Annotated in this window: 310 protein-coding genes, 2 pseudogenes, 1 CRISPR repeat array and 3 riboswitches; of the genes and pseudogenes, 167 read left to right on the forward strand and 145 right to left on the reverse strand. The window is 73.6% G+C overall.

What is annotated here, in order from left to right:
- Positions 1-24: 24 nt before the first annotated feature.
- The 3 genes from ACIRQY_RS01875 to ACIRQY_RS01885 all read right to left on the reverse strand — a co-directional run bounded on the left by ACIRQY_RS01875 (position 25) and on the right by ACIRQY_RS01885 (position 3,501).
- Positions 25-441: a hypothetical protein gene (locus ACIRQY_RS01875; protein ID WP_403921653.1), complete on the reverse strand. Its 417-nt coding sequence runs from the start codon at positions 439-441 to the stop codon at positions 25-27.
- Between the two features lie 296 nt (positions 442-737).
- A complete protein-coding gene (locus ACIRQY_RS01880) occupies positions 738-2,750 on the reverse strand; it encodes a sensor histidine kinase (RefSeq protein WP_403921654.1) in 2,013 nt (670 codons plus the stop codon).
- A gap of 28 nt (positions 2,751-2,778) precedes the next feature.
- Complete coding sequence (locus ACIRQY_RS01885) at positions 2,779-3,501, reverse strand: response regulator transcription factor (protein ID WP_351790907.1); 723 nt, start codon at positions 3,499-3,501, stop codon at positions 2,779-2,781.
- Between the two features lie 577 nt (positions 3,502-4,078).
- Between ACIRQY_RS01885 and ACIRQY_RS01890 the strand changes: the two genes are divergently transcribed.
- From ACIRQY_RS01890 to ACIRQY_RS01905, 4 genes are all read left to right on the forward strand, one after another.
- Positions 4,079-10,240: a DNRLRE domain-containing protein gene (locus tag ACIRQY_RS01890; protein WP_403921656.1), complete on the forward strand. Its 6,162-nt coding sequence runs from the start codon at positions 4,079-4,081 to the stop codon at positions 10,238-10,240.
- Positions 10,241-11,073: 833 nt separating this feature from the next.
- The gene (locus tag ACIRQY_RS01895; protein ID WP_403921658.1) at positions 11,074-11,277 is read left to right on the forward strand and encodes a hypothetical protein; all 204 of its coding nucleotides are present in this window, start codon (positions 11,074-11,076) and stop codon (positions 11,275-11,277) included.
- 394 nt (positions 11,278-11,671) lie between these two features.
- Positions 11,672-12,523: an NAD(P)H-binding protein gene (locus tag ACIRQY_RS01900; RefSeq protein WP_403921660.1), complete on the forward strand. Its 852-nt coding sequence runs from the start codon at positions 11,672-11,674 to the stop codon at positions 12,521-12,523.
- 904 nt (positions 12,524-13,427) lie between these two features.
- Positions 13,428-16,778, forward strand: a complete 3,351-nt coding sequence (locus ACIRQY_RS01905; protein ID WP_403921662.1) for a S8 family peptidase — start codon at positions 13,428-13,430, stop codon at positions 16,776-16,778.
- Between the two features lie 134 nt (positions 16,779-16,912).
- On the opposite strand, the gene ACIRQY_RS01910 is transcribed toward ACIRQY_RS01905, so the two are convergent.
- The 3 genes from ACIRQY_RS01910 to ACIRQY_RS01920 all read right to left on the reverse strand — a co-directional run bounded on the left by ACIRQY_RS01910 (position 16,913) and on the right by ACIRQY_RS01920 (position 20,826).
- Positions 16,913-17,788, reverse strand: a complete 876-nt coding sequence (locus tag ACIRQY_RS01910) for an alpha/beta fold hydrolase (RefSeq protein WP_403921664.1) — start codon at positions 17,786-17,788, stop codon at positions 16,913-16,915.
- Positions 17,785-18,609: a class I SAM-dependent methyltransferase gene (locus ACIRQY_RS01915; protein ID WP_403921666.1), complete on the reverse strand. Its 825-nt coding sequence runs from the start codon at positions 18,607-18,609 to the stop codon at positions 17,785-17,787. The genes ACIRQY_RS01910 and ACIRQY_RS01915 overlap by 4 nt, the downstream gene beginning before the upstream one ends.
- Before the next feature lie 216 nt (positions 18,610-18,825).
- Entirely contained in the window at positions 18,826-20,826 is a 2,001-nt protein-coding gene (locus tag ACIRQY_RS01920) for an alkyl/aryl-sulfatase (RefSeq protein WP_403921668.1), read from the reverse strand.
- A 515-nt stretch (positions 20,827-21,341) separates the two neighbouring features.
- On the opposite strand from ACIRQY_RS01920, the gene ACIRQY_RS01925 reads away from it, so the two are divergent.
- The 5 genes from ACIRQY_RS01925 to ACIRQY_RS01945 all read left to right on the forward strand — a co-directional run bounded on the left by ACIRQY_RS01925 (position 21,342) and on the right by ACIRQY_RS01945 (position 27,498).
- Positions 21,342-22,841: a lamin tail domain-containing protein gene (locus ACIRQY_RS01925; protein ID WP_403921669.1), complete on the forward strand. Its 1,500-nt coding sequence runs from the start codon at positions 21,342-21,344 to the stop codon at positions 22,839-22,841.
- A gap of 524 nt (positions 22,842-23,365) precedes the next feature.
- On the forward strand, positions 23,366-24,904 hold the full coding sequence (locus ACIRQY_RS01930; protein WP_403921671.1) for an alpha/beta hydrolase: 1,539 nt from the start codon (positions 23,366-23,368) through the stop codon (positions 24,902-24,904).
- 190 nt (positions 24,905-25,094) lie between these two features.
- Positions 25,095-25,631, forward strand: a complete 537-nt coding sequence (locus ACIRQY_RS01935) for a hypothetical protein (RefSeq protein WP_403921672.1) — start codon at positions 25,095-25,097, stop codon at positions 25,629-25,631.
- A gap of 20 nt (positions 25,632-25,651) precedes the next feature.
- Positions 25,652-26,833 carry a sensor histidine kinase gene (locus ACIRQY_RS01940; protein ID WP_403921674.1) on the forward strand — a complete coding sequence of 394 codons (1,182 nt, stop codon included), beginning with the start codon at positions 25,652-25,654 and terminating at the stop codon, positions 26,831-26,833.
- On the forward strand, positions 26,830-27,498 hold the full coding sequence (locus ACIRQY_RS01945) for a response regulator (protein WP_403921675.1): 669 nt from the start codon (positions 26,830-26,832) through the stop codon (positions 27,496-27,498). Before ACIRQY_RS01940 ends, ACIRQY_RS01945 begins: the two co-directional genes overlap by 4 nt.
- A gap of 345 nt (positions 27,499-27,843) precedes the next feature.
- On the opposite strand, the gene ACIRQY_RS01950 is transcribed toward ACIRQY_RS01945, so the two are convergent.
- From ACIRQY_RS01950 to ACIRQY_RS01965, 4 genes are all read right to left on the reverse strand, one after another.
- Complete coding sequence (locus tag ACIRQY_RS01950) at positions 27,844-29,124, reverse strand: cytochrome P450 (RefSeq protein ID WP_403921677.1); 1,281 nt, start codon at positions 29,122-29,124, stop codon at positions 27,844-27,846.
- A gap of 550 nt (positions 29,125-29,674) precedes the next feature.
- Positions 29,675-35,677, reverse strand: a complete 6,003-nt coding sequence (locus ACIRQY_RS01955) for an amino acid adenylation domain-containing protein (RefSeq protein ID WP_403921678.1) — start codon at positions 35,675-35,677, stop codon at positions 29,675-29,677.
- Positions 35,678-36,087: 410 nt separating this feature from the next.
- Entirely contained in the window at positions 36,088-39,207 is a 3,120-nt protein-coding gene (locus tag ACIRQY_RS01960) for an amino acid adenylation domain-containing protein (protein ID WP_403921680.1), read from the reverse strand.
- A 398-nt stretch (positions 39,208-39,605) separates the two neighbouring features.
- Complete coding sequence (locus ACIRQY_RS01965) at positions 39,606-42,815, reverse strand: AMP-binding protein (RefSeq protein ID WP_403921682.1); 3,210 nt, start codon at positions 42,813-42,815, stop codon at positions 39,606-39,608.
- A gap of 682 nt (positions 42,816-43,497) precedes the next feature.
- On the opposite strand from ACIRQY_RS01965, the gene ACIRQY_RS01970 reads away from it, so the two are divergent.
- A complete protein-coding gene (locus tag ACIRQY_RS01970; protein ID WP_403921684.1) occupies positions 43,498-44,565 on the forward strand; it encodes a polysaccharide deacetylase family protein in 1,068 nt (355 codons plus the stop codon).
- Between the two features lie 347 nt (positions 44,566-44,912).
- Complete coding sequence (corA, locus tag ACIRQY_RS01975) at positions 44,913-45,995, forward strand: magnesium/cobalt transporter CorA (RefSeq protein ID WP_403922274.1); 1,083 nt, start codon at positions 44,913-44,915, stop codon at positions 45,993-45,995.
- Between the two features lie 46 nt (positions 45,996-46,041).
- On the opposite strand, the gene ACIRQY_RS01980 is transcribed toward corA, so the two are convergent.
- Positions 46,042-47,229 (reverse strand): Clp protease N-terminal domain-containing protein, encoded by a 1,188-nt coding sequence (locus ACIRQY_RS01980; RefSeq protein WP_403921685.1) that lies wholly within the window; start codon positions 47,227-47,229, stop codon positions 46,042-46,044.
- Positions 47,230-47,576: 347 nt separating this feature from the next.
- Between ACIRQY_RS01980 and ACIRQY_RS01985 the strand changes: the two genes are divergently transcribed.
- The 3 genes from ACIRQY_RS01985 to ACIRQY_RS01995 all read left to right on the forward strand — a co-directional run bounded on the left by ACIRQY_RS01985 (position 47,577) and on the right by ACIRQY_RS01995 (position 50,396).
- Positions 47,577-48,191 (forward strand): hypothetical protein, encoded by a 615-nt coding sequence (locus ACIRQY_RS01985; RefSeq protein ID WP_403921687.1) that lies wholly within the window; start codon positions 47,577-47,579, stop codon positions 48,189-48,191.
- Between the two features lie 782 nt (positions 48,192-48,973).
- Positions 48,974-49,372 (forward strand): hypothetical protein, encoded by a 399-nt coding sequence (locus tag ACIRQY_RS01990; RefSeq protein WP_403921688.1) that lies wholly within the window; start codon positions 48,974-48,976, stop codon positions 49,370-49,372.
- Between the two features lie 430 nt (positions 49,373-49,802).
- Positions 49,803-50,396, forward strand: coding sequence for a hypothetical protein (locus tag ACIRQY_RS01995; RefSeq protein ID WP_403921690.1), 594 nt, complete (start codon positions 49,803-49,805; stop codon positions 50,394-50,396).
- A 251-nt stretch (positions 50,397-50,647) separates the two neighbouring features.
- On the opposite strand, the gene ACIRQY_RS02000 is transcribed toward ACIRQY_RS01995, so the two are convergent.
- Both ACIRQY_RS02000 and ACIRQY_RS02005 read right to left on the reverse strand, forming a co-directional pair.
- The gene (locus tag ACIRQY_RS02000) at positions 50,648-50,884 is read right to left on the reverse strand and encodes a hypothetical protein (RefSeq protein WP_403921692.1); all 237 of its coding nucleotides are present in this window, start codon (positions 50,882-50,884) and stop codon (positions 50,648-50,650) included.
- A complete protein-coding gene (locus tag ACIRQY_RS02005; RefSeq protein WP_403921694.1) occupies positions 50,884-51,051 on the reverse strand; it encodes a hypothetical protein in 168 nt (55 codons plus the stop codon). Before ACIRQY_RS02005 ends, ACIRQY_RS02000 begins: the two co-directional genes overlap by 1 nt.
- 254 nt (positions 51,052-51,305) lie before the next feature.
- On the opposite strand from ACIRQY_RS02005, the gene ACIRQY_RS02010 reads away from it, so the two are divergent.
- A complete protein-coding gene (locus ACIRQY_RS02010; RefSeq protein ID WP_403921696.1) occupies positions 51,306-51,839 on the forward strand; it encodes a hypothetical protein in 534 nt (177 codons plus the stop codon).
- Positions 51,836-52,207: a DUF721 domain-containing protein gene (locus ACIRQY_RS02015; RefSeq protein ID WP_403921697.1), complete on the forward strand. Its 372-nt coding sequence runs from the start codon at positions 51,836-51,838 to the stop codon at positions 52,205-52,207. Before ACIRQY_RS02010 ends, ACIRQY_RS02015 begins: the two co-directional genes overlap by 4 nt.
- Before the next feature lie 404 nt (positions 52,208-52,611).
- Here ACIRQY_RS02015 and ACIRQY_RS02020 read toward each other — a convergent pair whose 3' ends face one another.
- Positions 52,612-53,157 (reverse strand): ferredoxin, encoded by a 546-nt coding sequence (locus tag ACIRQY_RS02020; protein ID WP_403921699.1) that lies wholly within the window; start codon positions 53,155-53,157, stop codon positions 52,612-52,614.
- A gap of 762 nt (positions 53,158-53,919) precedes the next feature.
- Positions 53,920-54,726: a hypothetical protein gene (locus tag ACIRQY_RS02025; protein WP_403921701.1), complete on the reverse strand. Its 807-nt coding sequence runs from the start codon at positions 54,724-54,726 to the stop codon at positions 53,920-53,922.
- A gap of 301 nt (positions 54,727-55,027) precedes the next feature.
- Here ACIRQY_RS02025 and ACIRQY_RS02030 point away from each other — a divergent pair, with 301 nt between their 5' ends.
- The 4 genes from ACIRQY_RS02030 to ACIRQY_RS02045 all read left to right on the forward strand — a co-directional run bounded on the left by ACIRQY_RS02030 (position 55,028) and on the right by ACIRQY_RS02045 (position 59,202).
- Positions 55,028-56,341, forward strand: a complete 1,314-nt coding sequence (locus tag ACIRQY_RS02030; RefSeq protein ID WP_403921703.1) for a DUF6348 family protein — start codon at positions 55,028-55,030, stop codon at positions 56,339-56,341.
- An 812-nt stretch (positions 56,342-57,153) separates the two neighbouring features.
- Positions 57,154-58,008: a recombinase zinc beta ribbon domain-containing protein gene (locus tag ACIRQY_RS02035; RefSeq protein WP_403921704.1), complete on the forward strand. Its 855-nt coding sequence runs from the start codon at positions 57,154-57,156 to the stop codon at positions 58,006-58,008.
- Positions 58,005-58,487 (forward strand): transposase, encoded by a 483-nt coding sequence (locus ACIRQY_RS02040; protein WP_403921706.1) that lies wholly within the window; start codon positions 58,005-58,007, stop codon positions 58,485-58,487. Before ACIRQY_RS02035 ends, ACIRQY_RS02040 begins: the two co-directional genes overlap by 4 nt.
- 148 nt (positions 58,488-58,635) lie before the next feature.
- Entirely contained in the window at positions 58,636-59,202 is a 567-nt protein-coding gene (locus ACIRQY_RS02045) for a hypothetical protein (RefSeq protein ID WP_403921708.1), read from the forward strand.
- 28 nt (positions 59,203-59,230) lie between these two features.
- On the opposite strand, the gene ACIRQY_RS02050 is transcribed toward ACIRQY_RS02045, so the two are convergent.
- Positions 59,231-60,022: a polysaccharide deacetylase family protein gene (locus tag ACIRQY_RS02050; RefSeq protein WP_403921710.1), complete on the reverse strand. Its 792-nt coding sequence runs from the start codon at positions 60,020-60,022 to the stop codon at positions 59,231-59,233.
- A gap of 560 nt (positions 60,023-60,582) precedes the next feature.
- Between ACIRQY_RS02050 and ACIRQY_RS02055 the strand changes: the two genes are divergently transcribed.
- Together ACIRQY_RS02055 and ACIRQY_RS02060 are read left to right on the forward strand one after the other, a co-directional pair.
- Positions 60,583-61,221, forward strand: coding sequence for a hypothetical protein (locus ACIRQY_RS02055; RefSeq protein ID WP_403921712.1), 639 nt, complete (start codon positions 60,583-60,585; stop codon positions 61,219-61,221).
- Positions 61,218-61,934 (forward strand): YkgJ family cysteine cluster protein, encoded by a 717-nt coding sequence (locus ACIRQY_RS02060; protein WP_403921714.1) that lies wholly within the window; start codon positions 61,218-61,220, stop codon positions 61,932-61,934. Before ACIRQY_RS02055 ends, ACIRQY_RS02060 begins: the two co-directional genes overlap by 4 nt.
- 56 nt (positions 61,935-61,990) lie before the next feature.
- Here the strand turns inward: ACIRQY_RS02060 and ACIRQY_RS02065 are convergent, their stop codons facing one another.
- Positions 61,991-65,305, reverse strand: a complete 3,315-nt coding sequence (locus ACIRQY_RS02065; protein ID WP_403921716.1) for a right-handed parallel beta-helix repeat-containing protein — start codon at positions 65,303-65,305, stop codon at positions 61,991-61,993.
- Between the two features lie 302 nt (positions 65,306-65,607).
- Between ACIRQY_RS02065 and ACIRQY_RS02070 the strand changes: the two genes are divergently transcribed.
- Positions 65,608-66,822 (forward strand): S8 family serine peptidase, encoded by a 1,215-nt coding sequence (locus tag ACIRQY_RS02070; protein ID WP_403921718.1) that lies wholly within the window; start codon positions 65,608-65,610, stop codon positions 66,820-66,822.
- Positions 66,823-67,202: 380 nt separating this feature from the next.
- Here the strand turns inward: ACIRQY_RS02070 and eccCa are convergent, their stop codons facing one another.
- A complete protein-coding gene (eccCa, locus tag ACIRQY_RS02075) occupies positions 67,203-71,171 on the reverse strand; it encodes a type VII secretion protein EccCa (RefSeq protein WP_403922276.1) in 3,969 nt (1,322 codons plus the stop codon).
- Between the two features lie 311 nt (positions 71,172-71,482).
- Here eccCa and eccD point away from each other — a divergent pair, with 311 nt between their 5' ends.
- The 13 genes from eccD (at position 71,483) to ACIRQY_RS02140 (ending at position 115,387) form a co-directional block, all read left to right on the forward strand.
- Positions 71,483-72,883, forward strand: a complete 1,401-nt coding sequence (eccD, locus tag ACIRQY_RS02080) for a type VII secretion integral membrane protein EccD (RefSeq protein ID WP_403921720.1) — start codon at positions 71,483-71,485, stop codon at positions 72,881-72,883.
- A 24-nt stretch (positions 72,884-72,907) separates the two neighbouring features.
- Entirely contained in the window at positions 72,908-74,371 is a 1,464-nt protein-coding gene (eccB, locus tag ACIRQY_RS02085) for a type VII secretion protein EccB (RefSeq protein WP_403921722.1), read from the forward strand.
- 271 nt (positions 74,372-74,642) lie between these two features.
- On the forward strand, positions 74,643-74,993 hold the full coding sequence (locus tag ACIRQY_RS02090; RefSeq protein WP_351792374.1) for a hypothetical protein: 351 nt from the start codon (positions 74,643-74,645) through the stop codon (positions 74,991-74,993).
- Between the two features lie 82 nt (positions 74,994-75,075).
- The gene (locus ACIRQY_RS02095; RefSeq protein WP_366440704.1) at positions 75,076-75,399 is read left to right on the forward strand and encodes a WXG100 family type VII secretion target; all 324 of its coding nucleotides are present in this window, start codon (positions 75,076-75,078) and stop codon (positions 75,397-75,399) included.
- 100 nt (positions 75,400-75,499) lie between these two features.
- Positions 75,500-75,994, forward strand: coding sequence for a type VII secretion system-associated protein (locus ACIRQY_RS02100; RefSeq protein WP_351792368.1), 495 nt, complete (start codon positions 75,500-75,502; stop codon positions 75,992-75,994).
- A 203-nt stretch (positions 75,995-76,197) separates the two neighbouring features.
- Positions 76,198-79,584, forward strand: a complete 3,387-nt coding sequence (locus tag ACIRQY_RS02105; RefSeq protein WP_403921725.1) for an AAWKG family protein — start codon at positions 76,198-76,200, stop codon at positions 79,582-79,584.
- A gap of 144 nt (positions 79,585-79,728) precedes the next feature.
- Positions 79,729-80,175, forward strand: a complete 447-nt coding sequence (locus tag ACIRQY_RS02110) for a YbaB/EbfC family nucleoid-associated protein (RefSeq protein WP_403921727.1) — start codon at positions 79,729-79,731, stop codon at positions 80,173-80,175.
- A 17-nt stretch (positions 80,176-80,192) separates the two neighbouring features.
- Positions 80,193-80,558: a hypothetical protein gene (locus ACIRQY_RS02115; RefSeq protein ID WP_403921729.1), complete on the forward strand. Its 366-nt coding sequence runs from the start codon at positions 80,193-80,195 to the stop codon at positions 80,556-80,558.
- Positions 80,559-107,375: a lonely Cys domain-containing protein gene (locus ACIRQY_RS02120; RefSeq protein WP_403921731.1), complete on the forward strand. Its 26,817-nt coding sequence runs from the start codon at positions 80,559-80,561 to the stop codon at positions 107,373-107,375.
- A 525-nt stretch (positions 107,376-107,900) separates the two neighbouring features.
- The gene (locus ACIRQY_RS02125; protein WP_403921733.1) at positions 107,901-108,716 is read left to right on the forward strand and encodes a type VII secretion system-associated protein; all 816 of its coding nucleotides are present in this window, start codon (positions 107,901-107,903) and stop codon (positions 108,714-108,716) included.
- A 3,387-nt stretch (positions 108,717-112,103) separates the two neighbouring features.
- On the forward strand, positions 112,104-112,940 hold the full coding sequence (locus ACIRQY_RS02130; protein WP_403921735.1) for a hypothetical protein: 837 nt from the start codon (positions 112,104-112,106) through the stop codon (positions 112,938-112,940).
- 31 nt (positions 112,941-112,971) lie between these two features.
- Entirely contained in the window at positions 112,972-114,306 is a 1,335-nt protein-coding gene (locus tag ACIRQY_RS02135) for an RICIN domain-containing protein (RefSeq protein WP_403921737.1), read from the forward strand.
- A 178-nt stretch (positions 114,307-114,484) separates the two neighbouring features.
- Positions 114,485-115,387 (forward strand): hypothetical protein, encoded by a 903-nt coding sequence (locus ACIRQY_RS02140; protein WP_403921739.1) that lies wholly within the window; start codon positions 114,485-114,487, stop codon positions 115,385-115,387.
- Between the two features lie 852 nt (positions 115,388-116,239).
- Positions 116,240-116,512: direct repeats of the CRISPR family, unit length 29 nt; unit sequence CGGAACACCCCCGCTTGCGCGGGGACCAC.
- 119 nt (positions 116,513-116,631) lie between these two features.
- Here ACIRQY_RS02140 and ACIRQY_RS02145 read toward each other — a convergent pair.
- From ACIRQY_RS02145 to ACIRQY_RS02165, 5 genes are all read right to left on the reverse strand, one after another.
- On the reverse strand, positions 116,632-118,641 hold the full coding sequence (locus ACIRQY_RS02145; protein ID WP_403921741.1) for an ATP-binding protein: 2,010 nt from the start codon (positions 118,639-118,641) through the stop codon (positions 116,632-116,634).
- 64 nt (positions 118,642-118,705) lie between these two features.
- Positions 118,706-119,281 (reverse strand): hypothetical protein, encoded by a 576-nt coding sequence (locus tag ACIRQY_RS02150; RefSeq protein WP_403921743.1) that lies wholly within the window; start codon positions 119,279-119,281, stop codon positions 118,706-118,708.
- Complete coding sequence (locus ACIRQY_RS02155; protein WP_403921745.1) at positions 119,278-120,462, reverse strand: DUF6286 domain-containing protein; 1,185 nt, start codon at positions 120,460-120,462, stop codon at positions 119,278-119,280. Before ACIRQY_RS02155 ends, ACIRQY_RS02150 begins: the two co-directional genes overlap by 4 nt.
- Positions 120,459-120,644, reverse strand: a complete 186-nt coding sequence (locus ACIRQY_RS02160) for a hypothetical protein (protein ID WP_403921747.1) — start codon at positions 120,642-120,644, stop codon at positions 120,459-120,461. The genes ACIRQY_RS02155 and ACIRQY_RS02160 overlap by 4 nt, the downstream gene beginning before the upstream one ends.
- A gap of 96 nt (positions 120,645-120,740) precedes the next feature.
- A complete protein-coding gene (locus ACIRQY_RS02165; protein ID WP_351792334.1) occupies positions 120,741-121,223 on the reverse strand; it encodes an Asp23/Gls24 family envelope stress response protein in 483 nt (160 codons plus the stop codon).
- Positions 121,224-121,631: 408 nt separating this feature from the next.
- On the opposite strand from ACIRQY_RS02165, the gene ACIRQY_RS02170 reads away from it, so the two are divergent.
- Genes ACIRQY_RS02170 through ACIRQY_RS02185 form a run of 4 tightly spaced genes read left to right on the forward strand, consistent with a single transcriptional unit; the run spans position 121,632 to position 123,569 of the window.
- Positions 121,632-122,327: an RNA polymerase sigma factor gene (locus ACIRQY_RS02170; protein WP_403921749.1), complete on the forward strand. Its 696-nt coding sequence runs from the start codon at positions 121,632-121,634 to the stop codon at positions 122,325-122,327.
- Positions 122,324-123,037: an Asp23/Gls24 family envelope stress response protein gene (locus ACIRQY_RS02175; protein WP_403921751.1), complete on the forward strand. Its 714-nt coding sequence runs from the start codon at positions 122,324-122,326 to the stop codon at positions 123,035-123,037. Before ACIRQY_RS02170 ends, ACIRQY_RS02175 begins: the two co-directional genes overlap by 4 nt.
- The gene (locus ACIRQY_RS02180) at positions 123,034-123,237 is read left to right on the forward strand and encodes a hypothetical protein (RefSeq protein ID WP_403921753.1); all 204 of its coding nucleotides are present in this window, start codon (positions 123,034-123,036) and stop codon (positions 123,235-123,237) included. The genes ACIRQY_RS02175 and ACIRQY_RS02180 overlap by 4 nt, the downstream gene beginning before the upstream one ends.
- Positions 123,234-123,569 (forward strand): hypothetical protein, encoded by a 336-nt coding sequence (locus ACIRQY_RS02185; RefSeq protein ID WP_403921755.1) that lies wholly within the window; start codon positions 123,234-123,236, stop codon positions 123,567-123,569. The genes ACIRQY_RS02180 and ACIRQY_RS02185 overlap by 4 nt, the downstream gene beginning before the upstream one ends.
- A 149-nt stretch (positions 123,570-123,718) precedes the next feature.
- On the opposite strand, the gene ACIRQY_RS02190 is transcribed toward ACIRQY_RS02185, so the two are convergent.
- From ACIRQY_RS02190 to sigK, 3 genes are all read right to left on the reverse strand, one after another.
- Positions 123,719-124,399: a helix-turn-helix domain-containing protein gene (locus tag ACIRQY_RS02190; RefSeq protein ID WP_403921757.1), complete on the reverse strand. Its 681-nt coding sequence runs from the start codon at positions 124,397-124,399 to the stop codon at positions 123,719-123,721.
- 376 nt (positions 124,400-124,775) lie between these two features.
- The gene (locus ACIRQY_RS02195) at positions 124,776-125,528 is read right to left on the reverse strand and encodes an anti-sigma factor domain-containing protein (protein ID WP_403921758.1); all 753 of its coding nucleotides are present in this window, start codon (positions 125,526-125,528) and stop codon (positions 124,776-124,778) included.
- Positions 125,525-126,121: an ECF RNA polymerase sigma factor SigK gene (gene sigK / locus ACIRQY_RS02200; protein ID WP_403921760.1), complete on the reverse strand. Its 597-nt coding sequence runs from the start codon at positions 126,119-126,121 to the stop codon at positions 125,525-125,527. Before sigK ends, ACIRQY_RS02195 begins: the two co-directional genes overlap by 4 nt.
- Positions 126,122-126,732: 611 nt before the next feature.
- On the opposite strand from sigK, the gene ACIRQY_RS02205 reads away from it, so the two are divergent.
- The 5 genes from ACIRQY_RS02205 to ACIRQY_RS02225 all read left to right on the forward strand — a co-directional run bounded on the left by ACIRQY_RS02205 (position 126,733) and on the right by ACIRQY_RS02225 (position 131,916).
- Positions 126,733-127,353: an RNA polymerase sigma factor gene (locus tag ACIRQY_RS02205; RefSeq protein ID WP_403921761.1), complete on the forward strand. Its 621-nt coding sequence runs from the start codon at positions 126,733-126,735 to the stop codon at positions 127,351-127,353.
- Between the two features lie 166 nt (positions 127,354-127,519).
- Positions 127,520-128,776: an NAD(P)/FAD-dependent oxidoreductase gene (locus ACIRQY_RS02210; RefSeq protein WP_403921763.1), complete on the forward strand. Its 1,257-nt coding sequence runs from the start codon at positions 127,520-127,522 to the stop codon at positions 128,774-128,776.
- Entirely contained in the window at positions 128,773-129,558 is a 786-nt protein-coding gene (locus tag ACIRQY_RS02215) for a DUF1365 domain-containing protein (protein WP_403921765.1), read from the forward strand. Before ACIRQY_RS02210 ends, ACIRQY_RS02215 begins: the two co-directional genes overlap by 4 nt.
- Positions 129,555-130,973 (forward strand): class I SAM-dependent methyltransferase, encoded by a 1,419-nt coding sequence (locus ACIRQY_RS02220; protein ID WP_403921767.1) that lies wholly within the window; start codon positions 129,555-129,557, stop codon positions 130,971-130,973. Before ACIRQY_RS02215 ends, ACIRQY_RS02220 begins: the two co-directional genes overlap by 4 nt.
- A gap of 136 nt (positions 130,974-131,109) precedes the next feature.
- Positions 131,110-131,916, forward strand: coding sequence for a DUF1295 domain-containing protein (locus ACIRQY_RS02225; RefSeq protein WP_403921769.1), 807 nt, complete (start codon positions 131,110-131,112; stop codon positions 131,914-131,916).
- A 95-nt stretch (positions 131,917-132,011) separates the two neighbouring features.
- Here the strand turns inward: ACIRQY_RS02225 and ACIRQY_RS02230 are convergent, their stop codons facing one another.
- Positions 132,012-132,452, reverse strand: coding sequence for an SRPBCC family protein (locus ACIRQY_RS02230; RefSeq protein ID WP_403921771.1), 441 nt, complete (start codon positions 132,450-132,452; stop codon positions 132,012-132,014).
- 228 nt (positions 132,453-132,680) lie between these two features.
- The gene (locus ACIRQY_RS02235; protein WP_403922303.1) at positions 132,681-133,661 is read right to left on the reverse strand and encodes a hypothetical protein; all 981 of its coding nucleotides are present in this window, start codon (positions 133,659-133,661) and stop codon (positions 132,681-132,683) included.
- Between ACIRQY_RS02235 and ACIRQY_RS02240 the strand changes: the two genes are divergently transcribed.
- The 4 genes from ACIRQY_RS02240 to ACIRQY_RS02255 all read left to right on the forward strand — a co-directional run bounded on the left by ACIRQY_RS02240 (position 133,597) and on the right by ACIRQY_RS02255 (position 140,001).
- Positions 133,597-135,150: an MFS transporter gene (locus ACIRQY_RS02240; protein ID WP_403921773.1), complete on the forward strand. Its 1,554-nt coding sequence runs from the start codon at positions 133,597-133,599 to the stop codon at positions 135,148-135,150. The two genes, ACIRQY_RS02235 and ACIRQY_RS02240, sit on opposite strands and share 65 nt — an antisense overlap.
- A 322-nt stretch (positions 135,151-135,472) precedes the next feature.
- Positions 135,473-135,850 (forward strand): hypothetical protein, encoded by a 378-nt coding sequence (locus ACIRQY_RS02245; RefSeq protein WP_403921775.1) that lies wholly within the window; start codon positions 135,473-135,475, stop codon positions 135,848-135,850.
- A 36-nt stretch (positions 135,851-135,886) separates the two neighbouring features.
- On the forward strand, positions 135,887-136,297 hold the full coding sequence (locus ACIRQY_RS02250) for a hypothetical protein (RefSeq protein ID WP_403921777.1): 411 nt from the start codon (positions 135,887-135,889) through the stop codon (positions 136,295-136,297).
- A 479-nt stretch (positions 136,298-136,776) separates the two neighbouring features.
- Positions 136,777-140,001, forward strand: a complete 3,225-nt coding sequence (locus ACIRQY_RS02255; RefSeq protein ID WP_403921779.1) for a SpaA isopeptide-forming pilin-related protein — start codon at positions 136,777-136,779, stop codon at positions 139,999-140,001.
- A 305-nt stretch (positions 140,002-140,306) separates the two neighbouring features.
- On the opposite strand, the gene ACIRQY_RS02260 is transcribed toward ACIRQY_RS02255, so the two are convergent.
- Entirely contained in the window at positions 140,307-142,031 is a 1,725-nt protein-coding gene (locus ACIRQY_RS02260; protein ID WP_403922278.1) for an ABC transporter ATP-binding protein, read from the reverse strand.
- Between the two features lie 404 nt (positions 142,032-142,435).
- Between ACIRQY_RS02260 and ACIRQY_RS02265 the strand changes: the two genes are divergently transcribed.
- Genes ACIRQY_RS02265 through ACIRQY_RS02275 form a run of 3 tightly spaced genes read left to right on the forward strand, consistent with a single transcriptional unit; the run spans position 142,436 to position 146,075 of the window.
- Positions 142,436-142,933, forward strand: coding sequence for a hypothetical protein (locus tag ACIRQY_RS02265; protein WP_403921781.1), 498 nt, complete (start codon positions 142,436-142,438; stop codon positions 142,931-142,933).
- The gene (locus tag ACIRQY_RS02270; protein ID WP_403921783.1) at positions 142,930-145,224 is read left to right on the forward strand and encodes a GMC oxidoreductase; all 2,295 of its coding nucleotides are present in this window, start codon (positions 142,930-142,932) and stop codon (positions 145,222-145,224) included. Before ACIRQY_RS02265 ends, ACIRQY_RS02270 begins: the two co-directional genes overlap by 4 nt.
- Positions 145,221-146,075 (forward strand): hypothetical protein, encoded by an 855-nt coding sequence (locus ACIRQY_RS02275; RefSeq protein WP_403921785.1) that lies wholly within the window; start codon positions 145,221-145,223, stop codon positions 146,073-146,075. The genes ACIRQY_RS02270 and ACIRQY_RS02275 overlap by 4 nt, the downstream gene beginning before the upstream one ends.
- Here ACIRQY_RS02275 and ACIRQY_RS02280 read toward each other — a convergent pair.
- The gene (locus ACIRQY_RS02280; protein WP_403921787.1) at positions 146,060-146,683 is read right to left on the reverse strand and encodes a TetR/AcrR family transcriptional regulator; all 624 of its coding nucleotides are present in this window, start codon (positions 146,681-146,683) and stop codon (positions 146,060-146,062) included. The two genes, ACIRQY_RS02275 and ACIRQY_RS02280, sit on opposite strands and share 16 nt — an antisense overlap.
- A gap of 148 nt (positions 146,684-146,831) precedes the next feature.
- Here ACIRQY_RS02280 and ACIRQY_RS02285 point away from each other — a divergent pair, with 148 nt between their 5' ends.
- Positions 146,832-147,257 (forward strand): hypothetical protein, encoded by a 426-nt coding sequence (locus tag ACIRQY_RS02285; RefSeq protein ID WP_403921789.1) that lies wholly within the window; start codon positions 146,832-146,834, stop codon positions 147,255-147,257.
- Between the two features lie 72 nt (positions 147,258-147,329).
- Here the strand turns inward: ACIRQY_RS02285 and ACIRQY_RS02290 are convergent, their stop codons facing one another.
- Positions 147,330-148,394: a PucR family transcriptional regulator gene (locus ACIRQY_RS02290; protein ID WP_403921791.1), complete on the reverse strand. Its 1,065-nt coding sequence runs from the start codon at positions 148,392-148,394 to the stop codon at positions 147,330-147,332.
- Positions 148,395-148,752: 358 nt separating this feature from the next.
- Here ACIRQY_RS02290 and ACIRQY_RS02295 point away from each other — a divergent pair, with 358 nt between their 5' ends.
- The 5 genes from ACIRQY_RS02295 (at position 148,753) to gdhA (ending at position 159,762) form a co-directional block, all read left to right on the forward strand.
- Complete coding sequence (locus tag ACIRQY_RS02295; protein ID WP_403921793.1) at positions 148,753-150,879, forward strand: flotillin family protein; 2,127 nt, start codon at positions 148,753-148,755, stop codon at positions 150,877-150,879.
- A gap of 94 nt (positions 150,880-150,973) precedes the next feature.
- On the forward strand, positions 150,974-155,824 hold the full coding sequence (locus tag ACIRQY_RS02300; protein WP_403921795.1) for a DNA repair ATPase: 4,851 nt from the start codon (positions 150,974-150,976) through the stop codon (positions 155,822-155,824).
- A gap of 45 nt (positions 155,825-155,869) precedes the next feature.
- Complete coding sequence (locus ACIRQY_RS02305; RefSeq protein WP_403921797.1) at positions 155,870-156,661, forward strand: VOC family protein; 792 nt, start codon at positions 155,870-155,872, stop codon at positions 156,659-156,661.
- Positions 156,662-157,024: 363 nt separating this feature from the next.
- Positions 157,025-158,173 (forward strand): NADAR domain-containing protein, encoded by a 1,149-nt coding sequence (locus tag ACIRQY_RS02310; protein WP_403921799.1) that lies wholly within the window; start codon positions 157,025-157,027, stop codon positions 158,171-158,173.
- Between the two features lie 242 nt (positions 158,174-158,415).
- Positions 158,416-159,762, forward strand: coding sequence for an NADP-specific glutamate dehydrogenase (gdhA, locus tag ACIRQY_RS02315; RefSeq protein WP_403921801.1), 1,347 nt, complete (start codon positions 158,416-158,418; stop codon positions 159,760-159,762).
- Between the two features lie 97 nt (positions 159,763-159,859).
- Here gdhA and ACIRQY_RS02320 read toward each other — a convergent pair whose 3' ends face one another.
- The 5 genes from ACIRQY_RS02320 to ACIRQY_RS02340 all read right to left on the reverse strand — a co-directional run bounded on the left by ACIRQY_RS02320 (position 159,860) and on the right by ACIRQY_RS02340 (position 164,485).
- Positions 159,860-161,065, reverse strand: coding sequence for a cytochrome P450 (locus ACIRQY_RS02320; RefSeq protein WP_403921803.1), 1,206 nt, complete (start codon positions 161,063-161,065; stop codon positions 159,860-159,862).
- A gap of 174 nt (positions 161,066-161,239) precedes the next feature.
- Complete coding sequence (locus ACIRQY_RS02325) at positions 161,240-162,328, reverse strand: NAD(P)-dependent alcohol dehydrogenase (protein WP_403922280.1); 1,089 nt, start codon at positions 162,326-162,328, stop codon at positions 161,240-161,242.
- A gap of 17 nt (positions 162,329-162,345) precedes the next feature.
- Positions 162,346-162,954, reverse strand: a complete 609-nt coding sequence (locus ACIRQY_RS02330) for an EF-hand domain-containing protein (RefSeq protein WP_403921805.1) — start codon at positions 162,952-162,954, stop codon at positions 162,346-162,348.
- Positions 162,938-163,720 (reverse strand): HAD family hydrolase, encoded by a 783-nt coding sequence (locus tag ACIRQY_RS02335; protein ID WP_403921807.1) that lies wholly within the window; start codon positions 163,718-163,720, stop codon positions 162,938-162,940. Before ACIRQY_RS02335 ends, ACIRQY_RS02330 begins: the two co-directional genes overlap by 17 nt.
- A gap of 195 nt (positions 163,721-163,915) precedes the next feature.
- A complete protein-coding gene (locus tag ACIRQY_RS02340; protein WP_403921809.1) occupies positions 163,916-164,485 on the reverse strand; it encodes an EF-hand domain-containing protein in 570 nt (189 codons plus the stop codon).
- A 668-nt stretch (positions 164,486-165,153) separates the two neighbouring features.
- On the opposite strand from ACIRQY_RS02340, the gene ACIRQY_RS02345 reads away from it, so the two are divergent.
- On the forward strand, positions 165,154-166,227 hold the full coding sequence (locus tag ACIRQY_RS02345; protein WP_351794956.1) for a nitric oxide synthase oxygenase: 1,074 nt from the start codon (positions 165,154-165,156) through the stop codon (positions 166,225-166,227).
- A 65-nt stretch (positions 166,228-166,292) separates the two neighbouring features.
- On the opposite strand, the gene ACIRQY_RS02350 is transcribed toward ACIRQY_RS02345, so the two are convergent.
- A complete protein-coding gene (locus ACIRQY_RS02350; RefSeq protein ID WP_403921810.1) occupies positions 166,293-167,207 on the reverse strand; it encodes an NAD(P)-dependent oxidoreductase in 915 nt (304 codons plus the stop codon).
- A 65-nt stretch (positions 167,208-167,272) separates the two neighbouring features.
- On the opposite strand from ACIRQY_RS02350, the gene ACIRQY_RS02355 reads away from it, so the two are divergent.
- Positions 167,273-167,623, forward strand: a complete 351-nt coding sequence (locus tag ACIRQY_RS02355) for a winged helix-turn-helix transcriptional regulator (protein ID WP_403921812.1) — start codon at positions 167,273-167,275, stop codon at positions 167,621-167,623.
- 143 nt (positions 167,624-167,766) lie between these two features.
- Here ACIRQY_RS02355 and meaB read toward each other — a convergent pair whose 3' ends face one another.
- From meaB to ACIRQY_RS02370, 3 genes are read right to left on the reverse strand one after another with little or no spacing between them, the layout of a single operon-like run.
- The gene (gene meaB / locus ACIRQY_RS02360) at positions 167,767-168,759 is read right to left on the reverse strand and encodes a methylmalonyl Co-A mutase-associated GTPase MeaB (RefSeq protein WP_403921814.1); all 993 of its coding nucleotides are present in this window, start codon (positions 168,757-168,759) and stop codon (positions 167,767-167,769) included.
- Complete coding sequence (gene scpA / locus ACIRQY_RS02365; protein WP_403921816.1) at positions 168,756-170,930, reverse strand: methylmalonyl-CoA mutase; 2,175 nt, start codon at positions 170,928-170,930, stop codon at positions 168,756-168,758. Before scpA ends, meaB begins: the two co-directional genes overlap by 4 nt.
- The gene (locus ACIRQY_RS02370; RefSeq protein ID WP_403921818.1) at positions 170,927-172,741 is read right to left on the reverse strand and encodes a methylmalonyl-CoA mutase family protein; all 1,815 of its coding nucleotides are present in this window, start codon (positions 172,739-172,741) and stop codon (positions 170,927-170,929) included. The genes scpA and ACIRQY_RS02370 overlap by 4 nt, the downstream gene beginning before the upstream one ends.
- A gap of 175 nt (positions 172,742-172,916) precedes the next feature.
- Between ACIRQY_RS02370 and ACIRQY_RS02375 the strand changes: the two genes are divergently transcribed.
- From ACIRQY_RS02375 to ACIRQY_RS02390, 4 genes are all read left to right on the forward strand, one after another.
- A complete protein-coding gene (locus ACIRQY_RS02375; protein ID WP_351794923.1) occupies positions 172,917-173,192 on the forward strand; it encodes a hypothetical protein in 276 nt (91 codons plus the stop codon).
- Between the two features lie 104 nt (positions 173,193-173,296).
- A complete protein-coding gene (locus tag ACIRQY_RS02380) occupies positions 173,297-174,001 on the forward strand; it encodes a DUF2470 domain-containing protein (protein ID WP_403921820.1) in 705 nt (234 codons plus the stop codon).
- Positions 174,002-174,124: 123 nt separating this feature from the next.
- Complete coding sequence (locus tag ACIRQY_RS02385) at positions 174,125-176,410, forward strand: MMPL family transporter (protein ID WP_403921822.1); 2,286 nt, start codon at positions 174,125-174,127, stop codon at positions 176,408-176,410.
- Between the two features lie 156 nt (positions 176,411-176,566).
- On the forward strand, positions 176,567-177,955 hold the full coding sequence (locus ACIRQY_RS02390; RefSeq protein WP_403921824.1) for a rhodanese-like domain-containing protein: 1,389 nt from the start codon (positions 176,567-176,569) through the stop codon (positions 177,953-177,955).
- A 307-nt stretch (positions 177,956-178,262) separates the two neighbouring features.
- On the opposite strand, the gene ACIRQY_RS02395 is transcribed toward ACIRQY_RS02390, so the two are convergent.
- Complete coding sequence (locus ACIRQY_RS02395; RefSeq protein ID WP_403921826.1) at positions 178,263-179,189, reverse strand: TIGR03564 family F420-dependent LLM class oxidoreductase; 927 nt, start codon at positions 179,187-179,189, stop codon at positions 178,263-178,265.
- Positions 179,190-179,323: 134 nt separating this feature from the next.
- On the opposite strand from ACIRQY_RS02395, the gene ACIRQY_RS02400 reads away from it, so the two are divergent.
- On the forward strand, positions 179,324-179,566 hold the full coding sequence (locus ACIRQY_RS02400) for a hypothetical protein (protein WP_403921828.1): 243 nt from the start codon (positions 179,324-179,326) through the stop codon (positions 179,564-179,566).
- 55 nt (positions 179,567-179,621) lie between these two features.
- On the opposite strand, the gene ACIRQY_RS02405 is transcribed toward ACIRQY_RS02400, so the two are convergent.
- On the reverse strand, positions 179,622-180,686 hold the full coding sequence (locus ACIRQY_RS02405) for a glycerophosphodiester phosphodiesterase (RefSeq protein WP_403921830.1): 1,065 nt from the start codon (positions 180,684-180,686) through the stop codon (positions 179,622-179,624).
- 322 nt (positions 180,687-181,008) lie between these two features.
- Between ACIRQY_RS02405 and ACIRQY_RS02410 the strand changes: the two genes are divergently transcribed.
- Positions 181,009-181,818: an IclR family transcriptional regulator gene (locus tag ACIRQY_RS02410; RefSeq protein WP_403921832.1), complete on the forward strand. Its 810-nt coding sequence runs from the start codon at positions 181,009-181,011 to the stop codon at positions 181,816-181,818.
- A 179-nt stretch (positions 181,819-181,997) separates the two neighbouring features.
- A complete protein-coding gene (locus tag ACIRQY_RS02415; protein WP_351784750.1) occupies positions 181,998-182,468 on the forward strand; it encodes a hypothetical protein in 471 nt (156 codons plus the stop codon).
- 81 nt (positions 182,469-182,549) lie between these two features.
- On the opposite strand, the gene ACIRQY_RS02420 is transcribed toward ACIRQY_RS02415, so the two are convergent.
- From ACIRQY_RS02420 to ACIRQY_RS02435, 4 genes are all read right to left on the reverse strand, one after another.
- Complete coding sequence (locus tag ACIRQY_RS02420) at positions 182,550-183,992, reverse strand: GH1 family beta-glucosidase (RefSeq protein ID WP_403921835.1); 1,443 nt, start codon at positions 183,990-183,992, stop codon at positions 182,550-182,552.
- 61 nt (positions 183,993-184,053) lie between these two features.
- The gene (locus tag ACIRQY_RS02425) at positions 184,054-184,983 is read right to left on the reverse strand and encodes a carbohydrate ABC transporter permease (RefSeq protein ID WP_403921837.1); all 930 of its coding nucleotides are present in this window, start codon (positions 184,981-184,983) and stop codon (positions 184,054-184,056) included.
- A 4-nt stretch (positions 184,984-184,987) separates the two neighbouring features.
- Positions 184,988-185,992, reverse strand: a complete 1,005-nt coding sequence (locus tag ACIRQY_RS02430; protein ID WP_403921839.1) for a carbohydrate ABC transporter permease — start codon at positions 185,990-185,992, stop codon at positions 184,988-184,990.
- Between the two features lie 101 nt (positions 185,993-186,093).
- A complete protein-coding gene (locus ACIRQY_RS02435; protein ID WP_403921841.1) occupies positions 186,094-187,425 on the reverse strand; it encodes an ABC transporter substrate-binding protein in 1,332 nt (443 codons plus the stop codon).
- Between the two features lie 392 nt (positions 187,426-187,817).
- On the opposite strand from ACIRQY_RS02435, the gene ACIRQY_RS02440 reads away from it, so the two are divergent.
- Positions 187,818-188,840, forward strand: coding sequence for a LacI family DNA-binding transcriptional regulator (locus tag ACIRQY_RS02440; RefSeq protein WP_403921843.1), 1,023 nt, complete (start codon positions 187,818-187,820; stop codon positions 188,838-188,840).
- A gap of 62 nt (positions 188,841-188,902) precedes the next feature.
- Here the strand turns inward: ACIRQY_RS02440 and ACIRQY_RS02445 are convergent, their stop codons facing one another.
- Positions 188,903-190,648, reverse strand: a complete 1,746-nt coding sequence (locus ACIRQY_RS02445; RefSeq protein ID WP_403921845.1) for a glycoside hydrolase family 6 protein — start codon at positions 190,646-190,648, stop codon at positions 188,903-188,905.
- Between the two features lie 16 nt (positions 190,649-190,664).
- On the reverse strand, positions 190,665-192,146 hold the full coding sequence (locus tag ACIRQY_RS02450) for a cellulase family glycosylhydrolase (RefSeq protein ID WP_403921847.1): 1,482 nt from the start codon (positions 192,144-192,146) through the stop codon (positions 190,665-190,667).
- A gap of 699 nt (positions 192,147-192,845) precedes the next feature.
- Between ACIRQY_RS02450 and ACIRQY_RS02455 the strand changes: the two genes are divergently transcribed.
- Together ACIRQY_RS02455 and ACIRQY_RS02460 are read left to right on the forward strand one after the other, a co-directional pair.
- Positions 192,846-193,304, forward strand: coding sequence for a pyridoxamine 5'-phosphate oxidase (locus tag ACIRQY_RS02455; protein ID WP_403921849.1), 459 nt, complete (start codon positions 192,846-192,848; stop codon positions 193,302-193,304).
- Positions 193,305-193,811: 507 nt separating this feature from the next.
- Positions 193,812-194,966 (forward strand): Cmx/CmrA family chloramphenicol efflux MFS transporter, encoded by a 1,155-nt coding sequence (locus tag ACIRQY_RS02460; RefSeq protein WP_403921851.1) that lies wholly within the window; start codon positions 193,812-193,814, stop codon positions 194,964-194,966.
- A gap of 209 nt (positions 194,967-195,175) precedes the next feature.
- Here ACIRQY_RS02460 and ACIRQY_RS02465 read toward each other — a convergent pair whose 3' ends face one another.
- From ACIRQY_RS02465 to xylA, 4 genes are all read right to left on the reverse strand, one after another.
- Positions 195,176-195,814, reverse strand: coding sequence for a lactate utilization protein C (locus ACIRQY_RS02465; RefSeq protein ID WP_403921853.1), 639 nt, complete (start codon positions 195,812-195,814; stop codon positions 195,176-195,178).
- Positions 195,811-197,250: a lactate utilization protein B gene (locus tag ACIRQY_RS02470; protein ID WP_403921855.1), complete on the reverse strand. Its 1,440-nt coding sequence runs from the start codon at positions 197,248-197,250 to the stop codon at positions 195,811-195,813. Before ACIRQY_RS02470 ends, ACIRQY_RS02465 begins: the two co-directional genes overlap by 4 nt.
- Positions 197,247-197,963 (reverse strand): (Fe-S)-binding protein, encoded by a 717-nt coding sequence (locus ACIRQY_RS02475; RefSeq protein WP_403921857.1) that lies wholly within the window; start codon positions 197,961-197,963, stop codon positions 197,247-197,249. Before ACIRQY_RS02475 ends, ACIRQY_RS02470 begins: the two co-directional genes overlap by 4 nt.
- Positions 197,964-198,124: 161 nt before the next feature.
- Positions 198,125-199,321: a xylose isomerase gene (xylA, locus tag ACIRQY_RS02480; RefSeq protein WP_403921859.1), complete on the reverse strand. Its 1,197-nt coding sequence runs from the start codon at positions 199,319-199,321 to the stop codon at positions 198,125-198,127.
- A 328-nt stretch (positions 199,322-199,649) separates the two neighbouring features.
- Between xylA and xylB the strand changes: the two genes are divergently transcribed.
- The gene (gene xylB / locus ACIRQY_RS02485) at positions 199,650-201,128 is read left to right on the forward strand and encodes a xylulokinase (RefSeq protein ID WP_403922282.1); all 1,479 of its coding nucleotides are present in this window, start codon (positions 199,650-199,652) and stop codon (positions 201,126-201,128) included.
- A 367-nt stretch (positions 201,129-201,495) separates the two neighbouring features.
- On the forward strand, positions 201,496-202,707 hold the full coding sequence (locus tag ACIRQY_RS02490; RefSeq protein ID WP_403921861.1) for an ROK family protein: 1,212 nt from the start codon (positions 201,496-201,498) through the stop codon (positions 202,705-202,707).
- A gap of 114 nt (positions 202,708-202,821) precedes the next feature.
- Here the strand turns inward: ACIRQY_RS02490 and ACIRQY_RS02495 are convergent, their stop codons facing one another.
- Together ACIRQY_RS02495 and ACIRQY_RS02500 are read right to left on the reverse strand one after the other, a co-directional pair.
- Positions 202,822-203,766: a M23 family metallopeptidase gene (locus ACIRQY_RS02495; RefSeq protein ID WP_403921863.1), complete on the reverse strand. Its 945-nt coding sequence runs from the start codon at positions 203,764-203,766 to the stop codon at positions 202,822-202,824.
- Between the two features lie 5 nt (positions 203,767-203,771).
- Positions 203,772-204,992: an SPFH domain-containing protein gene (locus ACIRQY_RS02500; protein ID WP_403921865.1), complete on the reverse strand. Its 1,221-nt coding sequence runs from the start codon at positions 204,990-204,992 to the stop codon at positions 203,772-203,774.
- Between the two features lie 176 nt (positions 204,993-205,168).
- Here ACIRQY_RS02500 and ACIRQY_RS02505 point away from each other — a divergent pair, with 176 nt between their 5' ends.
- Entirely contained in the window at positions 205,169-206,605 is a 1,437-nt protein-coding gene (locus ACIRQY_RS02505) for a WGR domain-containing protein (protein ID WP_403921867.1), read from the forward strand.
- A complete protein-coding gene (locus tag ACIRQY_RS02510) occupies positions 206,602-207,081 on the forward strand; it encodes a hypothetical protein (RefSeq protein ID WP_403921869.1) in 480 nt (159 codons plus the stop codon). Before ACIRQY_RS02505 ends, ACIRQY_RS02510 begins: the two co-directional genes overlap by 4 nt.
- 50 nt (positions 207,082-207,131) lie before the next feature.
- On the opposite strand, the gene ACIRQY_RS02515 is transcribed toward ACIRQY_RS02510, so the two are convergent.
- The 3 genes from ACIRQY_RS02515 to ACIRQY_RS02525 all read right to left on the reverse strand — a co-directional run bounded on the left by ACIRQY_RS02515 (position 207,132) and on the right by ACIRQY_RS02525 (position 209,053).
- Complete coding sequence (locus ACIRQY_RS02515; RefSeq protein WP_351784712.1) at positions 207,132-207,554, reverse strand: DUF350 domain-containing protein; 423 nt, start codon at positions 207,552-207,554, stop codon at positions 207,132-207,134.
- Positions 207,555-207,767: 213 nt separating this feature from the next.
- Positions 207,768-208,370, reverse strand: coding sequence for an HdeD family acid-resistance protein (locus ACIRQY_RS02520; protein ID WP_403921871.1), 603 nt, complete (start codon positions 208,368-208,370; stop codon positions 207,768-207,770).
- A gap of 68 nt (positions 208,371-208,438) precedes the next feature.
- Complete coding sequence (locus tag ACIRQY_RS02525; RefSeq protein WP_403921873.1) at positions 208,439-209,053, reverse strand: hypothetical protein; 615 nt, start codon at positions 209,051-209,053, stop codon at positions 208,439-208,441.
- Between the two features lie 197 nt (positions 209,054-209,250).
- On the opposite strand from ACIRQY_RS02525, the gene ACIRQY_RS02530 reads away from it, so the two are divergent.
- Both ACIRQY_RS02530 and opcA read left to right on the forward strand, forming a co-directional pair.
- Positions 209,251-209,802: a DoxX family membrane protein gene (locus ACIRQY_RS02530; protein WP_351784706.1), complete on the forward strand. Its 552-nt coding sequence runs from the start codon at positions 209,251-209,253 to the stop codon at positions 209,800-209,802.
- 91 nt (positions 209,803-209,893) lie between these two features.
- Positions 209,894-210,805 (forward strand): glucose-6-phosphate dehydrogenase assembly protein OpcA, encoded by a 912-nt coding sequence (gene opcA, locus ACIRQY_RS02535; protein ID WP_403921875.1) that lies wholly within the window; start codon positions 209,894-209,896, stop codon positions 210,803-210,805.
- 220 nt (positions 210,806-211,025) lie between these two features.
- Here opcA and ACIRQY_RS02540 read toward each other — a convergent pair whose 3' ends face one another.
- A complete protein-coding gene (locus tag ACIRQY_RS02540) occupies positions 211,026-212,123 on the reverse strand; it encodes a cytochrome P450 (protein WP_403921877.1) in 1,098 nt (365 codons plus the stop codon).
- 378 nt (positions 212,124-212,501) lie between these two features.
- Here ACIRQY_RS02540 and ACIRQY_RS02545 point away from each other — a divergent pair, with 378 nt between their 5' ends.
- The 3 genes from ACIRQY_RS02545 to ACIRQY_RS02555 all read left to right on the forward strand — a co-directional run bounded on the left by ACIRQY_RS02545 (position 212,502) and on the right by ACIRQY_RS02555 (position 215,382).
- A complete protein-coding gene (locus ACIRQY_RS02545; RefSeq protein ID WP_403921879.1) occupies positions 212,502-213,692 on the forward strand; it encodes a cytochrome P450 in 1,191 nt (396 codons plus the stop codon).
- Between the two features lie 319 nt (positions 213,693-214,011).
- Positions 214,012-214,293 carry a hypothetical protein gene (locus ACIRQY_RS02550; protein WP_351784698.1) on the forward strand — a complete coding sequence of 94 codons (282 nt, stop codon included), beginning with the start codon at positions 214,012-214,014 and terminating at the stop codon, positions 214,291-214,293.
- A 498-nt stretch (positions 214,294-214,791) separates the two neighbouring features.
- Positions 214,792-215,382, forward strand: a complete 591-nt coding sequence (locus ACIRQY_RS02555) for a lytic polysaccharide monooxygenase auxiliary activity family 9 protein (protein ID WP_351784696.1) — start codon at positions 214,792-214,794, stop codon at positions 215,380-215,382.
- A gap of 229 nt (positions 215,383-215,611) precedes the next feature.
- On the opposite strand, the gene ACIRQY_RS02560 is transcribed toward ACIRQY_RS02555, so the two are convergent.
- The gene (locus ACIRQY_RS02560) at positions 215,612-215,962 is read right to left on the reverse strand and encodes a hypothetical protein (protein ID WP_403921882.1); all 351 of its coding nucleotides are present in this window, start codon (positions 215,960-215,962) and stop codon (positions 215,612-215,614) included.
- Between the two features lie 273 nt (positions 215,963-216,235).
- On the opposite strand from ACIRQY_RS02560, the gene panD reads away from it, so the two are divergent.
- From panD to ACIRQY_RS02575, 3 genes and pseudogenes are all read left to right on the forward strand, one after another.
- A complete protein-coding gene (gene panD, locus ACIRQY_RS02565) occupies positions 216,236-216,658 on the forward strand; it encodes an aspartate 1-decarboxylase (protein WP_351784692.1) in 423 nt (140 codons plus the stop codon).
- Positions 216,659-216,680: 22 nt separating this feature from the next.
- Positions 216,681-217,034: pseudogene (locus ACIRQY_RS02570) on the forward strand (GNAT family N-acetyltransferase); the annotation flags it as partial.
- 644 nt (positions 217,035-217,678) lie between these two features.
- On the forward strand, positions 217,679-219,070 hold the full coding sequence (locus tag ACIRQY_RS02575) for a transglycosylase family protein (protein ID WP_403921884.1): 1,392 nt from the start codon (positions 217,679-217,681) through the stop codon (positions 219,068-219,070).
- Here the strand turns inward: ACIRQY_RS02575 and ACIRQY_RS02580 are convergent.
- Positions 218,951-220,051 carry a DMT family transporter gene (locus ACIRQY_RS02580; RefSeq protein ID WP_403921886.1) on the reverse strand — a complete coding sequence of 367 codons (1,101 nt, stop codon included), beginning with the start codon at positions 220,049-220,051 and terminating at the stop codon, positions 218,951-218,953. The genes ACIRQY_RS02575 and ACIRQY_RS02580 overlap by 120 nt on opposite strands.
- A 293-nt stretch (positions 220,052-220,344) precedes the next feature.
- On the opposite strand from ACIRQY_RS02580, the gene ACIRQY_RS02585 reads away from it, so the two are divergent.
- From ACIRQY_RS02585 to ACIRQY_RS02595, 3 genes are all read left to right on the forward strand, one after another.
- A complete protein-coding gene (locus ACIRQY_RS02585; RefSeq protein ID WP_403921888.1) occupies positions 220,345-221,058 on the forward strand; it encodes a (2Fe-2S)-binding protein in 714 nt (237 codons plus the stop codon).
- 58 nt (positions 221,059-221,116) lie between these two features.
- The gene (locus tag ACIRQY_RS02590) at positions 221,117-222,601 is read left to right on the forward strand and encodes an SDR family NAD(P)-dependent oxidoreductase (RefSeq protein ID WP_403921890.1); all 1,485 of its coding nucleotides are present in this window, start codon (positions 221,117-221,119) and stop codon (positions 222,599-222,601) included.
- Positions 222,602-222,890: 289 nt separating this feature from the next.
- Complete coding sequence (locus ACIRQY_RS02595; protein ID WP_351784680.1) at positions 222,891-223,061, forward strand: hypothetical protein; 171 nt, start codon at positions 222,891-222,893, stop codon at positions 223,059-223,061.
- 11 nt (positions 223,062-223,072) lie between these two features.
- On the opposite strand, the gene ACIRQY_RS02600 is transcribed toward ACIRQY_RS02595, so the two are convergent.
- Both ACIRQY_RS02600 and ACIRQY_RS02605 read right to left on the reverse strand, forming a co-directional pair.
- Positions 223,073-224,518: a lipase maturation factor family protein gene (locus ACIRQY_RS02600; protein ID WP_403921892.1), complete on the reverse strand. Its 1,446-nt coding sequence runs from the start codon at positions 224,516-224,518 to the stop codon at positions 223,073-223,075.
- A 22-nt stretch (positions 224,519-224,540) separates the two neighbouring features.
- Positions 224,541-225,083 (reverse strand): DUF1990 domain-containing protein, encoded by a 543-nt coding sequence (locus ACIRQY_RS02605; RefSeq protein ID WP_351784676.1) that lies wholly within the window; start codon positions 225,081-225,083, stop codon positions 224,541-224,543.
- Between the two features lie 587 nt (positions 225,084-225,670).
- Here ACIRQY_RS02605 and ACIRQY_RS02610 point away from each other — a divergent pair.
- The 8 genes from ACIRQY_RS02610 to ACIRQY_RS02645 all read left to right on the forward strand — a co-directional run bounded on the left by ACIRQY_RS02610 (position 225,671) and on the right by ACIRQY_RS02645 (position 234,795).
- On the forward strand, positions 225,671-226,852 hold the full coding sequence (locus tag ACIRQY_RS02610) for a DUF6777 domain-containing protein (protein ID WP_403921894.1): 1,182 nt from the start codon (positions 225,671-225,673) through the stop codon (positions 226,850-226,852).
- A 187-nt stretch (positions 226,853-227,039) separates the two neighbouring features.
- Positions 227,040-229,037 (forward strand): SpoIIE family protein phosphatase, encoded by a 1,998-nt coding sequence (locus ACIRQY_RS02615; protein ID WP_403922284.1) that lies wholly within the window; start codon positions 227,040-227,042, stop codon positions 229,035-229,037.
- Between the two features lie 316 nt (positions 229,038-229,353).
- Complete coding sequence (locus ACIRQY_RS02620; RefSeq protein WP_351784672.1) at positions 229,354-230,226, forward strand: DNA-formamidopyrimidine glycosylase family protein; 873 nt, start codon at positions 229,354-229,356, stop codon at positions 230,224-230,226.
- A 111-nt stretch (positions 230,227-230,337) separates the two neighbouring features.
- Complete coding sequence (locus ACIRQY_RS02625; protein ID WP_351784670.1) at positions 230,338-231,087, forward strand: LytTR family DNA-binding domain-containing protein; 750 nt, start codon at positions 230,338-230,340, stop codon at positions 231,085-231,087.
- Positions 231,088-231,199: 112 nt separating this feature from the next.
- On the forward strand, positions 231,200-231,586 hold the full coding sequence (locus ACIRQY_RS02630; RefSeq protein WP_351784668.1) for a hypothetical protein: 387 nt from the start codon (positions 231,200-231,202) through the stop codon (positions 231,584-231,586).
- Positions 231,587-231,614: 28 nt separating this feature from the next.
- Positions 231,615-231,833, forward strand: coding sequence for a hypothetical protein (locus tag ACIRQY_RS02635; RefSeq protein ID WP_403921897.1), 219 nt, complete (start codon positions 231,615-231,617; stop codon positions 231,831-231,833).
- Positions 231,830-233,590, forward strand: a complete 1,761-nt coding sequence (locus ACIRQY_RS02640) for a cation acetate symporter (RefSeq protein WP_403921898.1) — start codon at positions 231,830-231,832, stop codon at positions 233,588-233,590. The genes ACIRQY_RS02635 and ACIRQY_RS02640 overlap by 4 nt, the downstream gene beginning before the upstream one ends.
- A complete protein-coding gene (locus tag ACIRQY_RS02645; protein ID WP_403921900.1) occupies positions 233,587-234,795 on the forward strand; it encodes a histidine kinase in 1,209 nt (402 codons plus the stop codon). Before ACIRQY_RS02640 ends, ACIRQY_RS02645 begins: the two co-directional genes overlap by 4 nt.
- 27 nt (positions 234,796-234,822) lie before the next feature.
- Here ACIRQY_RS02645 and ACIRQY_RS02650 read toward each other — a convergent pair whose 3' ends face one another.
- Together ACIRQY_RS02650 and ACIRQY_RS02655 are read right to left on the reverse strand one after the other, a co-directional pair.
- Entirely contained in the window at positions 234,823-235,329 is a 507-nt protein-coding gene (locus ACIRQY_RS02650) for a hypothetical protein (RefSeq protein ID WP_351784660.1), read from the reverse strand.
- Positions 235,330-235,422: 93 nt separating this feature from the next.
- Positions 235,423-236,070: a sigma-70 family RNA polymerase sigma factor gene (locus ACIRQY_RS02655; RefSeq protein WP_351784658.1), complete on the reverse strand. Its 648-nt coding sequence runs from the start codon at positions 236,068-236,070 to the stop codon at positions 235,423-235,425.
- Positions 236,071-236,552: 482 nt separating this feature from the next.
- Here ACIRQY_RS02655 and ACIRQY_RS02660 point away from each other — a divergent pair, with 482 nt between their 5' ends.
- Positions 236,553-237,767, forward strand: coding sequence for a CapA family protein (locus ACIRQY_RS02660; RefSeq protein WP_403921903.1), 1,215 nt, complete (start codon positions 236,553-236,555; stop codon positions 237,765-237,767).
- Positions 237,768-238,109: 342 nt separating this feature from the next.
- Here the strand turns inward: ACIRQY_RS02660 and ACIRQY_RS02665 are convergent, their stop codons facing one another.
- Positions 238,110-238,571, reverse strand: coding sequence for a universal stress protein (locus ACIRQY_RS02665; protein WP_351784654.1), 462 nt, complete (start codon positions 238,569-238,571; stop codon positions 238,110-238,112).
- A 105-nt stretch (positions 238,572-238,676) separates the two neighbouring features.
- On the opposite strand from ACIRQY_RS02665, the gene ACIRQY_RS02670 reads away from it, so the two are divergent.
- On the forward strand, positions 238,677-239,522 hold the full coding sequence (locus tag ACIRQY_RS02670; RefSeq protein ID WP_403921905.1) for a polysaccharide deacetylase family protein: 846 nt from the start codon (positions 238,677-238,679) through the stop codon (positions 239,520-239,522).
- Positions 239,523-239,627: 105 nt separating this feature from the next.
- Here ACIRQY_RS02670 and ACIRQY_RS02675 read toward each other — a convergent pair whose 3' ends face one another.
- Positions 239,628-240,287 (reverse strand): class F sortase, encoded by a 660-nt coding sequence (locus ACIRQY_RS02675; protein WP_351784650.1) that lies wholly within the window; start codon positions 240,285-240,287, stop codon positions 239,628-239,630.
- 389 nt (positions 240,288-240,676) lie between these two features.
- Between ACIRQY_RS02675 and ACIRQY_RS02680 the strand changes: the two genes are divergently transcribed.
- Positions 240,677-241,162 (forward strand): hypothetical protein, encoded by a 486-nt coding sequence (locus ACIRQY_RS02680; protein ID WP_403921908.1) that lies wholly within the window; start codon positions 240,677-240,679, stop codon positions 241,160-241,162.
- Between the two features lie 102 nt (positions 241,163-241,264).
- On the opposite strand, the gene ACIRQY_RS02685 is transcribed toward ACIRQY_RS02680, so the two are convergent.
- Both ACIRQY_RS02685 and ACIRQY_RS02690 read right to left on the reverse strand, forming a co-directional pair.
- Entirely contained in the window at positions 241,265-241,822 is a 558-nt protein-coding gene (locus ACIRQY_RS02685) for a hypothetical protein (protein WP_351784646.1), read from the reverse strand.
- Between the two features lie 168 nt (positions 241,823-241,990).
- Positions 241,991-242,755, reverse strand: coding sequence for a hypothetical protein (locus ACIRQY_RS02690; RefSeq protein ID WP_351784644.1), 765 nt, complete (start codon positions 242,753-242,755; stop codon positions 241,991-241,993).
- A 60-nt stretch (positions 242,756-242,815) separates the two neighbouring features.
- On the opposite strand from ACIRQY_RS02690, the gene ACIRQY_RS02695 reads away from it, so the two are divergent.
- From ACIRQY_RS02695 to ACIRQY_RS02705, 3 genes are all read left to right on the forward strand, one after another.
- Positions 242,816-242,965, forward strand: coding sequence for a hypothetical protein (locus ACIRQY_RS02695; RefSeq protein WP_403921910.1), 150 nt, complete (start codon positions 242,816-242,818; stop codon positions 242,963-242,965).
- A gap of 1,042 nt (positions 242,966-244,007) precedes the next feature.
- Complete coding sequence (locus ACIRQY_RS02700; RefSeq protein WP_403921912.1) at positions 244,008-244,820, forward strand: SAM-dependent methyltransferase; 813 nt, start codon at positions 244,008-244,010, stop codon at positions 244,818-244,820.
- Positions 244,817-246,979 (forward strand): EAL domain-containing protein, encoded by a 2,163-nt coding sequence (locus ACIRQY_RS02705; protein ID WP_351784638.1) that lies wholly within the window; start codon positions 244,817-244,819, stop codon positions 246,977-246,979. The genes ACIRQY_RS02700 and ACIRQY_RS02705 overlap by 4 nt, the downstream gene beginning before the upstream one ends.
- Positions 246,980-247,156: 177 nt before the next feature.
- Here ACIRQY_RS02705 and ACIRQY_RS02710 read toward each other — a convergent pair whose 3' ends face one another.
- On the reverse strand, positions 247,157-248,074 hold the full coding sequence (locus ACIRQY_RS02710) for a LysR substrate-binding domain-containing protein (protein ID WP_351784636.1): 918 nt from the start codon (positions 248,072-248,074) through the stop codon (positions 247,157-247,159).
- A gap of 96 nt (positions 248,075-248,170) precedes the next feature.
- Between ACIRQY_RS02710 and ACIRQY_RS02715 the strand changes: the two genes are divergently transcribed.
- The 5 genes from ACIRQY_RS02715 to ACIRQY_RS02735 all read left to right on the forward strand — a co-directional run bounded on the left by ACIRQY_RS02715 (position 248,171) and on the right by ACIRQY_RS02735 (position 253,138).
- Entirely contained in the window at positions 248,171-248,896 is a 726-nt protein-coding gene (locus tag ACIRQY_RS02715) for a succinate dehydrogenase (protein ID WP_351784634.1), read from the forward strand.
- Between the two features lie 2 nt (positions 248,897-248,898).
- Positions 248,899-250,851: a fumarate reductase/succinate dehydrogenase flavoprotein subunit gene (locus tag ACIRQY_RS02720; protein ID WP_403921915.1), complete on the forward strand. Its 1,953-nt coding sequence runs from the start codon at positions 248,899-248,901 to the stop codon at positions 250,849-250,851.
- Entirely contained in the window at positions 250,848-251,597 is a 750-nt protein-coding gene (locus ACIRQY_RS02725; protein ID WP_403921917.1) for a succinate dehydrogenase/fumarate reductase iron-sulfur subunit, read from the forward strand. Before ACIRQY_RS02720 ends, ACIRQY_RS02725 begins: the two co-directional genes overlap by 4 nt.
- A gap of 301 nt (positions 251,598-251,898) precedes the next feature.
- A complete protein-coding gene (locus tag ACIRQY_RS02730) occupies positions 251,899-252,288 on the forward strand; it encodes a tyrosinase cofactor (RefSeq protein ID WP_403921919.1) in 390 nt (129 codons plus the stop codon).
- Positions 252,289-252,310: 22 nt separating this feature from the next.
- Entirely contained in the window at positions 252,311-253,138 is an 828-nt protein-coding gene (locus ACIRQY_RS02735; protein ID WP_351784626.1) for a tyrosinase family protein, read from the forward strand.
- Between the two features lie 38 nt (positions 253,139-253,176).
- Here ACIRQY_RS02735 and ACIRQY_RS02740 read toward each other — a convergent pair whose 3' ends face one another.
- A complete protein-coding gene (locus ACIRQY_RS02740) occupies positions 253,177-255,663 on the reverse strand; it encodes an ATP-binding cassette domain-containing protein (protein WP_403921921.1) in 2,487 nt (828 codons plus the stop codon).
- Between the two features lie 105 nt (positions 255,664-255,768).
- Positions 255,769-256,791: an MsnO8 family LLM class oxidoreductase gene (locus ACIRQY_RS02745; RefSeq protein WP_403921923.1), complete on the reverse strand. Its 1,023-nt coding sequence runs from the start codon at positions 256,789-256,791 to the stop codon at positions 255,769-255,771.
- A 249-nt stretch (positions 256,792-257,040) separates the two neighbouring features.
- On the opposite strand from ACIRQY_RS02745, the gene ACIRQY_RS02750 reads away from it, so the two are divergent.
- Complete coding sequence (locus ACIRQY_RS02750; protein ID WP_403921925.1) at positions 257,041-257,529, forward strand: hypothetical protein; 489 nt, start codon at positions 257,041-257,043, stop codon at positions 257,527-257,529.
- Positions 257,530-257,767: 238 nt separating this feature from the next.
- Here the strand turns inward: ACIRQY_RS02750 and ACIRQY_RS02755 are convergent, their stop codons facing one another.
- Positions 257,768-257,983, reverse strand: a complete 216-nt coding sequence (locus tag ACIRQY_RS02755; RefSeq protein WP_351784617.1) for a dodecin — start codon at positions 257,981-257,983, stop codon at positions 257,768-257,770.
- 308 nt (positions 257,984-258,291) lie between these two features.
- On the opposite strand from ACIRQY_RS02755, the gene ACIRQY_RS02760 reads away from it, so the two are divergent.
- The 3 genes from ACIRQY_RS02760 to ACIRQY_RS02770 all read left to right on the forward strand — a co-directional run bounded on the left by ACIRQY_RS02760 (position 258,292) and on the right by ACIRQY_RS02770 (position 261,504).
- The gene (locus ACIRQY_RS02760; protein ID WP_351784615.1) at positions 258,292-259,542 is read left to right on the forward strand and encodes an extracellular solute-binding protein; all 1,251 of its coding nucleotides are present in this window, start codon (positions 258,292-258,294) and stop codon (positions 259,540-259,542) included.
- Between the two features lie 139 nt (positions 259,543-259,681).
- Complete coding sequence (locus tag ACIRQY_RS02765) at positions 259,682-260,608, forward strand: GNAT family N-acetyltransferase (RefSeq protein ID WP_403921927.1); 927 nt, start codon at positions 259,682-259,684, stop codon at positions 260,606-260,608.
- A complete protein-coding gene (locus ACIRQY_RS02770; RefSeq protein ID WP_403921929.1) occupies positions 260,605-261,504 on the forward strand; it encodes a lysophospholipid acyltransferase family protein in 900 nt (299 codons plus the stop codon). Before ACIRQY_RS02765 ends, ACIRQY_RS02770 begins: the two co-directional genes overlap by 4 nt.
- On the opposite strand, the gene egtD is transcribed toward ACIRQY_RS02770, so the two are convergent.
- Genes egtD through egtA form a run of 4 tightly spaced genes read right to left on the reverse strand, consistent with a single transcriptional unit; the run spans position 261,399 to position 265,703 of the window.
- Complete coding sequence (gene egtD / locus ACIRQY_RS02775; RefSeq protein ID WP_403921931.1) at positions 261,399-262,364, reverse strand: L-histidine N(alpha)-methyltransferase; 966 nt, start codon at positions 262,362-262,364, stop codon at positions 261,399-261,401. The two genes, ACIRQY_RS02770 and egtD, sit on opposite strands and share 106 nt — an antisense overlap.
- A complete protein-coding gene (gene egtC, locus ACIRQY_RS02780; protein ID WP_403921933.1) occupies positions 262,361-263,113 on the reverse strand; it encodes an ergothioneine biosynthesis protein EgtC in 753 nt (250 codons plus the stop codon). The genes egtD and egtC overlap by 4 nt, the downstream gene beginning before the upstream one ends.
- A complete protein-coding gene (gene egtB / locus ACIRQY_RS02785) occupies positions 263,113-264,447 on the reverse strand; it encodes an ergothioneine biosynthesis protein EgtB (protein ID WP_403921935.1) in 1,335 nt (444 codons plus the stop codon). Before egtB ends, egtC begins: the two co-directional genes overlap by 1 nt.
- Positions 264,444-265,703 carry an ergothioneine biosynthesis glutamate--cysteine ligase EgtA gene (gene egtA, locus ACIRQY_RS02790; protein ID WP_403921937.1) on the reverse strand — a complete coding sequence of 420 codons (1,260 nt, stop codon included), beginning with the start codon at positions 265,701-265,703 and terminating at the stop codon, positions 264,444-264,446. Before egtA ends, egtB begins: the two co-directional genes overlap by 4 nt.
- Before the next feature lie 453 nt (positions 265,704-266,156).
- Here egtA and ACIRQY_RS02795 point away from each other — a divergent pair, with 453 nt between their 5' ends.
- Both ACIRQY_RS02795 and ACIRQY_RS02800 read left to right on the forward strand, forming a co-directional pair.
- Positions 266,157-266,987: a TIGR02452 family protein gene (locus tag ACIRQY_RS02795; protein ID WP_403921939.1), complete on the forward strand. Its 831-nt coding sequence runs from the start codon at positions 266,157-266,159 to the stop codon at positions 266,985-266,987.
- Between the two features lie 77 nt (positions 266,988-267,064).
- Complete coding sequence (locus tag ACIRQY_RS02800) at positions 267,065-267,235, forward strand: hypothetical protein (protein WP_351784599.1); 171 nt, start codon at positions 267,065-267,067, stop codon at positions 267,233-267,235.
- Positions 267,236-267,450: 215 nt separating this feature from the next.
- Here ACIRQY_RS02800 and ACIRQY_RS02805 read toward each other — a convergent pair whose 3' ends face one another.
- The 4 genes from ACIRQY_RS02805 to ACIRQY_RS02820 all read right to left on the reverse strand — a co-directional run bounded on the left by ACIRQY_RS02805 (position 267,451) and on the right by ACIRQY_RS02820 (position 271,215).
- On the reverse strand, positions 267,451-268,863 hold the full coding sequence (locus ACIRQY_RS02805; RefSeq protein ID WP_403921941.1) for an SPFH domain-containing protein: 1,413 nt from the start codon (positions 268,861-268,863) through the stop codon (positions 267,451-267,453).
- Positions 268,864-268,947: 84 nt separating this feature from the next.
- Positions 268,948-269,178, reverse strand: a complete 231-nt coding sequence (locus tag ACIRQY_RS02810; protein WP_351784595.1) for a hypothetical protein — start codon at positions 269,176-269,178, stop codon at positions 268,948-268,950.
- A 14-nt stretch (positions 269,179-269,192) separates the two neighbouring features.
- Positions 269,193-269,888, reverse strand: a complete 696-nt coding sequence (locus ACIRQY_RS02815; protein WP_403921943.1) for an alpha/beta fold hydrolase — start codon at positions 269,886-269,888, stop codon at positions 269,193-269,195.
- A 40-nt stretch (positions 269,889-269,928) separates the two neighbouring features.
- Complete coding sequence (locus ACIRQY_RS02820) at positions 269,929-271,215, reverse strand: MFS transporter (protein ID WP_403921945.1); 1,287 nt, start codon at positions 271,213-271,215, stop codon at positions 269,929-269,931.
- A gap of 158 nt (positions 271,216-271,373) precedes the next feature.
- Here ACIRQY_RS02820 and ACIRQY_RS02825 point away from each other — a divergent pair, with 158 nt between their 5' ends.
- The 3 genes from ACIRQY_RS02825 to ACIRQY_RS02835 all read left to right on the forward strand — a co-directional run bounded on the left by ACIRQY_RS02825 (position 271,374) and on the right by ACIRQY_RS02835 (position 274,299).
- The gene (locus tag ACIRQY_RS02825) at positions 271,374-272,408 is read left to right on the forward strand and encodes a LacI family DNA-binding transcriptional regulator (RefSeq protein WP_351784589.1); all 1,035 of its coding nucleotides are present in this window, start codon (positions 271,374-271,376) and stop codon (positions 272,406-272,408) included.
- 17 nt (positions 272,409-272,425) lie between these two features.
- Positions 272,426-272,695: a hypothetical protein gene (locus tag ACIRQY_RS02830; RefSeq protein WP_351784587.1), complete on the forward strand. Its 270-nt coding sequence runs from the start codon at positions 272,426-272,428 to the stop codon at positions 272,693-272,695.
- Positions 272,696-273,111: 416 nt separating this feature from the next.
- On the forward strand, positions 273,112-274,299 hold the full coding sequence (locus ACIRQY_RS02835; RefSeq protein ID WP_351784585.1) for a thiolase family protein: 1,188 nt from the start codon (positions 273,112-273,114) through the stop codon (positions 274,297-274,299).
- 194 nt (positions 274,300-274,493) lie between these two features.
- On the opposite strand, the gene trxA is transcribed toward ACIRQY_RS02835, so the two are convergent.
- Positions 274,494-274,859 (reverse strand): thioredoxin, encoded by a 366-nt coding sequence (trxA, locus tag ACIRQY_RS02840; RefSeq protein WP_351784583.1) that lies wholly within the window; start codon positions 274,857-274,859, stop codon positions 274,494-274,496.
- 113 nt (positions 274,860-274,972) lie between these two features.
- Between trxA and ACIRQY_RS02845 the strand changes: the two genes are divergently transcribed.
- The gene (locus ACIRQY_RS02845) at positions 274,973-276,418 is read left to right on the forward strand and encodes a dihydrolipoyl dehydrogenase family protein (protein ID WP_403921948.1); all 1,446 of its coding nucleotides are present in this window, start codon (positions 274,973-274,975) and stop codon (positions 276,416-276,418) included.
- 244 nt (positions 276,419-276,662) lie between these two features.
- On the opposite strand, the gene ACIRQY_RS02850 is transcribed toward ACIRQY_RS02845, so the two are convergent.
- From ACIRQY_RS02850 to ACIRQY_RS02860, 3 genes are all read right to left on the reverse strand, one after another.
- On the reverse strand, positions 276,663-277,580 hold the full coding sequence (locus tag ACIRQY_RS02850; protein WP_403921950.1) for an NADP-dependent oxidoreductase: 918 nt from the start codon (positions 277,578-277,580) through the stop codon (positions 276,663-276,665).
- Between the two features lie 181 nt (positions 277,581-277,761).
- Positions 277,762-278,226, reverse strand: coding sequence for an SRPBCC family protein (locus tag ACIRQY_RS02855; protein WP_403921952.1), 465 nt, complete (start codon positions 278,224-278,226; stop codon positions 277,762-277,764).
- Positions 278,227-278,486: 260 nt separating this feature from the next.
- Entirely contained in the window at positions 278,487-279,575 is a 1,089-nt protein-coding gene (locus ACIRQY_RS02860; protein ID WP_403922286.1) for an LLM class flavin-dependent oxidoreductase, read from the reverse strand.
- A 227-nt stretch (positions 279,576-279,802) separates the two neighbouring features.
- Here ACIRQY_RS02860 and ACIRQY_RS02865 point away from each other — a divergent pair, with 227 nt between their 5' ends.
- Entirely contained in the window at positions 279,803-280,174 is a 372-nt protein-coding gene (locus ACIRQY_RS02865; RefSeq protein ID WP_403921954.1) for a DoxX family protein, read from the forward strand.
- An 81-nt stretch (positions 280,175-280,255) separates the two neighbouring features.
- Here ACIRQY_RS02865 and ACIRQY_RS02870 read toward each other — a convergent pair whose 3' ends face one another.
- Positions 280,256-280,723, reverse strand: a complete 468-nt coding sequence (locus ACIRQY_RS02870) for a MarR family winged helix-turn-helix transcriptional regulator (protein ID WP_403921956.1) — start codon at positions 280,721-280,723, stop codon at positions 280,256-280,258.
- Between the two features lie 586 nt (positions 280,724-281,309).
- Here ACIRQY_RS02870 and ACIRQY_RS02875 point away from each other — a divergent pair.
- On the forward strand, positions 281,310-282,830 hold the full coding sequence (locus ACIRQY_RS02875; RefSeq protein WP_403921957.1) for an alpha/beta hydrolase: 1,521 nt from the start codon (positions 281,310-281,312) through the stop codon (positions 282,828-282,830).
- A gap of 197 nt (positions 282,831-283,027) precedes the next feature.
- Here the strand turns inward: ACIRQY_RS02875 and ACIRQY_RS02880 are convergent, their stop codons facing one another.
- Positions 283,028-283,738, reverse strand: a complete 711-nt coding sequence (locus tag ACIRQY_RS02880) for an NADPH-dependent F420 reductase (RefSeq protein ID WP_403921959.1) — start codon at positions 283,736-283,738, stop codon at positions 283,028-283,030.
- Positions 283,739-283,921: 183 nt separating this feature from the next.
- Here ACIRQY_RS02880 and ACIRQY_RS02885 point away from each other — a divergent pair, with 183 nt between their 5' ends.
- Entirely contained in the window at positions 283,922-284,512 is a 591-nt protein-coding gene (locus ACIRQY_RS02885) for a TetR family transcriptional regulator (protein WP_403921961.1), read from the forward strand.
- Positions 284,513-284,688: 176 nt separating this feature from the next.
- Here ACIRQY_RS02885 and ACIRQY_RS02890 read toward each other — a convergent pair whose 3' ends face one another.
- From ACIRQY_RS02890 to ACIRQY_RS02900, 3 genes are all read right to left on the reverse strand, one after another.
- Entirely contained in the window at positions 284,689-285,588 is a 900-nt protein-coding gene (locus tag ACIRQY_RS02890; RefSeq protein WP_403921963.1) for a F510_1955 family glycosylhydrolase, read from the reverse strand.
- 129 nt (positions 285,589-285,717) lie between these two features.
- On the reverse strand, positions 285,718-286,380 hold the full coding sequence (locus ACIRQY_RS02895) for a DUF305 domain-containing protein (RefSeq protein WP_403921965.1): 663 nt from the start codon (positions 286,378-286,380) through the stop codon (positions 285,718-285,720).
- An 88-nt stretch (positions 286,381-286,468) separates the two neighbouring features.
- On the reverse strand, positions 286,469-286,996 hold the full coding sequence (locus ACIRQY_RS02900) for a hypothetical protein (RefSeq protein ID WP_403921967.1): 528 nt from the start codon (positions 286,994-286,996) through the stop codon (positions 286,469-286,471).
- 572 nt (positions 286,997-287,568) lie between these two features.
- On the opposite strand from ACIRQY_RS02900, the gene ACIRQY_RS02905 reads away from it, so the two are divergent.
- Positions 287,569-288,300, forward strand: coding sequence for a hypothetical protein (locus ACIRQY_RS02905; RefSeq protein ID WP_403921968.1), 732 nt, complete (start codon positions 287,569-287,571; stop codon positions 288,298-288,300).
- Positions 288,301-288,680: 380 nt separating this feature from the next.
- On the opposite strand, the gene ACIRQY_RS02910 is transcribed toward ACIRQY_RS02905, so the two are convergent.
- Positions 288,681-289,028, reverse strand: coding sequence for a tetratricopeptide repeat protein (locus tag ACIRQY_RS02910; protein WP_351784555.1), 348 nt, complete (start codon positions 289,026-289,028; stop codon positions 288,681-288,683).
- 101 nt (positions 289,029-289,129) lie between these two features.
- Between ACIRQY_RS02910 and ACIRQY_RS02915 the strand changes: the two genes are divergently transcribed.
- The 3 genes from ACIRQY_RS02915 to ACIRQY_RS02925 all read left to right on the forward strand — a co-directional run bounded on the left by ACIRQY_RS02915 (position 289,130) and on the right by ACIRQY_RS02925 (position 292,051).
- A complete protein-coding gene (locus tag ACIRQY_RS02915) occupies positions 289,130-290,095 on the forward strand; it encodes a pirin family protein (RefSeq protein ID WP_403921970.1) in 966 nt (321 codons plus the stop codon).
- Positions 290,096-290,653: 558 nt separating this feature from the next.
- A complete protein-coding gene (locus ACIRQY_RS02920) occupies positions 290,654-291,157 on the forward strand; it encodes a hypothetical protein (RefSeq protein ID WP_351784551.1) in 504 nt (167 codons plus the stop codon).
- Between the two features lie 492 nt (positions 291,158-291,649).
- A complete protein-coding gene (locus tag ACIRQY_RS02925; protein ID WP_403921972.1) occupies positions 291,650-292,051 on the forward strand; it encodes a hypothetical protein in 402 nt (133 codons plus the stop codon).
- Positions 292,052-292,346: 295 nt separating this feature from the next.
- Here ACIRQY_RS02925 and ACIRQY_RS02930 read toward each other — a convergent pair whose 3' ends face one another.
- The 3 genes from ACIRQY_RS02930 to ACIRQY_RS02940 all read right to left on the reverse strand — a co-directional run bounded on the left by ACIRQY_RS02930 (position 292,347) and on the right by ACIRQY_RS02940 (position 294,387).
- The gene (locus ACIRQY_RS02930; protein ID WP_351784547.1) at positions 292,347-292,811 is read right to left on the reverse strand and encodes an NADAR family protein; all 465 of its coding nucleotides are present in this window, start codon (positions 292,809-292,811) and stop codon (positions 292,347-292,349) included.
- 376 nt (positions 292,812-293,187) lie between these two features.
- The gene (locus tag ACIRQY_RS02935; protein ID WP_403921974.1) at positions 293,188-293,760 is read right to left on the reverse strand and encodes a dihydrofolate reductase family protein; all 573 of its coding nucleotides are present in this window, start codon (positions 293,758-293,760) and stop codon (positions 293,188-293,190) included.
- Between the two features lie 456 nt (positions 293,761-294,216).
- Positions 294,217-294,387: a hypothetical protein gene (locus ACIRQY_RS02940; protein WP_403921975.1), complete on the reverse strand. Its 171-nt coding sequence runs from the start codon at positions 294,385-294,387 to the stop codon at positions 294,217-294,219.
- A gap of 550 nt (positions 294,388-294,937) precedes the next feature.
- On the opposite strand from ACIRQY_RS02940, the gene ACIRQY_RS02945 reads away from it, so the two are divergent.
- Positions 294,938-295,774, forward strand: a complete 837-nt coding sequence (locus ACIRQY_RS02945) for an ABC transporter permease (protein ID WP_403921977.1) — start codon at positions 294,938-294,940, stop codon at positions 295,772-295,774.
- Between the two features lie 31 nt (positions 295,775-295,805).
- Here ACIRQY_RS02945 and ACIRQY_RS02950 read toward each other — a convergent pair whose 3' ends face one another.
- From ACIRQY_RS02950 to ACIRQY_RS02975, 6 genes are all read right to left on the reverse strand, one after another.
- Positions 295,806-296,537: a YoaK family protein gene (locus ACIRQY_RS02950; protein WP_351784539.1), complete on the reverse strand. Its 732-nt coding sequence runs from the start codon at positions 296,535-296,537 to the stop codon at positions 295,806-295,808.
- Positions 296,538-296,755: 218 nt separating this feature from the next.
- Entirely contained in the window at positions 296,756-297,577 is an 822-nt protein-coding gene (locus ACIRQY_RS02955) for an ECF transporter S component (RefSeq protein ID WP_351784537.1), read from the reverse strand.
- Positions 297,574-299,229, reverse strand: coding sequence for an ABC transporter ATP-binding protein (locus tag ACIRQY_RS02960; protein ID WP_403921979.1), 1,656 nt, complete (start codon positions 299,227-299,229; stop codon positions 297,574-297,576). The genes ACIRQY_RS02955 and ACIRQY_RS02960 overlap by 4 nt, the downstream gene beginning before the upstream one ends.
- Complete coding sequence (locus tag ACIRQY_RS02965; RefSeq protein ID WP_403921981.1) at positions 299,226-300,410, reverse strand: energy-coupling factor transporter transmembrane component T; 1,185 nt, start codon at positions 300,408-300,410, stop codon at positions 299,226-299,228. Before ACIRQY_RS02965 ends, ACIRQY_RS02960 begins: the two co-directional genes overlap by 4 nt.
- A gap of 3 nt (positions 300,411-300,413) precedes the next feature.
- On the reverse strand, positions 300,414-301,364 hold the full coding sequence (locus tag ACIRQY_RS02970) for a hypothetical protein (protein WP_403921983.1): 951 nt from the start codon (positions 301,362-301,364) through the stop codon (positions 300,414-300,416).
- A complete protein-coding gene (locus tag ACIRQY_RS02975; protein WP_403921985.1) occupies positions 301,361-304,222 on the reverse strand; it encodes a prenyltransferase/squalene oxidase repeat-containing protein in 2,862 nt (953 codons plus the stop codon). The genes ACIRQY_RS02970 and ACIRQY_RS02975 overlap by 4 nt, the downstream gene beginning before the upstream one ends.
- A gap of 133 nt (positions 304,223-304,355) precedes the next feature.
- Positions 304,356-304,426: riboswitch (cobalamin riboswitch) on the reverse strand.
- A gap of 160 nt (positions 304,427-304,586) precedes the next feature.
- A riboswitch (cobalamin riboswitch) is annotated at positions 304,587-304,665 on the forward strand.
- Positions 304,666-304,805: 140 nt separating this feature from the next.
- Between ACIRQY_RS02975 and ACIRQY_RS02980 the strand changes: the two genes are divergently transcribed.
- Positions 304,806-306,218: a hypothetical protein gene (locus ACIRQY_RS02980; RefSeq protein WP_351784527.1), complete on the forward strand. Its 1,413-nt coding sequence runs from the start codon at positions 304,806-304,808 to the stop codon at positions 306,216-306,218.
- Positions 306,219-306,336: 118 nt separating this feature from the next.
- Here ACIRQY_RS02980 and ACIRQY_RS02985 read toward each other — a convergent pair whose 3' ends face one another.
- The 7 genes from ACIRQY_RS02985 to ACIRQY_RS03015 all read right to left on the reverse strand — a co-directional run bounded on the left by ACIRQY_RS02985 (position 306,337) and on the right by ACIRQY_RS03015 (position 318,381).
- A complete protein-coding gene (locus ACIRQY_RS02985; protein ID WP_403921987.1) occupies positions 306,337-306,825 on the reverse strand; it encodes a DUF4430 domain-containing protein in 489 nt (162 codons plus the stop codon).
- Positions 306,826-306,973: 148 nt separating this feature from the next.
- Positions 306,974-307,046, reverse strand: a riboswitch (cobalamin riboswitch).
- Between the two features lie 171 nt (positions 307,047-307,217).
- Positions 307,218-308,156, reverse strand: coding sequence for a hypothetical protein (locus ACIRQY_RS02990; protein WP_403921989.1), 939 nt, complete (start codon positions 308,154-308,156; stop codon positions 307,218-307,220).
- 166 nt (positions 308,157-308,322) lie between these two features.
- Positions 308,323-312,588, reverse strand: coding sequence for a glycosyl hydrolase family 18 protein (locus tag ACIRQY_RS02995; protein ID WP_403921991.1), 4,266 nt, complete (start codon positions 312,586-312,588; stop codon positions 308,323-308,325).
- 198 nt (positions 312,589-312,786) lie between these two features.
- Complete coding sequence (locus ACIRQY_RS03000) at positions 312,787-314,097, reverse strand: MFS transporter (RefSeq protein ID WP_403921993.1); 1,311 nt, start codon at positions 314,095-314,097, stop codon at positions 312,787-312,789.
- Positions 314,094-315,851, reverse strand: coding sequence for a condensation domain-containing protein (locus ACIRQY_RS03005; protein ID WP_403921995.1), 1,758 nt, complete (start codon positions 315,849-315,851; stop codon positions 314,094-314,096). The genes ACIRQY_RS03000 and ACIRQY_RS03005 overlap by 4 nt, the downstream gene beginning before the upstream one ends.
- Entirely contained in the window at positions 315,848-317,233 is a 1,386-nt protein-coding gene (locus ACIRQY_RS03010; protein WP_403921997.1) for a DUF6271 family protein, read from the reverse strand. The genes ACIRQY_RS03005 and ACIRQY_RS03010 overlap by 4 nt, the downstream gene beginning before the upstream one ends.
- Positions 317,215-318,381 carry a phytanoyl-CoA dioxygenase family protein gene (locus ACIRQY_RS03015; protein WP_351784516.1) on the reverse strand — a complete coding sequence of 389 codons (1,167 nt, stop codon included), beginning with the start codon at positions 318,379-318,381 and terminating at the stop codon, positions 317,215-317,217. Before ACIRQY_RS03015 ends, ACIRQY_RS03010 begins: the two co-directional genes overlap by 19 nt.
- Before the next feature lie 480 nt (positions 318,382-318,861).
- Between ACIRQY_RS03015 and ACIRQY_RS03020 the strand changes: the two genes are divergently transcribed.
- The 9 genes and pseudogenes from ACIRQY_RS03020 (at position 318,862) to ACIRQY_RS03060 (ending at position 328,739) form a co-directional block, all read left to right on the forward strand.
- Positions 318,862-319,719 (forward strand): hypothetical protein, encoded by an 858-nt coding sequence (locus tag ACIRQY_RS03020; protein WP_351784515.1) that lies wholly within the window; start codon positions 318,862-318,864, stop codon positions 319,717-319,719.
- A 99-nt stretch (positions 319,720-319,818) separates the two neighbouring features.
- Complete coding sequence (locus tag ACIRQY_RS03025) at positions 319,819-320,052, forward strand: acyl carrier protein (protein ID WP_351784513.1); 234 nt, start codon at positions 319,819-319,821, stop codon at positions 320,050-320,052.
- Positions 320,053-320,302: 250 nt separating this feature from the next.
- Positions 320,303-320,836, forward strand: a pseudogene (locus tag ACIRQY_RS03030) (4'-phosphopantetheinyl transferase family protein); the annotation flags it as partial.
- A 958-nt stretch (positions 320,837-321,794) separates the two neighbouring features.
- Positions 321,795-322,892, forward strand: a complete 1,098-nt coding sequence (locus ACIRQY_RS03035; RefSeq protein ID WP_403922000.1) for an AI-2E family transporter — start codon at positions 321,795-321,797, stop codon at positions 322,890-322,892.
- 145 nt (positions 322,893-323,037) lie between these two features.
- Positions 323,038-324,687 (forward strand): glycosyl hydrolase family 8, encoded by a 1,650-nt coding sequence (locus ACIRQY_RS03040; RefSeq protein WP_403922001.1) that lies wholly within the window; start codon positions 323,038-323,040, stop codon positions 324,685-324,687.
- Between the two features lie 342 nt (positions 324,688-325,029).
- A complete protein-coding gene (locus ACIRQY_RS03045) occupies positions 325,030-325,602 on the forward strand; it encodes a GNAT family N-acetyltransferase (protein ID WP_403922003.1) in 573 nt (190 codons plus the stop codon).
- Complete coding sequence (locus tag ACIRQY_RS03050; protein ID WP_403922005.1) at positions 325,599-326,273, forward strand: 4'-phosphopantetheinyl transferase; 675 nt, start codon at positions 325,599-325,601, stop codon at positions 326,271-326,273. Before ACIRQY_RS03045 ends, ACIRQY_RS03050 begins: the two co-directional genes overlap by 4 nt.
- A 268-nt stretch (positions 326,274-326,541) precedes the next feature.
- On the forward strand, positions 326,542-327,300 hold the full coding sequence (locus ACIRQY_RS03055) for a response regulator transcription factor (RefSeq protein ID WP_403922006.1): 759 nt from the start codon (positions 326,542-326,544) through the stop codon (positions 327,298-327,300).
- Complete coding sequence (locus tag ACIRQY_RS03060; protein WP_351784503.1) at positions 327,297-328,739, forward strand: HAMP domain-containing sensor histidine kinase; 1,443 nt, start codon at positions 327,297-327,299, stop codon at positions 328,737-328,739. Before ACIRQY_RS03055 ends, ACIRQY_RS03060 begins: the two co-directional genes overlap by 4 nt.
- Here ACIRQY_RS03060 and ACIRQY_RS03065 read toward each other — a convergent pair.
- Both ACIRQY_RS03065 and ACIRQY_RS03070 read right to left on the reverse strand, forming a co-directional pair.
- Positions 328,702-329,217 (reverse strand): SgcJ/EcaC family oxidoreductase, encoded by a 516-nt coding sequence (locus ACIRQY_RS03065; protein ID WP_351784501.1) that lies wholly within the window; start codon positions 329,215-329,217, stop codon positions 328,702-328,704. The two genes, ACIRQY_RS03060 and ACIRQY_RS03065, sit on opposite strands and share 38 nt — an antisense overlap.
- Before the next feature lie 164 nt (positions 329,218-329,381).
- The gene (locus ACIRQY_RS03070; RefSeq protein ID WP_403922009.1) at positions 329,382-330,635 is read right to left on the reverse strand and encodes an MFS transporter; all 1,254 of its coding nucleotides are present in this window, start codon (positions 330,633-330,635) and stop codon (positions 329,382-329,384) included.
- A gap of 243 nt (positions 330,636-330,878) precedes the next feature.
- On the opposite strand from ACIRQY_RS03070, the gene ACIRQY_RS03075 reads away from it, so the two are divergent.
- Entirely contained in the window at positions 330,879-331,418 is a 540-nt protein-coding gene (locus ACIRQY_RS03075) for a CGNR zinc finger domain-containing protein (protein ID WP_403922288.1), read from the forward strand.
- Positions 331,419-331,534: 116 nt separating this feature from the next.
- Here the strand turns inward: ACIRQY_RS03075 and ACIRQY_RS03080 are convergent, their stop codons facing one another.
- A complete protein-coding gene (locus ACIRQY_RS03080) occupies positions 331,535-331,993 on the reverse strand; it encodes a cyclic nucleotide-binding domain-containing protein (protein WP_351784497.1) in 459 nt (152 codons plus the stop codon).
- A 152-nt stretch (positions 331,994-332,145) separates the two neighbouring features.
- Between ACIRQY_RS03080 and ACIRQY_RS03085 the strand changes: the two genes are divergently transcribed.
- From ACIRQY_RS03085 to ACIRQY_RS03100, 4 genes are all read left to right on the forward strand, one after another.
- Entirely contained in the window at positions 332,146-332,841 is a 696-nt protein-coding gene (locus ACIRQY_RS03085; RefSeq protein WP_403922011.1) for an alpha/beta hydrolase, read from the forward strand.
- 147 nt (positions 332,842-332,988) lie between these two features.
- On the forward strand, positions 332,989-333,618 hold the full coding sequence (locus tag ACIRQY_RS03090) for a fasciclin domain-containing protein (RefSeq protein WP_403922012.1): 630 nt from the start codon (positions 332,989-332,991) through the stop codon (positions 333,616-333,618).
- 324 nt (positions 333,619-333,942) lie between these two features.
- Positions 333,943-335,754, forward strand: a complete 1,812-nt coding sequence (locus ACIRQY_RS03095; protein WP_403922014.1) for an SDR family oxidoreductase — start codon at positions 333,943-333,945, stop codon at positions 335,752-335,754.
- 169 nt (positions 335,755-335,923) lie between these two features.
- Positions 335,924-337,297, forward strand: coding sequence for a cryptochrome/photolyase family protein (locus ACIRQY_RS03100; RefSeq protein WP_403922016.1), 1,374 nt, complete (start codon positions 335,924-335,926; stop codon positions 337,295-337,297).
- Positions 337,298-337,413: 116 nt separating this feature from the next.
- Here the strand turns inward: ACIRQY_RS03100 and ACIRQY_RS03105 are convergent, their stop codons facing one another.
- On the reverse strand, positions 337,414-338,424 hold the full coding sequence (locus tag ACIRQY_RS03105) for a MerR family transcriptional regulator (RefSeq protein WP_403922017.1): 1,011 nt from the start codon (positions 338,422-338,424) through the stop codon (positions 337,414-337,416).
- Between the two features lie 409 nt (positions 338,425-338,833).
- Here ACIRQY_RS03105 and ACIRQY_RS03110 point away from each other — a divergent pair, with 409 nt between their 5' ends.
- The 10 genes from ACIRQY_RS03110 (at position 338,834) to ACIRQY_RS03155 (ending at position 349,510) form a co-directional block, all read left to right on the forward strand.
- Positions 338,834-341,236 carry an ATP-binding protein gene (locus ACIRQY_RS03110; protein ID WP_403922019.1) on the forward strand — a complete coding sequence of 801 codons (2,403 nt, stop codon included), beginning with the start codon at positions 338,834-338,836 and terminating at the stop codon, positions 341,234-341,236.
- Positions 341,237-341,456: 220 nt separating this feature from the next.
- Positions 341,457-342,287: an ammonia-dependent NAD(+) synthetase gene (gene nadE / locus ACIRQY_RS03115; RefSeq protein ID WP_403922021.1), complete on the forward strand. Its 831-nt coding sequence runs from the start codon at positions 341,457-341,459 to the stop codon at positions 342,285-342,287.
- A gap of 59 nt (positions 342,288-342,346) precedes the next feature.
- On the forward strand, positions 342,347-342,733 hold the full coding sequence (locus ACIRQY_RS03120) for a VOC family protein (RefSeq protein WP_403922023.1): 387 nt from the start codon (positions 342,347-342,349) through the stop codon (positions 342,731-342,733).
- 244 nt (positions 342,734-342,977) lie between these two features.
- On the forward strand, positions 342,978-343,688 hold the full coding sequence (locus ACIRQY_RS03125) for an ABC transporter permease (protein ID WP_403922024.1): 711 nt from the start codon (positions 342,978-342,980) through the stop codon (positions 343,686-343,688).
- Positions 343,685-344,359, forward strand: coding sequence for an ABC transporter permease (locus tag ACIRQY_RS03130; protein WP_403922026.1), 675 nt, complete (start codon positions 343,685-343,687; stop codon positions 344,357-344,359). The genes ACIRQY_RS03125 and ACIRQY_RS03130 overlap by 4 nt, the downstream gene beginning before the upstream one ends.
- On the forward strand, positions 344,356-345,372 hold the full coding sequence (locus ACIRQY_RS03135; RefSeq protein WP_403922028.1) for an ABC transporter substrate-binding protein: 1,017 nt from the start codon (positions 344,356-344,358) through the stop codon (positions 345,370-345,372). The genes ACIRQY_RS03130 and ACIRQY_RS03135 overlap by 4 nt, the downstream gene beginning before the upstream one ends.
- 147 nt (positions 345,373-345,519) lie before the next feature.
- The gene (locus tag ACIRQY_RS03140; protein WP_403922030.1) at positions 345,520-346,632 is read left to right on the forward strand and encodes a glycoside hydrolase family 5 protein; all 1,113 of its coding nucleotides are present in this window, start codon (positions 345,520-345,522) and stop codon (positions 346,630-346,632) included.
- A 254-nt stretch (positions 346,633-346,886) separates the two neighbouring features.
- Positions 346,887-348,194, forward strand: a complete 1,308-nt coding sequence (locus ACIRQY_RS03145; RefSeq protein WP_403922032.1) for an alpha/beta fold hydrolase — start codon at positions 346,887-346,889, stop codon at positions 348,192-348,194.
- Between the two features lie 348 nt (positions 348,195-348,542).
- Complete coding sequence (locus ACIRQY_RS03150) at positions 348,543-348,743, forward strand: hypothetical protein (protein ID WP_403922034.1); 201 nt, start codon at positions 348,543-348,545, stop codon at positions 348,741-348,743.
- Positions 348,740-349,510 (forward strand): PIG-L deacetylase family protein, encoded by a 771-nt coding sequence (locus ACIRQY_RS03155; protein ID WP_403922036.1) that lies wholly within the window; start codon positions 348,740-348,742, stop codon positions 349,508-349,510. The genes ACIRQY_RS03150 and ACIRQY_RS03155 overlap by 4 nt, the downstream gene beginning before the upstream one ends.
- 48 nt (positions 349,511-349,558) lie before the next feature.
- Here ACIRQY_RS03155 and ACIRQY_RS03160 read toward each other — a convergent pair whose 3' ends face one another.
- Positions 349,559-350,338: a VOC family protein gene (locus ACIRQY_RS03160; protein WP_403922038.1), complete on the reverse strand. Its 780-nt coding sequence runs from the start codon at positions 350,336-350,338 to the stop codon at positions 349,559-349,561.
- A 213-nt stretch (positions 350,339-350,551) separates the two neighbouring features.
- Entirely contained in the window at positions 350,552-351,529 is a 978-nt protein-coding gene (locus ACIRQY_RS03165) for an NAD(P)/FAD-dependent oxidoreductase (protein ID WP_403922040.1), read from the reverse strand.
- A gap of 67 nt (positions 351,530-351,596) precedes the next feature.
- Between ACIRQY_RS03165 and ACIRQY_RS03170 the strand changes: the two genes are divergently transcribed.
- The 4 genes from ACIRQY_RS03170 (at position 351,597) to ACIRQY_RS03185 (ending at position 355,760) form a co-directional block, all read left to right on the forward strand.
- The gene (locus ACIRQY_RS03170; RefSeq protein WP_351784459.1) at positions 351,597-352,184 is read left to right on the forward strand and encodes an XRE family transcriptional regulator; all 588 of its coding nucleotides are present in this window, start codon (positions 351,597-351,599) and stop codon (positions 352,182-352,184) included.
- Positions 352,185-352,513: 329 nt separating this feature from the next.
- Positions 352,514-353,482, forward strand: a complete 969-nt coding sequence (locus tag ACIRQY_RS03175) for an NADPH:quinone oxidoreductase family protein (RefSeq protein ID WP_403922042.1) — start codon at positions 352,514-352,516, stop codon at positions 353,480-353,482.
- On the forward strand, positions 353,479-354,660 hold the full coding sequence (locus ACIRQY_RS03180) for an acyl-CoA dehydrogenase family protein (protein ID WP_403922044.1): 1,182 nt from the start codon (positions 353,479-353,481) through the stop codon (positions 354,658-354,660). Before ACIRQY_RS03175 ends, ACIRQY_RS03180 begins: the two co-directional genes overlap by 4 nt.
- Positions 354,657-355,760, forward strand: a complete 1,104-nt coding sequence (locus ACIRQY_RS03185; protein ID WP_403922046.1) for an acyl-CoA dehydrogenase family protein — start codon at positions 354,657-354,659, stop codon at positions 355,758-355,760. Before ACIRQY_RS03180 ends, ACIRQY_RS03185 begins: the two co-directional genes overlap by 4 nt.
- A gap of 160 nt (positions 355,761-355,920) precedes the next feature.
- Here the strand turns inward: ACIRQY_RS03185 and ACIRQY_RS03190 are convergent, their stop codons facing one another.
- Entirely contained in the window at positions 355,921-357,396 is a 1,476-nt protein-coding gene (locus tag ACIRQY_RS03190; protein ID WP_403922048.1) for an amidase family protein, read from the reverse strand.
- A gap of 313 nt (positions 357,397-357,709) precedes the next feature.
- On the opposite strand from ACIRQY_RS03190, the gene ACIRQY_RS03195 reads away from it, so the two are divergent.
- The 8 genes from ACIRQY_RS03195 (at position 357,710) to ACIRQY_RS03230 (ending at position 365,658) form a co-directional block, all read left to right on the forward strand.
- Positions 357,710-359,323 (forward strand): ABC transporter substrate-binding protein, encoded by a 1,614-nt coding sequence (locus ACIRQY_RS03195; RefSeq protein ID WP_403922050.1) that lies wholly within the window; start codon positions 357,710-357,712, stop codon positions 359,321-359,323.
- Positions 359,320-360,312 carry an ABC transporter permease gene (locus ACIRQY_RS03200; protein ID WP_403922052.1) on the forward strand — a complete coding sequence of 331 codons (993 nt, stop codon included), beginning with the start codon at positions 359,320-359,322 and terminating at the stop codon, positions 360,310-360,312. Before ACIRQY_RS03195 ends, ACIRQY_RS03200 begins: the two co-directional genes overlap by 4 nt.
- Entirely contained in the window at positions 360,305-361,141 is an 837-nt protein-coding gene (locus ACIRQY_RS03205; RefSeq protein ID WP_403922054.1) for an ABC transporter permease, read from the forward strand. The genes ACIRQY_RS03200 and ACIRQY_RS03205 overlap by 8 nt, the downstream gene beginning before the upstream one ends.
- Positions 361,138-362,259, forward strand: coding sequence for an ABC transporter ATP-binding protein (locus ACIRQY_RS03210; protein ID WP_403922056.1), 1,122 nt, complete (start codon positions 361,138-361,140; stop codon positions 362,257-362,259). Before ACIRQY_RS03205 ends, ACIRQY_RS03210 begins: the two co-directional genes overlap by 4 nt.
- Positions 362,252-362,923, forward strand: a complete 672-nt coding sequence (locus ACIRQY_RS03215; protein WP_366440910.1) for an ATP-binding cassette domain-containing protein — start codon at positions 362,252-362,254, stop codon at positions 362,921-362,923. The genes ACIRQY_RS03210 and ACIRQY_RS03215 overlap by 8 nt, the downstream gene beginning before the upstream one ends.
- A 30-nt stretch (positions 362,924-362,953) precedes the next feature.
- Positions 362,954-363,607, forward strand: a complete 654-nt coding sequence (locus ACIRQY_RS03220; protein WP_351784439.1) for a hypothetical protein — start codon at positions 362,954-362,956, stop codon at positions 363,605-363,607.
- A 150-nt stretch (positions 363,608-363,757) separates the two neighbouring features.
- The gene (locus ACIRQY_RS03225; RefSeq protein WP_351784437.1) at positions 363,758-363,952 is read left to right on the forward strand and encodes a hypothetical protein; all 195 of its coding nucleotides are present in this window, start codon (positions 363,758-363,760) and stop codon (positions 363,950-363,952) included.
- A gap of 116 nt (positions 363,953-364,068) precedes the next feature.
- Positions 364,069-365,658, forward strand: a complete 1,590-nt coding sequence (locus ACIRQY_RS03230) for a hypothetical protein (protein WP_403922059.1) — start codon at positions 364,069-364,071, stop codon at positions 365,656-365,658.
- A gap of 71 nt (positions 365,659-365,729) precedes the next feature.
- Here ACIRQY_RS03230 and ACIRQY_RS03235 read toward each other — a convergent pair whose 3' ends face one another.
- The 3 genes from ACIRQY_RS03235 to ACIRQY_RS03245 form a co-directional block, all read right to left on the reverse strand.
- On the reverse strand, positions 365,730-366,530 hold the full coding sequence (locus ACIRQY_RS03235) for a VOC family protein (protein ID WP_403922061.1): 801 nt from the start codon (positions 366,528-366,530) through the stop codon (positions 365,730-365,732).
- 122 nt (positions 366,531-366,652) lie between these two features.
- The gene (locus tag ACIRQY_RS03240) at positions 366,653-367,579 is read right to left on the reverse strand and encodes a universal stress protein (RefSeq protein WP_403922063.1); all 927 of its coding nucleotides are present in this window, start codon (positions 367,577-367,579) and stop codon (positions 366,653-366,655) included.
- Positions 367,580-367,653: 74 nt separating this feature from the next.
- Positions 367,654-368,052 carry a DUF5997 family protein gene (locus ACIRQY_RS03245; RefSeq protein ID WP_384852919.1) on the reverse strand — a complete coding sequence of 133 codons (399 nt, stop codon included), beginning with the start codon at positions 368,050-368,052 and terminating at the stop codon, positions 367,654-367,656.
- 63 nt (positions 368,053-368,115) lie between these two features.
- Here ACIRQY_RS03245 and ACIRQY_RS03250 point away from each other — a divergent pair, with 63 nt between their 5' ends.
- A complete protein-coding gene (locus ACIRQY_RS03250; RefSeq protein ID WP_403922066.1) occupies positions 368,116-368,958 on the forward strand; it encodes a LysR family substrate-binding domain-containing protein in 843 nt (280 codons plus the stop codon).
- Between the two features lie 89 nt (positions 368,959-369,047).
- Here ACIRQY_RS03250 and ACIRQY_RS03255 read toward each other — a convergent pair whose 3' ends face one another.
- The 4 genes from ACIRQY_RS03255 to ACIRQY_RS03270 form a co-directional block, all read right to left on the reverse strand.
- Positions 369,048-370,712, reverse strand: a complete 1,665-nt coding sequence (locus ACIRQY_RS03255; RefSeq protein WP_403922068.1) for an FAD-dependent oxidoreductase — start codon at positions 370,710-370,712, stop codon at positions 369,048-369,050.
- Positions 370,713-370,773: 61 nt separating this feature from the next.
- Positions 370,774-371,679, reverse strand: a complete 906-nt coding sequence (locus ACIRQY_RS03260; RefSeq protein WP_351784425.1) for a diiron oxygenase — start codon at positions 371,677-371,679, stop codon at positions 370,774-370,776.
- Positions 371,680-372,070: 391 nt separating this feature from the next.
- A complete protein-coding gene (locus ACIRQY_RS03265; protein ID WP_403922070.1) occupies positions 372,071-373,885 on the reverse strand; it encodes a S8 family serine peptidase in 1,815 nt (604 codons plus the stop codon).
- Between the two features lie 432 nt (positions 373,886-374,317).
- A complete protein-coding gene (locus ACIRQY_RS03270) occupies positions 374,318-374,785 on the reverse strand; it encodes a MarR family transcriptional regulator (protein WP_351784423.1) in 468 nt (155 codons plus the stop codon).
- Positions 374,786-375,005: 220 nt separating this feature from the next.
- Between ACIRQY_RS03270 and ACIRQY_RS03275 the strand changes: the two genes are divergently transcribed.
- On the forward strand, positions 375,006-376,472 hold the full coding sequence (locus ACIRQY_RS03275; RefSeq protein ID WP_351784420.1) for an MFS transporter: 1,467 nt from the start codon (positions 375,006-375,008) through the stop codon (positions 376,470-376,472).
- A gap of 184 nt (positions 376,473-376,656) precedes the next feature.
- On the opposite strand, the gene ACIRQY_RS03280 is transcribed toward ACIRQY_RS03275, so the two are convergent.
- Entirely contained in the window at positions 376,657-377,475 is an 819-nt protein-coding gene (locus tag ACIRQY_RS03280; protein WP_403922289.1) for a VOC family protein, read from the reverse strand.
- A gap of 233 nt (positions 377,476-377,708) precedes the next feature.
- Positions 377,709-378,632, reverse strand: coding sequence for a MerR family transcriptional regulator (locus tag ACIRQY_RS03285; RefSeq protein WP_403922073.1), 924 nt, complete (start codon positions 378,630-378,632; stop codon positions 377,709-377,711).
- Between the two features lie 184 nt (positions 378,633-378,816).
- On the opposite strand from ACIRQY_RS03285, the gene ACIRQY_RS03290 reads away from it, so the two are divergent.
- A complete protein-coding gene (locus ACIRQY_RS03290) occupies positions 378,817-380,589 on the forward strand; it encodes an alpha/beta hydrolase (protein ID WP_403922075.1) in 1,773 nt (590 codons plus the stop codon).
- A 79-nt stretch (positions 380,590-380,668) separates the two neighbouring features.
- Here ACIRQY_RS03290 and ACIRQY_RS03295 read toward each other — a convergent pair whose 3' ends face one another.
- The 5 genes from ACIRQY_RS03295 to ACIRQY_RS03315 are packed head-to-tail and all read right to left on the reverse strand — an operon-like array spanning position 380,669 to position 385,911.
- Positions 380,669-381,460 carry an ABC transporter ATP-binding protein gene (locus ACIRQY_RS03295; protein ID WP_403922077.1) on the reverse strand — a complete coding sequence of 264 codons (792 nt, stop codon included), beginning with the start codon at positions 381,458-381,460 and terminating at the stop codon, positions 380,669-380,671.
- Positions 381,457-382,443: an ABC transporter ATP-binding protein gene (locus ACIRQY_RS03300; protein WP_403922079.1), complete on the reverse strand. Its 987-nt coding sequence runs from the start codon at positions 382,441-382,443 to the stop codon at positions 381,457-381,459. Before ACIRQY_RS03300 ends, ACIRQY_RS03295 begins: the two co-directional genes overlap by 4 nt.
- Before the next feature lie 5 nt (positions 382,444-382,448).
- Positions 382,449-383,321, reverse strand: coding sequence for an ABC transporter permease (locus ACIRQY_RS03305; protein ID WP_403922081.1), 873 nt, complete (start codon positions 383,319-383,321; stop codon positions 382,449-382,451).
- A complete protein-coding gene (locus ACIRQY_RS03310; RefSeq protein ID WP_403922083.1) occupies positions 383,318-384,271 on the reverse strand; it encodes an ABC transporter permease in 954 nt (317 codons plus the stop codon). The genes ACIRQY_RS03305 and ACIRQY_RS03310 overlap by 4 nt, the downstream gene beginning before the upstream one ends.
- Positions 384,268-385,911, reverse strand: coding sequence for an ABC transporter substrate-binding protein (locus ACIRQY_RS03315; RefSeq protein WP_403922085.1), 1,644 nt, complete (start codon positions 385,909-385,911; stop codon positions 384,268-384,270). The genes ACIRQY_RS03310 and ACIRQY_RS03315 overlap by 4 nt, the downstream gene beginning before the upstream one ends.
- A gap of 132 nt (positions 385,912-386,043) precedes the next feature.
- On the opposite strand from ACIRQY_RS03315, the gene ACIRQY_RS03320 reads away from it, so the two are divergent.
- Entirely contained in the window at positions 386,044-387,126 is a 1,083-nt protein-coding gene (locus ACIRQY_RS03320; protein WP_403922087.1) for a LacI family DNA-binding transcriptional regulator, read from the forward strand.
- Here ACIRQY_RS03320 and ACIRQY_RS03325 read toward each other — a convergent pair.
- A complete protein-coding gene (locus tag ACIRQY_RS03325; protein ID WP_403922089.1) occupies positions 387,093-388,727 on the reverse strand; it encodes an amidohydrolase in 1,635 nt (544 codons plus the stop codon). The two genes, ACIRQY_RS03320 and ACIRQY_RS03325, sit on opposite strands and share 34 nt — an antisense overlap.
- Positions 388,728-388,821: 94 nt before the next feature.
- Here ACIRQY_RS03325 and ACIRQY_RS03330 point away from each other — a divergent pair, with 94 nt between their 5' ends.
- Entirely contained in the window at positions 388,822-389,610 is a 789-nt protein-coding gene (locus ACIRQY_RS03330; protein ID WP_403922091.1) for a TetR/AcrR family transcriptional regulator, read from the forward strand.
- Here ACIRQY_RS03330 and ACIRQY_RS03335 read toward each other — a convergent pair.
- The 15 genes from ACIRQY_RS03335 to ACIRQY_RS03405 form a co-directional block, all read right to left on the reverse strand.
- On the reverse strand, positions 389,549-390,298 hold the full coding sequence (locus ACIRQY_RS03335) for a 4'-phosphopantetheinyl transferase family protein (RefSeq protein ID WP_403922093.1): 750 nt from the start codon (positions 390,296-390,298) through the stop codon (positions 389,549-389,551). The genes ACIRQY_RS03330 and ACIRQY_RS03335 overlap by 62 nt on opposite strands.
- A 7-nt stretch (positions 390,299-390,305) precedes the next feature.
- Positions 390,306-391,559, reverse strand: coding sequence for an MFS transporter (locus tag ACIRQY_RS03340; RefSeq protein ID WP_403922095.1), 1,254 nt, complete (start codon positions 391,557-391,559; stop codon positions 390,306-390,308).
- Positions 391,560-391,883: 324 nt separating this feature from the next.
- Positions 391,884-392,267 carry a hypothetical protein gene (locus tag ACIRQY_RS03345; protein WP_403922097.1) on the reverse strand — a complete coding sequence of 128 codons (384 nt, stop codon included), beginning with the start codon at positions 392,265-392,267 and terminating at the stop codon, positions 391,884-391,886.
- Complete coding sequence (locus ACIRQY_RS03350) at positions 392,264-393,634, reverse strand: glutamate synthase-related protein (protein ID WP_403922099.1); 1,371 nt, start codon at positions 393,632-393,634, stop codon at positions 392,264-392,266. Before ACIRQY_RS03350 ends, ACIRQY_RS03345 begins: the two co-directional genes overlap by 4 nt.
- Positions 393,631-394,629, reverse strand: a complete 999-nt coding sequence (locus ACIRQY_RS03355; protein ID WP_403922101.1) for an asparagine synthetase A — start codon at positions 394,627-394,629, stop codon at positions 393,631-393,633. Before ACIRQY_RS03355 ends, ACIRQY_RS03350 begins: the two co-directional genes overlap by 4 nt.
- 254 nt (positions 394,630-394,883) lie before the next feature.
- Positions 394,884-396,248: a methylaspartate mutase gene (locus ACIRQY_RS03360; protein WP_403922103.1), complete on the reverse strand. Its 1,365-nt coding sequence runs from the start codon at positions 396,246-396,248 to the stop codon at positions 394,884-394,886.
- The gene (locus ACIRQY_RS03365; RefSeq protein ID WP_403922105.1) at positions 396,245-396,667 is read right to left on the reverse strand and encodes a cobalamin B12-binding domain-containing protein; all 423 of its coding nucleotides are present in this window, start codon (positions 396,665-396,667) and stop codon (positions 396,245-396,247) included. The genes ACIRQY_RS03360 and ACIRQY_RS03365 overlap by 4 nt, the downstream gene beginning before the upstream one ends.
- Positions 396,668-396,819: 152 nt before the next feature.
- Entirely contained in the window at positions 396,820-397,026 is a 207-nt protein-coding gene (locus tag ACIRQY_RS03370; protein WP_351784382.1) for an MbtH family protein, read from the reverse strand.
- 94 nt (positions 397,027-397,120) lie between these two features.
- A complete protein-coding gene (locus tag ACIRQY_RS03375; RefSeq protein ID WP_403922107.1) occupies positions 397,121-404,356 on the reverse strand; it encodes an amino acid adenylation domain-containing protein in 7,236 nt (2,411 codons plus the stop codon).
- A 662-nt stretch (positions 404,357-405,018) separates the two neighbouring features.
- Positions 405,019-408,846: a condensation domain-containing protein gene (locus ACIRQY_RS03380; RefSeq protein ID WP_403922109.1), complete on the reverse strand. Its 3,828-nt coding sequence runs from the start codon at positions 408,844-408,846 to the stop codon at positions 405,019-405,021.
- A gap of 76 nt (positions 408,847-408,922) precedes the next feature.
- Positions 408,923-410,755 (reverse strand): amino acid adenylation domain-containing protein, encoded by a 1,833-nt coding sequence (locus tag ACIRQY_RS03385; RefSeq protein ID WP_403922111.1) that lies wholly within the window; start codon positions 410,753-410,755, stop codon positions 408,923-408,925.
- A gap of 7 nt (positions 410,756-410,762) precedes the next feature.
- Positions 410,763-411,797, reverse strand: a complete 1,035-nt coding sequence (locus tag ACIRQY_RS03390; protein WP_403922113.1) for a TauD/TfdA family dioxygenase — start codon at positions 411,795-411,797, stop codon at positions 410,763-410,765.
- Positions 411,798-411,974: 177 nt separating this feature from the next.
- A complete protein-coding gene (locus ACIRQY_RS03395) occupies positions 411,975-412,766 on the reverse strand; it encodes a thioesterase II family protein (protein WP_403922115.1) in 792 nt (263 codons plus the stop codon).
- Entirely contained in the window at positions 412,763-419,224 is a 6,462-nt protein-coding gene (locus tag ACIRQY_RS03400) for an amino acid adenylation domain-containing protein (RefSeq protein WP_403922117.1), read from the reverse strand. The genes ACIRQY_RS03395 and ACIRQY_RS03400 overlap by 4 nt, the downstream gene beginning before the upstream one ends.
- A gap of 132 nt (positions 419,225-419,356) precedes the next feature.
- The gene (locus ACIRQY_RS03405; protein WP_403922119.1) at positions 419,357-420,826 is read right to left on the reverse strand and encodes a helix-turn-helix domain-containing protein; all 1,470 of its coding nucleotides are present in this window, start codon (positions 420,824-420,826) and stop codon (positions 419,357-419,359) included.
- A gap of 457 nt (positions 420,827-421,283) precedes the next feature.
- On the opposite strand from ACIRQY_RS03405, the gene ACIRQY_RS03410 reads away from it, so the two are divergent.
- Positions 421,284-421,490, forward strand: a complete 207-nt coding sequence (locus tag ACIRQY_RS03410) for a hypothetical protein (protein WP_351784038.1) — start codon at positions 421,284-421,286, stop codon at positions 421,488-421,490.
- Between the two features lie 596 nt (positions 421,491-422,086).
- Here ACIRQY_RS03410 and ACIRQY_RS03415 read toward each other — a convergent pair.
- A complete protein-coding gene (locus ACIRQY_RS03415; protein WP_403922122.1) occupies positions 422,087-425,398 on the reverse strand; it encodes an AfsR/SARP family transcriptional regulator in 3,312 nt (1,103 codons plus the stop codon).
- Between the two features lie 203 nt (positions 425,399-425,601).
- Between ACIRQY_RS03415 and ACIRQY_RS03420 the strand changes: the two genes are divergently transcribed.
- A complete protein-coding gene (locus tag ACIRQY_RS03420) occupies positions 425,602-425,982 on the forward strand; it encodes a nuclear transport factor 2 family protein (protein WP_403922124.1) in 381 nt (126 codons plus the stop codon).
- 551 nt (positions 425,983-426,533) lie between these two features.
- Here the strand turns inward: ACIRQY_RS03420 and ACIRQY_RS03425 are convergent.
- A complete protein-coding gene (locus tag ACIRQY_RS03425; RefSeq protein WP_403922126.1) occupies positions 426,534-427,898 on the reverse strand; it encodes a hypothetical protein in 1,365 nt (454 codons plus the stop codon).
- Positions 427,899-428,631: 733 nt separating this feature from the next.
- Between ACIRQY_RS03425 and ACIRQY_RS03430 the strand changes: the two genes are divergently transcribed.
- Positions 428,632-430,068, forward strand: a complete 1,437-nt coding sequence (locus ACIRQY_RS03430) for a chondroitinase-B domain-containing protein (protein WP_403922127.1) — start codon at positions 428,632-428,634, stop codon at positions 430,066-430,068.
- Positions 430,069-430,205 lie beyond the last annotated feature (137 nt).

Below are 430,205 nucleotides of genomic sequence, written 5' to 3' on the forward strand. Positions count from 1 at the left end.
TGCTGCTGGTGCCGTTGCTGTGGCTCAGCGGGCGTCGTGGTGCGCGGTGCGGCGGCGGATCACGACCGTGCCCGCGACGGCCAGGGTGACGGTGGCGGCCGTGGCCCCGACGATCACCGTGGTGGGGCTGCCGTCACCCTGGGCGGCGACGGGACGCTCGCCCGCGGCGACACCGCCGCGCGGCAGCGCCGCGGCCGAACGCCCGCGCTCGGAGGGCTGGAGGCAGATGACGGCGCCGTCCTTGCCGACGACACGGCTCTTGCCACCGCTCTTGCCCTGGTCCGACGGCGACTTGCACACGACCTTGTCGGCCACGACGATCTTCACCGGCGAGGGGGCGCTGTCGGCGAACGCGCCGCTGCCGGAGACCAGGACGGCGCCGAGGGCGGCGGTCGTGACGGCAAGGGCCTTCAGGGCACCGCGCGAGGACGCAGCTGTCATGGGGGACTCCATTCGGGAGGCTGGGATTCAGTACGGCGCCCAGGCTGGCCGAGACGTATGAAGAACCTGTCAGGGTCTTGTCGCCCCCCGGTCAGCGGTGCTTTCGCCTCCCGGTCAGCGCTGCGCCGCAGCCGGGACCGCCGAGCCGCGGTACGTCCGGGCCTCGAGGGCATCCGGCCCCACCGCATCCGTACCGCCGCGCATCCGTCGGCACCGCACGGCGGCCGCGTCGCCGTCACACCCCGGTCGTACCCGGCCGAGGCCGTCCGGCCCGGCGGGGCACCCGGCCCGCCCGCTCAGCTCCTCCCCGCCACCGGCAGCTCCAGGATGAACACCGATCCCTCCCCGGGGGTGCTGCGTGCCGTCGCCGTACCGCCGTGCGCCTCGGCCAGTTTCCGTACGATCGCCAGTCCGAGGCCGCTGCCGCCGGTCCGCCGGTTGCGGGACTTGTCGGCCCGCCAGAACCGGTCGAAGACATACGGCAGGTCCTCGGCCGGAATCCCGCTCCCCGTGTCCTCGACCTCGACGGTGAGCCGGGATCCGGCGGCGCGTGCGCGCAGGGTGACAGTGCCGCCGTGCGGGGTGTGGCGCACGGCGTTGGAGACCAGGTTCCCGACCGCCTGCCGCAGCCGGACCGGATCCGCGACGAGGTCCGGCAGTCCGTCGGCGCAGGTCACGGCGAGGCGGACGCCGGACGTCTCGGCGCGGGGCGTCTGCGCGGCGGCGACCTGGGCGAGCAGCTCTCCCACCCCTACCGGCGCGGGGCTCAGCCGCAGTGCGCCCGCGTCGGCCTGGGCCAGGTCCTGGAGGTCGTCGATGATGTGCTGGAGCTGGACCGCCTCTTCGAGCAGGGACGAGACGAAGGCGGGGTCGAGGTCGGCGACACCGTCCTGGGCACCCTCCAGCCAGCCCCGGATGGTGCTCAGCGGGGTCCGCAGTTCATGGGCGACGTCGCCGACCATCTCGCGCCGCTGGTGCTCCAGCCGGGCGCGGTGCGCGGCCATGTCGTTGAAGGCGGCGGCGAGTCGGCCGATCTCGTTGTCGGAGCGTACGGGGACGGGCGCGGTGGCCTCACCGTCCTTCATGAGCTGTGCGGCGGAGGTCAGCGCCCGCAGGGGCCGCACCAGGCGGGTCGCCGCCAGCACGGAGGCGCCGACGGTCAGCGCGAGGACCAGCGCGGCGACCCCCGCGACGCGGGCGGTGTCGTCCGGGGAGAGGTCGAAGCCGGGCGCGGTGGGGCTCCCGTCCGGATCGCTGATGTACAGCTCGGCGGGGGCGGCGACATGGGAGACGAGCTGCTGGCGGCGGGCGTTGTCGACACAGTTCTCGACCGTGCTGTCCACCCGGTGGGGCAGCATCTTCGCCTTGACCACATCGATCGGGACCTTGGCCGCGTCCCGGGCCCGTCCCGGACTCGGCCGGTCGAGGAGGACGAACGTCGTCTCGACGGGCCCCCTCCGGTCGCCGAAGACGATCCGGGGCTCCCCCTGTGCGCCGTGGATCAGCCACAGGGGGATCGCTGTGCGCTTGCTGCGCCGCAGGCAGGTGTCGGAGAGCTTGTTGAGCGCCGCGACGGCCTTCTCCTCGGTGGCGGTGGGCTGCGCCAGCTCTGCCAGGCCGCACAAGTGCTGGTACTGCCCGGTCTCCACACCTGCCGTCCGGATATAGGAGCGACCGCTGGGGGTGGTCATGCGCTCGGCGTTCATGGAGAACCTTCCGCGCAGGCAGGACACCACCCCGTCGGCGAGCTCGCGCAGGGCGGCCCGCTCCGTGCGGGGCAGTTGGAACGGCCCCACGGCGCGCGGGTCGATGCTGCCCTTGCCGCCGTTCGCCCCGGCCAGTGCGCCGGGCGCGCCGTTCTCGGTGGCGCCGCCGAAGGCGGAGTCGACTCGCAGGGGATCGATGGACGCGGAGGGCGTCTCGGGGAGGGGGAGCGGGTTCTTCCCGGTCGAGGAGTCGGCGACGACGAGCCCGCTGCGCGGGTTGACGAGCACGATCCGCCGGTCGTTGGCGGCGGCCAGCTCCCTGACCTTGCGTTCGACCCCGTCCCACTGGGGGTTGGTGGCGGCATGCCCCAGGAGTTCGCGGTAGATCCGGGCGTCCTTGGCCAGATCCCGGCCCTGCTCGCGTTCGATGGCGCCGGTGGTGGTCTGCGCGGCGAGCCAGGCGGTGGCGGCGACGGAGCAGACGGCCACGAGGGCGGAGACCGCGAGGAGCCGGGCCAGCAGGCTCTTGCGCAGGGGCAGACGCCGGGCGCGGCGCGCGTCCCGGGCCCCGGTCGTCCGTCCCGTACTGCTGTCTTCTCCCATCCCACTGGCCCCTTTCGTACTGCCTCGGCTACGGCGTCGCACGGCCACCCCGCCCCGGGCCTGCGACGGGGGCGACCAGCTTGTAGCCGACGCCGAAGACGGTCAGCAGCTTCTCGGGCCGCTTCGGCTCGGTCTCGACCTTCTTCCGCAGGTTCATGATGTGGACGTCGACGGTCCGGTCACCGATGTAGCGCGTGTAGCCGTGGAGTTCCTGGAGGAGGCGCTGGCGGGTGAAGACCCGTCCCGGCTCGGTGGCCATCGCGGCGAGGATGCGGAATTCTCCGGGTGTGCAGTCGACGCCACCGCCGCCGACCGTGACTTCGTGTTTCTCCGGGTCGACCACCAAGTCCCCGACGGTCAGCAGATGTTCCTCGGCCGGCGGGGCGGTCCCGCCGCGCGGAGCGGTGCGGCGCAGCAGGGTACGGACCCGGGCCATCAGCTCCCGAGGGCTGTACGGCTTGGTCATGTAGTCGTCGGCGCCGAGGTCGAGCCCGAGGAGCAGATCGTCCTCGGTGGAGCGGGCGGTGAGCATCAGCACGGGGAGTTCGTACGCTTCGGCGCGCAGGATCCGCAGCACGTCCAGGCCGTCGGTCCTGGGCATCATCACATCCAGGACGATCAGGTCGGGGGGCCGGTGGCGGACAGCCTCGACAGCGGTGCGGCCGTCCGCCACCAGGGTGACGGAGTGCCCTTCACGCAGGAGGTACCGGCGGACCAGCTCGGCCTGTTTGTCGTCATCCTCGGCGACCATCACATATGCGCACACGGCACTGATCGTAGACAGGTACGAGGGGTGAACGGGCTTACGGTACGGGGCCGGTGGCCCGTACCGTACTCGCCTGCGGTGATCCCAGAGGTCGCCGCCGCGCTCCCGCTCGACGAGCCACTACGGCCCGAGCGACCCGCGACTCCTGTCCGGGGCGAGCGCCGCCTGGTCGAGGAACCCGTCGGGTCGTCGTCTCGCACCACAGAGCGATCTCCACGCCGATGCCCTCCCGTGGTTCTTCCAAATCTCGACGTACCGTCACTGTTGATTCAGGGGAAGGCCTTTGTGAGGAAGTCCGGCAGTCTGGGCATCCTTCGGCACGCTCCCCGACCGGCCTGCGGGAATGGCGGGGAGCGCCGTACATGCTGGCACCCATCTTTCCACTGTTCCCTTCACAAGATCTTTACTGCCGGAATAGCATCCACCGCTACCTGATCACAGGCAGTGACGGAAATGCAGGGATGGTCGAGTGAAGAAGCATGGGTCTCCGCCGGGACGAACGAGCGGGGGAAGACGTGACCGGCGCGTCTGGCGGAGGGTCGCTCTGGCGACAGCCGCCCTGATGAGCGTCGAGACGGCGGTCGTGGTGATGACCACGGGCCAGGCGGTGGCCTTGACCTCGGCCGTGCGGGCGCCCGAGGCCGACGGGGCGCGGGGCCCTGCCGAGGCGGCGGACCTCGCGTCGGCGACCGTCGCGGCCCGGCTGTCGGGCACGCGGGTCGAGGCCTTGTCGGAGCGGACGGAGTCGTCGACGACCTGGGCGAATCCGGACGGGACGGTGACGACGGATTCCGCGTCGGGGCCGGTCCGGTTCCGTGACCGGGAGACGGGCGCCTGGCGGGACGTCGACATCGACCTGACGAAGGCGGTGGACGGTTCGGTCGTCGCGGCGGGGCATCCGCTCGGGCTGCGGCTCGGTGGCCGGACGCCCGGCCCACTGGCCGCGCGGGTGAGGGCGTCGGGCCGGGCCGGCGGGGCGAAGACCGCGGCGGTGCCACTGGTGTCGCTGGACGCCGGGGACGGCCGGTCGCTGGACCTGGCGTGGCGTGGCGTGCTGCCCGAGCCGGTGCTGTCGGGGACGAACGCGCGGTACGCCGGTGTGCTGCCCTCCACGGACCTGGTCATCGAGTCGACCCGTACCGGTTTCGAGCAGTTCCTGGAACTGAAGGACCGTACGGCGGTCGCCGCGAACGGTTCCGTGGCTCTGACTCTGGAAGCCAAGGGCCTCACCGCCCGTCAGAACGCCGACCGCTCGGTCGCTTTCCTGCACACCGCGTCCGGTCGGACGGTCGGCACGATCCCGGCCCCGGTCATGTGGGACGCCACCGTCGACGAGCGGTCCGGTGAACACACCCGCCGCGCGGACGTCGGCCTGAAGGTGACGCAGAACGGCGACGCGATCGACCTCACTCTGACCCCGGACGCCGCCTTCCTGGCGGACCCGACGACGAAGTTCCCCGTGACCGTCGACCCCGCGGTGAACCTCGGCGCGAGTTTCGACACCTTCGTCCAGCAGGGCTACACCACCGACCAGTCGGCCTCCACCGAACTCAAGCTCGGCAACAACGGCTCCGGCCAGACCGCCCGTTCCTTCCTCAGCTTCCCCATGGGGGCGATCAGCGGGAAGCAGATCCTCGGCGCGAAACTGAACCTGTGGAACCACCACTCCTGGTCCTGCACACCGAACAGCTGGGAGGTCTGGGACACCCCCCGTGCCACGACCGCCAGCCGGTGGACGGCCCAGCCCAACTGGAACAACAAGTGGGCGACCGCCACCGCGACGAAGGGCTTCTCGTCCTCCTGCGCGGACGGCTGGGTCTCCCAGGACATCAAGAACCTCGCCACCGCCTGGGCCGCCAACGGCAACGGCACCAACTCCATGGGCATACGGGCGACCAACGAGTCCGACCCGTACTCCTGGAAGCGGTTCAACTCCGGCAACGCCGCCGCCAACACCCCCTACGTCTCCGTCACGTACAACACCGTCCCGGTCGCCGGGAACCCGATGACCGTCACCCCGGGCCGCGCGAACGCGGGCAGGAACTGGGTCACCACGACCACCCCGGGCCTGAAGTACATGGCGAGCGACGCCGAGACCACGACCCTGCGCACCAAGTGGGAACTGTGGGAGGGCTCGACGAACCTGATGGTCCACGACCCTGGCACCCTGTCCCCGGTCGCCGACAAGACGGCCTCCTGGACCGTGCCCGCGGGCAAGCTGGCCAACGGCCGCACCTACTGGTACTGGGGGCGCGCCAGCGACGGCAACGCCTGGTCGAACTGGACTCCCAAGGTCTACTTCACCGTCGACACCGCCAAGCCCGCCACCACCAGCGTCACCTCCGGTGACTTCCCGGCCGACACCTGGTCCGGTACTCCGGACGCGAAGGGCGGCTTCTCCGGCTCCTTCACCCTCAAGCCTCCGGCCAGTGACGTGGCCGAGGTCCAGTACCGACTCGACACCGGAGCCTGGCAGTCCGCCGCCACCACCGGCACGGCCGTCACCCGGACGCTGGCCTTCCTCGCCGGCAGGCACACCCTCACCACCCGCACCGTCGATCCTGCGGGCAACGTCTCCACCGAGTCCAGCCACGTCTTCTACGCGGGTTCCGGAGCGGCGCTGCTGTCCCCCGCCCAGGGTGACCGTCCGGCCCGCCGCACGGTCCTGTCGGCCGAGGGCGAGAAGACGTACACCGGGGTGACCTACCAGTACCGCCGGGGCGAGACCGACACCTGGAAGAACGTGCCCGTCGCCGACGTCCGCAGGGGCACGGCGGCAGTGCCGTCCTGGCCCGTCCCGGCGACCGACGGCAAGCCCGCCGCCATGACCTGGAACATCACCGACAGCCTCGGCGAGGACGGTCCGATCGAGGTCCGGGCCGCGTTCACGCAGCCCGGCACCACCACGCCCGCCTTCTCCCCGGGCAACGACGTCACGGTGGACCGCACCGCGGGCACCGCTCCGTCGCAGGAGGCGGGCCCCGGCTCGGTCAACCTGCTGACCGGCGATCACACCCTGTCCGCCACCGACGTCTCCCTCTTCGGACTGTCCGTGTCCCGGACCGCGTCCTCCCGGCGGCCCGACGCCGGTGCGCGGCAGGAAGGCCAGGCGGCGGTGTTCGGCCCGCAGTGGACCTCCGGCACCGTCGCGGAGATCACCGAGTCGGACTGGTCCCACCTCAAGAAGACCTCCGCGACCTCGGTCGCCCTGGTCGACATCGACGGCGAGGAGCTCGGCTTCACCGCCACCACCGGCGGCGGCTGGAAGCCTGAGCCCGGAGCAGAGGACATGACCCTGACCGGCTCGCCGTCGGGTTCGTTCACGCTGAACGACACCGAGGGCACCCTCACCGTCTTCACCAAGCCCGACGCGTCGGCCACCACCTGGCAGGTGGCCTCCTCCACGCTCGACGGCCTGGACCGCTCCACCACCACGGTCGTCTCCGAGACCGTCACCGAGGACGGTGAGAAGCGCGCCCGCCCGAAGCTGGTCATCGCCCCGACGTCCGCCGCGTCGGCCACCACCTGCACGGCGACGCCGTCCACGAAGGGCTGCCGGGCGCTGGAGTTCGTCTACGCCACCTCCACCACCGCCACGAGCACCGGACTCGGTGACTTCACGGGCCGGGTCAAGGAGATCCGCGGCTGGTCCACCGAACCGGGCGCCACCACGGCGAGCGCGAAGACGGTGCAGACGTACGCGTACGACTCCACCGGCCGTCTGCGGGAGACGTACGACCCGCTCATCACCCCCGCGCTGAAGACCCGGTACACCTACGACACGACGGGCCGGATCACCACCCTGACCCCGGCCGGGCAACTGCCGTGGACCTTCACCTACGGCAAGGCGGGCAACGCCGCCACCGCCGGTGACGGCATGCTCCTCAAGGCGAGCCGCTCCGGCCTCCAGCAGGGCACCAAGGACGTCGCGTCCGGTACCGCGTCGACGAGCGTCGTCTACGACGTCCCGCTCACCGGGGCCAGGGCCCCCTACCCGATGGGTGCCACGGACGTGAAGGCGTGGGGTCAGAGCGACGCCCCCACCGACGCCACCGCCGTGTTCCCGGCCGACTCCGTGCCGTCCTCACACTCCGGCGACCAGCTGACCGCAGCCGACCACCGCCGCGCCACGGTCACGTACACCAACGCCTCCGGGCGCCAGGTGAACACCGCCGCCCCTGGCGGCCACCTCACCACCACCGCCTACGACCGGTTCGGCAACACCGTCCGGGAACTCTCCGCCGGCAACCGGGCCCTCGCCCTCGGCACCACCCCCGCCGACCGCGAGACCCTCACCGACCTCGGCATCGAAGGCCTCTCCACCGAGGACCGCGCCGACCTCCTGGCCACCACCTCCGTCCACGACGACAAGGGCCTGCGGCAGCTGGAGGAGTTCGGGCCGCTGCGCCGAGTCGGCCTCGACGGCGACACGGCCGCCGCCCGCTCCTGGACGCTCAACGAGTACGACACGGGCCGCCCCACCGACGGCACCGCCAAGGTCGAGCACCAAGTCACCAAGGTCACCACCGGCGCCCGGGTCCTCGGCAGCGGCACCATGGCCGACCCGCGCGTGACCCAGACCCAGTACGACTGGACCAAGGGCCTGCCGGTCAGGACCGTCAAGGACCCCGGCGGCCTCGCGATCACCGACACCACCGAGTACGACGCCCAGGGCCGGGTCACCAGGCAACTCCCGCCCGGCGCCACCGGCACCGACGCGGTCACCCGGGTGACGAGCTACTGGTCCGCGACCGGCACCGGCACCTGCGAGGGGCGCCCGGAGTGGGCCGACCAGCTCTGCGCCACCGGCCCGGCCGGCGCGATCACGGGTGGCGGTTCGAACCCGTCCCAGCTCCCGGCCACCACCACCGAGTACGACTGGTGGGGCAACCCAGCCAAGGTCACCGAGACCGCCGACGGCACCACCCGCACCACCACGACCAGCCATGACGCCGCCGGACGCCCGGTGAGGACCGTCACGACCGGCGGGCTCGGCCAGGCGGTCCCGGAGACGGCCACCGAGTACGACCCGGCCACCGGCCGGAGTGTCCGCACGGTCTCCCCGACCGGCGGCACGATCACCAGGGCGTACGACGGGCTCGGCCGTCAGATCTCCTACACGGACGCCGACGGCGGGACGACCCGCACCGAGTACGACCTGCTCGACCGGCCCGTCAAGGTGAGCGACTCCGCCCCGTCGACCGTCACGTACACCTACGACACGAGCGTCGAGCCGCGCGGCCTGGCCACGCGGATCACCGACTCGGTCGCCGGCGCCTTCGAAACCCGGTACGGCGCGGACGGCTCCGTCACCACCGAGCAGCTCCCCGGCGGGTACACCCTCAGCGTCGAGGAGGACACCACCGGGGCCGTGCTCTCCCGGGTCTACACCCGTGACAGCGACGGTGAGACCGTCTACTCCGACACCGTCGAGGAATCCGCCCACGGACAGGTCACCCGCCACTCCGGCTGGTCCGGCAAGGACTACGCCTACGACCGGACCGGACGCCTCACCCAGGTGAACGACACCGTCGGCGGCACCTGCGCCACCCGTACCTACACCTTCGACCAGCGCACCAACCGCACCGCGCTGACCACCGCCGAAGGCGAAGCCGACGCCGCCTGCCCCACCACCGGAGGAACCACCACCACCCACACGTACGACAGCGCCGACCGCCTGACCGGCACCGGCTACGTCTACGACGCCTTCGGCCGCACCACCACACTGCCGGGCAGCCGGATCGGCTACTACGCCAACGACCTGGTCCACCGGCAGACGGCGAACGGACAGCGCCAGACCTGGCAGCTCGACGCGGCCCACCGCTTCCGCTCCTGGACCGTCGAGGAAGACACGGACGGCACCTGGGCGCAGACCGCGACCAAGGTCAACCACTACGGCGGCGACGGCGACAACCCCCGCTGGATCACCGAGAACCCCGTGGACGGCACCCTCACCCGCAACGTCACCTCGGCCTCCGGTGACCTCGCCGCCACCACCGGCAACACCGAGGGCACCGTCCTCCAGCTCACCAGTGTCCACGGCGACCTCGCCCTCCAGCTCCCGCTGGACACCGCCGAGTCCCCCCTGGTCCTGGACAACGACGAGTACGGCAACCCCCGCACCGGCCAGCCCGCCACCCGCTACAACTGGCTCGGCGCCAAACAACGCTCCTCCGAAACCCTCACCGGCCTCACCCTCATGGGCGTCCGCCTCTACGACCCCACCACCGGCCGCTTCCTCTCGACCGACCCGGTGCACGGCGGCGGAGACAACGCCTACGGATACCCGGGTGACCCCGTCAACGAATACGACCTCGACGGCAAGAACTGGCTCAAGAAGAAGTGGAACGGATTCAAGAAGAGCAAGTACGGGCAGTTCGTCAAACGCCACCGGGTCGGTATCGCGGCCGTCAGTGCCGGATTCGCCTGTGGAGTGCTCACCGCAGGTGCCGCTGCGGCAGCCTGCGGTGTTATCGCCGGAGGGCTCGCCGGCGCTGCCGCGAAGAAGTACGGAAACCGGAAGGCGAGTTGGGGTTCCGTGGGACGTGCGGGAATCTACGGTGCCGGAGTCGGCGCCATCGGATTCTCAGGAGGATGGGGAACCCGGGCAGCACTCGGCATCAAATGGACACCCTCACGCTGGATCCTCCAGAGATACCCAGGGTCGGGCAGTCACCGTCGCCCCCTCCCGAGCCACCGGAAGGTCTCCTGGTGGAGGCGCTAGGCCGACGCCACGGGAAATCCGTCGATCGCATCAGGGAATTCGAGAACGGGATCAGGACATGAAAGAAAGAACATCCGAAACCAGAAGGGCGAGCAGAGAAGCGGTCGGTGCCTTCTGGGCGGGGATACTCGTCCTCTTCCTGGGAGTGATCGCTTCCTTCGCGTACGGAAGCCGCGACGGCCAGCGTCTCTTCTTCTGCTCCTCCGTAGTGCTGGCCACGGCCTGGATCGCCGAGCGCCGCGCGGCGCGTTCCGCGAGAGGCGCGGACGGAGCAGCCGGGGAAACCGAGGAGACCCACTAGACAGATCACTCGCCGGACCGGCCAGCAGCCTCCTGGGGCCATCAGCACATCGACGCCCCTGGGAGGTTCGGCGAGCCTCAGGCGTCCGATCGCTTCCTCCGTTTCGATCGCGCGTAGGTACGGACGGATGGGCCAGCCGGCAAGCGAAGCTGCCGTTAGCTCTTCTGTCGGCAGGGGTCTGTCCGGCCCCCTGCCAACCCTGCGTGACTCAGTCTTCGACAGGAGCCCACATGGGAAAATACAAGCTGTCTCCCCTCCTCTTCTTCCTTCCCTTTCTGCTGGTGAGTGGATTCGAGAATGTCCAGGAAGACGGCTGGTCTGCAGTATGGGGAGGGTCCGAGATTGCGCTGGGAGTCGCCGTAATATTCTATACGGTCAAGGAAATTTCGCCGCGCTCGGCGACGGCACCTTCTGTGAGTCCAGAACCACCGCTCTCTCCGCATGACCACCCCAAACACTTCCATACCCGGCACCACGTCCTTGACGAAGGGCACAGACCCTCTGAGGCATCAGATAGAAGGAGGTTCGAGCCTTGAAAACCATTGCTCAAGTCGCCCTGTCGACCCTCGCGTTCGTGCTCCTGTTCGTGATCACTCTGGTGCTCACAGGTGCGACGGATTCCGAGTCGAATCTCGGAAGTGCCCTTCGGGCAGCTACAGGAGCCTTTCTGGCAGCCCTGACAGTCGGCTGGATCCGGTACCTGGTCGGTGTGATCCGAGCCGCCCGCGTCGGCTGACCGTTCTCGGAGTCCGCACTCCGGGGCGACTCCGTACTTCGCGGCATCGAGGCAGCCGGTCCATGACCACCCCTGGCCACTCCGCAGCCCGGCCACCGCACTTGAATGGGTGCTGTCGGGGGAACGGCAAGGGTGCTGGTGCCCCGATCTGCTGCTCTGATCGCGGCTCTGTGGACAGAATCCGGCCGCCGAGGAGGGAGAACTCTCCCCCTGCGGATTGCGGCGTTGCTACGTGGTCGGCCCCTTCGGCCGCCATTCGGCCAGTGGCGCCTGGTGGTCGATGCCGCTTCGGAGGTCGGCACAGCGCCTGACGGCCGGTCCGGCCCACCGGTGCTTGACCTGAACCGTGGTCGAGGTACGAGAGTCGTGTCATCGATCGAGACGAGGAGTTCCGATGACGCAGTCCAGGATCCTGGTGACCGGCGCGACCGGAAGGGTCGGCGGCGCGGTGGTGGCCCGACTGCACGCGGCGGGCGTGCCCGTACGGGCGCTGGTGAGAAGGGAGGCGGATTTCCCGGAGGGTGTGCAGACGGTACGCGGCGATCTCGGTGATCCCGCGTCGCTGGACGCGGCTCTGGAGGGCGTCGATTCGGTCTTCCTGGTGTGGCCGTGCCTGGGCGCCGAGGGCGCGGCGGACGTGATCGACGCGATCAGGAAGCATGCCCGGCGGGTGGTGTACCTGTCGTCCGCCGGGGTCGGGAGCGGGCAGGAGGAACCGGGCGAGGCGATCACCATGTTCCACACCGAGTTGGAGCGGCTGATCGAGGCGTCGGGTCTGGAGTGGACCGCACTGCGGCCGACCGGGTTCGCGAGCAACACGCTGGGCTGGGCGGAGCAGATCCGTTCGACCGGTGCGGTACGGGCGCCGCTGGCCGGGCTGGCCCGCCCGCTGATCCACGAGGCGGACATGGCCGCCGTCGCCGTTCAGGCGCTGACGACCGACGCCCTGCTCGGCGCGCACCCCCTGATCACCGGCCCCGAACTGATCAGCCAGAAAAGGCAGTTGGCGCTGATCGGTGAGGCGATCGGGCGGCCGCTGCGGTTCGAGGAGATCACCCTGGACGAGGCAGTCGATCAGATGAAGGCCGCCGGTTACCCGGCTGAGCTGGTGGAGGCCGTGCTGCCGGCCCAGGTGCGGATGCTCGACGATCCGGAGCCGGTCAACGGCGAGGTGGAGCGCATCACGGGCACCCCCGCCCGGTCCTTCCGGGAGTGGGCTGTGGACCACGCGGCGGACTTCCGCTGAGACGGGCGTCACCACGCCTCGACGCTGAGGATCGAACCCACGGACCTTGACCCTGCCGCCCACACAGGGGAAGGGCCCGTGCCCGATCCCGAAACGCACTCATCGACCACATCGGCTACGCCTCGGCCGACTGGCCGACAATGAATCGGAGTCACACGGGTGATCTCGATGCGGTTCCGGTGGAGGGGGCTTCCCGGACCGGCGTCACGCGAGAGCCGAAGTACCAACCTGTAGTGAGTGAGTGGCGGGGACAGTCCGCCCCACCCTCCAGGAGCATCCTGGCGCGAACACTGTCGGCGACCGGTGTCGTAGGGGCCGGGCCGGGCCGGTCGGGGCTGGGGGCCAAGGCGAAGAGCATGTCAGGCGGGGGAGCGACGGAGTCTCGGCCGCGAAGGCGGCCCGGGTCGACCCCGCCGCCCTCTCCTCGGGGGGCACTCGCCGAGACTCGCCGGGACTCGACGAGGCGTCGAAGTACCAGTAGCAAACAGCGAATTGCGCAGGCTTCGACGGGCTGTGCGGCTGCTGTGAGACGGATGTGGTGCCGGTCCGCGTGTGCCGTGTCACGGCTCATGGTCGGGCGCGGTGGCGGGTGAGCCCGTCATCAAGGTCGCTGACGGGTGCTCACGGCGGTGTGCGGGGAGCGCGGGGCAGAAGACAGCCCGCCCCTTCCGCCCCCATATCCCCAGGTCCGCACGTTCGCATGTCCACATGTGTCAGGAATCCGGGCTGCGCGGATGATCTGGAGGACGTCTTCATTTCATCAAGTTCCTGTTACGAAACGATCATTGAGTGCGTCGGAACGGCCTCGGCATACTTCGGGAATCCGGGGCGTACGTGTGTCTGAACACGCCCCCGCACGGGCCGGGCCCCCGCCCGCCCGATTCACTCCTGAGCAGGGGGAGTTTTGCGCAAACCAGTAAAGAAGGCGTACGCGGCCACCATCGCCGCCGCTGCCGCCGTAGCCCTGACGGCGGGCATGGCAGGCCCGGTGTCGGCACAGAGCGGCGGCCGGGACACGGCGTCACCGGTCGGCGTCAAGAACGCCGGCACGAGCGGCAAGGCCGTGCACACCGTCGTCCTGATCACCGGCGACCGGGTCCTCGTGGACTCCAAGGGCCGCGTCGCCGGTATCGAGCGGGCCAAGGGCCGGGAGGACATCCCCTTCTTCACCCAGGTCCACGAAGGACGCACCTATGTGATGCCGCGTGACGCCCGGCGGCTGGTCGCCGACGGCACGCTCGACCAGCGGCTGTTCGACATCACCGGACTCGCCGAGCCGGAGAGCCGCAAGGCCTACCGGGGCGGGCTCAAGGTGATCGTCGGCTACAAGGGAGCGGCGGCCGGGTCCGCCCGTACCGAGGTGCGCGCCTCCCACGGCACCACCCTCAGCCGGACCCTGTCGTCCCTCGGCGCCGATGCCGTCACCAGCGCAACCGACAGCACGGAGTCGCTGTGGGACGCCCTGACCCGTCCCCAGAGTGACGGCTCGGCGGCCAGGACCTCCGGCATCGCGAAGATCTGGCTGGACGGCGTGCGGAAGGCGTCGCTCGACCGCTCCACCGGTCAGATAGGCGCCCCGGCGGCCTGGGGCCGCTCGCTCGACGGCACCGGTGTGAAGATCGCGGTCCTGGACACCGGCATCGACGACACCCACCCGGACCTGGCGGGCCGGGTGGCGGCGGCACGCAACTTCAGCCGCTCCCCGGACGCCGTGGACCGAGTCGGGCACGGCACGCACGTCGCCTCCATCGCGGCCGGTACGGGAGCGAAGGACAGCCGCTTCAAGGGCGTGGCCCCCGGGGCGCAGCTGATCAGCGCCAAGGTGCTGGACGACTACGGCTACGGCAGCGACTCCGAGTCCATCGCCGGGATCGACTGGGCCGTTGCCCAGGGCGCCGACATCGTCAACCTGAGCCTCGGCAGCACCGACCGCCCCGGGATCGACCCGCTGGAAGCCCACGTCAACAAGGTCTCCGCGGAGAAGGGCGTCCTGTTCGCCGTCGCCGCGGGCAACCTCGGGGATCCGCGTCCGGGCACGGTCAACTCGCCTGGCAGCGCCGTCGAGGCCCTGACCGTCGGTGCCGTCGACGACAACGACCAGCTCGCCCCCTTCTCCGCGCTCGGCCCCCGCAAGGAGGACCACGCGGTCAAGCCCGACATCAGCGCTCCCGGAGTGGGGATCTCGGCCGCCGCCGCGGCCGGCACCCCGGGGCAGAACCCGCCGGGCTACGTCGGCCTGGACGGCACGTCGATGGCGACCCCGCACGTCGCGGGCGCCGCGGCGCTCCTCAAGCAGAAGAACCCCACCTGGACCGGCGCACAGCTCAAGGCGGCCCTGACCGGCTCGGCCAAGGGCGGCACCCACTCGGTCTTCGAGCAGGGCGCGGGCCGGCTCTCCGTCGACCGGGCGATCGACCAGACGGTCTTCTCCGAAGGCGGCCCGGTCCACCTGGGCCGCCAGCAGTGGCCCCACAACGACGACACACCGACCACCAAGCAGGTCACCTACCGGAACAGCGGCACCGCCGACGTGACGCTCGACCTGTCACTGGCGGCACCCACCGGCGGCGACGGACAGCCCGCGCCCGCCGGGTTCTTCACCCTCGGGGCGCAGCGGATCACGGTCCCGGCGGGCGGCACCACGTCGGTGGACCTGACGGCCGACACCCGTATCGGCGGCGCGGTCGACGGCTCGTACTCGGCCACGGTCGTCGCGTCCGGGGGCGGTCAGAGCGTGCGCACCCCGGCCACGGTGGACCGTGAGGTCGAGTCGTACGACGTCACCTTCGACACCGTCGGACGGGCCGACGCGCCCGGCGCCGTCTGGGGGGCCGATCTGTACGGCTACCAGGGCCTCGCCGACGGCCTGCAGTTCCTCCCGGATCTGGCGTCCGGTTCCGCGACGGTCCGGCTGCCGCGCGGTACCTACAACCTCCAGGCCGACATGCAGGTCGATCCGACGGACCCGAAGAAGGGCCTGGATCTGATCCACAACCCGCGGTTCTCGGTGACCGGCCCCACCACCGTCACCCTCGACGCCCGGACCACCCGGCCGGTGACGGTCAAGGTGCCGGACGCGGCCGCCCAGCAGACGCGCGTGGGAATGTTCTACACGATCGGGACGCCCGACTCCGGGTACGCCCATGGCATCGACGCGCGGAGCTTCGAGAACATCCGCACCGCGCGGCACGGTTCGGTGGGGACGGACGCCACCCTCACCCAGCAGTGGTCGGCCCGCTGGGAGCGGGGCACCAGTGTCTACCAGACCCTCGCGGGCGGTGTGGTCCAGGAGCTGGCCACCGGCTACGACAAGGTCTACAAGGCGAAGGATCTGGCCCTGGTCAAGGTGGGCTTCGGGGCGTCGGCGCCCGGCCTCGCCGGAGGTCTCACGGCCGAGGGCTCACTGCCCGAGGCGGGCGGCTTCGTCGACCACTACCCCGCCCACCCGGCGCCGGGCACCCAGAAGCTGTACGTCAGCACGGACGACGGGATCAGCTGGAGCTTCGGCGCGAGCGTGCTGGGCGAAGCGGGCCCTGACGGCGGCCGGCCCATCGACGCGGAGTTCCTCCTCGCCACCGAGCCCCAGCTGAAGCCGGGGTCGACGCACACCAGGAACGTCAACGTCGGTGTCCTGGGGCCGCGGATGGGGGCGGGCGAGGGGATCGTCCGCGACGGCGACGACATCTACGGCGCGTTCACGATGGTCAGTGACGGGGCGGGCCACTACGGCATCGCCCGGTACGCCGGTGCGACCACCACCGTCCACCGCAACGGAGTGCTGTACGCGCAGAAGGACGCCGCCGTCGACCGGGAGAGCTTCACGCTGACGCCGGAGTCCGCGAAGTACACGGTGGCGACCACGGTCAACCGCAACCCGAAGTACAACCGCACCGGGACGAGGATCGACGCCTCGTGGACCTTCACCTCGGCCCGTAGCGCCACCGGCCCGGTGGAGCTGCCGGTCTCGACGGTCCGCTTCCAGCCGAACCTCGCGCTGGACTCCACCGCTCCGGCGGGCGTCAAGCAGACCTTCCCCGTCGTGGTGCAGGGCGCGGCGGCCGGTGCCAACCTGAAGACGCTGCGGGTCCAGGTCTCGTACGACGGCCAGAGCTGGCAGTCCGTCCCGGTCGGCGCGGGCAAGATCACCGTACGCGCGCCGGAGAAGGGCAAGGCGGTCTCCCTGAAGGCCGTCGTCACCGACAAGCAGGGCAACCAGTCGATGGTCACGGTGCACAACGCCTTCCTCGGCAAGTGACACCTCACTGAGCCGGACCGGCTGACGGCCCGTGACCGGGCAGGACACGATCAGGCGCGTCACGGCTCGGGAAGGCCCGCCGGAACCTCGGTTCCGGCGGGCCTTCCGCGTTCCTCCCCGGGGCCGCGGACGGGTCAGCCGGGCAGGAGTGCCAGGATCTCGCGGACGACGAGCTCGGGTTCGGTCAGCGGTACGTAGTGGCCGGACTTCGCCGCGACGACGTGCCTGCCCGCCGGCGCCCGGTCGGCGCGATGGGCGTGGGAGGTGTTCGCCGCGGCACGCAGGGCGCGGTCCATGCCGTCGCCGGGGAGGCCGCCGGAGATCACCGTGACCGGGATGTCACCGGTGTCCGGTGGGGCGTCGCGCCAGGCTGCCAGCTCGTCCAGGTAGGTACGGGCCTGGCGCCGCTGGGTGCGCAGAACCTCCGAGGTGAAGCCCTCACGGGCCATGTCCCGGCGGGCGTCCTCGGGAAGCAGGGCGAGCTGGCCGCGGAACAGCGGCCGCAGCAGTCCGAGGGCGGCGAGGGTACGGCCGACGGCGAGGGCCACCCGCTCCATCCGGCGGAACCGGCTGCTGAAGAGTACGTCGGCGGCCTCGTCCGTGGGGTCCACCAGGACCAGGCCGACGACCCGCCCCGGCCCGCGTGCGGCGGCGAGCCGGACCAGCGGACCTCCCGCGCTGTGCCCGACCAGGACGAAGGGGCCGGGTCCGAAGTGGTCGAGCAGTGCCCCGAGGTCGTCGGCCATCCTGGTCAGAGTGCGGCCGGCCGGATCGGGGGCGCTGCGCCCGAGGCCGGAGCGGTCGTAGGCGACAGCCCGGGCGTGGGGCGCGACGGCCGGTTGCACCAGGGCCCACGAGGACCGGCCCGCACCGGCCCCGGCCTCGAACACGACGGTCGGTCCGTCCGGCCGCGTTCCGGGCCGGACCATCGCGTGGAGCCGCCGCCCGTCCGGCAGCGGCACCCACGCGGAGGCGCCCTGGATGTGTGCTCCGAGGGCCGCGGAGGTCACTGCTCCGTCTCCAGGGTGAAGAGGTTCATCCGGTAGGTGTTGACGGCGGGCGGTACCAGACGTGCGAACACGGGCATGCCGTAACGGTGGCGCCATGGCCAGGTCCGGGCCACGTCCGGCTGCGGCGTGGCGAACGTCCTGCTCTCGCGCAGCCTCAGCCCCCAGCTCTCCAGGGCCTTCGGGTCGTCGCAGGTCCAGGTCATTCGTGCGTCGACCGCCTTGAACACCGGGTTGCGGTCCTGATGGCGCATCATGGTGCCGCCGCCGGTGTCGAAGCTCAGGCTTGCCCCGGGAAAGCGGCTCGCCAGAGCCCGTACGACAGAGCGGACCTGCTCCTCGTCGAAGTAGAGCAGGACGGCCTCGCTGACGAAGAAGTACGGCCCGCCGCTCTCCGCGACCCGCTCGAACCAGTCGGTGTCCAGCACGGAGGCCGCGAGGGTCGTGGTCCGTGCGGAGTCGGTGAGGAACCGCCGCCGCAGCTCCACGGTGTCCGGCAGGTCGAGGTCGAACCAGCGGGCCCGCCCGTTGTCGAGGCGGCGCGAACGGGTGCCGAGCCCGGCTCCGAGTTCGACCACCGTCCCGTCGGGGTGTTCCGCGAGGAACCGGCGCACCCACCCGTCGAAGATCGCACTGCGCAGCACGCAGCCGCCCAGCGAGGGCCCGCGGAACTTCGCGAAGTCGTAGTCGATGCGCTCGACCATCCTCAGCGCCTCGGTGTCCCCCAGGACCGGGTGGCGGGCCCGCGCGTCGAGCGCGCGCCCGTACAGCGGGATGAGCAGTGTCTCCTGTACGGTGCCCAGCCGCACGTTCTCCTTGGTCACCCGACCACCCTCCATGCGAAGTTAGGGTTGCCTAAGTGAGGGTAGGCCGGTCATGGTCGAACATCAACTCCCCTGTGACCACGGACATTCACGGGGCCGAGCCCGGAGGGCCGGAGCGCTGGACGGCGGGGGGGGGGGGGGGGGGGGGGGGGGGGGGGGGGGGGGGGGGGCCCGCCCCGGCCCCCCCCCCCCCCCCCCCCCCCCCCCGGGCCGGGCTCAGGGGGTGGTCAGCCCGAACCAGTACTCGAAGGTGTCGAGGAGTCCGTCGAGCGTGTTGAGCGGGTCGATGGTGCCGCTGGTGATGGTGAGCGTGCCGTCGGCGAGGAGCTGGTCGGGGGTCGCGGCGGAGATGGTGAGGTCGTTGAGTCCGGCCCTGGTGATGCCGTAGACGGCATCGGTGGCGGGCTCCAGGGTGCCGGGGTACTGCACGAGGACCCCGCTGCGCACCCGCAGGGTGTAGGTGGTGGGGTCGCCCGGGATGCCGTCGGTGACGGTGAGGCCGATGGTGAGGGGGTGGTCGGCCGCGTTCGGTCCGTTGAGACGGATGCCGAGGTAGTCGAAGAGCATGTCCAGCGGCATGGCGGCGAGGACCGGCGGGGTGATGATCTGGGGCGAGGGGAGGGCGACCGGGCTGTCCGCCGGACGGACGCGCAGTTCGTTGGCGGCGGCGAGGTAGAAGTTGCGCCAGGGGCCGCTCTCGGCCTGGTATCCGAGCTGTTCGAGGACATCGGCCTGGAGGCCGCGGGCGTCGCTGTTCGTGGGATCGGCGAAGACCACGTGGGTGAGGAGTTCGGCGGCGAACCGGTAGTCCTGCGCGGTCTTGGCGTCGTCGAAGGCCGCCCGGGCTATGTCCACGACCTTGTCGGCGCCGCCGAAGGCGTCGACGTACCGGGCGCCCGCCTCCTCGGGCGGCAGGGTGTGCAGGTGCGCCGCGTTGCCGTCGTACCAGCCCAGATAGCGCTGGTAGACGGCCTTGGAGTCGTGGTTGACGGTGCCGTAGTAGCCCCGGTTGAACCACTGGCCCGCCAGGGACTCCGGTACGGCGCTGTCGAGTTCCTCGCCGATCTCCGTCATGGTCCGGCCGTGGTTGGCCAGCCGCAGTGCCTGGTCGTGCAGGTACCGGTACAGGTCGGCCTGCGAGGTCAGGAACGAGAGGACCGTCCCGGGTGCTTCCTCGCTGTTCCAGCGGGGCCAGAAGTGCGAGGCGAAGAGGGAGTCGGAGCGGTCGGCGTACCAGTCGGCGGACTGGATCAGGAACTCCGACCACGCCTTCGCGTCACGGACCTGCGCGCCGCGCAGGCTGTAGAGGTTGTGGAGGGTGGGGGTGGCGTTCTCCGCCATGCACAGGGCCCGGACGTCGGGAAGGTAGAAGTTCAGCTCGGCCGGGGCCTCGGTGCCGGGGGTGAGCTGGAACTCGATGGCGACCGGCCCGAAGGTGTGGACGATGCCCGGCGTCGCGATGTCCGAGGTGACGGTGAAGGTCGGGGCGAGGAGCCCCGAGGTGCCGAGGGAGTTCGCCTTGCCGAGCCCGGCGTCCACCTGTCCCTGCGCGGAGCGTTCCAGCAGGGAGCCGTACATGAACTGGGCGCGGCGCTGCATGGCGTTCCCGGCGTAGACGTTCTCGCTGACGGCGTGCTCCAGGAAGCCGTCGGGGGCGATGATCTCGACGCCTTCGGGGAGGGTCCGGTCGGCCCACAGTCCGAGCACGCCGCCGTAGTGGTCGAGGTGGGAGTGGGTGAAGATCACCGCCCGGATGATCCGGTCGTCGCCCCGGTGCTCGCGGTAGAGCGCGAGCGCGGCGGCGGCGGTCTCCTCGCTGATGAGGGGGTCGACGACGACGATGTCCCGGGAGGCTCCGGTGGGGTCCTCCAGGAAGGTGATGTTGGACAGGTCCATGCCCCGGACCTGGTAGACGGCGTTCTCGACCACCTCGAACAGGCCCGCGTTCATGTTCAGCAGGGCATTGCGCCACAGGCTCGGGTTGACGGTGTCCGGGGCCTGGCCGGTGAGGAACTGGAACGGCGCCAGGGACCAGGCGGGCACCGGGCCGCCGTCCTCCTTGTCGACGGTGAAGTCGGCGGGCAGCGCGGCGATCAGCCCCCGGGAGGCGAACGCGGCCTCGGCGTCCGAAGCCGGGTCGGGCACGATGACGGACGCGTTCAGATCGCGCGTCAGCGCGGTGGCGGGCTGGGTCGGAGCACGGTCGGGAAGAACCACGGGCGTTCCACACCTCTCATCGGCTGGAGCTGCTGGAAGAGGGACCGGACGGTGCGCGGGGAGATGGCGAAGGCAGGGCGGACGAGGTGCCCGCACCCCGCCTCGCGTACGTTCCGTAGCGGTCCGCATGCGCACAGTACGTTCGTGCTGTCGTGAGTCTGAAGCCCCGTTCCGGACAACCCGCCCGGCGGAACCGGCCGAGTGCCGATCGCCCGCCGTTCCAGCCCGCGCACCCGCCCGGCCGTCTGACGGTCCTCGCCGCCCTGGAGGTCCCGCACGATCCCGCGGGTCGTCGTGAAGGCCGCGACGTCGGCAGGATGCGGGCCGTCGGGTAGCTGACCAGGGACGAGGGCCTGAGCGGGGGAGGACGCCCCGGAGCGGGCAGCCCCCCCTCGCTCGGGTCGGCTTGAAAGAGCCGCTTCCCTCGGTCGTCGGGGCCGCGCAGCCGGGCGGTCTCCTATGCTCCCGCTGTCACCCGGCGGGAGGCCGGGGCAGCGAGGTACGAGGGGGTCTTTGTGGGCACGCGTGTCGTGACGTCGAAGGACGGTCTGCTGGAGGTGACCGCGCCCGAGGGGCCGGTGGTCGTGGGACGGCCGTTCACCCTGGAGCTGCGGGCGTCCGGCGGGAGCGGGACCCGTCCCCCGGCGGCGTATCTGATCACCACGGTCGTGTTCGGGTTCTCGGGCGCCGGGGGGACGCCGTCGGAGAAGCCCGTCGCCTGCAGCGAGCCGGGCTGGACCTACTCCGTGGACGTCGACCCCCGCTGGACCCCGCCGCGCGGCTGCCGCTTCGAGGCCGACCCCCACGACGGTTCCAAGGGCGGCGTGCCCGCCGTGGGCGCCTCCGCCTCCTTCGTCGCCCTCACCGCCGGGGAGCACGCCGTGACGGTCGGCTTCGCCTGCGGCATGTACGGGTTCACCACCGTCGACGTGCCCGTCACCGCGCGTCCGGCGACCTCCGAGGTCGTGATCGGCACGGTGCACGCCAAGGGCGCCGTGGCCCGGACCCAGGCCGACGAGTACGTGGAGATCACCAACACCGGCACCGCGGCCGCGTCTCTGACCGGGTGGCGGCTGAACGCCGGTGACACCGGACAGGACTTCGTCTTTCCCGCCCATGTCCTCGACGCCGGCCGGTCGGTGCGGGTGTACACCAACGAGGTCCACCCCGAGAGCGGCGGGTTCTCCTTCGCGTCGGGCCGGTCGCTGTGGAACGACGCCGGGGACGTGGCCGTGCTCCGCGACGCCTCCGGCACGACGGTCTCCACGCACGCCTACGGTGACAAGGCCACCGTCCCGGCCGCGCCGGTCGGCCCGCCGCCCCGGACCGTCCACGACCGGATCCCCGCGGTCACCGTCACGCGGGCGCCCGGCGGCTGGCGCCACACGGCCCTGTTCGGCGGCTGGTCGGTCGAGTTCACCGACGCCGGGATCTCCCGCGTCGCGCCCGTCGGGGGCCCGGCCGGGGCGGATCCGGCCTCCCGCTGGGGCACGGTGCTGCCCGAGGCGTTCTGGACGGACGTCCCCGTGGCCGGGGTCGTCCAGGACCCGGCCACCGTCTCCGGCGGCCCCGGTGCCCCGCACACGTACGTCCTGGTCAAGGGCGAAGAGGTGGCCCTGCTCACGGAGGACAAGCTGATCGAGCGGACCACCGTCGCCGCCAAGTGGCCCCATGTGAGGACCTGGCTCGCCGGTGCCCCGCTCACCGGCCTGGACCCGGTGCGCGCGGGGACCGCCCCGGTGAAGTACCTGGCCCTGTCGGCGGACCGCTACTGCTTCTTCACCGACACCGCGATGGTCGAGACCGGCCTGATCGCGAACAAGTGGAAGTTCCTCCCCGAGGCCTTCAAGGCCGGGTTCGACGACGTGATCGCCGTACCCGAGGCCCGCTGGAAGTTCATGGCGGTCAAGGACGACCAGGTCGTCTTCTTCACCGACACCGGCATCGTCGACGGCCCCAGGGCGATCTCGGCCAAGTGGCCCGCGCTGTGGGCGTGGATGCGGCAGACCGGCTGAGGCGGCGGCGCCCGGGGCGGGCCCACCGTTCGGTGAGACCCGCTCCCGGTCGCCGCGCGGTTCGCCCTCCCGGCCGGGAACGGAGCGTCCCCGCCCCACGCGCCGGACGGCACGGTACGGGCTCGCCGCGACCGACCGACTGACCGGCGCCGACCGACTGACCGGCGCCGACCGGCCCGACGGCCGGGCCGCGACCGGCCCCTACTCGGGCGGTCGACCGGCCACCAGCGGCTTGAACCACATCTGCTGACGGATCGTCATATGACCAACTGACACGGTCAGGTTGCGGCGCCCGTGGCGCACCCGCCCGTACTGGCACTCGGCCCAGCGCCCTCGCTGATCCAATTCCTGGACGGGCAACTCCCTTATGCCCAATGACCGTTACTCTTTGCGCAGCTCCACGGTCCGTCCCTCCGGGCCTTCGTACGGCACCATCCCCCGTTGCCCGGTCCCGCCACCCGGCCGACCGCGTCCCGCGGCCCGCCGACCCCCGGGTTCCGGCCACCCGCTAGCCGAAGGCATCCATGCGCCCTGGACGACTGATCACCCCCGCGATAGCCCTGGGACTCACCGCGGCCCTCGCCCCCGCCCTCCCCAGCGCCGCCGCCGCGTCCGCCCCCGCCCCCAGCGGCCGGACGCTCACCTGGGGCACCTGCGGCCCCGGTCTCCCCGCCACCGTCGAGTGCGCCGTGCTCCCCGTCCCGGTGGACCACCGCGACCCCGGCAGCCGGACCATCGACATGGCGGTCTCCCGCATCAAGGCCGCCGACCCCGCCAAGCGCCGCGGCGTCCTGCTGTTCAACCCCGGAGGGCCGGGTGGCTCCGGCCTGTTCTACCCCCTGTGGATGGCCGAGACCCTGCCCCGGTCGGTGAAGGACCAGTACGACCTCATCGGCTTCGACCCGCGCGGCGTGGGCGCCAGCAGCCCCGTGTCCTGCGGCACCACCACCCGCGACGAACGGCTCACCTTCCGCCCCTACCGGGACGCCACCTTCGCCAAGGACGTCGACTGGGCCCGCGACCTCGCCGCCAAGTGCCGGGCCCGCACCCCCGACATCGCCCACTTCACCACCCGCAACACCGCCCGTGACATGGACCGGCTCCGGGCCGCCCTCGGCGAACGGCGGATCTCCTACTTCGGCCTCTCCTACGGCACCTACCTGGGCGCCGTCTACACCCAGATGTTCCCCGGGCGCGCCGACCGCTTCGTCCTGGACAGCGCCGTCGACCCGAAGCGGGTGTGGCGGGGCATGGTGCGGGGCTGGGCCTCGGAGGCGGAGCCGGCGTTCCGCCGGTGGGCGCGGTGGACCGCCGAACACTCCTCGACGTACGGGGTCGGCGACACCCCCGCCGAGGTCACCCGGCTCTTCTGGGACCTGGTCGAGCGCGCCGACCGCACCCCCATCGACCTCGGCGGCCACCCGTACACCGGGGCCGAGATCCGCGACTGGATGCGCTGGGACATGTACCGTCCCGCGCTCGGCGCCGCGTTTCTGGTGAAGCTGCGGGACGCCGCCGCCGGCAAGCCCGTCGAACCCCAGCCGCCGTACGTCCCCACCGACAACGACCTCGCCTCGTACATCGCCGTCGTCTGCGGTGACGTCCGCTGGCCCACGAACCCCGCCCGGTACCGGGCCGACAGCCGTCGCGACAGCGCCCGCTACCCGTTCTTCGGCGACTCGGTGTCCAACATCGTGCCCTGTGCCTTCTGGGAGCGGCCGGTCGAGCCCGCGACCCGGGTCGACAACGCGGTGCCCGCGCTGATCGTCCAGAACGAGTGGGACTCACAGACCCCGCCGGTCTCCGCCCGCGGACTGCACCGGGCCCTGAAGGGCTCCCGGCTGGTGTACGTCGAGGAGGGCGAGGGGCACGGCGTGTACGGCCGGGGGACCAGCAGCTGCGCCGACTCGCGCGTCACGCGCTACCTGGCCACCGGTGAACTCCCGACCGGGGACGTGACCTGCGCCCCCGACCCGGCCCCGGCGGCCACCGCCCATGGCGCGGCACCCGACACCACCCCCGCAACGCCGCCCGGCCCGCGCGCCCCGTTCGGCGGACGGTGACCGGCACGGCCCCGGTCACGGGACCGCCCGGGGAGATCGGGCGCCGGACGGGCGCCGCCCCGGCCACGGGACCGCCCCGGGAGGCCGGGCGCCTGACGGGCGCCTCCCCGGTCACCGCGACCGGCATCTCCACCCGTACCTCCACCCGTGGGTGCAGGTGTCAGAAGGCGAGCGTCCACATGCTGGAGGCATGACTTTCACCGACTGGCTCGTAGACATCGCTCTCATCCTCATCGTGTTCAGGCAGCTGCGGGAAGGACGGCTGGGACCCAGGTCCTACCTGCTGCCCCTGGGCATCGTGGCGTTCTTCGCCTCCCGCTACCTGCACGGTCTGCCCACGGAAGGCAACGACCTCGTCCTGATCGGGGCGACCGTCGCGGTGGGCGCCGCGCTCGGCATCGCCGGGGGAGTCTTCACCCGGATCCGCTCGCTGAACGGCGAGCTGATGATCAAGGCGGGGGCCGTCTCGGCGGTCCTGTGGGTGCTCGGCATGGGCTCCCGGATGGCCTTCCAGCTGTGGGTCGACCACGGCGGAGCCGACACCGTCGGCAGGTTCAGCGTCCAGCACCAGATCACCGGCGAGCAGGTCTGGGTCACCGCGCTCCTGCTCATGGCGGTGACCGAGGTCGTCACCCGGCTGGCCACCATCTTCGTCCGCAGCCTTACGGTCACCCGTACGACGCGGCCCGAGACGGCGAGCGCGCCGCTCACCGGCCGACTGGGGTGACCATGGCGTATCGTCGCAGCATGCCAGTGAGGAACTGGAGGCTCCCCCGCGAGACCGGGGGAGCCGATCCGTGGCTTACGGGGCGCAGCCTGTTCGGGCAGGGCGCGTGGGCGGCGGTCCTCTTCCTCGTCGAGGTGTTCACGCTACGGCCGCTCGGCCCCAGTGGCCGTGGTCTCGCCGTGGCCCTGCTCTTCCTGGTCAACTTCGGTGTCTTCGCCCTCCGGCTCGTACCCGCGCGGCTCGTCCCCCAGCGCCTCTTCCTGCCCCTGATGGTGGTCGGCGTCCTCGCCGCGGCGGCCCTGATGGCCGTCGCCGACTCGGGGACCGCGTGGCTCTTCGCCTTCTTCCTCGCCGCCTTCATCGGCTACCGGCTGAGCACCGGACCGGCCACGGTCCTCGCGGTGTCACTGAGCCTGCTGTGCGGCGCGGCCCTGGCGTTCCGCGCCGAGCCGGGCCAGCACGCGCTGCTCCTCATGGCCGGGCTGTCCACCGGGGCGCCGGTGCTCGCGGGGATGTCGGGGCGGAGCCGGGCCCGGGCCGTCGAAGCGGCGATCGAGGCCGCCGCGTCGGCCGAGCGGGCCGCGCGGGCCGAAGCGCGGGCGCTGGTGCTGACCGAACGGAGCCGGGTGGCGCGGGACGTCCACGACGTTCTCGCGCACTCCCTGGCCGGCATCGGGATGCAACTGGAACTGGCGGACGCGCTCATCGAGGTCGGAGAGCCGGAGCGGGCGCGGGAGGCGAACGCCAAGGCGCGGAGCCTGGTGCGGGAGAGCCTGAAGCAGGCACAGTGGACGGTCCGCGCGCTGCGCGAGGAGAGCCTTCCCCTGCTGGAGAGCCTGACGGCGATGCTGGAGTCGTCCGGTCACCATCAGGCGCTCACGGTGACCGGGACGGTGCGCGAGCTGCCGACACGGACCGCGCACGACCTGCTGCGGATCGCGCAGGAGGCCCTGACCAACGCCACGCGCCACGCGCCCGGAGGCCCGGTCCGCGTGACACTGTCGTACGACGAGAGGACGACCACCTTGAGCATCCTGAACGGGCCGGGCACGCTCCCGGTGCCCGTGGGCACGGGCGGCGGGATGGGTCTGATCGGCATCCGTGAGCGCGTCGCCCTGATGGGCGGAACGGTGACGACCGGACTCGTGCCGTCCGGCCCCCGGCGGGGGCACTGGAAGGTCGAGGTGGTGATTCCGGCATGACCGAGTCAGTGACGGCCCCTCCCCTGATCAACGTGGTCGTCGCCGACGACCAGGCCTCGGTGCGCGAGCCGCTGGCGATGGTCCTCGCCCTGGCCGGGGACATCGACGTCGTCGGAACCGCGTCCAACGGGCGCGAAGTGCTGGACATCGCCGCCGGACGGCCGGTCGACGTGGTGCTGATGGATCTGCGCATGCCCGTGATGGACGGGACGGAAGCGATCCGCCGACTGGGCGAGACGCATCCTGACGTGGCCGTGGTGGTGCTGACGACGTTCGCCGACGACGACTCGATCATGGCCGCGCTGGCCGCGGGCGCCCGCGGCTATCTGACGAAGAACGCGGGCCGTGAGGACATCGCCCGCGCGATCCGGGCCGCCGCGGCCGGTCAGTCGGTCCTGGACCGGGAGGTGCGCGACCGGCTGCTCGCCGCCGTGACCGGGGCGCGGGACTCCACACCGGAGGAACCCCTGCCCGAGGACCTGACCCCACGTGAGCGTGAGGTCCTCGCCCTGATCGGACGGGGGCTGCCGAACCGTGCGATCGCCGAACAGCTCTTCATCAGCGAGGCCACGGTCAAGACGCACATCAACAACCTGTTCGCCAAGGCCCGGATCAGGGACCGGGCCGATGCCGTGCGGCGGGCCATCGCCGCCGGACTCGCGTGATCGCGGAGACCGGGCCCGGCACGGGGGAAGGGCGTCCGGCCCGGTTCGCCCCCGCGCCGCCGGGATGCCCTGCCGTGGGGGCAGACCGGAGCGGGGAGCGGAGGTCCACCGTAGAGCGGCCCGGCGGCCCGGCGGTCCGACGGTGGCCGAGGCCTGTCGGCGCTCGCCGCGATCCCGCCGGGCCGTAGCCTCTCCGCCCACACCGGCAAGAAGGTCCGCCGCTTGGTCCGCCGAGGCTGCCTGACCACCGCGAGGCGCGCAGAGCCGTTCCCGCGGAGGCGATGCCCAGGTCGACAACGAGTTCCTCGTCCTCCCGGCGGCCGCGCGGTGAGATCGCGAGGCCGATCAGCGCCAGTTCGGCGGCACGGTCGCGGAGGGCGTACTGTCCGGCTGTCCTTCCGAGGGGCGGAGACGGACCGGCAGGGTCTTGTGCCCGTTGCTGAGCAGGGAACCGAGCGGCTCCAGTTCCTCTGCGGGGACGGCGAGTTCGATCAGGGGGAAGCGGCCGAAGAGACCCTTGAGCGCGGCGGCCAGCTCCATGCGGGCCAGGGGCGCGCCGAGACAGAAGTGGACGCCGTGACCGAAGGCCAGGTGCTCCTTCGTCACCCGTGTGATGTCGAAGGTGTCGGCGTCCGCGTGCCAGGCGGGGTGACGGTTGGCGGCGGCGTAGGAGGCGAGGATCGCCTCGCCCTTGGGGATGACCCCGCCGTCGGGCAGGTGGACGTCCCGGACGGCGTACCGCATCGGCAGGTGGGTGATGGCGGGTTCCAGGCGGAGGGTCTCCTCGACCACGTCGTTCCAGTCGGCGTGGCCTTCCCGGACGCGGTCGAGCTGTTCCGGGTGGGCGAGCAGGAGGCTGACGGCCTGGTCGATGACGTTGACGGTGGTCTCGTACCCGGCGCTGATCATCAGCAGCAGGGTGTCCCGGAGTTCGTCGTCGCTCAGCCCCCGTCCGTCCTCGGCCTCTTCGTCACGGGCGGAGACGAGCAGGGACGTCAGGTCGTCCCCGGGTTCGGCGCGGCGGGCCGTGATGAGCTCGTCGAGCATCCCGCGCAGCGCCCCGGCGTTGGCGGTGGCCTGTTCGGCGGTGAGCGTCGTGGCGAAGACACCGTCGACGACGGTGCGGAAGGCCTCGCGCCGCTCGGTGGGGACGCCCATGAGACGGCAGATGACGGCGATGGGCAGCGGGTGGGCGAGGCGGTCGCGGAGGTCCACGGTCCCGCCGCCCGGGAGCGCTTCGAGTTCGTCGAGCAGGGAATCGACGGTGGTGTCGACGAACGGAGCGAGGGCCTGGACACGGCGGGCGGAGAACGCGGGGGCGATCATGCGCCGCAACCGGGCGTGGGCGTGGCCGTAGGCGGTGAACATGTTGTTCACCGCGACCCACAGGGCCAGCGGCCAGGACTGTACGACCTCGCCGAACGCGGGCCAGTGGGCGCGCGCGTCCTTGGAGACGTCGTCACTGGTCAGGAGCTTCTTGAGGAGATCGGGGTCGGTGACGGACCAGGCGGTCACCCCGAGGATGTCGACGCGGACCGCGGAGCCGTGGGAGCGCAGCAGGGCGCTCTCGGCCTGACGGTTGGCACCGGTGGGGTCGAGGACGATCGGCGGGGGCTGGGTGCTCACTCGGGTGCTCCTTGGGGTGTGCGTGCGGGTGCGGGGACGGCGCGGACCCGGTTCGGGTACGGCTCCGAGGGGCCGGGCCGGGTGCCCGTCGGCGATCGGGTCGTGGACGCCAACGGACCACGGAGGGAGGGCCGTCGAGATCTCCGTGGCCGCCCGGCAACACCTACCCCGCCGAAGCGCCCCGCTATCCGGCGTGCGGCTCGGTCTGGGCCGGTCGGTCGGATCGAGGTGCCGAACACCGGGCCTCTCCGCCCGGGTACGGCGACGGACGGCGCACACGGCGGTGCGGGGAGCGGGAGAGCCGGACTCCGACTGGCCGTGTGGTTCGACCGGTACGCCTGGCCTCACGACTCGCCTCGCTCCGGGAGGACTTCCCGGTGGGCCCCGTCTCCCTCGGCGGCTGCGTCTCCCGCGAATGTGCCGTCCGCCGATTCGCCCTGCGGCTGCCGCCCGGCACTTCTTGGTACGGACGCGGTACGGACGCGGTACGGGGCCGCTCACCGTGCGGCGAGCGACCCCGTACCCGTACTCCCTTGTCACATAAGGTCGTTCAGTCGGTTCGGCCGGTCCGGGCCGTGGCGGTCGCGGGGGCATCGGTGGCGCGGCCGGAGGTGAGGGCGGCCAGGCCCACCAGGTCGTCCGCCTGCGCGTCCGGCACCTCCCGGTCGAACCGGGCCAGCACCCGCACCCGTAGCGACACCGCCGCCAGGAGCAGGATCGCGGCCCCGAGGAGGGCGTAGAGCAGTCCGATGCCCCGCCCCTCGCCCACGCCCAGGACGGTGCCGACGGTGTCGGCGAGACCGCCGCCGGACACCATCAGCGGCTCCAGGAACCGGCTGCCGAACGGAGCGATCAGCAGGAAGCCGACCGGCAGCGTGGACCACGCCACCAGCTGGTTCAGCGCCATCACCCGGCCGTGGAAGCGTTGCGGCACCTTCACCTGAATGATCGTCAGGTAGATGCCGTTGAGCAGCGAGAGCGACGCCGACATGCCGAACACCCCGGCGCAGACCACCAGGAGGTCGGGGCGCAGCCCGGTCAGGACGGAGAAGAACGCGAGCACCGGCACCACGAGCAGCATCCCGCGCATCCGGCGGTGGCGCGGTCCGCCCCAGACGCCCATCGCGAGCCCGCCGCCGATCGCGCCGAGCCCGCCCGCCAGGGACACCGTGGCCACCGTGCCGAGCCCGGAGAAGCCGAGCACCAGCGGGGAGACCAGCTGGAAGAGGACCGGCAGGAAGAGGTTGAGCACGGCGAAGAAGATCAGCATCGCCCGGAACCCGGGCCGCCGCCAGACCAGTTGGAACCCGGCCGTGATCTCCTGCTTCAGGGTCTCGCGCCGCCGCGCCGCCAGCGTCCGGGGGAAGCGGACGGTCAGCAGGACCAGCGCCGCCACCACACAGCTGATCACATCGATCAGCAGCACCCCGCCCAGACCGATGGCGGCGAGCATGCCGACCGCCGCGAGCGGGGCGACCACCTGGGCGATGCCGCCGGATATCTGGACGACACCGTTGGCATGGCCGAGATAGCGCTTCGGTACGAGCTGGGGGATCGCCGACTGGAAGGCGAGCCGTTGCCCGGTGAGGGAGACGGAGAGGATCGCCATCAGCACCCCGACGTGCCAGGGCCGCAGGTTCCCGAACAGATGGAGCACGGCGAGGACCGATTCGGACGTGCCGCAGACCAGGGTCGAGACCAGCATCACCCGGCGCCGGTCGACCCGGTCGACCAGACTCCCGAGGACGGGGGCGGCGAGCAGCCCCGGCACGATGCCGAGGACGGCGAAGAGGCCGAACCAGGCGATGGAGTCCGTCGACAGGTAGATCCACAGCGGCAGGGCGAACTCGGTCAGCGCCGAGCCGGTCTGCGAGATCATCTGGGAGGCGGCGACGGCCACGAACCGGCGCGTGTCGCGCCGGGTGGCGGGAGCGGCGCGTTCACCGGCGGCGGGTGCGTGGTGCACACCGTCCAGCCACCAGGTGGCGCGCGCGGGTCGACGGGCCCGGGTGAGGGCGGTGACGTCGGGGTGCTCGGCCCCCTCGGCCCCCTCCGCTCCCTCGGCTCCCTCCACCCCCTCGGTCTCCGTGACGGGTGGGGTCCCCGTGGCCTCCTCGGCCCCCTCGGCTTTCGTGACGGGTGGGGTCCCCGTGGCCTCCTCGGCCTCTTCGGTTTCCGGGGCCCCGGCTCCGCCTGCCATGCCCTCCGGCTCGGCCGCCACTGCCTCGGCCCCGCCCGCCGGGCCCTTCGGGCCGTACGCGGGGCGTGACGCAGCCACTGCCGGGTGGACGGTGGTGACGATCTCGGCCAGCTCCTCGGCGCGGTGCTTGAGGAAGTAGTGGCCGCCCTCGTCGAGTACGGCCACGGCGGTGGTGGAGCCGACGAAGCCCCACTCCCGGTAGCGCTCGCGGTGGAACTCCGTCCCCGGGTCGGCCGAACCGATCACCGAGACCACCGGGGACGCCAGCGGTGGCGCGGGCCGTGCCAGACGCTCCGTGAAGTACGCCTCGGCCGCGCGGGAGTCCTCCCGCACGTTCCGCACGATCGTGGCCAACTGCTCCGGATCCAGCCCCTCCAGATCGGCGCCCATCGAGCGGAGCCAGTTCAGATGGAGCCGTCCGCTGCGCCGCCGGTCGAGCACGGAGAACCGGGCGAGGAGCCCCAGCAGGCCCTCGGTGGGCCGGGCGAAGGGGAAGATCCCGCCCAGATAGAGGGCGGCGGGCTCCCGTCCCGCCGCCGCCAGCAGCTGGGCGACCTCCACGCCGAGCGCCGCGCCCACCCCGCAGTGGCCGTAGACCGCGACCGGTCCGCTGACCCCGCTCAGCACCTCCTCGACACAGCGGCGGGCCACCTCCTCCAGCGGCAGCGACTCCTCGGACATGCCGAGGTCGTGCCCGGGAACGGCGACGGCGTGCAGGGCGACGCCGGGCGGCAGGGCGTCCGCGAGGGGCTGGTAGGCGATGGCGCTGCCACCGCCGTACGGCAGACAGACCAGGGAGAGCGTCACCCGGTCGGCGGGCTGCCGGGGGGTCAGCTCATGGAGGAGCCTGCTCGGTCCGCGCTCGGACTCGGAGCGGTCGGCGAGCGCGCCGAGCGCGGCGACGGTCCGCTCCCGGAAGACGTCCACGAGGGTGATCCCGGCCTCGTCGCCGAGCAGCTTCCGCAGCGCGGCCACCATGCGCATCGCGAGGAGCGAGTGGCCGCCCAGATCGAAGAAGTCGTCGTGCGCGCCGACGCGTTCCAGCCCCAGGAGCGCGGCCCAGCAGGCCGCGATCGCCTCCTCGGTGGGAGTGGAGGGGGCCGTCCAGACGGCCCCCTCACCGGGCCCGGGTGCGCCGGGCTCGGGCAGGGCCCGCCGGTCGACCTTGCCGTGGGCCTGCCGGGGCAGATCGGGCAGGACGACGAAGCGGGAGGGAACGAGGTAGTCGGGCAGCTTCTCGGCCAGCAGCCGACGCAGTTCGGCCACCGGGGGCGGGGTCTCGTCCGTGGCGGGGACGAGATAGCCGACGAGGACGAGTTCCCCGGCGGGCCCCCTGGCGGCGGCGACGGCCTGGGCCACTCCGGGGAGCCGGGCGAGATGGGCCTCGACCTCCCCGAGTTCGACCCGGTAGCCACGGATCTTGACCTGGTGGTCGTCGCGGCCGAGGAACTCGACCGTGCCGTCGGAGCGGTGCCGGGCGAGGTCCCCGGTGCGGTACATACGGGGCGGAAGACTCCCCGCCGCCGCTTCTCCGGCACCTTCGCCCGGGGTTCCGGGAGGGCCGGAGGCGAACGGGTCGGCGCGGAAGCGGTCGGCCGTCAGCTCCGGCAGACCCAGATAGCCGCGCGCCAGCCGGTCGCCGCCGATCCACAGTTCCCCCGGCACCCCGGCGGGCACCGGTTGCCGCCGGGCGTCGAGCAGATAGACCCGGGCACCCGGCAGCGGACGCCCGATGGGCGTGGTCGGTCCCCCCGCGGGCCGGTCCGGGTCCACGAGGTGGGTGGTGGCGCCCACGGTGGCCTCGGTCGGCCCGTAGTGGTTGATCACCCGGCAGCCCGTACGGGCTCCCGCCACCGCGAGCTGCCGTGCCCACTCCCAGCCGGACGCCTCCCCGCCCAGGACGAGCAGCCGCCGGGGCAGCAGCTCCGCCGGGTCCTCCACCTCCGCGCCCAGCGCGGCCAGATGGGAGGGGGTGAGCTTGACGCAGTCGATGCGCCGCTCCGCCAGATAGGCGGCCAGCTCGGGGCCCGGGGTGCGCGGGGGCAGCAGGTGCAGGGTGCCGCCGGTGGTGAGCGAGAGGTAGAGGGTGGTCAGCCCGAAGTCGAAGGCGAGCGACTGGAGCAGGACGTATCGGGCGCCGTCCGGCAGCCCCGCCTCCGCGAAGCGCTGCCGCACCCCGGCGAGGTAGGTGAGCACCTGGCGGTGCTGCACGGCCACGCCCTTGGGGGTGCCGGTGGAGCCCGAGGTGTAGATCACGTACGCGAGGTGGTCGGGTCCCGAGCCGTCCCCGGGCGGGGTGTCGGGGACGGCCGCGAGCCGGTCCGCGAGTCCGTCGAGCAGCAGGACGGGTGCGTCGGACGCCGTCAGCAGCGACCGCCGTACGGAGGTGGTGACGAGGGCGACCGGCGCGGAGTCGGTCAGCATGTGGGCGAGGCGTTCGCGGGGCTGCTCGGGGTCGAGCGGCACGTACGCGGCGCCGGACTTCATGACCGCGAGCAGGCAGACGGCCTGGTCGAGGCCCTGGTCGAGACAGACGCCGACGAGCCGGTCGGGTCCGGCGCCGGAGGCGCGGAGGAGCCGGGCGAGCCGGTTGGCCCGGCGGTCGAGTTCGGCGTACGTGAGCGTGCGGTCCTCGTGGACCAGGGCGACCGTGTCGGGGGTGCGGGCGGCCTGCGCGGTGACGGCGTCGGCGAGGGTCGCGGCGGCCGGGAGGGCGGAGCCGGAGTCGTTCCACTCGTACAGCACCCGGTCGCGTTCGCCCGGGGTGAGGAGGCCGAGGGCGTCGACGGGGGTGTGCGGCGCGGCGGCGGCCCCGGCCAGGACGCGCTGCCAGTGCCCGGCGAGACGGGCGACGGTGTCGGCGTCCCAGAGGTCCGTGCGGTAGGTGACGAAGGCGTCGAGACCGTCCTCGGTCTCGGTGCAGTACAGCCCCAGGTCGAGATGGACGCCGCTGCCCTCGAAGGGGAAGGTCCGCCACTCCAGGTCGTGCGGACGGACGGCCTGGGCGCGATGGTTCTGGAGCGCGAAGGAGACCTGGAAGAGCGGCGGACGGCCGAGGTCGCGCGGCAGGTCGAGGGCTTCCACCAGCCGCTCGAACGGTGTCTCGCGGTGCTGTTGGGCGCCGAGCGAGGCCGTACGGACGCGGTCCAGGACGGTGGCGAAGTCGGGCCCCGCGCCGTCGTCGGGGCCGACCGCCCCGCTCCCCGGTGAAGTCACCGCTGTGGAGGGGGACATGAGATCCGGCGTGGACGCGGAATCGGGTGCGCCGAGATCGGCCCGGATCGGCAGCATCGCGCTGAACAGGCCGATCAGGCCCTCGGTCTCCTCGGTGGGACGGCCCGCGAACGGGGTGCCGACGGCGAAGTCCCGCTGCCCCGACCAGCGTCCGAGCACCACCTGGAAGGCGGCGAGCAGGGTCATGTAGAGGGTGGCGCCCCGGACCCGGGAGAGCGCGCGGACGGCCCGGTGGGTGTCCGCGTCGAGCCGGAAGGAGTGGGTCGCTCCGCCGGGGCCGGGCAGGGCGGGACGCGGCCGGTCGGTGGGCAGGTCGAGCGGCGGGACCCCGGTCATGGTCTCGCGCCAGTACCGCAGTTCGTCGGCGGCGCGGGGCGACTCCTGGCGCTCGCGCTGCCAGTGGGCGAAGTCTCCGTAGCGGACGGACAGCGGGGGCGGGGCCGGGGTGGTGCCCCGGGCCAGTTCGTCGTATCCGCCGAGGAGTTCGTCCAGGAGCACTCCGGCGGACCAGCCGTCACCGACGAGGTGGTGCTGGCAGATCACCAGGACGTGGTCGTCGTCGGCGAGGCGCAGCAGCAGGCCCCGCAGCAGGGGACCGTCCGCGAGGTCGAAGGGGCGCGCCACCTCGGCCTCGACGGCGGCGCGGGCGGCGGCCTCCCGCCCCCCGGCCGGGACGTCCGACAGGTCCCGGGTCCGCCAGGGCACGGTGAAGCCGTCGGCGGGCGCGATCCGCACCAGGGGCGCGCCGTCCTCGTCGACGGGGAAGGAACTGCGCAGGGTGTCGTGGCGTACGGCGGTCAGGCGCAGCGCCTCGGTGAGGGCTTCGACCCGGAGCGGGCCGCGCAGCCGCCCGGCGGTGGGCAGCACGTACGAGGCGGTGCCGGGGGTCAACTGCTCGACGAACCACAGGCGTTCCTGTGCGAGGGAGAGCGGCGGGACGGCGTCGTCCGGGCGGGCCGGGATGCCGGTGGGCCGGGCGGCCGCGGCGGCGGTGCGTTCCCGCAGCCGCCGGGCGAGCAGGGCGCGCTGGTCACCGCTGAGCGCCCGCCGGGGCGGGGTCGCGGCGGACCCTGGCGGCGTGGCCGGAGGTGTCCGGGCCGGTGCGGTGGGCTTCGACACGGACGGTAGGGGTCGGCCGTCCGCCGGTGCGGGACGCTCCGGTGCCGGTGCCGGTGTCGCCGCCGCTCGCACGGAGGCGGCGGGCGGGGGCGCGGACGGCGGGGACGGCGTGGACGGGGACGGTACGGGCGTCGGCGGCCCGGAGACCGGGGGCGCGGACGGTACGGGGCCCGGCGGCACGGACCGTACGGGGGCGGTGGGCGTGGGTCCCGCCGGTGCGGCGACGACGGACGCCGAGGGAGCGGCGGTGACGGCGGACGCGGTGACGGCCGGTACCGAGATGGGCGGGAGGGAGGCACCCGGTGCGGGGGCGGCCGGTACGTGGGCCCCCGGTACGGGGGCGGTGGGCCCGGCCGTGGGGGCTCCCGGGACCGTCCGCGTTCCCGGGGCGGGGAAGTGCGGGGGGTTCATCACGCCTCCTCCTCCGCCAGCAGCTCGCGCACGACCTCGTCGGTGACCGTGGCCACCGTGGTGGGCTCCTCGTAGAAGACGTGCAGGGGGACGTCGACGCCCAGACGGTCCCGGATGCGGGCGGCGACCTGGGTGATCGTCAGGGAGTGCGCGCCGAGGTCGACGACGTCGTCGTGGTGGCCGATGGCGGGCAGGCCCAGCACCTCGCACCAGATGGTGGCGATCTCGGCGGCCAGTTCCTCCCAGCCGTCGTCCGCGTCCGGCGCGTCGCCCGGGGGAGCGGTCTCCGGGGTGCCCCGGACGGGCTCCGGCAGGGCCGCGCGGTCCGTCTTGCCGTTGGGGGTGAGGGGGAGGGCGGGGAGGGGCTGGACGACTCCGGGGATCATCGCGTCCGGCAGGGTCAGGGCGAGGAAGGCGCGCAGCTCGGAGCTGGTCGGCGCGGCTGCCTCCGGGCGCCAGACCGGGTACGCGACGAGCATACGGCCGACCGGGTCGCCGTCGTCGCCCCGGACGGAGACGGCGGCGGACGCCACGGCCGGGTGTTCCTGGAGCCGGGCCTCGATCTCGCCGAGCTCGATCCGGTGGCCCCGCAGCTTGATCTGGTCGTCGAGGCGGCCGAGGCAGTCGAGCGCGCCGTCGGGCCTGACCCGGGCGAGGTCGCCGGTGCGGTAGTGGCGGGTGCCGGTGGCCGGGTCGGTGACGAAACGTTCGGCGGTGCGCTCGGGCAGGCCGCGGTAGCCCCGGGCGAGTCCGGCGCCGCCCAGGGCCAGTTCTCCGGTGACGCCGTGCGGTACGGGCTGTCCCGTCGGGTCGACGACCAGGGCCGTGGTGCCCGCGATGGGGCGGCCGATGGTGACCTCGTCGGGTGCGGGCGGCACTTCGGCGGCGGTGGACCAGATGGTGGTCTCGGTCGGCCCGTAGACGTTCCAGAGCCGTGCGACGCGGGCGCGCAGCCGGCGGGCGAGCGGGAGGGGCAGTGCCTCGCCGCCGGTGAGGGCGGTGAGGGCGGGGGCGTCGAGCCCGCCGTCCAGCATGAGCCGCCAGCCCGAGGGGGTGGCCTGGACGTGGGTGACGCCGTGCCGTTCGACCAGGGCGGCGAGGGCACGGCCGTCGCGGGTCTCCGTCTCGCTCGCGATCACCACCCGGCCGCCCGTGATCAGCGGCAGCAGGAGTTCCAGGGCGGAGATGTCGAAGGAGAGCGAGGTGACGGCGAGCCAGCTGTCGTCGGGGCCCGAGGACAGGGTGTCGCGGAAGGCGAGGAGGAGGTGGGCGAGTGCGCCGTGGGGGACCTCGACCCCCTTGGGGCGGCCGGTGGAGCCGGAGGTGTAGATGAGGTAGGCGAGGTCCTCGGGCGCGGGCAGCGGCAGCGGCGGTCCTTCGGCCCCTTCGGCCCCTTCGGCTCCTTCGGTCGCCCGGCCGGTGAACAGGTCGTCGATCAGGAGGGTGCGGCCGTGTCCCTCGACCAGGTGGGCGGTGCTCCGCTGGGCCAGCGCGAACGGGGCTCCGGCGTCCCCCAGCACCAGGGAGACGCGGTCCGCCGGGTAGGACGGGTCGACGGGCAGATACGTGCACCCGGCGAGGGTGACCGCGAGCACGGCGGTCAGCATCTCGGCGGAGCGCTCCGCGCAGACGGCGACCACGGTCCCGGGCCCGGCCCCGGCGGCGGTGAGCCGCTGGGCGAGGCCGGTGGCGGCGGTGGCCAGGGCCGCGTAGTCCAGGGTCCGTCCGCCGTCCGTGACGGCGGGCCGCGTGGGGTGCGCGGCGAAGGAACGGGCGAGCAGCGCGGGCAGGGTGGCGGCGGGTGCCTCGGCGGCGGGCGCGGGTCCGCGCAGCGGGGCGCGTTCCGCCTCGTCCAGGATCGGCAGGTCCGCGAGCGCGGTGCCGGGGGCGGCGGCGATCGAGGCGAGCAGTCGGCGCAGATGGGCGCCGACCCGCTCGGCGCGGACCGGCGACGGCAGGTCCGTACGGTGGGTGAGCAGGACGCGGAGCCGGTCGGGGCCGTCGAGGACGTGGAACCGGAGGGCGCCGCGCGCGGTGCCGGGGAAGAGCGTCCAGTCGACGGTGGCGCGGACGCCGGGGAAGACGACGGGGGCGATCCGGCCGCGGTACGTCAGGATGACGGGCGCGAGCGAGAGCCCGGGCCGCAGGCCCCGGACTGCGCGGGACAGCGGGACCCGGCGGTGCGGGTAGAGGCCGCGCAGTTCGTCACGGACCGTGTGGGCGAACTCGCCGAAGGACGTGCCCGGTTCGGGCGAGGTGACCACGGGCAGCTCGTTGGCGTGCATCCCGATCCGGTCGGTGGTGCCGGGTGCGCGGGTGCCGAGGCCGACGGTGACGGCGGGGCGCTCGTTCCCGTACCGCAGCAGGAGGGTGTGCACGGCGGTGAGGAGCAGTTCGAAGAAGGTGACGCCGAGCTTCCGGGCGGTGTCGGTGAGGTCGGCGCGGAGGTCGAGGTCGAGGTCGAAGTCGACGGCCGCCCCCGGACCCACGCCGTCGTCGTCTCCGGGGCCGGTGCCGAGACCGGGCAGCAGTACCGCGGGGCCGGGCAGCGGACGGTCGGCCCAGTGGGCGGACGCCTCCGCGAACGCGTCGGCGTCGGGCCCGGGAAGGTCGGAGGCGTGGAGGAGCGAGGGGTCCTCGGGGGTGGCCGGGGCCGGTCCCGCTCCGGTGCGGTGGGCGTAGCAGGCCGCGAGGTCGGTCAGGAACACGTCGGTGGAGGTGCCGTCGAAGGCGATGTGGTGCGCGACGACCAGCAGGGTGGCGTGGTCCGGGTCCGTGCGCAGCAGGGTGAGCCGTACGGGGGGTCCCGCCGTGAGGTCGAAGGGTTCCGCGCTCGCGGCGGCCAGCGCGGCGGGCAGCTCGTCCGGTGCGGTGTCGCGCACGGTCAGCGAGGGCGCCGGTCCGGGGGAGAGGAGGGGGACGCCGTCCTCCTCCCGGACCGTCAGGGTCAGGGCCGGGTGCCGGTCGGCCACGTCGGCGCAGGCGGCGGCGAGCGCGTCGGTGTCCAGGGGGCCTTCGAAGCGGACGGTGAAGGGCATGTGGTGGACGGAGCCGAGCGGCGCGATCCGCTCGTTGATCCAGATGCCCTGCTGGGCGGCGCTGGCGGGGGTGCTGGTCACGGGTCTTCCTCGGTCTGTGCGGCGCCGGGAGGCGTGGCGCGAGTGGAACGGGAGAGAGGAACGGGCGGTGCGGTACTGCCGGGAGCCTGATGGGCCCGCACTCCTGCCCGGCGCGGATCGACGCGGAGCGGACAGGGCGGCACGACGGCACGGGTACGGGACCGGCGTCGGCGCTGACGGCGGGAGGGGTGCGGCGGAGGTGGGCCGCGGTCGTCGTGGACGCCGGTGGTCGGTGGCCGGTGTCGGGACGGTGACGTACGCGAAGGGGCGTCGGGGCGGGCTGACGGGCGGGCCGGGCGACGGCCGGGAGGGGCCCGCCGTGAGGGCGGGACGTCGGACGGTACGGGCTGCGCCCCGCGCGGCGCCGTGGTCGGGGCGGCGCGCGGGGCCGGGGCGGGTCAGGAAGCGGCGGCGGCCGTGGTGAGGGCCGCGCGGAACTCCTCGGCCAGCGCGGCGATCACGGGCTCCTCGAAGGCGAGCGCGTTGTACTGGATCCAGCAGTTCAGCGAACCGTCCGGCTGCTCCACCACGGTCAGTTCGGGCACCCCGAGGTCCCCGCCGGGCAGCGGCCAGGGCACGGTGGTGCCGCGCGGCAGCTCCCACGGCTCACAGAGCAGGCCCGGCAGATGGGCCCCGGCGGCCCAGCTCTCGTACCGCAGCCAGGCCGGGAACGCCACGACGTGCGGGCTGAACTCGGCGTACGGGTACATCTGGTGGTCGAGCGCCCCGGTCGCGGCCCGCCTGACCCGCTCGGCCAGTTCGGCGAAGCCGGGCCCTCCCGAGCAGTCCACGCGCACCAGCAGGGACTGAACCAGACAGCCGACGGCCTGCTCGGCCTCCGCGCTCGTCCGGCCGGGGACCGGAGTCATGAGGACCAGGTCGGCGCGGTCCGCGCGGGCCGTGAGCAGTCCGCTCCACAGGGCGGCGACCGCCATGAAGGGGGTGACGCCGAGCGCGCCCGCCCGCTCCCGCAGCCGCCCGGCGGGACCGGAGGCGACGGTGAAGGGGTGCGCGACGGTGTGCACGCGGTCGACGGCGCGCCGCCCGGGGAAGGGGTCGAGCGCGGACGGGGCGCCCGCGAGCACCGTGGCGAAGTGCCGTCGGCCGCTCTCCCACCGCTCGTTGGACCGGCGCACCAGCTCCGGGTAGGGCAGGCCGGGCTCGGGCAGCCGGGGGACCCGGCCCCGGCGCAACGCGTCGTAGGCGAGGCCGAGTTCGCGGAGGAGGACGCCGATCGACCAGCCGTCCGCGACCATGTGGTGCACGGCGAGCAGGACGACGTGGTCCTCGGGTCCCCGGGAGACGACGAGCAGCCGGGCCGTCGGATCCACCGCGAGGTCGGTGAGCCGGTCGCGCTCCGCGATGAGCAGGGCGTTCACGTCCTCGTCGGTGGCGCCGTGGGCGTCCCGCAGGGTGACCCGGGCGCGGGGCTCCTCGTCGAGGACGGTACGGGCCAGGCCCTTCACCTCGCCGGGAACCGCGACGAACCGGGTCCGCAGGGCCGGGTGGCGGAGCACCAGCGCGACCAGGGCGCGGCCGAGGGCGTCCCGGTCCAGCGGGCCGGTGACCCGGAACAGGGCGGTGACGGCTCCCACGTCCCGCCCGTCCGCCTCGGCCATCCAGCAGAGGAAGTTCTCCTGCTGGCTGGTGAGCGGGACCTCGTGGTGCTGGGCCCGCAGGGCGCGCAGATAGGGCGGGAGCGCGGGAGCGGTTGCCCGGCCCCCGGCCGGGTCCTCGGGGGTGTCGGCGTCCGTGCTCGGCTCCCGTGCCTTCTCCCCGTCCAGCCAGGCCGCCTGGGCGCGCAGCGACGGGCGGCCGAAGACGAGGTCGACGCCGGCGTCGACCCCGAACCGGTCGGCGAGGGTGGTGGCGAGGTGCACCGCGCGGAAGGAGTCGCCGCCGAGGGCGAAGAACTCGTCCGCCGTGTCCCGTACCGGGCGGCCGAGGATCTCCTGCCAGAGGGCGGCGAGGCGCAGTTCGGTGGGGGTGCCGGGCGGCCGGGCGGCGGCCGGGGCCGTCGAGCCCGTGGCGGGCCCCTCACCCGGGGTGGCTGCCCCGCCCGTGGCGGCAGCCTCACCGGGGGTGGCTGCTTCGTCCGTCGTGAAGAGCGGGCGCAGTCGGCGCTTGAGCACCTTGCCGGAGGCGTTGCGCGGGAGGTCGTCGGAGAGCAGGACGCGCACGGGCAGCTCGGCACGGGCGAGCCGGGTGCTGAGGAAGAGCCGCAGCGCGTCGACGTCCAGACCGTGGGCTGCGGGGACCACGACGGCGACCGGGACGGACCCCATGACCGGGTGCGGCACGCCGAGCGCCGCCGCGTCCGCGACGTCCGGGTGCTCGTGCAGCGCGTCCTCGATCCGGAGGGTGGAGACCTTGAGCGCCCCGGACTTGATGACATCGCTCTCGCGGTCCACCAGGTGCAGATAGCCGTCCTCGTCGAGCCGCCCGAGGTCGCCCATCCGTACCCAGCCGTCGCGGAAGACCGTGGTACCGGCGGTCGGGTCACCGGCGTACGAGCGCGGGGGGCCGGGCTGGCGCAGCCAGATCTCCCCCGTCTCTCCGGCCGGTACGGGGACGCCGTCCGGGGTGAGGATCCGCAGGTCCCGGGGATCGGTGGGGCGGCCCACCGCGCCCGGCGGAGCCTGGCCGACGACGGCGGAGAGCTGCGCGGGGGCGGACTCGGACGAGGTGTAGACGTTGACGACGGTGGCCTTCGGCAGCGCCTCGGTGAGGGCGCGGGCGACGGGCGCGGGCAGGGCGGCGGCCGAGGAGCTGAGGAGCAGGACACCGGAGAGGTCGTACCGGTCGGGCACCCCGGAGTTGAGCAGTTCGATCGCCATCGACGGGACGAGGAAGACGGTCCCGATGTCCCGCTCCTCGATGGCCCGGCCGAACTCGTCGGCGTCGAAGCGGGGGAGGACCACGGTGGTGGGCGCGCCGGTGAGGGCGCTGATGAGCATCACCTGCCCGGCATTGGTGCCGAGGGGGAAGGAGTGCAGGGCGTGGCGCGAGTGGGCGTAGGGCCGGGGGCGCGGGTCGAGGCGCAGACCCGCCGTGAGGTTGGCGTGGGAGGCGCGGACGCCCTTGGAGTCACCGGTGGTGCCGGAGGTGCCGACGACCTGGGCGAGGTCGCCGGGGGCGGGACCCGTGAGCCCCCGGTCGAGCGCCCCACCGGGAACGCCACCGGCCGCCTCGACGTCGGCCAGCGACAGGTCCGTGCCGCCCAAGAAGCCTTCCAGTGAAGGAAGTTCGGTGCCGCGCAGGACCTTGGTGGCAGCGCAGACCCCGGCGAGCCGTACGGCCTCCGGTGCGGTCAGGTCGGCGCGCAGCGGCAGCACCGCGGCCCCGGCGTAGTGGACGGCGAGGACGGCGACCGCGTAGCCGTCCCACTCCCGGTCGGTGAAGCGCAGGGCCACGAGTTCGCCGGGGAGGACGCCCGCCTCGGCCAGTCCCCGTGCCGCCCGGACGGCCCGCTCGCGCCACTCCCCGTAGGTGAGCGAACCGCCACCGCGCACCTCGATCGCGACCCGCTCGGGCTGTTTCGCGGCCCGGGAGTCGAGGAGGTCGGGGACGGTCAGCGGTGCGGTCCTGGCGTTGATGATGTCCTCCAAGAGCGTGTCCCCCGTCGGTCGTCGAGCCGGGGGATGCGGTGGCACAGGAGAGGGTTCACGGGCATGGCGCACGGTTGTTGCCCTTAGGTATGGTCTGGACCTTCGGCAGGGCATGGGAACCATAGCGCGCCACTGTCGTACTTGTGTCGCAATGATGGAGAGTTCGTGGACATCGGTGGGGATCGGGAGCGTCGGCCGTGCCCCGCCGGAACCGGAGCACGGCGGCAAAACCGCTCGTCAGAGGCCATGTACCGGTGAACTCTTCGGTAAACCGAAGTCAGTTGACTCGGGATCAGTTCCGTTTCCGCACCTATCCGCACTGCGAGACGGGCCCGTCGGACGGGGGCCGGAACCGGCCACACACGCCGGTGCCGTAGCCGCGCGGCCACCGTCCGGGCGTCGTACCCGCACTGCCCGTACCGGCCCGTAGGTGCCCCCGTCCCCGCCCTCGTCGTCCCTTCGTCTCTCGTCGCCCCTTGCCGTGCATCCGTCGGCCGCCCGTACGTCACCGCCGTCCTGGGCCCACGGTCCGCGCGGGCGCGGCTCCGCCTTCGGACCCGCAGTCATGCCCCCTGTCCCCCTGTCCCCCTGTCCCCCTGTCCCCACCTTCACCCTCATCTCCACATCACGCCCACGCCCATTCCATCCCTCATCCCCCATTCCCCATCCTGAGGAGGAACGCATGTCGTACGCGGGAATCGCCTGGTCAGCCGACGGTTACGAGGTGGAGGTCATCGACGCCGAAGGGAACCGGGCGACGGCTCCGACCCGCTGGGGCGCGGAGCGCGTACCGGAGCTGATCACCTGGCTCGAAGCGCCCGGAACAGCCTCCGAACCGCCCCGCGCCGTCGTCGTGGAGAGCACCAACGGCCTCGTGGACGGACTTCTCACGTCGGCCGGCCTCACGGTCTACCGGGCCGACCCCTGGGTGCTCCCCGAGCGCCCCGACTTCGGCTCCGTACCGGCGCGTGCCCTCGCCGAGCGGGCCAGGACCGACCTCGCGTCCCTCGCTCCGCTGACGGCGGAGGGCGGTGGCCAGACCGGCCGTGACGACGACTACCACGGGGGCATCGGGCGCAGCGCCGGGCGCGAGGCCGAACTCGCCCGGGAGGGAAGGTGGTTCCGTCACGGTCCGCGCGACCGTCACGAGGTCGCCCTGACCTTCGACGACGGTCCCGACCCGGTCTTCACCCGCCAGGTGCTCGACATCCTTGCCCGCTACGAGGTGCACGCCACCTTCTTCTGCGTGGGCCTCCATGTGCACGCGCTCCCCGACGAGGTGCGGCGGATCGTGGACGCGGGACACAGCCTCGGCAACCACACCTGGTCGCACCCGTTCCTGCCCGATCTGAGTCCTCGCCAGTTCCGGCTCCAACTGGAGCGTACCGACGAGGCGTTCACGCGCGCGGTGGGCCGGGTCCCGGCGGTCTTCCGTCCGCCGTACGGCGCGCGGACCCCGGAGGCCCTCGGTGAACTCCTGTCCGGCGGGCCCGCGCTGGCCCTGTGGGACGTCGACTCCTGGGACTGGGCCCGCCCGGGCCCGGAGAAGATCGCCCGGACAGTGCTGGACCACACCCGGCCGGGTTCCCTGATCCTGATGCACGACGGCGGTGGTGACCGACGCCAGAGCGTGGCGGCCCTGCCCGCAGTGATCGAGGGACTGCTGGAACGGAACCTGCGCTTCGTGGCGGCGGAGGCGTGGGCGGGCGGGGCGCGGAGGGAGGGGATGGGAGCGAGCCACGAGGGGTGAGAGGCGTGACGGGGTCCCCGGCTCGCACCGGAGCCTTCTCCTTCCGTGACCCGTGCCCCAACACCCTGGCCCGTTGGGGGCTTTCCGCCCGCGCGCACCCGGCGCGTCCGGGGCTGGACTCCCTTGTGTCCGGCGGTCCGTAAAGGTCCCTTCGCCTTCCGCCGGTAAGGGGGGACCTTCTCCTTACGGCGAGCCCCGACCGCGCGGGGGCTGCTCCTCGCGTCGCACCCTGCTCAGGTCCGGTCGGTCGTCCGGACCGGTGGCGTCGGCGCGCCGTGAATGTCTGTCGTGTGCCGGAGTGGACTGGCAGACTGACCGCCGGTCTGCCGAAGGAGCCCCAGTTGTCCATGATTCGCCGTCTGCGCAGTGCCGTCAGCCGGACGTACCGGCGGACGGTCGATCTGAGCCACCCGGCGCGGTCACCGCTCGGCAGTGCCGTCGTCAACTGCGTGGTCTACGACGACGGGGTGCGGCGGGACGGGGTCCGGTCGGCCGAGGAGGCCGTACGGCACGTCCGCAAGAAGGACGGCTCCTTCGTCTGGATCGGTCTGCACGAGCCGACGGAGAAGGAGTTCGCGGGCCTGGCCGAGCTGTTCGGGCTGCATCCGCTGGCGGTCGAGGACGCCGTCCACGCCCACCAGCGGCCGAAGCTGGAACAGTACGACGACGTGCTCTTCGCCGTCTTCAAGACCGTCTGCTACGTGGAGCACGAGGAGCTGACCGCCACCAGCGAGGTCGTCGACACCGGAGAGCTGATGGCCTTCACCGGCCCCGGTTTCGTCATCACCATCCGTCACGGGGGCCACGGATCACTCGGCCCGCTCCGCGAGGCGCTGGAGGCGGAGCCGGAGCACCTGGCGAAGGGCCCCTCCGCCGTGCTGCACGCCATAGCGGACCATGTCGTGGACGACTACCTCGCCGTCGCCGACGCGGTACAGGACGATCTGGACGCGATCGAGACCGCCGTCTTCTCCCCGCAGGGCGACCGCGCCGACGCGGGCCGCATCTACCAGCTCAAGCGTGAACTCCTCGAACTCCGAAGGGCGGTGACACCACTCGGCAGGCCGCTCCAACGGCTCTCGACGGAGCCGGTCGCGATCGTGGCGCCGGAGTTCCGCGCGTACTTCCGTGATGTGAGCGACCATCTGGCCCGGGTCACCGAGCAGATCGCCTCGTACGACACCCTGCTCGACTCGATCCTCCAGGCCCACCTCGCACAGGTCACCGTCGCCCAGAACGAGGACATGCGCAAGATCACCGCGTGGGCCGCGATCGTCGCCGTCCCCACGATGGTCTGCGGTGTCTACGGCATGAACTTCGAGCACATGCCCGAGCTGCGCTGGACCTACGGCTACCCCCTGGTCCTCTGCGTCATCGCCACCGCCTGTCTCTTCATCCACCGGGGCTTCCGCCGCAACGGCTGGCTCTGACGGCTCGCCCCGGGAGGGCCCCGGCGGCGCGGAGCCGCCCGTCCGGTCAGTCGCCCGACGGGGAGGACAGCGCGTCGACCAGTTGCCGGGCGCGCGTCCCCTCCGCGAGGAGGGCCTCGACCAGGGGGCCCGTACCCGGATCGGCAGGCTGTTCCCCGCCGGAACGGGCGGCGGCTCCAGGTGTCCTCTTCGGATCCGGGCCCAAGGCCCCGCCGAGGTACTGCTCGACGGGCCGGGCGTCGGACGTCAGGCGAGGTCGACCGCTGGTGAGGGCCCGGTACACCGAGGCGTAGTCGACGCCCAGCTGGACCAGCCGCTCGCCGCCCGCATAAGGGGAGCCGTGGCCGGGGGAGCTCTCCCCGGCCAGGTGCGGGTACCGGAGCGCGACCTCATGGGTGGCCAGGACCGCGAGGAGCACGTGCTCCGTGCCCGCCGTTCCGCCGCCCAGCCGGCGGGACTGCTCGTACGTCTCCATCCTGACCCACGAGGCGGGCCGTGAAGCCCAGTTGACGCCGCCCAACTTGAGCAGCCACCGCGTCCAGAAGGGCGCCCGGCGATAGTGGTCGTGGCCGAGGAGGACATCGCGGGTGGCGTGAAAGAGGGGGTCGAGGCCGTCCGTCCGGCTGTCGGCGGGGTCGGTGCCGCCGATGCCTTCGATGCCGCCGGGGGCGCCGGGTGCGCTGGCTGTGCGGGTTGTGCCGGTGGTGCTGGGTGCGCTGGGTCCGCCGGTTGTGCCGGTTGTGCCGGTCCGGCCGGTTCCGTCGTCGAGATGGGCGAGAACGGCCCCCGGCGCGATCCCGCACGCGCCCAACGCCTCCACGGCGCGGTTGTCCTCTTCGAGGAGACCCCGCAGCAGATGCGCGGCACCGAACTTCTTGACGTCCTCCCGCCGGGCCTGTTCCATCGCGGCGGTCAGCGCCCTGGCCGCCGCCCCCGTGTAGCGGGTACGCCGTTCGCCCTCCGCTCCGAGGACGTCCTGCTCGGTGACGACGTGCTCCGCGTCGTCGTCGGAGCGCCAGGCGTCGTCCCTGTCCATCCGGTCCCGCAGCACCGCGAGGAGCGCGACCTTGGTCGCGCCCTCGGCCCCGAGCGCCTCGCGCGCGGCCCCCTTGCCTGAGGTGATCCCGGCCAGCAGGTGCTCACTGCCGATGGGCCCGCCGGTGCTGGAGCGCGCACCACGCGCGGTCCCCAGGATGCCCACGGTGTTCCAGTCGGGTGACGTCGTCGCTGCCATGCGGCCCATTCCTCTTCTCGCCGGTCCTGTCCGACAGCCTCCCCGACCGGCACGGTGACCACATCGCCCCACGGAACGATCTCCTCCTGCCCCCTGAGAGGGACAGCGCGCACAGGAAATGAGCACGGGGTACGAGGCCCAGAACCGGGCCCGCCCGGCCCGGCTCGTGTCCCACGGCACCCGGCGAGCATGGCAACGACGGGAGACCGGATTCGACGGAACGCCCCGGCTCGCGCGGGGACCACCTGTCCGAGCGCGACGGTGCCGGTGACCACCGCGGAACACCCCCGCGCGTGCGGGGAGCAGTAGGGCCCGGGGCGGTTGAACGGGCCTGTCAGGATGGGCCCGTGACGATGACTGCGGACGTGCGTACGGATCGCCTGCGGCACCGGACCTTCGGGCGGGTGCTGCTGGCCGGTGGAGTGGTGACGGGAGTCGGCTGCCTGGTCGGGCCCCGCCTCGCTGAGTCGACGGGACTGCTTGTCCTGACCGGCGCCTTCGAGTACCGGTGGCCGAGCTTTCTGGTGGCGGTCGCGCTGTTCGGCACGGCGGCCCGACTGCTGGCCCGGGGCGCGGTCCGGAGGTGGGTGCTTGCGGTGTGTGTGGTCGCGGCGGTGGCTGCTGTCTCGTTCAGGGTGGTCCTCTTCCCGATGCTGAGCGCCGGCTGGGAGGAGACGGGCCGGACGGCGGCCCCGGACGGCGTGAATCGGTACGTCGTGGTAGAGGAGGGCTCGGCCATGATCGACCCGCTGTGGCGGGTGTCGGTCGTGGACGGGTCTGGGCTCTCCGCGTTCCACTGGACCGTCGGCACCTTCAACGGTGACGCCGCCGACGGCGTACTGGCGGAGGTGGCCTGGTCGGGACCTGACTCCCTGGTCCTCACGACCGGGGAGGGCGAGGTGACGACCGTGCGCCTCGATCCGAGCAGCGGGAAGCCGGAGCGCAAACTGTCCGTCCCGTAGGGCCCGGTTCGCCGCCCGCACGAGCATCGGACCCGAGAGTGGGCAGGACGGGAGCCTCGGCGTCGCACTGACAAGCACAGCGGTCCCGGACCGGGTCGGTCCGGGACCGCCTACACCTCTCAGGGCAGGTCCGGACCGCTGCGCAGATACTCCTGCCGGGCGAGGACTCGGGCAGGGGCAGGGCGGCCATGGAGTGGGCAGTGTCGGTGAGGTAGGCGAAGCCGTCGGTGGCGGTGAGCTCGCGCAGCCGGACAGCGGTGGCGGCCACGCCGTGGTCCTCGCGGTCGCCGTGACGCGTCAGGTGCAGGATCCATCCCCACGCGCGCGGGGATGGATCCGGAGAGGACATCGGCCGCCCCACCCTCGACGGAGACCGCAGTGGTTCACCTCCGCCTGCGCGGAGAGTACGCCCGGGGCGGCGCCTTTCTGCGGCCGCCGGCGCTTCGGGCCCATCCGACTGGGAGCGCTGCCGGTGCTGCCCGACGCGGCGGCCGGCGCGTGCGCTGATTGGCGGGGCGCACTGTCCGGGGTGGGTGGTGTTCCGGTCGTGGGTGGTGGTGTGCGGGGCGTGCTCGCCGTCGGTCTGCGCCAGTGGGGCTTCGTACGGTTGTGAAGTCCGTCTGGGCTAGGGGGCGCGCTCCGGAGCGTGCTCGGCCTTCACTCACCCCCTGATTACACATTGTAGTGAAACTATTCAAACGTGAATGTGACATGTGCTTGTTCGTGCGATTTATTCCTTGACCGCCCATGAGGGGCGGATCATCCGATCGCAAGGAGTCACCATGTCGCCGAAGAGGGTTTCGCCCGAGGACACCAAGTCGCAGCCGGCCCCGGCCCCGGCCGCTCAGGCGCCTCAGCCGACGAGTCTGACGGCTGAGACCACGAAGGGCCAGCTCGCGGGCGGGCTGTCCGCGCGGGGCAGAGCGCGTCTGACCAGCAAGGGCAAGCCTGTGCCCTGGCAGGACATCGAGTGGTACGCCGGCAAGCGCGGTGAGAGCCTGGGCACCTCGCAGACCGACGCGAGGGGAATCGCCGAAATGGAAGGCGGCAGCATCAGCGGCATCTTCACCGCCATCCAGGGCGAGATCGGCGGGTACTCGGTCAGGTACCTGGGCAACGACGAGTACCTGCCCTCCGAGGCCCACGGACATATCGTCCCGCTGTTCGACATCGGCAGCTGACGCTCGGGTGCCGGCCGTGAGGCGAGGGCATCCGCTGTCCCCCTCACGGCGCGCGGCTACCGCACCTCCGACGGCGGCCGCCGTGCCGGTGGGCCCGCCGATCTGACCCGCCGGCGCGCTTTGCGCCGTCGTCGCTTCCACCCGTGATGCCCGCCGGGACGCCCTACACCCGCCCGCCCAGGCGTGAACAGCCGACGCGTTCCTAAGCCGGCCCTGGGCGGCACATCCAACCGCCGAAGGCGCCGCAACGCCATCGGCATCGCTGCCCACGCCCCCCCAGGGCGGCTCCCACGTGCGAGCCGCCCCGGGGATGCGCCCGACCCGAGCACCAGCCCGGCCACAGTTCCCGGCCCGCATGGGTGGAACCCGTCCCAACCGCCGCCCCTGCACCTGTGAAGCGGCGGCCCCCCCCGACACATGAAGGAATCACATGCACAAGCGCATGTCCGTCGGTGCCCTGCTGGGCGCCACCATCCTGGCCACCACCGCTGCCCTCACTCCTGCGGCGGCGGCCGGGAACCTCATCAAGAACGGCACCTTCAACGATCCGAACGCCCCGGCGGGAGGCTACGTAGAGTACGAGGACGGCGAGAACATCGGCCCGTGGCAGGTCGGAGCGCCCACCCCCCGCGGCGGGGTGACGCTGTACAGCCGCGCCCTCACCCAGTCCACCTACCAGGCCGTCGACATCGGACCGGGCACCCTCTCCCAGGACTTCGAAGCGGACCCCGGCTCCGTCGTCAGCGTCACCTGGAAGCACTCGCGCAACACTGACCCCGCGTGCGCCAAGGACATGGGCGACCAGTCCTACAGCGCCCAGGTCATCCCCCCGCCCAGCTCGGACCCCGTCGGCGACTCCTACACGCCCGTCGGACCCCGCTTCGCCCCGATCAGCAGAGCGCTCCAGGTCTACACCGGCAGCGAGGACCACTTCACCCTCGAATTCGACGGCCGGGCACCCGGCGGATGCGGCCCGCTGATCACCGATGTCGTCGCCAAGGTGATCGGCCACGCCCACTCCTGACGCCGCGGTACCCGCGAGGTCGCGAAGTCGCCGGAGACACCGCCCCCCTGACCTGCTGTGCAGGTTCGGCGGTGTACGGAGGGAGGCTCTCGCCTTCAGGCGGGTGCGCGCAGGGTGGGCAGCTCTCACGGCGCGCACCCTGCTGCGGCTGACGGTACCGACCGGTTTCAAGGAGGGCGGGCCTCGCCGCCTGGCGAGGCCCGCCCGCGGTCAGGCCGGTGTTTCGGCCTGACCTCCGTTCTCGACAGCGGTCAGGACGGTGGTGTGGAAGTCCTGGAGGGCGCCGTCGGGGACGGGGCGGGGCTGCCGGTGAGGGTGTACCACTCCTCGGCGCCGGTGTACTGGACGGCGACGTCGACGAGGCCGTCAGTGCGGTGGCTGGTGCACAGGGTGAGGTCTCCGGTGATGACGCCGACTTCGACGGTCATCGCGCCGCCGGGGCCGGCGGTGACCTCGTCCTGGCACACCGCCGGCTCCGGGCCGGTCATCAGCCGGCGTCGCAGGTGTCGAGGATCTCGTGCAGCGCGATCCGCTCGGTGGCGGTGACGTTGAGCTGGTAGGCGTGCTTCGCGTCGATCCAGGCCCGCGAGTAGGTGCACCAGTACGACCGCAGCGGCGGCGGCTCACCTCCGCTCGCGCGGAGCGCACGGACCACGCCAACCCGCCGGGCGGCCACGGCGGGTGCTCTCCGCGCGAGCGGAGGTGAGCCCGAGCGTGGCGGGTGCGGATCGCGATCGAGGTCGCCGACCTGATGGCTCGTCAGGCCGAGACCGGGAGCGGGAGGAGCGGGCCGCCGTCGAGCGGGAGGGGCGGCGGTCGAGGCGGCGGTCCGGCAGCGGGGACTGTGGCCGGAGCGGTCTGCTGGGCTGTGAGAGGCGTGCGGTCAGTGGCGGCAGGTCGAGGTCCTGATTGGCGAGGCCGGTCTCCTCGCGTCGGGCTGGTCGGCCGACCAGGCCGACGGCTGCCGTCGCCGCCGAGGTCCGTACGGCCATCGCGGATGCTATCGCCGCCGGGTGGGAGCAGTTCCAGCAGATCACCGACCCGGCTGAGTTGGAAGCGGCCGGCCCCGATGTCGTCGGGGACGCCGACGCGCACAACGCGTTCGTGGCCGCGGAGAGCGTGGCCGCAGAGGGCCGGCACGAGGCCCTGGCGATGCTCGGCCGCGGCGAGGAGGCCCAGGCCGAGGCCCGCCAGGCGTACGCCACCGAGCTCGCCAGGCCCTGGCACCAGGCCCTGCCCGACAGCGACGACGCCCAGCGCGCCGTGACCGGGGCCGCCGCGAAGGCTCAGACCCGCACCACCGAACACCTGCTCGCCGTGCGGCTGGAGCAGCTGCGCACCCAGGCCCGCCCCGAACCGGTCCGGCCCGCTGAGTGGTCGCAGCGCCTGCCCGAGCTCGCAGCCCGCCCGCTGGATAGCGAGATCCTGGAGGTGATCGCGTGACCGCCGCACCGGAGCTGTCCGGCGTCGACCTCGCCTGCCAGGCCCTCTTCGCCGCCCGCGAGGCGGCGAAGAAGAACGGCGCCCAGACGAAGAAGCCGAAGCGGCGTACCGGCACGACTCTGCGGCGGGACGACCGCGAGCCGCGCAGACTGGGCGCGGCAATCACGATGACGATGACCGAGCGCGGGTTGGTCGCCCCGGCCGCCGGCGGCAGCGTCCTGGCCCAGTGGGAGACCATCCTCACTGCGGCTGCACCCGAACTCGCCGGGCACGTCCGGGCCGTCGCGTACGACGAGGAGTCCGGCCGCCTGGACTTCGTCCCCGATGTCCCCGCGTACACCCCGCAGGCCCGCTGGTGCGTGCCGTAGCTGATCTCGGCCGCCAACGAGAGGGTGCCCGGCGTGAACATCAGGACTGTGCACGTCCTGGCGCCCGCCGTCCGCACCACCACCATGGCGACGTCCCCGGCGGCCGCCGACGGCCCAGCCCCGGGTCCGGTCGCACGGGCCGGGCCGGTGAAGACAAGGGAGACCGCATCGGCCGGCTACCGCCGCGCCCTCGAAGTCCACCGCGCGGTCGCCCCGCCCCGCCAGGGAGACCCGGCCCTGGCCACAGCCGTCGAACGCCAGGGACAGGCTCGCCGCGAACTCGCCGACCGCGCTTTCTCCTTCGACCGACGGCTTCGCCGCTCCCCGCGACGCGGCGAGGAACTGCGGGCGGTCGAAGGTCTTGAGGGTGGCGGTGAGGCCGGTGCGACCTGCACGCTCCGTACCTACGCGCCGAGCTCCGGCAGGCGCTCACCAGGGGCGGCTGGGCGGCCTTCGGACAGCCAGAACATGTAGTCGCGAAGGTACTCCGCAAGGCCGAGGTCCAGGTGGGCGAGGTACGCCCGTGCCCCCGCGGCGGTGTCCCGGAACTGCTCGCGCTCGGAAGCCGCCCACTCGCCCCACCCCACCCCTACAGCCCACTCCCGTGCTCTCCGGCGCTCACTCCACCAGTCCCGGACCAGCTCTGGGGTCCAGTGACGGTCACCGTCCCCTCCATACGCCCCGAAGGGGTCGCACTCCCCGGCGCATGTCAACTCGTGGACGCCGGCGACCTCGACCGGCTGACGGAAGACGAACTCGGTGCAGTACTCGTCCTCGTATGCGACATGCTCAGGTGCGCACAGCCTGCCGGTGAAGCAGTTGTCGGTGCCGGCCGTGTAGAAGGGGCCCGGGACGTTCCGCCAGTCCCTGTTCTCCCAGCCGTCGGGCGCGGGCCCGGACCAGTCGTGCCGCACAAGGCCGTCCTGCCACAGCGGATGAGGCGTGCCCACCAGGACACGGACAGACGGTATCGGATCCCAGTAAGCCATGATCCGCCAGGATGCCAGATCGCCGGTATGCAAGGCATCCTGGGTGCACATCCCCTCTCCCCCCGGCCCCACCATGCATCCACTCTCTGTCTGCTGGGAGCCGCCGCTACCGGGTTGGCGCATCCGGCGGACCCTTCGGACAGTTCTCGCGGAACAGAATCAGCAGAGTGACCTCCGATACCCGCACCGCCCAGCACCGAACGTAGGCCGCAGGGGCATAGGGATCAGGTACTCAGGGCGTGGTACTGGCGAGTGGAGTGCCCCATGTGCGGTGCGGTCGCCGGCCGGTCGTGCCGGACGTCCTCGGGCTACCCGACAGGTCACCACCGCTCCCGCCGGGATGCGGCTGGCGATCCCCCCTACCGGCAGCGGCGCGAGCAAGGCCCCGTCCAGGATCCCCTCCCGTCTCCTCTCCGGGCCTGGTGCTCGCCTCGTACGAGGCAAGCGCGGAGCTGGGGGTCGACAGGGCCGTCGCGGACGCGGTCGCGCTGGTCCGCCGGCTCCTGCCGCCGGGTCCTCGAGGAGGTCCGCGACCAGGGGAAGCAGGCCCAGCAGCGGGGTGACGGCCCCATGGCCCCAGGCGGTCGCAGCCCCGCCGGGATCACCGGGGCGGGCAGGCGGCCGTCGAGGCATGCGGCAAAGCCGACCGGTCGTGCCCGGTCGCGCTGCTCCAGGAGCTGGAGGTGTCCGATGACCTGACGGACCTGGGGGGCGGTGTGCTGTCTACCGGTCGTAGTCGGCGGGGCGGAAGTGCCAGATCTCGGTGGCCCAGTACTCGATGTCCTGGAGGCCCATGGGCGTGTCGTGGTTGTTGCCGGGGTTGTTGAGGATGCCGAGCTTGTCCGTGCCCCTGGCGGGGAAGTAGCGGACGAAGGAGCCCTTGGCCTGGTTGGAGCCGGGACCGCCGTCAGCGGCGGTGTGCCCGCCCTCGTCGATGGTGAAGGTCCCGGTGGTGGCGGGGTCGACCTCCCGGGCGACGAGTCCCCAGGGGGTGCCGTCCGCGGCGGTGTGCTCGACATGGGTGATCGCCATACCGGCCCAGCGGCCGTCGTCGACCATCAGATAGGAGGCCGGGCGGCCGTCCGCGGCGGTGAACCCGGCGGGGGCGAGGTGGAACAGGTTGAAGACGTCGGCGCCCTCCACGGGCGAGCCGGTCTCGTAGCGGTCCTCGGAGTTCGTGTAGAGCCAGGGTGCGCCGTTGACCTCCTTGAGGATCGCCTTCAGGCCCTGCGCCTGGTTCTTCCCCGCAAGGTTCTGGAGCTGGAAGGTGGCGCCGTCGTTCGGGTCGACGTGATAGTCGTTCGACCACAGGAAGCCGCAGCCCTGGATGAGCGCCTGGAAGAACAGCGACATGTACATCGCCCCCGCCGCCGGGTCGGAGAACGACTGGGCGTAGAACGCGTCCATCTCTGCCTGGAGCTGATCGCAGCCGCTGCCCTCCCCCGCGGACACAGAGAGCCGGGCGGAGCAGCCGCTGTCGAGGATCTTCTGCAGTTCGTCCTTGCGGACCTGGGGAACGGGCTGCGCCATACGGACAACTCCCTCGGTGAGGCTCCGGCCACGCTGCCCGGGGCCGGAGACACATCACATCCTCAGGCCCCCGCACACGGAAGGAACAGCCCGCAACCAGCCACGGAACACAAGGCGCCACCTCACAGACCTGGGCGTCGGCGGCCGGACGGCGAATGCTGCACGAAGAGCTTCATGACCGGCCGCGCCCTGGCGCGAGGACTTCGTCCTGGAGACCGTCCACCCTGTCCAGGCGCCCGGCACATCCGGAGGCCCAAGCCCGAGGGCTGCCCGTCCGGCTGGGCTCAGTACCATTTCACGGGTGTTCTGGATACGACGTCGTACGCGCAAAGAGGAGCCGCCGGCGAACCGGCTGCCCGACCTGGAGTTCCTCGCACTGGTGAGGTCCGGACTCGAAGAGTTCGCGCCCGGCGTGACGCAGGGCGCCCAGCTCAAGGGGAACTCGTTGATCAGCCCGAACGGCTGGGCCGTGGCCGTAGCCCCGCCGCACCATGGGGGCGGGGCCCACTACGACCTTGCCGCGCTACCGGACGTCGGTCTTCAGCCTGATGTGCCGCTCTTCATGGACTGCGTTGTGCCGGTGTCCACCGATCCACAGGACGCAGCGAACACGTGGGTGCGGACGGCAGGCGCATGCCTCCTGGAACTCCTCGACCGGCGCGAGCACTTCGCGGACCACGCGGGCCCCGACGACGAGCGCGGAGTGCCCGGCTGGCACGTGATCACGTCGGGAGCGGTCGGTCTCGGACACGACGTCGACGAGAACCGGCGGCTGCAGGACGCGCTGATGGAAGCGAATGTTCTGCACCGGATCGCGGACTCGTTCACCGCTGACCTGGAATCGCCGTTCTTCAACGGCGTCAAGGTCTTCTACGGCGGCAGCCCTGGCGCCATGCAGGCTGAGGTCCGCGTCAACGGCGAGCGCCACGAGGCCGCATCGTCAGCGATGGCGGCACTCGCGATGCCCGAGCCAACGACGTTCACGGCGGTTCGGCTCTATGCGCTGCTGCTTCCGGTACCGTCGAGCAGCGGCGAACCGAGCTACCCGACAGCCCGACTCGATCTCGCTCCCGCCTCCGTCCAGACCAACACCCACAACAACGGAACCGCCTGCGCCTGCGCCTGCGACGGCCACCTCGACCCGGAGCATCCCGGTTTCGACCTGGCCCTGCCGCACCTGATCGCCGAGCTCTCGGAGGAGGAGCGCAAGCGCCGCGTGACGTCGGCCAACGAGGCGATCATCACCGCGAAGGGCATCGGTAACTTCCTGAAGGTCCGCCTCCCGGTCCGTCTGGAGGACGGACGCACCGTGGTCTACCTCGCCTGGGTCTACCTCCAGGCAGCCGTGATCGCCGACTTCGTGCAGCGGATCCACAACGGCAACCTGGCCGACCACCGCTTCGAGGGCCTGCTGTGCAATGCCATCGGCCCCTGGGGCGAAGACGTCCTGCGCGCCCCCGTCGTCCTCGGCGGCCAACGGATCAACGAGGACGGCTCGGTCCGCCGCAGCGAGGTTCTGGAATCCAGCGACCCCCTGCTCAGCAAGGTACTGAGCGAGGACTGGCCCACCGCGTTCGTCCTCGGTGACCGCTTCCCCCACTCGCCGTCAGGCTGAGCGGCGAGGTCACCGACGGTCGTGATGTCGTATCGGGTGAGCGTCCGCGAGGCCGTGGGTCCGACGCCGGGGAGCGCTGCCGCCGTACCGGGCCGCAGGTGTACCACGAAGTCGCACGCGGTTGCGGGCAGCACGGCGGCCATCGCCACGACCGACCGCATCATCTGATCCCCCGGCCGCGCCCCCGAAACACGATGACGAGGAGGCCGCCCGCATCACCGCGCAGGCCCGCCGGGAGGCTGGCGCCCGCCGGGCGGTGGACGACGTCCGCACCCTGGCCGAGCAACTGGACTGCGCCGACTGCGCCGAGTCGACGGACAGGCGGCTTGGGTACCCGGCACAGAAGCACGCGGTGCACCCTTCCCCGGTGTACACGCTGCTCGGCGACACCCCCGCCGCCCACCGGGCGCAGGACGGCGCCCTGGCCCTGACGACCTCGCCGTCGGTGATGCCCCGCGCTCTGATCGCCATGGACACCGCGGCGTGCCCGCGAGCCGACGGGAACCCCCGGCGCGGCCGCCGCGATGGCGGCCGCCGTCTACGACCGGCTGCCGCCCGCCTACCGGACCGGACCGGCCCGGTTCACTCCCGCGCCCAACTGCTCCACCAGCACCCCCATGCGGGGGCGGGGCCCAACTCGGGCTCGAGTCCGGCGGCGCACCTGTCCGGTGTCCACGACCCATCTCGCGCACTGGGTGGGGGCAAGGGCGAACCGCTCAGGCCGTGGACGAGTGCACCTGCTCTGGCAGCTGTGCAACCCTCCATGAGGCCGAGGTGTTGCGTCAGGGGCACGGCGGCTCGTCGTCTATCACGTGGGCAGCTGGGACAGGGCGGCGCTCACGCTCAACGCCGAAGGCCTGATGACCCGCTCGGGCAAGCCGTGGTCCGGCGACAACCTCCGGGCCAAGCTGAGATGGCAGGAACTCCTGGAGCCCAAGGTGATCTGGCCCAACCCCGCCAACGCCAAGCGCAGCAGGCATCGCGGCGTGACGCTGGGCGTCGATGGGAACTCCGCCTTCGGCGAGACCATCGAGATCCCCCTGCCGGCGATCTTCTCCTTCGAGGAGGTCATGGAGCTGAAGTGGGTCACGGTCACCCGCCCTCCGGTGACCAGGGGGCGCACGTACACGCTGTCCCGGCGCCCTGAGAGCCCCTGCGGGAAGCACTACACCGGCGGAGGCGGAGCCGAGCGGGAATACCGCTGCTCCGGCAAGAAGCCGGAGTACGCAGGCGCTCCGCGCTGCTCCTGCCCCAGCATGGATGCCGAGGCGGTTGAGGCGTACGTCTGGGACCAGATCCGCGCCATGCTGGGCGACACCAAGCGCCTGCGCCACCTCGCCTCCCTCCAGGCGACGAGGCACGCCGGAAGCAAGGTGGACTACGAGAAGCGGATCGCTGACTTCGAGCGGCAGATCGAGGAGCAGCAGGAGTCGATGGATCTGGCCATGACCGTGGCCGCCCGCCAGGCGGCCCGCAAGGGTCTCGGCAGAGCCGAGGCCGAGGCGCATGTGGAGCGCGCCGTACGGCGGCTTGAAGCGGAGCTTGCCGAGACGGAGAAGCTGCTCGCCGAGACCCGGCAGTGGCAGGCGGAGGCCGCGGCAACGGAAGGTCGGGCCAATGACATCGAGGCCCTGGCCGAATTGGCACATATCCACATATCCACATGACTCAGGCCGACGTCGAGGGTCAGGCCGGATATATCGAGATGCTGGACATCAGGGCGAAGGTCGTCGGCCAGCCGATCACGCGGAAGGCCGGGCGCAAGTGCTCGGTCGGCCAGTGGTTCGCCGACCGCAACAGACTCGTTCCCGAACTGACCGACGAGGCATGGGAGCGGGTGGCCCCGCTGATGACGGGCCACTGGGGCGTGGATCCGAGGCGGATGCTTGATGGCATCCTCCATAAGGCGCGCTCCGGTTCCAGCTGGCCCGAGATCTTCGCTCGGTTCGAGTCCCGGTCGGTGAAGACCTACGGGGACCGCTGGCGGACGAACGGCCGCTGGGAGGCCGTCATGGCGGTCCTCTCTGCCGAGGGGGACGCCGTACACGCGGAGCCTTCACAGGTGCCGCTCCTGGAGATCGAGGGGGCGATCAAGCCAGCCCTCCTTGTTGGCTCCGATCACGCGATGCTCGAACGTTGCGCTTGAGTTTCGTTGCCACGTCACCGACCCCAGAACCACCAACGGCGGCCGGTCGAACGGTTTTCCGGATCTCGTGGAGGGTGTGGCCCGTGGCTGCCTGGTCGTCGCACACCGGCAACGGCTCGTTGTCAGTGCGCTCCGCTAGCCTCAGCGCATGTCACTCACCGTTGATCAGCTGACCGGGTACGTGGAACGGGACCTGGACGCCGACGTGGCGCGCTGGTTCGCCGAGGCCCCACGGGCCGTCGTGCCCACCGGGACCCGTCCGGTCGCACCCTTCCTGGCCAGGCTCCCGCACGATGCCGCCGTCGCGCTGGCCGGGTTCGACCGCCGGGTCCGCGAGGGGACCCTGCCCGACGTCCTCGACATCGCGGACTGGTCGTACGCCTTCGACTTCAAGGCCAACGACTGCCGCATCCTCGACTCCGACTACGACACGGAACTCTCCGACGACGACGTGTGGTCCGTCGGTGCCGACGGCGGCGGCAACTACTTCGTCGTGCTCACGAACGGCAGGGTCGCGGTCTGGTTCCACGAGGAGGAAGTCATCGAGGAGGGAACGCAGTTCGACAGCGTCGACGTGTTCGTGTGGACGATGGTCCGCTACCATGCGGTCCGGGCGGGAGCCCTCGGCCTGAGCGCGGTCGAGGCGGATTTCCGCGCGCTCGGCCAGCCCGGTGTCCTCGACCCGGAGATCGGCCTCCTGGCCCGTCTGGCCTGAGGGCGGGGGAGCGCCACGGCGGACGGCCTCAGCGCACCGGGAAGCCGAACGAGTAGCCCTGCTCCCTGAGCCAGGGGAGGAGACGGCGCAGGGCCTCGACGGTCTGGGTGCGGTCGCCGCCGGCGTCGTGGAACAGGATCGTCGGCCCGTTCCGCAACTGCTTCTTCACGGTGGCGACGATGGCGTCCGCACCGGGACGCTCGAAGTCCTTGGTGTCCACGTTCCAGCCCAGCGGGCGCATCCCCCGGGAAGCGGCGACCTCGCGGCTGTACGGGGTGAAGGCCCCGCCGGGAGCCCGGTAGTACATCGGGCGCACGCCCCCGGACGCTTCGGTGATCATGCGCTCGGCGTCGAGTATCTGCTGCTTCTGGTACGCCTGGGAGTCCTTGTCCATCGCGGTGTTGTGCGACACCGTGTGGTCGCAGAGCCGGTGCCCTTCCGCGACCACCTTCTTCACGAGGTCCGGGTGGGCCTTCGCCTGGGTCCCGACCATGCAGAAGGTGGCCTTCACCCGGTACGTGCGCAGCAGGTCGAGCACGCGCGGGGTCCACACGGGGTCGGGGCCGTCGTCGATGGTGATGTTGACTCCGCGCGGCCCCGCCTCCGAGGCGTGCGCGATGGTCACCGAGACCGGCTTCGCGGCCTTGTCCGACGTGGTCGGTGCGGCTGGTGCGGCAGGGGTGGAGGTCTTCGGCGCGGGGGCTTCCGCCGGATCTGCCTGCGCGGTCCACAGAGAGGCGCCGGTGGCGAGCACCACCACTCCGACTGCCGCCCCGAGCACCTTGCCGTACCAACCACGCCCGTTGCCGTGCCGCGTCATGTCCGTCCCTCTCGCCCTGTTCCACGTCGTCCCCCGGTCACCTGCGACCACTCGGCAGGACGAGACACCGGAACGATCGGATGCCTCCGTTACGGATCGCGGACATATTCGAGAGCATTTCCGGACAACTGATCGAAGGCTACGCCGTGCCACGGGTCCCCACAGCGGTGAAACAGGCCATGAGCGCCGGGACGTACGGCCCGGGAGGGAGAGGACGTACGGCCTGGGCGCCAGGGACGTACGGCCCCGTTTGGCTGCTGCGCACCTCGCTGTCCGCCCACGTGCACGTCCCCGTATGACTCCTGTGTACGTCTCTGTCCGCGCCACGGCTCGGACAGCCGATCGACTACGCTCGCTCGCGACCGGATCACCCGAAGCCACCCGGACCGGCGGTGTCGCGACACCGGCTACCCGACGGAAGGGCCGCGAGGGCCGGGAGAACCGGGGAAGCTCGCCGAGCCGGTCGCGTCGGGCGGACAGCCGGGCGGGTGAGGCCGTGCCTGACCGTCCGGTCCCGGAGCGCGGCTGCCGACAGACCACAGGGGGAACACGGTTTGACAGTGGACACCGCATCCGGTGCCGACGGCGCCTGGCAGTCCGCCCGCGCGAAGGGCCTCTGCTACCGGGGGCCGCGCATGGTCACCGGCGCGGACATCGTCCGCATCGCACGGACGCTCGCCCTGGAGCCGAGGCACTTCACCCAGACCGCCCCGGCGGCGGCCGACGACCCGACCGGCGTGGTCCTGGACAACGCCCGCCGCCGGGTCAACCTCAGGATCGCCAACGCGGCGCACGGCTGCGTCTTCCACGTCCGCACCCTGGAGGGAACCGGACGGTGCGGACTCGGCGAACTCGCCCCCGTCGTCTGCCGGATGTATCCCGTCTTCCCTGGACCTGGACCCGGCCCCGGTCCCGGACAGAGGGCGAGCCCGCCGGACGCCGGAGGGACCCCGGTCGGGGGCGCGGAGCGGGACGGTCCCGGGAGGCCGGGACGGCCGCTCGACGCGGCGGGCCTGGCGCGGGCGGAACGGCGGTGGGCCGCCGACCGCGACCACTGGTTCGAGACCGTCGCCCGCTGGAACGCCCTGCCCAAGGACATCGACGACCCGCCCGGGATCGAGGACTTCCAGCACTACCTCCTGGAGGCGCACGCGGCCCGGGAGACGGGCGCGCCCTGGCCCGAGGACGTGGTCGCGTGAGCGCCTCGGGACGCAGCCTCGGGGGCTGCGCGTCGTGCGCAGGCCGCTGTTGCCGGGAGTACACCGTCAACGTGACCATGGCGGACGTGCGCAGGCTCGCCGCCGGAATGGCCCTCCACCCACGGGAGTTCGTGACGCTCAGGGAGAAGGACGACGGCGACTTCCGGTTCCGGCGCGAGGGCCCGATGTACGACCTCAGGCTGCGCCACCGGCCGGACACCGAGGGGTGCGTGTTCCTGATGGAGATCGCCCCGGGTCACGCGCGCTGCGGCGCCTACGTCCACCGGCCGATGGTGTGCGCCACCTTCCCCGCCGCCCTGATGCGCAACACGGTGTCGATACGCGACAACACGCTGTGCGGCGACGCGAACGCCTGGAACCTCACCGTCATGGACCTCCCCGGGCTGCGGTCCGACATCCTGCGCAACCGAGCTGCCTGGTCCGAGCACCTGCGGACGGCGGACCGCTGGAACGCCCTGGTCGAGGCGAGCCACCACTCCCGCACCCACGACGACCTGTACGAGTTCATCCTGTCGTCGGACCCGTCGGACCCGTCGGACCCGTCGGACCCGTCGGACCCGTCGGACCCGTCGGACCCGTCGGACCCGTCAGGTGCCGTCGCGGGCGAGGCTCCGGCTCCGGCGGGGAGCCAGGTCACTTCCGAGTCCGCGGCCGAGGGCGCGGCCGGGAGCATGGGCGCGGCCTCCGCCTGACGCGCGCGCCCCGGCACCAGGGGCGTACACGGCAAGACGTGGCCCGGTCGGTCCGGTCAGCCCGTGGGCCCGGGGGAGGGCGTCGGGACGTCCGCCGGGAGCAGCAGCCGCAGGTCCTCCAGACCGGGCGCGGCCAGCGCGCCGATGCGCCGGGCCTGGCGCGTCATCATCGACTCCAGGATCTGGCGGGCGGTACGGGCGTTGCCGAAGGAGCGGTCCCTCGGGATGCGGGCGACATGGGCGCGCAGCGCGTCCAGGGTCTCCTCGGCGCAGTCGTAGCCGGACTGGGAGGCGTAGGTGTCCATGATGGTGACCAGTTCGTCCGAGGAGTAGTGCTCGAACTCCACGGTCCGGCTGAACCGGGACGCGAGCCCCGGGTTGGAGGCCAGGAAGCGCCGCATCTCGTCGGTGTAGCCCGCGGCGATGACGACGACCTCGTCGCGGTGGTCCTCCATCAGCTTCAGCAGGGTGTCCACGGCCTCCTGCCCGAAGTCGGAGCCCGAACCGCCGGGGGTGAGGGTGTAGGCCTCGTCGATGAACAGCACGCCGCCGAAGGCCCGTTCGAAGACCTCCTTGGTGAGCTGCGCGGTGTGTCCCACGTAGCGGCCCACCAGATCCGCGCGGGCCACCTCCACGAGCTGTCCGGTCCTCAGGACGCCGAGGGAGTGCAGCAGATCCGCGTAGAGCCGGGCGACGGTGGTCTTGCCGGTGCCGGGCGGGCCGGAGAAGACCAGGTGGTGGCTGATCTTCGGGGTGGGCAGGCCCGCCGCCCGGCGCTGGCGGGTGGCTTCCAGGAGGTGGGTGAGGTCGGTGACCTCGTGCTTGACGGCGGACAGGCCCACCATGGCGTCCAGTTCGGCCAGCAGGTCCTGGGAACTGCGGGCCGTGTCCGCGCCGCCCGGCGCCGCCTCGGGGGCGACGTCGGCGGGCAGCAGCAACGACAGGTCCGCCTCGGCGGGATCGGCCATCGAGCCGAGCCGGAAGGCCTGCCGGTCCACCATCTCCTCGAAGACGCGGCGGGCCGCGCGGCCGTTGCCGAACGTGGCGTCGCGGGGCATCCGCTCGTAGTGCAGGGCGAGGGCGTCCAGGGTGCTCGGGTCGAGATCGTAGCGGTGGGCGGCGCACATGGACTCGGTGATGGTGACCAGCTCCTCCACCGAGTAGTTGGCGAACTCGACGGTCCGGGTGAACCGGGAGGCAAGACCGGGGTTGGAGCCGAGGAAGTCGTCCATCTGACCGGTGTAGCCCGCGGCGATGACCACCACGTCGTCGCGGTGGTCCTCCATCAGCTTCAGGAGGGTGTCGATGGCCTCCCTGCCGAAGTCGGCCCCCGACCCCCGGCCGTCCGACAGCAGGGTGTACGCCTCGTCGACGAACAGCACACCGCCGAGGGCCTCGTTGAACGCCTCGGTGGTCTTGATGGCCGTGCCGCCGATGATCTGCGCGACCAGATCGGCGCGGGAGACCTCGACCAGATGGCCGGAGCGCAGCACTCCCAGCTCGGCGAGGATCCCGCCGTAGAGCCGGGCGACCGTCGTCTTGCCGGTGCCGGGCGGGCCGGAGAACACCAGGTGGCGGCTCATCGGCGGGGCGGGCATCCCGAGACTCGCGCGCCGCTGCGCGAGCTGGTTGAGGGTGACCAGGGTGTGGACCTGGTGCTTGACGTCGGCCAGGCCGACCAGCGCTTCCAGTTCCTCCAGCGGTCCCTCGGGAGTCCGGACGGCGCCGCTCGGGGCGCCGTCCGTCGTGCCGCCCGGACCGAGGTCCTCGCCCCAGGCGTCGGGGACGGCGTTGCCGCTGCTGTCGAGGTCCGACACGGTGAGGCGGTCGCTGCCCCGGGACTGCCGGAGGCCCGCGCCCCGGTTGTCGCGCACGGTGCACCGGGTGAGGGCGACCTTCTCGGTGCTGTCGACCCGGATGCCGTCGCCGGTGCTGCCCGTGACGTGGCACGCCTCCAGGGCGGCCCGTCCCCCCTCGGCGACCAGGACACCGTGGGCGCCGGACTCGGCGACGTGGAGCCGGTGACCGGTGACCTCCCCGCCGCTCTCCACCTGCAGACCGGCGGTGGCGCTCGCCCGGATCTCGCAGTCGCGGAGGGCGCCCCGGCCCCCGGCACCCACGGACACCCCGGCCAGCGCGGTCCGCCGTACGGTGGTGTCCCGGACGTCCGGCGCGCCGCCGTCGGCGATCCGGATGCCGGAGCCCTCCGCACCCTCCACCGCGCACGCCTCCATCCGGCCCCGGCCGTCCTCGGTCACCTCCAGACCGTGGCCGCGCGCGCCGGTGATCCGCACCCGGCTCAGCAGCGGGTTCGCGTGGGAGCGGACGGAGACGCCGACCCCGGCGGCGTCGATGACGTCCAGCCGGTCGAACTCCGCCGAGGAGCTCTCCGTCAGCAGCACGGAGGCGGTCCTGTCGGCGCAGTCGCGGACGGTGGTGCCGGTCAGCAGCGGCGCGCTGTTGCCGAGCACCCGGACGGCGGGGGCGGTCGCGGAGTCGAAGTCGCAGTCCTGGAAGGTGCCGCGGGAACGCTCGGTGACGGTGAGCCCGCTGCCCTTGGTCCGGGAGGTGACACAGCGCAGCACCTCCGGGTCGGCGCCGGAGGCCAGCACGATGCCGGGCCCCGTCGTGTCGGTGACGGTGACCTCTTCGAGGGTGGGCCGCGCGCCGCTGGTCACGTACACGCCGACGGAGGTGTCGTGGACCCGGGTGCGCAGCACATGGGTGGAGCAGGTGCCTTCGAGCGCGACGGCGGGTTTGCCCGTGGCGCTGATGTCACAGTCCTCCACCCGGCCCCGGGCCTCGCCGTTGGCGAGGATGCCGTTGCCCTCGGCGTCCCGGACCCGGCAGCCGCGCACGGTGGTACGGGCCTGCTCGCCGAGGACGATCGCCGAGGTGCCCAGATGCTCAAAGACCGAGTCGGCGACGACGCTCCCCGTGGGCGCGGTGTCCACCACTCCGGCACCGTTGGGGTTGGAGACACGGCAGTTACGGATGGCCAGCGAGCCCTGCTCACGGGCGAGGACCGCCGTCCAGCCGGAACCCACCACCGCGCACCCGTCCATGGCGACCTGGCCCCGGGGCGCGTCGACGACGGGCAGGTCCTCGCTGCCGCCGCGCAGCGTCAGACCGGTGAGCATCACGGCGTCCGCGACGAGCACCACGGCGGTGCCCCTCGGCGGGCAGATCTCGACGTCCCCGCGTTCCCCCTCACCGGCGATGGTGATGCGGGTGCGCACGGTCAGGTTCTCGCGGTAGCGGCCGGGCCGGACGCGTATCACCGCTCCCGCGCGCGCCTTCTCCAGGGCCTCGCCGATCGTCCGGAAGCCCTGCGGCTCGTCCGGGCCGACCGTGAGCAACTGCCGTGACACGCTGGAGCCTCCTCGTTGTGACGCTGCTGCCGCCGCCGGTCCCCTCGGCGCCCCCGGACCCGTGCCGCCGGACGGCCGGAGGGAGATCGGGCACACGAGGAAGGCTACGGGAACGGTGGCGCCGGTCGCCAGGTCGTCGGGCGCCGCACGGCGGCCTCTTCGCGCAGGTGGGACGGTGCCATACCCCGTACAGGGCAAGGGGGTTCGTTCCTCGGGAACGATACCCGCCGAGGTTCTCCCGTGGGCTGGTACGAGCGGGGCGGCGTGCCGCGCGGTGACGCTGCGAGCGTATCGTGCGGGCCATGCGACGTGCTCGTTCCTCCCGCCGCCCGGTACGTCACGCGGTGGCCGTGACCCTGGTGGCCGTGGTGCCCCTCACCACCCGGGCGGCACCCGCCGTGGCGGACTCCGTCGAACTGCCTTCCATCCCCTCGGTCGTCGCACCCGGTGAACCCTGCACACCGGCATCGAAAGTGATCGCCCGTCAGGAACCGTGGACCCGGCAGGCCCTGGGTCTGAAGCGCGCATGGACGCTCGCGGACGGCAGCGGTGTGACGGTCGGCGTGGTGGACACCGGCGTCGCGGCCACCGTCCCCGCCCTCGGCGGCCGGGTCACGGCGGTCGGCGCGGCGGGCAAGGACTGTGTGGGGCACGGGAGTTTCGCCGCGGGTCTGATCGCCGCCGCGCCCGCCGAGGGCGTCGGCCCGGCCGGGGTCGCGCCCGCCGCCCGCGTCCTCGCGGTGCGCGGCACCGACGAGCGCGGCGCCCCGACGGCGCGACTGCTCGCCGACGGCATCCGGGCCGCGGTCGACGGCGGGGCGAAGGTCGTCTACGTGGGGCGCGTGGTCCCCGACGGCAAGGAGGTCCTGACGGCGGCGGTGGAGTACGCGCGGCAGAAGGACGCACTGGTCGTCGCCCCCTACGCGCCGGACGCGCTGCCCCGGGACCGCGCCACCGGCCGCACGGTCCGCCCGGCACCCTGGTACTGGCCCGCCGCCGTGCCCGGCGTCCTCACGGTCATGGACCACGGCCCCGACGGCACCCGCCCGAAGAACGCCCCGCCGCCGGCGGGCGCCGACCTGGCGGCGCCCGGTGACGCCGTGGTCAGCGCCGGGCCCGAGGGCGCCGGCCACTTCATCGGCTCCGGCTCCTCGTTCGCGGCGGCCAACGTGGCCGGGGCGGCGGCCCTCGTCCGCTCACGGCATCCGGGGATGACGGCGGCCCAGGTGGCGCGTCAGCTCGTCGCGGCTGCCTATCCCGCGGTCCCGCCACGCGTCGACCCGTACGCGGCACTCACCGCCGTGCTCCCCGACGAGCGGGCCGCCCCGCCCGCCCTGCCTCCCGTGGCCATCGCCCCCGAGTCCTCCCCCGAGCCGCGCCGCCGCGCCCTGTGGATCGCGGGAGCGGGCGGAGGGCTGGCGCTGCTGGTGGCCGCGGCCGCCGTGGTGATCCCGCGCGGCCGGGCCCGGGGCTGGCGCCCGGCGGGCCGCGAGCCGGAGCGCGGCACCACCGGGTGACCCACGGGCTGGGCGGTGTACGCGGCCCGGCCGGGCAGCGGCTCGCGGCCGAGGCGAGCGGGAGCCGCGTACGGACGTGTCCGGCACGTCCGGGGGAGCCGGGCGCCCGTGCCTCCCGCGCGGAGCGCCTACGGGAGCGCGTGGCGGCCCGTACCGGCCGGGACGCCCGTGGCAGGGGCCGTGCGCCCCGCCCCACGCACCTCGTGCCGTGCCCGGCTCCCGCCCCGCGCCGTGGCACTTCGCGCGGCGCTCCTCCGTCCCGACCAGGAGCGGGTGCCGCCCGCCGGTGCGGAATCCGGGCCACGACGTGACCGACCTCCGCCCGGCGGTGGGGGACGGGACCCCCGGGAGGGCGCCGCGCTCGCCCGGCGGAGGCCCGCTCACTTCTCCGGCTCGCCCACCAGCGCCGTCTGGATCGTCGTCGTCTTGCGACGGGCGACCCGGACGGCCCGGCCCGGATTCATGGTCCTGCCCTTGATGTTGCCCAGCAGATAGCCCTCCGACGGCGGGCAGGACAGCAGCAGGGCGGGGGTGTTGACCTCCAGGAGCCGTCGCAGCAGCATCTCGTTGATCCCGCGCCCGGCGCCCGAGGCGCCCCGGGCCACCACGATGTGCAGGCCGACCTCCCAGCCCAGGGCCAGCTGGTTCAGCAGCGGCTCGAACGGCGCGTTGCCGATCCCGGCGCCCACCATGTCGTAGTCGTCGACCAGGATGAACAGCCGGGGCCCGGACCACCAGTCGGCCCGCTTCATCCGCCCCGGGGCGATGTCCGGTCCGGGGACACGGGTCCGCACCGCGCGGGCCGCGCCGTCGATGAGGTCCCTGAGGGCGTCCGTCGACACGGCGTGGCCGAGCCGGTACTCCTCCGGAACCGCCTCCACCAGGTCGCGGCGGTAGTCCACGAGCATGATGCGCGCCTCGGCCGGTGTGTACCGGTCCATGACGGCCTTCGCCACGAGCCGCAGCAGATTGGTCTTGCCGCTCTCGGTGTCCCCCACGACCACCATGTGCGGGCTCTCGCTGAAGTCGTGCCAGACGACCGAGAGACGCTCCTGCTCCAGGCCGACGGGCATCCGGAAATCGCCACCGGCAGGCGGGAGTTCGCGTACCGGGAGCTTCGTCGGCAGCATCCGCAGCCTCGGGGCCGCAGGGCCGTGCCAGCTCTCCTTCACCGCGGCCACCAGACCCGCGAGCCCGTCGGAGAGGTCGTCGACGGACTCCGTGCCGTCGATGCGGGGGAGAGCGGTGAGGTAGTGCAGCTTGCCCTCGCGGGTGAGGCCCCGGCCGGGGACGCGGGGCACGGTGGCGGCCCGCCGGGTGTCGATCTCGGAGTCCATCGCGTCACCCATCCGCAGCTCCAGATGCGTGCCCGCCTGATCGCGGATGGCCGCGGTGAGCTCCACCCAGCGGGCGGTGGTCACGATGAGGTGGATGCCGTAGTTGAGGCCCCGGGCGGCGATGGCGGAGAACGTCTGGATGTTGCGGTCGAAGTCCTGGCGGACCGTGGACCAGCCGTCGATGACGAGGAACACGTCCCCGTGCGGCTGGTCGGCGAACTCGCCCGCCGCCCGGCGGCGGCGGTACGTCGCCATCGAGTCGATGCCCTGGTCCAGGAAGAACCGCTCACGGTCCGCGAGCAGCGTGGTGACCTCGGAGATCACCCGGCCCACCCGCTCGGTGTCGAGGCGCGCGGCGACCCCCGCCGTGTGCGGCAGCCCCGCCAGCGACGCCAGGGTGCCACCGCCGAAGTCCAGACAGTAGAACTGCACCTCGCGCGGGGTGTGGGTGAGGGCCAGCGCGGTCAGGATCGTCCGCACCATGGTGCTCTTGCCGCTCTGCGGACCACCCGCGACGGCCACATGGCCGCCGACACCCGACAGATCGACGGTCAGCAGGTCCCGCGACTGGTCGAAGGGCCGGTCCACGATGCCGACCGGGACGGTCAGCGCCCCGCGCAGCGGCCAGCCCACCGCGGTGAGGCCCAGCTCCGGATCGGGCGTCAGCGGCGGCAGCACCTGGTCGAGGGTGACGGGCAGGTCGAGCGGCGGCAGCCACACCTGATGGGCGGGCGGCCCCGCGCCGATCATCCGCCGCACGGCGACGGACAGCAGGGTCTCGGAGGTCTCCTCCACGGGCTCCGGTTCCGGCTCCGGGACGTCGGCGGGCTGCCGGGGCACCACGTACGACGCCGTCCACGGCATCGTCTGGTGCGCCACCCTGGCCTGGTTCGCCCGGCCGCGCCGCTGCTCGTACGGCCCGGAGACGTACGCGGCACGGAACCGGGTCAGCGCCTCCACACCGGACTTCAGGAAACCGCCGCCGGGCTGCGGCGGCAACTGGTAGGCGTCCGGCACCCCGAGGACTCCACGGCTCTCCATCGCGGAGAAGGTGCGCAGCCCGATGCGGTACGAGAGATGGCTCTCCAGCTGGTGCATCCGCCCCTCGTCCAGCCGCTGCGAGGCCAGCAGCAGATGGACCCCCAGACTCCGCCCGAGACGCCCGATCATGACGAAAAGCTCCATGAACTCGCGGTGCGAGGAGAGGAGTTCGCTGAACTCGTCGACGATGACGAAGAGGCTCGGCAGCGGATCCAGCGGTGTCCCGCCAGCCCGCGCCCTCTCGTACTCCAGCGCCGAGGTGTAGTTGCCCGCCGAGCGCAGCAGCTCCTGGCGACGGATCAGCTCGCCGTGCAGAGCGTCCTGCATCCGGCCGACCAGAGCCGCCTCCCCGGCGAGGTTGGTGATCACCGCCGAGACGTGCGGGAGTTCGTCCAGACCCAGGAACGTGGCGCCGCCCTTGAAGTCCACCAGGACGAAGTTGAGCGTCTCCGAGGAGTTCGACAGCGCCATCGCCAGGACCAGGGTGCGCAGCAGTTCGCTCTTGCCGGAACCGGTCGCGCCGATGAGCATCCCGTGCGGACCGGTGCCGCCCTGCGCCGACTCCTTGATGTCCAGCTCCACCGGCGCACCGTCCGGGCCGACCGCGATCGGCACCTTGAGCCGCTGCGAGCCGGTGCCCCGCTCCCACAGGGACCGGGGATCGTGCTGGTACAGATCGGTGATGCCGAGGAGCCTGGTCAGCTCCACGTCCGAGGAGAGCGGCTCCGTGGCGTCGCCGCCGCCCAGCCCCATCCGGTACGGCGCCAGCCGCTTGGCCAGCGCCGTCGCACCGACCGTCCCCAGCCCGTCCGGCCGCCCGAGCCGGGTGGTCTGCTCCTTGCGCTCCCGGTCGGTGCGGACCAGCCCGAAGGAGTCCCCGCTCACGTCGAACCGCAGCGTGACCCGCCCCGGCCGCCAGCTCAGCGCACCGGAGAGGTCCAGGACGACGGCGTTGCGGAAGCCCGAACCCTCCGCCCGGTGCTGGGCGGGCACGGAACCCCCGTCCACCACGATGACGGTGAACGGTTCGTCACGGCTGGGCGGTGCGTCCGGGTCGAACGGCGGACGCTCCAGGAACTCGGCACCGAGCAGGTCCTCCAGCTCGTTGAAGGTGGACACGGACATCCTGGCCGGGCCCGCGCCGTCGGTCTCCTGCGGATGCAGATGGTGCGGAAGCCACTTCACCCACTCCCAGTCCGCCCGCCGCTCGTCCGACACGCACAGCGCCACCCACACGTCGTCCGGGGCGTGGAACGTGGCCAGCTGCGCGACGATCGCGCGGGCCACCGCCCGTATCCGGTCCTCGTCGCCCCGGAACAGCACCCGCGCCCAGGCCCGCAGATAGATCGCGATCGGCTGCTCGGGAACGGTCGAGTACGCCCGGATGAAACTGCGCAGCGCGTGCGCCGACAACGGCTCCAGGTCCTCGACCGGAGTGGTCGACGTCGGCGTCAGCCGCAGCCCCAGCCGCTGCTCCCCGACGGCCACCCGGATCTCGCCGAAATCCTCGTCCTGCGGCCTGCGTTCCCACAGCCGGGTCGTTCCCGCCAGCTGCCACAGCGCCGAGGGCGGAGGATGACGCCAGGCCAGCGCCTTCTGCTGGTCGGACACGGCCGCGCGGACCTTCCGCCGGATCTGTGTCAGGTAGCGCAGGTAGTCGCGGCGCTCCCCCTTCAGACGCTGCTTGCGCTCACTGGCCTTCCGGACCATCTGGCCCAGCATCATGGCCGCCGACGACAGCACCATCAGCCCCATGGCCAGATACATGAAGTGGCTGCCGCCCCCACCGCTCATACCCGGTTTCATGAACATGAGCATCATGGAGACCGACATCAGCGCCATCGGCAGATAAGTCCACACCGCGGAGCTGTCCGGCACCACTTCGGGCAGCGTCGGCGGCTCCTGCAACTTCATTTCGCCGTCCGGCATTTCGGGGCCACGTCGTCGCGCCGGACGGCGGAACAGGACCACACTCAACGAAAGATCTCCTCGGTAGCGGGACAACGTCGGCGCAACGGTGCGACAACACCGGTGAAAAAACCGGCGGGTGAGAACTCCGTCACATCCGCACCGGCGACCGGTCAGCGAACTCCGCCCACCCGGTATATCAGTTGATCGACCCGACCAGTAATGTGCACCCGCCCGGCGGCGCATTCCACACCCGCATACGATCACGCGCATACGATGACGTGTCCACCGAGCCGTCCTTCGCCGCACGCCGGGTGCGACGGCAACCCGGGAACCCCGTTCGCAGACCCCCGGAAGAAGCGTGAGCAAGGCCGATGACTGACAACCAGGCGGCAGGACTGTGCCGCCTGACCGTACGCGCCCCGAACAGGACCATGGACCTCGCGGTCCCCTCCGACGTCCCCGTGGCCGACCTGCTGCCCGCCGTCCTCGGCTACGGCGGCGACGACCTCGCGGAGACCGGCCTCGACCACGGCGGCTGGGTGCTGCAACGCCTCGGCGGCGAACCGATGGACGAGGAACGCACCCTCGACTCCTACGACCTGCGCGACGGCGAGACCCTCTACCTCAGACCACGCGTCGACGCCCTCCCCGAGGTACACGTCGACGACCTCGTCGACGGCATCTCCACCACCATGCGGGACCGCCCGCACGGCTGGACCCCGGCGGCCGGCACCCGGCTGCTCCGCGGCTTCGCCGTCACCGCCCTGCTCGCCGGGGCGCTCGTCCTCGCCCTGCCCGACGGCTCACCGGTGGCCCGCGCGACCGGCGCGGCCCTGGCCGGACTGCTGCTGATCGCCGGTGCCGGAGCGGCGAGCCGCGCGGTCGGCGACGCCGCCGCGGGAGCGGCCATCGGCTTCATGACCGGCCCCTACCTCGCCCTCGCGGGCTGGCTCCTGCCCGGCGGCGACCTGGGCGGACCGCACGGCCACGAAGTGCTGGGCGCCCGGCTCCTCGCCGCCTGCGCGGCGGGCGCGGGCGGCGCCGTCGTCGCCCTCGCCGCCGTCGGCTCCTTCGCCGCCCTCTTCCTCGGCCTCGCCGTCGTCATGGTCTTCGGCGCCCTCGTCGGCGCCCTGATGCTCGTCACCGATCTCGGACTCGCCGAGTTCGCCGGGATCGCCGCCCTGGCGGCCGTACTCCTCGGGGCGTTCGTCCCCACCCTCGCCTTCCGGATGTCCGGACTGCGGATGCCGCCGCTGCCGACCAACGCCGAACAGCTCCAGGAGGGCATCGAACCCCACCGGACCTCGGTGGTCGCCGCCCGCGCGGTGATCGCCGACGGCTGGATGACCTCGCTGTACGGGGCCGTCGGCGTCGTGTGCGCGGTGTGCCTGGCCGTCCTCGCCCACGACGGCGGCCTCGCCGAAGCCGTCATGGCGGTCGTCCTCGCCCTGCTGCTGTTGCTGCACGGACGGGGCCCGGGGAACGTCTGGCAGCGACTGTCCCTCATCCTCCCCGGGGCCGGGGGACTCCTGCTGCTGGTCCTCCTCGGCGCCCCGTCCCGCACGGCCGACGGACGGCTCCTGCTCGCCGCGGGCCTGCTGGCCGCCGCCGCCGGACTCGCCATCGCCTCCTGGACGGTGCCCGGCCGACGACTCGTCCCGTACTGGGGCCGGGCGGCGGAGATCCTGCACACCGCGGCCGCGCTCGCCCTCCTGCCGCTGGCCCTCTGGGTGCTCGGCGTGTACGGCGCCCTGCGCGGACTGAACGGCTGACGGCCCGAACCGGAGGAACGCACAGTGCAGTCCAAGCGCGACCAGGTCCAGGCACACATGTTCGTCATGGGACGGCTGACCTCGGGCCTGCTGAGAGCCGATCCCGACGCCCCGGAGAGCCCCCAGGGAAGAACCAACCGGGGCATCGCCATCAGCGTGATCATCGCCCTGCTGATCTGCGCGGGATCCTTCGTCTTCGGGCTGCTCAGACCCGGTACGAAGGACTCCTGGCGGGCCGACGGCACGCTGGTGGTCAACAAGGACACCGGCGGCCGCTACCTCTACCTCGACGGACGCCTCCGCCCGGTGCGCAACCACACCTCGGCCAGGCTGCTCCTCGGCCCCGGGATGAAGACCGCCTCCGTCGGTAGCCGGTCGCTCGGCGGCACCGCCCACGGTGCGCCCGTGGGCATCCCCGGCGCACCGGACGAACTGCCCGGCTCCCTCACCGAAGGACCCTGGCAGGTGTGCTCGGCCACGGACGGCGCCGGTACGACGGCCACCGCCCTCGCCGTGGGGAAGGACCCGGGGGGTGCGGGCCTCACCACCGCGCAGGGCCTGCTCGTCACCGCCCCCGACCGGACCCCCTACCTCGTGTGGCAGGGCGGCAAGCTGCGCCTGGACACGGCGGGCGGCGCCCGCGAGGCCCTCGGCTACGGCGCGCGCGCGTCCCTGCCGGTCTCCGCGGCCTTCCTCAACGCACTGCCCTCCGGCCCCGACCTGACGGCCCCGGCCGTACCCGGGCGGGGCCGCCCCGGTCCCTCCCTGGGCGGCCGGGACACCCGCGTCGGCCAGGTCTTCCAGGTGTCCGCGCCCGGCGGAGCCCACCGCTACCACGTCCTGCGCCAGGAGGGCCTTGCCCCCGTCAGCGCCACCCTGGCCGCGCTGCTCCTCGGCGATCCGGCCACCAGGAAGCAGGCGTACGCGGGCGGCGCGGTGAGCGCCGTCACCCTCGCGGCCTCCGAGGTGGTCGGACGCCTGGCGCCCGGCACCGGGGGCGGCACGCCCGGAGGCCTGCCCGACAGCCCCCCGACGGCGGTCGAGCCCGGCGTCGGCGAGGCGCCCTGTGTGGGGATCCGGGCCGACACGGACGGGACACGGGTGAGTGTGTCCCTGACGGACGCCGACGGCCTCGGCAGACCCGCGCAGGCCCCCACGGAGGGACTGGCCCCGGCCTGTGTCACCGTCAACCGGATCGTGGTGCCGCCCGGCGGCGGCGCGCTGGTGCACGCGCTCGGCGCGGACGGCTCCGACCTCGGCAGCACCCTCTACCTGGTGACGGACAGCGGGGTGAAGTACCGGGTGCCGTCGGCGGACTCGCTGAAGGCACTGGGATACACCACCGGGCAGGCGCGACGGCTTCCCTCGTCACTGCTGTCGATGCTGCCCACCGGCCCCGACCTGACCGCCTCGGCGGCGATTTCCGGCCGTGCGACGGTGACGGCTCCGCCGTGTGACGCATTCGGTGGAGAAACACGCAACCGATGACTGCCTCAACTCGTCCCCACCATAGGCGTATCGACATTTGAGGAACATCTGAGGAAGAGTTCACGCAGATCAAGTGGCCTGTGAATGAGAGGAATTGACGGAGGGTCTGTATAACGGCCTTTCTTCCTGGTAAGCGTTGCTCACGCGGCCATGACTCTTCTAGCATCTTCGTCTGCACCGGCCGGTCGGATGACGGCACTTCGGCGTCCGGTCGCGGGCCGCGCCAGCGCCTCGGGCCTGGCGGTGAGGAACCACCGAAAGGGGCAAGCCCATGGCGGGCGTACAGAGGGCAGAAGAACAGGCGACGCGGAACGGCATCCAAGCCCTGGAGATGGCCTACTCGGGCGTCCAGAGCCGCAGACAGGACGTCGAGAACACCAAGCACGGCATGACCGCCGCGCTCCAGGGCAGCGACGGTCTCTCCTTCCAGCGCCTGCTCGACAGCTGGGACGAGCACGCCGAGGTCATCTCGAAGAACCTCAAGGACATGATCGACCAGCTCAACGAGACGCTCAGGTCCCAGGGCATGGCCCAGGGCTCCTCGAACGAGGCCATCAACCAGGCGTACTCCCAGTCGCAGAGCGTCTTCGACAACCTGATGGGCAGCACGGAGAACAAGTGACCCCTCCGGGCCGCCCTCCCGTCGGCCCACGGCAGGACACGCCACCCCACGATCCGCTCCCCGCAGCGAGAAGAGGACACCGATGTCGGAGAACTTCACCGACGGGCGCATCTACGTCAGTTACGCCCACGTCGACAACGCTGTCGACGACATGCGTCTGCAGACGACCGAGATCCAGAAGATCATCAGCAGCCTGAACGACGAGCTCCAGGCGCTGAAGAACTCCTGGGAGGGCGAAGATCGCGAGGTCTACGACGAGAAGCAGGCGGCGTGGAACAACGCGGTCGCCAAGATGGCCTCCTGGCTCCAGGAGAACGCGGCGACCCTGGACCAGGTGCGCGCGCTCTACACGAGCAACGAACGCCAGCAGACCCAGGGCTGGCAGGACCTCAGGGTCGGCCGCTGACCCGCGATGCCGTACGGCGGCCGTCCCACGGAGCGGGTGCGTGGGACGGCCGCCCGTCATGCGTCACCCGTGAAGGAGAGCCGGAGAGAGGTACGAGGACATGACTGACGGCAAGCCCCCCACCCAGCTCGACAAGGCGTGGATCCAGCGTTTCAAGGACGACGACATCGGGACCTTCCGGAAGCTGCTCACGGCGGTCACCACGGACAGCACCGACCCCGTCGTCCTCTCCACGAGCACCCTGAACGGAGGGAAGGGCGTCCTCGAAGGGCACCGGGTGGGAGAGCTGCTCCCGCTGGCGATCGGCGCGCTCGCCACGGACGCGGTGACCAACGGGCAGCACGTGAACGACTCCGTGAAGACCATGGTGGCGACGCTCGACGCGATCCTTCTCAAGCACGTGGAGCTGTTCAAGGACATCGACTCGGCCCTCAAGGAGACGATCAAGTCCCTGTTCGAGACACAGGGGAAGACCCTGGCCACCATCGAGGGACAGAAGCTGTACGACATCTTCGACGACGAGGACGTGGAGACCGACCTCACCTCACCGCCGGACGTCAAGGGCGGCGGCTCAGGCAGCACGGACAAGAAGTAGCCGCCCGCGCGCCCTGACCCCGTCCCGGACCCGTCCCGCACCCGGACCCGTCCCGCATCCGTCTCACCGGCGGCCCTCCGCGGCTCGGTCCCGCGCCTACCCCGCCGAACCGGCCCCGTCGCACCGGCCTCCGGCCCCGACGTCTTTCCCCTGCCGCCCCGTCCGCCCCGCACCCCGCCGCAGAGAACCGATGGAGCTCGACCATGGCCGACGAGAAGAACACCGGGCCCGAGGACTACTGGCTGAAGGCCGTCAAGCTCTTCACCGGGTACACGGCGGACCCCCGGCACACCCTCTTCGACGAGATCACCGGCAACCACGGCATCAAGCAGATGAAGGTGGAGATCACCGAGCAGACGAAGGTCGACTCGATCACGGGCAACGAGTTCGACTGGATGGGCCAGAACGCCGGGTGGAACATCGAGAGCACGGACTTCGTCATCCCCTTCTACGTCAGGGGCGGCACCGAGGGCGTCACGTACTACAAGGCCCGCTTCACGCTGCTCGGCTCCAGGACCGCCGACGGCGCGCCGAAGCAGGGCGAGGTCGTCGGCTCGGAGGGCAAGAGCAACTACGGCAAGGAACTCGACGACGGCCATTTCAAGCCGAGCAGCAACGGAACGGTCTGGAACACCTTCAAGGTGACCAAGTACTCCTTCGGCACGGGCCGCGCGCTGGGCGCCCTGCTGCACGACAAGGAAGGCACCATCGGCTTCACCTGGGGCGGGGAGAAGGTCGGGGTCTCCGCCGACAAGGGCGTGCGGCTTGACTCCTTCGACCTGGTGGCGGACTCCTTCGACCGGGTCGCCGGATTCTTCTGGATGGGCCGGATCCTCACGGACCAGTGGCAGGACAGCGTCAGCTCCTCCCCGAACGACGCCTGGCGGGGGCAGGCGGCCGGCGTCTTCTGGGACCTCGTCCACGAACTGAGGCGGAGGTACGACAACTACTCCGAGGACATGGAGTACGTGGTCGGCACGTCCAAGCAGGGCCGTATGGTCCGGCAGGCGGGCGAAGCGCTCCGGACCCAGTCGCAGAACCTGTTCAACGCCTGGGAGAGATGGGCGGACACCCAGGGCAACCCGCTGAAGTCCCTCTCCGACCTCCTCACCGAGATCGCCAAGGCGTCCTGGGACAGGAACCTGACGCAGGTCGACTCCGAGTACGAGATCTACGGCGACACCGGAGCCTGGGAGTACACGCCGAGGGGCGAGTTCACCTCGCAGGCCACGGACGAGAACGGCAAGACCTACGGCGACATGTCGGAGCTCGACACCTGGAAGAAGGTCGGCGAAGAGGCGATCCGCCGCTGGGAGACGGGCGTCAAGACGGGGCTCTGGGACCCGGCCGAGGAGGCCCTGCGCAATCTGAGCCTCGCGTGGAGCTCGTCGCAGTTCAACCTCGGCTCCCTCAACACCAAGGGGGACAAGGGGCTCGGCGACTCCTTCAAGGAGGACAAGGCCTTCAAGGCGAAGAAGGACGCCGACGACAAGGCCGCGAAGGACAAGGCGGACGCGGACGCCAAGCTGGAGAAGCTGAAGAAGGACGCCGACGACAAGGCCGCCAAGGACAAGGCGGACGCGGACGCGCGGTACGAGAAGGACAAGAAGGAAGCGCTCGACCGGGAAGCCAGGGCGAAGGCCGAGGCGGAGGCGAAGCAGGCCGAGGCCGAGGCCAAGCAGGACCGGATCCGCAAGGAGCAGGAGGCCAAGCAGGCCGAACTGGAGAGGAAGCGGGAGGAGAAGGAGCGGGAACAGGAGGCCAAGCAGGCGGAACGGGAGGCGAAGCAGGAGGCCAAGGAAGAGGAGCAGGAGCGCAAGCAGGCCGAACGCGAGGCCAAGCAGGACCGGCTCCGGGAGGAACAGGAAGCCAAACAGGACCAGATCCGCAAGGAACAGGAGGCCAAGCAGGACCAGATCCGCGCCGAGCAGGAACGGAAGCAGGCGGACGCCCAGCGCAGGGCCGAGGAGAAGCAGGCCGAGGCACAGGCGATCCAGATCCAGCAGGTCAAACAGCAGAAGGAGGAACAGCAGAGGCGGGAGAAGGAGCAGGAGCGGAAACAGGCCGAACAGGAGGCCAAGCAGGACCGGCTCCGGGAGGAACAGGAGGAGAAGCAGGACCGGATCCGCGCCGAGCAGGAACGCAAGGAGGAAGAGGCACGGGAGCGGCAGGAACAGCTCCGCAAGGAACAGGAGGCGAAACAGGACCAGATCCGCAAGGAACAGAAGGCCGAGCAGGACGAGGCCCGGCAGAAGCAGGAACAGGTCCGCGCCGAACAGGAACGGAAACAGGAGGAGCGGGAGCAGCGCCAGGAGGAGAAGCAGGAGAAGGCCGAGGCCAGGCAGGAGGAACTCCGCAAGGAGCAGGAGGCCAAGCAGGACCGGATCCGTGCCGAGCAGGAGAAGAAGCAGGGCGAGGCGCAGGACCGGCAGGACCAGGTCCGCAAGGAGCAGGAAACCAGGCAGGACCAGATCCGCGCCGACCAGGAGAAGCGGCAGGACGACGCGCAGGACCGGCAGGACCGGATCCGCGCCGAGCAGGAGCGGAAGCAGGAGGAGTACCAGCACCGGCAGGAGCAGCTCAGCCGTGGCCTGAACGGCGATCAGGACCGCCCGTCCCACGACATCGGCGGTCCGGGGGACCAGCCCCGCCACGACGGTGTCTCCGGTCCGGTCAACGGCGACGACTCGCTGACCAACCCCGGCGGCAGCGTGTCCCATCTGGACCCCCAGGGCCGGGTGGTGACGGACTTCCCGGACGGCAGCAGGACCGTGGTCGACCCGCACACCCAGATGTCCACCGTCGTCAGGCCCGACGGCACCTCGTACTCCGGTCCGCTCAACGCGGGCGACTCGCTGACCAATCCGGACGGCAGCAGGACCCATCTGGACGCACAGGGCCAGGTCGTCACCGAGTACCCCGACGGCAGTTCCGCACGGGTGGACGCCGACACCGGCGCCACGTCGATCAGCAGCCCGGACGGCACCACGACCACGGGCTACCTCAACGACCCCGACACCACCCCGGCGGAGTACCGCTCCGGTGGCGACCAGCAGGTGAACGGCGGCTCTTCGCACATCCCCACCTACGACTACGGCTCCGGCTACGAGGAGGAGCTGTACGACGACTCGCCCTACCGGGAGCCGTCCCTGTCCGGCGCCTCCGACGGAACCGGAGGCGGGACGGGCGGGAACCGGGGAACCCCGCTCAACAGCGGCCCGATGCCGGGCATGGGCGGCAGCCCGGGCATGGGCGGGATGCCGATGGGCGGAATGCCCATGGGAGGCATGGGTGGCATGGGCGGGCAGGGCGGTGACGGACCGTCCGAGCGGGTCCGCAACGTCATCGACGGCGATGTGGTGAGCAACCGGCGCGCCGGGGCGTCCCCGCAGGGCAGGGGAGCGTACGGGGAACGGCAGCCCGTCACCACCAGCGGCGCCCACCCGTTCCCGTCGCCGACGGGAGGCGCCGGTGGGCCGGGGCGGACCGAGACCGAGAGCGGCGACCGTGACCGCGAGGTGTGGGAGCCGGAGGACGACGACGTCTGGGGCACCGACGAGGGAGGCGCACCCGCCGTGATCGGCCGTTGACTTCGAGATGCGAGGGGTGCGAACTCACCCGTATAAAGGCCGAGTTCGCACGAATGGGCGCTGGAACCGGGGCCGTTCGGGAACCGGCCGACCAAGGTCCGCGTCTACGTAATGATCTTCATTCATCTCTGACGGGAGTGCCCGATGTCCGAGCCGTTGCAGGAGCGCATCGCCCGGGCCATGGCCGAACTGGAGGCCACCCAGGCGGCCGTCGCCCGTGCGCGCGCCGATCTCAGCGAGGCGTCCGCGACCGTCCGTTCCTCGGACCGCGCGGTCGAGGTCACCATCGGCGCACAGGGCGAGCTGTCGGGGCTGAGGTTCTCCGACAACAAGCACCAGAACATGACGGGACCGCAGCTGGCCGCCTCCATCATGGAGGCCGTCCAGCAGGGGCGGGCCCTGATGGCGCGCCGGGTGATCGACACCTTCGCACCCCTCGCCGGTCCCGGCCCCGAGGGATCGGTGCGGCGGGGCCTCGACCTCGACTGGAACCAGGTGTTCGGACCGACGCTGGACGGCGGGAAGGCGGGCCCCCAGGGCCGCCCGGGGCGCGACCGGCTGCGCGACGAGATCGACGAAGACACCGACTGAGCGGCGGAGGACGGACGATGAGCGGAACCGGCGACTACCAGGCGGACACCACCGGGCTGAAGCAGACGATCCTCGCCATCGGGGACACGGCGGAGACGCCGAAGAAGCTGCTCGCGCGGTTCGACGGCGCGGTGCAGAACTACGACCCGTGGAAGGGCGAGGACGACGACCTCCACGGCCAGCTGAAGCTCCAGGAGAACCAGCAGAACGAGACCGTCAGAGGTGTGCTCGGAGGCATCGGGGGAGTCCTGACCGGACTGCAGTCGGCGGTCCTGGAGAGCCTCACCAGCATCCAGAACGTCCAGCGGGACGTCCAGGAGCGGATCCACGACGGCCGCTCGAACGGCGACGGCGGCGACAACGGCGGCCACGGGAAGCGCTGAATGTTCGACATCGAGTACCCGGAGCCGGTGGGCGACATGCTCTTCGTCCTGCTCGGCGCCAAGCCGGTGCAGGCGAAGGCGGGCATGGCGGCGGAGAGCCGCGCCACCTTCACCGACCTGGCCGCCGGGCTCCGGGAACTCCGCCAGTCCATCCTGGAATCCATCCAGATGGGCAAGCAGTACCTCCCGCCGAACGTGGCCGAGGCGTACGAGCAGTCCCTCTCCCAACTGGTGCACGTCAACGGCGGTGACGTCCTCCAGCGCTTCATCGCCCAGCTCGACGGCTTCACCGAGGACCGGGGCAGGGCGGCCGTCCAGATCCAGCAGGCCCACTTCGAGATCATCCTGGAAGTCGTCTGGCTGATCATCGAGCTGGCCCTCCTCGAAGCGCTCGCCGTGTTCACCGGCGGTGCCTCGGTCTCGGAGATGATCCTCGCCCGGATGCGGTCGAGGCTGGCGATCCTGATGGTGGTCGACCGCCTCATGCGGTACACCCAGAGCCTGCCCTCGCTGTCCGAGGCGTTCGAGGAGGCCCTCCAGAACCTGGCCGCCCAGCTGCTCACCATGACCATCAACCCGGCGGAGCTCAGGCCCGGCGGCATCAACTGGAAGGAGGTCGGGATCTCGGCGGCGGTCGGCGGCCTGGCCGGGTTCTTCATCGGCCACTTCGGCGCCCTCGCGTACAAGATCAAGAACATTCTGTCGAACACCTTCAAGAACAACCTCAAGAAGGACGTGTTCGGGAAGTTCGAGATCCGGTTCAACAGCCCCTTCACCCGGCACAACGCCAACAACGCCGCCTACGACCTGCCCGCCGCGTTCCTCACCGAGGGCTTCGGCGAGACCATCGCCACGGCGATCGTCCTCGGCAAGTGGGACTGGACCTCCCTCGTCGGCGCCGGTCTCAGCGGGGTGTCCCAGATCTTCATGGGCCAGCCGCTGGAGCAGCTGTACAAGGGCACCCACCTCAAGCTCTATCCCGACGGGAACCTCTTCACGAGGTACCAGCAGAACTCCGCCCGCCTCCTGGACGAACGCCTCGGCGCAGGGCCCGGCGATCCGGACGCAGGCGGCCGGGACCTCGGCCCGACGGACTCCGCGCCCCTCCCGGCGCCCGTCCGGCCGGTCCCTACGGCGGGCCACAGCCCCGTCCCTCCGCCGCCCGTCCCCGTCGCACCGCCGCCGGGCGCCGCACCGGCCCCGGCTCCCGCTCCCGTGTCGCCGACGCCCGTCACCCGGGGCGGCCCCGGGCCGACGGGCGGCACGACCACGGACCCGTACGACGGATCGGACACCTCCAGCCGGCCGCCGAGCGTCTTCGACACCTCGGACACGGAGTCGCTCCGGGACTTCGGCTCGGTGGGGGACACGGGCTCGGTCTCGGACTTCGGCTCGGTCGGAGACTTCGGGCCGGTCGGGGTCACGGGATCGGTCCTGGACTTCGGCCCGGGCGAGGAGGGCGCATCCGTACGGGACACGACGGGGTCGCTGCCGGACGCCGGGTCCGTCCCCTCCGGCATCCCCAAGCCGCTCCCGGCCGTCCTCCCCGACTCCTCGCCCCTGAACGGCACCGCCCCGAACACCCCGGCTCCGAACACCCCGGCCCAGCTCCAGCGCGACGAGGCCCAGCGCGAGTGGATCGCCCGGCAGATCACCTCCGAGGACCTGCCGGACACCCTGATCGAGGACCTCACCGGGCTGTACGGCCCGGACGCCGTCGTCAGCGAGGACGCCCTGCGTGACGCGGGCATCACGCCGGACCCGCAGCGCCACCCGGCGGGCGGCCCCGTACCGCTGTCCGCCCTGGACCCGGTCGACCGGGCACGCCTGCTGATGGCACGGCAGCCGGAGCCCTGGCCCGCCGTGCTCGACACCGTGGCGGCCCACGCCTCGCTGCGGATGTGGGACGCGGCCCGTACGGACTTCAGGGACGCGGTGACGCCCGGGGGCGCGGGTCAGGTGACGGCCCCACAGCAGTCCCCGGCGCCAGGCCCCGCCGCCCAGTCCCCGGCCACCGGTGCCGCACCCCGGTCCCCGGCACCCGGAGCCACAGCCCCGGGCGCGACACCCTCGCCCACCGGGGCGCGGCCGAGCCCCGCCGACGCGGACCGGGCTTGGGAGAAGGCCCTCGCCCTGGTCGTGGCTCCGTCCCCGGGGTCCACCCTCGCGGACTTCCGGTACGCCGACTCCGCCCACCGGGACGCCGTTCGGCAGGTCGCCGAGCACCTCCTCGCACACGGTCCGGACGCGCCCTCGGGCGTCACGCTCGCCGACGCGCTCCGCGCTTCCCCGGCGCTCGGGCCCGTCATCCCGACCGCCCCGGTCCGGGCCGCCACGGCCGTGGGAACGCCGGTCGCCCCGGTCCCTGCCGTGACGACATCGGGCGAACTTCCGGACGCGACGGTCACGGCCTCCGGCCTCCCGGTCACGGCCACGACGACCACCGGCACCGACCTTCCGGTCCCGGCCGACTCTCCGGCCCCCACCGACCTTCCGGTCCCGGCCGACTCTCCGGCCCCCACCGGCCCTCCGGCCCCCACCGGCCCTCCGCTCCCCGCCGTCACGACGTCCAGCGAGCCCCCGGCGCCGACGGCCATGTCCTCCGGCCTCCCGGGCCCGGCCGCCAAGCCCGCCACCACCGACCCTCCGGCCCCCGCCATCACGACGTCCAGCGAGCCCCCGGCCCCGGCCACCGACGTCTCCCTCCCCGGCCCCGCGACCCCGCCCGTCACCGCCTCCGGCAACCTCCCGGCGGGCCCGGCCCCGGCCGCCCCCGGCACCGAGGCGGTCACCCCGGCCACCGGGAACCCTTCCGAGGCCCGGGCGGCGGCCGGGCCCGTACCCGGCTCCCCGGCGGTCGTCGAGCTGGCAGCCCGGCTGCCGTACCTGACCCCCGACGAGCGGGCCTGGGAGCTGTCGCTGCTGTCGTCCGGGGACCGCGAGGCCCTGGCGTCCGACACCGGCCTGGTGGACACGCTCCGGCGGGAGCTCGACCCGGAGGAATTCTCCGAGACGGTCGTCCGGTTGATGCTGGAGGTCCCGCGCGGGGTGGACCAGCCCCTGTCCGCGCGGCGCGAGGTGGTGCCGCTCGTCGCACGGATGCTGCGCGACCCCGACACGGCGGTGAAGCTCCTGCGGGCGGGCGCGCGCGTGACCGTCGTCCCGAAGGGCGAGGCGATGACCACGCTGGCCGACTTCGACGACCTGGCGGGAACCCGGACGCCCGACGGACGCCGCTGGGAGGAGGTGCGCGGCTCCGGGAGGCTCACGGCGGGACTGACCGAGGAGAACCTGCTCGGCGAGGTCACGTCCGTGCGGACCGTCCGACGCGCCTACGCGCAGGGCTACTCCACGACGACCCACGAGTTCGCCCACACCCTGCACGAGTACGGGCTGGGCGCCGAGGAGAAGCGGCTCGTCCTCGCCGCGTACCAGGCCAAGGCGCGTCAGGGGAGGAAGGCGGCCTGGCCGGACGGCCCGCTGTACGACCCCTCGGGCAGGCGCACGCGGCCCAACTACTCCTCCCTCGACGCGTACGAGTACTTCGCCCAGCTCACCAACACCTACCTCGGCACCAACGCCGGCCGGGACTGGTACACCGGGCAGCGCCGCAACAACGGCTCCGCCTGGGTGAGACAGCACGAGAAGACGCTGTTGCCCCTCCTGGAGCGGCTCTACGGGCCCGAGCCGGACAAGAAGGCCCGGCCGGTGAACCAGCTCGCCGGGCCGCGCAAGGAGAACTGGGTCTTCGACGGGCTCCGGGCCTTCTGGGACCGGGCCGAGGGCATCCACCGGATCCGCGCCCACGACCCGGTCCCGGAGTCCGAGGAGGACCCGGCGCCCGCCGTCACCCCGGTGCCGGTCCCGCCGCCCGCCGCCCCGAAGCCCCGTACGACACCGGGGGGTGCCTTCGCCCTGCCCCCTCCGCCCGCCGGTCCGTACGACCACCTGGAGTACCAGGAGTACCTGGGGAGCGTCCTCCGGGGTGTCTTCGGGCCGGGCGCGGCCGCGGACCCGAGCTTTCCCCAGATGGTCAACTCGCTGGCCCTGGTGGACGCGGCACGTGCCACGGACGCGCGGTTCGGGACCGGAGCGCTGGACCTGGTGGGGATCACCCGGCGGGGGCTCCACCTGCCCGACGACGTCCCGGCCGACGCCCGGACGGTGTTCCGGTTCCTGTCGCTGGCGGCGAGCGCGGCCCGCCGCTCGCGGGCCGGGAGCCTGGCCGCGATCGGCGCCTACGGGCTGGAGCGCGGGGGCACGCTCGGCGAGACGACGGTGCTGACCGGGTCCGACGGTGCGGGCATCGGACGGAACTGGCTGGAACACCCCGTCAGGGGGCTGCGCGTCGACACCACCGCCCGGCGGACGGCCGACGGCGGCTGGGACGTCGCTCCCGCCCCGTGGGGCGGCGGCCCGGTCCACGTGGTCCTCGCGGAGACGGGCCCGGACGGCCTGTTCCTCGTACGCGACGGCCGGGGGAACGCGGCCCGGGTCGATGACGAGGAGTTCGCGGAGCTCCTGGCGCACGACCCCGCCCGGCCGCCCGGCGCTCCGGTGCTCCTGGAGGTGCGGGGCGCCACCGGCGTGGGCACGACGGCGTTCGAGCGCCTGGTCGCGGACCGGCTCGGGACACGCGTCTGGTCCACCGGCGGGGACGTACGGCTCCAGCCCGTCGACGCGGACGGCGAGCGGTGGATGCTCGTCCTGGCGAACGACGCCCCTGGCCGGATACCGGTCGGCGCCTGGCTCCCCAACGATCCGGGCCGCCCCGACCTGGGTCCTCCGGGCCGGGTGAGGGCCGTGGACGGGCGGGAGTTCACGGACGACGACATCCAGTCGTACATGATCCCCGCGGCCGACGGGCAGTCGCTGCCCATCCGGGTCTTCCTCCAGCCCGACCACGCGGCGCTCCTGGAGGACGGTCTCCTGCAGCTGTCGGAGGCCGCGCACTACACGGACCGCGACGACGGGGTCGAAGGAGTGCGGCCCGCGCGGGAGAGCGGACCGCTTCCCCTGCCCAGGTCCCTCTCCGGCGCCTATGTCGCGGTCGGGCACGGCAGCCACGGGCGTGCCGTCCTGCCGGTACGGAGCCTGGGGACGAACGAGGTCGTGCCCCCGGACGAGATCGGCCGCCTCCTCGCCCGGGACCCCTATCTGCGGTCGCTGCCCCCGGACGTCCCGGTGTGGGTGGTGTGGTGCGAGATCGCGATGCCCCAGCCGGGCCGCGACCGGCTGGAACGGGCCGTCGCGGGGCAGGTGCTGGCGAACCGCACCGGCCGGACCGTGTTCGCGCTGGACGCGGAGGTCTCGGTGCACCCGGCGGACGAGGGCATGCCGCCGCGCCTGGTGAAGTTCGACGACCCGGACCACCCGGTGTACCGGGTCGTCGAGTTCCGCCCCGACCCGGCGTGGGAGCGCCTGAACTCCTGGGCCGACGCGGCGGGTCTGCCGGCGGACGCGGACGACCGGTCCGAGCGGGTCCAGCGATGGGTGTGGGTCCTGCGCGAGACCCACGGCCCGGGCATCGACACCGACCCGGCCCGGGCGGCGGAGTTCCAGGAACTCATCGAGGGCTTCGGCGCCTGGGAGCGGGCCCGGGGCTCCGCCCTGACCCAGGGCGACCTCGAACGGACCCTCGCGGCCTACGCCGGGCCGCGCGGCCTCGACCCGGTCGTCACCGAGGCCACGCTGGCGCGGATGCTCCGCTCGTGGCGGGGGAGCCGGAGCGGTACGGGCAGGGGAGTGGCGCACGCCGCTCCCGCCCAGGGACCGGGGGACGCGAACCGCCCCGCACCCCGGACGACCGGCCTCCGCTTCAGGCCGGGGACCGGCGGCCTGACGGAGGGCGCCGAGGCGGACCTCGGCGCGCTGGCGGCCCGGACGGCGCTGGCCGCGCTGGACGCCCGGCACGCGGGGCGGCCCCTGCCGGAGGTCGTGTTCACCGGGTACGGGGACGGGCCCGCGGTACGGGCCCGGCGGACCGGCCAGGTCCGCGCCGAAGCGGCACGCGACTGGTTCCTGGCCCGGCTGGAAGAGGAACTGTCCGTCCTGCAGAGGGACACGGCCCCGCAGGACCGGACAACCGCCGACGCCATCTCCCTGACCGTCCGGGGCCGGGTCGGCAACGACCGGTCGGCCACCGCGCCGGGCGCGACGGCCCTCCTCCGAACGCCCTCGGCCCCGGCCGTACGCCCGCTGCCGGAGACCCGCGCGGGCGGGTCCGGCCCCGGAGACACCACGGCCGTCGCCCGAGTGCCGGAGACACCGGAGGCCGCCGCCAGTGCTCCCGGGGGCGCCCCCGGCACCGCCGTCCCGGCCCCGCTCGGCCCGCGCCCCACACCGTTGTCCCCGGACGGCATCACGGAACTCGCCGCCCGGCTCGACGCGGACCAGGTGCGTGTCGCACCGGTCGGCGACCGGGCCGCCGCGCCCGGCCCCGCCCCGACCGTCCCGGCGTCCCCCGCCGCCCCGTCGTTCCCGCCCCCGGTGCTGCCCCGGTCCACCGAGGTGCCGTTCGAGGACGACTCCACGACCATGTCCCCGGACGCCGTGACGGCCGTCGAACGGCTGGCGGTCCGTACCGCCGAGACCGGCCTGCGGCACCGCCGCGCCGGGCTGCCGCCGCCCGAGGTCGTCCTGAGCGGCGGCGGACCGGACGGACGGCGGGCCGACGCCGTGGCGGACGTGTTCCGGCGCCGTCTCCACCAGGCGCTGGCCGCGTCCGGCCCGGACGGCACCGACCTGACCGCCGACGACTTCGGCCTCACCACACCCGCCGGTACGGCGGGCGACCGGGCCGCCACGGCGGTGACCGTCCGCATCACCACCTCCGCGCACGCGGCGGCGGTGCTCCGCCTGGAGGAACTCGCACGGGCCGAGTCCGGCGCGAAGCCCGGCCCGTTCCGCCCGGAGCGGGTGGCCCGGCGGGTGATGGGCCCGCTCGGCGCCGGACGGCTGACGGCGGCACGGGCCACGGACCTGTACACGATGACCGGCCTGGCGATCCGGGACGGCCGGGCGGGCACCCTGGCGGAGCTGGCCGCGTACTGCCGGGAGAAGCAGGCGGCCGTCTACGGCGACCACCGCTTCACCACGGCCGACGGAACCCCGGCCCCCGGACTCAACTGGACGGGGCTCACCCCCGGGCCCCTCTACACGGACACCTTCGGCGTCCTGGAGGAGCGGCCCGGCCGACCGCCGGTGATCCATGACTCGCGGACGCCCGGCTGGGCCGGGGGCCCGGCACCGTATCTGCTCGCCGCCGGGACGCGGGGCGGCCTGACGGCCGTCCCCTGGGCGGACGGCACGACACGGGAGGTCGACGCGGAGCGGCTCGTCCGGCGCGTCCTGGACGACCCGGAGTTCGCCGCGCTCCCGCCGGACGCGCCCATCGTGCTGGCCGTCCCGTACGCGGGCGCCGCCGACCAGTACCTGGCGCGGCTGCTGGCCGATCGGACCGGCCGCACCGTCTGGGCGCACAGCGGTGACCTGCGCCTCGTCATCGGCTTCGACGGCGACCAACTGGCCCTCGCCGCGTTCCGCGAGCCCGGCCGCCCGGTCGGCGACTGGTTCCCCGTACCGCCAGGACTGCTCCCCGACACCGGCTCCGACGCGGACTCCGAGTCCTCGGCGGACACGGCGGAGGAGTGGTACGACCAGGTGCTCTCCTTCCCGCTGGGCAGCGAGGGGACGGCCCGGCAGATCGGCCGCGCCTCCTTCCCGCCCCACGAGATGGCCGTACGGGAGACCGCGTACCGCCACCTCGACCGGGCGACGACCTATCTGCACCACAACTTCGCCGCCGGTACCTACTCCCGGGCGTTCCCCCTGGGACCGGCCGTCCGGGGGCAGCTCAAGGCCTTCTTCGCGGCCCACGGCGGGCTGGACTCGACCACCTTCGCCACCCTCGGCGGAGAGTCCCGCACCGTACGCGGCGACGAGGGCGCCAGGTGGCTCAGGAGGCGCAGGAGCTTCGGCGCGCTCCTGCGCACCGAGGACGACTGGCTCGGCCTCGTGACCTGTCTGTCGGGCTCCGCCCGGGACCGCGCCCTGCCGAGCAGGCCCGCCCACGGGCGGAACTCCTTCGTGCCCAACGGACTCAGGGACGTCCCCCAGGGCCAGCACTACGCCAACGTGATGCGCCACAAGGTGAGCGCCGCCACCGTCCGCTCCGGGGTGGCCAAGCGGGACGGCACCTACGTCCGCGCCCTGGTGACGACCCCCCAGGGGCTCTGGGGCACCTACGCCGAGTTCTTCCCCGAACCCGACGCCGAGGAGCTCGGCCACCGGGCCGACGTCCTCGGGCTGCACGGGTCCGACGGGCGGCTGCGGACCCTGGACCTGGTGCGCGCGCTGCGACGGACCCTCGGCAACGAGACCGACGACGGCGTCCGCGTCGCCCGGGACCCCGGCTACGCGGAACTCCTGCGCGGGGCCGGAGCGCTGGAACGGATGTGGCGGGAGGACCCCCGGTTCGGGGCGGCGGGCCCGTTCACCCTGGACTTCTTCCGGCGGGTCGTCACCGCGCGGCTCGGCACGGGACCCGTGGAGCCGGGCCCGGCCGACCACCGTGCCGTGCTCCTGGCGGCGGCCGACGCGCCCGAGGGGACGACACTGCGCGCGTTCGCGGCGCTTCCGCCCGCCCTGGACCGGGCCGCCGCCTGGCTGGACGGCGCGGAGGCGGCCGAGGAGATCGCGGACGTCCTCCGGCTCGCCGCGCCGGACCGGGTCGGCGAGGACGAGCGGTCATGGATGTTCTGGGCCCGGGTCAAGGCACACGAGACGCTGGACGCCCTCGGCCCCGGGCTCGACGCGTACACCGCGCGCGTGCTGCACCTGGACCCGTCCGCCGTGGACGACGCCCGCCGGGAGGAGGCACGGACCCTCACCGCCCACGCCTACGCCGTCGGCCGTGACGGGGCCGTCGCCGACGCGGTGGCCGCCCGCCACCTGGAGAACGACGGGGCCGTCTCCGACGCCACGGCCGTGCCGCCCGCCACGGACGGCCGACCGGCGGGCGGACGCGACCTGCTGGGCCCCACGGGCGCCGCCGCACCCGACCCGTCGAAGGTCCACACCCCCGGCGGCACCGTGGACGCGCCCTGGCACGGCCGCACCGCCGGGGGACGGGACCGGCCGACGCCCTACGTGGTGCGTGCCGCGCCCGACCGCACCGACCCGGGCCGGATCCTCGTCACGTACGGCGGGACGACCCGGCGGACACCGGTCGCCGAGTTCGTCGAACTCCTCGCCGTCGACCCGGAACTCCTCGCCCACGACGAGCGGGTGCCCGTCCTCCTCGCCGTCTCCGAACTCGACCGCTTCGCCCCCGGCCTGGCCCAGGCCCTGGCCCAGCGCCTCGGCCGGGGCGTGTACTCCACCGCGTTCCCCGTCGGGGAACACACCGACGGCACGATGGGACGCACGGTGTTCGCACTGCACCCTTCACCCTTCACCGGGGAGGTCCCCACGGCCTCCGCCCTGCGCCTGTCCACCGCCCGCGCGCTGGACGACCTCAGCGCGCCCGCGTCCGCACCGCCCCCGCCGATCGACGCCGACGCACCCGCGTCACGCGCCACCACCCCGGCAGCCCCGAAGACCGACCCCTCCACGGCACGGGCCACCACCGCGCCCGCTGAGGCCGAAGCACCCGCACGGGGGCTCACACCCACGGCACCCCTGGCGAGCGACGCCGAGGCGCCCGCCGTACGAGCCTCCACCGCGCCTGCGCAGGCCGACATCGACGTACCCGCCGTACAGGCCACCGCCGCGCTTGCGGGGACCGATGCCGAGACTCCTGCCGTACGGGTCACCACCGCGCCACCAGCGCCAGCGCCCGAGCCCCCGGCCCCCGGTGGCCGCCCGTCGCTCCCCGACGTGTCCCCGCCCGCGCCGGAGACCGCTGCCGTCACCGGCCCGCCGCCCGAGCCGCCCGAGCCGCCCGAGCCGCCCGCGCCGCCCGTTTCGTCCGGCGACACCCCGGCCCCGGGCCGCCCGCCCCGGCCGCGCCCCGCCGGAGCACGGATCGACGAGGAACTCGACGTACGGCGTCCCGCCCGCGTGGACGCCGGGATGCCGCCGCCGCCACGGGTGCACCGGCCCAGCGTGTTCACCGACGACAGCCGGCTGCCCGGCTACGTCGACGGCTTCCTCGCGTTCCCCGGCGACACCTCCGGCGACCCCCTGCCGATGGCCTTCGGACAGAGCGACGTACGGCTGCGCGGCATCGAGCAGATCATGGAGCACATCGGCACCGGACTGACCGCCCACGGCCCCGGGACCACCCCGGCGGAGGCGCCCGCCCGGCGCCGACGGGCACGCGGCGCCCCGGCCGAATCCGTTCTCTCCCGCATCGGGCGGGCCATGCAGGAGCACCCCCGGACCTTCGCCGGGGACGGCCGCGAGTTCGTCTATCGCACCGCGTCGGGGCGACCGCGCAAGATACGCGTCACGGTCCGCAACCACGGCGAGTGGACCAGGTTCACCGACGGCGCCGCACCGACCAAGGTCGACAACAACTACCGGTCCCAGGCCACCGTCGGCGCGTCCAAGACGATCGGCCAGACCCGCCTGTTCGCCCCCACCGCGCCCCTCGGCCCGCAGCCGGGACCCGTCTCCCTCTGGGGCCGGGCGGGGCTGCGCGTCGGCCTGGTCCGCGAGGTCACCTACTCCACCCAGGACCGCGTCCTCAACGTGGGGGAGACCCGGGGGCACGACACCTCCCACCCGCACCTCGACGACGCCCACGTCGAGATCCGCGTCACCGACGTCGAGCCGCCCCGCCCCGCCAGGACCGGGACCCTCGGCACCCGGTGGCGCGCCCGGCCCGCCCGGGAGGCCGTCCCGGACGTGGAGTTCGCGTTCGGCGTGCGCCACGGACTGCTGGCCCGGCTGCCGGAGGCCGTGACCCGGCGGGCCGCCCCCGGCCGCACCCCCCGGACCCTCGACCTCGGCCCCCGCTCCGACTACCGGCTCGTCGTCACCGAGGACTTCGGCCCCGTCGCCGCCGTCCGGGACTGGGCGGTCGCCCGGATCGGAGCCGTACCCGGCTCCTCCGCCCACCGCGAACTGGACCGCTTCTTCTCCTCAGGGAACTTCCACCAGATCTCCGGGCGGCTCGCCAAGTCCTCCGTGCCGGGCAGGCCGCTGTTCGCGGACGACCGGAAGAACACCCCGCTCGGCGCCTTCGTCGTCGAACGGATCGTCCCCGGCCGGGCCGTACTGGCCTCGGAGACCGACAAGGCGGAACTGCGGGAGTCCGCCTTCCTGACGCTCCAGAACACCCGCAAGCAGACCAAGGCGCACTCCAAGGACTTCGCCCTCTTCGTCGGCCCCACCTTCACCCTGCCGTCCTTCGGATTCATCTCCGGCTGGATGGCGCAGGTCAGGCCCCGGCTCCAGCTCGGCTTCAGCGGGCGCGTCGGGCACGTCCGGGGCCGCTCGGCGATGACCGGCGGCTCGGGGGCGGTCCGCTCCGTCGGCAGGGCCAAGAACGTCACCACCGACCTGTACCGGGTCGAGAAGACCGTCTGGGTCCGCAAGACCGGCGACGCCCGGCCGACGCCCTTCACCACCTGGAGCCTGGACCGGATGACGCGCACCGAGGCGCGCCGCCTGGCCGGGATGGCGGACGACAACGTCCCCGGGAGCACCGAACCCTTCGCCCCGGCCTACCTCCTCGCCGACCACCCGCCGACCCTCGGCATGTCCCGGCCCGTGCAGTTCCTCCACGCCGACGGCCGCTACACCCACAGGTTCGCCGAGAGCACCGACCGCGAGGACCTGCCCGCGCCGGAGCGGACCACCGCCTCCGCCGAGGACAGTCCGAAGGTCACCTTCGCCGAACGCAACCGGCTCGACTCCTTCACCCGCCAGGTCCTGACGGCCGTCGCCACCCGCTACCCCACGATGGTCGCCCGCCTGGACGAGCTCGGCGACCCCGACGACAAGCGGTGGCGCAACCACGGCCACTACCAGATGGTCCTGCACAACACCCTGACCGTCGTCCACGCCCTCTCGCACCACAGCATGGCCGGGAACCTGGAGGCGATGAGCCGCACCGGCCTGCGCATCGGCCTGATCGACCCCGGCCGCTTCACTCGGGGCCACTACTACATCTGGCTCGACGCCGAACTCACCGGCCGCGCCCACGTGTCGCCCACCGACACCATCCTGCGCCACAGCGCCCCCGGCGCCACCCAGCTCGACGAGACCCGGCACGCCGTCCAGGGCGCCGAAGCGGGGATCGTCGGCGTCGCCGCACTGCGGGACACCGCCACCGACGACATCGGCTTCGCCGCGCACGCCCTCACCGGCCAGGCCGGATACACCGCCGGATGGCAGACCCGCGACGAATCCGGATACGGCTCCGTCGCCACCTTCGACCCGATGGCGATCAGCACCCGGCCCGGCCACCTCTACACGTACGACCTGTCCCTCACCGTGAGCACCGGCGGCTACTGGCGGCCGCGCAGCCTCCTGCGCGGTCTCGTCAGCTTCGGCCTCCTCGGCACCCACTTCTTCGTCCGGGGCCCCAAGGGCCGTGGCGACATCATCGGCGGCGACGCCGACGTCCCGGCCGTCCGGGGCCGGGTGCTGCTCAGCGTCCCCGCCGACCACTGCCCGGACACCGACCCGCACGCTCCCGGCGCCGACAACCCCTATCTGGACCCGGACCCCGTCCGCCGCACCCCGATGAGCCGCCACGACGCCCGGCGGCTGCTCGACGCGTCCCCCGAGGACGGCCGCGACCCCGGGCCGCTCGACGGACTGCCCCACCAGACGCTGTCCGTACTCGCCCCGAAACAGCCCCGCGACGAACGGGGCATCGTGGACCGGGCCCTGGAACGCGCCTCCCACGGAAGGTGGCAGCTGACCCGCGAGGGCGCCCCCGCGCACGACGCCGCCGTCCGCCCGGAACAGCCGCAGTTCCTCACCGCCAACGCCGACCAGAACGCCTCCGCCACCGGGTCGCGCACCACCGGGCTCTTCGGCAAGGGGCCCTACCTCGACTGGCTGGCCACCGTCGTCCACCGGATGCGGGTCACCGAGCTGAGGGCCCTGACCCGGCCCCAGCCGATGGAGACCGAACTGACCCTCGGCGGCTCCACCAAGGCCTCCGGAGGACAGAGCAGGACCTTCGTCCAGCATGCCGGACTCACCGTCGTCTACGGCCACTCCCACCGCGTCGGCGCCGGAGTCACCGGCGGCTACGGGGCGACCTGGCAGCCGTGGTGGCGCAGCCGGGGCACCGGCGGCACCGTCGTCCGTACCGTCACCTCCGACATCAACCGGGTCGACCAGGGCCACCAGGTGCTGGCCGTCGGCGACGCCGAGCACGAGGTGGCCGCCGAGACCCGCTCCTCCGGCCTGCTCTCCCCCCTCGGCAAGGTGGTCCGCAGGCTGCACGACTGGGCCGGTGAGCGCCAGGTCGTCCGGGGCGGCTGGCTGGGACACCTCCCCGAGCGCATCGCCCACCAGCTCCGCCTGATCGCGGGCGACGGCCTGGGCGGCGGCCCCCTCTACGACCGCCGCCCCTGGCGCCAGCCCCACTGGTTCCGTACCGCCCCCTTCGCCACGTACCCGGTGAACTCCCTCGACACCGGCCCCGTCGTGGAGGACTTCGAACGGCACCTCGACGCGCTCGGCCTCGACGAGGACAGCCGGGAGGCGATCCGCCGGCTGACCTCGGCCCGCGTCACCCGCGCGCTGCGCCGCGAGATGTCCGGCACGGGCTCGTCGGTCACGGCCCGGATCAGCGCCTTCGCCTGGAAACGTGTCCGGCTCGGCGGACGGGACATCCGCGTGCGCGTCCAGCTCGAACCCGTGGGCGAACCGGAGTTCGTACGGCTCTGGCCGCGCACCGAACTGGAGGACCACCGCTGGGCGACCGAGACCTTCAGCGACACCTTCCTCACCGGCCGGGGCAGCGACGCCGGAACGGCGATCACCGAGGGCATCCACACCGGCGACCCCCATGTGCCCATGGCGGGCCCCTCCCTGGCCGAGACCGGCTCCAACCGGCAGACCATCTCCGCCACCGACACCTGGTCCCGGGGCCGCGTCTGGACCACGTACACCAGCGAGCCGCACGCCGAGTACACCACCCGCTACCGGCTCCGCATCACCATGGAACTGGGCCGCACGCGCGGCGACGAGGGCTGGGGCCGGGGGGCCCACCGCATCGAGGAGAGCGGCGACGTCGGAAGCCAGCGAGAGATCGTCCCGCTCAGCCTGACGCACCCGGCCACCGCGCCCGGCCACCCCGTTCACACGGCCCCGCCGGAGCCCGACACCCCGCCGCTCGCCGTCGACGTCCTCACCGGGACCGACAGCCCGCTGCACCCCGGCGGCCCCACGGGCGGACTCGACGCCTGGCGCTCCGTCACCCTGCCCGACGGGACGCGCGGCCCGTTCACCCCGCCCGACAGCGGATTCCACGTCCGCAACATCATCGGCGCGGAGAACGTCCTGGCCGCGAGCACCCTCGCCCTCGGCAGGGCCTACGACAACCGGCTGGCCGGAGTCTCGGGCCCGCAGACCGGCGAGGCACTGGTCCGGGCACTGCGCACCGCCCGGATCACCCCGCTGACCGCCGAGGGCACCGGCTCCGCACAGGTCCTCGAAGACGCCCACGGACCGGGGGCGCTCACCGTCTTCTTCGAACAGGCCGTGGGCAGTACGGGGTACGAGACCAGCGGCCTCGCCGAGAACGCCCTCTCGGACCACTCGGAGGGCGCCCTCCGCCTCTTCGCCCGGCCCGACCTGACGGGCGCGGTGCTCCTCGCGGTGGCCGACGGCGCCCGGATGGAGTCCTCCACCAGGATCACCGAGAGCGACAACGTGACCGCCGTCCAGGGCGGTGACCACAACACCGCGATCGGCGCCGCCCCCGCCCTCAAGTCCGACAGCGTCGGCGCGGCGAACCCGGGGGCCACCGGCACCGGAGCCGACACCGCCGACAGCGACGGGCGCGTCGTCGCCGACGACGTGGCCCGCCAGGTCTACGTCAAGCCCAGCACCGGCCGGGTCTTCGCGTTCGCCGTCCCCACGGACTGGCTGAGCGTCGCCGAGGTCCACCGGCAGTTCAAGGACCTGTCGTCGAGCCGGTGGATCCGCGAGCACGTCCTCGGGTCCTTCGGCGGCGTCGATCCCGGCCCGCAGGCCGTCCGGGCGCGCACCTTCGTCCTGGCCTGGGTGCGAGAGGACGTGGCCCGCGAACTCGGCCTCGTCACCGACGAGTCCTTCCCCCCGAAGGTCGCCGAAGCCTGGGACGGGGTCAAGGACGCGGCGAAGACCTGGGCCGACGAGGACGCCGCGTACTGGGAACTCCGCCGCGACCTGCCCGATCTGCACGCGACGGCCGAGGCCGCCCGGGTGGCCTCGGCCGTGGCCGACCGGGCGCTGCGGTCCACGGAGAGGGCCGCCAGTGCCGAACGAGCAGCCGCCCGCGCGGAGTTCGACACGACGTCGGCCGCCGCCCGCGCCATGGCCGGACAGGGCCCCGCCGACCTTCCGGAACCCGTGGGCGGCACGCTGAGGTCCGCCGTCGACCTCGCCGCACGGACACGGCGGGACCTGCGGGACGCCCAGGCCACACCCTTGGCGCAGGACGCCCCGGCACCGCACCGGGAGGCTCACGAGGCGCGGATCGAATCCGCCCGGCGCGCCGTGGCCGAAGCGGACACCCAGGTCGACACCGTCCGGCGCGGGGAGCGGGACCGGGCGGAGGCGGCGGCCCGGAGCGCCTTCGACCTTCGCACGGCGGCGGCCCTGGAGACCGTCGCGGTCGCGCGCGAGGCGGCGGAGGCCGCCACCCAGGCGCACGGAAAGGCGCAACTCGCCCTGGAGGAGCTGCTGGAGAAGGTGGCGACCCAGCGCCGGAAGGCCGAGGAGGCGGCGGACACCCTCCACGACCTCCGGGCCCGCACCGACCGGCTGACCCACTGGTACCGGCTGCCCGAGGACCCGCCGAACGGCGCCGAGGGCGCCGCCCCGACCCGCGGCGGACTGCCCGAGCCCACCCTGAGCGAACCCACTCCGCCCGAGCCGGAACCGGCGCCGCCGCGCGCACTGGACACGATCAGCGAGGAGGACGAGGGGGACGAGGGGGATTCTTCCGGCGTCGCCGCCGTCTCCGCTGTCGCTGCCGTCACCGCTGACACCGCAGGCACTGACGCCTCGCCCCAGGATGACGCGGGCGACCGTACGTCCCGGACTCCCGAGACCCCCGTCGATCCGCCCCGCTACACCCTCGTCACCGCCCTCGACGACGGAGCGCCCGCGCTGCGGTCCCCGGAGGGAACCACGCATCGGCTGGGCGCCGTCGTCGCCGAGAACTCCTTCTTCCGGGCGCTCCAGGAAGTACTGCCCGCCGCCCGGGTCACCACCGACGGCACGGAGATCGAACCAGCCGCCCTGCGAAGCGAGTTCGCCGACATGGTGGCGGAACTCCCGCTCGACTCGACACTGCTGGACCACTTCACGCCCGACGAGACGGACACCTTCACCTCCGCCGAGCTGGACGCCGCCGCCGTCGATCTGGGCGTCGACACCCCGCAGCGCCGGGAGTTCGACGCCCTCGGAGTCGTCCCGCACTCGACGGGTGCCCCGATGCCCGACCGCCGTCACCGCTCTCTGAGCCCCGCCCAGCGCCGGGCGCTCGCCGCCGCCCAGTTGAGGCGCCACGCCGACGCGACGGACGACACCGGCTGGGACCACGCCGCCGCCGACGTGCTGCCCGCGCTCGCGGCCCGGCGGTACGGGATCGGGGTGCGGATCGTCCAAGAGGACGGCACCCACCAGGACTTCGCGCCCGATCCGGGCACCCCCCTGTCCGGCACCGCCCCGCGCATCGTCCTCCGCCTGGCCGAGCGGCACTTCCGGGCCGTCGGGTCGGACGCCGTGGCCGAAGGCCCACCGCCTGCGCCGAAGCCCCCCGTCCCCGTGGACGACTCCCTCCTGACCGCCCACCTCACCCGCCCCTGGACCTGGGACGGTCTGGACGGCACTGACGGGCCCCGGTTCGACGCCGCGTCCGATCCGCGCACGCTGACCGACCCCGACGGTTTCGTCCTCGATCTGAGGGAGCCCGGGAGCGGTGGCGGAAACGGGTTCCACGCCGCCGTCGCCCTCGCACTGAGCGCGCGTGCGCTCCCGGGCACAGGCACAGGCACAGATACGAGCACGGGCACGGGCACAGACACGGGCACAGACACGGGCCCGGCAGGACGGACCGTGTCCGGTGTGGCCGCCGAACTGGCCCGCGTACTGGACACCGCACAGCTGCCGACAGGGGCCCGGCTCGACCCACGGGCCGTCTTCACCGAGGAGGAGCTGTACGCCGCCGGGCTGACGCGCCCCCTGGCGGACGGGCCGCGCCGGGACTTCGAGCGCGGGGGCGGCAGACTGCCCGCGTCCCTCCCACCGCTGACCGCGCCCGTGCGCGAGGGGCTGATCCGCGCGCATCTGCGGGCCGGGCGCCGCTGGAACAAGGAGACGGCGCTGCTCGCCGCCGCTCTGGTCGCGGACGGCATGGGCCTGCACGTGACGTTCGTGCACGAGAACGGCACCCTCGCCACCTTCGGCACCGCGTCCGCCGACGGCAGCCGGGACATCGTCCTGTACGAGCGCGGCGGCGACTTCCTCGCGGCCGTGCCCCGCGCCCCGCGCAACCCGCGCGGCCCCTGGACCGCCCGCACGACCCCGCCGCCCCCGACCCCGCTGCCGCCCGCGACCGTGGTGGAACCGGCCGGACCGCCCGGCGGCAAGGGCGTCCCCAAGCCCCTGCTGCGCCCGGAGGGCCGCACCGCGCCCGTCAACCGGCTCCTGCGGCCGCAGCGGCACTCCCGGCCCCCGTCCGGCCCGGAGGAGGACACGGCCGCCGGGCGGACGTCCCCGCCGGACGCCCTGGCACACCTCGACGCCCTCCGGAAGGCCGTACCCGCACTCGCGGACGGCCCCCTGGACCTCGTCCGGCTCGCCCGGCACGTCCTGCTCCTCGCGCCCGACGCGATCGTGACCGAGGACCACCGCGCCGAACTCCTCGGCGCCGCGCGGGCTTCGGAGTCGGCCACCGCCCGGAGCCTGGCGGTCCTCGCCGGGTTCGTCCTCGACCGGCGCGGGGTGACGGCCGTGCGGGACGTCGGCCACGACGTGGACGCCTTCGCCGCCCGCGTCCTGCATCTGCCCGCCGCCGACCCGGCCCGGCGCCCGGACCTCGCACGCCTGGTGGAACTGGCGGCGACCGTCGGGCTGGAGCTGGACCGGAGCGCGGCGCTCGGCGCCTTCCACCTGGCGAACGGGGGCCCGCTCGCCCCGGACCGGGTCGTCCGGCGCGGCGACGGGACATCGGTCGGGCGCGACCTCGACCAGCCCCTCGGCGCCCTCGACCTCGACCCGGGCAAGGTCACACTGGTCGGGCACGGGCCCGACGGGGCGTTCGACTTTGACGCCGTCGACACGGCACCCTGGCACCGCCCCGACGGCCCTCCCGCCTGGGTGGTGAGGCTCGTCGGCCCGCTGGGCGAGGGGCTGCTGTCCGGCCGGATCCCGGCGGAGGACATCGCGCTACTCCTGCGCGACGACCCGGAGCGCCCGCCCGACAGCGACATTGTCCTGCTGCTTCCGGACACCGACCGGGCCACGGCCGCACCGGCCGTCGAGGCACTCCTGGGCGCGGTGGTCCGCGCCACCGGGGTCGCGGCGCACACCGCGTACGGCAGGGCGGAGTTCTTCACCGACACCGACGGCCGGACCACCGTGGCACTCGCCCCGGGCCGCCACGGCCGCGCCCGTACCGTCGCGGACTTCCTCACCGTACGACCGGGCGCCGCCCGTTCCTCCCGCCCGTTCACGGACGGCCCGCGCGCCCGCGTCCGTACGGGCGCCAAGCGCCCGGCCCGTCCGACCGGCGCGGACCGGATCGCGAAGAGGCTGCGCCGGATGGGACCGGGAGTGACGCGGGAGGGGGCTGGGCTGTCCGGGACGCCCGAGGCGTCCGGGGCGCTGAAGTCCCCGGGGGTGCCGAGCGGGACCCGTACGGCAGTGACCGGTACGACCCCGAGCGGTACGACGGTGAGCGGGGCTGCTCCGGCCGGGACGGCGCCCGGGTCTGCGCCTGGGGCGACCTCTGCCGAGACGGCGACGGCGGCAACGACGGCGCCCGCCGCGCCCAGGGCCGGGACGACGGGCGAGGCCGGAACACCCCGGGCCGCGAGCACCGCGCCGAGGACCGCGCCGCCCACGGACTCGCCCCTCCGGCCGGAGCCCGGCGACCGTACCGCCCGGTCCGTCCCGCCGACACCGGAACCCGCCGAGGTGCCGTCCGGAGCGCCGGTCATGACGGCCCCGGTGATCACCACCCCGGGCTGGGCCCGGGGGCGGGCGCTGCCGGTCGCGCGGGACGGCGACTGCCTGCCGCACGCGTTCGTGGCGAGCGCTCCGAGGCTGGTACGGGACCGCCTGTTCGGTCCCGACCGGCGGAACCGCTCCGCCGCCGACCGGTCCGCGCACGCCTGGCTCTCCGACACCGACGGGGTCCGTACGGACCTGGCCGCCGGTACGTCGGGACCGGACGACCTCCATGTCCTGGACGCCCTGCGGAACTTCGTCGCGGAGTACCTGGAGTCGAGCGGGGGGCGGCTGCCCGTGGAGATCGTCGTCCAGTACCGCGCCTCCGTGCCCGGAGGAACGGCCGCGGCCGTCGCCACCATGGGCACGGCGGAACTGATGACCCGGCTGACCGCCCTCGGAGTGCCCGTGCCGGACCCCGAAGGGTACGGCGGGCAGCAGGAGTTCCTGGGTGAGCTGCGGGACCTGGTCCTCAGGCACACCCCGCTGACCCGGTCGGAACTCGGCGTCCTGCGGTCCGCGGTCCTGGACTGGAGCAACCGGTGGAACTCCGACGTCGGCGATGTCTTCCCGCACCTGCTGGCCCACGCCCTCGGCGTCCGGACGGACATCGCCTGGTACCGGTACCGCCCGGACGGCCGGACGGAACAGCGGGGGCTGCTCCGGGGCATCGGTCCGCAGGGCGCCGCCTGGGAGATCGAACTGTTCCGCAGCGCGATGGCGCCCGGAGCGGGGTCGGGCGGGACGGAGCACTACGAGGGCGGCGACGCCCGTCCCCGGTTCGTCGCGGGCGCGCCGTCCCCGGCCGTCGCCGCGCCCCGAGCCGTCCGGGCGGAGCCTCAGACGGTTCGGGCGGAGCCTCAGACCGTCCGGGCGGAGCCTTCGGCCGGTCGAGTGGGGAATCCGGCCGCCCCTGCTGCTGTCGCAGCCTCCCCGGCGGCCCCCGCCACGACTTCTCCCGCCCCGGGCGCGGTCGCCGCGGGGACATCTCCCGTCGCCCGTCCCACGGCCTCTCGCGGCACCGAGGTCTCCGGCAGGCCGCCCACCGCGCCGGGGGAGTGGGAGCGGGGCGCCGACCTCCACCTCGTGACGGCGAAGGACGGCGGGGTGACTGGCTCCGTGTCGGTCGATCCGGACATCGACCAGGAGGGCGAGGGGAGCAGTCGCGCGGCCGGACAGGGACCGCGCTCGGGGGCCATCTCCTACGTCTCCTCCACCACTGAGGAGCGATCCGGTGGATTCGGCGAGCAGCGGAACGAGACCTGGGAGTGCAGGAGTTCCGCCTACGGTTCGCGATTCGGCGCTCCGAGCGCCCTGGGCCTGATGCCGGCCGGGCCGGGGCTTCCGGCGTCGGTGTTCCGGCGCGGTCCCGTCCGGCCACCGCTCCTCACGCCCGCCGGATCGACGGCTCCCGTGGCGCGCGACCCCGACGAGGACCGGGCGGTCATACGGGACCGGGACGCCGAGGCGCTCACGCGCGCCTGGGAGGAGCACACCCGGGCCGTGGAGCAGGTCACGAGGGTCGGACAGGAAGGGGAGCCCGGCCCGGACGCCGTGCCGGACGCGGGTGCCGCCGTGCGGCGGCTGGAGGAGGCCACGGCCCTGTTGTACGCCTCGGGTGTTCCGCTCGCCGAGCTGGCGGCGCGCGTACCCCGTGCGGTCCCCGGGTCCCCGGCGCCGCTCTTGGGCGGCGACCGGCGGTCGTGGCTCGCGGGGTTGGTGACGGACGTCGATCTGCCCTCGGACGTGCCCTGGTTCGCACCCGACGCGACCGTCACGACGGCCGAGTTGCGCGACGCGCGCATCGAACTGGACCAGGGGCAGGAGCTGGAGGCCGTGATGGGCGGCGGTGTCCTCCCGGCGCACCGCCTGACCTCGTCGGCGCGGGTACGGCTGCTGCTGTCCCGGTCCGGCACAGGACCGGAGGGGATCGAGACGGTCGCGGCCACGGTGGCCCGACGACTGTGGCGGTCCGCGTCCGTGACGTTCGCGGCGGACGTCACGGAAGGCCAGGGCACGTCCCGCAGGGACGACGGGACACGGCGGGGCGGTACGGCACGGCACGGCGACGGGACACGGCGGGGAGTCATGGCACCCCCCGGCGTTCGGGCGCCGCAGGACCGCACGGCCGGGCAGGAAGCGGGCGCACCGCAGGGCGGTGCCGCCGGAACGGGCGCGGAGGCCGCACAGGACGGTACGGCTCCGCAGGACGGCGCCCGGCCGATCCGCCCGGTCGGCATGGCGGAGGCCGAACGGGCCTGGGACCTCGCCGCTTTCCTCGTACTGCCGACGGGACCGGACACCGCCCTTGGTGACCACCGGTACGCCACAGAGGAGTTCCGTGCGGCGGTCCGCGAGGTCGCCGCGCTGCTGCTCCCCGGCGGTCACGACACCCACGCGGCCGTGCGACTGGCCGACGCGCTGCGGCAGGAGCGGGGACTGCGCCCCCGGTGGACCGGGCCGGACCCGTTCGCGGCCCCCACCCCGACCGCGACGGCACCGGCCACGCTCCCCCCGACCCCGACCGCCCCGACCGTGACGGCACCGGCCGTGACCGTGACGGCATCGGCCACGCTCCCCCCGGCCGCCGAGCGGCGGATCGCCCGGCAGCGGGCGGACGCGGACCGGAATACGGCCCTGCTCCCGTCCGTGGCCACGGCCATGACTTCCGCATCCCGGCCGGACGCGGACGCGGACGAGGCCGCTGCCGTACGGACGGACGAGGCCGCTGCCCTACGGGTGGACGCCGAGGTGTCTTCTGTCGCGCCGCTGAGCGAGGATGAGGAGTCCGTCCTGTTGACGGGCGGGAATGAGGATTCCGCCGCGCTGGCGGACGCGGACGACACTCCCGCCCCGCTCGCGGACGCGGGCGAGGTCCTCGCCCCACTGGCGGTACGGCGCGGAACCCTGGCCAGGTCCAGGTCACTGGAAGCGGATACTCCCGGCCTCCCGCTGTCGCCCGCCCCGCCGCTCGGCCAGGGGACGCCCCTCGTCCTGCCTGCGGGCACGGGCACACCCCGTACCCCACGCACCTCAGAGGTGTTCACCGTCCCCGTGACGAACCGGGACCCGAACCCGAACGCGGACCCGGACCCGAACCCGAACGCGGGCACGCACGCGCACGCGGGGTCCGACACGGGTGCAGGCGTGTCGGCGGACGCCGAAGCGCCCTCGTCCGCCGACACCGCGACCGGCCCCCCGGCGACCTTCGCCGACGCCGCTCACCCCGCTCCCGGTGGCCCCGCCGCACCCCCCTCCGCGTACGACCCGGAGACGCACTACGACACGATCATGACCTCGCTGTTCGGGCGGCGGGAGGTGCCCGGCGCGCGGGACGCGCTGCGGCGCCTCAACGCGATGCGTGCCGGTGTGCCCGCCCTGCGCGGCGGCCCGCTGGACCTGGACGCGCTCGCGCGGTACGTGTTCGGCCTGGACCGGGACGCGCCCGTCGCCGCCCGCGAGCACATCGAACTGGTCCGGGTGGTCGCGGATCCGAACATGGGGGGCGTCACCCGTCTCACCCGGCTCGCCGCCCTCCTCCTCCAGCAGCGCGGCACACTGGGCCCGGGCGTCCGCTTCACCACCCCGAACGGGGTGAGCGGCATCAACTGGACGGATCGGCCCCTGACCGCGCCCCTCGACCTGGACACCGTTCACGACGGCGTCCGGCAGCCGGACGGCACGTTCGCCCTCGGGGCACCCGCGCCCGCGCCCTGGAAAGGCGGGACCACCCCCTACGTGCTGGTGGCCGACGGGGACGACAGCACCGTCGTCGTCCGGGGGACGGGCGGATTCGAGCGCCGGGTGGCGAAGGAGATCGTCGTCGAACTCCTCAGCCTCGACGAGGTGTTGAACGGACTTCCCGCCGACGTACGGCTCCTGATGCTCACCTCGTACGCGGCGGTCGGCAGCACCCTCCTGCCGCGCGGCACCGCCGTCACGCTCGGCCGGGACGTCTGGTCCCCCAGCGGGGGCGTCGCCCTCGGCCCGCTGCCGGGCAGGCCCGGCTGGACGGGAACCGGTCTCGACGTGTCACCCGGGCTCGGCATCGTCGGCGGCTGGCTGCTCAGCGACCCCACGCTGCCGCCCGCCCCCGCGCCGGGCGCCGAGGACTGGGAGCACCAGGTGGTCTCGCTGCCCGTCATCGGCCGCGACCACCGTTCCACCGGGCACATCTCCGTACCGCTGACCGAGACCCCTGCGACACTGCGCCGCAGGGCCGTGATGGCGGTGACCCTCGCGAGGGCGACCCACCTCGTGCACTACGACCACGCGACCGGGACCTTCAGCGCGCCGGTCGAACTGGCCTGGCGGGAGGACGGGCCGGGCACCGACGTGTACTTCGAGGCCAAGCACGGACTGCCGGGCCGGTCCGGATGGACCCTGACCGGCGGGAAGAGCGTCTCCACCAGCGGAGCGCGCTCCTCCGGAGCCCTGGCGCGGCGCCCGAGCACCCGGGGCAAGAAGCGCCTGGTGAAGATCGTCTGCTTCGGCGGTCAGGCCGAGGGGAGCGCGTTCACCGGTCCCTACGGCCCCGCCCCCTACATCCCCGACCCCCTGGCCGTCGATCACGAGGCCCAGCGGTACGCCGACGACGAGGGCGTCGTGGTGTACGCGGCCCGGCGCCAGCTGCTCGCCGGAACCTTCGGCCCCCGGGGCGAGTACATCGCCGTCGACAACGACGTACGGGGCGGCGAGTACGGCCTGGAGCGGGTCCTGCCCGAACCGAGGGGCGCCGCACTGGACGAGCGCGCCCGTACGGCCGGACTGCACGGCGGTCCCGGCCCCGCCCCGGACGACGTCCGCGAACGGACGCTCCGGCTGGTCCGGCTGGTGCGACTGCTGTTCGGCGCCGAGATCGAGTGGAGGACAGACGTCCACGCGGACCTGCTGCGGGGCGCCGGGGCGCTGGAACTGATGGCCCGCCACGACCCCGCGCTCGAACGGCTCCCGCTGTTCACCCTGGACCTCTTCGACCGCGTCGCGGCGGCCGACCACGAGCGTCACGCACCCGGCACCCCGCTCGACCGGGAGGCCAGGGCGCGGGTGCTGGGCCGGGCCGCCGACCGGCTCGCGCGGGACCCGCGCACCCCGCTCTCCGCCCACGTCCCCGTCCCGACCGTCACCGACGCCGTACGCAGGCTCATGGGCCGCCCCGAGACCGACGCCCTCGCCGCCCAGGTCCTGCGGCTGCCGACGACCGCCCCCGTGGGACCCGCCGAACGGTCCCGCCTGCTGTGGGCCGACATCAGGACGGGAGAGACCCTGCGCACCCTCCGGGCGAGGGGCGGGGACGACGAGGTGGACCGGGTCGCGGCCCAGGTCCTCCACGTCAACGCCCCCGACCCCCAATACCGCAACGCCTTCCTCCAGTTCGTGCGCATGACGACCGCCGCCGGACGCGATCCCCTGCAGCCGAGGGAACTCGGCGAGGCCTTCCTCGAAGCGAGCGGCGCGTTCGCGGACACCACGCTGGTCCGCCGCCCGGACGGCACGGTCATCGGCCGGGACCACACCGGACGCCCGGCCGGCACCGTCGACTTCGACCCGACCCGACTGACCTTGCTGAGGCGGGCACCCGACGGAACGCTCGTGGCCGACTCCACCGTGCCCGCGCCCTGGCACACCGGTGGTGCCACCGGGTCCGCCTCCGCGCAGCCCTGGCTGTACCGGGCGGACCGCCGTGACCCCGGCAGCGTCGACATGCGCGGGATCGCCGCGCCGCACGAGGAGATCGCCGAACTCCTCTACCGCGACGGGGGCACGGGCCACCTGCCGCTGGCCGACCCCGGCGTCCTCCTGGTCCCCGGCTCCCGGCCCCGCCCCGGAACCCCGGCCGTGGACAGCCTGCCGGGCCGCAGCGCCCTCCTGACGGGCCGTCCGATGTGGGCCGCGTACGGCACACCGACGCTCCACACCGACCCGGGGACGGGGCGCACCACCGTCGCCCTGGAACCGGACGCCGCTGGAAACCCGCTGAGCGCCGCCGACTTCGGGCTCGTACGAGTGGAGGACGTCCGCCCGGCGCCCACCGGATACGCGCCGCTGTCGGCCGCCATGACCGTGCCCGGCACGGGCGTCCCGGTCGCCCCCGTGGGCGGCGCCCCCGTCCCGCTGCCCGCCGCGCCGACGTTCGCCGGGGACGAGCCGAGCGCCGTGACGGACGACACGGCCGGGGACGTGGGCGGTGAGGCGGCCCGCGACGACCACCGCCCCTATGAGCGCACCGGACCGGCCACCGCCCGGCTCAGGGGAACCTCCTACGCGCTGGGCACCGGCGAGGCCCCCTCCGGCGACCTCGCCCGGTCGCTGAGCGATGCCCTGCGAGCCGCCCGGGTAGAACCGCCCGTCCCCGCCGCCGAGTTGCTCGGCTGGGTGGCCCGGCGGACGGCCCCGGAGGACCTGCGGCCGGACTCCGCCGAGGCACGGCGCCCGGACGACGGCCGTGCGGTCGAGGTGGCCGCGCTGCGCACGGCCGGGGTCACGCTGGAGGGCGGCCAGGAGGCGGAGGCCGTGATGCGGGGCGGCACCTTGCCCCACCACGCCCTCACCCCGCTCCAGCGGTTCACCCTGCTGGTCGCCTCCCTGGGCCACGCACCTGTTCCGGAAGTCATGGCACATGCGGTCGAATCGGTAGTTCTCGCCGTCACAGCACGGGAGTTGGGTGTCACCATCGCTCTTGCCCGAGCCGAGGGCGTGGTGACGGAGTACGGCGTCGAGGCCGGACCGCCCGTCCTGCTGGTGCGGGACGGTGGCCGCTACCTGCCAGGGGCCGTGGTCCCCACCGGGCGGCCCACCGTCGCGGAGCCGCCCGGAGGCCGGCTCGCGCTGCGGGACCTGCCACCGCCGCCGAGCACCGAAGAGCTGGTCGCCGGACTGCCCGAGGACAGCGACACGGAAGTGCACCTGAAACGCGGTGTGACCCCCACGCAGAACGCCTATCTGGAGGCGGAGATCAGGCGGAACTCCTTCGTCAGCTTCCCCCGGATGCTGCGCGAGGCCGACGAGAGCACCGCCAGGCCCGATGCCCGCTCCGTCCAGGAGTACGTCGGCCAGCAGCGCAACGCGGACACGGAACAACTGGTCGAGTTCACCACGGACTCCGTCACGGCCCGCACCTTCGCCTCGGAGGCCCGGTTCGGCTACGTGCTCACCGTCCGGATCAGGAGGAAGTACCTCCGCAAGGGCGCCTCCGGTTCGGAGAAGGGCTGGATCGCCCACCAGAACGCGCCCTACGAGATCGTCGCGGTCGAGGAGATCGACACGACGGGACAGGGAGGGGTGACCGTGCTCACCGACGAGCAGTTCCGTGACGTCGTCGAACGGGAGGAACTGGCCGAGTTCCTCCTGAGGATCCAGACACCGGAGGGGCTGGCGGGACACATGGGCACGATCGCGGTCGCGGACAGGGCGGCGGAGGCGCGAAGGATCGCCGCGCTGCGCAGGGCGATGATCCGGGAATGACGCCCCCTGTGGGCGCGGGCCCGATCCCCGACGCGGAGCACTCGCGGCCTGCGGAGCACTCCCTCCGCAGGGAGCGGTCCCTCCGTGGGGTGGCGTCTGCCCGCGTGGACACGCCGAGAACGCGTCGGCCCGCACGGAGGTCACTCGTCGTCCGCACTGTCAGTGCTACCTCAAGAACAGCTCAGGTGGCGGGCTTTGCGTCATCCTCACGTGTGATGATGGGGGTTCCTGATCTTCCCGGTCTTCCTGATCTCCGAGATCCGGTCGGCCTCCGAGATCCCCGAGTTCCGCATCTCCGAGTTCCGGGCGGTCTCCCCGATCCACCCGGTCCATGCCAGCGGCTTTTCGCGTCAAGGGAGTTGACGCGGGAGTCGACCTGGTCCGCGTACGGGCCAGGGGTGGCCCGGACCGTCACGGTCGGGAAGTGGCGGCCCGAGGGGGAGCGCCGGACGCCCGAGGGTGCCGTACCGGCCGTACCGAACGCACCCCGCAATGAAACCAGTCGGCCCAGTGAGCGAGGACATCATGAGCGACAACGGAGCCTCCGCCGTGCCTTCCCCCGCCGGTACGGGCGAGTTGTCGGCCGGGGCGCCGGATGCCGAGGCGTACGTCTCCGCCGGGTCGGCTCCCGTCGGTGCGGACGTGACGGCCACCGTCCGGTCCGTGGGCGACGGCATCCCGCAGCCGCCGGAGGAGTTCATCAGGGCCGCCAGGCTCTCGCCGGACCACTGGCTCTATCTGACCGACCCCGCCTGGCAGGGCGAGGGCGCGCCGCCGGACTGGGCCGTGGTGGGCCAGTGGCGTTCCGACGGCGACGGCGCGATCGTCGACTGGCAGGACAACGCGACCTACCGGCCCTCCCCGGAAGCTCTCGGCTGGCCCGAGCCCGAGGACGACGTGGACGCCGCCATCCAGCTCGCCACCACCGGCTACGGCCCGGCGGAGGACGTCGCCGCCGCCCTGGCGCGGGCCGAGGTGGCGGTCCTGGTCACGGCGACCGGCGAACCGGTCAGCGCCTCGGCGCCCGACGGCACCGCGGTCGTCCCGGTCTACACCTCGCCCGCGTATCTGCACGCGGCCGGACGGCTGGGATTCGAGCGGGTACGGGTCCCCGACCTGCTGGAACGGCTGCCCCAGGGCCACAGTCTGAGCATCAACAGCTCCGCCCCGGTCAGCATGGTGATGACCACCGACGGACTGGCCGACGTCATGGCAGCCGCGGCCGAACACCCCGGGGACGGGTTCGGGGAGGCGGACGAGAGCGGGGAGCGGGCGGGGAACCCCCACGTGCCGCCGTCGTCGGAACAGTTCGGCGGGACGACCGCGCGCAGTGCTCCGTAAGATCCGATTTCCTCGGTGTGGAAGGCCACTTCGCACCGCACGGAGGCGGGGAAGAGGGCCGTGTGATGAACCGGGAACCCGAGCGGGTGCGCCGCACCCGCCGGGGCGAGTCGAGTGGGAAGGAGAGGCGACGTGAGCCGTTCCGGCGGTGACCGGTCGTGGTGGTTCGGCGGTCGGGCCAGGGCGGGGCGGGATCCAGGACGGACCCGCGCGTCCGCCTCCCCGCCGGAGGAGACCGGTGCCGCCGCCCCGGAACCCGGCCGGGCTCCACTCGTCGAGGAGTACGGCACGCTGATCCTGCTCCGTGCCGCGCACGACGTCACGATCGGCGGGACCGCCACGCGTGAACTGGCCGATCTGCTCGGCGCGGAGCCGGGCGTCACCACCGTCGTCACCGGCACGACGGACCCGAACGGCGCCTCGGAGCAGGAGTTCTGGCGCTCCCTCAGCACCTTGCTCGACACCCTCCGTGAAGCGGGCACGCGTACCGTCCGGCTCGTGATGTCCGGCGCGGGGGACGAACGGCCCCAACGGCCCTCCGTGGCCCGGCGTGTGGCCGACGCCTGGGAGATGGAGGTCATCGCCCCCGACGGCGAGGTCCAGATCGTTCCCGGCGGCTCCCTCTTCGTCCGCCCCGATCCGCCCCACTTCCGGGGCTGGTGGAGCTTCTCGCCCGGGGTGCGGCCGGTGGCCCTGGGCACCCGCCAGCCGTCACCCGCCTGGCAGGCAGGGATCGAAGGGGTCCCCGGACGCACGGACAGCGGCTGTGTGATCCACCAGATCCCGGCGGGACTGCTGGCGCGCTCGCCCTACGCTGCCGAGCCGGAGCGCGGTGACCTGTGCTATTCGGTACCGATGGACCCCCGGGGACCGACCGTCCTCGTCGGCGTCCCGGAGGGCGCGGACGTCTCGGCGTCCGACCTCGGCCAGGTGCTCACCGCGCTGCCCCCCGACCTCCGCCCCCGGGTGCGGCTCGCCCCCGGCAGCCCCCGGGACATCCTCCGCACCGGCCAGAAAACGGCCGAACTGCTCGGGACGGAACTGGTGGTGAGCACCGGGATGCCGCTGCTCGGCCCCGACGCCCCGGGCGGGGGCGCCCTCGCGCAGTCCGTGGTCATCGGCGCCGACGGGGCCACCCGGTGGCGGCCGTTCGTCGACGCGGTGGTGTGCGCGCCTGCCGTCGACGGCGGGCCCGTGCCCGCCCCCCGTCTGCTCCGGTGGAGATCGCCCGTCCCTGGGCGCGGCAACGCCGAGCAGGGCACGGTACGGCTCTCCGACCGGTGGCAGGTCACGGTGACCCGCGCCGGGCTCTGGGTCACCGGGGCCACGGAACCGGACGCCGAGGCCTCCGCTCCTGTGGCCCGTGAGGTGGACCCCGAGGGACCCGCTGTCGAAGTGGGCCGTTCCGGCGAGGAACTCGACGCCTCCCTCTGGCCCGAACTCGCCCGGCTGCTCTCCGGTCTCGGCACCGATCTGTCGCGCCGGGCACGGCTGTACGTCCACGGCACGGCCACGGACGGCGGACAGGCACTGCGGACCCTGGCGGCCCGGCACGGTGTCCGCACCCTGCGTTTCACTCCGCGCCCCGCCCGAGCCCCCGGCTCCGTTCCGGGCCCTCTGTCGTCCGTCGGCCCGCTCCCCGCACCGGGCACCCGGCCGGCGTCCCCGGAGACCGGCCCGCGCGGCCATGGTCCCGGGCGCCCGGCGATGGAGGGGGCGGCCGGTCCCGGCCTCCCGCCGCCGACCGCCGCCGAGGCCCGTCCGCCGCAGCCCGGAGGCGTCGTACGAGGCCGGGCGGCACAGCCGGACCGACCGGCTCCCGCCCCTGCCCCCGTCCCCGCCTCAGCCTCCGCCGCACCGACAGCACCGACAGCGCCGATGTCCGGCACGCACCACGGGGCTTTCCCCGATGCGGCCCGAGGCCCGGTGTCGTCGGCTCCCTCGGCGGGACGGCCGACGCCTTCGGGACGGCCCGTACCTTCGGGCGGGTCCGCCGGGGGAGGGCCAGGGAGGGTGCCGGATGCCCCGACACCTTCCCGAGCCCCGACAACGGCCGGGCCGCCCGGGGGAACCTCTCCCGCCCGCCCGCCGATGACGGGCACCGCCCCGATGACTGACCCTGTCCCGATGACGGGCACCGCCCCGGAGCCGGGCGTCCACGGGGCCGTACGGTCCGCCGGGCGAGAGATGCCAGGGCCCGAGAGGGGCGCGGGGCGTGACACAGCGGCGCCCGCGCCCGGCGTACGCCCGGTCCCGGCGGGTGCCGGTGGCGACACCGGCCGGGACACCCCGTCGGATACGGGTGGCGGAACACTGAAGGGCCGCGCCCGGGCTTCGGACAGCGAGCCGACCGCGACCGCCGATCATGCGAGGCCTCCGGTCTCGGCACCGGAACGAGGGCGCGGCCCGGCGCTGGACACCGGCGAGGGACCCGAGGACCCGCCGGAGACGGCGGCACCGGAGCCGCCCCGGACCGGTGCGGTTCCGGACAGAGCGGGGCAGTGGCCGGACGTGCGGCGATCCCCACTGGAGGCCGCTGTCCCGGAGGGGACCGGGGAGACGGGAGAAGCCGGGAAGGCCGAGGAGACCGGGGGGACGCCGGGGAGGGACGCCTCGCCTGCCGCGTCTGTTCGCAGCGGTGACGGTGGGCACGCGGCTCTTCCGGACGAAACCCGGACGACCGAGCCCCGTGGGGATGAGGCTTGTCCGGACGAAGCCCGTCCGGAGGGTGTTCCTGCGGACGGGGCCGGAAAGCGGTCAACCGGACGGCGTGAGGTGACACAGGGCGGCCCCGTCCCGGACGTGGCGGATCACAGTGGCCCCGTGGCGCCGCCGCGCGCCGTACCCACGGCCACGGGGATGCCCACCGAGACCACGGACGCCCTGACGGAGACGACCACGACCGAACCACGCGCCACCAAGCACCCGAACGATCCGTCGATCCCGGTGGTTCCGGTGGTTCCAGTGGTCCCAGCGAACCTGCCGGTCCCGGCGACCCCGGTGACCCCTTCCAAGTCGGTGGTCCGGGAGGCCCCGTCCACCCCAGTCGGCCCGTCCACCCCGCCCACGTCGGTGGTTCCGGCCGTCGCGGACGTCCAAGCTGCCCCTGACACCCCCCGAGGAGGCGGCATTCCGGCCGAGCCGGGCTCCCCGGCCGCCCCCGCAGACCCTGGAGTGGGTGCCGTCCCGGCGCCCGCTGCTGTCCCGGTGGCCCGGACAGTCCCCACCACCTCAGCGGCCCCCACCACCTCCGTCAGCCCAACCGCCCCTGTCATCCCGGCGCCACCGGCCACCCCGACTGCTCCCGCCGACCCGATTGCCTTGCCCGGCCCCATCACCTCACTCCGCCCAGCGGCTCCACCAGCCCCACCAAACCCAACACCCCAAATGCCACGCACACATGAGCCCGCTGCGTTCGGACCGCTGCTGCCGGTGCCGTTCATGCCCGGCCATGTCAGCACGCAGGGCGAGCGGGTGGCCTTCCGGGCGTTGGCGGGGGCCGAATGGGACCGGCACGGCACGGCCGTGAGCCGGACGCTGACGCGTCTGCCCGCACTGCGCGGCCAGGAGCAGGAAGCGGTCCGTGCCGATCTGATCGCCCTCCACCTCTATCTGCACACTCCTGAGGGCCCGTTGAGCCCCGAGGTGCTCGCCCGGGGACTGCGCGACGGGGACCGGCGACTGCTGCCGTACGCCGCCTGCGTGACCTCCGGACTGCGCCGGATGCCCTCGTACCGGGGGCTCGCGCTCCGTGGCGCGGGCGATGCCCATGGGCCGGACGCCGATGTCCTGGAACCCGGGGCGCTGCTGCGCGACCCCGCCCCCGTGTGCGCGCTGCCCGTCGGGGCGGACGTACCCACGCCGGGAGGAGCGCGGTACGCCGTGTGGTCGGTGACGGCGCGCCGGGTCCGTCAGCTCGCCGACCGCCCGGGGTCGGACCCGGCGCGGCACGAGGTGGTGCTGCCGCCGGGCACCCTCCTGCGGGTGCTCGACGTCCGCGACGAGGGCGGTTCGCCGCTCATCCTGCTGCGCGAGGTGCCCCTCACCCGCCCGGACGCCCCGGCCCGCCACGGCGGCACGGAACTCGACGCGGAGGATCTCGCGGCGCTCGCCCGTCTGGACGAGGCGCTGCGCGAGCGTCCCCCGGCGCCCGGCCCGCCCGTATGGCCCTGGCCGTGCGAGGGCCCGCTGCGACGGGCCATGGCCCGTACACCGTCCGACTGACCGACCTGGCCGAACAGAAAGCGGAGACTCGATGCCAGCACAGGAAGAGAACGGGCTGACCGGGCCCGTCGTACGCCGTGCCGTCACCATGCGCGGTACGAACACCGAGCCGGATGCCCAGGCGCTGCGGCCCCGCTCGGCCGACGCCGAGACCGCCGTACCCGAGGAGGAGCCGGACTCCTCCCCGGAGGGCGGTACGAAGGACGGAGCCCAGCCACCCACAGGGGCGGAAGCGTCCAGGGACATGCCGGAACCGTCCTCCGCCGTGGGTGGTTCCGTCCCTTCCGGCGCGGAGGCCGCCTCCGTAGCGGAGCCGTTCTCGGCCGAGGAGACCGCCTCCGGGGAGACCGCCTCCGCGGAGACCTCCCCCGGGGAATCGTCCTCGGCGGAGGGGAGGACGGACGGCGGCGCGGGCTCGTTCGCATCGGTGGCCGCCGAGGCCGGGGGCCCGCCCGGGACATCGGAAGGCGATACCGGCTCCGCCGGGGACGACCCTCCCTCGGGCCGCCCCACCAAAGCGCTGCTCGCCGCCGCGGGCATCGGGGGCGCCCTGCTGATAGCGGTGCCGTTCCTCGTCATGGGCGGCGACTACGACGACAAGACCGAGCCTGCGGCGATGGCCGGACAGGCGTCGGCACAGACCCTGCAGAAGGACACGGAGACGGTACGGCCGGGGACCTACGCGCCCAAGTCGCCCGAGGCCGTGACCCCGAGCCCGAAGACGGCGGAGCCCACGCGGACGAAGGAAGCACCGAGCCCGACCGCGCCCCCGTCGTCACCGGACCCGGTCAAGGGCGAGAAGCCGAAGGAACAGCCCCCGAAGAAGGAGACCAAGACCGAGCCCAAGGCGCCCGTGCGGGGAAGCAAGCCGAAGCCCCCGCCTCCGCCCAACTACTCCAACATGAAGCGCGTGCTGCTCCGGAACCTGTCGACGAAGATGTGCGCCGACGTGCCGTACAACGACGGGGGCCAGGCCAAGGGTCCGGTCAACCAGTGGTACTGCAACGGCACGGACCAGGACAACCAGCTCTGGGACTTCGAGGTGAGGTACAAGGGCAAGGGCCCCGGTTCCACCGACCTCTTCCAGATCAGGAACCGCAAGGACGGGCTCTGCATGGATCTGGGGGAGTTCGACGGCCGCCCTCCCGGCACGAGGATCGCGGAGTTCTACTGCAACGGCACCACGGACGACAATCAGCTGTGGTGGCTGGACTCGCGTGGCGGCAAGACGTTCTGGATCCGCAACTACGCCAGTGACAACCAGTGCCTCGAAGTCGTGAGCGGCGCGGGCATCCAGCCCGTGGACGCCCCCCTGGACATCCAGCCGTGCCACAGCGGCGACGACTTCGAATGGACGCTCTGGTAGAGCCTCCCTCCGGCTGGTCCCACCGGGCCCCGGCCTCCACGCGGAGGTCGGGGCCCTGCCGTGTCCACCCGTGCCCGGCGCGAATCCTCCACCGGCCGGGGCGGCTCGTTGGGGCCATCGGGTGAGAGCGCGTGTGTCGCCGTGTGCCGGGGCCGGGCCGCCCAGCACAGTGGGCCCCATGGTGACATGGCGGCGGTACGCGGTGGCGGGTGCGGTGGTGGCGGCTGTGCTGGGCCAGGGTCCGGGGAGCGCCGGGGCGGCGGAGGAATGGGACCGGGTCGGCGAGGGCATCGTCTCGGGGGTCAGCGGCGCGTCCTTCCTGCCCGGCGGCGAGCTGCTCGTCGTGCACGACAACAAGCGCGGCGGCGAGAAGCGCGTCTCGGCCGTCCGGTGGACCGGGGAGGGCCCCCGGGCCGACGTCCTGACCTGGGAGGGCCCGCTGCCGGTGGACCTGGAGTCCCTCAGCGCCGTACCCGGCAGGGCCGGGGAGTACGCGGCGCTGGAGAGTTCCGGCCACGGTTACCACTTCGCCGTGGCCGACGGCACGGCACGCGTACTGCGCGAGTTCACTGTCCCGGGCGTCGTGTCCGGGGACAACTACGAGGGCTTCGCGCTCGTCGGTCTCAGGGGCGGGCTGACGGCGGTGTGGGCGCATCGAGGCCAGGACCAGGACCCGGCGGTCGTCCGCGCGGCCCGGCTCGACTGGCCCACGCTCGCCTTCGGCCCCGCCGACAGCGCACCCCTGCGGGTCCCCTATCCGGTGGAGGGGGTGCGGCACGTCAGCGACCTCGCCGTCTCCGGCACCGGACGGATCACGGTGACCTCCGCGTCGGACGCGGGGGACGACGGGCCGTTCGACTCCGCCGTGTACGACGCGGGCACGGTACGACCGGCACCGCCGCTGCGGCCCGGCGCCGGCCCCGTCCTCGAACTGCGCACGACACCGAGGGAGCTCGCCCGTTACCCCGGGCACAAGATCGAGGCCCTCGGATGCCCGCAGGGCCCCGGCGCCGGAGTGCTCGGCACGGACGACGAGAACCAGGGCGGCTCCGTACGCACCGAGCCCCTCTGCCCCCGCTGACCACCGCTAAGGCCCCGGACCACAGCTCGGACAGGCGCGGCGATGCGCTCGAACGCTGCGAGCACGGCCAACTGGAGGATGGCTGCCGGAAGACGTCGGCGAACGTGGGTCGTCAAGCCTGACTCTCCGTCCGATGCTCCTTGCAAGGAAGAGGTCGGGTGGAGGGGCCGTGCGCCATGCACGACCCTCCAAGTGAAGAGGGAAGAAGTGGCCGGGGAGCGTCATCCGAGCGCGGAGGCGCAGGCCCAGGTTCGTCTCCGTTGGCACATGCGCCAGGCGCACGACACGGAGCTGCCGCTTCCTTGGCGGTAGAACCGTCTCCTGGATCCCCGTCGCGGTCGGAGCCCCCTCACGAAGTGGTGGCAGCACGCCGACCGGGGCGGGACATCATCCCCCGATGGAGTGAGGACGGGCGATTCCGCACCACGCACGACAGGTGGAGGCGGCACGGTGAAGTGACACCCCTTGAGGAGATTCACATGGTGCTCACGCCTCCGTCATGCCCCCAGTGCCCGGACAACCGGCTCGTCTGGAAGGACACCACCCGCACCCGGCCGGGTGCCGAGGACCACTGGACGTGGTACTGCACCGGCTGTTCCGGATCCTGGAACCCAACCGCCGAGCACAAGGAGATCTACCATGGGGCACCGACGGGACCAGAGCGTTTCGCGCTGTCGGCAGCTACCTGACCCGCTGCCGGGGATGCCGTACAACACCAAGACCTGCTCCGGGCAGAAGAGCACGGTGTACTCGTACGACGACCATGGAAATTGCGTCTCACAGACCATGTTCCCGTGCAACTCGTGCGGCGACAGCTGACGTTGTTGCGTAGCCCCCTGTGGCCACAGGGGGCGGAACACCCCCGCTTGCGCGGGGACCACATGGCGGCCAGGAACGTGCTGGCGTCCATGCTCGGAACACCCCCGCTTGCGCGGGGACCACGAACCGACATGACCGAGGACCAGGCCGCGGAGCGGAACACCCCCGCTTGCGCGGGGACCACGACAGCCGCTCCTTCAGGGAGAAGCTGAAGGACGGAACACCCCCGCCTGCGCGGGGACCATGACGCCGTGGTGGTGGCCACCGTGACACCGGACGGAACACCCCCGCCTGCGTGGGGACCACCCTTTCTGGGCTGGGGTTTCAGGTGGGCTTTGTCTTTATCTTTTCCTTTGTGGGGGGTGTTTGGCATGGCTTCATTCTGGCAGGGGAAGCTGGGCCGGTGGGGTTTCTGGTCTGGTTTTTCAGTTGGTTGTGAGGATTGATTCCAGTGTTGTGTATGGGTCCGACAGGGTGGCCAGGAAGTAGGTGTTGTCGTAGGCCGTGTCTCCGATTCTCCGGCGGGCTGTCTGCTCCGCGTGCCGGCGCATCGGTTCCAGTTCGGGGGTGCCTCGTTGAGGGTGGCCCACCAGTTCCCAGAAGACCTGGCCGGTGCCCGAGGCCGCGGCTGACTCCTCCGCGCGGTCCAGTGCTGTCAGCGCCGCTGCCAGCAGGTCGAGGCCCAGGCCCAGGCCGAAGGCGTCGCCGATGAGCCGTTTGTCCCGCAGCATGGCCCTGGCGTGACCGGCGGCGTCGGCCGACCGCTGCTCCAGGAGCGCCATCACCGCCAACTGGTACTCCGTATAGGAACGCGTCCAGTGCTCGCCCACCGAGACCGCGTCCGCGCGCAGTGCCTCGGCTTCGGCGCGGGCCGTTCCGAGGTCACCCGACGCCGTCAGGGCGAAGACCCGTACCAGGCGGCACCGTGCCGTCGCCGGGGCGCCGATGCCCGGGCCCGCGAGCGCCAGGTCCGAGACGGCGAGCGCGCCCAGCGGCTCGCCGCGCATCAGCATCACGAGGCCTCGCAGATAGGCGGCGTCCGCGAGCAGCGTGCCGTCCGCCTCCCGTACCGCCTCCTCCTGTGTCCTGTCGGCCAGCCGCTCCGCCGCCTCGTACTCGCCCCTGAGACACCGCACCACGCCGAGCGCCCAGCAGAGCCGCGCCAGGACGCCCGGGTCCGTGACGGGTGTCTGGATGCACTCCTCCAAGTAGTGCGCCGCCTCGTGCAGATGGCCCGAACAGGCCCAGAAGAAGCCGATGGAACCGGCCAGTTCCGCGGCTCCGACCGGGTTCGTCGCGAGGAGGTGTTCGAGGGCGTCGCACAGATCGCCGTAACAGGCGGCGAGCGTGGCGTACGAGGACGACTGCTGAGGCCCCCACCAGGCGTGTTCGGCCGCCAAGGCGAGCCGCTGGAAATGACGCGCGTGACGGTCGGCCGTCGCCCGTGTCTCGCCCAGCTCCGCCAGCCACAACGCCCCGTACTCGCGCACCGCGTCGAAAACGTGCAGCCGGTCGCCGGAACGGGTCAGCACGCTCTTGCGGATCAGGCCCTCCATCGCCGCCTCCAGCCGCGCGTCGGTCAACGGCCCGCCCCGGCACACCCACTTCACATCGCTCACCGTGGCACCCGAACGGAACACCGACAGCCGCGCCCAGAGGAGCCGTTCATGCGGCTCGCACAGTTCGTGGCTCCAGCCGATCGTGGTCCGCAGCGCCCGGTGCCGTACCGGCAGGACCCGGCTGTCCGGGCCTTCGGCGAGCGCCAGTCTGCCGCGCAACAGCCGGGCCATCGCCGGTGCGGGGCGCTCCGGGAGCTGGGCGGCGGCCAGTTCGAGGGCCAGCGGGACGCCCTCCAGCCAGTGGCACACCTCTGCGGCGGCGACGCGTTCCTCGGGGCTGGTCAACCGTACGCCCGTGGCGGCGGCGCGCGCCGAGAAGAGTTCCAGGGCCTCGGTGTCGAGGGAGAGCGGGCCGACGTGGAAGACCGTCTCGCCGTCCGTCCCCAGCGGTTCCCGGCTGGTCGCCAGGACCACGAGCGCGGGGCACCGCGCGAGAAGTGCCCTGACCAGCGCGGCACATGCGCCGACGAGGTGTTCGCAGGAGTCCAGGACCAGCAGCACCCGGCGCGTGCCGATCCGGGCGGCGAGGGCGTCGACCGGATCGTTGGGGGAGTGGTCCGACAGGCCGCAGGCGTCCGCGACCAGCGGGGTGAGCAGGGTGGCGTTGGTCAGTGACCAGAGGGGTGCCCAGTGCCCGGCGGTGAACGGGGCGCCCTCGACCTCCACCGCGACCCGCGCGGCGAGACGGGACTTGCCGATCCCGCCCATGCCCACGAGGGTGACCAGTCGCCGGTCCCGTACCAGGGAGACCAGCTCGTCGATGTCCCGCTTCCGCCCCACGAACGGTCCGCTCTGCGGCGGACTCCAGCTGTGCATGTCCTCATTCTCCGTCAGAAGGGCTGAGGCATCCGGCCGGGCGTCGTCTTCCGGCCAGGGTCCGTCAGGCGCGCCCGCCGCGGGGGAGACGGAGGCGGGCCCGGCGGAACCGGACCCGCAGGAGAACGGTCCGGGGAGCCAGTGCGTACTCCAAGTCGCCTTGCAGAGTGAAGAGTTCGGGGATCACTTCCTGTGGGGTCGTCCCGGGGTGCAGAGAGACGTCCATGTGGATGAGGAGTCGCAGGCGCCGTCCGGTCACGCGGCTGCGGCAGCGCGCCACACCGGGGACGGCCCGCGTCCTGGTATTGACCGCGTTCCGCAGTGCCCGGGTCCGTAGTGCCGTGTCCGGGGCGGCCGGCGACAGCCGGGACGGCCCGCGCGCCCGTGTCCCGGCGAACAGGGCTGCGGCCACCCCGCAGACGGCGGCCAGCGCGTACGGCCACCATCCGGGGGCGGTGAGACCCACCGGGCCGTGCGCGCCGAGAAGGGGCGCGCCCTTCCCGGGGAGCGGCCACCACGACGGGAGTCGTACGGGCCAGGGGCCCGCCTCCACCGCCGCGAATCCGCCCAGGGCCAGCAGCCCGAGGCCCGAGAGGCCGAGCGCGAGGCGGCGGGCGGCCGTCGCGGTTCCGTCGCTCATCGGACTCCTCCTTGAGGCCGCGCGGTGTTCCCGGTGTTCCCGGTGTTCGTACGGTCCGGGAGGTCCGTACGCTCGGTGTGCTCGGTGTGCTCGGTGTGCTCGGTGTGCTCGGTGTGCTCGGTGTGCTCGGTGTCCTTCGGGCCGTCCGGTACCCACAGGTCGTCGGGGCGCAGCCGGACGCGCGAGTGTGGCGGGCGGTGCGGGCAGCAGGCGGTGATGACGCCGGCCGCCGCCGCTTCCGCCGCGAGTGTCGTGGCGGACGGGTCGCCATGGAGCAGACGCGCCCGGACGGTGACGCGCCGCCGCCGGGCGCGGACCCGTACCCGGGTGACGCCGGGCGTCGCCGCCACCGTCTCCCGTACGAGTGCCGCGACGAGGTTCCGGTCGACCGCCGACACCAGACCCGGCGCGGAGGAGACGGGCCACGGTCCGCGTCGGCCGGGGAGGATTGCCAGGGCGATCAGGAGGGCACCGGTCCCGGCGGCCAGCAGGGCCAGGAGGAGGAGTTCGGGATCGCCCGGACCGTATCCGGCGAACCGGTCCAGGAGGTCCGTGCGCCAGGCCGCCGGGCGTCCGCCGGTCATCCGGACCCGCAGTTCGTCGGCCGTGGCGGCTCCGGAGGGCAGCGCCACCGCGAGGGCGAGCGTGGTCAGCGGGACCCGGCGCGGGGACCACCGGCGGCGGGGGACGCGCGGCCCTCGTCGGCCTGCCGGGGCCGGCCGTTCCCTCACGGCCGGTCGGGGCGCGGGGACTGTCGGCACGGGGGCCGCGACCGGCGGTGCCGTCCGCACCGGCAGCCGCAGGGCCGTGACCTCGACGCTCGGGCGGGGCACCCGCAGACCGGTCAGGAGTTCCGTGCGGGAGGAGACGTGGTCCTGGACGGCCCGTACGGCGGCGGTGACGGAGCCGGTCGCCCGTACGGGACCGGTCGTTGTGGTGCGGCCTTCTGGCGTGACGGTCAACGCGATCCGTACGCCCGTGCGGGCGCGGCCTCCCCGGATTCGGGCGGTCGCGCGGGTCACCGTGCTTCCCGGTGGCAGGGCCTCGCTCGCGGTGCGCTCGACGATCCTGCGGACGGCCTTCTCCGAGACGCTGAGGGTGCCGGGGGGCGAGGTGCGGGCGGCGGCCGGAGCGACGGCGTCGGGCACCGGAGCGGTCGTGGGTGGGGTCGCGCGGGTCATCGGCGGCCCCGTCCGACCGCGTCGAACAGGTCCTGGACCCGGCCGCCGCCGTCCAGCCAGTGTCCGACGGCCCACCCCGCCGTGCCCAGGGCGGCCACGAGGAGGAAGGCCGGAAGGCCTCCGAACCAGCCCGCGAAACCCAGGGCCATCCCGGCCGCCATGCCTGTGGACGACGCCGTCATCCGTTACTTCCCTTCTCCGGGCCGCCTCGGTGGCGGCAGGACCGACTGGACGGGCGGCCAGGTGTCGTCTCCCGGACACGGGCCGCCGGGACGGGGTCACTCCACGCGGGTGTCGACCGGGGACTCCCGGTCGTCGTCCGGCAGGTGCACGTCGTTGACGGCGATGTTGACCTCGACGACCTCCAGACCGGTGATGCGTTCCACGGCCTCGACGACGTTCTCCCGGACGTCCCGCGCCACCTCGGTGATCGGGACGCCGTACGTGACGATCAGGTCCAGGTCGACGGCCGCCTGGCGCTCGCCGACCTCGACCTTCACGCCCCGGCCCACGTGGGGGCGCCCGCCGGGGACCCGGTCGCGGACGACGCCGATCGTCCGGGCGATCCCGCCGCCCATGTCGTGGACGCCGTGGATCTCGCGCGCCGCCATGCCGGCCACCTTCACGACGACCACCTCGGCGATCGACGTCCTCCCCCGCTCGTGCACGGGACGGTCCGCCCCTTCGGGCCCCGGAGCCGCCGGGGCCGGTACGGACGGGGCCGGGACGTGCTGGGTGGCGGAAGCGGTCTGGGGGGTCATGGTTTTCCTCCTCGGTGGGGCGGTGGACCGCCCGCACCCTTTCTCTTCTCGGTTCGGTACGGCGGTGAGCTGTCTTCACCTCTACTGACACCGGTCGTCCGGCGCTGTGACGCGGGAAGTCGGGAAAAGTCCGGGCACTGAGAAAGAGCCGGATGTCCGGAAGAAGCCGGATGCCGGGGTGGGGTCCAGGGGGAGGAGCGGGGCCGGGCGCCGGGAAGACGGCGGCAGGGCAAGGGGCCGCGCGTCGGAAGGCCTGCCCGTGCCCCGTACGGACGGCGCCAGTGACCGTACGAACATCTGTCGGGTGCCCCTGTGGGGCATCCGGACACCGTCTCGGCTCCGAAGGACGCGTGACAGCGCGGCCTCCGGCCTGTCCACGGACCGGAGGCCGGGGAGAGGAGCCGCCCGATGGCGGGTGCCCGTACCGACCACGTTCCGCCGGACACCCTCGACGGCCCGCCGGAGCCCCGGAGGCCGTCCTGGGCCGAGGACCCGCCCGATCCGCCCGACCCGGACGATGCGCCTGACCTCCCTGACCTCCCTGATCTGCCTGCCCCGGACGACAGGAGCGACGAGCCCCTGCTGGTGGCTCGGTCGGCCGAGGGCGACGAGGAGGCGTTCGCCGTGCTCGTGCAGCGGCACGCGCCGACGCTGATCCGGCTCGCCACCCGGCTCCTCGGGGGCCGTACCGAGGCGGAGGACGCCGTTCAGGAGGCCTTCATCAGCGCCTGGCGCAGACTTCCCCAGTTCCAGGGCCGCTCCTCCTTCGCCACCTGGATGTACCGGATCGTCACCAACCGCTGTCTGAACGTGCTCCGCCGCAGCGCCACCACGGCACCCCTGGAGGCCGCAGGTGACGTGCAGGCGCCCGAGCACACGGTGTCCCCGCCGCGTATCGCCGAGGCACGCGACGCGGTCCGCGAACTGCGCGAGGCGCTCGGCCTCCTCTCCGCCGAGCAGCGGGCCTGCTGGGTCCTGCGCGAACTCGACGGATGTTCCTATGAGTTCATCGCGGAAGCGGTGGGGATCAGCCAGGAGGCGGTGCGCGCCCGGGTCTTCCGCGCACGACGCTGTCTGACACGAGTGATGGGGGACTGGCGATGACCACGCACACCACGCCGCCCGACCACGAGGACGGGTTCGACGGCGCGGACGAGCGCCTGCCCTGCGGGCGGCTGCTCGCCGAGGTCTGGGCCCTCGCCGAGCGCCGCGAGCCCGTACCGCACGCGTCTGATCCCTACGCGTCCGATCCCTACGCGTCCGAGCCTCACGCGCCTGATTCCCACGTGTCCGGACCCGGGGTCTCCGTTGCTCATCTGCCCGGTTCCCGTGAGCCCGATCCGCACCCGTCCGGCTGCGACGCCTGCCGCCGGGCCGTGGACGACCTCGAACGGCTCGGGTCGGCCGTACGGAGACTGCGGGACGAGCCGGACCTCCCCGTGGGGGACACCGCGTCGCTGACGAGCCGGATCATGGAGGTCGTACGGCTCGAACTGCGCCCGGGAAGGCCGCTTCCGCTGGGGCGGGCCGCCGAGGACCTGTGGATCATGGAGGCGGTGGCCGCGCGTGCGCTGCGGGCGGCGGCGGAGACAGTCCCCGGCGTCAGGGCCGGATCGTGCCGTTTCCACAGCACGGCGGCGGGCGCGGTGCCGACCGTCCGCATCGAGGTGCACGCGCCCGCCGACCGGCACCTCCCCACCGTCGCCGAAACCATCCGCCTCGCCGTACGCGGGGCGGCCGACCGCGCCCTGGGGATGCCGGTCGGGGCCGTGGACATCGTGATCTCCGACATCGCGGCCCCCGGGACGGCGTGACCCCCGGCAACACGATTTCCGCCACTGTGGCTTCCGGGGCCACGGTGCCCGAGGCCGCGATCTCCGTCACTGTGGCCTCCGGGGCGGTGGTGCCGGAAGTCGTGATCTCCGGTACCGCGGCCCGCGAGGCAGTGGTGCCCGAGGTCGTGATCTCCGGTGCCGCGAGCAAGTCCGCCGAACCCGAAGGGACGTTCCGATGACCGACACCACCCGCGTCACGCTCTCCGAGGAGATCGCCCGCGCCGTACTGGAGGTGCCGGGCGTCGCCTTCCTCAGGCCCCGGCTCTCCGGGCTGCTGAGGTCCTCGGCGGGCGCTCCGGGGCCCGACGGGACGAGCGCGGGCATCTCGGTGCGCGAGGCCGAGGGCGGCGGGTCCTGGGACGTCGGGGTGCGCCTGGTGGCCCTCAGCAACGACCGCACCCTCGAAGTCGCCCGCGCGGCGCGGCGGGCCGTCGAGGACCGCTTGGAATCGCTGCTGCCGGGCGGAGCGGCACACGCCCACGTCACCGTGACGGTCACCGGACGCGTCTGACCAGGGATCTCCCGGCGTTCACCGTTCCTCTGGCGCTTGCGGCTCCTCCGGCACTCCCGGAGTCCCGTCTCCTCCGGCCCGTCGCGCACGGCCCGACGGACATGGCGGCTCGACGGAGCCGTATCTGCCCGCCACTTGCTCCCCGGAGATCAGAGAGGAGCGGGTGGCGGGCAGGTGAGGAGCACGTACAGCACGGCCGTCCACACTCCGGCGGCGGTGGCCGACCGACGCCATCTGCGCCGTCGCCCGGGTGAGACGGGGTCAGGCGGCGAGCCGACCGCGAGACCGATGACACGCCCCCGGGGCGCCGGGGCAGGGATCGGTGTCTGTGTCTGTGTCGAGGTCGACGGGATCAGGACCGGGACCGGGACCGGGACCGACTGGGAAGGGGCCCCCGAGGGCAGAGCGGGCCGACGGCGAGTGTCCGGGACCGGTGGGACATGAGCGCCCGAGGGTGGGGAGGCGTGAAGGTGCGGGAGCGGGCGCGTAGCAGTGTCGTGCGGCCGTCCGGCGCGCTCCGCGCTCCGGCGTGCCCGTACGAGTGCCGTGGGCGTGCGGGGGACCCGGGCGGTCCGGGCGTCCTCGGCCTGTCCGAGCCCTCGGAGGAAGGCGGAGTACGCCTCTCCACGGCGCCCGTTGGGCGAGGTGCGGCCTGATTCCCAGGACCGCACCGTCGTGACGGTGACGCCGAAGGCCTCGGCTACCTGCCTTTCGGACAGCTGCCACGTCTGGCGCAGGCGCCGCCGCTCGTCGGGGGCGGGCAGTGCTCCCGCTCCGGTCCGGCGACGGCGGAGGCGGGGCAGTGGTTCGGTGTGTGCGTCGATCGTCATGACAGTAGGACATTCGATTTCGGGTGATGTGATGAAGATCCGTCATATTCGCTCGAATGTCGTAGGGGTGAGGGTGGCGGAGAGTTCCGGGCCGGCTCTCCGTCGGCGGGTGCGACCCGGACGGACGGCTCTCGGTAACCCGTCAGGAGCCGGTGACTTCGACGGTTTCGGCGGGCGGGCGGGTCAGGGGCTGGAGGCTCGTGACGGCATGGTCGGCACCGGGGATGCCGGGGATGCCGGGGTGGACAGGGGCGGACGAGAACGGGTCGGGGCCGGGACCGGCCGCTTGGCACCGGGGCCGGGCACCTTGCTGCGGGTGCCCGGCCGTGCGGGTGCCCGGCTGTTCGTATGCCCGGCCGTTCGCGTGGCACAGGGGTCAGGAGGGGAGCGCGAGGAGGAGCAGCGGCTGCGTGGTGGGCTGTGCGGACCCTCCGGCGGGTTCGACCGTGAGGCCGACCGCCGTGGCCCCCGAGGGGTCGCCGTCGAGGACGACGGTGCCGTCGCCGTGGACGAGCCCGGCCGGGTGCATGCTGCCTCCCCTGGCGAGCCACAGCTGGTAGGTGCGGCCCGCCGCCGGGGTGGGGAGGCCGCTGGCGGTGAAGACCGCCGCCCGTCGGTTGTCCGAGGACACGACCGTGGTGAGGGCTCCTCCGGTGGTCCGCCCGTGCACGGCACGGGCGTCGGGTGCGGCGAGGACGGAACCGGCCGTGTCGAGCCGTTGTTCCGCCCGCTGGGACTGCTCCCGGGCCTGCTCGCCCCGCTGGTGCTGCCAGGTGGCGACGCCCGCGAGGGAGACGGCGGCGGTGACACTGGCGGCGAGGGCGAGCGGCACGGCCTTCCCGCGCAGCCGCCGTGCGAGGCCGGCCGTCGGGCGGGCCACGTCCACCGGCGGCGGCAGCTGCCGTACGCCGTCCACGGCGGCCAGGGTCCGCTGCTTGAGGCCGTCCGGCGGCGTCCGGCCCGTGGCCGCGGCGAGCCGGGCCGCGGTCGCCTCGAACTCGGCCACGTCCCTGCGGCAGTCCTCGCAGTGCGGCAGATGGGTGCCGAAGTCGTCGTGCTCGGTCGGTTCGAGGGCGTGGAGGGCGTAGGCGGCGGCGAAGGTGTGGACGTCGGAGCGGTGCTGTTTCACGTGGTCACCCCCATGCAGTCGCGGAGGCGGATCAGGCCGTCGCGCATACGTGTCTTGATGGTGGGAAGCGGTGTGCTCAGGGTCTGGGCGACCTCACGGTAGGTGAGCCCCCCGTAGTAGGCCAGGGTCACGGCCTGGCGCTGGATCTCGGTGAGTCCGCGCAGACAGCGGCGGACCTGCTCGCTCTCCAGCCGGGTCTCGACCTGCTCGGCGACCTCGTCGAAGGCGGTGGTGTGCTCGCGGGCGGCGCGGGCCTGCTCCCGGTCGGACGCGGCCTGCGCGGAGCGGACCCGGTCGACGGCCCGCCGGTGGGCGATCGTCGCCGCCCAGGTGGTGACGCGGCCCGCCTCGGGCCGGTACCGCGCGGCCTGCCGCCACACCTCGATCATGACCTCCTGGGTGACCTCCTCGGACTGGGCCCGGTCGCGCACGACCTTGAGCACGATGCCGAAGACGAGCGGTGCGACGGCGTCGTAGAGGGTGGCGAAGGCGGCCTTGTCGCCCTGGGCCACCTGCCGCATGACGTCGGACAGGTCGCTCCGCTCGCTCCGCGCGCTCGTGTCGCGGGAGCCGGAGGAGAGAGGACGCGTCACCGGCCGCACTCCGGGTGTCCGGGGCGGTGCGGGCGGTGGCGGTGCGGAGGGCGGCCGTCCGGGGCGGCCCTTCGGAGGCGGTGTGTCCAGCGCATGGTGGTCCTCGGTGGGTGGGGCGGTCCGGGACCGCCGTACGGGCGGCCCGGCGGCGTCTCGGGTTCGGTCTCCGTCGACTCTTCGGAGCCGACGCGCCTCCGGATGGCGGCGGGTTCGGCGTATCTCCGTGGGCGGGACGTTCTTCCGGAAGCCTCTTTCGGGTGGACCGTCCGCTTCACGGGTGGACCGCCCCACTCCGTAGGCGGTCGTCCGCTCCGTCCCTGGACCGCCGACCCCGCACGTCTTCCGCCGACCCCGCATGTGCTCCGCCGACTCCGTACGTGTTCCGTCCGCTCCGCCCCGGACCGTCCGCTCGGTCGTGGACCGTGCCCGGCCGCACCGGATGTGCGGCGCCCGTCACCCCGCCCCGTACCGCCGCCCTCGGTATCGATGCGGAAACGGTGCGATTTGAGTCGGGTGCTCCGTGGGCCGGACGGTGAGAGGACACGGGGCCGGTCAGGTCCCGCCGACCGCCCCGGTGGACGTCCGCGCCACCGCCCGGAGGAGGAACCGTCATGACCGCACACCGGACGACCTGCGGCCCCGGTACCGCGACGGAGCCCCTCCCCCTGCGCGCCCCGGGCGAGGGCGAAGCCGCCGATACGATCGCGCGGGGCCTGGTCCAGGGCGACGAGCGCTGCCTGGACGCCGCCTACCACCGCTGGGGCGGCCTCGTGCACAACCTCGCCGCGCGCGCACTCGGCGACGTACGCGAGGCGGAGGACGTCACCCAGCAGGTGTTCGTCGCCGCCTGGCGCGGCCGGGCCAACTTCCGCCCCGACCTGGGCAGCCTCCCCGCCTGGCTCGTCGGCATCACCCGCCGGAAGACCGCCGACGCCCTGACCGCCCGCACCCGCCGCACCGAACTCGCCTCGGTCCTCGGCTCCGCCCTCCAGCACGAGACCGGGACCACCGGGGAACCCGAGCGGGTCCTCGACCGGCTGCTCGTCACCGAGGAACTGGCCCGGCTGCCCCGCGTCCAGCGCGACGTCCTGACCCTGGCCTACTTCGCCGACCTGACCCAGATCCAGATCGCCGACCGCACCGGCCTGCCCCTCGGCACGGTCAAGAGCCACGCCCGCCGGGGCCTCCGGAGCATGCGCCACAACCTGGCCCCCGCCGCCACCGGCGGGTGAGCCCGCGCGGACGGCCGGACCGGCCCGCCGCGCCCGCCGCCCGGCCACGACCGGGGGCCGCCCGCCCCGCCCGGCCCGTCCGGCGGCCCGCGGGCTCCGAACCATCAGCAGAAGCACGGGCCGCCGCCGGGAACGGACGGCAGCCGTCACACGAGGGGTGGAGACGATGAACCGACGAAGCGTCGCCGTGGTGGGGTCGGGGGTGGCGGGACTCACCGCCGCCCACGTCCTGTCCCGCGCGTACGACGTGGTCCTCTACGAGTCGGAGAACCGGCTCGGCGGACACGCGCACACCCATGAACTGCCCGCCCCCGAAGGCGGCACCCTCCAGGTGGACACCGGCTTCATCGTCCACAACGACCGCACCTACCCCCACCTCCTGCGCCTCTTCCGCGAGCTGGACGTCACCACCCAGGACTCCGAGATGAGCATGTCCGTCCGCTGCGACGGATGCGGACTGGAGTACGCGGGCGCGCGCGGGCTCCGCGGCCTCCTCGGCGGCGGCAACGCCCTCCGGGGCCGTCACCTCCTGACGCTCGCCGACGTCCCGCGCTTCCACCGCGCCGCGCGTCGGCTGCTCGCCGCCGACGACACCACCCGCACCCTCGGCGACTTCCTCCGCGACCACCGGTTCTCCGCCCACTTCGTCAGCCACTTCGCGGTCCCGCTCGTCGCCGCCGTCTGGTCGTGCGCCCCCGACACGGCGCTGCGCTACCCGGCCGCGTACCTGTTCCGCTTCCTCGACCACCACGGACTCCTCTCGGTCACCGGCTCGCCGCGGTGGAGGACCGTCACCGGCGGTTCCGTCGCCTACGTCGAACGCGTCGCCAAGTCCCTCGCCTCGGTCCGCACCGCGACCCCGGTGCACGCCGTGGTGCGCGGCGCCGACCGGGCGACCGTCGTCACCGCCGACGGGGAGTCCGCCGAACACACGGCCGTCGTCCTCGCCGTCCACCCCGACCAGGCCCTGCGCCTCCTCGCCGACCCCACCGCACAGGAACGGCGCGTCCTCGGCGCCTTCACGTACTCCCGCAACCCGACCGTCCTGCACCGCGACACCTCACTGCTGCCGCGCTCGCCCCACGCCCGCGCCTCCTGGAACTACTGGCTCCCCTCGTGCACCGCCCGCCCCGACGCCGTACAGGTCAGCTACGACATGAACCGGCTCCAGCGGCTGCCCACCGACGAACCCCACATCGTCACGCTCAACCCCGGCGACCGCGTCGACGAGTCCACCGTCCTCGCCCGCATGACCTACGAACACCCCGTCTACACCCCCGAGTCCGTCGCCGCCCAGCGGCTTCTGCCCACCCTTGACAGCCCCGTCACCGCCTACGCGGGCGCCTACCACGGCTGGGGCTTCCACGAGGACGGCTGCCGCTCCGGCGTCACGGCCGCCCGGAGCCTGGGGGTGGACTGGTGACCACCCCCACGCCCGTGCCCCGCGCCCCGGACGCCGTCGCCGCCGCCGCGCCGTCCGTACCCGCCCTGTACGAGACCGAGATCGCCCACACCCGCGTCACCCCCTTCCGGTACGCCCTGCGCCACCGCACCTACATGTGGCTGGTCGACCTCGACGACCTGCCCGTGCTCCCCGTCCCGCTGCGGCCCCTCGCCCGCTTCGACCCGCGCGACCACTTCGACGGCGACGCCCCCACCCTGCGCGCCGGTCTCGACGCAAGGCTCGCCGCCCACGGGGTCCACGACGCCGACGGACACGTCCTGATGCTCACCCACGCGCGCGTACTCGGGCACGTCTTCAACCCGCTCACCCTGTACTGGTGCCACGACCGCGTCGGACGTCCCGTCTGCGTCGTCGCGGAGGTCCACAACACGTACGGCGGACGCCACTGCTACGTCCTGCGCCCCGACGCGCGGGGCCGCGCCGAGACCGCCAAACAGTTCTACGTCTCGCCGTTCCTCGACGTCGAGGGCGTCTACCGGATGCGGCTCCCGCTCCCCGGCGACCGCCTCGACCTCACCGTCCAGCTCCGCCACCCGGACGGCACCCGCCCCCTGACCGCCACCGTCCGGGGCGTCCACCGGCCCGCCGGAACCCGGAACCTGCTCGCCGCCGCCCTGCGGCACCCCTGGCCGACCCTCGGGGTCTCGGCCGGCATCCGGCGCCACGGCATCCGCCTGTACCTCAAGGGGCTCCCCGTCCGCCCCCGTCCCACCCACTCGCCCGAGGAGGGCACCCCGTGACCCTGTCGCTCCCCCCGGCCACCCCCGTCGCGCCGACGGGACCCGTCCGGATCGACCCCGAGCGCTGGCCCGACGTCGCCCGGCCGCCCCGGGCGTCCGCCGCGCGCACCGCCGTCGCCCGCCACCTCGTCGGCCGGGCCTTCGCCCGGCTGCCGCTGCGGGTCCGGACCGCCACCGACACGCCCCCCGTCCCCGGGCGGCGCGAAGCCCCGGGCACCGTTCCGGCCCGGGGGACCCACGGCCCCGCGCCCCTCGTCCCCGGGCGGCGGGCGGCCGGGGACGGGGGGCCGACCCCCCTCCCCGGGCGCGGCGAGCCCGCCGTACCGACCCTCGTGCTCCACGACCCCGACGCGTTCCACCGCCGCATCGGCGCCGACGGTCTCATCGGCTTCGGGGAGTCGTACATGGCCGGGGAATGGGACGCCGACGACCTCGTCGGCGTCCTCACCGTCCTCGCCCGGCACGTCGACGACCTCGTGCCCGCCCCCCTGCGCCGACTGCGCGGAGCCTGGGTCAGCCGCAGGCCCACCGCCGACCGCAACACCCCCGACGGGGCCCGCGAGAACATCCACCGCCACTACGACCTCTCCAACGACCTCTTCGCGCTCTTCCTCGACCCGGGCCTCAGCTACTCCTCCGCCGTCTTCGACCCCCTCCCCGACACGCCCGGGATCCTTCCCGACGCGGAGTTCACCGCCGCCCAGCACCGCAAGATCGACCGGCTCCTCGACCTGACCGGCACCGGCCCCGGCACCCGGCTCCTGGAGATCGGTACCGGCTGGGGCGAACTCGCCGTCCGCGCCGCGCTGCGCGGTGCCCAGGTCCGTACGGTCACCCTCTCCGAGGAACAGCTCGCCCTCGCCCGGCAGCGCGTGGTGCGGGCCGGGGTCGCCGACCGCGTCACCGTCGAACTCCTCGACTACCGGGACGTCCGGGGCCACTACGACGCCGTCGTCAGCGTCGAGATGATCGAAGCCGTCGGCGCCGAGTACTGGCCGGACTACTTCACCGCCCTGCGGCGCCTCCTCGCCCCCGGCGGCCGGATCGGACTCCAGGCCATCACCATGCCGCACGAGCGGATGCTCGCCACCGCCCGCACCCATACCTGGATCAGCAAGTACGTGTTCCCCGGCGGCCTCATCCCCTCACCGGAGGCCCTCGCCCGCGAGAGCACCGCCGCCGGACTGCGCGTCACCCACGACACCGGCTACGGCGACCACTACGCCGAGACCCTCCGGCAGTGGCGCGCCCGCTTCCTCCGCGAGGCGGACGCCGTCGACGCCCTCGGCTTCGACCGGGTCTTCCGGCGCCTCTGGGAGTTCTACCTCGCCTACTCCGAGGCCGGGTTCCGGTCCCACTACCTCGACGTCCGCCAGCTCCTGCTCACCGCCGACACCCCGGAGGACACCCGATGAGCCCGCCCGCCGCCCGGCGCCCGCCGGACCCCCGCCCGCCGGGGGGCACACGAAGCCCTGCCCGGGGCACGCGAAGCCCGGCCGGGGGCACGCGAAGCCAGGCTCGGGACAGGCGAAGCCCGGTCGGGGGCACGTCATGACCGCCGTCGACGCCGGGGCCCTCGGCACCGTGCTGGCCGCCTCGGCGGTCACGGCCCTCACCGTCATGCTGGTGGCCTTCGCCTTCGGGACCGCGCGGGGCCTGCACCGGTACGTGGACGTCGCCTGGGGCCTCGCCTTCGCCGCCGTCGCCGCAGTGTCCTGGACCCTCGCGGCCGGGCACGGCGACAACGCGCGCCGCACCGCCGTCGCCCTGGCCACCGTCGTCTGGGGACTGCGGCTCGCCCTCCACATCGCCCGGCGCGGGCGCGGCCACGGCGAGGACCCCCGGTACGCCCGGATGCTCGCCCGCGCCCGGGGCAACCCCACGCTCCACGCCCTGCGCACGGTCTATCTGCTCCAGGGCGCCCTCGTCTGGCTCGTCTCCCTGCCCGTCCAGGTCGCGGTCCTGCTCCCCGGCCCCCTGGGGTTCACGGGACTGCTGGGCCTCGGCGTCTGGGCGGTGGGTCTCGCCTTCGAGGCGGTGGGGGACCACCAGCTCGCCCGCTTCAAGGCCGATCCGGCGCACCGGGGCCGGGTGATGGACCGGGGACTGTGGAGCTGGACCCGGCACCCCAACTACTTCGGGGACTTCCTCGTCTGGTGGGGCCTCTACCTGACCGCCTGCGCCACCTGGCAGACCGCACTCCTCACCCTGGTCTCGCCGCTCGTGATGAGCGGTCTGCTCATCTGGGGCAGCGGCAAGCGGCTCCTGGAGGCGCACATGGCCGACCGCCCCGGGTACGCCGACTACCTGGCCCGCACCAGCGGCTTCTTCCCCCGGCCGCCCGCCCGCGACGGCTGACCGGGGGGACCCGGGCGGAGGTCACCGACCCGGCGGGCTGTGTAAAACGACGCGTGAACGATGCGGATCGTGGACCCCCGCGGCGGTGGCCGTCCTCAGGACGACCGTGCCTCGGCGGCGGCCGGAAGACGCGCGGACACCCCGTCGGCCAGCCGCTCGAACTCCGCCCGCAGGAAGGGGGCGGCAAGCCGGGCGAGACCTTTGAACGCGAGGGACGCCCGGTAGGTCAGCCGGGTGTCCGTCCCCTCGTCCACGAACCGGAGGTCGTCGACGGCGGTCACCGTCCGGTTCTCCCCGACGAACACGAGCCGCGCGGGTTCGCGGACGGTGAGCCAGTACTCCAGCTCGGTCGTACGGTCCCGGAAGCGCGAGGTGTTGTGCCACCGGGCGCCGGGCCCCACCGGCCCCCCGTCCAGCCGCGCACAGCGGACGGTTCCGGGGTCCCACTCCTCGGTATGGGCGAAGTCCTCCAGATACGCGACCAGTTCGGGCAAGGGGCGACGCACCACGAACGTACGCTCCACGCGGATCACCACACGGTCCTCCTTCATCGTGTACGGGCGCCGGACGGCTCCCGCACACCGGTGCTTCCCGTCCGGCGGCGGCCCCGGATGCACCCCGCCGCCACCGGACGCACCTCGCCACCGGACGCCCCGGACCGCCTCCGACGCTTCCGCCCCGGACCGCCCCCGATACGGTCCGTGCCGGACCGCCTCCGGTACCGTCCGTGCCGGACCGCGCAGGCTCCGGCACCGTCCGTGCCGCTACGGGTGGCGCCACCACCAGCGTTCGAGCTCATGGGCCTCCGTGAACTCCTCCGGGACGGCGTAGGGCGACTCGCGGGCGAAGTCCAGCACGCCGGTGCGCTCCACCACCGCCCGCAGCTCGCGCACCGCGGGCAGCGCGGCGAGCTCCTCGACGTCGAACGGACAGCCCCCGGGACCGCCCAGCAGGACCTCGCACCCGAACCCGTACCACCAGCCGACGAGTTCACCGTCGCCGTCCCGCTCGGCGGCGACCGCGACCTCCCGGACCACCTCGATCAGCGGGACCCGGCCGGGCGGAACCGCGTCCGCGCCCCGCAGCTCACCGGCGTCCACCAGCCGCCTCCACAGGGCGGTCCCGGCGTCGCAGTACAGGAACGGCGGATCGGCGTAGCCGTCCTCCAGCCAGTCGCCGTACCCCTCGAACCCCGGATCGTCCTCGTCGCGGGCGTCGTGCTCGTCGTGCTCGCGCAGCGCGGTGAAGCCGTCGAGCGCGGTGAACCACCCCGAGCGCTCCGCGTGGTCGGGATGCCGGTCGAGGGGGAGGCGGTACGTGTGGCGGCGGCGCAGCAGCGCGTCCATCACACGGAAGTGGGTGAACGAGCAGTCGTGGCCGTCCTGGAAGCGGTACAGCGCGCGGAACCAGTCGCGGGGGCGCGGGTCGTCGGCCGCCGCGTACCGGTCGAGAAGGCGGACCGAGTCCGCCACCAGGTCTTCGATCAGGTGCTCGGACATCTGCTTCCCCTCCGGCGGCGTGGCGCCACCGTACCGGCCCGTCCGTCCGTGGGCGTCGCCGGGCCAGCTGGTGCGGAAGCCCCCGGGCGGGGCCACACTGGGCAGGGTGAGCAACGGGCCGGAGACGGGACCGGGAACGCGCGCCGCGCACGGGGCGGAGGCGCGGAGCCCCCGCAGGACCATGGCCCTCGCGGCGATGATGTTCGCGGTGGCGATGACGTTCATCGACCAGACGATCGTCTCCATCGCCGCCCCCGAGATCGTGCGCGAACTGGGCCTCAGCAGCTCCGGGATGCAGTGGGTCGTCAACGCGTACCTGCTCGCCCTGGCCGCGTTCTTCGCCCTGGGCGGTCGTCTCGCCGACCTGTACGGCCCCCGGCGGGTCGTCGTCGCGGGAACGCTCGTCTTCGTGATCGCCTCGGTCCTGTGCGGCTGCGTCCCCTCCGGCGCCCACGCGCAGACCTGGCTCATCGTCTTCCGGGCCGTCCAGGGGCTCGGCGCGGCCCTGCTCTTCCCCGCGGCGCTCGCGGTGGTGGTGGCGGTCTTCCCGGTGGAGCGGCGCGGCCGGGCCCTCGCCCTGTTCTTCGGGGTCTCCGGCGCGCTGACCGCCCTCGGGCCGCTGCTCGGAGGCTGGCTCACCGCCTCCTGGACCTGGCGGGCCGTCTTCTGGGTCAACGTCCCGGTCGCCCTGGTGGCCCTGGTCCTCACCGCCCGCGCGCACATCCGGGACCGGCCGCGCACCGGCACCCTCGACGTCCCCGGCGCGGTCCTCGTCGCCGTGGGCATGGGCCTGAGCGTGCTGGGCTTCCAGCAGGCGTGGTCGTGGGGCTGGGGCAGCTGGGCGACCTGGCTGTGCGTCGTCGGCGGACTCGCCGTCCTGTACGTCTTCGTCCGGTACGAGCGGGGGGTCCGCCATCCCCTGATCGATCTGCGGGTCTTCCGCGACAAGGCGTTCACGGTCGACACGGTCGTGCTGTTCTTCGCGATGCTGGCCTTCGTCCCGGTGTTCTTCTTCTCCTCGGTGTACGCGCAGGTCTCCCTCGGCGCCTCGCCGAACCAGGCGGCCCTGTTCCTGCTGTACTTCTTCGTCGGCTTCGCCCTCGCGTCCCAGTGGGGCGGCCGCATCCTCGACAAGCGAGGTCCGCGCCGGTCGCTCCTGGTGGGGACGGTCCTCGGCGCGGTCGGCTTCGCCCTGTGGGCCCACCGGCTGACCCATCTGTCCATGCACGACCAGTGGCCGTACGTCGTCCTCGCGGGCGCGGGCATCGGTTTCGTCCTCGCCCCGGCCTCGACGGACGCGGTCAACCGGGCCATCGGCGCCTCGTACGGCGAGGTCACTGGCATCACCCAGACGGTCCGCAACTACGCGGCCAGCGTGGGCCTGGCGGTCTTCGGCACGCTTCTGAGCCGGGCGACGACGGAGAACGTCACGGACACGCTGCGTGCGCGGGGCGTCTCCCCGGACCTCGCGGAACGGGTGGCGCGCGGTGTCAGCGACTCCGTGTCCGGGCACGGCGGTTCGGCGCCGCCCCCCGGCACGGGCCCGGTCGCCACGGCGACGCGGGACGCCGTGGCCGCGATCCGCATGGACTTCGCGCAGGCCAACCAGTGGGTGTTCTACGGCATGGCCATCGCCCTCGGTCTGGCCTTCCTGGCCGCCCTGCGCCACCCCGGCGGAAAGGGCACACCACTGGAGCCCGGGGAACGCGCGGGGGAACCGGGCCCCGCGCGTTAGAAAAGCTGAACCGTCCTGATCGTGCGGGTGCGGGTGCGGGTGCGGGTGCGGGTGCCGGTGCGGGAGCCGGTGCCGGTCGGGTCCGCCGGACGGCCGGAACCGGGCCGCGCTCTCCGCCGCCGCCCTGCTCTCCGCGCTCGCGGCTGTCCTGGCCGGTCCCGCCCCGGCGTCGGCCCGCGCGACCGCCTGCTGCAACGACGGGTGCGACGGGCACGACCCCAACGTCCGGACCTGGCAGAGCGGCCCCGCCACGGCGTCCGGCCCCCACGACCACGGCAGCGGCTTCACCGTCGAACTGCGCAAGGGCACCACGGACGGCGACGTGTTCGCGCGGGGCCGCGCCCGGTACCCCGACGGCGGCATCGGATTCGAGTACGGCACGTACGTCGAGCGCTGCCGCCTCGACGGCACCATCTGCGAGATCCTGCCGGGCAGGACGCTCGGCACCAGCGGCTGGACGGCCTCCGGCGGCACCAACTACAGCCAGACGCACACCCCGATGTACTACGACCCGTCCGACCGCAAGGTCCGCGCCTGCCGCTACCACCACAACACCAACGACCCCTGGAAGAGGTGCACGGGTTGGGCCCGACATACCCGGCGGGGGAGCGGAACCCGCCTCGCGGGGCCGGTGACCGCCCGAATTCCCCCTCCCGGGGCGCCCGGTCGGCCGCTGTCGTCCGTCCGGGGGTTCTCCTAAGGTGAGCCCCCGGACGAGTACGAGGGGGAAGCTCCAGTGGAAGCAGAGATCATGGCTCTGGCGGGGACGGCAGGGACGGCGTTCGTGACGCTGCTGGCGACCGACGCGTGGAACACGGTGCGGGACGGCGTGGTGGACATGTGGCGACGCGCCCGGCCGGAGCGCGCCGCCGACATCTCCGCCGAACTCGACTCCACACGCGAGGAGTTGCTCAGGGCGCGTACCGAGGGCGACCAGGAGACCGAGGCCGACCTCCGGGGCGAGTGGCGGGGCAGGGTCCGCAGGCTGCTCGTCGAGCACCCCGAGGCCGCCGAGGAGCTACGGGACCTCCTGGCCCGGTGGGAGCCCGCCGCGCCACAGACCCCGGCCGTCACCCAGCACGCGACCGCCTCCGACCGAGCACGCGTCTACCAGGCCGGCCGAGACATCCACCTGGGACAGCAGTGAGCGGCCGCACCGAGGGCCGGGCCTGAAGGGGGGACGAGCTGCCGATGCCGGGCCGGGCGAGCGGGGCTCCGGCTCCTCCTCTCCGACTTCGACGGTCGGTGAACCCCCTCCGAGGACCTTCGGGTCGGCAAGGTGGCCCTGTCGCTTCCGCCATGGAGCAGGGCACCCGACCCGCTCCCGGATGCGGGCCGCTTCGTGGCCGCTGGCGTCAGGGGCGCCGGGAACGATGTCCGTCACGCGCGGGTCCGGCGCTGTGGAGAGCGCTGGGCCCCAGCACCCGGTGGACCGAGGGAGCGGCCGAGGCAGGCCCGTACGGATCGAGCGGGTGAACCGAGGCAGGGCCCGGGTGGTGGGAGGCCGGGCTCGCCTCCGCCATCCGGCCGTCTCCCGTCATACCTGGCGGTGACACCGTGCCACGGGCGGATCAATACCCGTCACCGTGCGTGGCCCCCTGTGCCGGGGGAACCGAGACTCGCGCCATGACTCAGCACTCCCCAGGGCGCCCCGGGCGCCGCCGCCGAAGGGCCGGTTCGGCCGCACTCTCCGGTGCCGTCGTCCTCGCCGCCCTTCCCGCGCTCCTCCTCGGCCCCGGCGCCACGGCCGCGAGCGCGGCTCCGCTGCCCGGCGGGCTCGGACCCTGCGTCCCCGGCTCCTGCCCCGCGGACTTCCCCGGCATCAACAACGGCCCCATCGCCGGCCGTGACAACGCGGTCAACATCTTCGTGGGGAACGACTTCCTCGTCCGGGGCCGGGCGGCCGAGGCCGAGGGCCGGGTCGTCGTCCTCGACACCTTCGACCAGAGCAAGGACGCCGGAGCCTCCGCGCTCTACAACCTCGGCATCGTCGGTGTCGGCTCCCGGGTCCCGCCGCCCACGGACGCGGACTTCCTCACCACCGGCGGCAACATCACCATCGCCGCGGGCCAGCGCCTGGAGACCACCGGCGGCGTCCCCGGCGAGAAGGGGACCGTACGCCACGAGGGCACCGTCACCGGCACCGTGGTCGGCACCCTCGTCCAGGACGGGAACGCCACCGCCCCGTACGCCGGACTGCGCGACAGCCTCACCGCGGCCAGCAGCTGCTACGCCCGCGTCGACGGCGCGCCCAGGACCCCCACGGGCACCGCCGTGAACCAGGGCGGCCAGACGCTGTTCACGGGTGACGGGACCTCGCCGATCCAGGTCTTCAACGCCGACTTCAACCTCACCGGCCCGACCGGCGGACAGCAGGGCATCGTCTTCGCGGGCATCCCCGCCGGAGCGACGATCCTCGTCAACGTGCTCGGCGCCAACCGTACGATCAGCACGTACAGCGGAGGCATCGACGACGCCGCCGACCCGCTGAACGCCTACCGCGAGCGCCTGCTGTGGAACTTCCCCGACGCCACCTCGGTCCGCCTCGAGGGCACCGGACAGTTCCAGGGCAGCGTCCTCGTCGGTGACCAGTCGTCGATGGCGACGGTCACGCTGCCGGGCCTCAACGGGCGCTTCTTCACGACCGGTTCGCTCACCCACACCAGCTCCGCCACGGGCGGCGGCGGCCAGGAGTTCCACGCCTACCCCTTCAACGGTGACCTGCCCGACTGCGGCACCCCCGTCCCGACGACCGGTGACGTCAAGGTCGTGAAGACGGACTCCGCGACCGGTGACCCGCTGGCGGGCGCCACCTTCCAGCTGTGGCACGAGACCAACGGCGTCAGTGGTCTGCAGACCACCGGCGCGACCCCGGACACCCAGGTCGGCACGCCCTGCGTGACGGGCGCCGACGGCGTCTGCGGACGGGTCGTGGAGACGGGTACCTATTACTGGCAGGAGACAGCCGCTCCGGCTGGCTATGATCTGCCGTCGCCCGCCGTGTTCGGCCCGCTGGTGCTGACCGCGCAGAACGCCTCGGACGGCGTCTCCGTGACCGCCGCGAACACCGCGACTCCCCTTCCGACGACCGGTGCCGTCAAGGTCGTGAAGACGGACTCGGAGAGTGGGGACCCGCTGGCGGGTGCGACTTTCCAGTTGTGGGAGGAGACCAATGGTGTGAGTGGTCTTCAGACCACAGGAGCCAATCCCGACACGACGGTCGGTGGGCCGTGTGTGACGGGTGCGGACGGTGTCTGCTCGCGGACTCTGGAGACGGGTACCTATTACTGGCAGGAGACGGCCGCTCCGGCGGGTTATGACTTGCCGTCGCCCGCTGTGTTCGGTCCGCTGGTGCTGACTGCGGCGAACGCTGCGGACGGTGTGTCGGTGACCGCCGTGAACACCCGTACTCCCGTTCCGACGACCGGTGCTGTGAAGGTGGTCAAGACGGACGCGCTCACGGGTGCGCCGTTGTCGGGTGCGACCTTCCAGTTGTGGGAGGAGACCAATGATGTGCCCGGTCTTCAGACCGGTGGCGCCGACCCGGACACCACGATCGGCGGGCCGTGCGTGACCGGTGCCGATGGTGTCTGCTCGCGCACTCTGGAGACGGGTACCTATTACTGGCAGGAGACGGCCGCACCGCCGGGTTACGACCTGCCGTCGCCCGCTGTGTTCGGTCCGCTGGTGCTGACTGCGGCGAACGCTGCGGACGGTGTGTCCGTGACCGCCGCGAACTCCCGTACTCCTGTTCCGACGACGGGTGCCGTCAAGGTCGTGAAGACGGACTCGGAGACCGGCGACCCGTTGTCGGGGGCGACCTTCCAGCTGTGGGAGGAGACCAACGGCGTGGCTGGTCTTCAGACCGGTGGTGCGAACCCCGACACGACGGTGGGTGCGTCGTGTGTGACGGGTGCGGACGGTGTCTGCTCGCGGACCGTGGAGACGGGTACGTATTACTGGCAGGAGACGGCCGCTCCGGCTGGCTATGATCTGCCGTCGCCCGCTGTGTTCGGCCCGCTGGTGCTGACTGCGGCCAACGCTGCGGACGGTGTGTCCGTGACCGCCGTGAACACCCGTACTCCTGTGCCGACGACCGGTGCTGTGAAGGTGGTCAAGACGGACGCGCTCACGGGTGCGCCGTTGTCGGGTGCGACCTTCCAGCTGTGGGAGGAGACCAATGATGTGCCCGGTCTTCAGACCGGTGGCGCCTACCCGGACACCACGATCGGCGGGCCGTGCGTGACCGGCCTCAACGGTGTCTGCTCGCGGACCGTGGAGACGGGTACGTACTACTGGCAGGAGACGGCCGCTCCGGCGGGTTACGACCTGCCGTCGCCCGCCGTGTTCGGCCCGCTGGTGCTGACCGCGGAGAACGCCTCGGACGGCGTGTCCGTGACCGCCTCCAACAGCCGCACCCCCATCCCGCCGGGCAAGGGAGAGGTCAAGCTCGTCAAGACCGACGCCGACAGCCACGCGCCGCTGCCGGGCGCGACGTTCGAGCTGTGGGAGGAGACCAACGGCGTGACCGGTCTGCAGACCGGCGGCGCCGACCCCGACACGAAGATCGGCACCCCGTGCACGACCAGCTCGGCGGGCCAGTGCTCCTTCGACGACCTCGAACACGGCACGTACTACCTGCGGGAGACCGCCGTACCCGACGGGTACGTCCTGCCCGCCGACCCGGTCACGGGCCCGTACGTGGTCTCCGCCGCGCACGAGGTCGTGGTCGCCCGGGTCTCCAACAAGCGCGGCGAGAAGCCGTGCGAGCCCACCGGCTACGGCGACGAGGGCTACGGGGACGAGGGCTACGGCAGCAAGGGCTACGGCGACTGCCCCACGACGGCCTGACCGTCACGCCAGGCCCGGCCGTCATGTCCCGGCCGGGTGCCCGTACCGGACGGCCTGACCGCCGTCCGGCCGGGAGTCCATGAAGGAAGGGCCCGGCCGCCGACCGGCCGGGCCCCCCTCCTCGTCCGGTTCTCCGGCGGGCATCCGCCCCAGGACGGTTCCGACCGTTCCCGGGGCGGACGCCCGCCTCATGACAGACGCGCCTCACTCCCGGCGGGCGTCCGCCCCGGTACGGTCCCCGACCGTCCCGGGCCGGACGTCCGCCGGAGCCGTTGCGAACACCCTCGGCGGGCGTCCGGCCGGGGTCAGCCGAGCCGGGCGCGCGGCGGAGCCAGCGGGCCGGGGCCGTCGTCGAGGAAGCCGCCCGACTGGTGCTGCCAGAGCTTGGCGTACGAACCCCCGGCCGTCAGGAGCTCCTGGTGGGTGCCCTGCTCGACGATCCGGCCCCGGTCCACGACGACGAGCCGGTCCATGGTGGCGACCGTGCTCAGCCGGTGGGCCACCACGAGCGCCGTCCGGCCCTCCATCAGCCGCCACAGCGCGTCCTGGACGAGGACCTCGCTCTCCGAGTCCAGGGCGCTGGTCGCCTCGTCGAGCAGCAGGACGGGCGCGTCCCGCAGGATCGCTCGGGCCAGCGCGACCCGCTGGCGCTGGCCGCCGGACAGCTTCACGCCCCGCTCGCCCACCATCGTGCCGAAGCCCTCCGGGAGCCCGTCGGCGAACTCCGTGACGTGCGCCGCCTCCGCCGCGCGCCGGACCTCGGCGTCGGTGGCGTCGGGCCGGGCGAACGCGATGTTCTCCCGCAGCGTCCGGTGGAACATCACCGGCTCCTGCGGCACGTACGAGATCAGGCTCCGCAGATCGGTCTGGCGCAGGCGGCTGATGTCCTGCCCGCCGATCAGGATGCGACCGCCGTCCACGTCCGTCATCCGCAGCAGCAGCCGGGTGAGGGTCGTCTTGCCGCCGCCGGACCGTCCGACGAGACCGATCCGCGTCCCGGCCGGGACGTCCAGGTCGAGGCCGTCGAAGAGGTTCCGGCCGCCGCCGTGCGAGAACGTCACCTTCTCGAAGCGGACGTCGGCCGCCCCGCCGCGCAGGGGCTCGGGCGACGGCGGGTCGAGCACGGTGGGCGGTTCGAGCAGCAGCTCGGTGAACTGCGCCGCCTCCGTCATCGAACTCTCCAGACGCCGGTAGATCTGGTTGAACTCGAACATGATCCGGGTGGCGTTGGCGTAGTACGTGAAGGCCACGATGACCACCTCCACACCGTGGTCCGCCGCGCCGAGACCCAGCGCCAGGACGAGCCCCAGCACATTGGTCAGCACCGACAGCGGGGCGACCAGCGTGTCGATCCGCAGATTGCCGTAGTCCCACGAGCGCAGCGTGAGCCGCCGGGACTCGGCGACGCGCGAGCGGTGCTCGGCGGCCTCCTGCTCCTCGGCGGCGAACGCCCGCACCGTGTCCATGTTCATCAGGCTGTCGGCGACGTGCCCGGAGACCCGGGCGATGGCCTGTTCCCGCTGGGCGACGAGCCGTTGACGCCGCCGGATCAGCGGTGCCACACACACCCCGGTGAAGGCGATCAGGGAGACGAGCCCGACCACGAGCAGCGGGTCGTACTGCCACAGCACCACCGAAGCGAACAGCAGGGGCACGAGGCTGCCCATGACGGAGAACGTCAGCGTGTCGACGACGTCCTCGAACCGGGAGGCGAAGCTCAGGACCCGCTTGGTCAGCGACCCGGCGAAGTTGTCGTGGAAGAAGGAGGCGTCCTTGGCGAACAGTTCGTCCATCCCCGTGACGTACAGGTTCTCGATGCCGCGCGCGTCGAGCCGGTTCAGACAGTGCAGGCCGACGCGCCACAGTGCTTCGGCGAGCAGCAGGACGCCCGCGAAGCCGAGGACGTACGGCAGCAGGGGACCGACGGCGACGGCGGTGCCGCCGCTGCCGGCGATCCGGCCGACGAGCTTGGCGACGATCAGCGGCGCGATGTAGTTGATGCCGATGTTTCCCAGCGCGGGCAGCAGCATCGCGGGCACGGTGAGCAGGCGCAGGCGGAGCAGTTCCCGCCCGTAGCGGCGGAGGGCGAGCAGTACGGAGCCCTTGCTCGGCAGCCCCTCGGTCGAGGCGGAGGGTTTTCGTTGCGCGGATGATTCCGGTGGTGCGGATGATTCTGGATGTTCCATACCCAACCCTGAGGTGTCGGACCGGTCGCGGAGCAGCCGAGTCTCCCCCGACGCCCTCCGCGCGGTCCAAGCGTTTTTACGGCCCGAAACGCCCCGCCCCGCCGGTCAGTCGGAAAGCGGCCAAACCTCGCGGGGAAGGTTTGCCGTTCCGGTCACCACCCGTCCGGGTGATCTGACCGGGCATCCCCGTGCGCTTCGGCCGCCGCCTGCTTCGATGCCCGTCCAGAAGCAGACAGGGGGAGACCGAGGTGCCTGAGATAACCCGAACGGGTGAGACGGGGGACGCGTTCACAGCCCTGTCCGTCCGGCTGACCGGCTTCGACGCCGACGAACTCGCCGCCACCGGCATGACGGACGCCTACCGGGACGTCGTACAGGCGCACACCAAGCCCGACCACTACGCGCGGCTCGTCACGGCGACGCACGAGGCCCCGCCCGCCGCGACCGGCTTCGACCCCCCGGAGGACGTGGCCGAACTCGCCGAGGCCGTCACCCGGCTCTGGTACACCGGCGCGTGGCCGGGCCTCGGGGAGACGGAGCCCTTCCTCGTCTCGGCGCGCGCCTACGCCGAGGGCCTGGTCTGGCGGACCTTCGGCGGCCGGGCACCCGGCACCTCCCCACAGGGCTTCGGCAGCTGGGCGACGCGACCGGCCGTCCCGGCGGAACCAGCCGCCCCGGCTGCCCCGGCCACCCCACCAAGACCGGTGGGGCCGGTGGGACCGGTGGGACCGGGGACACCCCGATGAGCCCCGCCGGCCCCCACGGACCGCGCGCCGAGGCGGCGGGACCCGTGTACGACGTGGTCGTCGTCGGTGGCGGTTTCGCCGGAACGCTGATGGCCCACCGGCTCGGCGCGGCCGGGCGACGCGTCCTGGTCCTGGAGGCCGGGGCCCGTGCCGGGGACGCCGAACGCGGCCACCGCGAGGCCGTGGACACCTTTCTCGCGGCGATGGTGAAGGTGCCGGGCTCGCCCTACGTGCCGCACCCCGCCGCCCCCTGGCCGGAGGTCACCGACCTCGGGCCCGGAGGGGACGGGCACTTGGTCCAGCGCGGGCCGCTGCCGTACTCCAGCACGTACGTCAGGGTGAACGGCGGCACCGGCAACGTCTGGACGGGGCTCACCCCCCGGATGCACCCCGAGGACTTCCGCACCGACCTCTTCGGCTACGGCCGCGCCTGGCCGCTCGGCTACACCGACCTGGAACCGTACTACCGGGCCGCCGAACGGGAGATCGGCGTGGCCGCCGACGTCACCGAGCAACGCGCCCACGTGGGGCTGCCGTTCCCCGACGACTACGTCTTCCCCGCGCACGCCCTGCCGCCCAGCCACCTCGACACCGTCGTGGCCGGGAAGCTGGACGGCCGGTCGGTCCCCCACCCGACGACCGGCGAGCCGGTCCCGCTCCGGGTCGTGGGCACACCCCACGCCCGCGACGGCATCCCGAACCCCGCGTACGGTGCCCCGAACTCCGCGCACGGGACCCCGAACCCCGCGCACGACGAGGACACTCCGGACGTACGGGCCCCAGGCATCGACCTCCAGGCCCCGGGCCGCGACGCGCGGGCCCCGGCGCCCGACGCACGGGCTCCGGTCTCCGACGTACTACGGGCCCCGACCCTCGACCCACGGCCCCCGGGCCCCGACGGTCACGCCTCGGGCTCCGGCGTACCGTCCCCGGCGCCCGGCGCCCGTACCTCGGCTCCCGACCTACGGCCCCCGGGCCCCGACGGTCATGCCTCGGGGTCCGGTGTACCGTCCCCGGCGCCCGGCGCCCGTACCTCGGCTCCCGACCTACGCCCTCCGGGCCCCGACGGTCACGCCTCGGGCCCCGGCGGACCGGCGCCGCGCCCCGGCGGGCGCCTCCCCGGCTCCGCCGGAGACGCTCCCGGTCCCGGCGGGCGCCGGTGCGAGGGACACGCCAGTTGCATCCCCGTCTGCCCCTCCCGGGCCAAGTACACCCCGCTGCGCACCCAGGCCCGCTGGGCCCCCTCGGTCACCCTGGTCGACCGGGCCGTCGCAAGCCGGGTGCTGGTCGACGGCGCCGGACGCGCCACCGGCGTCGAGTACCTCGCGTACGGGGACGGGCGCGCGGACGCCGCCGCCACCCGGCACCGGGTCCGCGCGGACGTCGTGGTCCTCGCCGCCCACGCCGTCGAGAACGCCCGGCTGCTGCTGCTCTCCGGCCTCGCCAACCGCAGCGACCAGGTCGGCCGCAACCTGATGGACCATCCCGTCCTGCTGACCTGGGGGCTCCTGCCCGAACAGGTCGGCCCCTACCGGGGACCCGGCTCCACCTCGGGTCTCGAAGGCTTCCGCTTCGGCCCGGCCCGCGCCCGCCACGCCCCCTTCCGCGTCGAGATCGGCAACTGGGGATGGACGTGGGCGACCGGTGGCACCGAGGCGGACGTGGCCGCCCTGGTGGGCGGGGGAGGACCGGACGGCCGCAGGCTCTTCGGGCCCGCGCTCCGCACCGCGCTGCGCGACCGCGTCGGCCGCCAGTTCGCCCTGCAGTTCGAGATCGAGCAGGAGGCGGACCCGGCGAACCGCGTCACGCTCGACCCGGAGCGCCGCGACGCCCTGGGGCTGCCGCGCCCGGTTGTCTCGTACGACCTCTCCGAGCACGTCCGGGAGGGATTCGCGGCCGCCCGGGCGGTCTCCGGGCGGCTCTTCGCGATGCTCGGCGCGGAGGACCACAGCGACCACGACCCGGACCCGGGACGGCCGGGGACCTTCACCCACCGGGGCCGCACGTACGCGTTCCGGGGCGCGGGCCACGCGGGCGGCACCCACATCATGGGCGACGACCCGGCCACCTCCGTGGTGGACCACTGGCAGCGCTGCTGGGACCACCCGGGGCTCTACGCGGTCGGCTGCGGCAGCATGCCCTCGCTCGCCACCTCCAACCCGACCCTGACCATGGCCGCCCTGGCACTGCGCAGTGCCGAGCGCGTCGAGTCCGACCTGACCGCGCGCGACCGGCGAGCAGCCGCCGGCCGCGCCGCCCGGCCCACCGACCCCTCTGGAGCCGTATCGTGAGCCCGCTTCCCCTGCCGCCGGTGGCAGCCCCGTACCGACTGCCCTTCCACTACGGGGCCCTGCACCAGCTGGGTCTGGACTTCCTGGTGGACCCGGGACCCGCCCGTGAGGTCCTCGCCCGGCACCATCCGGCGCTGCTCCCCGCCGACTTCGACGGCCGGGCGCTGCTCTCGGTCAACTTCCAGCTCTACTTCGCCCAGTACCGTTCCGGCGCGGGCGTCACCCAGGAGATCGAGGTCAACATCGTCGCCTTCCCCGCCGACGCGGGGGAGCGGCTGCCCGAGGTGTCCTACGGGGAGTACGCGCAGGGCCACGACCAGACCAAGCTGCTCGGCACCGGCCGCATCCATGTGCTGTGCGACAACCCGCTCGCCATCGACGCGGGCCGCAGGCTCTACGCGGAACCCAAGTACCCGGCCTGGTTCGAGGCGACGATGCCGTCCCCGAACGGGCCGGAGGCCGAGGACTGGGAGGTGGTCTGCCGGAGCGCCGAACTGGGGCCGGAAGGTGAACTGCGGCGCGGGGAAGCGGCGTTGTTCTCCCTGGCCGCCGATCTCGCCTCGCTCCCGGGGCGACCGGCGAACAACACACCCGTCACGGGGTACGGGACGGACGAGGAGGGGCGGGCCCTCGCGGGGCCGATGGACGTCTACGCCCCCTGCGTCTGGCACCCTCTCGGCGACGCGCCGGACGACGCTTCCGCGCGGGCGCGGCTCACCGTCCTCGACCGGACGTCCGACGTCGGGCGGGATCTGGAACTGCTGCTCGGCGGCGCTCCGGCCGTGGGCGCCTGGACGTATCAGTCCCCGCCCGTCGCCACCCACAACCGGCCCTACTACCTGGGAGGTTGACCCCCGACAGCCCCGACAGCCCCGACAGCCCCGACAGCCCCGACAGCCCCGATCCCGGTGACCAGCGTGTCGAGGCCGCGCTTGATGCGGTCCACGTCCCAGCCGCGTTCGGCGCGCTGGAAGTCGAAGAGGCCCGGGGTGAACGCCATCAGGAGCAGATCGGCGAGATAGGCGGGGTCCGCCTCCGGGGCCAGCTCCGCGACCATGCCGGTGATCTGCTCGTGGTGGCGACGGAACGGGCCGCTGCGGTAGCGCCCCGCCGGGGCGCTCGACTCCGCCAGGAGCAGCAGGTCGCGGTTCTCCTCGACGAGGTCCGCCAGGCCGTGCAGGAAGGCGCGCAGCCGGTCGGGCGCGGTGGGGGAGCCGTCCGCGCAGTGGCGGGTGAACTCCTGCTGGAAGCGGGTCTCGTTGTCCTCGATGAGGGCGTAGACGAGTCCGGGCCGGTTCTGGAAGCGGCGGTAGACCGTGCCGACGCCGACCCCCGCCTCCTTGGCCACGGCGTCCAGGGACAGGGCGGCGAAACCGTCCGTGGCGAGTCGGCGCCGGGCCGCGTCGAGGATGCGGAGGCGGTTGCGGGCGGCGTCGGCGCGCTCGGCGGGGGCGTTCATGGACGGCAGCGTAACGGACGGACCGGAGGGTTCTCCGTTTAGCCCTTGAGAAGTGGAGAGATCTCCGTTTACTGTGAAGGCACGTCAAACGGAGAGATTTCCGCTTGGCGGTCCGACGCTTCCGAAGCCCCCCAAGGAGAGAACCGCCATGACCGCTCCCGCCGCGACCGCCCCCCTGCTCAACGGACAGCTCATCGGCATCACCTACCACGCCATCGCCGCCGTCCGGGACCGGATGCTCGCCGACTCCGGTCTGACCTTCCACCAGTCCGTCGCGCTCAAGGCCGTGGCCGAGGGCCTCGACCGGGCCGGAGCGACCGAGCGGCTGACCGCCACCCTCAAGATCGAGGAGCCCGAGGCGAACGCCCTGCTCGACGAGATCACCGCCGCCGGACTGTTCGACGGCGTCGTCACCGAGCGGGGCGCCACCCTCCAGCGGAGCTTCACGGACGCCGTGACCGCCCTGGCCGAGCGCCTCTACGGCGACCTCCCGCGCGCCGACCGCGAGGCCGCCGCCCGCGCCCTCGCCCATGTCACCGCACGGGCGAACGCCGAACTGGGGCGTGTTTCGTGAGGAGCGTCGTCTGCCCGCCAGGCAGGCGGGACTTTCGACACACGGCCTCGCCGCCCGCTGACCCGCGCCCGCTCACAGAGGCCGGTCGGGCCAGTTCAGCAGCCGGGCCCCGATGGCGGCCGTCTGCAGGGTGTACCGCTGCACCGGATCGGCAGGATCCGCCCCGGTCAGCCGGTGGATGCGGTCGAGGCGGTACGTCATGGCCCGCACGCTCAGACTGAGCCGCCGCGCCGCCTGGGCGCTGACGCACCCCGTGTCGAAATAGGCGGTGAGCGTCTCCAGGAGCGGCCGGGCGCCGCCGCGCGCCCCCTGGAGGGGGCCGAGCACCGTCCGCACCAGATCCGCCATGGCCTGCCGGTCCCGGGTCAGGACCGGATAGACGAGGAGGTCGGCCGCGTACAGGACGGGATCGTCCAACTCCATGCGGACGGCCAGGTCCAGCGCGTTCAGGGCCTCCTGGTACGAGTGGACGACACCCCCGGGGCCCGGATGCGGACGGCCCACCCCCACCTGGCCGCCGTCCGTCGCCGCGTACGCCTGCTTGGCGAAGTGCGCGAGCACCTCCGGCTCGTCGGCGGGCGCCACGCAGATCAGCCGCCCGTCCTTCGTCGTCAGCAGGATGCGCCGGGTGCCGAACCGCGCCAGCAGGGACGACTCGACGCTCCGCGCGACCTCGTAGCCCTCGTCGTACGACTCCCGCCCCTGCGCGACCGCCACCGCGTGCGCGTGCGAGAGCAGCAGTCCGAAGTGCCCCGCGCGCTCGGCTATCCGCCCGAGGTCGCTGCCCCCGTGCAGCAGATCGTCGATGAACTCGCGCCGCGCCGCCTCCTCCTGGCGCACCGCGAGCCGCTGGGCCCGCTCGTGGCCCTCGGCGAAGGCGTCCACGGCCTGCTCGACCGCGCCCAGCAGATGCTCGGCCGAGGCGGGCGGCAGCTCCGGCCCCACCTCCTCGCGCGCGGAGGACAGCAGTGCCCGTACGAGGGTCCGCAGCCCCGTCCCCGACTCGGCCGCCCGTTCCCCGTGCGACCGCAGCGACTCCCGCTCCTCGCGGGTGAGACCCCGGCCCGTCGCGCAGACGGCCGTCAGGATCGCCGTGTACCCCGCCAGATGGTCCACCGCCGTGTCCTGGTCCGTCACGGGCCCTCCCTGTTCGTTCTTGACGCGTTCTTGACGCGGAGGCCCAGGGTGTCACGCTTCCTCCCCATGCTCGTACCCGGCACCGGGAAGACGCCGAAGACTGCCGGATCACGGCAGTGACGCCGGAGTGCGAGGGAGGTCAGAATGCCCCTGTGGCAGGACGAGGGCAGGGCCCCGATGCCGGGACACGGAAAAGGACCCGGCGCTTCCGGAGCGGTCGGCCTCCGGGACGGCGCACGCCCGTCACGCCGTGGGCTCCCGCAGCCGTCCGTCCGTCTCCGTTCCGCCCGAACCGCGCGCCCCCACCGCGCGTCCTTCCCCCTGCCTGTGCTCGTCCTCCATCGATACGGGGTTCTCCATGGATTTCCTGACCGTGGGTGTCGGCGTCGCCATCGCCGTCGTCCTGCTCGTCGCCGTCGTCATGCTCCTCCTGGTGAGCCGGCTGTTCCGCAAGGTGGAGCAGGGCAAGGCGCTGATCGTCTCCAAGACCCGTACCGTCGACGTGAGCTTCACCGGGCAGATCGTGCTGCCCGTCCTGCACAAGGCCGAGGTCATGGACATCTCGGTGAAGAGCTTCGAGATCTCCCGCACCGGCCGCGACGGCCTGATCTGCCAGGACAACATCCGCGCCGACATACGCATCTCGTTCTTCGTCCGGGTCAACAAGACCGTCGAGGACGTCATCAAGGTCGCCCAGGCGATCGGCACCGAACGGGCCAGCGACAAGGCCACCCTCCAGGAACTCTTCAACGCCAAGTTCTCCGAGGCGCTGAAGACCGTCGGCAAGCAGCTCGACTTCACCGACCTCTACACCAAGCGCGAGGAACTCCGCTTCCGCATCATCGAGATCATCGGCATCGACCTCAACGGCTACAGCCTGGAGGACGCGGCGATCGACTACCTGGAGCAGACCCCGCTCAGCCAGCTCGACCCCGGCAACATCCTCGACGCCCAGGGCATCCGCAAGATCACCGAACTGACCGCCCTCGAGAACGTCCGCACCAACGAGTTCCGGCAGAACGAGCAGAAGGAGATCACCCGGCAGAACGTCGACGCCCGCGAGGCCATCCTCGAACTCGAACGCCGCCAGGCGGACGCCGAGATCAAGCAGAAGCGCGAGGTCGACACCGTACGGGCCCGCGAGGAGGCGGAGACCGCCCGGGTGGTCGAGGAGGAGCGGCTGCGGGCACAGAGCGCCTTCCTCAGGACCGAGGAGCAGCTCGGCGTCCAGCGTGAGAACCAGGCCCGCGAGGTGGCCGTCGCCCAGAAGAACCGCGAGCGGGTCATCGCCGTCGAGAACGAGCGGATCGAGAAGGACCGCCTCCTGGAGGTCATCGCCCGGGACCGGGAGACGCAGCTCACCCGTATCGCCGCCGAGAAGGAGGTCGAGTCCGAGCGCCGGGACATCGCCGAGGTCATCCGCGAGCGCATCGCGGTCGACCGCACGGTCGCCGAGCAGGAGGAGTCCATCAAGCGGCTCCGTTCCGTCGAGGAGGCCGAGCGGGACCGGCAGGTCCTCGTCATCGCCGCCGAGGCGGAGGCCCAGGAGAGGCTCGTCAAGGACATCAAGGCGGCGGAGGCAGCCGAACAGGCCGCCGTGCACCGCGCCGCCGAGGAACTCACCCTCGCCGAGGCCCGCAACAAGGCCGCTGACATGGAGGCCCGCTCCAAGATCCGCCTCGCCGAGGGCGTCAAGGCCCAGGCCGCCGCGGAGGGCCTGGCCGCCGTCGAGGTCCGCGACAAGGAGGCCGACGTCATCGAGAAGGCGGGCCGCGCCGAGGCCGAGGCCACCGGGGCCCGGCTGCGCGCCGAGGCCGAGGGCCTGCGGGCCAGGGCCCTCGCCGAGGCCACCGCGATCGGCGAGAAGCTGAAGGCAGAGGCCGAGGGCCTGACCGAGAAGGCCGCCGCCATGGCCGCGCTCGACGAGGCGTCGCGGACCCACGAGGAGTACCGCCTGCGCCTGGCGGCGGAGAAGGAGGTCCGGCTCGCGGGCCTCGACGTGCAGCGGCAGGTCGCCGAGGCCCAGGCCACCATCGTGGCCACCGGCCTGGAGCGGGCCGACATCAGCATCGTCGGCGGCGACGGCGTCTTCCTCGACCGGCTCGTCCAGTCGGTCTCCCTCGGCAGGTCCTTCGACGGCTTCGTGGACCACTCGAAGACCGCACAGGCCCTCGCGGGACCCTGGCTGAACGGAGAGGGCTCCTTCACCGAGGACCTCACCAAGGTCCTCGGCTCGCTGAGCAGCTCCGACGTCCAGAACCTCAGCGTCTCCGCGCTCCTCGCGAAGCTCATGGGCTCGGGCGTCCTCGACGGGGCCGCCCCGGCCCTCGCCGCGGCCCTCGAAGGAGCAGCGCCGATCGCGACCGCGCCGACCACCACCGCGCCGACGGCGACCGCGAAGCCCGCGGCCGCGAAGGCCACCCGGGCCGGTGCCAACGGCAGCAAGCCCCACGGCACCGCACCGCGCGGCACCGCCACGAACTGACCGGCACGGGCGACGGTCACCACCGGCCCGGTGCCGTGCGCGGGGGAGCACGGCACCGGGCCCCTTTCACCACACCACAGGGGAGCCGAACGGGATGAGCGCCGGAATCGACCAGGACACGTACACCGTGCTGCGGGACCGGCTGGCCGCACAGGGCACCGAACTGGCCCGGCGCGCCGGAGAGCTGAACCGGGCCCGCACCGCCGCCTTCGGCTCCGGCGAGCTGGACCTCGCCGGAACCGGACACCTGCGCACCGGACACCACGCCGTCGCGCGGGACGTCGTCGCCGTCGGCGACGGCCTCCTGCTCCTCGGCGTCCACACCGCCACCGGCGGCGACGCCGAACGGTCCGTCGCCGACGTCTTCACGCTGTACGACCGCGAGCTGAACCCCCTGCCCCCGGACGCCCTGCCCGGACTGCTCGACGACCCGGGCTTCGTCCGCGAGTTCACCGCCCTGCACCGCTACTTCCGGGGTGCCCGCCTGGAACGCCTGCGCCGCGTCGAGGGCCGACTCCTCGCCGTCTTCCGGACCGGCGAGAAGGCCGACGACCTGCGGGTCCTGCGCTGGTCCTGCGGTCCCACCGGCGAGACCGCCTTCCTCGACGCCCGGGGCGAACGCGACCACGTCCTGCCGCCCTCGCACGACGTCACCTGGATCCCGGCGACCCGCGACGACCACGTGCCCGGCCGCCACCCCCACCTCTCGCTCGGCGGCCACGCCTTCCTCTCCACCGCCGGCGGCACCCTCACCGTCAAGACCACCGACGACACCACCACCGGCGACGGAGTCCACTCCGAGCCCGTCGACGAACCCCTCCAGGCCCTCGCCGACGCCGACGTCGCCCACGCCGTCGTGGGCCACCTCCTGCTGATCCGGGTCCGCCCCTACAAGGAACGGACCCACCGCCACCTCGTCCTGCACACCCTCACCGGCAGCGTGGTCCGCCTCGACGGCATCGGACAGGCCTGCCTCCGCCTCCCGGGCGACGAGGGCATCGTCTTCCCCGGCGGCTACGTCCTCGGCTCCGGCACCGTGCGGACCTTCGGCACCGGCACCCCGGGCGAAGGACCGGACGGACCCGAAGGAGCCGACTTCGAACGCGTCGTCCGCTCGCCCAACGGAGAAGACCTCCTCTACGTCTTCCACGACCGCCACGAGGGCCGCTGCCACCTCCTGCCGTACAACCTCATCCGCAAGGAGATCGCGCCCCCTGTCACCGGCGCGGGCCACGCCCTCTTCGACGACGGGACCCTCCTCGTCCTGCGCGCGGCCGAGGGAGAAGCCGGCCGCGTCCACCCCGTACAGCGCTGGCACACCCCCTACCGCGCCGACACCCACCCCACCGGCACCGCCGAAGGCCCGCTCGCCCGCATCGGCAACCCCGACCTCGTCCGGGGCGTCTCCGACTGCCTCGCCGTCGCCCGGCGGGCGGAGAGCCCCGAACCGACCGGCGAGGTGTACGAGGCACTCGTCGCCGACTGCGTCCGCGCCGCCGACACCCACCACTGGCTCGGCGACCCCGAGACCGGCGACCTCCGCACCGCCCTCGACGCACTGCGCGCCACCGCCGAGCAGGTCCTGCGCGAGTTCGCCACCGTCACCGCCCTCACCCGGCAGGCCGCCGACGCCACCGAGGAAGCCGCCCGGGAGGTCGCCCGGCTCGTCCGCCTCGTCCGCAGCGAATCCCCCGCCACCGCCGCCGACTGGATCGGCCGCATCACCGAACTCCGCCGCGCCCAGGGACGGCTGATCACCGTCAAGGAGATGCGGTACGCCGACACCGCCCGCGTCGACGCCCTGGCCCACGAGGTCGAGGACGACATCGCGGCGGCGGGCCGCAGGGCCGTCGCCTTCCTCCAGGGCGACGACGCCTTCACCCCCCACCACACCGAGGCCGCCAGGACCGAGGCGGAGGCCGCCGCCCTCACCACGGTCGCCGGGACCGGCCCCCTCCGTGCCCGCCTCGACGGACACGCCGCCGGACTGCGCACCCTCAGCGAGGTCGTCGCGGGCCTCGACATCGGCGACACCACCGTCCGCACCTCCGTCCTGGAACGGATCGCCGGAGTCCTCGGCGCCGTCAACCGCGCCCGCGCCGTCCTCACCGCCCGCCGCGCCGCCCTCCTCGACACCGAGAGCCGCGCCGAGTTCGCCGCCGAGACCGCCCTGTTCGCCCAGGCCGTCACCGGGGCCCTCGGCGCCGCCGACACCCCCGAACTCTGCGACGAACACCTCGCCCGCCTCCTGCTCCAGCTGGAGAACCTGGAATCCCGGTTCTCCGAGCACGACGGACACCTCGCGGACATCGACGAGCGCCGCACCGAGCTCCACGAGGCCTTCGCCGCCCGCGGACAGGCACTCCGGGACGCCCGCGCCCGCCGCGCCGAACGCCTCGCCGACTCCACCGGACGGGTCCTGGAGGCCATCACCCGCCGCGCCTCCACCCTCGCCGACCTCGACGAGGTCCACACCTACTTCGCCTCCGACCCCATGGTCGCCCGGGTCCGCCGCACCGCCGCCGAACTGCGGGAGCTCGACGACCGGGTCAGGGCGGAGGAACTGGAGGGCCGCCTCGCCGCCGCACGCCAGGAAGCGGGCCGCGCCCTGCGCGACCGCACCGACCTGTTCTCCGACGACGGCGACACCGTACGGCTCGGCGGACACCGCTTCGCCGTCAACCGGCGGCCCACCGAACTCACCCTCGTCCCGCACGGCGACACCCTCGCCCTCGCGGTCACCGGCACCGACTACCGCGCCCCCGTCACCGACCCGGAGTTCGCCGCCACCCGCGCCTGCTGGACCCGCGTCCTGCCCTCCGAATCGCCCGAGGTGTACCGCGCCGAACACCTCGCCGCCCGCCTCCTGGCCGACCACGGACCCGGGAGCCCCCACGACCCCGACGACCCCGACCTCCCCGGACTCGTACGGAAGGCGGCGGCCGACTCCTACGACGAGGGGTACGAACGCGGCGTCCACGACCACGACGCCACCCTCCTCCTCGCGGCCGTGCTCCGTCTGCGCCAGCACGCCGGACCCCTCGCCCACCCCGCCCGCGCCCGCGCCGCCGCCCAGCTCTTCTGGGCGACCGCCGCCACCCCCGACGCACGGGAGCAGTGGACCCGCCGGGCCGTCTCCCTCAGCCGGGCCCGCGCCCTTTTCGGCAGCGACTCCCGCCCCGACGGGCTCCACACCGAACTGACGACGGCGACCGGCGACCCGGCAGCCGCCGCGTACCTCGTGGAGGAACTCGCCGCCGAACCGGCCGGATTCGCCCTCTCCGCCGCAGCCCGCGCCTTCCTGGAGTCCTTCCACAAGGCCGCCGGGCGCTCCGGCTACGACGACGACCTCGCCGCGCTCACCGACCCGGCCGCCCGGCGCCACCTGGTCGAGAGCTGGCTCGGCGCCTACGCGCACGCCTGCGGCGACCGGCCCGACGACGGCGTACTCGCCGAAGCCGCCGCCGTCGAACTCGCCCCCGGTCTCCTCCGGTACGCGATCGACGCCCCCACCACGACCACGGTCACCGGCCTCCTGGGCAGCCACCCCCGTGTCCGGGGCGGCAGCCTCGACCTGCGCCTCGACGAGTTCCTGCACAGGACCGCGCGGTTCGCCGCCGAGGACGTCCCCGCCTTCCGCGCCTACCAGCGCGCCCGCACCGCGCTCGTCACCGCCGAACGCGCCCGGCTCCGCCTGGACGAGCACCGGCCCCGCGTCATGTCCTCCTTCGTCCGCAACCGGCTCGTGGACGAGGTCTACCTCCCCCTGATCGGCGACAACCTCGCCAAACAGCTCGGCGCCGCCGGTGACGCCAAGCGCACCGACTCCCACGGCCTGCTGCTCCTCCTCTCCCCGCCCGGCTACGGCAAGACCACCCTGATCGAGTACGTCGCCGACCGCCTCGGCCTGCTCCTTGTCAAGATCGACGGACCGGCCCTCGGCCGGGCCACCACCTCGCTCGACCCGGCCGAGGCACCCGACGCCGCGGCCCGCCGGGAACTGGAGAAGATCGCGTTCGCGCTGGCAGCGGCGAACAACGTCCTCCTCTACCTGGACGACATCCAGCACTGCGCACCGGAACTGCTCCAGAAGTTCATCCCGCTCTGCGACGCCACCCGCACCCTGGGCGGACACGACCTGCGCGGCAAGCGCTTCGCCCTCTGCATGGCGGGCAATCCCTACACCGAGTCCGGGCAGCGCTTCCAGATCCCCGACATGCTCGCCAACCGCGCCGACGTCTGGAACCTCGGCGACGTCCTCACCGGCAAGGAGGACGCCTTCGCCCTCAGCTTCGTCGAGAACGCCCTCACCTCCCACCCGGTGCTCGCCCCGCTGGCCGCACGCGACCGCGCCGACCTGAGCCTGCTGGCCCGGCTCGCCGCCGGTGACCCCACCGCACGGGCCGACCGGCTCGTCCACCCCTACGCCCCGGCCGAGCTGGACCCGGTCCTCGCCGTCCTGCGCCATCTGCTGACCGCCCGCGAGACCGTCCTCGCGGTCAACACCGCCTACATCGCCTCCGCCGCCCGCACGGACGCGACCCGCACCGAACCGCCCTTCCGGCTCCAGGGCTCGTACCGGAACATGAACAGGATCGTGGCCCGGATCACCCCCGCGATGAACGCCGACGAACTGGCCGCCGTCGTCGACGACCACTACACGGCCGAGGCGGGGACCCTCACCGCCGAGACCGAGACCAATCTCCTCAAGCTCGACCAGCTCCGCGGCACCCTCGACGGGGACCGGGCCGCGCGCTGGGCCGAGATCGTGGCGGCGCACACCCGCGAGCGGCTCCTCGGCGGCTCCGCCGACGACCCGCTGACCCGCGCCGTCGCCGCCCTCGCGCTGCTCGCCGACCGCGTCACGGACGTCGAGACGGCGATCCTCCGGGCGACCGGCGGGGACGCCCCGACGGGCGGGGGAACGCCCGCGGTGCGAGGCTGAGGACGTACCCGGACCGGTCCGTCCGGAGACGTGGAGGCCCTCGCCATGATGACCACCGACTTCGCGCCCGGCTCCCCCTGCTGGCTCGACCTGGGCGCCCCCGACGTCCCGGCCGCCGCCGCGTTCTACGGCGCCGTCCTCGGCTGGGAGTACGCGCCCATGGGCGAGGGGCATCAGGGAGGTGTGTTCCGCAAGGACGGGAAGGTCGTCGCGGGGCTCGGCAGGCTCACCGAGGAGGGCGCCCGCTCCGCCTGGATGATCTACTACAGCGTCCCCGACGTGGAGGCCACCACCCGGGCGGTCGAGGACCGGGGCGGCACCGTCCGGCGCGCCCCCACCGAGCCCGGCGAGTGGGGCAGGATCGCCCAGTACAGCGATCCGCTCGGCGGACAGTTCGCCGTCTGGCAGCCGGGCGCCCACCGGGGCGTCGAACTGACCGACGAGCCCGGCTCGCTGTGCTGGACCGAGCTGTACACCACCGACGCGACCGCCGCGAAGGAGTTCTACGGCGGGGTCCTCGGCTGGCGGTTCGGCGAGATGGAACTGCCCGGCGACTCGGGCACGTACACCCTCATCACCCCCGCCGGGCTCCCCGACGAGCGGATGCACGGCGGCCTCATGACCCTCGCCGAGGCCGATCTCGCCCTCGCGCACGGGCGGCCCTACTGGCATCCGGTCTTCGCCGTCGCCGACTGCGACGAGACGGCCGCCCGGGTCACCGCGAGCGGCGGCACTATCCAGATGGGACCGCAGGACATGCCGGGCGTGGGGCGGCTCGCGGTCTGCCTCGACCCGTCGAACGCGGACTTCGTCGCCCTCGCCCCGGCCACCGCCTGACGGCGGGCGCCGGGCGGCTCCGGAATCCGGCCCGGCCGGGCGGCGAGGGAAGCGTGCTCGGCCCTTCGCCATGGCGGACCGAGGACCGCACCCGTGGGACTTCCGGCCGTTGGGACTTCCGACCGTGATGTCCGTACCGGCGCTCTCGGGAGATTCCCCGGACGCGGCAGAGGCACCCACCCCGCCAAGGCGCCGCGGGCCGGGCGGGATGGTGACGCCACGGCCGAGCACTCCGGTCGGAACTCCTCGCCTGAGCTGGTTCTTCTTCGGTCGTGGCGGTGGCGGGCCGCGGTCCGGTGCTGTCCGCGCCGGTGGGTCCGGCTCGGGCGACAACCTCCTGACCGGAGTAACTAGAATCCGCGCGTGAAGCCAACCCACCGCATGGTCGAGGGCACCCGAATAGAGGGCCTGTCCCGGCACGCGCTGCACCGCACCAACGGCCGGTTCGATCTGGTGTACCTCACCGCCTACGCCGACAGCACCGTCTCGGTCGGCCTCGGCCACCCCAGTACGACGTGGACGTTCGACCGTTTCGTGGAAGCCGTCGGCGCGGGCGACGTCGTCGCCCACGTCGAGGACGGGACGCGTGTCCACGCCTATGGCTTCGGTGACTGGACCGTCGCCGACGCCGCCTCGACGCACGACGACCCCAAGGCGCTGATCACCGAAATCGCGGACGCCGTCGACCGTCTGAACGGGCGGCCGGACACCATCGACCGCTTCTGGACCGCGATCCACGCCTACGGCCGGGAGCAGTCGCCGGAATCGCTGGCCGATCTGCGCGCACGGCTGGACGACGTCCCCGAGACGTGGGGATGGCTGATCGACTCGGAGGAGTCGGACGCGGTGTACCGCATCCTGTGCCACGAGGACGGCGGCAAGCTCTGGCCGGGCTCCCGGACCGTCTCCGACGCGGAGGCCGCCACGGCGCGCGCCTGGTTGGCCGCCCACGTCGCCGACTGCGACAGCTCGAAGGCCGAGGCCGAGGCCGAAGCAGAACGGGCACGGTGCGTGACCCCGCCGACCGTCGAGCTGTACGAAGTGAACTTCGCGCACCCGGCCCCACCGGACACACACCTGGCCGCGCTGCGCAACGAGTTCCCCCTCGACACTCTCGCCGACGGCCGCACCTACCCCTCGCCGCACCACGCGTACTACGCGCTGTCGATCCTCGACGAGGCCGGCCGGGAGGCGGTGGCCCGCGAGCCGATGGGCATGCGAGTCCCCCACGTCGCGGGCGGGTACGAACAGCGCCCTGACTGGCCGGCCGTCCACCTCGCGGTGATGGCCGAGCTGGTGCGCACGAAGTTCCGCACCCACGCGGAGCTCGCGGACATGCTGGTGTCCACCGGGGACGCGCGCATCGTCTACCGCGGCCTCGACCCCTTCTGGAGCGCCGGAACCGACGGACACGGCCACTGGATGGGCCGCCTCCTCGAACTCCTCCGCGCGGAACTCGTCCTCACCCGCCCGGCCGCCACCGAGGGACCGGACGCTGCCGGATCCGCCTAGAGCGGGTTGCGAAAGGCCCGCCCGCCCGGCGGCACCCGGCACGCCTGCCGCGTTGTCGGCCGACACGGCGACCCTGTTCACGGCGACCGGCTCCGCGCGGCACCGTCACCCGGGGCCGCGCCGAGCCGAGGTACATCCGTGACCCCCTCGGGGACGGTCCGGCCCCGGCCACCGGAGAGAATGGCGGGGAACGTCGCCCGCACGCGGCGGAATGTCGGAAGACGAGAAGGCGAGAGACACGCATGAACGTCAGCGCACACATGGAAGCCGTCTACGCGGAGGTTCGTCGGCGCAACCCCGGTGAAGCGGAGTTCCACCAGGCCGCCGCCGAGGTCCTCGACTCGCTGGCCCCGGCCCTGGAGCGCCACCCCGACTATCTCGCGGCGGGCATCGTGGAGCGGCTGTGCGAACCCGAGCGGCAGCTGATATTCCGCGTCCCGTGGGTCGACGACCAGGGAGCCGTGCGGGTGAACCGGGGATTCCGGGTGGAGTTCAACAGCGCCCTCGGCCCGTACAAGGGCGGACTGCGGTTCCACCCGAGCGTCAACCTCGGCATCGTGAAGTTCCTCGGCTTCGAGCAGATCTTCAAGAACGCGCTGACGGGGATGGCGATCGGCGGCGGCAAGGGCGGCTCCGACTTCGACCCCAAGGGCCGCTCGGACGCCGAGGTCATGCGCTTCTGCCAGTCCTTCATGACCGAGCTCTACCGCCACCTGGGCGAGCACACCGACGTGCCCGCCGGGGACATCGGCGTCGGCGCCCGGGAGATCGGCTACCTCTTCGGCCAGTACAAGCGGATCACCAACCGGTACGAGTCCGGTGTCCTCACCGGCAAGGCCATCGGCTGGGGCGGCTCACAGGTCCGCACCGAGGCCACCGGCTACGGCGCCGTGTTCTTCGCCGAGGAGATGCTCGCCACGCGCGGCGAGGGCTTCGACGGGCGCCGCGTGGTGGTCTCCGGCTCCGGGAACGTCGCCGTGTACGCGGTGGAGAAGGTCCACGCCCTCGGCGGCCGGGTCGTCGCGTGCAGCGACTCCTCCGGATACCTCGTTGACGAGGACGGCATCGACCTCGACCTGCTCAAGGACGTCAAGGAGGTGCGCCGCGAGCGGATCTCCGCCTACGCGGACGCGAAGCCGACCGCCCGTTTCTCGGCCCGTGGCACGGTCTACGACGTGCCCTGTGACATCGCCCTGCCCTGCGCGACCCAGAACGAGCTGGGCCGTGAGGACGCCGTCGCCCTGGTCAAGCACGGCGTCCGGGCCGTCGCCGAGGGCGCCAACATGCCCTGCACGCCCGAGGCGGTCCGGGTCTTCCAGGAGGCCGGGATCCTCTTCGGCCCCGGCAAGGCGGCCAACGCCGGAGGCGTGGCCACCTCCGCCCTGGAGATGCAGCAGAACGCCTCCCGCGAGAGCTGGTCCTTCGAGCAGACCGAGGCCCGGCTCGCCGAGGTCATGCGCGACGTCCACAGCCAGTGCCGGAACACCGCGGAGGAGTACGGCGGCAAGGCCGACGACTACGTGACGGGCGCCAACGTGTCCGGCTTCCTGCGGGTGGCGCGGGCGATGGCGGCCCAGGGCGTCATCTGATCGCGACAGCCGGGCGGCTGGGCAGCCGGGCGGTCGCTCAGCCGCTCAGCCAGGCGGTCGAGCAGGCAGCAGAGCAGTCGGGCACGCGGTCAGGCGGTCAGGCCGAGACCAGGAGCGACGCGACCGTGTTGATCGTGAGGGACGACACGGGCGCGCCCGGGGCGGCGGCCGGGCGGAGGCCCGGGAAGCGGGCGAAGAGCGCCGACAGGGCCGTGCGGAGCTGGAGGCGGGCCAGGGGCGCGCCGAGGCAGAAGTGCGGCCCCCGGCCGAAGGCCAGGTGCCGGGTGCCCGGTCCCGTGGACGTGAAGGCGTCGCCGCCGCCCTCCTGGGAGGGGTCGCGGTTGGCCGCCGCGTAGCACAGCAGCAGGGCGTCACCCGCGCTGATCCGCCGCCCTCCCAGGGTCACGTCCTCACAAGGGAAGGCGAAGGGCAGCGCGAAGACGCTGGCGTCGTAGCGCAGGGACTCCTCGACCACGTCGTCCCAGGCGACGGCCCCGCCGAGGACGCGCTCCAGCTCGCGCGGGTGATCGAGGAGCGCGCGGACCGCGTTGACGAGGGCGGCCACGGTCGTGTCGAAACCGGCCGCGAGGAAGAGCCAGAGGGTGTCCCGGGCCTCCTGGTGGCTGAGTCCGCCACCGGGGGCGGCCGACTCCCTGAGGGCCGCGACCAGCCCGTCCTCCTCACCGGGGGCGGGCGGTCGTGCCAGCAGGTGGTCGAGGTAGGCCCGGATCTCCGCACTGAGCAGCTTGGACTCCTGCGGGGTGAGGGCCGCCCGGGACAGGGCGCGGAAGACGAGGGAGGTGGCCCGGCCCCGCTCCTCGTCGGGTACGGCGAGCAGGGAGCACAGCACGTCGAGGGCGAGCGGCAGCGCGAACTCGGTACGGATGTCGACCGGCCGTGCGGCCGGGTCGATGCCGTCGAGCAGCCGCTCGACGGCATCGGTGACGGCCGGGGCCAGCGCCTTCACCCGGCGCGGCGCGAAGGCCCCGGCCGCCACCCGCCGCAGCCGGGTGTGGTCCGCGCCGTCCGAGGTCAGCATCCACTGGCGGCTGAGGTGGTCGGTCATCGGCCAGTCGGCGGGGATCTCGCCCTCCCGGAGCGCCCGCCAGTGCGTGGGCGAGCGGGCGAACAGCGGCTGGGTGAGCACCGCCTCCAGTTCGGCGTACCCGACGACGGCCCAGCAGTCCACGCCTCCCGGCCAGCGCGCCGGGACGACCCCGCCGTGGGCGCGCAGGAGACGCGCCTGTTCCTGGAGGTCCTGGTGGGGATCGAGGGTGACGCGGTCCGGCTCGACGGGTCGCACGACGGGTACCTCCTGGGACGAGGGTTCACGGGGAGGGGGACGAGGCTGAGGGTCTAGGGGGAGGGGCGAGGGTCTACGGGAAGGGGGACGAGGCCGGGCCCGGGCGGTCCGGCACCGGGGCGAGGGCGAGGGCGAGGGCGGGAGCGCGGGCCCGGCCGGGCGGACGAGGCCCCGTCACGGGATCAGCACGGCCTTGACCACCGCACCGCTCGCCACGTCCCGTTCGGCCCGGTCGATCTCGGCGAGCGGATACCGGCGGATCAGCCGGTCGAAGGGGAACAGGCCCCGCTGCCAGAGGTCGATGAGCCGGGGTACGAACAGCCGGGGCTCCGCGTCGCCCTCGATGATCCCCTTGATCGTGCGCCCGGCCGCGATGAGCAGCGGGTCCACGATCAGATCGCCGTGCTGCACCCCCACCAGGCCGCAGCTCCCGGCGCTGTGGAGGGAGCGGACGAGCGCGGTGATGACCGGGGGCAGTCCCGTGGTGTCGACCGCGTGGTCGGCGCCCCCGGTGATCTCCAGGATCTCCTCGGTGAGCGACTCGGAGCGTCCGTCGAGGGTGTGGGTCGCGCCCAGTTCCGCCGCCAGCTCGCGCCGGACGGGCAGGACGTCGACGGCGACGACGACGGTCGCGCCGACGGCCCGCGCGGCCATCACCGCCGCCAGACCGACCGCGCCGGTCCCCGCCACCACGACACTGGAACCGGCGCGCACGCCCAGGGAGTTGAGGACTGCGCCCGCCCCCGTCTGGAACCCGCAGCCGAGCGGCCCGAGCAGTTCGAGCGGCAGTGACCGGGGAACCGGGACGAGGGAGCGGACCGGGACCACGCAATGCGTGGCGAAGGAGGACTGCCCGAACCAGTACGCGGCCACCTCCCGGCCTTCCGCGTCCCGGGCCGTGCCCGTTCCGTCGGGGTGGCGGCCGGTCAGGTTGCGGGAGAAGAAGGCCGCGCAGGTGGCGGGGCGTCCGGCCAGGCAGGAGCGGCAGGCGCCGCAGGAGTCGAAGGACATGACGACGTGGTCGCCCACGGACACCTCGTGGACGCCCGCCCCGGTCGCGAGCACCGTCCCGGCCCCTTCGTGCCCTCCGACGAGGGGCAGGGCGACGCCGAGCCGGTCGGTGCGCGGCAGGAGGTCGGTGTGGCAGAAGCCGGTGCCCGCCACCCGGACGAGGGCCTCTCCCGGGCCCGGTCCTTCCAGGGTCACGTCCTCGACCAGGAACGGGAGGGTGCGGGAGCGGAGCACCGCCGCACTGGCCTTCACCGGGCCGCCGTCGGCCGTCACAGCTTCGCCCTCGTGCCGTCCCAGAACGCGTCCGCCCACACGTCTCCGTACAGCCAGTTCCCCGGGGAACCGGCGTCGGCGCTGGTGTAGAACTCGCGGTGGGCCAGGAGGACGTCCGCCATCGGCAGGCCCGCGTCGGCGTCGGGCAGGCCCATCCGGTCGGCCGCGAGCCGGATGTTCGCGTCGGGCGTGCCCATGCCCCGCTGGAACGCGGTGAACTCGGGGAGCCGTACGATGCCGTCGCCGTCCCGGTCCACGGCCGCCCAGACGGATTCGCCGACGGGCCGGAAGTACGCGTCGTAGTCGGCCGTCCCTCCGGCGAGGGCCTTCGCCATGGCCTCGCGCCACTCCTCCGGGGTGATCCGGCGGTCGGGGGACCAGCCGGTGACGGACGCCATGTGATCGCAGAATCTCTGCGACGCGGTGTGCACGGCGAGTGCTTTGGGACTGCCGAGCGGTTCACCCACATAGGCCAGGATGCGAGTGAACAGGGCCGACACGTCGGCGAGTTCGATCAGGGCGTCCTGGTCCCGGTCGGCGTGCGCGAAGCACACGTCGACCTTGCGCTCGATCAAACGGGAGCCGATGTCATGAGGAGTGCGCATGAAGGTTTCTTTCCGAGGCTTGTGAGGAGGGGAGGGAGACGGCCGGCCGGGGGCCGGGCGTCGGGTGGCGGGGGCCGGTGACGGCGTCCACCAGGGGGAGGAGGGTGTGCCGGTCCGCGATGGCCCAGCCGCCGGCCCGGGCCAGGGCCCGCAGGGCGTCGTCCGGTTCGAAGGCCACCGGGTGCCCGACCGAGCCGAGCAGGGCGTGGTCCGAGGCGCTGTTGCCGACGGCCAGGGCGGACCGGACATCGGCGCCGAACCGGGCCGCCAGCGCCCGGAACAGGGTGGCCTTGACCTCGGGGACGGCCGGGAGGGTCAGGAACCGGTGGGTGTAGGCGCCGTCCGCCCCGGTCGCGACCCGCATCCCGATGCGGTGGGCGACGCCCAGTTCGTCGGCGATCCGGTCGATCATCTCCTGGGGGCTGCCGGACAGCAGGACCGGTGTGAAGCCGTTCCGCCGCAGGTTCTGGACCAGGGGGGCACTGTTCGCCAGCAACCGGTGGCGGACCCGGCGCCAGGCGGTGTGGGAGGCCCGCACGGCGTCCTCGTGCCGTACGCCTCGCACGGCGTGGGCGTACGCGGCGCTCGTCAGGTCCGTGGTGTCACGGAACCGGCCGCCCGCACCGCGGTGTGCGCGCATGGCGTCGCGGACGTGCTGGACGGCACGGGCGCTCACCAGGCCGGACACGCTCAGTTCGTCGAGGAGGGAGAAGCCGAGGGTCCCTTCGTAGAGGGTGCCGTCGACGTCGAGTGCCGCTAGGTTCATTGGGGTTCTCCCCTGGCCCGCCACGGCGTGGTGGGAGGTGGGACCCATCACGCCGCGGCGGGACGATGGCTGGGCCGACGGGGGGGGGGGGCCCCCCGGGGGGCGCCCCCCCCCCCCGGGGGGCCCCGGGGGGGGGGGGGGGGGGCCGCCCCCCCCCCCCCCCCCCCCCCCCCCGCCGCTTGTCGACCGGGCTGATCAGACGGTCTGGAAGTCCGCGCCGAAGAGCCAGTTGCCGTTGGTGTCGATGTCGGTGCTGGTGTAGAAGTCGCGGAAGGCGCTGGTGAGTTCGTCCACCGACAGCGAGCCGTCACCGTCCAGGTCGAGCTTCTTGAAGCCGAGGCGGGCGTTCTCCGGGGTGGTGCCGAAGGCGAGCTGGACGGCGCTGAACTCGGCCGCGGTCACCTCGCCGTCGTCGTCGCGGTCGCAGAGCGACCAGATGGCCGTGGCCACCGGGCGGCTGGCTGCCTCGAAGGAGGACGCGGAACCGACGAGCCGGCGCATCCCGACCCGGTACTCCTCCGGGTCGATCTTCCCGTCCTTGTCGGTGTCGAGCTCCGCCACCATCCCCTTCCACCAGTTCTCACAGACGCGCAGCATCTCGACGGACTTCGGGGAGTCGAAGGGCTCGCCCACGGCCGCGATGACCCGGGCGGCGAAGGTGAGGATGTCGGCGGCGTCCACCACGCCGTCCTTGTTCTGGTCGGCGTGCCCGAAGCACATGTCGAACTTGTGGTCGAGAAGATCGTTCTGCGGGGCGATGGTCATGTGTGCGTCCTTTGAGCGATGAACCGCGCAGCTGTCCGTGGCGATGATCGACCCGGATCGATGGCTGGCGACGTGAGCCTAGGGAAGAAGATCCACTTCGATGCCGCTCGTATCGGGTGTTCACCCCAACAGATGAGAGGGGGCGATTCGATGACCAGGGGCATACGGACGCACGGTTGACCGGATCTCATGTCATCTCCGACCGGGCCGACCGGGTCCGGAGGGGAGAGGCGCAGGTCGGGCGGGTGGATGCCGTGGCCGCGCGAGTGGGCGGTGACGCGCGTCCTGGCTGTTTCGCGCCGCACGAGGGAGTCGGCTGTCTGTGCCAGAGCCGTACACACGAGCACGCGAGGTGAGGTGCCTGCCGACGTGTGTGTCGTGGAGTGACGGGTGGGGCGAGCCCGAAGAAGGCGACGGTGTGCGGGGGGCCTGCCCGGACGGAGCCGCGCAGGGTACCAGCGGGAACCCCGTCACGGCCGGGGATTCACGCACCCTCCGCGCCCGCACATGTTCGTACGGTAGTCATGGCGGCGGGAGGGAACACTTTGATCTTCAGTCGCAGCCGCCGGAACTCCGCCCCCGCCGCCACGGGCACCTGCCCCTACGCGCACGGGCACCCGACACCGACCGCGCCCGCCCCCGGTGCCCGCGCCCCGCGCGCGGACCCGGTGGACCGGACCGAGGCGGAACGATTCATCCGCCAGTACCACAGCGAGCAGCCCACCGCGGGAAGCCCCGGGGGCAGGGTCCGCGAGGTCCTCGCCGAGATCGGGCGCACCGGCACCTACACCCACACCCCGGAGGAGCTCGCCTTCGGCGCCCGTGTCGCCTGGCGCAACTCCGCCCGGTGCATCGGACGGCTCTACTGGCGCAGCCTCGTCGTCCGCGACCTGCGGCACGTCACCGGAGCCGACGACCTCGCCGCCCACTGCTTCGAGCATCTGCGGCTCGCGGGCAACGGCGGCCGGATCAGACCCGTGATCTCCGTCTTCGCCCCCGACCGGCCGGGCCGCCCCGGCCCCCGGATCGTCAACGACCAGCTGGTGCGCTACGCCGGACACCGCACCCCCGAAGGCCGCTGGAACGGCGACCCGCGCGGCGGCCCCCTCACCGAGCGCGCCGTCGCCCTCGGCTGGAAACGGGACCGCGAGCCCTTCCAGGTCCTGCCGCTGATGGTGCGGGAACGGCCCGACGCCCGCCCCGAGTGGTACGAGCTGCCCGACGACACCGTCCTCGAAGTGCCGCTCGTCCACCCCGACCACCCGTGGTTCGCCTCCCTCGGGCTGCGCTGGTACGCCGTGCCCGCGATCAGCGACATGACCCTGGAGATCGGCGGAGTGCGCTATCAGGCGGCGCCCTTCAACGGCTGGTACATGGGCACCGAGATAGGCGCCAGGAACCTCGCCGACCCGGAGCGCTACGACCTGCTCCCGGTGGTCGCCGACCGTCTGGGTCTGGACCGCTCCGCCGAGCGGACCCTCTGGCGCGACCGGGCCCTCGTGGAGCTCAACGTGGCCGTGCTCCACTCCTTCCAGCGGGCGGGCGTGACGATGGCCGACCACCACACCGAGTCACGGCGCTTCCTCCGGCACATCGACCAGGAGAGCAGGCACGGCAGACGGACCCCCGCCGACTGGAGCTGGATCGTCCCCCCGGTCTCCGGCTCGGCCACCCCGGTCTTCCACCGCTACTACGACCCGGTGGACCCCTCCCTCCGCCCCGCCTTCCTGGCCCGGGGCTGAACGGGGACGGTACGGGCCCGGCGGGGGCGAGGCCCGCCCGCCGGGCCCGTACCCCTTGGCCTGCCTCAGCCGCGCCCCAGGATCTCGACGACCCGGCTGAAACCGTCCGTCCCGTGCCCGAGGGCCACCGCGCGCCGGGCCAGGGACTCGGCGGCGCGCATCGCGCCCGCCTCGATGCCGTGCGCCTCCGAGGCGCGCACGATGTGCTCCATCGTCGAGAGGCCCGAGGTCACCGGGTTGCCCTCGCCGGAGAACCCACCGCTCTCCACGTCCTCGGCCCACTCGCGGAACAGCGGCGGCAGGATCGCCCCGATGCCCTCGGCGAACGGCGCCAGTTCGGTCGGCGAGACGCCCTCGGCCCGCGCCAGCGCCAGCGCGTGCACATAGCCGGTCATCGACGTCCAGAAGATGTCGAGCAGCGCGATGTCGTACGCCGCCGCCCGGCCGATCTCCTCCCCGAGATGGGTGTGGCTGCCGCCCAGCGCGCCGAGGACCGGCGCGTGCGCGGTGTGCAGCGGTACGGGCCCGCTGTAGAGGAACACCCCCGAGGGCGTGCCGATGGTCGGGGTCGGGGTCATGATCGCGCCGTCGAGGTAGTCGATGCCGTGCTCCCCGGCCCAGCTCCCGGTGTCCCTGGCCCGCGCGGGGGTGTCGGCGCTCAGGTTCACCAGCGTCCGCCCCTTGAGGGCCCCGGCCACCGCGGCGGCCCGCAGGACGGAGTCGGTGGCGTCGTAGTTGACCAGGCAGATCACGGTCAGCGGACTCGCCGCGACCGCCTTCTCGGCGCTCGTGACGCTGAGCGCGCCCCGCGCGACCAGCTCCCCGTCCCGGCCGGGCGTACGGTTCCACACCGTGGTCCGTACCCCGGCGTCCAGGAAGGCCCCGGCCAGCGCCCGGCCCATCGGACCGAGCCCGAGGACGGTGACGGCCGCACCCTCCTCCACGGCGGGAGCGGACGAGGGGGAAGGGGAAGAAGACATGGGTGAACTCCCTTGTATACAAATGGACGAGAAAAGAAGGTCCCGGAGGAAGGAGAAGGACGCGGATGTCACGCGCCCGAGCCCAGGAGACGAACGTGTGCGGAGTGAGTGCCGCGATCGTCGTCATCGAGGGAAAATGGAAGACCCATCTGCTGTGGCTGCTCGAATCCGGCCCGCACCGCCCCGGCGAACTGCGCCGGAAGCTGCCCGAGATCAGCGAGAAGGTGCTGACCCAGGCCCTGCGGGAGATGGAGGAGGACGGTCTCGTACACCGTGAGGTGTACGACGTCCTGCCGCCGAAGACCGTCTACTCGCTGACCGGCTTCGGTCACGAACTCTCCGTGGCACTCGGCCCGTTGGCCGACTGGGGACATCGTCGGATCGACCGTCTGACGGCCGTTCCGGCCGCGGTCTGAGGCCCTTGTGCTCCTTCCTCCGGGCCGCTTCCAGCTTCGCCCGGAGGGCACCTCCCCGACAAGTACCCACAAAAAAGTGGGTGCTCGGCGACAGGGGAAAGGGGGCCTCCCCGACGGGAGGCCCCCTTCTTCTCCTCGGCCGCTCAGGGGCGTGGGCCGGGCGACTCCCCGAAGACGTCCAGGATGCGTTCGGCGGCCAGGGTCGCCGTCAGCTCACCGGCCCTGACCCGCTTCTCCAGGACGGGCGCGAGGTCCTTGACCGCCGGGTCCGTGCGCAGACGGCGCAGCAGCTCCTCACGGACCATCGACCAGGTCCAGTCGACCTGCTGCTCCTGCCGTCTGGCCGTGAGCTGGCCGGTGCCGTCGAGCAGGGCCCGGTGGTGGGTGAGGCGCTCCCACACCTCGTCGAGTCCGGTGGACTCGCGGGCGCTGCAACTCAGCACCGGAGGAGTCCAGAAGGCGTCGGCGCCGTGCATCAGCCGCAGTGCGCCCGCGAGTTCGCGGGCGGCGACACGCGCCTCCCGCTCGTGGGGCCCGTCCGCCTTGTTGACGGCGACGACGTCCGCGAGTTCCAGGACGCCCTTCTTGATGCCCTGGAGCTGGTCGCCGGTGCGGGCCAGGGTGAGCAGCAGGAAGGAGTCGACCATGCCGGCGACGGCGGTCTCGGACTGGCCGACGCCGACGGTCTCGACGAGGACCACGTCGTGTCCCGCGGCCTCCATCACGACGATCGACTCACGGGTCGCCTTGGTCACCCCGCCGAGCGTCCCGGCGGTGGGGGAGGGGCGGACGAAGGCCGCCGGGTCGACGGCGAGCCGCTCCATCCGGGTCTTGTCGCCGAGGATGGAACCGCCGGTACGGCTCGACGAGGGGTCGACGGCGAGGACCGCGACCCGGTGCCCGAGCCCGGTCAGCATCGACCCGAACGCGTCGATGAAGGTCGACTTGCCGACCCCGGGCACTCCGCTGATCCCGATCCGCACGGCGTTCCCGCTGTGCGGCAGCAGCGCGGTGAGGAGTTCCTGGGCGAGCGCCCGGTGCTGGGGGCGGGTCGACTCGACGAGGGTGATCGCGCGGGCCACGAGCGCCCGTTTTCCCTCGCGCACCCCCCGTACGTACGTGTCGAGGTCGATCACCGCTCGTGCCCGAGGTCGGCCGCCAGCCGTGTGACCAGGTCGTGGGCCGCGTCGGGGATCACCGTCCCCGGCGGGAACACGGCCGCCGCGCCCATCTCCACGAGCGTGGCCACGTCCTGCGGCGGGATCACCCCGCCGACCACGATCATGATGTCCTCGCGCCCCTCGGCCGCCAGCTCCTCCCGCAGCGCCGGTACGAGGGTGAGGTGTCCGGCGGCCAGCGAGGAGACCCCGACGATGTGCACATCGGCCTCGACGGCCTGCCGCGCCACCTCGGCGGGGGTCTGGAACAGCGGGCCGACGTCGACGTCGAAGCCCAGGTCGGCGAAGGCGGTGGCGATCACCTTCTGGCCCCGGTCGTGGCCGTCCTGGCCCATCTTGGCGACCAGGATGCGGGGCCTGCGGCCCTCGGCCTCCGCGAAGGTGTCGACCAGGGCGCGGGTGCGCGCCACGGACGGGGACTCGCCTGCTTCGTTGCGGTACACGCCGGAGATCGTACGGATCTGGCCCGCGTGCCGCCCGTAGACCTTCTCCAGGGCGTCGGAGATCTCGCCGACGGTGGCCATGGCGCGGGCCGCGCGCACCGCGAGTTCGAGGAGGTTGCCGTCGCCGCCGGCCGCCCGGGTGAGGGCGTCGAGGGCGTCCCGGCAGGCGGTCTCGTCGCGTTCCTCGCGCAGCCGCCGCAGTTTGGCGATCTGCCGGGCGCGCACGGAGGAGTTGTCGACCTTGAGGACCTCGATCTGTTCGTCGGCGGCCACCCGGTACTTGTTGACGCCGACGACCGGCTGCCGTCCGGAGTCGATCCGGGCCTGGGTGCGGGCCGCCGCCTCCTCGACGCGGAGTTTGGGGATGCCCGCGTCGATGGCCTGGGCCATGCCACCGGCCCGTTCGACCTCCTGGATGTGCTGCCAGGCGCGCCGGGCCAGGTCGTGGGTGAGCCGCTCGACGTACGCGCTGCCGCCCCAGGGGTCGATGACGCGGCAGGTGCCGGACTCCTGCTGGATGAGTAGCTGCGTGTTGCGGGCGATGCGGGCGGAGAAGTCGGTGGGCAGGGCGAGCGCCTCGTCGAGGGCGTTGGTGTGCAGCGACTGGGTGTGGCCCTGGGTGGCGGCCATCGCCTCGACGCAGGTGCGCGTGACGTTGTTGAAGACGTCCTGTGCGGTGAGGGACCAGCCGGATGTCTGCGAATGGGTGCGCAGTGAGAGGGACTTGGCGTTCTTCGGGTCGAACTCCTTGACGAGCTTGGCCCAGAGGAGCCGGGCGGCCCGCAGTTTGGCGATCTCCATGAAGAAGTTCATGCCGATCGCCCAGAAGAACGACAGGCGGGGGGCGAAGGCGTCCACGTCGAGTCCGGCGGCGCGGCCCGCGCGGAGGTACTCGACGCCGTCGGCGAGCGTGTACGCCAGCTCCAGGTCGGCGGTCGCACCCGCCTCCTGGATGTGGTAGCCGGAGATGGAGATGGAGTTGTAGCGCGGCATCCGCTGCGAGGTGTAGGCGAAGATGTCGGAGATGATCCGCATCGAGGGCCCCGGCGGATAGATGTACGTGTTACGGACCATGAACTCCTTGAGGATGTCGTTCTGGATGGTCCCGGCCAGCTTCTCGGCGGGTACGCCCTGTTCCTCGGCGGCCACGATGTAGAGCGCGAGGACCGGCAGGACGGCGCCGTTCATCGTCATCGACACGGTCATCCGGTCCAGCGGGATGCCGTCGAACAGCTGCCGCATGTCGAGGATCGAGTCGATGGCCACGCCCGCCATGCCGACGTCGCCGGTGACCCGCGGGTGGTCGCTGTCGTAGCCGCGGTGGGTCGGCAGGTCGAAGGCGACGGACAGGCCCTTCTGGCCCGCGGCGAGGTTGCGCCGGTAGAAGGCGTTGGACTCCTCGGCGGTGGAGAAGCCCGCGTACTGCCGGATCGTCCACGGCTGGTTGACGTACATGGTGGGGTACGGGCCCCGCAGGTACGGGGCGATGCCGGGGTAGGTGCCCAGGAAGTCCAGGCCCTCCAGGTCCCGGCCGGTGTAGAGCGGCTTGACGCCGATGCCCTCCGGGGTCTCCCAGAGCAGATCGTCACCGCCGGTGGCCTTCTTGAGGGCCGTGTGCCACGCGTCGGGCGTGCCGCCGGGGGCGGGGGTCCCGAGGTCGATCCCGGTGAAGTCGGGGACGGTCATCGGGACACTCCCATGCGGTCGAGGGCGGTGGAGAGCAGGGCGACGGCGTCACAGCCCGCGAAGAGGTAGGTGTCGACGCCCGGGTGGGCGGCCGGGCGTCCGGCGAGCAGGACGTGTCCGGCGCCCGCCGCCCGCAGCCCGGCGGCGGCGGTGGCGGCCGACTCCTCGTACACCGCGTCGCTGGAGCAGAGGCAGACCTCGCGGGCCCCGCTCTCCTCGAAGGAGCCGTCGGTGACGGGCTCGATGCCACCCGCCTGGAAGAGGTTGGCGGCGAAGGCGAGCCGGGCCGAGTGGGCGGCGGCGGGGCCGAGCGCCGCCAGATAGACCCGGGGCCGGGAGCCGGTGGCCGCGAGGTGGGCGTCGGACCGGGCCCGCAGGGCTTCGTAGCCTTCGTCGCGCCGGACGCGGGGGAGCCCGCCGGAGGGCCGCTCGGGTGCGGGCTCGCGGTGCACGGGCTGCTCCGCGAGGTGCGGGAACTCGCTGACCCCGGTGACGGGTTCGCGGCGGGTGGCGAGCCGGGCGCCGCGAACGGCCCAGGTCTCCGCGATCCGTTCGCCGACGGTGCCGGACCGCAGGGCGGCGGCCTGTCCGCCGGACCGCTCGATGTCCTGGAAGAACGCCCAGGCCGCGTGGGCCAGTTCGTCGGTGAGCCGTTCCACGTACCAGGAGCCGCCCGCCGGGTCGGTGACCCGGGACAGATGGGACTCCTCGATGAGGACGGTGGAGGTGTTGCGGGCGATGCGCCGGGCGAACGCGTCGGGCAGGCCGAGGGCCTCGTCGAAGGGGAGCACGGTGACGCTGTCGGCGCCGCCGACTCCGGCGGCGAGCGCGGCCACGGTGGTCCGCAGCATGTTCACCCAGGGGTCGCGGCGGGTCATCATCACCGAGGAGGTCACCGCGTGCTGGCGCTGCGCACCGGCCTCCGGGGCGCCGCAGGCCTCGGCGACCCTGGCCCAGAGCCTGCGGGCCGCGCGGAGTTTGGCGACGGTGAGGAACTGGTCGGCGGTGGCCGCGTAGCGGAACTCCAGCTGCCCGAGCGCCGGGGTGACGTCCAGCCCCGCCTCGGTCAGGGCGCGCAGGTAGGCGACGCCGGTGGCGAGGGAGCAGCCCAGTTCCTGGGCGGCCGAGCCGCCCGCCTCGTGGTACGGCAGCGCGTCCACGGTCAGGGCGCGCAGGCCCGGGTAACCGTCGGCGCAGCGGCGGGCGAGGGCGGCCGCGGAGTCCGGGTCGTGGGCGGGGCGGCCGGTGCGGGCCTCGTGGCCGAGGGGATCGGCGCCCAGGTTGCCCCGGGCGGTGCCGGGGGCGACGCCCCGCTCCTCGTACAGCCGCAGGAGCGCGTCGGCTGCGGCGGCCGTCTCCTCGCCCGCGTCCAGGACGACCGGGGCGAGGTCGAGGTAGACGCCGTCGAGGACGTCCGCGAGGGCGGCGACGGGGATGCCGGTGGCGCCGACGCCGAGCCAGAGGGAGGTGACTCCGTTCTCCAGGTCGGTGAGGACGGCGTCACGGTCGGCCGTGAGGTGCTGCTGGCGCACGTCCCAGCCCCCGAGGACGTTCCCCTCGGCGCGTCCGCCGCGGACGAAGGGGGCGAAGCCGGGGAGACCGGCGTCGGGGGCTGAGTCGCGCGCGGTGTAGAGCGGGCGGGTGCCGATGCCCTCCTCGACGAGGGTGGAGAGGGCGTCCTCGGCGGCGTCGCCGGACACGTCCTTGCCGGACTTGCGCAGCACGCCGGCCACGAGGTGTTGCCACTGTTCGTGTGGCGCGTCAGGGAATTCGGACGCCAGGGAGAGCCCGTCGTCAGGCAGGACCGTCATGCTCGGATGCTAGGGGAGATCGTCAAAGGAGCAGGAGGGCGTACGACTGTGACCTTCTTCTCTTCGGGTCCCGGCCCCGGGACGGGTGCGCGGGGCGGGGCGCACGGGGCGGACGGGCCGTGAGCGGCCCGTTCCCGCGGGGCGGTTGTCAGTGGCGGCTGGGACGCTGGGCGCCATGGACAGGGACGAGGAGCTGTTGCGGGGCCGGGTGTACGGCCAGGAGCACGACGACCCCCGGCCGGGCCCGAGGCCCGGCCGGGTCTACGCGGAGCTGGTGGGGGGTCCGCTGGACGGGCTGCTGCTCGACGTCACGGACCGGGCGGTGGACGAGCGGGACTCGGGTGTGGCCCTGGAGACGGAGCTGGGCAGGCACGGGGCGGCGGGCCGGTCCTTCTACGATCCGCGCCCGGGGGACGCGGCCCGCTTCGACTGGTCGGGTGACGCGCCTTGACGGAGTGTCCGGGCGTGTCGCGGGGTTCCTTGACACCCATACCGTGAGTTAGCTTAGGCTTACCTAAGTAACGCTGGCTCCGTCACCTGCCCGGGAGAACTCGGATGCACCCCTTCAGCCCCCGCGCCACACGCCCCACCCCCGCCGAACGCGTCCGGTCCGTACTCGCCGCCGCCCACTCGATGACGGTCGTGTCCGACGGGCACCAGCAGGAGGTCCACCGGCTCGACGGCGGCGGCCCCATGGGCCACATCCACCTCCACGACCCCGCCGAGGAGACCCACGCGGCCTCCGCCGCCCGCATCCCCGTCCGCCTGGAGTTCACGGACATCGCCCCCACTCCCGTACGCGACCGGCTGCGGGCCCGCGTCACCCTCACCGGCCTCCTCGCCACCCCGTACAGCACCGACGCGGACACCAGCATCTGCATGGAGTTCGGGCAGGCGCTCATCGAGGACGCCACCGGCCGCAGCTTCATCACCCTCGAAGAGCTCCACGACACCGACATCGACCCCCTCGCCCTCTGCGAGGCGTCCATGCTCACCCATCTGGTCGACCGCCACGCCGAACTCGTCCCCCTCCTCCTGCGGCTCGTCCGGCCGCGCCCCGAGCGCGACATGGTCCGCGCCCTCCCCCTCGCCCTCGACCGCTACGGCATCACCCTCCGCCTCGAACACCCCACCGGCGACCAGGACGTCCGGCTGCCCTTCCCCACCCCCGTCACCGACGTCGACCAGGCCGGGGCCCGCATCCACGCCCTGTTCGCCGCCGCCCGCCGCGCCTCCCACCCCAACCGCCTCCTGACCTGAGCGGGCGGACCCCGGCACCCGCCGGGATGCCGGAGCGTCCCGGCGGGCGAACAATGGACCGAGTAGGCGCGCGCAGTCGGCGCCGGGACCGCTCGGGGACCCCCAACCGGACACGCCACCGCCATGAACGCTGGAAGCCCGGCCGCAGGCCGACCGTCACCGCCGAAGGGCGCGCTCCACCGGCTCGGCCACTGGTGCGCCCGCCACTTCCTCGTCGTCATCGCCCTGTGGCTGGCGGCGGTCGCCGGACTCCAGATCGTCGACCGGACCGTCGGCGGCCAGTTCTCCGACGACTTCGCCCTCCCCGGAGTGCAGTCCGCGCAGGGACTCGACGTCCTCAGGGCGCACGACCCCGCAGCCGGGGGCTACGGCGCCCAGATCGTCCTGAACCGCCCCTCGGGACCGCTCACCGACGAATCCGCCGCCGTCGGCTCGGCCGTCGCCTCCCTGCAGAAACTGCCCGACGTCCTCAGCGCGCAGAACCCACTGCCACCCCAGGGCGCCGCTCCGACCCCGCCGCCCACCGGCACTCCCGACACCGGTCCGCTCTCCACCGACGGCAGGACCGCCTACATCACCGTCCGCTTCAGCGTCCCGCCCTCCACCCTCGGCACCGGCTATCTGACCGGCGTCGACGCCGCCGTCCAGCCACTGCGCACCGCCGGAGTCACCGTCGAGTACGGCGGACCGCTCGGCGAACTCGCCCGGCCGCAGCCCGACGACCGCACCAGCGAGGCCATCGGCTTCGCCGTCGCCGTCCTCGTCCTGCTCATCGGCTTCGGCAGCGCCATCGCCGCCGTCCTCCCCCTGATCACGGCACTCCTGGGCGCGGTCTGCGGCCTCGCACTCCTCGGCCTGGCCGCCGCCGCCTTCACCTTCGGCACCGTCTCACCCACCCTGGCCACCATGATCGGCCTCGGCGTCGGCATCGACTACGCCCTGTTCCTCGTCACCCGCCACCGCCAGAACCTCATGAACGGGCACGATCCCGCCGAAGCCGCCGCCCTGGCGACCACCACCAGCGGCCGGGCCGTCCTCGTCTCCGGCTGCACGGTCGTCATCGCCCTCTCGGGCCTCTGGGTCTCCGGCGTCACCTTCATCGGAAAACTGGGCCTGGCGGCCGCCTTCACCGTGGTCACCGCCGTCCTCGCCGCGCTCACCCTCGTCCCCGCCGTGCTGGGGCTCGTCGGCCGCCGGATCGACCGCTACCACGTACGCCCGCCCGTCGCCGAGACCGACGCCGAGCCGGGCGAGGCCGCCCACGGCACCTGGCACCGGTACGCCCGCCGGGTCGAGCGGCGCCCCTGGTGGTTCCTGACCGGCGGGGTCGTCGCCCTCGTCGTCCTGGCGATCCCCCTGTTCTTCATCCAGCTCGGCCACATCGGCGACGGCGCCGACCCGAAGTCGTTCACCGACCGGAGGGCGTACGACCTGATCTCCACCGCATTCGGACCCGGTGTGAACGGCCCCCTCACCCTCGTCGTCGACCAGACGGCCGTACCCGCCGCCGACCGCGCCGCCCTCGCCGGAAAGCTCCAGCAGGCGCTCACCGGAGTGCCGGACGCCGCCGCGATCACCCCGCTCAAGGCCACCCCCGACGGCGACGTCCTCATCGGCACCGCCTATTCCGCCGCCTCCCCCCAGGACGAGCGGACCACCCACCTCACCGGCCACCTCGTCGACGACGTCCTGCCGCAGGCGGTGGCGGGCACCGACGCCAAGACGTACGTCACCGGCACCACCGCCGCCCAGGTCGACTTCCTCGACATCGTCTCCAGCAGGCTCCCGCTCATCATCTCCGTCGTCGTCGCCCTCGCCTTCCTCGTCATCCTCGCCGTCTTCCGGGGCCTGCTCGTCGCGGTGAAGGCCGCCGTGCTCAACGTGCTCTCCATCGCCGCCTCGTACGGAGTCGTCGTGGCCGTCTTCCAGTGGGGCTGGGGCGGACCCGCGCTCGGCGTCTCCGGCAAGGTGCCCATCGAGAGCTATGTGCCGATGATGATGTTCGCCATCGTCTTCGGGCTCAGCATGGACTACGAGATCTTCCTGCTGTCCCGGGTCCGCGAGGCCTGGCTGCGCACCGGCGACGCCAAGGCCTCCGTGGCCCACGCCCTGGAGATCACCGCCCGGGTGATCACCTGCGCGGCACTGATCATGGTGAGCGTCTTCGCCGCCTTCATCGTCTCGGACAACGTGGTGGTGAAGATGCTCGGCCTCGGCCTCGCGGCCAGCGTCCTCATCGACGCCACCGTGGTCCGGCTGCTCCTGGTGCCCGCGGTGATGACCCTGCTGGGCGGGCACGCCTGGTGGACCCCCCGCTGGCTGGACCGGGTCCTGCCCCACCTGGACACCGAGGGCGAGGGAGAACCGGAGCGGCCCGCCCCGCCCCCGGCCACCGCGCCCCGGGGGTGATCCCCGCCATGGGTACGCGGAGCCCTCTGGATACCTAGGGGGGTATTTGACTTCGGTCGCCGGGGTGCTTACGGTCGAGTGCATCCATACCCATGGGGGTATCCGAGCAGGCGGGACGCCATCGGGTGCGCCCCCGCTCCGGACGGAGGGTCCGCCGTGTTCTTCGCGCAGTACTACCTCGACTGCCTCTCCCAGGCCTCGTACATGATCGCCGACGAGACGACCGGCCGGGCGGTGGTCGTCGACCCGCGGCGGGACGTCTCCGAATACCTCGCCGACGCCGAGGCCCGGGGCCTCACCGTCGTCGGCGTCGTCAACACCCACTTCCACGCGGACTTCGTCGCCGGACACCTGGAGATGGCCGACCGCACCGGAGCCTGGATCGGCTACGGCTCACGCGCCGAGACCGAGTACCCCGTCCGCAAGCTCGCCGAGGGCGAGCGGATCTCCCTCGGCGACGTCACCCTCGCCATCATGGAGACCCCCGGCCACACGCCCGAGTCGATCAGCGTCCTCGTGTACGAACACGCCGACGACACCGTCCCGTACGGGGTCCTGACCGGCGACGCCCTCTTCATCGGCGACGTCGGGCGCCCCGACCTGCTCGCCTCCGTCGGCGTCACCGCGGAGGAACTCGGCGCGATGCTCCACGACAGCGTGCAGCGCAAGCTGATGGCCCTGCCCGACGAGGTCCGGGTCTTCCCCGCCCACGGTGCCGGATCGGCCTGCGGCAAGAACCTGTCCACGGAGAAGTCGTCCACCATCGGGGAGCAGCGCGCCACCAACTACGCCTGCGCGCCCATGGACCGCGAGACGTTCGTCGCCCTCGTCACCGAGGGCCAGCCCGCCGCCCCCGGCTACTTCGCCTACGACGCCGACCTCAACCGCAGGGAACGCCCCCTCTACGACGCCGCCACGGCCCCCCGCCCGCTGTCCCCCGCGGACTTCACCGGGCTCCGCCGGGCGGGCGCGGTCGTCGTCGACACCCGGGACCCGCAGGAGTTCGCCGCCGGACACCTGCGCGGCGCGGTCAACGTACCCGCCGACGGGCGCTTCGCCGAACAGGCCGGAACCGTCCTCGCCCCCGACACGGACCTCCTGGTGATCGCCCCCCAGAACCGTACGGACGAGATCGTCACCCGGCTGGCCCGCATCGGCTTCGACCGGGTCGCGGGTTACCTCCGCGACCCCGAGGACGCCCTGCGCGAACTGGCCGACGAGGTCGCCCCGGCCGGCCGCCTCACCGCGGCCCGGCTGCGGACCGCCCTCGCCGGAGACCGGCCGCCGCTCGTCGTGGACGTGCGCACCCGCGACGAGCGCGAGGCCGCGGGTTTCATCGACGGCGCCCTGAACATCCCGCTGAGCGAGCTGCCCGCCCGTACCGCCGAACTCCCCGCCGACCGGCCCCTCGTCGTGCACTGCGCGGGCGGACACCGCTCCTCCGTCGCCGCCAGCCTGCTGCGCCACCACGGCTTCGAGGACGTCTCCGACCTCCTCGGCGGCTGGGCCGCCTGGTCCCTCACGACGGACCGCGCCGACGCCTGAGCCGAGCACCCGGACGAGAGGAGCGGGAGTGCGGCCCGAGCGGGGCGGCAACCGGAGGGGCCGAAGGCACGGGGCTGGTCCACGCCCGGCCCGCGAGCGGGAGCGGGGGGAGTGCGGCGGGCGGGGACGGCCCCAGCCGCCGGGGTCGTCACGTGAACCGCCGCCGCCACCGGAACCGGGGCGGGACGTGCGCGCCAGATCGGTCCCGTCCCGTGCCCGCCCTCCCCCGTGCCCCCTCCCCATGCCCGCCGCCTCGGGGGAGCCCTCCCCGCGCAGCCGCTTCCCTCCCCGGATGCTGCGTCCGGTCTCAGTCCCGGGCCAGTTCCCCGAGGAGCTTCCAGGTGCGGCGGCGGTCCTCCTCGCCGCCCAGGTCCGTCGCCGTGAACACCACCTCCGTCGCGCCCGCCTCGCGGTAGCGCCGCACCTCCGCCGCCACGGCCTCCTCGTCGCCGATCGCCGCCAGCTCGGCCGCCCCCGAAACCCCGGACAGATCGAGGACGCGCCGGTACGAGGGGATCGACTCGTACAGCGCCAGCGCCCCGGCGGCGGCATCCCGTACCGCCTCGACGTCCGAGGTGACGACGCCCGGGACGAGCGCCACGATCCGGGGCGCGGGACGGCCCGCCGCGCTCGCCGCCGCCCTGACCGCCGGGACGATGTGCTCGGCGAGCGCCCGGGGCCCCGCGAGGAACGGCAGGATGCCGTCGGCCAGTTCACCGGAGACCCGCAGCGCCTGCGGCCCCATCGCGGCCACGAGCACCGGCACGGACGGCCGGGCGCCCGGCACCGCCGCCGAATACGGTGTCGTCGCGGTCAGCAGCTCCCCGTGGAAGTCCGCCTCGCCCGTTTCGAGCAGCGGACGCAGGGCCGTCAGGAACTCCCTGAGCAGACCGACGGGCCGCCGGTACGGAATGCCGAAACCGTCCTCGGTCAACCGCCTGGTGCCGAGCGCGAGCCCCAGGTGGTAGCGGCCTCCGGTCGCCGCCTGGGCCGTCTGCGCCTGACCGGAGACGATCAGCGGATGCCTGCCGAAGACCGGGATCGCGGAGGTCCCCACGTGCAGACCCGGCACCTCCCGGCCGACGATCGCCGCGAGCGACGGCGAGTCGTACCCGAAGGCCTGGCCGAACCACGCCGAACGCAGCCCCGCGTCGCGGGCCTCGCGCGCGAGCGCCACCGTGTCGTCGATCGTGTGCTGGACGGAGGTCGATGCGAGTGTCACTCCCAGAGTCATGAACGGGCCAACCCGACGGTCAGGGAAGGGAATTCCCGTCCGGTGTGAACACTGTGTTGCGCGTCGGCCGCAAGGCGACCGGGAGAGGCCGCGGGCTTCCGCGGCAACGAGGACACCCCCGCGATGATGGAGTGATGACGACTCCCTCCGAGGCGGACGCGCTCGCCGCACGGGCACCTGCCGGACGGACCGACAAGGCGGGCGCCCCCTCCACCGAGTGGATCTTCGACCGGAAGACCCTCACCTTCCTGGGCACGCGGAGCGTCCAGGTGAACCCCGGGACCGGCGAGGACGCCCTGATCAAGCCCGGCACCGTCCTCTACACCCACGCGGTCATGGTCCGCGCCTTCGTCGACGACATCAAGGCCACCCCATAGCAGCAGTAGCCGTCGCCTTGACCTTACGGCCGGAGCGACCGCGCCCGCAGCGGGCTCAGCCGGTCCGGCCCGAGGCCCAACCACCCAGCTCCGTAGGTCGGTTGGTGATGATCCCGTCCACCCCGAGCGCGTCCAGGGCCTTCCAGCGCGCCGGGGTGTCCACGGTCCACACATGGACCGCCACGCCCGCCGCGTGCAGTTGCCCGACCAGTTCGGGACGGGTGCGGAGCGCACCGTCCGAGACGTTGTACGCGGCCAGGCCCAGCTCCCCGGCCACCGCCACCGGATCGGCGTCGAGAGTGTCGCGCAGCAGCCCCAGCGGCAGTTCGGGCGCCAGCTCGCGGGTGTACCTCAGGGACACCGGGTCGAAGCTCTGCACCAGGACCCGGCCGGTCATGTCCTGGTCCCGCACCTCCTGGACGATCCGGGCCACCTCGGCGCGGCTGTGCGGCCCCTTGATCTCCAGGAGCATGTTCCCGCCGCGCTCCCTGAGGTCCTTGAGCTGGGCGGCCAGGGTCGGCACCCGGGTGCCCGCGTAGACGGGGGCGAACCAGGACCCGGCGTCCAGGGCGTTGATCTGGGCGGCCGTCAGCGAACGGATCGGACCCTTGCCATCCGTGGTCCGGTCCACGGTCGTGTCGTGGAGCACGTACGGCACGCCGTCCTTGCTCGGCTGGACGTCGTTCTCGATCCAGATGGCCCTGCCCCTGCGCGCCACCTCGTCGGAGACCAGGGTGTTCTCGGGGGCGGCGGCGGAGGCGCCCCGGTGGGCGATCACCGTCGGCGGCGCCCCGGCGGCGCGCAGCGGGAGACGGCCGGACGGCCGGACGGCCCGGTGCGAACCCGAGGCCAGGGTCCCGTTCTTGGCGTCACCCGTCGGCACCGCGTGTCTTCCGCCGCCCTGCGGCCGGGGCGCCGGGACCCCGATCCCGCTCCCCGGTCCGGGCGGACCGACGAGGAGCGCTCCGGCGGAGGCATGGGCCACGGGCAGGGCCGCCGAGGGCGACGGAGGGGCGGCGACCTGGACGGCGGTCGCGATTCCCGCGACGGCGGCCAGTGCGGTGAGGACGACGGTCGCGCGCCGACGGGACCGGGAGGAGGACGGCTGAGGGTCTCTCATGTCCGGACAGCCTAGGGCCTGTCTGACGATTCCCGTCGTCGCCCGCAGGGCGGCCGCGCGGCGTCAGGTGCGTGCTCTCGGCGTGTCGGCCCCAGGCCCTCGTACGGGACGTACGTGGGCCTGGGGCCGGTGCGGCGAGAGTGCGTGCATGGCGTCGTGAGGCAGGCGGGAATGGTCAGACGGGCCCTGGAGGGGCCCGGGCCACGACACGGCGGGCGGCACGAGCCCTTCGCCGGAATCGTCCCCCCTGCGGCATGGTGGGGACGTGCCCGCGGCCGTGCCATCGGGGGATCCCGGCCGGGCACGGGAGTCAGGGGGACCCATGCGCACCATGGCGGAGAACGGACCGGCCGGAGACGACGGCCCCGGTGGCGGCACAGGCCCGGCCTTCGGCAGCTCGGAGGTCCGGCGGGGGCCCGGAAGGAGCGGGGGCCCGGCGCCGGAGCCCGGCGGGCCGCTCGTCCGGGCGCGCGGCCGGGGCGTCCTCGAAGGCGCGTTCGCGCTGCTCGACGCCCTGCGGCGGAGCGGCGACGAGGCCGGAGTCACCGAACTCGCGCTGGCCTGCGGAGTCCCCAAGGGAAGCGTCCACCGGCTGCTCGACCAGCTCGTCGAACTCGGCGCCGTCGAACGCCGGGGCAACCGCTACCGGGTCGGCCCGCAGCTCTACCGACTGGGCCAGGCATGGGAGCCGCACCCCGGACTGAGGCCCGCCGCCCGGCTCCCGCTCCAGCGGCTGCGCGCCGCCACCGGAGCCAGCCTGGTCCTCACCGTGCTGCGCGAGGAGATGGCGATCACCGTCGGTTCGGTGCCGGGCGACCTCGAACCCGTCCTGCCCGTCCGGGACGGCCTCGCGTTCCGCCTGGACACCGCCGCCGGGAAGGCCCTCACCGGACGCCTGCGCGGCGGACCCGTCCTCGACCGCGAGGACGTGCTGGCCGGAGTCTGCTGCGCCGCGCTCCCGGTCCGCACGCCCGACGGGCGCACGGTCGCGGCGCTCGCCGCCATGGTCCCGGCGGGGCGGCCGCTCGACGCGCTGGGCCGGGCCGTCGCCGAGGCGGGCGCCGCGATCACCCGCGCGCTCGGCCGGGGCGGCCCCCGGCACACCGTCCCGGTGACCGCGCCGGTGCTCTGAGGGGCGTACGCGGGAGCGGACGGGCGGCCCTGTTCCGTCCAGTGGAACGCGCGTAGAACGGGACGCGGGCGACGGGCACAGTGGTGTTCGTGCCGGGGGGAAACGGCACACCGGAACCGCCCCGGACGGGCGGTCCGGAACCACAGTCACACCAGTGACCCGAAGTGTGGGGGGACCACATGCGCAAGAACCGATTCGCCCGAGCCGCCGCCACCGCCCTTCTCGGGCTCGGCAGCGTCGCCGCCTTCGCCGGAACCGCCCAGGCCGAGCCGATCGACTACGTCCGGATCGAACTCCTCGAACTGCACTGCCAGCAGAACAGCGAGGGCGACCACGACGAGGCCTATCTGAAGATCACCGACGCCAACGGCAACGCCGTCAAGGTCTGGCCCGGCAACGGTGTCAAGTACCAGACCATGGGCACCGGTTACGTCCGCTCCATGGCCGACGGCAACAGCAGCGCGGCTCTCATCCTCGGCAAGCAGCAGGCCCGCACCCTGACCCTCTGGGACTACGACTCCTTCGGCGGCGACGACAAGCTCGGTGCCACCCTCGTCACCGGCACCGAGGTCGGCGCCGAGACCCAGTGGCGCACCGTCGAGGGCTCCGGGGGTGCCTACGTGATCGGCTACCGCGTCATCGACATCTGAGGCATCCGGCCGGGGCGCCCGGCGGACGAAGGGGGAAGGGCCGTGCCGGGCGACCGGCACGGCCCCTCCCCCCGCTCCGGGTCAGTCCGCGCCGGGGGCGACCAGCTCGCCCGACCGCGCCACCCTCCCGTACCAGCGGGCACTGGACTTCGGCGTCCGCTCCAGCGTGTCGTAGTCCACCCGCACCGCGCCGAACCGCTTCGCGTAGCCGTACGCCCACTCGAAGTTGTCCAGGAGCGACCAGAGGAAGTAGCCGCGCACATCGGCCCCGTCCTCGATCGCCCGGTGCACCGCCGTCAGATGCGCGTGGACATAGGCGGCCCGCTCCGGATCGTGCACCGAACCGTCGGGGGCCACCACGTCCTCGTAGGCGGCCCCGTTCTCGCTGATCACCAGCGGGAGTCCGGGGTACGCGGCCGAGAGCCGCACCAGCAGGTCGTACAGCCCGCTCGCGTCCACCGGCCAGCCCATCGCGGTCCGGCCGCCCGGCGCGCGGTGAAAGGCGACCCGGTCCGCGCCCGGCCACGGCGAGTGCGCGCTGTCGCCGTGCCCGTCGTCCTGCGGCTTCTCCGCCCCCTCGGGGACCTCCGAAACCACCGTCGGCGTGTAGTAGTTGACCGCGAGAAGGTCCAGCCGCTGATGCGCCGCCGCCGTGTCGCCGTCCCGGACGAAGGACCAGTCGGTCACCCGGGCCGTGTCGGCCAGCAGGTCCTCCGGATAGGCGCCCGCCAGCATCGGACCCAGCCAGACGCGGTTGCCGACCGCGTCGATCCGGCGGGCCGCGTCCAGGTCACCGGCGGAACCGGTCAGTGGACGCACCTCGTGCAGATTGAGCGAGACGGAGACCTGCCGGTCGGCGGGCAGCGCCGCCCGCAGGGCCTGGACGGCCAGCCCGTGCCCCAGATTGAGGTGGTGCGCGGCCCGCAGCGAGGCCACCGGGTCGGTGCGGCCGGGGGCGTGCATCCCGGAGCCGTACCCCAGGAAGGCCGTGCACCAGGGCTCGTTGAGCGTGGTCCAGCGGACCACCCGGTCACCGAGGGCGTCGGCGACGATCCCCGCGTACTCGGCGAACCGCTCGGCGGTGGCCCGCTCCGGCCAGCCCCCCGCGTCCTCCAACTCCTGCGGCAGGTCCCAGTGGTAGAGCGTGAGCGCGGGCTCGATCCCGGCGGCGAGCAGCTCGTCCACCAGCGCCCGGTAGAAGTCGAGGCCCTTCCGTACGGCCGGGCCCCGGCCGGTGGGCTGCACCCGGGACCAGGAGACGGAGAACCGGTAGGCGTCCAGGCCGAGTTCGGACATGATGCGGACGTCCTCGCGGAACCGGTGGTAGTGGTCCACGGCCACGTCACCGGTATGCCCCCCGAAGACCTTGCCGGGGGTGTGCGAGAAGGTGTCCCAGATGGACGGCGTACGGCCGTCCTCCGCCGCCGCTCCCTCGATCTGGTACGCGGCGGTGGCCGCGCCCCAGAGGAAGCCGGGCGGGAACGAGCGGGTGACGGTGAGCGGCCGGGTTTCGGACGCGGTCATAGGAGGAAGCTCCCAACGCGTGTGCGGGATGAGTACCGTGAGGGGGGTGAGGGGCGGCCGGTCAGCTCTTGACCGCACCGGCCGTGATACCGCCGACGATGTGCTTGCCGAGGAAGGCGAAGACCAGCAGCAGCGGCACGGTGGATATGAGGGCGCCGGTCAGCACGATGGCGTGGTCCACACTGTGGTTGCCCGCGCCGAGCCCCGCGAGCGCCACCTGGAGGGTGGGACTGCCGTCCGGGGTGAGCGCGATGAACGGCCAGAAGAAGTCGTTCCACGCCTGGACGAAGACCAGCATGCCGAGCACGGCCATCGCGGGCCGGGCCACCGGGAACACCACGTGCCAGATGATCCGGAGACTGTGCGCGCCGTCCATCCGGGCCGCCTCCACCAGCTCCACGGGCAGCGCCTCGACGAGGAACTGGCGCATGAAGAACACCCCGAAGGCGGCGACGAGCGAGGGCAGCACCACCGACTGGAGCTGGTCGACCCAGCCGAGTTCGGTGACGATCTGGTAGAGCGGGATGACACTGAGCTGCGGCGGGATCGTCATCGTGGCGACCACGAGCGACAGCAGCAGCCCACGGCCCCGGAAGGGGAGTTTCGCGAAGGCGAACCCGGCGAGCGTGGAGAACAGGACGGTGGACGCGGCCACCAGGCTCGCCACGATCGTCGTGTTGACCAGCGCCTCGCCCATGTCGACCTGGTTCCAGGCGAAGGTGAGGTTCTCCAGGAGGCGGGAACCGGGCAGCAGCGGTGCGGGGGCCTCCACCACCCGCTCGCCGGTGTGCGAGGCGGCGACCACGTTCCAGTACAGCGGGAAGAGCGACACCGCCGCCGCCACCGCGAGCAGGACGTACGTCAGGGGTCCGGCGTGGTGCTGCCGTCCGGCGGCCGGGCGCGTCCGGCGACCGCGCGGGGCTGCTGTCGGCGTCGATCGGGGCCGGTGGGACGGACGGTTCCGGCGTGGCGGGTCGAGAGTGCGGGCCATCGGGTCAGCCCCCCAGCTTCTTGCGGTGGTGGCGGGAGACGAGGGCCTGGCCGCCGCCGACGATCAGCAGGAGCAGCAGCATGACCCATGCGAGCGCCGAAGCCTGCCCCAGCGCGCCGGTCACCCAGCCCTTCTCGTACATCAGCAGGCTCAGCGTCTGGAACTGGTTGCCGCTGCCGCCGCTGACGCCGACGCTCCCGCCGTACAGCATCGGCTCGCCGAAGAGCTGGGTGGCGCCGATGGTGGAGACGACGATCGTGAACAGGACGGTCGGGCGGATCGAGGGGATGGTGACGCTGAGGAACTGGCGCCAGCGGGGGGCCCCGTCGAGCGCGGCGGCCTCGTACAGGTCCCGCGGCACGGCCTGCATCGCGGCCAGGTAGATCAGCGCGTTGTAGCCGGTCCAGCGCCAGACGACGATCGTGGAGATCGCGATCTGGGCGGGCCACCGGGACGCCTCCCAGTCGACCGGGCCGATCCCGAGCACATCGAGGAAGGTGTTGATCAGCCCGTAGTCGGTGTTGAACAGCTGGGCGAAGACCAGCGTCGCCGCCGCGATCGAGGTGGCGTACGGGGCGAGGACCGCCACCCGGAAGAAGCCGCGGCCCCGCAGCTTGTAGTGGAGCAGATGGGCGAGCCCCAGGGCCATGAGCAGCTGCGGGACGGTCGAGATCACCCCGATGGTGAAGGTGTTGAGGAGCGCGTTCCAGAAGAACTCGCTGGTCGCCAGGTCGGTGTAGTTCTCCAGCCCCTTCCACCGCGCGCCGCCGCCCAGCTCCACCCGGTTCAGCGAGAGCCAGCCGGTGTAGACCAGCGGGAAGAGGCCGAAGGCGGCGAAGGTGAGGAAGAAGGGAGCGACGAAGAGGTACGGGGCCGCGGTGACGTCCCAGCGGTAGAGGGCGCCGCGCAGACCGGCCGGGGCGGCACGGCGACCGCGCGGGCCGGGGGAGGAGGGCGGAGCGGAGGGCGGCGGTGAGCCGTCCGGCCGCGCCCGAACGGAGGTGGCCACGGGGGCGTCCTTCCAGGTTGATGCGGGCGGGGTGGTGCGGGCGGATGGTGCGGACGGTGCCGGTCCGCCGCGCTCGGGCGGCGGCGGACCGGGCACACGCCCTAGCGGTCGATCTTGTCGTCGATCAGCTTCTTGACGTTCTCCCAGGCCTTGGCCGGGTCGGTGCCGCGCTGCTCGATGTCGAGGATGCCGTTGTCGGTGAGGAAGGTCTTCACCTGGCCGTCGTAACGGCTGATCGTGGCGGGTGTGATCCGGTCCGCCGCGCCGGAGAAGATCCTGCCGACCGGGGTGTCGCCGAAGTAGGGCAGCCTGGCGTCCTGGACCGCCGGCGAGGTCAGGGCGTCCTTGGACGAGGGGATGTTGCCGTTGACCGCGAACACCTTGGCGTGCTGCGCCGGGGCGGTCAGCCAGGCGGCCAGCTCGGCGGCCTCCGCGGTGTGCTTCCCGGACTTCGGTACGGCCAGGAAGGCGCCGCCCCAGTTGCCCGCCACGGGCGGGGCGGCGATGTCCCACTTGCCCTGGTTGGCCGCGCCCGCCTGGTCCTTGATGATGCCGGTCATCCAGCTGGGGCAGGCGACGGTGGCGAACTTCGCGTTCTTGAAGGCTGCGTTCCAGGTGCCCTTCTCGTCGAACTGGCGCAGTCTGGCGGTGAGTCCGCCCCGCGCCGCCGCGACGGCGGTGTCCCAGGCCTTCTTCACACCGGGGCTGTTCTCCCAGTCGAGCGTGCCGCTCGCGTCGGCGTACTGCACCGGATCGCTGGAGACCACGGCGTTGAACAAGCCGCTCGCGGAGTCGTGGAAGGCGGTGCCCGCGGGCGCGTGCTTCTGGTAAGTCCGTCCGGTCTCCAGGAACTTGGCCCAGTCGCCCGCCCACAGCCTGCCGACCGCGTTCCGGTCGGTGGGCAGCCCGGCCTTGGCGAAGAGGTCCTTGTTGTAGCAGACGGCCATCGGGCCGATGTCGGTGCCTAGGCCGATGACCCTGCCGTCCGGGGTCGTCGCCTGCTTGACCTTCCAGTCGAGGAAGGCGCCGATGTCCGCGCCGCCCTCCTTGCTCAGGTCCACCCACTTGCCGGCCATGGACGGGCCCGTCGCCTCCGCGATGAAGCCCACCTCGACGGCCTGGATGTCCGCGAGACCGCTGTCGCGGGAGAGGCGCAGCTTCAGGGTGTCCCAGTACTTCTGGCCGTCGGCGACGTTCGATTCCTCGATCTTGATGTGCGGGTGGGCCTTCTCGTACTCGGCGTAGAGCTTGGCGCCGGTCTTGTCGTCGTAACCGAAGGAACCGAAGGTCCCCACCCGCAGCGTGATCCTTCCGTCGCCCCCGGCCCCGCCGCCGTCACCGCCGCAGCCGGTGAGCAGGGCGGTGCCGGTGATGGCGGCGGCGACCGCCGCGCTCGCCGCACGGCGTCCGCGTCTGCTGCTGGAAGTGCGCATTCCACTCTCCTCGTCCCCAGGTGGTGCTCGTGGTGCGCCCACAGGTCCGGTCGGCCGGTCGCGGCTCGGCGGCGTCCGCCGGGACCCGGTGCAAGGCTCTGCGCATCCCGGATGGGAGCGCTCCCACATCGCTGCCGGAAGGTTGCTGCCTGGCGGGTGCGGGTGTCAAGACATGAACACGGATTCGTTGCCGGGCGGTCTTCCGCGGGTTTCGCCGCCCTCGGCGGGCACGCCCGCGTCATCTCCTGAACACACCGACGCGACGGCCGGACTCCCTCTCGTGGTCTCCGTGGAGGCTCGTCGACTAGAGTGGGAGCGCTCCCACCTTGTTGTCCGTCCCGGACGGACACCGGGTGAGCGGCACGTCGTTCCATGAGGGGAGTGCGGGAGAGGTGAACGGACGTCGGACCGGCAGGCCCACCCTGGAGGAGGTCGCGGCCAGGGCCGGGGTCGGCCGGGGCACGGTCTCCCGGGTGATCAACGGCTCCCCCCGGGTGAGCGAGCGGACCAGGGTCGCCGTCGAACGGGCCGTCGCCGAGCTCGGATACGTTCCCGACCAGGCGGCCCGCGTCCTCGCCGGAAGCCGCACCGGAGCCGTCGCGCTCGTCGTCCCGGAGACCGAGGCCCGGCTCTTCGGGGAGCCCTACTTCCTGGACCTCATGCGCGGAGTCGGCTCGGAACTGGCCGATGCCGATAGGCAGTTGCTGCTCACTCTGGTCCGCGACGAGCGGGAGCGGCAGCGGTTCGAGCAGTACCTCGCCTCACAGCGCGTCGACGGCGTCCTGCTCGCCTCCGTCCACGGTGACGACCCGCTGCCCGACCGGATCCGCGCGCTCGGGCTGCCGGTCGTCATGAGCGGGCGCCGCTCGGAGGCCGAACCGGTGCCGTACGTGGACTCCGACAACATCGGGGCCGGACGGGCGGCCGTGGCTCGTCTGGTGGCGCGCGGCCGGAGACGGATCGCGACCGTCACGGGCCCGCCCGACATGTACGTGGCCCGCGCCCGGCTCGGCGGGTACCGGGCGGGGCTCGCCGAGGCGGGTCTGGCGCCCGACGAGGGGCTGGTGGCGGTGGGTGACTTCACGGAGGAGGGCGGTCGGCGGGCGATGCGGGAGCTGCTTGAGCGCAGGCCTGGTCTGGACGCGGTGTTCGCCGCGTCGGACGTGATGGCGGCGGGTGCGCGGGGGGTGCTGCGGGAGGCGGGGCGTCGGGTGCCCCAGGACGTGGCTCTGGTCGGTGTCGACGACTCCCCCGTCGCCCGGCTGATGGACCCGCCGCTCACCAGCGTCCGGCAGCCCATCGAGGAGATGGGCCGCGCGATGGCCCGGATACTCCTCCAGGACATCGCCGGGACGCCGGAGGAGCCCCGCCGACGGGTGCTGCCGACGGAGCTGGTCGTGCGCGCGTCGTGCTGAGGGCGGGACCCGTGGCCGGCCGGACGGGCGGGGGCCGGTCGGCCACGGGCTCCGGTGGGGCGCTACAGCGCCGGGTGGGCGTTCTTCATCAGCTCCTGGAACTGGGCGGAGAACCACCGGCCCGAGATCGGGGCGTCCGGCAGCGCCCCCGACATGCTGTTGCCGTTACGTGCGTTGCCCGTGTACGTCGGGTCGCACATCCGGTCGAAGCCCTTTCCCTCGTTGTTCGGGATCTCCTTGCTGGAGCCGTCGGACTCGCCCGGGGGCTTCACCCAGACGTACGCGTCGATGCCCGCGGCGGGCGCGGCCTGGGGCCGTTCGCCGAGTCCCGCGCCGGACTGGTTGCACCAGTTGCCGAGGTGGATACGCCGGTCGTACCGGCCGCCGTTGACATAGGTGTCGACGGTGGTCGTGGCACCCGCCGTGGTGGGACGGGCGGTGCCGCCCCAGCCGTTGCGGGAGGTGTCGATCAGCATGCCGAGGTTGCTGTCGAAGCCGAGCGAGACGAGTCTGGTCCGCATGGCCTGGGCGTAGGACAGTTCATCCGTGTACCGGTTCCAGTCGACCCACTTCGACTGGCGCACGGAGACGCCGTTCACGTTGTCGTCGATCCTGAAGTGGTCCTCCTTGAGGGCGCTGTAGTTGGCGGTGTTGACGATGAAGCCGTGGACGTCGGAGAGCGTGGCGCCCTCGGCGGTGGCCGCCTGCCGGAACAGTTCCGCCGAGGCGCCGAAGTTGTCGTCCCAGCCGAGCCAGCCGTGGTGGCCCGCGTCCACGTAGTTGTAGACGTTGCCGATCGCGCCGAGCTTCTTGAGGGCGTAGCCGACACCGGTGATGTAGTTGCCGTTGGCCTTCATCACATCGCAGTTGGCGGTGGCGGTCGGGCGTCCGCTGACGTTGGTGACGAGGTTGGGCAGCGAGTCGATCTCGACCGTGGTGACGATCCGGAGACCCGCGTACGTGGGGTCGGAGAGGATCGCGGCGATGGGGTCGATGTACTCGGTCTTGTAGCGGCCGATCTCGGTGGGGCCCAACTCGCCGTTGGAGGCGAGGGCGGCGCAGTCACGGCCGGGCAGGTTGTAGACGACGAGCTGGACGACGAGTTCGCCGGAGCCCTTCTGGCGCAGGGCCTCGTCGAGGTGGGCGCGCAGGCCCATGGAGGTGGTGGAGCCGTTGACGGCGGCGATCCGGTCCAGCCAGACGCCGGTGGGCTGGCCGGCGATCCGGCTGCCGCCGGGCTCGGCCGCCGCCTTGGCGGACCACTCGGGGTTCACGTACACCTTCGCCCCGGCGTACGGGTTGTCGGCCTTGCCGCCCGGCGGCGGGGTGGTGGGCGGGGTCGTGGGAGGCGTGGTGGGCGGGGTGGTCGGGGGCTGTGTCGGCTCGGTGGTGCCGTTGCAGACGACCCCGTTGAGCCGGAAGGTCGCGGGGACGGCGTTGGTGCCGCTGTACGAGGCGTTGAAGCCGAAGGACGTCGAGCCTCCGGTGGTCAGGGTCCCGTTGTAGGAGACGTTTTTCGCGGTGACCGCGACGCCGGACTGGGTGATCGTGGCGTTCCAGCCCTGGGTGACCTGCTGGTTCCCGGCGTAGGACCACTCGACGGTCCACGCGGCCACCGGGTCACCGGTGTTGGTGACGGTCACGTTGGCGCCGAAGCCGGAGTTCCACTGGTTGGTGACCTGGTAGTCGACCTTGCAGCCGGGGGTGGCGGCGCCCGCGTCCGCCGTGCCGAAGACGGTGGCGGTGGCGCCGGTGGCCGTGACGAGGCCGAGGGCCGCCAGGAGGGCGGTGCGACTGGTGCGGCTCATGCGGGATCTGGTCCTTTCAGGGGGTGAGGGCGCGCAGGTGGTCGCGCAGCCCGATGCCGAATGCGGTGGGAGTGCCGTCGTACGAACTGATCAGCGCGGGACCCGAGGCGCAGTTCCAGGTGTTCCAGGTCCAGCCCAGATAGGAGAGGCCGCGGTCGTCGAACCACTTCATGACGCGGTCGACGAATCCGTGTCCGCAGGTGTTCTCGCCGATCTCGCCCGCGAGGAGGGGGACCTGGGCGGCCACCGGGGCGAGGGTGTCGTTCCAGCACGTCTCGTCGGAACAGGCGTTGAAGTTGTAGACGTGCCAGGCGGCGGCCAGATTGCCCGCCGGGTCGGTGGGGCGGTACGTGAGCCACTGGCTCAGGTCGTTGGCGTACGCGAGACCGGGGACGAGGACGAGGTTCCTCGATCCCGTGGCGCGGACGGCGTCCACCAGGTCCTGCATCCCCGCGACCTCGTAGCCGATGCCGGGGCAGGCTCCGCCGTCGCGCCAGCAGGACCAGGCCTGTGCCGCGGTGGGCGTCGCCCGGTCCGGATAGGGCTCGTTGAACAGGTCGAAGACCACCCTCGTGTCGTTCTTGAAGGTGTCGGCCACCGAGGTCCAGAAGTCCGGGGTGTACCGGGCGTCCGGCATCGGCTTCTGGCAGGTCGCGTGGACGTCCGCGCAGCCCGAGGAGTTCCCGGTGTACTGGCCGTACGTCCAGTGCAGTTCGACCACCGGCGTCATGCCGTGCGCGAGGACCCTGCCGACCAGCTCCTTGACGGCGGCGATGTAGGAGGCGCCCCGGTACTCGGGTCTGACGTTGTCCAGGCCGAGCCAGCACTCCTCGTTGAGGGGGATGCGGACGGTGTTGGCCTTCCAGTCGGCGATGGCCCTGACCGAGGCGTCGTCCACGGGGCCGTCCCAGATGCCGTGCCCTTGGACGCACATGAACTCGCCGCCGGAGCGGTTGACGCCGAGGAGGCGTCGGGTGGCGCCGTTCTGGTCGGTGAACCTGTTGCCGGACACGGTGAGTTCGGGCGCGCCGGAGACCGGGACGGGTGTGGTCGGGGGAGTGGTCGGCGGGGTCGTGGGTGGGGTGGTCGGAGCTGTGGGTGTGGGTGTGGGAGTCGGGGTGGGGGTCGGGGTGGTCGTGCACGGTGTGCTGTTGAGCGTGAAGGCGGCGGGTGCCGTGTTGGCGCCCGACCAGGAGGCGAGGAAGCCCGTCGAGACCCTCGCGCCCGTGCCGAGCGCCGCGTTCCAGCTTTCGTTCACGACGGTGACGGCGGTCCCGGACTGGGACCATCCGCCGCCCCAGCCCTGGCTGACGGTCTGCCCGGAGGGGAAGGCGAAGCCCAGCCTCCAACCGTTCAGTGCGGGGCCGTCGTTGGTGACGGTGACGGAGCCCTGGTAGCCGCCGGCCCACTGGCCGACGACCGCGTACTCCACGGTGCAGGCGGGTGCGGCCACTGCTCCTGAGGCCGTACCCATGAGGGCGAGAGCGGTGCTCGCCATGGTGAGCGCTGCTCCGGAAAGCAGCGCGGACAAGCGTGGTGGATGGCGCATGAGCGAGTCCTCGCAGCGAGGGCACACCTCTGGCGGTGTGCCGACCGGACGGATTCGCTCCCACTGGTCGGGGCAGACCGTAGCGCCAACTGATGCCAAGCAAAAGAGGGGTTGGGTAAATTTCCCGTCGATTGCCTTCGACTCTTCGTGTGTCTTGACGCCTTTGCGTCCCCGCTGCACAGTGGGAGCGCTCCCACTGGTTCAGAGCTTGTTCCCCGGATCCCTTCCGCTCTTCGCTTCCCCCGACCTCACGAGCCGCGAGGAGAACCATCCCCGATGCCCTGCACCCGCCCCGGAGGGCGACCACGCGGACGACCGACCGCCCTGACCGACGTGCTCCCGTCCTTCCCGCGAACCCGGGCCACAGCTCCGTCGAGGGGTGCGCGAGACGACGCTCGCCCCGCGCTCTGGCCATGCTCGAATCCTCGCTCGGGTCCTACGCGGCTTGCCGCGCCCGCCACTCGGTGTTTCCGAGGCCCCTTCCGGCCGCGCCGGAAGGGATCGGCGCGGTGGCGGGTGGTGAGCTCTCGTGGGCATGTGCGTGCGACGCGGGCTGTCCGGGGTCGTGCCCGACCGCCGTACGCCTGGCCGTGGCGTACGGCGAGGCTCCCCGTCTCCGCCCCGGTGACGGGCCAAAAGGTCGGGGGCATGACGAACATCCCGACGGTCCGTGGACCCGAGCAGCGCAAGAAGGACCTTCTCGACCGGCTGACGGGGGAGGCCGACATCTGGGTCGCCTCGGCGAGTCCGGACGGACTCCTGTACCTCGTCCCGCTCTCCTTCCTCTGGGACGGCACGGACATCTGGCTCTGCACCCGTCTCACGAACCCCACGGGCCGCAACCTCAGCACCGGCGGACACGCCCGCCTGGCGCTGGGACACACCCGGGACGTGGTGCTCCTCGGTGGCGAGGTGACGACCTTCCGGGGAGAGGACGCGCCCGTCGCCGCGATCGATGCCTTCGCTGCCAAGTCCGGTTGGGATCCGCGTGGTTCGGGACCCGCGTACATCTGGTTCCGTGTCCGCCCCACCATCGTGGAGGCCTGGCACGAGGAGCCCGAGATCACCGGACGCAGGCTCATGACCGACGGGGCTTGGACGGTCTGAGACGACCTGACGGACCCCTGACGGACCCCTGCCCGGTCGGACCCCGGCCCTGACGGACTCTGGCGGACCTGCCCGGGCCGGGAGTCGGCGCCCGGGGCCCGGTGCGGACGCGATCCGGTGTCGGCGGTGGGCGATGGGACCGCCGTGCTGGAGTGGCGGGCCGGGGCCGGGAACCGGTGTGCTCCGGACGGTGAAGTCACGTACGATGCCCGGCATGTCGAGCCCCGAATCAGCCAGGGTGGGGGCCCTCGGTCACACCGTCGGCCCCCTGCACCCCTGACATCCCGAACCCGGCCGCGCCGGAGCCCCGGTGAGTCCGGTGGCACCCTCGGTGCTCCGGGTGGCCTGGACGATCCGGACGGTCCGTTGCCGGACGGTCCGGTAGGCCGGTGAGCCGCCCCCGCCCGTAAGGGCCGACGGGGTGTGCTTGCGCGGGGGTGGGTGCGCCGACGGTGGTGACGAGACGTCGTTCTCGTATTCCGCCGTCCCACCCCGGAGTCGTTCTCGATGCCCCTTCCTCTGTATCTGCTCGCCCTGGCCGTCTTCGCCATGGGCACCTCGGAGTTCATGCTCGCCGGGCTACTGCCCGCCATCGCCCAGGACTTGGACGTGAGCGTCGGCACGGCCGGTGCGCTGACCTCGGCCTTCGCGGTCGGCATGGTCGTCGGCGCGCCCCCGGCCGCCGCGCTCGCCCGCGACCGCTCGGGGCGGAGCGGACTGCTCTGCTTCGTCCTGGTCTTCCTCGCCGCCCACGCCGTCGGAGCCGTCACCGACAGCTTCGCCGTACTGCTCGCCACCCGGGTCGTTGCCGCTGTCGCCAACGCGGGCTTCCTTGCCGTCGCCCTGACCACCGCCGCCGCGCTCGTGGCGCCCGAGCGCAAGGGCCGCGCGCTCGCCGTCCTCCTCTCCGGGACGACCGTGGCTACGGTCGTCGGCGTCCCGGGCGGCGCGCTGCTCGGCGGCCTGCTCGGCTGGCGCGCCGCCTTCTGGGCCGTCGCCGTGCTCTGTCTGCCCGCCGCGATCGGCGTCCTCCGCGCCGTACCCGCCCGCCCCCTGCTCCCGGAGCAGGCCGAACGGCCCATGATCCGTGCCGAGTTCGCCCTGCTCCGCCGTCCTCGGCTGCTCCGGGTCCTGCTGGCCGGGGCCCTGGTGAACGCGGCCACGTTCGGTGCTTTCACCTTCCTCGCCCCCGTGGTCACCGGCCCCGCCGGGCTCACCGAGCGGTGGGTCCCGGTCGCCCTGGTCCTGTTCGGGGCCGGGTCCTTCGCGGGCGTCACGGTCGCCGGGCGGTTCGCCGACCACAGCCCCGGCAGGGTCCTTGCCGTCGGCGGCCCGCTGCTGCTCGCGGGATGGCCCGCCCTTGCCCTCGGCGCGGGGCACCCGGTCGTCCTGCTCGTCCTCGTCCTGGCGCAGGGCACCCTGTCGTTCGCGCTCGGCGGCACCCTGATCGCCCGCGCGCTGTACGAGGCGGAGGGCGCCCCCACCATGGCGGGGGCCTACGCCACCGCCGCCCTCAACGTGGGCGCCACGGCCGGTCCGCTCCTCGCGGCGGCGGCCCTCGGTACCCCGGCGGGGGTCCTCGGGCCCTTCTGGACCGGTGCGGCGCTGGTCGCGGTCGCGCTGCCGGTGGCCCTGGCGAGCATCCGGAAGAACCCCGCCTGAGCCCGCCGACAGGAATTACGGCTCGGAGTCCGCCATCGGGAGCCCCGGCGCGGGGGCCCGGTGGCGGCGCCCGGCCGGGCCCGGGCCCGGCGGATTCCCGGGCGGCGGCAATCTTTGTGCCCCGGGCTCCGGCCGTCGCCGGGGCGGCCCGGCCACCCTGCCCCTGGGGACCCGGCGACCCGGCCACCCGGCCACCCGGTGGCCCGGTCTCAGGCTTCCGGCGTCACCAGGACGACCTCCAGGGTGCGGGGCCCGTGGACGCCCTCCACCCGGTCGAGTTCGATGTCGCTCGTCGCGGACGGGCCCGAGATCCAGGTCAGTGGCCGTTCCGGGGCGAGCCGGGGGAGCGCCTCGGGGACGGAGGCCACGACCTGGTCCGGCGCCCGGACGACACAGAGGTGCAGGTCGGGTACGAGGGTGAGGGCACGGCGGCCCTGCCCGGGGCCGCCGTCCAGGACGATCGTGCCGGTCTCGGCGATCGCGAGGGCACAGCCGGTCACCACGGCGTCGGTGCCGTCCAGCTCGTACGGGGTGAGCCGGGGCGTGTCGGTCAGCCGCTCGGCATCGGTCCTGGCGAGCCACTCCTCGGGCAGTCCCGGCGGTACGGCGACCGTACGGACCCCGTGGTCCGTCAGGAGCCGGGCGATGAGCCCGGCGAGGCCGTCGGGTGCGGTGCGGTGGACATGGGCGCGGTACTCGGTGAGGTTCTCGTGGAGGAGGCCGAGGAGCGCGTCGGGGCTCTCCGTGCCGTGGCGGACGCGATAGGTCCGGGGGACGTCCGGGGCTTCGGGCGCGTCGGCTACGGCGGCCCTGATCCGGGCGAGGACACGGGCGCGGGAGTCGGTCATGTGCGGTTCCTCTTCCACCAGTCGCGGAACGGTTCGGCGGGCAGCTCGGGCAGATTCCGGTGCGCGGACCACTGGCGGGCGCCCGGTCCGGGAAGCCGCTCCGGGTGCAGCGCGCGGGTGGCGGAGGCGAGCCGTTCGCCGGTGGCGAGGACGGCCGGGTGGTCCAGCACCCAGGACGAGACGCGGATCGCGGCCCGTTCGAGCCGGTGTCCCTTCCCGCCCCGCCCGGCGACCCGGGTGCGCAGGTGCACCAGGACCTCGGGGATGTCGATGGCGACCGGGCACACCTCGTAACAGGCCCCGCAGAGCGTGGAGGCGTACGGCAGGGAGGCGTCGATCTCGCTGGTGGTGCCCCGGAGTTGGGGGGTGAGGATCGCGCCGATGGGCCCGGGGTAGACCGAGCCGTACGCGTGGCCGCCGGCCCGCTCGTACACCGGACAGACGTTCAGGCAGGCCGAGCAGCGGATGCAGCGCAGCGCCTGCCGTCCCACCTCGTCGGCGAGGACGTCGGTGCGGCCGTTGTCGAGCAGCACCAGATGGAAGGCGGAGGGTCCGTCGGCGTCGGTCGTGCCGGTCCAGGTGCTCGTGTACGGGTTCATCCGTTCTGCCGTCGAGGAGCGCGGCAGGGTCTGGAGGAAGACTTCCAGATCCCGCCAGGTCGGCACGACCTTCTCGATGCCGACGACGGAGATCAGGGTTTCCGGAAGCGTCAGGCACATACGGCCGTTGCCCTCGGACTCGACGACGACGAGGGTGCCCGTCTCGGCCACCATGAAGTTGGCGCCCGAGACGCCCACCTTCGCCCGCAGGAACTTCTCCCGCAGGTGCAGCCGGGCGGCCTCCGCGAGTTCGGCCGGGTCGTCCCCGAGCTCCTGGGGTGCCGGACGGCCCCAACGGCCCATGCGGTCACGGAAGATGTCCCGGATCTCGCCCCGGTTGCGGTGGATCGCCGGTACCAGGATGTGCGAGGGCCGGTCGTCGCCGAGCTGCACGATCAGCTCCGCGAGGTCCGTCTCGTAGGCGGCGATCCCCTCGGCCTCCAGATGCTCATTGAGCCCGATCTCCTGGGTGGCCATGGACTTGACCTTGACGACCTCGGTCTCGCCGGTGGCCCGGACGAGTCCGGTGACGATCCGGTTGGCCTCGGCGGCGTCCGTCGCCCAGTGCACGGTTCCGCCCGCCGCCGTCACCGACGCCTCCAACTGGACGAGATAGGCGTCGAGATGACGGAGCGTCCGGTCCTTGATGACCTTCCCCGCCGCGCGGAGTTCGGTCCAGTCGTCGAGCTCGGCCACCGCCCGCGCCCGTTTGTCACGGATCGTGTGGGTCGCGTGCCGCAGGTTCGCGCGCAGCGTCGCGTTCCCGACCGCGACCCGTGCCGCGTCCGGAAACGCGGGCATGCCCACGAAGGTGCCGGGTGTTCTCCGCTCGGTCATCGCCAGGGCTCCTCTTCGGTGCTCGCCAGGACGTCCGCCAGGTGCACCGTGCGCAGCGGGGACCCCTGCCGGTCCAGCATCCCGCCCACGTGCAGCAGACAGGAGTTGTCCGCGCCGCACAGCACCTCGGCGCCGGTCGAGAGTGCGTGGGCGATCTTGTCGGCGCCCATCGCGGCCGACACGTCGGGATTCTTCACGGCGAACGTACCGCCGAAGCCGCAGCACTCCTCCGCGCCCGGCAGCTCCACCAGCTCCATGCCCTCGACCGCCGAGAGGAGCCGCCGGGGCCGGTCGCCGAGTCCGAGGAGCCGCAGCCCGTGACAGGACGGGTGGTACATCACCCGGTGCGGGAAGTACGCGCCCACATCGGTCACGCCCAGCACGTCCACCAGGAACTCGGTCAGCTCCAGGACGCGCGGGGCCAGCTCCGCCGCCCGCGCGCCGAACGAGGGGTAGTGGTGGCGGACCATCGCCGCGCAGGAACCCGAGGGGGTGACCACGTACGCGTACCCCTCGAACGCCCGGACCGTGCGGCGCACCAGCGGTCCGGTCTCCGCGCGGTAGCCGGTGTTGAACTGCGGCTGCCCGCAGCAGGTCTGCGCGGCGGGGAAGTCGACCTCGACGCCGAGGCGTTCGAGGAGCCGTACGGTGGCCACCCCCGTCGCGGGGAACACGGCGTCGTTGACACAGGTGACGAAGAGGGCGACACGCATCACGATTCCTCGGGGACGGGGACGGGGACGGGGACGGGGACGGGGACGGGGACGGGGGTCTCGCGGGACCGGCCGGGCGCTGTGTTCGGCGCGCGGTGCGTAGTCTGGCAGGGCCGGGCGCCCGCACCGGGTCGCGCCGTGCCGGGCCCGCCGCACCGGGCTCAGCGGACGCCGAGCAGGTGCTCCAGGGCCAGTTGGTCGAGGTGCTCGAACGCCATGGAGCGCTCCGCCGCGGCGTCCGGGTCGAAGGTCTCGTACGCGGAGGGGTCGGCGAGCAGCCCGGCGAGACCGTCGGGCGCGGTGGGCACGGCCAGCTCCGGCAGCCGGGAGGCGGCCAGCGCACGGCCGACGTCCGGGTCCGCGCGGAAGGCCGCCGCACGCTCCCTGAGGATCAGATAGGTCCGCATGCAGTTCTTCGCGGCCTCCCAGACCCCGTCGGCGCCGTCGGTCCGCACCGGCTTGAAGTCGAAGTGGCGCGGCCCCTCGTACCCGGCCGTCTCCAGCAGGTCCACCAGCCAGAACGCCTGGCGCAGATCGCCCGCCCCGAAGCGCAGGTCCTGGTCGTACTTGATGCCCGACTGGCCGTTCAGATCGATGTGGAAGAGCTTGCCCGCCCACAGCGCCTGCGCGATGCCGTGCGGGAAGTTGAGCCCCGCCATCTGCTCATGGCCCGTCTCCGGGTTGACCCCGACCAGTTCCGGACGCTCCAGTCGCTCGATGAACGCCAGCGCGTGCCCCACGGTCGGCAGCAGGATGTCGCCGCGCGGCTCGTTCGGCTTCGGCTCGATCGCGAACCGTAGGTCGTAGCCCTGCTCGGTGACGTACTGGCCCAGCAGGTCGAAGGCCTCCTTCATCCGGTCCAGGGCGGTCCGCACGTCCTTCGCCGCGCCGGACTCGGCACCCTCGCGCCCGCCCCAGGCCACGTAGACACGTGCGCCGAGCTCGGCGGCGAGGTCGATGTTCCGCAGGGTCTTGCGGAGGGCGAAGCGGCGCACGTCCCGGTCGTTGGCGGTGAAGGCGCCGTCCTTGAAGACGGGGTGGGTGAAGAGGTTCGTGGTCGCCATCGGCACCGCGAGACCGGTGCGGTCGAGGGCCGCGCGGAACCGCCCGACGGCCGTGTCGCGCTCACGGTCCGACGCGCCGAAGGGAATCAGGTCGTCGTCGTGGAAGGTGACGCCGTACGCGCCGAGGGCGGCGAGCCGTTCGACCGTCTCGACCGGGTCGAGGGCGGGGCGGGTGGCGTCGCCGAAGGGGTCGCGGCCCTGCCAGCCGACGGTCCACAGGCCGAAGGTGAAACGGTCCTCGGGGGTGGGGCGGAAACACTCGGACACGGCGGGTCCTCCTGCTGGCGCAGTCATTTGTTTTCTGGGATAACTAATCTCGCCCAGTCATACGCCACGGCGCCCCACGGCGCCAGCCCCCGGTGAGCCCCGGAGCCCGGAGCCCCGAAGCCCGGAGCCCCGAAGCCCGGAGCCCCGGATCCCGGAGACGAGAAGAGGTGAGGACGTGCCCGCCGACCGCTCCGACACGCCCATCGGCCACGCTTGCGCGCCCACGGACCCTTCCCGCGTGCCAGAGGCGCGCGCCGACATGCCTACCGCCCGATCCGTCGAATCCACCAGGCCATCCACCAGGCCGTCCACCGGGCCGTCCACCAGACGCGCCCGGTCCGGTGCCCGCCCCGTCGTGATCGGGGTGGACAGCTCCACGCAGTCCACCAAGGCCGCCGCCGTGGACGCCGACACGGGCGAACTCCTCGCCCTCGGCCGCGCCCCGCACACCGTCACCGGTACCTCCGGCGCGCGCGAGAGCGACCCCGAGCAGTGGTGGACGGCCCTCGGCACCGCCGTCCGTACCGTCGTCCGCGCGGCGGGAGTCCCGGCGGCCTCCGTCATCGGCATCGCCGTCGCGGGACAGCAGCACGGACTCGTCGCCCTCGGCCCCGGCGGGCGCCCCCTGCGCCCCGCGCTCCTGTGGAACGACACCCGTTCGGCCCCGCAGGGCGCCGCGCTCGCCGCCCTGCTCGGCGGGCCCGCAGCCTGGTCGGAACGCACCGGATCGGTCCCCGCCGCCTCCATGACCGCCGCCAAGTGGCAGTGGCTGCGCGCGCACGAACCCCACCACGCGGCCGCGGCCACCGCCGTCCGCCTCCCGCACGACTTCCTCACCGAACGCCTCACCGGCCATGCCGTGACCGATCCCGGAGACGCGTCGGGAACCTGCTGGTACCGGACCGGCGAGGGCCGTTACGACCCCGAGGTCCTCGACCTGATCGGCCTCGATCCGGCCCTGCTGCCCGCCGTCGTCCCCGGCGGGGCCACCCGGGTCGGCACCCTCACCCCGGCCGCCGCCGAGGCCCTGGGACTGCCCGCCACCGTCGCCGTCGCCGCCGGTACCGGCGACAACATGGCCGCCGCCGTCGGCCTCGGCCTCGGTGCGGGCGGACTTCTGGACCACCCGGTCGTCAGCCTCGGCACCTCGGGCACGGTCTTCGCCGCGACCCGCGTCCGCCCGGCCGATCCCGCGCTCGCCGGATTCGCCGCCACCGACGGCACGTACCTCCCGCTCGGCTGCACCCTCAACTGCACCCTGGCCGTCGACCGGTTCGCCGCCCTCCTCGGCCTCGACCGGGAGGAGGTCCTGCCCGGCGCCGACAGCGGGGTCGTCGTCCTGCCGTACCTCGACGGCGAACGCACCCCCGACCTGCCCCACGCCGCAGGACTCGTCACCGGCCTCCGGCACACCACGGACCCCCGGGCGGTGCTCGGTGCCGCGTACGAGGGCGCCGCCTTCACCGTGCTGCGCGCCCTCGACGGGCTCCTCGCCGCCTGTGGCCTCGATCCGGCCGATCCCGCCGTACGGGACAGGCCGCTGCGTCTGGTCGGGGGCGGCGCGCGCGGACGGGCCTGGACCGAGACCGTGCGCCGCCTCTCCGGCCGCCCGCTGCTCGTCCCCGCCGCCGACGAACTCGTCGCCCTCGGCGCGGCGGCCCTGGCGGCGGGCGCGGCGACCGGCGCCGATCCGGTGGCGCTGGCGCGCGACTGGGGCACGGGCTCGGGCCGGGAACTCCCCCCGGTTCCCAGGGACGAGGCGACCTGGAACCGCGTCGAGGGCGTCCTCTCGGCCGCCGCGCCGACCCTGCTGGCGGGTGGGGAGACGAGATGACCGGCCTGCCCTCGGACCGGTCTGCTCTCGGACCGGCCTGCCTCCCCCCGGACCGGACCGGTCTACCCCCGGACCGGGCCGCCTTCGCACCGGCGCGGCCTCGGCCCGTCACGTTCGGGCCCGGTCCCGGCCGGGGTCCTCAGCCCGCCCGGTCCTCGGCCCGACCGGAGCAGCGCCTCAGCACCGCCCGCCGCCGAGTCCCGTCTCCGTCCCCGCCGCACCCCCTTTTCCTCCCCGTCCCGCCGCCCACCTTGCCGCCGCCGGATCGGCCGTACCCCCGCCCCGCGCAGCCTCTTTCCCGGCGTCTCCCGCCCCCCGTCCCCGGCGTTCCAAGTGAGCGAAAGGGGCGACTAGGCTCTCGCTCACCATGAATCAGCCCACGGAACCCAAGGCCGACAAGTCGGGAGTGCGCAGGCACAACCTGAGCCTCGTCCTGCGGACCGTCCATGACGCGGGCGAGACCACGCGCGCGGCCGTCGCCGCCCGGGTCGGCCTCACCCGGCCCGCCGTCTCCTCCCTCGTCGAGCAACTCCTCGACCTCGGACTGCTCGTGGAATCGGGCAAGACGTTCAGCGGGCAGGCCGGACGGCCGGGCACCGTCCTCAAACCGGCCGACACCGGGCCCGCAGGACTGGGCGTCGAGATCAGCGTCGACTACGTCACCGTCCGCGTCCTCGACCTGACCGGCACCGACCGCGTCCGCCGCACCGCGCGCCTCGACAACCGCGCCGCCGACGCCCCCGAGGTCCTCACCCGCGCCGCCCGGCTCGCCGCCGAGGCACTCGACACGGCCGCCGAACGCCACCTCATCCCGGCGGGCGCCGGACTCGCCCTCCCGGGACTCGTGTCCGGCGGCACCGTCCGCCAGGCCCCCAACCTCGGCTGGTACGACGTCCCCGCCGAACGCCTCTTCGGCGAGGCCCTCACCGCGCTGCGCCCGGCCGCCGAGGGTCTCGCGCTGACCTCCGACAACGAGGCCAACATGGCCGCCCTCGCCGAGCTGTGGTCCGGCGGACCCGGCGCCCTCCGCACCTTCCTGCACCTCACGGGCGAGATCGGCGTCGGCGGGGCGATCGTCGTCCACGGTGAACTCCTGCGCGGCGCCCACGGCTTCGCGGGCGAGATCGGCCATCTCGCCGTGGACGCGGCCGGCCCCCGCTGCCGCTGCGGCGCGCGCGGCTGCCTGGAGCAGTACGCCGGACAGGCGGCGCTCCTCGCGGCGGCAGGCGCGCACGGCGTCCAGGACCTGACGGACCGCGCCCGCGCCGGGGACGACCGGACCCTGACCGCGCTCGCCGACGCGGGCCGGATGCTCGGGCGGGCCCTGTCGGGCGCGGTCAACCTGCTCGACCCGGAGGCGGTCGTCCTCGGCGGCAGCTACCCGCAGTTGATGCCATGGCTCGTACCGGCCCTGACGGAGGAACTGTCCTCCCGTGTCGTCTCCGGCCTCTGGACCCCGGAGTCCGGCCGTCTGCGCCCCGCCTCACCCGCCACCGACGCCTCACGGGGCGCGGCCTCCCTCGTCCTCCACGACGTCCTGGCCGACCCGCTGGCCCACGCGAAGCCCTCGGGCACCTGACCGGGAGCCCGACCGGGCGGCGGACCCGTACGGGAAGGGTCCCCGTACGGGAAGGGTCCCCGTAAGGGAAGGGTCCCCGTACGGGAAGGGTCCCCGTAAGGGCGGCGGACCCGCCTACACCCGCACGCCGTGCCCGCGCAGATAGGCCAGCGGGTTGACGTCCGAGCCGAAGGACGGCGAGGTGCGCACCTCGAAGTGCAGATGGGGGCCGGTCACCCGGCCGGTCGCGCCGGAGAGCGCGATCCGCTGGCCACCGGACACGCTCTGGCCGGGGGACACGTCGATACGGGACAGATGGGCGTACTGGCTGTAGCGGCCGTCCGGATGACGGACGACCACCTCGTAGCCGTACGAACGCCCGTACCCGGCGGTGACCACCCTGCCGGGGCCGACCGAGCGGACCGTGGTGCCCGACGGCACCGCGAAGTCCTGCCCCGTGTGGTAGCCCTTCGACCAGGAGCCGCGCTGCCCGTACTGGCCGGTGAAGACGTACGAGGAGACCGGCGTCGTCCAGCCACGGGAGGAAGAGGGCGGCGTCGGGGCCTTCGGCGGCTTCGGCTTGGCGGGCTTCGAGGGCTTCGGCGACGGCCCCGCGATGCCACCCGGGAGACCCGTCCGCTGCTCGTACTTCCAGGCGTGACCCGTCCAGTACCAGTGGCCCCGCGACTGGTACCAGTAGACGCGGTCCACGGCGTCCCAGCCCTGCCGCCCCCGGAACACCGGTTCGCCGGTCCTCCGCCCGCCCGGGGCGGCCGTCGCGAAGGCGCCGCTCCTCCGCTCGTACACCTCGGCGTGGCTGGTCCAGCGCCATGCGCCGGACTCGTTGCGGAACCAGTACTTCGAACCGTCCCATCCGGCGTGCGCCGGAGCGGGTTCGGCGGCGGCCGTGCCGGTGCCCGCACCGGCGAGCGCGACCGCGCCCACGGTCACGACGACGGCGCGGCGGACCCCGTGCAGGGCCGGTGCCGCCCGTCCGTCCGCCGTCGCGCGGCGTGCGGACGCGCAGCCCGCGCAGCCGCAGTCCTGGAGCGTCTCCTCGGTGAACGCGGGAGTGTCCACGATCCTCATCCCTCCTGGTCGGGGTCGGTCCGGCCGCCACCGCGGGTGTAGAAGGCCACGGTCAGGTCCTTGACCAGGGCCTGGCGTTCGAAGTCGTCGAGTTCCACGAGCCCCCGAGTGGTCAGCCGCGTCACCGTGTCGTCCACGGCGTCGATGACCCCGGTGAGCACCGAGTCCCGGTGCTTGGCGTCCAGGGCGGCGATCTGCCGCCGTCGCATGGCGGCGGCGACCTCGGGGGCGTACTCGATCCGGGTCGGCTGCGCGGAGAAGACGGCGATGCCGACCGGGCGGCACTCGGCCGCGAGCATCCGGGTCAGCGCGTCGCCGACCGCCTCGGCGTCCCGCAGGGTCGGCGTCTCGCCCCGGAAGGCGTCGGCGGGCAGCTGGGAGAGGACCCGCGCGGTCGCCGCCTCCACCTGCTCGCGCAGATAGTCGAGGTGGTCGTCCACGGCGAGCAGCGCGCGGGCGGTGTCCCGCACGGTCCAGACGACCAGGACGACCACGCGCAGGGCCGAGCCCTCGGCGTCGACCACGGCGATCGGTTCGCTGCGCCAGTGCCGCAGCCGGACGTCGACGCGGCGGCGCAGGACGAAGGGGCTGATCCAGGTGAGGCCGGTGCGGCGCACACTGCCCCGGTAGCGGCCGAACAGCGAGAGCACCCAGGCGGATCCGGTACGGCCCCGGGTGAGGCCGCCGAAGGAGACGACGGCGACGACGGCGCAGGCCGCGAGGGCCGCCCACTGCCAGAGCGGCAGTTGGACGTGGGGAAGCGGGCGGGCCCGCCACAGCGCGGCGGCGGCGGCCGTCAGCGCGGTCAGACCGGTGAGGACCGCCACCCAGCCGGGCAGGGCGGGACCGGGGCGTTCGACGAGGTCGGGGTCGCCCGGCGGCGGACGACGGGGGAGGGGCGCGGTGACGCCGGGAGCCCCGGTGGTGGACGGTCTCGTGGTCGCCCTTCCCGGGGCGGGCACCGTTCCGGCCGGAGTCCTGCCCACCGGAGCCCTGCCGACCGGAGTCCCGCCGACCGGTGTCCTGCCGGTGGGGGTCGTGCTCCGGACCTCCGGGCGCTGTGCCGCCCTGGTCCCCGCGGTCGTGTCGTCGGCGTCCGGCCGGGCGGAGGCGGGCCGGACGGGGACGGAGTCCGACCGGAAGAGGTCGTTCATCGGTATGCCGTCCGCGTGTCTGCGCGCGCGGACCGGCAGGGGCCGCTTCAGTGGCTCGCTCATGAGGCCCTTCCGGCCGCACGGGAGGTGACGGCACGTCGGATGATCTTCAAGCACCATCGTCACAGGGTTGAATGTCCGGATTGCCGCGCCGAAGGTCCCGAATCGCCGGGCCTTTGGTCCCTTGGCCATGACTTCACTGGGGGCTGTTGTCAGTGGGTGCCCCTACCGTTCTCACCATGACGACGACGACCTATCTGGAGCTGTCGCAGGACGGCGGCGGTGCCCACAAGTTCTACGAAGTGACCGTCGAGGACCTCACGGTGTCGGTCCGTTACGGCCGGATCGGCGCGGACGGACAGACCCAGCTCTCCACGTTCCCCACGGCGGCCAAGGCCCAGGCGGCGGCCGCGAAGAAGATAGGGGAGAAGGTCCGCAAGGGATACGCCCCCGCGGTCAGGGGACAGCGGGCGGCGCGTGCCGTGACGCGCCGCGAGGTCACCTCCGCGCCGTCCACCGCACGGGCCGTCGCCCCCGTCCTCTGGCGCTTCCGGACCGGTTCGGCCGCCTTCGGCATCCATGTCGACGAGGAGCGCTGCTGGGTGGGCAACCAGGCGGGGGACGTCTTCACGCTCGACCGCTCCGGCGAGGTGCAGGCCCGCTTCAGCCTCCCGGACGGCGTCAAGTGCCTGGTCGCGGACGACTTCTGGATCTACGCGGGCTGTGACGACGGCAAGGTCTACGACCTGTCGTCCAAGCTGCCCTTCGCCGCGTACGACATCGCCACCGACGTCGACATCTTCTGGCTCGACATCCACGAGGGCGTCCTGCACGTGGCCGACCGTTCGGGACGGCTCACCGTCATCGACCACGAGGACGAGCACCAGTGGGCGCGCGGCGGGCAGGGCGAGCACGCCTGGATGGTCCGCGCCGACGGTGGCGCCGTGTACTACGGGGACACGCGGGGCGTCGCCGCGCACGCGCCGGACGGCGGCGGCGAGCTGTGGCACACGGCCACCGACGGCGGGGTCCTCTTCGGCTGGCAGGAAGACACCTCGGTCTACGCGGGCACCGCGCGCCGGAAGGTCCAGCGGCTCGCGAAGAAGGACGGGCGCGTCGAGGCGGTGTACTCCTGTGACGGCCCGGTGTACTCCTGTGCCACCTCGCCCGGCGGGCGGTTCGTGTTCGCCGCCGACGCGGCCTCCTCCGTCTACTGCTTCGCGGAGGACGGCACACGCCTGTGGAAGCTGGGCACCGGCGGCGGTTCGGCACTGTCCATGCAGTACCGCGACGAGCGCCTCTACCTGGTGACCACGGACGGCTCGCTGGTGTGCGTGGACGCGAGCGAGGCGGCGATCGAAGCGGCCAAGGGCGGTACGGTCCCGGTCGCCCGGGACGTCAAACTGGCCGCCGCGCTCCCCGTCTACGAGCCCGCCACGACCGTCACCGCCGTGACCGCCGTCAGTGACGCCCCGGCCGGATCGGTGGTCGTGGAGTGCTTCAGCGAGGCGGGCAGGACCCGGGTGCGGGTCGTCTCGCAGGGCTACGACTCCGGGTGGAACGTGCAGTTCCCGCGCGCGATCAGGGAGCCCGGCGCGCGGTACGTGGTGGACTCCCTGCACGCGGCGGCGGGCGGCTTCTACCGCGTGCGCGGTGACATCCGGCGGCTGCTGTGACCGCCGCTCCCGGAGCCGGTGGGGGGTTCGAGGCGGCCACCGGGGACGACCCGCCGGTGGCCCCCGCCGATGCCGAACGGCGTTCGCGGGAGGTGCGGGTGGCCCTCGAAGGGCTGCTCCAGATCAGACGGCTGACCGGTTCCGGGGGCGTCGGCCCGAAGGCGGCGCCCGCCGACTGGGAGCGGCGGCGGCCGGTCCGCGCGGTGGCCCTGGCCCTGGAGTCCGGCGGCATCGCGCCCTCGTCGGTGGACGCCTCGGGGGAGCGGACGGGCACCGGCTACCGGGTCCGGGCGGCGGACCGGCCGGGGGCGGTCGTCGTGGAGTGGCTGGGGCCGTCGGGCGGGGGCGCCGCACGGTCGGAGGCGGAGGCGCTGGGCGCCTGCGTGCCGGTCCTCGCCCGGCTCGGCTGGGAGGCCCTGCTCTACCGGGGCCCGCGCGGACGCCGTTTCCTGGAAGTGGAGCCCGCGGGCGGCTGACGGCCGCCATACCGCCGTCCGGCCGCGTGGGGTGACGGCCGGACGGTCCGTCAGGCGATCGAGGCCGACACGATCGCGGAGACCGCGAGGTTGCAGGAGGCCGTCACCCAGACCGCCGGATGCGGCTCCGGGTCCACCAGGGTCGCCCCCAGCTTGCCGGGGGTGACCAGGTCCACGACCAGGAAGGCCACCGCCATCATCACCAGACCGAGCAGTCCGAACGCCGCGGTGGAGACGAGCCCCTTGCCGAAGTGGTCGTACGTGGTCCAGATCGAGGTGAAGACGATGCCGCCGATCCCGAGGAGCGCGGAACTGAGCAGGATCGCGGCGTTGCGGTTGCGGTCCTCCCAGATCTGGCGTCCGAGCTTTCCGGGGGTCAGCAGGTCCACGAGCACGATGCCGAGGATCAGCAGGACCACGCCGAGGGCGCCGTACGCGCCGGCCCGGCCGAGGCCGTTGACGATGTCGCTCATGGGATTGCCGGCTCCGGAAGGTCACGATCACGGGGGATCGGGCGGTTCAAGGACCGGCAAAATGTAGCGCACGCGTCAAAGCCACCGCCGTCCGCCCGGGGAACGGACGGACGGCGGACGGGGAGAGGGGCGAGGGAAGGGGAGACCACGGGGGCGGGGAGAGAGGGGAGCGGCGGGCCACGGAGGGCGGGGCGCCCGGGTGGGCCGGAGGCTTCAGGCGCCCGTCGGCAGGTGCTTGGCCCGCGAGCGGACCCGGATCGCGGTGGCGATCTCGACCGCGCCGACGACGATCAGCCAGATGCCGCCGAGGAGCGTCAGGACCGCCGCCGACTCCAGCGGCGACACGATGAGCACGACGCCCGCGAGCGCGTTCACCACACCGAGGAAGACCTGCCAGCCGCGCGCGGGCATCGCGGGATCGGAGCTCGCGGCCACGGTCTGGGTGATGCCGCGGAACAGCCAGCCGATCCCGATCCAGAGCGCGAGCAGCAGGATCGACTGGGTCGCGCCCCGGAAGCAGAGCAGACCCAGCAGGATCGACAGGGCGCCGCTGATGAAGGCCATCACCCGCAGCGCCGTACTGACGTGGGTACCGAAGGCGGCGACGAGTTGCATCACACCGCTGAACAGCAGGTAGAGGCCGAAGAGCACACCGGCCACCACCAGGGTGGCGCCGGGCCACACCAGCACCAGGATGCCGAGGACCAGGGACGCGAGCCCGGCGATCAGCAGTGCCTGCCAGGCGGCGCCCGCGAGCATGCCGAGCGGGCCGGGCGGTACGTCCTCGCGCCGGGGGTGGTCGGAGGTCTGTGTCATGGCGTTCGCGTCCTTTCGCGGAATGGAACGGTCGGGTGAGGGACGGGGGCGGGGGCGGGTCGGGGCGGCTACGTTCGGAGCGGCGTCGCGTACGTGCTGAGGAGGAGCGCCTCGGCCGCCGCCATGCGCTCGATCTCCGAGGGGTCGACGCTCTCGTCCGGCGCGTGGGTCGGACAGCCGGGTTCCTCGGCGCCGGTCAACGCGACCTCGGCGTCGGGGAAGCGTTCGGCCGGCCCATCGCACAGCGGGATCGGACCGCCCTGCCCCGACCGGACCATGTCCGTGCCGGGCGCCTCGCGGAACGTCGCCGCGAGCGCCCGGTACACGGGACCGTCGGTACGGGCCCGGAACGGCCGGCCGACACCCCCCGGTTCCACCTCTACCCGCGCGCCCCACGGAGCGGCGGACACGAGCACGGTGGGCGCCCCCTCGGGCCCCGGCGCGTGCCCGACGACGGAGTCCGTGCCCTCCCGTGTGGTCACCCGCCGCATGCCCCGGAGCCCCGCCCCGGTGAAGGCCCGTACGAGGAAGTCGGCCGTCCGCGCGCACTCCTCCGGCGGGAACTGACGAGGGTCGGCGACGGAACGCGTCAACACCAGCTCGGCCGGGTCCCGCTTCGCCCGGGACATCAGCGCCCGCACCCTCTCCCGCAGTGCTGCGGTCCGGCTGGACTCGGCGGTCATGCGCACCCACTTCCCTCGGGCCGCCGCGCGGGCGACGCTCCATGACGGCTACGGCCCTCTCAGCCAAGCACCCGGGGACAACTGCCGCAAAAGGTGACTCGTACGGAGCAACGGCCCGGGCCGCGGGGCGGCGGGGCGCGCCCGACGAGGGGACAGTGGACGGCGTACGCGTCCGCCTCCCCCACCTGGAGAAACCCATGGGCCACCCCAATCGACGCGATCTCGGACTGCTCGTCCTGCGGGTCGGTACCGGTGCCGTGCTCGCCGCGCACGGCACCCAGAAGCTCTTCGGCTGGTTCGGCGGGGGCGGTGTGGAAGGGACCACACGGGCCATGGAGGCCATGGGTTTCCACCCGGGCCGTGAGAGCGCGGTCGCGGCGGGGCTCGGCGAGGCGGGCGGCGGCGCCCTCCTGGCCCTCGGCCTCGCCACCCCCGCCGCCGGAGCCGCGGCGGCCGGAGCCATGGCCGGAGCCGTCGCGGTCCACGCCCCGGCCGGGTTCTTCGCGCAGGGCGGCGGCTACGAGTACCCGGCCTTCCTCGGCTTCGTCGCCGCCGCGATCGGCGTCACGGGTGCCGGGCGCCACTCCCTGGACCACGCCACCGGACACGTCCTCGACCGCCCGTGGATCGTCGCGGTCGCCTTCGTCGGCAGCGCGCTCGCCGTCGCCGCCGTGGTCGGCCGCCGCGCCGACCGGGCCGCCGGGGAGGACTCCGGACCCGGCGCCGAACCCGCGCCCGAACCCGTGTGACGCCCGGCCCCGCGCCGGTGCGGGGGGGTCCGCACGCGTCCGCCGCGCCGGAGCGTTAGGCTCGCCGCAGAGGAAGGGACGGCCGCCGCGCATGAAGATCGATCTGACGGACACCAACTCCAGCAAGATCAACAAGGCGATCCTGCAAGGACGCAGGGCCGTCGGCACACCCGCCGTCGGGGCCGTGCTCACCCTGGTCGTCGTCACGGACGAGGAGAACGCCTACGACGCGGTCAAGGCCGCCAACGACGCCTCCCGGGAGCACCCCTCCCGCACCCTCGTCGTCATCGAACGGCACGCCCGCACGGCCCGCGAGCGGCACGAGACCCGCCTCGACGCCGAGGTCCGCCTCGGCACCGACGCCGGATCGGGCGAGACGGTCCTGCTCCGGCTGCACGGCGAACTCGGCAGCCGCGCCGACTCCGTCGTCCTGCCGCTCCTGCTGCCGGACGCGCCCGTCGTCGTCTGGTGGCCCGTCGACGCCCCCGAGGTGCCGTCCCGGGACCCGCTCGGCTCCCTGGCCCAGCGGCGCATCACCGACATGTACGCGGTCGAGGACCCCCTCGCCGCCCTGGAACGGCGCGCCGTCTCGTACGCTCCCGGCGACACGGACCTCGCCTGGACCCGGCTCACCCCCTGGCGTTCGATGCTGGCCGCCGCGCTCGACCAGGCGCCGCTGGCCGTCACCTCCGCCGCCGTCGAGAGCGAGGCGGAGAACCCCAGCGCCGAACTCCTGGCCCGCTGGTTCGAGGTCCGGCTCCGCGTCCCCGTCGAACGGATCGTCACCGGCGGCCCCGTCGTCACGGCCGTCCGCATGGGCACCGCGAACGGTGAGATCCGCATCGACCGCCCGGAGGGGCCGGTCGCCCGGCTCACCATCCCCGGCCAGCCCGCCCGGGTCCTCGCCCTCAAGGTGCGGACCACCGCCGAGCTGATCGCCGAGGAGCTGCGCCGCCTCGACCCCGACGAGGCCTACGCGGCGGCCCTGCGCGGCCACGCCTGACCCGCCCCCGCCACGAACCCCGACGCGTGCCGGTGGGCCCCGCCCGGTTCCGCGCGAGCCCGACCGGTTCCGCGACGTGCGGGGACCGGTCGGAGGAGGCCGGGGAAGGTCCCGCTCGGACACGGAACCCGGGAAGGCTCCGCTCGGGCACGGAACCCGGGGAGGAGCGGGCGGGACCACACCCGGAGAAGGCCCGCCGGGTGCGGCCGCGCGGTCGTCCCTACTTCCCTGACGCCCCCTCGGGCGTGAACACCACCGGAAGCGTCGCCATCCCGCGCAGGATGCCCTCGCGGCGGCTGAGGTCCGTGTCCGGGTCGGCGAGCCGGAGATCGGGGAAGCGGCGCAGCAGCGTGCCGAGGGCGATCCGCGCCTCCGCGCGGGCGAGCGGCGCCCCCAGACAGAAATGCACACCGTGGCCGAAAGCCAGCTGCTGCGGCATCTCACGCCGGGCCACGTCGAGTATGTCGGGACGGTCGTAGCGTCCGGGATCGCGGTTGGCCGCCGCGAGCCCGATGATGATCATCTCGCCCGGCGGGACCGTGACCCCGCCGATCTCGTACGCGTCCACGGTGAACCGGGCGACGCCACGGCTCACCGGGCCCTCGAAGCGCAGCAGTTCCTCGATCGCCCCCGGCAGCAGTGAGGGGTCGTCGCGGAGCGCGGCGAACTGGTCGGGGTGGCGCAGCAGGGCGTGGACGCCGTTGGCGATGAGGCTCGCCGTCGTCTCGTGCCCGGCCAGCGTCAACAGGATGGTCATGGCCGTCAGTTCACGGTCGCTGATGCGCTCCTCGGCCTGCGCCGCGCACAGCGCGCTCAGCAGGTCGTCCTTCGGATCCGCCTTGCGCTGTGCGATCAACGGCTCGAAGAACTCGGTGAGTTCGGCGCGCGCTTGTGCTCCCTTGGCGAGCCGCTCGGGGGTGTTGGGCGGCATGATCAGGCCCACGGCGAGCCGGGCGAAGTCCGGCTGTCCCTCGGCCGGGATGCCGATGAGCTCGCTCAGTACGGCCATGGGCAGCGGCAGGGCGAACTCGGAGACCAGATCGGCGCTGCCGCGTGCCGCGAAGGCGTCGAGGAAGGCGTCGGTGTGGGCCTGTACGCGGGGTGCGAACCGCTCCACCCGCCGGGCGGTGAACGCCTTCGACACCAGGTTGCGCAGCCGGGTGTGATCCTCCCCGTCGCCGACGAGCATGCTGGCCATCAGGACGTTGGTGCGCGCCTGGTGGGCCATCTCCTCCTCAAGTCCGTTGACCCCCACGGGGCTGCTGCTGAGCCGGGGGTCGGTGAGCGCCGCCACGGCCTCGTCATACCCCGTGACCATCCAGACCTCAAGAGTGGGATTCAGCCGTACGCGCTGAACGACCCCGTGCTCACGGATGCGCTCGAAGAGCGGGTACGGGTTGGGCTGTTGAGCAACGTTTACCGGGACATCGTGAACGATTGTCTGGTCTTGACCGGTCATCTTCCGTAACTCCCCGCAGCTTTGTGAAAGATCTCTGGCAGGTAGTCATACCAGCCACCCCAGTTGCGTGGTAGCGTCACCGGCGCTCGGCTCGAATGATGTACGGATGAAGCACCGGCGAACCACCGGTGTCGTGTCAGCGGGACGTTCCGCCCACCGGCGGCCGACGTTCCGTACCGCTCGACTCAGAAGCATTCAAGGCCTCAACCAGGCACTGTGCGCGGGAGGAGACGATTCGTGGAGCAAGCGGCAGCCGTGGACCCGATCTTGGATCTGACCAGTCCGGCGAACCTGCGGAACCCCTACCCCGCCTATGCCTCGATGCGTGAGGCGACCCCCGTCCTCTGGCATGAACTGCTCGGTTCCTGGGTGCTCACCCGGCACGCCGACTGCCTCGCGGTGCTCACCGACAGCAACCGTTTCGCCTCCGACTGGCGCCGCGCCGGGGAGGACATCCCCGCTCCGCTCCTCAGCGTCCAGACGCTCGATCCGCCGGAGCACACCGCCATCCGGCATCTGCTGCTCGACGGCTTCCGCGCCCAGGACCGCGCCGCGCTCCACGAGGAACTGGAACGCTGGATCGCCGATCTCCTCGCCGACCTCGCCGAGCGCCCTTCCTTCGATTTCGTCGGGGAACTGGCCGAGCCGGTCGCACTTCGGTTCGTCACCGCGTTCCTCGGCGTACCGGCCCCCGGGCTCGACTGGTTCGTACCCATGTCCCGTACCGTCGTGGACGGCATGGACGCGGGGCTGTGGCCGGAAAAGCACGAACCGGCCGTCGCCGCCCGCGCCCGGCTGGCCGAGTACGCCGGTGGCTGGCTCGCCGATCCGCCCAAGGACGGCCTCATCGCCCACGTGGCGGAGAACGCGCCGGGCAGCGGAGTAGCAGAAACGGTTCTGCGCAACAGTCTGCGAGCCGTCCTGCACGCGGGCTACGAATCCGCCTCCCGCCTCCTCGGCAACGCCGCCGCGGCCCTCCTCACCACTCCCGGCGCGCTCGCCGCGTTCCGGGACAGCCCGTCGACGGCCGTCGACGAACTCATCCGGTACGACGCACCGGTCCAGGCGGACGCCCGGGTCTGCGTCACCGACACCGAACTCGGGGGCGTCACCCTGCGGGCGGGTGATCCGGTCACGCTCTTCCTTGGCGCGGCCCATCACGACCCGCTCCGCTTCGACCACCCCGCCGAACTGCGACTCGACCGCGCTCCGAACCCGCACCTCGGGTTCGGCCGCGGGGCCCATGCCTGTCTGGGCGCGTCCATGGCGATCCGGCTCACCGGATCGGTCCTCGGGGCCCTGGCCAGGGACTTCCCGGACGCACGGGCGGTCGCGGAACCCGAACGCCGGCGCAATCTGACCCTGCGCGGTCTCGACCGCTTCGAGGTGACGCTGCGTCCCGACACGGGGGAGGAGGTACGACCATGAAGTACTGGCACTGAAACCAGTGAGCGCGCGACCGCCCCGGCGGCGGCCGACGCGCCCGTGCACGACACACGTGCACCCGCCGGAGCCCGAGTCGGCTGCACGTCTCGGGCTCCGGCCCCTTTCGCTCCCCCGCACCCCGAAGCGCCTTCCGGGCACGGGTGACGTCCTCCGTCCGCCACGACTGCCTCCCGTACGGGCGAAGCGCCCGCGCGGACGGCGCCGCGAGACCGGCTCCCGCTCCCTCCGCGTGCCATCCTCGGACGAACCGCCCACCTCTCGCCGAGCCGTGGGCCGCCGTCGCCCCGCGCGGAGGGACCTCATGCTCATCGGCCACGTCCTGCGGCACCACGTCCTGTACGTGACCCTCCACCATGAGCTCGACGTCACCACCAGGGCCGCCGCCGCCCTCCAGATCCAGACGCTGGTGCAGGCCCACCGGCCCGCCCGGGTGGTCCTCGCCCTCCCCGGCGCCGACCCCACGCCCGCCACCCTCAGCGCCCTCGCCCGCACCCGGCGCCTGTGCGCGGGCCTCCACGTCCCCCTTGTCCTCACCGGGGCCAGTGCCCGCACCCGCCGCCTCCTGGAGGCCACCGGCGAGTGACCGGGCGGCCCCAGGGCTCGCCGCACCCGCCGCCGCGCGGGAAAGGTGTGTCGCTCTCCGCAGATCGGGGGCGGGGGCCGGAATGACGCCTCCGCTCGGTCCGGGGCTCGTGCACAGCGGGTCCGGAAACATACGTCCCCCTGGTCCGGGGCGGGTCGCTGAAAGGTGTGTCGGATCTCCCGGTCCGGGGACGCCGGCAATGCGTGCGACGCCGTGGCCACGCTGCCTTCGTCGCCCAGGGGTGCAGGAGGACAGGGGCTCGGAGATCGACACGCGCGAGCCCGCCCGTCGACTCGCCTTCTTCCAGCCGCTCCTGACGATCCGACATTGGTATGGACATGACTAAATCTCGGGACTAGTCTCGAACTTGGTCTAGACCGCGTCGGACGCGTGCCTTCCGGTTGTTCCGTGCTGCCGTTCCGTCCCCACTGTTCCACCGGCAGTACGTCCGAGGCGCGCGCCCGCCCCCACCCGCACCTCGGACCGCAGGAGCCCCTCATGCGCAAGAAGCTCACCTCGTTACTCCTGGGCCTCGGCATCGCCGGATCCACCCTGCTCGCCACCGGCGGAACCGCCCAGGGCCACGGCTACACCGACTCGCCCGTCAGCCGCCAGCAGTTGTGCGGCAACGGAACCGTCCGCAACTGCGGACAGATCCAGTGGGAACCCCCGAGCGTGGAAGGTCTCAAGGGATTCCCCTCGCGCGGCCCCGCCGACGGCCGCATCTGCGCCGGTGGCATCGGGCGCTTCTCCGAACTGGACGACCCGCGCGGCGGAAACTGGCCCGCCACCAGTCTGACCGCGGGCCAGAACCACACCTTCCTCTGGCGGATCAGCGCCCGCCACGCCACCACCGACTTCCGCTACTACATCACCAAGGACGGCTGGGACCCCACCAAGCCGCTGACCAGGGCGGCCCTGGACCCGCAGCCGTTCCTCACGGTCCCCTTCGGCGGCCGCCAGCCCGGCGCCACCGTCACGCACACCGGCGTCCTTCCCCAGAAGACCGGCCGTCACCTGATCCTCGGCGTCTGGACCGTCGCCGACACCGACAACGCCTTCTACGCCTGCTCCGACGTGCGCTTCTGACACGACTGCGCGCCGCGTGAACACCGCGCGTGGGCTCCGGGCCGACCACCGGCCCGGAGCCTCCGCGCGCTGACAGCCGCTCTCCCTGCGCCCCGAACCGGGCCGCCACTCTGTCCCGAACCGATCCCGGAGGAGAGGAGGGGGGCCTCCCGTACGGAGCGGCGCGGCACGCCGACCGCCAGGAGCGGCATCCCGTGCCCTGTCCGAGGCGGGGGCGACGCGACCGTGGTCAGCACCGGCGGTGCCACCACGGGAGGTCCGGGTCCGCCGTCGGATCGTGGTGCGTCCGGTCGAGCAGCGCCGAGTCCAGACGCTCCACCCGGCCCCGGAGTTCCGTCGCGGCTCTCGGCGGCAGCAGGAGCAGTATGTCCGCCAGCTTGTCCCGGGCCCATCCCTCGCCGCAGCAGAGGCAGGTGAATTCGGCCTCCCACGGCTTCCATCGACGCCGGGAGCCGTGGACGCGCACCGACCACACGCTCAGCGCCACCGAGACGGCGCCCGGGGAGAACCGCTCCCGTTCGAGCACCCGGACGGCGGCGTTCGCCGCTCCCGACAGACCCGGGACATCGCGATACCGCACCCAGGGCGGTCCCCCGTGGTGTCGTCGGGGCCGAAGCGAAGCCGGTGCCTTACGCGGCTCGGCCCCTTCGCGTGGAGATCATGGCCGAAATGCTCTCATGACCCGAGCCCGGCGGGGACTTCACCGTGGCGCGGGCCCGGCGGATCGCGGTTCCGGACCTCTTGATCCGGCGCGGTCGGCGGACTCGTGCGAGAAGTGCCTGACGTTGTAGCCTGAAGGACAGCCCTTGACCTGTAAAACGCAGGCAGGGAGCCGATAATCTGGAGTCTTTCCATGCTTCGAACCCTCTTCAAGTCGAAGATTCATCGGGCGACCGTGACTCAGGCCGATCTGCACTACGTCGGATCGGTCACCGTCGACGCCGAGTTGATGGAGGCGGCGGATCTGCTGCCCGGCGAGCTGGTGCACATCGTCGACATCGACAACGGTGCCCGTCTGGAGACGTACGTCATCGAGGGGGAACGCGGCTCCGGGATCATCGGGATCAACGGCGCCGCCGCCCACCTGGTCCACCCCGGCGACCTCGTCATCCTGATCAGTTACGCGCAGGTCGAGGACGCGGAGGCGCGCTCCTTCGTCCCGCGTGTCGTGCACGTCGACGGCGGCAACCGCATCGTGGAACTCGGGACCGACGCCTCCGCACCCGTTCCCGGGAGCGACACGGTGCGCGGTCCGGGCGCCGTGCCCGCGCGGTAGCCCGTCACCGTACGAGCAGAGGGAGCAGCGCATGGGCGAGCTGAGGATCGTCGACGACCGGTCGTCCGGACGTCTGGCGGCGTTCGAGGGGGAGACCCCCGTCGGCGCCATCGTCTACTTCGCCCTCACCGCCGAACCCCACGCGCTCGTCGCCGTGCACACGGTCGTCGAGCGGGCGCACGAGGGAAAGGGGATCGCCGGGTCCCTCGTGCGCGCGTTCTACGCGCTCGCCGCCGCCGAAGGCGTTCCCGCCGTGCCGATCTGTTCGTACGCCGCCGCATGGGCCGAGCGGCACCCGGACGAGGCTCCGGCGGCGCCGCCCGAGGTGATCCGCGCCGCCCGGCTCCAACTGGAGGCCAGCCCCGGGCTGTGGTGACCGCGCCGACGGGGCGCTCACCCCGACGCGGGCCACAGCCCGAGCCGCCCGCCCGCAGGAGACCGGACCCGCAGGAGGCCCTGCCCGTAGGGGGCCGCCACCCGTAGGGGTCTCCTGCCCGCAGGGATCCCCTCCCCGTGAGAGGGTCCCGCGTTCCGTCTCCCCGCCCCTACGGGAAGCTCCCTGCCCCTACGGGGAAGCCACCCCTCCCGTGCGGGCGGTCCGGACCCGGCCGGGCCCTTCCCGTACGGCCCGGCGGGCGCTCCGGTGCTCCTCGGGTCACCCTGGGAGGGCCGGAACCCGTCGACATGGAGGACCTCGATGACCCAGCCGTATCCCGACCCGCTGCCGCCCTCGCCCCTTCCGTCGCCGGTGCCCTCACCGCCACCCGTCCCCCCGCCCGGCCCGCTGCCGAGCCCGCCCGGACCGGGCCCGGGGCCCGCTCCCGTGCCCTCTCCCGAGCCCGTACCCGGGCCCGGCGGGCCCGTGCCGGAACCCGAGCCGCAGCCCCAGCCGGGCCCGGCCTGAGGGCTCCGGTGTCAACACCGAGCTGACACAAGAGGGTTGGTCTTCCGCGTATCACTTGTCACCGAACGTGCGCACCCCCTAACTTGGACCGCTGTCGCTGTGTTCAAGGGGGGCCCATGGCCGTACGCGGACGTCATCGCCGCCACCAGCCGAGCCGGATCAACCGTGCCTCGCTCACCGTCACGGCGGGAGGCGCCGGAATGGCGCTGCCGCTGATCGGCGCGGGGAGCGTACAGGCCGCGTCGCTGGACGTCTGGGAGAAGGTCGCGGCCTGCGAGTCGACCTCCCACTGGCAGATCAACACCGGCAACGGCTACTTCGGTGGACTCCAGTTCACCCAGTCCACCTGGGAGCGGTACGGGGGCACCCACTACGCCCCGCGCGCCGACCTGGCCTCCAAGGACCAGCAGATCGCGATCGCCGAGCGCGTCCTGAAGGGCCAGGGCCCCGGTGCCTGGCCCGCCTGCGGTGCCCGGGCGGGGCTCGTCCGGGGCGGGGACGCGCCGGACATCAGCCCCGGCGCCTCCGGCGCGAAGGCGTCCGGCGGGAACACGGTGAGGACCACCTCCCTGCCGGGCCAGCGCGCCCTGCCCGAGCGGACCGCGCGGAACGTCGGCCCGACCGCCGTGCCGACCGTCCGCGAGATGTACACGGTGACGCCCGGCGACTCCCTGTCGAAGATCGCCCGCGACGAGCGCGTCAGGGACGGCTGGAAGGGCCTGTACGACACCAATCGGACCGTCGTCGGGGACGACCCCGACCTGATCTATCCCGGCCAGCGCCTGACTCTGCGCATCGAGGCGCCGAAGAAGCCCGCCGAGCCGGGCCGCGCGGCCCCGCCGAAGGCGGCCGTCAACACCCCGAAGCCCGGGCTCAAGAAGCCGAAGACCGTCACGGAGCCGCCGCGGGCCACGCCGCCGAAGACCACGCCCGCACCCCGGTCCGAGGTGCCCCGCACCCGCCCGGTGACGGCCCCGTCGGACACCCGCACCGACACGAAGCCGGTCGCGAAGCCGGACCCGAAGCCCGCGGCGAAGCCCACCGAGCAGGCCAAGCCCCAGCCGAGGCCGGTCTCCCGGCCGCGCCCGGCGGAGGCGGACGAGGACCGCTACTCCGCCCCCGTCTCCTCGGACATCGGCACCCGCTACGGCAAGCCGGGTTCCTCCTGGTCCAGCGGCTACCACACCGGCGTCGACTTCCCCGTCCCCACCGGCACCTCGGTGAAGGCCGTGTCCGGCGGGCGGATCGTCGCCGCGGGCTGGGGCGGCGCGTACGGCTACCAGATCGTCCTGCGCCACGACGACGGCCGCTACAGCCAGTACGCCCATCTCTCCGCGCTCACCGTCCGCGAGGGCCAGCGGGTCACCCCGGGGCAGCGGATCGGCCGCTCAGGGTCGACCGGCAACAGTTCGGGACCGCACCTCCACTTCGAGGTCCGGACGGGTCCCGGGTACGGCTCCGACATCGACCCCCTGGCCTACCTCAGGGCCCGCGGCGTCACCTTCTGACCCGGTAGGACCGGAGGACCCCGGGGACCCCGAAGACCTCGGGGGTTCCGGGGCCGCGGAAGACCCCGGGGATCCGGAGCGGCCCGAAGGCTCCGACGCCCGCGGGGCCGTCGTGTCCGGGGCCGTCCCGCCCGGGGACGGCACCCCCGCCGCCGGGGGTGTCATCCGGTCCAGGGTCAGCTCCACCAGACCGCCGGCCGCCACCGCGCCGCAGATCAGCGCCGCCACCGTACCGGCGGTGCCGTAGCGGAAGCTCTCGCCGAACAGGGTCAGGCCCACGGTGGCGGCGACCACCGGGTTGACGACGGTGACGGTCGCCAGCGGTGCGGCGAGACCGGCCCCCCGGTACGAGGCCTGGGAGAGCAGCAGCCCGGTCACGGCCAGCGTCGAGAGCACGAGGAGCCCCGTCCACTCGGCGAGCGGCGCCCCCGGCGTCCAGCCCTCGGCCACCGACTTCGTGAAGACGGAGGCGATGCCGAAGGAGACGCCCGCCGCCGTGGCGAGCACGATGCTGCGGAGCGCCGACCTGCCGATCAGGTGCGCGGCCGCGAACAGGACGCCCACCAGGCCGAAGGCGGAGAGCGCGAGCAGCCACCGGTCCCCGTCGGCCAGGGACCTGCCCCCGGCGCCGCTCGCCAGGCTCAGGAGTCCCGCCAGGCCTGCCGTGGCCATGACGGCACCCCGCCAGGCCCGCCGCCCCGCCCTCCGGCCGACGAACAGCGCCGCCATGGGCAGCGCGAACACGATCGTAAGCGCCCCCAGCGGCTGCACCAGACTGAGCGGCCCGTACGCGAGCGCCGCGACGTGCAGGGTCGCGCCGAAGCCGTTGAGCAGGACGGACCCCCACCACGCCCGGCTGCGCAGCGGCGCGTAGCGCGGACCGGCGGCGGAGGCCGCGACCCGCTCCTGCACGATCGCCGCGCCCGCGTAGGCGACCGCGGAGACCAGGGCCAGGAGGACGGACAGCAGGAGGGGACTCATACCTTCCACGATCTCTCCGACCGGCCGGTCGCGTCGTCGTCCCAGGGGACGTCTTCACCGCTACCACCGGCGTAGTACCCGGCCCCGCCGTACCCCGTGGGATGTACACCCGTGCAGGTCAGAACGGATGTAAAGGGTCTTTTCGTGTACAGCCGGGGGTGGGGGAGGGCCGATACGGTGGAGGGAGAAAAAAACCGGAATCCGACGGAGGCCGACACCGGGAGCGCCACGAGCACCGGTACGGAGCCTCCGGTCGGACGGGGGCCGTCGGACAGGACCAGGGGGAGTCACGCGTGGATCTCGTCGAGAGCGGATCGGTGGGCGGTTTCTTCGCGCTGCGGACCGCACCGCCGGAGACCGGCGGTGCCCACCGCCCGCTCGCCCGTCTCTACGCGGGGGAGGACGGGCCCCTCCACGCGCGCGTGGACCGGGTCGCCGCCCGGCTCGGCGCCCCCGAGCGGCGCGTCGGCGCCTCCGTCGCCCACCTCGGACTCGCGGCCAGGCTCTGGTCCACCGCGCTCGGACCGGCCGCCCTCCACGGGGCCTTCCCCGACCTCGATCCCGCCGCACTGCACTGGGACGGGGCGCTGACCTCGCCCGACGACCTGTGGTGGGACGGTTCCGCGACCCGCCCCGCGACCGTGGCCGGGCTGCGCGCGGCCGTCCAGGAGGCACACCTGGTCCCGCTCCACGCGGCCTTCGCCCGCGACGGACGCGTCTCCCCGCGCCTGCTGTGGGGCAACGCGGGCTCCGCCCTCGCCGGCGCCCTGCGCGAGCTGACCCGCTGGGCCCTCGCCCACGGCCGCCCGGAGGCCGCCGAGCGGGCCGCCGCGCTGGTCTCCGGCCTCCTGGACCACCCCGACCTCGCGGGCACGGTACGGGGCCCCCGGCTGCGCCGCGCGAGCTGCTGCCTGTACTACCGCTGCCCGGGCGGCGCTCTGTGCGGCGACTGTGTCTTCGACCACGCTCCCCGTACGGGTTTGGAGGCGCGGCCCCCCGCTCCGTAAAGTTGTTCCTTCGAGCCCACGACCGGCGACGTACGAGCGAACGAGGAACCCGAAGGCCATGACGGTGACCGAAGAAACCCAGGACTACGGGCCGGGCGTCGACCCCGAGCGCCTGGCCGTCTGCCTCAGCGTCCTCGACGAACTCGACAAGCTGGAGGTCGACCACCCGGACGCGATCCAGGTCCGGCGCGCCACCGCGGGCATCTACCGGACGGTGAAGCAGCGCCGCCGCCAGGAGCGCCGGGCCGCCAAGACCGCCAACGACAAGGCGGTCACCGAGGCCACGGCGACCGGCTCGGCGCAGCGCATCGACGACGAGACCGAGGGTCTGCTGCCCTCCTCCGTGACGGAGGAGGGCCGGATCGCCGGAATACTCCAGCGTCCCCGCTCCTGTTACGTCTGCAAGACGCGGTTCGTCGAGGTCGACTACTTCTACCACCAGCTCTGCCAGCCGTGCGCGGCCGAGAACCGGGCCAGGCGCGAAGCCCGCACCGACCTCACCGGCAAGCGCGCCCTGCTGACCGGCGGCCGGGCGAAGATCGGCATGTACATCGCACTGCGGCTGCTGCGCGACGGCGCCCACACCACGATCACCACCCGCTTCCCGAAGGACGCCATCCGCCGTTTCAAGGCGATGGAGGACTCCGCCGAGTGGATCCACCGCCTGGAGGTCGTCGGCATCGACCTGCGCGACCCGGCCCAGGTCGTGGCGCTCGCCGACCGGATGACCGAGGACGGTCCGCTCGACATCCTGGTCAACAACGCGACGCAGACCGTGCGCAGGCTGCCGTCCGCGTACTCCGCGCTCGTCGAGGGGGAGAGCGCGGCGCTGCCGTCCGGTGAGCTGCCCGCCCACCACGTCATCGGCGCCTTCAACTCCGGTGCGGTGGGCGAGCTCGTCGGCTCGTCGGAGCTGCCCGTGGGCGTGCGCGACCTGGAGGCGCAGCAGGTCGCCGACCTCGCGCTCGTCGCGGGCAACGCCAGCATCGCCAAGCACCTCGACGGCACCGCCATCGACGCGGGCGGTCTCGTGCCGGACGTCGTCGACAGCAACACCTGGGTGCAGAGCATCGAGCAGATCTCCCCGGTGGAGCTCCTGGAGACCCAGCTGTGCAACTACACGGCGCCGTTCATCCTGATCAGCAAGTTGCGTCCGCTGATGGCCGAGGCCGCGCGGAAGGCCGCGAGCGGACGTTCCTACGTCGTGAACGTCTCCGCGATGGAGGGCGTCTTCAGCCGTGGCTACAAGGGCGCCGGGCACCCGAACACCAACGCGGCCAAGGCCGCGATGAACATGGTGACGCGGACCAGCGGTGAGGAGATGTTCAAGACCGACGGCATCCTCATGACCTCGGTCGACACGGGCTGGATCACCGACGAGCGCCCGCACTTCGACAAGCTGCGGCTGGCCGAGGAAGGGTTCCACGCCCCGCTCGACCTCGTCGACGGCGCGGCCCGGGTGTACGACCCGATCGTGCGCGGCGAGGACGGCGAGGACCTCTACGGGTGCTTCTTGAAGGACTACGCCCCCGCGAACTGGTAGTGCCCGCACACGGGTAGTGGCCGTGGGCTTTCCGAAGAGCGCCCCCTCCGCCGGAGGGGGCGCTCTTCGGTTTCCGTCACCCGATCGCGTCACAGTTCGCGGCCCGGTAGAGCGCAGCCGCGCTCATTTGGTTACTCTGATGTTCACGGTCGGCCACCGAGGAGACACACCGTCCTCACGGCCTTCCCGGGACCGGCCCTCCACCGAGGCCGCGGTCCCGCCCGACGAACGGCGCCACCGCGACCGACCGGCACTTGTCCCACAGGTACGCGACACGAAGGAGTGCGCGGTGACACCCGAACTGACGAAGCAGGAACCGCGACCGGCCCCGACCAAGGAACGGCCGCGTCGCAACGGAGAGCTGGGGAGCCTGGAGGTCTGGGCCCGCTCGGCCCCGATCAGGCTCGCGGGCTACGAGGACGATCTCGCGGAGCCGCACATCCTGCCCGGCATCGACTGATCCCCTTCGCCTCATCCCGGTTCCCCCGGCCGAGTCCGGCCGGGGGAACCGGCGCGCAGCCGGGTCGGCGGCAGGTACTCCCGCACCGGCGTCCGGTGCCACCAGGCGCCGGTCGCGCGCAGTTCCCGCCAGGTCGTGAAGCGGTACCGGTACAGCCGGGCCCGGACGAAGAGCGGGGGCCGCCCGGGGAACGGATCGTGGGCGAGCAGCCGCAGGGTGTCCGGGTCGCCGTCGAGCAGCCGTTCCACGAACGGGCCGAACCACGGGCGCGCGTACCCCGGGCTGAGCGCCGCGAACCACATCAGCCAGTCGAGCCGCAGATGGTACGGGGCGAACTGGCGGGGCATCCTGCGCGGATCGCCGGGCTTGCCCTTGAAGCCGTACTCCCGCCACACCGTGCCCTCGTGCGGCGCGGGGTCGTCGGTGCCCTCGACGACGATCTCCTCCCGGACCCGCCCGACGGTGCCGAACGCCCCGTACGAGTTGACCAGGTGGTACGGATCGTACGAGCGGTTCATCGCCTGGTGGCGGGAGAGCAGATTGCGCACCGGGCGGTAGCTGCGGACCAGGATCAACGCGGTCAGGGCGACGACCAGGACGACGTACCAGAGCGGCGGTCGCGGGCCCGGGTGCGGGCCGGTGAGCGCGGAGGCGTCCACGACGGACAGGGCCAGCACCACGGTCAGCCAGTTCAGCCAGGCGAAGTTGCCCGAGAGCACCAGCCACAGCTGGGTGGCGATCATCAGCCCGGCGGCGACCGTGGCCACCGGCTGCGGGGCGAACAGCAGGAACGGCACGACCAGCTGCACGACATGGTTGGCCGCCGCCTCCACCCGGTGCAGCGGGCGCGGCAGACGGTGGAAGAACCAGCTCAGCGGGCCGGGCATCGGCTGCGTCTCGTGGTGGTGGAAGAGACAGGTCAGGTTCCGCCAGCAGCGGTCGCCACGGATCTTGATCAGCCCGGCGCCGAACTCCACCCGGAAGAGCAGCCAGCGCAGCAGCAACAGGACGAGGACGGGCGGGCCGGTGTCGTCGTTGCCGAGGAACACCGCGAGGAACCCCGCCTCCAGGAGCAGCGTCTCCCAGCCGAACGAGTACCAGGTCTGGCCCACGTTCACGATCGACAGGTACAGCGCCCAGAGCACCAGCCAGAACAGCATCGACACCGGCAGCGGCACCGCGTCCCCGGCGCCCGTCACCAGGGCGAGGGCCAGCCCCGCACCGGACCACGAGACGGCGGCGAACAGCCGGTCGGAGTAGCGCCAGTGGAACAGCGACGGGGTGTCGCGCGCCCGGGTCCCGCGCACGTACTCCGGCACGGGCAGCATCCCGCGCTCCCCGATCAGGGCCCGGAACTGCAGGGCGGCCGACAGGAACGCCACGCAGTACAGCGCGGCCAGGCCCCGCTGGAAGACGATCCGGCCCAGCCACAGGTCAGGTGCCGTGAACCACTCCATCCCTTCCAGTATCGGCCGGGAATCAGCTTCCGACGAGACGCCGGAGGGTGCGGCCGAGCCGGTGCGCGTACGCCCGCTGGAGCGGCGGGACCAGCGGTCCGGCGAGCCGGGTGTACCAGGTGGCGGGGCGGCTGAAGGCGGTCACGGTGAAGCGGACCGTGCCGTCGTCCTCCAGCTCCACGACGAAGGACTCCTCGCCGCACTCGGGATGCCCGGTGAGCGTGCCGTAGGCGAAGCCGGTGCGCCGGTCCTCGTACGCCGTCCAGATCACCGAGCAGGGGGCGGTGAGCCGGAAGGGGCCGAGGCCGATGGACACCTCAACGGCCGTGCCCGGCGCGGCGCGCCCGGCGTCGGCGAGGAGGGACGCGCCGGAGTCGCGGTGCATCCGCCAGGTGGTGACGGCGGTCCCGGCCCGTTCGAAGGCGGCGCGCCCGTGGCCGACGACCGTGGTGCAGCGCAGGTGGCGGTAGCCGTCGGGGAGGTCCGCAGGGGCGCGGGTGGCGCCGGTCTCGCCGTAGGTGAGGGCGGGCCGGGGGCGGGACAGGCCGCTGAGCAGACGGGTCATGCCGGAGGCTCCGTTCACGGGCGGGCCGTGGGGGAGGACCGGCCGCCCCCTGCTTGAACGCGTTCAACTGGCAGGGGTGAGCGTAGGGGCTTCCTTGAACCTGTTCAAGTCCTTTGCGGGTCCCTCCCCACCCGGTCGGCCGCCCTCCGCTTGCGGCACACCGGTTGCTGCGGCAGACAGGAGGCAACGGCCGGAACCCGGGACCGGACCCCGGGCGGAAGAAAGCGGGAGACAGACAGGTGCGCTCAGCCCACCGCCGGACGCGGCGAACCCCCACCGCCTTCCCGCCCACCGCCTCCCTGACCCCTGCCTTCCCGACCTCCGCCCCGGACCCCGACGGGCGACAGCGCACGGGCACGGCGGCGCCGGCCGACGCCCGCCCTCGCGCGGCGACGGAGAGAGGACCCGCCGGACGCGCCCCTACGGGAGAGGGCGCGCCCCCCGGCGCTCGTCCGCGCGTGTCGGCGACGGTACGCCCCGACGCACGCCCCCGAGCGGGGGAGGGAAGAGGGCCCGACGCCCGGCCCCGCACGGGAACGGGGGCGCTGCCCGGTCTCCGCCCCCGTACGGCCCTGAGGGCCTCGGCCGTGCTCGCCGCCGCCCTGCTGCTCACCGGCTGCTCCGCCGCGTGGGAGGGCTCCCGCGGCGGAGCCGAACCCGCCGCGGGAGGGGGCACGGACGTCTTCCTCCAGCCGCTCGCCGCGACGGGCCCCGACCCCTTCACCGCCTCCACCGTCCGCAACGCCGTACGCCCGCCGGTGCCCGAGCGGGACCCCGACGACACCGCCCAGCAGGCGCACGAGGTCACCGGCTCCACCCCCGGCCTCTACGGAGGCACCCGGTCCGTCGGCAGTTGCGACGTCCCCCGGCAGTCCGCGCTCCTCACCGCCGACCAGGACAAGAAGCGCGCCTTCGCCGAAGCCTCCGGCATCCCCGAGAGCAACGTCGAGGGCTGGCTCAGGGGACTCACCCCCGTGGTGCTCCGCGCGGACGTCAGGGTCACCAGCCACGGTTACCGCGAGACCCGGCCCCGGCCCTTCCAGTCCGTCCTCCAGGCCGGTACGGCCGTCCTCGTCGACCCCTACGGCGCCCCCCGCGTCCGCTGCGCCGGAGGCAACCCGCTGCGCACCCCCGCCGCCGACCCTTCCGGCATCCACCGGGGCGACCCCTGGGACGGCTTCGACCCCGACCGGGTGATCGTCGTCCGGCCGACCAGCGCCGTCGTCACCAGCCTCGTCATCGTGAACGCCACCGACCGCAGCTGGATCGAGCGGCGGACCGGCAGCGACGGCGCCGAGGACCGTGCTCCCGACGTGCCCCCGACCTGCGACCCCGACGCGTGCACCCGCACCGGCGACGGCACACCGGACCGGACGGCACCCGGCACCGGTACACCGGACCGGACCGTGCCCGGCACCCCGGACACCGCGCCGCCCGGCGACCCCACCGGCCCGGACGCCGACCCGCCGGTCAGGCCCGTGCCGCCCCCGCCCGCACCGTCGGAACCGGTCGGCCCGCCGATCGGCCCCTCGGGAAGCGGCGGCACCGGCACCGAACCGGCCCCCGCGAACCCGGAGCCGTACCCCCACCCCGACCCTGACCCCGAGCAGCACCCCGACATCCCGCCCGAGCATCCGGCCGACCCCTACGGGGACCCCTTCCCCGACCCCTACGCCGAACCGCCCACCGCCCCCGACGGCGAACTGCCGCCCGACCAGGTCTTCCCGGCCGCGCCCGTCCCGGACCGGCCCGAGACCTTCCAGGGGTGACACGGATCTTCGTGGTGCGCCCGAGCCGCACCGCGCCTAGCGTGGCCCCATGAACGCGGGCAACGGGGACGGGGAACCGGCCGGCCGGTCCGGCCGCGCGCCCGAGGGGCCGGGGGCCGGTTCCGCCGGAACCACTGATTCCGGTGGAACCGCCGGAATCCTCTCCGCCCACGGCTCCGTCTTCCGCATGGGCGGCTTCGACTGGGACCTTCTCGCGGGGACGATGGCCATGGACGACGCCGCGCTCGACGTCTTCGACATGGACCGCGCGGAGTACGACGGACGCCCCGAATGCCTCGGCTCACGGGTCCAGCCGGACGAGGCCCGCCGCCTCGACACCCTCGTCACCCAGGCGCTCAAGGACGGCAGCGAGCAGTACGGCGCCTACTTCCGCATCCGCCGCCGCGACGGCGGCCAGCAGTGGACCCACACCCAGGGACTGGTGCACCGGGACGCCACCGGCCGCCCCGTGCGCATCGTCGGCGTCCTCCGCGACGCCACCCACGAACTCAGCGAGTCCGCCGCCCGGCTCGGCCTCGACGAGGGCAGACGCCGCCGCGCGGGCGTCGTCGAGGGCACCACCGCCGCCCTGGCGTACGCGCGGACCGTGCAGGACGTCATCGACCTGCTCAACGACTCCCACGCACTTGAACACTTCGGCGCCGCGAGCCTCGTCGTCGGCCTCCTCGACGCCGGACGCATCACCCTGGTCGCCGAGGGACCCGAGGGCTCGTTCGTGCCCGGCACCCGGTTCACCCGGGTGGACGAGCCCTACCCGATGAGCGAGGTCGTCCGCACCCTGCGCCCCCGCTTCATCGAATCGGCGCGGGACTTCGCCGCCTCCTTCCCCGTGCTCTGGCCGCACATCAGCGGGCTCGGCATCACCTCCGCCGCCTACCTCCCGCTCATCGCCCAGGCCAGGCCCATCGGTGCCCTCGGACTGCTGTACAACGACCGGACCGGCTTCAGCGAGGACGAGCGGACCCTGCTCGTCGCCCTCGGCAGCAGCATCGCCCAGAGCCTCCAGCGGGCCATGCTCTACGAACAGGAGCACGACCTGGCGGAGGGCCTCCAGCAGGCGATGCTGCCGCGCCGCATCCCCGACGTGCCCGGTGCCCAGACCGCCGTCCGCTACCGCTCCGCCCGCCTCGGCAGGGACGTCGGCGGCGACTGGTACGACCTCATCCCCCTGCCCGGCGGACGCGTCGGCGCCGTCATCGGCGACGTCCAGGGGCACGACACCCACGCCGCCGCCGTCATGGGACAGCTGCGGATCGTGCTCCGCGCCTACGCCGCCGAAGGACACCCCCCGGCCACGGTCATGGCCCGTGCCTCCGTCTTCCTCCATGAACTCGACACCGAACGCTTCGCCACCTGCACCTACGCCGAGGCCGACCTCGGCACCGGCGTCGTCCAGGTCGTCCGGGCCGGACACGTCGACCCGCTCGTCCGGGAACCCGACGGCCACTGCCGCCGGATTCCGGTGGAGGGCGGCCTGCCGCTCGGGCTCTCCGCCGAGTTCGGCAGGGTCGACTACCCGGTGACCACCCTGGAACTGGACCCCGGCCGGACCCTGATGCTCTACACCGACGGACTGGTGGAGAAGCCCGGCGCCGACCTCGACGAGGGCCTCCAGTGGCTCTCCTCCCTGGTCCGGCGCGGCCCCACCGACCTCCAGGAACTCGCCGACCACCTGTGCGAGGTGGTCGCCGACCGGGGCGGCGAGGACGACGTCGCCATCCTGCTGCTGCGCCGCGAGGAGGCGCCCGGGTCCCGGGGCACCGGCCGCTTCCGGCAGCACGTGGCCCAGAACGACCCCGAGGCCCTCAGTTCGGCCCGGCACATGATCCGGGCCGCCGTCCGGGCCTGGGGCGCGGGGGAACGCGCCGACGAGATCGAACTCGCCGCCGACGAACTCATGACCAACGCCCTCATGCACACCGACGGCGGCGCGATCCTGACCCTGCGGATCCCGGGCGGTCCCGAACGGCGGCTCAGGGTCGAGGTGGAGGACCGTTCCAGCGCCCTGCCACGCCGCCGGGAGGCGGGGGAGGCCGGGGTCTCCGGCCGTGGACTGCTGCTGGTCGAGCAGATCTCCGACGTCTGGGGCGTCGAGCCCCGGGGCGGCGGCAAGTGCGTGTGGTGCGAGTTCGTCCTGGAGGAGGACGGTCCCGGAGGGCCTTGACGGCCGGGCTCGGGCTGGGCCCGGTACGGCTCTGCCCGGCCCGGCCAGGACGGCTGCGACCCGCAGCCCTCGGCCCCCACCCGACCCACCTGATCAGCCCGATCGGACAGGCCTGGCCGCCCGGCCCTGGTCCGGCCCGGGTGGGCCCGAAAGGCCGGTCATCTCCCACGGCCCCGGTCCGGCCCCGGTGGGCCTGAAAGACCGGCCGTGTTCCCACCGCCCTCGTCCTGCTCCACGCCCCTCGCCCCCACCGCCCCCACCGCCCCGGGCCCGCCTCCGTCGCGCGTCCCCGCTGTCCGTGCGGCAGGGTGGAGACATGCCCGAACTCCCCGAGGTGGAAGCGCTGCGCGCGTTCCTCGACACCCACCTGGTGGGCAAGGAGATCGCCCGTGTGCTGCCCGTCGCGATCAGCGTCCTGAAGACCTACGACCCGCCCGTCACCGCCGTCGAGGGCGCCGAGGTCACCGGGGTGGGACGGCACGGGAAGTTCCTCGACCTCACCACCGAGGGCCCCGGCGGCACGCTCCACCTCCTCGTCCACCTCGCCCGCGCGGGCTGGCTCCGCTGGCAGGACCCGCTGCCCTCGGGACCGCCGAAGCCCGGCAAGGGCCCGCTGGCCCTGCGCACCGCCCTCACCGGCGGCGACGGCTTCGACCTCACCGAGATGGGCACGACGAAACGCCTCGCCGTGTACGTGGTCCACGACCCGGCCGAGGTGCCCGGGGTGGCCCGCCTCGGGCCCGACCCGCTCGCCGAGGACTTCGGCCCCGGGGAGTTCGCCGCCCTCCTCGCCGGGGAACGGCGCCAGATCAAGGGCGCCCTGCGCGACCAGAGCCTCATCGCCGGCATCGGCAACGCGTACAGCGACGAGATCCTGCACGCCGCGAAGACGTCCCCCTTCAAACCCACCCAGAACCTCACCGCCGAGGAGACGGCCGCCCTGTACACGGCGATGCGCACCACCCTCCTCGACGCCGTCGAACGCTCCCGGGGCGTCGCCGCCGGACAGCTCAAGGCCGAGAAGAAGAGCGGTCTGCGGGTCCACGGACGCACCGGCGAACCCTGCCCGGTGTGCGGCGACACCATCCGGGAGGTCTCCTTCAGCGACTCCTCCCTCCAGTACTGCCCCACCTGCCAGACCGGCGGAAAGCTCCTGGCCGACCGGCGCCTGTCCAAGCTCCTGAAATAGACCGGAAGCCCGGCGGGGGACCGGCCCGCGGGCCCCGCCGACGTACCGGCCCCGTACGCCCCGCCGACGTACCGGCCCCGCCCCGCGGGACCGCCCACTACACTCCGCCGCATGCTGCGCGTACTGGCCGTCGACGACGAGGAACCCGCCCTCGGGGAACTGCTCTACCTGCTGCGCGCCGACCCCCGGGTCCGCTCCGCCGAGGGCGCGGGCGACGCCACCGCCGCGCTCCGCAGGATCGGCCGCGCCCTGGAGTCCGGGCCGGACGGTGACGAGACCGTCGACGTCGTCTTCCTCGACATCCACATGCCCGGCCTCACCGGACTCGACGTGGCCCGGCTGCTCGCGGGCTTCGCCCGACCGCCGCTCGTCGTCTTCGTCACCGCCCACGAGGGCTTCGCGCTGACGGCCTTCGACCTGAAGGCCGTCGACTACGTCCTCAAACCCGTCCGCCGCGAACGCCTCGCCGAAGCCGTCCGCCGCGTCCACGACCTGGTCCACGCGACCGCCGCCCCGGTCACCTCCGCGCCCGAGCAGATCCCCGTCGAACTCGGCGGTGTCACCCGCTTCGTGGCCGTCGAGGACATCGCGTACGCGGAGGCCCACGGCGACTACGCCCGGCTGCACACCGACCACGGCAGCCACCTCGTCCGCATCCCGCTCTCCACCCTGGAGGAGCGGTGGGCCTCCCGGGGCTTCGTCCGCATCCACCGCAGCCACCTCGTGGCCCTCGCCCGGATCGACGAGCTGCGGCTCGACGGCGGCACCACCTCCGTCCGGATCGGCGGCACCGACCTCGCCGTGAGCCGTCGGCACGCCCGCCCCCTGCGGGACCTCCTGATGCGCCGCGCCGCGGGCTGACCCCGCACCCCTACCGCGCCCGCCCCCACCTGCGTAGACTCCACGCGTCCCCGGGCCCGAGGCCCTCCCTTCCCGTGCGGGAGGCCGTCGAGAGATGCCGGAGCGGACCCCCATGTCCGAGCACCACCCACCGCGCCGGTCCCGCCGGGAGACGGTCACCTACGCCTCCGCCCACGGCTCCGCCGTCCCACCGGGTCCCGCCCGGCGACGCCCGGTCCACCCCCCGGCCCGCTCGGAGATCGACGAACAGACCACCCTCGGCCACACCTACGTACGGTCCCTGATGCGCAGCCAGCTGCGCGCCGCGCTCACCGCCCTCGGCGCGCTCGTCCTGCTCGTCGGCCCGCTGCCGCTGCTGCTCGCCCTGCCCGCGCCCGAGGCGTTCGTGTGGATCACCCTCGGCGTCGCCGTCCACCCCGTCGTCTGGGGCATCGCCCACTGGTACGTGCGCCGCGCCGAACGCAACGAGCGCGACTTCACCGGCCTCGTCGAACGATGAGACGGCCGTACCTAAGGGCGGGCCGGTCGTGACGGACGGCGGAACGGCGACGGCGGAGGGCGGGCCGGTCGTGACCGGCGCCCACCCGGCGGCGACGAGCGACGGCACGGCCGTGGCGAACCCTGAGGCGGTCGCGCCGGACGGCGCCGGGGCCGCGCCGACCGCCGGGGCCGAGCCCCTCTCGGGGGCGGCCGTGACGGACGAAGGAGCGGCCGTCGTGGCCGCGCCCCGGGCGGTGGTCCCGTGAACCAGACCCACGCCGTCGTGGCCGTCACCGCCGTCGTCCTCGCCACCGTCCTCATCGGCGCCCTCGGCCTGCGGATCTCCCGGACCACCTCCGACTTCTACGTCGCCTCGCGCACGGTCGGCCCCGGCCTCAACGCCGCCGCGATCAGCGGCGAGTACCTCTCCGCCGCCTCCTTCCTGGGCATCGCGGGACTCGTCCTCGTCCAGGGCCCCGCCATGCTCTGGTACCCGGTCGGCTACACCGCCGGATACCTCGTGCTCCTCGTCCTCGTCGCCGCCCCGCTGCGCCGCTCGGGCGCGTACACCCTCTCCGACTTCGCCGAGGCCCGCCTCGAATCACCGCAGGCCCGGCGGCTCGCCAGCCTCTTCGTCGTCGGCATCGGCTGGCTCTACCTGCTGCCCCAGCTCCAGGGCGCCGGGCTCACCCTGGAGATCCTCACCGGTGCCCCCGACTGGGTCGGCGGACTCCTCGTCGCGCTCGTCGTCACCGGCACGGTCGCCGCCGGCGGGATGCGCAGCATCACCTTCGTCCAGGCGTTCCAGTACTGGCTGAAACTGACCGCGCTGTTCGTCCCGGTCCTCTTCCTGCTCGCCGCCTGGTACGGCGACGGGGCACCCCGCGCCCGCTTCGACGCCCCCGCCGTGCTGCGCGGCCACACCGTCGTCCAGGTCGCCGACACGGTACGCATCGGGCTCGACGAGCCGCTCTCCCTGACCGTCACCGGCACCGTCGACTCCGTACGGTACGAGGACGGAGCCGTCACCCTCGCGCCCGGCACCCACCACGTCCTCGGCGGCACGACCCTCGCCTTCGCCCCCGGTGCCGCGCTCCCCGAGCGGGTGGCCGACGGCGCCGACCCCCTCGGCTGGTCCCAGCCCCTGGCCGGGGGCCGCGACGGACACCAGCTGTACGCCACCTACGGGCTGATCCTCGCCACCTTCCTCGGCACCATGGGCCTGCCGCACGTCGCCGTCCGCTTCTACACCAGCCCGCACGGCCGTGCCGCCCGGCGCACCACGCTCGTCGTGCTCGGCCTCGTCAGCGCCTTCTACCTGCTGCCGCCGCTCTACGGGGCGCTCGGCCGGATCTACGCCCCCGAACTGGCCCTCACCGGCTCCCCCGACGCCGCCGTGCTCGTCCTGCCCGACCGCGTCCTCGGCGGGCTCCCCGGCGATCTGCTGGGGGCGCTGCTCGCGGGCGGCGCGTTCGCCGCGTTCCTCTCCACCGCCTCCGGACTGACCATGTCCGTCGCCGGGGTCCTCACCCAGGACGTGCTGCCCTCCCGGGGCGTACGGCACTTCCGGCTCGCGACCCTGCTCGCCACCGCCGTCCCGCTCGGTGTCGGGGTGGTCGCCTCCAAGGTGCCGGTCGCCGACGCCGTCGGCCTCGCCTTCGCCGTCTCCGCGTCCTCCTTCTGCCCGCTGCTCGTCCTCGGCATCTGGTGGCGGCGGCTCACCCCGCCGGGCGCGATGGCCGGGCTGCTGCTCGGCGGCGGTTCCGCGCTGGCCGCCGTGATGGCGACCCGGGCCGGGCTGCCGCCCGCGGGCTGGCCGCACACCCTGATGGCCTGGCCCGCCGTGTGGTCGGTGCCGCTCGGCTTCCTCACCATGGTCCTGGTCTCGCTGGCCACGCCCCGCAGGATTCCGCCCGGCACCTCCGCGCTCCTCGCCCGTCTGCACCTGCCGGAGGAGGTCACCCGCCCCGGCGCGCCGGGGGAGGGCCCCGGCACCGTTCCCACCCAGGAGGTACGACCATGAGCGGCATCGCCCTGGCCGCGGCCGCCGCCACGGCGGCCGTCCTGCTCGCCGCCGGTTTCGTCCTGGGCCGGTTCACGGCCCGCGACGGTGGGCGCGCCGCCGATCCCGGGCTCGGGACGCCCGTCGAGCGGGCCACCTTCCACACCCTGCACACCGCCTCGCTCGCCGCGCCGCCGCTGCGGGCCGGGCTCACCGAGGAGACCGCCCGGCGGGCGGCGGGGACCCTCCGGTCGCTCCTGGGCACGGAGGCGCTCTGCCTCATCGACCGGGGCGCGGTCCTCGCCTGGGACGGACCGGGCGAGGAGCACCACCGGGCGCACGTCCCGGAACAGGCGGCCGAGACCCTGGAGTCGGGGCGCAGCCGCTCGGCGCACACCGGCTGCGCCGACCCGGCGTGCCCGCTGCGCTGGGCGGTGGTCGCCCCGCTCACCGGGGAGGACGGGGTGCTCGGCGCGCTCGTCGCCTACGGTTCGCGGGAGTCGGCCGTGCTGGTGCGGGCCGCGACGGAGGTGGCCCGGTGGGCGTCCGTGCAGTTGGAGCTGGCCGAGCTGGACCGCTCGCGGACCCGGATCGTGGAGGCGGAGATCCGTGCGCTGCGGGCCCAGATATCCCCGCACTTCATCTTCAACTCCCTCGCCGCCATAGCCTCCTTCGTCCGGACGGACCCCGAGCGGGCCAGGGAACTCCTCCTGGAGTTCGCGGAGTTCACCCGGTACTCGTTCCGCAGGCACGGTGAGTTCGCCCATCTGGCGGACGAACTGCGTTCCATCGAGCAGTATTTGGCGCTCGCCGGTGCGCGGTTCGGCGACCGGCTGAAGGTGACGCTCCAGATCGCTCCCGAGGTGCTGCCGGTGACGCTGCCCTTCCTCTGTCTCCAGCCCCTGGTGGAGAACGCGGTGAAGCACGGCCTCCAGGAGCGGGAGCGGGGCTGCCGGGTCACGATCGCCGCCCGGGACGCGGGCGCCGAGGCCGTGGTGACCGTCGAGGACGACGGCATCGGCATGGACCCGGAGCTGCTGCGCGCGGTGCTGCGCGGCGAGCACCGGGCGGGCTCCGGCATCGGTCTGTCCAATGTGGACGAGCGGCTGCGCCAGGTGTACGGGGCGGAGCACGGGCTCGTCATCGAGACGGGGGTCGGGGCGGGCATGAAGGTGACCGTGCGGATTCCCAAGTACCGTCCAGGAGTCCACCGTTCACCACCCTGACCCGGCCCGCCCGGTCGTCGGCCGGGCTCAGCGCAGGTGCAGGGAGAGGTGCGCGAGCGGCAGCCCCAGCTTCCAGGCGGGCAGCCAGATCTGATCGTCCTCGTCGACCGGGGCGCCGGGGTCGTCCCTGCCGTCGAGGTCGGTGGCGCGGACCCAGGTGTCCCGCAGCCGTCGCCAGGCCGTCTCGGCCAGCGCGAGGTCGGGACCGCCCGGGTCGGCCGCGCGCCGGGCCGCGAGCCGTTCCTCGGTCCAGTGCGGCCAGGGCCGGTCGTACGCGGTGTGCCGCAGCCACTCGTCGGTCCCGCCGGGGGCCCGTCGGCCGTCGGGTCCTTCCGGTCCTTCCGGTTCCTCCGTGAGGTGGACGGTGAGGGCGAGCGACTGGAGGGCCGCCCGGTACTCCAGCGAGCCGGGTGCCACGAGCGCGGCGGCCCGCAGCACTTCGTCGGCCAGGTATTCGGCGCACAGCCAGGCCATCGGTACGGCGAGTCCGCCGCCGCTCGTCCCGCCGGTGCCGTTCGTGCTCTCGGGCAGCAACGTTCCCACCTTCTCCCGGAGATCGGGGACCCGGACGTGTGGGCACCCGGGGAGAGCTTCCTCCGGGGAGGGCGTCCGTGTGTCCCGCTTTGCTCAACTCGCCCGTGTGGTTTCGGATACGTTTCCCGGCCGGATCGGTACCGGTGGGGCGAGCGGGGTGCGCGGTGCCGCGTGCGGTGTACGGGGTGTGGTGCGGCGGGTGTTCGGGGCCGGGGCGGCGGGGCGGCGCGGCCGGTAGCCGGGCAGGGACCGGCCGAGCTGGCGGAGCGCGTAGTGGGAGCGGGACTTGACCGTCCCGGCGGGGATGCCGAGGTCGACGGCCGCCTCGTTGACGGTGAGGCCGTGGAAGTAGAGCCGGACGAGGACCGCGCGGTGTTCGGGGCTCAGGCCCCGGACGGCCGCCCGTACGTCGAGCGCGGCTTCGGCGGAGGCGGTGGCGTCGGCGGGGTCGGGGGTCACGGCGAGGACGCCGTCGCCGGTCTCGGCGGGCCGGGCGAGGCGTGAGCGCCGGGCGTCGATGGCGAGGCGGCGGGCGACGGTGAAGAGCCAGGGGCGCATCGAGTCGTAGGGGCCGGTGAAGGCCTCGGGGTGGAGCCAGGCCCGTACCAGGGTCTCCTGGGCGAGGTCCTCGGCCCGCTGGCGGTCCCCGTAGGTGAGTCCGAGCAGGAAGGAGAGCAGGGCGGGGCCGTGGTCCCGCTGCAGCTCCTGGAGCGTCCGCTCGTCGGTGGTCGCCGTCGTCATCGTGTCTGCCGCCTTTCCCGCGCTCGTCGTCCGGGGCGTATCCGAACGCATCCGGCGGGCGAGGGACAGGGCACGGACGCGGGTCTGCGACGAACGGTCGCACCGAGCGACGAGTGGTACGCCGAACGGTCGGCGGCCGGGTCGGCGACGGGTCGGCGTGCGGTTCGCGGGCGGTCGGTGGGCCGCGCGTGAGCGCTCGTGGGGTGGGGTGGCGGTGGCCGGAAACCGGCCCCGTGGACGGTCCGCGCGGTGGGGGCGGCGGTGGCCGGTGCGCCCGCTGGTGCGCCGTCGTGCGGGGTGGTGGCGCTCCCGTCGGCCAGGAACGGGCCGGAGGGGAGGGCTGCCGAAGTCGGCCGGAACTGTTGCGTCCGATTCAGCGGGGTTCGCACCTCCGTACGGCCCCGACCCTTGACTGGCGCATGCCCGGGAGATCAATTCGTGTGATCACCTGTTCATCCTCTGATTCGGGCGGAGTGCCGTACATGACCTCACGCACCAGACCGGTGGGGGCCGCGGCGCTCGCTGCCGTCCTGCTCGCGGCGGCGACCGGCTGCACCGGCGGGAGCGGTCCGGCGGGCGGCGTCACCCCGGGTACCTCGGCCGCGCGACCCGGCAAGGCGGGGTCCACCGCCCCCTCCGCCGCGCCCGGCGGCGCTTCGGCGCCCGCCGGATTCACCCTCGTCGCCTCCGGTGACGTCCTCCCGCACGACTCGATCATCCGCCGGGCCGCCGAGGACTCCGAGGGCGACGGCTACGACTTCGCCCCGATGTTCTCCGGGGTGCGGTCCGTGGTCTCCGGCGCGGACCTCGCCCTCTGCCACATGGAGACGGTCTACGGCAAGGACGGCGGCCCCTACACGGGATACCCCGCCTTCAAATCGCCCCCCGAGGTCGCCGCCGCGCTCAAGGCCACCGGGTACGACTCCTGCTCCACCGCCTCCAACCACAGCCTCGACGACGGGGCCGAGGGCCTCGGCCGCACCCTCGACGCCCTGGACCGGGCCGGGGTCCGGCACGCCGGATCGGCCCGCACCGAGGCCGAGGCGGCGAAGCCCACCCTGCTGAGGGCGGGCGCCGCCACGGTCGCCCACCTCGCGTACACCTACGGCACCAACGACCACCCGCTGCCCGACGGGCAGCCCTGGGCGGTCCGGCTGCTCGACGAGCGGAAGGTCGTCGAGGACGCCCGCGCCGCCCGCGCGGCCGGTGCCGACGTCGTCGTGGTCAGCGTCCACTGGGGCACCGAGTGGCAGACCGAGCCCGACGAGGACCAGCTCTCCCTCGGTCGCGCGCTCACCGCCTCGCGGACCGGCGGCCGCCCCGACATCGACCTGATCGTCGGTACGCACGCCCATGTCCCGCAGGCGTACGAGAAGGTCAACGGGACCTGGATCGTATACGGGATGGGCGACCAGATCGCCGGGGACATGATCAATTACGAGGGTGCCTTCGATCCGCGCGGCAACCAGAGCAGCATCGGCCGGTTCACCTTCGCGCCGCCCCGCAAGCCCGGCGCGCGCTGGGAGGTCACCCGGGCCGAGTACGTCCCCCAGTGGTTCGACACCGGCCGGGGCCGGGTCGTCGCTCTGGGCGCCGACGGCAGCGGCTCCGCGAACCATGCCGACATCCGCGACACCATCCGGGAGGTGGTCCTGGGCCGGGGCGCCGACCGGGACGGCCTCGTGATGGGGAAGTGATCCACGGGGCGTCACGGCCACCGGGCCACGGGGTGGGGGCCGGTCGGGGCGACGACCCGCCGCCCGGGGCGACCGGCCGATGCCCGCCGCGCCCGCCGCCCGCCGCCGCCGTCCCCTCGCGGAGACCGAGGACAGGGGCTGACCACGGAGACCGGTCACGGAGACCCGTGACGGAGGCCGGTGACGGAGGCCGGTCCGTCCTGACCGGGCGGGACAGGCCGGTCAGCGCGGACCGGGCGCGACGGACCGGTCAGGACGGACCGGGCGCGGAATGCCGCTCCAGGCATCGGCCCGCCCCCGGTCGTGGCGAGCTGCGGGGAGCCGGTCGGAGCGGACGGCCGGTCACGGCACCACGGTGACCGGCCAGCGGCCCGCCTTCACCAGCCGGACCGCCACCGACCCCATGATCCGGTGCCCCGCCGACTCCGACGCGCCCACCACCACGGCGTCCGCCGTCAGCTCCTCGGCCGCCTGGGCCAGGCCCGCGTAGGCGTCGCCCCGGAAGGTGTGGAACTCCCAGCGCATCCGCCACAGGTCCTTCACCCGCTCGGTGGACGCGCGGATCTCCGCGACGAGGTCCTCGGCGATCTCCTCGGTCGTCCCCGTCACGGGAGCGCCCAGCGCGACCCCCGCGGGGACCACCGGCTGGACGTACACGAGTGCGAGCAGCGCGTCCTGCCGCCGGGCGAGCCCGGCCGCGTACGCCGCCGCGCGCAGGGAGGAGGCGGAGCCGTCCACTCCCGCCATGATCACTTTCGGGCCGTCGGTGCCGCGCTCGAACCGGCCGGGTCGCTGTTCGGTCACCTGTCGAGGCTATCGGCTCATCGAGTGTTTTCGGACGAGCGGCCGGTGTCGGTGAGCGGCGCGGACCCTCATCCGTACGAACCATTAGTCATGAAAAAGGATCAGATGCCTCCAGGGCGTCGGGCGGTGCTCCGCCTGACCGCCGCCCTCGGGGCCACCACCGCCGTCGGCGTCCTCGCGGCGGACCTGCTCACCCCCGCCGACCCCCCGGCCCCCACCCGGCCCCGGGGCGGCCCCGGCACCGGACCCGCCGCCGGACCCCAGGTCCGGGCCGCCCGGCCGCGCGCCAGCGCCTACCGCCTCCAGCCCATGACCGCCTACGCGCCCCCGGTCCACCGGCGGACGGCCCCGCCCGTACGACAGCGGCCCTTCCTGAGCCTCTCGGGCGTCGGCCGCGCCATGGTGCTCACCTTCGACGACGGCCCCGACCCCCGCTACACCCCCGACATCCTGGACACCCTGCGCCGGTACGACTGCCGGGCCATGTTCTTCGTCTGCGGCGAGATGGCCGTCGAGAACCAGGACCTGCTGCGACGGATGGACGCGGAGGGGCACGTCATCGGCAACCACACCTGGACCCACCCCCTCATCCCCAAGCTGCGCCCCTCCCGCATCCGTGACGAGCTCGGTTCCACCAGCGAGGTCGTCGAACGGGCCCTGGGAGCGGCCCCGCTCTGGTACCGGGCCCCCTACGGGGCCTGGAACCGGCACTCCTTCGAGATCGGCGCCGCACTCGGCATGGAGCCGCTGGCCTGGACCGTCGACACCCTGGACTGGAAGGAGCCGGGCACCGAGGCCATCGTCCGGCGCGCCCTGGACGGCGCCGCCCCCGGCGCGGTCGTCCTCAACCACGACGCGGGCGGCGACCGCTCCCAGAGCGTCGCCGCCCTGCGCGCGTACCTGCCCGCCCTCCTCGACGCCGGATACCGCATCACCCTGCCCCGGCGCTGACCTCCCCCGTCCCCCCTGGGCCCCCGGCCCCCGTCCTCCCCCTCCGGCAGCCGTACGCGGCAGGGCCCCGGCGCCGCTGGTGCCGGGGCCCTGCCGCGCATCCGGTTACCGGGAGGCGACCATGCGGGCGTACACGACCACGTTGCCGTCGTAGCCACGCGCGTGCGTGTAGCCGCCGCCGCAGGTGATGACCCGCAGTTCGGGGGCGCCGGTGTCCGCGTAGACCTGGACGCCGGGGAAGTCGTCCTTCGCGTACACCTCCACCCCGTAGACCTCGAAGACCGCGATCCGGCCGTCGTACCGCTCCACCTCGACGTGCTGGCCCTTCTGGACCGAGCCCAGGCCGTAGAAGACCGCCGGGCCCCGGGCGTTGTCGACATGGCCGACGACGACCGAGGTGCCGCGCTGGCCGGGTGAGATGCCGTTCTGGTACCAGCCGGCGAGATTGGTGTCGTCGGGCGGTGGGGCCGCCACCCAGCCGTCCGCGTCCAGGCCCACGTCCATGATCGGCGCGGCCACCTGGAGCGCCGGGATCCTGATCCGGGAGGCCGGGGCGAAGGGCAGCGGCTCCAGTCCCTCGCTCGCGCCGGGCGGCGGGGTCGCGGGACGCGCCACCGGGCGGGCCGCCGCCGCGGGCTGCGGCGGCCCCGGCGAGATGTCCACCCCGTTGCGCATCATCGCGAGCCCGGACAGCATGGCGAGGGCCAGCACGCCCCAGGGTTGGCGTCTTCTGCGCTCGACGACGCGGAAGTCCTTCGCGGGCATGGTTCTCCCTTCATGGCGTCGTCAGAACGGTAGGGGCGGTCTGACGGACCGTCATTCCGGGCGGTCCGAACGGGTGGGGACCGCCGCCGTACGGGTCGCCGGGCACGGTGCCCGGAGCCCCGGAACCGAGCCGGACCCGAGCCGGGGCCGGGACGGCCGGGTGACAGCGCGCTGACCCATCCGAGTATTCGTCAGATGATCCCTTCGTAAGGGTCTGACCTGCGCTTTCCTCGCCTTCCCGAGGGTGTCGCCGGGCGTGTCGGCTCACCGGGGTGGACCAGTGCCGACGTGCGAGGCTCGCCCCGACTTGTGATGGTTCGTCATGGAGGGCGTACTCGTCGAAACTCCCGGAGCACCGCTTCGGGGCGTCTTCCACTGGAGGTTCAACCATGCGTGCTGCACGCACTCTGGCGGTGACCGCCACCGCGTTCGCGGCGGTCGCGCTCGCGGCTCCCCTCGCCGCCGCCACCAACGGCCCGCGCGACGTCACCGTCAATCCCTTCGACGTCCACGCGGGGTCGACGATCACGATCACCGCGAAGGGCTGCGGTCACGGCGGCACGGTCACGTCCAACGCCTTCCCGGAGACCAACCTCTCGGTCAACTCCAACGGGCTCTCCAGCGCCATCGCCCGCGTCCACGACCGCGCCACCCCGGGCAGCTACAACCTCGCCGTCAAGTGCCGCGACAACTCTTCCGTCGTCACGCACTCGTTCCGGGTCCTCCCCGGCCGTGGCGCCCAGGGCGGCCTCGGCGGCTCGCTCGCCCCCAGCTCCACCGAGATGGCCGTCGGCGGCGGTCTCGTCGCCGCCGCGGCGCTCGGCGGGGGCCTGTTCATCGCCCGCCGCCGACGGATGACCGGTGCGGGGGTCTGACCGGCCGCACCTCCCGGTCGGCCCGCTCCGCCCGCCGCCCCCGCGTCCCCTTCACGGGACCCGGGGGCGACGGGCGTCCGCCCGCCACGGGTCCGGAGCGACTCAGTGCCGCCGGGCGCGCGCGGCACGACGGAACACGAACACGCCACCGGCCGCGGCGGCGAGCACCAGCGCCCCGCCCGCCGCCAGTTCGGCCGGCTCGAATCCGCCGTCCACCGAACCGCCCAGACCGCCCCGCACCCCGCGTGGGGGAGTGAGCACGGTGGACCTGATCGTCGGCGTCGCCGTGGGCGTCCCGGTGATCGTCAGGTTCGCGACGCCCTGCACGCCGCCCGTGCAGTTGAACGCCACCGTGTACACGGCGCCCTGACGGGCGTCCCGGTCCACGGTGGTGGTCGCCGCCGAACCCGGCGCGATGGTGACCATGTCGAAGACACCGGCCGAGGCCGTCGCCGTACTGGCGCAGCCGGGCGCGCTGAGCGTCACCCGGCCGCCGGGCGCGACGAGCGAGGGCGACACGACGAAGGCGCTCGCCGCCTTGGCCCCCTGTGCCCGCGGGTTCGGCGCGGGGACGCCGTCCGCCGCGAGGGCGGCCGGGGCGGCCGGGGCGAGGGCGGCCGCTCCCAACAGGAAAGCGGACGCGGCACGTATCGCGCGCATGGTGGATCCTCCGGGTCCCGAGGGGAGGCCGCGGAAGGGGGTTCCCGCGAAAGACCGTGCCTGCACCTCGTTGCCGGGAACGCTAGGAGCGCATTACCACAGCCGCGATCCCAGACGTACGAATGGGGCAGCGTTGTCCCCCGTACGGCTCACACGACGGGGGTGGAGTCACCGGGTGACCTGCGGGAACAGATCGGTGAACGGCGCGGCGGTGGCCGAGACGCCCCGGCCGAAGGGCGCGTCGAAGTCCCAGATGAGGAACAACAGGAACGCGATCAGCACGCTGAAGAGCCCGGCGAGCAGCAACTCCCGGCCGGTCCTGCGGATCTGCAGGGTGAAGATCAGGCCGACCGTCACCAGAGCTCCGATGATCAGGCCGAACCAGACCACTCCTGGCATGGTCTCGCCCGCGCTCTGCCCCCGGGCGTTCCGGGCGTCGTCGGCCACCGCGACCTGGTCCACCAGCGGCTGGTACGCCTCGCCCTCGAAGTCGTTCGCCGGGTGGTAGTCCGTGACGCTGCGCCGCACCCGCTCCATGAGCGCGGTGCCCTCGTCGCTCAGCTCGCCCGCCTCGGTCATGTGCGTCCACTCGTGGTTGACCACGTACGAGACGTACGCGTCGACGTCGGAGCGGATCCTGGTGCGGACCTCCACCGGGTAGACCTCCACCCGCGCCGAGATCTCGTGCATGGCCTGCGCCTCCTGCCGCACGGTCTCCTGGGCGGCACCCCGCGCCTCCCAGACGCCCGCGATGGCCAGACCGAGCACGATCGCGTAGATCACGCCGATCATCATCGTCATGTACTCGATGACGTCGGGGGTCTCGCTGGGGTCGTCGTCCTCGGGGACGCGCCGCTGGTTGAAGATGACGATCGCCAGGACGACGGCGCAGGCGGCGGCCATCGCCAGGCTGAGAACGAGCCATTCAGACATGAACATCCTTCAGGGAACAGTGAGATGGGGGCGGGGACGGGGGTGGGGATGGAGAAGGTGATGGGGACATGGGGCACGGGGCCGAGGGGCGGTCAGCGGCCGCGAGGGCGCAGGATCGCGGTCGCCAGTACGGCGGGAGCGATGATCACCAGCGTCGTCGTCACCACCGATGTGCCGCTCTCGGGCCGTGGCCGTGAGGTGCGGCGGTAGTGGGGGAGCGCGACCGGTCCCGCGGCCGGCGGCCGGGCACTCGCGCTGGGCGCGTGCGCCGGCGGGGGCGCGGCGGGTGCCGTGGTGCGCTCCGGCGGCTCCGGGCGTTCGGGAGGCCGTGTCGGGCGGGCCGGTGCCGGGGACGGGGGGCCGGGGCGCGGGCTCGGCACCGTGACCGGGGGAGCGGGCGTCGTCGGCCGCACGTGCGGCTGGGGCGGTGGGGGCACCGGCCGGTTCGGGGGCCGGGGTGTCGGCCGTGGAGTGACCCATGTCGGCGTGGGCTTGGGTTTCGTGGGCTTCGGAGCGGGTTTGGTGGGGCACGCACCGGGTCCGGTCACAGCGACCGAGGTGTGCGACCCGTCGGGGCCGGTGTGGGCGTAGGCGCACGAGTCGGCGGCGGCCGGCACGGGAGTGGTGATGAGCCACACCAGTGCGAGCGCCGCCAGGGGGCGCGCGAGGAGTGAACCGAACAGAGACACGCCGACGAGCCTGAACACAAGAACGGCGCGCCGGGGCGGAATCGCTCGGGATTCGCTGGATGGAGGGGTTCTCGGGTCGTACTGGTTTGACGTTTCAGCGCGTCGGCGGCGGATTCGCCGCAATATCCTCGTTTCGGAGCGGGATGGTTTACCGAAGCGGCCGGATCGGTACGTACGGAGGGGGCCGTGTCGGCTCGTTTCGGCCTCCGCCGTCATATCTGTCCGGTTGTCGCCCTGTCGGGAGGAGTGGCGAACGGGGCATCCCGCACCGGCGACCGGGCGTCGTCAGGACAACGGCCGAGGTGCGGGCCGGGCGTGGGCACCCGGGGGGTGGGCGCGCGACTCCACCGGGAAGTCGACGCACGATCAGATGCACGTGAATGTGCACAGCCTGAAGGCGTGAACTCTTCGTTCGGAGAGCACGTGCCGATGACGTGTGACCAAGAACGGACCGCGAATTTCCGTTTCCACTCGCTCTCCTGGCGGGCGATCAGTAGCCTCACCTCGAACACCGGCCGCGAACACCTGGCCGCATCCCCCATGGCGACTTGTTGGAGACATCGATGGAGCGTCCACTCTGGGCTCCGCCTGGTACAGACATCTCGGTGCCGAGCGTGTCCCGTATGTACGACTTCTATCTGGGTGGCTCGCACAATTTCGAAGTGGACCGGGAAGCGGCGCGCAGGGCCATGGAGTTCATGCCTGGTCTGCCCAAGATCATGCAGGCGAACCGTGCCTTCATGCGACGGGCCGTCCGTCACGCCGTTGACAACGACGTCATCCAGTTCCTGGACATCGGCTCCGGCATTCCCACCTTCGGCAACGTGCACGAGGTGGCCCGCGCCGCCCACCCGGACGCCCGCGTCGTCTACGTCGACCACGACCCGGTCGCCGTGGCCCACAGCCGTGCCGTCCTGGAGGGCGACGACGGCGCCGACGTCGTCGCCGCCGACCTGCGCAAGCCGGCCGACATCCTGCACAGCCCCGAGGTCTCCCGGCTGCTCGACCCGGACCGACCCGTCGCCCTCCTCCTCGTCGCCGTCCTGCACTTCCTGGAGGACCGGGACCGGCCGTACGACGCGGTGGCCGAACTGCTCGACGCCCTCGCGCCCGGCAGCCTCCTCGTCCTCACCCACGCCTCCTACGAGGGCATCCCCCTCACCGAGGAACAGGCGGGCGGCACCGTCGGGGTCTACCGGAACATCCGCAGCCCCCTGGTGATGCGGTCCGGCGAGGAGATCGCCCGCTTCTTCGAAGGCACCGAACTGGTCGAACCCGGCCTCGTCCCGATGCCCCACTGGCGACCGGAGAGCCCGGTCGAGGAGGAGGACCCCTACGCCTTCTCCGGTTTCGCAGGGGTGGGGCGCAAGGCGTGAACGCCCCGTCGCAGCCCACCGGCGCCGCCGAAGCCGACGGTCCCGAGGACAGGCTCAGGCGGTTCGTCACCATCTGGGGCCGCACCATCTTCCCGGTGACCGCCACCTCGCTGACCCGTGCGGAGTTCGAGGGGCACCTGCTGCCGCTGGCCCGCACCCTGTGCGACGCCCTCCACGCCCGCCCCTTCGACACCGCCCCCGCGCAGCACGCCGGTGCGTCGCTGGTCGCCGCCCACTGCACCGACCCCGACGCCCTCGGCCGCAGCCTCGGCGTCGTCGATTCCTATCTGGTCCTCTACTGCGGTACGGAGTCGGACCTGGCCGCCGAGGAGCTCAGGGCCCGCTGCGCCCGCCTCCAGCACGCCATGGCCGCCGGATACGCCCAGGCCCTGCGCGAACGCACCCGCGCCGAGCAGGAGGCCATCGCCCGCTCCGCGCTCGCCGCCCGCAGCGCCGCCGAGGTCGCCCTGCACGCCACCGAGAGCCGCTTCCGCGCGGTCTTCGACGGGGCCGCGATAGGGATCGGCATCGCCGACCTCGACGGCAACGTCCTGGAGGTCAACGAGACCCTCACCCGGATGTTCGGCGGGGTCGAGAGTCCCCTGCGCACCCGGAAGGTGAGCGAGTGGGTCCACCCCGAGGACGGCCCGCACGTCTGGAAGCTGTACGACGAGCTGGTGCGCGGCGAGCGCGAGCACTACCGGGTCGAGAAGCCGTACTACCGGGGCGACGGCACCGTCCTGTGGACCAACCTCACCGTCTCGCTGCTCCGCGACGCGGGGGGCAACCCCCAGTACCAGCTGGCGCTGATGGAGGACACCACCGAACGGCGCCTGCTCCATCTGCGCCTGCGGTACGAGGCCACCCACGACGCCCTGACCGGACTGCCCAACCGGACGCTGTTCTTCGAACGCCTGGAGAAGGCCCTCGGGTCCGGCGACAACGCCCGCTTCGGCCTCTGCTACCTCGATCTCGACGGCTTCAAGGTCATCAACGACAGCCTGGGCCACTCCACCGGCGACCGGCTGCTCGTCGAGGTCGCCGACCGGCTCCAGAGCACCGTCACCGGCGCGGGCGAGATGGTCGCCCGGCTGGGCGGCGACGAGTTCGTCGCCCTCACCACCGGCGCCGTCGAGAAGCGGGACGTCACCGAGCTCGCCGACCGCATCCTCGCCGCCCTCGCCACCCCGCTGCGGATCGACGGCCGGGAGCTGACCGTGCGCGGCAGCCTCGGTGTCGTCGAGGGCCCGGCGGGCGAACGGACCCCCGCCGAGGTGCTGCGCAGCGCCGACATCACCATGTACCGGGCCAAGTCCGCGGGCGGCAACCGCTTCGAGCTGGCCGACCCGGAGGCCGACGCCCGCGCCATCACCCGGCACGGCCTGACCACCGCCCTGCCCGCCGCCCTGGAGCGCGGCGAGTTCTTCATCGAGTACCAGCCCCTCGTCCACCTGCACGACGGCAGCGTGCACGGCGCGGAGGCGCTCGTCCGCTGGTGCCATCCGCAGCACGGGGTGCTCGGACCCGACCGCTTCATCCCGCTCGCCGAGGACACCGGGCTCATCGTGCCGCTCGGCCGCTGGGTCCTCCAGGAGGCCGTCCGGCAGGCCCGCTTCTGGCAGACCCGGCACTCCGACGGCGGGCCGCTCAGGATCAACGTCAACCTCTCCCCGACCCAGCTGCACCACCCGCGTCTGGTCGCGGACACCGTGGACGTCCTGGAACGCTCGGGCCTCGACCCCGGCGCGCTCTGCCTCGAAGTCACCGAGTCCGCCCTCATAGGAGCCGACGAGGACCTGCTGAAGCCGCTGCGGCAGCTCGCCGAGATGGGAGTCGACATCGCCCTGGACGACTTCGGCACCGGCTACTCCAACCTGGCCAACCTGCGCCGTCTCCCGGTCAGTGTCCTCAAGCTCGACCGCTCCTTCACCCGGGGGATGCAGCAGCACCCGGTGGACCCGGTCGACCTGAAGATCGTCGAGGGCATCGTGTCCCTGGCCCACAGCCTGGAACTCGCCGTCACGGTCGAAGGGGTGGAGACCGGGGCCCAGGCCCGCCGGCTCCGCGACCTCGGCTGCGACACGGCCCAGGGCTGGTACTACGCCCGCCCCGGCGCCCCCGACCGGATCCACTCGCTGGTCCTGTCGGACGCGGTCTGAGGCCGCCCTCCCCACGGACGGCACCGGACTCCCCGCTTCGGGGGAGGCCGGTGAGGAGGGCGGAGAAGGCGCTCCTCGCCCGGCCGGGCTCCTTGTCCGGCCGGGTTTCCCGTCCGCCAGGGCTGCTCGTCCGTGTCCGGCCGGGCTTCTGGTGCGTCCGGGCTCCTCGTCCGTTCCTCAGGCCGGGATTCCGGTGCCCGCCGGGTCCGTCCGTCCCCGCCGGGAGGCGAGCAGGACCCGCTGGAGCTCCCGTGCGGCCCTCGGCGGTGCCACGTCGCTGCGGTGCGCCAGGGCGATCGTGCGGCGCAGCCCCGGCCGGGCGAGGGCGGTCACCCGGAGGTCGCGGCCCGCGCGCGCCGCCACCATCGCGGGGACGACCGCGAGCCCGAGCCCGGCCCGTACGAAACCGAGGACCGCGTCCAGCTCGCCGCCCTCGACGGTGAACGTCGGCTCGAAGCCCTCCGCCCGGCAGGCCGCCACCGTCAGGTCCCGCAGGTCGTAGCCGTGCCGGAACATCACGAGCGGCTGGTCCCTGAGGTCCTTGATCCGCACCGGGCGGGCGGGCCCGGGGGCGGAGGCGGCGGAGACCACCACCAGGTCCTCCCTGAGCAGCTCCACCGTGGTGAGCGCCGGTGACGGCGTGGGCAGCGGCAGCACCACCAGCGCCAGGTCGAGCGAACCGCGCGCCAGCTCCCGCACCAGGTCGTGCGAGCCGCTCTCCTGGATCAGCAGCTCGATCCCCGGGTGCAGGTCGTGGAAGGCGCGCAGGACGTCGGGCAGCAGACCCGTGCAGAGGCTCGGGGTCGCACCGAGCCGCACCCGGCCCCGCTTCAGCTGCGCCAGCTCCTGCACCTCCAGCCGGGCGGTCTCGGTGTCCGCGAGGATGCGGCGCGCGAGCGGCAGCAGGGCCTCGCCCGCGTCGGTCAGGGTGATGTTCCCCCGGGCGCGGCTGAACAGCTCGGCGCCCAACTCCTGTTCCAGCGCCTTGATCTGCTGGGAGAGGGACGGCTGTGAGACGTGCACGCGCTCGGCGGCCCGGGTGAAGTGGCGGGTCTCGGCGACGGCGACGAAGTAGAGGAGCTGCTGGAACTGCATAGGGCCAGAATAGGCGATCCGGATAGGTACGGCCTATCGAGATCAGCCGGACCATGTCTTGGACCTCTTGGGCCCTTCGGCCCTAGCGTCGTACACATGGCTCTGGCACCCACGAGGGACCGGACGACGCGCCGCCCGCCGTCCCCCGCACCGTCCCGCGGATTCCTGTCCTCGACCCTCGGCAAGAAGACGGTCATGGCGGTCAGCGGGCTGATCATGCTCGGCTATCTCGTCGCGCACGTCGCGGGCAACCTCAAGGTCTTCTTCGGCCCCGAGGAGTTCAACGGCTACGCCCACTGGCTGCGGGTCGTGGGCGCCCCCCTCCTGCACCACGAGTGGGCCCTCTGGATCGTCCGGGTCGTGCTCGTCGCCGCCGTCGTCGCCCACGCCGTCTCCGCGTACCAGCTCAGCCGCCGCGACCTGAAGGCCCGCCCGACCCCGTACGTCCACCGCCGTCGGCGCGCCTCCTACGCCACCCGGACCATGCGCTGGGGCGGGATCGTCCTCGCCCTCTTCATCGTCTGGCACATCCTCGACCTCACCACCGGCACCGTCCACTCCGGCGGATTCGAGGAGGGCAAGCCCTACCAGAACGTGGTCGACACCTTCTCCACCTGGTACGGCAACGTCATCTACCTCGTCGCCATGCTCGCCGTGGGGCTCCACGTCCGCCACGGCTTCTGGAGCGCGGCCCAGACCCTCGGCCTCGGCAACGCCCGCCGGGACCGCCTCCTCAAGATCCTCGCGAACGGCCTCGCGCTCCTGCTGACCGCCGGCTTCGTCTCCGTCCCCGTCGCCGTCATGACCGGAGTGGTGAACTGACCATGAAGACAACCGAGTTCACCGACTACACCACCGGGGCACCGCTCTCCGACACCAAGGCGCCCACCGGACCAGTCGCCGAGCGGTGGGACACCCGTCGCTTCCAGGCGAAACTGGTCAACCCCGCCAACCGCCGCAAGCACCGGATCATCGTCGTCGGCACCGGTCTCGCGGGCGGCTCCGCCGGAGCCACCCTCGCCGAACAGGGCTACCAGGTCGTCCAGTTCTGCTTCCAGGATTCGCCGCGCCGCGCCCACTCCATCGCCGCGCAGGGCGGCATCAACGCCGCCAAGAACTACCGCAACGACGGCGACTCCGTCCACCGGCTCTTCTACGACACGGTCAAGGGCGGCGACTTCCGCGCCCGCGAGTCCAATGTCCACCGGCTCGCCCAGATCTCCGTCGAGATCATCGACCAGTGCGTCGCGCAGGGCGTCCCCTTCGCCCGCGAGTACGGCGGACTCCTCGACACCCGCTCCTTCGGCGGCGTCCAGGTCTCCCGCACCTTCTACGCCCGGGGCCAGACCGGCCAGCAGCTCCTGCTCGGCGCCTACCAGGCGCTGTCCCGGCAGATCGCCGCCGGGAACGTCGAGATGCACGCCCGTACGGAGATGCTGGACCTGATCGTCGCCGACGGCAGGGCCCGGGGCATCGTCGCCCGCGACCTGATCACCGGCGAGATCACCACCCACCACGCCGACGCGGTCGTCCTCGCCAGCGGCGGCTACGGCAACGTCTTCTACCTCTCCACCAACGCGATGAACTCCAACGCCACCGCCGTCTGGCGGGCCCACCGGCGCGGCGCCTACTTCGCCAACCCGTGCTTCACCCAGATCCACCCCACCTGCATCCCGCGCACCGGCGACCACCAGTCGAAGCTGACCCTGATGAGCGAGTCCCTCCGCAACGACGGACGCATCTGGGTGCCGAAGGCCGAGGGGGACACCCGCCCCGCCGCCGACATCCCCGAGGACGAGCGCGACTACTACCTGGAGCGGATCTACCCCTCCTTCGGCAACCTCGTCCCCCGTGACATCGCCTCCCGGGCCGCGAAGAACGTCTGTGACGAGGGCCGGGGAGTCGGCCCCGGCGGACAGGGCGTCTACCTCGACTTCGCCGACGCGATCCGCCGCATGGGCCGCGCCGCCGTCGAGGAGAAGTACGGCAACCTCTTCGACATGTACGAGCGGATCACCGCCGAGAACCCGTACGAGGTCCCCATGCGGATCTACCCCGCCGTGCACTACACGATGGGCGGACTCTGGGTCGACTACGACCTCCAGACCACCGTCCCCGGGCTCTTCGCGATCGGCGAGGCCAACTTCTCCGACCACGGGGCCAACCGGCTCGGCGCCTCCGCCCTCATGCAGGGCCTCGCCGACGGCTACTTCGTCCTGCCCGCCACCATCAACGACTACCTCGCCCGGCACCCGGGCGCCGAGCCCCTCACCGACGACCATCCCGCCGTCCGCGAGGTGCTCGCCGAGACCGAGGACCGGCTGAACCTCCTCCTCGCCGTCGACGGCGACCGCACCCCCGACTCCTTCCACCGCGAACTCGGCGAACTCCTCTGGGAACACTGCGGGATGGCCCGCACCGAGACCGGGCTGCGCACCGCCCTCGCCCGCATCCCCGAGATCCGCGAGGAGTTCTGGCGGCGCGTCAAGGTGCCTGGCACCGGCCAGGAGTTCAACCAGTCCCTGGAGAAGGCCAACCGGATCGTCGACTACCTGGAACTCGCCGAGCTGATGTGCCTCGACGCGCTCCACCGCGCCGAGTCCTGCGGCGGTCACTTCCGCGAGGAGTCCCAGACCCCCGACGGCGAGGCCGCCCGCCGCGACGAGGAGTTCGGCTACGCCGCCGCCTGGGAGTTCACCGACGGCACCGCACCCGTCCTCCACAAGGAGGACCTCACCTTCGAGTACGTCCACCCCACCCAGCGGAGCTACGCATGAAGCTCACCCTGCGCGTCTGGCGCCAGGCGAACGCCGACGCACCCGGCGCCATGTCCACCTACGACGTGGACGGAGTCTCCGCCGACATGTCGTTCCTGGAGATGCTCGACACCCTCAACGAGGACCTCATCCTGCGCGGCGAGGACCCGGTGGCCTTCGACCACGACTGCCGCGAGGGCATCTGCGGCGCGTGCAGCCTCGTCATCGACGGGGAGGCCCACGGCCCGGAGCGCACCACCACCTGCCAGTTGCACATGAGGTCCTTCCGCGACGGCGACACCATCGACGTCGAACCCTGGCGGGCGTCCGCGTTCCCCGTCGTCAAGGACCTCGTCGTGGACCGCTCCGCGTTCGACCGGGTCATCCAGGCGGGCGGCTACATCAGCGTGCCCACGGGAGCGGCCCCCGAGGCCCACGCCACCCCCGTCCCCAAGGCGGACGCCGACAGCGCCTTCGAACACGCCGAGTGCATCGGCTGCGGTGCCTGCGTGGCCGCCTGCCCCAACGGCTCCGCGATGCTCTTCACCTCCGCCAAGGTCAACCATCTGAACGTGCTGCCCCAGGGTTCCCCGGAACGCGAGACCCGGGTCCTCGACATGGTCGCCCAGATGGACGCCGAGGGCTTCGGCGGCTGCACCCTGACGGGCGAGTGCGCCACCGCCTGCCCGAAGGGCATCCCGCTCCCGTCGATCACCGCGATGAACCGGGAGTGGCTGCGGGCCCAGCGCAAGGGGGCCCGAGGCTGAGCCCCGCGCGTCCTCATCAGGACAATCTTCGGGAGTGGGCTCCGCCACATCGAACAGTCCGACGCGAAAGATCATTCACAGAATGATCACTTTCTCCGTAGGATTTCCGCTCTGGAGCGCCTCCAGCGATTCGAACAGCAAGATCATCTATGTTCAAAGCTGTACTTTTCATGACAAGTTGGCCACTTCACGGCCAACCGTGCGGCGGCCGCTTCCGGCGCGCCCGGACCCCCGGGTACTGATGAGGGCCGCCGGGGGCACCTGACCGAACCCCCGGTCGAACAGACCATTTGGGGGTTCCATGTCCAGCTTCACCCGCCGCCGGGCTCTCGGCGTCGCGGCAGGCGCCGCCGGCGTCGCCGCGGGCCTCGCCGTGGCAGGCTCCGCCGTCGCCGCGCCCGACCGCCCCGCCACTCCCGCGGCCGACCCGGTTCCGGCCTCGTTCGACGAGGTCTACCAGGGCCGCCGCATCCAGGGCGGGCCCTCGCACGGCGGCCACCACGGGGGACACCACGGAGGCGGTTACTCCGTGACGATCGACGGCGAGGAACTGCACGTCATGCAGAACGCCGACGGCACCTGGATCAGCGTGATCAACCACTACGAGCCCGTCGCCACGCCCAGGGTGCTGGCCCGCGCGGCCGTCCGCGAACTGCAGGGCGCCCCGCTCGTACCCCTCACCGTCGGCTGATCGATCCAGGAGCGGCACCACCATGACCGTACGCAAGAACCAGGCCACGCTGACCGCCGACGAGAAGCGGCGCTTCGTCGCCGCCCTCCTGGAGCTCAAGCGCTCCGGCCGGTACGACACCTTCGTCACCACCCACAACGCCTTCATCATGAGCGACACCGACAGCGGCGACCGCGTCGGCCACCGTTCGCCGTCGTTCCTGCCCTGGCACCGGCGCTACCTCATAGAGTTCGAACAGGCCCTGCGGTCCGTCGACCCGACCGTCACCCTGCCCTACTGGGACTGGACGGCGGACCGCACCTCCCGGTCCTCGCTGTGGGCCCCCGACTTCCTCGGCGGCACCGGGCGCGCCCGCGACGGCCAGGTGACCGACGGCGCGTTCGCCCGGGTCGGCAACCGCTGGACGATCACCGTCCGCGTCGACGGCCGCGACTACCTCCGGCGCGATCTGGGGGCGGGCGGCCGTCAGCTCCCCACCCGCGCCGAGGTGGACTCCGTCCTCGCCATGGAGACCTACGACACGGCGCCGTGGAACAGCGCCTCGGACGGTTTCCGCAACCATCTGGAGGGCTGGCGCGGGGTCAACCTCCACAACCGCGTCCATGTCTGGGTCGGCGGCCAGATGGGCACCGGGGTCTCCCCGAACGACCCCGTGTTCTGGCTGCACCACGCCTTCATCGACAAGCTGTGGGCCGACTGGCAGGCCCGCCACCCGCGGTCGCCCTACCTGCCGGCCGCGGGCACGGCCGACGTCGTCGACCTCGGCGACACCATGCGCCCGTGGAACAACGTGACCCCGGCGGACATGCTGGACCACACCCCCCACTACACGTTCGACACGGCGGCCTGACGGAACCGGTCCCGCCCGCCCGTCCCACCGGACGGACCTCAGGTCCGTCCGGTGGGACCCAGGGCGCGGGCCAGATAGGGCGCGGTGCGGCTGTCCGCCGCCCGCGCCACCCGGTCCGGCGGCCCGGCCGCCACGATCCGCCCGCCCTCGTCGCCGCCGCCCGGCCCCAGGTCCACGACCCAGTCGGCGGCGGCCACCACGTCCATGTCGTGCTCCACGACGACCACCGTGTGGCCCGCGTCCACCAGACCGTGCAACTGGCGCATCAGCACCTCGACGTCCGCCGGGTGCAGGCCCGTCGTCGGCTCGTCGAGCACGTACACCGTGGGGGAGCGGTGCGGGCGCTGGAGCTCCGAGGCCAGCTTGATCCGCTGGGCCTCGCCGCCCGACAGCTCCGTCGCGGGCTGCCCGAGCCGCAGGTGCCCGAGGCCCACGTCGAGCAGGGTACGCAGGCTCCGGGCGGCGGCGGGCGTCCCCGCGAGGAAACCGGCCGCCGACTCCACCGTCAGATCGAGGACCTCGGCGACGGTGAGGCCCCGCAGCCGCACCTGGAGCGTCTCGGGGTTGTAGCGGGCGCCGTGGCAGTCGGGGCAGGGCGCGTACGTACGCGGCAGGAAGAGGAGTTCCACCGAGACGAAGCCCTCGCCCTGACAGGTCTCGCACCGGCCGCCGGGCACGTTGAAGGAGAACCGCCCCGCCCGGTAGCCGCGCTCCTTCGCCTCCGCCGTCTCCGCGAACAGCTTCCGCACCACGTCGAAGAGACCCGTGTACGTGGCCAGGTTGGAGCGCGGAGTACGGCCGATCGGCCGCTGATCCACCGTCACCAGACGTCCTCGATCGGCCGGTTCGCCGGCCACTGCCTCGGTCAGCGCGCCGACGAGTGTCGATTTGCCCGAGCCGGACACACCCGTGACGGCGGTCAGGACGCCGACCGGGAAAGCGGCGTCCACCCCGCGCAGATTGTGCCGGGTCACCGGCCCGGTCCGCAGCCAGCCCGCGGGCTCCCGGACCTTCCGCACCGGCGCGGGCGCCCGGTCGAGGAGGAATCGCCGGGTCACCGACTCCGCGACGTCCGCGAGCGCGCCCGGCGGACCGCTGTACAGCACCCGGCCGCCGTGCGTCCCGGCGCCCGGACCGACGTCCACCAGCCAGTCGGCGCGCCGGACCACATCGAGATGGTGCTCGACGACGAACACCGAGTTCCCCGTGGCCCGGAGCCGGTCCAGGACCACGAGCAGCGCCTCGGTGTCCGCCGGGTGCAGCCCGGCGGACGGCTCGTCCAGCACGTACACCACGCCGAAGAGCCCCGAACGCAACTGCGTCGCCAGCCGGAGCCGCTGGAGTTCACCACTGGAGAGGGTGGGGGTGGCCCGGTCCAGGCTGAGGTAGCCCAGGCCGAGTTCGGTCACGGTCGCGATCCGGGCCACCAGGTCCTCACCGAGGACCCGCGCGGTCTCCGAGCCGATCCCCGCCGCCGTGTCCCTCGCGGCCCCGGCCTCCGCCGCCCGGCGCCCCGCCGGTCCGGTCCCGGCCGCTCCGGTCCGGGGCTCTTCGGCCTCGGCCGCGCCGGTCCCGGTCCGCCGGGTCTCCGTGGCGAGCAGTTCGGACAGGGCGGTCAGCGGCAGCGCGGCGAGCTCCGCGATGGTCCGGCCCGCGAACGTCACCGCCAGCGCCTCGGGCCGCAGCCGCCCGCCGCCGCACACCGGGCACGGCGCACTGGTCAGGAAGCCCTCCGCCTTCGCCCGCAGCGCCGGGCTCCTGGAATCGGCGAAGGTGCGCAGCACGTACCGCCGGGCGCTCGTGTACGTGCCCTGGTACGGACGCTGGATACGGCCCGCGTCCCGCACCGGGTGCACCGTGACCACCGGCTGCTCGTCCGTGAGGAGGATCCACTCCCGGTCCTTCGCGTCGAGCTCGCGCCACGGCCGGTCCACGTCGTACCCGAGGGCGTCGAGAACGTCCCGCAGGTTCTTCCCCTGCCAGGCCCCCGGCCAGGCGGCGACGGCACCCTGACGGATCGACAGGGCAGCGTCCGGGACGAGCAGTTCCTCGCTCGTGTCGTGGACCCGTCCGAGGCCGTGGCACGAAGGGCAGGCCCCCGCAGCCGTGTTGGGCGAGAAGGCGTCCGAATCCAGCCGCTCCGCGCCCGCCGGGTAGCGCCCGGCGCGGGAGAACAGCATCCGCAGGGAGTTGGAGAGCGCCGTCACGGTCCCGACGGAGGAGCGTGCGTGGGGGGAGGACCGGCGCTGCTCCAGGGAGACCGCCGGGGGCAAGCCCGTGATCTCCCCGACGGCCGGGGCCCCCACCTGGTGGATCAGGCGTCGCGCGTACGGGGCGATCGACTCGAAGTAGCGGCGCTGGGCCTCCGCGTAGATGGTGCCGAACGCGAGGGACGACTTGCCGGAGCCGGACACCCCGGTGAAGACGACCAGCGCGTCACGGGGGATGTCGACGTCCACCCCGGCGAGGTTGTGCTCACGGGCGCCTCGGACGCGGACGTACGGGTCGTGGGGGCTGTCGTGCATACGATGATTTTATCCGCACGGCCCCGTTTGCCCCGGTCGGGGTGGACCGTGCGGGGAGCGTCCCGGCCGCACGCCCCCGGACGCACGCCGCCCCTCCCGTGGCCCTCACGCCGTGTCGCGTGGCTCCAGGCCGACCGTCCGCGCGAGTTCCCGGTACGAGGCGCTCAGCGCCGTCCGGTCGTACGTGCTCGTGGTGACGAGCACCTCCCGCGCCCCCGTCTCCCGCACCGCCCGCCCGAGGGCCTCCCGCACCTCCTCCGCCGTGCCGTGCACATGCCCGCGCAGCCCGGACTCGTAGAAACCGCGCTGCCGCTTCGTCATCGTCAGTCCCTCGATCCGCTCCGGCGGGGCGAGCGGCGGGAACTCCCCGCGCGTGCGGGAGTACGCCAGGGACCACGCCTCCGGCATCAGCAGCCGACGCGCCTCCTCCGTCGTCCCGGCCACCACCACCGTCCCCGCGACCACCACGTACGGCTCGGCCGCCCAGCCGGAGGGGCGGAAACCGGAGCGGTACGTGTCCACCGCGGCCAGGAGCCGGTCCCGGCCGCGCAGGTCACCGATGACCAGCGGCAGTCCGGCCGCCGCGGCGATCGACGCGCCCTCACCGGTCGCCAGGACGAACGGCGGGACCCGCAGGCCCTCGGCGGGCCGGGCCCGTACCCCCGGATGGGCCGTCCGCTCCCCGGTGAACCAGCCGAGGAGCTCCGCGAGCTGCTCGCCGAAACGGTCCGCCTCGTCCTTCTCCCGGCCGAGGGCCCGCCGCACGCCGTCCGTGAAACCCACCGAACGGCCGACGCCCATGTCGATCCGGCCGGGGAACAGCGACTCCAGCACGCCGAACTGCTCGGCGACGACCATCGGCCGGTGGTTGGGCAGCATCACCCCGCCCGTACCGACCCGGATGCCGGAGGTGGCGGCGGCCACGGCGGCGGCGAGCACCGTCGGCGCGGAACCGGCGACCCCGGGCACACCGTGGTGCTCCGACACCCAGAACCGGTGGAAGCCCAGGGCGTCCGCCTCCCGGGCCAGACGCACGGTCTCCCGCAGCGCCTGCGGGGCGTCGCCGCCCTCCCGCGTACGGGAACGGTCGAGGACGGAGAAACGGATGCCGTCGAGATAGCTGCTCACCTCAGCTTCAACACGGGCGGGGCGGAGGGATTCCCGTACGGGCCCGGGAGGCCTCCCGGCCGCGTGGTTCGTCCGGAGCCCACCCCGTACGGCCGGACCGGTCGAGGCCTCGGCGGTGCGCGTCCGTCCGCCGGGAGGTCCGGTGGGACGCGTGCGGCGGTCCGGTGGAGCGCGCCTGCCGGGAGGTCCGGCGGGGCGCGTCCGGCCGGCCCGGCGCGTCTGTCGGTCCGGCCTCCTACGCTGGAACGCGTGACAGCCGACACCCGGCCCCTGGCCGTCTTCGACCTCGACAACACGCTCGCCGCGACCGCCCACCGCCAGCACTTCCTGGAGCGGCGGCCCAAGGACTGGGACGCCTTCTTCGCGGCGGCGCCCGACGACCCGCCGCTGCCCGAGGGGATCGCGCTCTGCCGCGAGGCGGCGGAGGAGTGCGACATCGTCTACCTCACTGGCCGCCCCGAGCGCTGCCGCCGGGACACCCTGGCCTGGCTGGCCGCGCAGGGACTGCCGGAAGGGCCGGTCCACATGCGGCGCGCCCGGGACTTCAGGCCCGCCCGGGTGACCAAGGTGGAGGCGCTGCGGGTCCTGGCCGCCGACCGGCGGGTGCGGATGCTCGTCGACGACGACGTGCTCGTCTGCGACGCGGCGGAGGCCGCGGGATTTCCCGTGGTGCGCGCCCACTGGGCCGCCCCCTCGGTGGAGCTGAGCGACGCTCAGGAGAAGGAGGGCAGGACCTGAGGGCCCGGCAGGTCCTGAGGCCCGGCAGGACCCGGGGCTCGACGGGATCCCGGGATCGGGGGCTCGGCGGGATCCGGGGCCGGGAGAGTGCGGCGGGACCCGGCGGGACCCGGCCGGACCGGCGGACGAGCCGGGGCTCCTGAGGGTCGCCGGAAGCCCCGGCGGGCCCGGAGAGGACCCTGCGGACCCCGAGGACCCCGGAGGGTCTCTCCGGGGCCGCAGGTCACCGGTGGCTCCCTCAGGTCTCGTCCTCCAGCCGGAACCCCACCTTCAGTCCGACCTGGTAGTGCTCGATCGCGCCGTCGACGATGTGGCCGCGTACCTGGGACACCTCGAACCAGTCGAGGCCCCTCAGGGTCTGCGAGGCGCGTGCGATGCCGTTGCGGATGGCCTCGTCCACGCCCTCGGTGGAGGTGCCGACGATCTCGGTGACGCGATAGGTGTGGTTCGACATGGGTGCCGAGCTCCTCTCGGTGCGGTCCCTTCGGTGCGTTCCCTCCACCGTGCCCCAGGGAGGGGCCGCGCGCGACACGACGGGGTCCGCGCGGCCGACAGGTGTGCATCGAAGGGTAATTACCGCAGGTAACGGCCCAGGTCGGGCGCAGGCGTGCGGAATGGGATGGTCAAGGACTTGACCATCGGCATGGTCCAGACCAGAATCCAGGCCACATACCCGCGCGAACAGCCCGTTCGGTCCCCCCACTGCCGGGTCAGCCCCCACATGCCGCACGACCTCGTGCTGAACCGCAGAAGGTGACCCACGTGAAGAACCGCCACCTCGTCTGTCCTCTCGCAGCCGCGACCGCACTAGCCCTCGCGGGCTGTGGAATGCTCCCGGGCACGGGTGGCGGGACGAAGACCGTCAACATATGGCTCATGCGGGACAGCGTCAGCGAGGACTTCCTCGACCGCTTCACCAAGGCGTACGAGGAGGAGCACGACGGCGTCGAGCTCAAGGTCACGGTCCAGGAGTGGACGGGCATCGGGAAGAAGGTCACCGAGGCCATCCAGGGCTCCGGCGGACCCGACGTCATCGAGGTCGGCAACACCCAGGTCGCGCAGTACGCCGACACCGAGAAGCTCTTCGACCTCACCCTGGAGTCCGTCCGCGACCTGGGCAGCGAGGACTGGCTGCCCGGTCTCGCCGAGCCCGGCAGCATCGGCGGCTCGCAGTACGGCATCCCCTGGTACGCGGCGAACCGCATCGTCATCTACAACAAGGACCTCTTCGCCGACGCGGGCATCGACAAGCCGCCGGCCACCCGCGCCGAGTGGCTGAAGAGCACCGAGAAGCTGAACCACGAGGGCTCCCAGGGCATCTACCTCGCGGGGCAGGACTGGTACACCCTGGCCGGATTCATCTGGGACGAGGGCGGCGAACTCGCCGTCGACAAGGGCGGGGAGTGGACCGGCGCCCTGGACAGCCCGGCGGCCCGGCGCGGCATGGCCTACTACAAGGAACTCCAGTCGCTGGGCTCCGGACCCAAGAACGCCGACGAGCAGACCCCGCCGCAGGCCGACGTCTTCGCCAAGGGCGACGTGGCCCAGCTCATCGCCGCCCCCAGTGCCGTCGCCGCCATCCTCAAGGCCAACCCGGGCCTCAAGGACAAGCTCGGCTACTTCCCGATCCCCGGTCAGAAGGCGGACCAGCCCTGCGTCGTCTTCACCGGCGGCTCCGACCTGATCATTCCGGAGAACGCGCCCCAGCGCGCCGCCGCCCTGGAGGTCGTCAAGGCCCTGGCGGGCGAGAAGTGGCAGACCGAACTCGCCCGCGCCATGGGATACGTCCCCAACAAGAAGGGCCTCGCCTCCGTCGTCGCCAACCAGGAGGCCACCGCCGTCATGGCGAAGGCCGCCGCACGCGGCCGGGCCACCCCCAGCTCCCCCCAGTGGGCGAACGTCGAGGCCGACAACCCCATCAAGCCCTACATGACGGCCGTCCTCCAGGGCGAGGACCCGGTGAAGGCCGCCAAGAGGGCCTCCGAGGAGATCACGGAGACCCTCTCCGAATAGCATTTCAGCGTTCGCACACCCGCGATCCTCCATCCGGTCACGTCGAATCCAGCCGGTCACGGAAGAAGTAGGGAGCCGGGCCACCGCTCGCACGGCCCGGCTCCGACCTCGCCCCTTCCGTACGCCGGAGGAGTCCGACATGGCCGCACCCACCCCCACGCTCGCCGCGCCGACGGCGCAGTCCGCCGCCTCGACCGCGCCGACCGCCGCACCGGTCCCGGGGCCCACCGCCCCGGAGCACCCCACCCCCACGCCCGCCCCCGGCGGGCCGGGGGCCACCTCGGACCGGCCGGGGACCACCGCCGGCCGGACGCGGGCCGACACCGGACGGCCCGCGCCCGGGTACCTCGTCGGGCTCGCCCGGAACCAGGAGGACGTACGGGCCGCCCAGCGCCTGCGCCACCAGGTCTTCGCCGGAGAGCTCGGCGCCCGGATCGAGGGCCCCGAACCCGGTCTCGACACCGACGCCTTCGACGCGTACTGCGACCACCTGCTCGTCCGCGAGGAGACCACCGGCGAGGTCGTCGGCACCTACCGCATCCTGCCGCCCGACCGCGCCGCCGTCGCCGGGAGCCTCTACTCCGAGAGCGAGTTCGACCTCTCCCGGCTCGCACCGATCCGCCGCGACCTGGTGGAGGTCGGCCGCTCCTGCGTCCACCCCGCCCACCGCGACGGCGCCGTCATCGCCCTCATCTGGGCCGGACTCGCCCGCTACATGACGACCAGCGGCCACGACTGGCTCGCGGGCTGCTGCTCCCTCCCGCTCACCGACGGCGGCGCCCTCGCCGCCGCCACCTGGGACACCGTCAAGGCCAGGCACCTCGCCCCCGAGGAGTACCGGGTCACCCCGCACAAGCCGTGGAACCCCGAAGGCATCGCCCGCCCCGAGGGCCGTACCGCGCTCCCGCCGCTGCTGCGCGGCTACCTCCGCCTCGGCGCCCAGGTCTGCGGCGCCCCCGCGCACGACCCCGGCTTCGGCGTCGCCGACCTCTACGTCCTGCTCTCGCTGCGCCGCACCGACCCGCGCTACCTCCAGCACTTCCTGTCGCTCGTCCCGGCCCGGTGAACCGGACCGCCGCTCCCTCACCGTGGCTCCCCACGGCGCCCTGCGTCCCCGGCCGCTGCACCGCCCACGAGCCCGTCCGCCCGCCCGGACCGCCCGGGGACCCCGCGGGCGTCCTCCGGGCCCTGGTCCGGCTCGTCGCCGGCCTCGGCACCCTCGCCCTCGGCCTCCTGTGCGCCCCCGCGACCGGTCTGCTGCCGACCGCCGCCCGGCACGCCCTCGTCCGGCACTGGACCCGGGCGGCGGTCCGCGCCTTCGGGGTCCGCGTCCGCCACGAGGGGGCGGCCCCCGCCACCGGGCCGCTCCTCGTCGCCGCCAACCACGTCTCCTGGCTCGACGTCCTCCTGACCGCGACCGTGCTGCCCGGCCGGGCGATCGCCAAGACCGAGGTGCGCGGCTGGCCCGTCCTCGGCCTCCTGGCGGCCCTCGGCGGCACCCTCTTCCTGGACCGGGACCGGCTCAGGGCCCTGCCCGGCACCGTACGGACGGTCTCCGGGGTGCTCGCCGGAGGCGGCCGGGTGATCGTCTTCCCCGAGGGATCGACCTGGTGCGGGCGGGCCCGGGGACGCTTCCGGCCCGCCGTGTTCCAGGCCGTCCTGGACGCCCGCGCCGCCGTCCAGCCGGTGCGCGTGGCGTACGAGCCCACCGACGCCGCCGCCTACGTCGGCCCCGACTCGCTCGCCGCCTCGGTCCGCCGGATCGTCACCACCCGCCGCCTCACCGCCGTGGTCCGCCTCGGCGAGCCCCTGCCGGGCCCCCGGTACCCCGACCGCCGGGCCCTGGCGGCGGCGGCTCAGCGGGCGGTCGCGAGGGACAGCGCGAACCTGCCCCCGCTGTCCGTCCACCAGCGGTCCAGATCCAGCCCCGCGGCGGCCAGCTCCGTCCGCACGCCCTCCTGACGGAACTTCGCGGACACCTCCGTCCGCATCTCCTCGCCCGCCGCGAACGGCACCACGAGATCCAGCTCCGGGATCTTCACGGTGAGGGCGCGGCGGGCCCGCAGCCGCATCTCGATCCACTCCCGCTCCCGGTCCCACACGGCCACGTGGTCGAAGGCCTCCGGATCGAAGTCCGCGGCCAGCTCCCGGTCGATCACGGACAGCACGTTCTTGTTGAACGCCGCCGTCACCCCGGCCGGGTCGTCGTACGCGGCGACCAGCGTGGCCTCGTCCTTCACCAGGTCCGTACCGAGCAGGAGGGCGTCGCCCGGTGCGAGCATCGCCCGCACCGACCGCAGGAACGTCGCCCGCTCACCGGGCAGCAGATTCCCGATGGTGCCGCCCAGGAACGCCACCAGCCGCGGCCCGGGCGTCCCCGGCAGCCCGAGCCCCCGGGTGAAGTCGGCGACGAGCGCGTGCACCCGCAGCCCCGGCCGCTCGGCGAGCAGCGCCTCCGCCGCCCCCGTCAGCGCGGACTCGCTCACGTCCACGGGCACATAGCTGTCGAGGCCCGGCAGCAGCGCGTCGATCAGGAAGCGGGTCTTCTCCGAAGAACCCGAACCCAGCTCCACCAGGGTCCGCGCCCCGGTCACGGCCGCCACCTCCGGGGCCCGCGCCTTCAGGATCTCCCGCTCGGCCCGGGTCGGGTAGTACTCCGGCAGCCGGGTGATCTCCTCGAACAGCGCGCTGCCCCGCGCGTCGTAGAACCACTTCGGCGGCAGCTCCTTGGGGGTGCGCGTCAGCCCGTGCAGGACGTCGGCGCGCAGATCGGCGCCCGCGGCGTCGGGGGCGAGGGTACGGGTCAACTCGAACGGGCTCACTCGGACGGCTCCTTGAGCGGGGTGAGGGTGACGTCGTCGCGGGTCGCGGTCACGAGCGTCCGCCCGGGAACCGCCCGCCAGCGCGGATCGTCGTCATAGGGTTCGGAGGCCACGACCGTCCGGCCGTGACCCGTCAGGTACCACAGGCTGTTCCCCCACGAGGTCGCGGTGATCCGCTCGCCGTCGGTGAGGAGCAGGTTCAGCGCGGCACCCGGCGCGGCGGCGGCCACCTCCCGCACCGTGTCGGCCAGCGCCCGGCCGGGCTCGTCCCCGGCCCGCAGCCGGTGCAGCACGAGCGCCCAGAGCAGCGCCGCGTCGGTGCGGGCCTCCATCCGCAGCAGCTCGCCCGCCCGCAGCGTCGCCGCGAGCGGCACGAGCGCGTCGAACCAGTCCGCGACGGCGCCGTTGTGGCTGAACAGCCAGGGCCCGGCCGCGAACGGGGCCGCCGCGGCCTCCCCGTCGGCGCCCGGCAGGGTCGCCCCCCGGACCGCCGCGAGCAGCGCCCCCGAGCGCACCACCCGGGCCAGGTCGGCGAAGGACAGGTCCCCCCAGATCGGGGCCGCCCGCCGGTACCGCGCGGGCACCGGATCGCCCTCCGCGTACCAGCCCACCCCGAACCCGTCGGCGTTCACCACCCCTCTGGTCTGCGCCCGGGGCTCCCACGACTGCCGCAGCAGCCCGTGCGGCGGCCTGACGAGCAGCTCCCCGAGCGCCACCGGTGTTCCCACATAAGCGATATGACGACACATCAGACAGGCTCCGCGTCCCGTGCGGTCCGGAATCCGGCGAAGATCTGCCGCCGCACCGGCAGGTCCCAGTTGCGGAAGGTGCCCCGGCAGGCGACCGGGTCCACCGCGAACGACCCCCCGCGCAGCACCTTGTGCCCGGGGCCGAAGAAGACCTCCGAGTACTCCTTGTACGGGAACGCCCGGAAGCCCGGATACGGCAGGAAGTCGCTGGCCGTCCACTCCCACACGTCACCGATCAACTGCCGCACGCCGAGCGGTGACGCGCCCTCCGGCCAGCTCCCGGCGGGGGCGGGGCGCAGATGCCGCTGCCCCAGGTTGGCGTGGCCGGGACCCGGGTCCGTGTCCCCCCACGGATACCGCCGGGACCGCCCCGACACCGGGTCGTGCCGTGCCGCCTTCTCCCACTCGGCCTCGGTCGGCAGCCTGCGCCCCGCCCAGCGCGCGTAGGCGTCCGCCTCGTACCAGCTCACGTGCACCACCGGCTCCTCCTCGGGCACCTGCTCCGTCGTCCCGAACCGGCGGCGCAGCCACTGCCCGCCGTCGAGGTGCCAGAACAGCGGCGCCGCGATGCCGTGCTCCCGCACCTGCGCCCAGCCCTCGGGCCGCCACCAGCGCGGGTCCGTGTAGCCGCCGTCCGCCATGAACGCCAGATAGGCGCCGTTGGTGACCGGCGTGGTGTCCAGCCGGAACGCCGGTACGAACCGGACGTGCGCCGGACGCTCGTTGTCCAGCGCCCACGGCTCCCCGGACGTCCCCATCGTGAACGGCCCGCCGGGGACGAGGACATCGGCGGGCAGCGGCCCGGACCGCAGATCGGGCGGCGGGAGGTCGGTCAGCGCGGACGGCCCCTCACGCAACTGATGGGTGATCAGCATCGTCTCGTCGTGCTGCTGTTCGTGCTGGGCGATCATCCCGAAGGCGAACGCCTCGTCGAGCAGCGGCCGGCCCTCGAACCGCGCCCCGGTCAGCACGTCCAGGACCCGCGACCGCACGTCCGCCGCGTACGACCGGGCCTCGCCCGGCGCGAGCAGCGGCAGCGAGGGACGCGCGGAACGCGGATGCTCGAAGGCGTCGTACAGCGAGTCGATCTCGGGCCGCAGCGCCTCCCGGCCCGCCACGGCCCGCCACAGCCACTGCTCCTCCTGGTTGCCGATGTGCGCCAGGTCCCAGACCAGCGGTGACATCAACGGTGAGTGCTGGGCGATCAGTTCACCGTCCTCGACGCATGATGTCAGCAGCGCTGTGCGGTCCCGCGCGGAGCCCAGCGCGGCCAGCACCCGCCGCCGCAGGTCCTCGTGCCCGGCGGGACCGAACTCCGTCTCCGTCGGCGTCATGACGTCACCGCCTCGAACTCGTCGGCCGGGCAGCTCCCGGGTATCACGTACCGCTCGTGGAACGCGGCGACCGCCTCCCGCACCTCAGGGCCCGCCCCGATCCGGGGCAGCGCGTCGAGGGCCGCGGCGAACACCTCCCGGGTCACCGCGTGCAGCTCCGGATCGGCCAGCCCCTCCCGGGCCGCCGCCAGCCAGAGCGGATTGCGCGGCGCGGGGCCGGGACCGGCCCGTTCCGCGAGCGGCCGCACCGCCCGGTGCACGGTCTCCGCCGCCTCGGGATCGTCGAACACCGCCGTCGTCACCGCCACCGGAACCATCCAGCCGTCCTGGCCGGACTGCGCGTCGACCATCCGCAGTTCCAGATGACCCCGGGGCCGTACCGGCGGGAAGAGCGTCGTGATGTGGTAGCGCAGATCGTCGGCGTCCGGCGGCCGGGGCCCGCCCGACCGCAGCCAGTCGCGGAAGGTCAGCCCCTCCGGCACCGCCCACGGCCCCTCGTCCGCCCGTACGCACATCACCGGGGTGTCCAGGACGTGCGCCGTCCACTCCTCGCGCGGCTCCTCCTCCGGGGCCGGGGCCAGCGCCCGCAGCGGATCGAGATCGGTCCACAGGGCCTGGCGGGTGGACCGCCAGCCCGTCCGGCGGCCACCGTGCCGGGGCGAATTGGCGAAGGCCGCCACCAGCACGGGCCCGAGCAGATGAGCCAGGCGCCACCTGCGGTGATAGCCGAGCGGCCCGGGGCCGGGCAGACCCGCGTCGAGACAGATCTGCACCGAGGCGGACTCGCACATCATCGCCCGGCCCGCCGGACCCGTCCGGTTCAGCGCCGTCTCCATCGCGTCGTAACGGGGTTCCTGGAGCACCCGGCCGCGGGGCGCGTGCCAGGGGTCCACCCCATAGCCGTTGAGGGTGAGGCCGAGCGGCCCGAGCGCCGACCGGACCGCCCGCAGATCGGCGGCGAGGGAGTCGAGGCACTCCATGAGCGAGCCGGCCGGGCGCGAGCTGAGCTCCAGCTGCCCGCCGGGTTCGAAGGTGAGCGCCGACACCAGCGGCAGCGACCGCACGGTGTCGAGGGCCGCCGCGAGGCGCGGCGGCCGGACCGGCAGCCGGGGGTCGCGCAGATCGTGCACGAGCCACTCCAGCTCCGCCCCCACGGTGCGGGGCGGGCCGGTCTTGAAACAGATACATCGGAGCAGATCCTCCGCGTCCCCCTCGGTGAGAGGGGGACCGCCGAAGGGTGTGCCGCTGGACGGCATCCGAACACCTCCTGGTCATCGGGACGGGTCCCGGGGAGTTGCTGTCTCCACCTAAAGCCACCTCCGGACGGCGTGCAAGAGCGCCCCGCGCCCTCCGGACGCGCCCCCTGTGCCCCCACCCGTCCGAAACCGGCCCCCGTACCTTCCGGCCCGGCTCCTCACCGCGATGCCCCCGCCCTGCACCACTCAGGTCCGGCCCTCGGCCACCGCGCTCCGGCCCTCCGTCACCTCGGGGCGAGCCCTCTGCCGACCCGGGTCCGGCCCCCGTCCGCGCCGGTTCGGCGCGTCCGCCCCGGCCCTGCGGCCGTCCGACCGCTCCCGTCCCGTCCACCCCCGCCCGGTCCCGCGACCGTCCGACCAGGGCCCGCGCCCCGCCCTCCACCCGGCGCGGAAGGTGCGGCACCACCGGAAAACCCCTTGTCCCACCCCGGAGGAAACGATCAAGCTGGGGACATGAGTGCACGACTGCGCGCCCTCGCGCGCCAGACCGAGGAGATCGTCGCGGCGGGCCACTACCGGGCCCCCGACGGCCGGACGGTCTCCCTCGTCGAGGACCTGGCCGCCGCACTGGCCGGAACCAGGCTCCACGGCCCCGGTCCCGTCGCCGTCACCCCGGACACCGACCGCGCCCCCACCCTCGACGTCACCCCCGAGAGCAGCCTGGCCGCCGCCCGCAGGATGACCGCCGCCGACGCCACCCGACCGGTCGCCGTCCTCAACTTCGCCTCCGCCCGCAACCCCGGCGGCGGCTACCTCAACGGCGCCCAGGCCCAGGAGGAGGCGCTCTGCCGCGCCTCCGCCCTCTACGCGACCCTGCTCCGCGCCCCCGCCTACTACGCCCACCACCGCGAGGACCGCGACGCCCTCTACACCGACCGGGTCATCCACTCGCCCCGCGTCCCGGTCTTCCGTGACGAGCGCGGTGCGCTCCTCACCACCCCCTTCACCGTCGGATTCCTCACCTCGCCCGCCCCCAACGCGGGCGTCGTCCGCGGCCGCACCCCCGAACGGGCCGCCCTGCTGCCCGGCGCCCTCGCCGCCCGCGCCGAGCGGGTCCTGGAGACCGCGGCCGCCGCCGGATACCGGCGCCTCGTCCTCGGAGCCTGGGGCTGCGGCGTCTTCCGCAACGACCCCGAGCAGGTCGCGGGCGCCTTCCGGGCCCTGCTCACCGGGGAAGGACGGTTCGCGGGCCACTTCGAGGAGATCGTCTTCGCCGTCCTGGACCGCGCCCAGGGCACGCCGACCCTCGCCGCCTTCACCCGGGTCGTCGCCGCACCCGCCTGACATGCGGCCCCGATGCCCCCGTGCCAGGCTGAAGGGATACGGACCACTGTCCGACACCCGTCACGGGAGGCACGATCGTGGGCAGGAAACAGACCCGTACGAACAAGGGAGCGCGCACCGGCGGCCACGAGCACCGGAGCGACGCCACGGCGAAGGAACAGTCCGCCGCGATCCCCAAGACCGAGACCACCATGCCCCTCGTGGAGCACGCGTCCCACCGCAAGGAACGCAAGTTCGGCCACAACTGAGCCGGACCACGTGAGGACCGGGGCCCGCCCCGAAGGCGACCGGCCACCGGCCGGACTGCCCGTGAGCGTCGGCCCCGAGACCGGCACGGGGCGCGGAGAACGGGGAAGCGGAAGGGCCACGGGGCCCGGCGCCGTCTCGGCACCGGGCCCCGTCCCCGTACCCCTTCCAGGCCGATGTACGCGTAGCCCTTCCCGGCCTGCGTACGGGCCCCTCGCTACTTCGCGTCGCCGATAGTGATCTCCACGCTCTCGGTCGCCACCGGGCCCACCGGGGGCGCCGCCCCCGGCCGGTCCTGGGCCCCCGGGCTCATCGTGGCGAGCAGCTGGCGGGCCAGACCGAGACCGGTCCCGCCCATGGTCAGCGCCTTGGCGAAGACGTCCGCCATGCCGTCGGCGCCGTTCAGGAGCACCATCTGGTCCACGTTCCCGAACGCGGACGCGCCCGCCGAGACGATCTCCGGCCACTTCTCCGCCAGTTGCTGCGCGACCACCGCCTCCTGGTTCTCCGCGAGCGCCGCCGCCCGCGCCTTGATCGCCTCGGCCTCCGCCAGACCCTTGGCCCGTGTGGCCTCCGCGACCGCGAGCCCCCTGGCGTGCTGCGCCGCCGCCTCGGCCTCACCCGTGAGCCGGGTCGCCGTGGCCTTCGCCGCGCTCGCCAGTTCGGTCTCCTTCGCCTCGGCCTCGGCCGCCGAGATCCGGGCGTCACGCTCGGCCGCGGCCAGCGTCCGGGTCTCGTACGCCATGGCGTCGGCCGGTTTGCGCACCTCCGCCTGGAGCTGCTGTTCCTTGCGGAGGCCCTCCAGTTCGGCGACCCGGGTCTCCTGGACGACGACCTCCTGACGGGAGGCGGCGTCGGCCAGCGGTCCGGCCTGCCGGGCCCGCGCGGACGCCTGGTCCCGCTCCGCCTGGTAGCCCGCCTGGAGGATCTCGCTGTCGCGGGTGGCCTCCGACATCCGCGCGGCGGCCTGCTGTTCGGCTTCGGTGGCCCGCCGGTTCGCCTCCGCCTGCGCGATGCGCGCGTCCCGCTGGACGGCGGCCGCGTGCGGCGCGGCGAGGTTCTTGATGTATCCGGTCGGGTCCTCGATCTCGTGGATCTGAAGGGAGTCGACGATCAGACCGAGCTTCTCCATCTCCGTGCCACAGGCCGACCTGGCCTGCCCGGTCAGCTTCTCCCGGTCACGGATCATGTCCTCGACGGTCAACCCGCCGACGATGGCCCGGAGATGACCGGCGAAGACGATGTGCACCCGCTCCGACATGAGCTTCTGCTGATCGAGGAAGCGACGGGCGGCGTTGGCGATCGACACGAAGTCGTCACCTACCTTGAAGATGACCACCCCGCGGACCTTCAGCGGAATGCCCTGGTGGGTGACGCACTCCACGGACAGCTGGGTCTCGTTGAGGTCGAGCGAGAGTTTGCGCACCGCCTGCACGCCGGGCGTGACGAGGGTGCCGCGACCGGTCACGATGCGGAACCCCATGCCCGCGCCGAGACCTTCGTTCTTGTGGTTGGAACCGGAGATGATCAGCGCCTCGTTGGGTTCCGCGACGCGCCACATCATCTTGAACACGACGACGAGGACGGCGACGGCGCCGACGACGGCGCCCGCCAGGATGCCGATGCTCATGGGCAGGGTCCCCCTTCACCGGATCCGGTGCGGACCCGGTGAAAGGGAGTGTGCGCCCGTGCCGGGCATCGCTCAACGGTCCCGTCAACTGTCGTACGCGGCTGTGACATAGACGGTGCGTGGAGGGAGATGTTCCATGACCGTCACGACCGTGCCGACCTCGATCCGTTCCTTCGGCGCGGCCGGATGGGCGAGGAAGTGCTCGGCGCCGCCCCTGATCCGGACGATCACCTCGCCCACGAGGCCGGGTCCGACGGTGCCGGTCACCCGGCCGAGCAGCCCCACCATCGAGGAGTCCATCGACGCGTCGTCCATGACCGAACGGTACGTCAGATCCACTCGTCCAGCGCGGACATGAAGCCCTCGAAGTCATCCCGGTGGATGCTGTGGCCCGCCTTCTCCACCGTCCGCACGGTGAAGCCCCGCGCCGCCAGCGTCCGGGCGTCGTCGGCCGAGATCAGCATGCTCGGGTCGGCGAGGGTGACCAGCGAGGGCACGGTCGGCGCCTCCGGCCACAGATCGGCCCCCACGAACGGGCTCAGACCGTGGGCGGACCGCTCGTCCCAGAGCCGTACCGAGGCCATCTCGGTGTCGAGGTCCTCCTCGGACCAGTGCGGGTTGAACACCCTGATCTGCTCCCGGGTCATCGACTTGCCCAGGACGAACAGTTCGGCCCGGTAGGCGCGCAGGTGCCAGGCGGGGTCGGAGTAGACCGCGCGGGCCGGGCGCAGCCGGTCGAGGGCACGGGCCAGGACGAGTCCGCCCAGCGAGTGGCCGACGGCCAGCTCCGCACCCGCCGGGAGGGTCTCGACGAGGTCGTCGGCGTAGTCCGACGGCCGGTACTCCTCAGGGCCCGAGGCCCGCGCGCTGACCCCGTGCCCCCGCAGGTCGACCGCTATCACCCGGTAGCCGCGCCCGGCGAGCGCGGGTCCGACGCGCCGCCAGGTGCGGTGGTCGGCCATGATGCCGTGGACGAGCAGGGCGATCCGGTCCCCGGATCCCCACGTGGTGGTGTGCAGGCGCACGGTGCCGCCTCTCTGACGGAGCCGCGTGCGCCGACACGGGTCAGCGCACGCTGCGGATGGGACGCACGGCGAGTGCGCCGAGCACCGACAGTACGGCGGCGACCAGGAAGAGTGCCGTGTACCCGCCACTGAGCGAGACGACGAGGGAGGCGGCGAACGGTGCCACGATCTGCGGGCCCGCGTTGGCGACGTTGAGCACGCCCATGTCCCGTGCGGCGTCCTCAGCCTTGGGCAGCACCATGGTCACGAGGGCGGTGTCGACGGCCATGTAGCAGCCGAAGCCGAGTCCGTTGACGACGGAGAAGGCGAGCATCGCGGACCAGCTCGACGAGACGGCCGGGATGAGGAGGGCGACGGCGGCCAGCGCGGCGGAGGCGCCCACGAAGAGCTTGCGCCGGTCGAACCGGTCCGAGAGCCAGCCCCCGAGCACGGTGGACACCACCATGGCGACGGCGCCGACCGGCATCAGGATCGCCACCGCCCCCTCGGCGCTGAGCCCGGCGGGCAGCACGGTGTGGTCCTTGAGGATGTACAGCTGGAATCCGGCCACCGAGAAGTAGCCGAGGACCAGCAGGGCGCGGCCGATGAAGGCCCAGCGGAAGTCGTGGTGCCGGAGCGCGTCGCCGAAGGCCGCGATCTGGGCGCGGACCGGCACCGGCGCCTTGGCGGGCATCCGGCGCTCGGGCGCGCAGGCGGTGAAGAGGACGGCGGTGGCGGCGACGATCGCGCCGAACACGAGGTAGCCGGTGCGGTACTGCTCGGAGAAGGCGGCGCCGACGAGGGCGCCGATGGTGGACCCGAGGGGGAGGCCGAGACCGACGGCGGCCGACGCCCGGCCCCGGGCTGCCGTCGGCACCCGGTCGGGCACCACGGAGGTCAGGGCCGCCTGGTAGACGTTCATGACGGCCTGTCCGAGGCACCAGACGATGGTGACGAGCAGGATCGAGTGGACGCCGCCGAGGAGCAGCATCACCGGCAGGACGAGCAGACCGCCCGCGAGGATCCACGGGTTGCGCCGTCCCGAGCGGTCGGAGAGGGCGCCCGCGACCGGGTTGAAGACGGTGGCGAAGACGGCCGAGATGCCGGAGACCAGTCCGAAGTTGGCCACTTTCCCGGAGGGGTCGATGTCCTCGATCTGGAGGGCGAGCAGCATGCCGGGGACGCCGATGTACAGGGCGTACATGGCGGTGTTCCCGGCGAGGAGCAGGGGCAGCAGGCCACGGGTGGGACGGCCGGGCGAGGGCGAGCCCGTGGCGTCGGCGGTCGGCGGGCCCGGATCGGCCGCGCCGGTGGTGCCGGGGCCGGTGCCGGGGGAGGAAAGGGCCACGGTGCCCTCCTGGGGGGAGATCGCCCGACGAAGGGGCGAGAATCGGATCGAGACAAGGTGATGACACGTGTCAGTGACACGTGTGAGCATTGTGTAGCACCCAATTCCGGCCATCCGCCAGACCCTGCGCCGGATTGTTCTGGAAAGATGCCGGAGCGATGAGCCAGCCAACCGAACAGTCCCCCGAACGCCCCGCCGGGCGATCGGTCCCGACCAGCGCCGACGTCGCCCGCCTCGCGGGCGTCTCCCGGGCCACCGTCTCGTACGTCCTGAACAACACCTCGGCCGTCCGCATCAGCGAACCGACCCGGCGCCGGGTGCGCGACGCGGCCGAGGAACTGGGGTACGTGCCGCACGCCGCCGCCCGCAGCCTGCGCGCGGGCCACAGCCGGATGGTGCTGCTGCCCGCCGCGCACGTCCCGGTCGGCCCCCTCTACAGCCGTTTCCTCGACGACTTCCAGTGGGCCCTGCGCCGCCTCGACTACACCGTGGTCCAGTACGGCAGCGTCGGCCTCGAAGCCGAGGAGGCCGCCCGCGCCTGGGCCGAACTCCGCCCGGTCGCCGTCGTCTCGCTCGGCGAGATCCAGCTCACCCCCCAGGGCGTCGAGATCCTGAAGCGCTCCGGCGCCAAAGCGGTGATCACCCTCGGCACCCGCGGCGTGGCAGGGGCCCACGCCCTCGTCATGGACCAGGGCCGGATCGGCGAGGCGGCCACCGCCCACCTCCTGGCGGGCGGCAGGCGCCGGATCGGGGTGGTCGTACCGGAGGAACCGGGGCTCGCGATGTTCGCGGGACCCCGCCTCGACGGCGCGCGCCGGGCGGCCGAGGGCACCGGCGCCACCGTTGTACCCCTGCCCCTGCGGTACGAGGAGGAGCCGGCCGCCGAACTCGCCGGGCGCTGGCGGGCGCTCGGCCTCGACGGCGTCTTCGCCTACAACGACGAGTACGCGATGCTCCTGATGCGCGCCCTCCAGGACGCGGGCGTCGACGTGCCCGGCGACACCGCCGTCATCGGCGCCGACGACCTCCTCCTCGGGCGGCTGCTGCGCCCCCGGCTCAGCACCGTGCGCATCGACATGGTGCTCGGCCGGGAACTGGCGGAACTGGTCGACCGGGCCGTACGGGAGCCGGAGACCGCGCCCCGCACCCACTCTCTGATGGAGTCGCGGGTCGTCCGGCGCGAGTCCGGCTGAACGCTTAGCGTCGGAGCATGAGCACTGTTCCGAAGCGGTTCGAGATCCTGCTGGTGCCGTCGCACGTCGAGGACCGGGGTGGCGCGTCGGTGACCGACAGCGCCGTCCGCACGGCCGTCGTCGAGGCCACCGGACGGTACGGCGAGTCGGGCTACCCCCTCTACGAGGGGCACGGCGTACGGGCCGACGTCGACCCGGCGACGCGGACGGTCGAGGCGCTCCTCGTCGACGGACGCGAACTGGACTACGGGCTGACGGCGCTGGTGCGGCCGGTGGCGGGGGACTGACGGCGGCGGTCGCCGGGCGCCGGGCGCGGGCCCGTGCCCTCCGGCCGTGCGGCGGTCGTGGGATACCCGTCCGGTGACGGAGGGTGACGCGGGGGCGGTCCGCGCCCAGGGCCGGACGGAACCGGACCGGACGGAACCGGACCGGATCGGACAGGACCGGCCGGGAGCCGGTGTCGACGGGCTCGACGGCTTCGGCAGGTGTCGCTGAACGCGAGCGGTCGGGTGCCCGGCGAGGACCCTTGCGCCCGGCTCCGCAAGGCCGCCGCCCGTCCGTTCGGTCGGTTGTCCCGAAAGGGGACGTTGACAGGGGAGACCCGGGGGCAGAGACTCTGCGCGCGGTCCGGCGAGAAATCATCTCGTCGGGCGAACAGATCGGGCGAACAGAGCCGTTCCGCAGGTCACGTGGGAGAGAACCGATGAGCATCCGCGACGTCTACATCGTCGACGCCGTCCGCACCCCGATCGGGAAGTTCGGCGGCGCCCTCGCCCCCGTCCGTCCCGACGACCTCGCGGCGCACGTCCTGCGGGCACTCGTCGACCGCTCGCCCGCGCTCGACCCGGCCCGTGTCGACGACGTCTACTTCGGCGACGCCAACGGCGCCGGCGAGGACAACCGGGACGTCGCGCGGATGGCGGTCCTCCTCGCCGGGCTCCCGGTCACCGTCCCCGGCGTCACCGTCAACCGGCTCTGCGGCTCCGGCCTCGAAGCGGTCGTCCAGGCGGCCCGCGCCATCGCCCTCGGCGACGCCTCCGTCGTCGTCGCGGGCGGTGTCGAGTCGATGTCCCGCGCCCCCTGGGTCCTGCAGAAGCCCGAGCGGGCCTATCCGGCGGGCCCCCAGCAGCTCCACTCGACCACCCTCGGCTGGCGCATGACCAACCCGCGCATGCCCGCCGAGTGGACCGTCGCGCTCGGCGAGGGCGCGGAACTGATCGCCGACCGGCACGGCCTCGGCCGCGAACAGCAGGACGCCTTCGCCCTCGCCAGCCACCGCAAGGCCGCCGACGCCTGGGCGAAGGGGCTGTACGACGACGAGGTCGTGCCCTTCCCGGGAGCGGACCTCAGCCGCGACGAATGCGTCCGCGACAACACCTCCCTGGAGGCCCTCGCCAAGCTCAAGCCCGCCTTCCGCCCCGAGGGCGGCACCGTCACGGCGGGCAACTCCTCACCCCTCAACGACGGTGCGGCGGCCCTGCTCCTCGTCGACGAGGAGGGCCTGCGCGAGACGGGCCGCGAGCCCCTCGCCCGGATCCGCGCCTCCGCCGTCACCGGCATCGAGCCGCAGCTCTTCGGCCTCGGCCCGGCAGAGGCGGTCCGACGGGCCCTGGGCAAGGCCGGACGGTCCTTCGCGGACCTGCGCACCTTCGAACTCAACGAGGCATTCGCCGCCCAGGCCCTCGGCTGCCTCGCCGAATGGCCGGAACTCGACCCGGAGATCGTCAACCCGCGCGGGGGTGCCATCGCCCTCGGCCACCCGCTCGGCGCCTCCGGCGCGCGGCTCGCCGGATCGGTGGCGCACCAGCTCGCGGCGGCCGGTTCCGGCACCGGACTCGCCGCCCTCTGCATCGGCGTCGGCCAGGGCCTCGCGCTGGTCCTGGAACGCTGACCGCCCGCGAGACCGCTCGGTCGCATCCGGTCGCGTCCGGTCTCGCGTCCGGAACCCCACCCGTGCCCACCCGCGAGATCCGAGGGCGGCTCACGGCACGGGCGAGGAGGAGACGCCCCCGTGGGTGCGAGGGTGGCCGCGCGCATGACACGAGGGGGGTGCGGGAGAACCTCCCGCACCCCCCTCGCGGTGGGTCACTTGCTCTGGGCCTCCGCCACGGACTTCCGGACCTCGTCCATGTCCAGCTTCCGCGCCTGCCCGATGACGTCCTCCAGAGCGGCCTCCGGCAGGGCGCCCGGCTGGGCGAAGACCGCCACGTTGTCCCGGACGATCATCAGGGTCGGGATCGAACGGATCTCGAAGGCGGCGGCCAGCTCCTGCTGCGCCTCCGTGTCCACCTTGGCGAACACCAGGTCCTGGTGACGCTCGGACGCGGCCTCGAAGATCGGACCGAACTGACGGCAGGGACCGCACCACGAAGCCCAGAAGTCGATCAGCACGAAGCCGTTGCCGCTCACGACCTCGTCGAAGTTGTCCTTGGTGAGCTCTACGGTGCTCATGTTTCCTGCCTTTCGGGGGCTCCTGGCGGTGTCCTCACGGTCCCCTGGGGACTCGACCGGCACAACGGCGTATCGAGCCGCGCTATTCCGGCCCCTGCCGCAGACTGTCTGCCATGACGCGAATGGTCGAAGCAGCGGACGAGTACACGTACGACGTGGTGGTCCTGGGCGCGGGCCCGGTGGGGGAGAACGTCGTGGACCGGGTGGCGGCGGCCGGGCTGAGCGCCGCGATCGTCGAGAGCGAGCTGATCGGCGGCGAGTGCTCCTACTGGGCCTGCATGCCCAGCAAGGCGCTCCTGCGGCCCGCCCTCGCCCGTTCCGACGCCCGGGCGGTCGCCGGACTGGGCGGAGCGGTGGGGCCGCTGGACGTACCGGAGGTCCTCGCCCACCGGGACGAGGTCGTCGGGCACTGGAAGGACGACGGCCAGCTGGACTGGCTGGACTCCGTCGGCGTACGGGTCTTCCGGGGCCACGGCCGTCTCCTCGGCCCCCGCCGGGTCGAGGTCGCCGGGCCCGAGGGGGAGCGGCGGGTCCTGGTCGCCCGGCACGCGGTCGCCGTCTGCACCGGCAGCCGCGCCCTCCTCCCGGAGCTGCCCGGTCTCTCCGGAGCCCGGCCCTGGACCAGCCGCGAGGCGACCAGCGCCGACCGGGTCCCCGGACGCCTGGTCGTCGTCGGCGGGGGCGTGGTGGGCGTGGAGATGGCCACCGCCTGGCAGGCCCTCGGCTCCGAGGTGACGATGCTCGTACGGGGCGAGGGGCTGCTGCCCCGGATGGAACCCTTCGTCGGCGAGCGGGTCGCGGAGGCGCTCACGGCGCGCGGCGCCGACATCCGTACCGGCACCTCGGTCACCGCCGTCGTCCGCGACGGGAGTACGGGACCGGTCACCGTGGTCCTCGAAGGCGGCGACCACGTCGAGGGCGACGAGGTGCTCTTCGCCACCGGACGGGCCCCGCGCACCGAGGACATCGGCCTGGACCGGGTCGGCCTCGCACCGGGGTCCTGGCTCGACGTCGACGACACCCTCCGGGTCACCGGCACCGACTGGCTCTACGCGGTCGGGGACGTCAACCGCCGCGCGCTCCTGACCCACCAGGGCAAGTACCAGGCCCGGATCGCCGGTGCCGTGATCGCCGCCCGCGCCCTGGGCACCGCGCCGGACGGCACAGGCTGGGGCCCGCACGCGGCGACCGCCGACCACGGCGCCGTCCCCCAGGTGGTGTTCAGCGATCCGGAGGCGGGCGCCGTCGGCCTGTCGCTCGCCGAGGCCGAGCGGGCCGGACACCGGGCGCGGGCCGTGGACGTCGACATGCGGCAGGTCGCGGGGGCGGGGCTGTACGCCCAGGGCTACCGGGGCCGGGCACGGATGGTCGTGGACCTGGACCGGGAGGTGCTCCTCGGCGTCACCTTCGTCGGCCCCGCGGTCGGCGAGCTGGTCCACGCGGCGACGGTGGCGATCGTCGGCGAGATCCCGATCACCCGCCTGTGGCACGCGGTCCCCTCGTACCCCACCCTGAGCGAGGTGTGGCTCCGGCTCCTGGAGGCGTACCGGCAGGAGTAGCGTGCCAGGGCCGACCAGGTGAGGCGTCCGGTGTCCGGGCTGCTGGTTCCAGCGTCCGGACCGAGACGGCGTGATGGCCGTGGGTGGCGAAGGCGTGCGGGACCCGCGCCAGTACGGTGTCCCCGGTCGTGGGCTCGTCGTCCTTGCGCGGGCGGCACCGGGGCCGGGATCCCTTGGTGCTGCTGCTCATGTCGTCGGTCCGACGAACACCGCCCGCTTCCGGTGTCCCGGCCGAGGGGATCGTTCACGGAACGATGACGATCTTGCCTTCCGCGTGCCCCGCACGGCTCTCGTCCAGGGCCGCCCGCACGTCGGTGAGCGGGTGGACGCGCCAGACGGGGACGGTCAGCCGCTTCTCCTCGACGAGCGCGAGGATCTCGCGGAGGGCGCGGGCGGTGGTGGTGCCGCCCCCGTTGGTGTGGATCATGACGCCGGTATCGGCGGCGTCGAACGCGGCCAGGGTCAGAACGCGTCCGGGGCCTCCGGCCAGCTCGATGGCGCCGGGGATCTCGCCGCGTCCCGAGGCGTCGAGCACGGCGTCCACGCCGTCGGGCGCGAGAGCGCGTACCCGCTCCTCCCAGCCGTCGCCGTAGGTGGCCGGTTCGCCGCCCAGTGCCCGCAGCCGGTCGTGGCTGCCAGGGCCGACGGTGCCGATGACCCGTGCGCCCCGGGCGGTGGCGAGCTGGACAGCGAAGGTGCCCACCCCGCCGCCGGCGGCCAGCACGAGAAGGGTGTCGCCCGCGCCGACGCCGAGCTTGTCCAGGGCGGCCCAGGCGGTGCCGCCCGCCACGCCGAGGGCACCGGCCACCTCCCAGGGCACCGACGAGGGCCTGGTGACCAGCTTCGCCGGGTCGGCGAGGGCGTACTCGGCATAGGAGGCGGTCAGGGGGACCCCCAGGGCCTCGTCGCCGACCGCGAAGGCGGTGACTCCCTCGCCGACCTCGTCCACCACCCCGGCCACATCGCTGCCGAGCCCGGCGGGGAACGTCACCGGGAACACCGCGCTCATCATGCCCCCGAGGATCTTCCAGTCGGCAGGGTTGACCCCGGCGGCACGTACGGCGAGTCGTACCTGTCCGGGGCCGGGGGCCGGCGGCGGTACGTCGACGATGTCCAGTACCTCGCTGGTGCCGTACTCGGTGAACTGTGCTGTGCGGGCCATGGGCCGCTCCTTTCTCTGCGTTTCCCGTCGCTGGGCGCGACGGTTCCGGCCGGGGCGAGGGTGCCCGGACGGCGAGGAATCTCATTGCCAGTTGCCACTATGGTGTGGGTGCGTCAGCCCGCCCAGGGCTTCCCGGTGAGGTTCGGGGGTCGTGTCGGGGCACCGCCACTGCGCACGGGCGCTACGAGGCGGTCTCGATCAGCCTCTTGGCGTTCCGGAGATAGCGCCGGATCCGGCGGCGGTACCAGGCGGCCACGAGTGAGCCGGGCGGCAGCACCGGCGAGATCTGCTTCATCGCCTCCAGATCGAAGGCCAGCTCGTAGGTGAACCGCGTCCGGCCGTCGCCGACCGGTTCCACCGTGCGAATGCTCCTGAGCCAGGTGGGGTTCGACTCAGGGGTCTCCAGGACGAACCGCGTGGGCGGCTCCAGCCGCTTGATCTCCGTCGGCGTGACGGTGTGCAGGAAGCGGTAGAACGAGGAGTACTCGGTCATGACCGTGCCCAGCGCGCGCTCGCCCCGGATGTCCATGCGGTCGACCTCCGTCCGCCACTGCGGATCCTTGGTGCCGTCGCTGATGAAGTCGAACACCGCCGTGTCCGGGGCCTCGATCACGATCGAGTCCCGCATCTCGACTCTGCCTGCCATGGTGCACATCTCCTTGAGGGGTTCTGATGATGGGGGGCGGACTTGCCGCACCGCGCGGTGTCGATCCCCCCTGCCGCGCCGCCGCCGTGGCGGCGCGCTGTCGTACGGCGGCGGGCCCGGAGCGTCCGCCGCGCCCGCTCGCGGAGGTGAGCACCCTGCCTGGGCGCACCTTCACGCTAGGTCCGGCGGGATCCACTCGCATTCGGGCGATCTCGCACCGAGCGATCCTGCCGGGCCCAGGTCCGCCCGGGCCCGTGGGCTCATGCCCCGGCTGTCCGCCGCTCCGCGGCCAGCAGCGACGCATGGTTCGGGGCGTCGGGCGTGCCGACCGGCCGGTTCCGGGCGAATTCCTCGCGCAGGACGGGAACGACCTTCTCGCCGAGGATGTCCATCTGCTCCAGGACTGCCTTCAGCGGCACCCCGCCGCCGTCCACGTTGAAGAGCTGGCGCTGATAGTCGCCGATCCCGTCCCGGAAGGTCAGGGTCTTCTCGATGACCTGCTGCGGGGAGCCGACGGTGAGCGGAGTGGCCGCCATGTACTCCTCCAGCGACGGCCCGCCGCCCATCTGGGGCGCGTTGTCGAAGTACGGCCGGTACTCCTTGACCGCGTCCTGCGAGTTCTTCCGCATGAAGACGTGTCCGCCGAGTCCGACGATGGCCTGTTCGGGGGTGCCGTGACCGTAGTGGGCGTACCGCTCGCGGTACAGCTCGACCATCTTCTTGGTGTGGCTCATGGGCCAGAAGATGTTGTTGTGGAAGAAACCGTCACCGTAGTAGGCGGCTTGCTCGGCGATCTCGGGGGAGCGGATGGAGCCGTGCCAGACGAACGGCGGGACGCCGTCGAGCGGGCGCGGGGTCGAGGTGAACGACTGGAGCGGGGTACGGAACCTGCCCTCCCAGTCGACCATGTCCTCGCGCCACAGTCGGCGTAGCAGGGCGTAGTTCTCGATGGCGAGCGGGATGCCGTGGCGGATGTCCTGGCCGAACCAGGGGTAGACCGGGCCGGTGTTGCCCCGGCCCATCATCAGGTCCACGCGGCCGTCGGCGAGGTGCTGGAGCATCGCGTAGTCCTCGGCGATCTTCACCGGGTCGTTGGTGGTGATCAGCGTGGTCGATGTGGACAGGATGATCCGCTCGGTCCGGGCGGCGATCCAGCCCAGCAGGGTCGTCGGCGACGACGGCACGAACGGCCGGTTGTGGTGCTCGCCGGTCGCGAAGACGTCCAGGCCGACCTCCTCGGCCTTCTGCGCGATGGCGACCATTGCCTTGATCCGCTCGTGCTCGCTCGGCGTCCGCCCGCTGACCGGATCGGCGGTGACGTCACCGACGGTGAAGATCCCGAACTGCACAGTGATCACTCCATTAGGTTGATGCATCAACTAAATCCCTCAACGGGGGATGGAGTGGTCCTATTCCGGCGCCAGTGTCCGACTTTGGGGCGGGGTGTGTGAGCGAGCGAGGGGCGTTCAGGCCTCTAGTTGACGTATCAACCATTCGCCCGTAAGGTGCCTGATTGAAGAATCAACTAAAGTGTTCGCGCTCCAGGGGAGCCGGGCGCGTCGGAAGGAAACCTCTCGTGTACATCGCCGCTGCTGTTCTCAGTGTGGTCCTGGCCCTCGTGTCCCTCGCCGCGGGCGGACCCAAAGCCCTGCTCAAGGGAGACGTCTCGGCGAGCCTCCAGTCCGAGATGGGCCTCGGTGCCGGGCTGGTCCGCTTCATCGGACTGGCGGAGGTCGCCGCGGCAGGGGGTCTGGTCATCGGGCTCTTCTGGCAGCCGCTCGGCATCGCCGCCGCCGTCGGATTCGCCCTGACCATGGTCGGAGCTGTCGCTTTCCACGCCAGGGCGGGGGACTACGCGAATCCCGCGACGCGCGGCAACGCCATGGCCCCGGTCGCCCTCATCCTGGTGGCAGCCGCCACCGCCACCACCCTGTTGCTGGCGATGTAGGGCCCCGGCGCGTCCTCCCCCGGGAACCCCGAGGTCGACCCGGTCGGCCGCTGAGCGGCGCCGCTCCCTGTGGGTCCCCGCTCAGAAGGGCTCTTCCTCCATCCGCTCCAGGATGCGCTTCGTGAGTCTCGCGTAGGTTCTCAGCTCCTGGGGAGTCAGCGGGTCGATGAACATCCGCCGTACCGCCTCGACGTGCTTCGGTGCGGCGGCGGCGATCGCCTCCCGGCCCGCCTGGGTGATGGCGATGACCGCTACCCGGCCGTCCTCGGCGCACTCCTCCCTGGCCACCAGCCCGCGTTTCTCCATCCGTGCGATGTGGTGGGACATACGGCTCTTCTCCCACTCCGCGGCCTTCGCCAGTTCGAGGAAGCGCAGCCTGCCGTCCGGCACATCCGTCAGATTGACGAGGACCATGTAGTCGGCGGCGGAGAGCCCCGACTGGGCCTGCACATGGCGGGACAGTCGGGCGGCCAGCTTCTCGTGCAGGCTGACGAAACCGCGCCACGCGTCCTGCTCCTCGGGGCTGAGCCAGCGTGGAGTGTCGTTCATGGCCGCCAGTCTAAATCGGCCGTTGACATGTCACCTTCTGGGGTTGCGGCGTACCGCGCGGCCTGCGCCCACCCGGGAGGTCGATCGGCCCTGGCCCCCGGGTCGTGTGTTCGTCCGACAAGGGGCGGGGCAGGGCGGTTGCTGGGCTCGGTGTGTCCTTTGCGGCGGCTCCTCGACGCGTACCGGGGTTGAGCGCACATGACGGGTCCGCCGCCTCGTCGCCGCCATCAGCCTCGGCATGATTGTCCGTCAACTCCTTGATTGTGCGGGGTGGTCAGGGCGTGCGCACCACACCGATCACCCGAAGTCCCTGCCCCCGGCGGGGGATTGGGTGGTCGCCAGGATGCTGCGAGGTGCGTTCGGTATCCGGCATGGCGGGTGACAGTGGACCTCGGGCGTGCGGCAGTGGAGTCGGGCTCTCCGGGGATTCGCCACCCGCGCCCGAGGTGGCGGTGGAGGCGTAAGTCAGCGCTTGGAGAACGGTGTTCACCGGTGCGCTGGGTGCGCCCGTGGTGGAGCCAGCACCCGGTGGAGACGGGTGTTGGCGCCATGGGGCGCGGGGTGCGGCGCTTCTAGCGTGGAGGGCATGAAGAAGCCCACCGCAGCAACGGCCCTGACCCTCGCGCTCGCCACGGTGATGACGACCGCCGGGTACACCGCGGTCGCCTCCCCCTCCGCCGCCGGAGACGGCCTCGAACGCTTCCGTGAGCAGTCCGTCACCTGGGCGGGGTGCGACGACCCCGCACTCGCCGGGACCGGAACCGAGTGCGCCCGCATCACCGTTCCGCTCGACTACGGCAAGCCGGAGGGCCGCACCCTCACCGTCGCGATATCACGCGTCCGAGCGACGGACCCGAAGAAGCGGCGCGGCATTCTCCAGAGCAATCCCGGTGGCCCCGGCGGGCGGGGACTGTCCCTGCCCGCCGTGATCAAGTCGAAGATGACACCCGAGGTGGCCGCCGCGTACGACGTGATCGGGATGGACACCCGGGGCCTCGGCGAAAGCACCCCGGTGGACTGCGGACTGACCCGTGGGATGTGGCTGCGCGCGCCGGGACCCGACCGGGCCGGATTCGACGAGTCCGTACGGCTCTCCCGCGAGGACGCCCGCACGTGCTGGGACAAGTACCCCGACGTGCTGCCCCATCTCTCGACCCGCAACATCGCCCGGGACGTCGACATCGTCCGCAGCGCGCTCGGCGAACGGAAGACCTCCTGGTTCGGCCAGTCCTACGGCACGGTCCTGGGCGCGGTCTACGCCCAGATGTTCCCCCACAGGATCGACCGACTGGTCCTCGACAGCGCCCCCGGCCCCGCCGATTACCACAGCTTCGAGATGGTGCGGAAGATGGGGCCCGCCAATGAGAAGGCCCTCGACGACTTCGCCCGCTGGGCCGCCCCGCGCGACCGGCAGTACAGTCTCGGCACCACCCCCGCCGCGGTGCGCGCCACCGTCGAGGGGCTCGTCCGGCGCGATGCCGGTGCCGGGCCGATCCACATCGACGGGCACCGCATCCCTTCCCACGATCTGCCCCTCGTCCTCTTCAGCCTCGTCACCGACGACACGGGGAACGCCGACCTCGCGCTCGGGCTGCGCGCCCTGCTCGACGCCGCCGCCGGAAAGACGGTCACCGCGCCCCCGGCCCTGAAGGGGTTCCTGGACGTGATGTCCGATCCGCGGGGCTCGGGGCGGGCGGCCGACTACGCCGCCCAGCTCGGGGTGCTCTGCGCCGACGCGCCCATGCCGCGCGACCCCGAGTACTACTGGAAGGGGGTCGAGCGGGCCCGTACGTCACACCCCGTCTTCGGCCCGGTGACGAATGTGCCGCTCCCCTGCGCCTTCTGGAAGGAAGCACCGCGCGAGAAGCCGACGAAGATCAACAACAAGGTGCCCGCGCTCCAGATCCAGGCGACGGGCGACACCCGCACCACCTACGAGTCGGGACTCGGGATGCACCGGGCGATGCGCGGCTCGAAGCTGGTGACGGTCCCCGCCCGCAGCCACGCGGTCTATCTCCACTACCCCAACGATTGCGTCAACCGGACGGTCAACGACTATCTGCTGGACGGGACCCTGCCCGCGCGGGACGTCGTCTGCGCCTCCTGAGGGCACCGGCGGGCTCCCGGCCGTACGAACCCCGGGGCGGTGACCTTGCCGGGAGCCTCCCCGGGGCCGTTCGCCGGGAAGGCTCCCGGAAGCTCCGTCCGACGTTCCCCGGCCCGGCCCCGTGTGCCGAACCGCCCGGCCCGCGCACCGCACCCCTGGATGCACCCGCCGCGGTACGCGGGTGGTGGGCCGGGTGTTCAGCTGGTGGCGGCGAGGATCTCGCGGATGCGGTGGGCGGGTGCGGGGACGGCGGGGGCCTGGAAGATCCACTGCGGGATCTCCTCCTCGCTGATCCCCTCGGGGAGCGGGGGCATGTAGGGGAAGGCCTGGAGGGCGGAGCCGGGCTGACTGGGCCGGCTGTCGGCGAGGGTGCCGAGGTCGACGGCGTCGTAGCCGAGGGCGTCCAGGAGGGCGATGACCTCGGCCTTGGCCGACTGGTCGTCGGCGGCGACGGGCAGCGCGCTGCGGTCGGGCGCGCCCGCCGGGCGGGCGAGGGTGAGCAGGTGGCGGTAGAAGACGTTGTTGAGGGCCTTGACCACGCGCGAGGCGCCGAGGCGCCGCTGCACGAACGCGCTGGAGGTGAGTTCCCCGGTGTCGAGCGCGGCGATGGCGCTGTCGCGCTGCGGGTAGTAGTTGGTCGCGTCGATCACGGTGCGGCCCGCCAGGGCGTCGGCGGGGAGTCCGTCCACGGCGCCCAGGGGGACGGCGGCGACCACGAGGCCGACGGCCTGTGCCGTCTCGGTGACGGTCGCCGCACGGGCGCGCGGCCCCAGCTCGGTGACCAGTTCGGTGAGGGTGTGGGGGCCGCGCGAATTGCTCAGGACGACGTCGAGTCCGGCGTCGACGGCGAGGCGGGCGACCGTGCCGCCGATCATTCCGCTGCCGATGATGCCCAGGGTGCGGGTCATGGTCGTGTCTCCGTGCGTAGGGGGACGGGGTGGGTGCCGTCGGGCCGTCGGCCGCTCCGAGGGAGCGCCGCACATGAACGCCAGGCACGTGTTCAATCCTCAGGGTCATCTATGACACTGAGTTCCACATCTGTTTCTTTGTATCATCACCGGGATGGAGAACCAAGCAGGAGGGCGGTCGCGGTGACGAACACGACGAGGGGCACCACGCGGGGCATCGCACGCGAAGCCGTACGGGCGGAGCTGGCGCAGGTGGCCTTCGGCCTCTTCCGCCGCGAAGGGTTCGACAAGGTCACCCTCGACGACCTGGCCTCGGCCGCGGGCGTCTCGCGCAGTACCTTCCTGCGCTACTTCCGTACGAAGGAGGACGCCGTCCTCGGCGCCTTCGACGCGCAGGGAGAGGAACTCGCTGCGGTCCTGCGCGACCGGCCCGAGGCCGAGGACGACTGGACGGCTCTGCGCCGGGCCATGGACCACGTCCTCGACCCCTACCGGCGGGACCCCGAGCACTCCCTGGCGCTGACGGCCCTGGTCAGGGAGACCTCGTCACTGTGCGCGCGCCGCCTGGAGAAGCAGGACGGCTGGCGGGCGGGCCTGGCCCGGTCCCTCGCCGCGCGCTCCGGCGACCCCGGCCCCGGCACCCTCGCGCAGACCGTCCGGGCCGCCGCCGCGCTGGACTGCCTCAACGTCGCCCTCGACCACTGGACCGCCTCCGACGGGCGCTCCGACCTCGACGCCCTGCTCGACGAGGCGTTCGCGGTCCTCGCCGCATAGCGGCACCCGGGCTCCTCGCTCCGTGTCGGGTGCGGGCGCCCGTACCTGCCTGCCGCCGTAGGTACTGACGGAGGGTGCGAGGGTACGCGTCGGAGGCCGGGCGGGTACGCGCCGGAGGCCGGTCGACGGGCGGGGACGCCGTGCGCGGTGACGGCGCCCCCCACCCGTCGGTCCCGTCAGTGTTCCGCGTTCCCCGAGGTCACGGTCACGCGCCGGGTGAAGGTACGGCCCGCGTCCCGGGACTCGTACACCCCGTCCTGCGTGGCGACGAGCAGCCGCCCGGCGTCCACGACGGTCAGCGCCTGCGGGGCGCCGCCGGGAACGGACGAGACCCGGGTCCAGCCGGTGCCGCCACCGGACCCCCGGTACAGGACGCCGTCGGGATCGACGGCGAACAGGGCGTCGGGCGACGCCCAGTCCACGTACGCGACGACCCGGTCCGAAGCGGGAACGAAGGTCCGGCCGCCGTCCGTGCTGCGGACGACACCCGTCTCGGTGGTGGCGAGGACGGTGCCGGGCGCGGCGGGGGAGACGGCGATGTCGAGGGCGCGCAGGGCGGCCCGGTCGTCCCAGGTGACGCCGTCGGCACTGACCCGCAGCAGACCGTTCGCGCTGTCGTACCCGTAGACGGTGGCATCGGACGCGGTGTCCAGGGCGTGGAAGTCGACCTTCCCGGCAAGCGATCTGGTCCGCCAGGTGAGTCCGGCGTCGGTGGACGCGACGAGCCCGAGGTCGGCGGGGCCACCGGTGCCGGGCGCCGGGTGGCCGCTCGCGAGGAAGGTGCCGTCCGGGGCGATCGTGAAGCCCATGAAGTCGTCGCGGCGGTCACCGACCGGGGTGGGCCGCCCGGCGGCGTCAGGGGTGTGGACGCCCTGATGGGTGGCGACGTAGAGGGTGTCGCCCCGGACGCCGAGGCCGTGGATGTGGCTGAGGGCCGTCCCGGAGCCGGACGTGGTTCCGGTCCGCTCGCCGTCGGACGACGAGCAGGCGGTGAGGGTCAGGGCGAGCGCGGTGGCGGCCAGCGCGGCGGCACCCCGCAGGCCACGGGCCGGGAGGGCGGAGAAGTGCTTCGTCATGGTTCTTTCGCCTGGTGAGCGGAGGGCCGGGGCGCGGGCGCGGCGACGGGGCGGCCCGTCCCGGAAGGGGGACGGGCCGCCGTCACGCGCGGGCGCGCGGCGGCCGGGGGAGGGGGAGGAGGGAGCCGCTCAGAGCCGGTCGAGGATCTTCCGCAGGGCGGAGATCTCGTCGGACTGGGTGCGCACGACGTCGTCGGCGAGGGCCTTCGCCGTGGCGTTGGCGCCCTTCTTCTGCTCTTCCTTCGCCATCTCCACGGCGCCGTCGTGGTGGGCGATCATCAGCTCGGCGAACTTCCGGTCGAAGGCCTTGCCCTTGACGGCGGCCAGGTCCTTCATGTCCTTCTCGGACATCATTCCGGACATGGAGTGACCGCCGGAGCCGTGCCCGGCGGACTCGGGCTTGTTCCAGCCCTTCAGCCAGGCCTTCATCTTCTGGATCTCCGGGTCCTGGGCCTTGTCGATCGCGTTGACCAGCGACTTGATCTCGGAGTCCGCGGCCCGCCCGTCGGCGAGCTTCGCCATCTCCAGGGCCTGCTCGTGGTGGGGGATCATCATCTGCGCGAACATCACGTCCGCGTCGTTGAAGGGGCCGGGGGCGGCGGCGTCCGTGGCGGCGCCGGAGGGCGTCCCGGTGGTGGCGGAAGCGGTGGCGGAGGCGGAGGCCGACGTGCCGTTGTGGTCCATACCGCTCATGCTGTCGTCGGTGCCGCAGGCGGCGAGCAGGAGCCCGGTCGCGGTGACGGCGCCGACGAGGGCGAGCTTCCGGGTGGTGCGCTGGGTGAAGGTACGCATGGTGAGACCTCGTGTGCTGTTCGTACGCGGAAGAAAAGGTGGCAGAGACGTTCACGGGCAGCGCGAGGCGCCCGCGGTGGCGTACGGCCTAGATCCGCAGGACGGACAGTCGGGTGAGGTCGGGGGGCCGGGGCGGTGGCGCGTGCGGCCCGAGCGCGGGGACGAGCCGCGCGAGGAGGAGGGTGAGCCAGTCGGGGCGGCGCACCAGGGCGGCGCGGACCAGACCGGAGAGCAGCCATCCGGCGAGGACGGCCACACAGAGGGTGGTCATGTCCATTCCGGACCCCGGCTCGTGCCGGGCGTCGGACCCACCGCCGTGGTGGGAGCCGTCGGGGGCGGCGGCGGAGTCCGTGACCATGATCGCGGAGGCGGCAGAGGCACCGGAGGCACCGGAGGCACTGACGGTGACCGTCTCTGGGGAGCCATGGGTCCCGGCCCCGGAGGCCTCGGAGGAGACGGCTCCGGTACCGCTCGCCGTGTCGCCGCCGGATCCCTCGGGGTGACCGACGACATGCATCAGGAACACGCCGAGCGCGAGCACGACGACGAGCAGAAGGTGCGCCAGCGCACCCTCCGTCCGCAGCCCGCATCCCGCCCGGTGTGCACGCACAGTCATGAACCTCCCGCGCCGAATATACCGCGAGGGGGTATCAAGGCGATGTGAGGCCCCGCCGGGCGGGGAGGCGGTGTGCGGCCGTGGCCATAGCGGTGGCGGTGGTGGTGGCCACGGCGGTGGCGGTGGTGGCTGGGCCGTGGACGTAGGGTCTGTCGCGAAAGTGGATCTTGTTTTGGTCGGGATCACGTCCTGTGGGGTGTGATCCCGACCGAATCGCCGGTAGCCCGGCGTGAGCCGCGGACATCAAGCCGGGTCGTCCGCGCGTAGCGCGTCGGCCCGCTGAGTGCTTCCGGTACGGGGCTGGTGAGCACCGCGACCACCGTTCGGTAACGTACGTCTCTTCGGGCACCGTTGGGGTCTGGAGTCCCAGAGGTGTGCCGATGACGCCTGGCGAACCGCCCGCAGTGTGGAGCCTGCCCCCCGAGGACGCCCGAGCCGGATGGCGGGCCCTCTGGTGGACCGTCGGACCGGGCGGCGAACTCGCGGTGATGCTGGTCCACAGCCGGAACCTCCACCGCTCCCCGTACGTCAGGGGATGGGTCGGGTGGAGGGTGGTGGCTCCGTGCGACGGCGTGTTGGTCGTGGTCTCGGACGGAGTGGAACGCCGCACTCCGGTCACCGGAATAACCGCGAGCACGGGCCACCTGGCCCTGCTCTCGTGGTCACGGTTCTTGCTGGCGTCACGCCGTACAAGCCAGGACGGGACCGGGGCCTGGGAGAGTAACGCGGTTGTCTACTCTCCGGGGGGATATCCGATAAGTCATATCTGTATCGGCGATGACCTCGACTACCTCGTCACCGACCGCGACGGCGGCATCTGGACCTCGCACGGTGACGAGGGCATTCATGGAAACCACCCCGCGTCCAGTGAGGGCCTGGCCCGCTGGAACACCGACGGCGGCCAGACCTGGGGCCCTCTGGGACAAGGGAGACTCCCCGTACTGCCCCTCGGCGGGATCGCGGGCACGACCGAGGAGGAGGTGGCCTGGCTCGGCTGGTACAGCCCCGAAGGTTCCTTCCTGTCCCGGGTGGATCCCGCCGCCGGCAGCGTCACCAGCTACCGCCAACCCCTGGGAGACACCGATGGGATCGCCGTCCGGGGCACCCGGATGCTTCTCAGTCACCAGTTTCACCACCGACCCGGCGTCGAACTGAACCGCGCCGAACTCATCGACGATGCCTGGGTGATCACCTCTCAGGAGCACCTGCGACTACCAGAGCCGGTGACCAGACGGTGCGTCCAGGGCCGCGATGGCGTCCTCTGGATCCGCGGCGGCGACACCTGGGTACGGGTCGAAGCCTGAGCCGCCAGGAACCGACCGCACGATCCCTCCCCGCATCCAGGGGGCTGGCTGCGAGCGGGTCCCCTGCCGGGGCCGGCGTTCGGGCACGTCCCGCCACGGGCGCCAGTCCGCGTCCGCCACCGGCTGCCGTCCATCAGCAGCCGCTGCGCCGACACCTGCGGAGACCCGGCTCGACGCCCGTCGGCGGCAAAGACTCCAGCCGGGGCTCACTGCCCCTTCGTCGGATCCCCGCGTCCCGCCGGGCATGATCATCAACGAACAGGATCCACTGTCACCACAGACCCAGGCCCACGGGTCGGGGCGCGTACGGCAGACGTGTGCCCCGGGTCCCGTGACGGGGACCCGGGGCACACGTGGCGGGGCCGGTGCGGTGCGCCGGTTCAGACGTCCGGCGTCTCGCCCGCCATCGCGGCGGCCAGCCGCAGGTGCGGCGTGGCCTCGTCCTGGCGGCCCTGGCGCTCCAGGGTGCGGCCGAGCATCAGCCGGGCGTACTGCTCGACCGGGTCGCGCTCCAGGACGGCGAGCAGCTCGGTCTCGGCCCGGGAGAGCTGGGCGGAGTGGTAGTAGGCGCGGGCGAGCAGGAGCCGCTGGGCCGTCTGCTCCGGGTGCTCGGCGACGAGGCCCCGCAGGATACGGACGGCGGTTCCGTACTCCTTCGCGTCGAAGAAGAACCGGGCCCGGTCCCAGCGCTCTCCGGCCGTTCCGAACTCGTAGTACGTGTCGCTCACTTGCTTTCCTTTCCAGCGGCCCGGATCTGCCACGCTGTGTGGCGGTCGACCAGGTCAACAAACCTGGATGGTTGAACATTCCACTAGATGGGTCGAGTGTCATGAGCAATCTTGATCGTCAGGCCGCCCTGACCGTGTGCGGCGGGCGCGGGTTCGTCGTCGCCGAGCCGGTACGGGAACTCCTCAGCCCGCGCCGGGTCCGCCTCGGAGAGTCGACCGAGGTCCGCCGCCTGCTCCCCAACCTGGGCCGGAGGATGGTGGGCGCCTGGGCGTTCGTCGACCACTACGGCCCCGACGACATCGCGGAGGAACCGGGCATGCAGGTCCCGCCCCACCCGCACATGGGCCTCCAGACCGTGAGCTGGCTCCACGAGGGCGAGGTCCTGCACCGCGACTCCACCGGCAGCCTGCAGACCGTCCGCCCGCGCGAACTGGGCCTCATGACCTCCGGCCGCGCGATCTCCCACTCCGAGGAGAGCCCCCGTCCGCACGCCCGCTTCCTGCACGGCGCCCAGCTCTGGGTCGCCCTTCCCGACGCGCACCGGCACGTCGAACCGCACTTCCAGCACCATGCCGAGCTGCCCCGGGTCACCGCCCCCGGCCTCACGGCCACCGTGATCCTCGGCGCCCTCGACGGGGCCGCCTCGCCCGGCACCACGTACTCCCCGCTCGTCGGCGCCGACCTCGCGCTGACCTCGGGCACGGAGACGAGTCTCCCGCTGGATCCCGACTTCGAGTACGCGGTCCTCGCCATGTCCGGCGAGGCCCACGTCGACGGTGTCCCCGTCCTGCCCGGCTCCATGCTCTACCTCGGCTGCGGCCGTACGGAGCTTCCGCTGCGCGCCGACTCGGACGCGGGCCTGATGCTCCTCGGCGGCGAACCCTTCGAGGAGGAGATCGTCATGTGGTGGAACTTCGTGGGCCGGTCCGGTGACGAGATCACGCAGGCGCGAGACGACTGGGAGAAGGGTTCCCGGTTCGGTGAGGTGCACGGCTACGACGGCCCCCGGCTGTCCGCACCGGAGCTGCCCGCGACCCCGCTGAAGCCGCGTGGACGAGTGCGCTGACCTGGGAGGGAGTGCGCGGCCGGACCCGCCGGGCTCCCGCTGGTAGCCGCCATGCCGGGCCCCGGTCCGCCGCCCGTCCTGTGTGCGGGGCCGGGAGTCGGGGGTCTGTCGGGCTCGGGCTCGGGGGGCGTGTGGAATCCCGTCTTCAGGGCTGTGCGGCAAGGCCCGGTCGGAGAGCCCCTGACCCCTTGCCGCCCTTCTGGCCGGTGCCGTGGGCGAACGTCCCGCGAGGGGCTGCGCGTCTGCGGCGGCAATGCCGGAGCGGGTACGGGCGACCCCGTACGGGGCGACCCGTCCGGTCCGCCCGGCTCCGGCGTCACGAGAAGCGCTCAGTGTCGGCACCGGCGCCCGCTGGTGGCGCCGGGTCGCGAGGGCCTCAGGCAGGGTGCCGGATCAGGTGTCGGGGGAGCGGTCCGCGTTCAGAACCCGTCGAGTGCTGACAGAAACGCTCAGGGGAGCGCTATCCGGCCAAAGAATTGACGAGTCCCTGACAATTCAAGGTCCCTGTGGGACCTTCCATGACGCTCACACCCCCGAGGACCGGCCAGAAGGAGCGACATGAAACAGCTCTCGACACTCGCGTGCGCCACCGCCCTGATCATCGCGGCCACCGCCGGAGTGGCTACGGCGGCGACCGCCTTCGGACCCACCGCGGTGCAACAGGTTGACGGCGTGATCGTGGTCTCCGGCAGTACGTGTACCTGGAGCAACGCCCGGACCAGCGCCAACCCGCCCACCGCGCTGTCCATCGACCGCACCAGCATCAACAAGCCGGGCGGCAACCTGAGCTGTACCGGAGGCATCACCGCCGCCCTCAACAACAACCCCAACGTCACCTTCGACGACGCGGTCGGCCAGGCGAAGGCCGACGTCATCGACATCACGGGGACGCAGATCGGCATCTCCTGCCGCTACAAGGCGGCCAACGTCCTGTGGGACCGCGAAGGCGCCACCCGCAAGTACGTGAACCAGGCGTTCACCGCGACGAAGACCTCCGGCAGCTTCCTCTGCCCGGGATCGGTCACCACCCCTGCCGGGGGCTCCTCCCTGCTCTTCCGCTGACGCCCGGTGGCATCGCGAAGCCTCCGCCCCGTCCGGATCACTTCGAGGCGGGGGCTTCGCCGCAGGACCCCGGGACACGGGCGTTCCCCGGATCGGCAGCCACTGCGCTGACCTGCGCCGCTGTCGTGCTGGCACTGGGTCGCGCGGCCGTCGGCGTTCCGTCCGGACGTGCCGACACCGGTCGTCCCACAGGCGGGCGAGATCATCGTGTCGTGCAGCCGCCCCGGTCTGTCGGGCTGCGCACCTTGTCCGTCACCGGCGAGCACTCACCGGTCAGCCCGTTCAGCGGCAGGTCTCCCCGGCACGCCCAGGAGTCCGAAGAAGAGGCCGACGAACGGAGGAGAGAGCGGTGGACACGCGTCCCGCTCTGGTGGCGGAGCGCGCCGCGCCCCGCAGAATGGTGGTGCCAGGCCCTCCACACACCCGTACAGGTGGCGCACCTTCGTGACGGTGCGGGCCACCCGTGCGCGTACCTCCGCAAGGGATGACCCGATGGCCGTTGAACATCTGCCCGGAAAGCTGGTCGTCGAGGTGGGCGAGCGCCAGGCATGGCCCTTTCTCACCTTCCTCGACACCGGGAGCGGCCCGGAACGTGAGCTGCGGCTCTACCTGGACACGGACTGGCTGATCACGACGCCCGGTGACGTCCGCCCCGCCCCGGCCGGGGCCCCGGACAACCCGCTGCCGGAACTGGCCCGTATCAAAAACCGGTATGTGGTGACGGCCGTCGAGAACGCGGACGAGTCGCTCGACGTCACATTCGACAACGACCTGACCCTGCGCGTCTCGGGCGAACCCACCGAAACGACCATCGGCGTGCCCTGGTGGCTCTCTCCGTGGTCCCGCGAGCCGCAGGAGGAACAGGGGAATCAGCACGACCAGCTCAATCAGTAGGCCCGCGACGACACACGCGAAGCCGAACGAAGACCTTGGCCGCCCGCACGCGGCCGGGTCTGCCGCCCCGGTAGATCCACGCGGTCGATCCCCGCCCGGCGCCCCGGCGCGCCGATGGCGTCGCAGGCCAGGGTGATGACGGTGGCGTCACCGGAGACATCGTCCACCTCGACAGCACCACCGGCCCCCACTGCCACCTGACCCGGCCACCACGCCTCCCACGGCGGCCGGACCACACGGCGGCCGTCGCCGGGTGTGCCGCCCGCTCGTCGGGTGTCCGGTCGGAGCGCGCTGTTCAGTGGTGTCCGCAGGGGCCGTGGCCTTCGGCGCGGAGTCGGGCGCGGGTCCGCATCAGGATCCGGCCGAGCATGTTCTTGCCGGTCCCGGTCCTGCCGCGGCCCCAGTAGTGGTCGGTGCCGGTGTCCTCGACGATCTGCTCGTCCGCGGTGGACAACAGGATGCCGCGGATGTCCGCGTGTGCCTGGAACTTCGCCGTCACGGCACGCCGCATCACGTCGTCCTTCACGCGCTCCCAGTCCCGCCGCAACGGCCTGGACGGGTCACGGCCCAGCTCGGCGGCGCGCAGCGGGGTGCGGGCCCGGCGGATCAGGTCCGCATGGCGGGTGCCGGTGAACTTCTGGGCCTGGAAGTAGTGCTCCGAGGTCGGCCACACGTGCCCGTCGAGCTCCAGGCCGTACGCGGAGAAGTTGGAGAAGCAGCCGTAAGGAACGTCGTCCGCGCCGTAGAAGTAGATCGTCATCCGGGCCCTCGTCGCAGTTGCGGGAACCCGCACGGTCTCAGGCGCCCGGCCGCACCCGCAACCGGTTTCGCCAGCCTCTCAGCACCTCCCACCCACCCGTCGTTCCGGGGGTCGGCACCGCGGGAGGCGGCGACGGAGCAGACCCGGAGCGGGCCGTGGTGTCCGCCGTGAGCCGCCGGTACGCGGTTCCTCGTCGGAGTGCCGAGCAGGGAGGGTCTCGACAGGCTCGTCCAGGCCGAGGGTCCTCGCCCGTACGCGGCCGTCGCCACGGGACTCGGCGCGGCCCGCTCGCGACCGCACGGGCCCCGCCGGGACGAGGCGGACGGGGACTCCGTTCGCACGTCCGGAGCGGCCGACGGTCTCGTCCGTCCGTGGCCTACGTCGACGTGCGCCGGACCCGGTAGCGGAGGTGGACGATTCCCGAGACGAGCCTGCGGGATTCCAGGAGTTCCAGGTCCACCCGGTGTCCCTGGTGGGCGAAGAAGGGGAGGCCGCCACCCACCAGCACCGGATACACCCTCATCAGGTACTCGTCGATCAGGCCCGCCCCGGCCGCCTCGGCGGCCAGCGTCGCGCCCCCGATCGCGATGTCGCCCTCACCCGGCTCGGCCTTCAGTCGGTGGATCTCCTCCGCCAGGCTGCCGGTGGCCAGTCGGGCATGGCCCCGTACGGCCGACAGAGTGGTGGAGAACACCACCTTGGGGAGCGGATTCCAGATCGCGGCCCATTCGCGCATCGAGTCGTCGAGCGAAGGGTCCTGATCGGCCGTCTCCCAGTACAGCATCGTCTCGTACAGCCGTCTGCCCAGCAGATGGACGCCGACGTCCCGGATCTCGTCGATGACGAGACGGGAGATCTCCTCGTCGATCGCCGTCCAGTCGAAGGTGCCGTCCGGGCCGACGACATAGCCGTCGAGTGAGACGCCCATCGAATACGTCACTCTGCGCATCCGCACTCCTCCTCGCCACTTCCGACCGTACGACGGCAGCACCGCGACGGCTCGCGGGGGCTCCCCCCGACCGGGCGGGGCGGGGTCCCGACAGGTCTCCGGCGGGTGTCCGCCGCCGGGAGTGTTCCCGCTGTCCTGAGCCTGTTCTCTGTCTTCCGTCCCCGCCCCATGACACGGACGGAGGGCAGAGAGCAGGCTGAGCGCCGGGCCAGGTACGGGACCCCTGCCCGGTCCCTGTCCGGCCTGTGCGGGCAATGAGCGGGACGCCGTCCCGGGCGCGGGTGGAGCGGGCGGAGGCCGGGCGCGCCGACCGGTGGACGCGATGCGATGAACTCCGAGCCCGGTGAAGCGGGTCGTGCGCGCGTCCTGCGCACCGGGCTTACCGGATCCGCCCGCACGGCAACGGTGAATCCGGCAAGTTGATCACCATGTGATACCCGCCCTCGTCCGAGCCGGTCACCGCTCGCCGGGGCCGCCGCCCCCCGTGCAGCCCTCCGGCTGGGCGCTGCACTCCGCGTATCCAGCCCGTGCGAAGAAGACGATCCCGAACACGACCCCGGCCATCAGCAGTACGTAGAGGACCTTCCGCCACAGAGCCACTCTGTGGGGGCCACGCAAGGCGTTCACACCGCAAAGGATCATGATGAGTAAAACGAATGAGAGCAGTGTGAACAGGATGTCCATCGCATCACTCTACGACCGCGCCGGCCGACCCCGATAGGCCCCTGTTTCTGTCAATGGGCCTGTTTTCAGAAGGCGTTGAGGGTGTTCCGTCAGGTTCTGCCCTCGGGCTCGTCATCGCCCGCTGCCCGCCGCCCGCCGCCCGCTGCCCGCTGCCCGCCGCCCGCCGTCCGCCGCGCGGCGAGCAGGCTGCCGTACACCTGGCCCAGGCGCCGGGCCGGGAGCCGGCCGTCAACGACCCGGGAATCCAGACAGGCACTGACCACCCGTCGTTCCTCCTCCCTCCACGAGCCTCCGGTGCCGGGCCGGGCCGTCGGTGGTCTCGGCGCGGCCCGGATCGACCGGTCTCGGTCTCGGTTCCGGCCCCGGAAGCGGTGCCGGATCCGTCCCGGGACCGGCCGACGGGGTGCGTGCCGGGTGTCCCCCCGTGCAGACTCGCTCCCGCACCGCGCGACGGCACCGCCCGAGCGCCCCACCGCCGTCGACGGGTCCAGCGATGAACTCCGCCTCAGCCACCCTCCTCCCGGTCGATGTCTCCCTCGGCGTCGTCCTCTGCCTGCTCCTCGCCGTCGCGGTCGTGGTGACCGCCGTCGCCCGGCTCTCCCCGGACCAGGGTTCCGGCCGGGCCCGTGAAGTCGCCGTCGCGGGCATCAGGGCGGCCGTGCAACTGGCGGTGGTCTCCCTGGTCATCGGCTGGGTCGTCGCCTCGCCCACCGGCCTGCCCGCCTTCCTGCTGCTGATGTACGGGGTCGCCGTACGCACCGCGGGCCGCAGGATCACCTCCGACCCCACCTGGTGGTGGACGGCGGTGCCCATCGCCGCAGGCGTCGCCCCGGCCGTCGTCCTGCTGCTCGCCACCGGCCTGCTGCCGGTGCGCGGCATCGCGCTCATCCCCGTCACCGGCATCCTCATCGGCGGGGCGCTCACCGCGACCGTACTCGCCGGGCGCCAGAGCCTGTCGGTCCTCGCCCAGCGCCACGGTGAGGTCGAGGCCGGGCTCGCCCTCGGACTGAGCGGGCGGGACGCCCGGATCGAGATCGCCCGGCCCGCGGCGGCCGACGCCCTGGTCCCGGGCCTTGACCAGACCCGTACGGTCGGCCTGGTCACCCTGCCCGGAGCGTTCGTCGGCATGCTCCTGGGCGGAGCCGACCCCCTCACCGCAGGGGTCGTCCAGCTGTTCGTCCTCGTCGCCCTCATGGCCGTCCAGGCCGTCGCGGTGACCGTCACCCTGGAACTGGTCGTCCGCTCCCGTCTCACCGTCCCGCCGCCCACCGCCGTCCCCGCCCCCGGGCGGGCGCGGGCGCGGCGGTGGCACGGCCTCCGACGGCCGTAGCCCCGTAGCCGGCCCGAGTGCCCCGGGCCGGCTACGGGGCCCGAGCCCACACCGTGCCCGGGACCGAGAGCCGCCACAGGGCCACCGCACCCGCCACGAGCAGCGTCAGCGCCACGGCCAGGACCAGGGAGACCCCGACCTTCAGGAGCAGGGCCCCGGTCAGGGCACCGAGGAGCATCGCCAGGACGGACAGGACCCGGCGGCCGGGCCGGGGCGCCGCCCCACGGGACGTGCCGGAGTCGGAGGCGATCCCGGTCAGGGTGCCGGTGAGCACGGTCGTCGTCAGGTCCGGGACACCCAGCCGCCGGGCCACCGCGTTCTGCAGGCCCATGCCGAGTCCGAGGAGCACGATCAGGGCGTACCGGACGGCGGCGGTCGTGGTGTCGTGGCCCGCGAGGGCCGTGCCGAGGGCTCCGGCGAACAGCACCGCCTGTACGGCCATGGCCCCGGCCAGCAGCCGTCCCCGGTGCTCGCCGAACCGGACGCCGAACCGGCCCCCGGCGACCGCGCCCGTGAGGAAGGCGGCGAGGGAGACCACCGAGGCCAGGGCCGACAGACCGCCCGCGCCCGCCAGGGCGAAGCCGAGGAACACCACATTGCCCGTCATGTTGGCGACGAAGACGTGCCCGAGCCCCAGATAGCTCACCGCGTCCACCAGACCCGTCACGACCGTGAGGGCCAGCAGCAGCGGTGGCAGTGGACCGTGCCGGTCCCCCTTCGGGGGGAACAGTGTGCGGGCCGCGTCGGCCAGCAGTGCGCGCATTCCCGGCTGCTCCTTCCCCGGTGGTACGCCGTCGCCCGACGGCCGTGGGCGACAGGCCGGGCCCGGTGGACGCGAGCGTCCGGCGACGACCCCGAGGAAGCGTGGAGGCTCGTACTCATCGTGGTGTCCCCGCCGCCCGTCGCGCCACTCGACGGCCCCGGCGACGAGTCCCCCGGCCGGGGGAGCGGACGTGCCGCGGGCCTGCCCGCGCCCCTCCGTCAGACCGCGTCCCCGCCCGGACCCGGCGGGGAGACGAAGCGCACCGGGGCCTGGAAACGGGCCTTGCGGGCGGCCCGCCGGAAGACCGTGAGGACCGCCGGGCCCGCGAGGACGACGCAGACGAAGTTGGTGACGGCGCGGCCCGTGTCCCAGCCGAGGGACGTGGCCAGGTCGAAGGCGACGTACCGCTGGAACTGCTCGGTGAAGGGCAGCCCCGGGAGGTAGGCGATGGAACTGTGCGGATCGAGGGAGAAGGGCCAGAAGGACAGGTTCAGGAGGAACCCGAAGAGGTAGCCGGAGAGCGAGCCGTACACCGCGAGGAGCGCGACCTCCCGGCGCCCCGTGGCCTTCGGGAGGAAGCCCGCGAGCATCCCCACGAAGGCACAGCCGAACATCTGGTACGGCATCCAGGGCCCGACCCCGCCGGTGATGAGCGCCGACGCGAAGAGGGACGTACAGCCGAGGGTGAAGCCGAAGCCGGGGCCGTACACCCGGCCCGCGAGCACCAGGACGAAGAACACCGTCTCGATGCCCGCCGTGCCCGCGCCGAGCGGACGGACGGCGGCGTTGACCGCCGAGAGCACCCCCAGCATCGCCAGGGCCTTCGAGTCGATGCCGCCCTCGGCGATCTCCGAGACCACCACACAGAGCACGACGACGAGGAGGACCCCGAAGATGAGGGGAGGGGCGTAGTGCGAGCCGAACTTCCCCGGCGCGACCAGGAAGGGCCAGAAGAACGCGACCACACCGAGGAAGGACGCCAAGGCGATGACGACCCCGGCCCGCGCGCGGATGCGGATGGCCGTGGTGCGCCCGCTCACGCGTCCGGGTCCGTTCCGTCGGCGTCGAGCACGGCGGCCACCTGGTCCACGGTGAGGAAGGGCAGCGGGGCCAGGATCTTCGCGGTCTGCGGGGCGAAGACGGGGGAGGCGACGATGACCTCCGTGGTGGGCCCGTCCGCGACGACCTCCCCCTCGGCCATGACCACCACCCGGTCGGCGGACCGGGCGACGAACTCCACGTCGTGGGTGGAGACGACGACCGAGCGCCCCTCGGCGGCGAGAGAGTCCACGATGCCGGTCAGCGCGCCCTTGGCGCGGTAGTCGAGTCCCCGGGTGGGTTCGTCGAGCAGCAGGACCCGGGGGGCCGCGGCGAGCTGGATCGCCAGGACGAGCGCCAGTTTCTGACCTTCCGACAGATCCCGGGGATGGCTGGTGTCGGGGATGCCGGGCGCCAGCCGGTCCAGCAGCGCACGGGCCGTGACGCCCCCGTCCGTGACCCCCGACTCGGCGTCCGCCTGGGCGAGTTCCTGCTTGACGCTCTCCAGATAAAGAAGGTCCGTGGGGGTCTGCGGCACGAGTCCGACGAGCCGCCGGGCCTCCGCGGCCGGAACCTTCCTGGGGTCGCGGGCCTTCGCGGCTCCGCCGCCCTCCACCGACACCGAGCCCGACCTGCGGGGGCCGGAGCCCTGGAGCGCCCACAGCAGGGAGGACTTGCCGGACCCGTTGCGCCCCATCAGGGCGGTGACCTCCCCGCCGTACAGGTCGAGATCGACCTCCCGGACGGCGGGCACGCCCTGGTACGACACGGTGACGCCCCGGGCGGTGAGAAGGGCGGCGCGGTCCGGGTCCGGCGCGGTCCGCACCGGAGGGGGAGCCGTGTCGCGCAGCCGGGCCCGCAGGGGCGTCGCGGCCCGGCGGGCGTCGCGGACCGACAGGGGCAGCGGCGACCAGGCGGCGGTCCGGCCGAGTTCGACGATGGGCGGGGCGATGGACGAGGTGCGGAAGATCTCCGGGGGCGGCCCGGAGACCACCCGTCCGTCCCCGGGGAGGTGGATGACGCGGTCCGCGTACTGCACCACCCGTTCCAGGCGGTGCTCGGCGAGCAGGACGGTGACGCCGAGGTCGTGGACGAGCCGGGTGACGGCGGCGAGGACCTCCTCGGCGGCCGTGGGGTCCAGGGCCGAGGTGGGCTCGTCGAGGACGAGGACGCGGGGGTGCGCGGTCAGGACGGAGCCGATGGCGACGCGCTGCTGCTGGCCGCCGGAGAGCTCGTGGAGGGCCCGGTGGCGCAGGTCCGCCAGGCCGAGCAGGTCGAGGGTCTCCTCCACCCGCTTCCGCATCGTCGCCGGAGGGACGGCCAACTGTTCCATGGCGTAGGCGAGTTCCTCCTCGACGGTGTCGGTGACGAAGCCGTCGAGCGGGTCCTGGCCGACGACACCGACGACATCGGCGAGTTCGCGCGGCGGATGGCTCGCGGTGTCGCGGCCGTCGACGGTGACGGTGCCGTACAGGGTGCCGCCGGTGAAGTGCGGGACGAGACCGTTGACCGCGCCGAGGAGGGTGGACTTCCCGACGCCGGTGTGCCCGACGACGAGGCAGAGTTCGCCCTCCTCCACCGTGAGGTCCACGTCCCGCAGGACGGGTTCGGCCGTGTCCTCGTACCGGACGGTGACCTGGTCGAAGGTGATCACATGACTTCCTCGGTGCGCTGCGGAGGGACGGCCGTCCGGACGGGCGGGCTCGGGGGCGGGGCCAGGAACCCGGCGGCCCCGGCCAGCAGGATCGCGGCGGCCGGCACCAGCGGCAGGGTGGGCCAGCTGAGCGGGTAGATCGACGGGTTCAGCTCGGCGGCGTCGAAGCCCGCCCCGGCGAAGAGCAGGACGGCGGACAGCACCCCGCACCCGGCGACGCCCCACTCGGCGGCCCGCCAGGGGTCGGGCCGGTAGGTGGTGCGGGTGACCCGGCGGCCGCCGAGCCGGAGCCCGGCCACGCACAGCGCGGTCCCCGCCGCGAGCGCGGGGAAGCCGAGCAGGGCGGGCGCGGTGGCGTCGAGGAGCCCGTACGCTCCCGCGCACAGGCCGCACATGCCGAGCAGCATCAGGGCGCCGGTGGCCCGGCGCGAGCGGCGGGTGGCGGTCCCGGCCCGGCCGTAGCCCCGGGAGTCCATGGCCGCGGCCAGCCGCAGGGACCGCTCCAGGGCGTCTTCGAGGACCGGGACGATGATGCCCCGCAGCGCGCGCAGCCCCTTGGAGCGTCCGGCGCGCAGCCGCCGTGCCCGGTGCACCCGCTGGACGCTCTGGACGAGTTGGGGCGCCACGCTGAGCGAGACGGTGACGGCGACGCCGAGTTCGTACAGCGCGCCGGGCAGGATGCGCAGGGCCCGTTTGGGGTTGGCGAGGGTGTTCGCGGCGCCGATGCAGCAGAGCATGGCGGCGAGCCGGAGTCCGTCGGTCGCGGCGGAGAGCAGCGCCTCCAGGGAGACCGGGCCGCCGATCTGGATGCCCGCGTACCAGTCGGGGGTCGGGATGTGCGGGAGGGAGAAGAGGAAGTGGTCGCGGGGGGTGATGCCGGTGGCGAAGACCGCGCGGAAGACCACCCGGAGGGCCACCACGGTGAGGGCCAGGTACAGGTAGTACTTGAAGCCGCGTGCCCAGGGGGCCTCGGTGCGGCGCACGGTGATGACGTATCCGAGGACGGCGAGGACCAGGAAGAGCAGCAGCGGGTTGTTGGTGCGGCTGACGGCGGTGGCGAGGGCCAGGGCCCAGATCCACCAGGCGACCGGGTGCAGGGTGCGGGGCAGACGGCGGCCGCCCGCGTCGGGCGCGAGGCCGGACGCGGACGGCTCGGTGGCTGCCGAGGGGGTGTGGGGCACGCGTTACTCCGTACGACGGCGGCGTCTGGCCGCGAACACGGCGGCGGCGCCGATCAGCAGTCCCAGGACCCCGGTGACGACGGCGGGCAGGTACGAGCCCGCGTCGTGGGAGGCGTCGGCGGCGGGCGCCGCGTCCACCACCCTGGGGCCGGAGGCGGTGGCGGGAGCGGAGGACGGCGGCGGCGCCGGGACGGTCGTCGACGGGCTCGGCGACGGGCTGTGCGAGGGGGACGGGGTCCGCGACGCCGGAGGGGAGGTTGCCTTCGTCGGAGGCGCCGTTGTCGGGGGAGGGGTCGGATCGGCCGGTGGCGGGTTCTCCGGGGCGGGCCCGGTGCCGACGTCCGGCGGGAGCGGCGGCGCGGTCCTGGAGTTCTCGGGCGCGGGCGTGCCGCCCCCCGTGGGCCGGGTGTTCTTGGCGCGCAGCTGGTCGGGGGTGAGGGTGGGGCGGCCCCGGGTGCCCTCGATGTCGGTGCCGCCGAAGATCCACAGGTCGACGCTGCCCGGCTTGGGCCGGTAGAGCATGGCGCCGAGCTGGCTGTACGTCCAGGTGTTCTGGCCCGGGTCGGCGTGCCAGTACGACCAGTACGCGGAGGCGGGCGGGGTGAGGACGCAGTCGTCCTGCCGGGGCGTGGGGAACTGCTTGCCGCCCTGGTGGCCGCTGTAGCCGATGCGGCAGATGAAGGCCGGGCCGTCGTGGCCGGTGCCGGTGGTCCGCCAGCCGCCCTGGTTCAGGAGTTCGTAGCCGGTGGTGGGTGTCGTGCCGCACGAGCGGTAGACGGGCCCGCCCCAGTGGCTGAAGTCGACGGCGAGGACGGCGCCCGACGAGGTGGTGCACCGGCCCATCGGCTGCGGGGCGGCTCCGGCCGGGGCCGTGGTGGCGGCGAGGGCCGCCACCGTCAGCCCGAGCGCGGCGGCCGTACGGGCGAGGGCGCGCGGGGCGCGGCGGGCGGTCACGACCGACCGCCTTCAGCGGTCGTACGGCCGGGTGAGGGTGCCGTACCGTCGGCGGGCGTTCGGCCGGGCGCGGGCCTCGGACCGTCGGAGGTGACGCGGCGGAGCCGGGCGGTCCGGGTCGTGACCCAGCCGCCGAGGACCAGGAGGACGGCCGTGACGGCGAGGCCGGTGACCTGGGAGCCGGTCGCGGCGAGACTGCCCCCGCCCGTGCCGGAGGCCGTACCCCCGGAGCCGCCGGTCTCCCCGCCCGGGGTGATGATCAGTGGCGTCGAGGGGGAGGGCGCCGGGGAGATGCTCGGGACCGGTTCGGGGGTGGTACCGCTCAGGTCACGGGCCAGTACGCCGAAGGAGACGCCGGTGGCCCCGCCGACCGCCTGTGCGGAGGCGCGGACGTCCGATCCGGGCTGGCCGCCCTTGATCACGTTGAATCCGCCGTCCCCGTTCTGCTGCGAGGCCAGGAACTTCCGGGCCTTCGCGAGCTGGGCCGGGTACTTTCCGGCGTCCAGCGACAGGCCCTGGACGGCGAGGGCGGCCGAGTTCACCGAGTTGCCGGAGGCGCCCATGAACCCTCCGTCCGGGAGCTGTTGGGCGGCGAGCCAGGCCAGGGACCGGTCCACGGCCGCCCGGGAGGCGTCGTCCGACAACAGGTCCAGGGCCATCGCGGCCATCGCGGTCGAGTCGACCTCGACCGCGCTCGGCTCGCCGATGAGGCTGGGCCAGGCGCCCGTGGACGGGTCCTGGAGGCTCTTCAGATAGGCGATGGGCCCGGCCGCGGCGGCCGTCTCACCGGCCCTGACCTGGGCGATGATGCCGAGGGACTGGGAGAAGACGGAGGTCGCGTACGTGTAGTTGCCCCGGGCCGCGCACTTCCTGGGCGTCGCCGGGGTCGCCGCCCGGCAGACCCCCTCGGCGAGGGCGCCGATGAGGTCCCGCCCGCCGAAGTCACGCGGGTCACGGCCCACGGACTCGGCGAGCACCGCCGCCTTGCCGATGAAGCCGCCACCGGCGTACGCGGTCCCGATCTTCGTCCAGTCGTGGACTCCCCGGCCCATGGCGTCCCTGCCGCCCTTGTCGAGGAAGTCCACGATGTTGCGCAGGGTCCTGTCGTCGTGGCCGGTGGCGGCGAGCGCGTAGGCGCCGTCGATGGTCATGCCGTAGTCCGCGAAGCGGGGGCTGCCCTCGTAGTACCGGCCCTGGATCAGCCTTCTGTGGTCGGCGAGGAAGGCCGAACCCTTCCTGAGGTCCGGGCCCTCACCGGCCGGGGGAGCGGTGGGCCCCGTCGTGGGCGGGGTGGTCGGGGGCGTGGTCGGCGGGGTCGCGGGTTCCGGGGTGGTCAGCGTCACCAGATCGCTCTTCGCGCCCGCGACGACCGCCGCGGTGGTCGCGTAGAGCAGCGGGTCCGTGAGGCCCTCCTCGAAGGCGAAGCCGCCCCCGGGGAGCTGCTGCCGGGAGAGCCAGGAGACCGCCGCGTCCGCGTGCGCCCTGTCGCCCAGGGCCCGCAGGGTCGGGGCCGTCCAGCCGGTGGCGTGGGCGCTGCCCGGGACGCCGTGTGCGGTCGCGGGCCAGGCGCCCGTCCGGAACTGGGCCTTCTTGAGCGAGGAACGGGCCCTGGTCACCACGGGCGTGTGGCCGCCCGCCGCCTGGAGCGTGAGGGCGACGAGGGCGGTGCTTCCGGCCTCGCTCTCGCACACCTGGCCTTCCAGGACCAGGAAGCTGGGGAATCCGCCGTCGTCGCACTGGAGCTCGGCCAGTCGTGTCACGGCGTCGGCCGGTGGTCTCACCCCGCCGCTCAGCAGCGCGATCACGGCCAGGGCCTGGCCCTCGGTCTGTCCGGTCGTACGGAAGTCGCCCCTGGTCGCGCAGCCGGGGACGGGCTGCGGCGCGTCGGAGCCGCTGAGGCAGACGTTCGCCAGCAGATCGCCGAGGAGGTCGTGGCCGCCGAAGGCCCGGGGGTCCTTGCCGGTGGCCTCGGCGACGAGCGCGAGACGGGCGGCGGCCGTGGCGTCGGGCGCCTCGTCCTTCCCGGCCGGGTAGGCGTACGCCTCGGTGTGCTCGGTCCTGCCCAGGTAGTCGGCGATCCTGCGGGCCGTCGGGTTCGCGTCGCCGAGGGAGGCCAGCGCGTAGGCGACCTCGGTGGTCGCGAGGTAGTTCGGCGCGGTGTCGCCGTCGACGACGATCCGCTGCCCGTTCGTCAGCCGATCGGTGAGCCAGCGGGTCGCGGCGGGCAGGTCGACCGTCCCCCGGGGCACGTTCGGCGCGGCCGGGTCGCCCGGCGCCGGCGGATCTCCGCCCGGCGGGCGGACGTCGTCGGGGGTGAAGGTGGGCCTGCCCCTGGTGCCGCCGATGTCGGTGCCGCCGAAGACCCAGGCGTCCACGTCGCCGGGCTTGAGGGTGCGCGACATGGCGCCCAGCGGGCTGTACGTCCACCTCCGCTGGCCGGGGGAGGCGATCCAGTACGACCAGTAGGCGGTGGCCTGCGGGGTGAGGACGCAGTCCTCGTCGGCGGGGGTCGGGTGCTGCTTGCCGTTCTTGAAGCCGCTGGTGCCGATGCGGCAGATGAACCCGGGACCGTCGTGTCCCGTTCCGGTGGTGCCGAACCCGCCGGACCTGAGCAGTTCGTAGCCGGTGGTGGGGGTGGTGTCGCAGCCGCGCACCACCGGGCCGCCCCAGTGACCGAAGTCCACGGCGACGACGGCACCCTTGGTGCGGGTGCACTTCTCGACCGGAGCGGCCCCGGCCGACGGGGCCTGCGTGAGGAACACCACTCCGGCGCCGAGCGTCAGGAAGGTGGCGGTCAGGAGGGACAGCAGCCGCCGCCCCGCTCCCGACCGGCGTTTCGCCTGCTGTTCGGTCCCCACCGCGGCCCCTCGTCTCTGCCGGGCGGCTGCGTGCGTGGCGATGCGCCCCCACACGGCCGTGGTGCCACGGGGAGGCGCTGATGACCACGCCGTAGTCCGCGACGGCGCTCTTCGTACCGATGTCCCAGCCCCAGGCATTCCGACTCGCCCGGCACGAGCCGGGCCTACGGTTGCGGGTCAGTGCCGGAGTTCGACCGGCTTCCCCTGGTGCTGAATGGATGTCAGCCGGAGTGCAACACGGATCAGTTCCGGCCGTCAAGACGGTCCGGGCCGCGTCCCCGGCACCCGGATCGCGAGCACCCGGCGCCGAACCCGCCACGGCTGGCGGTCCCTTGCCCACTCGGGTAGCGTCCTGGGCTGCCACATGGGGGAATCCGGTGCGAGGCCGGAGCTGACGCGCAGCGGTATGGGACGGCGGGGGCCGCTCCCGAGCCCGAATGCCCATACGGCGACGCAGTGCAGGAAGCCGTACCACGCGTTCCGGACGGCGGCCCCCCCCGGCCATGCCCGGCCGTGCTCCCGTACGGGTGCACGCGGTACGGCCCCGGAGCGGCCGGCGTCCGCCGATCTCCAGGAGCAGGCCATGTCCCGTCCCCGCACCTCCCGCCGCCTCGCGCTCGCGGTGCCCGCCGCGCTCGGCGCCCTCGCCCTCACCGCGCCGCTCGCCCTCGCGACCTCCACCCCGGCGCAGATATCCACGTCCAGGACCAACGGCGTCGCCTACCTCAAGTCCCTCCAGGCGGCCGACGGTTCCTACGCCGGATCGGGTCTCTCCAACGAGTGGGCGTTCAGCGCCTTCGCCGCGTCCGGGACGGCGGCCGTCGACGTCGCCCCCGGCGGCGACACCACCAAGAACGCCAGGACCGTCTACCGCAACCTGCTGTCCACGGCCGCCTGGCCGTCGGCGACCCCGGTGGTCACCGACTACGAGCGCGGCACGCTCAACGCGTACGCCGCGGGCATCGACCCGGCCCGTGTCTCCGCCTCCCGCAACCTCGTCGCGGACATCTACGCGTACTGGCAGACGGCCGAGCCGGGCTACTTCGGGCCGTCCGCCAACTTCAACGGCACCGTCTTCGCCGCGCTCGCGCTGGGCGGCGCGAAGACCCAGGCGGGCACCGCCCGCGTCCCGCAGGCGCTCAGCGACGCGCTCGTGGCGAAGCTGCGCGCCAACCAGCACAACGACGGCGGGTGGACCTACCAGAAGGTCGAGGGCAACCCGACCGGCATCAACTCCGCGAGCGACATCGACATGACCGGCGCCGCGATGGCCGCCCTGTGCGTTTCCGGGGTGCCCGGCACCGACACGGACGTCGTCCAGGCCAAGAACTTCCTGAAGGGCAAACTGGTCAGCGCCTCGGGCGCCTTCAACTCCCTCTACGGGGTCAACACCAGCTCCAACGGCTGGGGCGTCGCGGGCCTCAACGCCTGCGGGATCAACCCGCAGTCGGCGGAGTTCACCACCATCAGCACCAAGACGCCGGTCGACTTCCTCATCGCCAACCAGTTCTCCCCGGCGGGCGGCTTCAAGTACAAGCCCGCCGACACCACCCCCTCCGCCTACTCCTCGATCGACGCGCTGCGCGCGGTCGCCGGAGGCGGCTTCACCACGGCCCCGCCGGTCCCGGTCACCCCGGGCGCCACCCGGTGGGTGGCCCAGTCCGCCTTCACGCCGGGCACCGCCACCAAGCTGGCGCTGAGCGTCGACGACGGCAGCGGGAACCTGAAGGTCTGCTCGGTGTCCTTCACGCCCACGGCGACGACCACCACCCTCGGCGAGGTCCTCGCCGCCGCGACGACCGCCGCGACCCCGTCCGGCTGCGTCACCGGAGTGACCCCCTCCGCGGGCACCGGCGCGATCACCACGCTCAACGGCAAGGCCGAGAGCGGTGCGAACACCTGGAAGGTCGCCGTCGACGGCTCGGCCTTCGCCGGAGCCCTCAGGGAGAAGACGGTGAACGTGGGCGACACCATCGCGCTGCGCTGGGGAGCCTGATCTCCCGGGGCGGGGGCCCTGGACCGGGCCCCCGCCCCGGAGCTCCTTCGTGTCCGGTCAGGGCCCCGGTCCTTCGGTGTGACACTGAGGGACCGGCCCTGACGGAGCACGGCGTCCGCTAGAACGCGGTCCAGGTGAAGGCGACTTCATCACCGGCGTTCAGCTTGAACTGGCAGCCGCCGACCGGGGTGGGCGTGCCGTTGACCGCGATGTTCCAGTAGGCCGCACCGCCGCCGCTGACGTTCTTGATGGTGTCCACGGAGAAGTCGTCGAACGAGGCGTACCAGGTGCCGTCCCAGGTGAAGCCGTTCTTCCTGGCGGCGTCGTCGAGCGCGGCGGTGGGCGTGGGCACGGCGGTCGGATGGGCCGAACCGTTGGTGCCGTCGCACTTGTGGGTCCCGCCGGTGGCCGTGGTCACGTCATGGCCCTTCGTTCTGATCTTGCCCTTGAACAGCAGCCCGTTCGGGCCCTGCACGGTCAGACCGACCTTGACCGCCGCGTTCGTGTGCGTGGTGGGCTGGGCGTGCGCCACGGCGGGCGCCGTGGTGAGGGCGAGCCCCAGGGCGGCCGTGGCGACGAGGGCGTGACGGACGGGATGCGGGCGCATGTGATGCCTTTCGGACGGGGCGGGCGCGCGGACGGCCCTGTCCACCGTCATCTCCGTCACGACAGCCGGGAACGGACTGCCGACGGGACGACGACTTGAGGCTCCGCGCTGCAGACCATGGCAGGGGGAAGCGGTACGGCCCTGTGCTGGGCTTCCCGGCTCGGGGCGCGCGAGCGCCCCACACGGTTGCAGGTCAGCGCCGGATTCCCACCGGCTTCCCCCAGGTCACACGACCATTCAGTTGTGTGCCCGGAACGGCCGGGCAGTTGAATCGTACGGTCGGATTCCCACGGTGAACAGGGGTTGCCTTCCAGCCCAGTTGTCACAGAGAGCCGAAGGCGGCCGGTCCCTCCGGCTGTCCGTCCGCCCGGACGGACAGCCAACACCCCGGTTCAGACGCCGTCTTCCAGGGCCGCTTCCAGCGCCGCGCGCAGTCGCCCGTACGTGGGGGCCAGTCGGCGCAGCCGCTCCGCCGCCGTCCGGTCGTCGCCGTGCACCAGGGGGTACTGCAGACCGCCCAGGAGCCTGGCCTGGTGCCGTGCGAGAGAGGCCGCGTCGAGGAGTCCCAGCTCCTCTAGGCAGGCCCCGGCGTCGCTGAGACGGCGTGCCCCCACCCGTACGCCGAACCCGGTGAGCAGGCCCCGGACACCGGGGGGCGTGCCTCCGGCGACGAGGTCGGCGAGCGCCTCCACGGCGGCTTCCCCGCCCAGCGAGCCGGGCGGCATCGGCAGGTCGTCCCGTCCGGCCAGCCACCCCACGGCTCCCGGCAGCGACTGCCGCAGCGCGTCGGCGGCCGAGACCCGGCGCAGGCGCGTGAAGCCGGTCCGCAGGACGAAGGGGGCGTCGGTGTACGCGATCGATCGCGCCTCCCACGCGGCGAGGAACGCCCCCGTGGGCAGGGTCGCGTACGGGTGGCCGTGGGGGTCGTGCAGCTCCACCTCGTCCCGGTCGGCGGCGAGCACCACCACGTAGTGGTCGCCGCCGTCGGCGTTCGGTGTGCCGGGCTGGTACAGCAGCAGGCCCATGTCCACCGGTCCGACCAGGACCGGCCCCCGGGAGCAGGCGGCCCGCAGCCGTTCCAGTGCCTCGGCGGGGGCGCCGCCGTCGGTGCGCTCGCAGCTCCAGCCCAGCAGCCCGATCGCGGAGCCGAGGCCGATCTCGGGGTGCCAGCCGTAGGGGTCGAAGAGCGGCAGTGAACCGCCGAGGAGCTGGGCACCGAACGGCGAGCCGGTCAGTGTCTCGACGACGGCGGTGGAGGGGGTGTCCCCGCCCAGCACCATGGCGAGCGAGTTCGTGAAGCAGTAGGGGCCGGAGCCGACGAAGTCGAGCACGGGAGTCCTTCGGGGAGGCGGAAGACGAGGTCCACCGACCCCCGGTGGATGCCGGGGGTCGGTGGACCCAGTCGACGCCCTCACACGGTGTCAGGGTCCAGCCCGGGTCCACCCCGGTCCGGACCGCCGTGTCGTACGACGGGCCGGACCCGGGACGGAACCGGTGTCAGGGCGTCGGGCCGAGCTTCTGCCAGGAGTCGCTCACTCCCGGTTCGTCACCGGCCTTGTTCCACCACTTGGCGCGCCAGCGGAAACCGTTCCACGACACCGTGGAGGCGCGGGCGCCCTGGACGTCCCCGGCGACGATCTTGGTGCCGGGGGCGGTGCCGGAGTCCCGTGGGACGGCGAGGTGGGCCGGTGCCGTCCACCAGTTCTCCCCGTCGGCGTAGGCGGCCAGGGCGTACGAGCCGCCGTGCGCCGGCCGGCCGGAGACCGTCCGGTCGAGCTGCGGTCTCCCGTCCGCGTCGAGCAGGGCCAGCCGCCACCACTGGGGCACCGAGCCGTCGCAGTCCCGTACGGTCAGGGTGCCGCCCGCCGTGGTGGCCCCGAGGCACTGGTCGCGGCCACTGCTGGCGGACTTGATCCGGTACCACCCGGAGCCGCCGTCCTCCGCGACGGTCCACAGCTGGTTCCGGTTGCCGTCCTGCTTGTCCACCAGGTGTGCGTCACCCCAACCGGCCGGGTGGTCCAGCACATTGCCGCTGTTGCGGTCCTCGATGATCCACTGGTCGCCGGTCTGCCAGAACGCGAACGACGGGTTCGGGTTGTAGGCGTGCCTGCCCCAGGGCGCGGCCTCACAGGTGTTCCCCGCGGTGGGCGCGGGCGGGTCCGTCACGGTCACTCCGCGCCGGGCGTCGCTCGTGGAACCGTACTCCTGCCCACCGATCCGGAACGTGATGTTCGAGGGGCCGGTGACCGGCAGGTAGTACGTGAGGTCGATGTCCTTCGACTTGCCCGCCGGGACGTCCTCGCAGTAGCCGAGCTTGAGCGTCAGCCGGTGGAAGTCACCCTTCAACCCGCCCACGTTGGAGCCCTGGTGACCGGCGGTCAGGCCCGGAAGCTCCTTCCAGTTGCCGTCCTTGACCAGCGCCGACGTGGACGTCGGCAGGTCGAACGCGATCTCGGTGCCCTGGGCCAGCGGCACCCGGGACCTGTTGGTGATCCGCAGCTTGGGCCGGAGCGGATACAGGTCCGTGCCGTAGTCGACCAGTTCGGCCGTCACGTCCACGACCTGCTTCGGCAGCGCCCGGCCCGCCCGCTCGGCGCCGTACGGGGCCGCGCCCCGCAGGGCCGTGTCGAGCCGGGTCGTCAGATCGTGTCCGATGCCCCATTCGCCGTTGTCGCGGCGGGTGTAGTCACCGGCCAGCTCCCACACCATGACCCCGCCGATGCCCTTGTCGGCGACGTGCCGGGCCTTGGCGTCCACGGACTGTTCGTCCTCGGTGGACAGGAACGTCCTGGTCGTCCCGTTCCACAGCCACGGCGCCTTGAGGGTGTCGTCGTACTGGCGTCGGTAGGAGCCGGAGAGCGGCGCCGCCGGGTCGATGCCGTAGTTCCACAGATAGCGCGGGGTCCTGCCGTCCTGGAGGTTCTTCGCGTGCCACATCGGGTTCGACCCGGCCGCTATCTCCCGGCCGGACGGATCGCGGTCGTGCCAGAGGTTGTCGACCCCGGTGGCGCCGTCCCCGCACGCCTGGCCGTTGAGCCCGGTCCCGGGCTGGCAGATCGACTGGTCCGCCTTGGCCTCGCCCCACAGCCCGGCGCCGACACCACCGCTGACGTTCCGCCAGCCACGGGTGTAGTAGGGCAGTCCGAGGTTGATCCGGCCCGGCTGGAGCGCGCCCCGGTAGTAGTGGTAGGCCCAGTCCGTGTTGAAGTAGCCGGTCTTGCCGAACTCGGGTGTCTGGTAGACGCTTCCGCCCTTGGCGGCGATCAGCTCGGAGTCCCGGCCGTCGTCGTACAGCGGAGCCTGCGGGCCGACGTGGCTGTTCCAGGAGCCGTGCAGGTCGTACGTCATCACATTGACGAAGTCCTGGTACTGGAGAGCCGGTTGGGCGTCGGAACCGCGCACGAGGTAGCCGGAGCCGGAGGCCGCCGACGTCAGCAGGTAGTACCGGCCCTGGGCGGCGCCCGCCCCGTCGAGCTTCGCCCGCAGGGTCCGCATCAACGCGTTGTAGCCGTCCGGGAGGCCCTTGCGCTGTGCCTCGCCGATCCCCGACCAGTCCATCGGGTTGCCGGTCTGCGGCAGCTTCGACGGGTACTCGAAGTCGATGTCCACACCGTTGAATCCGTACCGGCCGAGGAAGGCGACCACCGAGTCGGCGAAGGTGTCGATTCCGGCCTGGTTCACCGAACCGTCGGCGTTCGTGGTCATCCGGTAGAAGCCGGTCGTCTCGGCCCAACCACCCACCGATATGAGGGTCTTCACCGCCGGATGTGCCCGCTTGTAGCGGGTGAGGAGGTTGAAGTGGCCCCGGTAGGGCAGCGAGGTGTCCATCTCGGCCCCGGCGACGCCCGGCCAGGCGAGCGAGGTGGCCTCCGGGCCGACCGCGATCCGGTTCCCCGAATCCACCCGCGCGAAGGCGTAGTTGACGTGGCTGACCTTGCTCCAGGGAATGTTCTTCACCAGATAGCGGGCCTCGCCGTTGCCGCCGGTGCGCCAGCCGGTGAAGTAGCCGACGACCCGCCGGGTGCGCCCGTCGCCGAGCCACTCGCGGCCCGCGCCGTCGTACACGTCGCAGTAGCGGGGGCTGGTGCCGGGGACGGGGGTGAGGCCGTCCGGGCGGCAGTCGCCACTGGCGGCGGGCTTGACGCCCCGGTCGTCGGGCGAGGTGTCCACCGGGTCACCGGCCGCCGCGGGATCCTTGCCGGGCGGTGGGGTGACCGGGTTGGCGGGGGTGCCGGGACGGTCGGTGTCGTTGCCCTCGCAGGCGCTCAGGGTGAGTTCCGAACCGTTGTCGGCATCGGTGACGGTCAGGCACCGGCCGGCCGCCTGGTTCCGGAGCCAGCTTCCCGCGAGTGTCCACCGCTGGTTGTCGCCGGTTCCGCAGGTCCCCTGCCGTACGCGCCCGTTCGCCGCGTCGGCGTCGAGACACATGCCGCTGTGGACGTTCGCCAGCCGCCCCCGCTCGTCGAACGACCACTGCTGGGGGGCGTCCTGGCCGCAGGTCCACTGCCGTACGCGCCCGCCGTCCCGTCGCCCGTCGCCGTCCCCGGTGTCCACCTCCAGGCACCGGCCGCTGAACCCGGACCGCACCGTCCGGTCGCCGCTGGTGGCGAAGTTGCGCCGGTCCGTGCTCTTCCATCCCACCGGGACCGGCTCCGCCGTCTGGCCGGGGTTGCGGTTGATGATCCGGGCGAGCAGCCCGCCGCCGGGGTAGTCCATCATGACCACGCCGGTGTTGAAGGCGAGGTCGGTCCGTCCCAGGTAGTCGTACGCCCAGTGGTTGACGCCCCAGTAGCCGCGCCAGCCTCCGGCGATCTGGTACGGGAAGCCGCCCGCCAGACCGTCACCGGGGCCGCCCGCTCCGTTCAGCCAGGTGTAGGAGAGGTGGGTCGGGTCCTTGTCCTCACTGGCCATCTCGATCCTGGTCCTGGCCCGGTCCCACTTCCACTTGGCGTCCGTGACGATGAAGTCGTAGGCGTCCTCGATGTACCGCGGGTTGTCCGCGTCGGCCAGGCCCCAGTCGTTGATCGTGCCGCCGCAGGCGCCGCGGAAGGTGTTGACGACGATCTTCCCCCGCACGTCCCCGATCTTCGGTGCCTTGGGCGCGGGGGTCCCGGCCGGGCGCAGCACCGACGGGCTCCAGAAGTACCGGCCGTAGCGGGCGCTGTCGGTGTACTTGCGCAGTTCCTCCGACATCTGCCCCGCCGCCGGGCCGCCGCACTCGCCGCCCTCCTTGGCGAAGCTGACCAGGACCGTCTCGCCGGGATGCGAGTCGAGCCACTTGGTCAGCGGGTCCAGCACCCCCTCGCCCAGCGCGTGGTGCTGCCCCGCGATGCCGTGGTACAGCCACAGCCGGTCGCCTTCGGGGCCGTTGGGATAGACCCGGAGGTCGAGGGCCCGGATGCCGGAGTTCAGCTGCTGGGTCAGGTTGGTCCGCGAGTCGCCGCCCCAGAACCACTCCTGGGTCGTCGCCAGGTCCCCGCCGTAGTAGGCCATGGTGTCGTGGCTGCCGGGGATCGACAGGAACGCCAGCGGCGTCTCGTCCGGGACCTGTCTCATCCAGTCGGGGTTCGACGTCGTCGCCAGGCTCTTGTAGTACGGCCAGCCGTACGAGTCGTCCGAGGAGGCGGCCTGCGCGGGAGCCGCCGTCCCGACGGCGGCGACGAGCCCCGCGAGCAGCGCCGCCACCAGGCCGAACACCAGGGAGCCCCGCCCCGGGGGTCCCGTCTTCCGTCTCAGGAGTCCTCGTCCAGGCAGTACAGCCACAGTGTTCCCTTCCGTTCTCTTCCGGCCCCGGAGACAGCACGTCGGCCGTGCTCAGGGGCATGCACGGCCGACACACTGCCGGTGGGTGATCAACGGAAGATCAACAGAAGATCAACGGGACTCGCGGCGCCCTCGTCGGAGCCCGGGACGACCCAGGACGACCCGGCACGGGCCCGGCGGGGCCGGTGCCGGGGACCGTCAGGCCGTACGGGCCGCCTCCCCGTCCGGGGCCTTGAGATCACCGGGCGGAAGGTCCTCCCCGGCACGTCCCTCCGGCGCCCGGCCCAGGGCGCGGATCGCCGGTATCGCCAGCATCACGGCGATGCACACCAGGCCCATGATCGAGGAGAACAGCAGCACCCGGTCGGCGCCTCCGACGGCCTCGGACGCCGGTCCCGCCAGCGCGCGGCCCAGCGGGATGACCATGATGGAACCGGCCACGTCGTAGGCCGAGACCCGGCTGAGGACGGCCAGCGGGATGTGCGACTGGACGCTCGTCGCCCACATCACGCCCCAGAAGGCGAAGCCGCAGCCCGCGATCGCCCCGGTGACCGCCGTCCAGGTGAACGACCAGCCCAGGGCGGGCGCCAGCGGGTTGAGGGAGAAGAAGAACATCGCACAGGCCCCCGCGACCAGCGGGCGGCGCGGTCTGACCCGCATGCCGAGCAGACCGCCGACGATCGTGCCCGCGCCGTCGGCGGAGGCGATCCAGCCGTAACCGCTCGCCCCGTGCTGCTCGGTGAGCAGCGCCGCGCCCAGCGGCAGGGCCGGGCCGAAGACGAGGAGCCCGTACACCGACCAGACCGCGATGACCCCCCACAGCCAGGGCCGCGAACGGAACTCCTGCCAGCCGGTGGCCAGCCGCCGCAGCATCGGGTCGTCGCTCTCGTCCCGGACGGTGCCGAGCTTGCGCAGCGGGGCCAGGCCCAGTGCGCTGAGCGCGTACGCCGCCGCGATGACGACGAACGACCCGGCCACGTTCCAGTAGGCCACCAGGAGTCCGGCGACGCCGGGGCCCAGCAGGGTGCAGATCGCCTCGGCGATCCGCAGCAGCGCGTTGGCCCGCTGGATGTCCTCGGCGACCTGCGGCACCAGGCTCGCGAGACCCGGCTGGAACATGGCGGTGGCGGCGCCGCTCAGCGCGAGCAGGGCCATGATGTGCCACAGCCGGATGTCCGTGGTGACCAGCAGCAGCGCCAGCACGAGCATGGCCACCATGCGGACCACGTCGGCGCCGACCATCATCACCTGCGGGGTGAAACGGTCGGCGAGCACCCCGCCGAACAGGACGAGCAGCACGATCGGCGCCATCCAGGCGGCCAGCGCGTACCCGACGCCCGCCGCCCCGTACCCCGCCCCGAGGACGGCGGTGGTCAGCGACACCATCAGCATGCCGTCGGCCAGCAGCGAGGTGCTGCGGGCCATGAAGAACAGCCGGAAGCGGCTGGACCGCCACGGGCTGGGCGGAGCGCTCGGCTCCGGTCGTGCGGCCATCTCATCCTTGGTCATGTGACATCCCGGTCCCGGCCGGTTCCTTCCACGAGAATCTGCTGACGGAGCCACGCGTCGTCCGCCGTACCGGCGGGGGCGTCCCGGACGATCACGTACCGGCGCGGGGCCAGCACCCCGGGACGGCCGGGCAGCACGTCCATCAGCGCGGTGTGCGCTTCCGCCGGGGTGAGGGGGGAGACGCCCGCGGCGACGAACGCCGTCAGGCCCGGCACGCTCCCGTCGTCCCCGGGGGCGTCCGCGACGACATGGACGGGCAGGCCCCCGAGGGCCTTGCCCAGGGCCTCCGCGACCAGCGGCGGCGAGACCCACGACCCGTCGGTCCTGACCCACTCCGGGCCGCGCGCGGCCGGACGGACCCCGGTGACCTCGGTGAGCGAGGTCAGCGGCACGTCGGCGTCCGCCGCCGCTTCCAGGAGCCGTACGAGCCCGGTGAGGAGGGCCTCGGCCTCCTCACGGGAGAACAGGGCGGGATCGGCCCAGGTGGCGAGGTGTACGGCGGGCGCGGTCGCGTACACGAAGGTGAGGACGCGGGTGGGCAGCACCTGGTCGGGGCCCCAGCTCAGTTCGAGCTCCGGCGGCTCCGCGCCCTGCTCGGCGGCGGCGTCCTCGGTGGTCTCGGCGACGGTCGCCGGGAGCGTGCTGACATCGTTGAAGACGACGTCACGGGCGAACTGTCCGCCCCGCTCGAAGGTCGTCCGGCCGATCATGTCCCACAGCGCGAGCGCGTCGAACTGGCTGTGCCGGTAGGCGCCGAGCGCCGCTCCCCACGCCTTGCGCAACAGGGTGTCGAAGCCGTCGACCCGCAGGTCGAGGGAGAGCAGCGCGTCCTGCGAGACGGTGTTCACCGCGCGGGCGAGCCGGGGGTGGTACCGGTTGGAGGTGGGGACGGCGGCGACGCACTCGCTCTGCCCGGCCCGGTGGGCGACCAGGGCGCACCAGGCGGTCAGCAGGACGGTGGCGGGCAGGCCGCCGGTCCGTTCGGCGACGCCCGCCAGGGCGCGTGCGGCCCGCGCGGAGCGCAGCACCAGCCGGGGCGTCCGGATCTCGGTGCCCTCGGCGCCCGGCTCCGCGAACATGGCCTGCGGCCCGGTCCGGATGATCCGCTCCCAATGGCGCAGCGACGCCTGGGACTTGCGCAGTCCGGCCGGGGCCGACTCCTCGGCGGCCAGGTCGAGCGGGGCGAGCGAGGACGGCGGGGGCAGTTCCTCGCCGGAGAGCAGGGCCAGCCACTCCTCCTTGAGGACGGCGAGGGCGCTGACATCGGTGAGGGCGTGACTCGCCGCGAGGGAGACGAAGACGGGCGCGCCGTCCAGGGCGACGAGCGTGACCCGGAGGGCGGGGTCCCGGTCGAGCCGGAAACGGTCGGCGCGGGCCTCGCGGGCCAACTCCTCCGCGTAAGCGGCGGGTTCGTCCGGGAGTTCCGTGTGGTCGAGGACGGTGACGGTGAACTCGCCCCCGGCGGCCACGACCTGTTCGGTGGGCGCGCCTTCCGCCCGGTGCGGGAAGGTGGTGCGCAGCGCCTCGTGGCGGACCACGAGCGCCCGCAGGGCGTCCACCGCCTCCTCCGTCCGGGTGCCTGTGGGGACCGGCCACACGTCGTGGATGTTGATGTGCGCGGGTTCGTCCCGCACCATGCAGCGGATCATGTTGGCCTGCCCCATGGTGACGGGGCCGCGGCGCTCCTCGCCACCCGTGTACGGGACGGTGAGGGTGTGACTGGTCCTCGGGAGCGAGGGTGCTCGCTCGCTCATGCGATGCCTTTCGGGGAGCGGAGGGCTGCTGCGGGTTCTCGGGTCCCCGGCGCGTCGGCCGGCCGGGCCGACGACGGCGGGGCGGCGAGCGGGCGCTCGCGTCCGGCGCGGGTCACGGCCTCCCAGGCGTCGATCAGGAGGGCGAAGTCCGCCATGTCCCGGACGGCTTCGTCGAGGAGCCGCTCGCGGCGGTCGCGGAGCGTGTCGGCGGCGGTGGTGTAGCGCCCGCCCAGGGTGCGGTAGGCGCGGTCGAGGACGTCGAGCCGCCGGACGTTCTCCGTGGGGTCGGTGCGGACCCCGTCCCGTACGGCTGTCGCGACGGCGGAGGCGCGGACCCGCCCGTCACCGTCGAGCAGGGCGTCACCGGACTCCTTCAGCGCCGCGTAGACGGCGTTGAGGTGCGGGGCGGCCAGCAGGAACTTGGCGAAGCGCACATGGTAGGCGAGGAAACCCTCGTCCGAACGGCGCTCGCCCGTATGGAAGTTGACGATGTGACGGTTGTGCAGCACGCCGGGGAGACGGGCGTCGTGCACCAGGTGGATGAGGAAGTAGTCGCTGCCGATGGTGTCGATGGCGGGAGGCAGCGGCACCCGGGCGTACACCGCGCGGTCGAAGGCGATGTTGCACATGTCGACGCGCATCGGGCTGACCGTGGTGAGGGTGGTGAGGTCGTCGGTGAACCGGGCGGTCCCGGCGCCCCGGAAGGACTCCGCGACGAGGTTCCTGCGCCAGATCTCCGGATACCCCTCGGGCAGCGACAGGCCGACGACCTCCTCGTACACGACGGGGTCGATCCGGCGGATCTCCTCGACGTCCACCGACATCTCGCCCACGAAGGAGCCGCCGACCATGGCGACGGGCCGGTCCGCGAGGGCGGGGTCGAGCCTGCTCCGGGTGACCTGTCCGGTCAGTTCCCCGGCGCGCCGCCCGAGCGCCGCCAGCTCGTGGTGGAGGGGGAACACCGGTGCGCCGTCCAGGTGCTGGTAGCGGCTGTCCGAGTCCCTGCGGTGCACCGAGGAGCAGCCCAGGGCCTCGGCGATGAGGAAGGCGCGGTTGGTGCAGGCGCCGTAGGAGACGCCGGCCGGCAGCATCAGGTCGAGGACCCGGTCCGGTGCGGTGACACCGGAGGCGGTGATCACCTCCCGCAGGAAGTCCCGCTGTTCGGCCTCGTCGAAGTGGTGGGTGACCACGCCGGGGGCCGGGGGGAGCGCGGCGACGGCGGCCCGGTGCTCGGCGAGCACGGGGGCATCGGAGGAGTCCAGGATCAGCAGCCTCACCTCGACGCCGAAGTGGCGGGCCCCGTGGGCCGCTTCCTCGGCGACGGCCCGGATCGTCTCGGCGCAGGCGCGGTTGGTGGGAAGGGTCAGGCAGACGCGGCGCACGACGGCTCCCCGCCCTGCCCGGCCGTGACGGGCGCGTCGCCGGGAGCGGCCGGGGTGGTCCGGGCGGCCGGTGCGGCGGTGGCCGTCGCCGTGTCGTCCGGGACCGTGAGCTCGTCGGTGTCGTGCCACGAGGTCAGGCCGAGGAGCCGGCTGCCCAGTTCGTTGAGGGCGGCGGTCGGGTAGCGCTTGGACTCGTGCAGGACCGGGTCGCCGACGAGGGTCCGGTTCCAGCGCGGGGTCCGCAGATGGCGCCAGGAGTCGACGCGGGAGCGCCGGAGCCGCTCGTGCTCCTCCAGAGCGGGCATCATCGAGAGGTACTGGACCGCCCGGACCTGGTCGTCGGAGGTGTTGCGGGCCACGCCGTGGGCGAGGAGACCGTTCCAGATCAGCAGGTCGCCGGGGTGCAGATCGGGGCGGACGACGGGGTACTCGGCGCGGTCGAGGTCGGGGCGGAGCGGATCGCGGTCGGCCGGCTGGTCGATCTTCCACTCCTCGAAGCGGCGGAACAGCTCGGGGTCGCACTGGAAGCCGCCGGACTCCGGACGGGTGTCGTTCAGCGCGATGATCCCCTGGACCCGCTGCGGCGGGACGCCGAGGGTGGTGTCGATGTCCCAGTGGAGTTCGATGTCGAAGCCCCGGTCGGTGGCCTCGATCAGGGCGCGGTCGCGGTTGCCCCTGTTGGGCGGGTTGAGGTTGAGCCGGTCCAGGGTCACCCACAGCTCCTCGCAGTCCCAGACGTCCACGAAGGCGTCGTAGACCCGCTGGGACTGGCGGTTGTCCCAGAGCAGCTGGTGGTGGTAGGCCTCGACGAAGCCGTAGACGTGCAGCTGCTGGTCGAGCTCGGAGCGGAACGGACGGTCCTCGTACCAGCTGTCCGGGCGTTCCGGGTCGAGGCCCTGGAACTCCCAGGTGAAGTCGAGGAGGCGGCGGGCGTCCGCCGCGGGTATCGCCTCGCGGACGATGACGTAGCCGTACGTCTGCCAGTGGGCGAAGTCCTCTTCGGACAGCACCCGCAGCGGGCGGGTCTTCTTCAGCTCCCGCAGGGTGGTCTGGGCGAGGTAGGACTCGCCGTCCGCGCTGAAGTAGGGCCGGTCCGAGGGCGCCCGGTGAAGGCGCGGACGGGGGCGGCGGGGAGCGGGTGACGTCATGGGGTCCCTCCAGAACGGGAGTCGGGGGAGGTGGTCCGGCTCGTCGGGTACGGTCGCCCGGAGCAGCACGCGGCGACCCTCGGCACGGGGCCGGTGGCAGACGGCGGGACGGAAGGCGGCCGGGGGACGCACGGGTGCCCCGACCTGGTCATTCAGCAGAATTGGTTTAGACCATAGCGGTTGTCAAGTGTCATCTCAATATGCGGAGTTGCCCGGCGGGTCGGCACCTTTGGTCTAGACAACAGCTCCGGAACTCGCCTAGTGTCCCCGGTGCGCGGTCCGGTTCCTAGGGGGAATCAGCCGGCCTTCTTCGCCGCGCCCCGCGGTCAACGACGACCATGCGCACGGATGCCCGCCCTGACCCCGCGGATCCGTGGCAGCGCACCAGTGGCCCCGGATCACCGTGGCCGCAGCGCTTTCGTTCCGCCCACCGGCCGACACCCCTGACTGTTCACACGTCCCCAGAGGGAGCGGTTTTCCATGAGCACACCCAGCACCACGGTCCTGCCGGACAGTGGCCTGAAGAGCCCCGGCCCGGGGCTGATCACGCTGGACCCCGTCCACACCGCCCTCCTGCACGGTCTGGACGACCTGCTCACCGGACTGGCCGCGCGCCTCTCCGCGCCCGAGGTCGTCGGGCCCCCGCTGCTGTCCGTCGAGAGCCTCGCCCGCCTCGACTTCTTCCGCAACTTCCCCCATCTCGGGGTGTCCGCGGGACGGTTCGCCCCCGACGCGCTCGACGGTCTCGCCACCGGAGAGGCCCCGGGCGAGCTGCCCCTCAGCCCCACCGGCTATCTGCTGCCCTCCGCCACCTGCTACGGGCTGCTGCTCTCCCTGGAGGGCCGGGACGTCGGCGACGAGGGCCTCCGGCTGTCCGCCGCCGGACGCTGCTTCCGCAACGAGACCCACTACGACGGACTGCGCCGCCTGTGGGGCTTCCACATGCGCGAGGTCGTCTACATCGGCACCAAGCAGGGCTCCCTCGACCACCTCGACCGGGGGGCCGAGTTCATCCAGGAGGCCGCCGGGCTCCTGGGCCTGGAACTCCAGCGGGCCGTCGCCGACGACCCGTTCTACGACAAGGGCGGCTCCCGCGCCCGGCTGATGGCCCTCGACCCGGTCAAGCACGAGTTCTGCGCGCCCGACGGCACCGCCATCGCCTCCGTCAACCGCCACCGCAACTTCTTCGGTGAGCGCCTCGACATCCGTGCCGGTTCGGCCGGACCCGCCTACAGCGCCTGCGTCGCCTTCGGCCTCGAACGCTGGGTCCACGCCATGATCCTCACCCACGGAACACCCGAGCTGGCCCTCGACCGGCTGCGCGCGGCCCGCCCCTGAGGCGCGCGGCCCGTCCCTGGAGGCCCGCGCGGCCCCGCCGCGCCGGCCCTCACCCGACACGACCTGACAGACTCGACACCCGAGGAGAGATCTTTTCCCATGGACGTCCGCATCGCCGAGTGGCTGCACGAGAAGAACCCCGGCCTCGACGGCCCGATCGACACCGACGAGGACCTCATCGAGGCCCGGCTCATCGACTCGATGGACTTCCTGGAGTTCATCGACCTGCTCGAGGAGCTCTCCGGCACCAGCATCGACCTCCAGGACGTCACCATCGACGACTTCCGCACCCTGGGCCGGGTGCAGGAGCGCTTCCTGAGCACCACCGGATGAGCCGCCGTCCGTGAACGCGGGACCCGTGGCGCGACGGGGACCGGGGGCCGCGGGAGCACCGCTGCCGGGGACCGCACGGGTCTCCGGGACGGCGCTCGCACGGCACCCCGGGCCGGGACGCGCCTCGGGACCGGGGTCCGCGCACGACCGGGTACCCGAATCCCTGCGGGGCCGGGTGTCTGAGCCCCTACCGGGACGGGCGCCTGAGCCTCTACCGGCACGGGTGCCGGGCTCCGTACCGCCGGAGCTCTTGCCCGGGGTGGACACGGCGCCGGTTCCGGGCCCGCGCCCGGCCGTCGTGGCCGTGGCGACCACCCGGGAGGTCCTCGCCCTGCCGGAACTGCACGAAGGGCTCCTCGAAGCCTGGGAACTGCGCCGACTGGCCGCCGCCCGGCTGCCGGAACGCCGGGCCGACGCGCTGGCGGCCCGGCTGCTCGTACGGCTCTGCGCCGCGCGATTCACCGGGCTTCCGGTCACTGGGGCGGCCCCGGCCCAGTGGTGTCCCGACTGCGGACGGCACGGCCACGGACGCCCGTACCTGCCCGGTCGTCCCGGGACCGGCGTCAGCCTGAGCCATGCCGACGGGGTCGTCGCCGCCGCCGTCGGGCCCGGGCCGATCGGCGTCGACGTGGAACCGGCGGCCCGGCGGCCGGGTTCCGTACGGGTGCTGCGGCGGCTGCTGCCGGAGGCCGAACTGCGCGCGGCGGCGGCCCTGCCGGACCCCGGCCCGGAACTGCTCCGGCTGTGGGTCCGCAGGGAGGCCCTGTTCAAAGCGGGCGCCGACGTGAGCCCGGACCGGCCCGCCGGGGACGGTTCCGTGAGGGGCTGGTTCCCCGGGGACGGTTCCGTGAGGGGCGGGTCCCCCGGGGACGGCCGCACGCACGACCCGGACCGGCCCACGGGCCGGGTTTCCCGGAGCGGACCCTTCCGGTCCGTCGGGGACGGGCGCGCGAACGGCCCGGACCGGCCCTCCGACGTCTTTTCCGGGGTCGGCTCCGAGCCGTCCGGCGCCGCCCCGTCGGGCTTCGAACCGTCCGGACCCGCCCTGTCCGGCTTCGGACCGTCCGGCTTCGATCCGTTCGCATCCGACCTGTCCGGAGCTGACCTGTTCGGATCCGGTTTCCGGTCCGGCCTGCGGCTGCTCGAATGGACCGACCTTCGCCGGGCCGCCGTGGCCGCCGTGGCCGGCACGGGTCCGGTGACGGTCCTCACCGGTCTCGGGCCGCCCGGACCGTGACGACCGCGGTTGGCGGGCGCCGGGCGCGCCGACGGTCGGGGCGAGGGCGAGGATCTCCTCGCTCCGGCTCCGGTGCGCCCCGCCGTTCCGCAGGCCCCCGACCGCCGTGGCCGGGGTCCGGCAACCTCGACGATGTGCCGCCTCGACTACGCGCCGCCTCGGCGGCGTGGCTGCCCGCCGCTGAGGGCGGGCGGGAAACCCCCGGCGGCTCCCCGTGAGGTGCCGAGGTTCCGGAGTGCCTTCCTGCGGCGGGTCCCGGCCGGGCTTCTTCCTCCGGCGGCTCCCCGTGAGGTGCCGGGGTCCCGGAGCACCTTTCTCCGGTGGGTCCCGGCCTCGCGCGTCCGCCGGATCCCCCGCGTGCCCGCGCCGGACGTGGGCGGCTCCGCATAGGTGGGGCGTGGGGCGCCCGTTCCGCCCGGGGGGACACGGCCGATCGGCGGAGATCCCGGCGCCCTGCCTGTGATCCCTGCGACAGGCGGGCGTCACGGGTGGTAGGCCCTTGGCCATGCAGCCAGGCACAGCACCGAAGGTGAACCCCTTCCTCCGCACGGCCGCCGCCTACGCGTGGCGCCTCATCGTCGTCGGCGCGTTCGTGTACGGCCTGTTCGCGGTGCTCGGACGCTTCCACGAGATCGGCGTCGCCGTCTTCCTGGGCCTGGTGGTCACCGCGCTCCTGCGGCCCGTCGCGGATCTGCTCGCCCGAAGGCTGCCGCGCGGCCTGGCCGTCGCCGTCACCCTGCTCGGGGGCGTGGCCCTCGTCCTCGGCGTGCTCACCCTCGTCGGCGAGGCGGTCGCGGGCGAGCGGACGACGCTGGTACGGGAGTTCCGGGAGGGGATCGGACGGATCGAGGACTGGCTGGAACGGCCGCCGTTCCGGCTCGACCAGGGGGCGCTCACCGGCCTCCAGAACAAGGCGGGGGAGTTCCTCTCCAGTCATCGTTCGGCCCTGCTGAGCACGGCGCTGAGCGGGGCGGGCCAGGTGCTCGCGGTGCTCACCGCGCTGGCCCTCGCGGTGTTCTGCTCCGTCTTCTTCCTCTACTCGGGGGACCGCCAATGGGCCTGGTTCCAGGAGCAGTTGCCCCTATCGGTCCGGGGGCGCACGAGGATCGCCGGGCGTGCCGCCTGGCGCACCTTCACCGGGTACACCCACGGCATCGTGCTGGTGGCCGCGACGAACGCGGTGCTCGTCGGGGTGGCGCTGTGGCTGCTCGGAGTGCCGCTCGCGGTGCCGCTCGCCCTGCTGGAGTTCCTCGCCGCGTTCGTGCCGCTGATCGGCTCGCCGGTCGCCCTCGCGATCGCCGCCGTCGTGGCGCTCGCCGCGAAGGGGCCGCTGGTTGCGGGGGTCGTGATCGCCCTGATCGTGGTGATCGGTCAGATCGAGGGCCATCTGCTGCATCCGCTCGTCATGAGCCGGGCCGTCCGGCTCCATCCGCTGGTCGTCGCCCTGTCGGTGGTCGCGGGATCGATCGCCGCGGGCATCGTCGGTGCCGTGGTGGCCGTACCGCTGGTCTCGGTGGTCTGGTCGGTCCACGCGGCGCTGCGGGACGCCCGGCGCGCGGCGGCGGAACCACCGCCGGACGCTCCTGTTCCGAAAGAGAGTTGACGAACCGTCAGAATTGCCGTTGGCCAACGGAGTTCATCTCTCCGTTGTCGTCCGGGGTATTGCGCGGTGCTGTCGCCCTCTCTACTCTCCCGCCAATGGTTAGGAATATTTCCTAACCATTGGCCATGGAGGAAAGGGAGTTGTCATGCGTCGAAGAAGCATCTCGCTTCTCGGGCTCGCGGGCCTGCTGGCGGTGCCCCTGACGGTCCTGCCGCAGGCGCGGGCCGCCGACGGTCCGGTGTCCACCGGAAAGCCGGTGACCGCCTCGTCCGTCGAGAGCTCGGCGTTCGGGGCCGGTCTCGCGGTGGACGGCAGCACGAGCACCCGCTGGGCGAGCCTCGAAGGGGTCGATCCGCAGTGGATCCGCGTCGACCTCGGGGCGAACCACACCGTCTCCCGGGTGAAGCTCGCCTGGGAGGCCGCCTACGGCAAGGCGTACCGCGTCCAGACCTCGGCCGACGGGACCACCTGGACCGACGTCTACTCCACCACGACCGGTGACGGCGCCGTCGACGACCTGACGGTCTCCGGCAGCGGCCGGTACGTCCGGGTGTACGGCACCGGGCGCGGCACCGCGTACGGCTACTCGCTCTGGGAGTTCGAGGTGTACGGCGCGCCCAGCGGCGGTGGCGACGGCGGCGGGACGACGGCCGTGCCCTTCGGCAGTCACCTCAAGCCCTACACGGCGGGCACCCTGAAGCCCTCCGGCACCCAGGCGTCGAACGACCAGAAGGTCGTCGACTACTACAACCGGTGGAAGTCCGCCTTCGTCCGCCAGAACTGCGGCAACGGCTGGTACCAGGTCATCTCGCCCGACGCCGACCACCCCTACGTCGCCGAGGCCCAGGGCTACGGCATGGTCGTCACCGCCACGATGGCCGGTGCCGACCCCGACGCCAAGAAGATCTTCGACGGTCTGGTGAAGTGGAAGATCGACCACCCGTCCTCGGTCAACCCGAACCTGCTCGCCGCCGAACAGGACACCGCCTGCAAGAGCGTCAACGGCGGCGACGGAGCCACCGACGGTGACATGGACGTCGCCTACGGCCTGCTCCTCGCCGACAAGCAGTGGGGCAGCACCGGCACGTACAACTACAAGGACCTCGCCCTCAAGCACATCGCCGCGATCAAGAAGGACGAGCTCAACCCGACGAGCAAGCTCCTGAAGCTCGGCGACTGGAGCAGCTCGGGCGACCAGTACTACTGGATCACCCGCACCTCGGACTGGATGGTCGACCACTTCCGGGCCTTCCGCGCCGCCACCGGCGACACCACCTGGGACGCCGTGCGCACCGCGCACCAGACCCAGATCGCGCGCCTCCAGTCGACCTACGCCTCCGGCACCGGTCTGCTGCCCGACTTCGTCGTCGACACCAACAGCACGCCCAAGCCCGCCCCCGGCAAGGTCCTGGAGGACCCGAACGACGGCGCCTACTGGTGGAACGCCTGTCGCACCCCGTGGCGCATCGCCGACGACGCCGTGACCAGCGGGGACGCCACCTCGCTCGCCGCCGCACGCAAGATGAACAGCTGGATCAAGACGAAGACCGGCGGCGACCCCAACAAGATCGCCATCGGCTACAAGCTCAACGGGACGCAGATCTCCTCCGGCAGTGAGGCCGCCTTCTTCGCCCCCTTCGCGGTCGCGGCGATGACGGACCCGGGCAGCCAGGCATGGCTGGACGCCCTGTGGACCAAGATGCTGGCCACCCCGATCGACACCAGCAGCTACTACTCCGCGAGCATCCAGCTCCAGGTCATGATCACGGTCTCCGGCAACCACTGGGTTCCGTAACCCCGTCCAATGGCCGACGCCCCTCACCTCGCGACGGACAGGGCGGCGGTCGCGTCGGCCGACGCGACCGGCCCACCGCCGGGGAGACCGCGCCGAGCGGCCCCCCGGCGGTGATCCGGGTCCGGAGATGATCCGGGTCCGGTGCTGGTCCGGGGCGAGTGGTCGGCCGCGACGGAAGGCCGGGTCAGGTGGGGCAGCAGGTCAGGGCCCCAGGCCCCTACGGGACCCGGCGCCCACCCGTAGGGGGTGCCCCTCCACCCTTACGGGACCCGGACCCTTCCCGTAAGGGTTCGATCCCCTTCCCTTACGGCCCCGGCCCCGTGCCTCGATAGAGTCACCGACATGCTCGATCTGATCGCCCCCACCGCTCACCTGCGCTCCTCCTGGCTGGAGGCGTTCCGGGAGTGGCCCGTCGACGGCCCCGGCGCGCGGCAGGACGGTGCCGGACCGCGCCTGGCGCCCGAGAACGGACCCGAGGGGCCCGAGGAGTTCGCCGCCTGGACGGAGCGACTGCGCGGACAGGCCGACCCCGCCGTGCCCGCCGCCCCCGGCCGGGTCCACGCCACCTACCTGTGGATCGTCGAGGACGACACGTACCTCGGCGCCGCCGAGCTGCGCCACTCCCTCAACGACTTCCTCCTGGAGGCGGGCGGCCACATCGGCTACAGCGTCCGGCCCTCCGCGCGCCGCAGGGGCGTCGCCACCCGCGCCCTCGCAGCCCTCCTGCCCCGCGCACGCGCCCTCGGACTCGACCGGGTGCTCCTCACCTGCGACGAGGACAACCCCGGCTCGGCGCGGACGATCGAACGCAACGGCGGTGTCCTGGAGGACATCCGGTCCGGCCCGTACGGCACCAGGCGCCGCTACTGGATCGACCTCGACCTCGACATCGACGGACCGGGGCGGGACCAGTGATCGACCGGCTTGTCCCCGACGTCGTCGCCACGGCCTGGCGGTCCGACGACACCGAACCCGTCACCCTCTTTCCGGAGGAGGAGGCCCTCCTCACCCGTGCCGTGGAGGTCCGGCGCCGGGAGTTCGCGACCGTACGCCTCTGCGCCCGCCTGGCACTGCACCGGATAGGTGTGCCCGCGACCCCGCTGACCCGCGGCCCGCGCGGGGAGCCGCGCTGGCCGGAGGGCGTGGCCGGGAGCATGACCCACTGCGAGGGCTACCGGGCCGCCGCGCTCGCCAGGACCACGGACGTCCTGTCGATCGGCATCGACGCGGAGCCCGCGGGCCCCCTGCCCGACGGTGTCCTCGACGTCGTGTCGCTCCCCGGCGAACGCGCCCATCTCGCGGACCTCGCCTCCCGCGCCCCCCGACTGCCCTGGGACCGGCTGCTGTTCAGCGCCAAGGAGAGCGTCTTCAAGACGTGGTACCCGCTGACCCGGCGCGAACTGGGATTCGACGAGGCGGAGGTGGAGTTCACCCCGGGTGATCGAGCCACGCCCCATGAAGGCACCTTCCACGCCCGGCTGCTCGTCCCCGGCCCGACGGCCGACGGCACCCGGTACGACGGCTTCACCGGACGCTGGCTGGCGTACGACGGGCTGGTCCTCACCGCGATCGTCCTGCCGCGATGACCGGCGCCTTCTCCCTCGGCCCACCCGCGCGGGGGACCTGCACGCCCTGAGCCGTACGGAGCGGGGAGGCGACCGAGGCGGCGGCGCGGGGCCGTCGGGCGCGGGCACCCCGCCGACCTGCGCGGAGACGGTTCCGCCGACATCGGCCGGGCGCGGGGAGGGCCGCCGGGGACCTGGGAGCCGTACGCCGTGGTCCGGCCGGTGCTCCCGCTGCCGGGGGACCGGAAGAGTGGGTTCGAGCGGGCGGAACTCGAACTAGGGTTTCCCCGTGCGTGTACTTCTGGTGGAAGACGACGAGCCGGTGGCCGAGTCCCTGCGGCGCGGACTTTTGCGTTACGGGTTCGAGGTGGAATGGGTCACCACGGGGGCGGCGGGGCTCGCCGTCACCGCGCCGTACGACCTCGTCCTGCTCGACCTCGGCCTGCCCGACACCGACGGGCTCGACGTGTGCCGGGCGCTGCGGAGGCGCGGTGACGTCCCGATCATCGTGATCAGCGCCCGCAGCGACGAGACGGACCGGGTGGTGGGCCTGGAGATAGGGGCCGACGACTACGTGTCCAAACCCTTCGGGGTGCGCGAGGTGATCGCCCGCATCCGGGCCGTGATGCGACGGGTCCGGCCCGCGGACCGGCCCTCGGGACCCCAGTGCTACGGCCCCCGGCTGAGCGTGGACCGCAAGGCTGCCCGGGTCCGGCTCGACGGCGCCGAGGTCGCCCTGACGCCCAAGGAGTACGACCTGCTGTCCTTCCTCACCGAGGAGCCGGGCGCGCTGATGTCCCGGGAGCAGATCATGGAGGCGGTCTGGGACGCCAACTGGTTCGGGCCGACCAAGACCCTGGACGTGCACGTGGCCGGACTGCGCCGCAAGCTGGCCGGGGCGGTGACCATCGAAGCGGTACGCGGGGTCGGGTTCCGCCTGGTCGTCGGAGAGCCGGACGAACCGGACGAGCCGGGCCCGGCCGAACTGCCGGACCGCTCGGACACCTCCGGCGCGCCCCACGCCCCCGAGGTGTCCGACCGACCGTGATCAAGCGTCTGATCGTCAGTTACGTGGCACTGGTCGCGGTCGCCCTGGCCGCCTTCACCGTGCCCGTCGCCCTCACCCTCACCGCCCAACTGCGGGGCGACACCGAGGAGTCCGTACGCCGCGAGGCCACGACCATGGCGCTGCTGCTCGGCGACGGCGACGCGCCCGCCCGGCAGGCGCTGGCCCGGATGGCGGCGGCGTACGGAGACGAGACCCCCGGCCTGGTCGAAGTGGTCGCGGCCGACGGCCGCAGCTCCATGCCCCCGCTCCCGCTGCCCGAACACCCGGGCGACGCGGCCTTCGACGCGGCCCTCGCGCACGGCAGGACCACCGTCGACTGGGGTTCGAGCATCGTGTGGGGGCCGCAACTGGTCGTCACCGTACCCGTGTACGCGCGGGGCGAGGCCGCCGGACGGGAGGACCGGATCGTCGGCGCCGTGCGCGTCCGGTACGAGACCGCCGATCTGACCGACCGGCTCTGGAAGATCTGGGGGTTCCGCGCGATCCTCGCGGTCGGGGTCCTCGCGGTTGCGGCGGGACTCGGCGCGATCGTGGCCCGGCTGCTCACCAAGCCGCTGCGCCAGCTCAACGACATGGCCAGCCGCTTCGGCGACGGCGACCTCACGGCCCGGTCGCCGGTGACGGGACCGCAGGAGACACAGACCCTGGCCCGGACCCTCAACCAGGGGGCCGAACGGCTCGACACGCTCGTCGCCTCGCAGCGCATCTTCGTCGCGGACGCCTCCCACCAGCTGCGCACCCCGCTGACCGCGCTGCGGCTCTCCCTGGACAACATCGCGGACGGCGTGGACGACGAGTCCGTCCGTGAGGACGTGGACCAGGCGACCGCCGAAGTGGTCCGGATGAGCCGTCTGGTCAGCGGGCTCCTCGTGCTCGCGCGGGCCGAGGCCAAGGTGTCCGCGCCGGAGCCGCTCGCCCTGCGCGAACTCGTCGAGGAGCGGCTGAGCGTCTGGCGGCCCGCCGCCGACGAACGGGGGGTGACCATCGTCCTGACCGGCGACGCCGACGCGCGGCTGCGGGTCCTGGCCGGGCCCGGCAACCTCGACCAGGTCCTGGACAACGTGCTCTCCAACGCCCTGGAGGTCTCACCCGACCAGGGGACGATCACCGTACGCCTGGAGGCGGGCGGCCCCGAGGAGGCGGTCCTCGAAGTGCTCGACCAGGGGCCCGGCATGTCCGCCGCCGAGCAGGCCCGTGCCTTCGACCGGTTCTGGCGCGGTCAGGGACTGACCGGCCGTTCGGGCTCGGGGCTCGGGCTCGCCATCGTCAAGCAGCTCGTCACCGACGACGGCGGTGGGGTGGCCCTCCGGGACGCGCCCGGCGGCGGACTGTGCGTACGGATCGGGCTGCGGCCGGTGGCCGAGGGGCAGCCCCGGTGGATCAGCCCTCGGCCGGCAGCACCGAGGAGTGGTGGTTGACTATCAGCCACTCGCCGCCGCGCTTCTCGTACATGTACGTGTAGCGGGCCTCGACCGGCTTGGTGACACCGGTCGCCGGGTCGGTGAGGTGGAAGCGGTACAGACCGGCGTCCAGGGCGGAGTTCTGGTCCAGGACCGTGATCACGGAGCGGATCTTCTCGCCACGGGGCTTCTTCAGCAGGAAGTGCTCGAAGTAGTCGGTGATCTCGGCGTGGTTGGTGCGGATGCGCGGGGAGGCGGTCGGCAGGAGGACGGCGTCCTTGGCGTACCGGTCGGTGACCCGGTCCGGGTCACCGGACCGCAGGGCCGCGTTCCAGCCGTCGAAGAGACCGGCGATCTCCCGCTCGGTGACCTTGGTGCGCCGGTCGTCCTTCTTCTCGCCCGCCTGGGCGACGCCGACCCCGGCGGTGAGGGTGCCGAGCGCCACGACGGCGAGACCGCCGGCGAGGGCGGCGCGGGTACGGGACATGGGCTTCATGGGGGGCTCCTGCATGGGATGGACGTGCGCCGAGCGCCGTTGCGTCGGCGTGCAGCCACTTTCGCCGCGCCCCGTACAGCCCTCGTACAACTCCCGTACAACCCCCGTACAGAGAAAGGGAAGAACCTGCCCGCGCCCGGAGCCGGGGCGTGATCCCGGCGGGGTCATCCGGGCCCCGCGTCCCTCCCGGCCGGTGCGGTGACGGCCGTCGGGACCGCGAAGAAGACCAGTGCCGCGAGGGCCGCCGTACCGGACGCGAGTGCCAGGGCGCCGGAGAGGGACCAGCCCGCGAGCGGTCCTCCCGCAGCCGCCCCGAGGGCGAATCCGGTGATCTTGAGGCTGGCGCCGGTGGTGAAGATCTGGCTCCGCAGCCGCTCGGGGGCCTCCCGGTGACGGACCGCGAACAGGGCGGCCAGTTGCGGTCCTTCGCCGGCCCCCAGCACGAGGACGGCCACGGCGAGCACGACCGGCCGCCCCTGGGCGGCGGAGGCCAGGCCCAGGGCGGCGGCCTGGACGAGAGCGCCGGACCACAGGAGCGTGTCGGGGGAGACCAGTCGCGGCGACCGGGCGAACACGGCATCGGCCGCCAGCGCGGAGAGCGCCGCGCAGGACAGCAGCACCGCGCCGTGCCCGGCCCCGCCGAGGACGCGGTCACCCAGGAGCGGGACGCACGCCATCAGCATCCCCTGGGCGACGCAGCAGACGACCGAGGTGAGGGTCGCCCGCGCCAGGGCCGGTCTCCCGGCGGCGATCCGCACTCCGGCGAGGAGGTCGCCGACCACCGAGGACGGCCGCTGCCGCCGGGATGCCGTCAACCGCCTCTCGCCGCAGGGGTGGTGGCCCGTCGGCGGCTCGGCGGGACGGGCGGGAAGCAGCCATGCGGCGGGCAGTGCCAGGGCCATGAGCGCCACGGACACCACCACCGACGCCGAGGCCCCCAGGGCTTCCGCCACCGCTCCGGCGAGCGCCGGTCCGGCCAGCGCCGCCACGCCGAACGTCATGGCGTCGAGCGCGTTCGCCCCGGGCAGACGGGCGTCCGGCACCACACGCGGGAGCTGGGCCGTCCAGCCGCCCGACAGGGCCGGACCCAGCAGGCCCGTCACCCCCGCGACCAGCACGGTGACCGAGAACGGCCACCGGCCGAGGCCCATGAGAACGGCCCCGAGCCCCGTCGCGTAGAGGAGGAGGGCCCCGGCCAGCATCCGGCCCGGCCGCTCCGCCCGGTCGAGGAGCACCCCGAGCACCGGACCCCCGAGGGCCGCGGAGACCGTGATGCCCGCGAGCAGCGCGGACGCGTCGGCGGTCGATCCGGCCAGGGCGAACCCCGCCAGCATCAGCGCCGGTCCCGACATCTCGTCCCCGGCGCGGGCGGCCACCGCCCCGGCGAGGTAGCGGGGGAGTGCGTAACGTTCTGCCATGCGTGGGACGTTACGGAGGTAACTCAAAAGTCAGCAAGATGCGTTACATTCAGCTCCGTGTCCCTCCTCAGCGATCCCAGCGATCCCAGCGATTCCAGCGAACTCAGTGGTGCCAGTGAGCTCAGTGATCGCGGTGGCGCCAGCGATCCCAGTGGTGCTGGCAATGTCAGTGGTGCTCAAGGTGGCAAGGGCAGCAGCAGTGCTCGCGGTGACGGCGGTGACGACTGGTCCACCCGGCACTCCGTGCTCGCCACCGCCCGCCGCACCGCCGCCCTGATCAACGCCCTCGCCGATCAGGACCCCGATCCCGCCGTGGTCGCCGAGACGCTCCGCGCCCACGGGGAGCCGGACCCGGTGGACCTCACCGCCCGGGACATCGCCGGAATGCGCGAGGCCGCCGCCCTGCTGCGGGAGGTCTTCGCGGCCGAGCGCACCGATGAAGCCGCCGCCGTCCTCAACCGTCTGCTGCGCGACCACACGGGAAAGCTCCGTCTGACCTCGCACGGCGGTGGCACCCCCTGGCACCCCCATCTCGACCACGACGACGACGCGCCCTGGGACGAGTGGTTCCTCGCCTCCTCCTGTACGGCCCTGGCCGTACTCGTCTGGGACCGCCAGCGCCCGCCCGGCAGGATCTGCGCCTCACCCGCCTGCAAGGACGTCTTCATCGCCCGGGGCAGCGGCCCGGAGCGCCGCTACTGCTCCCGCCGGTGCGCGACCCGCGAACGCGTCGCCGCCCACCGCCGGGCCCGCTCCGCGGAACGGCCCGACGGCACCGCGTAGGACCCTTTCAAGTCGACCCGTCGACCTGCCGACCCGTCGACCCGTCGACCCGGGCCCGTCGAGCCGCCACCCGTCCGGTCCGGCCCGCCCCACGAGGACCGTCCTTCCCGCCGCCCTCAGGCGAGCATCCCGCTCCCGTGCGGCGCGTACAGATCGAGGAGCCGTACCCGGGTCACATGGAGCCGGTGCGCGAGGATCGACCCCACCCAGAACATCACCGCCGAGCCGAACTCCGTGTCCGAGCGGCACATCGAGCGGACGGCGGGGGCGTCGAACTCGTGCGCCCGCACCGGGGTCATCGCCTCCGCCCCCGACTGGCACAGGAACGGCGGGAACATCCACGAGAGACCCACCAGCTCGCCGTGGCGCAGCGTCTCGATCACCGGGGCGGTGCGACCCGGCACCTTCGCGTCGAGCGTCACCGCGCCCGTCTTCACGATCCAGAACCGGTCGGCGTACTGCTGCTCCTCGAAGAGCCGGTGACCGGACTCGAAGTACACGTCCTCGGCGAAGGCCATCAGACGCTCGCGGTGCTCCGGCGGCAACGTGCTGACCTTGGGTGCGGCTCTGCTCATGGCGGACCCTCCTCGCGCGGTCGGCTCTCCACCCCCAGTGTCCGCCAGGCAGCCCCGGCCCGCGTGCGGGCCCGCCGCCGCGCGCGTAGCGTGACGACGGGGGTACGGGGCGGGATCAGGGGGCCCACTTCTTCGCAGATCGGTAGGGAACCATGGCAGACAAGCCCTCCATCGTCCTCGTGCACGGCTTCTGGGGCGGCGCAGCCCACTGGGGCCATGTCATCGGCGAACTCCACCGGCGCGGACACGACGGGCTCCACGCCGTCGAGAACCCGCTGACCTCCCTCGCCGAGGACGCCGAGCGCACCCGGAAGATGGTCCGCCAGATCGACGGTCCCGTGGTCCTCGTCGGGCATTCGTACGGCGGCGCCGTCATCACCGAGGCGGGCGACCTTCCGAACGTGACCGGCCTCGTCTACATCGCCGCCTTCGCCCCCGACGCGGGGGAGAGCCCGGGACAGATCAGCCAGGAGCACCCGCCCGCGGCCTTCGACAACCTCGTCCCCGACTCCGACGGCTACCTGTGGATCAAACAGGACGCCTTCCACCAGAGCTTCTCCCAGGACCTGGGCGAGGCGGAGTCCCTGGTCATGGCCGTCACCCAGAAGGCGCCGCTGGCCTCCACCTTCGGCGACAACATCACCGCCCCCGCCTGGAAGGTGAAGCCGACCTACTACCAGGTCTCCACCCAGGACCACATGATCCACCCGGACAACGAGCGCCGCATGGCCGCGCGCATGAACCCGCGCAAGACCATCGAACTCGACGCCAGCCACGCCTCCCTGGCCTCCCGGCCCACCGAGGTCACCGACCTGATCGAGCTGGCCGTCCGCGAGACCGGCGGTTGACGGAAGCGGTGCGCGAGCAGCCCACGGGCCCGCTCGCGCACCGGCCCCCTCACTCGTTCGGGTGATCAAGGCATCCGGACGCGGCGGGGCGCCGAATAAGGGGTGTTGGGGCACAGACCGCTGAGCCCCGAGCACTCTGGAGCCCTCATGAACAGCCAGACCTTCCGTCGTGCCGCCGTCGCCGTGACCGGAGCCGTACTGCTGCCGCTCGCCCTCTCCGCCTGCTCGGACAGCGGATCGACCACCGGAGCCGCCGACGTCGACACGGCCCCCACCTCCGCGCAGGCGGCCCCCGCACCCGCCGGAGGCCCCTTCGGCCCCGGGTGCGCGGCGGTGCCGAAGTCCGGCGCGGGTTCCTTCGACGGGATGGCCAAGGACCCGGTGGCCACCGCCGCCTCGCACAACCCCGACCTGTCCACCCTGGTCGCGGCCGTCAAGCAGGCCGGTCTCGTGGACACGCTGAACAACGCCCAGAACATCACGGTGTTCGCCCCGACGAACGCCGCCTTCGCCAAGATCCCGAAGGCCGATCTGGCCAAGGTCCTCGCCGACAAGGCGAAGCTCACCGACATCCTCACGTACCACGTCGTGGGTCAGCGGCTGACCCCGCAGCAGCTGGAGAGCGGGAAGTTCGAGACCCTGGAGAAGGGCGTGCTCACGACCTCCGGCTCCGGCGAGAACTACACCGTCGACGGCTCCTCGAAGGTGGTGTGCGGCGACGTTCCCACCGCCAACGCCACGGTCTACATCGTGGACACGGTGCTGATGCCGAAGTAATCGGGAGCCGCCCCCGAAACAGGGCGGAACAGGGCGGAACAGGACGGGGCGGGTCCGGCCGGGAGGGTCCGGAACCGCCCCGCCCACGCACCCCGTACGGCGGGAGGGACCGGGTTCCCGCATCCGCGACCGTCTCCGTGCGGGAAGAACGACAGGGAGAGCCCACGGAGGGATCCCGTACGAGGGACGAGCCCGACGGGCCCGTACGGTGGGGAGACCCGAGGGCCCCTGGGGCGGGGGCGTGACCGGCCCCGTACAGCGCGGGAGCGACCGGTCCCTCACAGCGCGGGAGCAGGACGGCCCGGCAGCGGAACGGAGCAGCCCATGACGGACGAGCCCGGCAAGGACACCCCTCGGACGCACGGCACCGACAGTCATGGCCCGCCCGATACGGGTACCCCCGACCCGTACGGCACGGACGGTCATGGCCCGCCCGATACGGGCACGGACGGCACCCACCCGGGCGGCCGGACGGCCCCGGGGCCGCTGTGCCTCGTCACCGGAGCCAGCGGCTACATCGGCGGACGGCTGGTCCCCGAACTCCTCGCCGCCGGGTACCGGGTCCGCTGCCTGGCCCGCACCCCCGCGAAACTCCGGGACCACCCCTGGGCCGGGGACGTGGAGATCGTCCGTGGGGACGTCACCGACGGACCGTCCCTCGACCCGGCACTCCGCGACGTCGACATCGCCTACTACCTGGTGCACGCCCTCGGCGGCGGCCCCGGTTTTGAACACACCGACCGGCTCGCGGCCCGCACCTTCGCCGACCGGAGCCGCGCCGCCGGGGTCCGCCGCATCGTCTACCTCGGCGGCCTCACCCCGCGCGGCGTGCCCGACCACGCCCTCTCCCCGCACCTGCGCTCGCGCGCCGAGGTCGGACGGATCCTGCTGCGCTCCGGCGTGCCCACCACCGTGCTCCGCGCCGCCGTCATCATCGGGTCCGGCTCCGCGTCCTTCGAGATGCTCCGCTACCTCACCGAACGCCTCCCCGTGATGGTCACCCCGAGCTGGGTGCGCACCCGCATCCAGCCGATCGCCGTCCGGGACGTCCTGCGCTACCTGGTCGGCAGCGCGGACATGCCCCCGGAGGTCAGCCGCGCCTTCGACATCGGCGGGCCCGACGTCCTCACCTACCTCGGGATGATGCGCCGGTACGCCGCCGTCGCCGGACTGCCCCGGCGGCTCATCGTCCCCGTCCCCGTACTGACCCCTCGGCTGTCCAGCCACTGGATCGGCCTGGTCACCCCCGTTCCCCGGTCCATCGCCCGCCCCCTCGCGGAGTCGCTGAGGTACGAGGTCGTCTGCGACGAGCACGACATCGCCGACCTCGTGCCCGACCCGCCGGGCACCCCGCTCGCCTTCGACACCGCCCTCGACCTCGCCCTCCGGCGCGTCCGCGAGGCCCGGATCAGCACCCGCTGGTCCTCCGCCTCCGTGCCGGGCGCGCCCAGCGACCCGCTGCCCACCGACCCCGACTGGGCGGGCGGCAGCCTCTACACCGACGTCCGGGAACGGGCCGTCGCCGCGCCGCCGGAGGCCCTGTGGCGGGTCGTCGAGGGAATCGGCGGGGAGAACGGCTGGTACTCCTTCCCGCTCGCCTGGGCGGTACGCGGCTGGCTCGACCGGCTCGTCGGCGGCGTCGGGCTGCGCAGGGGCCGCCGCGACGCCACCCGTCTACGGGTGGGCGACTCGCTGGACTTCTGGCGCGTGGAGGAGATCGAACGCGGCAGGCTGCTGCGGCTGCGCGCCGAGATGAGACTCCCGGGACTCGCGTGGCTGGAGATGTACGTGGAACCGGACGGTGACGGCCGGTCCCGCTACCGGCAGCGGGCCCTGTTCCATCCGCACGGCCTGGCGGGCCAGGCCTACTGGTGGAGCGTGTCGCCGTTCCACGCGGTGGTGTTCGGCGGGATGGCCCGCAAGATCGCGCGCACGGCGGAGACGGCGGAGACCACGGAGACAGAGGGGGTGGTGGAGACGGCAGAGGCGCCGAGGGCGGCGGAGGCAGCGAGGGCGGTGGAGACGGCAGAGGGAGTGGAGACGGCAGGGAAGGCGGAGGCTTCACGGGCGGCCGGACCCGGCGAGGGAGCGGAGGCCCCACGAACGCCCCGGCCCGGGGAGGGCGCGCCGGGCTGACCCCGCCCCGGCCCCCGGCCCCGCCCCTGGATGCCGTACCCCGGCAGGGGTCACCCCCTCCGGCCGCATCCGGCAGGGCCCCGCGCCGGGAATGCCCGGCGACATGCAGAACGCGACCACCGGCGGTCCGCGCGCACCACGGCAAACCGGTGACCCCAGGAGCCCCGTCATGAACGTCTCGGTCGTCCTCTACACCTCGGACCTGCGCGTCCACGACCATCCACCCCTGCGCGCGGCCCTCGGCCGGGGGAACCAGGTCGTCCCCCTCTTCGTCCGCGACCCGGCGGTGGACCGAGCCGGTCCGGCCTCGCCGAACCGGCTCGCGTTCCTCGCCGACTGCCTCGCCGACCTCGACGCCGGACTGCGCGAGCGCGGCGGACGGCTCGTGGTGCGCTCCGGGGACCCCGTGGCCGAGGTCTGCGCGGTCGTCCGCGAGACCGACGCCGACGACGTGCACATGGCGGCCGGACACAGCGCGTTCGCGCGCCGCCGCGAGGACCGGCTGCGCCGGGCCCTGGAGGCGGACGGACGCAGGCTGTACGTCCATGACGGCGTCGTCACCGCGCTGCCCGCCGGCGCCGTCACCCCGGTGGGATCGGACCACTACGCCGTCTTCACGCCCTACTTCGGCCGCTGGTCGCGCGAACGGCTGCGCGAACCGCTCGCCGCTCCGCGCCGGGTCCAGGTGCCGGAGGACCTCGGCTCCGAGGCCCTGCCCGTCCGGAAGGACGCCGGGACCCTCTCGCCGGGCCTGGCCGCCGGGGGCGAGAAGGAGGGCCGTCGGCGGCTCGCCGCCTGGCTCGGCCGGGACGCCGACGCCTACGAGGAACGCCACGACGACCTCCCGGGCGACGCCACCTCGCGGCTCTCGCCGTTCCTGCACTTCGGAGCCGTCTCGGCGGCCGAGGCCGTCCACCGGGCCCGGTCCAGGGGCGGCGCGGGCGCCGAGGCGTTCGTCCGCCAGTTGTGCTGGCGCGACTTCCACCACCAGGTCCTCGCGGCCCGCCCGGACGCCTCCGCCGCCGACTACCGCACCCGGCACGACACATGGCGCCACGGGAAGGAGGCCGACGCCGACCTCCTGGCCTGGCGCGAGGGCCGCACCGGCTATCCCGTCGTCGACGCCGCCATGCGCCAACTCGCCCACGAGGGCTGGATGCACAACCGGGGACGGCTCCTCGTCGCCTCGTTCCTCACCAAGACGCTGTACGTCGACTGGCGTGCGGGCGCCCGGCACTTCCTGGAACTCCTGGTGGACGGCGACGTCGCCAACAACCAGCTCAACTGGCAGTGGATGGCGGGCACGGGCACCGACAGCCGGCCCAACCGGGTGCTCAACCCGGTGCTCCAGGGCAGGCGTTACGACCCCGACGGCACCTACGTACGCCGCTGGGTGCCGGAACTCGCGGGCCTCGAAGGCCCCGCCGTCCACGAGCCGTGGAAGGTGCCCGGTCTGGAGCGCGCCCGGTACGCCTACCCCGACCCGGTCGTCGAACTCTCCGAGGGCCTGGCCCGCTTCCGCCGCGCCCGGGACCTGGACTGAGACAGCGGGAGCGCGGACCCGGCACCCGGACCTGGGCCCGGCGGGTACGCGGGTGCGGGCACGGCGGAGGGGAGTGCGCGGGCACAGGGAGCCGTGTCCACCCGGCGGCCCGCGTGTCACTCCGCCGCGCAGGACCCCTCGTCCGGCGCGGGCGCGGGGCCGCACAGGCTCCTGAGCGCGGCCAGCGCCTCCCGCAGTCCGCCGGGACGCAGCATGCCGGGGCCCGGCGTCTGGCCCGCCCAGCCGGGGCCCGCGAGCAGCACCGTCGTACGGGAGCGGGCACCCCTGACGCCCCACGAGGTGGCCGCGACGTGCCGGGCCAGCGGATGGTTCGCCGTTGACCGGGCCTGCGCCCACAGCACGACGGCGGCGGGGCCCGTCCTCCGTACCGCCCGGTCGAGTGCCTCGGGCGGCACGGCCGCGCCGAACATCCTGGCCGGGAGGCCGAGTTCGGCGAGCCCTGCGGCCAGCGCCTCCAGCGGGAGGGTGTGCTGCTCGTTCGGCACGCAGGCGAGCAGGACGTGCGGGGTGGCGGCCGGGAGCGGCCCGCCGGGCCCCCGGGGCGCCATCCGGCGCAGCGCCGTCGACACGTGCCAGGACAGCAGGTGCTCCACCTCCACGTAACGGTCGCCGGAGGTCTCCCAGCTCCGGCCCGCCGCGTGCAGGGCGGGCGCCACCACCTCCTCCCAGGCGGTGACGAGACCGTGCCGTGCGATCGCGGACTCCAGGAGCGAGTCCAGCGCCCGTGAGTCGAGCCGGACGGCCGCCCGCCCGAGGCCCCGCCGTTCCCGCAGGACGTCCCCGCCCGACGGCGTGTCGTCCACAGACCCGGCGGACACGGGCGCGGGGTCGTCGCCCGCGGGCGCGCGCCCCTCGGCGGACGCGGGGGCGGACGCGCCCTGCCGGGCCGCCCGCGCCGCCTCGGCGGGCGGGACCCCTGAGGCGGTCAGACGGCACATCTCCCGGACGACGGCGACATCGTCCGGCGTCCACCGCCGGTGCCTGCCGTTCTCCCGGGAGACGGGACCGATGCCGTAACGCCGGTCCCAGGAGCGCAGGGTCGTGGGGGCGACGCCGAGACTACGGGCCACCGCGCCGCTGGTGAGACCGGGTGCGGGTGTGGACATGCTGCCACGGTACGCCGCTTCCGCGCCCCGCTCGCCGTACGCCCGCCGCGCCCGGACGATCACCCGGTCCGCGCCCTCGGGCCTGACCGCGCGACTGAGTCGCGGTCTCGCCGTTCCCGGGCCCGTCCGTGTCCTGTGGGGCCCGCGCACCGGCCCCACAGGACACGGCTGCCGGGGACCGGCTGCCCCGGGGGAGCCGGAGGGGCCGTGAGGAGCGAGCCCGGACCCGGGTCCGGCTCCCCGGGCCCACGACTCGGGGAGCGCCCCCGTCTCCGGGGTGCGGCGCGCCACCCCCCGCACCCTGTCCGCCCGTCCCGGGTGAAGGGGTCTGTCCGGAAGGCCTCGGATGCCGAACGGAGAGGCATCGGCCCGGGTGCCGTCCGCCGTCCGGATGGGGGAGACTGCCTCCGTGCGTGGACATCTGCCGGACGAGAACCCCGGGTTCGTGGGACGCCGCACGGAACTGGAGCACGTGGCGGCGGCGTTGGCGGAGCACCGCCTGGTCACCGTGACCGGTGTCGGGGGAGTCGGGAAGACCCGGTTCGCCCTGCGCGCCGCGCACCGGGCCGCCGCACGGCATCCCGACGGCGCCTGGTGGACCGACCTCGGCCAGCTCGACGGCGACCGTCTCCTCGTCCCCCTGGTCGCCGACTCCGTCGACCTCGCCGACCTCGCCGACCACGCGGCCGGCACCACCGCCGGACTCGGCCACGGCCTCGCCGACGCCCGCCTGCTCCTCGTCCTGGACTCCTGCGAGCACCTGACCGGAGCCTGTGCCCGGCTCGTCACCGAACTCCTCGCCGCCGCGCCCGGCCTCACCGTCCTCGCCACCAGCCGCAGTCCCCTCGGAGTCGAGGGCGAACGGGTCCTCGCCCTCGATCCGCTGCCGCCCGCCGGACGCGACGCCCTGGAACTGCTGCGCCGCGCGGCGGGGGAGGAGTTCCCCGCCGCCGGACCCGCGCGCGAGATATGCGTACGCCTCGACGGCATACCCCTGGCCCTCGAACTGGCCGCCGCGCAGATACGCCTCCAGGGCGCCGAAGCCGTCCGGGACCAGCTCGGCACCCGCTTCGACGCCCCGCCCTCCGCCCGCTTCGACCTGCTCGCCCACCCCGAACGGGTCTGGCCGGGACGCCACCGGACCCTGCGCGCCGCCATCGGCTGGAGCCATGAACTGAGCCGCCCCGTCGAACGGCTCCTGTGGGCCCGCCTCTCGGTTTTCCGGGGCCCCTTCGACCTCGCCTCGGCCACCGCCGTGTGCGTCGGCGGCCCCCTCGACCGCACGACCCTGCCGGACGCGCTCGACGGCCTCGTCCGCGCCTCCGTGGTCCGCCCGGCGGACCCGGCGGGCCGTCACCGGATGCTCGACACGATCCGCGCGTACGGGGCGACCTGGCTGGACCGCACCGGTGAGACCGGCACCCTCGCGGCCCGGCACGCCGACCACTTCCGGCACCTGGCGCGCCGGGCCGGGACCCACTGGCACGGCACCCGCCAGCTGGGCTGGCACCGCGCGGTCGACGCCCACCACATCGATCTGCGCACCGCACTCGAACGGCTGCTGCGCACCGACCCCGACGCGGCGCTCGACCTCGTCGGCTCGGTCGCCTTCGCCTGGTCCTGCCGGGGCCGCCTCCGCGAGGCCCGCGACGGTCTCGAACAGGCCCTCCTCCTCAGCGAGGCCCGCGGCCCCGCCCGGGCCCGCGCCCTCTGGGCCCTCGGGGTCACCCTCGTCCTCCAGGGAGATCCCGGGGCCGCGCGGGAGATCGCCGAGCGGTGCGCCCGCGAGGCCCGCCACGCGGAGTACGCGGAGCACGCCGAGTACGCCGAGCACGGCGAGCGCACCGGCCCGGCCAGTCCTTCGGTGTGTCCGGAGGCGGGTGGCCCTTCGGGCCGGGCCCACGCGGACGCCGACCGGCGCCGTACCGATGGATCGGCCGTGAGGGACGAGCCGGGCCTGACCGATGCCCCGGACCTGCCCCGTGTTCCCGATCCGACCGGCTTCCCGGACCGGCCCGGGACGCCGGTCAGGACGGACCGGTCCGGGGACCGGCCCCGGTCGGATGCCCGCGAACGCCCCGGCGGCGAGCGCCGTACCGAGGGCGCGGCCCAGGGGGACCGCCCCAGGCCCGGTGAGCCGACGCTCGACGCCGCCGCGCTCGCCGGGCTCGTCGCCCTGACCACCGGCCGTCCCACGGCCGCGTACATCGTCGTCGGACACGTCCTGGACGCGGCCGGGGGCGGCCCCGCCGACTCCGCGGCCCGGCTCCGCTGCGCCCTCGTGCGGGTCTTCGCCCTCACCGGTCTCGGCCGGATCGCCGAGGCACGCGAGGAGGCCCTCGCCCTGCGCGCCCGCTGCGAGGAGCTGGACGAACACGGGACCCGCACCGCCCTGGAGTACCACCTCGCCCTCACCGGACTCCTGGAGGACGACCCGGTCGGCGCCGCCGAGCACGCGCGCGCCATGCTCGAAGGGACCCGCCGCCTCGGCGCCGGCCTCGGTGTCGCCCTCGGCCTCGACGTCCTCGCCACGGCCCTCGCCGCGTCCGGCGACGGCGAGCGGGCGGCCGACGTCTCCGGCACGGGAGAGGCGTACTGGCGCGCCACCGGCCAGCCCCGGCGCGGCCTGCCGGGACTGCGGGCGCTGCGCGAGAGACACACCGGTACCGCCCGTGCGAGCCTCGGCGGGCCCGCCTACGAGGAGATCTTCGGCCGCGCGCTCACCGGATCCCCGCAGGACGGCCTCGACCGCGCCCTGCGCGGCCCCCGGCCCGCCCGAGCCCGGGAAGGCGGCCCCGGCGGGGACGCGTGACGGCCGCCCGGTTCCGCGGCCGGGTCGGCGGGCCCGGCCGTGGAACCGGCGCCGGCCCCCTGACCAGGACGGGAACCGGCCCTCGGGGTCGTGCGCGGGCGGTCCGGGGCGAGGAGACGAGCCGTGGCCCCGGTGCGTAGAGTCGTCCTCCGGACCCGAACGGGCCCGACCACACCCGACCGACCGCCCCCGACCGGCCGCCCCGACGAGGAGACCTCCCGTGACCGACCCGGCGTCCATCGCCCTCCAGCAGCAGATCGCCCGGGACCTCCAGGTGTCCGAGACCTTCGACCCGAAGGCCGAGATCGAGCGCCGGGTGGCCTTCCTCACCGAGCGGCTCACCTCCACGGGGCTGCGCTCCCTCGTCCTCGGGATCAGCGGCGGCGTCGACTCCACGACCGCCGGGCGGCTCTGCCAGCTCGCCGTCGAGCGCGCCCGTGCCGCCGGGCACGACGCCACCTTCACCGCGATGCGCCTGCCGTACGGCGTCCAGGCGGACGAGGGCGACGCGCAGACCGCCCTCGGTTTCATCCGCGCCGACGAGGTCCTCACCGTGGACGTGAAGGCGGCGAGCGACGCCGCCCTGGCGGCCTGCCTGGCCGGTGGCGTGACCTTCCGGGACGCCCACCACCAGGACTTCGTGCAGGGCAACATCAAGGCCCGGCAGCGGATGATCGCCCAGTACGCGGTGGCGGGCGCCCGTGACGGGCTCGTCGTCGGCACCGACCACGCGGCCGAGGCCGTCTCCGGCTTCTTCACCAAGTTCGGTGACGGAGCCGCCGACGTCGTCCCGCTCACCGGACTGACCAAGCGGCGCGTCCGGGCGGTCGCCGCCGAGCTGGGCGCCCCGACCGAACTGGTGTGGAAGGTGCCCACCGCCGACCTGGAGACCCTGGACCCGGGCAAGCCCGACGAGGACGCGCTCGGTGTCACGTACGACGACATCGACGACTTCCTGGAGGGGAAGCCGGTCGCCGAGCAGGCGTTCGCGTCGATCGTCGGCCGCTACCGGACGACCGAGCACAAGCGGCGGCTGCCGATCGCTCCCTGAGCGTTCCGGGCGGATCCTGGAAGGGGGCCGTACGACGGGCCTCCGGAAGGGAGCACGTCATGTTCGGCGCAACTCCGGCGTTCAGCGGCTTCTCGGTCGACGACCTCGACGCGGCCCGGCACTTCTACGGCGACACCCTCGGCCTGGCGGCGGAGCTCCGGGGCGAGGGGGAGACGCGGATGCTCTTCCTCACCCTCGCGGGCGGGGCCCGGATCCTCGCCTACCCCAAGGACGACCACGTCCCCGCCACCTTCACGGTCCTGAACTTCGAGGTCCCCGACATCGACCGGGCCGTCGACGAACTGATCGCACGCGGGGTGGCCCTGGAGCGCTACCCCGTCTTCGAGGCCGACGCGAAGGGCGTCGTCGGGGGTGGCGGCGGCCCGGCCATCGCCTGGTTCAAGGACCCGGCGGGCAACGTCCTGGCGGTCCTCCAGAACGACTGACGGGGACCGCACGGCCGGACGCGGGCGCCCCGCGCCCCGACCCCGCACCATCCCCGGGCACGAGGACCCGGCGCCCCCGGGCCGGTCGGGGCGCGCCACGGGGCGGACGCCCACGCCCGCCCGTCCCCGGCCTCACCACCCCTCGGCGGCCCATCGCCCCCCCACCACTCCTGGGCGGCTCGCCGCCCCACCCGAACGGCCCCCTCCCCGCGCGCCCCGCGCCCGTACCGCCTCGAATGGGAAGGTGACCGCGCCGCCCGACGACTGTCTCGCCCGCAACGACTGGATCTGCGGCGCCTACCTCTCCACCCGGCGCGAGATCCTGGCCGACGCCGTCGTCGAACACCTCCGGCTGACCTTCGTGTCCGTCGCGCTCGGGCTGCTGATCGCGGTGCCCCTCGCGCTCGCGGCCCGCCGCTGGATCCGGGTCGCGGGACCCGTCCTCGGGATTACGACCCTCCTCTACACGATCCCGGCCCTCGCGATGTTCTCGCTGCTCCTGCCGGTCTACGGGCTCTCCGCCACGCTGGTCGTCGCCGGGCTCGTCCTGTACTCGCTCACCCTCCTCGTCCGCAACCTCCTCGCCGGGCTCAGGGCCGTGCCCGAGGAGACCCGGCGGGCCGCGCTCGGCCTCGGGTACGGGCGGCTCCGGCTGCTGCTCGCCGTCGAACTGCCGCTCGCGCTGCCCGCCGCGATGGCCGGGCTCCGGATCGCCACCGTCTCCGCCGTCTCGCTCGTCACCATCGGCGCGATCGTCGGCCACGGAGGTCTCGGCAACCTCATCTGGTCCGGGATGAACACCTACTTCAAGGCGCAGGTCCTCACCGCCTCGGTCCTCTGCGTCCTCATCGCCGTCGCCGCCGATCTGCTGCTCCTCGGCGCCGAACGGCTGCTCACCCCGTGGAACCGGCGGAACCGGCGGAACCGGCGGAACCGGCGGGGGATGACCAGGTGACGACCCTCGCCGACACCTGGTCCTGGCTCACCACCTCCGCGCACTGGCCCGGCGAGAACGGCGTCTGGCACCGGCTCGGCGAGCACCTCTTCCTGACCGGCGTCTGCCTGCTGGTCAGCTGTGCGATCGCGCTGCCCGTCGCCCTGGTCCTCGGCCACCTGGGCAGGGGCGGGGCGCTCGCCGTGAACCTCTCCAACATGGGCCGTGCCGTGCCCACCTTCGCCGTCCTCGTCCTCCTCCTGCTCAGCCCGATCGGGGCGTACGGGGACTGGCCGACGATCATCGCCCTCGTCCTGTTCGCCGTGCCGCCGCTGCTCACCAACGCGTACGTGGGAATGCGGGGCGTCGACGCCGACATCGTGCGGGCCGCCCGGGGCATGGGCATGACGGGCACCCAGACCCTCGCCCGGGTCGAGCTGCCGCTCGCGCTGCCCCTGGTCCTCACCGGGGTCCGGATCGCCGCCGTGCAGCTGGTCGCCACCGCCACCGTCGCGGCCCTGGCGGGTGGCGGCGGGCTCGGCCGGATCATCACCGCCGGGTTCAACCTCGCCTCCACCCCGCAGGTCGTCGCGGGTGCCGTTCTCGTCGCGGTGCTCGCCCTGCTCGTGGAGGGACTGTTCGAGGGCGTCCAGCGACTCGCTCCCGGCGGGGCGCGGGAGAGCGGCGCATGATCCGGCGCGCACGCCGGGAGACGTACCGGCGCGTGCACCCGGGGGCGCGCCGCCGCCGTCCTCGCGTCGCCCTCGGTACGGTCCTGGTGCTCGTCCTCGCGGGCTGTGGCACCGGGCCCTCCCTGGAGCACCGGGGCGCGGTGACGGCCCCGCCGGGGGACAGCCACCGGCTGACCGTGGGCTCGGCCGGATTCACCGAGAGCGATGTGCTCGCGCAGCTGTACGCCCTGCTGCTCCAGGACGCCGGACACCGTACGAAGATCCTCTCCGTCACCAACCGGGAGCTGTACGAACCGGCGCTCGAAAACGGGCAGATCGACGTCGTGCCGGAGTACGCGGCGACCTTCGCCGACTGGCTGAACGCCAAGACCCACGGGCCGGACGCGCCGACCGTCGGCTCACCGGACCTGGCCACCACCATGACGGCGCTCCGCGCGCTCGCCGGTCCGCGCGGCCTCACCGTGCTCGACCCCGGCCGGGCCGTCGACCAGAACGCCTTCGCCGTGACCGCCGCCTTCGCCGCCGAGCACCGGCTGAAGAGCCTCAGCGACCTGGGCGCCAGCGGCCTCCCCGTACGCCTCGCGGCGGGCGACGAGTGCGTGGTCCGGCCGTACTGCGCCCCGGGGCTGCGGAAGGTGTACGGGATCGACGTGACCGCCGTCGATCCCAAGGGCGTCGGCACCACCCCGGCCAAGCAGGCGGTGCAGAACGGGCAGGACCAGATGGTGCTGACCACCACGACCGACGCCACGCTCGACACGTTCGGGCTCGTGCTGCTCGCCGACGACAAACGGCTCCAGAACGCCGATTATGTGGTCCCCGTCGTCAACCGGGCCCGCGCCGGAGGGCCGGGGGTCACCCACGCGCTCGCCCGGCTCAACACCGTGCTGACCACGGCGGACCTGGCACACCTCAACGAACAGGTGGACGGCTGGCGGCGTCTTCCCGAGGACGTGGCACGCGCCTACCTGAGGGCCGAGGGCCTCCTCCAGGCGCCCTCCGCTCACCCGTAAGGGTCAACCAGCTGAACCATGTCTCCTGTTCTGACTCTTGCGGGGTGCTCCGGAACCCTGCTATCCATCCGTTAGGAAGGTTTCCTTCCAATCCTGTGGGCCCGCTCGGGGTCCGCATCCCTCGTTCGTCGTTCCGTGGAGACCCCCATGACTTCGGCACGAACCGTACGACCCGCCGCCCGTCGCCTCGGCCTCGCGGGCACCGCGCTCGGCGCCCTGCTCCTCGGCCTCGCCGCCGCCCCCTCGGCCGTGAACGCCGCCCCCGCCCCGGTCGCTCCGCAGGCCGTCCCGCAGGCCGCCCCGGCCCCCGTCCGCGCCGCCACCCCCGCCTCGATCAACGGGCGGCTCAAGGTCTGCGGCACCAAGCTCTGCAACCAGTACAGCAAGCCGATCCAGCTGCGCGGGATGTCCTCGCACGGCACCCAGTGGTACAGCCAGTGTCTGACCGGCGGCTCCCTGGACGCCCTCGCCGGCGACTGGAAGGCCGACGTGCTGCGCGTCTCCACGTACGTCCAGGAGGACGGTTACGAGACCGACCCGCGCAAGTACACCGACCTCGCCCACTCGCTCATCGAGCAGGCCACCGCGCGCGGCATGTACGTGATCGTCGACTGGCACATGCTCGACCCGGGCGACCCGAACTACAACCTCTCGCGCGCGAAGACCTTCTTCACGGAGATCGCCAACCGGCACAAGAGCAAGACCAACCTGCTGTACGAGATCGCCAACGAGCCCAGCGGGGTCTCCTGGTCCAAGATCAAGAGCTACGCCGAGCAGCTCATCCCGGTGATCCGGGCCAAGGACCCCAACGCGCCGGTCCTCGTCGGCACGCGCGCGTGGTCCTCGTTCGGCGTCTCGGAGGGGGCCACCGAGTCGGAGGTCGTGTCCAAGCCGGTGAACGCCACCAACATCATGTACACCTTCCACTTCTACGCGTACTCGCACCGGGACGAGTACCTCCAGACCCTCTCCCGCGCCGCCGACAAGCTGCCCGTCTTCGTCACCGAGTTCGGCACCCAGAACTACGCGGGCGAGGGCAGCGACGACTTCGCCATGTCGCAGAAGTACCTCGACCTCATGGCCGCCAAGAAGATCAGCTGGGTCAACTGGAACTTCTCCGACGACCACCGCACCGGCGCGGTCTTCAAGACCGGCACCTGCGACCGGAACGGCCCCTGGACCGGCACCGGCTCCCTGAAGCCCGCCGGGGCCTGGATCCGCGACCGGATCAGGACGGCGGACGACTTCCCCACCTCCTGACCGGCCCGCCCGCCCGCCCGGGCCGGGGCGCCCGCCCACCGACGGGCACCCCGGCCTCCTGACCGGCCTCCCCGTCCTCCGACCGGAAGGCCCGGCCCCGGCTCGGGCTCCGGCTCCGGCTTCAGCTCCGGGCTGCCGACCGCCCCGCCGGTCCGACCGCCCCTCGGTCCGGCCGTCCCGGTCCGGACCGGGTACGCCCCCGCGGTGTGATCAACTGTCCTCGCGGGGGCGTACCGAAGAGGAGCATCGACAGCGTGACCACCTACCGGCAGCCGGGACTCGTCCTCACCGACCACCGTTTCCCCGTCCCCCTCGACCACGCCCGCCCCGACCGGGAGCGGATCGAGGTCTTCGGCCGCGAGGTCGTCGCGGCCGGACGCGCCGGAGCGGACCGCGAGGGCCTCCCCTGGCTGGTCTACCTGGAGGGCGGCCCCGGCTTCGGCGCCCGCCGCTTCATCGGCCCGCAGGCCTGGCTCGGCCGGGCCGTCGAGGAGTTCCGCGTCCTCCTGCTCGACCAGCGCGGCACCGGCCGCTCCACCCCCGCCAACCGGCAGACCCTGCCGCTGCGCGGCACCCCCGCCGAACAGGCCGCCTACCTCGCGCACTTCCGCGCGGACTCGATCGTGCGGGACTGCGAACTGATCCGCCGCAGGCTCACCGGCGGCGCCCCCTGGACCGTACTCGGCCAGAGCTTCGGCGGCTTCTGCGCCACCCACTACCTCTCCGCCGCCCCGGAGGGCCTGGAACGGGTCGTCGTCACCGGCGGTCTGCCCTCCCTGCACGCCTCCGCCGACGAGGTCTACCGCGCCGCCGCGCCCCGGATCCTGCGCAAGAACGAGGCCCACTTCACCCGCTACCCCCAGGACGCCGAACGGACCCGCGCGATCCTCACCCACCTCCTGGAGCACGAGGTCACCCTCCCCGGCGGCGGAACCCTCACCCCCGAGGCCTTCCAGTCCCTCGGCATCCTCCTCGGCTCCGGCGATGGCACCCACCAGCTCCATCTGCTCCTCGAAGGCGCGTTCGTCCCCACGCCCGGCGGCCCCCGGCTCGCCGACGCCTTCCTGGAACAGATCCAGGCGCAGCTGTCGTTCGCGGGCCACCCCCTGTACGCGGTGCTGCACGAGGCCATCTACGCCCAGGGGCGCGGGCCCACCGACTGGGCCGCCGAACGCGTCCGCGCCGAGCACCCCGAGTTCGACGCCCGCGCCGCGCTCGACGAGGGGCGGACGCCGTTCTTCACCGGCGAGAGCGTCCACCCCTGGCACTTCACCACCGACCCCGCCCTGGCCCCACTGCGCGAGACGGCCGAACTGCTCGCCGCGCGCGCCGACTGGGCCCCGCTGTACGACCCCGAGCGGCTCGCCGCCAACGAGGTCCCGGTCGCCGCGGCCGTCTACCACGACGACATGTACGTGGACACCGCCCACTCCCTGGAGACCGCCCGTGCCGTACGCGGTCTGCGCACCTGGGTGACGGACGAGTTCGAGCACGACGGTCTGCGGGCGGGCGGCCCCCGCGTCCTGGACCGGCTGCTCGCCCTCTCCCGCGACGAGCTCTGACGGAGACTTCCGGGGGCGCGACCCGGACCGACCTCCCGGAACGAGGTCCGTACCCGTGTCCACGGCGGGTCCCGCACACCGGGCCGGGCACCCGGCGATGCGCGAACGTCCAAGCACCGCAGCCGACTTGAGCATCGAAGGCTCCGGCCGGAGGACGGTACGACTCCGGCCGGAGCCCGCGCGGGCCCGCGAGGAGAGGACCCGGCATGAGCACCCACGTCGACGAGGAGATCACCGGCCGGCCCGACTGCCGGTGCCGCGCCGCCGAGACAGCCGCCCGCGGCGGCGGCCTGCTGCCCGCCCGGGGCGAGCGGGTCGCGGTCGTCGGCTGCGGCACTCCGCGACGAAGTGGAGTCCACCGGCGCCCTGTTCGCCGCCCACGCGATCGACCCGGTCGCCGCGCTCGTACGGGCCCAGCGGCTCGCGGTGGCCCTCGCGGGCCGCTGGGGGCTCGACCCCGGTCGGCCCAGGAACGTCTCCCGGTCGGTGATCCTCTCCGGAGAGTTCCGGGCGACGGTCTCGGAGGCGGCTCGTATTCTGCGGTCATGACCGACACCGAAGACACCGGGGTCACCGGGGCCGCCGACCTCGCGGAGCTGCCCGGCGACTGGAGCCGCGCGCTCGCCGTCGTCGCCCACCCCGACGACCTGGAGTACGGCTGCTCGGCCGCCGTCGCCGCCTGGACGGACGCCGGGAAGGAGGTCGGGTACGTCCTCGCCACCCGGGGGGAGGCCGGGATCGACACCCTCGCACCGGACGCCTGCGGGCCCCTGCGGGAGCGCGAGCAGCGGGCGAGCGCCGCCGCCGTCGGTGTGGACACGGTCGAGTTCCTCGACCACCACGACGGGGTGATCGAGTACGGGCCCGCACTGCGCCGGGACATCGCGGCGGCGATCCGCCGCCACCGCCCCGAGCTCGTGGTGACCCTCAACCACCGGGACACCTGGGGCGAGGGCCCCGGCGCCCCGTGGAACACCCCGGACCACCGGGCCGTGGGCCGCGCCGTGCTCGACGCGGCGGCCGACGCGGGCAACCGCTGGATCTTCCCCGAACTCGCCGACCGGGGCCTGACCCTCTGGGACGGGGTCCGGTGGGTCGCCGTCGCCGGGTCGAACCGCCCCACCCACGCCGTCGACGCGACCCCGGGCCTGGAGCGCGCCGTCCGCTCGCTGCTCTGCCACCGCACCTACATCGAGGTCCTCACGGACGAGGACCCGGAGGAGTACGTCCGCTCGTTCCTCACGGCCACGACGGCCCGCGCCGCCGACCGCTTCGGCGGCCGGCCCGCGGTCACCTTCGAGCTCTTCACCCGCTGACGGACCGGCCGCCGGGGGTGAGCCGGGACCCCGGCCCACCCGTTCGGCTCAGTCCATCGGCACGGGCTTGAGGACCGCGAACGTCGCTCCGGACGGGTCGGCCAGCCAGGCGATGCGGCCGACGTCCGGTACGTCCGCCGCGGGCATCAGGACCGAACCCCCGTTGCCCTGGACCGACCGTGCGGTCGCGTCGGCGTCCTCGACCGCGAAGTACGGCACCCAGCGCGCGGGTTCGGCGGCGTCCTGGAGTTCGGCGACCCCGCCGAAGGAGGCGTCCTGCTGATCGCCCTCGGCCGTGGAGACCACCCGGTACGTCATGCCGGGGACGGTCATCTCCGCCCACCGCCAGCCGAACAGGGTCCGGTAGAAGCCGAGCGCCGCCTCCGGGTCCCCGGTGTGCAGCTCCACCCAGACCAGGGTGTTCGTCTCCGAGGTCCGGTCGAGCCCCCGGGTGGTGCCCGGCTGCCAGACCGCGAACCGGGCCCCGGCGGGGTCGGTGAGGGCGGCCATCCGGCCCGCCTCCATGACGTCGGAGGCGGGCAGGCGCACCCCACCGCCCGCCGACTCGGCGGCCCGCTGCGTCGCGTCCGCGTCCGGCGTACCGAAGTACACCGTCCAGGCGCTCTCCGCGCCCTCCTCGGTGAGCGGACCGAGCGCGGCGACGGTCCTGCCGTCCTGCTGGAAGAAGCCGTAGCCCCCGGCCTCGGGTCCGGCGGAGCGGAACTCCCAGCCGAGGACGGCCCCGTAGAAGGCGGCCGCCGCCGCCGTGTCGGGGGCGCCGAGGTCGATCCAGGTGGGCGAGCCCGTGGTGAACCGCGTACCGAGCATGGGTGTCCCGTCCTTCCGTGGCCCGGGGCGCGGGCCCCCGCACGCCCCTGCCCGGGCCGGGCCCGTGTGCCGTACCGGGTGTCGCGCGGTCCACGGCCCGGGGCCGTGTGCCGAGGCCCCGGCCCGTGCCCCGGGTCCGTGTCGTGTGTGTCCGGCCACCCTCACCGATCCCCGGCCTCCGAAGGGCGTGCCCGGCGGCCCGGCGGCGCGGGTTCATCCGACCGGCCGACCGGCCACCGCCTCCTCCAGGCCGCCGAGGACCAGCTCGTTGTTGAGCGCCACGCCCGCCCGGTACCCCCGGCTGACCGCGTTGGCCACCTGCTCCTGCGGCCCGGTGACGTTCCCGGCCGCCCAGACCCCGGGCACGCTCGTCAGACCCGTCCCGTCCACCACGACGAACTCGCCGAAGGGGGTGGCGCGCAGCTCCGCGCCGAGCTGCCGCAGCAGCCCGTCCCGGGGCGCGAGCCGGGTGGCGGCGGCGAAGACCACCGAACGCTCCACGGTCCGGCCGTCCGCGAGCCGGACCCCGGTCAGCCGGTCGTCCGCCACCGCGAGCCCCGTCACCTCGCCCCGCTCGATCCGGACGCCCGCCGCGCCGAGCAGCGCCTCCTCGTGCGCCGACAGCTCCCGCGCGGTGTGGGTGAAGAGGGTGACGTCCTTCGACCAGTGCGCCACCATCAGCGCCTGGTGCGCGGGCATCTCCGGGTGGGCGATCACGCCGAAGGCCCCGTCGCGGACCTCCCAGCCGTGGCAGTACGGGCAGTGCAGCACATCACGGCCCCACCGGGCGGCGAGCCCTTCGACGGCGGGCAGCTCGTCGACGAGCCCGGTGGTGACGACCAGCCGTCGGGCGCGGACCGGGCCGCCGTCCGCCAGGGTGACGAGGAAGCCGCCGTTCCCGTCGGGCGCCGCGCCCGTCACCTCTCCGTCCCTGACCTCGACCCCGTATCCGGCGACCTCGGCGCGCCCGGCCGCCAGGTACTCCCCGGGGCTCATGCCGTCCCGGGTGAGGACGCCCTGCATGTGGGCGGCGGGGGCGTTGCGCGGGCGGCCCGCGTCGACGACCAGGGTCCGGCGCAGCGACCGGCCCAGGACCAGGGCGGCGCTGAGCCCGGCGGCCCCGCCGCCGACCACCACCGCGTCGAACTCGTCCGTGCGGTGTCCGTGTGTGCTGTCAGGGTGTGCGTTCATGGGGCGAGCGTGCCCCCGGCCAAGCGGTACCGGCAAGCAATCTTGCCGTTTCTGCAAGACTGGGGGCATGACCGAAGACGACCGCATCGATTCCGTGCTCCAGGAGGTCGGCCCCCGCCTCCGCCGGGTCCGCCGCGACCGGGGGGTCACCCTCGCCGACCTGTCCGCCGCCACCGGGATCTCCGTGAGCACCCTCTCCCGGCTGGAGTCCGGTCAGCGCAGGCCCAGTCTCGAACTGCTCCTGCCGCTCGCCCGTGCCCACCAGGTCCCGCTGGACGAGCTGGTCGGCGCGCCCGCCACCGGCGACCCGAGGGTGCGGGCCAAGCCGATCGTCCGCCACGGCCGCACGATGTTCCCGCTCACCCGGCAGCCCGGCGGCCTCCAGGCGTACAAGGTGATCCAGGAGGTGACGCAGGGGGAGCCGGACCCCCGGGTCCACGAGGGCTACGAGTGGCTGTACGTGCTCTCCGGCAGGCTCCGGCTCGTCCTCGGCGACCACGACGTGATCCTCGGCGCGGGCGAGGCGGCGGAGTTCGACACCCGGGTGCCGCACTGGTTCGGCCCGACGGACGAAGGGCCGGTGGAGTTCCTGAGCCTCTTCGGCCCCCAGGGCGAGCGGATGCACGTACGGGCCCGCCCGAAGAAGTCAGGCTGACCGGATCCCGTACGGGGCGAGCGGGCCCGTAGGGGGCGAGCCGACCCGTAGGGGACGGGCGGGCCTGTAGGGGACGGGCGGGTCCCGTACGGGACGGGGAGTTCCCCCTGAGGGGTCGGGTTCGTGCCCGTACGGGGGATGGGCACTGCCCTCCCGAGGGGCGGGCCGGAGCCCGTGCGGGACACTGCCGATGCCGGCCGGAGCGGGTTACGGCACCGCCGGGGGTGCGATCCGGCCCGGCCCGAGAAGTCCGGCCGAGCCGTTCCCTCAGGGGCAAGCGACCGCTTAGTATGCCCTCGATCCATCAGCGGTACGGAGGAGGCTTCCGGATGCGGGCATGGCGTGTGTACGAGAACGGGGAACCCCGCGCGGTGATGCGCCGCGAGGAGGTCGACCCGCCCACACCCGGCGAGGGCCAGGTCCTCCTGAGGGTCCGCGCGGCCAACGTCAACTTCCCCGACGCGCTGCTCTGCCGGGGCCACTACCAGGTGCGGCCCCCACTGCCCTTCACCCCCGGCGTGGAGGTCTGCGCCGAGACCGACGACGGACGCAGGGTCGTCACCACCGCGGCCCTCCCGCACGGCGGCTTCGCCGACCACGTCCTCGCCGACGCCGCCGGACTCCTCCCCGCCCCCGAGGCGCTGGACGACGCCGAGGCCGCCGCCCTCCACATCGGCTACCAGACCGGCTGGTTCGGCCTGCACCGCCGCGCCGCCCTCCAGCCGGGCGAGACCCTCCTCGTCCACGCGGCGGCCGGAGGGGTCGGCAGCGCCGCCGTCCAGCTCGGCAAGGCCGCCGGGGCCACCGTCATCGGCGTCGTCGGCGGCCCGGCGAAGGCGGCCGTCGCCCGCGCCCTCGGCTGCGACGTCGTGATCGACCGCCGCGCCGAGGACGTCGTCGCCGCCGTCAGGGCCGCCACCGGCGGACACGGCGCCGACGTGATCTACGACCCGGTCGGCGGTGACGCCTACACGCAGTCCGCGAAGTGCGTCGCCTTCGAGGGCAGGATCGTGATCGTCGGATTCGCCGGCGGCACCGTCCCCGCGCCCGCCCTCAACCACGCCCTGGTCAAGAACTACGCGATCCTCGGACTCCACTGGGGCCTGTACGCGGCGAAGGACCCCGCATCGGTCGCCCGCTGCCACGAGACCCTCACCGCCTACGCCACCAAGGGTCTGATCCGACCGCTCGTCGCCGAACGCGTCCCCTTCGCCGGAGCGGCCGACGCCGTCCAGCGCGTCGCCGACGGCACCACCACCGGCCGTCTCGTCGTCCTCCCCGACGGAGTCCGCGCATGACCGGGGCCGAAGAACTCCGCACCCGTACAAGGGACTTCCTGGCCGCGCACCCGCCCGCCGGAACCGACCGCACCGACTTCCTGCGCGCCCGCTTCGACGCCGGACTCGCCTGGGTCCACTACCCCGTGGGCCTCGGCGGACTCGACGCGCCCCGCGCGCTCCAGCACGTCGTCGACGCCGAACTGGCGGCGGCGGGCGCCCCCGACAACGACCCGCGCAGAATCGGCATCGGGCTCGGCATGGCCGCCCCCACCCTCCTCGCCCACGGCACCGACGAGATCAGAAGGCGGTTCCTCCGGCCGCTCTGGGTGGGCGAGGAGGTGTGGTGCCAGCTCTTCAGCGAGCCCGGCGCGGGCTCCGACCTCGCCGCCCTCGCTACCCGGGCCGTCCGTGACGGCGACCACTGGGTGGTGAACGGCCAGAAGGTGTGGACCTCCAGCGCCCACCTCGCCCGCTGGGCCATCCTGATCGCCCGCACCGACCCGGACGCGCCCAAGCACCGGGGCATCACCTACTTCGTCCTCGACATGACCGACCCCGGCGTCGAGGTCCGGCCGCTGCGCCAGATCACCGGCGAGGCTGAGTTCAACGAGGTCTTCCTCACCGGCGTCCGGATCCCCGACACTCACCGGCTCGGCGCGGAGGGCGACGGCTGGCGCGTGGCCGGGACCACCCTCATGAACGAGCGGGTCTCCATCGGCGGCGCCCGCCTCCCGCGCGAGGGCGGCATGATCGGAAAGGCCGCCGCCACCTGGCGCGCCCGCCCCGAACTGCGCACCCACGACCTGCACCGGCGCCTCCTCGGACTCTGGGTCGACGCCGAGGTGGCCCGGCTCGCCGCCGAACGCCTCCGTCAGCAGCTCGTCGAGGGCAGGCCCGGCCCGGAGGGCAGCGCGGCGAAACTCTCCTTCGCCCGCCTCAACCAGGAGATCAGCGGCCTGGAGGTCGAACTCCTCGGCGACGAAGGGCTGCTGTACGGGGAGTGGGAGATGCGCCGCCCCGACCTCGTCGACTTCACCGGCCGTGACGCGGGCTACCGCTATCTGCGCTCCAAGGGCAACTCCATCGAGGGCGGCACCAGCGAGGTGCTGCTCAACATCGTCGCCGAGCGGGTCCTCGGCCTGCCCCCGGAGCCCCGCACCGACAAGGACGTCCCGTGGAAGGACCTCGCCCGATGAGCGGACGGACGGAGCCGGACCAGCAGCCGCTGGACCTCCTGCACTCCGAGACCGAGGAGGAGCTGCGGGCGGCGGTCCGCGCCCTGCTCACGGACAAGGCCGGTCACCGGGAGGTCCTGGGGCGGACCGGGACGGGGAGCCCGTACGTCCCCGGGCTGTGGAAGGCCCTCGCGACCGGCATCGGCGCGGCGGGCCTGCTGGTCCCCGAGCGGCTCGGCGGCCAGGGCGCGAGCCATCGCGAGGCCGCCGTCGTCCTGGAGGAACTGGGCCGCGCGGTGACCCCGCTGCCGTACCTGACGAGCGCGGTGGTGGCCACCGAGACCCTGCTCGCGCTGGTGACGGAGGGGGAGGCGGTCACCGGACTGCTCGCGGACCTCGCGTCCGGCCGCACGGTCGCGGTCCTCGCCGTTCCGCTGGGGACGGCGCCGGGCCGGGACCCGGTGCCCGCCCCCTCGGTCGCCGGGGTCGCCGACGCGGTCGCCGCCGATGTGTTCCTGGTGCCGCGCGCCGACGGCCTGTACGCCGTACCGGCCGGGGAGGCCGGGATCGAGCCGCAGGTCCCGCTGGACCTCACGCGTCCGCTCGCCGTGGTGACCCCGGGGGACGGCGGCATCCGGCTGGCGGGGGCGGGGGCGGGCGGCGCCGCCGTCCGGCGCGGACTCCTCGCCGGGGCCGGGCTCCTCGCCTCCGAACAGCTCGGGCTCGCCGAGTGGTGCCTGGCCGAGACCGTCCGCCACACCCGCGAACGCCACCAGTTCAACCGGCCGGTCGGCTCGTTCCAGGCGCTCAAGCACCGCATGGCCCAGCTCTGGCTGGACCTCGTCGGGGCCCGCGCGGCGGCCCGCGCCGCCGCCGACGCCCTCGCGGGCGGACATCCGGACGCCCCGCTCCTGGTGGCGGTGGCGCAGGCGTACTGCTCGAAGACGGCGGTACGGGCCGCCGAGGAGTGCGTACAACTGCACGGCGGGATCGGCATGACCTGGGAACACCCCGCCCACTTGGCCCTCAAGAGAGCCAAGTCGGCATCCATCGCCCTGGGTTCACCGGGCCACCACCAGGACACCGTCGCCACCCTGATGTACCTGGCACCGCCGGGGTGACCCGTCGCCGGACGGCCTCCGATGCCGAAACGCCTTCTGCGGCAAGGTACTTGTGCCGGACGCCCCAGCGCCGTACGGCCCCGCGGTGTGCCCGGCGTCCCGCCCGCCACGGCCGACGCCGGGGAAGCGGGTGGTCCGGCCTCCGCCGAGGTCCGGGCCCTCACCCGAGCAGTGCGGGGGCCCGGAGCGCGGGTGGAACGATACGGGCGAGGGCCTTAGCGGCGGCCACGACCTCGCGGTCGGCGAGGTACGGGCCGATGATCTGGACGGCCAGCGGCAGCCCCTCGGCGGTCCGCCCGGTCGGCAGCACCAGGGACGGCAGGCCCACCAGCGAGGCGAGATTCAGCCAGCTCGTCTGCTCGTAGTAGCCGCGCCGCACCCCGTCCACGGTGATGTGCCGGTCCTGGACGGCGACGGACGTCTGGTCCGGCACGGCGGCGGTCGGCGCGGCCGGGGTGATCAGCAGGTCGTGCGCCTCGAAGTACGCCTCCCACCCGGCCCGGAGGCCGTGCCGCTCCTCGTCGGCGCGCGCCCAGTCGCGGTGCCGCACGGTGCGCGACCTCAGATACGCGGCGGCGGGGGAGCCGTCGGGAACCGAGGCGGCGGCCTCGACCTCCGCCGCGAACACCTCGTCGGAAGCGGACGCGGCCGAGGTCGCGAACATCAGACGCCGGAACAGGTCGTCGCTCGCGGCGAAGCCGACCGGCCGGGACACCCCGTCCACCTCGGCACCCGCCCCGCGCACCGCGTGGACCACGCGCTCCAGCAGGTCCCGGGTCGCCGCGTCCACCCGGCAGTACGCGTCGTCGGCCCACACCCCGACGCGCTGCCCGCGCAGCGTCGTCCTGGTCGGCCCCGGCAGGTCGACGCGCCACGCGGCCCGGTCGGCGGGCGCGGGCGCGGCGAGCACGCCGAGCAGCAGGGCGAGGTCGTCGGCGTCCCGGGCGACCGGCCCGAGAGCGAGCATGTCCGAACCGGTGAGCCAGCCCGGCGGGCGCGGGACGTGCCCCCGGACGGGAACGACCGGCGCCGCGCCCCGCGAGGTGCGGAGCGCGAGCACACCGCAGTACGCGGCCGGGAGCCGGAGCGACCCGGCGAGGTCGGAGCCGACCTCCAGGGCGCTGACACCGATGGCGACGGCCGCCGCCGCGCCGCCCGAGGAGCCGCCCGCCGTGTGGGCGGGGGAGTGCGGGTTGACCGTCGTCCCGACGAGTGCGTTGGAGGTCTGGAGGTCCTGGCACATCGGCGGGACGTTCGACTTGCCGAGGACGACCGCCCCGGCCGCCCGCAGCAGCGCCACGGCGTCCGCGTCCCGCTCCGGTACGTGCTCCGCCAGGTCCGGGCTGCCGCACGTGGTCCGCAGTCCGGCGGTCTCCAGGGAGTCCTTGACCGTCATCGGCAGCCCGTGCAGCCGCCCCAGCGTGCGGCCGGTGTCCGCCAGGTGCCGGTCGGCCCGGTCGGCGGCGGCGCGCGCCCCGTCGGCGTCGAGGGTCACCAGGGCGTTGACGCCGGGGTTCACCTCGGCGTGGTGGGCCAGGACCTGGTCGAGGAGTTCCCGCGCGGTCACCGTACGGCGGCGCAGGGCGGCGAGCTGCGTCCGGGCGGTGGCGCGGTACAGGGCGGTGGGACGGTTCACGAAGAGGACTCCCGGTGCGACGGCGGACGGATCATCGTACGGAACGGCGGGCGGCACGCGCGGGAGCGCGCGGGGCGCGACCACGGGGAGCACAGCGGCCGGAGCCCGGAGCCCGGAGCCCGGAGTCTCAGCCCTGGAGCCCCTGGAGCCCCCGGAGCCGAGGGCGGTTCCACCGGCGGCACACGGCCCGGAGTGCCGCGAGTGGCCGGAACCTCCGTGCGTAAGGGGCCTCTGTGTCCCCTTTTCCTTACATACTGTTTAATTGCAAGCTGCTCGCAACAACAGTTGATCTCCAAGAAGAGGTGTGGCCACGATGACCGCCCGATCCTTCCGGCGTGCCGCCGCCGCGATACCCGCGGCGGCCGTCGCACTCACCGCGGCAGCCTGCTCGAACCCCGGCGCCGCCGGAGGCACCACCGGACCCAAGGATTCCGCGGTCGTCGGCATCGCCTACGAGCCCGAGAGCCTCAGCCCGCTCCTCGGCTACGGCAAGGACGGCAACTCCAAGATCTTCGACGGTCTCCTCGCCCTCGACGCCGGCATGAAGCTCACCCCGGCGCTCGCCACCGCGCTGCCCCGGATCAGCGACGACGGCCTCACGTACACGTACACCCTCCGCAAGGGGGTCACCTTCAGCGACGGCGTCCCCTTCACCGCGAAGGACGTCGTCTACACCTACCGGACGATCCTCGACCCGAAGACGAACAACGCCTCCCGCACCGAACTCGACGCCCTCAAGAGCGTCGACGCGGTCGGTGACGGCACCGTCGTCTTCCGGCTGAAGTACCCTTACGCGCCCTTCGCCCAGCGCACCGTCCAGGCCATCGCGCCCGAGCACGTCGCCGGGAAGCAGGACGTCAACACCGGGGCCTTCTCCGGCAAGCCGATCGGCACCGGCCCGTACGTCCTCACCGGCTGGTCCAAGGGCGAGAAGCTCACCTTCAAGGCCAACCCGACGTACTGGAACGGCGCGCCCGCGGTGAAGAAGTTCACCATGGCGATCATCAAGGACGACGACGTCCGCGCCACCCGGCTGCGCGCCGGGGACCTCGACGGCGCCATCCTGCCGCCCAACCTCGCCGCCGGGTTCAAGGACGACAAGGCCAGGAAGACCTGGACCGCGAAGACCTACGACTACCGCACGGTCACCCTCCCCACCCACCACCGGGTCACCGGCGACACCGCCGTCCGGCGCGCCCTCGACCTCGCCGTGGACCGCCAGGCCATGGTCGACAAGATCCTCGAAGGGGCCGGGAAGCCCGCCTACGGGCCCGTCCCCACCGACAGCCCCTGGTTCGCCAAGGGCACCGAACGCCGCCACGACCTCGCCGGGGCGCAGAAGATCCTCGACGAGGCGGGCTGGAAGCCCGGCCCCGACGGCGTCCGCGTCAAGGACGGCGTCCGCGCCGCCTTCCCGCTCTGGTACCTCTCCGGCGACAAGCTCCGCCAGGACCACGCCCTCGCCTACGCCTCCGACGCCAAGAAGGCGGGCATCGACATCACCGCCCAGGCCGGGACCTGGGAGGTCATCGAGCCCCGGATGAAGACCGACGCCGTCCTCGCGGGCGGCGGCTCCCCCGGCGACCCCGACTTCGACCAGTACCTCCTGCTGAAGTCCAGCCTCGCCGGGGACGGCTTCAACAACATGGCCTGGTACGCCAACGGGACCGTCGACCGCGCGCTGGAGGACGGGCGCCGCACCGACGACCCCGCCCAGCGGCGCGCCGCGTACGACACGATCCAGCGCGAACTGGTCAAGAACCCCGGCTACACCTTCCTCACCCACATCGACCACCTCTACGTCGTGAACGACGCCTGGGACGGACTCAGCACCCAGACCGAGCCCCACGACCACGGTCTCGCCTCCGGCCCCTGGTGGAACGTCGAGGACTGGAAGCCGAAGAAGACCGGAACGAACGCGAAGTGAGCCGCCGCCTCCCCTGGGGGGCCATGGCCCGGATGACGGGACGGCGCGCCCTGGCCGCCGTCCCCGTCCTCCTCGGCGTCACCCTCGCGGTGTTCGCCGTGGCCGAGGCGTCCCCCTTCGACCCCGTCAAGGCGTACGCGGGGACCGCGGGACTCACCGCCTCGCAGGAGAACCTCGACCAGCTCCGCGCCAACCTCGGCGTGGACCGGCCCCTCCTCACCCGCTGGTGGGAATGGCTCACCTCCGCCCTCACCGGCGACCTCGGCGACTCCTCCGTGATGCGCCGCCCCGTCGCCGAGGTCGTCGGCGAACGGCTCGGCTGGTCCGTCCTCCTCGCCGTCACCGCCTTCCTCGTCGCCATCGCGCTCGGCACCTTCCTCGGAGTCCTCGCCGGACGCCGCAGGGGCGGTCTCGTCGACCGGGCCGTCAGCTCCGTCGCGTACACCCTGGAAGCGGCCCCCGCCTTCTGGCTGGGCCTCCTCGCCATCTGGTTCTTCGCCCTGCGACTGGGCGTGCTGCCCGCCGGCGGCCTCACCGACACCGCCAGCGACACCGTCACCTTCGACCAGGTCGCCCGGCACCTGGTGCTGCCCGCGCTCGTCCTCGGCGTCTCGCAGCTGCCCTGGTTCTTCCTGTACGTGCGCCAGGGCGTCGGCGACGCGCTCGACGAGGACCCCGTGCGCGGCGCCCGCGCCCGGGGCCTGAGCGAACGCGCCGTCCTCACCGGCCACGCGCTGCGCTCCGGAATGCTGCCGATGCTCACCCTCGTCGGCTCCCGCGTCCCCGAACTCATCACCGGAGCCCTCCTCGTGGAGACCGTCTTCAGCTGGCCCGGGATCGCCGCCGCCACCGTCCAGGCGGCGACCTCCGTCGACTTCCCGCTGCTGGCCGCGCTCACCGTCCTCGCGACCGCCGCCGTCCTCGCCGGGAACCTGCTCTCCGACCTCCTGTACGGACTCGCGGACCCGAGGGTGGGCTTCGATGGCTGACCCGCGCACCCACCGCCTGCGGTTCTGGAGCTCCGCCGTCGTCGTCGGCGCGGTCCTCCTCGCCGTCCTGCTCGTCCCCCCGCTGGTCCAGCTCGACGAACAGGCCGTCGACCTCTCCCGCAAGCTCCTCCCGCCGTCCTGGGAGCACCCCTTCGGCACCGACGACCTCGGGCGCGACCTGCTCCTGCGCTGCGTCTACGGCCTGCGGATCTCCCTGCTCGTCGGACTGGTCGCGGCCCTCGTCGCGACCGTCGTCGGCACGGCCGTCGGCGCCGCCGCCGGAGCGCTCGGCGGCTGGACCGACCGCTGTCTGATGCGGCTCGTCGACGCCTTCTCGTCCGTGCCGCACCTGCTCCTCGGCATCTTCGTGGTCGCCCTCTTCCGGCCGGGGGTCTGGCCCGTGATCGCCTCCGTCGCCGTCACCCACTGGCTCTCCACCGCCCGCATCGTGCGCTCCGAGGTGCTCTCCCTGCGCACCCGGCCGTTCGTCGACGCGGCGGTCTCCGGCGGCGCCGGACGGTGGCGGGTCGCCGTCCGGCACCTGCTGCCCGCCGTACTGCCGCAGGCGGGGCTCGCCGCCGTCCTGATGGTCCCGCACGCCATGTGGCACGAGTCCGCCCTGTCCTTCCTCGGGCTCGGACTGCCGAGCCACCAGGCCAGCCTCGGCAATCTGGTGCAGAACGCGCGCTCCTCGCTCCTCGCCGGGTACGGCTGGCCCACGCTCTTCCCCGGCCTGCTGCTCATCGTGCCGACCCTCGCCATCGCCGGACTCGCCGGAGTGTGGCGCGACCGGCTCAACCCGCGCCGCCGATCGGAGCTGATGCTGTGAACGGCCCCACCACCCCCGAGAACTCCACCACCCCCCGGGGCGCCGCCACTCGGACCGACCCCGCGGACCCCACCGGGCACCCGGCCCCCACCACCGCCGCCCGCCGTCCCGGCGGCGACCTCCTCCGCGCCCTCGACGCGGTCTCCGCCGAGCGCGCCGGGGACGCCGTCCTCAGCGTCCGTGACCTCACCGTCCGCTTCCGGCTGCGCGGCGGCCGGACCGTCGCCGCCGTCACCGGCGCCGACTTCGACCTCGGCGCGGGCGAGTGCCTGGCCCTCGTCGGCGAGAGCGGCTGCGGCAAGTCCGTCCTCGCCTCCGCCCTCCTCGGCCTGCTGCCGGGCAACGCCGAGGCCTCCGGCTCCGCCCTCCTCGCGGGCGCCGGGGACCGGGACGGTGTCGATCTGATCACCGCCGACGAGAAGACCCTCGCGCGCACGGTGAGGGGCCGCCGCGTCGGCCTCGTACCGCAGAGCCCCGCCGCCCACCTCACCCCCGTCCGCACGGTCCGCTCCCAGCTGGAAGAGACCGTCCGCGCCCTCACCGGCACCGCCCGCAGGGCCCGCCGCGCGGCGGCCGAGGACGCCGCCGACCGCGCCGCCTTCCCCGCCGGGCACCTGGACCGGTACCCGCACGAACTCTCCGGCGGCCTCGCCCAGCGCGCCGCCACCGCCCTCGCCCTCATCGGCGGCGCGCCGCTGCTCATCGCCGACGAACCCACCACCGGACTCGACCGCGACCTCGTCGAGCGCACCGCGGACGAACTGCGCCGCCACGCCGACGACGGCCGCGCCCTGCTCCTCATCACCCACGACCTGACCGCCGCCGCGCGGATCGCCGACCGCGTCGCCGTCATGTACGCGGGCCGCATCGTCGAGATCGCCCCCGCCCACCGCTTCTTCGGCACGGCGGGCCCCCGCCACCCCTACGCCCGGGGCCTCCTCGACGCCCTGCCCGACCGGGCGTTCATCCCGATCCCCGGGATGCCCCCGGAGCTGTCGGACCTGCCCGACGGCTGCGCCTTCGCCGCCCGCTGCCCCCGCGCCGGGGAAGCCTGCGCCGTCCGGCCGGAGTTCACCGCAGGCGTCGCCTGCCACCACCCGGAGCGCCCCCGTGCTTGAACTCGACTCCGTCACCGCCGGATACGAGCGCCGTGCCCCCGTCTTCCGGGGCGCCTCGCTCACCGTCGCCCCCGGCGAGTCCGTCGGACTGCTCGGCCCCAGCGGCTGCGGCAAGTCCACCCTCGCCCGGGTCGCCGCCCTCCTGCACCGCCCCGACGCGGGCCGTCTCGTCCTCGACGGCACCGAGGTCCGGGCCTGGCGGCACCGCGCCCCGCGCGCCCTGCGGACCTCCGTCGGCGTGGTCTTCCAGCAGCCCCGGACCGCCGCCGACCCCCGGCTGACCCTCGCCGACCTGCTCGTCGAGCCGCTCCGCGCCACCGGCCGCCGCGCCGAGGCCGCCGGGCGCCTCGCGGAACTCGCCCCGGCGGTCGGCCTCACCCCCGACCTGCTGGTCCGCCGCCCGCACGAGGTCAGCGACGGACAGCTCCAGCGGGCCTGCCTGGGCCGCGCCCTGGCCCTGCGCCCCCGCTGGCTGATCTGCGACGAGATGACCGCCATGCTCGACGCCTCCACCACGGCGGCGCTCGTCGCCGCCGTCGAGGGCTACCGGGCCGAGACCGGCGCCGGGCTCCTCGCCGTCGGCCACGACCGGGTCCTGCTGCGCCGCTGGTGCGACCGTACGGTGGACTGGGCCGACTGCCTGCCCGCCGAGGAGACCCCGTGACCGAGGAGACCCCGTGACCGAGGAGACCCCGTGACCGGGACGCCGGACCCCTGGCCCCGCGCCGCCGAGGACGACCCCCTCGACGGGCTGAGGGCCGCGCTCCTCGAAGCCCCCTGCGGCTACGAGCCCGCGCGGGGCTACGAGGACCACTGCTGGCTCCTCCACGGCATCCACGACGGTCCGGTACGACTCCGCTGGGACGAGGTCCTGTCGCGGGCCGGCCGACGCCTCACCGACTGGCCGGGCACCCTCTCGTACCTGGTCTTCGAGGACGTGACGGGCGCGGACGAACTCGACGGGCCCGACCCGGCGGAGCTGGACCGCGTCTCCCTGGCCCGGCTCGTCGAGCACCTCGTCCGGCAGTCGCCCGGGGGACCCGACACCCGCTGCGGCGCGGCCCAGGCACCCGTCGCGACGCTGCCCGGCGAGACGCTCCTGGCCCGGCGCGGCAGGCTCGGCGACACCCTCGCCCACCACGACGCCGCGCCCGACTTCTTCTTCCCCGCCACCTGGTGGGCCGCCGACGGGCACTGGCTGGTCGTGACCGACCACGATCTGAACGCCACCCAGGTCTTCGGCGACACCGCGCTGATCGAGGCGCTGCTCGCCGACCCCGGGCTCGACGCCGTCCGTCGGCCGACCGTCGCGGAGACCTTCGCGGCCCTGCGCGCCTCCGGCGACTGATCGCGCCCGCGTTCCGCCTGCGTTCACCCGATTTCAACCGTGTTCCACCCGTATGGCCGCCCCGCCGTCCACCCGGACGAACCTCCTTTTCCGCCACAATGTCCGCCGAACGCCGCAATTCAGCTGCGGCAGAAGGAGGACGTGAGGCCGATGGTCGTTTCCCTTTCCGTCGTGGTGCTGCTGCTGATCCTGGCCACGGTCTTCCTGCGGGGCGGCGGGCTCAAGGTCAGCCATGCCGTCGTCTGCGCACTGCTCGGCTTCTTCCTCGCCGGGACCGGCATGGCGCCCACCATCCACCACGGGGTCGCCGCCACCGCCGACCTGGTCTCCAGCATCCGGCCCTGAGCGTTGCGGCACCGTGAACCGCCCGTGAAACCCGGGCGGATGCCATGTACATCTCAGATCCTCGGGCCTAGCGTCGGCCGCCGGCGCGACAGACGCAGGCAACCCGAGGAGCCACCGTGAGCCCCCACCCAACCCGAGGACGAGCGCGCACCCTGGTGCTCGCCACCGCGCTCGGCGCGATCCTCCTGACCGGCGCCGCGCCCGTGGCCCAGGCCGAGGAGATTCCCCTCGCCCCCGGCCACCGGCTCGTGGAGCACTACGAGGGCGCCCCCGCGACCGCGCTCCCGGTGCCGGGGAAGGGCCCCGCCCAGCACCCGTACCTCGCCCCCAACGGACGCAGCGGCATGCACGCCGACGGCGCGGGCAGCGGCACCCACCCCCACCCGGGGCCGCTCGGCCGTGCCCCGGGCGTCACCAGCGAGAAGATCGCCCCGGTCGGCGGCGAGTGCGCCACCGTCACCTTCGACTCCGGCGGCAGGCTCGTCACCGTCTGCGGCACCTTCAGCGGCTTCCTCCTGAAGCTGCTGGACCCGCGCACCCTGGACACCCTCGCCGAGTACAAGTTGCCGCAGCGCTCCTCCACCGTCGAGGCGATCACCCGCCTCGACTTCGAGAAGATCTTCAAGGACACCTCGGGGGGCGCCTACTTCTACCTCGACGAGCGGGACCGGGTCGTCCTCGCCGATTCCCGGCAGCACATCCAGCGCCTGTCGCATCGTCAGAAGCCGGACGGGTCGTGGGAGTTCGTCGTCGAGGACGACTGGGACCTGACCTCGCTCGTGCCGCACGACTGCGTCACCTGGACGAACCTGTTCCCCAGTGGCGTCTGTGATCCCGTCACCTCCGTCATGCCGGACTGGGAGGGCCGCATCTGGTGGGTGACCCGGCTCGGCCGGGTCGGCACCGTCGATCCGGCCACCGGGAGGCTGCGCGCGGTACGCCTCGCGGGCGAGGAGATCCAGAACTCCTTCTCCGTCGCCGAGGACGGCGTCTCGCTCGTCACCGACCACGCCCTGTACTCCTTCGAAGCCGATGCCGACGGTGTCCCGCGCGTGCGGTGGCGGGAGGCGTACGACCGGGGGACCGGCACCAAGCCCGGCTCGGTGAACCAGGGTTCGGGCACCACCCCCGATCTGTTCGGCGTCCACGACGAGTACGTCGCCATCACCGACAACGCCGACGAGCGGATGAACGTCCTCGTCTACCGCAGGGGCGCCGACACCCCCGAGGGCGGACGGCTGGTCTGCAAGGTCCCGGTCTTCGGGCGCGGCGCCTCCACCACCGACAACTCCCTGATCAGCTGGGGCAACAGCCTCGTCGTCGAGAACAACTACGGTTACGAGAACCCGAGCACGCTCCTCCTCGGCCGCAGTGTCGTCGGCGGCGCCACCCGGATCGACGTCCGCGCCGACGGCAGCGGCTGCGACACCGTCTGGGAGAGCGACGTCCGCTCGCCCTCGACCGTGCCGAAGCTCTCCACCGTCAACGGACTGCTCTACTTCTACGAGAAGCGCCCCAACTCCTGGGGCATCGACGCCTGGTACCTCACCGCCGTCGACTTCCGCACCGGCCGCCGGGCCTTCAGCCGCTTCACCGGCACCGGACTCTCCTACGACAACAACTGGGCGCCGATCACCCTCGGCCCCGACGGCACCGCCTACGTGGGGGTCTTCAACGGCATCGTGGCCGTCCGCGACACCGCCTGATCCCCGCACGGCACACATGAAGGCCGCCCCCGGGCCTCGGATCCGGGGCGGCCTTCACGCGGGGCCGGGGCTCAGACCAGCTCGGGCATCTCGCCGACGGTGGTCTTCGCGTCGATCACGGCGAACGGGGCGCCCTGCGGGTCGAGGACCGCCGCGAAGCGGCCGAACGGGCTGTCCATCGGCCCGAACACCTTCCGCCCGCCGAGACGTTCGGCGGCCTCGACGGCCTTGTCGCAGTTGTCGACGGCGAAGTACAGCTGCACGTACGAGGGGACCTCCGGCGGGAAGTCCTCCGCCGACATCACCATCCGTCCGAGGACCGGCTGCGGACCGCCGAGGTCGAAGAGCCGGTAGTCCATGTGCTCGTCCTTGATCTTCTTGCTGCCGTAGCCGAAGACCTCCGTGAAGAACGCGTCGGACTTCGCCGGTTCCCGGGTGAAGACCTCCGCCCAGGTGTACGAGCCGGTCTCGCCCTCCAGTTCGAAGCCTTCGTGCCGACCGGCCTGCCAGACACCGAACGTGACGCCCGCCGGGTCCTGTGCGAGGCACATCGAGCCGAAGTCGCCGACCTGCATCGGCTCCATCAGGACGGTGCCGCCCGCGCTCCGGATCTTCTCCGCCGTCGCCGCGACATCGGGCGAGGCCAGATACAGACACCAGGCCGACTGGGCCTCGCCGTCCTGGCCGGGCATGGGCGGGACGACCGCCGCGACGGCCTTGCCGTTCTTGTAGGCCTGGGTGTAGTTGCCGTATTCGGAGGAAGACTCGCCGAACGTCCAGCCGAGCACGTCCCCGTAGAAGGTCTTGGCGCCCTCCAGGTCGGTGAACATCGCGTCGGTCCAGACCGGTGTGCCTTCAGGTCGTGCGGCCATGACGGTGACTCCCACTTCCGATTCGATGACGTGTTCCTGTGAGCCACGCTAGTCACGCTCGCCCCGGAGCGCGCGGTGGCACACGGTCACGCTAATCGAACTGGTAATCGAATGTGAGGGAATCAGGCAGACGGCCCCGGAGGAACCACGGCTACCGGGCAGTACGCGTGCTGGAGCACCGCGTGCGTGACCGAACCCAGGAGGAGGGAACCGAAGCGGTGCCGGTGATGGCGCCCCACCACGACGAGCCCGGCGTCCCGCGAGCCCTCCACGAGCCGCCCCGCCGCGTCCCCCGGCACCACCGAGGCCGCGAGTCCGACCCCCGGCCACCGCTCCGCGAACGGCGCGAGCCGCGCCGTCTGCTCCCGCTCCGCCTCCCGCAGGATCTCCTCCGTGTCGTCCTCGAACGGCAGCGGCGGCGGCACCTGGAGCGCGGGGGAGGGGGCCGCGAGGAGCGCGCCCGGCTGCGGCGGGATCCGGAAGGCGGTCACCACCTCCAGCGGTACGCCCCGCTGGTGCGCCGCCCCGAAGGCGAAGGCCACCACCGCGTCCGGGGTCTCGTCGGCGGCCAGCCCCAGCAGCACCCGGCCCGCCCCCGCCCCGCTCTCCAGGGCCGCCGTGCGCGCTTCGTGCGGGACGACGACGAGGGGGCAGGGCGCGGTGGCGGCGAGGGTCCGTCCGGCCGAGCCGAGCAGCAGGGTGGCGAAGCCGCCGTGCCCCCGGGACCCGGTCACCAGGAGCCGGGCGTCCCGGGACGCCGCAGTCAGGGCCTCGGTCACGGTCCCGTCCAGGGGTGCGTACCGCACGGGAACGCGGTGCCCGCGTTCCTCCACGACGGTCCGCACGGCGCGCAGCACGGTGTCCGGCTGCTCCGGGGTGCCGCCCGGGGAGGCGGCCGGAACCGCGCCGGACCGGACGTGGGCCACGACCAGCGGCGACCCCAGACCCTCGGCGGAACCCAGGGCCCATTCCAGGGCCCGCAGACTGTGCGCGGAACCGTCCACGCCGACGACGACCGGCGGCTCGGGCGCGGTGCTCGTGTCACTCATGCGGGAATGCCTCCCGCGCGCGCCCGTCCGCCACACCGGTCAGGACCGGCCGTGACCGGTCCCGGGGGAGACGGTCAGGCCTCCTGCTGGCGGGTGGCCCGCTCCGCGTCGCGCTCCTTGATGCGGACGGTCTCCTTGCGGACCTCCAGCTGAGTGTTGCGCTCCTTGCGCAGCCACTCGGGGAACTCCTGCTTGAGGGCTTCGATCTGCTCGGTGGTGAGGGGCTCGGTGATGCCTCCGCGCGCGAGACCGGCGATGGAGACGCCCAGCTTCTGCGCGACCACCGGACGGGGGTGCGGGCCGTTCTTGCGGAGCTCCTGGAGCCAGGCGGGCGGGTTCGACTGGAGCTCGTTCAGCTCGGAGCGCGAGACGACACCCTCCTGGAAATCGGCGGGGGTGGCCTCGAGGTACACACCCAGCTTCTTCGCCGCGGTGGCGGGCTTCATCGTCTGGGTGCTCTGGTGCGACGTCATGGGTCAAGGGTATCGAGCGCCCGGACGAACTCCGACCACGGCTGCTACCGGTAACCTGGCGGAGTGACAGGCTCGGACGCTTCCCCCTCAGACCTCGCTTCGGATTCCCCCTCCGGCGCCCCCTCCTTCCGGCTGGCGTACGTCCCCGGGGTGACCCCCTCGAAGTGGGTGCGGGTCTGGCACGAGCGGCTGCCCGACGTGTCCCTCGGGCTGCTCCCCGTGACGCCCGCCGAGGCCTTCGGGGCGCTCCGGGACGGCACGGCCGACGCCGGTCTCGTCCGGCTCCCCGTCGACGGCGACGACCTCAGCGCGATCCCGCTCTACACGGAGACCACGGTCGTGGTCGTCCCCAAGGACCACGCGTTCACCGCCGTCGAGGAGCTCACGGCGGACGACCTCGCCGGGGAACTGGTGCTGCACCCCCTCGACGACACCCTGGGCTGGGAGCGGCCGCCGGGCCTCGCGGCGAACGAGCGCCCGGCGACCACCGCCGACGCGATCGAGCTGGTCGCGGCGGGCGTGGGCGTGCTCGCCGTACCGCAGTCCGTGGCCCGGCTGCACCACCGCAAGGACCTCACCTACCGGACGCTCGTGGACGTCGCCCAGTCGCGGGTGGGTCTCGCCTGGCCCGCCGCCGACGAGGCGCCCGACCTGGTGGAGGAGTTCATCGGGATTGTGCGGGGCCGCACCGTGAACAGCACCCGGGGGCGTCGCGCCGAGGCCCTGAAGGGCCAGAAGCAGCCGAAGGAGCGGAAGGGCGGCGGCCGGAAACAGGCCGATCCCGCCCGGTCGGGGAAGTCCGGCGGCGGCGCCCGGACGGCCGGTCGGCCCGCGGCCCGCAAGGGCGGCGGCACCGGCGGCTCCGGGAAGGGCCGCACCGGCGGCAAGCCGCGCCGGAAGTCCTGAGCGGCCCGCTCCGTACGCGGACCTGGCGGGCGGGCACGGCCGACCCGGAAGGATGGACGGGCGGGCGCGGCCCGTCCGTCCTTCCGTGATCAGCCCCCGGGCCGCCAGCGGCCGCGCCGCGCCGCCGCGAGCAGCTCCGGGACCGTGGCCAGCTTGACCCGGGGCCGCCCCTGCGCCCGGCCCCTGGCCCGTTCGGTCCGCTCGATGGCCGCGAGGCCCCGCGCGTCGACCACCTGTCCGCCGCGGCCCCTGACCAGCCTGCGGAACTCCCTCTCGGTGCCCGTGGGCGTCGGCAGCGCGCCGCCGACCGCGTCCGCGAGGAGGGTCCCGACCGTCTCCCCGGCGCAGCTCCGGTTGGCCCCGATGCCTCCGGTGGGACCGCGTTTGATCCAGCCGACGACATAGCTCCCGGGCAGCCCGGTGACGCGCCCGGCGGTGTGCGGCACCGTTCCGGTGGCCTGGTCGAAGGGCAGCCCCGGCAGCGGGACGCCCCGGTGGCCGATGGCGCGGACGAGGAGTCCCGCCCCGATCTCCGTACCCCCGGGAGAGCCGCGGCCGGTGACCCGGACCGCGTGGACGCGGTGCTCCCCGAGCACTTCGACGGGAGCCGAGTGGAAGCGGAGGACGATCCGGCGGCGGCCGGGCGCGGGGGGCCGTGTCCAGTCCACCGTCTCGCGGGCGACCCCGTGGAGCAGGGCGCCCTTCTCCCCGGCCCCGGCGGTGTCCACGGCCGTGCCGGTGCGCGGGTCGTGGTCGTCGACGACCAGGTCGACACCCGGCAGGTGCCGCAGGGCGAGGAGTTCGGAGGTCGTGTACGCGGCTTCGCCGGGGCCCCGGCGGGCCAGCAGGACGACCTCGCGGACGGGGTCGGCGCGCAGGGCGGCCAGGGCGTGGTCGGCGATGTCGGTGCGGGCGAGGGCGGCCGGGTCGGAGAGGAGGACGCGGGCCACGTCGAGGGCCACGTTGCCGTTGCCGACGACGAGGACCCGTGCGCCCGGGGAGGGGAGCCGGACGGCGTCCGGACCGGTCTCGGGGTGTGCGTTGTACCAGGACACCAGGGAGGTCGCCGGGACGCTGCCCGGCAGGTTCTCGCCGGGAATGCCGAGCCGCCGGTCGGCGGGCGCGCCGACCGCGTACACCACGGCGTCGTGGTGCGCGGAGAGCTCCGCGGCGGTCACGTCCCGGCCGACCCGCAGGCCGAGCCGCAGCCGGACCCGGGGATGGGAGTGGAAGCGGGCGAGGGTCTCCCCGGCCCCCTTGGTGGCGGGGTGGTCGGGTGCCACGCCGTGGCGGAGGAGTCCTCCGGCCACCGGCAGCCGGTCGATCAGCGTCACCTCGGACGGGGTGTGGAGGAGCAGGTCCTCGACGGCGTACATGCCCGCGGGCCCGGTGCCGACGACGGCGACGCGCAGCGGTGGGAAGTCGGCGGGCAGCGAGCGGTGGAAGACGGGTTCCCCCCAGGGGTGGAGGGTGGGTGGCGCGGCGGGCGGCGCGGGCGGCCGGTCGGCGTAGTGGGCGGCGTTGATCCCCTCGTACACGGCGAGCGGTCCGGTCAGCCGGTCCACGGGAAGGATCGCGTCCACCGGGCAGGCGTCGGCGCAGGCACCGCAGTCGATGCAGGCCCGGGGGTCCACGTACAGCATCTCCGTGGTGCCGAAGCCGGGCTCCTCCGGCGTCGGGTGGATGCAGTTGACCGGGCATACGGCGACACAGGTGGCGTCACTGCAGCAGGTCTGGGTGATGGCGTAGGTCATGGTGTCGGCTCCGCTCCGCTCGTCGGGGCTGCTCGTCGGTCCGTCCGTGCCGCGCTACGGCTCAGAGGAGGTGGGCGCGCCGGTAGAAGAAGAGCGCGGGACGGGTCAGCATGCCGACGTCGGAGAGGAACTCCATCAGCCCGGCGCAACTGGCGCGGAGCCGCGACCTGTAGTGCTCGTTCGCGGCGGCTTCGCGGCGGGCGCGCTCCCGGTCGAGCCCGGCGCGCTCGTACACCTCCGGGTTCACCAGGCTGGTGACGATGTGGTACGCGGCGACGGCGACCACGAGCGCCTGGAAGTGGCGGCGGGCGCGGCCCGCGCGGGCGAGGCGGCGGCGGGTCTCGTCCCGGGCGAACCTCATGTGCCGGGACTCCTCGACGACATGGATGTTGTTGATCGTGCGGACGAAGGGGACCACCCGCTCGTCGCGCATCCAGTCGCGCTGCATGACGTCGAGGACCTCCTCGGCGACCAGGATGCCCGCGTACGCGGCCTCGCCGAAGCCGACGGTCTTGATGAGGCGGCCGAGTTCGAGGACCGTGCGGCGGGGCCGGTAGGGCGGCGCCCCGAGCTTCTGGGACCCGCGCGCGAACATGATGGAGTGCCGGCACTCGTCGGCGATCTCGGTGAGGGCCCACTGGAAGCGGGGGTCGGTGTGGTCCATGAGGTAGATGTCGCGGAGCATCATCTGCTGGAGGATCATCTCGAACCAGATGCCGGTGCTGGCGACGGAGGCGGACTCCTGCCGGGTCAGCTCCTTGCGCTGCTCCTCGGTCATCTCCCGCCAGTACGCGGTGCCGTAGAGGCTGTTCCACTCGGGGCTCTGGCCGTGGAAGTCCTTGTCGAGCGGGGTGTCCCAGTCGACCTCGACGGCGGGGTCGTAGGAGAGCGCGGCGGCCGACCTGAGCAGCCGCTCGGCGACGTCGTCCTGGTCGCGGCCGCCGGTGCGGGCGGTGCTCCTTGCCATGGTGCGGCTCCTCGGGTCGCGGGTGCGCCGGTCCTGACTCTTGTTAGACATCGTGTCTAGCAAGCTTGTTGGACGGAACGTACAACAAGGGTGCCGTGCGGGCCTACCCCTCGGTAAGGACCAATTCCCCGAAGGGAGTTCGGCGGGGCGCGGCCGGGCATGCGAACGGGGCCGGAGCCCGTCGGCTCCGGCCCCGTCCGGGGGTCACATGCTGCTAGCGCGTGTTTCGAGAGTCCCGCCTGCCTGGCGACGCCTGGCACGCACGCTCGCCGCGTTGTCGGGATCACCCCGATACCACCAGTATCGGGGTGACCCTCCGCCTTGCGATCGCACGCACCGGACGCCGCCAGGCCTGCCCTTCGGGCAGACGACGCTACTTTCGAAACACGCGCTAGAAGGTGAGGTTCCAGGCGTCGATCTTGCCCGAGTCCTGTGCCGCGTTGTCGTTCACACGCAGCTTCCACACCCCGTTCGCCACCTCGGAGGAGGCGTTGACGGTGTAGGTCTGGAGGATGTTGTCCGTACCGCTGCCCGTCCGGTTGTGCAGGACGTACACGGTGCCGTCCGGCGCGACCAGGTCGACCTTCAGGTCACCGATGTAGGTGTGCTTGACGTCCACGCCCACCTTCAGGGCGGCCGGGGCGTTGCCCGTCACACCGCTGACCGTGATCGCGCTCTCGACCGTCGCGTTGTCGACGATCGTGACGTCCGCGAGGTTCTCGAAGTACGCCCCGGGCTGCGGGGTCGTCCCGCCGACGGCCTTCAGGGCGTCGACGGCGCCCTCGCCGAAGAAACCATTCTTCGCCGTGGTGCCCTTGCAGCGGGTGTCCGAGGGGCACGCCCGGTCCGTGGCCTGCGTGCCCAGCTGGTCCCGGATCTGCGCCGGGGTGAACGTCGGGTTCACGCTCGCGATCAGCGCGGCGACACCCGCGACGTGCGGGGACGCCATCGACGTCCCGCTCATCGTGCCGTACTTGCCGCCGGGGAGCGTCGAGTAGACACCGGTGGCGCCGTCACCGCCCGGAGCCGCGATGTCGATCACGCCGTTGCCGAGGTTCGAGTACGAGGACTTGGCGCCGCCGCTGCCCTGCGCGGCGACCGTCACCACGCCCGGCAGCTCCGTCGGGATGTCGATGCACGCGTTGGTGATGGTGCGGGTGACCGGCGTCGAGTCGTTGGGGCTCTCGGAGTCGGTCGTCTTGTTCGCCAGGTCGTAGTTGGAGTTGCCCGCGGCGGCCACCTGGAGCGAACCCTTGCCCTCGGCGTACTCCTGCGCCCGGCGGACGCCCTCGATGATGGCGGCCTGGTCCACGTTGTCCGGGCAGTTGAACTGCCACGGGTCCGTGTAGTAGCTGTTGTTCGTGACCTTGAAGCCGTGGTCACCGGCCCATATGAAGCCGCAGATCGTGTTCTCCGCGAAGAACAGGCTGCTGGTCGGCTCCGCGATGCGGACCGAGGATATCTTCACGCCGGGCGCGACGCCTATGACGCCCTTGCCGTTCTTCGCCGCCGCGACCGTGCCCGCGACGTGCGTGCCGTGGGTGCCGACGTCCCGCCAGGCACCGGCGCGGGTGTCCGCCTTGCCGTAGGCGCAGGAGGCCGAGTCGGCGGCGTTGAAGTTGGGCGCGATGTCCTGGTGCTGGTCGTCCACACCGGTGTCGAGGATGCCGACCTTCACCGAGGCCGAACCGGTGGTGACGGCCCAGGCCTGCTCGGCCTTGATCTGCGTCATGTCCCAGCGGTTGGACTCGGTCAGCGTCGTCGTCGACTGCGCCGGGTTCGCCGGGAGCGCCGGGTTGTAGGCGTCGGCCGGGACGTCCGAGGTCCTGGTCGCCCCGACCTGCTGGACACCGCCGACGGCGCGCATCGAGGAGGCGAACGTCGCGGACGTCGAGTGCGCCACGATCACGCCGATCGCGTCGTACGTGGCGAAGACCGAACCGCCGCTGGTCGCCACGGCGCCGCTCACCGCGGCGGTGCCGCCGGGTGCCGTGATCACCAGGTAGGCGCGGGTGCCCGCGGCCCAGGCGGCGGGCGCCGCGGCCTTCGCCACCGGGGCGGGCTGCGCCGCCGTCGCGGAGCGGGGCGCTACGGGCGCGGTGTCCGTGGGGGCCGCGTGGACGGGAGTGGCGAGGGCCACGGCCGTCCCGAGGGCGGCGACGGCGACGGCCGACGTTCTCAACCGGCTGGATATGTGGGAAAACAATGCGTCCTCCGATGACCCGGTGGCGCGGGTGGCGCCTGCCGGGTCCTGTGATGTGTGGGGTGGACGCAAGATCCCAGAATCACGGACCGGAGGGAAGGGTTCTGCCCGAGAAGTCTGTTCGCGTTACGCACTGTTGACCGCACACAGGGTGACGCGGCCCGATGGGATGCGATCCGTGACGGGCGGGCGGCGTCTCCTCGGCGCCGCCGTCCCCCCTCACCGGGGGCTGCTCGACCGTACGGACCGGGGTCGCCGATCAGGCCGGAGCAGCCGAGCAGCCGAGCGGGCGCACCGCGGCTCGCCCCGGCCTGGTGCTCGGCGCCTGGCGGGGGCGGCGGGGACGGCGGGGTGCGGACGCGGTGGCCGCGCGCGTGCGGCTCGCGGTGACGGTGCCGGGCACGGCGCCGAGGGCCGTCGTGAGGTGACGGCTCCTCAGGGGCGCGGCCAGGGGCGGCCTTCGAGCCGCTCGATGTCCCGGTTGAAGCGTTCGAGGAACTCGGCGAACCGGGCCACGTCCTCGGGCGCCCAGTGCTCCATGACCCGTTCGAGGCCCGCGATGTTGGCGGTGCGGTCGTCCTCCAGGCGCCGCTCGCCCTCCTCGGTGATGCGGAACTTGCGGGCGATGCCGCCGTCCGGATCGGGGATGCGCTCCACGACCCCGGCGCGGAGCATCGCGGCCGTCTGCCGGTTGAGGGTCGAGGCGTCGAGCCCGAAGGCCTCGCTGAGCTGACCGATGGACATCGGTCCGTGGATGTGGATGCGGCTCAGCAGGACGTAGGCGCTGCGGTCGAGATTGCCGCCGCCCGCCCGGGAGCGGGGTGCGTAGAGATGGGCGTGCCGCCCGAGCAGCATGGTCTCGAACTCGACCAGACGGGTGGGCTTGTCCACGGGCTTGTCCATGGGCACATTCTCTCCCGAGGCGAGACCATATGCATCATACATAATTTGTGCATGAAGCAATTAATGTGCATCATGCATATGAAGCTCCTGGGGGCGGCGTCCCTGAGGCGGCTCGGGAGCAGCCCGAAGCAGCCCCCGAGGCAGTCGTGAAGCAGTCGTGGAAGACGGTCGTGGAAGACGGTCGTCAGGAATCAAGCGTGAAGAACAAGAGGGAGAACCCGTGGACGTCACCAAGCCCGACGCCCGACCAGGAGGTGTCGTCGGCGTCCTCGCGCTCGCGGGCATCGTGGCCGCGCTCATGCAGACCCTGGTCGTACCGCTCATCGGCGACCTCCCCCGGCTGCTCGGCACCACCGCGTCCGACGCCTCCTGGGTGATCACCGCCACCCTCCTCGCGGGCGCCGTCGCCACCCCCGTCGCCGGACGCCTCGGTGACACCCTCGGCAAACGGCGCGTCCTGCTCGTCTCCGTGATCCCGCTCGTCGTCGGCTCCGTGGTCTGCGCCCTCTCCTCCTCCCTCCTCCCGATGATCGTGGGACGCGGACTCCAGGGCCTCGGCATGGGCGTCGTCCCGCTCGGCATCAGCCTGCTCCGCGACATCCTCCCGCCCGCGAAGCTCGGCGGCTCCATCGCCCTCATGAGCGCCTCCATGGGCGTCGGCGGCGCCCTCGGGCTGCCCTTCTCCGCAGCCGTCGCCGAGAACGCCAGCTGGCGGGTGCTCTTCTGGGTCGCCGCCGGACTCAGCGCCCTCGTCGGCGTCCTCATCTGGCGCGTCGCCCCCGCCGGCCGCCGCACTCCCGCCGCCGGGCGCTTCGACCTCCTCGGCGCGCTCGGCCTCGGCGTCGGCCTCGTCGCCCTGCTGCTCGCCGTCTCCAAGGGCGCCAACTGGGGCTGGGGCAGCGGCACCACCCTCGGCCTCTTCGCCGTCGCCGCCGTCGTGCTGCTCGGCTGGGGCGCCTGGGAGCTGCGCATCGCCGAACCCCTCGTCGACCTCCGCGTCACCGTCCGCCCGGTCGTCCTCATGACCAACCTGGCGTCGATCCTCGTCGGATTCGCCATGTACGCCCAGTCCCTGGTCGTCCCCCAGCTGTTCCAGCTCCCCGAGGCCACCGGCTACGGCCTCGGCCAGTCGATGATGGCCATGGGCCTGTGGATGGCCCCCGCGGGCCTGATGATGATGGTCCTCGCCCCGCTCGGCGCCAAGCTCTCCGCCGCCCGCGGTCCGAAGGTGACGCTCTCCCTCGGGGCCCTCGTCATCGCCGCCGGGTACGGCTCCGCGTTCGTCCTCATGGGCAGCACCTGGGGCCTGCTGCTCGTCACCCTCGTCTGCAACACCGGCGTCGGACTCGCCTACGGGGCCATGCCCGCCCTCATCATGGGCGCCGTCCCGCAGGAGGAGACCGCCTCCGCGAACAGCTTCAACACCCTGATGCGCTCCATCGGCACCTCCGTCTCCGCCGCCGTCATCGGCGTGGTCCTCGCCCAGATGACCACCACTCTCGGCGGCCACGCGCTGCCCTCCGAGAACGCCTTCCGCGTCGCCGTGCTCATCGGCTGCGGAGTCGGCCTGGTGGCCGCCGCCGTCGCCGCGCTCATCCCCACCCGTACGGCGGCCGGTCCCGCCGACGCCCGTACCGGCACGGACCCCGGGGCCGCGCCGCGCACCGCCACGGAGGCCACCGCCTGACCGGCACCGACGGGCGGCGGCCCACCCGCCCGGGGGCGGACCGCCCGCACCGGCCCCCTCCGGCCCCCTCCGGGGCCGGGGCCACCACCCGGCCATCGGCCGTCGCCCACCGGCTCCGCCCGCACCGGGGCAGCCCGGCCCCGAGCCGCCCCGGCCACTCCCGGGGGCCCGGCCACCGGGCGCCTCAGGGGTGCGGCCCGGCCGCCTCAAGGGTGAAGAGCGCCCCCTCCGGATCGCGCACCACCACCGGACCGCGCCCGGCGGGGCCGCGCACCCCGCCCCAGTCCCCGCCCGGCACCACCGAACCCCCGTGGGCCACGACCGCCTCCCGCGCCACCTCCGGATCGGGCACCCGGAACCGTACGAGCCAGCGGGGACGCAGCTGCGGCTGTGGCGCGGTGGCCTCCACGGGGCCGCTGTTCAACCGGGCGACGGCCTCCCCGCCGCGCCGCAGCACCACCTTGTCCTCCTCGTACGACACCTCGAAGCCCCCCGGCCCGCCGTCCGCCCAGCGGAACACCTCCCCGTAGAACACGGCCGCCTCGAAGGCGTCCCGGGTGTGCAGTTCCAGCCAGGCGGGCGCGGTCCGCTCACCCAGATGCCAGGGGGTCTCCGCCCGCCCCTGCCACACCCCGAACGACGCCCCCTCCCGGTCCGTCGCCAGCGCCGCCCGCCCGTGCGGAGGGAAGGGCACCGGGCCCACCCCCACCGTGCCGCCCCGCTCCCGCACGCGCGCCACCGCCGCGTCGGCGTCCGCCACGGCGAAGAACGCCGTCCACGCCACCGGCACCGACAGTTCCGCCGCCACCCCCGCGATCCCGGCCACCGGCACCCCGTCCCGTTCACCCACCGCGTACGCGCGCTCCCCTTCGCCCCGCCGGAACGTCCAGCCGAGCACCGCCCCGTAGAACCGCTCCGCCGCCTCCAGATCGCGTGCGGTCAGACCCAGCCAGCACGGCGCTCCCACCGTCTTCCCGGTCGTCGGCCCCGACACCGGCACCACCTCCTCGTCGTCCAGCGCGCTGCGTGCGCCGTGCGCCCCTTCCCCTCCCCGCCGCCCCGCACGCGCCCGTTCCCCCGACTGCCGCCGATCACCACACGCCCGGGTACGACCGTCCATGACCCCGAGGGACACCGTCCGGGTCATGGACGGCCACCGGATCACCTTGCGGGAAGCCCCCACGACAGGCACGGAGAACCGCCCCGCACGCCGACCGCCACGGCTCCGGAGGGACCTCAGGCGGTCCGCTCACCGACCTGGGCCCGCAGCGAGGCGCAGAGCCGGTGGTGCAGCAGGCCGAGGACCGGCTCGTCGGGCCCGAAAAGCACGGGCGCCAGCTTCCAGTACCGGACCATCAGGGGCCCCTCGTGCGCGGCGAGCAGTTCCGTCAGCCGGACCCGGAACGCCGGGGTGTCACGGACCCCGAGCGCCCGCGCGTAGGCGCCGACGAACCCGTCGAGGACCTCCGCCCCCGCCGCGTCCCGCCCGGCCCGCACCGCGTCCCAGGCCGCCCCGTACACCTCGGCGAGACCCTCGTACAGCACGGCGGGCCGGTACTCCCCGTCCGGCAGCGGCCGGGCCGCCCGCAGCTCCGCCGCGCCCAGGCCCGCCCCGGACACCAGCGCGTGCAGCCGGGCGAAGGCCAGGACCTGCTCCGGCGTCGGCTCCGCGGGCGCGCCCGGCACCACCGCGTCGAGGACCGACGACACCACCCGGCCCGGCAGCCGCACCGGCAGGACACGGCGCCAGAACCGGGCCAGGACCGTCGTGTCGGGCGGCACGGACACCGCGCCGAGCAGCCGCAGCCGCTCGCTCCGCCGCCCCTCCGGCGCATCCCGCACCAGCCGTAGCGACGCCTCCCGCCAGCGCAGCTCCGCCAGCCGGTCGCCCACCTCGCGCAACTGCTCCGACACGGCGTCCTCCAGGGCCTCGGGGCCGTCCAGGGCCCGCCCCACCTCGGGCACCGGCAGGTCGAGGGCGCGCAGCGAGCGGATGAGGAGGAGCCGGTCGAGGGCCTCCGGCCCGTATCTGCGGTGGCCGCCGGAGCTGCGCGCGGCCTCCGGCAGCAGCCCCCGGTCGGAGTAGTGGCGCACGGTCTTCACGGTGGCCCCGGCGCGCTCGGCCAGTTCACCGATGCTCCACAGCCCGTCGATCGGCACGACGTGATCCCCCCTCGGGGCCCGGGGCCCCGCGTACACCTCTGTCGGTCGGCTCCAGTGTGCGCCACCGCTCCGGCCTTGAATCTCCCGCAGGGGGAGTTCCTACGGTGGGCGCCCCGGGACCGCCGACGGCTCCGGGACCCGGCCCCGCCGCGAGGGGCCCGTGAGAGACGAGGAGACGGACATGACCGCTTTCGTACTGGTGCCCGGTGCCTTCACCGACGGCCGGGTGTGGGACGCGACGGCCGCCGCCCTGAGGGCCGAGGGCGCGGAGGCCCACCCCGTGACCCTGCCGGGCCTCGGCCCCGGAGCGGGGAACGGCGACGCCCGGCCGGGGAGCGGAGCCTCCGGCGCGGGGAGCGGTGGCGCGGGTGCGAGCGCCGCGGAGGCGGAGGCGGAGGCGGACGCGGCGGACGGGGACACGGGTGCAGGGACGACCGTCCCCCGTACCGGAGCCTCTGAAGCCGGAGCCCGAGCCGATGGCGGCGCCGCTCGAACCGGAGCCGTTGACCCCGGTACCGGAGCCGGTGACTCCCGTACGAGAGCCGCTGACCCCGGTGCTGGAGACCCGGCCCCCGGGCGCGTCGGTCCCGAGGAGCACACCGACTTCCTCGTGCGGCTCCTCGACCGGCTCGACGCCCCCGAGGTCGTCCTCGTCGGACACGGGTACGGGCTCCACCCGGCGTACGCCGCCGCCGGAGCGCGCCCCGGACGGGTCGCCCGGATCGTCGCCGTCGACACGCTCCTGCCCCGGGACGGACAGGTCGCCGTGGACGCCCTGCCTGACCCCGGGGTCCGCGATCTGGTCACCGGCGGCGCCGGGACCGTACCGCCGCCGGAGCCGGGCGGCTGGGAGCGGTGGGGCAGCACGGCTGACCTCCCCGCCGAGGCCCTCGAACGGCTGGAGCGCGGGGCCGTCCCGCACCCGGCGGACACCCTCACCCGCCCCTTCCCCCCGGCCGGGGCGGCCGGGGCGCTGCCGGTCACCGGCGTCCTGTGCGGCGGCAACGGGTCGAGCCTCGACCTGCTGCGGATGCTCGTCGCGTCCGGCCCCCCGCAGTTCCGGGCGTTCGCCGACGAGCGGATGCGCTTCCTCGAACTGCCCACCGGGCACTGGCCGATGCTCTCCGACCCCGCCGCGCTCGCCCGGGCGCTGCTGCGGGCGGCGGCCGGGGAGGGCGACCGGGTCACCGCCCCGGAGCGCCCCACCGGCACCGACCCCGGCACCGACCCGTACGACCTGCCGTTCCTCCTCGACCTGCCCGAGGGGCCGCGCGAACGTACGGGCCGCCACGACCTGCACCTGCCCGCCGGGGCGCGGCCCGGCGACCGGCCCCGGCCCGCGATCGTCTTCGTCCACGGCGGACCCGTCGAGGCCGACCGGCGGCCCACCCCGCGCGACACCCCGTTCTACCTCGGCTACGGCCGCTACGCGGCGGAACTCGGCGCGATCGGGGTGACCCTGGACCACCGGCTGCACGGCCTCGGCGACTACCCCAGGGCCGCCGAGGACGTCGCCGCGACCGTCGCCGCCGTCCGCGCCGACCCCCGGGTGGACCCTGACCGGATCGCGCTCTGGTTCTTCTCCGGCGGCGGGCTCCTGATGGCCGACTGGCTCGCCGCGCCCCCGCCGTGGCTGCGCTGCCTGGCCGCGAACTACCCCGTCCTCGCGCCGCTCACCGGCTGGCGGGCCGTGCACGACCGGTTCCGTCCGGCCGCCGCCCCGGGCACGGCGGCCGGACCGCCGCTCGTCCTGACCCGGGCCGGGCGCGAGCACCCGGCGTTCGCGGCGACGGTCGAGGAGTACCTGGCCGCCGCCGCGTCGAGCGGTGCCGAGGTCGAGATCGTGGACGTGCCGAACGGCCGCCACTCCTTCGAACTCGTCGACCGCACCGACGAGTCCCGCGCAGCCGTGGAACGGGCCATGCGGGCCGTCCTGGCCCGGCTCACGGACTGAGCGGACTGAGTGCACTGAGCGGACCGAGCGGACCGAGCGGTACCGGCCCCGCCCCCGTCGGGGCCGGTACGGCCGCCCCTCAGCGGCCCGCCGGGGACCAGCCCCGGCGGGGGACCGAGGCCAGGAGGAGCCGGGTGTACGGGTGCTCCGGGGCATCCAGCACCCGGCCCGCCGGGCCCGCCTCCACGACCTGACCGGACTTCAGGACCATCACCTCGTCCGCGATGTGCCGGACCACCGCCAGATCGTGGGTGACGAAGAGGTACGAGATGCCCGCCTCCCGCCGGATCGTGGCGAGCAGGTCGAGGATCTGCGCCTGGATCGACACGTCGAGCGCGGCGACCGCCTCGTCGAGGACCAGCACCCGGGGCTCCACGGCGAGGGCCCGCGCGATGGCGACGCGCTGCCGCTGCCCGCCGGACAGGCCCCGGGGCAGGGCCGTCGCCTCGCGGGCCCCGAGGCCCACCTGGTCCAGCAGCTCCGTGACCCGGGCGCGCCGGGCGGGCGCGTCGAGACCGGTGTGCAGCCGGAGCACCTCGTCCAGGCAGCCGGAGACGCTCACCCGGGGATCGAGCGAGAGGTACGGGTCCTGGAACACCATCTGGATCTCGCGGGCCCGTGCCAGGCGTTCGGCCCGGCCGCGCGGCCGGGCCGAACGGTCCCGGCCGTCCAGCCGGACCGTCCCGCCGTCCGGGCGTTCCAGACCCACCAGCATCCGGACGGTCGTCGTCTTGCCGCTGCCGGACTCCCCGACGAGGGCGAGCGAGGCGCCCGGCGCGAGCGTGAAGGACACGTCGTCGACGGCGAGGTGGTCGCCGTACCGCTTGCGCAGGCCGGTGACGGCCAGGCCCTCCCTTGTCCGGTCGGTCACGGGGTGATCCCTTCGTCGGCGCGGTGGCAGGCGGCGAGGCCGTCGCCGTGGCGGGCCAGGACGGGCACTTCGGCGGTGCAGCGCGGCACCGCGTGGGCGCAGCGCGCGGCGAACGCGCAGCCGGGCGCCCGTTCCGCCAGGGACACCGGCCGCCCCGGGATCGGCCGGGGCGGCGGCGCGCCCGCCTCCAGGCTCGGCGCGCAGGCGAGGAGCCCGGCCGTGTACGGGTGGCGGGGCCGGTCGAACAGCTCGTCGGCGCTCCGGGTCTCGACGATCCGGCCCGCGTACATCACGTACACCCGGTCGCAGATCGCGGCGGCCAGTTCGAGGTCGTGGGTGACGAAGAGGAGGCCGGTGCCGCGTTCGGCGCGCAGCCGGGTGAGGAGCGAGACGATCTCGGCCTGGGTCGTGACGTCGAGGGCGGTGGTGGGTTCGTCGGCGACGAGCAGCGCCGGTTCGGCGGCGAGCGCGGCGGCGATGACGACCCGCTGGAGCATTCCGCCGGAGAACTCGTGCGGGCGGCGGCGCAGGGCGCCCCGGGGGTCGCGGATGCCGACGGCGCCGAGGAGTTCCACCGCGCGGGCGGTGGCGTCGGCCGAGGGCGTCCCGGCGGCCCGCAGGCCCTCGGTGAGGAAGTCCCCGACGCGGCGCAGCGGGTTGACGGAGGCGCGCGGGTCCTGGAAGACCATGGCGACCTGCCGGGTCCGCAGCGCGGCCAGCGCGGCGCGGTCCATGGTGAGGACGTCCCGTCCCGCGACCCGTACCCGCCCGGAGACGTGGGCGCCGGAGGGCAGCAGGCCGAGGACGCTCCGGCAGGCCACGGACTTGCCGGAGCCGGACTCGCCGACCAGGCCGACGGTCTCCCCGGGCCGTACGGTCAGCGTCACGCCGTCCAGGATGGGCCGGGCGGCCCGGTCGCCGTCGAGGCGGACCCCGAGGTCCTCGATCTCCAGGACCGGTGCCCGGTCCGTGTGTTCTGTCATGGTGCTCACCGTTCCCGCCGTGCTGTCCGGTCGGCGAGCCCCTCGCCGACGATGCCGAAGGCCACCACGGCGAGCACGATGCACACCGAGGGGGCGAGGGCGGGCAGCATCGCCCCCTGCTGGACGGCCGACTGGCCCTCGTTGATCATGGCGCCCCAGTCGGCGGTCGGCGGCTGCACGCCGAAGCCCAGATAGGAGAGGGCGGCCAGGTCCATCAGGGCGTAGCCGAAGTTCATCGCGGACTGGGCGAAGACGGTCGGTGCGATGTTCGGCAGCAGGTGCCGGACGCACACCGTCCAGCCGGACCAGCCCTGCACCCGGTACGACTCGATGTACGGGCGGGCCTTCTCCTGCCGGGCGATGCCCCGGACGAGCCGTCCCACGTACGGGGTGTAGGCCACGGCCATCGCGATCACCGGGGCGGTCATGCCGGAGCCGACGACGGAGACCAGGAGGATCGCCAGGAGCAGCCCGGGGATCGCGAAGACCATGTCCATGGAGCGGGACAGGACGGAGTCCGCCCAGCCGCCGCGCCAGGCCGCGACGACCCCGAGGAGGGTGCCGAGCAGGGTGGACACGCCGACGACGAGCAGCGGCCCGAGGAGTCCGGTGCGGGCGCCGTGCAGCAGCCGGGACAGGATGTCGCGGCCGGACTGGTCGGTGCCGAGGAGATGGGCGCCGCTGGTCCCGGTGAGGCTGGCCGACAGGTCGAGGGCCTCGGGGTCGTACGGGGAGAGGACCGGTGCGAGCAGGGCGGACAGGACGAGTGCGCCGAGCACCGCGACCGACAGGGTGAACAGGGGCCCCTGGGAGAGCAGGCGCAGTCCGCGCAGACCCGGTCTGCGGTACGGCACCGGCGGGGCGGTGGTGGTGGTCATGAGGGGCCTTCCCCGTGGAGCGAGAGCCGGGGGTCGATGAGGGGCGCGAGGAGGTCGACGGCCAGGTTGACGAGGACGAACGCGGCGACGCTGAGCAGGGTGATCGCCTGGACGACGGCGAAGTCCTTCGCGGTGACCGACTGGACGAGCAGCGAGCCGAGGCCCGGCACGTCGAAGGCGGTCTCGACGATGGACGTGCTGATGAGGAGTCCGGCGAGCATGGTGCCGCCGACGGTGACGACCGGGCCCAGCGCGTTGCGCAGCACGTGCTTGCGGACGACGGTCCGGCCGGGGACGCCCCGGGCCCGCGCCACCTCGACGTGTTCCCGGCCGAGTTCGTCGAGCATGGCCGAGCGGGTCACCCGGGCCAGCAGTCCGGCGAAGGTCAGGGCGAGGGCGAGGGCGGGCAGCGTCAGGTGGTGGAGGCGTTCGGTGAGGCCGGTGGGAGTGCCACCGGGCCCGGGGAACCAGCCCAGCTGTACGGAGAAGACGGAGACCAGGACGATGGCGGTGACGAACGACGGGGTGGCGGTGGCGACACCGGTGCCCATGAGCACCGCCCGGTCCAGCGGTCCCGGCCGCAGTGCGGCGAGGACGCCCGCGGCCACGCCGAGGACCGCGACGAGCAGCGCCGCGTACCCGACGAGCAGGGCGGTGCCGGGCAGCCGGGAGCCGATGAGCCCCGCGACGTCCTGGTGGAACTGGGCGGAGGTGCCGAAGTCGCCGCTCAGGACCCCGCCGAGCCACCGTGCGTACTGGGTGGGCAGCGGGTCGTCCAGGTGGTACTGGGAGCGCAGGGCGGCCACCGTCTCGGGGCTCGCGGGCCGGCCGTGGAGCAGGAACGACACCGGGTCGCCGGGGGCCAGATGGACGCTGCCGAAGACCACGAGCGAGGTCACGAACAGCACCGACAGCAGGCCGGTGAGCCGTCCGACGAGATAGCGGGTCATGGCTTCGCGGCCCCGATCGTCGCGGCCCACGGGTAGTACAGCTGGGCGATGCCGGTGGGCGCGCCGGTGATCCGCTCGCCGAGGAAGACCGAGTAGGGGGCCTCGTACACCGGGATGATCGGCAGTTCGGCCATCGCGATCCGCTGGAGTTCGGCGGTCCGTTCGGCGCGGGCGGCGGGGTCGGGCTCGGCGTTGGCGCGGTCGAAGGCCACGTCGAACTCGGCGTTGGACCAGCGGCCGTAGTTCCCGAAGTCGCCGGTGCGCAGGTACTGGTAGAACTCCAGCGGGTCCGGCGTGTTGTCGTAGCCGTTGGTGATGACGAGGTCGAGTCCGGCGCGGGCGTTCGGGTCGACGAAGATGTTGCTGTACGCCTCCGGGGCGACGGACCTGAGCCGGACGTCGAGGCCGATCCGGCGTCCGGCGGCCTGCACCGCGTTGGCGACGACGCTGATCTCGGGCGAGAGGGTGCTGGTGGCGATCGTGACCGTGCGCCCGGCGGCGCCCGCCTCCTGGACCAGCTTCTTCGCGGCCTCGATGTCGTACACCGGCTCGGGCAGGGTGTCGAAGAGCGCGGCGGTCCGCTCGGGGGCCAGGGCCCAGGCGCCGCGTGCGGCGGGCGCCTTGGCGGGGACGCCGACACCACCGGCGGCGGCCTTGATGATGTTCTTCCGGTCGAGCGCGAGGGAGAGCGCCCTGCGGACCCGGAGGTCGCGCAGCGGGCCGCGGAAGTCGAGCACGGCGAGGTTCGAGGCGGCCGTGTTGGGGCCGAAGAGGACCGTTCCCCTGCCTCCGGCGCGCAGTTGTCCGAGGGAGGAGGCGGGGACCATGTAGCCGCCGTCGGCGGTGCCGGAGCGGAAGGCGTTGGTGCGGGCGGCGACGTCCTCGATGAAGGTGAACTTCACGGCGGCGGACTTCGGGGACAGCTTCGGGTCCCAGTAGGCGTCGTGCTTCTTGAGGGTGATGGCGGACCCCTGCGACCAGGAGTCGAGGGCGTACGGCCCGGTGCAGTTGACCCCGCCTCCGGGGGTGCCGTAGTCCTTGCCCGCCTCGGCGAGGAACGCGGCGCTCTCGACGGTGCCGGGGGAGGCTGCCATCAGTTCGTTCAGCAAGACGTCGGGCTTGCCGAGCCGGAGCGTCACCTCCAGCGGGCCGGTCTTCTCGATCGCGTCGACGTTCTTGAAGACGGAGCCCCAGGGGGAGCCGGTCGCCGGGTCCGTGTGCCGCTTCAGGGAGGCGACGACGTCGTCGGCGGTCATGGTGGTGCCGTCGTGGAACCTCACCCCGGGGCGCAGGGTGTAGACGAGGGTGCGCGGGTCGGGCCGGGTGTACTTGAGGGCGAGTCCGGGCTCGATCCGCAGGTCGGGAGTGACGCGGAAGAGCTGCTCGCAGACGTTGGCGAGGACCGTGTTCGGCGGGTAGTCGTACGCGAGGGCGTAGTCGAGGGTGTACGGCTCCGCGTACAGGGACCAGGTGAACGAGTCCAGGGGGCCCCGGGCGGGCGGGGAGAGCGGGGTGACCGAGGGTCCGGGACCACCGGTCCCCCCGGCGCCGGCCCCCGGGACGGTGGCGCCGGAGCAGGCGGTGGTGGCCGCGAGGGCGGCGGTACAGCAGAGAAGGGTGATGACGCGGGACACGCGCATACAGACCCACCCCTTTACGGGTGTAGTGACGGGCGCTGGGGGGATGGAGCGAGTATTGATGCGGGAACGTTCCCGCACAAGGCTTTGCGGGAACGGTTCTCCGCAGGTCGTGAGGGTGGCAGCATCGTTTCCATGACCGAAGTCCCACGGAACGGCGGGCAGCCCACGGGGCCCCTTCCGCGCGTCCGCCTGATCGACGTGGCCCGCGAGGCGGGCCTGTCCAAGACGACCGTCTCGGCGGCGCTCAACGGCACCGGGAGGCTCTCCCCCGAAGTCCGGGAGAGGGCCCGCGAGACCGCGCGCGAAATGGGCTACCGGCCCAACGCCACCGCACGCCATCTGCGCGCGGGACGGGCCCGGTTGATCGGATACGTGATCGGGGAGTTCGCCGACGCCCCCTGGACCTTCCTGGAGTCGCCGTACTTCGCCCGGCTGACCGCCGCCACCTCGGCGACCGCGCTGCGACGCGGCTACGCCGTGGTCCTGCTGCCCGCCGGGTCCCTGCAGAGCGAATGGGCCGACCTGTCCCTCGACGCGGTGATCGTCGCCGACCCCGTCGCCGGTGACGCGGTCGTGGACGACCTGGTCGCCGCCCGCATCCCCGTCTTCAGCGACCGCTCCGTCGAAGGACGGCCCGGCACCTACTGGGTCGACGTCGACGCGGGCGCCGCCGTGCGCGGAGCCCTCGACCACCTCGCGGACCAGGGCGCCGCACGGCCCGTGCTCGTCGTCCCCGACAGCACGACCCGCTTCCACACCGAGGTGTACGCCGCCCACCGCGCCTGGTGCGCCGCCCACGGCCTGCCGGAGCGGGTCGTACGGGTCGGCGCACCGGGCAACGGCCCGGTCGTCCGGGCCGTCGAGACCGCGCTGGCGGGCACCGGGGAGGAACGCCCCGACGCCCTCCTGGTCGTGGCCGAGGCGAGCCCGCCCCTGGTCCTGGCGGCGGCCCTCCGCCACGGCTACGAGGTCCCCGGCGACCTGCTCCTCGTCTGTGTCAGCGAGGACGTCACCGCGGGACACACCGAACCGCCGGTGACCACGCTCAGCCTGCGGCCCGAGGCCGTCGCGGAGGCGGGCGTCGCCCATCTGGTGGCGGTCCTGGAGGACGGACGGCGGGAGCTCCCGGGGGCGCTCGTCCCGACCCGGCTCGACGTACGGGCCTCATCGCTCAGGACCGGTCAGACGGAGTGCACGAGCCGCCCGCCGACATAGGTCCGCTCGACCCTCGCCTCCGCGATCTCCCCGGGCGGCGCCGTGAGGATGTCGCGGTCCAGGACGACCAGGTCGGCGAGGTTGCCCACGCGCAGGCTGCCGGTGTCGTCGAGACCGTTCACATGGGCGGTCCCGGCGGTGTAGGCGGCCAGCGCCGTCGTCAGGTCGAGCCGCTGCTCGGGATAGAAGACCCGGCCGTCGGAGGAGCCCGGCTCAGCCCGGTTCACCGCCACGTGGACGCCCGCGAGCGGGTCCGGGCTGCTGACCGGCCAGTCGCTGCCCGCCGCGAGCGTGGCGCCCGCCCGCAGCAGATCGCCGAACGGGTACTGCCAGGCCGACCGCTCCGGGCCCAGGAACGGGATCGTCAGCTCGTCCATCTGCGGCTCGTGGGCCGCCCACAGCGGCTGGATGTTGGCGATCGCGCCGAGCGCGGCGAACCGGCCCAGGTCCTCGGGGTGCACCACCTGGAGGTGGGCCAGATGGTGGCGGTTCCCCCGCCGCCCGTTGGCCTCCACCGCCGCCTCCACCGCGTCCAGGGCCTCCCGCACCGCCCGGTCGCCCAGCGCGTGGAAGTGCACCTGGAAGTCCAGCGCGTCCAGCTCCGTGACGTAGCCGCGCAGGGCCGCCGGGTCCACGAAGCTCAGCCCCGAGTTGCCCGTGGCGCAGCCGCAGCCGTCCAGGTAGGGCGCGGTCATCGCGGCGGTGAAGTTCTCCGCCACCCCGTCCTGCATGATCTTCACCGAGCCCGCGCGGAACCGGCCCGTGCTCAACGCCGCCCGCCGCGCCACCAGCTCCGGGATCTGCTCGGCGCCCCGCGCCCGGTCCCACCACAGCGCCCCGACGACCCGGGCGGTCAGCGAACCGTCCCGCGCGGCCGTCACATAGGCGTCCGAAGGGTCCGGACGGCCGTCGAGACTGCCCAGCATGGCGTCCTGCCAGGCCGTGATCCCCAGCGAGTGCAGCAGCCGCTGGGCCCGCAGCAGTCCGGCGAGCCGGTCCGCCGGGGTGCTCGCCGGGACCAGGTGCGCGACCAGCGCCGTCGCCCCCTCCTGGAGCATTCCGCTGGGGGTGCCGTCCGCCTCGCGCTCGATCCGGCCGTCGGCGGGGTCCGGGGTGGCGGCGGTGACCCCCGCCAGTTCGAGGGCCCGGGTGTTGGCCCACGCGCCGTGGTGGTCACGGTTGGACAGCAGCACCGGGCGGTCCGGGACGACCGCGTCGAGGAGCTGCCGGGTCGGCAGCCCGCCGTCGAAGCTCTCCATCGACCAGCCGCCGCCGGTGATCCACGCCCGCTCCGGGTGCGCGTCCGCGTACGCCCGGACCAGCTCCAGATAGTCGCCGACGCCGACGGTCCCCGTCAGATCGCACTCGGCCAGCTCCATCCCCGCGAACACGGCGTGCACGTGCGCGTCCTGGAAACCCGGGAGCAGCAGCTTCCCGGTCAGGTCCACCACCTCGGTGCCGGGCCCGACCAGCTCCCGCACCTCGTCGTGGCCCACGGCCGTGATCCGGTCGCCGACGACGGCGAGCGAGGACGCCCGGGTACGGGCCGGGTCGGCCGTGAAGACGGGGCCCCGGGTGAAGACCAGATCGGCCTTGGCCATGCGCGTGCTCCAGAACGTGAGGCGACGGGTGGTGGCCGCCATGGAAGCCGCCAGGCCGTTTACACGTCAATGGTGTTGACGTAAGGTTCCGGCCATGTCCGAACGCGTCGTTCCCGAAAGCGGCCGACGGCGCCGCAGGCCCACCAAGCAGGGCGCCGTCCTCTCCGAACAGCTGATCGTGGACACCGCGCTCCGGCTGGTCGCCCGGCACGGCGCCGAAGCGCTCTCGGTCCGCAGGCTCGGCGCCGCCCTCGGCGCCGACCCCAGCGCCCTCTACCGCTACTTCCGCAACACCGACGCCCTCCTCCTCGCCCTCGCGGACGAGCTGATCGGCCGGGCCCAGGAAGGCTGGACGGCCACCGGCGACTGGCGCGAGGACCTCCGCTCCATGGGCCTGCGGATCCACGCGAGCTATCTCGCGCACCCGCAGGCGGCCGTCCTCGCCGCCCACCGCACCACCGGCCGTCCCCACGAGACCCGGGCCGTCGAACGCATCCTCGGCATCCTCCGTACCGCCGGATTCCCCGACGCCCTCGCCGTACGCGCCTACCACGCCTTCGTCGACCAGGCCCTCGCCTTCGCCGCCCAGGACGCCGCCGCGCTCGCCCTGCCCGAGGCCGCCCGGGAGGCGGACGACGCCGTCTGGCACGCCGTCTACGGCAGGCTGTCGCCCGACACCCACCCGCACGTCGCCGCGACCTTCCCGCTGCTCGCCGCCGACATGAGCGGCAGCGGCTACCCCTTCGCCCTGGAACTGATGCTCGGCGCGGTGGCGGCCCTCCTCCCCGCCGACCGGCCGGGACGGGGGCCGCGACCCGTCGTCACCCGTCCGAGGGCGGGACGCTCAGGGCCACCGCCGCCCAGTGCCCCGGCGGGACCCTGACATCGGTCAGGGACCAGCCGGGCAGCGGCGCCGGGAGCGGCCCCGAACCGACGTAGTCGGCCGCCGGATCCTCGGACAGGCCCACCCCGAGACCCTTCAGATACGCCTCCTTGCGCGTCCACACCCGGGTGAAGGCGAGGGCCCGCTCGGCCTCCGGGAGCGCGGCCAGCTCGGCCGCCTCCCGGGGGTGCAGCACATCGGCGGTCTCCGCGATCGTCGCGGGCGGCGGCACCGCCTCCACGTCCACCCCCACCGGACTCGTGGCGAAGGCCAGCAGGCTCAGCCCCTCGCAGTGCGACAGCGAGAAGTGCAGCCGGTCCCCGGGCAGCACCGGCCGCCCGTGCGGTTCCCCGCACCCCGGGCACGGCGCCCGTGAGACCTCCACCTCCCGGGGCGGCAGCCCGAGGTACGAGCCGAGCAGCCGCCGCAGCCCCACATGGGCGCAGAGGTACGAGTCCCGGTCGGCATCCCGCAGGAACTCCGCCGCCCGCGCCAGCTCCTGACGGTCCAGCACGGACGGGGCGTGACGGGCCGCCGTCACCCGGTGGGTGACCGTGTCGACCAGCCACACCCGCGGCACACCGGGCGACAGCTCGCCGGTCGGCGGCGGAGCCACGTACACGGCGGCCAGCGCGGCCGGGACCAAGGGCTCGGCCGGGGACGTACGCGGAACGATCAGTTCGGTCATGGCATCCTCACACCGTGGCGGGGGAGTCGTCGGGCAGGGACACGGCCGTAGCCTGGGGCGCCGCGGCCGGGGCCCGCAGCGCGCACAGCGCGAACACCGGGGAGAGCACGGCCACCGCACCGCAGAGCAGCCAGGTCCGCTCCACCCCGAGGCCCAGCGACACCGTGCTGAACAGGGCGATGGACACCGGGGCCGTACCGATGCCCGCCAGCGCGAGGGTGGACATCGCCGCCCCCATCTGCCCCTCGGGAGAGGCCTGCTGATAGAACGTCACGATCGCCGGACCGTTGATCCCCGACAGCACGCCGACCCCGGCGGCCACCGCGGCCAGCGTCGCCACCGACGGCATCAGCGCCATCGCCACGATGCCCGCCGCGAGACCGACACCACCCAGCACCAGCCGTACGAACAGCGGCACGCGGTGCGCGAAGGCCGCCCCGAGCGCACTCGAACCGAGCGCCCCCGCACCGAAACAGGCGAGGATCAACCCGACCGCGCCGACACCCCAGCCGCGCTCCGTGACGAGCAGCGGCAGCGCCACCTCGGCCGGCCAGCTGAACGCCAGGTCCATGGTGAAGGCGGCCAGGAACATCCACCGCAACCGGGGCCGCGCCCTCAGCAGCCGGATGCCGTCGCCCGAGCGCTTCACCAGGGACACCCCCGGCTCCCGCCGGGGCCTGGCGAAGCCACGGGTGACGTACGCGGCGCACACCAGCCACACCGCGCACGTGCCCGCCGCCACCGCGAGCGCCACCCACAGGTGCCCCACGGTGATCAGCCACGCCCCGGCGGGCGCGCCCGCGATCGGCGCGACCCGGAGCACCATCGCGTACAGCGAGTTGGCGCGGGCCAGGTGCTCGCGGGCGGCGAAGCGGGGCATGAGCACCCCGGAGGCCGGTCCGGTCAGACCGAGCAGCGAGCCCTCGACGACGGCCACCAGCGCCAGCGGCCACAGCCGGTCGGTCCCGGCCACCACCAGCGCCCCGGCCGCCAGGACGACGACCCGCGCGGAGGTGGCCCGCAGCAGCACGATCCGGGGGCCGAGGATGTCCGAGACGGCACCCCCGAAGATCAGCATGAGGGCGCGCGGGACGGTCGCCGCCAGCATCAGGAGCGTCACGGCCCGGGTGCCGCCGAGCTGCACGGCGGTCCAGTTCATGGCGATGAGGAGGGCGAAACTGCCGCCCTGGACCGCGGCCTGGCCGCCCACCAGGGCGCCCACCTTGCCCCAGTGCACGGTCGCCGGGGATGTCGTGGACATGGGTGCTCTTTCTCTCGGTGTCAGGGATGTTCGGTGTGTCCGGCTGCCGACGTCAGGGGTGCCGATGCCGGGGGTGCCGGTGTCAGGGATGCCGATGCCGGGGACGCGGAAGCAGACGGGCGGGTGGTCGGGGATGTTCGGAAGGGGACCCCGCCCCGGTGGCCCGGGCCGCCGCGCGGGGGCGGCGGACGGTGCCGGAACCCGGTCCGGCGGTTCGCCGACGTCCGGGCGGCGGCGGGGGCGGACGGACTGGCCGTCCTCCGGGCCCGCAGGACACGGGAGGGTCTCCCGGCGGCGCGGAGCCGGGGTGGCCCCCGGTGTCCCTCAGTCCGCCGGGCGGACCCGCAGCGACGCCGTGCCGGATCCGCCGCGCAGGGCCGAGGCGACCGCCAGGGCCGCCACCCGCCGCTCCACGGCCTCCACGGCCGCCGCCTGCCGGGCCGTCCGGGGGGCGGGCCCACCGGTACGGAGCTCCAGCCGGCCCCCCAACTGGCCCCGGCCCGCCGCCCGGAGCGCCCGCCCCACCGCCGCGCAGGCCGCCCCCGCGTCCTCCGGGCACACGGTGATCACGGGCAGTTCGGTGAGCGCGAACCGGGCCCGCACGGTGTGGGGACCCGCGCTCAGGACCGTCCCGGTGGTGCCGGGGCGACCGCCGGGACGGGGCCCGCCCGGCCCGCGCCCGGCCCGCGCGGGACACGGCGCGGTCATGACGGGCCGCCCGCGTCCAGCGCGGCCGGCACCGGCACCCGCGCACCTCCGGCGGGCCCGCCCCCGGGCCACCACAGGTCCTCCGGCGCGAGCGCGTCCGCCGCGTACTTGCCGAGGGCGCTCACCAGGAGGCGGGTCTCCAGGGCGAGGGCCTCGGCCAGCCGGACGAGACCGTGCTCCGGGTCCTCGTCCACCGCGATCAGCGCCGCCCTGCCGAGCCCCACCGCCCGGGCGCCGAGGGCGAGGGCGCGCACCGCCCGGCCGCCCTCCCACATGCGTCCGGTGGCGAGCAGACAGCCGTGGGCACCGGCCGGGCGCCCGCCCGAAGCGGCGATCAGCCGCAGGCAGTCCGCCAGGCTCAGTCCGACCTGGTCGAGGAAGACCCGGGGAGCCCAGCCCGTACCGCCCTCGGCGCCGTCGACGGTGACGGCGTCCGCACCGGCCCCCCAGGCGGTCGCCGCCGCCCGCGCCACATCGCGTCCGGGATGGAACTTCACCCAGATACGGGCCTTGGGGAAGTTGTTCCGCATGAACCGCAGCTGCTGGCGGACGATCTCCTCGGTGAACGTGCCGGGCGTGGCGCACCGCAGCCGGTGCCCCTCGTCCCCCGCCCCGCCCGCTTCCTCGCCGCCGAGCACGTCCCGTACGGTGAACCGGCCCGCGAGCCGCTCGGCGTCGGCCCGGCCCACCACGGTCATCCCGCCCAGGCCCGGCTTGGCGCCCTGGCCGGTCTTCAACTCGAAGGCGAGACGCCCCGATTCGAGCAGCGGCCGGGTCCCCGGGTCGCTGTAGACGAGGTTCCACACCTCGGAGTCGGCGTCCTCGGTGGACTGCTGCACGACCACCCCGCCGACCCCGTCGGCGACGTTCTCGGTGTACGCCGAGATCCGCGCGAGCAGCGCCGAACGCATCCCGTCCCCGGCGCCGCGCCGGTAGCCGTGCACCGGCACCATGTTCTCCCCGACGACCATCGGGATGCCGAGCCGCGCGGCCTGTGCGCTCGCGGCCACGCCCAGATCGCCGCTGCCCACCCGCGTGGACCCGAACGCCGACAGGAACAGCGGGAGTTCGCTGGTGAAGCCACCCACATGGGTACGGAGATCCACGTCGTCGTGGCCCGGTTCCCGGCCCAGTTCGATCAGCTTCTCCAGACGCCGGGGCATGAACACCGGCGGGGCGATCCGGGCCCGGTCCAGCTCGTCCGGGGACGGGGCCGGGGCCTCCCGGGCGTCCGGGGAGGCGCCGCCGCTCTGCCCGTACAGTTCCGTGCCGTAGCCGTCCGCCGGGGGGAACACCTCGGCCGTGCCCCGGCGGGCCCGGGCGCGCACCGCGTCCTCGGGGAAGCCCGCTGCCCGCAGCCCGCTCACGGAGCCACCACCCCGGGGAGCTTCGGGTAGGCGCTGACCTGCCAGAGCGAGTCGAGCCCGGTGAGGAAGCGGACCAGCCGCTGGAGGCCCATGCCGAATCCGGCACTGGCCGGGATGCCCTCCCGCGCCAGGTCCAGGTACCAGGCGTACTTGGCGGGGTTCTCGCCGCTCTCCCGCATCCGGGTGACGATCGTGGCGTAGTCGGCCTCGCGCTCGCTGCCGCTGACCAGCTCGCCGTAGCCGCCGTGCGCCAGCAGGTCGAAGTTCCGCAGCACGCCCGGGTTCTCGGGGTCCTCGCGGTCGTAGAAGCCGCGCGAGCCCTTCGGGTAGTCGTTGACGAAGAACGGCCGGTCCGCCTCCAGGGAGAGGATGCGCTCGCCCGTCCAGTCGATCTCGGCGTCCGGGCTCTGCGGGTGCCCGCCGGAGACCAGCCGGGCGACCGCCTCCTCATGGGTGCGGGTGTCGAACTTCCCGGTGCGCAGCTCGGCGAAGTCCATCTCGTCCCGGCCCAGTTCGGCGAGGACGTCGGGGACGGTGGTCCACACGTGCTCGACGATGTGCGTCAGCATCCCCGCGGCCACGTCCTGGGCGTCCTGGCGGCTGGCCCCGGCGATCTCCACGTCGATCTGGTGGAACTCGACGAGGTGCCGTCCGGTCGAGGCGGTCTCCTCCGGCTCCACCCGCACGTTGGGGGCGATGTAGAAGAGCCGGGGGAAGCCCCGCAGCGAAGCCTGCTTGTAGAGGATCGCGCTGGTCATCAGCTTGTACGGGTGCCCGTAGTAGTCCACGTCGAGGGCCTTCGCACCGCGCCCGCCCGGGTCGGTGACCGGGCCGACGAGCGGCGGCAGGAGTTCGGTGAAGCCCTCGCCTCGCAGGAACTCCCGTGCCGCGTGGAGGGCTTCCTGCTGCACCAGCATCGCGGCGCGCAGCTGGGGGGAGCGCAGGTGTTCGCCGAGGGGCGGCGGCAGCTGCGGGGTGGGGACGGACTGGACCATGGGACGACTCCGTTCGGACGGGTACGGGCGGGAGGAGGTCGGGTCGGGGAGGGGAACGGCGGGGACGCGGGACGAGGCGACCGGGCCGAGGCCCGGGAGAGGCGTGGAGCCCGGGAGGGGCGCGGAGTACGGGAGGGGCGCGGAGTACGGGGGAGGTGTGGAGCCCGGGGGAGGTGTGGAGCCCGGGGGAGGTGTGGAGCCCGGGAGGGACACGGAGCCCGGGAGGCGCGTGGAGTTCGGGGGAGGGGCCGGGCTCATGGAGTGTCCGGGCCGTCGAGGCCGTGGTCGAAGCGGCCGGCGACACCGTGGAGGGCCGCGAGCAGCCCGTCCGAGGTGAGCGCCGAGCGGGCACCGGCGACCAGGGACGACGCCACCGGCATCCGCCCCGCGTCCGACCAGCGCAGCCGCCCCCGGTCGTCGACGAAGCTGCGGGACCGGCCCGCGTTGTCGGGGTGCAGACAGAAGGGGACGTCGAGATGGCCCCGGGCGAACGCGGTCCGCAGCGCCCGTCCCGGGTCGCCGTCCAGGTCGAGGACGGCCTCCACGAGGGCGCGGGCCTCCGCGTAGACCTCGGTGTCGGAGCCACGGGGGTCCTCGGGCCGGTCGGGTCCGGCGCCGCCGGGCGGACGCTCCGTCAGGACCGCCGTCGAGGCGGCCGTCTCCAGGGCGCGCACGTTCTCGTCGACCGTCGGGATGCGGTGCGCCTCGGCGGCCGTCTTCACGATCAGCCGGTGCGCCCCGGCGCGGACGGCGATCCGGGCGGACGCCTCCAGGAGCCGGGTCGCGCCGTGCGCGGTCTGGGGGAAGACGCCCATGTACGTGTACAGCACCACGTGCCGGTCGACCTCGGGCGGCAGGAACTCGGCGGCGAGCCTGCGCAGCGCCCGTACCGCCTCCTCGTCCTGGACCGGGTCGGTCTGCTGGGCGTAGCTCAGCGAGACGCTGCGGATGCCGTGCCGGACGAAGAACAGGCCCTCCAGGAGGCTGAGCGCCACCAGCAGGCCCGGCGGGCAGAGCTGGCCGAGCATGCAGCCGCCGAAGGTCTCCACGTGCGGGACCCGGGGCTCCGGGACCAGGGAGGCGAGGAGTTCGCAGCCCCGTGCCCAGTTCTCGACGGACTCGGCGAGCGGGGTGCGGCCGTAGGGCAGGCAGTACGAGACGGGCCCGCCCTCGGTGGCGTCCAGGCCCGCCGCCGCCAGCGCCCGGATGATGGCCTCGGGGCGGGACGAACCGTGCCGGACCTGCACGGGGAAGGCCGGGCCCGACAGGCCGGAGAGCAGCTCACGGGTGAGGGCCGCCGGGTGGGTGGCGATCGGGTAGCCGTTGAGCGGCACTCCCTCGGCGAGGGAGGCGAGGGCGGCCGCCGCGTCGCCGACGCGGGTGTAGCTGTCGATGGTGAGGGTGCCCACGGTCGTGGCCGCCGCGGCCCGGGTGCGTGCGAGACCGGTCCGCATGGCGGCCGGGTCGCTGAAGCCCATCCGGGGCTGGACCACCAGCCGGCCGTCGGCCGCGGCGGCGGCCACGAACGCCCCGAACGAGGGGGCGAGCGGGGCGCCCGGAGCCTCGGCGGTACCCGTCGTCCCCCGGCGGGGGGCCGGGGCCAGGGTGCCGCCGGTCATGCCGTGACCCGGAGGGACCCGGCGCGGTCGAGCCCGGCGACGAGGGTACGGAGCCCGGCGACGTCGCCGTCGTCGAACACCGCGTCGCAGCCCGCCGCGAGGAGCTGGGCGGCCCGCTCGTGGTCCCGCGCCCCGGCGACCCCGAGCTTGCCGCCGATGACGACGGGCGTCGTGCCGAGACCGGGCTCGGCACGCAGCCGCCGCACGGCCGAGAGGCCGTCGCGGTAGCCGTGCCCGTTGACACTGCTGATGACCACCAGACCGGGCGTGTGCGTGTGGCACGCGGCGGTCAGGAGGTCGTCCGTCACACACGGGCCGATGTTGACGACCCGGTGTCCCAGCTCCTCCAGGAGGAGCTGCAGATAGACCAGATTCCATGTGTGGGAATCGGATGCGGTGCCGGTCAGCAGAATCTTCATGGCTTCACCCTAGAATTCGGAAAAGGGGTCCGGGGGAAGTTGGAGCGGCAGATTCGACGGCAGTGCGCGCCTTCCGCGGGATGGGGAAAAGGGCCGGGCCCCGCAGTGGTCTGCGGGGCCCGGCCCTCGGGGCTGTGCGGGGTGGAGGTGCGTCAGGCGTACTGCGCGAGCAGGCTCTTCGGGCGGATGTCCGTCCAGTTCTGCTCCACGTAGGCGAGGGCGTCGGAGCGGCCGGCCGCCTCCAGCACGACCTCCCAGCCTGCGGGAACGTCCGCGAAGGTCGGCCACAGGGCGTGCTGGCCCTCGTCGTTCACCACGACGTGGAAGGTGCCGTCGGCGTCGTCGAAGGGGTTCGTCATCACTGTCTCCTCAAGATGTGGAATCGATGCACTGAATTCATTCGGTGAATTCATGCGCGGAAGGGTGGGGCGGAATTGATGCGCGGAATTCTGTTCAGTGGGTGTGTGTGCTGCTGAAGGAATCGAGCTTCTCGGCGACGATCCGGCCGATCTCCCGGAGGGGTCCGGGTTCGGTCATGCCCAGGTGGGTGGAATCGACCGCGTGGTTCTCCAGGTTCCCGTCGAGGAAGGGACGCCACGAGGCGGCGAGCGCCCCCGGTTCCTCGCCCGGCCGGCGGGCCGTGAAGAACACCGTGTCCGCGGCGGCCTGTCCCGGTACGTACCGGGACATCAGTTCCGCGTGGGTGCGGGAGGCGCCCGCCACGGCCCGCAGCTCCGCGTCGGTGAACCCGGCGAGCACCGGATCGTCCCGGCGCGCCGCCTCGATCGCCGCGGCCACCGCCGCCGGGTCGGACGGGTCGGGGCCCTCGGCCGCCGCCGCGGCGGCGCGGGCGTGCGCGGGGCTGCCGGGACCCGTCCGGTGCACGTCCATCAGGGCCAGCAGCTCCACCTGCTCCCCGAGTTCCGCGAGCCGTACGGCCATGGCGTGCGCCACCGTGCCGCCGAAGGACCAGCCGAGCAGTCGGTAGGGGCCCCACGGCTGCACGAGCCGGACGCGCTCCAGATACTCCTCGGCCATCTCCTCCACGCTGCCCGGGGCGTGGCCCGGTTCGCTCAGGGCGCGGGCCTGGAGGGCGTACAGCGGCTGGTCCTCGCCGAGGTGCCGGGCGAGCCCGGCGTACGACCAGCCGACCCCCGTCCCGGGGTGCACGCAGAACAGCGGGCGGCGGCGGCCCCGGGTGCTCAGCGGCAGCAGCACCCCCATGGCGCCGCCGTCGGCGCCGTCCTGCTCGTGCGCCCGGAGCAGCCCGGCGACGGTCGGGGTGCGGAAGAGGTCGCGGACCCCGCGCTCCACGCCGAGGACCGTCCGCATCCGGCTCACGAGCCGGACGCCGAGGAGCGAATGACCGCCCAGGGTGAAGAAGTTGTCGTCGATGCCGACCTCCGGCACACCGAGGATCTCGGCGAAGAGTCCGCACAGCACCTCCTCGCGGGCGCTGCGGGGGCGTCGGCCCGACGCCGTCGCGGCGGGCCGCTCGGGGGCGGGCAGGGCCCGGCGGTCGGGCTTCCCGTTGACGGTCAGCGGGACGGCGTCCAGGACGACCACGGCGGCGGGCACCAGATGCGCGGGCAGCTCGGCGGCGGCCGTCGCGAGGACCTCGGCCCCGGTGACGGTGGTGCCCGCGCGGGGGACGACGTACCCGACGAGTTCCTTCTCGCCCGGCCGGTCCTCCCGGACGACGACCACGGCCTGTCCGACGGCGGGGTGCCGTGACAGGGCCTCCTCGGCCTCGCCGGGCTCGATGCGGAAGCCGCGCAGCTTCACCTGGCCGTCGGCCCGTCCCAGGAACCGCAGTTCGCCCTCGGGAGTCCGGCACACCAGGTCGCCGGTGCGGTACATCCGCCCGCCGTCGCCGTACGCGTCCGGCACGAACCGTTCCGATGTCAGCGCCGGCCGTCCGACGTACCCTCGGGCCACGTGCGAGCCCGCCACGTACAGCTCTCCCGGCACCCCGGGCGGCACGGGCCGCAGCCGTTCGTCGAGGACGTAGCCGCGGGTGTTGTCCATCGGCCGCCCCAGGAACACCCCGGGCAGTGTCCGCTCGTGGACGGCGAACCGCTGGTTGTGCGAGGCGAAGGTGGTCTCGGTGGGACCGTAGGAGTGGACGACCACGGTGTCCGGGCAGTGCGCGAGGACCCGGCGCAGGGCGCTCGGGGAGGCCGTGTCACCGCCCGTCCACACCTCCTTGAGCAGCCGGAGCGTGTCGAGACCCTCGTCGGCCATCACATGGAAGAGGCCCATCGTGAAGTAGGCGGCGGTGACCCCGTGGGCCCGGACCGTGCGGTCCAGTTCGGCGAGGTCGGCGCCGTCCCCGGGGGCGATCACCAGTTCCCCGCCGTGCAGCAGCGGCACCCACAGCTCGTACGTGGAGGCGTCGAAGCCGATCGCCGAGTGCACCAGCATCCGGGCGTGGTGGGCGACGTCCCACGCGCGGTCCGCGGCCAGCGCGGCCACGTTGGCGTGGGTGACCCCGACGCCCTTGGGGCGGCCGGTGGAGCCCGAGGTGAACATCACGTACATGAGGTCGTCCGCGGCGACCGGGACACCGGGATCGCCCGGGTCCGCCACGACACCGTCCGCCACGACACTGCCCACCGCGTCGCCGTGCCCCGCGTCGTCGTCTCCCGCGTCCGCCACGAGCACCGGAAGACCGGCCTCCCGCGCCGCCGTCACGGCCGCCGCGTCCGCCAGGGAACCGTCCGTGACCAGGGCGCCCGCCCCCGCGTCCGCCAGCATCATCGCCAGGCGCGCCTCCGGCAGCGCCGGGTCCAGCGGCAGATAGGCCGCACCGCACTTGAGGGCCGCGAGCGCCGCCACCACGAGCAGCGGGCCGCGCTCCAGGAGGACGCCGACGGCGGGGCGCGGGGCGGGCGCCACGGCGAGCAGCCGGTGCGCCAGGACGTTGGCCCGGGAGTCGAGTTCGGCGTACGAGAGGGTCTCGGCGCCGAAGGTCACGGCGGGCGCGTCGGGCGTCCGGCGGGCCCGCTCCGCGAGCAGGACGTGCACCGGGCCCGGGGCGAACGGCCCCTCGGCGGCGGCGTCGTGGGCGGTGTCGTCGTGCTCGCGGACGAGCAGCGCGTGCTCCTCGGGCGTCAGCCGCCCCAACTCGTTTATCCGCAGGCCCGGATCGGCCGCCACCGCCTCCAGGGTCGCGGCGATCCGGCCGCCGAGCAGCTCGGCGGTGGCCGCGTCGTACAGGTCGGTGGCGTACTCCAGAGCCCCGGAGAGCCCGGCGGGAGCGCCGTCCGGCCCGTGGGCCTCCCACAGGGCGAGCGTCATGTCGAACTTGGTCGAGCCGTTCTCCACCGCCACCGGGGTCCCGGCGAGGGCCGCGTCGCCGAGCCCGGCCGTGTAGTCCTGGTGGAGCTGCACGATCACCTGCACCAGCGGGTGGTGGGCGGTGGAGCGGCGCGGGTTGAGGTGCTCGACGAGCCGGTCGAAGGGGAGTTCCTGATGGGCGTAAGCCGCCAGGGCGGTCTCCCGGACCCGGCCGAGCAGCTCCCGGAACGACGGGTCGCCCGAGGTGTCCGTGCGCAGCACCAGCGTGTTGACGAAGAAGCCGACGAGCCCGCCGAGCGCGTCGTCGTCGCGGCCCGCCGCCATCGTGCCGAGCGGCAGGTCCGTGCCCGCGCCGTGCCGGGTCAGGGTCGCGGCGAGGGCCGCCTGCACCACCATGAACAGGGTGGTGCCGGTCTCCCGGGCCAGCCGGGCCAGCGTCGTGTGCGTCGAGGCGGTCACCTCCAGCGGGACCCGGGCGCCCCGATGGGTGGCCTCGGCGGGCCGGGTGCGCGCCACCGGAAGCTCCAGGACCGGCGGCAGGTCCGCCAACTCCCGCTCCCAGAAGGCGAGATCGCTGTCCGCGCGTCCGTCATGGGCCGCGCCGAGCTGCCACAGGGTGTAGTCGGCGTACTGCACCGGCAGGGGCTCCCAGCCGGGTGCCCGTCCCGCGAGCCGGGCGCCGTACGCGGCCGAGAGGTCCGCGAGCAGCGGGCCCGTGGACCAGCCGTCGCCCGCGATGTGGTGCAGGAGGAGCACCAGCACCTGACCGCCGCCGTCGTCCGGAGTGATCAGCCAGGCCCGCAGGGGCACATCCCGCGCCAGGTCGAACACGTGCCCGGCGGCCGAGGCCAGGGCGCGGTCCAGCTCCCCGGCGGGCACCTCGGCCACTTCGAGGACCGGCCGGGCGCCGTCCAGGATCCGCTGGTACGGCTCGCCCTCGACCGCCGGGTACACGGTCCGAAGCACCTCGTGCCGGGCGGCGACGTCCGCGAGCGCGGCGGTCAGCGCCGGAGCGTCCAGGGCCCGCGCGGGCCGCAGCACGATCGGGATGTTGTACGAGGGACCGGCGCCCTCCAGCTCGTTCACGAACCACAGCCTGCGCTGGGCGTACGACAGCGGCAGCCGCTCCGGCCGCCGGGCGGCCCTGACCAGCGGCTCCCGCCGCACCCGCCCGGCCCGCCCGTCGCCCCCGGCCGACCCGTCACCGGTCGCCGTGCCGTCCGCACCCGGGGCGTCCCCGTCCGCCGGGCGCTCCGCGATCCGGCGGGCGAGCCGGGCGGGGCTCGGCGCCAGGAAGAGGTCCCGGATGCGCACCTCGACACGGAGGAGCGCGCGGACCCGGTTGCAGAGCCGCACTCCCGACATGGAGTGCCCGCCGATCGAGAAGAAGTCCTCGTCGGCGCCGACCCGTTCGACGCCCAGCACCTCGGCGAACAAGGCCTGGAGGGCCTCCTGGTGCGGTGCCGCGCCCAGCCCGGCGCCGCTCCCGGCCGACCGGTCCTCCTCCGCCGCGCGGGCGGCGGCCAGCTCGGCGACGGCCGTCCGGCGCGCCGCGAGCCCCTCCCGCTCCTCCGGCGTCACCAGGGCGAGCGCGCAGGGCCGCAGCCCCGGGTCGGCGGCGCACGCCCGCAGCACCCGCTCGAAGACGTCGAGCAGCAGCCGCGCGGTCGACCCGTCGAAGAGATCGGTGGCGTACTGCAGCCAGACGTCGAGCCCGGTGGCGTTCCCGGCCTCGTCCCGGCCGTCGAAGCAGGACGCCATCAGGTCGAACTTCGCGACCCGCAGCCCACTGTCCGCGAACCGCCCCCGAAGCCCGCCGAGTTCCGTCGTCCGCTCACCACCGGGCGCCCCGCCCTGCACGGTCAGCATCACCTGGAACAGCGGGTGGCGGCCCAGGACGCGCTCCGGGTTGAGCTGCTCCACGAGCAGGTCGAAGGGCAGCTCCTGGTGGGCGTAGGCGGCGAGGTCGGCGTCCCGTACGCGCTCCACCAGCTCCCCGAAGGTCGGCGCGCCCGAGGTGTCGGTCCGCAGGACCAGCGTGTTGACGAAGAAGCCGACGAGATCGCCCAGCGCCTCGTCGGAACGCCCCGCCACCGGGGTGCCCAGGGGGACGTCCGGGCCGGTACCGGTGGCGGCCAGGGTGACCGCGAGCGCCGCCTGGAGCACCATCATCATGCTCGCGCCGCGCTCGTCGGCGAGCCGGGCCAGCCGGCCCTGGACGTCCGCGTCGAGCCGGGCGGTGACCGTGGCGCCCCGGTGCGAGGGCTCGGCGGGCCGCGGCCGGTCCACGGGGAGCGGCGCCGCGCCCGGCATCCCGGCCAACGCCTCCTTCCAGTAGTCGAGCTGACGGTGGGCCAGGCTCTCGGGGTCCGTCACCTCGCCGAGCAGCTCGTGCTGCCAGAGGGTGTAGTCGGCGTACTGCACCGGCAGCGGCTCCCCGCCGGGCGCGCGGCCCGCGAGCCGGGCCTCGTAGGCGGTGGCCAGGTCCCGGAGCAGCGGATCGACCGACCAGCCGTCACCGGCCACGTGGTGCAGCAGCAGGACGAGCGTGGACGCGCCGTCCCCGGTGTCGAGGAGACGGGCCCGGAAGGGCCGCTCACGGGTGAGGTCGAAGGGCTCGGCGGTCCGCGCGGCGACCCGCGCGGCCAGTTCCCCGGGAGCGCACCTCTCGACGGTGAAGAGCGGCGGCGCCGTGTCCAGGACGTGCTGGTACGGCTCGCCCCCGGCGGCCGGGAACACCGTCCGCAGCACCTCGTGCCGCTCCACCAGGTCCGTCAGGGCGGCGGCCAGCGCGACCCGGTCGGGCAGCCCGTCAAGCTCCACCACGACGGGCATGTTGTACGTCGCCGAGGGACCCTCCATCCGGCCGATGAGCCACAGCCTGCGCTGCGCGGCCGACAGCGGCACCCGGTCGGCCTCGTCGAGGAGCACCAGCGGCGGGCACGGGTCGGTGGTCCGCAGGACCTTCCGGGCGATCTTCCCCGAACTGGTCCGGGGCAGCTCGGGGACCAGCGCGACCACGCTGGGCACGGCCGCTGCGGGCATCGACTCCCGTACGGCGTCCCGGAGTTCCTCCGCCCCGACGCCCGGCTCGACCACGGCGAAGGCGACCAGCCGCTTGACCCCGGCCTCCGCCTCCTGGGCGACCACGGCCACCTCACGGACCCCCGGGTGGCCGGAGAGCACCGACTCCACGGAAGCCGGGTCGATCCGCTGGCCGCCGATCTTCACCTCGTCGTCGATCCGGCCGTGGTAGTCGATCTGTCCATCGGCCCGGAAGCTCGCCACGTCCCCCGTTCGGTAGGCGCGCTCGCCGCCCAGCGACGTGAACCGGCGCGCGTTCAGTTCCGGGCGCCCGAGGTAACCCAGGGTCAGACCACCGCCCAGGAGCCACAGTTCGCCGTCCACGAGCGCACCGCGCACCCCCGGCAGCGGACGGCCGATGGGCACGGGACCGTCCTCGTAGCCGGACAGGTCCGCGACGGTGGCGACGACGGTCGTCTCCGTCGGACCGTACACGTTGAGGAGCCGCACCCGGCCCTCCACCAGACGGCACCACTGCGCCACCCGCTCGGGCAGCGCCGCCTCGCCGTAGATGAGGACCGTGCGCAGGCACTCCGGGAGCGCGACGAGACCGGCGGCCAGCGCGTACACCAGCTCGTGCCAGTACGCGGCGGGCAGATCGAGCACGCTCACCCCGTGGGCCGCACAGCCCGCGAGAAGGTCCCGCACGTCCAGCATGTCGTCGGTGCGGAGCACCAGCACACCGCCCGCGCCGAGCGTGCAGAAGATCTCCTGCACACTGGCGTCGAAGTGCAGCGGGCTGAACTGCAGCACCCGGTCCTCGGCGCCGATGCCGTACGCGGGGGTCGCCCCGGCCACGAAATGGGCGAGCGAACCGTGCCCGACGACCACGCCGTTGGGCGTTCCCGTCGACCCCGACGTGTAGATGACGTAGGCGGCGTCCTCGGGTGCCCCGGGGCCGCCGAGCACCAGCTCGCCCCGCGCGGCGACCTCGGCCGGCTCGGGTGCGGCGTCCCCGCAGGCGTCGGCGAGGATCGCCGCGTTGCGGGCGTCCGGCGCCTGGATGTCCAGCGGCAGATACGCGGCGCCGGTCCGCAGCACGGCCAGGAGCCCCACGATCGCCCGCAGACCACGGGGCCGGTGCACCGCGACCAGCCGCCCGGGGCCCGCCCCGAGCGCGGCCAGCTCGGCGGCCCGCGCGGCGACGGCCCCGGCCAGCTCGCCGTACGTCATCCGTTCGTCCCCGTGGACCAGCGCGAGGCGCCCGGGGCCCGCGGCGACCCGGGCGTCGATCCGGTCGAGCACGCGCGGCGCGGGCCGCACCGCGGGGCCGCCGTCGAGGAGCATCGGCTCGGGTGCGGGCATCGTGAGTCCTCCAGCGGGAACGGGGGTGAGGGCCGGGGGCGTCGGTGCCGCTCGCCTCCGTGCCTCCACGCTAGGCGCGCCCCACCTGCCCGGCGGGCAGTCCCTCCGGCAGAATCCCCGGCGGATACTGCCGCAAGGGGCCACCGCCGGGGGAGCCGTGGTGCGGGTCGCCCCGCCGGGAGCCGCCTCCCCGGAGACAGCCTCGGCGCGGGCCCGGTGGCGGGCCGTGAGCCGGTCCTTGCGGGCGGGCGGGGAGCACGAGCAGCCGTCAGGACCGACCGGAGCCCCTCCTGCACCGGTGGTTCCCGCCGCCGCACGCGGAACGGCCCGGCCGTCGTGGCCGGGCCGAGAACACCGCCACGAAGCGGTGGCGTACGGAACGAGGCCGAGGCCGAGGAGGGACGGAGCACCGTCCTCGGCAACCCGGCCCCGGGGGCCGGCTGAACGGCATCCGGCCCGGGAGTCGGCTGGACGGCATCCTCCCCCGGGGTGGGCTGGACAGCACCCAGCTCCGGGGGGCACCCCGCCCCGGGGTCGGCTGTCCTCCCGGGTCCGCTGGAGGGCTTCCCGCCCGCCCCGGGGCTCCAGGTGTCAGCCGGACACCGCCCCCGCCCCGACCGCCAGCCGGACGCCCCCGGCCACCCCCGGGCTCCTCCCGGCCGTCAGCTCGTCGGCACCCGCGTCCCTGCCCGGGTGCGGCGGCGCAGGGCGGGTGCCTTCGCCGGGGCCTTCGTGGCGGGCTCGGCGAGCCGCGCGGCGAGGGTGGCGACCGTCGGATGACGGAACACCTCCCGCAGGGTGATCTCCCGGCCGAGGTCCGCCCGCACCCGGTTCACCAACTGCACCGCGAGCAGCGAATGCCCGCCCACCCGGAAGAAGTTGTCGTCCCGGCCGACCGCGCGTCCGCCGAGCAGCTCCGTGAACAGGGCGCCGACCCGCTCCTCCCACGGCGTGGCCGTCTCCACCCTCGGTTCCCGCCCCGGCTCCGGCAGGGCCCCCGGGTCGACGCCGCCGTCCGCGTCCCTCGGCAGCCCGGGAAGGACCACCACCACCGCGGGCACCAGATACCCGGGCAGCCGCCCGGCCGCCCAGGACCGCAGCTCCGCCGCCTCCACGGCCGCCGCGCCGGGCCGCCGCACCACATAGGCCAGCAGCCGGTCCGCGCGGACCGCTGTGGCCGCCTCCGCGACCGCCGGATGCGCGGTGAGCGCCGCCTCCACCCGGCCGGGCTCCACCACGTACCCGCCGACAGCGCTGTCCCCGAGCGTCCGCAGCACCCCGTCGGTGCCCCGCACCGCCCGCCGCCCGGTCCGCACCGGCGGACCGCCCGCCGCGTCCCCGCGCCGGTGCACCTCACCCGGGACGCCCACCGGTACCGGCCGCCCCCGCCCGTCCAGGACGAGTTCCTCGCCGTCCGCCGTCCCTCCGGCCGTGGCGTCCTCGTACACCAGGTCCTCCACCCGCTGCTCCGGGTCGGCGGCGACCGCCCGCAGGGTGGCCACCAGGCGCTCCGTGAGCAGCGCGGCGGTGGCGGGGGTGAAGAGGTCCGTCGCGTACTCCAGTACGCCCGTCAGTCCGCCCGGCTCCCCGGCGGCGTCCCGGCCCGCCGTCAGCGCGAACGTCAGATCGGTCTTCGCGCTGTCCGTCCCGAACGGCACCGGTGTCCCCGACAGGGCCGAGGGCGCCGCCCCGCCGCCGGAGGTGTGCACCTGGAGCATCACCTGCACCAGCGGATGATGGGCGGAGGACCGGAGCGGGTTGAGGTGCTCCACGAGCCGGTCGAAGGGCACGTCCTGGTGCCCGAAGGCCCCGAGGTCGGTCTCCCTGACCCGGCCGAGCAGCTCCGTGAAGCGCGGGTCGCCGTCCGTGGACGTCCGCAGGACCAGGGTGTTCACGAAGAACCCGGCGAGCCGGTGCAGGGCGTCGTCGCCGCGCCCCGCCACCGTGGTGCCCACCGCGGGCCCGGAACCGGCCCCATGACGGCTCAGCAGCGCGAGCAGCGCCGCCTGCACCACCATGAACAGGGTCGTACCGGTGGCGTGCGCGGTACCCACCAGGGCCCGGTGGGTCTCCGCGTCCAGCGAGAAGGGGGCCAGCGCGCCCCGATGGGACGGCTCGGCCGGACGCGGACGGTCGGTCGGCAGTCCGGTCAGCGGCGGAAGATCCGCCAGATTCTCCTTCCAGTACGTCAACTGACGGGACATCAGACTGTCCGCCCGTTCGGCGTCCCCGAGCAGCTCCCGCTGCCACAGGGTGTAGTCGGCGTACTGGACCGGCAGCGGTTCCCGCCCCGGTTCCCGCCCCGCGAGCCGTGCCGTGTACGCCTCCGCCAGGTCGGCGAGCAGGTGCTCGGTGGACCAGCCGTCCCCGGCGATGTGGTGCACCAGCAGGACGAGCACCTGACCGCCGTCCGCCGCGCAGTCGATCAGGGCGGCCCGGAAGGGGATCTCCGTGGCCAGGTCGAAGACGTACCCCGCCGCCGTGTCCACCGCCGCCGCGACGCCCGCCGCGTCCGCGACCCGCACCAGCGCGAGCTCGGGCCGGACACCGGACCGGATCTCCTGGTACGGCTCGCCCGCGAACGACGGATACACGGTCCGCAGCACCTCGTGCCGCTCCGCCACGTCCGCGAGCGCCCGCGCGAACGGCCCCGCGAGCAGCGGCCGGTCGAGCCGCCGCACCAGCGGAATGTTGTACGTGGCGCTGCGCCCCTCCAACTGCCCCACGAACCACAGGCTCCGCTGCGCGTACGACAGCGGCAGCCGCTCGGGCCGCTCGGCCGGAGGCACCGGACGCAGCGCCGGGCGCGTTCCGCCGTCGCCGCCCCGTTCCCCGATGCGCCGGGCGAGACCCGCCGGGGTCGGCGCGAGGAACAGGTCACGGATGCCCGCCTCCCGGCCCACCACCGCCCGCACCCGGTTCATCAGCTTCCCGGCGAGCAGCGAATGCCCGCCCGAGCGGAAGAAGTTGTCCTCTGCGCCGACCCGTCCGAGGCCGAGCACCTCGGCGAAGAGCCCGCAGAGGATCTCCGCGAGCGGCCCCGCGTCGCTCCCGTCCGCCGGGCCCGCCTCCCGCTCCTCGGCGCGCCGCTCGGCGGCGGCGACGGCCAGCCGCTCGTGCCGGTCCGCGAGTGCGGCACGCTCGTCCTCCCCGGCCAGGGCGAGTTCCCCGAGCCGGGCGGCGGGCCGCTCGGCGAAGGCCAGGAGCGCCCGGACGTACAGGTCGAGGAGGAGACGCGCGGTCCCCTCGTCGAACAGGTCCGTCGCGTACTGGACGGCGACCTCCAGACCGTCGGGCCCGCCCGCCGCGCCCTGCCGTTCGGCGCACACCACCGTCAGGTCGAACTTCGCCGCCGCCAGGTCCGAGGTTTCCAGCGCCGCGGCGACCGGCCCGAACGCGATCCGCTCCGGCGTCCCGGCGTCCTGGAGGCTCAGCATCACCTGGAAGAAGGGATGGTGGGAGAGCGAACGGTCGGGGTTGAGATGCTCCACGAGGAGGTCGAACGGCAGCTCCTCGTGGGCGTACGCGGCGAGGTCGGTGGTCCGCACCCGGTCCACCAGCTCCATGACGGTGGGGTCGCCCGACAGATCGGTGCGCAGCGCGAGGGAGTTCACGAAGAAGCCGACCAGCTCGTACAGGTCCTCCTCGGGACGACCCGCCACCGGCGTCCCGATCGCCAGGTCCTCGCCCGCCCCGGCGGCCGAGAGCGCCGTCGCGAGCGCCGCCCGCACCACCATGAACAGGCTCGCGCCCGCCTTCCGCGACAGCGTGAGCAGCCCCCGGTGGGCCTCGGGCCCGATCCGCGCGGTGACCGTACCGCCCCGGTGGCTGGGCTCGGCGGGCCGGGGCCGGTCCGCCGGCAGCGCCGTCACCGGCGGCAGCCCCGCAAGGGCTTCCGTCCAGTGGTCCAGCTGCTCGCGGGCCAGGCTGCCGGGGTCGGCCGGGTCGCCGAGCAGCTCGTGCTGCCACAGGGTGTAGTCGGTGTAGCGGACGGGGAGTCCGGGCCGGTCGGGGGCCTTCCCGGCGAGCCGCGCCGCGTACGCCTCCGTGAGGTCGCGCAGCAGCGGGCCGAGCGACCAGCCGTCGGTGGCCACGTGGTGGAGCAGCAGGACGAGCACCGAGCCGGGGCCGTCCTCGGGCAGGAAGAGCGTCGCGCGGAAGGGGAGTTGGGAGCCGATGTCGAAGGTCTCCCGGCCGAACCGGGCGACCCGCTCGTCCAGGCCGGACGCCGGGCACTCCCGTACCGACAGGGTGATGTCGGCCTCCGGGGCGACGTCCTGGTACGGCTCCCCGTCCGGCCCGGCGGGGAACACCGTGCGCAGCACCTCGTGCCGCCGGACCAGGTCCTCGAGCGCCGCCCGGAGGGCCGGAAGCTCCGGGACCCCGTCGAGCCGCAGCACGACCGGCGCGTTGTACGTCGAGGACGGGCCGTCGAGCCGGTTCAGGAACCACAGACGACGCTGGGCGAAGGACAGGGGGATCACGGTCATCCTCGGGGTGATCGGGGGCGAGTGGAGCGGGGCCGGAAGGGCGGGGGCGCGGGGTGCGGGGTGCGGAACAGGGAGGTCAGGGCTTCGGCGCCGCGAGCAACTCCTCGATGTGCCGGGCCAGATCGCGCAGGCGCGGGTGCGAGTAGACCGCCTTCACCGGCAGCGCCACCTTCAGCTCGGCCCGCACCCGCGAGACCAGCTTGATCGCGAGCAGCGAGTGGCCGCCCAGCTTGAAGAAGTTGTCCTCGGGGCCGATCCGGGAGGCGCCGAGCACCGTGGCCCACACACCGCCGATCAACCGCTCGACCTCGCCGGAGAGTTCACCGTTGTCGACGGCACCTTCCGGTTCCCGCGCGGCGGGCGCGGGCAGCGCGGCCCGGTCCAGCTTGCCGTTCGTGGTGGTCGGGAAGCGGTCCAGCGCGGTGAACGAGGACGGCACCATGTACGAGGGCAGCTCGGCCGCGAGCAGGGTGCGCAGCTCCTCCGCCGTCACCCCGGCGCCGGTCGCCGCCCGGTAGTAGGCGGCGAGCCCCGGCGCGCCGCCCTGGTCCTCCCGTACGAGCACCGCGGCTTCGGCGACGCCCGGGAAGCGGGTCAGCGCGGCCTCGATCTCCGGCAGTTCGATGCGGTGGCCGCGCAGCTTCACCTGTCCGTCGGCGCGGCCCAGGGAGACCAGCCGGCCGTCCGGGCGCATCCGGCACAGGTCACCGGTCCGGTACATCCGGCCGCCGCCTGCCGGGTCCTCGACGTCCGGCACGAACCGGTCCGCGGTCAGGGCGGGGCGCCCCCGGTAACCGCGACCCACCCGGGGCCCGGCGAGGTACAGCTCGCCGGTCGCGCCCTCGGGGACCGGCCGCAGCCTCTCGTCCAGGAGCCGCGTCCGCAGTCCCGGGAGCACGGTACCGATGTGCGGCTCCGTGTCCGGCCCCTCGATCCACCCGGCGGTGGAGTCGACCGTGCACTCGGTGGGCCCGTACAGGTTCACCGCGCGGACCGTCCCGGCGGCGGCGCGGGCCGCGATCCGCCGCCACAGCGCGGGCGACACCGCCTCACCGCCCACCAGGAGGGTCAGCGGGCGCGGACCGCCGTCGGCCGACAGCAGGTCCAGCAGCGGATCGGCGTGCGAGGGCGTCAGATCGAGATCGGTGAGGGCGTGCGCGTCCACGAAGGCGGCGAGCAGCGCGGGATCCCGCCGGGTCTCCTCGTCGATCATCACCAGGGTGTCGCCCCGGCAGAGCCGCACCCACTGCTGGACGGAGGCGTCGAAGGAGGGGGAGGCGTTCCAGCCGACCCGCCCGCCGTCGGTGACGGCGATCCCCGCCCCCTCCAGCTCGGCGAGCAGCGCGGCGGCGGACGCCCGGCCGATCTCCACGCCCTTGGGGCGGCCGGTGGACCCGGAGGTGTAGATGACGTAGGCGAGCGTGTCGGCGGACACGGCCACCGGCCGGAACTCCTCCGCGTCCGGACCGGGCGCGCCCAGCTCGGCGGCGGTCAGGTGCGGCACGCCCCCGGTGAGCGGCTCCGCCCCGGCCCCGGACGTCACGACCAGGTCGGCGCGGGCGTCCTCGACGAGATAGCGGCGCCGGTCGGCGGGGAGGTTCGGGTCGACGGGCAGATAGGCGGCACCGGCGGTGAGGGTGCCGACGAGGGCGGCGACCAGGTCCGCGCCGCGCGGCAGGCAGAGCGCGACGACGCTCTCGCGGCCGATCCCGAGACCGGCGAGGCGGGCGGCGATCCGGGCGGCCTCGGCGCGCAGTTCCGCGAAGTCGAGGGTGCGGTCGGCGGCGACCACGGCGGTACGGCCGCCGGGGACCCGGGCGAGCCGCTCCATCAGGTCGGCGGGTGCGGCGGACGGGACGGCGGTACGGGGGGCGGGCGCGGTGGCGCGCTCGGGCAGGACGGCGGTCATCTCGGGTTCACTCCCCGTGGCGGGCGGTCGAAGGGGCGGTCTCGGGGGAGCAGTCGGCGAGGGAGACCGGCTCGCCCATGGCGACGAGGATCTTCCGGTCGCCCGCGTATGCCTCGCGGCCGTGGGCGCACAGGACGTTGTCGACGAGCATCAGGTCGCCCCGCTGCCAGGTCTCGCGGACGGTGACCCGGTCGTACACCTCGTTGACGAGGTCCACCTCGGCGTCGGTCAGCGGCGTTCCGTCGCCCAGATAGGTGGAGAACGGCAGACCGTCCTCGCCGTACGTCTCCAGGAGGACCTCACGGACGTCCTCGTCGAGGGTGCGGCTGTTCCAGAACGCGAAGTGGTTGAACCAGACCTTCTCGCCGGTCACCGGGTGGGTGACGATCGCCGAGCGGCGCTGGGTGGTCCGCATCGAGTCGTCGTCGAGCCACTCGTAGCCGACGGTGTTCTCCCGGCAGTAGGCCTCGGCGACGGACTTGTCCTCGGTGGCGAAGGTCTTGTACCAGGGCAGGCCCGCCAGCTCGGAGTAGTTGCGCACCAGGAGCCAGCCGGCCCGTGCGAAGCGCTCGGCCAGCTCCGGCGGCAGCAGCCGCAGGGCCTCGCGCATGTCGCCGACGGTGGTGGCGCCGCCCTCGGCGGGCGCGGTGACGCAGCCGAAGAGCAGCACGCCGGGGAAGTCCAGGGTGTAGCTGTTCTCGTTGTGCAGCCGGATCGGCTGCACCGCCGGCAGGTCGGTGGAGGAGAACACGCCCTCGCCGAAGTCGGTGCGCGGGGTGGCCTTCTCCTTGTATCCGGCGCGCTCCCTGATGAGGGAGTCCCGGGCGCGGGCGAAGTCGGCCGCGTCGGTCACCGGGAGGCCCCGCAGGAGGACCGCGCCGGAGCGGTGCAGCTCGGCCCGGACGGCGTCGCGCTGCCCGTCCAGCCAGGCGGCGGCCTCGGTCATGGAGCCGAAGGCGGGGGTGCGGACGACGACGGGCTTGCCGGGCTCGCGGACGATGTCGAGCGCGGTCGCCGTGGTCGGTTCGGCGTACGTGGTCATGGGAAGTCCTCGGATCGGTCGGTGCGGAAGGGACAGCGGAAGAGGAGAAGAGGAAGCGGGGGAAGCGAGGGAGGTGGGGAAGCGGCGGGGAGAGGGCGCGGCCTTCGAGGTGCGGCCGGGGGCCGGACCGCCGGTGATCCTGAATCCCGTCGGTGAAGGGGGGAAGACGGGCGGGGGTCAGACCGCGCTCGGGGTCGGGGCGGGCGCCACGGCGGCGTCGAGCACCGGGTTGACCAGCGCGAAGAACGCGTCGAGCCGCTGCTGGAAGTAGAAGTGCCCGCCGGGCAGCACCTCGGTGGTGAAGGCGTGCTCGGTGACCGCGGCCCAGTGGCGCAGGTTCTCCGCCGGTGCCACCGGGTCGGCGTCGCCGCCGATGACGGTGACCGGGCAGTCCACCCGGGCGTCCCGGTCGGCGCACTGGTAGACGTCGTCGATGGCGAAGTCCGCGCGGATCGACGGCAGGACGATCTCCCGCAGCTCCGGCTCGTCCAGGATCGAGTCGTCGGTGCCGCCCCGCTCCTTGATCGCCGCCACCAGGGCGTCGTCGTCGAGGAGTTCGGGGTGCACGGCACACGGGTTGGCCAGGAACGGCGCCCGGCAGGCCGAGGCGATCAGGGCGCGCGGGGTGCGCCCGGCCGCCTGGAGGGCGCGGACGACCTCGAAGGCGACCAGGGAGCCCATGCTGTGCCCGAGGACCACCAGCTCGCCCGCGTCGGCCGGGAGCGCCTCCACGACCGGCCCGGACAGATCGTCCACGGACTCCGGAAGGTCCTCCGAGAAGCGGGCCCCCCGGCCCGGGTACTGGCCGATCAGCAGCCGTACGTCCGACGGCAGGTGCTCCCGCCACTCGGCGTAGGCGTGGGCGTTGCCGCCCGCGTGCGGGAGGACCAGGAGCGAGAGCCGGTGCGGCCCGCTGCCGGGCAGGTCCCAGACGACGTCCTCGGGCACGGGGCGCGGGTCGTGGGTCATGAACTTCTCCGATCGGTGTGGGTGTCGTCGGCGGTACGGCGGCGCAGCGCGGGCCTGGCCCGCTTGGCCGGGGCCGTCTCCTGGGCCGCCACATGGGCGGCGAGGGCGGCGGGGGTGGGATGCAGGAAGACGTCGCGGGTGGTGAGCCGGGCGGGGAGGGCGGAGCCGAGCGCGGTGGCGATGCGTCCGGTGAGGCGGGCGGCGAGCAGGGAGTGGCCGCCGAGGTCGAAGAAGTCGTCGTCGACGCCCACGGGGCCGCTCGCGCCGAGCACGTCCGCGAACAGCGCGCACAGGGTCCGCTCGACGGGGGTGCGCGGCGGCCGTCCGCCGCCGGTGGTACGGGTGGGGGCGTCGACCCGGGGCAGGGCCCGCTTGTCGATCTTCCCGTTGGCGGTGAGCGGCAGCCGGTCCAGGACGGCGATCCTGGTGGGCACCAGATGCTCGGGGAGCAGACCGCGCAGGCGCTCCCGCAGCGCGGCCGGTTCGGCGGCGGGACCCGCCGGGTCGGCCACGACGTACCCGACGAGGATCTTCTCGCCGCCCTCGGGCCGGCTGGGGTCACCGTCCGTGCGGACCAGGACCGTCGCCTGGGCGACCGAGTCGTCGCTGAGCAGGGCCGCCTCGACCTCGGCGGGTTCGACCCGGAAGCCGCGGATCTTGACCTGCTCGTCGGCGCGCCCGAGGTAGTCGAGTGCCCCGTCGGGCCTGCGTCTGACCAGGTCTCCGGTGCGGTAGAGGCGGGTGCCGGGGGGGCCGTAGGGGTTGGGGGTGAAGTGGGTTGCGGTGGTGGTGGGTTGGTGGTGGTAGCCGTGGGCGAGTCCGTGTCCGGTGAGGTAGAGCTCGCCGGTGGTGCCGGGGGGTGTGGGGTTGAGGTGGGTGTCGAGGATGTAGGTGTGTTTGTTGGTGAGGGGGGTGCCGATGGGGTGGGTGGTGGGGGGTGTGGGTGTGGGGTGGATGGTGTGGGTGGTGGTGAAGCCGAGGGATTCGGCGGGGCCGTATCCGTTGGTGATGGTGAGGTGGGGGTGGTGGGTGTGGAGTTTGTGGGTGTGGGTGGGGCTGGCGGGTTCGCCGCCGGTGTAGGTGGTGTGGGTGGTGGTGAAGGTGTGGGGGTGTTCGTCGGTGAGGTGGTTGAAGAGGCTGGAGGAGAGTTGGAGCATGGTGATGTGGTGGTGGGTGGTGAGGTGGGTGATGTGGGTGGGGTCGGGGCGTTGTCCGGGTTGGAGGATGGTGGTGCCGCCGTGGAGGAGGGCGCCCCAGTATTCGAGGCTGAAGGCGTCCCAGGAGACGGGGGAGCATTGGAGGAAGGTTTCGGTGGGTCCGAAGGTGCAGTAGGTCTGTTGGGTGAGGGTGGAGACGAGGTTGCGGTGGGAGGAGAGGATGCCTTTGGGGCGTCCGGTGGATCCTGAGGTGAACATCACGCAGGCGATGTCCTGGGGAGTGAGCCGTACGTCAGGGTTCTCCGTCGGCCGTGCGGAGATCGCCGTTTCCTCCCGGTCCACCAGGACCGTCCGCCAGGAGCCCGGGACCCGCGCGGACTGCGTCTCGTCCGTCACGAGGACGGTGATCCCGGCCCGCTCGGCGCTCGACGCCAGGCGTTCGTCGGGGAACTCGGGGTCCAGGAGGGCGTATCCGGCTCCGGTCTTGACGACGGCGAGGACGGCGACGGCGAAGGCGTTGCTCCGGTCGAGGAGGACGCCCGCGAGGTCGCCCCTGCGCAGTCCCGCGTCGATCAGATGGTGGGCCAGACGGTTGGCCCGCTCATTCAACTCGCGGTAACTGAGGGTCTCTTCGCCGAAGACGACCGCCGGGTGCTCCGGGCGCAGCCGCACCTGCTCCTCGAACAGCTCCGCCAGCGTCCCGTCACCGATCTCGACCTCCACGCCCCGGCCCTCCGCGAGCAGCCGCAGCCGTTCCGCCTCGTCGACGAGGGCGAAGCCGCTCAGGAGCCGCTCCGGATCGGCCACCGCCTGTTCCAGCACCCGGCGCAGCATCCCGGCCGTCCGCTCGACCGTCGGGGCGTCGAAGAGGTCCGTCGCGTACACCACGGCCCCCGTCAGACCCGCCTCCTCGTCCCCGGAGAGCAGGAACTCCAGGTCGAACTTGGCGGAGCCGTTGGACACCGCCGTCGTCCGCAGGGTCCGCGCCCCGGCGAGTTCGGGACCGGGCGTCGTGCCGTTCTCCAGGGCCAGGCACACCTGGAACAGCGGGTGCCGGGCGAGCGAGCGGCGCGGGTTCACCGCTTCGAGGACCAGGTCGAAAGGGGCGTCCTGGTGGGCGTACGCGTCGAGGTCGGCGGTCCGCACCCGGCCGAGCAGATCGCGGAAACTCGGGTCCCGCGCGGTGTCCGTCCGCAGCACCAGGGTGTTCACGAAGAACCCCACCAGGTCCATCAGGCGCTCGTCGGGGCGGCCGGCGACCGGAGCCCCGACCGCGAGATCGGTCCCCGCGCCCAGCCGGGTCAGCGTCGCAGCGAGCGCCGCGTGCACCACCATGAACGGGGTGCACCGCTCCCGCCGGGCGAGGGCCGTGATCCCCCGGTACAGCTCGGCACCGAAGTCGACCCGTACGACACCGCCCCGGTGCGTGGCCACGGCGGGCCGGGGCCGGTCGTAGATCGGGCCCAGTTCCTCGGGGAGCCCGTCGAGCGCACGCCGCCAGTGCGCGAGGTCCCTGCCCAGTGGACTCTCCGGGTCGTCGGCGGCACCGAGCGCCCCTCGCTGCCAGTGTGCGAAGTCGGCGTACCGGACCGGAAGTTCGTCCTTCCATTCGGTGTCCTCGCCCAGCTTCCGGGCGGCGTAGGCGGTGGACAGGTCCGCGAACAGCGGGGCGAGGGACTGTCCGTCCGTGGCGATGTGGTGCAGCAGGACGAGGAGTTCGTACCGGTCCGCGCCGAGATCGAAGAGCGTCACCCGCAGCGGGCACTCGACAGCGGGGTCGAAGGCGTGTCCGGCCGCCGTGGCGACGGCCTCGTCCAGCCCTTCCGGAGTCACCCGCCGGCGCTCGAACACCAGCCGCTCGGGACCGGCCGACAGGACCCGCTGCCGGGGCTCCCCCTCCACCCGTACGAACACCGTGCGCAAGGGCTCGTGACGGGTCATCACGTCGATGAAGGCGGCCCGCAGCGCGTCGGCGTCCACCGGCCCTTCGAGACGTACGCTCATCGGCACGTTGTACGAGGAACCGCCCTGCTCCAGATCGGCGATCAGCCACAGTCGCCGCTGGGCGAACGAGAGCGGCGGCAGCGCGCAGCTGCGCTGTCCCGAGGTCAGCGGCGGAAGGGCCGGACGGCCGCCCTCGGTGGCGAGCCGCAGGGCGAGCGCGGCGGGCGTCGGGTGCTGGAAGACGTCCCGGATGGTGAGCCGTACGTCGAGCGCGCTGGCGATGCGTCCGGTGAGGCGGGCGGCGAGCAGGGAGTGACCGCCGAGATCGAAGAAACCGTCGTCCGCGCCCGGGACGCCCGGGGTGCCGAGGACCTCGGCGAACAGTCCGCAGAGGATCTCCTCCACCGGTGTGCGCGGCGCCCGGCTCTCGCCCGCGCCACGGACGGAGTCCGGCTCCGGGTCCGGCAGAGCCCGCTTGTCGATCTTCCCGTTGGCGGTCAGCGGCAGCCGGTCCACGACCACGACGAACGCCGGGACCATGTGCTCCGGCAGCAGCGTCGCGGCCAGCGCGCGGACCTCCCGCGCGCCGAGGGCCGGATCGTCGACCGTCACGTACGCGACCAGCTGGGTGGCCCCGTGCCGGTCCGGACGGGCCAGGACCGCCGCGCCCAGAACGCCCGGCCGGCCGGTGAGGGCGGTCTCGATCTCGGTGGGCTCCACCCGGAAGCCGCGCACCTTGATCTGGGAGTCGGTGCGCCCCGCGTAGTGGAGACGGCCCTCCGCGTCCCAGTACGCCAGGTCTCCGGTGCGGTAGAGGCGGGTGCCGGGGGGTCCGTAGGGGTTGGGGGTGAAGTGGGTTGCGGTGGTGGTGGGTTGGTGGTGGTAGCCGTGGGCGAGTCCGTGTCCGGTGAGGTAGAGCTCGCCGGTGGTGCCGGGGGGTGTGGGGTTGAGGTGGGTGTCGAGGATGTAGGTGTGTTTGTTGGTGAGGGGGGTGCCGATGGGGTGGGTGGTGGGGGGTGTGGGTGTGGGGTGGATGGTGTGGGTGGTGGTGAAGCCGAGGGATTCGGCGGGGCCGTATCCGTTGGTGATGGTGAGGTGGGGGTGGTGGGTGTGGAGTTTGTGGGTGTGGGTGGGGCTGGCGGGTTCGCCGCCGGTGTAGGTGGTGTGGGTGGTGGTGAAGGTGTGGGGGTGTTCGTCGGTGAGGTGGTTGAAGAGGCTGGAGGAGAGTTGGAGCATGGTGATGTGGTGGTGGGTGGTGAGGTGGGTGATGTGGGTGGGGTCGGGGCGTTGTCCGGGTTGGAGGATGGTGGTGCCGCCGTGGAGGAGGGCGCCCCAGTATTCGAGGCTGAAGGCGTCCCAGGAGACGGGGGAGCATTGGAGGAAGGTTTCGGTGGGTCCGAAGGTGCAGTAGGTCTGTTGGGTGAGGGTGGAGACGAGGTTGCGGTGTGAGGAGAGGATGCCTTTGGGGCGTCCGGTGGATCCTGAGGTGAACATCACGCAGGCGACATCGTCACCGGTGACTGTCTTCCCCGGGTTCCCCGCGGGGCGGCCCGCTATCGCCGCCTCCTCCCGGTCCACCAGGACCGTCCGCCACGCTCCCGGCAGACGCCCCGCCTGCCGGACGTCCGTGACCAGGGACGCGATCCGGGCGTCCGCCGCCGTGTTCGCCAGGCGTTCGTCGGGGAACTCGGGGTCCAGGAGGGCGTATCCGGCTCCGGTCTTGACGACGGCGAGGACGGCGACGGCGAAGGCGTTGCCCCGGTCGAGCAGGACGCCCGCGAGGTCGCCCCTGCGCAGTCCCGCGTCGATCAGATGGTGGGCCAGACGGTTGGCGCGCTCGTTCAACTCGCGGTAACTGAGGGTCTCTTCGCCGAAGATGACCGCCGGGTGCTCCGGGCGCAGCCGTACCTGCTCCTCGAACAGCTCCGCCAGCGTCCCGTCACCGATCTCGACCTCCACACCCCGGCGCTCGTCGAGGAGCAGTCGGCGCTCGGCCGGATCGAGCAGGTCCACCGCGCGCACGACGGCGTCCATCCGGGCCAGGGCCGTGTCCACGAACCGCAGGAACCGCACCTGGTGGTCCCCGACGGCCGCCAGATCGCACACCTCCGGCGCCGCGTCGAAGTCGACCCGCAGACCCACCTCGGGACCCCGGTCGTACACCCCGATCGCCAGGTCCTCCACCGGCCCGTTGCTCAGATTGTGCGCCAGGGTCGGCAGCCCGCCGAAGTCCAGCTCCGGCGCGAACGCCATCAGGTTCACCAGCGGCGCGGTGAGCCGCCGCTCACCCTCGCCCAGACCCAGGTCACGGCACATGTCCTCGTACCGGGTCCGCTGGTGCTTCAGACCGTGCCTGGCCTCCGCCACCACCGTGCGCACCAGCTCGGAGAGCGAGGCGCCGGGATCGACCGCGAGCCGCAGCGGCACCACGTTCGACGCCATTCCCGGCGTACGGCGGGCCAGCTCCGACGTACGGCCCGTCACCGGAAGCCCGAGCGTCAGCTCCGTACGCCCGCTGATCCGGTGGACGTACGCGGCGACCAGCGCCACCATCAGGATCGGCCACCGGGTCCGGTGGGCGCGCGCCACCTCCCGCAGCCGGTCGGCCCGCTCGGGCGTGATCACCGCGGAGCGGCGGACGAACGGCCGCCCCTCGGCCAGTTCCTCCGGCACCTCCGCCGTACGGCCCTCGGCGATCCGGGGGGTCTCCGGCAGCCCCGCCAGGTGCTCCGCCCAGTGGGCGCGCTCGGCCGCCGCCTCCGGCGACGCCCGGTGCGCCGCGTCCTCCGCGAGCAGCTCCGGCAGCGTCCCGAACGGCGTCGGACCCCACGGCTCGCCCGCGAGCGCCCGCCCGTACAGCTCCGCGAGCCGCTGGTCCAGCAGGGCTGCGGCCATCCCGTCCAGCAGCACGTGGTGATAGCACTTCACGTACAGGTAGTGCTCGGGGCCCAGCCGCAGCAGGGCGTGCCGGGTCAGCGGGCCCGCCGTCAGGTCGTAGGGGGCGGCGAGGAGGCGCAGGGCCCACGCGCGGCCCTCCGCCGCCGGGTCCGCCGTGCCGCTCAGGTCCACCGACTCGATCCGCCGGTCGCCCGGCTCCGCGTCCAGGACCTGCCAGACACCGTCCTCGTCGGACCCGGTGGTGCGGACGCGCAGCACGTCCGCCTCGGTGACCAGCTGGTACCAGGCGGCGGCGAACAGCTCCTCGTCCACCGCGCCCCGGATCTCGTGGTACTCGCCGATGTTGTAGCGACGACCGGAGGGGTCGAGGTGGTGGGCCATCCAGATGTCGTGCTGCGCTGCCGACAACGGCAGCCGCAGGGCTGCCGCACCGGAGGCGGTACCAGCGTCGGACGCCATGAGCGAGCTCCTTGGGAGAGACGGGGTGCGGGCCGGCCGACTCCGGGGCGTTCCGCGCACCAACCGGCCGATGTCATCCAAACCCGGAGGGCCCGCCCCGGGCGGCAGTTGCCCCGGCACTCCGGCAGCAGCTCAGTGCGCGGCGGCAGCCAGAGCGGCGGGCCCGGCACCTTCGACGGCCGCCCGGCCGTCCGCCGCGTCCGCACCGCTGTGGAAGGCACGGACCAGCTGGAGCACCCGGAACCGGGACCGGCCCGCCTCCTGACTCGGTCTTATCACCCCGCTGATCAGCAGGTCCCGCACCGCGCGCCCGCTCTCCGGCAGCCCCAGGCCGGTCAGCCGCACGACCTCGTCCAGTCCGAAGCCGCCGTCCGCCCCGGGGTCCTCGCCCCGCGCGCACAGAATGGCGAGGAGCGTGCGCCGGGCGGGCGAGAGCCGCGCCAGCCCACGGTGCAGTGCCGCCCGGAAGCGCGACCCGCCGTCACCTCCCGCGAGATGGTCCAGCAGCGGCGCCGGATCACCGTCCAGACTCGCGCGGAGCGTCGCCAGATCGCACACGGCCAGCCAGGAGGCCGCCGCGCCCAGCGCCATCGGATGCCCGTCCAGCCGCCGGCAGATCCGTACCACCTCCGTCAGATCGGCACCCGTGGGAACGAACTCGGGCCGCACCCGCCGCACATGGTCGAGGAACAGGCCCACCGAAGGCGCCGACAGTGCCTCCTGATCCGCGCCCGGACGGGCGGACGGCGCGGCGGGAACCTCCAACGGGCCCAGCAGGAACGGGCGTTCGCCCGGCACCTGCCACGGCTGCTCCGACGTCACCAGGAGCCGGAGCCCCGGGCACTCCCGCATCAGCCCGGTGAGCCGGTCGAACCGGGGAGCAACCTCCGGCGCCCCGTCCAGGACGAGCAGCACGGCCCGGTCACCGATCAGTTCCGGCAGCGACTCACCCGCGCGCCCAGCGTCCGCCGCCGAGGCGCGCGGCACGCCCTCCACCGGGGCGAAGAGGTGCTCCACGGCCATGTGGACGAGCCGGTCGGCCCGCCCGGACCCGGCGGGCGCGAGATAGTCCCGGGGCGCCCCGGGGAAGGCGTACCAGAGGACCGGGAACCCCGACGCGTACAGCCGGTCCGCCACCTCCAGGGCCAGCCGGGTCTTGCCCACCCCGCTCAACCCCACCACGTTGACCAGGCGTTCCGTCGCGGAGGACAGCTCCCGCACCATCGCCTCGGTCTCCGCCTCACGGCCCGTGAGCCCGTGCAGCGCGGTCGGCGGGGCGGGCTGCTCCGCGTCCAGGACGGCCCCGGCGGAACCGGTCACGCACCGCCCCTGATGGGCCGCCGCCTCCAGCGCCGTCCGGGCACGGGCGCCGAGCCTGAGCGCGTCGGCCATCAGCCGCACGGTGTCGGCGCGGGGCCGGGTGGCCTTGCCCTGCTCCAGGTCGCGGATGGCCCGCACGCTGATCGTGGACAGGTCGGCCAGCTCCCGCTGGGTGAGGCCGATCCGCAGCCGGTGGCTCCTGATGAGGGCGCCGAGACGGGCGCTCTCCCGGAGGCCGGAGGGTCCTTCGGCTGCCGCGGTGGACGGGCCGGTCATGCTCATCTGCGCTCCCGCGAGTCGTGGTGGGGAACCCCCTGGCAGGTGCGGTCCGGCTCCCCTCCTCGTGGGGCGGTCGCCGTCCGGTTCCTGTTCCCATCGTTCGAGTCGCGCTATCCGCGGAACATCACGGTGCCAAGGGAGCCTCGTCGTCGCAGGTCAGAGCATGTGACCCGGTCCGTCGACCGGCCCCGGCGGCAGCCCGTGATAGCGGGCGCCCCACGGGCCGCTATCACGGCCCCGCGCCCGTCGGCACGGTGATAACGGGGGGATAGGGGCGGGGCCGGTCGGACGATTCCGGCGCTTCCTAACGTGGTGCCCACAGAGAACGAAGCAGGGAACGAAGCAGGAAAAGGAACGGAACGGCGCGAAGCGGGAAACGGACGCAGCGCGCAGCACGGGACGCGGCGCATATGGAACGCACCGCACGGCCACCGCACCGACAACCGAAGGGACTTCTCAGATGAACCTCGCCAAGGCCTTCCGCACCGCCCTCCTCACCGCCGCCCTCGCCGGTGTGGCCGTCCTCGGAGCCCAGGCGGCGTACGCCGACGACGTCCCGGCCCCCACGGGGACCACCCAGGCGGCCCCCGCGGGCCCCGCCGATGGTGCCGCCGTCCCCGCGCCGACCCCGACCCCCACCGCGACGAACAACGACCCCTGGGACTGACCGGCCGGCCGAAGGCCGCCACCCAGCCCGACCCCTCTCAGCGACACCCCGTGTACGACGGCCGGTCAGACCCCGGCCCCCGGCCCCCGGCCCCTGGAACGACGACCAGCAGGCCCGACGGTCCCGCGAACGACACCCCGTGCGGACGACCGGGTGTCGGCACCCCGAGGTCCGGACAGTGTCCGCGCAGCTCCCACACCCGGAAGCGGCACCCCGTACGACGGCCGGGAAACCCCGGCGCGACGCCCCGGTCCGACACTCCTGGTCCCGAGGCCCCCGGTCCGACGCTCCCGTTCCGACACCCCCGGAACGACGACGGCCCGGAGACAGGCCCTGAGGCAGCCCCCGGGCACGGCACCGGAACGTGCCTCCCGAGACGGGAACGCCCCGGACCCGGCTCCCGGCACCCCGGACGGCGACAGCCGGAAGACGGCTCCCCTCCGGGGTACGGTTCCCCGCCCCTCTCCCACGCCCCCGCGCCTTCGACGCCCACGTCCCGCCCGCCCGCAGGCCCACCCGGCCGGGACGCCACTCGCCCCCGCTGCCCCGCGTGCGATTCCCCGCCCCGCACCACGGCCGGGTGGCCGCCGCCCGGCTCATCGGCCGAGCAGCAGCTCCGTCTCCCGCAGTTCGGGGGCCATGTTCCGGTCCCGGAACGTCTGGGCGGCGCTCTCCAGAAGGCTCCTCGACCGGTCCCGCTCGCCCGACCGGGCCAGCAGCCGGGCCAGGTCGAGCCGCACCAGCGCCGAACCCCCCTGGTCCATGATCTGCTCACGGACCGTCAGGGACCGGTCGTAGAAGCCCCGCGCGAGACCGTCGAGGCCCATGGCGGAGTGCGCCTGGCCCAGGTCCCGCAGCAGATGCCCCTCGCCGATCACATCGCCCCGGTCACGGCAGAGTTCGAGCACCTCGTTGAACGTCCGCACCGCCCGCTCGTGCTCGCCCCGCCCGTACTGCAGTTGCCCCACCCGGCGCAGCGTCCGTGCCTGCCCGCCCGTGTAGCCGACCGAACGGTAGATGCCCAGCGCCTCGTCCAACTGCGACTGGGCGGTGGTGTCCTGGTTCCGCCGCATCCAGATGTGCGCGCTGTGGGTGAGGACGTTCGCCCGCCCCACCGGGTCCTGCGCCCGGTCGAAGTCGGTGAGCGCCAGGGCGTACCGCTCCAGGGCCCGGTCGTCCGCCCCGCCGAGACGGTCGAGGAGCGCGAGGTCACGACGGCACAGGGCGCGCCCGTGCGCGTCGTCCAGCTCCACGAACATGTCCAGCGCCGTACCGAGCGTCCGCCGTGCCTCCTCGTGCTGGCTGCGGCTGAGCTGCAACGAGCCCAGCGAGCTCAACAGCGCCGCCGTACCACGGGTGTTGCCCGCGATCCGGACCGCCCCGAGCGCCTGGTGATGGGTCTGCTCCCACAGGTCGTGGTGACCGCGCACCTCGAAGAGGGTGACGAGCGTCGTCGTGAGGTCCCAGCACAGTTCGTCCATCTGCTCCCGGGCGGCGTGCTCCACCGCCTGGCACAGATTGGCCTGCTCGCTGTCCAGCCACTCCAGCGGATCGACGAGGAGTTCGTCCACGACCGTGGCGGGCGGCTGCCAGCGCGGCGCCCGCCCGTGCAGGACCGTGAAGTCCCCGCCGTAGATCCGCCGGTGCGCCTGCTCGGCCAGGGCCATCCAGCCGCCCATCATGCGGCCGAGCGCCGACGCCTGGGTGTGCGGCTCGTCATGGGCGGCGAGCTGCTCGCGCGCGAAGACCCGGATGATCTCGTGGAAGCGGTAGCGGATCCCGCCGGTGGACTCGACGCCCACCACATCCAGCATCTGCACGTCGACCAGCGGTTCGAGCAGGTCGGAGGGGAAGGGCCGGTCGTCGTCGAGGAGCGCGCCCGCCAGCCAGCCCGGCAGGGTCGGCCCCTGCGCCAGGCTCAGCATCCGCAGCAGCTGCCGGTCCGCCGCGCCCAGACCGTCGTGGGTGAGCGACAGACTGGCCCGCATGGTCATCTCGCCGTGGGTCAGCTCGTCCAGCCGGTGCCGCTCGTTGGCCAGCCGGTGGACCATCGAGGCCAGCGTCCAGTGCGGGCGGGCCGCCAGGCGGGCGGCCACGATCCGCAGCGCGAGCGGCAGCCCGCCCACGGTCCTGATGAGCGCCTCCGCCGCCACCGACTCCCGGGTCACCCGCTCGGGCCCGATGACCCGGACCAGGAGCTCCAGGGCGCGCTCGGTGTCGAGGACGTCCAGCTCGACGCGGTACGCGCCGGGCAGCCCGGTGATCCGCAGCCTGCTGGTCACCAGGACCGCGCAACTGCGGGTGCCCGGCAGCAGCGGCCGGACCTGGCTCTCCGAGGCGGCGTCGTCCAGGACCACGAGCACCCGCCGGTTGGCGAGCAGCGTCCGGTACATCTCGGCGCGCTCGTCCAGCGACTCGGGGATGACGGGCCCGGGGATGCCGAGGGCCCGCAGGAACCGGCCCAGGACCTCCGACGCGGTGGCCGGAGCGGCCGTGGTTCCGCGCAGGTCACAGTAGAGCTGACCATCGGGGAAACGATTCTCCCCGATGCGGTGCGCGATGTGCGTGGCGAGGGTCGACTTGCCGGTGCCGGGCTTGCCGACGATCACGGCCACCCCCACCGCCCGCCGCTGCCCGTCCCCGATGAGGGCGTGCTCGATCGCCGCCATCTGCTCCTCGTCACCGACGAAGTCGGCCGTGTCGGCCTGCAGCTGGCGGGGTATCTCCTCGCCCGCGCCGCCGGAACCGGCGACCGTGCGGGGGAGGACGGCCGTCGACGCCCCGACGACGGCCGTCCCCCCGGACGGTCCCGCACCCCGGCCCGGTCCCGTACGGCCCGGCCCGCCGACCGCGAGCGGCCCGCCCGGGGACGTACCGTCGAACGTCCCGGAGCCCGCCGCCGCGCCGGAGGAGGACCCCGGCCCGGGACCGGACCCCGGGCCCGGTCTCGCACGGCCGTCTCCCCAGCCGCCGACGGACCGGCCCGCACCGACCGCACCGCCGTCGTCCTCCCGGCCGCCTTCGCCGCCCGCGCCCCAGCCCGGCACGCGCTCGGCTCCGTGCCCCCCGCCGTGCGCCGCCCCTCGGGCACCGGGGCCGATCCGGTCCTCGGCGACGGCCCGCAGCGACGGATCGCCGGAGAGGATCGCCCCCTCCAGGGAACGCAGTTCCTCGCCGGGCTCCAGGCCCAGCTCCTCGACCAGGAGTTCCCGGCCGATCCGGTACGCCTCCAGCGCCTCGGCCTGCCGTCCCGACCGGTACAGGGCCAGCATCAGATGCCCGCGCAGACGCTCGCGCAGCGCGTGCTCACGGACCAGCAGCTGTATCTCACCGACCAGTTGGTGGTGGCGCCCGAGATCCAGCTCCAGCTGGATGCGGGTCTCCACGGCCGTCAGCCGTTCCTCGTCCAGCTGGAGCGCCTTGCTCCGCAGCGTGTCACAGGTGACCCCGTCGAGACCGGCACCCTGCCACAGGGCCTCGGCGGACCGGAGCCGTTCGACCGCCTCCGCCGGACTGCCGGACCTGAGCAGCGCGCGGGCCTCACCGACCTGCCGGGAGAAGCGGGCGACGTCCACGCTCTCGCCGTCGGTCATCAGGACGTACCCCGGCGGCCTGGTGGTGATGGCGGCGTCGAGCCCCGCTCCCGCGAACAGCTTCCGCAGCCGGGACACACAGATCTGCACCTGGGTGCGGGCGGTGTCCGGCGGTTCGTCGTCCCAGATCAGATCGACGAGATAGTCCGTGCTGACCACCCGGTTCGCCTCCAGCAGGAGCGCGGCGAGGATGACTTCCTGACGGCCGGGCGGCACCCGGACCTGCCCCTGTGGACCGGTGACCTGTAAGGGGCCCAGGATGCGGAAGGCCGGGCCTTCAGGAGCGGGGCGTACCCCGCTGACGGAGTCGGGCATACGTCTCCCGGGTCGGGGTCCGGCACTCGGAGAGGGATGATCGCAGAGGGTGCCGGGTCAGTCTCCTCGAACGGAACGGCATTTGTCCATGGCGTGGAGTTTTCGTGTGCGTCGCGAGGGTCCCGTCCGGTGATAGCCCAGCGATAGTTCCGGGTTGCACGGGCGGTGGAGAGTGTCCGCGAACGCACGAAAGGACACGGCCGGTGAGCAGCGACGAAGACAGTGGACGGGGCGGGGGGCACGTGGTGGGCGGGATGGTCACGGCGGCCGGAGTGGACCATGTACGGCTCTCCTACCTCTACCTCGACGACGGCGACGTGGACGGCTTCGGCTCGCTCCTCCACGAGGACGTGGAACTGCGCCGGCCCGACGCGCCCCCGGGGCACGGTCGCGCCGAGGTGCTCCGTATCCACCGCGAGGGTCTGGTCCCGCCCGCCCGGCACACACTGGACCGGATCGTGGCCGAGGGGGACAGCGTGGTGGTGATGGGCAGGGCCGGTGAGCTGCCCTTCGTCGATGTGTTCACCCTGTCGCCGGAGGCCATGCTGCGCGACTGTCGTCGCTACTACTATGTGGCGCCATGACACCCCTCACCTTCCCCCGGGGTGCTCCTGATCGACTCGGGCCATGTGCGCCGACGCTCCGATCCGCCTCCCGCTGTCCCTTCCCTGTGCCGTCGCCGGGGGCAGCGGGCCGACAGGAGGTCCGTCCGACGCCCCGGGAGCCTCCGAGGACGCGGGCGCTCCGGCCGGGGACGGCACGTCAGGGGGGCGGGTGCCTCGGGAGCGGCTGGTCCCGCGACCCGGCGAGTGCGCCCGGTCCGCCCCGGCCTCGCGCAACACCGTCGAGGCGGGAGCGGGTGACCCGACGAACGCCCTTACGCGCGCGCGTGGGCGACTCGATGCCGAGAGGGATGACCCGAAGATGGACACCCCCTTGCACGCGCGTAGTGGGCGACCTCCGGCGCCGCACCCGTGACGGTGATCCCCGAACTCGCCCTCGGCACCACCGGGAGGCGCGCCGCCGACCCCTGGAAGGCGGACACTCGACGCTGACGACGGACGGATGACACCTGAGGGCAGGCCGTCCCAGGTCGTCGGGGGCGGGAAGCCGCGTCCCCACCCCCGACGAGCTCTCAGGGGTGGGAGAACACCCCCACCATCCGGGTGCCCGGATTGCTGCTCAGCCCCACGATCGCGCCGCCGTCCACCCGGTTGACCCGTGCGTGCGCGCCCGCGTACCCGTCGTCCGTGAGGAAGGCGCCGATGACCGCGATCCAGTCCTCCACGGCTCCGGTCCCGGGGTCGTACACCGGTTCAGGACACGGCACCACACGCTCCTGCACCACATGACCGCCCCGCTCGGCGGCCACCCGCAGCGCCTCGGCCCACTCGGCGTCGGTGCGCTCCCAGCCGACATGGGTGCCGAAACCGCCGTACCCGCCGCCGGGCTTGAGGATCAGCCGCTCCCGCCGCTCCCGGCACAGGTCGAACAGTTCGCGCGAGGCCGCGGGGGAGCCCGTCCCGGACCCGCCCGGCGCGCTCAGCGTCCGGCTCCACGGCAGGACCCGGTCCACCAGGGCCCGCTCGGCCGCGTCGAAGGCACCGCTCCAGCGGGGGTCCGTGAGCAGGGCCAGCGCGCTCTTGTGCGCGTAGTAGCCGCTCTCCAGGGTGGTGAAGAGGATCGTCCGGCCCGATTCGTGGGCGCGGAAGAACGGCTCCGCCGCCGCCGGGCCCGCCGGGTCGTCGAGCAGCTGGCTCGCGGCGAAGTTCCGCAGCACCAGGTCGAGCGGGGTGCCGTCCAGGGTGAGCTTGCCGTCGGGCCGGGCCCGTACGTCACCGATCTCGCCGATCCGCAGGTCGAGCCCCTGCTCGGCCATCGCCTCCACCGTGGCCCGCATGATCCTTCCGTACGCGGCGACACCACCGCGCCCCTCGATCAGGCCGATCACCGGCTCCCCACCGCCCGAGACGGCGGGGCGCGCCCGGTCGCGCAGCACGGCGGCCGTGCGCGCCGCGATGTCGACGTGGTCGAGCCCGTGTTCGTCGGCGAAGGCGGCGAACTCGGGGACGCCGAGCATCCCCCGGTTGAACACGGCCATGTCGAGCCCCGCGGCCTCGCTGCCGATGTTGAACTCCAGGAGCTTGAACGACGTCCCGTCGTGGTAGGCGTCGGCGCGGCCCAGCTTCGCCGGGACGCCCGACCCGGCCCGGCGGAGCAGCGCGGCGGGCTCGGGCCCGATGCCGACCTCGGCCGCGTACCGGTCGAGATCGCCGTCGAACAGACGGGCCGGCAGTGACACCAGGAGGTCGAAGAGACCGTCCAGATCACGGGCGAAGGCCGCCGTCTGCGGGGCGCTCACGAACCAGGGCCGGGGCAGCAGATGGGTCCGCCAGGCCGCGTCGAAGGCCGGGGGGAGCGTGGCGCGGGCCACGGCGTCGGCCAGCCCGCTGTCCGGGCGCAGGCAGGTGTCCACGTAGATGCGGCTCAGCTTGCTCATGTACGTCGTTCGCCTCACTGGAGTGATCGGATACGTGTACGGAGGTCGAGCACCTTACCGGAGTCCGGGTCGGGTCCCACGGGACGCCCGCCCATCGCCGTCCCGGGACGCGCACCCACCCGCACCGCCCTCCCGGCACCAGGGTGGACGAGCGCGGAGAGGGAGACACGACGAGGAGGCCGGAACAGAACGGTCGGCCGGGGGCCCTCACTGCTCCGTCCATGGCCGAGGAGCATCCCCTCGACACGGACACCGGAGGACGTACGGGACACGGGAGCGGAAGCCCCGGGGAGCCGTTCCGGAGCAGCCCGTTCCGTACGAACACGCATGTGAACGGCCGAACCGTCCGCGCTCGCCCGATCGGCCGCGCCGGGACACCGCGTTAGTGGAACGTAAGTGAGACGTGAGTGGAGGGGAGCACACTGAGCCCCTGTGCCCGGCCCGGTGGCCGGTTCCCGCTGTTCGACCTGGTGTCTGGTTCCCGCCGTTCACCGGAGGCCCGTGGCCGTTCCTCCCCCAAGGAAGGACACGGAACGGACGGGGAACCAGGAGCCACCGGCGCCGGCAGCACCGGACGGACGGCCCCACGCCCCCGTCCACACCGACCGGATCCGGGGCGTGCCGTGGGGGCGCGCCCCGGATCCACCCCGTTCGACCCCGGACGCTCAGGGGCTCCCCGCCGGGGCCCCGCGCCCGGCAGCCATGCACCGCCCATCCCCCTCCAGGAGGCAGCATGAAGCGACGGACGTTCCTCAAGGGTTCCCTGCTCGGCGCGGCGGTCACCGCCGTCCCGCTCGACACGCTCCTGGCCGGTGGCGCGTCCGCCGCCGTGCCCGCCGATCCGGTCACCTCCCTCAGCGCCCTCCAGAGCGCCATCGACAGCGCGGTCGCCGGTGACCGGATCGTCGTGGCCGACGGCACGTACACCGTTCCCTCCGGCGGCTCCATCCGCGTCACCGGCCGCACCGGCACCAGCGGCGCGCCCATCACGATCGTCGCCCAGTCCCGGGGCGGTGTCGTCCTGCGCGGTGAGCGCAGCTTCGTCTTCGAGAACTCCCAGTACGTCACCGTCAGCGGCTTCGCCCTGCGCCAGAGCGGAACGCTCGCCATCCCCGTGGACAGCAAGGGCATCCGGCTCACCCGCAACGACTTCCAGTTCGCGGAGACCACCCCGGTCGACTGGCTGGTGGTGCGGGGCGACGACGCCAAGATCGACCGCAACCACTTCCACCACAAGAGCACCGAGGGCATCTTCGTCGTCGTCGACGGCCCCGGCTCGACGGCCATCGCCCAGCGCACCCAGATCATGCGCAACCACTTCTCCGACCACACGTTCACCGGTGCCAACGGCGGCGAACCGATCCGGCTCGGGGTGAGCAGCCGCGCCCTGTCCGACGCCGACGCGAAGGTGGAGTTCAACCTCTTCGAGCGGTGCGACGGCGACCCCGAGGCGATCTCGGTCAAGTCCTCCGGCAACACCGTCCGCCACAACACGATCCGTGACAGCAAGGGCGGCATCGTGCTCCGCCACGGCAACGGCACCACGGTCGACGGCAACCACCTGCTGGGGGGCGAGGAAGGCATCCGCGTCTACGGCAACGACCATCTGATCGTCAACAACTACCTCGCCGACCTGTCCGGCCGGGCCCTCGTGGTGGGCAGCGGCACCACCCGTGACCACGTCACGGGCGAGACCGTCGAGCAGCGGCGCGGCAACGACGCCGTTGACCGGGCGGTCATCGTGCACAACACCCTTCTCAACAACGTGAGTTCGCTCTCGGGCGAGAGCCGGACCCATGAACCCCGTGAGGTGACCGTCGCTGACAACCTGATCGTCGGCGACACCGGCAGCCTCGTCGCCATGGGGGCGACCACCGGCTTCACCTGGCAGAGCAACATCCTCTGGGGCGCCGCCGCGAACGGCAACATCCCCACCGCCGGGTTCACCCGGGTCGACCCGCGCCTGACCGCCTCCCCGGACGGCGTCCACCGTCTCGCCCCGAACAGCCCGGCGATCGGCGCCGCCACCCTGACCGGCACCGCCGTGCCCGAGGACATCGACGGCGACCAGCGGGGCACCGCACGGGACATCGGCGCCGACGAGTACTCCACGGCGACCCCGCTCCGCCGTCCCCTCACCCCGGCCGACGTCGGCCCCGACGCCACCTGATCCAGGGGCCGTCCGCCCGCCGGAGCGACCGGCGGGCGGACCGCCCCGTCCCGCCGTGGGATGGGCCGCCCGGGCCCGGGGCGGCCAGGGGAGTACCAGGAGGTGGGACAGCGGGACCACAAGACGATCCGGGCCCG

The organism is Streptomyces sp. NPDC101490 (genome assembly GCF_044767145.1).
In the GTDB taxonomy this organism is placed as follows: Bacteria; Actinomycetota; Actinomycetes; order Streptomycetales; family Streptomycetaceae; genus Streptomyces.

Excerpts from the sequence above, each read along its gene's own strand:
- ACIRQY_RS01875 (WP_403921653.1), bottom strand. The coding sequence starts at position 441 with ATGACAGCTGCGTCCTCGCGCGGTGCCCTGAAGGCCCTTGCCGTCACG.
- ACIRQY_RS01880 (WP_403921654.1), bottom strand. The coding sequence starts at position 2,750 with ATGGGAGAAGACAGCAGTACGGGACGGACGACCGGGGCCCGGGACGCG.
- ACIRQY_RS01885 (WP_351790907.1), bottom strand. The coding sequence starts at position 3,501 with ATGGTCGCCGAGGATGACGACAAACAGGCCGAGCTGGTCCGCCGGTAC.
- ACIRQY_RS01890 (WP_403921656.1), top strand. The coding sequence starts at position 4,079 with ATGAGCGTCGAGACGGCGGTCGTGGTGATGACCACGGGCCAGGCGGTG.
- ACIRQY_RS01900 (WP_403921660.1), top strand. The coding sequence starts at position 11,672 with ATGACGCAGTCCAGGATCCTGGTGACCGGCGCGACCGGAAGGGTCGGC.
- ACIRQY_RS01930 (WP_403921671.1), top strand. The coding sequence starts at position 23,366 with ATGCGCCCTGGACGACTGATCACCCCCGCGATAGCCCTGGGACTCACC.
- ACIRQY_RS01935 (WP_403921672.1), top strand. The coding sequence starts at position 25,095 with ATGACTTTCACCGACTGGCTCGTAGACATCGCTCTCATCCTCATCGTG.
- ACIRQY_RS01940 (WP_403921674.1), top strand. The coding sequence starts at position 25,652 with ATGCCAGTGAGGAACTGGAGGCTCCCCCGCGAGACCGGGGGAGCCGAT.
- ACIRQY_RS01945 (WP_403921675.1), top strand. The coding sequence starts at position 26,830 with ATGACCGAGTCAGTGACGGCCCCTCCCCTGATCAACGTGGTCGTCGCC.
- ACIRQY_RS01970 (WP_403921684.1), top strand. The coding sequence starts at position 43,498 with ATGTCGTACGCGGGAATCGCCTGGTCAGCCGACGGTTACGAGGTGGAG.
- corA (WP_403922274.1), top strand. The coding sequence starts at position 44,913 with ATGATTCGCCGTCTGCGCAGTGCCGTCAGCCGGACGTACCGGCGGACG.
- ACIRQY_RS01980 (WP_403921685.1), bottom strand. The coding sequence starts at position 47,229 with ATGGCAGCGACGACGTCACCCGACTGGAACACCGTGGGCATCCTGGGG.
- ACIRQY_RS01990 (WP_403921688.1), top strand. The coding sequence starts at position 48,974 with ATGTCGCCGAAGAGGGTTTCGCCCGAGGACACCAAGTCGCAGCCGGCC.
- ACIRQY_RS01995 (WP_403921690.1), top strand. The coding sequence starts at position 49,803 with ATGCACAAGCGCATGTCCGTCGGTGCCCTGCTGGGCGCCACCATCCTG.
- ACIRQY_RS02000 (WP_403921692.1), bottom strand. The coding sequence starts at position 50,884 with ATGACCGGCCCGGAGCCGGCGGTGTGCCAGGACGAGGTCACCGCCGGC.
- ACIRQY_RS02025 (WP_403921701.1), bottom strand. The coding sequence starts at position 54,726 with ATGGCGCAGCCCGTTCCCCAGGTCCGCAAGGACGAACTGCAGAAGATC.
- ACIRQY_RS02040 (WP_403921706.1), top strand. The coding sequence starts at position 58,005 with ATGACTCAGGCCGACGTCGAGGGTCAGGCCGGATATATCGAGATGCTG.
- ACIRQY_RS02045 (WP_403921708.1), top strand. The coding sequence starts at position 58,636 with ATGTCACTCACCGTTGATCAGCTGACCGGGTACGTGGAACGGGACCTG.
- ACIRQY_RS02050 (WP_403921710.1), bottom strand. The coding sequence starts at position 60,022 with ATGACGCGGCACGGCAACGGGCGTGGTTGGTACGGCAAGGTGCTCGGG.
- ACIRQY_RS02070 (WP_403921718.1), top strand. The coding sequence starts at position 65,608 with ATGCGACGTGCTCGTTCCTCCCGCCGCCCGGTACGTCACGCGGTGGCC.
- eccD (WP_403921720.1), top strand. The coding sequence starts at position 71,483 with ATGACTGACAACCAGGCGGCAGGACTGTGCCGCCTGACCGTACGCGCC.
- ACIRQY_RS02090 (WP_351792374.1), top strand. The coding sequence starts at position 74,643 with ATGGCGGGCGTACAGAGGGCAGAAGAACAGGCGACGCGGAACGGCATC.
- ACIRQY_RS02095 (WP_366440704.1), top strand. The coding sequence starts at position 75,076 with ATGTCGGAGAACTTCACCGACGGGCGCATCTACGTCAGTTACGCCCAC.
- ACIRQY_RS02100 (WP_351792368.1), top strand. The coding sequence starts at position 75,500 with ATGACTGACGGCAAGCCCCCCACCCAGCTCGACAAGGCGTGGATCCAG.
- ACIRQY_RS02105 (WP_403921725.1), top strand. The coding sequence starts at position 76,198 with ATGGCCGACGAGAAGAACACCGGGCCCGAGGACTACTGGCTGAAGGCC.
- ACIRQY_RS02110 (WP_403921727.1), top strand. The coding sequence starts at position 79,729 with ATGTCCGAGCCGTTGCAGGAGCGCATCGCCCGGGCCATGGCCGAACTG.
- ACIRQY_RS02115 (WP_403921729.1), top strand. The coding sequence starts at position 80,193 with ATGAGCGGAACCGGCGACTACCAGGCGGACACCACCGGGCTGAAGCAG.
- ACIRQY_RS02120 (WP_403921731.1), top strand. The coding sequence starts at position 80,559 with ATGTTCGACATCGAGTACCCGGAGCCGGTGGGCGACATGCTCTTCGTC.
- ACIRQY_RS02125 (WP_403921733.1), top strand. The coding sequence starts at position 107,901 with ATGAGCGACAACGGAGCCTCCGCCGTGCCTTCCCCCGCCGGTACGGGC.
- ACIRQY_RS02130 (WP_403921735.1), top strand. The coding sequence starts at position 112,104 with ATGCCACGCACACATGAGCCCGCTGCGTTCGGACCGCTGCTGCCGGTG.
- ACIRQY_RS02135 (WP_403921737.1), top strand. The coding sequence starts at position 112,972 with ATGCCAGCACAGGAAGAGAACGGGCTGACCGGGCCCGTCGTACGCCGT.
- ACIRQY_RS02140 (WP_403921739.1), top strand. The coding sequence starts at position 114,485 with ATGGTGACATGGCGGCGGTACGCGGTGGCGGGTGCGGTGGTGGCGGCT.
- ACIRQY_RS02145 (WP_403921741.1), bottom strand. The coding sequence starts at position 118,641 with ATGCACAGCTGGAGTCCGCCGCAGAGCGGACCGTTCGTGGGGCGGAAG.
- ACIRQY_RS02150 (WP_403921743.1), bottom strand. The coding sequence starts at position 119,281 with ATGAGCGACGGAACCGCGACGGCCGCCCGCCGCCTCGCGCTCGGCCTC.
- ACIRQY_RS02155 (WP_403921745.1), bottom strand. The coding sequence starts at position 120,462 with ATGACCCGCGCGACCCCACCCACGACCGCTCCGGTGCCCGACGCCGTC.
- ACIRQY_RS02160 (WP_403921747.1), bottom strand. The coding sequence starts at position 120,644 with ATGACGGCGTCGTCCACAGGCATGGCGGCCGGGATGGCCCTGGGTTTC.
- ACIRQY_RS02165 (WP_351792334.1), bottom strand. The coding sequence starts at position 121,223 with ATGACCCCCCAGACCGCTTCCGCCACCCAGCACGTCCCGGCCCCGTCC.
- ACIRQY_RS02170 (WP_403921749.1), top strand. The coding sequence starts at position 121,632 with ATGGCGGGTGCCCGTACCGACCACGTTCCGCCGGACACCCTCGACGGC.
- ACIRQY_RS02175 (WP_403921751.1), top strand. The coding sequence starts at position 122,324 with ATGACCACGCACACCACGCCGCCCGACCACGAGGACGGGTTCGACGGC.
- ACIRQY_RS02185 (WP_403921755.1), top strand. The coding sequence starts at position 123,234 with ATGACCGACACCACCCGCGTCACGCTCTCCGAGGAGATCGCCCGCGCC.
- ACIRQY_RS02190 (WP_403921757.1), bottom strand. The coding sequence starts at position 124,399 with ATGACGATCGACGCACACACCGAACCACTGCCCCGCCTCCGCCGTCGC.
- ACIRQY_RS02205 (WP_403921761.1), top strand. The coding sequence starts at position 126,733 with ATGACCGCACACCGGACGACCTGCGGCCCCGGTACCGCGACGGAGCCC.
- ACIRQY_RS02210 (WP_403921763.1), top strand. The coding sequence starts at position 127,520 with ATGAACCGACGAAGCGTCGCCGTGGTGGGGTCGGGGGTGGCGGGACTC.
- ACIRQY_RS02225 (WP_403921769.1), top strand. The coding sequence starts at position 131,110 with ATGACCGCCGTCGACGCCGGGGCCCTCGGCACCGTGCTGGCCGCCTCG.
- ACIRQY_RS02240 (WP_403921773.1), top strand. The coding sequence starts at position 133,597 with ATGGCCCTCGCGGCGATGATGTTCGCGGTGGCGATGACGTTCATCGAC.
- ACIRQY_RS02235 (WP_403922303.1), bottom strand. The coding sequence starts at position 133,661 with ATGGAGACGATCGTCTGGTCGATGAACGTCATCGCCACCGCGAACATC.
- ACIRQY_RS02255 (WP_403921779.1), top strand. The coding sequence starts at position 136,777 with ATGACTCAGCACTCCCCAGGGCGCCCCGGGCGCCGCCGCCGAAGGGCC.
- ACIRQY_RS02260 (WP_403922278.1), bottom strand. The coding sequence starts at position 142,031 with ATGCTGCTGCCCGCGCTGGGAAACATCGGCATCAACTACATCGCGCCG.
- ACIRQY_RS02270 (WP_403921783.1), top strand. The coding sequence starts at position 142,930 with ATGAGCCCCGCCGGCCCCCACGGACCGCGCGCCGAGGCGGCGGGACCC.
- ACIRQY_RS02280 (WP_403921787.1), bottom strand. The coding sequence starts at position 146,683 with ATGAACGCCCCCGCCGAGCGCGCCGACGCCGCCCGCAACCGCCTCCGC.
- ACIRQY_RS02285 (WP_403921789.1), top strand. The coding sequence starts at position 146,832 with ATGACCGCTCCCGCCGCGACCGCCCCCCTGCTCAACGGACAGCTCATC.
- ACIRQY_RS02295 (WP_403921793.1), top strand. The coding sequence starts at position 148,753 with ATGGATTTCCTGACCGTGGGTGTCGGCGTCGCCATCGCCGTCGTCCTG.
- ACIRQY_RS02300 (WP_403921795.1), top strand. The coding sequence starts at position 150,974 with ATGAGCGCCGGAATCGACCAGGACACGTACACCGTGCTGCGGGACCGG.
- ACIRQY_RS02305 (WP_403921797.1), top strand. The coding sequence starts at position 155,870 with ATGATGACCACCGACTTCGCGCCCGGCTCCCCCTGCTGGCTCGACCTG.
- gdhA (WP_403921801.1), top strand. The coding sequence starts at position 158,416 with ATGAACGTCAGCGCACACATGGAAGCCGTCTACGCGGAGGTTCGTCGG.
- ACIRQY_RS02330 (WP_403921805.1), bottom strand. The coding sequence starts at position 162,954 with ATGCGCACTCCTCATGACATCGGCTCCCGTTTGATCGAGCGCAAGGTC.
- ACIRQY_RS02335 (WP_403921807.1), bottom strand. The coding sequence starts at position 163,720 with ATGAACCTAGCGGCACTCGACGTCGACGGCACCCTCTACGAAGGGACC.
- ACIRQY_RS02340 (WP_403921809.1), bottom strand. The coding sequence starts at position 164,485 with ATGACCATCGCCCCGCAGAACGATCTTCTCGACCACAAGTTCGACATG.
- ACIRQY_RS02350 (WP_403921810.1), bottom strand. The coding sequence starts at position 167,207 with ATGTCTTCTTCCCCTTCCCCCTCGTCCGCTCCCGCCGTGGAGGAGGGT.
- ACIRQY_RS02355 (WP_403921812.1), top strand. The coding sequence starts at position 167,273 with ATGTCACGCGCCCGAGCCCAGGAGACGAACGTGTGCGGAGTGAGTGCC.
- scpA (WP_403921816.1), bottom strand. The coding sequence starts at position 170,930 with ATGACCGTCCCCGACTTCACCGGGATCGACCTCGGGACCCCCGCCCCC.
- ACIRQY_RS02370 (WP_403921818.1), bottom strand. The coding sequence starts at position 172,741 with ATGACGGTCCTGCCTGACGACGGGCTCTCCCTGGCGTCCGAATTCCCT.
- ACIRQY_RS02375 (WP_351794923.1), top strand. The coding sequence starts at position 172,917 with ATGGACAGGGACGAGGAGCTGTTGCGGGGCCGGGTGTACGGCCAGGAG.
- ACIRQY_RS02380 (WP_403921820.1), top strand. The coding sequence starts at position 173,297 with ATGCACCCCTTCAGCCCCCGCGCCACACGCCCCACCCCCGCCGAACGC.
- ACIRQY_RS02385 (WP_403921822.1), top strand. The coding sequence starts at position 174,125 with ATGAACGCTGGAAGCCCGGCCGCAGGCCGACCGTCACCGCCGAAGGGC.
- ACIRQY_RS02395 (WP_403921826.1), bottom strand. The coding sequence starts at position 179,189 with ATGACTCTGGGAGTGACACTCGCATCGACCTCCGTCCAGCACACGATC.
- ACIRQY_RS02400 (WP_403921828.1), top strand. The coding sequence starts at position 179,324 with ATGACGACTCCCTCCGAGGCGGACGCGCTCGCCGCACGGGCACCTGCC.
- ACIRQY_RS02405 (WP_403921830.1), bottom strand. The coding sequence starts at position 180,686 with ATGAGAGACCCTCAGCCGTCCTCCTCCCGGTCCCGTCGGCGCGCGACC.
- ACIRQY_RS02410 (WP_403921832.1), top strand. The coding sequence starts at position 181,009 with ATGCGCACCATGGCGGAGAACGGACCGGCCGGAGACGACGGCCCCGGT.
- ACIRQY_RS02415 (WP_351784750.1), top strand. The coding sequence starts at position 181,998 with ATGCGCAAGAACCGATTCGCCCGAGCCGCCGCCACCGCCCTTCTCGGG.
- ACIRQY_RS02420 (WP_403921835.1), bottom strand. The coding sequence starts at position 183,992 with ATGACCGCGTCCGAAACCCGGCCGCTCACCGTCACCCGCTCGTTCCCG.
- ACIRQY_RS02425 (WP_403921837.1), bottom strand. The coding sequence starts at position 184,983 with ATGGCCCGCACTCTCGACCCGCCACGCCGGAACCGTCCGTCCCACCGG.
- ACIRQY_RS02435 (WP_403921841.1), bottom strand. The coding sequence starts at position 187,425 with ATGCGCACTTCCAGCAGCAGACGCGGACGCCGTGCGGCGAGCGCGGCG.
- ACIRQY_RS02445 (WP_403921845.1), bottom strand. The coding sequence starts at position 190,648 with ATGAGCCGCACCAGTCGCACCGCCCTCCTGGCGGCCCTCGGCCTCGTC.
- ACIRQY_RS02450 (WP_403921847.1), bottom strand. The coding sequence starts at position 192,146 with ATGGCGAGCACCGCTCTCGCCCTCATGGGTACGGCCTCAGGAGCAGTG.
- ACIRQY_RS02455 (WP_403921849.1), top strand. The coding sequence starts at position 192,846 with ATGACGAACATCCCGACGGTCCGTGGACCCGAGCAGCGCAAGAAGGAC.
- ACIRQY_RS02460 (WP_403921851.1), top strand. The coding sequence starts at position 193,812 with ATGCCCCTTCCTCTGTATCTGCTCGCCCTGGCCGTCTTCGCCATGGGC.
- ACIRQY_RS02465 (WP_403921853.1), bottom strand. The coding sequence starts at position 195,814 with ATGACCGACTCCCGCGCCCGTGTCCTCGCCCGGATCAGGGCCGCCGTA.
- ACIRQY_RS02470 (WP_403921855.1), bottom strand. The coding sequence starts at position 197,250 with ATGACCGAGCGGAGAACACCCGGCACCTTCGTGGGCATGCCCGCGTTT.
- ACIRQY_RS02475 (WP_403921857.1), bottom strand. The coding sequence starts at position 197,963 with ATGCGTGTCGCCCTCTTCGTCACCTGTGTCAACGACGCCGTGTTCCCC.
- xylA (WP_403921859.1), bottom strand. The coding sequence starts at position 199,321 with ATGACTGCGCCAGCAGGAGGACCCGCCGTGTCCGAGTGTTTCCGCCCC.
- ACIRQY_RS02490 (WP_403921861.1), top strand. The coding sequence starts at position 201,496 with ATGAATCAGCCCACGGAACCCAAGGCCGACAAGTCGGGAGTGCGCAGG.
- ACIRQY_RS02500 (WP_403921865.1), bottom strand. The coding sequence starts at position 204,992 with ATGAGCGAGCCACTGAAGCGGCCCCTGCCGGTCCGCGCGCGCAGACAC.
- ACIRQY_RS02505 (WP_403921867.1), top strand. The coding sequence starts at position 205,169 with ATGACGACGACGACCTATCTGGAGCTGTCGCAGGACGGCGGCGGTGCC.
- ACIRQY_RS02515 (WP_351784712.1), bottom strand. The coding sequence starts at position 207,554 with ATGAGCGACATCGTCAACGGCCTCGGCCGGGCCGGCGCGTACGGCGCC.
- ACIRQY_RS02520 (WP_403921871.1), bottom strand. The coding sequence starts at position 208,370 with ATGACACAGACCTCCGACCACCCCCGGCGCGAGGACGTACCGCCCGGC.
- ACIRQY_RS02525 (WP_403921873.1), bottom strand. The coding sequence starts at position 209,053 with ATGACCGCCGAGTCCAGCCGGACCGCAGCACTGCGGGAGAGGGTGCGG.
- ACIRQY_RS02530 (WP_351784706.1), top strand. The coding sequence starts at position 209,251 with ATGGGCCACCCCAATCGACGCGATCTCGGACTGCTCGTCCTGCGGGTC.
- opcA (WP_403921875.1), top strand. The coding sequence starts at position 209,894 with ATGAAGATCGATCTGACGGACACCAACTCCAGCAAGATCAACAAGGCG.
- ACIRQY_RS02540 (WP_403921877.1), bottom strand. The coding sequence starts at position 212,123 with ATGGTCACGGGGTATGACGAGGCCGTGGCGGCGCTCACCGACCCCCGG.
- ACIRQY_RS02550 (WP_351784698.1), top strand. The coding sequence starts at position 214,012 with ATGCTCATCGGCCACGTCCTGCGGCACCACGTCCTGTACGTGACCCTC.
- ACIRQY_RS02555 (WP_351784696.1), top strand. The coding sequence starts at position 214,792 with ATGCGCAAGAAGCTCACCTCGTTACTCCTGGGCCTCGGCATCGCCGGA.
- panD (WP_351784692.1), top strand. The coding sequence starts at position 216,236 with ATGCTTCGAACCCTCTTCAAGTCGAAGATTCATCGGGCGACCGTGACT.
- ACIRQY_RS02575 (WP_403921884.1), top strand. The coding sequence starts at position 217,679 with ATGGCCGTACGCGGACGTCATCGCCGCCACCAGCCGAGCCGGATCAAC.
- ACIRQY_RS02580 (WP_403921886.1), bottom strand. The coding sequence starts at position 220,051 with ATGAGTCCCCTCCTGCTGTCCGTCCTCCTGGCCCTGGTCTCCGCGGTC.
- ACIRQY_RS02590 (WP_403921890.1), top strand. The coding sequence starts at position 221,117 with ATGACGGTGACCGAAGAAACCCAGGACTACGGGCCGGGCGTCGACCCC.
- ACIRQY_RS02600 (WP_403921892.1), bottom strand. The coding sequence starts at position 224,518 with ATGGAGTGGTTCACGGCACCTGACCTGTGGCTGGGCCGGATCGTCTTC.
- ACIRQY_RS02605 (WP_351784676.1), bottom strand. The coding sequence starts at position 225,083 with ATGACCCGTCTGCTCAGCGGCCTGTCCCGCCCCCGGCCCGCCCTCACC.
- ACIRQY_RS02615 (WP_403922284.1), top strand. The coding sequence starts at position 227,040 with ATGGGCGGCTTCGACTGGGACCTTCTCGCGGGGACGATGGCCATGGAC.
- ACIRQY_RS02620 (WP_351784672.1), top strand. The coding sequence starts at position 229,354 with ATGCCCGAACTCCCCGAGGTGGAAGCGCTGCGCGCGTTCCTCGACACC.
- ACIRQY_RS02625 (WP_351784670.1), top strand. The coding sequence starts at position 230,338 with ATGCTGCGCGTACTGGCCGTCGACGACGAGGAACCCGCCCTCGGGGAA.
- ACIRQY_RS02630 (WP_351784668.1), top strand. The coding sequence starts at position 231,200 with ATGTCCGAGCACCACCCACCGCGCCGGTCCCGCCGGGAGACGGTCACC.
- ACIRQY_RS02645 (WP_403921900.1), top strand. The coding sequence starts at position 233,587 with ATGAGCGGCATCGCCCTGGCCGCGGCCGCCGCCACGGCGGCCGTCCTG.
- ACIRQY_RS02655 (WP_351784658.1), bottom strand. The coding sequence starts at position 236,070 with ATGACGACGGCGACCACCGACGAGCGGACGCTCCAGGAGCTGCAGCGG.
- ACIRQY_RS02660 (WP_403921903.1), top strand. The coding sequence starts at position 236,553 with ATGACCTCACGCACCAGACCGGTGGGGGCCGCGGCGCTCGCTGCCGTC.
- ACIRQY_RS02670 (WP_403921905.1), top strand. The coding sequence starts at position 238,677 with ATGCCTCCAGGGCGTCGGGCGGTGCTCCGCCTGACCGCCGCCCTCGGG.
- ACIRQY_RS02675 (WP_351784650.1), bottom strand. The coding sequence starts at position 240,287 with ATGCCCGCGAAGGACTTCCGCGTCGTCGAGCGCAGAAGACGCCAACCC.
- ACIRQY_RS02680 (WP_403921908.1), top strand. The coding sequence starts at position 240,677 with ATGCGTGCTGCACGCACTCTGGCGGTGACCGCCACCGCGTTCGCGGCG.
- ACIRQY_RS02685 (WP_351784646.1), bottom strand. The coding sequence starts at position 241,822 with ATGCGCGCGATACGTGCCGCGTCCGCTTTCCTGTTGGGAGCGGCCGCC.
- ACIRQY_RS02690 (WP_351784644.1), bottom strand. The coding sequence starts at position 242,755 with ATGTCTGAATGGCTCGTTCTCAGCCTGGCGATGGCCGCCGCCTGCGCC.
- ACIRQY_RS02695 (WP_403921910.1), top strand. The coding sequence starts at position 242,816 with ATGGGGACATGGGGCACGGGGCCGAGGGGCGGTCAGCGGCCGCGAGGG.
- ACIRQY_RS02700 (WP_403921912.1), top strand. The coding sequence starts at position 244,008 with ATGGAGCGTCCACTCTGGGCTCCGCCTGGTACAGACATCTCGGTGCCG.
- ACIRQY_RS02710 (WP_351784636.1), bottom strand. The coding sequence starts at position 248,074 with ATGCAGTTCCAGCAGCTCCTCTACTTCGTCGCCGTCGCCGAGACCCGC.
- ACIRQY_RS02715 (WP_351784634.1), top strand. The coding sequence starts at position 248,171 with ATGGCTCTGGCACCCACGAGGGACCGGACGACGCGCCGCCCGCCGTCC.
- ACIRQY_RS02720 (WP_403921915.1), top strand. The coding sequence starts at position 248,899 with ATGAAGACAACCGAGTTCACCGACTACACCACCGGGGCACCGCTCTCC.
- ACIRQY_RS02725 (WP_403921917.1), top strand. The coding sequence starts at position 250,848 with ATGAAGCTCACCCTGCGCGTCTGGCGCCAGGCGAACGCCGACGCACCC.
- ACIRQY_RS02730 (WP_403921919.1), top strand. The coding sequence starts at position 251,899 with ATGTCCAGCTTCACCCGCCGCCGGGCTCTCGGCGTCGCGGCAGGCGCC.
- ACIRQY_RS02735 (WP_351784626.1), top strand. The coding sequence starts at position 252,311 with ATGACCGTACGCAAGAACCAGGCCACGCTGACCGCCGACGAGAAGCGG.
- ACIRQY_RS02740 (WP_403921921.1), bottom strand. The coding sequence starts at position 255,663 with ATGCACGACAGCCCCCACGACCCGTACGTCCGCGTCCGAGGCGCCCGT.
- ACIRQY_RS02755 (WP_351784617.1), bottom strand. The coding sequence starts at position 257,983 with ATGTCGAACCACACCTATCGCGTCACCGAGATCGTCGGCACCTCCACC.
- ACIRQY_RS02765 (WP_403921927.1), top strand. The coding sequence starts at position 259,682 with ATGGCCGCACCCACCCCCACGCTCGCCGCGCCGACGGCGCAGTCCGCC.
- egtC (WP_403921933.1), bottom strand. The coding sequence starts at position 263,113 with ATGTGTCGTCATATCGCTTATGTGGGAACACCGGTGGCGCTCGGGGAG.
- egtB (WP_403921935.1), bottom strand. The coding sequence starts at position 264,447 with ATGACGCCGACGGAGACGGAGTTCGGTCCCGCCGGGCACGAGGACCTG.
- egtA (WP_403921937.1), bottom strand. The coding sequence starts at position 265,703 with ATGCCGTCCAGCGGCACACCCTTCGGCGGTCCCCCTCTCACCGAGGGG.
- ACIRQY_RS02795 (WP_403921939.1), top strand. The coding sequence starts at position 266,157 with ATGAGTGCACGACTGCGCGCCCTCGCGCGCCAGACCGAGGAGATCGTC.
- ACIRQY_RS02805 (WP_403921941.1), bottom strand. The coding sequence starts at position 268,863 with ATGAGCATCGGCATCCTGGCGGGCGCCGTCGTCGGCGCCGTCGCCGTC.
- ACIRQY_RS02810 (WP_351784595.1), bottom strand. The coding sequence starts at position 269,178 with ATGGACGACGCGTCGATGGACTCCTCGATGGTGGGGCTGCTCGGCCGG.
- ACIRQY_RS02825 (WP_351784589.1), top strand. The coding sequence starts at position 271,374 with ATGAGCCAGCCAACCGAACAGTCCCCCGAACGCCCCGCCGGGCGATCG.
- ACIRQY_RS02830 (WP_351784587.1), top strand. The coding sequence starts at position 272,426 with ATGAGCACTGTTCCGAAGCGGTTCGAGATCCTGCTGGTGCCGTCGCAC.
- ACIRQY_RS02835 (WP_351784585.1), top strand. The coding sequence starts at position 273,112 with ATGAGCATCCGCGACGTCTACATCGTCGACGCCGTCCGCACCCCGATC.
- trxA (WP_351784583.1), bottom strand. The coding sequence starts at position 274,859 with ATGAGCACCGTAGAGCTCACCAAGGACAACTTCGACGAGGTCGTGAGC.
- ACIRQY_RS02845 (WP_403921948.1), top strand. The coding sequence starts at position 274,973 with ATGACGCGAATGGTCGAAGCAGCGGACGAGTACACGTACGACGTGGTG.
- ACIRQY_RS02850 (WP_403921950.1), bottom strand. The coding sequence starts at position 277,580 with ATGGCCCGCACAGCACAGTTCACCGAGTACGGCACCAGCGAGGTACTG.
- ACIRQY_RS02855 (WP_403921952.1), bottom strand. The coding sequence starts at position 278,226 with ATGGCAGGCAGAGTCGAGATGCGGGACTCGATCGTGATCGAGGCCCCG.
- ACIRQY_RS02870 (WP_403921956.1), bottom strand. The coding sequence starts at position 280,723 with ATGAACGACACTCCACGCTGGCTCAGCCCCGAGGAGCAGGACGCGTGG.
- ACIRQY_RS02875 (WP_403921957.1), top strand. The coding sequence starts at position 281,310 with ATGAAGAAGCCCACCGCAGCAACGGCCCTGACCCTCGCGCTCGCCACG.
- ACIRQY_RS02880 (WP_403921959.1), bottom strand. The coding sequence starts at position 283,738 with ATGACCCGCACCCTGGGCATCATCGGCAGCGGAATGATCGGCGGCACG.
- ACIRQY_RS02890 (WP_403921963.1), bottom strand. The coding sequence starts at position 285,588 with ATGACGAAGCACTTCTCCGCCCTCCCGGCCCGTGGCCTGCGGGGTGCC.
- ACIRQY_RS02895 (WP_403921965.1), bottom strand. The coding sequence starts at position 286,380 with ATGCGTACCTTCACCCAGCGCACCACCCGGAAGCTCGCCCTCGTCGGC.
- ACIRQY_RS02900 (WP_403921967.1), bottom strand. The coding sequence starts at position 286,996 with ATGACTGTGCGTGCACACCGGGCGGGATGCGGGCTGCGGACGGAGGGT.
- ACIRQY_RS02915 (WP_403921970.1), top strand. The coding sequence starts at position 289,130 with ATGAGCAATCTTGATCGTCAGGCCGCCCTGACCGTGTGCGGCGGGCGC.
- ACIRQY_RS02920 (WP_351784551.1), top strand. The coding sequence starts at position 290,654 with ATGAAACAGCTCTCGACACTCGCGTGCGCCACCGCCCTGATCATCGCG.
- ACIRQY_RS02925 (WP_403921972.1), top strand. The coding sequence starts at position 291,650 with ATGGCCGTTGAACATCTGCCCGGAAAGCTGGTCGTCGAGGTGGGCGAG.
- ACIRQY_RS02930 (WP_351784547.1), bottom strand. The coding sequence starts at position 292,811 with ATGACGATCTACTTCTACGGCGCGGACGACGTTCCTTACGGCTGCTTC.
- ACIRQY_RS02935 (WP_403921974.1), bottom strand. The coding sequence starts at position 293,760 with ATGCGCAGAGTGACGTATTCGATGGGCGTCTCACTCGACGGCTATGTC.
- ACIRQY_RS02945 (WP_403921977.1), top strand. The coding sequence starts at position 294,938 with ATGAACTCCGCCTCAGCCACCCTCCTCCCGGTCGATGTCTCCCTCGGC.
- ACIRQY_RS02950 (WP_351784539.1), bottom strand. The coding sequence starts at position 296,537 with ATGCGCGCACTGCTGGCCGACGCGGCCCGCACACTGTTCCCCCCGAAG.
- ACIRQY_RS02980 (WP_351784527.1), top strand. The coding sequence starts at position 304,806 with ATGTCCCGTCCCCGCACCTCCCGCCGCCTCGCGCTCGCGGTGCCCGCC.
- ACIRQY_RS02985 (WP_403921987.1), bottom strand. The coding sequence starts at position 306,825 with ATGCGCCCGCATCCCGTCCGTCACGCCCTCGTCGCCACGGCCGCCCTG.
- ACIRQY_RS03000 (WP_403921993.1), bottom strand. The coding sequence starts at position 314,097 with ATGACCAAGGATGAGATGGCCGCACGACCGGAGCCGAGCGCTCCGCCC.
- ACIRQY_RS03005 (WP_403921995.1), bottom strand. The coding sequence starts at position 315,851 with ATGAGCGAGCGAGCACCCTCGCTCCCGAGGACCAGTCACACCCTCACC.
- ACIRQY_RS03015 (WP_351784516.1), bottom strand. The coding sequence starts at position 318,381 with ATGACGTCACCCGCTCCCCGCCGCCCCCGTCCGCGCCTTCACCGGGCG.
- ACIRQY_RS03020 (WP_351784515.1), top strand. The coding sequence starts at position 318,862 with ATGAGCACACCCAGCACCACGGTCCTGCCGGACAGTGGCCTGAAGAGC.
- ACIRQY_RS03025 (WP_351784513.1), top strand. The coding sequence starts at position 319,819 with ATGGACGTCCGCATCGCCGAGTGGCTGCACGAGAAGAACCCCGGCCTC.
- ACIRQY_RS03035 (WP_403922000.1), top strand. The coding sequence starts at position 321,795 with ATGCAGCCAGGCACAGCACCGAAGGTGAACCCCTTCCTCCGCACGGCC.
- ACIRQY_RS03040 (WP_403922001.1), top strand. The coding sequence starts at position 323,038 with ATGCGTCGAAGAAGCATCTCGCTTCTCGGGCTCGCGGGCCTGCTGGCG.
- ACIRQY_RS03045 (WP_403922003.1), top strand. The coding sequence starts at position 325,030 with ATGCTCGATCTGATCGCCCCCACCGCTCACCTGCGCTCCTCCTGGCTG.
- ACIRQY_RS03065 (WP_351784501.1), bottom strand. The coding sequence starts at position 329,217 with ATGAAGCCCATGTCCCGTACCCGCGCCGCCCTCGCCGGCGGTCTCGCC.
- ACIRQY_RS03070 (WP_403922009.1), bottom strand. The coding sequence starts at position 330,635 with ATGGCAGAACGTTACGCACTCCCCCGCTACCTCGCCGGGGCGGTGGCC.
- ACIRQY_RS03080 (WP_351784497.1), bottom strand. The coding sequence starts at position 331,993 with ATGAGCAGAGCCGCACCCAAGGTCAGCACGTTGCCGCCGGAGCACCGC.
- ACIRQY_RS03085 (WP_403922011.1), top strand. The coding sequence starts at position 332,146 with ATGGCAGACAAGCCCTCCATCGTCCTCGTGCACGGCTTCTGGGGCGGC.
- ACIRQY_RS03090 (WP_403922012.1), top strand. The coding sequence starts at position 332,989 with ATGAACAGCCAGACCTTCCGTCGTGCCGCCGTCGCCGTGACCGGAGCC.
- ACIRQY_RS03095 (WP_403922014.1), top strand. The coding sequence starts at position 333,943 with ATGACGGACGAGCCCGGCAAGGACACCCCTCGGACGCACGGCACCGAC.
- ACIRQY_RS03100 (WP_403922016.1), top strand. The coding sequence starts at position 335,924 with ATGAACGTCTCGGTCGTCCTCTACACCTCGGACCTGCGCGTCCACGAC.
- ACIRQY_RS03105 (WP_403922017.1), bottom strand. The coding sequence starts at position 338,424 with ATGTCCACACCCGCACCCGGTCTCACCAGCGGCGCGGTGGCCCGTAGT.
- ACIRQY_RS03120 (WP_403922023.1), top strand. The coding sequence starts at position 342,347 with ATGTTCGGCGCAACTCCGGCGTTCAGCGGCTTCTCGGTCGACGACCTC.
- ACIRQY_RS03135 (WP_403922028.1), top strand. The coding sequence starts at position 344,356 with ATGATCCGGCGCGCACGCCGGGAGACGTACCGGCGCGTGCACCCGGGG.
- ACIRQY_RS03140 (WP_403922030.1), top strand. The coding sequence starts at position 345,520 with ATGACTTCGGCACGAACCGTACGACCCGCCGCCCGTCGCCTCGGCCTC.
- ACIRQY_RS03155 (WP_403922036.1), top strand. The coding sequence starts at position 348,740 with ATGACCGACACCGAAGACACCGGGGTCACCGGGGCCGCCGACCTCGCG.
- ACIRQY_RS03160 (WP_403922038.1), bottom strand. The coding sequence starts at position 350,338 with ATGCTCGGTACGCGGTTCACCACGGGCTCGCCCACCTGGATCGACCTC.
- ACIRQY_RS03165 (WP_403922040.1), bottom strand. The coding sequence starts at position 351,529 with ATGAACGCACACCCTGACAGCACACACGGACACCGCACGGACGAGTTC.
- ACIRQY_RS03170 (WP_351784459.1), top strand. The coding sequence starts at position 351,597 with ATGACCGAAGACGACCGCATCGATTCCGTGCTCCAGGAGGTCGGCCCC.
- ACIRQY_RS03175 (WP_403922042.1), top strand. The coding sequence starts at position 352,514 with ATGCGGGCATGGCGTGTGTACGAGAACGGGGAACCCCGCGCGGTGATG.
- ACIRQY_RS03180 (WP_403922044.1), top strand. The coding sequence starts at position 353,479 with ATGACCGGGGCCGAAGAACTCCGCACCCGTACAAGGGACTTCCTGGCC.
- ACIRQY_RS03185 (WP_403922046.1), top strand. The coding sequence starts at position 354,657 with ATGAGCGGACGGACGGAGCCGGACCAGCAGCCGCTGGACCTCCTGCAC.
- ACIRQY_RS03195 (WP_403922050.1), top strand. The coding sequence starts at position 357,710 with ATGACCGCCCGATCCTTCCGGCGTGCCGCCGCCGCGATACCCGCGGCG.
- ACIRQY_RS03205 (WP_403922054.1), top strand. The coding sequence starts at position 360,305 with ATGGCTGACCCGCGCACCCACCGCCTGCGGTTCTGGAGCTCCGCCGTC.
- ACIRQY_RS03225 (WP_351784437.1), top strand. The coding sequence starts at position 363,758 with ATGGTCGTTTCCCTTTCCGTCGTGGTGCTGCTGCTGATCCTGGCCACG.
- ACIRQY_RS03235 (WP_403922061.1), bottom strand. The coding sequence starts at position 366,530 with ATGGCCGCACGACCTGAAGGCACACCGGTCTGGACCGACGCGATGTTC.
- ACIRQY_RS03240 (WP_403922063.1), bottom strand. The coding sequence starts at position 367,579 with ATGAGTGACACGAGCACCGCGCCCGAGCCGCCGGTCGTCGTCGGCGTG.
- ACIRQY_RS03245 (WP_384852919.1), bottom strand. The coding sequence starts at position 368,052 with ATGACGTCGCACCAGAGCACCCAGACGATGAAGCCCGCCACCGCGGCG.
- ACIRQY_RS03255 (WP_403922068.1), bottom strand. The coding sequence starts at position 370,712 with ATGACCTACGCCATCACCCAGACCTGCTGCAGTGACGCCACCTGTGTC.
- ACIRQY_RS03260 (WP_351784425.1), bottom strand. The coding sequence starts at position 371,679 with ATGGCAAGGAGCACCGCCCGCACCGGCGGCCGCGACCAGGACGACGTC.
- ACIRQY_RS03270 (WP_351784423.1), bottom strand. The coding sequence starts at position 374,785 with ATGGACAAGCCCGTGGACAAGCCCACCCGTCTGGTCGAGTTCGAGACC.
- ACIRQY_RS03290 (WP_403922075.1), top strand. The coding sequence starts at position 378,817 with ATGACCGCTTTCGTACTGGTGCCCGGTGCCTTCACCGACGGCCGGGTG.
- ACIRQY_RS03300 (WP_403922079.1), bottom strand. The coding sequence starts at position 382,443 with ATGACAGAACACACGGACCGGGCACCGGTCCTGGAGATCGAGGACCTC.
- ACIRQY_RS03305 (WP_403922081.1), bottom strand. The coding sequence starts at position 383,321 with ATGACCACCACCACCGCCCCGCCGGTGCCGTACCGCAGACCGGGTCTG.
- ACIRQY_RS03310 (WP_403922083.1), bottom strand. The coding sequence starts at position 384,271 with ATGACCCGCTATCTCGTCGGACGGCTCACCGGCCTGCTGTCGGTGCTG.
- ACIRQY_RS03315 (WP_403922085.1), bottom strand. The coding sequence starts at position 385,911 with ATGCGCGTGTCCCGCGTCATCACCCTTCTCTGCTGTACCGCCGCCCTC.
- ACIRQY_RS03320 (WP_403922087.1), top strand. The coding sequence starts at position 386,044 with ATGACCGAAGTCCCACGGAACGGCGGGCAGCCCACGGGGCCCCTTCCG.
- ACIRQY_RS03325 (WP_403922089.1), bottom strand. The coding sequence starts at position 388,727 with ATGGCCAAGGCCGATCTGGTCTTCACCCGGGGCCCCGTCTTCACGGCC.
- ACIRQY_RS03330 (WP_403922091.1), top strand. The coding sequence starts at position 388,822 with ATGTCCGAACGCGTCGTTCCCGAAAGCGGCCGACGGCGCCGCAGGCCC.
- ACIRQY_RS03335 (WP_403922093.1), bottom strand. The coding sequence starts at position 390,298 with ATGACCGAACTGATCGTTCCGCGTACGTCCCCGGCCGAGCCCTTGGTC.
- ACIRQY_RS03340 (WP_403922095.1), bottom strand. The coding sequence starts at position 391,559 with ATGTCCACGACATCCCCGGCGACCGTGCACTGGGGCAAGGTGGGCGCC.
- ACIRQY_RS03345 (WP_403922097.1), bottom strand. The coding sequence starts at position 392,267 with ATGACCGCGCCGTGTCCCGCGCGGGCCGGGCGCGGGCCGGGCGGGCCC.
- ACIRQY_RS03355 (WP_403922101.1), bottom strand. The coding sequence starts at position 394,629 with ATGGTCCAGTCCGTCCCCACCCCGCAGCTGCCGCCGCCCCTCGGCGAA.
- ACIRQY_RS03360 (WP_403922103.1), bottom strand. The coding sequence starts at position 396,248 with ATGACCGGCGGCACCCTGGCCCCGGCCCCCCGCCGGGGGACGACGGGT.
- ACIRQY_RS03365 (WP_403922105.1), bottom strand. The coding sequence starts at position 396,667 with ATGAAGATTCTGCTGACCGGCACCGCATCCGATTCCCACACATGGAAT.
- ACIRQY_RS03370 (WP_351784382.1), bottom strand. The coding sequence starts at position 397,026 with ATGACGAACCCCTTCGACGACGCCGACGGCACCTTCCACGTCGTGGTG.
- ACIRQY_RS03375 (WP_403922107.1), bottom strand. The coding sequence starts at position 404,356 with ATGCCCGCACCCGAGCCGATGCTCCTCGACGGCGGCCCCGCGGTGCGG.
- ACIRQY_RS03380 (WP_403922109.1), bottom strand. The coding sequence starts at position 408,846 with ATGACCGTGATCCCCCTGTCCTTCGCCCAGCGTCGTCTGTGGTTCCTG.
- ACIRQY_RS03385 (WP_403922111.1), bottom strand. The coding sequence starts at position 410,755 with ATGACCGCCGTCCTGCCCGAGCGCGCCACCGCGCCCGCCCCCCGTACC.
- ACIRQY_RS03390 (WP_403922113.1), bottom strand. The coding sequence starts at position 411,797 with ATGACCACGTACGCCGAACCGACCACGGCGACCGCGCTCGACATCGTC.
- ACIRQY_RS03395 (WP_403922115.1), bottom strand. The coding sequence starts at position 412,766 with ATGACCCACGACCCGCGCCCCGTGCCCGAGGACGTCGTCTGGGACCTG.
- ACIRQY_RS03400 (WP_403922117.1), bottom strand. The coding sequence starts at position 419,224 with ATGGCGTCCGACGCTGGTACCGCCTCCGGTGCGGCAGCCCTGCGGCTG.
- ACIRQY_RS03405 (WP_403922119.1), bottom strand. The coding sequence starts at position 420,826 with ATGAGCATGACCGGCCCGTCCACCGCGGCAGCCGAAGGACCCTCCGGC.
- ACIRQY_RS03410 (WP_351784038.1), top strand. The coding sequence starts at position 421,284 with ATGAACCTCGCCAAGGCCTTCCGCACCGCCCTCCTCACCGCCGCCCTC.
- ACIRQY_RS03415 (WP_403922122.1), bottom strand. The coding sequence starts at position 425,398 with ATGCCCGACTCCGTCAGCGGGGTACGCCCCGCTCCTGAAGGCCCGGCC.
- ACIRQY_RS03425 (WP_403922126.1), bottom strand. The coding sequence starts at position 427,898 with ATGAGCAAGCTGAGCCGCATCTACGTGGACACCTGCCTGCGCCCGGAC.
- ACIRQY_RS03430 (WP_403922127.1), top strand. The coding sequence starts at position 428,632 with ATGAAGCGACGGACGTTCCTCAAGGGTTCCCTGCTCGGCGCGGCGGTC.